This is a genomic window from Saccharomonospora cyanea NA-134, assembly GCF_000244975.1.
GTDB classification, from domain to species: domain Bacteria; phylum Actinomycetota; class Actinomycetes; order Mycobacteriales; family Pseudonocardiaceae; genus Saccharomonospora; species Saccharomonospora cyanea.
This window is the reverse complement of record NZ_CM001440.1, coordinates 4,569,521-5,015,901: the sequence shown is the minus strand read 5'-3', so window position 1 is coordinate 5,015,901 and position 446,381 is coordinate 4,569,521. Positions and strand designations below refer to the sequence as shown.

The window sequence follows — 446,381 nt, the reverse complement described above, 5'->3', positions numbered from 1 at the left end:
TCCGAGTGGGAAGCCTTCCTGAAGGCGGTGAAGGCCGGGCAGTTCGACCTGCCCAGGTGAACTGGCCCCCCGTGGTTTCGTGATCGGTGGGCCACCCGGGCTCGATGCGGTCGGCCGGGATGGCCTAGACTGGCTGGCGGACCCCCGCGGCGTCCATCCTGTGAACCTCCCCAGGGCCGGAAGGCAGCAAGGATAAGCAGGCTCTGACGGGTGCGGGGGTCCCCTTCTTTTTCCGGGCTCGGCCGACCTGTGTTCGCGTCCCTGCCGCCCTGCTCTCGTCCGCCTCCGTGCCCTGCGGGCAACGGGCACACCGTCGGGACCTGCCGGTACGCTCGCGACGTGGCTCTAGCGCTGTACCGCAAGTATCGGCCGGCGACCTTCGCCGAGGTCGTCGGGCAGGAGCACGTCACCGAACCGCTGCGCACCGCGCTCGCCTCCGGCCGTATCAACCACGCCTACCTCTTCTCCGGGCCGCGCGGCTGCGGGAAGACGTCGAGCGCGCGCATCATGGCCCGCTCGCTCAACTGCGTCGAGGGGCCGACGCCCGACCCGTGCGGCAAGTGCGGCCCGTGCCAGGCGCTCGCGCCCGAGGGGCCGGGCAGCGTGGACGTCACCGAGCTCGACGCCGCCAGCCACGGCGGGGTCGACGACGCCCGCGAGTTGCGCGACCGCGCGTTCTACGCGCCCGCCGAGTCGCGCTACCGGGTGTTCATCATCGACGAGGCCCACATGGTCACGCCGCAGGGCTTCAACGCCCTGCTGAAGATCGTGGAGGAGCCGCCGGAACACCTGATCTTCATCTTCGCCACCACCGAGCCGGACAAGGTGCTCACCACCATCCGCTCGCGGACGCACCACTACCCGTTCCGGCTCATCCCGCCGAGCGCCATGCGCGAGTTGCTGGAACGCAACGTCGCCGCGGAGGGCGTGACCGTGGAGCCCGCGGTGTACCCGCTGGTGATCCGCGCGGGCGGCGGTTCGGCGCGGGACACGCAGTCGGTGCTGGACCAACTGCTTGCCGGAGCGGGCCCGGAGGGGGTCACCTACGAGCGCGCCGCCGCGCTGCTCGGTGTCACCGACTCGGCGCTGCTCGACGCGATGGTGGACGCGCTGGCCACCGACGACGCCGGGAGCGTGTTCGGCACGATCGACCGGCTCGCCGACGCGGGGCACGACCCGCGCCGCTTCGCCACCGACCTGCTCGACCGGCTGCGGGATCTGATCCTGCTGCGCTCGGTGCCGGAAGCGGCGGACAACGGCATGGTCTCGGCGCCCGAGGAGCAGATCGAACGCATGGTGGCTCAGGCCCAGAGTCTGCAGCCCGGCACCCTCACGCGCTACGCCGAGATCCTGCACAACGGCCTGCTGGAGATGCGCGGTGCCACGTCGCCGCGGCTGGTGCTCGAACTGCTGTGCTCCCGGATGCTGCTGCCCGAGGTCGCCGACGACGAAGGCGCCATGTTGCAGCGGCTCGAGAAGCTGGAACGCCGGATCGCCGCCGGGGTGCCCGCCACGCCGCAGGCGGCCCCGGCGGCACCCGCGGCCCCGGCCGAGGGGCCCGCGCAGCAGGCACCGGCCCGGCCCGCGGTCGAGAGGGTGTTCGAGCGGCCGTCCCAGCGGACCGCGAGGGAGCCGGAGCGGCCCGCGCAGCCGACCCAGGAGAGCCGCCCCGCCCGCGCGGAGACACCGGCTGCCGCGCCGCGGCCTCCCCGCGGCGGCGCCGCACCCGGAGAGAGCGGCCCGGGGCAGGTGGACGCCGCGGGCCTGCGCCAGTACTGGCCGCAGGTGCTCGCCGCCGTGCGGAACATGAGCCGCAGCACGGAGGCCCTGCTCACCGGTGCGACCGTCCACAGCGTCGAGGGCACCACCGTGGTGCTCACACACCCGGCGCAGCCACTCGTGCGGCGACTGTCGGAACCCCGCAACGTCGACTGCATCGCACGGGCGCTCTCCCAGGTCGTCTCCGGTGAGTGGACGGTGCGGTGCGTACACCCCAGCGCGATGTCGGGGGAGGGGCAGCCGCCCTCGGCGCCGCAGGCCGGTGCGCGGCAGGCGGCCCCCCGCGCGGAGCAGCAGGGCAGGGCTCGCACGTACCAACGGCCGTCGGGCTCGACGAGGCCGAGCGAGTCCGAGCAGGCGAGGGCGGCGCGCGCCACGGCGTCCGAGCCGGACATCCCGTTGCCGCCCGAACCGGACGACGAGCCGTACCCGCCGGACGAGACGGAGCAGGCCCCCGAGTCGGTCGACCCCGAGACGCGGGCCCGGAACCTGATCACCAAACACCTCGGTGCCCGGCCAATCGACTGATCACGTGAGCGTGGCCGACCGACCTCGGGCCGGGTGGCGACCCTCATGGGAGGCGCGGCGGCCCGCCCCGGTGCGGCTAGGCTGGGGGCAGGTGTGACAACCCCGCGCAGTGACGAGACTGACCACGAAAAGGATCGGATAGCCACATCATGGTGCAACCCGGCGGCGGAATGCCCGACATGCAGCAGATCCTCCAGCAGGCGCAGAAGATGCAGGAGCAGCTCGTCGCGGCACAGGAGGAGTTGGCGAACGCCGAGGTGACCGGCACCGCGGGTGGCGGCCTGGTGACCGCGACCGTCAGCGGGAGTCTCGAACTGAAGGATTTGACGATCGACCCGAAGGTGGTCGACCCCTCCGACACCGAGACGCTGTCCGACCTCGTGGTGGCCGCCGTGCGTGACGCGATGGGCAACGCGCAGCGGCTCACCGAGGAGAAGCTCGGCCCCCTCGCGGGTGGTCTCGGGGGCGGCATGCCCGACCTCGGTGGTTTCGGACTGCCTGGATAACGGTGTACGAGGGCGTAGTTCAGGATCTGATCGATGAACTCGGGCGGCTGCCCGGCATCGGTCCGAAAAGCGCGCAGCGCATCGCCTTCCACCTGCTCGGTTCCGACCCGGCCGACATCGCGCGGCTGCAGGAGGTGCTCGGCAAGGTACGGGAGGGCGTGCGGTTCTGCGAGGTGTGCGGCAACGTCTCCGAGAACCAGCGGTGCCGTATCTGCTCCGACCCGCGTCGCGACGTCAGTCTCATCTGCGTCGTGGAGGAGCCCAAGGACGTGCTCGCGGTGGAACGCACCCGCGAGTTCCGGGGCCGCTACCACGTGCTGGGAGGCGCCCTCGACCCGCTGTCGGGCGTGGGGCCCGACCAGTTGCGGATCAAGGAGTTGCTCGCTCGCATCGGCAGCGACGACGTGTCCGAGGTCATCATCGCCACCGACCCGAACACCGAGGGCGAGGCCACGGCGACGTACCTCGTGCGGATGCTCAAGGACTTCCCCGGGCTGACGGTGACGCGGTTGGCGTCCGGGCTGCCGATGGGCGGTGACCTGGAGTTCGCCGACGAACTCACTCTCGGGCGGGCGTTGTCCGGCCGCCGTGCACTCTGAGCCGGTCGTCGACCGGGTGGCCGACGCGGTGTTGGCGTCGCCCGCCCGGCTCGGCGCGGTGCGGCTCGTGTCCGTCGACGGTCCTTCCGGTTCGGGTAAGTCCACGTTCGCACGCACGCTCGTCGCCTGCCTGCGCGAACGCGGGTGTCACGTCGGGCTCGTGAGCACCGACGACTTCGCCACCTGGGACGACCCGGTGTCGTGGTGGCCGAGGCTTGCCGAGGTGCTCGACCGGCTCGCCGAGGGGCGGCCAGGGGGTTACCGCGCGTGGGACTGGACCACCGGTGAACCCCGCCCGGGCGCGGAGGTCCGGGTGCCCGTGCCCGACGTGCTCGTACTGGAGGGCGTGTCGGCGGGCCGGACGTCGGTGCGTCCCGTGCTGACGCGGTTGTGCTGGGTCGAGGTTCCCGGCCGCGTCGACCGCCTGGAGCGGGCGGTGGCCCGCGACGGTGAGGCGTGTCGGCCGCTGCTTTCCGCGTGGCAGCGTTTCGAGGACGGCTGGTTCGCTGTGGACGACACCCGGGCGCATGCCGACGACGTGGTCCGGCCGCACGGTCACCGTTCTCCTGGATGGACTGCTGTCGCGGCATCCGGGCCACGCGGTCGGTCGTGAACCGCGCCTGCGAGCGCCGAGTGACACCGGCGTAGCGGAATCGATTCCGAAAGCGACCGGTCCGAAAGTTCGTTCACTGCGGCGTCAGCGGTTATCCAACTGTGATCAATCCATTCGATGTAGTCCGTTCGGGTGACTGGTGCTCGATCGGGTGACTTCGCGGGTGACCTTCCGCTGTGGCAGAAAACCGAGGCACACGCGGTTTCGATCTTCGATACCGAGATCAAGAGGCACCACGAGAGCCAGGGGCCGGGCCCCGTGCGAGGTGGTGGGCAAGGGCCGGGAAGGACAACGAACCTCGCGTCAAGGTCTTAAGTGAGCGGGCGATAACCGCTATGGTCACCCACCATCCGCGTACACCTTCCGTGGACGCGGCCTGAACCGATGCCTTTGCTCAAGGGGGCCAACATGCTCCAATCACGGGTGGCTCGACCACGCCGCCTGGCCGTGATCGGCATCGCGGGTGCGCTCGCGTTCTCGCTCGCGGCGTGTGCCGAATCCGAGCGTGACGCCGGCGGAGGCGGTGGAGAGGGCGGCACGTTCGTCTTCGGTGCCACGGGAGCTCCGTCCAACTTCGACCCGTTCTTCGCCTCCGACGGCGAGACGTTCCGCGTGACGCGGCAGATTTTCGAGAACCTCGTCGGCATCAAGCCGGGCACCGCCGAACTCGAACCCGAGCTCGCCAAGGCCTGGGAACCGAGCGAGGACGGCAAGACCTGGACCTTCGAGCTCCAGCAGGGCGTGAAGTTCCACGACGGCACGCCGTTCGACGCCGAGGCCGTGTGCGCGAACTTCGAGCGCATGTACACGCAGGAGGGCGCGGGTTCCTCCCCTGCGCTGGCGTACTACTGGACCGAGAACTTCGGCGGCTTCGCCGACGGTGAGAAGCCGTCGCTGTACGACGGCTGCGAGGCCACGGGCGAGCACACCGTCGAGCTGAAACTCACCCGGTACACGGCCGACTTCCCGACGATGCTGTCGCAGGACTCCTTCGCCATGCAGAGCCCGAAGGCGATGGACGAGTACAAGGCCAACGACGTCAAGGCGCAGGGCGACAGCTTCGTGTTCTCGGAGTACGCGCGCCAGCACCCGACGGGCACCGGGCCGTTCGTCTTCGAGAGCTACGACGAGGCCAACGGCACCATCACTCTCAAGCGCAACGACGACTACTGGGGCGGGAAGGCCAAGCTCGACACGCTGATCTTCCGCATCATCCCGAACGAGACGGCGCGCAAGCAGGCCCTGGAGGCCGGCGAGATCGACGGCTACGACTTCCCGTCGCCGTCCGACTGGGACGCGCTGGAGAAGGCCGGTTTCAAGGTCGAGATCCGCGACCCGTTCAACATCCTCTACCTGGGCATCACCCAGAAGGACAACCCGGCGCTCAAGGAACTGAAGGTGCGCCAGGCGTTGGCGCACGCGATCGACCGGGAGACCCTCGTCTCCTCGATCATGCCGGAGAACTCCGAGGTCGCGAAGCAGATGTACCCGAGCTCCGTGGACGGCTACGCCGACGACGTGCAGGAGTACCCGCACGATCCCGAGAAGGCGAAGCAGCTGCTCGACGAGGCCGGCTACTCCGACCTGACCGTCGAACTCTGGTACCCGACCCAGGTCACCCGGCCCTACATGCCGAACCCCGAGGCCATCTTCGGCGCCATCAAGGAGGACCTGGAGGCGGCAGGCATCACCGTGAAGCCGGTGAGCAAGCCCTGGGCCGGTGGCTACGTCGACGACGTCGAGTCGGCGAGGGCCGAGCTGTTCCTGCTGGGTTGGACCGGTGACTACAACTCGCCGAACAACTTCATCGGCACGTTCTTCGGAACGACGGACAACCAGTTCTACACCGGTGGCTCGCCCTGGGGCGAGGACCTCGCGAACGCGCTGGACGAAGCCGACTCCATCGTGGACGACGCTGAGCGCGAGGCTGCCTACCAGGACATCAACCGCGACATGATGTCCGAGTACCTGCCCGCCATCCCGCTGTCGCACTCGCCGCCCGCGCTGGTGGTCCGCTCCGAGGTCGAGGGGCTGGTGCCCAGCCCGCTGACCAAGGAGGAGTTCTCGACGGTCACCGTCGCGGAGTAGAAGCTGACCCGTGCTCCGGTTCGCAATCCGGCGAGTACTGCAACTCGTACTCGTCCTGTTCGTTCTCTCGGTGTTGCTCTTCGCCTGGCTGCGGGCACTCCCGGGAGGGCCGGTCTCGGCCCTCCTGGGTGACCGCGGCACGGCGGAGAGCCGCGCACAGCTGACAGAAGACCTCGGTCTGAACGACCCGATCTTCGTCCAGTACTTCGCGTTCCTCGAACGGGCGCTGACGGGCAACTTCGGTGCCTCCATCGGGGTCTCCCCCGGCAAGCCCGCGATGGAGCTGTTCCTCGAACGGTTCCCCGCCACCATCGAGTTGAGCCTCGCGGCCATCCTCATCGCGCTGGCCACCGCGATCCCACTCGGTTACCTGTCGGCTCGCCGCCGCGGCGGCTGGCTCGACAACATGGGCATCGTCGGTTCGCTGGTGGGTATCTCCGTTCCGATCTTCTTCCTGGCGTTCCTGCTGAAGTGGCTCTTCGCCATCGAGCTCGGCTGGCTGCCGACGGGCGGCAGGCAGAGCGTCGGTATCGACGCCACGAGAGTCACCGGGTTCTTCGTGCTCGACGGCATCCTGACGCGGGAGTGGGACGCGGCGCTCGACGCGCTGGTGCACCTGATCCTGCCCGCCATCGCGCTGTCGTCGATCCCGTTCGCGGTCATCTTCCGCATCACCCGGGCGTCCGTGCTGGACGTGCTGGACGAGGACTACGTGCGCACGGCACGGTCGAAGGGCCTGGCCAAGCGCGTGATCCGCGACCGCCACATCCTGCGTAACGCGATGCTGCCCGTGGTGACGACCATCGGCCTGCAGACCGGCTCCCTGCTGTCGGGGGCGGTGCTCACCGAGACCGTGTTCGCCTGGCACGGCATCGGCGAGGCACTCGCGCTCGGATTCGAACGCAAGGACTTCCCCGTGCTCCAAGTGGTGATCATCGCCGGGGCGGCCTCCTACGTCCTGGTCAACCTCGTCGTCGACCTGTCGTACGCGCTCATCGATCCGCGCATCCGGACGGCGCAGAAAGCGGGGGCGTGACATGGCCTCGCGTGCAACGAAGATCGACGAGCTCGCCGCCACGGCGGGCGGTGTCGCGGGGGGACTCGAACCCGACGGCACCGGCTCGTCGGGCGCGGAGGGACTGAGCCTCGCCAAGTCGGCGTGGCGCAGGTTGCGGCGCAACCCGCTGTTTCTGATCGGCGCCACGATCATCGGGCTGTTCGTGTTGCTGGCGGCGCTGGCGCCGTGGCTGGCGCCGCACGACCCGGCGTTGCGGCTGCTGGAGCACCAGGTGTCCAACGCCCGCAACGAGATCCCGCCGTCGCAGCCGGGACACCCTCTGGGCGGTGACCAGTACGGTCGCGACCTGCTCTCGCGTGTCCTGCTGGGTTCGCAGCAGACCCTGCTGGTGGCGTTGCTGGCCACGGTGATCGGGCTCGGCGGTGGAACGGTGCTGGGCACACTCGCGGGCGCGTTCGGCGGCTGGGTCGACACCGTGGTGATGCGCGTCGTGGACGTGATGCTGTCGATCCCGTCGCTGCTGCTGGCCGTGTCCATCGGCGCGTTGTTCGTGCAGCAGACCCAGTTCTCGGTGATCCTCGCCGTCGCCATCGTGCAGGTGCCGATCTTCGCGCGCCTGTTGCGCGGCACGATGCTCGCGGTCAGGGAAAGCGATCACGTGCTCGCGGCCAGGGCGCTCGGTGTGAAGCGCGGCGCGATCGTGTTCCGGCACATCCTGCCGAACTCGCTCGGCCCCGTGATCGTGCAGTCCACGCTCGTGCTCGCGATCGCGATCCTGGACGCGGCGGCGCTGTCGTTCCTCGGCCTCGGCGCCGCGGACGACTCGATCCCGGAGTGGGGGCAGATGCTCGGTAACGCACAGGACTACTTCGACACGCAGCCGCACCTGGCCTTCTGGCCCGCGGCCTGCATCGTCGTGGTGGCCTTGGGGTTCACCCTCGTCGGCGAGTCGATGCGGGAAGCCCTCGATCCTCGGCAACGGCGGTGATGGCATGGCTCTGCTGGAAGTACGCGACCTGTCGGTGAGTTTCCACCGCAAGGGCGAGCAGCCGACCACGGCCGTCGACTCGATCTCCTTCGACGTCGAGCCGGGCCAGACCGTGGGGCTGGTGGGGGAGTCCGGCTGCGGCAAGTCGGTCACGTCCCTGGCGATCATGGGTTTGCTGCCCGCTCGCAGCGCGCGTGTCGAGGGTTCGGTGACGTTCGCGGGCGAGGAGTTGCTGACGCTGTCCCAGCGGCAGCTGGACGAACGGCGCGGCCGTGACCTGGGCATGGTGTTCCAGGACCCGCTGTCGTCGCTCAACCCTGTGGTGTCGATCGGGGTGCAGTTGACGGAGGTGCTGCTGCGGCACCGGAAGCTCACGCGCAAGCAGGCGAAGGCCGAGGCCGTCGACCTGCTCGCGCGCGTGGGAATCCCGGACCCGAAGCGGCGTGTGGACGAGTACCCTCACCAGCTCTCGGGCGGGATGCGGCAGCGTGTGCTCATCGCCATCGCGCTGGCGTGCTCACCGAAGCTGCTGATCGCGGACGAACCGACCACGGCACTGGACGTCACCATCCAGGCGCAGATCCTCACGTTGCTGCGGGAACTGGTGTCGGAGACCGGTACGGCACTGATCATGATCACGCACGACCTCGGCGTGGTCGCGGGCCTGTGCGACCAGGTCAACGTGATGTACGGCGGGCGGATCGTGGAACGTGCGCAGCGCCACGACCTGTTCGCCGAACCCCGCCACCCCTACACGCACGGACTGCTGGCGTCCATCCCGAGGCTCGACGCGCCGAGGGGCGAGAGACTGGTGCCCGTCAAGGGCTCGGTCGCCGACAACATCCCGTGGACGGGCGGCTGTGCGTTCGCCCCGCGGTGCCCGAACCACGTCGAGACGTGTTGGTCGAGCGCGCCCGAGCTGGTGGCCGACGGCCGCCGCGAGGACGGGATGCTGCGGTGCCACAACCCGGTGGAGGTCACGGTGGCGGAGGGAGCACGATGACCGACGAGACGCCACAGACCGGCGGGAACGCGAAAGACGAGCGGGAACTCCTCGTCCTCGATGACGTCAAGGTGCACTTCCCCATCAAGCGGGGGCTGCTGCTCGACCGCACGGTCGGCCACGTCTACGCCGTCGACGGGGTGAGCCTGCGGGTGAGACGGGGCGAGACCTACGGGCTCGTCGGTGAGTCGGGCTGCGGCAAGACCACGCTCGGCAGGGCGTTGCTGCGGCTCGTCGAACCCACCGGTGGCACGATCACGTTCGACGGCACCGACCTGTCGTCGCTGAAGGGCGAGAGCCTGCGCTCCATGCGCAAGCGGATGCAGATGGTGTTCCAGGACCCGCTGTCGAGTCTCGACCCGCGCCAGTCGGTGGAGTCGCTGCTCGTGGATGGCATGCGCGCCCACGGCCTCGACGCCGATCCCACCGAGACCCGGCGGAAACTGAAGGACCTGCTCGCGTCGGTGGGGCTGCCCGAGAGCGCGCTTCGCAAGTACCCGCACGAGTTCTCGGGCGGGCAGCGCCAGCGCATCGGCATCGCGAGGGCGCTCGCGCTGCAACCGGACCTCATCGTGGCCGACGAGCCGGTGTCGGCGCTCGACGTCTCGGTGCAGGCGCAGGTGATCAACCTCTTGGAGGACCTCCAGGAGGAGTTCGGGCTCACCTACGTGGTCATCGCTCACGACCTCGCGGTGGTGCGGCACATCTCCGACCGCATCGGCGTGATGTATCTCGGTGCGCTCGTCGAGGAGACCGACGCGGACACCCTCTACGAGCAGCCGCTCCACCCGTACACGAAGGCGTTGCTGTCGGCGATCCCCGTTCCCGACCCGGTGGTGGAGGATGGTCGGGAGCAGATCCTGCTGTCGGGAGACCTGCCCTCGCCTGCGAACCCGCCCAGCGGGTGCCGATTCCACACGCGGTGTCCGTGGCGGCAGCAGACGCTGTGCGACACCGAGCGACCGGAGCTGCGCGAGGTGGGCGACGGTCACCGGGTGGCCTGCCACTACGCGGAGGACATCCTCGCCGGGCGCGTGTCCCCGCGGTCGGAGCCGGTGGAGGCACCGGTCTCGGTCTGAATGCGTGTTCGTCGTGGTCGGCGGGAGAGCGAGCCGAGCAGCACCCCGCCGACCACGACGACGGAGGCCACGATCTCCACCGGGGTCGGGCGCTCGTCGAGCACCACGAACGCCAGGCTCAGCCCGACCACGGGAACCAGCAGCGAGAACGGCGCCACCGTGCTCGCCGGGTTACGGCGCATGAGCGTGGTCCAGATGCCGGCCCCCACGACGGTGCCGAAAACCACGACGTAGGCCAGCCCCGAGAGGGCGAGCCAGGCGTCCGGTGTGAACACCGTCGACAACGCCTGCCACTGGGTGTCCGGCCCTTCGAACACCAGCGACAGCGCGAACATCGGGATCGGCGGCACCACCGACGACCACAGTGTGAAGTGCAGCGGGTTCGGTGCTTCCGCCCTGCGTGCGCACAGGTTGCCCCCCGCCCAGCTCAGCGCGCCGAGCAAGGTCAGGATCACGGGCAGCAGGGCCGCGTGCTCGGCCCGCTGCCACGCGATGGCGGCCATGCCGAGCACCGCGAAGGTGATGCCGACGACCTGCCGGGTGCTCAACCGCTCGGACAGCAGCAGCGCACCGAGCACGACGGTGAACGGGGCCGAAGCCTGGAGCACGAGCGACGCGAGTCCGGTGGGCATGCCGGTGTCGAGGCCCACGAACAGGAAGGCGAACTGGAGTGTGCCGAAGCCCAGCCCGTACCCGACGAGCCACCGGAGCTTCACCTTCGGCCACGGCACCAGCAGGATCGTGGGCACGGCGACGAGCAGGAAGCGGATCGCACCCGCGAGCAGCGGTGGAAAATGCGTGAGCATCGCGTGGATCGCGAGGAAGTTGCAGCCCCACAGGACGGCGGTGAGGACGGCGAGCAGTCGATCGCGGCGTGGCACGTCCCCAGGATCGCCCGAAACACCGTGAAGGACTACCGAGAATATGTGCAGTGATCGTGAAAGAGTGCTTCACAGTGGTCGGCGGTTGTTGCTGGCGGGGAACACAGTCGACGCGGAGTGCGGGGTGTGGGCAGAGGCTCGCTGCCTCGTCGCCGCGGAGCTCGACGAGGAGTCGGAGCTACGCGCGTTCACGCGTAGCGGGTCCTCGGCGTTCCTGGTCGCGCCGCTGCTACGGACCGTCGTTCTGCCCGAAGGCCGACGCATCGTCGTCGGCCGGGTCCGGGTGTCGGTGAAGGCCCAGGGCCGCACCACGATGGAGACCAGGGTGGACGTCGTGGTGCAGGCCGTGTGGGCCGAGAACTGTGGTTGGCACCAGGAGACCGAACTGACCGATGGCCTCGCCGAGATGCTGTTCGCCGCGTTGGCGTCCCCGTCACACCGCGTGCCCGAGGAGCCGGAGGCGCGGGTCGTGGTCATGGCGAAGGCGTTCGCCGAGGGGTCGCGCAACGAGCTCACCCGGATTCGGGGAATACGGTACGAGCTGGAACGGCGCATCGCCGACCTGCTGGCACAGCGTAGGACGACCACTCTGCGCACGGTCCTCGCCGAGGTCGTCGAGCTGTCCATGGCCGTGAGCAGGGCCCGGGACCAGGCTCGTGAGGCTGACCGAGACCGGCTGTACCTGTGGCTTTGGTGCGGCGACAAGCGGGAGCCGCCGGAGGCGACGGTGCACGAGGCCGCGCTGCGGCACTGCCGGGCCATGGACGCCGAACTCGCCGACGAGGACGCGCGGTTGCACGCCCTGCTCTCCGGACTGTCCACACTGGCCGTGGCGCAGGACGGGGAAGCACAGCAACGGTTCAACCTCGTGGCGGCGGCTGTGGCCGCCGGGCTCGGTCTGCCCGCGTTGATCCTGGCGCTCTACGGGGCGGACGCCGTCCTGCCGCTCGACTCGTGGACGAGTGCGTGGCGGGCGTTGTTGCCGATCGGTGGGACGACGCTGCTCGCGGTGCTGCTGGCCCTCCGCAAGGTGCCGGGCCGCGTGAGCTCGCGCCACTACGTCACAGCCGTGGTGGCGGTTCTGGCGCTCGTGGCGATCCTGTTCGTGGCGGGAGCGCTGGCCCCAACCCCCTGACACCGTGTCCGCAGTCTGCGTACGCGTGTCCGCAGTTGCCGTACGGTTCGCTCAGGCGGCCGGTTCCGTTCCCGCGCCGTCGAGAGAGTTGCCGATATGTGCGCTGCCGCTGCCTCTGACAGCCCCTGGCGCCGATCAGTGGAGCGTGAAGCCCAGGCGTTCGTGTAGCGCTTGTGCCTGTTCGGGCGTGGCGAGAACCATGATGCTGTCGTAGAGGCGGTGCGGCTCGCGTTCGAAGTCGACGTAGTGCCATGAGCGGGGATCGTCATCGTGGGCGGTCTCGGCGATGGCGTTGCAGGCCGCCTCGTGGTCGTAGTAGTCGTCCGCGAGGTGCTCGGCGTCGATGGACACGAGTTCGCCGTCGCGTTCGAATTCCAGCAGGTCGTCGCGGCCGTTGTCGAAGTCGCCCTCGCCTTCGACGAGCCGGACGTTGGTGATGGTGACCTTGCCGCCTGCGACCTCCGTGGCCCGTGCCAGCAGGCTCTCGTAGCCGTAGTGGATGGAGTCGATGTCGTCGGAGTGGACCGAGACCGCCACGCCGAAGGATTCGAGGGCGATGGCCGCCTCGTAGTGGTCCAGCTCGTCGTCCGCGTATTCGGCGAAGTCCTCCAGGACGCTGCGCAGCTTCTCCTCGGACACCATGCCGATCTCGTGAAGGATCATGCCTATCCGCGGGTACGTCATCGGGGAAGTGTTCGCCACGGAGGGAACCTTGCCAGAGGCGCGGCAACCCTGGACCGGCAGGCCCGAGGCGGCGGAAGCCCTTCGTTCCCGTGACGTCATCGGGACACGGTGCTTCACTGCCCGTGTGGACGTGACGAGACTCCGAACCCTGCGCGAGTTCGCCGACCGGGGCAGCGTGACCGCCGCCGCGGAGGCTCTGCACTGCACGCCGTCGGCGGTGTCCCAGCAGTTGCGGGCACTCCAGCGCGAGGTGGGCGTGCCGTTGACGGAGCCGTCGGGCCGCGGGCTGCGGCTGACGGACGCGGGCCGGGCGTTGGTGGAGAGGGCCGACGACGTGCTCGCCGCCGTGGAAAGGGCGGAGGCCGAACTCGACGCCTACCGCAGTGCGCCGCGAGGCCGGGTGCGGGTGGCGTTGTTCCCGTCGGCGGCGTTGCTGCTGCTTCCCGGCCTCCTCGACCGCGTCGCCGCCCACACCGGGCTGGACGTCGAGGTGCGGGACGTCGACATGATCCCGGCCGAGGTGCCGAGGCTCGTCGCCGACTTCGACGTGGTGGTGGCCCACCGCGACGAGCACGGCGAGCCGTTCACCTCCGACCGGTTGGACGCGGTGCACCTGCTGCGCGAGCCGCTCGACGTGGCGCTGCCGTTCGGGCACCGACTGGCGCGGCGTGAGCGCGTCGAGCCGAACGAGCTCGCGGACGAGCCGTGGATCAGCGTCGACGTGGGTTTCCCGGTGGACGACGTGATGCGGTCGCTGGCCGTGCGCACGGGCGTGCGGCCCCGGATCGTGCACCGCATCAACGACTTCCGCATCACCGAGGCGCTCGTGGCGGCGGGTCACGGCATCGCGTTGCTGCCGCGCCACACGATGGACACCCGCCGGGTGCTGCGCAAGGAGCTCTCCGGCATCCGGGCGGCCCGGCACGTGGAGGCCGTCCTCCGCCCCGGAGCCGCTACCCGCCCCGCCGTCGCCTCCGTGCTCGCCGCCCTCCGCGCGGAAGCCGAGGAGGTGAACTCCGAAAACCCTGCCGGTAGGTGACAGGGTTCGCGGGCACCGTGGAGGCATGAACGAACTGACAGGCAAGATCGCGCTGGTCGCGGGTGGTACGCGGGGTGCGAGCAGGGCGATCGCGGTGGAGTTGGCGCGGGCGGGCGCCTTCGTCTACGTCACCGGTCGCACGTCCGGCGAGCACCGGTCGGAGGTCGGCAGGCCGGAGACCATCGAGGGCACCGTCGAGCTGATCGAGAAGGCGGGCGGCAAGGGCGTCGCGGTGCGGGTCGACCACCTCGACCCGGAACAGGTGCGGACACTGGCCGAGCGCATCGACGCCGAACACGGCAGGCTGGACATCCTCATCGACGGCGTGTGGGGCGGTGACACCCACCTGGGCTGGAGCAAGCCCGTCTGGGAACACCCGCTGGACGCGAGCCTGCGGATGATCCGCCTGGGCATCGACGCGCATCTCATCACGTCGCACTTCCTGCTTCCGCTGGTGTTGAAGCGGCGCGGTGGACTCGTCGTGGAACTCACCGACGGCACCGCCGAGTACAACGCGAAGTACCGCGAGGGCACCACGCTCGCGTTCTACGTCGCCAAGGCGGCGGGGCACACCCTCGCCATCGGCGAGGCCGCCGAGACCGCGAAGTACGGCTGCACGGCCGTGGCGTTCACTCCGGGCTGGATCCGGTCGGAGGCGATGCTCGACGAGTTCGGTGTCACGGAGGAGAACTGGCGCGACGCGCTGGCCGACCAGCCGCACTTCTGCATCTCCGAGACACCGACGTTCGTCGGCCGCACCGTCGCGGCGCTGGCCGCCGACGAGGAGAAGTCGCGCTTCTCCGGGCAGACGCTCAACAGCGGCCAGCTCGCGAAGCTCTACGAGATCGACGACGTCGACGGCAGCCGTCCCGACGGGTGGCGCTACATCATGGAGGTGGAGCAGCAGGGCAAGCCCGCCGACCCCACCGGTTACCGCTGAGGCGGCGCGGCTGCTGTGGTGCCGATGGCGCGGCGGGCGACGGCTACGGCCGCCGCGCCGGTTCCGGCGAGGACCACGAACAGTGCGGCGAGGGTCGCGGCGTCGGGGTCGACCACCGACTGGCCGCGGAGCGCCTGCCAGGTGGTGACGGCGAAGAGGCCGGTGTATCCGGCGGCGGCGATGCCGACGAGCCGAGCCCTGACCCGGTCGTCGCGCAGCCACGCCCGGCGGGCGGCCAGCACGGAGAGACCGACGGCCAGCAGCAGCAGGACGTGGATGCCGTGCAGGCCGATGAAGTGCGGCACGCGGATGTCGCCGCCCGCGAGGTTCCAGCCCGTGATCGGCATGCCGCCGCCTCCGGAGACGTCCGCGCCGATCGAGTGGCTGCCCTTCAGCTGTACCGACTCGTGCGCGGAGTTCACGTCCGTGCGCTCTGTCCGGGCCGTGTAGCCGAAGAGCAGGAACACCACGAGCATGCCCGCGCTCGCGATGGGGAGTCCGGTGGCGAGCGCCGTCCGGACTCCCCGGTCACCGGCGCGTTGCAGCAGGACGACGATGCCGATCGCCACGTTCGCGAGGAACAGCAGGGGCACGAAGTACTCGAACGTCGTCTGTACCACCGTGTTCAGCGCGTCGTCACCGGTGTTGTAGTGGCTGAACGTTCCGGAGGCCGCCGCGGCGGTGATCACGCCGACGTCGAGGACGCCGCTGACGGCGAACACGGTGCCGAACCACCAGCCCGCGCCTCTACCTCTGACCAGCTTGGACAGCAGCCATGCGAGAGTCAGCCCGTAGCCGCCGAAGGACAGCCCGAACTTCAGCGGCTTGACCCACACCGACTCCCCGCCGAGCGTGCGCGGATCGACGAGCAGACCGATCAGCGACACGACGACCAGTGCGCCCATGAGCGCGGAGTGGACCAGCAACGGCTTGTGCCAGCGGTGTACGGCGGCGACAGGTTTGGACAGAACTGTCACGGAAGAGACCCCCGGATGCGTCGAGAAGTGGACGCGATCCAGCCTGCTCGCACCGCTGACGGTCCACACTGGAGTGGACCTGCCGGGTCGGGGTAGGGTTTTCCCCACCCGCATCGTCACCCGGCGTTCGCGGCTAACCTCCGTGGCGTTGCGCGATGCGCCGCGCCACTTCGGCGAAGTCCGCTCGCACCGTCGCCGGTTCGAGCACCTCCACCTCGGTGCCGAGGGCGAGCAGCTGTCCCACCGCGACGTCGGGCGCCTCGAACTCTATGACGGCCTCGGTCCAGCCGTCGTGACCTGGGTGGGTGCCCTCCAGCGCCGCCGCGGCGAGATCGGCGTCCAACACCGTCGGCAGCGCCCTCACACCGGCCGGGCTCAACCTCACCCGTACCGGGAGCCGGCGCAGCGAGCGCTCGAACCGCGCCGACGAGTCCGACCACCAACCCGCGAGGTCGAAGTCCTCCGGGCGGCCGGCGCTCTCGGCCAGGTGTTCGACGGCGGTGATCCGCGCGACACGGTAGGTGCGGATCGAGCTCCGCGCCCGCGCGACGAGGTACCACACGCCCGCCTTCAGCACGAGGCCGAGCGGGTCGAGCGTCCGCTCGACCTCCTCACCCGTGCCGCTGGGGCGGTAGCGCACCCGCAACCTCGTCTCCTCCCACACCGCACGCGCCAGGTCGGCGAGGTGGGCGGTGTCCTCGTCGGGGCGGAACCAGCGGGGTGCGTCCAGGTGGAAGCGTTGCGCCACCTGCCGGGCCTGCTCGCGAAGCGGCGCGGGCAGCGTTGCGGTCACCTTGGCGTGCGCGCCCGCGACGGCCGTGCCCAGCCCGAGTTCGGCCAGCGCCCTCGGCGCGCCCATCGCGAAGAGCGCCACGGCCTCGCGCGCGGTCAATCCGTCGAGGCGCGTCCGCCAGCCCTCGACGAGCCGGACACCGCCGTACCGGCCCGGCTCCGTCCAGAGTGGAACTCCGGCCGCCGACAGCGCCGCCAGGTCGCGGTGCATGGTGCGCTGTGACACGCCGAGGGCCTCCGCCAACTCGGCCACCGTGGCACTGCGCCTGCTCTGCAGGGTGAACAGCAGAGCCACCAGACGTTCCGCTCGCACCCAGCCATCATGCCTCCGCGGACCACGACGTGGTGCGGCGGAACACGACCGCGATCACACAGGCCGCCAGCAGCGCGAGAACCACCGAGAACACGGTGCCGAACCGCGTCTGCTCCAGCAGGGTGCCGCCCAGGTAGCCGAGCCCGCCCGCGTACGTACACCACAACGGCACCCCGATCAGCGACGCCGTGAGGAACCTCGTCGCCGACCAGCGCAGCGAGCCCGCCAGCAACGCGCCCACGGTGCCACCCGCGGGAAGCCAGCGCGCGAGCACGAGGATCGGCACACCGCGCCGGTCGAGGTGCCTGCCGATCCAGCGGGCACTGGAGTCGGCGGACGGCCTGCTCCGCAGCCGGTCGAGGACGTGAGCGCCACCGAGCCTGCCCACCGTGTAGAGGCCGACGTCGGAGACGAGGCAGCCCGCCACCGCGACGGCCAGCACCAGCACGAAGGGGTCGCCACCGTTAGCGGCGGCGACCCCCATGCCGACGAGAGCGATCTCCGTCGGCACCAACGGCACGACGGCGACGGCGAAGAGCAGCAGCAGCGAGACGTCGTCCACGCCACCATCCAACGCCGCCGCGACTGAGAAGTCCTCAGCCGGACCGCCGTGCCGTGATCACGACCTCACCGGTGGGCGCGGTTCACCGCCGACACCACGGCCCGCAGCGACGCGGTGATGATCGAGTGGTCGATGCCCACACCCCAGTACACCTTGTCCTCGATGGCGCACTCGATGTACGAGGCGGCCTTCGAGTCGTCGCCCGGAGTGAGGGTGTGCTCGCTGTAGTCCATGAGCCGCAGGTCGAAGCCCACCGTGGCCAGCGCGTCGAAGAACGCCGCGATGGGGCCGTTGCCCCGGCCCACCACGTCCTGCTCCTCGCCGTCGAGGCGGATCGTCGCCGTCAGCTCGTAGTCGCCGTTGGCCACCACATGCTGTTTGACCAGCTCCAGCGGGGCGTTCGGCTCCAGGTACTCGGCGGCGAAGGCCTGCCACATCGTCTGCGGGTCCACCTCGCCGCCCTCGGTGTCGGTGTGCCGCTGGATGGTCTTCGAGAACTCGATCTGCAGCCGCCTCGGCAGGTCGAGCTGGTGCTCGGTCTTCATGATGTAGGCGATGCCGCCCTTGCCGGACTGCGAGTTCACGCGGATGACGGCCTCGTAGGTGCGGCCGACGTCCTTCGGGTCGATCGGCAGGTACGGCACCTCCCACGGGTACTCGTCCACCGGCACTCCCGCCTTGCCCGCCGCGTCGCGCAGCGCGTCGAACCCCTTGTTGATGGCGTCCTGGTGGCTGCCGGAGAACGCGGTGAACACGAGGTCGCCGGCCCACGGGCTGCGCTCGGGCACGGGCAACTGGTTGCAGTACTCGACGGTGCGCTTGATCTCGTCCAGGTCGGAGAAGTCCAGCTGCGGGTCGACGCCCTGGCTGAACAGGTTCATGCCCAGCGCGACCAGGTCGACGTTGCCGGTGCGCTCACCGTTGCCGAACAGGCAGCCCTCGATACGGTCGGCGCCCGCCTGGTAGCCCAGTTCGGCGGCGGCGACACCGGTGCCGCGGTCGTTGTGCGGGTGCAGCGACAGGATCACCGAGTCACGACGTTCGAGGTTGCGGTGCATCCACTCGATGGAGTCGGCGTAGACGTTCGGGGTGGCCATCTCGACGGTCGCGGGCAGGTTCAGGATCACCGGGTCGTCCGGCGTGGGCTGCCAGATCTCGGTGACCGCGTTGCACACCTCGGCGGCGTACGACAGCTCCGTGCCCGTGTACGACTCGGGGGAGTACTGGAAGCGGAAGTCCGTGTCGGGGTACTTGGCCGCGTACTCGGACACCAGCTCCGCGGCCTGCGTGGCGATCTTCTTGATGCCCTCGCGTTCCTCCCGGAACACCACGCGACGCTGGAGGATCGACGTCGAGTTGTAGATGTGCACGATGGCGCGCGGCGCGCCCTCCAGCGCCTGGAACGTGCGCTCGATCAGCTCGGGGCGGCACTGCACCAGCACCTGGATACGGACGTCGTCGGGGATGGCACCGTCGGTGATGATCTCCCGGACGAAGTCGTAGTCGGTCTGGCTCGCGGCGGGGAAACCGACCTCGATCTCCTTGAAGCCCATGCGTACCAGCAGGTCGAAGAACTTGCGCTTGCGCGCGGGCGACATCGGGTCGATCAGCGCCTGGTTGCCGTCACGCAGGTCGACCGCGCACCACAGCGGTGCCCGTTCGATGCGCTTGTCCGGCCAGGTGCGGTCGGGCAGCGAGATGTCCTCGACCAGGCGGTGCCAGGGACGGTAGCGGTGGTACGGCATGGACGAGCCGCGCTGGAGGTTCCACGCCGGCTGGTCCACCGGGGCGGGACGGGACGGCGTGCGGATGCGGCTCGGGGACGGGGACTGGGAATCGGACGTGCTCATGTCGGAAAGAGGCTCCTGCTCGCTGTGGGTAGGGATCGTGTACGACCGGCGGCATCACGAAACCCCCGCGACGGGGAGCCGGTCTGGTCAGGCCCCGTCGCGGCAGCGAAGCAGAAGAGCACGTGCCACGTCGGTCACCTTAACCCAGGGCCGGGCGGGGGAGGAGGACCGGGCCGACACCGAACCGTTACCCGTGATCGTTTCCGCTGGTTACCGGCCCGTAGCAATCGGTCGGCGTGACGTGCGAAACTTCTGCCATGGGCAAGCACGCCGAGAAGAAGGCGCCGAGCCGCGAAGCCGAGGAAGCCATGCAGGTGCTCGGGCCCGGAGGTTCCGTGTCGGCGTACGGGACCGGCGACGACACCGGGGAACCGAAACCCGGGGCGCGGCGTTCGACGGACTGGAGAGCCGCCAAGGACCGGGTCGTCGGCCTGCTGGCGGGCACCGTCCGCTGGCTCGGGCTGCTCTTCGCGTCGGTGCTCGTGCTGCATGTCGTCTTCGTGGTCGGCGAGGCGAACGTGGAGAACGGCATCGTGGCGTGGGCCGCGGACTGGTCCGGCGGGCTCGCGCTCGGCTTCCACGACCTGTTCCAACCCAGCGATCCGAAGCTGTTGGTGCTCGTCAACTACGGCATCGCCGCGGTCTTCTGGCTCGTGGTGTCCTCCGTCGCCGCCAAGCTGGTCCGGCGGATCGGCGGCCTGTCGAGCTGACGGACGCCTGCCGCGCAGTGCCGCCGACGAGGGCACGGAAGACGTCGGTCTCGGAGGAGACGAGCCGTGGTTCGACAAGAGCGGGATCAGCGGGGACCAGAGCCTGGAACAGACACGCCGGGACCTCGACATCCGACCGGTTCGCCGGACGGGCTCGTCACCCCGGCGTCCACCGACGCCAGGCGGCGGGCCGCGCGGAAGATCTTCGCCGCCGAGGAGGCCCGAGAGGCTGAGCGGCACAGCATCATGGTCCGCCCCGGTTTCCGGGAGCGGGTCGAGGAGTTGATGCGCACCCGGTGGCGTGAACCCGTCGTCGTGCTCCGGCTCGGGGACGCCGCAGGCCTGGGCTTCGACATCCCCGGCCGCAGGTCCGACGGCACGGTCAAGGGGAAGAGACTCGTCCGTCGGTTCTTCCGGAACATCCTCCGCGGCCTCGGCTTCGCGGTGGCCTACGTCCTGTACCTGTCGAGCAGTGCGGGAAACGGCGGCAAGACGTCGTTCAAACGACAGGTCCACGTGAAGGGACCTGCCGACGCGATGGCGCTCGGCCCGGCCGATGCGCTCCGGTCGGCCAAGGGGCCGTGGCTGGTGTGCGCGCCGTCGTGTCTCGCGATCGTGGACACCGGACCGACGATGGCTGATCCGGCCGACGCACCCGAGCCACGTGTCGTCTGGGAGGCCCGGACACCGCAGGAGCCGGAGCTTCGCCTGCGCACGTGCACCATGACCTGGGCCGATGGCTCCAGCTTCACCTTTCCCCTGCACGACCGTGTCGAGGAGCGGCGCCTCCGGAGCTATCTCGGGCCTCGGGACACTGTCCACTGGCGCGGCCGGCCCGGCGCCACGAGCTAGGTCCGCGTCACGGCCGCCTTCGAGGACGGCCGCGCGGGCAGGGGCCGCCTAGAACAGCCTAGAACAGCCTAGAACGCGGCGTTACCCCAGCTCCGGAAGGCGAACTCGCTCAGCGGCACGCGCACGCGCGGGGCGTTCTCCCGGTCGATGTCGCGAGTTTCCCCGAGCACCTCCGGCTCGGCGCGCACGCCGACGGCGACGACGACCAGCGGCTCCACCTCGTCGGGCAGGTCGAACGCCTGGCGCACCGCGTCGCGGCTGAACCCGGCCATCTGGCGGGCCACGAGCCCCTCGGCGACGGCCTGGAGCACCAGGTTCTGAGTGGCGAGGCCCGTGCCGTACTCGGCGTAGGGCACCGCGCCCTTGTCGTTGCGGGTCACCGCGCAGCCGACGAGCAACGCCGAGGCGCGGTGAGCCCAGGACTGGTTGCTCTCGGTGAGTGTGTCGAGGATCAGCTTGTACGTGGGCTCGCCGCGCAGGCCCACCAGGTAGCGCGCGGGCTGGGTGTTGCCGAACGACGGCGCCCACCGGGCGGCCTCCAGCAGCGCGCGCAGCTGTTCGCCGCTCACCTCGGCCTCGCCGTCGAGGGCGCGGGGACTCCACCGACGGGCGATGATCTCGTGAATCCTGACGCTGGTCGCGGCTTCCTTGTCACTCACGTCGGTCGAGTATGCCACTCACCGAAAATGCTGGTCGGACAGTGGTCGGCGCCACACAATTGGGTAAACGGGACGTGAGCCACCGGTACTCTGATGTTCGAAGCGATCCGCACGCGCCGACGTCGAGACCGGATCGGCGGCAGGCGCGGCATGCGAGGAGGAACGAGGCAGTGGCCCTCGTAGTCCAGAAGTACGGTGGTTCGTCGCTGGAGAGCGCTGACCGGATCAAGCGCGTGGCCGAGCGGATCGTCGCCACGAAGAAGGCGGGCAACCAGGTGGTGGTCGTGTGCTCGGCCATGGGTGACACCACCGACGAGTTGCTTGACCTCGCCCAGCAGGTCAATCCCGTTCCGCCGGAGCGGGAGATGGACATGCTGCTCACGGCGGGGGAGCGCATCTCCAACGCGCTCGTGGCGATGGCGATCTCGGCACAGGGTGCGGAGGCATGGTCGTTCACGGGGTCCCAGGCCGGCGTGGTGACCACGTCCGTGCACGGCAACGCCCGCATCATCGACGTCACCCCGTCGCGGGTGACGGAGGCCCTCGAACAGGGCTACATCGCTCTGGTGGCCGGTTTCCAGGGGGTCTCGCAGGACACGAAGGACATCACCACGCTCGGGCGGGGTGGTTCCGACACGACGGCCGTGGCCGTCGCGGCGGCACTCGACGCCGACGTGTGCGAGATCTATTCCGATGTGGACGGTGTGTACACGGCGGATCCGCGCATCGTGTCGAACGCCCGCAAGCTGGACACGATCCCGTACGAGGAGATGTTGGAGCTCGCGGCGAGCGGGTCCAAGATCCTCCACCTGAGGTCGGTGGAGTACGCCCGCCGGTACGGGGTGCCGATCCGAGTCCGCTCTTCCTACAGTGACAAGCCGGGCACCACCGTGACCGGTTCGATTGAGGAGATCCCCGTGGAACAAGCGTTGATCACCGGTGTCGCCCACGACCGGTCGGAAGCCAAGATCACCGTCACCGGTGTGCCCGACCACGCCGGTGCCGCCGGCCGCATCTTCCGCGCCGTGGCGGACGCGGAGATCGACATCGACATGGTGCTGCAGAACATCTCCAACACCACCGGCCGCACCGACATCACGTTCACCCTGTCCAAGGCCAACGGTCCCAAGGCGGTGAGCGAGCTCGAGAAGATCAAGGCGGAGCTGGACTTCTCGGCCGTGCTGTACGACGACCACGTGGGCAAGGTGTCGCTCGTGGGCGCGGGCATGCGGTCGCATCCGGGCGTGACGGCGACGTTCTGCGAGGCGCTGGCCAAGGCCGGCGTGAACATCGAGATCATCAACACCTCGGAGATCCGCATCTCGGTGCTGATCAGGGACGAGCAGCTCGACGACGCGGTGCGCGCCATCCACGAGGCATTCGAACTCGGCGGCGACGAAGAGGCCGTCGTCTACGCGGGGAGTGGTCGCTGATGGCAGGCATGCGGGTCGGCGTCGTCGGTGCCACCGGACAGGTGGGCGCGGTGATGCGCAGGTTGCTGGAGGAGCGCGACTTCCCCGTGGAGCGGATGCGGTACTTCGCGTCGTCGCGCTCCGCGGGTACCACGCTGCCCTGGCGTGGCGAGGAGATCGAGGTCGAGGACGCCGCGACCGCCGATCCCTCCGGTCTGGACATCGCGCTGTTCTCGGCGGGCGGGGCGACGTCCAAGGCGCAGGCTCCCCGGTTCGCCGAGGCGGGCGTCACCGTGATCGACAACTCGTCGGCGTGGCGGCTCGACCCGGACGTCCCGCTGGTCGTGAGCGAGGTCAACCCGCACGCGGTGAAGGACGCCCGCAAGGGGATCATCGCGAACCCCAACTGCACCACGATGGCGGCCATGCCGGTGCTCAAGCCGCTGCACGAGGAGGCGAACCTCGTGCGGCTGGTGGTCAGCAGCTACCAGGCCGTGTCCGGCAGCGGCCTGGCCGGCGTGGAGGAGCTGGCGTCGCAGGTCCGCGCCGCCGGGGAACGCGCCACCGAGCTGGTGCACGACGGGGCGGCCGTCGACCTCGGGGAGCCCGCCAAGTACGTGCGGCCGATCGCGTTCAACGTGTTGCCGATGGCAGGCTCGATCGTGGACGACGGCTCGTGGGAGACCGACGAGGAACAGAAGCTGCGCAACGAGAGCCGCAAGATCCTCGACATTCCCGGGCTGAAGGTCTCCGGCACGTGCGTGCGCGTGCCGGTGTTCACGGGACACGCCCTGTCGATCAACGCCGAGTTCGAGCGGCCGCTGTCGGTGGAGGCGGCCACGCGGCTGCTGTCGACGGCTCCGGGCGTGCGGCTGTCCGACGTCCCCACCCCGCTGGAGGCCGCGGGCAACGACCCGTCCTACGTCGGCAGGCTTCGGGCCGACCCGGGTGTCGACGGCGGTCGGGGGCTGGCCCTGTTCGTCGCGGGTGACAACCTCCGCAAGGGCGCGGCGCTGAACGCCGTGCAGATCGCGGAGCTCGTGGCGCAGGCGGCCTGACACAGCTCGACTTCCGCGGTGCCCCGGTGGCCGTCGTCACGACGAGCCGCCGGGGCACGGTTGTTCCTACCTCCGGAATCTCCGCGCGTGGCGGCACGCCGTCCAGCGGGACAGCAGAAACGCCAGCCGGGCGTCTCCCGTGTACTGCCATGCCCAGGAGTCGGCGTGGGAGCCCAGGAGGCGGAACTGTTCCACCGCCTCGTCGTAGCGTTTGGCGTCCACCAGCAGGCTCGCGAGCAGGCCGCGGTCGAAGTGGGCGTAGGGCGAGCCGGCGCCGTCGCCCGCCAACCACTCCGCCGTGGCGTTCATCGCCTGCCGGGCGTAGGTCTTGGGGCGGGGGTGCTTCCTCCCCACCGAATACTCGAACACCGCGGTCAGGCGCAGTGGCGTGAGCGCAGGTGACCTGGCCGCGGCCTCGTCGGCGAACGCGAACATCCGCTCGTGGGAGCCGTGCCACTTGGCACACCAGTACTGCAGGGCCGCGTCGTGTCCGCCGCGGTGGTGCGGCGCCCGGGCGCACAGTTCGGCGAAGGCGCGTTCGAGAGCTTCCTCGCTCCACTGCTGGGCGCGGGCGAGGGTGACCAACGTGGCCCAGGGAGTCGGATCGTGCGGCGCGGCCTCGGTGGCCGCCCACGCGGCGGGCTCGGCCTCGTCGAGGATCCGGTAGAAGGCACTGAACCGCTCGTCCGACGTCTCGGTGGCGATCGCCGAGCCCCGGGCGTTCCATGCGCGGCGCACCAACATCTCCGCCCGTAGCACCAGCAGGTCCGGATCGTCGGGCCGGTCGTACTGCCACCGGTCGAGCGCGGTGCTGTCGGCGGCGGCGGTATTCGCGAGGACATCGACGTCCAGACTCCGCCGTGCCCAGTCGTCACCGTGCTCGGCCAGCAGCCGGGCCGCAGGCTCCCACTCGCCGGTGAGCAGAGCTTGGTGGGCCTCCGCCAGCCCAGGCCGGTCGAGGAGGGGATCGGCGGTGACGTCCTCGTCGGCCGGAAGCCCCAAAGTGGTCGGGTCCACCCGGCGGTGGAGGGCTCGGATGCCGTCTTCGGTGCTCAGCTCGTCGAACTCGATTCCCAGGCGCTTCGCCTCGCGCCAGAGGAGTTGGAACTTCCTGAACTCGACGGGATTGAGCAGGCGGAGCAAACTCACGAAAGAACTCCTGTTTCGAGGGATGGTGCCGACATGCCGGTGCGGGCGCGCCGATGCCGCTCGATCTCTAGTGCACCGCGGGCCCGCCGGGGTGGTAAGTCACCATCACGTGGCGTAATCGTTTCGTCCTCGGGACCGCCCGTCCGTATCTCTGGTCCAGAGCATCCGCGCCGTCCGTGTGTGACATCGTCCTGGCTCTACCGCTGGTGTCTCCGTCGCCGGTAACGTCGTCACCATGCGGATGACGGGTGGGCGGGCGGCGTGCGCCGCTGTGGTGTTGTCGGGACTGGTGCTGGCGGGTTGTGACGAGGTCACCTCGGCGGTGCAGGAGGTCGAGGCCGCGGGCGACAAGGCGGCCGTGTGCACGCAGGCGTTGCAGATCATCGACCTCAGCGCGGACGTCAGCCCCGAACAGGTGGCGGCCGAGGCCGAGCAGAAGGCCCAGCAGTTGCAGGACCTCGGTAACCAGGTGGCGGACCAGACCGTTCAGGACACGTTGTTCGACATCGCCAACGGTTACCTGGAGCTCGAGGAGCGCAAGCTCGACCACCTGGGCGACTTCTCGGGCTGGTTGGAGAACAACCTCAACAGCCTCGAAAACCTGCGCCAGGCGTGCCTCTAGGCGTGTTGCGGCGGTGAGGTGGGCAACCGGCCCTCGCGTTTCCGCTCCCACATCGACAGGGCCGCTCCCACGGCGGCGAAGCACAGCCCTCCCAGGGCGGCGGTGACGAAGCCCCAGCCGGGGGCGGCACGGTCGAGGACGAACCCGACGACGGGACTGCCGAGGCCGAGTCCGAGGCGCGTGGCCGAGTCCTGGAGCCCCATCGCCATGCCGCGCACGGTGTGCGGGACCAGCTTGCTCACGGTCTCGGCGGTGGCCGCCAACGTCGGTGCGCACATGGCGTTCATGGGTGCCAACGCGAGTGCCAGCACCCACCAGACCTCGGTGGCCAGCCCCACGGGCACCGTGAGCACGGTCAGCAGCACCATCAGCGTGAGCTGGGAAAGGCTGCGGCGGGCCGCGCCGTGCACCAGGCCGCCGACGAGGGAGGCCGCGCCCATGGAGGCGAGGACGATCCCGGTCCACTCCACGTCGCCGGACGCCCGCAACGCCGCGATGGTCGACAGCTCGGTGCCCATGAGCACGAACGCCGCTCCCATGGCGACGGCGAGCGCGGCGACGAACCGCGTGGACACCCAGGTGCGAAGGGGCGGACCGGGCTCGGCCGGTGCGGACGATTCCTCCGGGGAACGGACAGGCGGGTTGAGGTACCAGAGCGCGAGCGCGAGCACGCCGTGTGCGACGCCCATACCGGTGAGCGTGACCGACGTCGAGTGCTGGGTGCTGACGAAGATCGCCAGAACGGGCCCGCTCATGTACGCGACTTCGAGCAGTACCTGGTCGAGGGAGAACGCGGCTCGGCGGCGTTCGGCGGGCACGAGCGCGCTGATGACCTGCCGCGAGATCGCCCCGGCGGGTACCACGAGAGCACCCGCGGGCAGTGCGGCCACGAGCAGGGTCTCGTACGACAGGTAGGGGCTCATGAGCCAGTAGGCGCAGGAGACGGACCCGCAGACGGCGGTGACGGGTCGCAGACCGTAGCGGTCGATCATGCGCCCGAGCGTCGGGGCGCCGAGCGCCGTTCCGAGCAACGTGGCGGTCCCGACGAGGCCCGCCGCGCCGTACCCGCGTCCCAGCTCGCTCACCACGTGCAGGGTCAGCACGACACTCGACGCGACGATCGGCATCCGCGTGAGCTGCAGGATCAGCATCGACGTCGGGAGAGCGCGGATTCGGAACAGCTGGAGGTACTGCTGAAGGCCCACGTCAGTGACCGAACCGCACAGTGGTACGCCCGTGCAAGAGCTTTTTTCGCGCCAGTGCCGACACGGAGAGTGAAGAACTGAGTGATTCCAGAAAACTCACCGGTCAGCCTTCGCCGGGCTGCCGGAAGTCCAGATCCTCCTCGGTGATGGGACGGCCGGGCAGGGGGGTGCCGGGCCGGGCGCGGAGACCGTCGAGCATGAGCACGAAAGCGCGTTCGGTGACGGAGGCCGCCGGGACGTTCGCCACGGGCGTCTGCTTGAGGAGGAACGAGAACAACACCGCCACGTCCCCGGCACCCACGTCCTCGCGCAGCGTGCCCTCGTCCTGCGCCGCACGCACGATCTCACCCAGCACCGCCAGCACGGCGCGGCACGACCGCTGCGTCTCGGGGTCGTCGCGCAGGATCTCCCTGGCGCGGGAGGACATCAGCGCGAGTCGCACGATCACCTGCAACCGCTGGGAATGCCTGACGAGCCGGATCAGCGCCGCCCAGGCGGAGGGCTCCTCCTCGACGGCGCGGCGGGCTTCGTCGGCGACGTTGGCCAGGCTTTCCCGGGCGACGGCGCGGATCAGCGCCTCCCTGTCGGGGAAACGCCGGTAGAGCGTTCCCACTCCGACCCCGGCCTGCCGCGCGATCTCCTCCATCGGCACGTCGGGGCCGGCTTCGGCGAACATCCTGCGGGCGGCGAGGAGGATCTGGCCGAGGTTACGGCGCGCGTCGGCACGCAACCCGACTTCCGGGCCAGCCGCCATCTCGTTCCTTCCACTCACCGATCGAGGCATTGTCTCACCCGTTCGCCGGTGGAGGGAGACCTTCCCGTTTCGCTAGCGTGCGAAAACGAGCTAACCGGAATTCCTTCTTCCATATACGCGCACGTCCGGATTGGAGTGCAGCACATGACCGCTCAGCTTCCCGGGACACTGCCCATCACCCGCTCCTGTCCCCACGCGCCGCCGGACGAGCACCGCAGGCTGCGGCAGGAAGCACCGATCTCCCGTGCCACCCTGCCGAGTGGTGACACCGTGTGGGTACTGACGCGGCACGCGGACATCCGGGCGATGCTGGCGGATCCGCGGTTCAGCTCCGACCGCGGCAACCCGAACTCCCCGCGCCTGGTGGCGGGGCAACGGCTGGACGTCGCCTTCCGCGCGTCCCTGCTCGACATGGACCCACCGGAACACGGCCCGGCCCGGCGGGCCGTGGTCGGCGAGTTCACCGTGAAGCGGCTGGCCGCCCTGCGGCCCCGTATCCAGGAGATCGTCGACGAGCACATCGACGCCATGCTCGCCGGTCCGCGCCCGGCCGACCTGGTGACAGCCCTGTCGCTGCCGGTGCCGTCCCTGGTGATCTGCGAGCTGCTCGGCGTTCCCTACTCCGACCACGAGTTCTTCCAGACCCACTCGTCGTGCCTGATCACCAGGACGGTCACACCGGAGGAGCGCCTGCGCTCCCTCACCGAGTTGCGCGACTACCTCGACGAGCTGATCGCGGCGAAGGAGAAGTCCCCGGCCGACGACCTGCTCAGTCGTCAGCTCGCCAAGCGGAACGACCGTGAGGAGCTGATCAGTCTCGCGTTCCTGCTGCTCATCGCCGGTCACGAGACCACGGCGAACATGATCTCGCTGGGCACCATGGCGTTTCTGGAGCATCCCGAGAAGATGCGCAGGATTCGGGAGGACCCGGCGGTGACGGAATCCGCGGTCGAGGAACTGCTGCGCTACTTCACCATCGCGGAGTTCGCCGTCTCCAGGGTCGCCGTGGCCGACGTGGAGATCGGCGGTGTGCTGATCCGTGAGGGTGAGGGCGTGCTGCCACTGAGCAACATGGGCAACCGCGATCCGGAGGCGTTCGACCGGCCCGACGAGTTCGACATCGAGCGCGGCGCGCGGCACCATCTGGCGTTCGGCTTCGGCGCTCACCAGTGCCTCGGCCAGAACCTCGCGCGAATGGAGCTGCGGATCGTGTTCGACACCCTGTTCCGGCGAGTTCCCGGTCTTCGCCCGGCCGTGCCGCTGGACTCGCTGTCGTTCAAGGACGACGCGGTCGTCTACGGCATCCACGAGTTCCCCGTGACCTGGTAGGAGCAGACCATGCGCATCGTCGCGGACACCGAGCGCTGTGTGGGCGCGGGTCAATGCGTACTGTCCGAGCCCGCCGTGTTCGACCAGAGGGAGGACGACGGCACGGTCGTCGTCCTGGTCGATCGGCCGGACGGGGAAGAGCTGGACAACACTCGCCAGGCCGTGGAGATCTGCCCGAGTCAGGCGCTTTCCCTCGTGGAGGAGTAGCGCCGCGCACGTCGTGCGGTCTCAGTCGGCGACGATGACACCGAGTGCGGCGGCGAAGCTCGGGGCGAGTCCGAGGAGCTGGGAACTGTCGATGACCAGCCCGGACAGCGAGCCCGCGCCGAGGTGAAGCCGGAGTTCGGTGGTCTCGCGCAGGTCGACGCGGTCGAGCACGGTGTTGTCGAACCGCACGTCCCGCAACGTCGATCGCGGGAACCGCACCCGCGTGAGCGTGGCACCGCCGAAGTCGACGTCGCGCAGTGCGCAGTCGACGAACGTGACGTCGGTGAGTCTGCTTCCCCGCAGGTTCACCGACGTGAGTTTGCACCCGTGGAAGGTGACACGCCGCAGCGTGCTGTCGTAGGCGGCCGTACCCGCCAGCACGGTGGTGACGAACTCGGCGTCGAGCCAGCCGGTCGCGGTGACGTCGGTGCCGATGAGGCCGCACCCGTTCAGCCAGACGTCGGTGAAGTTCGTCCGCGACAACCGGGCGGAGCCGAAGGCCACACCGGAGAACGCGCACTCCACGAACCGCGAACCCGGGGCATCCACTGAGGACAGGTCGGTGCCGGTGACGTGGACGTACTCGTGGTCGGCCGAATCCGCGGGTAGCTCGCCCGTCTCCACGAGGTGGCGGTGGTAGGGCAGGTCGGTGAGGGCTCGCGGAGCGGTTCGACCGGTCATGGCAGGCATTGTGCCGGGCCGCGACGGCCGAGTTGGCGGAGGTGAGGGCAATCCGGTGTCACTCGGTGACGGGATGGCTCAGTCCCATCCGTAGTGCGCCCGCGGCCTCGGCCAGTGCTTCGCGGAACCGTCGTCCGAGACCGAGGAAGTTCACGTACCCGTGGATGAGGTCGGACTGCCGGGACAGCGCCACGGGCACGCCCGCGTCGGCGAGTTTGGCCGCGTAGGCCTCACCCTCGTCGCGCAGTGGGTCGAAACCCGCCGTCGCGAGGTAGGCGGGCGGCAGCCCGGAGAGGTCCTCGGCCAGCAGCGGTGACAGTGCCGGGTCGGAGCGGTCCACACCAGCGGGCGCGTAGTGGTCGATGAACCAGGTCATGTGCTCGTCGGTGAGGAAGAACCCGTCGGCGAACAGCTCGCGCGACCGGCGGCGCCGGGTGGCGTCCACGGCGGGGTAGAGCAGCAGCTGGAACGCGGGAGCGGGGCCGCCGCGCCGGGTGGCCACCTGGGCGGTGACCGCGGCGAGGTTGCCGCCCGCACTGTCGCCGCCCACCGCCACGCGCCGAGGGTCGGCGCCGAAGTCCCCGGCCTTCTCGTGCGCGAAGTCGAACGCCGTCAGTGCGTCCTCGGCCGCCGCGGGGAACGGGTGCTCCGGCGCGAGGCGGTACTCCACCGACAACACGTGCACACCGGCGTGCTTGGCGAGGAACCGCGCGGTGTTGTCGTGGCTCTGACGCGTGCCGACCACCCAGCCGCCGCCGTGGTAGAAGACGAGCAGTCCCGCTCCGCTCGGCAGGCCCTCCGGCGTGTAGAGGGTCGCCGCGAGCGCCCCGTGCGGCGCCGGGATGGACACGTCGCGGGTGAGCACCGGCTGGACGGGCTCGCCGCTCACGAGGTGGCGGGAGACTTCGAGGGACGCCCTGGACCGTTCGACCGACTCCTGGACGAACGTGGTGCGGGACAGTTGCTGGAGTCGCAGGAGGAGCTGCGCGTCGAGGGCGAGTTCCTGCCCGTCGATGCGCACGGGCCTTCCCGCCACGAGACGGCGCAACGGACGTGGCAGTGCGTAGAGCAGTTGCGCCCCGGCGGCCAGCACACGGATGCGGGCGGGTATCGCCATGTGAGTTCCTCCCGTCATGACGGTGACGTCGATGTTACTCGGCAGTAGGCCTGGTGGCCAGCCGTGCTGCCGGTGTGACGGAGTTCCCCCGAACGGCCCTGGACCTCCACCGAAGTCGAACGTCTAGCCTCGGGAAGGTGACAGCGAAACGTGCGATCAGAGTCCTCGGGCTCGGCGGTTCCCTTCGCAGCGGCTCACAGTCCGAGCGGGCTCTGCGCATCGCTCTGTCCGGGGCCGAGGAAGCCGGAGCAGTCACCACGGCCGTCACCGGTGAGGCACTGCGCCTGCCCTTCTACGACGCCGGGGTGAGCGAACGCGGTGAACTCGCTGTGCGACTCGTGGACGCCGTGCGCGAGTCCGACGGCGTGATCGTCGTGTCACCCGGCTACCACGGGGCACTGTCCGGGCTCGTCAAGAACGCGCTGGACTACGTCGAGGACCTCAGGGAGGATTCCCGGCCCTACCTGCACGGCCGTGCCGTGGGGCTGATCGCCGTGGCCCACGGGTGGCAGGCGGCCGTCACGACGCTGAACCAGATGCGCACCATCGCGCACGCGCTGCGCGGCTGGCCCACCCCTCTCGGTGGCGCCGTGAACTCCGCCGAGGTGAAGTTCGACGAGGCGGGCGGCGCCTCCGAGGAGAGGACCGAGCGCAACCTGCGCCTCATCGGTCGTCAGGTCGCCGAGTTCGGCCTCGCGCAGCGCGCCGCGGGTTTCGGAGATCCCACTCACGGGTAATCCCGCGTCATCCGACAGCGCAGGGAGGACAGCACGATGGCGAACTCGCCTATCAAGAGCCCGCTCAAGGAGAGTGACAAGGAGCTGACGGCGAGTGTCCTGCAGTCGACCCTCGTCGACCTCATCGATCTGAGCCTGATCGCCAAGCAGGCGCACTGGAACGTCGTCGGCCGGAACTTCCGCAGTGTGCACCTTCAGCTCGACGAACTCACCACGGCGGCACGCGAGTTCGTCGACGACGTGGCCGAGAGGGCCAACGCCATCGGCGTGTCGCCGAACGGCAAGGCCCGGACGGTGATGGAGTCCTCGGGGCTGCCCGAGTACCCGGACAACTGGCAGACCACCGACCTGACGGTCGACAAGATCGTCGAGATTCTCGACCGGCTGATCCAGCGCATGCGGGTGCGGATCGACGAGACGGACAAGAGCGACCTGGTCACCCAGGACCTGCTGATCGAGATCACCCAGGAGCTGGAGAAGCAGCACTGGATGTGGCAGGCGCAGAAGGCCTGAGACCACAGGGGCGCGAAGCCGAGTGAGGGCCACCTCCACCGCACGGCGGGAAGGTGGCCCTCACTCGTGTGCTCAGGGCAGGCCGACGGCGCGCCGCGCGAAGTCGACCTCGATCGCGACCTGCTTGACGGTCTCGGCGACCACGAGCGAGCCGTGCCCGGCGTCGTAGCGGTAGAACGCGTAGTCGGCACCCCGCTGCGCGAGCCGGTCGAGGTAGTTCTCGATCTGCCGGATGGGACAGCGTGGGTCGTTGTCGCCCGCCAGCACCAGCACCGGCGCCCTGACCTCGTCGACGTAGGTGATCGGCGAGCACTTCTCGTACACCTCGGGCACGTCCGACGGCGCACCGCCGAACAGCGCGCGGTCGAACGCCCGCAGCGGTTCCATCTCGTCGGCGTAGGCGGCGACGTAGTCGGCCACCGGCACACCGGCGACGCCGGCGGCCCACCGCTGCGGCTGGGTGCCGAGGGCCAGCAGCGTCAGGTACCCGCCCCACGACGCACCCGCGACCACACACCGGGCGGGGTCGGAAAGCCCCGACTCGACGGCCCAGTCGTGCACGGCCGCGACGTCCTCCAGCTCCGTCAGGCCGGGCCTGCCCTCGATGGCGTCGCGCCACGCCGACCCGTAGCCGGTCGAACCGCGGTAGTTCACCTCCACGACGGCGAAGCCCGCGTCCAGCCACACCGCGCGGTAGGCGGAGAAACGGTCCTCGTCGGCGGCGTGCGGACCACCGTGCAGGAGGAACACCGTGGGCAGCGGACGCGCCCCGTCCTGCGGGGTCGAGACCAGGGCGTGCACGTCGCCGCCGGGGCCGGGCACGAACTCGTCGGTGACCGGACGCGAGCCGGGTGCCCGCTCACCGGGCGGAGTGATCAGGACGCGGTCCTGCCCGTCCGAGTCGCGCACGCGAACGAGCGGCGGTTCCGCGGCGTTCGACCACGAGTACTCCACGGCGCCGTCAGGCCGGACCGCCGCGCCGCCGACGTAACCGGGCCGGGAGTCGAGGGAGGTCAACGCCCTCGTGCCGAGGTCGTACCGGTACAGCCTCGTGCGTCCCTTGTCGAACTGGGCGATCAGCAGGGCCTCGGCGTCGGGGTACCAGTCGCCGGTGAGTTCGCCCGGCAGGTCGATGTCGAGTTCGGTCTCCGTGTCCGCCTCGACGTCCCAGATCAGCAGTTCCTCGCGGTCACGCCGCTCGTGCTGCACGAGCAGCCGAGGGTCGCCCTTCCTCGGTGAGAACGCGAGCGCGGAGAGTCCCTTCCCCTCGCCGTCCCACTTCTCCGCCACGACGCCGAACCCGTCGCACGCCAGCACCCGCAGTGCCGGGTGGCGGGAGTCACCGTGCTCGGAGTGCCCGATCGCGACCAGCCGTTCGTCCCGCGACAGCGCGGCCACCTCGGCGTCGTGCTCGCTCGCGTAGAACCGCTCCGTCCGGCCGTCCCGGTGTGTGTACAGGGCGCTGCCGTCGTCGGTCGACACGCCGACCGCGCACAGGCGATGCCCGATCTCCAGCCCCGCCGGATAACCGGCGGGCACGTCGGGCAGGGCCGGCGCGGGGGCCGCCCCGCCGGAGAACGGCTCACGCACCCACGTGCCGAACTCGTCGCCGTCGGTGTCGTCGAACCACCAGATCCACTCGCCGTCGGGTGACAGCGCGCCGTGCATGGTGCCGTTGGGGCGGTCGGTGACCTGGCGGTGCGTGCCCTCGGCGCGGTCCCAGGCGTAGATCTCCCAGACGCCGCTCGCGTTGGAGACGTAGAGACTCGCGTCGGGGGCGTCGATCGCCCAGCCCGGCAGCGACACCCGGGCCGCGCTGAACCGGGCCCTCCAGCGGGCCTCCGGTTCGGGCTCTCCGAACAACGTCTCGGGAACACGGGGGCTCGGATGTTGTGTGCTCACCCCGGTGATCCTGCCAGGTCCGTAGGGTTGGCACCGTGAGTGAGGGGCAGGCGGGTCACACGAACTTCGTGTTGCCGCTGTTACGGCCGGGGATGCGGGTGCTCGCTGTCGGCTGCGTTCTTCCAGATGGCCGAGGTGACGTCCGGCTGACGACGAGTCTGGGCACGGCCACGCATCCGCTTCACGTCGTCGGACTGGACACCGACGTCGAGGGGCTGCGCCAGGCTCGGCGGGCGAGCGAGCTGGCCGCCGTGTCCACCACCGACTTCGTCGCCGCCGACGCCACCGCTCTGGCTGTGCGGTCGGAGTCGGTCGACGTGGTCTACGCCCACGGCCTGCTGGACCGCGTCCGTGATCCGAGGGAGGTGCTCGCCGAGTTCGCCAGGGTGCTGAGGCCCGGTGGCCTGCTCGCGCTGTCGACGCCGGACTGGAGCCGTACCAGGGTCAAGCCGAGGACCGCCAACGTCGACGCGGCACTGCGCGGATGGACCATGCTGCGTCGTCGGGAGGGTGGCGACCCGGCGGCGGGCAGGCACGTCGAGGACTGGGTGCGGTTCGCGGGGTTCCGCGACATCCGTTCGCGCGCCCGTTTCCACGCCGGCGCGGACTACCGGCAACTGGGCCGGACCATCGAGACCGAGCTCGCCGAGGCTCTGCGCGGTTCGGGTGACGCCGGCGAGGCCGACAAGGTCATGGACCCGCAGCTCGCGAGCGCTGCCCGCTCGGCGTGGATGTGGGTGCGCGGCGGTCAGGGTGAGGTCAGCCAGTGCTGGGTGGAGACGGTGGCCGTGCGTTGAGAAGCGTTGAGAAGCGCTGAGAAGTCCGCGAACACAGCGGAACCCCGCCCGGTTTCCCGGACGGGGTTCCACAACGTCGGGGTGGCGGGATTTGAACCCACGACCTCCTCGACCCGAACGAGGCACGCTACCAAGCTGCGCCACACCCCGATGTCGTCTGGGTTGTCCCCAGCGGGTCGTCACCTAGTCTAGCGGACGTTGCTGGCGGCTCGACGGCGGGCCGGACTTTCGGTGCCCGAACGCCGCGACCCCCTCGGGACCAGCGTCAACAGGGTCGCCTCCGGCGGGCAGGCGAACCGGGCGGGTGCGTAGGGTGACGTGCCCAACCCGGCCGAGACGTGCAGCCACATGTCGGCACCCCACCGGGAGGCACCCCGCGCGCGCGACCGGTCGAGCTCGCAGTTGGTGACCAGTGCGCCGACTCCCGGGACGCGGAGCTGACCGCCGTGCGTGTGACCCGCGAGCACCAGGTCGTAGCCGTCGGCGGCGAAGGGGTCGAGGACTCGTGGCTCCGGCGAGTGGGTCACGCCGAGCCGCAGCACCGCCCGCCGGTCGGGTGTTCCGGTGATGTCGGTGTAGCGGTCGCGCCGCAGGTGCGGGTCGTCCACACCTGCCGCGAACACGCGCTGCCCGGCGACGGTGAGCGTACGCCGCACGTGCGTGAGGTCGAGCCAGCCGCGTTCGACGAACGCGGCCCGCAGGTCCCGCCACGGCAGGTGGGCGCCGTGGATACGCTTCTTCTTGCCCTTCGGCATGAGATAGCGCGCGGGGTTCTTGGGCTTCGGCGCGTAGTAGTCGTTGCTGCCGAACACGAAGAGGCCCGGTCGGTTCAACAGTGGTCCGAGTGCGCGCAGCACGGCGGGAACGGCCTGCGGGTGCGCGAGGTTGTCACCGGTGTTGACCACCAGATCGGGGTTGAGGCGGTCGAGCGCGGCCACCCACTGCTGCTTGGATTCCTGCCCCGGCAGCATGTGCAGGTCGGACACGTGCAGCACCCGGAACGGGCGGGCACCGGCGGCGAGCACGGGCAACTCCGCGGTGCGCAGTGTCCAGTGTCGTCGTTCGATGCCGACGGCGTAACCGAGGGTCGCGGCGGCCAGCGCCGCCGTCCCCGTCACGAGGCGTTTCATCATCATCCTTGAGGCGACGTGTGTAACCGAGCGTACGCGTGGTGACGCGCGGTTCGCTGTGCCCCATAAGGGTTGTGACCGCCTTTTGCACCACTCCGCACGCGAAAATACCTGATCGGGTGATCGCTTTCCGGGCGTGCCGGGAGAGGCGTCCGGTCCCACTCGGCGCGGAACCGGACGCCTGCAGACGTCACCGGATGTTCGTGTAGGCCGGATCGGGCTGCGGCAGGGGCTGCACGGGCTCGCCCTCCATGATCGGCTTCATCGCTCGGAACCAGGTCTGGGCCGGTGTCACACCGCCGAACATGTTGCCGTTCACGGTGGCACGGACGTTGCCGGGCCCGCTGTAGGTCAAGCCGCCGTACGGGATGTCGGGGCGGAAGACCATGGCAGCACCGGCGAGCTGCGGGGTCGCGCCGACGAACGCGGCCGAACCCTGGAACTGGGTCGTCCCGGTCTTGCCGATCATCGGCCGGTCCCAGCCCACCGAGGACGCGGCCCTCGCCGCCGTCCCACCGGGCAGGGTGTCCTTGCTCATGCCGACGGCGAGCGTGTTGGCCAGCTCCTCCGGCACGGCCTGCTCACACGCCGGCTCCTTGACCGGGAACGGTTTGCCGGCCCGGTCGTTGACCTCCAGGACCGGGGTCGGCGAGCACCAGACACCGCCACTCATGATCGTCGCGGCGACGTTCGCCATCTCCAGACCACTGACGGGGCTGGCGCCGAGCGTGAAGACCCCGCGTCCCTGCGGGGCCAGCTCGTTGGGGCCGTAGAACTCCTTCTGGGACATGCTGAACTCGGGCTTCTCGTGGTCGGGGTCGGGTGCCTTTCCGGCCGGGCTCGTCGCCATCGTCTTGCGCAGCCCGAGCTTCTCGGCCATCTCCACGACGGGGCCCATCCCGGCCATCTCCTCGAGGATGACGAACGTCGTGTTCGGCGACTTCGCCAGCGCGTCCTGCAGCGACATCGACGTGTCGCCGCCATCGCTGGCGTTCTTCACGCAGTAGGTGCGGATGTTGGTGCCGGGGCGGTTCGGGCAGTGCTCGCCACCCCAGTTGAACACATCCGAGATGTGGAAGTTCGGCACCGGCACGGTGTCGAAGATGCCGACCTTCTTCTGTTCCAGCGCCGCCGCCGCGGTGAAGATCTTGAAGCTGGAGCCGGCGCCAGTCATGTTCATGACCTCGTAGGGCAGGCCGAAGGAGGTCTGGCCCGCGTCCGGGTCAGTGCCGTAGTCCTTGTTGGCCACGAGCGCGACCACCTCGTGCCGGTCCTTGCCCGGCTTCACCAGCGACAACGTGTTGGCGACGTTCGGCTCCTCCTTGCGGACCTCGGCCTCCGCCGCCGCCTTCGCCTGCAGGGTGGCCTCGCGGTCCATCGTCGTGCGGATGACGTAGCCGCCCGTGTAGAGGTCGTCCTTGTCCATACCGAGGTCCTCGACGAGGTGGTCCTCGACGTACTGGCAGAAGAAGCCGAACGCCGGGTCCGCGCTGATGCAGGTGGAAGCCGGCTTGTCCGGACCACCGGGCACCACGCCCAGTGGCTCCTTCTTGAACCTCTCGGCGTCCTCCTCGGCCAGTTTGCGGTTCTCGACCATCTTGTCGAGCACGAAGTTGCGTCGCTCCTTGGCCTTCTCCGGGTTGTTCCACGGGTCCAGCACGGCCGGGTTGTTCACCATGGCGGCGAGCAGCGCCGACTGGGGCACGTTCAGCTCCGCGGCCGTCGTGCCGAAGTACGCCTTGGCGGCGGCACCGACACCGTAGATCTGGCGCGAGAACTCGACGACGTTGAGGTATCCGGTGAGGATTTCGTCCTTCGTCATCTTGGTCTCGAGCTGAATGGCGATCCGCGCCTCTTTCAACTTTCGGGCGATCGACACTTCCTGTGCCTTTTGCTGCCCGAGTTCGTCACCCCGATAGGTGACATTGATCAGATAGTTTTTGACGTACTGTTGCGTCAGCGTGGAGGCGCCTTGGGTTTCCCCACCGGAAGAGTTACTGATCGCTGCCCGGAGCGTCCCTTTCCAGTCCACCCCGTGGTGGTCGTAGAAACGGCGGTCCTCCACGGAGATGATCGCCCATTTCATCGCCTCGGAGATCTGATCCGACGTCGTGGGGATGCGGTACTGCTTGTACAGCGTCGCGAAGGGTTTGCCTTCCCTGTCGGTGAGGGTCGTGACCAGGGGTGGTGGTTCGTCGGCAAGGTCGGACGACATCGAGTCCACCGTCTCGCTGGCCTGGTTGGAGATCACACCGGCCGCCCCCACGACGGGGAACATAATCCCCGCGACAAGGACTCCGGCGAGCAGGCACAGACCGAGTAGCTTGAACAGACCGCTCCGGATACTCACGCACTCAGGGTACGCACACCCCCGTGTGATCGCGGTGACCAGTTCCCTTGATCGAGAAGCCATCTGATAACAAATGACCCTGCGGGGGTTGGCGGGGGAACCGGCAGCCCCTACAGTCCGTCAACAACTCACGGGAACGATGCCAGGGGAGGCTTCGTCGGAGGGACGTGAGTACGAAAAGACCTGCTCGTGGGGGGCGCGGTCGCACGCTACGTCGCCTACCTGCCGGTCGCAACAGGGTAGGAGCTGGGGGTATGAGGTACGACTACTCGGATTGGCGCATCCATGCTTACTGCAGGGACAGCGATCCGGACGGTCTGTTCGTGCGGGGAGCCGAGCAGAACCGCGCCAAACTGGTCTGCATGGGTTGTCCGGTCCGCACCGAATGTCTGGCGGAGGCGCTGGACAACCGCATCGACTTCGGTGTCTGGGGAGGGATGACCGAACGCGAGCGCCGCGCGCTGTTGCGTCGGAGGCCGGAGGTGTCGAGCTGGCGCGAGTTGCTCGAATCGGCCAAACGGGAGTACGAGCCCGCGCAGCGCGTGTCCTGACTCCCGCCGGTCACGGTGCCCCGCGTGTCAAGCACCTGCCATGCGTTCGCCCACGTCGCGCAGCCCCGTGAGGTCGTGGACGTCGCTGGGCAGCGCGGGCACCGTGGTGACGGGGACGTGCGGGTGCGCTTTGGTGAAGCGCGCCAGCAGACGTTCCTCGCGTTTCGACATCTCGACGCGGTCGGCGTGCAGCCGCAGCACCGCCGAGGCGAGCGGAGCGCCGGTGGTGTCCGTGGAGTCGGTGGAGTCGGTGGAGCTTTCGGACTTGCGTTCGAGTGCCTCCGCCGCGGCGAGCGCGTCGATGGCGGAAAGGTCCGCGAGCACGGGATGGGTGCGGTTGGCGACGAGTCCGGCCAGCGGCATCGACTCGGTGGAGAGCCGTTCGACGAAGTAGCTGGCCTCCCGCAGCGCGTCGGGTTCCGGCGCGGCCACCACCAGAAACGCCGTGCCCTTCGACCGCAGCAGTTCGGCGGTCTTGCCCGCGCGTTCCCGGAACCCGCCGAACGTCGAGTCGAACGCCTGCATGAACGCCGACGCGTCGGCGAGCAACTGGCCGCCGAGGATCGTCGACACGGCCTTGGCGAACATCGAGAACCCGGCGCTCACGACCTTGCGCAACCCCCAGCTCCCCGCACGGGCGGGGGTGGTCAGCAGCCGGATCATGCGGCCGTCGAGCGCGGCGGACAACCGGTTGGGTGCGTCGAGGAAGTCCAGCGCCGAACGGCTCGGCGGGGTGTCCACGACGATGAGGTCCCACTCCCCGGTGGCCGCGAGCTGGCCGAGTTTCTCCATCGCCATGTACTCCTGCGTGCCGGAGAACGACGTGGAGATCGTCTGGTAGAAGGGGTTGCCGAGCAGTTGCTCGGCGCGTTCGGGGCCCGCGTGCCTGCGCACCATGTCGTCGAAGGTGCGGCGCATGTCGAGCATCATGGCCCACAGCTCGCCCTTCGGTTCGAACCCGGCGACCGAGACCTTCCTCGGGTGGTTGCCGAGTTCCCGCAGACCCAGAGCCTGCGCGAGCCTGCGGGCCGGGTCGATGGTCAGTACCACCGTCTGCCGTCCCCGTTCGGCGGCGCGTAGGGCGAGTGCGGCGGCGGTGGTCGTCTTGCCGACGCCACCGGAACCGCAGCAGACGACCACCCGCGTCTCGGGGTCGTCGAGCAACCTGTCGATGTCGAGCTGGGTGGTCACAGGCGCACTCCCTGGTCGACCAGCGCGTCGGCTAGTTCGTACAGGCCCGCCACGTCCACCCCACCCGGCAGGTCGGAAAGGCGGAGCGTGGGCAGGTCGGCCTCGGTGAGCTGTTCGGACGAGCGTTGTTCGGCGGCGATGCCGATGGCGTGCTCCACGGTTTCGGCCACGAGCGCCTCGACGGTGGAGTCGGGCAGGTCGAGCCCGGCGGAGGTGAGGCCGGCCCGGACTCTGGTCTCGTCCACGTTGCCGTCGGCGGCGGGGGACAGCGAGCGCGCGGGCAGCCGCGGAGGGCGGACCCGGTTCACCAGCACGGCGCCGGGACGCAGGTCGGCGCCGTCGAGCTCGGCCACCGCGTCGAGGGTCTCCCGTACCGGCATCTCCTCCAGCAGGGTCACGAGGTGGACGGCCGTCTCGCCCGAGTGCAGCAGACGAACCACGCCCTCGGCCTGCCCGCGGATGGGCCCGGTCTTGGCGACGTCGGTCAGCGCCTTGGTGACGTCGAGGAACTTCACCACCCGGCCGGTGGGTGGCGCGTCGACCACCACGGCGTCGTAGACGTGCCTGCCGTCGGAGTCCGTACGACCGACGCACTCCTTGATCTTCCCGGTGAGCAGGACGTCGCGAAGCCCCGGGGCGAGCGTGGTGGCGAACTCGATGGCACCCATCCTGCGCAGCGTGCGGCCCGCGAAGCCGAGGTTGTAGAACATCTCGAAGTACTCGAGCAGGGCCGCCTCGACGTCGATGTGCAGGGCGCGGACCTCGCCACCGCCGGGCGCGGAGGCGATGCGTTGCTCGGCGTACGGCAGCGGCTCGGTGTCGAAGACCTGGGCGAAGCCCTGCCTGCCCTCGACCTCCACGAGCAGCACGCGGCGCCCGCCGCGCGCGAGCGCGAGCCCGAGTGAGGCCGCGAGCGTCGTCTTGCCCGTTCCGCCCTTCCCGGTCACGAAGTGCAGCCGGGTCCGAGCGAGTTCGTCGGTCCAGCCAGGCAGGGGAGTCACATCTCGAAGCGTATCCGCAAACCGGCGGCGGCCGGTCAGCTCGCGAGTGCGAGGACGCTCACGGTGAGCGCGATCGCGCCGGAGAGTGCCCAGGCGCCGACCGCGGGCAGCGTCGTGAGGGTCAGGACGGCGGCCACGGTGAGGGCGGTGAGACCCACCAGCCCGGTGACCGCGACGGTGGAACCGCGCCCCGTTCGTTCCCTGGCCCTGGCCATGGCGAGCAGGATGCCGATGATCCCGGACACGGTGAGTAACGCCGTCGCGAGGATGCGCCATGCTTCCACGCGATCCGACCGTAGTGGCTAGGGTGTTCGACCATGAGTACCACGAAGTGGGAATACGCCACGGTGCCCCTGCTGATTCACGCCACCAAGCAGATCCTCGACCAGTGGGGCGAGGACGGCTGGGAACTGGTCACGGTGCTGCCCAACCCGAGCGGCGAGCAGCACGTCGCCTACCTCAAGCGGCCGAAGGACTGAGGGCCCGTCATGAAGTGGAGCGCGAGGCTCGACCAGCTCGGTATCGAACTGCCCGACGTCGCGGCTCCGGTCGCGGCCTACGTCCCCGCCGTGCGCACCGGCTCGCACGTCTACACGTCGGGGCAGCTTCCGTTCGTCGGCGGTGAGCTGGCGGCCACCGGCAAGGTCGGAACCGAGGTCAGCCCGGAGGAGGCCAAGCAGTACGCGCGCACGGCCGCGCTGAACGGTCTCGCCGCCGTCCACGCCCTCGTGGGCATCGACTCGGTGGTCCGGGTCGTGAAGGTCGTCGGCTACGTCGCGTCGAGTGAGGGCTTCGGCGGGCAGCCCGCCGTCATCAACGGTGCCTCGGAGCTGCTCGGTGAGGTGTTCGGGGACGCGGGCGCGCACGCGCGGGCGGCCGTCGGTGTCGCGGAGCTGCCGTTGGGCGCACCGGTGGAGGTGGAGCTCATCGTGGAGGTCGAGTGATGGACCCGGACATCGAGAGCTCCTGCCACGAGCTGTTGCTGCGGCTCGCGGGCCGACTGCCCGACCGGCTGCTGTGGCGGTTCCGGGACTGGCTCGGCGAGGGAGCGATGGGCACGTTGGCCCGCACGCTGCCCAAGACTTTGCTCAAGCACAGGATCGATCTGGACCAGTCGGAGTATCGCCTGCTGGTCGCCGGTCTCATCCCGCACGGTGCCGACTGGCACGAGGTCAGTTCGACACTTGGGGTAGACGCCCAGACCGGGAACCGGTACACATTCACAACGGGAGCACCCGATTGGGTGAACACCGTCGATTCGGTGTCCGTGGTGGTTCACGCAACGTTGCGGGGACGCCCGGACGTGGGCGAGGTCCGGGAGAGCTGGCGGCATGACCGTGGGTCCGCTGAGGAAGAGGCCAAGCGGGTCCTGCTGGTCACGGCGGTCTCCGGGCTGCCTCGCCTTACTGGGGAGATCCAACGTGTCCTCCGCGTACTGGGCGACGAGGCGCCCAGCGTCGAGGTTCTGCCGACGCAGATCGAGTTGCCCGCCTACCACCGGGCGGCGCTCGCGAATTCCCGGTTCGTGTGCGTGGGCGCCGTGGACGCCGGTCACCACAGGCTTGTACCCGCATAACGCTCGCGTCCAGCGGGCTGGAGGGAGAATCCGGGATGGTCGACGAAAGTCTGCCGAGGGACGGATTCGCGGTGCCACTGCGCCTGCACAACGTCCTGCTGGCGTTGGCGGGCCGGCTCGACGACAGTGCGCTGTCCGACGCGCGTGAACTCGTCGCCCGTTCACACCTCGACGACGCCGCGGAGCTCGCCGTCGGCGCGCTGATCGCGGGCCGCATCATGGTGCGGCCGAGCGAGCAGCGCGAGCTGGCTCTCGTACTGGAGATGAGCCGGTCGGACGCCGCGCTGGCCGACCAGCTCACCGTCGGCGAGTCCGTCTCCGACCACGCGCACCGGTTCAGCAGGGACAACGACCCCGACGCCGGTATCAGCGAGGCTCTCGACCGCACGCTTCAGGTACTGCCCGACGTGCGGACGGTGCACGCGGTGTGGCGCAACACCCCGGCGGGCAGCGTGCCCGGTCCGCTGCCGCAGCGAGTGGTGCTCATCGAGATCGGTCCCGAGGCGCACCCGCCCGCGGTGGCGTTCCGGGTGGACGACGCCCTGCGCCGCAGTGGTATCCGCGCGGTCGTGGAGGTCACCGGGCCGAGTGCCGAACGCACCGACTACCACGAGGCCGCCCTCGCGAGTGCCACGCCGGTGTGGCTGGCGTCCGGTCAGGCATCGGGTGACGCGGGCGGGTCGGGGTCCCGTTCGAGGTCGCCGCGCAAGATCACCGCGGGTGCGGCGCGAGCGCGTGCCGAGGCCACCCGGCGTCCCTCGCACGCCGTGGTGGAACCGTCGGTGCCCATGGTGGAACCGTCGGTGCCCGCGCAGCCCGAGCAACACCACACCCCGCCCGAACCGCCTGCGGAAGAGGTTCCGCAGGCCCGCGAGGAAAGCCCCCAGCCGGTCGGCGTGCCGGAGCCGCAGGCAGCCGACGAGGTCCGGCCGGAACCGGTGGACGCTCGCCCGGAACCAGCGGATGTCCGGCCGGAACCGGTGGAGGAGCTGCCCACGCCTCGGGAGGAGGCCGAGAAGCCGTCGTTCTCGGCCGAGGAGTTGGCAGAGCTGGAGAACCGGGTCGCCGAGACCACCGAGATGAGTCCCGAGGAGGTCGCGCAGCTTCGCGCCGCGATCGCCGAGGACTCCGAGAAGGGCAGGGAGATCGCAGGGCTCTCGGCGAGCATGGTCGAACTTCCCGAACTCGACCTCGACGATCCGCAGCTCTCCGAGCGCGACCGGCAGTTGTTGCGGGAACTGCACGCCGAACTCGCCGAGCGGGAACGCGCCGAGGCGGCCAGGGCCAACGGGGCGGAACGCTCGTGGGGTGACAGTAGGCCGAGTTGATCGGCGGTATGGTGCGGCCGTGACTCACTCCTCGAACTCCGGCGACGGAGTCGGCTCGTTCACCGTGCCCGCGAGCGCTGTGCCGTCGCTGCCGGTGAAACCCTCGTCGAACCCCGTGCCCGCGAAGGACTCCGCGACCGTCGTGCTGGTGCGCGACGCCAGCAACGACACCGCCGGGTCCGGCATCGAGGTCTTCCTGCAACGGCGGGTCAGGACCATGGCCTTCGCGTCCGGCATGACGGTGTTTCCCGGCGGTGGCGTGGACGCGCGTGACGCCGACGCCTCGGTGGGCTGGGTCGGACCGGAGCCGGGGTTGTGGGCGCGCTGGTTCTCGTGCTCGGAGTCGCTGGCGAGAGCCCTGGTGTGCACCGTGGTGCGGGAGGCGTTCGAGGAGTCCGGTGTCCTGCTCGCGGGCACGGCCACCGAGGTCGTCGCCGACACCAGCGCCTACGCCGACGCCCGCGCCGCGCTGACGTCCGGAGAGCTGTCGCTGGCGGAGTTCCTCGCCGATGCCGGACTGATGGTGCGCGCCGACCTCCTGCGGCCGTGGGCGAACTGGGTCACCCCCGAGGAGGAGCCCCGTCGCTACGACGCGCGGTTCTTCGTCGCGGCGCTTCCGGAGGGACAGGTCGCCGACGGCGCCACGACCGAGGCCGAGTCGACGTGCTGGCGGAGTCCCGCTGACGCCATCGCCGACGCCGAGGCCGGTCGTGTGGCGCTGATGCCGCCGACCTGGCACACGCTCGCCGAGATCGGTCGGTTCTCGTCGGTGGCGGAGGTGCTGGCGAGCGAACGGACCATCCGCCGGATCATGCCGAAGCTGGTGAACGACGGCGACCGCATCGTGGTGGAGTGGTGATGGACCACCCTGCCTACGGCGTTCCCCGGAAGGTGTCGCCCGTCGCGACGGTGCTGCTCCAGAACAACCCGTCGACGATGACGCTCGACGGCACCAACACCTGGATCCTTCAGGCGCCCGGCGGCTCCGGCCGGGTGGTGGTGGACCCCGGTCACGCCCTCGACGACCACGTGGGAGCGCTGGCGGAACTCGCGGATGTCGAGCTCATCCTGCTCACCCACTGGCATCCCGACCACTCCGAGGCCGCACCGGCGCTCGCGCAGCGGCTGGGCGCGCCCGTGCGCGCGTTCGACGCGAAGCTGTGCCAGGGGGCCGGCCCGTTGGAGGACGGCGAGGTGCTGCGGGCCGCGGGGCTGACTCTGGAGGTGCTGCACACGCCTGGTCACACGGACGACTCCGTCGTGCTCCGCGTCGACCACGACGACCGGACACACGTCCTCACCGGTGACACGGTGCTCGGCCGTGGCACCACCGTGCTCACCGACCTCGGTGACTACCTCGACTCCCTGCGCGCGTTGCGGGCCTTGCCGCCCGGGTCGCTGGGCCTTCCCGGGCACGGGCCCGAGCTCGCCGACCTCGCGACCACGGCGGGCGAGTACCTGCGTCACCGGCAGCAGCGCCTCGACCAGGTGCGGCAGGCACTGCGGCGACTGGGCACGGACGCCACACCACGGCAGGTGGTGGAACTGGTCTACGCCGACGTCGACCGAGCGCTGTGGGCGCCCGCGGAGGAGAGTGTGCGAGCGCAGCTGGAGTACCTGCGCACCCGGGGTTGAGGGGCCGGAGGGTCAGGCGAGAGCGCCGTCCGGCTGCTCGGTGGCGGGCGCGACCGCGCGCACGGACGACCTTCGCAGCCACACGACGCCGGCCAGCGCGAGCGCACACACCGCGGCCACGAGGAACGCCAGCGGCGGGCCACTGCGCTCAACGAGATAGCCGCTGGCCGACTGCCCGATCGCCAGTCCGAGCGTGATGGCCGTGAGCACCCAGCCGAACGCCTCGGCGGCCGTGTCCTTGGGTGCCACGAGTTCGATGGCCATCGAGTGGCTCGTGGACTGCGGTGTGATCATGGCGCCTGCCACGAGCATGGCCAGGCCCAACCCCCACAGCGTCGACGGCCATGCCAGCAACGCGACGCCGGCTCCGAAGAGTGCGAGCAGCACGGGCAGCCGCAGTCCCAGCGGCCTCGGCCAGGGCCGAAGGCTGAACAGGACCCCGAAGATCACCGAGCTCACCGACCACACCGACAGCAGGACGCCGCCCATGGCGGTGTTGCCCGCTTCGGTGGCGGCGGCCGGGATGGCCACCTCGACGAAGCCGATGACCATGCCGAAGCCGAGAGCGGCGAGGGCGAGCGTGCGCATGCCGGGACTGGCGAACGCCCCCAGCAGTGTCGTGTTGGCGCGCACCGCGGGCGGCCAGGCCCGTACGGCGGGGCTGAGCGCGAACATGACCGCGCCGATCACCATGCACGACGCCGCGAGCACCATGCCGGTGCCGGGCCACGGCGCCGCGATGAGCGCACCGGCGAGGCCGGGACCGAGGATGAAGAAGACCTCCATGCTGATGGCCTCGTACGAGTACGCGGCGGTGAGCGCGGGGCCTGACGGCAGCAGTCTGCCCCACAGCGCCCGTGAGGCGGAGCCGCAGGAGGGTTCGAACACGCCGATGCCGAACGCGAGCGCCACCAGCACCGGGGTGGCCAGGTGCCCCTCGATGGCCGCGATCAGGGCCGCGATGGTGACCGCGAACAACGCGGACACGGAGAGCAGTGGTCGAGTCGGCCCGAACCGGTCCATGAGCCTGCCCTGTGCCACCGAACCCACGGCGACGCCGACGAGCGTGCTGGCCGACACCAGGCCCGCGACGGCGTACGTGCCGGTCTCGTGCTGGACGTAGAGCAGTTCGGAGATGCCGACCATGGCTATGGGAAGCCGGGCCAGCAGTGATGCGACGAGGGGGCGACGGGCCTGCCGCGTGGTCAGGGCCAGTCGGTAGTCGGCAAGGGTCGTGCGACCGGACTCGGAGGAGTGGGACACACGTACCAGTATGCGCCAGGCTGGTACGCCAGTACCACTATTTTTCGCCGGAAGCGTGAGAGAATCGACTCGAAAGAGGTGTAAAACGCACCCTGGTGGGTAGTCAGATATCGAATGGGTAACGGTGCCGGAGATGTCGGCATCAAATCCGAGCCCTGGGCGTCTTTGAGGGTGAACGTACTTGAACCAGCAGGGTGGGGCCATGCGACCCTATCGAGGAGGCTCCCACCGCTGGATTATCGAAGACACGGACATCGCCGACAAAGCGCCGACCAGGTGATCGTCGAGCGGTCGACAACTACAGACTCCCTCCGGGTTTCGGGTCGGGGCCTACAACCGGAGGGCGGGGAGCGCGGTCTGTCGGGGGACGGCCCGCGCATAACGGACAAGGGGCCGGACAAGTGCCACGTCGGGGGTGGCGCCCGGCCCCTTGTTCCGTATCGACTTGTCTGACGCGCTCAGCGGCCTTCCTGGCCTTGCAGGCCTTCCCGGCCTCCTCGTCGAGGCACGCGATCGGTCCCCGCTCAGCGAGCCCTTCGGGCCAGCCGCTCCGGGTCGAGGATCAGCACACTCTTGCCCTCAAGTCGTAGCCAGCCGCGGTGCGCGAAGTCGGCGAGCGCCTTGTTGACGGTCTCGCGCGACGCGCCGACGTACTGGGCGATCTCCTCCTGCGTCAGGTCGTGGGTGACCCGCAGCAGGCCGGCCTCCTGGCTGCCGAAGCGCTGGGCGAGCTGAAGCAGCGCCCGCGCGACCCGGCCGGGGACGTCGGTGAAGATCAGCTCGGCGACCATGTTGTTGGTGCGGCGGAGCCGACGCGCGACGACCCGGAGGAGCTGCTCGGCGATCTCCGGCCGCGTCGAGATCCACTGCCGCAGCGCCGGACGATCCATTGTGACCGCGCTCACCTCGGTGACCGTCGTCGCGGTCGATGTGCGCGGACCAGGGTCGAAGATCGACAGCTCACCGAACATGTCCGACGGGCCCATGATCTGGAAGAGGTTCTCCCGGCCGTCGGCCGACTTGCGGCCGATCTTCACCTTGCCCGACTTGATGATGTAGAGCTTGTCCCCCGGCTCGCCCTCGTTGAAGATCACGTGGCCACGGGGAAATTCCACTGTCTCCAGAGTCTGCGCGAGCGCCTCGGCCGCCGCCGGTTCCACACCCTGGAAGATGCCCGCGCGGGCCAGGGTCTCGTCCACCTCGTGCCTCCTTTGGGTAGCGGCAGCCGTCTCCGCGCACGGGACGGCGTGCCGCCGATCACTACATGCAGTGTAGGGCGTGCTCCCGAGATCGCTCCCCGCTCGGGCCCTGGACCGGCAACCTGCTACTGGTGAGTACGAGCGTTGCGAACCGACCGCGTTCGCTCGAATACTCCCTGTTGAGAGGCTCGGCGGAGGATCTCGTCCGACCGAACAGCCTAACTCCGGAGGCTACGTTGCTTTCCCTTGGCTGCCCTTCCGGCGAGCCTGCGCAGCCGGAACAACTCCAGTGCGCGGCCGATCCCGTGGCCGTAGAGAGCCCTGACCTCGTCCGGCCGGGCCTGTTCCAGAAACTCCTCGACGTCCTCCCCGCGCACGGACACGTGACGCAGGCGGTGCTCGACTCGCTCCATACCGAGCGCGAAGAGCATCACCACGGCCGGTACCGCGATCACGAACCAGACGGTCATATCACTCCTGATCCCTAGCTCATCCGGGCTCGGTCGTCGGCTCACCGCTGGTGGTCCGACGTCAGCGAAGGAGGTGGCTTTTCGACCCGACGGCGCACGTAGGCTAGCGGGGTGTCGTCAACCGTCGGTAACGCCCCCCGGAAGGGGCGCGCAGTCGCTGAGCAGAGCCGGTTGTCGTTGGTCAGACGCGCGCGGCGTATGAAACGTTGCCTCGATGTGGCCTACCCAAACGCACACTGCGAACTGAACTTCTCCACGCCGCTGGAACTCCTGGTGGCCGTCATCCTGTCCGCGCAGTGCACCGACGAGAGGGTGAACCAGGTCACCCCCGCGCTGTTCGCTCGCTACCCGACCGCCTCCGACTACGCGGGAGCCGAACGTACCGAGTTGGAGGAGCTGATCCGCCCCACCGGGTTCTTCCGCAACAAGGCGACCTCCCTGATGGGGCTCGGTGCCGCCCTCGTGGACCGGCACGGCGGGGAGGTGCCGGGCAGGCTCGACGAGCTCGTGAAGCTTCCCGGCGTGGGGCGCAAGACGGCCAACGTGGTGCTCGGCGAGGCGTTCGGTGTGCCGGGCATCACCGTGGACACGCACTTCGGCCGTCTCGTGCGGCGCTGGGGCTGGACCGACAGCGAGGACCCGGTGAAGGTCGAGCACGAGATCGGCTCGCTGTTCCCTCGCAAGGAATGGACCATGCTGTCTCACCGCGTGATCTTCCACGGGCGCCGGGTGTGTCACTCGCGCAGACCCGCGTGCGGCGCGTGCCCGCTGGCCAGGGACTGCCCGTCCTTCGGCGCGGGCCCGACCGAGTTCGACGTCGCGGCGAAGCTCGTGAAGGGAGCCGAGCGCGATCATCTGCTGGAGCTGGTGACTCGGTCTTGACGACGGCGACGAAGTGGGCGCTGGCCGTGGGTGCACTGGCACTCGCGTTGATCGTCGCGTTGCTGCCCAGGTCGGAGAGCATGCCACCGGAGCCTGACACCGACCTCGGACCCGCCAGGGAGCAGGCGGCGCTCGCGGCGTGCGCTCCAGCGCGGAACGGTGCAGCCGAGGGCTTCTCCGGGGTGGAGGTCCACTGCCTCGGCGACGGCTCGCGGGTGGAGTTCGCCGACGCGCTGGGTGACGGTCCGACGCTCGTGAACGTGTGGGCGACCTGGTGTGAACCCTGCCGGGAGGAGTTGCCGTTGCTCGCGGAGTACGCCGCACGACCGGACGCCGCCCGTGTCGTGACGGTGCAGGTGCAGAGCTCCCCGGAGGACGGGCTCCGGCTGCTCACCGAACTCGGGGTGCGGCTGCCCGCGCTGCACGACGGCGAGGGCGCCACAGGACCGGTACGCAAGGCGCTGCGGGTGCCCACCGGCCTGCCCGCCTCGTACGTCGTCGAGGACGGCGAGGCCCGGCTCGTGACCGAGCCCCGGCTGTTCACGTCGATCGACGAGATCTCGGACGCGGTGGAGGGTGCCGGATGAGCGGGCCGCTGGTGCCGTCGGCCGAGGCGCCGGACTTCCTGCGTCCGCTCGTCGAGGCCAGCGCGAAGGTGGACTCGACCACGTTCACCCGCGTGACCGCGCCGCCGTACGCCGGTGCCCGGCGTGCCTCGGTGCTCATGTTGTTCGGGGAGAGGGCCGACCACACCGACGGGCCCGACGTGCTGCTGCTGCGCAGAGCCGACACGCTCGGCTCCCACGCGGGGCAGGTGGCGTTCCCGGGTGGCGGCGCCGAGGACGGCGAGAGCCCGGTGGCGACCGCGCTTCGGGAGGCGGAGGAGGAGACCGGGGTGGCGCCCGAGGGAGTCCGCCCCGTCGCCGTGTTCCCCGAGCTGTACGTGCCCGTGTCGCGGTTCGCGGTCACGCCGGTGCTCGCGCACTGGCATTCGCCGTCACCCGTGCGGCCCGTCGACCCGGCGGAGACGGCGGCCGTGGCGAGGGTGCCGATCGCGGAACTCGCCGACCCCGGCAACCGGTTCTCGGTCAGGCTGAAGCGCTCAGGCTGGCGGGGGCCCGCCTTCACGGTCCGGGGCCTGTTCGTCTGGGGTTTCACGGCGGGTCTGCTCTCGGCGTTGCTCGACCTCGGCGGCTGGGCCAGGGAATGGGACCGCGACGATGTGCGGGATCTTGACGTAGCGTTGGCCGAACACGAGGCCCGCATGGCCGGCCGGGCGGACGTGACGGGGGAGAGACGGTGAACTGGGTCGACGTGCTGGTGGTCCTGCTGGCACTGCTCGCGGCGGTCTCCGGTGCGCGTCAGGGCTTCGTCGTCGCCTTGCCCGCCTTCCTCGGTGTCATCGCCGGTGCGGTGCTCGGTGTCCGGCTCGCGCCCCTCGTCATCGAGGCGTTCGACCACCCCGCCGCGAGGGTCGGGTTCGCGGTCGGCACGGTGGTCTTCCTCGTGGTGCTCGGCGAAACCGCGGGGGTGTACCTCGGCAACAAGCTCAAACGCAGGATCTCCTCCCCGAAGCTGTCCGGCCTGGACAACGCGCTGGGGGCGATCGTGCAGGGCGCCGTGGTGTTCGTCGTGGCGTGGCTGATCGCGCTGCCGTTGACGAGTGTCGCCGCCCTGCCGGGCCTGACCCGGGCCATCAACGACTCGACCGTGCTCGGTGGTGTCAACGAGGTGATGCCCGAGGCCGCGCAGGGGCTTCCGGGCGAGCTGCGGCAGTTGCTCGACGAATCCGGGTTCCCCGCGATCCTGGCGCCGTTCCAGGACACGCCCGTGCGCGAGATCGAACCTCCCGACCCGGCGTTGCAGGAGAGCGCGGTGGTCCAGGGAGTGCGGACCAGCGTGCTGAAGGTGCGGGGCGCCGCGCCGAGCTGTTCGCGATCACTCGAAGGCACCGGGTTCGTCGTCGACGACGAGCGCGTGATGACCAACGCGCACGTGGTCGCGGGTACCGACCGGGTCGCCGTGGAGACGGCGCAGGGCGAACTCGACGCCCAGGTGGTGCACTACGACCCGGCCACCGACCTCGCGGTACTCGCCGTGCCGGGGCTGGCCGCCAGGCCGCTCGCGCTGGCTGCGGAACCCGCAGCCGCGGGCGACGACACCATCGCACTCGGCTACCCGCTGGACGGCCCGTACACCGCGACACCGACCCGCGTTCGGGAACGCATCACGCTGCGCGGTCCGGACATCTACGACTCCGCGACGGTCCAGCGTGACGTCTACACCGTTCGCGGACAGGTGCGCAGCGGCAACTCGGGCGGGCCGCTGATCGACCCGGACGGCCAGGTCGTCGGTGTCGTGTTCGGCGCCTCGGTGGAAGATCCGGACACCGGTTTCGTTCTCACCGCCGACGAGGTCCGCGACGAGATCGAGCGGGCGGACTCCTTCACCTCGGAGGTCGCGACGGGTTCCTGCACGGCCTGATCAGCAGCCGTGCAGGAACTCCGTGAGCAGTTTGGTGGTGTGCTCGGGCGCTTCGAGATGGGGGAAGTGGCCCACACCCGGCAGCCGTTCCAACCGGGAAGCGGGGCCACGCCACGGCGCCGAGTCGCGCGCGGTTTCCGGCAGCACGCACGGGTCGTCGTCGCCGTGGACCTGCAGCACCGGCATCGTCACCCGGGCGGAGACGGCCTCGGCGAAGCGGCGCCCGTCGCCCCGGAACTGCGAGCGGAACGCCCACCGGTAGTACTCCAATGCGCTGTGGGCGACGCCGGGCACCCGCATGGCGTCGCGGAAGCGGCGTGCGGTCTCCGCGAAGTCGGGCTGTTCCCGCCAGCCGTTGCCCGACCACGCGCGAAGCAGGTTCTCGACCTCGGCCGCCTCGTCCGCCACAAGCTTGCGTTCGGGCAGCATCGGGACCTGGAACCGCAGCAGGTGGCGCATGGCGCTCGCCTGGCCACGCCGCCGCCACCAGCTCTGCCGGATCGCCGCACGCAGGGCCAGTGGGTGTGCTCCGCCGAGCACGCTCACCGAGGCCACCACACGGGGATGCAGTGCCGCGACGGACCACGCGAGCAGGCCGCCCCAGGCGTGTCCCACGAGATGCGCCCGACGCTCCCCGAGCGCGCGCACGAGGCCGGCGACGTCACCGGCCAGCGTCCAGCCGTCGTAGCCGCGCGGCGGTTTGTCGGAGTCCCCGTAACCCCGCAGATCCGCCGCGACGACCCGGAAGCCCGCGGCGGAGAGCGTGCGCAACTGGTGGTGCCAGGACCACCAGAACTCGCCGAACCCGTGCAGCAGCAGGACGGCAGGCCCGGACCCGAGTTCGGCGACGTGCAGCCGGATGCCGTTGGCGGACACGTCGCGATGTGTCCAGGGGCCGGGATGGCGCACGGTCGAAGGATCGGGAGGGGACACGGCGCGGACCCGCGGGATCCGTCAGCGTGCCGCCGCGGAGCCGGTGGTCTCCTCCGCGGTGGACGTCCGCCGGTGCCGCAGCACGTCAGCGGTGTCCTTCAGACTGTCGATCGAACGCTGCGGCTTCCGCACGCGCTTCCACTTCCGCAGACCGGCGTAAGCCGCGAGCCCGGCCGTCAGCAGCATCAGCAGGAAGACGATGCCGAACGCGGCCCAGCGCGGCAACCACTCGGAGATCAGCTCGCCGAGGAAGAAAAAGAAGAAGAACGAGCTGTACAGTGCGATCACGCCGGCGACGACGAAGAACAGACTGCCCTTGAAGGCCTTCTTCGCCTCACCGACGGCTTCGGACTTGATCAGCTCGACTTCGGCTCTGACCAGCGTGGATACGTGCTGGGCCGCATCCTTCACCAGCGAGCCGATGGACTCGTCCTGTGCTGTTCCGCCGTCGGGGGACAGTGGGAGGTAGGGCATCGCAGGGCCACCACCCGCGCCGTCCCCCGAAAGGTTCCTGGGGCTGCTCACGCGCCTCATCGTGCCACGTGATCAATCTCGGGGCTCGCCGGGAGCGCCGTGACGTGCTCATCCGAGCGCCGTACCGGACCCGAAGCCCACGGCGTACGTCACGAGCATCGTCAGCACGCCCACCCCGACGTTGCGGGCGGCGGCTCGTGCCGGAGGTGCCTGGCCGAGCCGGGCGCTCACCCAGCCGGTGATCGTCAGGGCGACCACGACCGCGCACGCCGTGGCCGGCACCCTCGCGGTCGGAGGGAAGAACAGGATCGCAAGCAGGGGCAGCAGTGCCCCCGCGGTGAACGCGAACAGCGACGCCCACGCGGCCTGCCACGGCCTGGTGAGCTGCTCGGGATCGATGCCCAGCTCGACCTCGGCGTGCGCGCGCAGCGCGTCCTTCTCGGTGAGTTCCCGTGCCACCTCGGTCGCCAGCCGGGGAGACAGTCCTTTCGCCTCGTAGAACTGCGCGAGTTCCCGTTCCTCCTCCTCGGGCATCGTGCGCAGCTCGTGCCGTTCGAGGCGCAGCAGCGCGCGTTCCGTGTCTCGTTGTGTCGACACCGAGACGTACTCGCCGCCGGCCATCGAGAGCGCGCCCGCCACGACACCGGCGACCCCGGCGAACAGGATGGCGTGCTGGTCCGTCGTCGCGCCGGCGACCCCCACCACCAACCCCGCGGTGGACACGATGCCGTCGTTGGCCCCGAGTACCCCGGCCCGCAACCAGTTGAGCTTGCCGCCCACGTCGGGGGCGTGCGGTTCGTTCGAGTGGGCCTGCTTCGAGGTGTCGGACACCGCTCCATGACAACCCAGGGCGGAGACACCGGCAAGATGACGAGAAGGGGGCGTGGTGCCCCCTTCTCGCCGACGGGATGTCCTCCCGGTCAGTCCTGCAGTTCGGCCAGCGCCTGCCTGGCCTGCTCCAGCTCGGCTTCGAGCTGCGCGACCTTGGCCTGCTGCTGCTCGCGGGCCTCGTTGATCACTTGGTCGATGGGTGCGGACAGCTCCTCGTGGAGTTCCTTCGCCGCGCGGGACACGGCGGAGGCGGGGATGTCCAGTCCCTTGGCGACCCACTTGCTGCCGTGCTTGAGCTCGGCCTGCCACTCACCGTCGGCGGTCCCGGTGACGGTGAGCGTGAGTACGACGGTCCGCGTCTTGCGGGCGCTGCTCTTGGTCTTGGCCCGCTGCGGCTTGGCCGTGTCCGGCTGGGACTGTTCGGGCTGTTCCTGCTGCTCTCGCTGCTCCGGAGCGTTCCCCTGCTCGCCCTCGTGGCTCACCGGGGTTTCGTCCCGTCCGTGGGTCGCGGAAGCAGCGTCAACGGTCATCGTCAGTGTCGTCTCCTAGAGAAGCGGGTTGTCCTGCGAGAGGATCCTGCAGGCGGCCAGGATAGAACGTGCGTTCGACTGTTCACTCGGAGGGGTTCGTTGTCGGGTGGGCGGAAAAAGTGAGCACGAATATGCGCCCGGGTTGCTTCCGTGACGATATCGAGACCTTTATGGAATGCGGTTTTTGCTCCACTTTGGGGACCGGCGCGTTACAGCTATGCACACGAAAGGATGAAACGGGGTGAAGACCGGTAGCGCACCGGAGCATCTTGCCTGATCGGGTCGATTTGGCGAGTGACGAAAACCACGCCGGGCCGGGTCCGGGGCCTTCGTGGTCAACTCTCCGTAGTAGTTGCTCTTGATCACTGGCACGTTGGGTTCCCTTGTGGCGCAGCGGATCGACCTCCGTGGTGCGGCCACTGTGGACGACTCGATCCCGTTTCCGCAGCATCTTGGCAGCTTTTCGGGGTGGCCGCCTCGAAAAGAGGGCCTGTTGCGCGGGGGAAAACCGGCTTTGCTTCAATAATGATCACTCGCCCAGTTGATCTATTCGCTCAGGGACTGCGATTAATGGAAAGCACCAATACTTCCCGAGGCCGGTCCGCAGGTCCGGCCGGACGTAGACGGTCCTCGCGCAGGATGTTGGCGCTCGCGGCCGCCGCGACGCTGGCATTGTTGACCTCCGCTTGTGGCGGCGGGGACGCCGACAACGCGGCCGAGGCCGCGAGCGGTGAGCAGCAGGCCGCCTCGCTTCCGGAAGCCACCACGTACGGGGAAATCCCGAACGCGCCCAAGGATCCGGAGCCGAACGCCCCGACCGAAGGGGAGGTTCTCCACCCGACCCGCGAACTCACGGTGCACGACGCGGTCGACGGCAATCCGATCGCCCGGCTGCCCGTCAAGCAGATCTCCTCGCCGACGTGGGTACCCGTCATCAAGCGCGAGGGTGACTGGGCGCAGATCCTGCTGCCCACCCGGCCCAACGGTGCGACCGGGTGGATCAACACGTCCGGTGGCGCGGTCGAGTCGGCCGAGAACGACTACCTCGTCAACGTCGATCTCAAGTCGTTCAGTCTCGAGATCCTCAAGGACGGCGAGCAGATCGGCAAATGGACGGTCGGGATCGGAGAGCCCGACTCCCCGACTCCCCCCGGGCGTGCCTACATCATCGCCTCCATCGAGGAGACGGTGAACGACTACAGCCCGATCGTCCTGCCGCTGAGCTACCACTCGAACTCGCACGAGACCTACGGCGGTGGCCCCGGCACGGTCGGCATCCACACCTGGCCTGACGACAGCTTCGTCGGCAAGGCCAACAGCGACGGGTGCATCCGGGTGACCAAGGACGCTCTCGACGCACTCGTCAAGCTCCCGCTCGGAACGATCGTCAACATCGTCTGACGGTCGGCGGGCTTCTCCACGCAGTAATTACTCCACGCAGTAATCACGCAGTACGTCCCTACCGACGCAGAAAGGCAATTCCTTGTCGAAGAAGAGAACAGCCGCTCTCGGTGCTGGTATCCTGTCCGCGCTCGTCGCGGGCGGTGTCGCGTTCGCCCCGGCGGCGGCCGCGACGCCGGAGGACTCGGCCTACGCGCTCGCCGCGGACGGCCTCGTCAACATCACCAAGGTGCCGCACGTGGTCGGCGAGGGCAAGGACCACCTGGTCCACACCGAGCTGCCCCCCGGCGCCAAGAGCATCCTGCGCGCCGGTGTGTTCAACTCGGCGGTCGAGGAGGGCTACGCCAAGGCGAGCACCACGGACGCCGAGCTGGGTCTGCCGGGCCTCCCGGCGATCTCCGTCGGCCTGGTGACCGCCGAGTGCGATGACCTGACCGGCGCCACCTCCGTGGCCGACCTGAAGATCGGCGGCCAGCACATCGCGCTCGACCAGATCGCCCCGAACACGGAGATCATTCCCGAGCAGCTGAAGGGCCTCGCCCGCATCACGCTGAACAAGCAGACCGACAACGGTGACGGTTCCCTGACGGTCAGCGCCCTGTCGGTGGACCTCCTCAACGGCACGCAGACCGTGGACCTGTCCACGGCCACCTGCACGGACAAGCCCGAAGCTCCGGAGAACCCGGAGAACCCGGAGAAGCCGGAGGAGCCCACCGCGCCGGAGAAGCCGGAGGAGCCCACCACGCCGCCGTCGGAGGACGACGGTGACGACGACGGCGACAAGGGCGGCGACCTCCCCGGTTCGAAGCCCGACCAGGACGGCAAGGCCCCGACCCCGGTTCCGCAGCCCGGCCACCTCGACGTGACCGGCTGAGGTAATCCGATCGGCGAACTCGTCGCCGGTTACTGACGGGGGCGGCCTCCACCACGAGCAGGGTGGAGGCCGCCCTTGTCCTTTTCAGGGGTTCCGGATCACTCTTCGCCGGAGCCGGACTTCATTCCCTTCGAGATGAGGTCCATCACCGAGCTGTCGGCCAGGGTGGTCACGTCGCCGATCTCGCGGTTCTCGGCGACGTCCCGCAACAGGCGCCGCATGATCTTGCCGGACCGCGTCTTCGGCAACTCCGGCACGACCATGATCTGCCTCGGTTTGGCGATCGGGCCGATCTCCTTGGCGACGTGGTCGCGCAGGGCCTGGATGGCCTCCGCTCCACCTGCCTCGTCCTCCGCCGCGTCCCCGCGCAGGATGACGAACGCGACGATGCCCTGCCCGGTGGTCGGGTCGGTGGCGCCGACGACCGCGGCCTCGGCCACCGTCGGGTGCGAGACCAGCGCCGACTCCACCTCGGTGGTGGAGATGCGGTGGCCCGACACGTTCATCACGTCGTCCACGCGGCCGAGCAGCCAGATGTCACCGTCGGCGTCGTACTTCGCACCGTCACCGGCGAAGTAGAAGCCCTGCTCGGAGAAGCGCGACCAGTAGGTCTCACGGTAACGCTCGTCGTCGCCCCAGATGCCGCGCAGCATCGACGGCCACGGCTTGTCGAGCACCAGGAAGCCGCCCCCGTTGTGGGGCACCTCCGTGCCGTCGTTGTCGACGACCTTCGCGGAGATGCCCGGCAGCGGCCGCTGCGCGGAGCCGGGCTTGGCGTGCGTGACTCCCGGCAACGGCGAGATCATGATCGCGCCCGTCTCGGTCTGCCACCACGTGTCGACGACGGGGCAGCGGTTGCCGCCGATGTGCTCGCGGTACCACATCCACGCCTCGGGGTTGATCGGCTCACCCACCGAGCCCAGGACCCGCAGCGACGACAGGTCGTAGGAGGCGGGGATGTCGGCGCCCCACTTCATGAACGTGCGGATGAGCGTGGGCGCGGTGTAGTAGATCGTGACCTTGTAGTTCTGGACGATCTCCCAGTGCCTGCCCTCGTGCGGCGTGTTGGGCGTGCCCTCGTAGACCACCTGCGTGGCACGATTGGCCAGCGGCCCGTACACGATGTAGGAGTGCCCGGTGACCCAGCCGATGTCGGCGGTGCACCAGTACACGTCCTCGCCGGGTTTGTGGTCGAACACGACGTGGTGCGTGTAGGCGGCCTGCGTCAGGTAGCCGCCCGAGGTGTGCAGGATGCCCTTCGGCTTCCCCGTCGTGCCCGACGTGTACAGGATGTACAGCGGGTGTTCGGAGTCGAACGCCTCGGGCGTGTGCTCGTCGGACTGCGCGTCGACGAGGTCGTGCCACCACACGTCGCGGCCCTCGGTCCACGGCACGTCACCGCCCAGGTCGTCGCCGGTGCGGCGCACGACCACGACGTTGCGCACCGTGTCCGCGCCGGCCAGCGCCTCGTCGACGTTCGCCTTCATCGGGACGGCCTTGCCCCGGCGGTACTGGCCGTCGGAGGTGATCACGAGCTTGGCCTCGGCGTCGTCCACGCGAGAGCGCAGCGCGGTGGGGGAGAACCCGCCGAACACCACGCTGTGCAGCGCGCCGATCCGAGCGCACGCGAGCATCGACACGATCGCCTCGGGGATCATCGGGAGCTGGATCGCGACGCGGTCGTTCGCGCCGACACCGAGCGAGGTGAGCGCGTTGGCGGCCTTGCACACCTCACGCTGCAGCTCCGCGTAGGTGATGTCGCGCGTGTCGCCCGGCTCGCCGACCCAGTGGATGGCCACCTGGTCGCCGTGGCCGTCCTCCACGTGCCGGTCGACGCAGTTGTAGGCGACGTTCAGCTTGCCGCCGACGAACCACTTCGCGAACGGTGCGTCCGACCAGTCCAGTACCTTGGACCACCTGGTGTCCCAGTGCAGGCGCTCGGCCTGCTTCTCCCAGAACGCCTCCCGGTCGCCCTCGGCGTCGGTGTAGAACTGCTCGGTCGCGTTGGCCTTCGCCGCGAACTCCTCGCTCGGAGGGAAGGTTCGGCTCTCGGTCAGCAGGTTGTCGAGTGCCGGTGACTGCTCTGTCATGGTGCCTCCTGGAATGCGAACTTACGGCCCTACGCCCGCGGCGCCGGTAGCGACGTTAGTACCCCATGTCACAAGGGTGCAGCCAGTGCGCGACGGCCGACAAGCGCCGGGGGACGAGCGGCTGACGAGCGGTGGACGAGCGCTGCCGCCGTGAGGTGGCGATCCGGCGCTGCCGCCGTGAGGTGGCGATCCGGCGCTGCATATGCTCTGCGGCATGAGCGACCCACTCGCACCGCTGATGGAACTCGGCGGTGTCGCCGAGGCCGCGAAGCGCGCCCAGGACGCCGTGTTCGCCGTGCACCGGCTGCCTGCCAACCTGCGTGGCGGCTCGGCCACCGCCGCGGAGGCGTCGGTGAGGGCCGCGAGGGCGTCGGCCGCACTCGACGGCGCCGACCCGGAGCTGCCCGATGACGGATCCGTGACCGATCCCGTTCTCGCGGGCTCGCTGCGTGTGGCCGAGGCGACCGAATCGCTGTTGCCGACGTGGCGTCGCGCTCCGCTGCAGGTGCTGGCGCGAATGCACGTGCTCGCCGCGGCGGACCTGACCGACGACCCGAACGCGCTCGGTAGGCCCCGGACGACCGACGGCAGTGGCGAGGCCGGGGACAGCGGGGGTACCGCCCAGCGGCTGGAGCTGCTCGCGCAGCTCGTCACCGGGGCCACCGCCGTGCCGGGACCGGTGGTGACGGCTGTGGTGCACGGCGAGCTGCTCGCGTTGCGGCCGTTCGGTTCGGCGGACGGCGTGCTGGCGCGTGCGGCCGCCAGGCTGGCGATGATCGCCACCGGGCTCGACCCGAAGGCGCTGACCGTTCCCGAGGTGGCGTGCTTCCGCAGGCAACGGCGGTATGAGGAGGCGGCGCGGGCGTTCGCCTCCGGAGAGCCCGACGGCGTGCGGCAGTGGTTGTTGTTCTGCTGCGAGTCCTTCGAGGCGGGTGCTCGCGAGGCGAAGAGCATCGCCGACGCCGCTACCCCCTGACGAGCCGATCCCCGACACCGTGTCCGCAGCCTGCGCACGGGTCCGCACTTTCCGTGCGGGTGGCGGTCCCGGTCACCGACGGGCCCAACCGGGTACCCAGACCCCGGGCGCGGCCCTGACGGAGCCGAGGTGGTCGCGCAGTGCCGTCAGTCCCGGGTGCGGGTTGCCGCGGCGCCAGAGCAACGAGTGCGGGTACACCGGAGTCGGCCCGTGCAGGACGATAAGCCGCAGGTCGTGGGCCGTGGGCACCGCAAGCCGTGTTCCCTCACCGACGAGAGTGGCCAGTACGGGCGACTCCGCGACGGCGTCGAGCAGCGGTTCGATTCCGAAGTCGGGGCCGGACGTGTCGATGGTCAGGCCGAAGGCGGTGGCCAGTTCGTCGTAGTAGGCGGCCCACTCCGTCCCGGCGACGATCCCGGGCATCCAGATCGGGTGTTCGGCGAGCTCCGTCAGGGTGACGACGCCTGACGCGGCAAGCGCATGCGCGGGCCCGGTGAGCAGCCGGAGTTGCTCGTCGAGAACGCGGGCGGTGGCGACCTCGGCGGGGAGCTTCCGCGGCGGCAGTGGGAGGGCGCGGAAGGACGCGTCGACCGCGCCCGAGCGGACGCCGGCGATCGCCGTGTGGAGGTCCGGCAGCGTCACGACATCGAGTTCGGTCTCGGGATGTGCCCGGTGGAACGCGCGGAGCACGCCCGACGGTGCGAGCGAGTGCCCGACCACGTCCACACGCAGCGCCCGCTGGCGCACGGAGGCTGCTGCCCGTTCCAGGGCGAGGAGGAGTTCGTGCGCGTGAGGCAGGAACGCCCGCCCGTCGACGGTGAGTACGACTCCCTTCGCGGTGCGGTCGAACAGGCGTACGCCGAGGTCCCGTTCGAGGGCGGCGATGCGCTTGGAGACGGCCTGCTGCGTGATCGACAGTTCTGCCGCCGCTTCCTGGAACTGCCCGGAGTCCGCCGCGACGGTGAAGGCGCGGACGGCGTCGAGGTTCACGGCACTCGACCCTAGCCCCACAACGGCCGGTTGTGGCGCGCCGTGCATGTGGTTGTTTGCGTGGGGAACGCGTCCCCGGATTCGATCTCCACCGTGCGTGGGGATCGGAGGGGCGTGCCGTCGCTCGGCGGACAGTTCGGGTGGCTCTGGGCGGCCTATGCCGCGAGCACGTTCGGCACGCAACTGGCGTTCGGGGCTTTTCCCCTCCTGGCGATCGACGTGCTCGCCGCAGGACCGACCGAGGTCTCGCTCCTGGCCGCCGCGGGCTCGGCGGTGGGCGCGGTGGTGGCGATGCCGTTGGGGCCCTGGGTGGAGCTTCGCCGCAAACGGCCGGTGATGATCGCGGCGGATCTGGTTCGGGTCGCCGCTTTGGCGAGCGTTCCCGCGACATTCGCTCTGGGCGTGCTCGGCTTCGGCCAGTTGCTGGTGGTGGCGGTGGTCGTCGCGGCGGCCGGAATCGCCTTCAGGGCGGCGAGCGGTGCCTGTCTGAAGTCGCTCGTGCCGCCGGACCACCTCGTCGTGGCGAACGGGCGGTTCGAGGCGACGGCATGGACCGCGACCGCGCTCGGGCCGCCGCTCGGTGGCGCGGCGATGGGGTTGTTCGGTCCCGTGGTGACCGTGCTGGCCAACGCGGTCGGGTATCTGCTCTCCGCCGTGGGCATCCGCGCGATGGGCCGGACCGAACCGCGGCCGGCCCGGGCGGGCACCGCGAGGTTGCGAGTCGGCGACCTGTTCGAAGGGTGGCGATACATCCTGACCCACGGTTCGCTGCGCCCGTTGTTCTTCAACACCGTCACGGTCAACGGCCTGATCATGGCCACGACGCCGCTGCTGGCCACCATGATGCTCGGCGATCTGGGGTTCGCGCCCTGGCAGTACGGTCTCGCGTTCGGGGTGCCCTGCGTGGGTGGCCTCGTCGGAGCACGGCTGGCCCGCCGTCTCGTGACACGACACGGGCAGCGCCGGGTACTGCTCGTGGCCGGGGTCCTGCGCGTGTGCTGGCCGGTGGGGCTGGCGTTCGTCGGTCCGGGCGCCGCAGGGCTTTCACTGGTGATTCTCGTGGAGCTGGGGCTCATCACGTGCATGGGCGTGTTCAATCCCGTTTTCGCAGGCCACCGGCTCGACCGGACGGGAAGTGACCGGGTGGCGCGGACACTGGCCGCGTGGTCGATCACCAGCAACGTCACCGTCGCGGCCCTCACGGCGCTGTGGGGGCTGCTGGCCGGTGTCGTCGGTGCTCGCGCCGCGGTGGCGATCGCGGGTGTCCTCCTGCTGGCCACGCCGCTGTCGTTGCCGTGGAGGTCGGTCGACGCTCCTACGGCTTCGCCGCCCGCACGGCGTCGAGCGCGGCCCTGACGTGCCCGTCGGAGGCCTGGAGTGCCTCGGTGGCTCGGGCGGTGCCGACGCCGGCGAGCAACTGCACCAGTGCGACTTTCAGGTCGCCGTCGGACTCGGCGAGCGCTTGGCTGCACTCGTGCTCGCTGAGCCCGGTGGCCTCCCGGAGGATGCGGATCGTGCGACCCCGCAGCTTCGCGTTGGTGGCTCGCACGCTCACCATGAGGTTCGAGTACGTCCGGCCGAGCCTGACCATCGTGGCGGTGGAGAACGCGGTGAGCACGAGCTTCTGCGCCGTGCCCGCCTTCATGCGGGTCGACCCGGCGATGGCTTCCGGGCCGGTGTCCACGGTGATCAGCACGTCGATGCCGGCGACCTCGGGCGCTTCGGGATTGCACGACACGAGCGCCGTGGTGGCGCCCAGCCGCTTCGCCTCCTGCAGAGCACCGATCACGTACGGGGTCCGGCCCGACGCCGTGAGACCGAGCACGAAGTCGCCTGCCGACACGCTCTCGCGCAGCTCCGCCGCGCCGGCCTCGGCGTTGTCCTCGGCGTTCTCCACCGCGGTCTGCAACGCCCGCTGCCCGCCCGCGTGGTGGGCGACGAACCAGTCGGACGGCACGTTGTACGTGGGCACGAGTTCGGCGGCGTCGAGCACGGCGAGCCTGCCGGACGTGCCCGCGCCCACGTAGTGCACGCGGTGTCCGCCGCGGAGTGAGTCCGTGGCCGAGTCCACCGCTTTCGCCAGTTCCGGCAACACCTTCCGCACGGCGCCGGGCACGCCGACATCCTCGGCGTTGATGACGGCGAGGATGTCGGCGGTCGACATCCGGTCGATGTCGGTCGTGTTCGGGTTGCGCCGCTCCGTCGGCGACTCGACATGCACGACCTGCGGTGTAACGGTCATCTCCAGCCTCACTCTTCTCGACTGGCGGGCGCGAACCGTTGTGCGCCCGCCCGGTTCACTGCCCTCGCTCGGCGCGCCGCCTTCCGTCCGGGCGGACGCCGAGTCGGTGTCCGTTGACGGCGTCGCGGGTCGCGCCCAGCGCCGCCATCGCCTCGTCGAGGTGCTGCTGGGCCACGCCGATGAACAGACAGTCGATCACCGTCAGTTGGGCGATTCGGCTCGCGGTGGCGCCGGAACGGAAGGTGGTCTCACGCGCGGCCGTGGTCAACACGTGGTCGGCGACCGACGTGATGGGCGAGCGCGGGAAGTTGGTGACGGCCACAGTGGTGGCGCCGTGTTCCCTGGCGACGCGCAGCGCTTCCACGGTGTCGGTGGTGGCGCCCGAGTGGGAGATGGCGACCGCGACGTCACCCTCGCCGAGCACGGCAGCGGAGGTCAGCATGATGTGCGTGTCGGACCAGGCGAAGCACACCCGGCCGATGCGGTGCATCTTCTGCTGGAGGTCGGCGGCCACGAAGGCGCTCGCGCCGACGCCGTAGACGTCGACCCTGCCCGCGGCGGCGATGAGTTCGGTGACGCGCGTCAGCTCGGCGATGTCGAGCTGTTCGGTGGTCTCCTCGACGGCTCGTGCGTCGGCGAAGCCCACCTTGCTCACCACCGAGGCCAGGTCGTCGTCGGCGGTGATGTCGCCGCCGAGATCCCGCGAGGACCTCGCCTCGGTGCGTGCCGTGTCCGCGGCCAGGGCGATGCGGAGCTGGGGATAGCCGCCGACGCCGATGGCCTTGCAGAACCGGGTGACGGTGGTTTCGCTGGTCTTGGCGGCCAGAGCGACCTCGGTGATGCTTCGCCGGGCGACGGACGAGGGGTCGTCGAGCACCACCTTGGCGACTCGTTGTTCGGCCCGTGCCAGGCCCGGCAGCAACGAGCGGATGCGCACCAGCGGGCTCGTTTCCTGCTCGGTTGCCGCTGTGGTGTCCTTCGCGTCCGGGTCACTACTCGTGGGAAACTTACTAACACCAGGCATATGTGACAAGGTTACCCGTACCTTCCCGAGTGATCGCAACCCGAGTGAACAGACGACGGACTGCGGGGGCTGGATGCTCGGAAAGTCGCTGCTCAGTACGTTCGTGTTAACCCGGATCGGTTAACGAGTTGGCAACTATCAGCGATCGGTCCAGGTAAATCCCCGTGCGTCCAACCGTCCAGGGTGTCGTTCACCGTCCAACAGGGTTCCGTGTGCCCCGCTCACCCGAATGCCGTCCACCAGCACACCACGGGCGGTGTAGCTCCCGTCCGTCGTGAATCGCCAACGAAGCGTGACCTGCTCGGTTTCGGACACCTTCGCACGCACCCGCCACCACACCCGGTGGTCGGTACCCGAGAGCCCGTCCACCGCCCCGTGCGGTGCTCCCGTCCCGTGCACCCGCATCCGCAACGCCGACCAGGTGCGCCCTCCGTCCGTGGAGGACTCCAGCACCAGCCGGTCGCTTGCCTCGCTGTTGACGAACGCGGAGAACGACACGACCGCTCCGCGGCCGTGCGTGTCGAGCTCCGGCGTGGTCAGCGTGGCGGTCGCGTCGTCACCGGGCGAGCTGGACCACGCCCGCGAACCGCGCGCCGGTTCGACGGCGAGCGCACGAGCGAGTCCGGTGGCCCACGCCTGCCGAGCCGCGTTGATCGAACCCCACGACCGCGACGGGTGCACACGGTTGGTCAGCAACACCGCGATGGACCTCGACTGACGGTCGATCACCAGGGACGTGCCCGTGTAGCCCGTGTGGCCCGCCGTCGACGGCGAGGTCAACCCGCCCATGTACCAGATCTGGTCGAGTTCGAACCCGAGGCCGTGCGAGTCGCCGGGGAACTCGACGTTGTAGTTCGTGAACAGTTGCAACACGGTGCTCGGGCGCAGGATGCGTTCGCCGTCGTAGGTGCCGCCGTTCAACAGCGCCTGTGCGAGCACACTCAGATCTCGGGCGGTGGAGAACAGGCCGGCGTGCCCGGCCACGCCACCCAGCGACCAGGCGTTCTCGTCGTGTACCTGGCCTCGGACCATGCCGCGCGGAGGAGTCGCCTGGAACTCCGTGGCCGCGACCCGGTCGAGTTTCTCGGCGGGCGGGTTGAACTCCGTGTCGGTCATGCCCAGTGGTTCGGTGATCCGCTCGGCGATCACCTCGTCCAGCGGGTCACCTGCCACGCGCTCGACCAGGACGCCGAGCGTGATGAGGTTGAGGTCCGAGTAGGTGTACGTGGTGCCGGGCTCGTTCTGCGGCGCGACATCCATGACGGCCTTGACGCGCGACCGCTCGTCCGGCCAGTCGCGCCACAGGAACAGCGACGGTTCGAGGCCCGAGGTGTGCGTGAGCAGTTGCTCGACGGTGATTTCCCGCTTGCCGTTGACACCGAACTCGGGCAGGTAGGTCGCCACCGGCGCGGTGAGGTCCACCTCGCCGCGCTCCACGAGCTGCATCACCGCGATGGAGGTGAACAGCTTCGTCACCGACGCGATGTCGAAGATCGTGTCCTCACGCATCGGCACCTGCTTCTCGGTGGGCAGCTCGGTGCCCCGGCCGTCCTCGTAACGAACGGCACTGCCGACGGCGTAGGTGTCGACGACCTTGCCGTCGTGGGCGAGGAGCCCCACCGCTCCCGCGAAGAGCGGGTGCCCGTCCACGTAGTCCGACTCGGTCATGCGAGCCAGCAGCCGCCTCGACTCCCGGATGGGGCCGGGGTCGAGGCCGGCATCCTCGGGGTCGGCGGGTTCCAGGAGGGTCGACGCGGGCGCGAAGCCCCGCTGCGGCTGGTCGAACCGGCCGGAGCTCGCCGTCACTGCGGCCATCGCGGTCGCCCCCGTCACCACCAGGATCGCGAACAGGGCCGCGATCCTCGACACCGTGGCCTTCGCACGCATCGCGTCGCTTCACCTCACCTTGTCACGGCGCACGGGACGCCGTCGCCAGAACTCACCGGTAGAGCAGGTAGGGCTGTCGCTTCCGGCGGAAAGCGGCGAGTTCGTCCCGCCACGATGCCACGACGTCGTCGGTCGTCGCTCCCGCGTCCACCATCGTGCGGAACCGGTCGGAGCCGGTCAGTTTGTCGATGAAGTGGTCCTGACGCCAGCCGAAGACGCCGGGATAGAGCCGCCTGGCGGTCACGATGAGATCGACACCGGTGCGGATGGGATCGAAACGGTGTGGATCCGTGACGGTCACCTGGAGTCCGCCGCACGTCTCGCCCGTGAACTTGCCGAACGTCGGCACGTAGTAGCACTCGCGGAACACCACCCCGGGCAGGCCGTGGGAGGAGACCTCCTCACGCCAGCGCCAGTCGACCCCCGGGGCGCCGAGGATCTCGAACGGGCGGGTCGTGCCCCTCCCTTCCGAGAACACCGTGCCCTCGAACAGGCACGTCCCGGGGTAGACGAGGGCGGTGTCCGGTGTCGGCATGTTCGGTGACGGCGGTGTCCAGAGCAGGCCCGTGTCGGCGAACACCTGCCTGCGCCGCCAGCCCCGCATGGTGACGACGTCGAGTTCGGCGAGTTCGACACCGTCGTCGGGCAGGAGCTCGGCGGCGAAGAACCGTGCGAGTTCACCCACCGTCATGCCGTGCTGCTGCACGATCGGCCGGAGTCCGACGCCGGAGCTGTACGCGGGGTCGAGCATCGGCCCGTGGGCCTCGCCGCCGACGGGGTTCGGCCGGTCGAGGACGACGAACGCCGCGCCGATCCGGGCCGAGGCCACCATCGCCCGGTACATCGACCAGATGTAGGTGTAGAAGCGCGCGCCCACGTCGGCGATGTCGAACACCACCGTGTCGACGGCGGCCTTGCGCAGCAGCTCCGTGAGCTTGTCGGTGTCGACGCCGTAGACGTCGTACACGGGCACGCCGGTGCGCGGATCGGTGTAGTCGCCCTCGGAGCCGCCCGCCTGCGCGCTGCCCCGGAAGCCGTGTTCAGGCCCGAAGACGGCCGCCGGTTCGACCCCGGCCCGCACGAGCGCGTCCACGACGTGCACCTGGTCGGCCAGGACGCCGGTGGGGTTGGAGAGCACGCCGACCCGGCGCCCGGCGAGGCGGCGCCAGCCGTCCGCGGCGAGCCGGTCGGCGCCCGTCGTCACCCGGGCCCTGTCCCGGCCCGCGACGTCGGTGGGAGTGGCCGAGGCCGAGGTCGCGGCGGTCGCGAGCAACGAGCCCGCGAGCGCGCTGGTGGACAGGAACCTGCGCCTGTTGACGGTCATGGTGTCTCTCCCTGACGTCGGGTCGCGTTCACCACGTCAGCCCGTGGCCGAACGGGTACAGGGTCTGGGCGGGGTCGGCCCCGCTGGGAACGGCGACGGGGAGCTTGCCCTCGGGGGAGCGTTCCCCGGCGAGCACCTTCGCCAACGAGGTCATGGTCACGTCGCGCCAGTCGTAGGTCGCGATCCAGGTGGGCACGTCGGCGTGGCCGGGGTCGTACGGCTCCTGGACGGCGACCGCGATGACCGGCGTGTCGGTGCTGGTCAGCCGTTCCACAAGCTGACGCTGGGCCGCACTGCCCCGCAAGCCGTTGGTGAGGACGATCACGACGTCGGCGTCACCCGAGGCGGTCGCGACCTCGTCGATGGTCGCGGGGTCCGGCGCGGTGCCGGTGGAGATCGCCTCGACCTCGGCGTCGGTGTGCTCGGACAACGCGCGGGCCAGCGCGTCGACGGGCTCCGCCGCGTAACCGGGGTAGTTCGGTCGGTTCCAGCCGGTGACCAGCACCTTCCGAGCGTGGGAGGCCAGCGGCAGCAGGCCGGCGTCGTCGCGGAGCACGGTGGTCGAGCGGTCGGTGATGCGCTGCACCGCCTCGCGGTTCTTCCTGGTGCCCACCAGGTCGTCGACCCGGCGCTCGTTGACGATCGGACGCGCGACGATGCCGCGCTCGTGCTTCAGCTCCAGAATGCGCAGGACGCTCTCGTCGATGCGCTGTTCGGTGAGCCTGCCGCTGCGCACGGCGTCGAGCACACCGCCTATCGCGGCGTCGAGGTCCGGCGGCATGAGCATCTGGTCGACGCCCGCCTCGAGCGCGCGTACGGGGATCTCGGCGTCGGAGTACATCTCGCGCACGCCCGCCATGCCGAGGGAGTCGGTGACGACCACGCCGTCGTAGCCCAGCTCCTCGCGCAACAAACCGGTCATGATCGGCTTGGAGAGCGTGGCGGGATCACCCGAGGGGTCGAGGCTGGGGACCGAGATGTGAGCGGTCATGATCGCGTCGATGTCGGCCTCGACGGCCTTGCGGAACGGCGGGAGGTCGTGGGTGCGCCAGTCCTCCTCGCTGCGGTCGATCACGGGCAGCCCGACGTGGCTGTCGTCCTTCGCGTCGCCGTGGCCGGGGAAGTGTTTCGCCGCGGCCGACACGCGCTTCGCGGCCGGGCCCGAGTTCTCGTAGCCGTCCACCTGCGCGGCGACGAACTCCCCCGCCAGTTCGGCGTCGGACGAGAACGAGCGGGAGCCGATCACCGGGTTCAGCGGGTTCGAGTTGACGTCGGCCACGGGTGCGAAGTCCTGGGTGATGCCCATGGCGCGCAGCTCGGCCGCGCTGATCGCCGCCGCCGCCCGCGCGCCCTCGACGTCGCGCGAGGCACCCAACGCCATGGCGCTCGGGTATTCGGTGACGTGCTCGGCGATGCGGGTGACCCGGCCGCCCTCCTGGTCCACCGCGATGATCAGGGGAATCCGAGGCTCGGCACGAAGGGCGGTGCGCTGCAGTCCGTTCGACAGCCGCGCCACCTGCCGCGGCGTCTCGATGTTGTCGGTGCCGCCGTGGTTGAAGTAGATGACACCTCCGACGTGGTACTTCCGCACCACGTCGGAGGGCGTGTCCACGCCGTACTTCTTCTGGTTTCCGGGGTGTGCCTCGTCGGCCGAGCGCCCCCAGACGTCGGCTACGAACAACTGGCCGACCTTCTGCTCCAGCGTCATCGAGCGCAAGGTCCGCTCCGGCCAGCTCTGGCCCCCCTTGCGGCCGGAGGCCACCTCCGCGTCGGTGGTTGACGTGGACTGCTGGGCTTGCGCCGATGCCACACCGGTGGTCACGGCGAGCAAGCCTACGAGCGCTGCTGTGGCGCGGGCCTTCCATGGCCGGGCGCGGCGAGTGGTCACGAGGCCTCCAGGTATGCGGACGTGCGGATGTGGAAAGTCCACCCGTACGAGTAGGCAACCGGAAAGCTACTCACCAAAGCGTGACGGGTCAATGACCGAACGTCGCAACGACCTCACCGGCGGAGAACACAGAGGTGGCGCCCGCCGGTTCCTGGAACCAACGGGCGCCACATCGTCACATGGAGCGGTCGGGCGACCAAGCGTGCACATCAGGTCGTCACTTTCGGGGACTCGGCGTCCGGCGTCCCGTTACGCAGTCCCTCGACGACAAGCCTTTCCGCGGCGAGCTGCGCGTGGGTACCCGACGTCCATGCACGGACGTCCTACCGGGGTGGACCAGGCTTCTCCTCCGCCTGCTCCCTGGCCGGAAGAACCTCCGCACTTCCCTTTGTAGTCAGTGATTGAGGTCACTTCAAGGCCCGCGAAAGGGTGACATCGATGATCGGGCGCATCAGTCCCGGGACGGCGACTCCCTGTGCTTCCGCCGCGAGAGGCCGAACAGGGTCGCCCCCGCCGCCACGGCACTCACCCCGAGCCCCACCGCAACGGCCGTGGCCGTCGTGGGTGACGGGATACGCGTGCGAGGGGACACCGGACTGGCGAACGTGTGCACGGGCCAGCCGCGTTCCTGTGCCACCCGGCGCAGCGCCTTGTCCGGATTCACCACGTGCGGGTGCCCGACCACTTCGAGCAGCGGGAGGTCCGTGCTCGAATCCGTGTAGGCGTGGCACTCGGCGAGGTCGTAGCCGCGCTCGGCGGCGATCTGCCGCGCGGCGACGGCCTTGTACTCCCCGTAGCAGTAGAAGTCGAGCTCGCCCGAGTAGCGACCGTCCACGATCCTCATGCGGCTGCCCATGCTGTGGGTGATGCCGAGCATGTCGGCGATCGGCCGCACGACCTCCTCGCCGGTGGCCGACAGGACGATGACGTCCCTGCCCTCGGTCTTGTGCCGCTCGATGAGTTCGGCGGCCTCGGCGTAGACCAACGGTGCCACGACGTCGTGCAGCGTCTCGCTCACGATGGCCTTGACCTGACCGACGTCCCACCCGGTGCACATGCGGGAGATCTCGGCGCGAAGCCGTTCGGTCCGGTCCGCGTCCGCGCCGGACAGGGCGAACATCAACTGGGCGTAGGCGCTCTTCAACGCGGCGCGGCGGTTGATCAGTCCCTGTCGCAGGAACGGCTTGCTGAAGGCGAGTGCGCTGGACGAGGCGATGATCGTCTTGTCGAGGTCGAAGAACGCCGCCGAGGTGGCGGTCGTCGCGAGGTGGGCGTCGGTGTTGGCGTCGGGTGCGGGCACAGCACCACGATATTGGGAACGGCGCGGGCGTGTCGGAGCGGACGAGGTGCGGTCGGGCGGACTGTGGCGTGTCACTCGCCGATCGTGCGCATTCCGTCGGCCGTCCACCGGGTTACAGTGGAGGCGCCCGGCATGGCCGGGCCTGGTTCAGTCCGACCCCCCGGGACTGAACGTCGGGCGGCCCTCGCTCCTCCCCCTGGCGGGGGCCGCCTTCCCCGGTTTGTCCACAGGAGTGTCCACAAAGCCCCAGTTGTCCACAGCCTCTGTGTGCGGGGTTGTCGCGGATGCGGTCAGGCGTGACGGTGGTGTGCACAACCATCGACACTGGGGGCCGAGGTGACCGACAACCGTCCACTCGTGGTCGTCTCCGACGACGTCGTGCGCGATCACATCTCCCGACTCGCGGCAGCGGTGGGCTGTGAGCCAAGCCATGTCCGCGATGTCGCAGCCGCGAGGTCGCGGTGGGCGGACGCGCCGCTCGTGTTGCTCGATCGGGTACCCGACAGCGGCGGACTGCCACGCCGGTCGAACGTGCTCCTGGTACGGACCGAAGCCCCGACGCAGGCGGAGTGGAAGGCCGCGGTGTCACTGGGAGTGGACGGAGTCGCGATCCTGCCCGCCGACGAGGAAGTCGTGGTCACCTCGCTCGCCGACGTCGTCGAACGGCCCAGCGCCCGCGAGGGCAGGGTCCTCGCCGTGGTCGGTGGACGGGGAGGTGCCGGAGCCTCGGTGCTGGCGGCGAGCGTGGCGGTGACGGCGGCGCGTTCGGGCGACGCCGTGCTGCTCGTCGACTGCGATCCGCTCGGCGGCGGAGTCGACCTGGTGCTCGGCACCGAGTCGGACGAGGGGCTGCGCTGGCCCGACCTCAGGATGCCGGCGGGGCGGGTGGCGATGGGCGAACTCGATGCCGCCCTGCCCGCGCGCCGACGAGGCAAGGGCCGGCTGTCGGTCCTGTCGTGCGACCGCGTGGGGCCGGGGCCCACCGACGTCGCTCTCGCCGCCGTGGTGGACGCGGGGCGGCGGGCGGGCCGGACGGTGGTGTGCGACGTACCCCGCCATCCGGATCGCGCGGCCGACGAGGCTCTCCACCGGGCCGACCTCACGGTGCTCGTGGTGCCTGCCGACGTCCGCGGCTGCGTCGCGGCAGCCTGTGTGCGTCGCCGGCTGAGCGAACGTACCTCCCGCGTCGAAGCCGTTGTCCGGGGGCGGTCGACGAGCGGACTTTCGGAGGCCGACGTCGGGGAAGCGGTGGGAGTACCGGTGCTCGGTCGGGTGGGCCACGACAACGCGGTCGGCCGGACACTCGACCGCGGATCGTTCCGGCCGACGAGGCGGCTCGCGAGGGTGGCCCGGACGATCCTCGCCACCCTCGCGTAGCAGGAGCTCAGGCGGAGAAACCGCCGTCCACGCTGATCGCCGTTCCGGTCACGTAACGGCCACCGTCACCGGCGAGGAACGACACGGCCGCGGCGATCTCGCCCGGCGAGGCGTAGCGGCCCAGAGCGGTGAACGAGTTGATCGCCTCCGCGTTGGGACCGCTCGCCGGGTTCGTGTCGGTGTCGGTGGGGCCGGGGTGCACCACGTTCACCGTGATGCCGCGGGGGCCGAGTTCCCGCCCGAGTCCCTTGGCCAGCCCGACGAGAGCGGCCTTGCTCGCCGAGTACAGGGAGAATCCGGGGAAGACCGCGCGCTCGGCCACGTTGCTCCCGATGCTGACGATCCGGCCGCCGTCACGCATGTGCTCCAGTGCAGCCTTCGCCGCCGCGAACGGAGCGCGCACGTTGACGGCCATGGTGCGGTCGAAGTCGTCCAGCGTGAGCTCGTCGAGCGGCGCGACCAGGAACTCGCCCGCGTTGTTCACGAGGACGTCGATCCCGCCGAGCACGTTCACCGTGCGCGCCACGGCGGCCTCGATCGCGCCGGGCTCACCGCTGTCGGCCTGCACGGCCAACGCGCGTCGCCCGGTCGCTTCGACGGCGTGCACGACCTCACGCGCCTTGTCCTCACCGTTTCGGTACGTGATGGCGACGTCGAACCCGTCCGAAGCCAGGCGGAGAGCGGTCGCCGCGCCGATTCCCCTGCTGCCGCCGGTGACGAGAGCGACCCCTGCGGAGTGTGCCGAATGTTCGTTCATGGCAACGAGTCTGCTCATCGGGAAAGTCCGCCACCGGCGGAAAACCGACGTGGCGTTGGTACGCGACGGCGCCGCTCGCGACGGAGTTGTCCACAGGGGACGAGTTGTCCACAGCCGGGAGGGCCGGTCGTTGTGGGTGTGGACTCGGGAGCGGGATCGTTGCCGAGTGGTCGGGTGCGCTGCTCGAACACGAACCGAGGAGGGGGAGAGATGAGTACCGATCTCGTCGAACGGGTCAAGGCCAGGCTGGCCGGTACCCAGAGCGTCACGGACCCACGTGCCGTCGCCGACGCCGTGCGAGCGGAGGCGGGCGGCGTCGCGGGACACCTCGACATACTGGCCGCGCTGAAACTGTTGGACGACGAGCTTGTCGGTGTGGGGCCGTTGGAACGGCTCCTCGCGGCGCCCGACGTCACCGACATACTCGTGACCGCGCCCGACCAGGTGTGGGTCGACGGTCCCGACGGGCTGCGTCGCACCGACGTGCGGTTCCCCGGCGAGGACGCCGTACGCAGACTCGCGCAGCGGCTGGCGCTCGCGGCGGGACGCAGACTCGACGACGCTCAGCCCTTTGTGGACGGTTGGTTGCCGGGCAGCGGCCCGGAGGGAAGGATCCGGCTGCACGCCGTGTTGCCCCCGGTCGCGGCCGAGGGCACGTGCCTGTCGCTGCGGGTGCTGCGACCCGCGAAGCACGACCTGCGCTCCCTGCGAAGGCTCGGCACCGTGGACGACGCCGGGCTCGCGCTCCTGGAAGCCATCGTGTCCGCCCGGTTGGCCTTCCTGGTGTCGGGGGCCACGGGCTCGGGCAAGAGCACACTGCTGGCCGCGCTGCTCGGAGCCGTCGATCCCGCCGAGCGGGTGGTGTGTGTGGAGGATGTCGGCGAGCTCCAACCCGATCACCCGCAGTTCGTCCGTCTCGTGGCGAGGCCGCCCAACGTGGAGGGCTCGGGAGAGGTGACGCTACGGGAGCTAGTCCGTCAGGCACTTCGCATGAGACCCGACCGCCTCGTCGTCGGTGAGGTCAGGGGCCGCGAGGTCGTGGAGCTGCTCACGGCGCTGAACACCGGCCACGACGGTGGTGCGGGCACGTTGCATGCCAACGCGCCCGCCGAAGTGCCCGCCCGGCTGGAAGCCCTCGCCGCCCTCGGGGGCCTGCCCCGTGAGGCCCTGCACAGCCAGTTGGCGGCCGCCGTGCAGATCGTCCTGCACATGCGTCGCACACCGTCGGGCCGTAGAGAGCTCGCCGAGATCGGCTTGGTACGGCGCGAGGCCGGCGTGGTGCGGGTGGAAACCGCGTGGCAGCCGGGGGAGCGGTTGAGGCGCGACTCCGCTCTCACCACCGCGCTCCTGTCGCGACGGAACTCGCCGCGCCCGACGGTCGGCGGAGTGACACCGTGTTGATTCCGGCGTTGACGGTCGTGGTCGTCGGCCTGCTGCTGTGGCCGTCGAGGGCCGTGGGGCAGCGGCTCGCCACCCTGGCGCCCAGTCAGCCCGGAGGCCGCGTGGGCGTGCGCTGGCGCGATCGCCGCGCCGTCGTGGCCCTGACGGTGTTGTCGGGCGCCGGTTCCGCCCTCACCGCAGGGGTGCTCGTCACGGTGGCGTGCGGTCTGCTCGTGGCCGCGTTCCTGCTGCATCGGCGTACTCGGGTGCGCGCACAAGCCACTGTCGACGACCTGGACCACCTGACATCGGCTCTCCACGGCATGGTGGTGGAGCTGCGGGCGGGTTCCCACCCCGTGTCGGCCGTGGACACGGTGGCGAGGGAGGCACCGCCCGGCCTCGCGGGACGCCTTCGTGCTCTCGCCGCGTCCGTAAGGCTGCACGGAAGCCCGGACACCGCTGCGAACGCGAGCAGTTCGGGGCGAGAGCCCGCACACCTCGAACGCGTGGTGGCCCAGGTCAGCGCGGCGTGGTCGTTGGCGGCTCGGCACGGCGTGCCGCTGGCCGACATTCTCGGTGCGGTACATCGAGACGTGGAGTCCACCGCCCGAGCGGCACGGCAGCTCGATGCGAGGCTGGCCGGCGCGAGAGCCGGATCGGCCGTGCTGGCGTTGCTTCCCCTGGCCGGTCTCGTCCTCGGTGAGGTCATGGGAACCGCACCCGTGGGAGTGCTGACCGGCACACCGGGCGGTGCGACGGTGTTCGCCGTGGGCGCCGGTCTGCTCCTTGCCGGTGTCGCTTGGACGTCGCGGCTGACGGGACGGGTGCTTCCGTGAGTACCACCGGTGCAGCTGTTCTCGCTGCGGTGGCGATGCTGCTCGTGCCACCGGCGCCGGCCGCAAGGCTCCGTGCCCTCGCCCGGACGGCTCCGGCGGTCGCCACACCAGCGGCCCGCTGTTGGGGGAGTCGGCTCCTACCTCCATGGCGGGCACCTGACAGGGGATGGCCCGGCCGTGCGGTGGCGGATTCCGCGACCGATTCGGCACTGGCGCTCGATCTGCTGGGCGCGTGCCTGTCGGCCGGTATCCCGGTGCCGACAGCAGCGGAGGCGGTCGCGGGTGTGGCTGTCGGTTCCGTCGGCGGCGTGTTGCGGGACGCCGCTCATGCTCTGGCACTCGGCGCGAGCCCGGAGTCGGCGTGGCAGCGAGCTCGGGAACATCCGGACACCGCAGACCTGGCTCGTGCGGCGTGCCGCACTGCCTCGTCCGGCAGCGCGCTTGCCACCCAGGCCTCCGCGCTCGCCGAGCGAATCAGGCGTGCCGAGGCAGACCGGATCGAAGCCCGAGCGCAGCAGACGAGCGTCCTGGTCGCCGGACCGCTCGGACTGTGCTTCCTACCGGCGTTTCTCTGTCTGGGGGTGATCCCGGTCGTTCTCGGCCTCGCCAGCCGCCTGAACGTTCTGCCGTGACCAGTAAAGACCCACCGGAAAGGACTTACCCGATGTTGAAACGGCTTCTCGCGTCCAACTCGGCCGACGACGGCATGACCACGGCCGAGTACGCGGTCGGGACGATCGCCGCGGCGGCGCTTGCTGCGGTGCTGTACGTGGTGCTCACAGGCGATTCGGTCGAGGACCACCTGACCTCGCTCGTGGAGCAGGCGATCTCCGTGGACCTCTAGATGCGCAACGGGCCAATGAGCGACGACCGCGGTGCCGTGACCGTGGAGGCAGCGATCGCGGTCTGTGCCCTCGTCGCCGTGTTCGGCCTCGTCCTTGCCGGGGTGGCGGCGGTCGTCGACCAGATGCGCTGCACGGACGCCGCCACCCAGGCCGCTCGGATGCTTGCTCGGGGCACACCGGCCTCGGCGGCAGAACGACTGGTCGACGCGACGGCGCCGGAGGGAGCGACGATGACCGTCGACCGAGTTGGGGGAGCCGTGGTGGTGCGGGTGAGTGTCCGCCCGGCCGGTGGCCTGTTGCCGGGAGTCGTGGCGCGGGCCGAAGCGCGTGCCGAACTGGAACCCGGTGTGGTGGGGGAGGTCGGCGATGCTCCGCCGTGACGACCACGCCGTTCGCTGTGGTGGCCAGGCCACCTGCCGTGAAAGTGACACGGGGGTGGCCGCCGTGTGGGCCGCGTGCGTGGTCGCGGCGCTGCTTGCTCTTGCCGGCCTGCTGTGGACTTTGGGGGGTGTACTGGTTGTCAGACAGCGGGTGGCGGGCGCCGCCGACCTGGCGGCTCTCGCGGCGGCCGGTCACGCCGTCATGGGGGAGGAGCGGGCCTGCGCGCACGCCGAGGAGGTCGCACACGCGATGGCAGCGTGGGTGTCCGGGTGCCGGCTGCGGGGCTGGGATGCGCTGGTGGTCGTTCACTCCGAGATGCGCGGGCCGATCGGTTTGGGCGGCACGGTGACGGCCCGCGCCCGTGCCGGCCCGGTCGGTGAGACGTGGGAGTTCCAGGAGCCGAGCGGCGGCCGGTGAGCTGGGCGGCCGAACGTTCACCGGCGCACTCCGACAGGTCGGTCGGTGCGCGACCCCGACGAGCAGCGGTCGATTACAAGCGACGAACGGTACTACAACATGCACTCCGCGAGTGCCGAACGGAAGTCGGGGTGGCCGGGAACCGCCTCCGAGGGGATGCGGAAGCAAGGGGAAACGCGAGGGAGGGCGACGACCGGTTGCCCGTCCGGGTCGGCTGCTTCGCCCCGCATGTTGGTGTTTTGCTCACTCGTCGTTCACTCGACGCCGGTCGCCGAGCCAGTGCTTCCCGCATCCTGCAAGTTGCCGTTGAGTGAGATGCGACACCACGACCAACGGCGGTCACCCCGAGGAGGCCTGAGTACGACATGTTGGACACCGAATGGCCGGATAGCTGGCGTGCTGCCTTTCGCATCGAGTTGAGGGCGGAGGCCATCGGCCTCGCCTGGCGCGGTTGGCCGGTGATTCCGGGTACGTACCCGGACGCCGACCCCACCGGGGCGTCGAACACCACGCCGATGTGGACGAGGCCGACTCCTGCCCACAGTGACTGGAAACGTCGGATCGGCGCCCATCCGCAGCAGGTCGCCGCATGGTGGACCGGACGGCCGTACAGTCTCCTGGTCGCCACCGGAACGCTTGTGGACGCCCTCGAGGTCGACGACCGGACCGGACGGCGCGCCGCGGTGTTGCTGAGGGCGACGGGACAGCCCGCTCCGATCGTGGCGATGCCGAACGGCCGCTGGCTTTTCCTTACCGCGGCTGCCGACAGGCTTCCCCGTGTGTTGTCCGAAGCGGAGAGCGTCGAGTGGCACGGCGAGGACAGCTGGGTGCCGCTTCCGCCGACGCCGTTCCACCACGGTGTCGTGCACTGGCGGGTCAAGCCCGACGTCTGGGGTTGGAAGCTTCCCCGCCCCGAGGTCGTGCACGACGTCCTCGTGAGAGCGTTGCGCGAGGAGCCGGTCCCGCAGGCGGAGGTTCACCGAGTGTCGCCCGTTGAGCCTTCGGCGGCCTGATCCTCAGCGTGGTCGTGTCCGGTCGCTGCCCCGACCGCGGCCAGGACGATGTCCAACACGGCCACCGCCCCCGCCTTGTCCAGCGGTTCGTTGCCGTTCCCGCACTTGGGCGACTGGACGCAGGACGGGCACCCCGCCGGGCACTCGCAGGAGATGACAGCCTCCCGCGTCGCGGTGAGCCAGGGGACGAAGGCGGCGTAACCACGGTCGGCGAAACCCGCGCCACCGGGGTGACCGTCGTGTACGAACACCGTTGCCTCCCCGGTGTCTGCGTGCACTGCGGTGGAAACGCCACCGATGTCCCACCGGTCACACGTCGCGAACAGCGGTAGCAGGCCGATCGCCGCGTGCTCGGCGGCATGCAGGGCGCCGGGGACGCGCGCCGGTTCCACACCGGCGCCCCCCGGCTCCTTGTGTGTACCGCACAGCAGTTGCGCGTCGATCGTGTACCACACCGCGCGGGTGTGCAGCACCTGCTCGGGCAGGTCGAGCGGGACGTGGTCCAGCACCTCCCCGGACGGCAGCCGACGCAGGTACCCGACGACCCGCGATGTCACCGCCACGTGCCCGAGGTTCACCGTCACCCCGCCGTAGGTGCGTCTCTCCACGGTGTCCAGCACCTCGATGTCAGCGGCCTCCCTGGCCGAGGTGGTCCACTCCGGGTCTTCGGCGTGGACGAACGCGATGCCCTGCTCCAGGTCCAGTTCATCCACCACATAGGACTCACCACGGTGCAGGTACACCGCACCGGGATGGACGGTCCCGCACGCCGACGATCCGTCGACGGTGCCGAGCAGCCGTGACGTGTCGGACTCCACGACGGCGATCTGCTCGACACCCGCGCCGCGAATGTCTACATCGGAATGTGGTCGGTCCCTGGCCGTCCAGTACCAGCCGCTCGGCCTTCGTCGTAGCAACGAATCCGCCACGAGCCCGTCCAGCACCGCTCTCGCCGCGTCACCGCCGAAGTCGCCGAGCTCACTCGATCTGAGCGCCGACTCCGCCGCTGCGCAGGCGAGGTGGGGTGCCAGTACGTAAGGGTTGGTGGGATCGAGCACGGCCGCCTCGACGGGCCGTTCCAGCAGAGCCTTCGGGTGGTGTGCGAGATAGGTGTCGAGCGGATCGTCACGGGCCACGAACACCACGAGAGCGTCGTCCCCGGCGCGACCGGCACGGCCGGACTGCTGCCAGAACGAGGCCAGTGTGCCCGGATAACCGGCGAGCACCACGGCATCCAGTCCGGAGATGTCCACCCCGAGCTCCAACGCGTTCGTGGTGGCGACTCCGAGCAGCCTGCCGCCGAGCAGTGCGGACTCCAACTCGCGACGTTCCTCCGGCAGGTATCCCGCACGGTAGGCGGCCACCTTGTCGGCCAGTTCAGGAGCCACCTCCGCGAGGATGCGCCTGGCACCGAGCGCGGTCAGTTCCGCGCCTCTTCGTGACCGCACGAACGCCAATGTCCGCGCGCCCTCGATGACGAGTTCGGCGAGGATGCGGGCTGCCTCGGCGCCCGCGGAGCGTCGCACGGGGGCGTCGTGCTCGCCCGTCAGCTCTTCCAGCAGCGGTGGCTCCCACAGCGCCACCGTCCGTGCGCCGTGCGGCGAGGCGTCGTCGGTGACGGCGACGCAGTCGGCTCCGACCAGGCGCGTCGCGAACTCCGCGGGGTCCGCCGTGGTGGCCGAGGCGAGCACGAAGACGGGATCGGCTCCGTAGCGCCTGCTGATGCGCCGGAGCCGTCGCAGCAGCAGAGCGACATGGGACCCGAACACGCCTCGGTAGCCGTGGCACTCGTCCACGACGACATAGGAGAGACCCCGGAAGAACCGCGCCCAGCGTGGGTGCGCGGGCAGCACACCCCGGTGCAGCATGTCGGGGTTCGAGAAAACCCAGCGCGCGTGGTCTCTCACCCAGGCGCGTTCACTCTGCGGAGTGTCTCCGTCGTAGCGCGCGGGCCGGACACCCTCGACGTCCATGTCGGACACAGACCGTAGTTGGTCGCCTGCGAGTGCCTTGGTGGGTGACAGGTAGAGGGCGGTCGCCTTACTGTCCGTCGCCAGAGTGGACAGCACGGGCAACTGGTAGGCCAGCGACTTCCCGGACGACGTACCCGTGGCGACGACGACGTTGCGGCCGGACCGGGCGAGCGAGGCCGCTTCGACCTGGTGGTTCCACGGCTTGTCCACCCCGGACGCTCTGAGAGCGTCCAGTACGGTGCCGGGCACCCAGTCCGGCCAGTCGGTGAAGCGGGCATCCCTCGCGGGCAGGTCGGCGATATGGGTGACGGGATACCTCTCCTCGGGAACCCCGGCCGTCGCGCGGGTCAGCAGGTGGCGGGCCCGCGAGCCGGTCGCGTCGCGGGTCACGATCGGTCACCGGGACACGAACGGGTGCGCGAGTCGCTGACCGTACTCACCACCTCGACACGAATTTGTCGACTTGTCACCCGGTAGCTCACCTTCAAAGCTTCGCACACACCGACGATGTGACTGTTGGCACACCACTTGAGTGATCAGATTCACAATACGTCCACCCGTATGCGACCTGGGTCACTGTTGCCCGAGTGGGCTCTACTACCAATAGACTCCGCCGAACAACACAAATAGTGGTGTAAATCCCACTGTCAGCGTCGGCACACTGGTCGGCCTTCGGCCGCGGAGGACCGGCGCGGGCAACAGGCGACGTCTCAGGAGGACAACGAATGTCCCGGCAATTCCTCGCGGAGAGCTCTCTGGAGCTTTCCGGGGGTGACTACGGCATCGTCGCCGTGGTCGCCGTGGTCGCCCTCGCAGCACTGGTCATCGGTTATCTCCTGCTCAAGGAAGTGCTGGCCGCGGGCCAGGGCACCCAGAAGATGCAGGAGATCGCCAAGGCCGTGCAGGAAGGTGCGGCTGCCTATCTGAACCGACAGCGGAACACGCTCGCCGTCTTCGGCGTGATCGTGTTCCTCCTGCTGCTCGTCCTGCCAGCCGAGAACATCGGCGAGCGGATCGGGCGGTCGGTGTTCTTCCTCGTCGGTGCGGCGTTCTCGTTCTTCATCGGCTACCTCGGGATGTGGTTGGCCACGAGAGCGAACCTGCGGGTCGCGGCGGCGGCGAGAGAGCCCGCCGGCCGGGAGAAGGCCATGCGCATCGCCTTCCGCACCGGTGGTGTGGTCGGCATGTTCACGGTCGGGCTCGGGTTGTTCGGCGCGTCGGTGGTGGTGCTGGTCTACACCGGACAGGCGCCGAAGGTCCTGGAGGGCTTCGGTTTCGGTGCGGCCCTCATCGCGATGTTCATGAGGGTCGGTGGCGGAATCTTCACCAAGGCCGCCGACGTCGGTGCCGACCTCGTCGGCAAGGTGGAGCAGAACATCCCGGAGGACGATCCCCGCAACGCCGCGACGATCGCCGACAACGTCGGCGACAACGTGGGCGACTGCGCGGGAATGGCCGCGGACCTGTTCGAGTCGTACGCCGTGACGCTCGTCGCGGCGTTGATCCTGGGCAGTGCCGCGTTCGCGACCACCGGCCACGGGCTCGTGTTCCCGTTGATCATTCCCGCCATCGGCGTCATCACCGCGGTCATCGGCATCTACATCACCAGGGCGCGTGCGGGGGAGAGCGGACTGACGACCATCAACCGCTCCTTCTACATCTCCGCGACCATCTCGGCGGTGTTGTCGGCCGTCGCGGCGTTCGTGTTCCTGCCGAGTTCGTTCGACGGCGCCGACGGCAACCCCGCCGTGATCGCGACCGTTTCGGTGATCATCGGCATCGTGCTCGCGGGCGTCATCCTGTGGCTCACCGGCTACTACACGGGTACCGAGCACAAGCCGGTGAAGGACGTGGGCAAGACGTCGGAAACAGGCCCGGCCACGGTGATCCTGTCGGGCATCTCGGTCGGTTTCGAGTCGGCGGTGTTCACGGCACTGGTCGTGGGCGCGGCGGTGTTCGGCGCCTACCTGCTCGGTGGTTCGGTGGCGCTGTTCGCCGTGGCGCTGGCGGGTACGGGGTTGCTCACCACGGTGGGCGTCATCGTCGCGATGGACACCTTCGGCCCGGTCTCGGACAACGCGCAGGGCATCGCGGAGATGTCCGGCGACCTGAGCGAGGGCGAGGGCGCCCAGATCCTCACCGAGCTCGACGCGGTGGGCAACACCACCAAGGCGATCACCAAGGGCATCGCGATCTCGACGGCGGTGCTGGCGGCGACCGCGTTGTTCGGATCCTACTCCGCCGCGATCCGCGAGGCGCTCGTCGACGCGCAGGCCACGCTCGACGAGGTGGGCAGCTCGTTCGCCGACAACATCATCTCCCCGAACACGCTGGTCGGAGTCATCATCGGAGCAGCGGTGGTGTTCCTGTTCTCCGGTCTCGCGGTCAACGCGGTGTCGCGGGCGGCCGGTGCGGTGGTGTACGAGGTGCGCCGCCAGTTCCGGACGATTCCGGGGATCATGGAGGGCACGACGCGGCCGGAGTACGGCAAGGTCGTGGACATCGTCACCCGCGACTCGCTGCGGGAGCTGGCCACCCCCGGCCTGCTGGCGGTGTTCGCACCGATCGCCGTGGGGTTCGGGCTCGGCACCGGTGCGCTGGCGGGCTACCTCGGCGGCGCGATCGCGACGGGCATGTTGATGGCCGTCTTCCTGGCCAACTCGGGTGGTGCGTGGGACAACGCCAAGAAGTTGGTGGAGGACGGGCACCACGGTGGCAAGAACTCCGAGGCGCATGCGGCCACCGTCATCGGCGACACGGTCGGCGACCCGTTCAAGGACACCGCGGGTCCGGCGATCAACCCGTTGCTCAAGGTCATGAACCTGGTGTCGTTGCTCATCGCGCCCGCCGTCGTGAGCCTGTCGGTGGGTGAGAACGCGTCGACGCCGTTCAGGCTGGCCATCGCGATCGTCTCGGTGCTGGTCATCGTGGCGGCGATCGTGGTGTCCAAGAGGCGGGCGTCCGCGATGAACGACACGCCCGCGACGGAGAGCGATCCGGCGAACGCCTAGGTCGTCGGGCGGTCGTCGGGCGGTCGTCGGGCGGTCGTCAGGTGGTCGACGGGCCGGGCCGGGGCAGGAGCGCAGCTTCGAAGAACCCCGGCCCGGCCCGGGCGTGTCGTGGGGTAGTCGTGACGCCCTAGAGTGCAGTCGTCGGGCCCCGTTCGCTTCGGAGGTGTGGTGTGCACCGGTTCAAGGGCAGGGTCGGTCTGTGCGCGATGGTCGCGTTGGGTGTCGTCACCGCCTGTGGCGGCTCGCCCGATCCGGCACGACCGGCAGGGGAGAAGCAACAGGAGCAGCAGGCGGCGTCGCGTTCCGGTGAGGCGTCGCCCGGTGAGGACAGAGCTGTCACGTGGGCCAACGACTACTGCGGGGCGGTTTCCGAACTCGTTCGGTCGGTCTCCGAGATGCCGATCATCGACGCGAGCAGCCCCCGTAGAGCGTCCGAAACCTCCGGCGAGTTGCTGAAGGTGATGGTCGGGGGTCTCGACCGCACTCTCGACCGCCTCGACAACCTCGGGGCGCCGCCGGTGGACGGTGCCGAACGCGTGCGCCGCGACGCTGTGGCCACGTATGCGGACATCCGTGAGCACGCCCAGGCCGCCCTGAGCGAACTGAGTGCTGCCGAGGGGCCCGAAGCCAGCCGGGACGCGGTGAGTTCGGTGCGGAAGCCGCTCGACGACCTCGGTGGTGTCGACCTGCTCGCGGGCTTCGACACGGTACCGGCCCTCCAGGAGGCGAGCAGGCAGGCTCCGGCCTGCCGGACGCTCACCGACGCGGACCCGGATCCCCGGATCGACTCGCCGGGTTCCTGAATCCGGTCGTTTCTCCGGACCCGCCTGGGGAACCCGTGTCCGTGCACGCCGCGAGGCGACAGCCCGGGTGATTTCTACGAAGAGTGCTCGGCCCGTCACCCAGTGCCCCCGGGATAAGCGGGCGGCGTGTCACGTGCTAGGTGTGGAAAGGGAGGGGTCGTCGACCTCCGGCCTGGGGCGGGAACGCGCGAGGGGGCCGGTGTGTTGCAGCACCTGAGCGGACAGCGACAGCGCACAGCGTGCACACTGGCTGGTCGAACGAGTGGAATCTTGAGCGAAAGAGCGGGACAGCGTGGCTGGATCGACACGGACGAAGAGAACGGGCGCGAACGGTGACGGTCGCCGGAGACTGGTGATCGTCGAGTCACCGACGAAGGCCCGCAAGATCGCTCCGTATCTCGGCAGCGACTACGTCGTCGAGTCGTCCCGCGGCCACATCCGAGACCTGCCGAGGGGCGCGGCCGACGTGCCCGCCAAGTACAAGGGGCAGTCGTGGGCCCGGCTGGGAGTCGACGTCGACAACGGCTTCGAGCCGCTCTACATCATCACCCCGGACAAGAAGTCCACGGTCAGCGAGCTGAAGAGCCTGCTCAAGGACGTCGACGAGCTGTATCTCGCCACCGACCCCGACCGCGAGGGCGAGGCCATCGCGTGGCACCTGCTCGAAGCGCTCAAGCCGAAGGTGCCGGTGCGCCGCATGGTGTTCCACGAGGTGACCGAACAGGCCATCCGCGCCGCCGCCGAGAGCACTCGTGACCTTGATCCCGACCTGGTGGACGCGCAGGAGACGCGGCGCATCCTCGACCGCCTCTACGGCTACGAGGTTTCACCGGTGTTGTGGAAGAAGGTCATGCCGAAGCTGTCGGCAGGCCGGGTGCAGTCGGTGGCCACCCGCGTGATCGTCGAGCGGGAACGCGAGCGGATGCGGTTCACCTCGGCGTCGTACTGGGACATCTCGGCCGTCATGGACACCGGTGCGGACGGTGGCGACGCGGCTCCGCGGTCCTTCCCGGCTCGGCTCACCTCGGTGGACGGCGCGAGGCTCGCGACAGGTCGCGACTTCGGTCCGGACGGCCGGCTGAAGGAGCAGTCGGCCGAGGTGCGGGTGCTGGACGAGGCCGATGCCACCCGGCTCGCGGAGGCGCTGACCGGCCGTGGGTTCACGGTCACGAGCGTCGAGGAGAAGCCGTACACGCGCAGGCCGTACGCGCCGTTCATGACGTCGACGTTGCAGCAGGAGGCCGGGCGCAAGCTGCGGTTCTCCTCGGAGCGCACGATGCGTGTGGCGCAGCGGCTCTACGAGAACGGCTACATCACGTACATGCGTACCGACTCGACGACGTTGTCGGAGTCGGCGCTGTCGGCGGCGCGCAGTCAGGCCACCGAGTTGTACGGGCGGGAGTACGTCGCGGACAAGCCGCGCCAGTACACGCGCAAGGTCAAGAACGCGCAGGAGGCGCACGAGGCCATCCGGCCCGCGGGCGAGGTGTTCCGCACTCCCGGTGCGGTGGCCGGCGAGCTGGAGACCGACGAGTTCCGGCTCTACGAGCTCATCTGGCAGCGCACCATCGCCTCGCAGATGGCCGACGCCAAGGGCACCACGATGTCGGTGAGGATCACCGGTACCACCGCCGACGGCGAGGAGTGCGTGTTCTCGGCGTCCGGGCGAACGATCACGTTCTCCGGTTTCCTCAAGGCCTACGTCGAGTCGGTGGACGTCGAGGCGGGCGGTGAGGCGGACGACAAGCAGAGCAGGCTGCCGAGGCTGGTCGCCGACCAGTCGCTCACGGCGACCGAGCTCAGCCCCGACTCGCACGCGACGTCGCCGCCGCCGCGCTACAGCGAGCCGAGCCTGGTGAGCAAGCTCGAGGAGCTCGGGATCGGCAGGCCGTCCACGTACGCCTCGATCATCAACACCATCCAGGACCGCGGGTACGTGTGGAAGAAGGGTTCCGCGCTCGTGCCGTCGTGGGTGGCGTTCTCGGTGGTGGGGCTCATGGAGCGACACTTCGAGCGGCTGGTCGACTACGACTTCACCGCCGCGATGGAGGACGAGCTCGACCGCATCGCCGCGGGTAACGAGCAGCGCACCGAATGGCTGTCGCGGTTCTACTTCGGTGGGGAGATGGGGGTCGACGGTTCGATCGGCAGGCTCGGCGGGTTGAAGAAGCTCGTCGGCTCCGGGGTCGAGGACATCGACGCGCGGGAGATCAACTCGATCCCGATGTTCCTCGACAACGACGGCCGTCAGGTCTACGTGCGGGTCGGCCGGTACGGGCCCTACCTGGAACGGGAAGTCGAAGGTGAGTCGCAGCGGGCGAACCTTCCGGAGGACCTCCCGCCGGACGAGCTGACGGTGGAGATCGCGGAGAAGTTGTTCGCGACACCGCAGGAGGGTCGCGTGCTCGGCACCGACCCCGAAAGCGGCCACGAGATCGTCGCCAAGGAGGGCCGCTTCGGGCCGTACGTCACCGAGATCCTGCCCGAGCCGGAGTCCGGCGCCGACGGCAAGAAGGCGAGTAAGGCGAAGAAGCCCAAACCACGGACCGCGTCGCTGTTCAAGTCGATGTCGGTGCAGGACGTGACCCTGGACGACGCGCTCCGGCTGCTGTCACTGCCGCGCGTCGTGGGCACCGACCCGGAGAGCGGTGAGGAGATCACCGCGCAGAACGGTCGTTACGGCCCGTATCTCAAGAAGGGCAAGGACTCGCGGTCGTTGTCGAGCGAGGAGCAGATCTTCGAGATCACACTGGAGGAAGCGCTCAAGATCTACGCCGAGCCGAAGCGGCGGGGACGTCAGGCCGCCGCCAAGCCGCCGTTGAAGGAGCTGGGCGACGACCCGGTGTCGGGCAAGCCGATCGTGGTGAAGGACGGCCGGTTCGGCCCGTACGTCACCGACGGCGAGTACAACGCGTCCCTGCGTAAGTCGGACACGGTGGAGGACCTGACACCGGAGCGGGCTGCCGAGCTGCTCGCCGAGAAGCGGGCCAAGGGCCCCGCGAAGAAGACCACCACGAAGCGCAAGACCGCGTCGGCCGCCAAGTCGAAGAGCTGATCGGGCACCCGCCCGCCCGGCGGGGCCGCGTCGAGTGATCGACATTGCGCTCCAATGGACGGGTGGCGAGGTCGCCGGAGACCGCTACCCTGGTCAACACACGGCACGCGGTGCGACACGGAGCGTGAGGCAACTGTGGCGCACTCGCCCAACCAGACCATGGGAGGACGTGTGGTGGACGCGGACGGTACTCAGGCCCCGGAGCCGCCGAAGCCGTTCAGCGACCCGTTGGGCGGCTCGGCCGAGCGCGGCTCCGCCGACGACGCCCCGAGCGCTGACGCCGCGGGCGGTACCGCGAAGCCGGTCGAGGTGGATCGCGAGGCCGTGCGGCAGTTGGCCAGCGCGCTCGCTGCCGAGAGCGCCGCGGCGAACGCTGGTCCGAACTCAGGGACGAATCCAGGTGCGGACCAGGCGGCCGACGACGAACCGACGGCGGAGATCCCGCCGCAGCGCCCGCCGGCGGTGCGGGCGTCGAAACCCACCCTCCTGGCTCCCATTCTGCGAAGGCGCAGGCCCGCGGGCGGGCAGGCGCCCCGGACGCGGCGCGCGACACCGCAGGTGCGCAAGCCGTCGTCCGGATCGGCGGGGCTGGCGGTGGCCCTCACCCTGATGGTGATCTTCGTGTTGGTCGCCATTCAGTTCGTGGCCAGTTTCGTGGAAAGTGTGACCGGCATTTTCAACTGACCGTGGTTTCAGCACCTTTCGTGCCGAAACGCATACGTGCAGTGACATTCCCGGTTCTCCATCGTGTGTTCTCGGCGCGGCGCTACCCTGAGTGCACGGCAGGGCCGAGTGTTATGGGGTGGGGTCCATCAACGAGTCGCAGCAGGGAGCACGGGACGGCGAGGCGCGGTCCGCCGCGTCCAACGAGGCGTCCACCGTGGGGAGGGTGCGGCGCGTCCTGGCCATCAGGCCGTTCCGGCGGCTCTGGGGTGTCACATATCTGTGCAGCGTGGCCGACTGGCTGTCCCTGCTCGCCCTGACCGGCCTGGTCACCAAACTGACCGACGATTACACGGCCCAGAACTTCGCTTTCGCCGGGATCGTACTGACCCAGTTGCTTCCGGGTCTGCTGTTCGCGCCGCTCGGTGGAATGCTCGCCGATCGTTTCGACCGCCGCAAGATCATGATCATTGCGGACCTCCTGCGTTTCGGCCTGTTGATTTCGATTGCCGTCGTCGGCACCCCCGTGTGGTTGTTCGTCGCCAACTTCCTCGTCGGCTCCGCGGCCATGATGTGGATTCCCTCGAAGGACGCGGCGGTACCCAATCTGCTTCGCAGGCGCGATCAGGTCGAAACGGCGAACCAGCTCGGAATGGTGATGACGTACGGGGTCGCCGTCGTCACCGGCGCCGGTGTCTACGCGATCCTCACCGGTATCCAGACGACGTTCAACCTCCCTCCGGACCTGCTGGGCGAGTTCGGCACAGCCAAGATCGTCGTCGTCATCAACGGACTGCTCTACCTGGCGAGCGCGTTGCTGATCGCGCGTATCCCGGAGCTGTCGCTGCGCAACGTGCACCCGCTGCCGGAGTCGGGCGGCGAGCAGGTGGTGCGCAAGCCGGAGCGCAAGTCGGGTGGGCTCCGCAGCATGGTGCGGGACGGCGTGCAGTTCGTGAAGACCACGCCGCTCATCCGCGGGCTGCTCATCGGCATGGTCGGTGCCTTCGCCGCGGGTGGTGCGGTGATCGGCTCGGCCAAGCCGTACTCGTCGAGCCTCGGAGGCGGTGACGCGGCGTTCGGCCTACTGTTCGTCGCCGTGTTCATCGGCGCGGCCGTCGGCCTGGCGGGTGCCCCGAAACTGGCGCGCAGGCTGCCGCACGAACGGCTGTTCGGCGTCGGCATCGTGGTGGCGGGGCTCGCGCTCGTCGTGGTGGCACTCGCGCCTCATCTCGCGGTGGCGCTCGTGGCGGTGGCGCTCGTGGGCGCGTGCGCGGGCGGTGCGTTCCTCACCGGCATCACGATCATCGGCTCGCAGATCGACGACAGCATCCGCGGCCGGATCAACGCCATCTACCAGTCGTTGTTGAAGATCATCATCTTCGGAACCACCTCGGCCGTCCCCGGCCTGATCGGCCTGGTGAAGCCTCGCAAGGTGATCGTGTGGGGGAACCCGCTCATCATCGACGGAACCCGCCCGGTGCTGCTGGCGGGAGGGTTGCTGGCCGCGCTCGTCGGTGTGATCGCCTACCGGCAGATGGACTCGCGGCGCACCGAGCCGATCTTCGCGGACCTGCGCAACGCCATCCGGCGCCGCCCGCGCCGGGTGAACGGTGTGCTCATCGCACTGGAGGGCACCACGGCGGCCGACACGGAGTCGCAGGCCGCACGCCTCGCCGAGTGGCTCGGCAACGGGCAGCGACCGGTGGTGCTGGCCGCCGACCCGGCACTCGACGACGAACGGTTGACGTCCCTCATCTCCGGAGCCGCCCTCGGCGGGGCGCGTGCCAGGGCGTTGGCCGCGGCGGCGGTGCGTGCCGACATCGTGGAGCGTGACGTCCGGCCCGCTCTCGACCGCGGCGCGATCGTGGTGATGGAGCGGTTCGTGGACACTCCGTTGGCGCACCTGTCCACCATCGCGGAACTGGACGTCGCGGAGCTCGAAGGGCTCACCGACTGGGCCACCGGCAGGCTCCGGCCCGACCTCACGGTGCTGCTCGACGCCGATCCCGGAGAGGGGTCCGCACGGTCCACGAACGCCGCCGAGCACCATTGGAGGGTGCAGGAGATGCTGGCGGAGATGGCGGCCTCCGCTCCGGACCGGTACGTCGTGGTCGACGCCGAGGGCACCGAGGAGGAGGTCGCCGACAGGGTGCGAACGTCGGTGTGGGGTGCGTTGGCCGGGAAGGTCGAGCTGCCACCCGCCGTACAAGAGGTGGCGCAACCGTGACCGGTACCGCCGTGACGGGCGAGCACGTCGGCCGGGTGTGGTCCCAACTGGTCGGTCAGGAGTCGGCTGTGGAGCTGCTGGCTTCGGCGGCGGAGTCGGCGGCCGCGCTCGTGTCCGGCCGCACCGACGACCACGGTTCGATGACACACGCCTGGCTTTTCACCGGCCCGCCGGGTTCGGGAAGGTCGGTGGCGGCCCGCACCTTCGCGGCGGCGTTGCAGTGCACGGTCGACGGCGGCTGTGGTGAGTGCCAGGGCTGCCGCACGACGCTGTCGGGCACGCACGCCGACGTGAAGCTGGTGGTGCCGGAGGGGCTGTCGATCTCCGTGGCCGAAATGCGTGCCCTGGTACAGACGGCTGCCCGCAGGCCCACGACGGGACACTGGCAGATCGTGATCATCGAGGACGCCGACCGGCTCACCGAGGGGGCGTCGAACGCGCTGTTGAAGGCCGTCGAGGAGCCTCCTGACCGGACGGTGTTCCTGTTGTGTGCGCCGTCGGACCACCCGGACGACGTGAGTGTCACCATCCGGTCGAGGTGCCGGCTGGTGAGCCTCCGCACACCGGCCCCGGAGGCGATCGCGACCGTGCTCGCGGAACGCGACGGCATCGACCCGGAGCGGGCACGGTGGGCCGCGGCGGTGTGCGGCGGACATGTCGGGAGGGCCCGGCGACTGGCCACGGACGACAACGCCAGGGCCAGGAGAGCCGCCGTGCTGCGCATCCCCCTCGGGCTGCGGCGCGCCGAGGACGTGTTCCGGTGCGCCGACGAGTTGATCAACACGGCGGAGGCCGACGCCACGGAGGAGAGCAAGGCTCGGGACGAGGCGGAGCAGGACGCGTTGCGCACCGCGATGGGCTCCGGCGGCACCGGCAAGGGAGTCGCGGCGGCCAAGCGCGCAGCCGACGCCGCGGTCCGTGCGCTGGAGAAGCGACAGAAGTCACGGGCCACCAGGACCCAGCGCGACACTCTCGACCTCGCGCTGGTGGACCTCGCGGGGTTCTACCGCGACGTGCTGGTGCAGGTCAGCGGCTCGAACGCCGCACTGATCCATCCCGACTTCGCGGAGCAGTCGGCGGAAGCGGCACGGCAGTGGGGCCCCGTGTCGACGTTGCGACGGCTCGAAGCCGTCCTGTCCTGCCGGGACGCCATCGGCTGGAACGTCAAACCCCGCATCGCCGTGGAGGCGATGCTGACGACCCTCCGCGAAGGCTGACCAGCCCGAACGGCCGTGTCCGCACTTCCCGTACGGCGTTCCGGGGCGCCCGGGCCACCCCGTAGGGCGGAGGTGGCCCGGGCCCGTCACTTCCCTCGGGGGTGGGGTGACGGCCTCACCTGGGCGGGGGCGCGGAGCGGTCGGTTGGGCAGCGCTGCCACCAACACCACACCGACCAGCAGCAACGCGGTTCCGGTCCAGAAAAGCGGGACGGTGGAGTAAGCGGCGTTCGTGTGCGCGAGCGCCGCGGGAACATCGGGCCGGTCATCGGCCACCGGTGGCGCGGCGGGCTCGGTCGGGGCAGCGGGTTCCACCGGTTCGGAACAGTCCACGCCGCCCTCCGGGGCGTACGCGCTCGCGCTCTGCTCACCCAGCGACACCTGGACCAGCGCGGAGGGCAGCTCGGTCGACAGGTCGTCGGGCAGCAGCTTCCTCAGGCGGTCGGTGGGCAGCACGCGCACGTCGAGCAACCGCGCGACCGCCGACACCTGGTGCCCGGCGAACGGCTCGGTCACCGTCTGCGCCTTCTCGTCGAGCTCGGCGATGCTGAGCCGCAGCACACCGATGTCGAGCACGCGTTCGGCCGCCCGCTCGGACAGCGTGGTGATCCCGCCGTCGACCTGCTCGGCCACATCGCCGATCACGGGTGTCTCCTTGACGTCCTCGTACCCGGGGAGGTCCTTCAGCTCGGGCAGCGGGATGCCGACGGGGATGTCGGCGGTCGGGTTGGCCGCGTCCAGCCGGAACAGCGTCCTACCGTTCCGCTCGACGGTCAGGACCGGCGCGGTGTAGTCGACGACGGACGTCTCGGCATCCCCTGTGGACAGCACGCGGAGGGTGGGCTGGCTCGCGACCTTGACGGTGAGCCCGAGTGGTGTCCCCCTCAGGATGTCGATGCGCCCACCCTGGAGTGTGGAGACGGCTTCGACGGCCTTGCGTGTCCCGCCGTCGTCGCCCTCGACGTCCACCAGCCGCACCACCGAGCGGGTCGACAGCGCCTTGTCCACGCTGACGAGGGAACCGCTTCCGTCACCCTCGGACTGCTGTCCCGACAGCAGTCCGCCGAGGTTGGCGAGTGAGCCCGGCATCTCCTCCAGCGCGGCAGCGAGCTCGCCTCCGGCCTTGGCGGCCTGGTTGCTGTCCGGCATCGTGGGGATGGCGTTGACGAGGGACAGGCCCATCACCGACGTGCCGGCGTCGGCGACGATGCCGACACACGGTCCCATGGTCTCGCTCCACCGGGCGTGCGCTCTTCCTCGCAGCGCGCTCAGGCCGACGAGGGGGTTGTCGGGAGCTTCGAGCCCGGTGGAGAGCGCCTTGTCGTTGTCCGGCAACGCCGTCTGTACCGCGGAGCCGGGCGCCTGCGGCGTGTGCCCGGCGACGGAGAGCCCGAACGGTGCCGCCTCGGCGACGGAGCGTTCGTGGGACAGGTACGACTCGCTGTCGGCCCGTGCGTACGACAGGCCGAACCCGCCCTCCAGTGCGGACTGCTTCGGTTGCCCGCGTTCCCCGCCGGGCATGACGGCTTCGGCGTCCATGGCTTCCGGCAGCAGCCGAAGCACCCCCAGCGCGGTCGCCGCCTCCGCCATCACACGCCCCTTCGGCCTGTCCTCCGAGGAGATCGGCGGCTGGCCCTCCTCGGCTGGCACGGGCTCCGGAGTCGTGGGGACGGTCTGCGCGGCGGCAGGCGCGGCCAGGAGCACGAGCAGTGCTGCCGTCGTGGGAAGAGCCAGGAAGCGGGGACAGCTGTGGCGCTTGCGGCGCATGCGAGAGACCCTCCCGATAGCCACTGACCGGCGGGACGGTGCCGGTGTCGTGCCCGGATCAACGACGTCGGCCCCCGCCGGTGACGCCCGAAACCGGATCGCTATACTCGTGAGCAAGCCGGGTACGCCCGCGCGCCGCCTTAGCTCAGTCGGCCAGAGCGGCTCACTCGTAATGAGCAGGTCGGGGGTTCGATTCCCCCAGGCGGCTCCGGAAAAGAGGCCCCCTCCACAGCGGAGGGGGCCTCTTCGCATTCCGATGATCGTCGCGGCCACCGCCGGACATTAAGGTGTCACCCATGCCGATGTTCGCCTTCGAGGGCGTGAGCCCCACCGTGCACCCGGAAGCCTGGATCGCCCCGACCGCGACGCTGGTCGGCGACGTCGTCGTGGAGAAGGGCGCGTCGGTCTGGTACGGCGCCGTGTTACGCGGCGACTTCGGCCGGATCGTGGTGCGTGAGGGCGCGAACATCCAGGACAACACGGTGGTGCATGTCAACGACGGGGTGTGCGAGATCGGTCGCGACGCCACCGTCGGCCACTCGTGCATCGTCCACGACTGCACCATCGGGGAGCAGGCGTTGGTCGGGAACGGGTCGATCGTGCTCGACAAGGCCGTGGTGGGCAGGCGGAGCCTCGTCGCGGCTGGTGCCACCGTCACCCCGAACACGCGGGTTCCCGACGAGACGATCGCGAAGGGCAGCCCCGCCAAGAACTTCACCCCGCTCACCGACACCGCCAAGGCGTGGGTGGACCACAACGCCGAGGTCTACCGCGCGCTCGCCCGCCGACACGCCGACGGGATCGAAGAGGTCCGGTAAAAGAACTCGAGTCTCCAGTCGCTGGAGGTCATAGCGTCGCCGCTCGTGGCGACAAGCAAGGCGAAGAAGAAGTTCGAGACCACCCTCCACCTGCCCGCGGGCGACGCGCCTGTGCCCGACATCGGCAAGGCGCTGGGACAGACCGGGGTCAACCTCGTCGAGGTCAAGCGCGCCTACGACGCGGCGACAGCGGGGCAGAGGGGCGACGTCGTCCCCGTCGTGATCACCGTGTTCGAGGACCGCTCGTTCTCGATGCGGTACAAGACGCCCCCGACGTCGCACCTGATCCGCAGGGAACTGGGCGGGCCGGGTTCGGGCAGGCCGGGGCACGAGACGGCTGGGGTGTTGAGCCGCGACGCGCTGCGTCGGATAGCCGAACGCAAGCTGCCGGACCTCAACACCTCGGACGTCGAGGTGGCGATGCGGATCGTCGCGGGCACCGCCCGGTCGATGGGAGTGGCCGTGGAGAGCTGAGCCCACGGCGTCCACAACGAATTCGGGCCCCGTCGCACAGCGCGACGGGGCCCGAATCGGGTTCGGGGACGGCTCACTTCTCGGCGGCCTGCTCCTCCTTGTGAGCGGTCTCGCGCTCGTAGGAGCGCTGGATCTCGGCCTCGGCCTCGGCGCGGCTGGCCCAGGTGGAGCCCTCGACGCTCTTGGCGGGCTCCAGATCCTTGTAGACCTGGAAGAAGTGCTCGATCTCCAGCTTGTGGAACTCGTTGAGGTGGTGGATGTCCCGCAGGTGCTCCATCCGCGGGTCGTCCGACGGCACGGCCAGGATCTTGTCGTCAGGGCCCTTCTCGTCGGTCATGCGGAACATGCCGATAGCCCTGCACCGGATCAGGCAGCCGGGGAACGTGGGCTCCTGCACGAGGACGAGGACGTCGAGCGGGTCGCCGTCCTGGCCCAGGGTGTCGTCGATGAACCCGTAGTCGGCCGGATACTGGGTGGCCGTGAACAGGGTGCGGTCCAGCCGGATGCGCCCCGTCTCGTGGTCCATCTCGTACTTGTTGCGCTCCCCCTTGGGGATTTCGATCGTGACGTCGAACTCCACGCCGTCCTCGCTGCCTGGTCTCTCGCGCCGCTGCTTATCCGGGCGGCTTACACGTGATCACTTCTGTCTTCACTAGTGTGGACCACGCACCGGGTGGGCGTGGCACGCATGGTGTCAAATGTGACGTCTGCCCTCTTGACCGCGAGGAGGGGCTTTGCCTGGCACTGGAGATGGTTCGGGGCCGAGATGGCCGTCCGCCGACCATGATCCCGAGATCGCGCCGCACAATTCTGACTCCTCGTCGAACCAGCCGACAGACAAAGTGAGCATTCCCACGAACCCGGTCGGCAACCCCTCCGGTTCACCGGACGTTCGGGGCCCCTTCACACCACCGCGGACCGAACGGCCGAAAGAGTCACAGTGGTCCCAGCGAACCCAGCAGATCCAGCAGCCCCCGCAGCCCCCGCAGCCGCCGCAGCCCCAGCATTCCCACGAACCGAGCGCGTCGGCGTCGCAGGAGCCACGGCAGCGGCCACCGCGTCAGCCGGATCAGGACGCTGGCGCACGGCAGGCCGCCCAGGAGTCACCGAGGCCGTGGCCACAGGAGCCGGCGGCGCGGTCACCACAGTTCCCGCACCCCGCGCCGCCACGTCCCCGGCCGGGGGCCGTTCCGCCTGCGGGCAGGCAGGCGTGGCCACAGCGCATCGAACCGGCGCCGGAGGGCACCGGGGAGCAGCGAGCTGTGCCCGCGGGTGACCCGCGGCGGGCCGAAGACCGGCCCGCGAACTCGCCTGCGCGTACCGACACGGGTACGCAGGCGGCGGTCCCCGCACCACCGCCGCAGGCCGTCGACCCCGCGGTGTCGAGCGGTGCCGAGCCGCCCGGCGCGGCACCCCCGGCGGAGCCCGCGGGAACCACCTCCGGTAAGCCGCGCCGACGCCTGCTGGTGGCGGTGTCGATCGCCGTGGTGGTGCTGCTGGCCGCGGGTGTCACGCTGGCGTTGCCGGACGTGTCGAACCGGCTCGGCCTGCCGTGGGCGCCGAACGCGCCGCAGGGCGATCCCCCGCAACCCCAGCAGGTGCGCCTCGCGTTGGGCGAGGCGTCGGCCTCCGGCCCCGCTCCCACGCCGGAGGGCGTCGCGGCCGCGATCGGTCAACTCGCCTCCGACTCCGACCTGGGCACTCTCACCGGAAGCGTGGTGGACCCCGCCACTGGCCAGCAGCTCTGGGAGAGTGACGCGAACGCGATAGCCACGCCCGCGTCCACGACCAAGATTCTGGTGGGAGCCGCCGCGTTGCTGGCCCTCGACCACGACATGCGCCTGCCGACGAGGGTCGTGGAGGGTTCCGAGCCGGGCACTGTGGTGCTGGTGGGTGGAGGTGACGTCACACTGTCGTCGCTGCCGAGGGGAGAGCAGTCGATCTTTCCGACCGCGGCGCACCTCGACGACCTCGTGACCCAGGTGGAGAAGGCCACGGGAGGAGACGTCGACCGGGTCGAGCTCGACCTCTCCGCCTACACCGGCCCCGAGACGGGCGCTGGTTGGGCGCCGGAGGACGTGCCGTCGACGTTCATGGTCAGGGTGCAGCCCGCCATGCTCGACGGTGGCCGTTCGAATCCGACGGTCGAGAACTCGATGGGTCGCAGCGACCCCGCGGGCCACCTCGCCCAGGAGTTCGCCGAGCGCGTCGGCGCCGAGGTCGGCGGTGAGACCACCGCCCCGGAGAACGCCAAGGTGCTGGGCGAGGTGTGGTCCGCGCCGGTGGACGAGCTGGTGCGGCACATGCTCGTGGAGTCCGACAACCTGCTGGGTGAGGTCCTGGCGCGACAGGTGGCCGCCGCCGAGGGCAAGGAACAGTCCTTCGACGGCGGTGCCGAGGCCACCCTTGACGTGCTGAGGCGCAACGGCATCGACGTCGACGGTGCCACCCTGCACGACGGCAGCGGACTGTCGCCGCTCAACAAGGTCTCCGCGGCCACCCTCACCCAGGTGCTCGCCATGGCGGCGGGGCCGGACGACGGGAACGAGCTCACGGCGAAGCTCCGCCCGCTGCTGATCGGCCTGCCGGTGGCAGGGGGCAGCGGCACGCTCGCCACGCGTTACGACGAGGAGTCGTCCGAGGCGGGGCGTGGCTGGGTCCGCGCGAAGACGGGAACGCTGACGGGTGTGCACACGCTCGCCGGGGTGCTCCTCACCTCGGACGAGCGGGTGCTGACGTTCGCGCTCATGTCGACCGGTGAGGACTGGGACCGGGCGAGGGCCGCTCTCGACCGCATCGCGGCAGCGCTACGTGGCTGTGGTTGCCGCTGAGGGCGGGTAGCGTCGGAAACCGAGGCACAGCGCGGCGAAAGGACGACACGTGAGCACTCGCAGTACCGGCATCGCGACGTCGACCGAGCCCGAGCAGTCGTCGTGAGTTCCGCGGGCCCGCAGCAGGGCAGGCACCAGAAGCCGCTGGTCGACTGGTCGGTGGCCGCCTCGACCGGCGCCTACCTCGTCAGGGGCGGCCCGATGGTGGAGCCGTCCGAGGCCGAACGCGTCGTCACGGAGCTCCGCGACCTGACCGTGGACGCGGAAGAGCACGTCAGGGCGCTCACCGGGCTCGGAGCCGGCCTGCCGTTGTCTCCCGGTGAGGTCGTCGATCGACCGGGTTGGGTGCGGTCGGCGGCGTCCGGGCTGAACGAACTCACCAGCAGGGCCCTGCCCGGCGACGGGCAGGACGGAGCGCTCGCCCCGCTGGTGGCGGGCAGCGCGGGGGTACAGACGGGTGTGGTGCTGGCGTTTCTCGGCACGCGCGTGCTGGGCCAGTACGACCCGTTCGGTGGGGACGACCACGCGGGCAGGCTGCTGCTCGTCGCGCCGAACGTGGTGGCCGCCCAGCGGGCCATGCGGGTGTCGGGCAGGGACTTCCGCATGTGGGTCTGCCTGCACGAGTGCACACACCGGCTGCAGTTCACCGCGGTCGACTGGCTGCGGGACCACTTCGCCGCCGAGGTCGGCAGGTTGATCACCGGCTTCACCGAGTCGGACGGGCTGGCCACGCTGCTGTCGCGCCTGCCGGACAACGTGCGGAAACTGCGGGAGGGCAACCAGGACGGGTCGCTCGGGCTCGTCGAGTTGGTGCAGACGCCCCGGCAGCGCGAGGCGTTCGACCGTCTGCTGGCCTTGTCCACGCTGCTCGAGGGGCATGCCGACTACGTCATGGACGCGGTGGGACCGAAGGTCGTGCCCAGTGTGGCGACGATCCGACGGCGGTTCACGGCCCGGCGCAAGGGAGGTGGCCCGCTCGACAGGCTGCTGCGGGGTCTGCTGGGCGTCGAGGCCAAGGTGCGGCAGTACGCGCTGGGCTCGACGTTCACCCGCGAGGTGGTGGACGCGGTCGGGATGGACGGCTTCAACGTGGTCTGGACGTCCCCGGACACGCTCCCGAGCAGGACCGAGATCAAGGACCCGAAGGCATGGCTGCGCCGGGTGCACTGAGTCGTGTTCCGCGCCTCCCCCCGACCGGCTGCGCGGGGCCCGGCGCGGCGCTCCGCCCGCTCGGGGACGGCTCATGAAACACGGCCTCGTTCCTCCGGCGCGCCGTCGACTCGACGCGGCGCTGGCGGTGCGCAGGGCGGTGCGGGTCTTCCTCTCCGAACCGGAACCCGCCGCGCACCTGTGCTCGGGCGAGCTCTTCGTGGCGGTGTCGGGTGGTGCGGACTCGCTCGCGCTGGCCGAGGCGGCGGCTCACGTAGGTGAGCGGCGGGGTCTTCGGGTGTGCGCGCTCGTGGTGGACCACCGGCTCCAGCCGGGTTCGTCCAGGGTCGCCGAGCGCGCCGCGGAGGAGGCGCTGCGGCTGGGTGTGCACACGGCGAAGGTGTTGCCGGTGACGGTGGACGGCCCCGGCGGGCCCGAGGCCGCGGCCCGTAGGGCCCGCTACGCGACACTGCGCGAACACGCGGGCGACGAGGCGCTCGTGCTGCTCGGTCACACGCTCGACGACCAGGCCGAGACCGTGTTGCTCGGTCTCGGCAGGGGTTCGGGGGCTCGGTCGCTGGCCGGGATGCGCCCGCTTGAGGTGCCGTGGGCGCGGCCACTGCTCTCGACGCCGCGAGCCGTCACCAGGGCCGCCTGCGAGGAACTCGGGGTCCGGCCCTGGGACGACCCCCACAACGCCGATCCGCGGTTCCGCCGGGTGCGAGTGCGGCGTGAGGTGCTTCCGCTGCTGGAGGACGTGCTCGCCGGCGGGGTGGCCGACGCGCTCGCCCGGACGGCGCGGCAACTGCGTGAGGACTGCGATGCCCTCGACTCGATCGCCTCGGACGTTTACGGCCGGGCGTGCGACGGGGAAGCCCTTCGTGTCGACGTTCTCGGACAGGCGCCGCCGCCGGTGCGGAGAAGAGCACTTCGGAGGTGGCTGTTGCGGGGCGGCGTGCGGGAGTTGACCGACGCGCACCTCCGGTCCGTCGACGACCTCGTGGGTCGGTGGCGTGGCCAGGGCGGCGTTTTCCTACCCGGCGGTGTCGAGGCGCGAAGGACGCATGAAAAGCTCGTTTTGAACAGTTGCCAATCCACCACCCGAGGGAGCTGACCGTGTACGAAGGCGACATCGCCTCCGTGCTCATCACCGAGGAGCAGATCAAGGACAAGGTCGCCGAGCTGGCCGAGAAGGTCACGGCGGACTACCCGACCGAGAAGATGGCGACCGACCTCGTCCTCGTCGGGGTGCTGAAGGGCGCGGTCATGTTCATGACGGACTTCGCTCGCGCGTTGCCGATCCCGGCGCAACTCGAGTTCATGGCGGTGTCGTCGTACGGGTCGGCCACGTCGTCCTCCGGTGTCGTGCGCATCCTGAAGGACCTCGACCGGGACATCGCGGGCCGCGACGTGCTCATCGTTGAGGACATCGTCGACTCGGGGCTGACACTGTCGTGGCTGCTGAAGAACCTCGCCAGCCGGAACCCCGCCTCGCTGAACGTGTGTTCGCTGCTGCGCAAGCGGGAGGCCGTGAAGGTGGACGTGCCGGTGCGCTACGTCGGGTTCGACATCCCCAACGAGTTCGTCGTGGGCTACGGCCTCGACTACGCGGAGCGCTACCGCGACCTGCCGTTCATCGGAACGCTCGACCCCCGCGTCTACTCCTCGTAACGCTCCGGCATCGGCTGCGGATAGTTTCTGCGAACACGGAACCCGAACAGGCGAGAACTCGTCGTAGCGGTACCTCAAGTGCGTTAACCTTAGCGAAGATCGCAGGTGCTGAGCCGAGTCGGGCTGTGCTGGGGACAGGAGAGCGAACACATGCCGAACAGCAGCTATGCGGATGCCGCCGCGTTCCGCGCCGCCGCGGCCAAGGGGCAGGTCGGGGTCGATCCGGATGCCGCGCAGGCCGTCCTGAACAAGATCCGTACCGGTAAGGATGCCGTCGCGGCCCTGCTCGACAACACCGGTTTCCTCGCGGTCTCACCGAAGTTGGGGGCCAACCCGGTCGGCGAGGCCATCGCCAACAAGTTCGCCGAACGGGCCGCGGGGATGAACGACTCCTACGCGCAGGCGCTCCGGAACCTGTACACGCAGTACGACGAGGCAGAACGCGCGATTCTCGAGGCGATGAGCCGCTACGACGACTTCGACACGTCCACCGCCCAGTCGTTGACCGGCCAGCTCTAGACCAGTAGGGGGAAGCGGAAGTCATGTACTCGGACAGAAACTCCTCCGGCGAGCCCACCACGGCGCCGGGTAGGGGATACGGCGCGGGTTCGGCGCCCACGAACGTCGATGCGGTCATGCGCGACGAGAGCGCCGAGGTCGCGGATCTCGTGAACCGCGCGCGCAGCCGTTCCGACGGCTTCCAGTACGGCGACGACCGGGCCATCGGATCGAGGCCGAACTGGGCCGCGAGGGACAGCGAGCAGCTGTACGCGTACGCGACGGTCAACAACGAGCCCGGCACGGCCGAGGAACTGGGCCAGACGTGGGGCAACCACAGCGGTGAACTGTCGAGGATCGCCGACGACCTCTACAACGCCATCAAGGAACTCGGTGCGGCGTGGATCGGTGAGGGTGCCGGTGCCGCGCAGGGCGCGCTGGTGGGTATCGCCAACTCGAGCGCCCAGGCGTCCGAGGCGGCGAAGACCATGCAGGACCGGCTCGGTCAGCAGGCCGCGGCGGCGGCCAAGCTGAAGACGATGCCGCAGCCGAAGGAGTTCGATCCGGGCGCCGAGACGGCCGCCATGCTCTCGGGCGGCCCGGCCGCGATGGTCAAGGACCTGAAGGAGCAGCACGCCGCGGCGCAGGCGGTCAAGGCCCAGCAGATCGCGTTCCTCGAGGCTTACACCGAGGAGCTGTCGCAGATCGACGGCACGACCCCGAGCTTCGGGCCGGAGTCGCTGGGGTTGAAGCCGCTGACCGGCGGTGTCGCGGTGGAGGCCAGGACACTCGGTGCCGTGGGCACTTTCGCGCTCTCCAGCGCCGAGGGCGGTACGCCGTCCGCTCGCGGTGCCACGCCGGGTGTGGCCGCGGTGAGTGCCGGGGTGGACGTCGCCGGCGGTTCCGACGCCGCTCAGGGTGGCCGTGCCCACCACGTCGCGGGCGCGGGCACGGGCGTGGGCGCGGGCCAGATGCCGGCCGCCCCGGCGGGTGGTGGCTTCAACGTCGGGGCCTCGCTCGGCGCGGCGGCGGCCGGTGGTGCTCTCGGCTATGCGGGCCTCAAGGCGACCAAGAGCCTGTCGGCGGGCAAGCGCAGCGGGGCGAAGTCCCCCGCGACCTCCGAAACGGTGGCGTCGGCCAACCAGAGTGGGAGCACGGCGCCCAACGCGGGTACTCCCGTTCCCGTGCAGAACCAGGGTGTCGCCGCCGCGGCCAGTGGTGTGGTGGGTGCCAACCCGCCCGCGACCGCCGCGCCGATGGGCATGGGTGGCATGGGTGCGGCCGGGGCGCGCCCGGAGGAGGAGAAGGAGCACACGCACGCCTCCTTCCTCATCGAACCGGATCCCGACGCCACGTTCGGAGCCACGGAGGCGGCCGCGCCCCCGGTGCTCGGTGCGTGGGGCCCGGACGACGAAGGGCGATAGCACGTGCGTGAACAGCTCACCGAGGTCGAACTCGACTTCCTGTGGGAGTCGAGCGGCCTCGGTGAACTGCCCTACCCGATCACGGTGCGTTCTCACGGCGACACGCTGGAGGAACGCGCCGCCCTTCGTGCCCAGGTGCTCACCGGCCTCGCCCACCGCGGCCTGGCCGACGACAACGGTCGACCCGCGCCGCTGCTCGAAGACGCTTTCGGAGTGTTGGCCACGGCCGAGCTGAGCCTCGATTCCGTGTTGATCAGCGCGCCGAACGCCGAACCGCGCATGGCCGTGGCCGCGGCATCCGGCCCGCACGCCGTGCTCCTCGTGCAGGAGGCCGGGACGGTGTGGCTCGAACGCATTCCCACGGACGGGCTCGCCAGTGCCATCGTCGGTCAGTTGCCCGGCGCGCCGCGGGGCAGGGAAAAGTCGATCAACGTGCCGTTGGAGCAGTTGCTGGCCGGTCCCGGCGCCGACTTCATGCAGCGTCGGCCCACCACGTCCGACGGCAGCACGGCCCGCGCCGACGAGGAGCGCAAGGCGCTCGCGCGGCTGCACGCGCAGGACCGTGAGCGTGGCGGCCAGATCGGCGCGAACGCCAGGGGACGGTCCGGTGGCAGGAGTCGTTCGCCCGTCCTGAGCTGGTTCGACACCGAGACCGGCCGGTACCTGACGCAAGCGAGCCGAGGACCCGACGGCCGCGACTGGATCGTGATCGCGCCGGCGGACGCGCCGACGTTGAGACACCGGCTCTCGGAGATGCTGGCGTCCGTGGCGCAGGCCACCACCGCACGGCTGTGACCCACTATCCTCCGGTCACCCACACCACGAAGTCAGTTTCCGTCGTCGCAGGAGTTCGGGGGACATCGTGTCCGCGCAGGAGTTCTTCACACCGGTCGCCTTCGACATCCTCTGGGAGGAGGTCGGTGCGGGCGAGCTGCCGTACCCGCTGACCGTGCCGTCGCACGGCAGTGACGAGACGGAACGCGCGGCACTGCGCAAGCGCGTCGAGGCGGAGTTGTCGGCGCGGAACATCGCGGGCTCGCCGGTGGAGCAGTGGCTGCACATCCTGGCCCTGCCGTCCGTCAGCATCGACGCGCTGCACATTCCCGAGTTCCGGAAGCGGCCGGTCGCCGCGCTGGCGGCTTCGGACGGCACGCAGGCCGTGCTCGCCGTGCAGGACGCCGACGGCGTTTGGCTGCGCCAGATCTACCTCGACGGGCTCGCGTCCGCGATCGTGGGCCTGCTCCCTCCGGGTCCGCGCGGCACCGAGGCGTCCATCACTCTGCCGCTCGAGACGGCGGTGCGGATCCAGCCGTCCCGCACCGCCGCGGTGAGCGGTGTCTCGGGCAGGCGGGGTGGCCTCGCCGAACGTTCACACGATCCTGCCGAGACGTACGCGCAGCTCATCGCGCAGCCGCGCCTGCGGGGCGGGCAACTCGCCGCCAACAGCCGCGACGACCTGGGCGGCAAGCGGCGCTCGTCCGTGCTCGCGTGGTTCGACACCGCGTCCGGTCGCTACCTCAGCGTGTCCCGCACCGGCCCGGACGGCCGGGAATGGGTCACGGTCGCTCCGGCTGACGCGAAGACCCTCCGCAGCCGTCTCGGCGAGATGGTCGCCGAGGTCACACGCTGAGCCAGGGGAACGCGGGGGAACACGGCGGCGACTCCGGTCGTTGACAAAGACAGCGTCTGGAGCGCCCGGCATCTCACCGGAGCCGGACGGTACGCTGGTGAGACGGTGAACTCCGTAGCGCTCGTGCACTTGTCAACACCGCGACGGCGGACGTCACAACCTACCGCCTAGCCAGGGAGGGTCGAGGCCACCACGGCCGGATCGAATGGACCGCAAGCGCCTGCTCAGGAACCCACTGCTGTGGGTACTCGTAATTCTGCTGCTGTACTTGGGCCTCAGCACCCTCTGGAACAGTGATGACGGCTACAAAGAAGTGCCGACGTCGCAGGCCGTCGAGCAGATCCGCTCCGGCAACGTCGACGAAGCCACGTTGGAGGATCGCGAGCAGCAGCTCAAACTCACGCTGACCGAGCCGATCAGGGTCGACGGCCAGGAGGTCGAACAGGTTCGCACCAGCTTCCCGGCCGGCGCGTCCGACCAGCTCTACAACACGCTCCTCAACGCGGGGACGGACGAGCGCGACGTCAAGTTCAACACCACCGTCACGCAGGAGAGCTTCTTCACCCAGCTGCTGATCTACCTGATCCCGCTGGGCATCCTCGTGCTGCTGCTCATGTGGATGATGAACAGCGCGCAGGGTGGCGGCAACCGCGTGCTCAACTTCGGCAAGTCCAAGGCGAAGCAGCTCAACAAGGACATGCCGACCACCACGTTCAACGACGTCGCGGGCGCCGACGAGGCCGTGGAGGAACTGCACGAGATCAAGGACTTCCTCCAGAGCCCCGCCCGCTACCAGGCGCTCGGCGCCAAGATCCCCAAGGGCGTCCTGCTGTACGGCCCGCCCGGCACCGGTAAGACGCTGCTGGCGCGAGCGGTGGCGGGCGAGGCCGGCGTGCCGTTCTACACGATCTCCGGTTCCGACTTCGTCGAGATGTTCGTCGGTGTCGGTGCCTCCCGAGTGCGGGACCTGTTCGAGCAGGCCAAGCAGAACGCGCCCTGCATCATCTTCGTCGACGAGATCGACGCCGTGGGCCGTCAGCGTGGTGCGGGTCTCGGCGGCGGCCACGACGAGCGCGAGCAGACGCTGAACCAGTTGCTCGTCGAGATGGACGGGTTCGACTCGCGCGGCGGCATCATCCTCATCGCCGCCACCAACCGTCCCGACATCCTCGACCCGGCCCTGCTGCGTCCCGGCCGGTTCGACCGCCAGATTCCGGTGTCGGCCCCCGACCTCGCGGGTCGCAAGGCGATTCTGGAAGTCCACTCCAAGGGCAAGCCGCTGGCTGACAACGTCGACCTCGACGCGCTGGCGAAGCGCACCGTCGGCATGTCCGGTGCCGACCTGGCCAACGTCATCAACGAGGCGGCACTGCTCACGGCGCGGCAGAACGGTTCCGTCATCACCGACGCCGCTCTGGAGGAGTCTGTCGACAGGGTGGTCGGCGGGCCGGCCCGCAAGAGCCGGATCATCTCCGAGCTCGAACGGAAGATCACCGCTTACCACGAGGGCGGGCACGCGCTCGCCGCGTGGGCGATGCCCGACATCGAACCCGTCTACAAGCTGACCATCCTGCCCCGTGGCCGCACCGGCGGGCACGCGCTGATCGTCCCCGAGGACGACAAGCAGCTCATGACCCGTTCGGAGATGATCGGTCGCCTCGTGTTCGCGATGGGTGGCCGCGCGGCCGAGGAGCTCGTGTTCCACGAGCCCACCACCGGCGCGTCCTCCGACATCGAACAGGCCACCAAGATCGCCAAGGCGATGGTGACCGAGTACGGCATGTCGCCGCGGCTCGGTGCCGTGAAGTACGGCCAGGAGCACGGTGACCCGTTCCTCGGCCGGTCGGCAGGCAGGCAGCCGGACTACTCGCTCGAAGTCGCCCACGAGATCGACGAGGAGGTGCGCAAGCTCATCGAGACGGCGCACACCGAGGCGTGGGAGGTGCTGACCACCTACCGCGACGTCCTCGACGACCTCGTGATGGAGGTGCTGGAGAAGGAGACCCTCCAGCGGCGGGATTTGGAGCGCATCTTCGCCACGGTGGAGAAGCGCCCGCGCATCACGACGTTCAACGAGTTCGGCGAGCGGTTGCCGTCCGACAAGCCGCCGATCAAGACCCCGCGCGAGCTGGCGATGGAGCGCGGTGAACCGTGGCCGCCCGAGGGAGAGGGCGACGAGGAACGTCAGCCGGAGCCGGAGCCCACCCCGGTGGCCACCGTGTCCGGTGCGGGCGATCTGCCCGGCGGGCCGCCGCACGGGCAGCCGGAGCCGCCGGCACCGTCGGCTACGTACAATCCGTACGCTCCGCCCGCAGGTGACACCCCGCCCAACGGCAGCCGCAGGAACAACGGCGGTTCGACACCGTGGTCGTCCAACGGTGGCCAACCGGGCAGCGGCGGCAACGCGGGGCCTCCGCACTACGGGGCTCCTCCCGGCTGGACTCCGGCGACGCAGCCGGGCCACCGCGGCTACCCGTGGCGCGACCAGCCCCCCGCGTCGCAGCAGCCGTCGTCTCCGCCGCCTTCGGAGCCGAAGCCATCGACCGAACGCAACGACGACAACGATCAGGACGGCAGCACACCTTCATGATCGGGGAAGGCAGGGACGTGACGGGCAACGGCCACTCTCCCCTCGGGGTGGATGCGGAACTACCCAGGGCCGGTCACGCCGTCTTCGACCAGGAGAGGGCCGAGCGCGCCATCCGGGAACTCCTGCTGGCCTGCGGCGAGGACCCGGAACGTGACGGGCTGAGGGAAACGCCGGCTCGGGTCGCGAGGGCCTATCGCGAGATGTTCGCCGGGTTGTACACCGAACCGGACCACGTGCTGGACCGCACGTTCGACGAGAGCCACGAGGAACTGGTCCTCGTCACGGACATCCCGATGTTCAGTCTCTGCGAGCACCACCTCACGCCGTTCCACGGGGTCGCGCACATCGGCTACATCCCGAACGGCCAGGGCAAGGTCACGGGCTTGTCGAAGCTCGCGCGGCTGGTCGACCTGTACGCCAAGCGCCCGCAGGTGCAGGAACGGCTGACGTCGCAGGTGGCCGACGCGCTGAACCGCAAGCTGCGCCCGCGCGGCGTGATCGTGGTCATCGAGGCCGAGCACCTGTGCATGTCCATGCGTGGTGTCCGCAAGCCCGGCGCCCGCACGACCACCTCGGCGGTGCGCGGGCTGTTGCAGACGTCGGCGTCGTCGCGCGCCGAGGCGTTGCAGCTCATCAAGGGCCGTCGATGACCCACGCGGCGCTGCCCCGGCCGGGACGCTGCGTGGTGATGGGCGTCCTCAACGTCACCCCGGACTCGTTCTCCGACGGCGGGCGCTACCTGAGCAGGGAGGACGCGCTCGCCCACGCCCACGCCATGTGGCGCAGGGGAGCGGACGTCATCGACGTCGGTGGCGAGTCGACGCGACCGGGCTCGGAACGGGTGGACGCCGAGACGGAGTTGGCGCGGGTGCTGCCTGTGGTGAGGACGCTGGCCGCCGAAGGGCTCGTGCTGTCGGTGGACACGACTCGCGCCGCCGTGGCCGCCGCCGCGATCGAGGCGGGTGCACACATCATCAACGACGTGTCGGGTGGTCTCGCCGATCCCGACATGGCGAAGGTCGCTGCCGCCACCGGAGCACCCTGGGTGCTCATGCACTGGCGGGGGCACAGCAGGAACATGAACGAACTCGCCGCCTACGACGACGTCGTGGCCGATGTCCGCGACGAGTTGAGCGCGCGGGTCGACGAGGCCCTCGCCGCCGGGGTGCGGGAGGAAGCCATCGTGCTCGACCCCGGGCTGGGGTTCGCCAAGCACGCCGAGCACGACTGGGCCCTGCTGCACGGTCTCGATGCCGTGCTGTCCCTCGGGTTCCCGGTGCTGGTGGGCGCGTCACGCAAGCGATTCCTGGGACGGTTGCTGGCCGACTCGGAGGGCCAGCCGCGGCCGCCGTCGGGTCGCGAGGTGGCCACTGCGGCCGTGTCGGCGCTGGCCGCGCACTCGGGCGCGTGGGGTGTCCGGGTACACGACGTCGGCGCGTCGTTGGACGCGGTGCGCGTGGCCGAGGCCTGGCGGAGCGGTCGTGCCTGAGGGCGACCGCATCACGCTCACCGGCCTGCGGGTGTTCGGCAGGCACGGTGTCTACGAGCACGAGAAGCGGGACGGGCAGGAGTTCGTGGTCGACCTGACGGTGTGGCTGGACGTCTCCGCCGCGGCTCGTTCGGACGATCTGGCCGACACCGTCAACTACGGTGAACTCGCGCAGCGCGCCGCGGACGTCGTGGCGGGCCCGCCGCACGACCTGATCGAGTGGGTCGCGGGGCGCATCGCCGACGAGGTGCTGCGGGACGAGCGGATCTCCGCCGTGGAGGTCACCGTGCACAAGCCGTCGGCACCGATCCCGTTGACGTTCGCCGACGTGGCCGTGACGGTGCACCGGGACCGGCGATGAGCAGGGCGGTGCTGTCCCTGGGCTCCAACCTGGGCGACCGGATCGACTACCTGCGCCTCGCGGTGGACGGTCTGCGGGACGTGCTCGTGGCCGTGTCGTCGGTGTACGAGACGGCGCCGTGGGGTGTCACGGACCAGCCGGACTTCCTCAACGCCGTCTGCGTCGTCGACGACCCGGAGCGCGACCACTGGGCGTGGCTGCGCACGGCTCAGGAACTCGAACGCCGCGCGGAACGCGTGCGGGAGCGCCGGTGGGGGCCGCGCACGCTCGACGTCGACGTGGTGACGGTGGACGACGTCCGCTCCGACCACCCGGAGTTGCTGCTCCCGCATCCCGGCACTCACGAGCGGGCGACCGTGCTCATCCCGTGGTTGGAGATCGATCCCGACGCCGAGGTGCCCGGCAGGGGCAGAGCCGACGAGTTGCTCGCCGCGCTGCCCGGCGACGATCGCGCCGGTGTGCGCCTGCGTGGTGACCTGGTGCTCTGAGGCGGCTCCCCGTGGGTGGCCGAGTCTCTCTTCCTCGACCACCCACGGCGCTCACCGAGCCGAGACTCGGAGCGCGGCGATGATCCATTCGGCTGCGGGGACCCTGGTGGGCACCGGCGGCCACCCGTTGATGACGGCGAGCAGCTGCCAGTACCGCTCGGCTCGCCGGTCGGTGCCGTCGTCGATCCAGTCGGCCAGCGTGCGCCGCAGTTCGGGAGTGTCCTTCTGCCCGGGCTCGGCCCCCGCCTTCGCGATCTCGGCGGCGAGCTCGGCGCCCACGGGGGAGTCGGGGGACAGCCCTTCGTCCAGAGCCTTCTGCGCCCGCTCGCTCCAGTCGCCCCAGTGCTCGGCCTGGGCCTTCGACAGGGCGTCGATGGCGCCGTCGCGCTCGCGGATCGCTTCGGACTGCCGCTCGCCCATGCCGCGGATCAACCTCCGGAAGTCGGCGTCCTGGACCAACTCCGCGAACTCGATCCACGCCTCGAGCTGTTCGGGCGTCGGGTCGTCGGGCAGCTCGGGCTTGCACTGGCGCATCCGGGCGTAGAACTCCGAGTCCACGTCCAGACCTTCGAAGACCTCGTCCCAGAAGTCGTCGACCAGCCGCTTCCGCTCCTCGTCCGACATGGACGCGAGTTTGTCCATCAACTTCACCTCATCCAGTGCTGAATGTCGTTTCGTGACCGCACGCAGGACAGCTCGTCTCAGCCGGAGCACGCGGATCTGCTCGTCGAGCACCTCCACGTGTTTCGCGGCGACCTCGGGCAGGGTGTCCGCCTGCGCGAGCACGGTCTCGACCTCGGCGAGCCCGATGCCGAGTCCGCGCAGCGTCCGGACCAGCTCGAGCTTGGCCAGTGCGTGCCCGTCGTAGAGCCGGTAGCCCGCGGGCGTGCGGTCGGTCGGGGGCAGCAGGCCCTCGTCGGAGTAGAACCGGATGGTCTTGACCGGCAGTCCGGTGCGCCGGGACAGCTCTCCGATCGTGAACACGCTCGCCCCCTCTTTTCGAAACCAAGGGTGGAGTCTCCAGTCGGTGGAGAGTCAACCACCTGGTTCGATCCTGGGTACGGTGGTGACCATGCATTTCACGCGGGCACGGGATCTCCTCGTTGCCGTGGTGATCGGTTTCGGCGTGACGTTTCCCCTCTTCCGTGTGGCGTTCGGGTCGCTGCCAGACCTGCCGACGCTCGCGGGTGTGACGCTGCTCGTGCTGGCGCTGGGGGAGTTGGTTCTCGCGTTCGCGATCCGCTCCCGTATCAAGGGACACCGGGTGGAGTCGGGCATCGGCATCGCCAGGGCGGTGGCGCTGGCCAAGGCCTCGTCACTCCTGGGGGCTCTGATGGTGGGGGCGTGGCTCGGCGCGCTCGCCTACCTCGCACCACGTTCGGGTGAGATCTCGGCAGCGGCGGAGGACGTTCCCGCAGCCATCGTCGGTGCGTGCTGCGCGGCCGCGCTCATCGGCGCGGCCCTCTGGTTGGAGCACTGTTGCCGCGCACCGAAGAACGGCGATCGGGACCCCGATCGGCCGTCGACCGGTTAGCGCACACGGAGCACCGCTCGAAGTACCGGAAAGGTCTCGGATGGATCACTGGAAGGTACGGTGTGGGCATGACTGGCGTGGGTGACGACTCGCGGGACCGTTCGGCGACGAAGCCGTGGCTGGCTGTTGGCTTTCTGCTCGCCATCGGCGCCACCCTCGCCCTCGTGCTGACCGACGACCTGCGGTGGATCCGGCTCGCCGTCGTCGCCGCGCTGTGGGCGGCGCTCATCGGCGCCCTCATGGCGGCGAAGTACCGCAAGCAGGCGGCGCTCAACGAGAAGTCGGTCACCAAGGCCCAGAAGATCTACGAGCTCGAACTGCAGAAGGAGATCGCCGCCAGGCGGGAACACGAGCTGGAGGTCGAGGCGGAGACCCGGCAGCGGATCGAGGCGGAACGACGCGACGAGCTCGAAGCCCTGCGCGAGGAGCTGCGCAGCCTGCGTGACAACCTGCAGAACCTGTTCGGTGGTGAGGTGCTGTGGGAGCGCGTGGCGTTGACGGCGCAGTCCACCCGTATGCGCAAGCTCGGCGACGACCAGCGGCTCGTGACGGCGAACGAGGCGGCGGGCGGGCGGCCCGCCATCACGGTGGGGGCGGACTCCGCCGATCCTGCCGACGCGCTCGACTCGCCCACCGAGATGATCGACCGTGTCCAGGACCTCGACGCGGAACCAGCGGAGGACCAGGCCGACGAGCCGGTGGTGGCCCGTGCCGAGCATCCCCGGCGCCGGGAGCCCGGCAGGCCGCGTTCCCGGTTCGTGCCGCGTCCGTCGCGTCCCGCGGAGGACAGCGGCCCGACCCAGAAGCCCGCGGACCCGCCCACGCGCCGGGTGCAGCCGAGGCCGGGTGCGGCGATGGCGCGGGCCAGTGAGGCGGCCAGCCGCGCACGGGCGGAGATGTCGCGCCCGCATCAGCGTCCCGTCGCGAGGCCGGGCGGCAAGCCCACCTCCGCCTACTCGCCGCATCGCGCTCCCGAGAGCGAGCCGTCCAGCACGCCGGTCGAGCGGTCCCGGCCCGCCATCACGCCGGTGAAGGGCGCGGTCGCGCGGTCGCTCGATCCCGGCGGCACGCCGCCCACGCGGGAAACACGGCCTGCGGTGGAGGAGGCGCCGACCCGCACCCAACGTCCCGTGGACGCCAGGACGGCCGTGACGCCGCCGGTCGGGGGCCGCCCCGGCAAGCCGCCGGTGCGCCGGGGGACACCCGACGCCCCGGCTACGGAGGTCCGCAAGCCGGTCGAGGCGCCTCGGCGCGCTCCGGCCGAGCCCGAGCCGGTGGAATCCGCGGTCGAGGCCACCGTGGCCGAGCGGGCCCAGGTGCCCGCACCCGTGCAGCCCGAGCCGAACGCGACGCTGCCCACTGAGATCGGGGGCGCGCGCCGCTCCGGAGGGCGGAAACGGCGGACCGAGCCGGACGATGCGGCGCCGGCCTCCGGTGGTGGCAGGCGCTACCGTGCCGACGACGAGGAACCCGCGTGGATGTCGGCCGTGCCCTCGGGCGGTTCCCGTCACTCGCGGTCCGCCGCGGATTCCGCCGCGGATTCCGATGCGGAGGGCCCCGCTTCCTCCGGCGGACGTCGGCGAGCGCCCGAGTCCTCGGAGAGCGACGCCGAACCCGCGGGCTCGCACGCCGAGGGACGTTCGGTGAGCGAGCTGCTCGCGGCCTACGGCGCGAGCGGTTCCACGCCTCGCAGGCGCCGCCGCGCCGCCGACTGAGAACTGGCCGGGCGGTGGTCGGAGGCTGCCGCTAAGGTGCCCGCGTGAGGGGAGCCATCACCGACCGGACACCGTCGACGCCGCCACCGCTGCGCAGGCACTCGCCACGGCGGGTGACCGTGCTTCTACCCGTGGCCGGGATCATGGGACTCGCGTTGTCGGGTCTGCTCGTGCTGGGCCTGGCCACCGTGCGCGTGGGCGTGCTCGCGGTGCTCATCGGCGTGGTCGTCGCGGTGGTTCCGGTGCTGGCCGTGGTGGCGGCGTTTCTGTGGATCGACCGCTGGGAGCCGGAACCGGCGAAGCTGCTGCTGTTGACGTTCGCGTGGGGCGCGTGTGTCGCGACCCTGACCGCCCTGCTGGTGAACGACACCGCCGAGGCGGTGGGTGACCTGCTGCTGGGTACGGGCAACGGCGGCAAGGTGAGTGCCCTGGTGTCCGCTCCACTCGTCGAGGAGGCCGTCAAGGCCGTGCCGGTGATCGCGCTCATGCGACGCCGTTCGCACGAGTTCGACGGCGTGGTCGACGGCATCGTGTACGCGGGACTCAGCGCGGCGGGCTTCGCGTTCATCGAGAACGTCTACTACTTCGGGCGGGCGTTCGTGGAGCACGGCTTCGGCGACGGTATGTCGACGGGCGTGTTCGCGGCGTTCATCCTGCGCGGGCTGCTGTCGCCGTTCGCCCACCCGCTCTTCACGGTGCTGATCGGTATCGGCGTCGGCCTGGTGGTGCACTCGGGCAACCGGAGCATGAAGATCATGCTTCCGCTCGGCGCGTACGTCGGGGCGGTGCTGCTGCACGCGCTGTGGAACGCCTCCGCCACGCTCGGCGGAGCCGATGTGTTCCTCAACGTCTACTTCCTCATCATGGTCCCCATCTTCACGGCGGTGGTGTTGATCATGGTGTGGCAGCGGAGGCGGGAGCAGCGCATCATCGCGGCCACCCTGCCGGGGATGGCCGAGGCGGGATGGATCGCGCCGTCGGAGGTGCCGCTGCTGGCCGATCTCAGCGGCCGCAAGAAGTGGCGCAGGCAGGCTCGCCGGGAGTCCGGCCGGGCAGCGGCCAGGGCGGTGGACGCCTACCAGGCGGCGGTGACGGAGCTCGCGTTCGCGCGGCGCTGGGAGGGCTCGCCTGCGTCGGAGCGGATGCGTACGGCGTACCTGTCCAAGCGTCAGGCCGCGCTGCTGGCGGTGCTGAAGCAGACGAGGGCCGAGGCCGTGCGGCTCGCCAGACGCGGCGCCGACGGGTGAAGCTGGTCACCTCGTGGGCGTGCGACCGTGTCGATCGGGCTAGTCTCGCGCCGTCGTCTGGTACCCGCGAAGCAGAGCGGGACTGGAACGAGCTTGGGAGTCTTGTGCGATGAGCGTCCAGTGGGGCACGCGGTGACCCGCCCCGCGCGGCTCGCTGTGGGTGTGGTGTCGGCGGGCAGGGTCGGTAGCGTGCTGGGCGCCGCGCTCGCCCGAGCCGGTCATTCCGTGGTCGCCGCCTCCGGCGTGTCCGACGCGTCTGTGCGGCGAGCGGAACGGTTGCTGCCCGGGGTGCCCCTGCGGCCTCCGGACGAGGTGGTGAGCAGCGCCGACCTCGTGTTGCTCGCGCTGCCCGACGACGTCCTCGGGCCCATGGTGGCTGGCCTGGCGAACGCGGGTGCGTTCCGGGCGGGCCAGATCGTCGTGCACACGTGCGGTGCCCACGGCATCGACGTGTTGCGGCCCGCGGTGGAAACAGGAGCGCTACCGCTGGCGTTGCATCCGGTGATGACCTTCACCGGAGCGCCCGAGGACCTGCAGCGCCTCGACTCGTGCAGCATGGGCGTCACCGCCGCGGACGGTGACGAGGCGGCCTGGAACGTCGGCGAGGCGTTGACCATGGAGATGGGCGCGGAGCCGGTGCGCATCCCGGAAGCCGCGCGGCCCCTTTACCACGCCTCTCTCGCGCACGGAGCCAACCACCTCGCGACGCTGGTCGCGGACTGTGTGGAATTGTTACGGCACAACGGCGTCCGTGATCCCGAGCGCCTCCTCGCCCCGCTGTTGTCCGCCGCGCTCGACAACGCTCTGAGGCACGGTGACCGCGCGCTCACCGGACCGGTCGCGCGAGGAGACGTGGGAACCGTGCGGACACACCTGCGGGTGCTCGGTGAGCGAGCCCCCGAGCTGCGTTCCGCCTACACCGTGCTGGCCCGAAGGACGGCAGCCAGAGCGAGCCAGGCAGGCCTGCTCGGAGGAGACGCCGCCCGCGAGATCGCCGACCTGCTCGACAACGGACGTGAGGGCACGTGACGAGACCGAAGACGACACCCCAGTTCACCCGTGGCCGGGTGAACGTCTACCGCAAGCCGGACGACGTGCGCCAGGTCACCGCGGCACTGCGCTCGGTGGGCCGCAACGTGGCGCTCGTGCCGACGATGGGCGCTCTGCACGAGGGCCACAAGGAGCTGCTGCGCAGGGCGAAGCGCCTGCCCAACACGGTCGTGGCCGCGTCGATCTTCGTCAACCCGCTCCAGTTCGGCGAGGGCGAGGACTTCGACGCCTATCCACGCACTCTGGACGCCGACCTCGACGTGCTGGACGACGCGGGTGTGGAGATCGCCTTCACGCCCGGTGCCGAGGATCTGTACGCGCCTGACTCGGCGGTCACGGTGCATCCGGGGCCGCTCGGCGACGAGCTCGAGGGCGCGTTCCGGCCCGGGCACTTCGCGGGTGTGCTCACCGTGGTGGCGAAGTTGTTCAACATCGTCCGCCCGCACTACGCGTTCTTCGGGGAGAAGGACTACCAGCAGCTCGTTCTCATCAAGCGCATGGTGGAGGACCTCGACCTCGACGTTCGGGTGCTGGGAGTTCCCACCGTCCGCGAGCCGGACGGGCTGGCGCTGTCGTCGCGCAACGCCTATCTGTCCCCCGAACAGCGGGAGCTGGCCGTGGTGCTGTCGGCGGCGCTCGTCGCGGGTGCCCACGCGGGAGCGCGAGGCCCGGAAGCCGTGCTCGACGCGGCGAGGAGCACCCTCGCGGCGCGTCCCGAGGTGGTCGTCGACTATCTGGAGCTGCGGGGTACGGACCTGGGGCCACCGCCCGCCGATGGTGAAGCGCGGCTGCTGGTCGCCGCCAGGGTCGGTAGCACCAGGCTCATCGACAACGTCGGGCTCCTGATCGGCACGGCAGCCGAGTACGGCATCGAGCAGTGAGGACGCAGGGGTAGAGGAGGGCGTGCCGCCATGTATCGAACGATGCTCAAGTCCAAGATCCACCGGGCGACGGTGACGCAGGCGGACCTGCACTACGTCGGGTCGGTCACGGTCGACCGGACGCTGATGGAAGCGGCAGACCTGCTGCCAGGGGAGCAGGTCGCCATCGTCGACGTCACCAACGGTGCGCGGCTGGAGACCTATGTCATCGAGGGTGAGCGGGACAGCGGTGTGCTGGGCATCAACGGCGCCGCTGCCCACCTCGTCCATCCCGGCGACATCGTCATCCTGATCGCGTACGGCCAGATGGACTCGGCCGAGGCCGCGTCCTTCACCCCGCGGATCGTGTTCGTCGACGGCGAGAACCGCATCGTCGAGGAGGGAGGCGATCCCGCCTCCGTTCCCGAGGGGTACGGGCTCACGAGCGGGGCCGGGGAAACCGCGTCCGCCGGTGTCGAGAGCGCACGTGGTGCCGTGCTGCCGATGGCGGAGACGGCCGACGCCGCGCGGCTCGACGCGCTGCTGCACGCGGAGAACTGATTGCTGCTCACCGTCGACGTCGGCAACTCCAACATCGTGCTCGGTCTGCACTCCGGCCGTGGTGAGAACGCGCGGTTGGTGCGTGACTGGCGTATGCGGACCGATCCGCGCATGACGGCCGACGAGATGGCGCTCACCATGCGCGGGTTGCTCGGCCCGCACGCCGACGCCGTCACGGGGATCAGCGCCTTGTCGACGGTGCCCGCCGTGTTGCGGGAGCTGCGGGTGATGCTCGACCGCTACTACCCGGAGACCCCGAAGATCATCGTGGAGCCGGGCGTGCGCACGGGTGTTCCGCTGCTCGTGGACAACCCGAAGGAGGTAGGCGGCGATCGGCTCGTCAACACGCTCGCTGCCCACCACCTGCACAACACGGCCTGTGTCGTGGTCGATTTCGGCACCTCGACCAACGTGGACGCGATTTCGGCCAAGGGCGAGTTCCTCGGCGGGGCGTTCGCGCCGGGGATCGACATTTCGGTCGACGCTCTCGCTTCCCGAGCGGCCGCGTTGCGGAAGGTGGAACTCGTCAGACCCCGGTCGGTGATCGGCAAGAACACCGTCGAGTGCCTTCAGTCCGGCATTCTGTACGGTTTCGCGGGCCAGGTGGACGGCCTCGTCAGAAGGATCGCGCGTGAGCTGGCGGGCGCCTCCGGCGAGCCGGTGGAAGTGATTGCCACCGGCGGGCTGGCCCCGCTCGTGATCGGGGAGTCGGAAACCATCACCGAACACGTGCCAGATCTCACCCTGTTGGGCCTTCGCCTCGTTTTCGAGAGGAACACCGCCGAGAGGAACACCTCGTCGGGCCGGCGCCCCCGCCCGTGAGCACGGGACGCCCGTTTTCCTGCGACTTCGGCGAGAGCGGTGATTGTGTTGCCCGCATAAGGGCGTAGTCAACGGCCGACACAATCACTGAAGTTGATTTGCGTTATTCTACGCGGACGGGTAACAATATGCTCGGTCAAGGCTTTTGGCTCGGGCGTGGGCACCACGTGATCTCAGCATGTCCCAAGCAGGAGGAATAAGATGGCGCAGAAGGTCCTTGTGTCCCTCGTGGACGACCTGGACGGGTCGGAGGCCGACGAGACGGTCGAGTTCGGTCTTGACGGGGTCAGCTACGAGATCGATCTCTCCGCCGAAAATGCGGAAGAATTGCGTGACGCCCTTGCTCAGTACGTTGAGCACGCTCGCAGGGCCGGTGGCCGGAAGAGGTCGTCGAGCAGGAGCGCCGTGAAAGCGCCCGCTCGCTCGGCCGCCGTGGACCGCGAACAGAACCAGGCAATTCGTGCGTGGGCGCGGAAGAACGGTTACGAGGTCTCAGATCGTGGACGCATCCCGTCCGAGGTCGTCGAAGCCTACCACCGCAGGAACTGAAAGACGTCGTGACGTATGGCCTCCCGGGCTCGACCCGGGAGGCCATATTCAGTTTTGCGCCTGTTCGGTTACTTTCTGTTGCCGCCCGTATGAAGCGGGGGGAGTGCCGACGAGTGACGTGAAATCGCGGGCGAAATGTGCTTGGTCGCTGTAGCCGAGTTCGGCTGCCAGCTCCGCCTGGCTCGGCGGGGAATCGGAAGACAGTCGTGCCTCGGCGTCGCCCAGGCGGTAGACCCGGATTGCCCACTTGGGTCCCGTTCCGATGTGTGTGGTGAACAACCGCTGCAGTGCGCGCACCGTCATTCCGGTGCGCGCTGCGAGCTCGTCCACCCGCGTCAACGCCGGGTCACCGGCGATCAGGGCGACGGCGTCACGGGCACGACGTTCCGGGTTCGTGAGCGGCCGGATTCGTTCGGTGAACAGCGCGTCGGCGAGCGAGGTGAGTTCCGGATCGTCGCTTTCCCGGCGTACGGCGTCCTCGATCTCGCGCACCGCGTGCCCGAGGACGTCCGGCAACGACCTCGGGCCGTCGCGAAGGTCGCCGGCGGGCAGGCCCAGTACCGCGCCGCAGCAGCCGGGGACCACGCGTACGCCGAGTGCCAGTCCTCGGTCGCGCAGGGCATGGGCGAACACCGACCGGGACGGTCCCCACACCCCGGCCGAGGCGGTTCCGAACACCACGTGTGTGGACAGGTTGGGCAGTACCCGTTGCTCGTGCGGTGGTCGGCCGCGGAGATCCCAGCGCACGACCCAGTAGTACTGGACGTACTCGCGAAGCGGCGGGGCCGGTGAGAACCTGTTCAACGTGAACCGCGCCCTTGCGGCGTGCCGGTGCAGGATTCCCTGGGGCGTCCGTTCCACGGGTCTCGACGATACGGTCGGGATCTGTCGCTTTTGTTCAAGACTCCCGCGTCGATGACCCCGACCATGGGGCCATGTCGAATCCGCCGGAACTTCAGAATGTCGTCGACCCCGCGGGGGAAGCGTTCCTCGACGTGCTGCACGCTGTTCCCGCCGATGCCCTGGACGCGCCCACGCCGTGCGAGCACTACACCGTCCGGGGCCTGCTGAACCACCTGCTGTACTGGACGCCGCGCCTGACCGCCGCCGTGCGCAGGGAGCCACCGCCCGCCGTGGCCGGGGGCGAGAGCGAGACGGACCTGGTGACCGAGGACTGGCGGGCTGTGCTCGCCGACGACGTCGAGCGGCTCGCGAAGGCGCTGCGCGATCCGTCGGCGTGGGACGGTGCTGTCCTGTTCGGCGCGGCGGAGCTGCCCGCCCGCCAGGTCGGCGCGATGGCGCTGACCGAGTTCGTCGTGCACGGCTGGGATCTCGCCGTGGCCACGGGGGCGGAGTTCCGCTGCGAGTCCGAGACCGCGCTCGCCGTCTTCCGCGCGCTCGAGGAGTTCGCGCCGCGGGGAAGGCAGTACGGCGTTTTCGGAGCCGAGGTACCCGTGGCTGAAAACGCCGTGCCGCTGGCGCGACTGCTCGGGTTGTCCGGGCGTGACCCTGACTGGAGCAGGTGATTCACCCGGCTGTACCCAATTCGGGGTAAACCTGTGAAGTTTCCGTCAGGGTGTGATTTTCGCGCTACTCTCCCGAAACGGTGTATGGGGTGCTTATGGGGAGGTAGGCATGACCGCTGCCGAGGGCTGGCTCTCCGATGTCACATTCTGGGTCGACGGAGTGCCGTCCGGAGGGGCCGCACCCGCGCCGGGTGGCGGCTCGGGCAGCGTTCCCACGGGCGGTCAGGGCTTCAGTCTCAGCACAGAAGAGGCCCGGCGGATGTTGGACTCCTTCAAGCGCATCTACAACGACCTCGTCGGTATGGAAGCGGAGTCCAGGCAGCTCCTCGAGATGCGGGCCGCGGCTGAGGACCCCGCAAGCCTCCACTTCCACGAGAGCGCCGTCGGCGGTATCGGGAGAGGCGCGTTCTTCCACGGGCACGAACACCTCCAGAAGGAGATCACGTTCTTCGCCGAACTCGTCGCCCGCCTGGAGAAGGCGCTCGGCCTCATCGCCGATTCCGATGAGGACGCGAAGCAGCAGATCGGCGCGGCGGGCGGTTCCGTGGCCCGTGAGAACAGGGGATTCCTCGAATGACACGAATTCTTCGTGTGGTGGTGGGTCTGAGCCTCGCCGGTGTGGTGGCCGGTTGTTCGGCGGCGCCGACGGAAGGCGTCGCTTCCCCGAAGCCGACCGCACCGAGCGGTGCGACCTCCACCCAGGCGAGCGGGCTGCCGCACAGCGGTGCGCCCGCGGTGTCCAACCCGCTGCCGCAGTCGGTGCTCCCCCAGGACCCGTGCCAGGCGTTCACCCGGCAGCAGATCGTCGAGGCCCTGGGCGGGGACGCACCGGAGGGCGAACGTGACGACATCGCCACCGGGCCCTGGTGCTCCTGGCAGGACCCCGACACGGGGGCGGGGGTCTTCGTCAACTTCGTCACCGCCACGCACGAGGGCCTGAGCAACCTGTACCGGAACACGAAACCGGCCGTGAAGGTGTGGCGGGAGATCCCGTCGATCGGCGGCTTCCCGGCGGTCGCCTTCCAGACGGACGCGGGCGAAACGACGTGCTCGGTCAACGTCGGGCTCTCCGACGAGTACGCGGTGGGGGTCGCGGTGGCGCCCAGCCGTGCGAAGAAGGGCCAGGTCGACGCCTGCGAGTTGTCCGAGCGCTTGGCCGAGACCTTGGTGGACAACCTGAGAGAGGGGGCGGGACGGTGACGGAAGGTGCAGTGTCCGCACGTCAGTTCGGCGGTGTGATGTCCATGCCGGAACTCGTGCGGCTGGTGCTGTCCGGCAGCTCCTCCGACTGGCGGGATGGCGCGACTCGCGCGAACAGGCTGTCGCAGGACCACGCCCTCGTCAGCGACCATAGTCGTCAGTTGCTGACAGATCTCGAAAGCGCGTGGACCGGTGGCGGTGCCGACGCGGCACGCGCTCGCATCCTCGTCGCCGTGGAGGCGACGTACCAGGCCTCGTCCGCCTACCAGAGCAACGCGCGCACGCTGACCGACATGTCGTACGCGTTCGACCGGCTCAAGTCCGAGCTCGAACCGATGCCCGACCAGCCGCCGTCCCGGGGCTTCTGGGACTACGTCACTCCGTGGGACACCGACACCGAGGACGAGATCACCCGGTACAGGGAGCTCGAGGAACGGAACCGCCGAGCCTACGAGGCGTACGAGCAGTACACCCGGTCGGCGTCACAGCAGGTGACGTACGACTACGGGCAGCTCGACGAGTTCGGCGACGGGGAGATCACGCTGGCCAGGGACGAGGTGACGGGCCGGGCACGGTCGCTCGAGGCGGAGCCCCGTTCCCTCGACCGGAAGCAGGTCGCCGACGACTTCCAGCGGGGTGACGGTGACGAGTCCCGGCGGGACGCCGACGACCCAGCCGGCGACGCCCGCGACCGGCAGGACCGGAAAGCCGGAACCGACTCCGAACCGGGTGACCTCCGGCCGGCCGTCCACTACCAGGAGCCGCAGGACTCGTCGTTCGTGCGCACTCACCCTGGTGGGGACGAACTCACCGGCGACCGCGTGGGGTCCGACTCGACCTCGGTGTCGGGTTACCAGCCGCCTTCCGACCCGTCGTCCACCTATCGACCCGCGGCGTACCAGCCGTCGACGGGCAACCCGTCCGGTTCGCCCGTGCCCGGTGGTGGCACGCAGAGTCCTTGGTCGACTGCGGGTGGCTCGCCGCTGGTGGGAGGTTACGGCGGATCGTCGGCGAGTGGGGCCGCTGGCCTCGGAACAGGCGGAGGCAGGCCGGGCACGGGCACAGGTGGCACGTCGGGCAGCCCACCCGGTGTGGGTCGGGGCAGCGGTGCCGTTCCCCCCGGTCCCGCGGCGAACGCCGCGCAGGGCGCGGCCAGGCCCGGTGCGGCGGGTATGGCGGGTCGTGTCGGGATGGCCCCGATGGGGGCCATGGGCGGCGCGGCGGGCCGCGGCCCTGGGAGTGAGGACTCCGAACACCAGCGCAACTACGTCCAGGACACCGACGAGGCCTTCTCGCTCGGCGATGAGGAGGACCTGCGTGATCCCCAGACCGGGCACATCATCACGCCGCCCACCATCGGCGGATAGGAGGTGGGACCGGTGATAGCGCAGCCCGTGGACGTGCCCAGACTGGCTCTGCTGTACACGTGGGATCTCGAAGGGTTCGGCGAACCGCACCCGGCGCTGGGGTCGCACGGCCTTTACGTATCGAGCGGCAGGACGGCCGAGCTCACCCGTCAGTGTCTGCGGCTGTTGGCCGACGTGGGGCTGTCGACGGAACACGCGCTCACCACGATGTTCCGTGAGACGCTGCGCACACTGGCCCGCCCGGCGCGCGAGCTGTACTGCTGGAGCGCCTATGCCGACGCGGGCCGGGACAGTGCTCTCCTGGTGGCCGAACGCGACGGCGGAGCGGTGGCCGCGCTCGTGCACGGCGACACCGTGACCCTCCGGCCCGTCGAGCCGCGCCACCTCGTGGAGGAGTTCGTGGCGATGGTCCCGCACGTTCCGCCCGCCCCCGTGCGTCCGTTCAGCGTCGCCCGTTCCGAGCTGGAGGGCGCCGACGCGCCGGATGTGGGGAACAGCCGCCCGCTGGCGGACCGACGCGGTGTCGAGGAGCTGCGCGACCACCTGAGAGCGCCGCGCGAGGGGGCGCACCAGTTGTACGGCGCGGCCACAGTCGGTGGGGTCCGGCGCCGGAGCAGTCCGCTGTCACTGATCGACGTGGCCGGGCTCGGGCGGATGCTCCTGTTCCGTGATGCGGAGGACCACGTCCACCGCCGGCCTGGCTCCGCTGGGAACCTGTCGGAGGCGCTCACCGCCACGCTGCGTGGGTTGGGTGCTCTCTGACCGCCCGCGTCGGCCGTCCCGTCGTCGCCGGGGCGTCGGCGCAGGGTCGAGGCGGAGGTCAGAGGGTCGTGTCGCGCGTCGAGCACGAGTGCCGCGTCGGCCACGCCCGCACCTTCGTCGCCACCCTGGAACCCCACCCACCACAGGCAGCTGTCGAGTGCGTCGGTGGCCGCGGCCCAGAGCGTTCTCGGCCCGTGGGGACTCAGTGGCCGGTAGGCGCGGACGAAGGCGTTCGCGTGGGCGACGAACCGTGCTCGGTACACGGCGGCCAGGGCTCGTTCGTCGGGCACCACGACGGCCTCGGGCCTGCCCGCAGACGGGTCGAGTGGAAGGCAGTAGAAGGAGTCGCCGAGGAGGGCGACGCCCACCGGGTGGGGTCTGCCGTCGGGGGCGACCCGCAGGGCCAGCTCGGAGGGCCGCAGCAGCGGCACGCGCCGTTCGTGGTGCAACAGGAGCGCGCCGACGTAGGCGGGCACGCGGAGATACCACCACAGGACGTAGCCGGACACGGTGCGAGCGGGCGCGGTGCCGTGAGACCGGATCAACCAGGAAGCGAGCCGCCGGTGCCAGAGCGAGAACCGGCGGCGGTCGGAGAGCAGGTCGTGGCACCGCCACCAGTCGTCGTCGACGGGCACGTCGGTGCGGAGTTCGAGCTCCTGCTGGAGCGCGGCGGCGCGGGCGAGCGAGCCCGCGAGCGCGTCGGGGGACACACGGCGACACGTTGCTCGACTGTGTCGATTGTCACGTACTGAACCGTCCGTGGTCACGCGCCGACCTCCGCTGCTCCGACCGGGTGGTTCGCGACCTACCGCAGTAGGTTAGCTATGCCTTACCTTACTGATGGAGTTTCGGCGGTGCAGCGGCACGGTTCGAGCGGGTGAGCGTGCGAAAACGACGTGTTCGCGCTGAGCGGACAAGGGGTGCCACCGGAATTCGAGTGCCGGGGCGTTCGTTGTTCCCTACGTCAGCAGCCAGCAACTAGTCGACTGTGAGCGTGTCCTCCGCGAGTGCTCGCGGCGCGTCAGGCCCTGCTCCATGAGGTTCGAATCCGTACCAGTGGTAGCCACGGGACGTGTGGTCGGCTACTACAGTGGTCGTACGGTGCCGAGCTCACCGGTGGAGCGAGCCGGAAAGAGTGTCGGGCCGCCGGCGCAGCAGTCGAGGGAGTGGGAATGTTCGAAAGGTTCACCGACCGCGCGAGGCGGGTGGTTGTCCTGGCCCAGGAAGAGGCCCGGATGCTCAACCACAACTACATCGGCACCGAGCACATCCTCCTGGGTTTGATCCACGAGGGTGAGGGTGTCGCCGCCAAGGCGCTCGAGTCGTTGGGTATCGCGCTGGAGGGTGTCCGCCAGCAGGTCGAGGAGATCATCGGCCAGGGCCAGCAGGCTCCCAGCGGACACATTCCCTTCACCCCGCGAGCCAAGAAGGTGCTGGAGCTGTCTCTGCGTGAGGCGCTGCAGCTCGGGCACAACTACATCGGTACCGAACACATCCTGTTGGGCCTCATCCGTGAGGGCGAGGGCGTGGCGGCGCAGGTTCTCGTGAAGCTGGGCGCGGACCTCAACAGGGTCAGGCAGCAGGTGCTTCAGCTGCTGTCCGGCTACCAGGGCAAGGAGCCTGCCGAGGCCGGTGCGGGCCGTGGCGAAGGCACCCCGTCGTCGTCGCTGGTGCTCGACCAGTTCGGGCGCAACCTCACCGCCGCCGCGCGGGAGAACAAGCTCGACCCGGTCATCGGGCGCAACAAGGAGATCGAGCGGGTCATGCAGGTGCTGTCCCGCCGTACCAAGAACAACCCGGTTCTCATCGGCGAGCCCGGCGTCGGCAAGACCGCCGTCGTCGAGGGCCTCGCGCAGAACATCGTCAAGGGCGAGGTGCCCGAGACGCTGAAGGACAAGCAGCTCTACACGCTCGACCTCGGGTCGTTGGTGGCCGGTTCGCGCTACCGCGGTGACTTCGAGGAGCGGTTGAAGAAGGTCCTCAAGGAGATCAAGACTCGCGGCGACATCATCCTGTTCATCGACGAGCTGCACACGCTCGTCGGCGCGGGTGCCGCCGAGGGTGCGATCGACGCGGCGAGCATCCTGAAGCCGATGCTGGCCCGTGGCGAGCTCCAGACCATCGGTGCGACCACGCTCGAGGAGTACCGCAAGTACATCGAGAAGGACGCTGCCCTGGAGCGCCGGTTCCAGCCGATCCAGGTCGGCGAGCCGTCGCTGGAGCACACCATCGAGATCCTCAAGGGGCTGCGCGACCGTTACGAGGCGCACCACCGCGTGTCGATCACCGACTCGGCGCTGGTGGCCGCGGCGACGCTCGCCGACCGGTACATCAACGACCGGTACCTGCCCGACAAGGCGATCGACCTCATCGACGAGGCCGGCGCGCGCATGCGCATCCGCCGTATGACCGCGCCGCCGGACCTGCGTGAGTTCGACGAGAAGATCGCCGACGTGCGTCGCGAGAAGGAGTCGGCCATCGACGCGCAGGACTTCGAGCGTGCCGCTCGACTGCGCGACGAGGAGAAGACTCTCCTCGGCCAGAAGGCCGAACGCGAGAAGCAGTGGAAGGACGGTGACCTGGACGTCGTCGCCGAGGTCGACGACGAGCAGATCGCCGAGGTCCTCGCCAACTGGACCGGCATCCCGGTGTTCAAGCTCACCGAGGAGGAGACCACGCGTCTGCTCCGCATGGAGGACGAGCTGCACAAGCGGATCATCGGCCAGGAGGACGCGGTCAAGGCCGTGTCGCAGGCCATCCGCCGTACGCGGGCGGGCCTGAAGGACCCGAAGCGCCCGTCCGGCTCGTTCATCTTCGCCGGCCCGTCCGGTGTCGGTAAGACCGAGCTGTCCAAGGCGCTGGCCAACTTCCTGTTCGGTGAGGACGACGCGCTCATCCAGATCGACATGGGCGAGTTCCACGACCGCTACACCGCCTCGCGGCTGTTCGGTGCCCCTCCGGGCTACGTCGGCTACGAGGAGGGCGGCCAGCTCACCGAGAAGGTGCGTCGCAAGCCGTTCTCGGTGGTCCTCTTCGACGAGATCGAGAAGGCCCACCAGGAGATCTACAACACGCTGTTGCAGGTGTTGGAGGACGGTCGCCTGACCGACGGTCAGGGCCGCACGGTGGACTTCAAGAACACGGTGCTGATCTTCACCTCGAACCTTGGTACGCAGGACATCTCCAAGTCCGTGAGCCTGGGCTTCTCTTCGGGTGCCGACGAGACCGGTCGGTACGAGAAGATGAAGCAGAAGGTCAACGAGGAGATGAAGAAGCACTTCCGGCCCGAGTTCCTCAACCGGATCGACGACATCATCGTCTTCCACCAGCTCACGCAGGAGCAGATCATCCAGATGGTGGACCTGATGGTGTCCCGCGTGGAGGAGCAGCTCAAGGCCAAGGACATGGCTCTGGAGCTGACCGACAAGGCGAAGGCTCTGCTGGCCAAGCGAGGCTTCGACCCGGTGCTCGGTGCGCGGCCGCTGCGCAGGACCATCCAGCGGGAGATCGAGGACCAGCTGTCCGAGAAGATCCTGTTCGGCGAGGTCCAGCCCGGTCAGATCATCATCGTGGACGTCGAAGGCTGGGAGGTCGGCGACGCACACGACGACCAGGCGCGGTTCACCTTCCGTGGCGAGCCGAAGCCGCTGGACGTGCCCGACGCTCCGCCGGTGAGCATCGCCGCCGCGGGCGGCGAGGAGGCCGGCGAGTCGGAGCAGGAGTGACCGACAACTGAAATCACCGTCCCGAAGGGCCCTCGTGCGTAGCGCGGGGGCCCTTCGGCGTTTCGGGAGGAACTCACGCGAACTGGTGTGCGTGTGCGCGCGCCCAGTCGGCGAACCGAGTCGCGGGGCGACCGGTGATCTCCTCGACGAGGTGGTTGGGTTCCGCCGTTCCGGCCTCGAACGCCGTGAGCACGTTGTCCACGTACCACTGCGCGTTCTCCCGCATGGCGGGGGTGAGTGCCCGCACCGTCTCCTCGGGGGTGGACCGGACGAACTCGATCTCCCTGCCGAGTGCCGCACCGATGTGCGCCACGAGTTCGGTCCGGGTCAGCGCTTCGGGGCCGGTGAGCAGGTGCGCCCTGCCACGGTGGCCGTCGTCGAGCAGGGCGGCGGCGGCCACGGCGGCGATGTCGTCCATGGCGATCGGCGTGCTCGCCGACTCCGGGTACGGCTCACGCACCGCGCCGGTGCGGCGGATCTGTTCCGCCCACATCAGCGAGTTCTCCATGAAGTCACCAGGCCACAGGTGCGTCCAGTCCACTCCGGACTTCTCCACGGCCGTGGTGACCGTGCCCCACCAGCTCTCGGGCTCCCCGGAGAGGTCGACGATGTGTTCCACCCCCGCCTCGCGCGCGAGGCGGACGACGTCGGTGATCGTGTCCGGGGTCGGCGCGAGGTACACGCGGGACACGCCTTCGAACGCCGCGGGCAGCGTGTCCACCTTCCGAAGGTAACCCTTCACCACCTCCACATCGGACGGAAGTGCGGCTTTGCCGGGGTCGACGGTGAGCGCGCGGACGTCCCGAGCTCCACGCGCGAGCAGGTGGTCGACGACTTTGCGCCCGATGTTGCCCGTTGCTCCGGTGACCAGGATGGTCATCAGTGTCCTCCTGCCAGTGGTCGGGGAGACCGAAACTACTGCGAACGTCCCCGGCGCGCAGGGGCCGGATGCCGTGCTTCTCCTTCTGGCAGGCTGGTGCGGTGGTGAGCACGGAAGCTCGGGGGAGCGGCCCGGGAGCGAGGCGGCCGTCGGCCAGGGTGATGTCGGCGCTGGTGGTGGCCGCGTTGGTGGGGGTCGCCGCGTTCGCGGTGCTCCGGTTGGTCGTGTCGGGCGTGTTCGGTCACGACGGCAACCACTACACCGCGGCGGCGCTGGCTCTGACGCCGTATGTCGTGCCGGCTGCGGTCGGGCTGACGTTGGTCGCGTCGGTGCTGCGACGTCGTGGCGTCGCGGTGCTGTCGGCGGTGCTGGCCGTGGCGCTCGCCGTACCCCTCGTGCCGAGGGTCCTCGCCGATTCCCAGCCCGAGGCAGGCGGTGCGGTGCTGCGGGTGGCCGCTCTCAACCTGTACTTCGGTGGGGCCGATCCCGAGGCCGTCGTGGAACTCGTGCGCGAACGCCGGATCGACGTCCTGACGTTGCTGGAGTTCGACGAGTCGGCGTACTCCGCTCTGGAGGACGCCGGGCTGCGTGACGCTCTGCCCCACATCGTGGCGTATCCGGCCGGGGCGGGCGTGGGTTCCGGGATCGCCTCGCGGTACCCGCTGGAAGAACTCGATCTCGCCGGCCCGTCGCTGTTCGCGCAACCGAGTGCCCGGATACGGCTTCCCGGGGGCACGGCGGTGGAGATCGTGGCCGTACACGCCCTTCCGCCCGTGACCGATGCGACGCGGTGGCGATCGGATCTCGCCGGGTTGCCGCCCGCCGACCCGACCGGTGCCGTGCGGGTCCTGGCGGGCGACTTCAACGCCACACTCGACCATGCCGCGTTCCGGGAACTGCTCGACGCGGGTTACGTCGACGCGGCGGAGAGCACGGGCGAGGCGCTGGTGACGACATGGCCCCGGCGACGCCTGGGGCCTCCGGTGACCCTCGACCACGTGCTCGTCGACGAGTCGGTGGCCGTGTTGGACTTCGCGGCGGTCGACGTGGCCGCCAGCGATCACCGTGCGGTGGTGGCGACGTTGCGGCTGCCGGAGCGGGCCGCGAACGCCTGAGTCAGCTCACCAGCTCGTCGAGAGCGGTGAGCGCTTCCAACGCGCCGACGGGCAGGGAAACGCCACGGTCGTGGCGTATTCGTGGTTCCCTCGGGTTGATGCGTACGAGGGCGCCGTTCGCCGCGCTCGCGAGTTCGGCCTGTCTGCGCACCGTAGGCACAGCCAGCCCTGCTCCGAGTTCCACGACCACGAGCGAGCGACTGCGCCTGCGCCACGCCGTGAACGTGTCGAGTTGCCGCTGGGAGCGGTGCGCGAGCCAGTCGTAGTCGCCGAACATGAGAATGTTCGGGCGAGCGAGCGAGCCGCAGTGTGGGCAGGACGGCAGTGGAGCGCGGGCGCGCATGGTGTCCGGATCGACGGCCACCTCGACGTCGTCGGCAGGCCAGATCCCGGCGCCGCAGTGCGCGAGGCACTGGAGGTGGTGGATCGAGCCGTGCACCTCCGCCACGTCGGTGAACCCGGCACGCTGGAACTGGCCGTCGACGTTCGAGGTGAACACGTGGACACCGCCGGGCTTGTTCCCGCCCCACTTCAGCAGGACGGAGAACCCGGGGTGCGGCCGGGTCTCGCGGTAGAGGTTCAGGCGGTGTCCGTAGAAGCCCCACGCCAACTCGGGGTCGTCGGCGAAGTGCTCGGGATCGGCGAGTTCGGTGAATCGCAGTCCCAGCCGGGCGTACGGCGGGTAGGCGCGCCAGAACCCCTCGTCACCTCGGAAGTCCGGTAGTCCCGAATCCACGCCCATGCCCGCGCCCGCGCACACGAGCAGCGCGTCGGCCGAGGAGATCAGCTCGGCCGCGCGCCGGTACTCGTCACGCATCTACGACGCGGGGCCGGAACTCTGCACGACCTCGAACTCCAGCAGGTTCGCGCCGGTGGCCACGGGCTTGCCGCGTTCCCCGGAGTGCGCCTCCTTCGCGGCGCCGCCCGCCCATGCCTGGTAGTGCTCCTCGGACTCCCACTTCGTGTAGACGAAGTAGCGGTCGTCTCCGGACACCGGGCGCAGCAACTCGAACCCCAGGAATCCGGGCTGGTTGTCGACGGCGTGCAACCGGGCCGCGAACCGCTTCTCGAGCTCCGGGCCGGCACCTTCGGGAACGGAGATCGCGTTGATCTTTACGACTGCCATATCGGACACGGTAGTCGGAGAGGGCGGGCGTGCGCTGCTCAGCGGCGGGGTGGCTCCGGATACAGATGTTCGTCGCCGGGTGCTTCGGTGCCGCGGAACCAGGCCCGGAAGAACTCGTCCAGCTCCTGGCCCGACACCCGTTCGGCGAACTTCTCGAAGTCCTCCCAGCTCGCGTTGCCGTTCGCGTGCTCGGCAGGCCACTCGCGCAGCAGCCGGTCGAACGCCTCGTCGCCGACGCGGAGGCGCAGTGCGTGCACGGCGAGCGGCCCCTTCACGTACACGGCGTCGAACTCGTTGCCCGCTCCCATGTCGTAGAGGGGCTGTGACCAGAAGTCGTGGTTGCCGCGCATCGCCTCGACCCGCTGCCGGTAGAACGCGTCGAGGTCTGCGCCCTCCTTGTCCTCGGCCCACAGCCAGGTGGCGTAGCTGGCGAAGCACTCGTTGAGGCAGATGTCGGCCCACGAGTGCACCGACACCGAGTTGCCGTACCACTGGTGTGCGATCTCGTGCACGAGCAGCTCGACGTTCGGGCCGCTCGGGTAGGTCGGCGTTCCCTGGGTCTCCAGGGCGAACCCGGTCGCGTTGTCGAGGTAGACGCCGCCCGCCGTGCTCGCCGGGTAGTCGCCGAACCGGCTCGCCAGGTACTCGACGATCTCTTCGGTGCGTGCGGCCTCGTCGCGGGCGTCGTCGGCGCCGGGGGCGAAGACGTTGCGCACCGGTGTGCCGTCTTCGAGTGTGCTCGTCTCCACGTCGAACCTGTCCACCGCGAACATGGTGAGGTAGCTCGCCACCGGGTCGGACTCACTCCAGGTCGTGGTGGTCCAGCCGCCCTTCGTGGTGGGTTCGCCGCCTGTGCCGACGGACACGGCCGTCCAGCCCTTCGGCACGGTGGCGGTGACGGAGAAGGTGGCCTTGTCGCGCGGGTGTTCGTTGACGGGGTACCAGTACGACGCCGACTGGGGTTCGCCGAACACGAACGCACCGCCCGAGGGGCTGCGGTACCAGCCGTTGCCGCCGAGCTGACCCAGGTCCGCGGAGACGGGCTTGCCCTCGTAGCGCACCCGGGTGGTGAACACGCTGCCCTCGGCCACCGGCGCGGAGGGGGTGATCACGAGTTCGGTGTCGCCCTCTCGCGTGAACTCCGCCTTCCTGCCGTCGACCTCCACCGAGGAGACCGCGAAGCCGCGTAGGTCGAGGTTGAACCGGGAGAGCCGCTGGGTGGCGTGTGCGGTGACGGTCGTGTCTCCCGTGAGCTGGTGACTGTCCGGGACGTAGCGGACGCCGACCTCGTAGTGGTCGACGTCGTAGCCGCCGTTGCCCGCCTCCGGGTAGTACTCGTCGCCGATTCCCGCCGCCCCGTGGGTCGGTGCGGGGGCGGGCTCGGATGGATCTTGGGGGGAGGTGCAGGCGGCTACGATGCAGGCGAGCCCGCACAGTGACGCCATCCAGGCGCGGCGGTCGACCATGAGAGGAGCCTAATGCCCGTTCGATCTTCGCTGGCGTCGAGCGTTGTCGATTTCGGTGGGCATGGGCGGCCGATAGTCCTGTTGCACGGTCTCATGGGGCGGGCGACGACGTGGTGGTCGGTGGCGCAGTGGCTCACCGCCCACGGTCACGTCGTGGGCCTCGACGCCAGGGGACACGGCCGGGCGCGTCGCCGGGGTTCGTGGACCACCGAGGAGTTCGCCGAGGACGTCGTGAACCTGGTGGAGGACCTGGACGAGGGGCCTGCCGTGCTCGTCGGGCACTCCATGGGCGGGTTGCACGCGTGGGTGGCGGCCGCGATGCGCCCGGAACTGGCGGCCGGTGTCGTGACGGAGGACATGGCCGTTGACCGGCGGGGCGACACCGTGGACGTCTGGCGCGCCTACTTCGAGTCGTGGCCGGTGCCGTTCCGCTCGCTGGCGCACGTGTCGGAGTTCTTCGGCAGCCTGGGCGACTACTTCGTCGAGTGCGTGGAGGAACGCGACGACGGCTACCACCTGATCGCGGACCTGGAGGACCTGTACGTCATCGCCACGGAATGGGGTCAGCGGGACTACTGGTCCTACCTCGAGGCGGTGCGCTGCCCGATGCTCGTGATCGAGGCCGAACGCACGAGCATGCCGGCGGGGCAGCAGGCCGAGATGGCGAAACGTGCACGGAACGGGCGGCACATCGTGGTGGCCGATGCGGGCCACGTCGTGCACCACGACCAGCCGGAGGTCTACCGGGGAGCTGTCGAGGCGTTCCTGTCCGGAATCGCGCGCCCCTGACTCCGGTGTGGTTACTCGAAAAGGGAGCTATGCGTGGCCGGGCCACCCCCCTCAGCGTGGCCCGGTCACGCCGGCCGGGAAGCCGTGCCCCGGCCGACCCCCAGCACAGTCGACGTCATCGAGGTTTCACACTGCCGCGGAAGAGAAACACGGCAAGCGTTCGCGCGGCGATAATGCCCCTGCCGCGAAAGGGGTATTCTTTAGTTAAGACTATTAACCAGTGTGGAGATCGTAACAGAATGCTGTGCTGATGTCACTGGTATTCGCGTATGCTGTGGGTGGCGGTGGAGGTGTGGTGACGGCTTCGACGAATCGACGAGCCCGGTTGCGTGCGGCGCTCGACCGCGATCTGCGGCGCACTGCTCGACGGCTTCTGGTGTCGGGTGGCCTCGACGCGGTCACGCTCGCGGCCATCGCCCGGGAAGTCGGAATCACCCCGCCTGCGATCTACCGCTACTACGGCAGTCGCGACGATCTCCTGCTCGCCCTGGCCGACGATCTGATCGCCGAACTCGTGGGTGAACTCGGGACCGCCGCCGCGGCGCACCCCGACGACCGTCCCGACCGGCAGATCATCGCGATGATCAGGGCCTTTCCGTCCTGGGCGGCGAGGAACCGAGCGGAGTACGGATTCGTTTTCGGCACCCCGTCGCCCACTGCCGGGCACATACACCGAGCCATAGCCAAGTCCTGGAACGCCGAGGTCGGCGGCGCGTTCGGTGAACGGTACCTCCGGCTGTGGCGGCAACAGCCGTTCGACGTGCCCTCGGACAGCGAGTTGGAGCCCTCGCTGCGGAAGCAGTTGGACGACTACCGCACCGTGGTCCATCTGCAGTCGATGCCGCTCGGCGCGATCCTCGTGTTCATCGAATGCTGGTCGCGTATCTACGCTTCCATCTCCTTCGACGTCTTCGGCTTCATGAGCGCGACGTTCACCGACATGACCCCCATGCACGAGCGCATGTGCCAGGGGATCTGCGAACTGCTCGGCATCGAGTACGTTCCGCCCGGAGCGTGAAGCTCGCTCGGTGGCTGCTCCGGCTCACGGAAACCCAAAGCTGTTGCTCGTGTCTCGCGAAAGATCCACACGCCAACGATCGAAGTCGCGGCGAAGTCTCAGCTCGGCGGACCCTTCTTCGGTGTTGTCGATGCCTACGACCACGACGGCGCGGCTCTGGGATTCCATCGTCACTGACAAGACTTGTGCTTGCTTGGCTTCTTCTTTCATCTCCGGCGTTATCCGGTCCAGGATGACGGGAACGGTTTCCGGACATGGACGTCCGAAGTGGACTTCGAGGTTGCCTACTATCTCGGAGTGCAGGAGATCACAGAACAGTTCCGCGTCGGAAGATCTCATGGATTCGACGAACGCCATGGCGGTCTCTCTGGCACCTTCCTCGCCGGGTGCGTCGCCGATCGAGCTGGTGTCGACCCCTCCGGAACCGGTGCTGATGGCGACGACCGAGCCCGTTCCGCCCAGCAGGAGGATGGCGGCAATGGCGGTCCAACCGCCGAAGGAAATCCTCGTCTGCCGTCGTGACTGGTCGACGTTGCCACCGGCGATGACGGATTTCCTCATGGTCGCGCCTGACACGGTGGTGTTGCCCTGTTCGAAGGTCGACTGTGAAACGCCGCCCTGCGCGGACCACACGTTCTGCACGGCTCGGCCCAGATCTGCCGCGAAGGCCGGATCGGACTGCACCTCCTGAGCGAGCGTTCGTTGTGCTTCGCTCGCGGCCTGGTTGTCCCCGGGGGCGGTCTCGAGTCGCCGCAGTGCTCGGTCTCCGAAGGCTGTCTGCCGCAGCCGGGTCGCGATCATGCCGTACAGCGCTTCGGCGGCGGAGTCCTGCGTCCGCTGCACCACCCCGGAAGCCACCTGGGTCAGGTATCCGCACAGGAAGGAGACTGCCTGACCGGCGAGTGTCAACGGGTCCATTCTGCCCTCCCCAGATGGCCGATCCGCCTGAACAGCGGTTCACCATAAATGGCAGCTACTTAGTTAATGGTATTAACTGGGCGCAGGATAGCAATATTCCGATCTGGTGTCACGTACCTGCTCGGGTGCGAGGAAACCGGGGAGCTTCTCGCGCCGGCGCGTGGCCGGGCCGCCGTCCGGCAACCCGGCCACGCGCGTCGTCACCGGGGTGCCAGGCGCTCCCACACGTCGGCGCCGAGGTAGCCGCGCTCGTCGGCCCGGGCGCACGCCTGGCAGGTCGGTTCGCTCAGGCCGTTGCTCGCGGCGAACGCCGCCACCGCGTCGCGGGTCTCGTCGCCGAACACGCCGTCGACGGCCACGTCGTAGCCGCGTGCCCGCAGCCGTTGCTGTGCGAGGCGCACGTCGTCACCTGTGTCGCCGGGTCGCAGCAGTGGCGTCGGTTCGGGTTGGCGGAACGTCACGCCGAGACGGTCGGCCACGGCCTGCCGCAACTCCGGCAGCCGGGCGTACAGGACGTCGCCCGGGCAGGCGGTGGCGTTGAAGTCGCGATGCCCCCGGATGAGCTCCGGGCTCACGCCGTACTGCGAGGCCATGTACGACACCAGCGCGACGAGCGAGAGCCACAGTGTCTCCGGCACGTCGACCTCCATGTAGAGGCCCTCGTTCTCGATACCGACGATCTCGCTGTTGTGGTTGGCGACGTTGGCGCCCAGCACGTGCTGTGTTCCGCCTCGCAGCGCCTCGATGCTGCGGTGCCTGCCCTCCGTGATGAAGCCGCCGCGGCTGATCGTGAACTGCTGACCGGTGTCGATCCAACCTCGCGAGTCCATGTGGAAGTTCTGGATGCTCCGCGAGATCGCGAACGCGCGGTCGAGCGAGTAGTCGTCGGTGTTGCCCGGCTCCACGGTGTGGTGGACGACGATGTAGGTCGGCTTGTGGTTCAGCAGGGTGATGGGTTCCCGGGGTGGGCGGGCGCCCCAGACGGCGGTGCCGTACATGTTCGGGGCCTCCACCGGACGTGGGCGTGGGGAGGCCTGGGCGGGAACGGTCAGGGCGGTACCCAGCGCGGTGACGGCGAGTCCGCCGCCCACCAACAACGTGCGACGATCGATGACGGGCTTCTCGGCCATGTGATCTCTCCCTCGCAGGCGCGTGAGGTGAGGATCTTGCCAACTGCCCCGGTTACCTTGTCAATGCTCGCCAGGCAGGGCGAACCGCCCGTCGGCGGTCTGTTCCACCAGTCCGTCGGCCAGTAGGGAGTCGAGACACGCGTCCCGCTGCCCGGCCTTCGGCCACGCCAGATCGAGCCTCGCCTTCTCCACCGGCTCGGTGGTTCCGCGCAGCACGTCGAGCAACAGACCACGGACGTGGCGGTCGGTGCCGCCGTAGCGCTGCGTCGGTCTCGCCGGACCCGTATACGCAGGTCGACCGGCCTTCTGCCAGGCGCAGGTGTCGAAGATCGGGCAGTCGGCGCAACGGGGGTTGCGGGCCGTGCAGACCAGCGCGCCGAGCTCCATCAGGGCCGCGGAGAACCGCGCGGCACAGGACTCGTCCGGGCCGTCGGGCAGCAGCGCCTCGACGTCCCGGAGGTCCCGGTTCGTCGACGGCGGACCGGCTTCGCCCGCGCCATGGACGGCTCTCGCAACCACCCTACGAACGTTGGTGTCCACCACCGGTGCACGCCTGCCGTAGGCGAAGGCGGCCACCGCCCGCGCCGTGTACGCGCCGATGCCGGGCAGCCCCAGCAACGTGTCGACGTCGGAGGGCACCTCGTCGCCGTGTTCGTCGGCGATCGCGGTGGCGGCGGTATGCAGCCGCAGGGCGCGCCGGGGGTAGCCGAGCTTACCCCAGGCGCGCACCACCTCACCCTGCGTGGCGGAGGCGAGAGCCGACGGTTTCGGCCAGCGCTCCAGCCACTGTTGCCACACCGGCAGCACCCTGGCCACCGGGGTCTGTTGCAACATCACCTCGCTGACCAGCACGCCCCACGGGGTGCAGTCGGCGTGTCGCCACGGCAGGTCGCGTGCGCTCGTGCCGAACCAGTCGATGAGCGTCTCGGCGTCGATGGACATCGTCCGACAAGGTTAGCCGCCGGCTCAGTCGACCTCGCGGAGCTCCCCGGTCTTCACGTCGTAGACGAACCCGCGTACCAGGTCGGTGTGCAGCAGGTACGGGTTGCGCCTGACCCGCTGCACGGACTGCCGAACGTTGGCGTCGACGTCGCGGAACGCCTCCACCGCCCACGGCGGTCGCATGCCGCTGGCGGCCTCCAGCTCGTCTTTGAAACTGTCCTCGGTGACCGTGTTCAGACCACAGTCGGTGTGCTGCACGACCAGCACCTCACGAGTGCCCAGCTTGCGCTGACTGAGCGAGAGCGACCGGATCATGTCGTCGGTGACGACACCGCCCGCGTTGCGCAGCACGTGTGCCTCGCCCTGCAGCAGCCCGAAGATCTCGAAGACGCGGATTCGCGCGTCCATGCAGGTCAGGATCGCAACATTGAGAGAAGGGCGCGGCGACGACCGGTCGCCGGGCACGATGTTGCCGATCTCTCGGTTGCGGTCCAGGAGCTTGTCGATCGCGGTCATGACCTCTCGCTTTCCCGTCGCTTCAGACATCGGACACCGGGCCGAAGTATTCACGGCCCGAACCATTGTTCTTCGGCCGTGCGCGGAGGCGCTGACGTGGTGCCCACCCGCAGTTCGGTGGGCAGGGTGATCAGCTTGGGGCTCACGCGGTCACTCGCTCCCAGCAGGAGCTTCCCCGCCGCGCGCCCCTTCTCGAGCACGGGCTGGTGAACCGTGGTGAGTCCGGCCCGGGACGCCTCGGCGATGCCGTCGAAACCGGTGATCGTGAGATCGGCGGGGACGCGGAGCCCCCGCCTGCCCGCCTCGGCGAGCGCACCCAGGGCGAGGATGTCGGAGGTGCAGATGAGCGCGGTGACGCGAGGGTGCGCGTCGAGCAGTTGCCTGGCGGCGGTGGCTCCGTCGTCGACGGTGTGGTCGAACCGCTCGACGACCGGCACGGTGTTCCAGTCGACGCCCGCGGCCTCGAACGTCCTGGCCAGCGCGGCCAGGCGAGTGCGCTGGACGTGGTAGTGGGCCTGTCGCTGCCGGTCGCGGGAGGCGAAGCCGTCGTTGCGGTCGCGGCCGAGGCGCATGCACAGCACGCCGATCTGCCGGTGGCCGAGGCCGACGACGTGGTCGGCCACCTGCACGATGGCGGTTTCGTCGTCGGGGGACACGCGGTCGATTCCGTCGAGTTGGGGTTGGTCGACGATGACGGTGGGCACCGGGCGGGACAGCGCGGCGGCCAGGTGGGGGTCGTCGTCCGGAACGGAGTACACGACGAACCCGTCGACCCCCGCGCGGTGCACCGCGGCGACCTCTTCCTTGCCGGGGCTGGCCGGGACGAGGTGAAGGCCGACGCCCGCGTCCTCGCAGGCGAGCGCGAGACCTTCGAGCACGCCCACGGCCGCTGGGTCGCGGAACGCGTAGGAGAGGTTCTCGGTGAGTAGCAGCCCCACCGCGCCCGCCTTGCGCGTGCGCAGTGACCTGGCCACGGGGTCGGGACCGGGGTAGCCGAGGCGGCGGGCCGTCTCCAGCACCCGTCGGCGCAACTCCGGGGACAGTTGGTCCGGCCGGTTGTACGCATTGGACACAGTGGTCCTGGACACGCCCAGCTCAGCGGCGAGCGACGCGAGCGTCGCGCCTCGCCTGGTTCGCATCGGCCGGTTCATGAACAAACCGTAACGGTTCAGAAGCCACAGCAGAAGGAGCGCACAACGTGCGTCACATGGTTGCTTTCAGTAGCCGCACTAATCACCCGACCGATGGATGAACCGTCAATCGATCCGGTAAGGTGGTATCGACAATCATTTCCAAGACTGGCTTTGGACGGAGTGGGGGCCTCGATGCACGACACGCGTCGGCGATCGGTTGCCGGTGTCTCACTGTCAGCTGTACTCGCCGTGCTGGTGGCCGCCTGCGGTGGGCAGGACGGCGCGGCGCAGAGTGAGGACGGCCGGATACAGGTGGTCGCCTCCACGAACGTGTGGGCGAGTGTCGTCGCCGCTGTCGGCGGCGAGCACGTGGAGGTGACCTCGATCATCGAGGATCCCTCCGCCGACCCGCACTCGTACCAAGCCGGGGCCGCCGACGCGGCCGAGGTGGCCTCCGCCGAACTGCTCGTCTGGAACGGCGGCGGTTACGACGACTTCTTCCCGCAACTCGCCGAGAACAGCGACGCCCCGACGGTCGTGGCCGTCGACCAGGCGCAGGGCCGGCCCGAGGAAGGCGCCGAAGCCCACGAACACGCCGAGCCGGAGGGGCACGGCCACTCCCACGAGCATGGGCACGAGCACGGCAACGAGCACGTCTGGTACGACCTTCCGGTCGTGGCGGGCGTCGCCGACCGGCTGGCCGCCGAACTGGGTGAACTCCTGCCTCAGCAGAAGAAGGTGTTCGAGGACAACGCCGCCGACTTCACCGAGAGCATCGACGAGCTGGTGCACGAGGTCGAAGGGGTCGCCGAGCGCCATGCGGGTGCGAAGGTGGCGGCCACCGAGCCTCTCGCGCAGTACCTGTTGAGCGCCGCCGAGCTCGAGGACATCACCCCACACGAGTTCGCCTCGGCCGTGGAGAACGAGACCGACGTGCCCGTCGCCGCGCAGCAACGGATGCTGGAGCTGGTCTCCGGCGAGGCCGACGCGGTGGTGCGCAACACCCAGACGGCCACGCCCGCCACCGAGAAGATCGTCGAGGCCGCACGGGAGGCCGGGACACCGGTCGTCGACGTCACCGAGACGCTTCCCGAGGGGCGGAGCGACTACATTTCTTGGATGGGCGCGCAGGTCGACGCGCTGGCGAAGGCACTGGACGAGTGAGCGGATGACCGAGTGGACGTGACGACGACGCGGGCCGCCGTCGAGGTCAGGGACGCGGCGCTGCGGTTCGGCGAACGGACGCTGTGGTCGGGCCTCGGACTCGACGTCGCGCCGGGCGAGTTCCTGGCGGTGCTCGGCCCCAACGGGTCGGGAAAGACGAGCCTGCTGCGCGTGCTCCTGGGACTTCAGGAGCTCAGCGCGGGCACGGTGACGGTGGCGGGCAGGAAACCCGGCAGGGGCAACGAGCGTGTCGGCTACGTACCCCAGCAACGCGCCATGGACGACGGGCTGACGCTGCGGGGCCGCGACCTCGTCGGGCTCGGTCTCGACGGTCACCGCTGGGGCCTCGGTCTGCGTGGGCTGCGGCGACGCCGCGAGCGCATCGAGCACGCGATCGAGGCCGTGGGTGCCCAGCGCTACGCCGACTCGCCGGTGGGCAGGCTCTCCGGCGGTGAGCAACAGCGGCTGCGGGTCGCGCAGGCGCTCATCGGCGAACCGGACGTGTTGCTGTGTGACGAGCCACTGGCGTCACTGGACCTCACCCACCAGCGGATCGTGGCGAGCCTCATCGACGAGCGCAGGCGGGAGGCGGACACGGCCGTGCTGTTCGTCACCCACGAGATCAACCCGATCCTGCCGTACGTCGACCGGGTGCTGTACCTCGTCGACGGCCAGTTCCGCATCGGCACGCCCGACGAGGTGATGACGTCGTCGACGCTGTCCGAGCTCTACCGCTCGCGCGTGGAGGTCGTCAGGGTCGGCGGCCAGATCCACGTCGCGGGTGCGCAGAGCGCGCTCTGCGAGGACGAAACGCACCACCCCTGACCCGAAGGCTTTCGCATGGACCAGTTGTTCGACATCGACCTGACGATGGAGCTGCTCGGCTTCGACTTCGTGCAGACGGCACTGCTCGCGGCGGCCGTGCTCGGGCTCGTGGCGGGAACGTTGGGGCCGCTCATCGTCATGCGCCGCATGTCGTTCGCCGTGCACGGCACCGCCGAGCTGGCCTTCACCGGGGCCGCGGCGGCGCTGCTGCTCGGCGTCGGTGTCGGGTACGGGGCGCTCGCCGGTGCGGTGGTGGCCGCTCTCCTGCTGGGCCTGCTGGGAGGCCGGGAGTCGGACCGTGACTCGGTGATCGGCGTCATCCTCGCCTTCGGGCTCGGACTCGGCGTGCTCCTGCTCTGGTACTACCCGGGGCGCACGTCGAACAAGTTCGGCATCCTCGTCGGCCAGATCGTGGCCATCGAGCCGACCGACCTGACGGCGTTGCTGATCGCGGCCGTCGTCGTGCTCGTGGTGCTCGCCCTCGTGTACCGGCCGCTGCTGTTCTCCAGCGTCGACCCCGCCGTCGCCACCGCGCGGGGCGTACCCGGAGGGTTGCTCGCTCCGCTGTTCGCGGTGCTCATCGGCGTTGCCACCGCGCTGGGGGTGCAGATCGTCGGTGCGTTGCTGGTGGTGGCGTTGATGGTCACCCCCGCCGCGGCGGCGGCGAGGGTGACGGCCAGTCCGCTGCGGGCCACCGTCCTGGCCGTGGTGTTCGCCGAACTGGCCGCACTCGGCGGGATCGTGCTGTCTCTGGCACCGGGCGCGCCGGTCAGCTTCTTCGTCACGGCCATCTCGTTCACGATCTATCTGGTGTGCCGGGTCGTGGAGTACGTCCGCGGCAGGGCGTCCGGTGTCGGCAACGGCGCGGGCGAGGCGCGCGACGAACCGGTCAGTGCAGCATCACCAGGACCTGCAGTTCCCCGACCAGGAACCCGATGAGCCCTCCCACAGCGACGAGCTTCCACTCGTCCTGACGGAACGCGGGCCGCAGCAGACCCTCGTACTCGGTGGAGGTCATGCGTGTCATGCGCTGCTCCACGAGGTTGGCCACGTCCATCGCCCTGGAGAGGTAGCTCCTCGCGGGGAGCAGTGTGACGGGGAGCCGTTCGATCGACTTCGCCGCCGCGGCCCGTTTCATCTCGTCGAGGCGTTGCGGTCCGATGGCCGCGTTGACCAGTGGGCGGGCGGCCTCGGCCTGTTCGTCGACCGCCTCGGCGACGAGCCTGCGGATCATGGCCCTGAGCCGGTCCGACCTCGGTCCGTTCAGGAGTGCGTCAAGCACGTTGTCGACGGTGAGCAGCTCGTTCGCGATCATCTCGCCGTACTGACGCGCGACCTCCGCGCGCCTGCGCTGGAACATCCCATGCAGCAGAAGTCCGCCCGGCAACCGCACGGGATCGCGGGGAACGAAGATCAATTTGATCGCCAGCCAGTCGGTGAACAACCCGATGGAGGCCCCGAAGATCGGCATCACGAGCGGGTTCTTCGTCAACGCCCACACGACCGACTGCACGATGCCGAGAAAGAACCCGAAATAGATACCCGAACGGGCGATGAACGCCATTTCGGGCCGCGACGTCTCCCTGATCAATTTCACGAGCAGGGCCTTGTCCTGGGTCAGCCGCTGCACGCTCAACCGCTTGATGTCGAGGATGTCGTCGACGTTGTCGCGGAGTTCGTCCAGCACCTGGCGCACGAGACGCGGCGTGCCCGCCTGGATGTGCTTGACCACGAGATCCCGCGCCATGGGCGGCAGCCGCTCCCACAACCGGGGATGGTGTTCGGCGAGCACCTCCCGGGTGATGTCGTCGACGGCCTTCAGCAGTGGTTGTTCGATCTCCGTGACGAGCCGGTCGGCGTCGATCCTGGCGAAGACCTCCGCGACGTCGAGAACGTTCTTGGTGAGCAGGTCGGTGGCCGTCGCGGCCATCCTGCCCCCGTGCCGGGGCACCACGCCCTGCCAGCCGAGGAAGGTGCCCTTCACCCCCACGAAGTCGAGTGGACGGAACATCATCTCGATGGCCACGCGCTTGGTGACGTACCCGATCAGCGCGGCGACGACGGGGATCGCCGTGTACAGGGGCCAGTTCCCGGCGAGATCATCGAGAACTGCTTCCACCACGACCTCCTCGCCGGCTTTCGCCCGCCGCATTTCCTGCCTGCCATTCGGCGCGCACTACGGCCGGTCCACCGGAAACGGCGCGCGAAAGGTTGGGAAGGCAACCCGAACTCATTATGGTGGCCGGATGGTTGAAGCGCAGGCATCCCCCACACAGGCGACAAATGCGGCGTTCGCAACCGCCTTTCGCGGTTACGACCAGGCCCAAGTGGACGAACACATCAAGAAACTGAACGCCGAGCTCGCCAACGCGGCACGTCACCGGGACGAGGCAGGAGCGTCGGTCGCGGAACTGACGAAGGCGCTGAGCTACGCGCAGAAGGAGCTCAGCGACACCAAGAACGCGCTCGCCCGCATGGTCGAGGACCCGGCGGGGCCCGCCGCCATGACCGAACGGGTCAAGACCATGATGCGGCTCGCGGAGGAGGAGATCGCGGAGCTGAGGGCGAAGGCGGACGCCGACGCCGCGAACGTGCGGGATGCCGCCGACGCCTACGCCGAGAAGACGCGGAAGAAGGCGCAGGCCGAGGCGGAGAAGCTCGCCGCCGAAGCCGCGGCGGAGCGTGAGCGTCTGGACAAGGAGGCGGAGGAGCGGCGTGAGCAGCAGCGGAAGACCACCGAGGCCGAGCTCGCCGCGCAACGGAAGAAGGTCGAGCACGAGGCCGCCGAACTGAAGCGGACCACGGAACAGCGGGCCGACGCGATGATCACTGAGGCGGAGACCAGGCTGGCCGAGGCTCGGGCGCTGCGCAAGGAGGCCTACGAACTGCGGGCCGCGGTGCTCGACCGGCTCACCTCCAGCCGCTCGGCGCTGCAGCAGGCCGTCGAACGGCTCGGGGCCGACCCGAGTCCGGCGGAGATCGAGGCTCAGGACGGTGACGACAACGCCGGGAAGAAGGCGAAGCAGTCCGCGTGAGCGGGACTGTCGCCGGAAATTCGGTTGCCTCGCGCCTGCCGCCTGGCAACAGTGACCGACCATGCGTACCGCGCTTGTCACAGGGGTCAGCAGGACCGACGGTATCGGGTTCGCCATCGCGCGCAGGTTGCTGCACGACGGGCACCGGGTGTTCGCGCACTCCTGGTCGCCCTACGACGCGACGGAGCCGTGGGGTGCGGACCCGCGCGGAATCGACGGTGTCCTCGCCGAGCTCTCCGGCGGCGAGGCACTGGCACACCTGGAGGCGGACTTCGCGGACCCGGACGCACCCGAACGGGTGGTCCGGGCGGCGGTGGACCGGTTCGGTCCCCTCGACACACTGATCGCCAATCACGCGCGCAGCTCGGTGGCCACGCTCGACGAGGTGACGGCCGCCGAGCTCGACCTGACGTGGGCGGTCAACGTGCGAGCCACACTGCTGCTGGTGCGCGCGTTCGCCCGGCAGTACCGCGAAGCGGACCCACGGCCGCTTCCGGGGCGCGTGGTGCTCTTCACGTCGGGACAGCACCTGGCCCCCATGGCGTCGGAAATCCCCTACGCCACAACGAAAGGCGCGTTGCACCAGCTCACGTGGACCCTCTCGGACGCGCTGGCCGACGACGGGATCACCGTGAACACGGTGAACCCCGGCCCGACGGACACCGGATGGGCGGACGAGGACCTGACCTCCTCGGTCGCCGACCGCTTGCCGCGGGGACGCTGGAACACGCCGTCGGAGGCCGCGGCGGTCGTGTCGCTGTTGCTCAGCGAGGACGCCGCCACGATCACGGCCAACGTGGTCGACGCCGAAGGCGGGTTCCGGCGCTGGCAACCGTGACGGCATCCTCGTCGCGGAGGGTGACGTCCGCGCTGCCGAAAGAGCGCGGACGTTGCACTATCGTCGAGTGGACTCCAACGCTGCCCCACACACATCGTCGGTCGTCGACTTCCAGGTGTACGGCCTCGACGAGACGTTCCAAGGCATGCGCTGGGTGGACTTCTTCGAAGGCTTGCCCGGCAAGCCACCGTGGGCCCTGTGGCTGGGACACCGGGTACCCGACTCCGGCAACGGTGTCCGGGTGGGCACCCTGCCGAGACAGCGGTACGAGGCCGTCATGTGCCCGAACGGCAAGGACCCACTGGTGGAGGTCGCGTTCAGCGGGGCGTTCGGCGTGGTCAACGTGACGTTGCCCGACAGCTCCGTGGCCAGGCCGGACGGGTTGATCCCCGCGCTTGTGGAACACGCCGAACGCCAGGCCCGCCACTACGCCGAGTGGCCCATCGTCTGGTGGCGCATCGAGGGCGCACAGGTCAGGGCCCGCGTGTGGCACTTCGCCGGTGGCTGGGCCGCGTTCTCCACCGCGCTCGACGACGCCTACCTCGTGGCCGTCGGTGTCGGGCTGGAGCCCGCCGACCTGGCATTCGAGCCAGTCGAGGACGGTGCCACCTACCACATCGACCTCTCCGCGCCGCTGAACTTCACCGAACTCGGCAGGCAGAAGAGCACCAGGCCGCAGGCGTGGCTGCCGCCGCCCCGCCGCGACGGCTTCCACCCCGACCAGTTGGCGTTCGTCCCGGACGAGACGGAGGCGTGAGAGCGGCCTCGGGGCATGTTCAGCGACGTCTACCCAGCCCCGGCAGGCCACCACTGACGGTGTAGACCGAGGTCGACTGGTTTCTGCGCTCCCGTTCCTCCCGTTCCAGTTCCTCACGAACGCGGGCGCGACGGATGCTTTCGGGGTCCCGCGTCGAGGACGCCGTCCTTCGAGGCGGGGTCTCTGCTTCGGGTTTGTTGTGCAGGCTTGCTCGGGCGCGTTGTATCCGTGTCAGGTGCGCGGCCTTGTGACCACGGTCGAGCCGGGACTCCCGGATCGCCTTCGCGGTGACACGCAGTCGCTCCGTCAGTTTCGCCTCCCGCTCCGCCAACTCCGGTGGCACTTCCTTGCCGTGACGCAGCATCGGGTTGCGTATCTTGACGAGTTCGCGGATCTCCCGTTCGAGGTCCCGGACGGAGACGCCGGATCCGCGCTGCCGATCACGCCCCCCGAGTTCGCGTTTCCGGTCCGGGGAGGTCGTGAGCGCCGCCAACTTCCCCAACAGGGTCCTCGCCCGCAGGGCCAGCCGGTCCCGGGACGGCGAGCGCGGAACGTGCTTCAGATCCAGGAGAACCGTGTGAATCTCCGTGCGAACGGCGTTGGCCTGCTGCCGCTGCTTCTCGGAAGCGGCAAGCCCGGCCACCCGATGTTCCAGCGACGCGATCCTGTCGCGGTGGCGGATGAGGGGATCCGAGCCGGCTCGGGATTGCCTGCGCTTGCGACGACCCATCCGTTCCTCCGTTTCCGAGCCGCGGGGCGACCGCCGAGGTGATGTCCGCCACTTTGTCGGAACGGAGGCGCACGGTGTTACGGGCGACGGCAGGCAGGCGAACCGCTCGGTCGGGCTCCCTTGTCAAGCACCCCGGCGTCACTACAGTGAGACGCGCTGGTGGTTCGCCTTCCGCCGAGGCGGTGGGCGAGGCAAGAGGGAACCCGGTGGGAATCCGGGACTGCCCCGCAGCGGTGAGTGGGAACGAACGCCGTGGCCGGTCGCTCGACCGGTTCCAACGCACTGGGCCACACGGTCTGGGAAGCGACGGTCAGTAGGAGCCCCGGTGGGAGCCGGGCCGTGCCCGCGAGTCCGAAGACCTGCCACCGGTGCGCACACCGCCGGTGTGCGTGACCTCCGGGCGTTCGAGGGTGACCCTGGCGGACGAGTGGTTCGGCGACGTCGCGTCGCCACCCGCTCGCCTGCGAGGCCGCCGTCGCGCGTCCGGTGCCGCCGTCGAGCTCGCGAGGAGAGAGCCTTGACCAGCACAATCGGATCGACCGTACTCGGTTATCCCAGGATCGGACCGAACCGGGAACTCAAACGAGCGCTGGAGAACTACTGGGCGTCGCGCATCAGCGAGGCCGAGTTGCGGAACATCGCTCGCGACCTGCGTATCGACACCTGGCGTTCGTTGCGTCAGGCCGGACTCGACTCGGTACCCGGCAACACGTTCTCCTTCTACGACCACGTACTCGACACGGCGGTGACCTTCGGAGCCGTGCCCCGCCGGTACGCGGACCTGGGACTGAGCCCACTCGACACCTACTTCGCCATGGCGAGGGGCGTGGAGTCGACGCCGCCGTTGGAACTGACGAAGTGGTTCGACACCAACTACCACTACCTCGTGCCTGAGATCGGGCCGGACACTCGGTTTTTCCTCGCCGACCACGGTGTGCTGGAGCAGGTTCGGGAGGCCGACGAGCTCGGCATTCCCGTCCGGCCCGTGTTGGTGGGGCCGGTGACGTTCCTCCTTCTGTCCAAACCGGATTCCGAAGCGGCTCCGGGGTTCCGTCCGCTGGACACAGTGGACGAACTGGTCGACGCGTACGCCGAACTGTTGCGCGAACTCGCGCGTGCCGGCGTGGAATGGGTGCAGCTCGACGAGCCCGCGTTCGCGGCCGACCGCACCGAAGCCGAACTCGCGGCCCTCCGCGAGGCGTACCGCTCGCTCGGCTCGCTGGCCGAGCGTCCGAAGCTCTTCGTCGCCGGCTACTTCGGTGACCTCGGGGAGGCACTGGAGATCCTGTCGGCCGCCCCCGTCGAGGCCGTGGGAGTCGACTTCGTGGCCGGTGACCCGGGTCTGGACTCGCTGGCAGCGTTACCGGGCCTGCGGGACAAGACGCTGGTGGCCGGACTGGTCGACGGCCGTAACGTCTGGCGCACCGACCTCGACCGCGCCCTCACCACGGCGGCCACACTGCTCGGTCTGGCGGGCGAGGTCGCCGTCAGCTCGTCGTGTTCGCTGCTGCACGTGCCCTACGACGTCGAAGCGGAGTCGAGCCTCGACCCGCAGGTGGCCTCGTGGCTGGCGTTCGCGCGGCAGAAGGTGCACGAGGTTGTCGTCCTCGGCAGGGCACTGCGCGAGGGGCGCGACGCGGTGGCCGAGGAGCTCGCCGCGGCTCGGAGAGTGGTCACCGACCGGGTGAACGCCGAGCGGGTGCGAGACGAGCAGGTCAGGCGTCGCCTGGCGGGGCTGCGGCCTCGGGACACCCGCCGGGCCGACTACGACGTCCGCCGGGAGGCGCAGCAGGAGGCGCTGCGGCTGCCACCGTTGCCGACGACCACCATCGGGTCGTTCCCGCAGACCGCCGACGTGCGCAGGACCAGGGCCGCCCTGCGTCGCGGCGGTATCGACCACGACACCTACATCAGCCGGATGCGCGCGGAGATCGAGCGGGTGGTGCGACTGCAGGAGGAGCTGGGGCTCGACGTCCTCGTGCACGGCGAGCCCGAACGCAACGACATGGTGCAGTACTTCGCCGAGCACCTCGCCGGTTTCGCGGACACCGAGCACGGTTGGGTCCAGTCGTACGGGTCACGCTGCGTGCGCCCGCCGATCCTGTTCGGCGACGTGTCCCGGCCTGAACCCATCACCGTCGAGTGGGCCGCGTACGCGGCGAGCCTCACGGACCGGCCGGTGAAGGGCATGCTGACCGGACCGGTGACGATCCTGGCGTGGTCCTTCGTGCGTGACGACCAGCCGCTCGCGGACACGGCGAAGCAGGTGGCCCTGGCCATCCGCGACGAGATCGCCGACCTGGAGGCCGCGGGACTCGGCGTGATCCAGGTGGACGAACCAGCGCTGCGGGAGCTGTTGCCGCTGCGCGCCCACCGGCACAAGGAGTACCTGGACTGGGCCGTGGAGGCGTTCCGGTTGGCCACGTCGGGTGCACGGGCGAGCACCCAGGTGCACACGCACCTGTGCTACTCGGAGTTCGGCGACGTCATCGACGCCATCGCCGCGCTCGACGCCGACGTCACCAGCATCGAGGCCGCGCGGTCGCGGATGGAGGTGCTGGGCGATTTGGGGGCCGCCGGATTCGCGCGCGGAGTCGGGCCCGGCGTGTACGACATCCACTCCCCGCGGGTGCCGGAGGTGGCCGAGACCGTCGAACTCCTGCGGGCCGCGCTGGCGTCGGTGCCGCCCTCACGGCTGTGGGTGAACCCGGACTGCGGGCTGAAGACCCGAGGCTACGCCGAAGTGGAGCCCGCGTTGCGCAACCTGGTCGCCGCAGCCACCGAGGTGCGGCGCACGCTGGGATAGCAGACGGCTCCCGCGCCGCCACCGGATCGGGCGGTGGCGGCGCGGGGACCGGTCAGGCGCTGCGGCGGCGGACGACGACCACGACGGCCGTGGCCGCCGTTCCGAGTCCCGCCAGCCCGAACAGGATCGGCGCGGCAGCCGGGCCGGAGTCGGCGAGCGAACCGTCACCGGTGGCGACACCTCCGGCGGGTGTCTCGGCCACCTGCCCACCGGGCGCCGTCTCGGTGGAGGGTGCGGGCTCGGTGGGGGTCGTCGTGCCGTTCGTGGTGCCGTTCAGGGCTTCGCAGGCGATGCCGTCATCGTCGGCATCGAGCCGATGGGGGTCATTGGTGTCCCGGTCGAACTCGGCCTGCGCCTCCGCCTGGCTGGAGAAGTTCGCACAGTCGAGGTCCGGTTGGGCGTTCGCGACTCCGGTGGCGGGCAGCGCGGTCCCGGCAGCGAAGACGAACGCCAGAGCGGCGTTGCGAATCAGCATGAGCTCTCAGCCTTCCGGTTGGGGTCGCGGACACGGGAAACGCCCGCGACCTGGGCGGTAACACCTGTGGGGGCGCCCAACCGGGGTGGCGTCCAAACCACACCGAGGGGTGAACGAGGTGGCCTTCACAGGCCGCCGAGGGCCGCACATCCGGGTTCCCGCCACCGCGGTCGACACTGCGGGCGGATCCCGCGCGTGTGAGGCTTGAGAAGGCAACGGCCCCTCCGACGAGCGCGAGGTGCCTCATGAGTGACCCGGTGGCACAGGTGCGGCAACACAGCGAACAGCGGCGCGCGGAGATCGTCGACGTGCTGGTGAACGCCTTCGACGAGCTGATGCGAGCCGACCCGGCGGCGTTCCGCAAGAAGTTCCGCAAGATGGCGGCCGACCCTTACAGCTTCTACCGGGGCGCGGCCTGCGTCTTCTACCACGACATGGTCGCCGTCGACGACCCGTGGGCGGACGAGCGCACCGGCCGGGTGTGGATCCAGGGTGACCTGCACGCCGAGAACTTCGGCACGTACATGGACTCCTCGGGCGTGCTCGTGTTCGACGTCAACGACTTCGACGAGGCGTACCTCGGCAGTTTCACCTGGGACCTGCGCAGGCTCGTGGCGAGCGTGGCACTGCTGGCGTGGAACAAGGCCGTCTCCGACGACGGTATCCGGCGGCTCGCCGAGACGTACCTGCGTGCCTATCTCTCCCAGGTGCGGCACTTCGCCGAGCACCCGGGTGACCAGAAGTACCGGCTGCAGCTCGACACCACCGACGGAATCGTGCACGAGGTACTCCTGGACGCCCGCATGAAGACGCGCGTGGAGCTGCTGGAGCACCTCACGGTGGTGGACGGTCACGACCGGCGCTTTCGGCGCGGAGCCGGGGTGCGAGAGCTGGGCGAGGCCGAACACGCCGCCGCCACACACGCCTTCGGCCAGTACCTGCGCACGATCCCCGAGAACAAGCGCTTCGGAAGCCTGACGTACGAGGTGAAGGACATCGTCGGACGACAGGGTTTCGGCATCGGCTCGGCCGGGCTGCCCGCGTACAACGTTCTGGTGGAGGGCCGTACCCAGGCGTTGGAGAACGACGTCGTGCTGTCGATGAAACAGGGCAACGTGGCCGCGCCCAGCCGCATCGTGCCCGACGAGCGCATCCACCGGTACTTCCGGCACCACGGGCACCGCACCGCCGTGTCACAACGCGCGTTGCAGGCGCACGCCGATCCGTGGCTCGGCCACACGGAGATCGGCGGTACCGGGTTCGTGGTGTCGGAGCTGTCGCCCTATGTCCAGGACCTCGACTGGTCGGACCTCACCGAGCCCTCCGACATGGCTTCCGTGCTCGACTACCTCGGCCGCGCGACAGCGAAGATGCACTGCGTGGCCGACGCCGACTCGGAGCAGACGCTCGTGACGTTCCAGGTGGAGCAGGCCATCGCCAAGGCGGTGGGACGAGACGACACCGAGTTCGTGCGGTCGCTGACCGATTTCGGCATGCGCTACGCCGTGCAGACCCGGGAGGACCACCGGCTGTTCGTCAACGCCTTCCGTGGCGGCGAGATCCCGGGAGTGCAGTCGTCGGTGGCCTGGTGAGGGTCACTGCTTCGTCCACTCACCGCAGCGGTTCGTCTGGAAGTCCTGGCCTTCCGACAAGGTCACCGAGGGGTTGCCGCCACCCGGGAGGCCGTTGTTGATCACTCCCTCGAACCCGGTGACACCGGTCTGGCGGATCTCCCAGTAGCACATCGAGCTCACGTCTGTGGCGCGGTAGGTGCCGGGCTCGATGTCCACCCCGACGGTCCAGACCCCTTCGCCGATGGTGTTGGCAGCGACTTCCTGCTCCTCCTCTTGAAGGGCCGCCTCCCGGGCGTCGAGTTCGGCGCTGCGCTCGTCGAGTTCGATGTTGCGCTCGTCGAGTTCGGCCTCCCGCTGTTGGAGGGCCTCCCGCTGCTCCCCGGGGATCTCTCCGGGAACTTCGACCTGCTCGGTGACGACCTTGGTCGCCTTGCTGTCACCGACGGCGCCGACGGCGAGGCCGAGCAGGAACGCGGCGGCGTACCCGGTGAGCCACGGCCAGCGCCTCGGCTTCGAGCGGGCCGGAGCCGAGGCAGGGCCCGGGGTGGGTAGTGGTGTGAAGGCATTGGACATGGGGTTTCCCTTCGAACGAGCGTGCGCGTGTTCGTCGGGTCCGTTCCCTCGTCCGTTGCGGCCACGTCGTGGTTGTTGCGTAGTTGTGACGGACTTTTCAGTTTTCCCGGAGACCGGCGAGGAGATCACGCACGTACGGCACGGTGGGATGCCGTTCGCCGTGGTGGAGCACAAGGTCGTCCAGCAGCCGCCGTAGTGTCGAGCCGGCTTCGCCATGACGTCCAGCGGCCAACTGCCACAGGCCGATCTGTCGACGTAGATCGAGAGTACGGGGATCGGCGCCACCGTACACACGGTCGAGGTCTTCGAGCAGGTCGATGGCCACAGTCACCGCATCCTCGGTCTTGCCCAGTCTGGCCTGGCATTCCGCGTACTGGGCGCGGCACCGGAACGCCAGCTCACTGTCGTGGCCGTCCCGTTCGACGAGGTACGCGACCAACTTCTCGTACGCCGGGGCGGCGGCATGATAGTCACCACCCTCGAACAACACATTCGCGAGTTCGAGTCGCACCGTCAGCACTTCGTCGTCGGCTTCGCCGAAGGCCTCGGCTGCGCGTTCGGTCACGGCCGCGAGTACTTCGGCAGCCTCCCGGTAGCGGGTCTGCGTGGCGAGTTCACCGGCGTCCGCTCGGGCTTCTTCGAGCTCGTCCCGAGTGATCGGCCTACGTCCGCGAGATGGCGTCGGACCGGATTCACCGGGACCAGGCCTTTCGTCCTGCTCGGTGCGTCGACTGTCCGCCGCGTTCCCGGTGGACCTCTCAGATACACCGGCCGACCCGGCGAAGGCGTGACCGACCACAGCGGCGTACATCCGCACCGGACTCCACACGGTCGGCGGTGTGAGTACGCCCGGGATCGGGCCGACCTCGACAGCGAACGGCAACAGCCGCTCGTACACCTCCTGCGCCGACCCGGGTCGGTCCTCCGGCTTCTTCTCCAGCAGCTCACCGACCAGCGCGTCCAGCTCGGGGGGAACTTCCGGGCGCAACGACCTCACAGGTTCCGGACGCTCACCCACCTGCTTGTTCATGACTGTGTAGGACGTCTGTCCGGTGAACACCGGTTGTCCGGTGAGCATCTCGTAGACAGTGCAGCCGAGGGCGTAGAGGTCCGTGCGAGGTTCACTCATGGCTGCGAGAACCTGTTCGGGCGCCATGTAGGCGGGGGTGCCGACATTTTGGCCCGTTCGGGTGATCCGTGACATGCCGGCGAGGTCGAGTGCGACGGCGAGTCCGAAGTCGAGCACCTTGACGGTGCCGTCGGGCTCGAGCATGAGGTTGCTCGGCTTCAGATCACGGTGGACGAGTGACTCGCGATGCGCCACGGTGAGCACCGCGCAGGTCTGCGCTGCGATGGTGGCCGCCCAGGCGACGGACAGTCGGCCCTCCTGCGCGAGGAGATCACTGACGCTGATCCCGTGCACGCGCTCCATCACCAGGTAGGGCTTACCGTCGTCGGTGCCCACGTCGAAGATCGCCGGAACGCCCGGGTGGCGGATGCGCGCGGTGATGCGGGATTCCCGCACGAACCGGCGCACGATCTCGTTCTCGGGCACACCGTCGGTGAACCGCACGAACTTCACGGCGACCTCGCGGTCGAGTCTCGTGTCGTGGCCTACCCAGACGTCACCCATCCCGCCCCGGGCGAGCGGCTGGAGTTCGTAGCGGCCGTGCCCGATCGTGCGCTGCCTCACCTGTCTCCTTCACGTCTCGGTGTGTTCCACCACCGCGCGTATGGTGCCAGGACGTCCGCGAGCGGTTGTGGCGGAACGGCGTCGAGACGGCGCCGGAGTAGCGTGGCGTCGCCACCGCTGAGCGCGACGAGTGGGCGTCGCAGCCGGATACTCCACGCCTGGCCCGTCCCGGCGAAGGCGTCGAGTCCGTCGACGAGCGTCCCCAGCTCGACCCCGTGTCCCCAGGGAGCCGCTGTGGAGAACGTGACGTCGCAGCCGACCGGAAAGGTTCGACCACCAACCCGTACCGGCTCCTCCAAAGGTGTCACCGCGCTTGTCGCGGTCCCGGCGGCGATGACACGGCCCCGGTCCCGCGTGGGGTTCTTGAAGCACCCTCTGGTCGTGTAGAGGAAGAGCGTGTCGCCCGGCGAGAGTGCGCGTACTTCCGACCGTCGCAGGTCGGGAAACGCCATGCGCTGTTCGGTGAGCAGCCATCCGAGGGCCTCGCGGTCTCCGATGACGAGCAGATAATCGGCCACCTGCGAACGATAGAACGCGGCCGGATGTGGGAGCTGTAGCACTTTCGGCTTCCGGGACGACACACCAGCGTGAGCCAACAGCACGACATTTCCCGTCTGGCCTCCGCCACTAGCCTCACGTGCGTGACAGAGCTTGTGCAGGGTCCGGAGAAGAACGAGGCCGACATCGCGGCCGGCTCCCAGATCGTCGTCCGCGACGAGGAGTGGCTGGTGCGCTCGGTGCGCCGCACCGCGCGCGGCGACCTGCGTGTGGAGGCAACGGGAGCATCGGAGCTGGTGCGCGACCAGGACGCCGTCTTCTACAGCTCTCTGGACACCATCGAAGTGCTGGACCCCCGCCGCACCGAGCTGGTCCCCGACGAGAGCCCGGGTTTCCGCAGCTCACGGTTGTGGCTGGAGTCGCTGTTGCGGCAGAGCCCGACCCCGGCCACCGACACTCGCATCGTGGCCGGGCACCGTGGCCTGGCCGACCCGATGGAGTACCAGCTCCGGCCCGCGCACCAGGCACTGTCGAACCTGCGCCCGCGCATCCTGATCGGGGACGCGGTGGGGCTGGGCAAGACGCTGGAGATCGGCATCCTGCTCACCGAGCTCATCGAACGCGGTCGTGGTGACCGTATCCTCGTGGTGACCCCTCGCGCGGTGCTGGAGCAGTTCCAGCGCGAGATGTGGACGCGCTACTCGATCCCGCTGGTGCGGCTCGACTCGGACGGTATCCAGAAGGTGCGGCAGACGCTGCCCGCTACGCGCAACCCCTTCAGCTACTACAAGCGTGTGATCGTCTCGATCGACACGTTGAAGAACCCGGCGCGCTACCAGCATCACCTGTCGGGCCACCGCTGGGACGTCGTGGTGATCGACGAGTGCCACAACCTCATCAACAAGGGCACCCAGAACAACGACCTGGCCCGCCTGCTGGCCCGCCAGACCGACGCTCTCATCCTGGCCAGCGCCACTCCGCACAACGGCAAGCGAGAGTCGTTCGCCGAGCTGATCGGGCTGCTGGACCCGGCGGCCATCGCCGACCCGAAGGACTACAAGGCCTCCGACATCGAGCACCTCTACGTCCGCAGGCACCGCAACTCGCCCGACGTGAAGCTGGAGGTCGGGCACCGGTGGGCGCCCCGGCGTGACCCGGAAATAGTCCCGGTGGACCCGACGGCCGAGGAGCAGGCCGTGTTGGAGGAGCTCACGCACACCTGGCTCCGCCCGCCTGCCGGGCAGGCACCGGTGACGGGCCGGGGCAAGACCCTGTTCCCGTGGACCCTGTTCAAGGCTTTCCTGTCTTCGCCCCGGGCGCTGCGGGAGAGCATTCGCCGCAGGGTGAAGACGTTGGGTGCGAGGGCTGACGGCGCGGCCGAGGTGGCGGCGCTGCGACGGCTCGACGAGCTCGCCGAGGCGGCGGAGCGGCGGGGCGCGGCGAAGCTCGACGCGCTGCTGGAACACCTCGCCGACATCGGTGTTGGCAAGGGGAGCGACACGAGGGTCGTGGTGTTCTCCGAACGCATCCAGACCCTGGAGTGGTTGCGTGACGAGCTGCGCCGCAGGCTCCGGCTGCCAGAGAGGGCCGTTGAGCTGCTCCACGCGCAGCTCAACGACAGGGACGTGCAGCAGGTGGTGGAGGACTTCGCGCTGGAGACCAGCCCGCTGCGCATCCTGCTGGCCAGCGACATGGCCTCCGAGGGGTTGAACCTGCACCGCCAGTGTCACCAGTTGGTGCACTACGACCTGCCGTGGAGCTTCATCCGGATCCAGCAGCGCAACGGCCGTATCGACCGCTACCTGCAGGAGCACGAGCCGCGTATCGCGGCGCTCGCGCTGACCTCGCACAACGCCGACACGGTGAGCGATCTGCGGGTGGTGACCAAGCTGCTGGAGAAGGAGCACGCCGCCAACCAGGCACTGGGCGACGCCGGGGCACTGCTCGACGTCCGCGACGCGGACATCGAGGAGGACAGGATCATGGAGTTCCTCCAGCAGGACAAGGACCTCGACACCGCGATCAAGGAGCCGGAGGAGGTGAACCCGTTCGCCGCCTTGCTCGCCACGGGTGGCGAGCACGCCGACGATCCGCCGGTGCCGACCGCGCCTCGCAGCACCCTGTTCGACGACGACGACAACTTCCTCGCCGAGGCGTTGCACGAGATCACGGACAGCCCAGGGCGGCTGGACATCCACCGGGACGAGGACACGGATCTGCTCGCGTTCGACACGCCCGCGGACCTGGCCGAACGGCTGCGGGACCTGCCGGACAGCTACCTGCGCGACAGGGAGGTGTCCCGGCGCATCCGGGTGTCGGCCCAGCGCCGGTTCGCCGAGCAGCGGCTGGCCCGGGCACGCGCGGAGGGCAAGACCCTGTGGCCGGACGTCGGTTACCTGGCTCCGAGTCATCCGGTACTGGAGTGGGCGACGAGCAGGGCACTCGCCCGGTTCGGGCGCAACCAGGCCCCCGTGATGGCCGCGCCGGTGCCGGAACCGGTGTTCCTGACCCAGGCGACGTGGGCGAACTCCCTCGGGCAGCCGGTGCTGACCCGCTGGGGCGCGATCACCGGCCTGCCGCACGCCCCCGAGGTCGGTGACCTGCGGGAAGCGCTGGAGCGCGCCGGGCTGAAGGAGCACGCCCGCAACCCGGGTGGAGTGGCCGACTGGATCGAGAGGTTGCAACCTCTCGTGCCCGACGCGGTGGCGGCCGCGACACAGGACCTGCGCCGACACCGGCACGAGGCCGAGAGCACCCTGTTGGAGCGCCTCGACGAGCACCGCAGGCGGTTGTCGCGCTGGGAGCAGCAGGCGCTGTTCGTGGTGGAGCAGGCGGGTGGCTCCAAGCGCAAGGACGACGTCACCAGCACCCGCGACGAGGTTTCCGGGCTCATCGACTCACTCGCCGCCGCAGGCGAGCCGTTCGTGCGCGTGGTGGGGTTGATCGTCCCCGACCACCGGACGGCGTGACGCGGACCCACGAAAGGCACGGCAAGGCATGTACGACTCGATCCGCAACGTCGGTGACTTCCTGTCGCCGCACTGGCTCTCCGAAGCGTTCCCCGGCAAGCTCCGGCAGTTGACGAAGGACTGGCGGGAGCGCACCACCAGGGGCAAGCACAGCCCGCTGAAGGCGTTGTCCGGGGTGGCCGGGCGGTTCCTCTCGGCCAAGGCCGCGCTCCCGCGACCACACCAGGACGGTTACGCCGAGGCCGTCACCGAGCTGCACACGCTCGTGCTCAAGGCACTGGGTTTCGAAGCCGCGCCCACCGAGTTGGAGACGCGGCGGTCGGAAACCCCGGTGTGGGTGCCGTTGCTGGCCCGCGCGCAGTCGCCGTCGGGTGAGGCCCTGCACGTGCTCCAGGCGGTTCCGGTGGATGACGTCGACGACCTGTTCGGAGCCGTCGCCGAGGAGGACCCCGAGCATCCTGGAAGGATCACCGATCGGCAGGGTGCCTTGCTCGCTCCCGTCCGGGTCCGCAGCGGAAGCACCGAAGCATCCAAAGTGGATGAGGTTGAGTCGGTCGGCAAGGCGGTGCAGCAGCTCTTTCTCACCGAGCACGCTCCCCGCTTCGTGCTGGTGCTGGCGGGTGGCTGGCTGGTGTTGTCCGATGTAGAGCGTTGGGCTGAGGGCAGGTACCTGGCGTTCGACCTCGACACCGCGTTGTCGCGTGGCGACGACAAGGCCGCCGGTGAACTCGCGTGGATCGCCGGTCTGGTGTCGGCGGACGTGCTCCTGCCCTCGGAGGACGGGCACAGCCTGCTCGGCGAGTTCTCCGACGACTCCGTCAAGCACGCGGTGGGCGTGAGCGAGGACCTGCGGGAGGGCCTGCGGGTGTCGGTGGAGCTGATCGCCAACGAGGTGATCCGGCAGCGGCGCGCCAAGGGTGAGCCGGTGGAGGGCATCCCCGAGTTGCCGCGCGAGCTCACCACGCAGTCGCTGCGGTTCCTCTACCGCATCCTGTTCCTGCTGTATGCGGAGGCGCGGCCGGAGCTGGGCATCCTCCCGGCCGGGGACCCGGACTACGACGTCGGCTACGGCCTCGACCGGCTGCGGGAGCTGATCCTGCGCCCGCTCACCGGTCCCTCGCGCGACGGCCACCACCTGCACGACTCGCTGCGGCTGCTGTTCAACCTGGTCAACACCGGTCATCACGCGGGCGAGGCCGACAGCGACGGCCTGGTGTTCGAGCCGCTGCGGGCCGACCTGTTCGATCGGCGGCACGCCTACCACATCGACAACGTGGATTTGAGCAACGCGGTGTTGCAGCGGGTGCTGGCGCTGCTGCTGTTGTCGAAGCCGTCGAAGCGCAAGGGCGGCCAGGCGGGTTACGTGTCGTACGCGCAGTTGGGCATCAACCAGCTCGGCGCGGTGTACGAGGGGCTGATGGCCTACAGCGGTTTCATCGCCGAGCGGGAGCTGGTGGAGCTCGCCAAGGACGGTGATCCGGCCAAGGGCACGTGGCTGGTGGAGCGCGAGAAGCTGGGCGAGTACGACGAGAAGCATGTGGTGCGGCGGGAGGACCCGCTGACCGGTGAGAAGAGTTTCGTCGTGCACCCGGCGGGCACGTTCGTCTACCGCCTTTCGGGCCGCGACCGGCAGCGCAGCGCCTCGTACTACACGCCGGAGGTGCTGACCCGCACGGTGGTGAAGCACTCGCTGGCCGAGCTGATCGACGACGACACGCCCGCGCGCGACCTCCTCGACTACCGGGTGTGTGAGCCCGCCATGGGCAGTGGCGCGTTCCTCAACGAGGCGATCAACCAGCTCGCCGACGAGTACCTGAAGCGGCGGCAACGCGAGCTGGACACCACGATCGACCCGGAGTCGTACCGTGACGAGCTGCAGAAGGTGAAGGCCTACCTGGCGCTGCACCGCTGTTACGGCGTGGACTTGAACGACACCGCCCGCGAGCTGGCGGAGGTGTCGCTGTGGTTGAACGTGATGCACAAGGGCCTGCGCGCCCCGTGGTTCGGTCTGCATCTCAAGCGCGGCAACTCGCTGATCGGCGCGCGCCGCGCCACCTACGACCTCACGTCGCTGGGGCGGGCGAAGCAGAGCTGGCTCAAGACCGTGCCGACCGACCGCCCTCTGGCCGAGGGGCCGATCGCCGACGGCGAGATCCATCACTTCCTGTTGCCCGCCTCCGGGTGGGGTGCGGTGAAGGACGCCAAGCAGGCCAAGGAGCTCGCGCCGGAGAAGGTGGCGCGGCTCAAGGAGTGGTACAAGGCCGTCACCCGCAAGCCGAGCAAGCAGGAGATCGAACGCCTGCGGGGCCTCGCGCGGCGGGTGGAACGGCTGTGGGAGCTGACCCGGCGCAGGCTGGAGATCAGCGAACGCGAGGTGGCGCGCAGCATCGACGTGTGGGGCGCGGACCTGCCGCAGGAGAGCGCGGCGGTGAGCCGGGAAGAGGTCGAGAACAGACTGCGTGATCCGGAAGGTCCGTACCAGCGGCTGCGGCTGGCGATGGACGCCTGGTGTGCGCTGTTCTTCTGGCCGGTGACCACGGACGTCGAACCGCCCGACCTCGGTCAGTGGCTCACCACGCTGGAGGGCCTGCTCGGCGTGGCGGGCAAGGCGGCACCGGGCAACCAGGTGGAGTTCATCGAGACCGTCGACGGTTTTCACGAACTTGCCGATGTGGACGATCTGGAGAAGACGTACTACCTCATGCGCGACGTCACCACGTTGCACACCGAGCATCGGTGGCTCGGCGTGGTGCGGGAGATCGTGCGGCAGGAGGCGTTCTTCCACTGGGAACTGGACTTCGCGCAGGTGTTCAGCCGAGGCGGGTTCGACCTGCAACTCGGTAACCCGCCGTGGGTGCGGCCGACGTGGAAGGACGACGAGACACTCGCGGAGTTCGAACCGTTCTTCGTGTTGCAGGACAAGATCCCCGACGCGACCTTCCGGAAGCGCCGTGCGGAGGTACTGGCCAAGCCGGGAGCCGAACGGCAGTACCTCGGGGAACTCGCGTCCTGGTCGGGGTTGAACGAGCACCTCGGCTCACCTGTCGAGCATCCGATCCTGTCGGGAGTCCAGACCAATCTCTACACGAGCTTCATGGAACGTTCCTGGCGCTCGATGCGAGCGACGGGCATCGTTGGATTGTTACACCCGGAGAGTCACTTCACCGACCCGAAGGCCGGCAAGCTACGGGCTGAGACATACAAGCGACTCAGGCGTCACTGGCAGTTCATCAACGAAGCACAGCTCTTCGCCGACGTTGACCATCACACGATCTACGGTGTTCATATCTACGGTGCTGCGAGCGCCATTCGGTTCTTGCAGGTCGCGAACCTGCTGACACCCTCAACGCTCGAAGGTTCCTTGGAGCACGACGGCTCCGGTGATGCACCGGGTATCCAGTACCCGGCCGGCGGCTGGGACCTGCGACCCCACGCCTCCCGGGTAGTGGAGATCACCGAACAGACTCTGGCCCAATGGGCCGCGCTCTTCGACGCACCGGGAACACCCGCCGCGCAAGCTCGCCTGCTGCGACCGGGCACGAGTGAGCAACTTGAAGCGTTGGCCGCTGTCTCCGATCAACGAGCCCGAATGACTGCTCTGGACTACGAGTGGACGAGCGGATGGCACGAGAAAGGCGCGAAGGAGGACGGGTACATCGAGTGGCGCACCGAGTACGCGTCCGAATGGGGCGAGGTGATCCTGCAAGGGCCGCAGTTCTCCGTCGCGACACCGTTCGCCAAGGAACCGAACGAGAACTGCAAGAGCAACCTCGACTATTCCGACTGGGATCTTGAGGAGTTGCCGGAGCGGGTGATCCCGCGTACCAACTACCAGCGCGCTTGCGAACGCGACCGCTACGAAGCGGGCCTCACCCAATGGAACGGCCGCCCGTACACGGACTACTACCGCCTCGCCTGGCGGAAGATGACACAGGAAGGGCTTGAGCGTTCATTGCACGCCGCAATTATTCCGCCAGGGCCCGCTCACACAGGGGGTGTGCATAGCCTTGCAGCTAATTCCATGAGGGAAACCAGTTTGGCAGTAGGCCTGCTTTCGTCTATAGTTTATGACTATCTTGTAAAAGTCAGCGGAAAAGCTAACATCTACAACGAGTTCATACGTCGCTTCCCCGCGCCCCTCGACCACCGCGCCGCTCCGTACCTCCTCCTCCGCACGCTGCGCCTGAACTGCCTTACCCGCGACTACGCGCCGCTGTGGGAGGAGTTGTACGAACCTGGCTTCGCCGACGACTCGTGGACCGGGCCGTTCGCCGATTGGCCGAAGCTCGGCGTCACCAAGCGCGAGTGGACGATGGAGACCCCGCTGCGGTCCGAGTTCGAACGCCGGGCGGCGCTGGTGGAGATCGACGCGCTGGTGGCCATCATGCTCGGGCTCACCGCCGACCAGCTTTGCCTCATGTATCGCGGGCAGTTCGCCGTGCTGCGCAAGTACGAGTACAACATGTACTTCGACAACCTCGGCCGCAAGATCGCCAAGGATCACCACGCGCACGGCGTCAAGCAGCGGCCCGAGGACTTCAAGCTGCTCCAGGCCTACCTCAATGGGGAGGACTGCGGCGACCTGCTCGACCGCTACGAAGCCCCGATCACGCCCGTGGACCGCGAGCAGGAAATGCGTGCCGCCTACGCCGACTTCACCCGCCGCCTCGCCAGGGAGGAGAGCCGATGAAGCCCGCCACCCACACCGTCCAGGAACTGTTCGAGCGCGACGTCCGTTACATCGTCCCTCTCTATCAGCGCCCGTACGTCTGGAACGAGGAGGAACAGTGGGGACCGCTGTGGCAGGACATCACCGCTCTGCTGCACCATCAGGAAGACACGGGAGGCCTGGGAAACTACGCCCAATGGTCCCACTTCCTCGGTGCCATCGTGCTCGACCAGGAGCAGACAGCTCCGGGCCGGATTCCCCGGTTCACGGTCATCGACGGTCAGCAGCGCCTCACCACGTTGCAACTGCTCGTGGCCGCGGCCGCCAAGGCCATGACCGAGGTCGGCGCTGACAACGACGCGGAGATCCTGCGCGAACTGATCAGCAACAACCCACGCAAGGCCAAGGGAACCGACCTGCTGAAGGTATGGCCCACGAACGCCAACCGAGAGGCATTCGTCGCAGTCATGTCCGCCGACGGTCCACCACCTGGCCGTCGGGACGACCCGAGCAACCTCATCGACGAGGCGTTCGACTACTTCACAACGCAGATCGGCAACTATCTGCGTGGCGGGGACGACGAGGACCCCGACGACCGACCGGTTTCCGAACGTGCCGAACAGCTCCGGATCACGCTGTGCGACCTGCTCAAGGTCGTGTCGATCACGCTGGAACCCGGCGACAACGCCCAGGTGATCTTCGAGACCCTCAACGCACGAGGTACGCCGCTGCTGTCTCTCGACCTGGTGAAGAACGCGGTGTTCCGCCTCGCGACCAACCAGAGTCACGACACGGACGCGTTGTACGAGCACGTGTGGCGACCCCAGCTCGACGACGACTACTGGCGGCAGAAGCGCCGTCAGGGCAGGCTCAACCGGCCGACCGGCGAGCTTTTCCTGATGCACTGGCTCACCATGCGACTGGGCAATGTCATCCCGGCGACGGAACTGTTCGCGACGTTCAACAAACGTGTGCTGACGGGCGGCGTCGACGCGAAGGCGTTGATCAACGAGCTGTGTTCCGATGCTGCAGTGATGCGCTCCTTCGACGAGTTTCCCGCCGAGTCGCCGGAAGGCCGCTTCTTCGCGCGGTTGACGCTGTTGGACGCGGGTACGGTCCTGCCCATCGTCCTGCTGCTGTTCCGTTCCCCCGAAGTCAGCACGCACCGTCGTCGGCGAGCTCTGCACATGCTCGAATCATGGCTGGCTCGACGCGCGCTGATGCGGATGACGGCGAAGAACTACAACCGGCTCATTCCCACGCTCGTCGGGAAGCTCAAGGAGAATCTCGAACACGCCGATGACGCACTCCATGCCGGCCTCGCGGGCTCGGCGGCGATGGTGAGTCGCTGGCCGGACGACGAGGAGCTCCGAGACTTCCTGATGACGAGGGACGTTTACGGAACCGTGTCCCAGCCTCGCATCGTCATGGCGCTAGCAGCGGTGGAGGAAAGCTTACGCGCGGAGAAGTCCGAACACCTGCCCAGCGACCGCAAGCTGACACTGGAACACCTGCTGCCACAGGACTGGAAAACCCACTGGCCGCTTCCTGATTCCGCCAGCCCCTCCGGAGAGGACGCACGCGCGGCACGGCTGCACAGGCTCGGCAATCTCACCATCGTGACTCACCCGCTCAACGCGGCGATGTCGAATTCCGACTGGAAAACCAAACGCGCCGCCCTGAACCAGCACAGCGTGCTCTTGCTCAACTCCCGTCTCTCCAGGCGGGAGGAGTGGAACGAGGAAGCCATCGACGAGCGCGGCGAATGGCTGGCACAGCGACTGATCGACATCTGGCCCGGGCCGGATGCACCGGAGTGGAAGTAGAGGCGGACAATACGCCTGTTCCCGATGATCTAGCGCTACGCCCACTCGCTGTCCACCGCGACTTGAAAAGACTTCGATGATGCATACAGAGATCTGCACGGTAACACCTGAGATGGCCGAGAAATGGCTGGCGGAGAAGAACACGAACAACCGCCCTTTGAGCAGCCAGACGGTGACGTCCCTCGCGCGTGCCATCGAGCGTGGCGAGTGGCAGTTGACCCACCAGGGGATCGCCTTCGACGAGGACGGCTTACTGGTCGACGGTCAGCACCGGCTGGCCGCGATCAAGAAGGCGGGAGTACCTGTTCGGATCTCTGTGACACACGGGGTTCCCCGGTCGGCGTTCGCGGTGATGGACACGGGACGAAAGCGGACCGGACGGGATGCTCTCTCCTTGGCCGGGGAGTCCAACGGAACCCACCTGGCCGCTGCGTTGCGTGGTCTCCACCTGTACCTCACCCAACCCGACAGCGGCTGGTCAGGCGGCACGAGCCAGGTGACACACCTGCAACTGCTGAGTTTGCTCGAAGAGCACCCTGGAATGCGCACCGCCATCACCCAAGGGCTCCAGATCAGCCGTGCCATCAAGATCACAGTGACCGCTGCCTCCATCGGCTGGTACGTCACGCGGAGGGAGAGGCCCGAGGTCGACCAGACACCGTGGCGCGAAGGCTTGATCACCGGCGCGGGGTTGCAGGTCGGCGATCCGCGTCTGACGTTGCGTAACACAATGCTGGATCTCGCGGCGGGAAAGCGGCACCGCAAAAGTGACGACTCACGGGAGCACCTTCTCTACTATCTCAAGGCGTGGAACGCGTGGGTGGAAGGTCGTCAGATGAAACTGTTGCGGCGGTCCCCCAAGGAGGCCATGCCCAAAGTAAGTAAGAAGGGCGGAAACGAGCCCAACGCGCTGCACCTGTAAGCCCCACTTTCCAGACCCCACCGCGCCCGCACATTTCACCAGCCGATACGGGGCCAGACCCGGTCGGATGCCGTGCTGACCGGTGAGTCCGTCGATGCGACTGAAACATGAATACCTGGCGAACCGACGACCGGTTATGGCATCCGAACACCCCAAGCGAGCCGAGGTCAGACGCCGAGCACGCGACATCGCCGATCCCATGGTCGTTCATCTTCGTCGCCGCTCGAAGGCGGTCACGGCCGAAGTCGAGACGTTCATGGTCGAACAGCGCCGACAGCCTCCTGGAGGGCTTCTCCGTGAGCGCGGAGAAGCCCTCCAGGAGACGCTCCGTGCGCTGGTGGCCGACATCGAAGCGCATCTTCGGTACCTCGAAGATCCGGACGATCCCGCCGTCACCAAATGCCACAACATGCGTGCTCACGCGACGGCGTGCCTCAACCGTGTCCGGAAGGTAATGCGCCGATCTACGAACGCACGCCGGGAGCCCCAGCCCGATACCCCGGCTGCACGAGCTCGGGAAGCCGCGGAACTGGACCGGAGGACCAGCGAGGAGAGTTCGAGCGTCCACACGATCACAGGCGGGTTGCCCGGGCTGGGCAAACGTCACTGAGTTGCTTGCCTGAGCGAAGCCCGCCCGCCACGGCTACGTGCCGGCCGGGGTCCTGCCTTCGGTGACCTTGGCCGCCTCCCGGTTGCCCACCACCCGGGCCACGGCACAGCGGCGAATCGGTAACGTCCATTAACGGAACCCGGCTCGGGAGCGACGTACCACGCAGAGTGATCACACGGCCAGGCCCGGAAGGAAGTGCCGATGTACCCGTCGTTGCTGGAGGAGGAGACCAAACACGCGGTCACGGAGTACCTGTCCACCACCTTCGCCCTGGCCGACGACGACGCCCGCGCGGCGTTGGAATCGTTCCTCATGGCCCCGGACACCGGTATCTTCCGCGGCCCGTACCTGCGGGTGCGGACCCCCTTTCATCCGGTGAGCCGCAGATGGCGCTCCCCGCTGGACTGGTTGCCGGAGGGGTTCACGCCCTACCAGCACCAGGCGAAGGCGTTCGAGCGCCTTTCCACGCGCGAGGGCGCCGCCGAACCGACCATCGTTACCACGGGCACGGGCTCGGGCAAGACCGAATCGTTCCTCTACCCGGTGCTCGACCACGCCGTGCGCGCACGGGCCCGCGGTGAGAAGGGGATCAAGGCGCTCCTGCTGTACCCGATGAACGCGCTCGTCAGCGACCAGGCCCGCCGCATCGCGGAGCTGCTGCACGACGATCCCCGGCTCAAGGACGTCACCGCGGGCGTGTACATCGGCGGGGAGGGCAAGCACACACAGCCGTCCCGTGAGCACCTCGTGGACAGCCGGAGGGCGCTGCGGGAGGACCCTCCGGACATCCTGCTGACCAACTACAAGATGCTCGACCTGTTGCTGCTGCGACCGGCGGACGCGCCACTGTGGGAGCAGTCGGCCACGAGCCTGCGCTACCTGGTTCTCGACGAGTTCCACACCTACGACGGCGCGCAGGGCACCGACGTCGCCATGCTGCTGCGTCGCCTCGGCGCGACACTCAGGGTCGCCGAACCCGGCCGCCCGCTCGGCCGGATCACCCCCGTCGCCACCTCCGCCACTCTCGGTGGCGCCACCCGCTCGGACGAATTGCGGAACTTCGCCGAGACCGTCTTCGGCACGCCGTTCGAGCCGGACGCCGTCATCACCGAGAACCGCCTGGACGCCGCCGACGTGGTGCCGGACGTCGACTTCAGCCTGCCCATCCCCGACGTGATGTCGGTCAACCTGCTTCCCCAACCCGACGCGACCCGCCCCGACTCCTGGCAGGCCCTTGCCCATGTGTTCCTCGGGGGAGCCATCCCCGACCGGCTCGCGCTCGGGAGACGGCTCAGCCGCAGCTTCCTCACCCGGGCCGTGGTGCAGGCGCTCGCGGGCGAGCCGCTGACACTGCCCGAAGCCGTGGACGCGGTCACCAACTCGGGCGTCCTGCAGTGGGGCGTCGCCAGACAGCAGGACCCGGAAGGAGTCGAGAACGCACTCCTGCGTTTCCTGGCGCTGCTGTCCGCGGCCCGGCTCGACGGGGGCCGAGGCCGCACCCGGCCGCTGGTCAATCTCGAAGTTCAGCTCTGGATCCGCGAACTCACGCGGATGCTGCGCGCCGTCAAGCCAGAACCGCAGTTCGGCTGGTGGCACGACGGGCCCACCGACCACGACGTGCGCTACCTGCCCGCCGCCTACTGCCGCGTGTGCGGCCGGTCGGGATGGCAGACGGTGGCCACCGAACTCGGGGAGGAGCTGGAAGGCTCCCCTGAGAAGGTGTGGCGCACGAGCGTGACCGAACGTCGGAAGCTGCGCACGCTCCTGCTCGCCCGCGACGACGAGCCCGGTGCCCGGCGCATCGATCTCGAGACACTCGGGTACTGCCGCGACGGCGAGCCGGGGCTGCCCGTGCTCGTGACCCCCGACGGGGACGCCGCAGCCGCGCAACGGTGCCCGTCCTGTGACTCCGACGATGCCATCCGGTTCCTCGGTTCGTCGGTGGCGACCCTGGTCAGCGTGGCGCTCACCCAGTTGTTCGGCTCCAACCTCGTCAGCGACGGGGAGAAGAAGACCCTCGTCTTCACCGACTCGGTCCAGGACGCCGCGCACCGTGCGGCCTTCATCGAGGGCAGGGCGTTCCAGTTCAACCTGCGCTCAGCGCTGCTGCGCGCCGTCGGCGGAGAGCCGCGCAGCCTGCAGGACGTGACCGCCTCCCTAGCTGCGAGTCCCATCCCGGATCTCTACGCCATCGCCCCGCCGGACTTCGCGCGCAGGCTCGGCTTCGAAGGCGAATGGCTCGATCACGACAGTGGCGGGCGCAGGCGGCGACTACTCGGAACCCGGTTGGCCTTCCAGGCGCACCTCGAAGTCGGACTACGCTCGCGGCTCGGCCGGACGCTGGAACTCACTGGCGCGCTCGGGGTCGACTACGACGTGGACCTCGACCGGTACGCGGCACTCGCCCGCGACGTCCACGAGAACCTGCCCGAACGCGGCATGACCCTGCCCGACCGGGCGGCGTACGAGGTCTTGCTGCTGGGCCTGCTCGACCGGCTGCGCAGGCGCGGCGGCATCGCGCACCGGTGGCTCGACACGTATGTGCAGCGCGACGGCAACCGGTGGCCGATCTGGGGCGGGAGCCCCGCGGGGATGCAGAAGTTCCCCCGTGGGCGGCCCGCCCCCGTCTTCTACAGCACGTCGGGCAGGGGAGAGTTCGACAGCCTCCGCCCGCGCGGCGAGTCGTGGCTGGTCGACTGGACGGAACGGTGCCTCGGCGTCGGCAGGGCCGAGGCCCGCGCCCTCGTCGAACCGGTTGTCCGGCTGCTGGCCGAGGGGGAGGCCCCGCCGTTGCTGCGCCGCACGTCCCAGTCGGACGCCGCGGTGTTCGGGCTCGACCCCGCCCGGATCGTCCTGCTCCCGCTGGGCGACCACGAGCTGGAACGTGCGCACTTGAGGTGCCCGAAATGCCACCACATCCAGCCTGTCGCGCCAGGGCGGGCCGACCACTGGACGTCCGCGCCGTGTCCCCGGATGCGTTGCACCGGACGGCTGGAACCCCACCGCGTGCGGGACGACAACTTCTACCGCAGGCTCTACCGTTCCGGGCGCCTGCGGCACCTCGTCAGCCACGAGCACACGGCGCTGCTGGACGACGACACCCGCCTCGCGGTCGAACGCCGGTTCTCCAGCGGTTCCTCACCGACCGACCCGAACGTGCTCACGTGCACGCCGACGTTGGAGCTGGGTATCGACATCGGTGACCTGTCGACCGTCGGGCTCGCCTCCCTGCCGCCCACCCCCGCGAACTATCTCCAACGCGTCGGGCGGGCAGGCCGGTCCACCGGCAACGCGCTGGTGCTCGCGACAGTGCCGAGCAATCCTCGGGAGCTGTATTACCTGTCGGAGCCGAAACACCTCATCGACGGCGAGGTCGTGCCGCCCGCCGCGTACCTGTCGGCCACCGAGTTGCTGTGCAGGCAGTACCTGGCTTACTGCCTCGACAGGGTCGCGTCGGGGGACATCCGGCTCGACCGCGAGATGCCCCGCCTGCTCGGCGCGCTGCTCGACAACGGACTGGCGGAGGGAAGCTGGCTGCGGCAGTTCGTCGACACGGTGATCCCGGAAGCCGACTCCCTGGCAGGGCAGTTCCTCGCACTCTACGGCGACGCCGTGGACGAGGACGTCCACAAGGCGGTGCGCGCCTTCGCCGCGAAGGGTCTGCGCGACAGGCTCGCCCGCGCGGTCTCCCGGTGGGCCGAGCAGCGCAGCGAACTGAAACACCGGCTGGGCGAGCTGGCTCAGGCGATCGCCGACCTCGACGCGCAGGGGCACCTGGACGACACCCAGGCCGAGGACCGCCGCCGCTGGTCCGGCGAGTCCAGAGCACTCAACCAGATGCTGCGTGACACGTGGAACCGCAACGCTCTGACAGGACTCGGTGAGCTGTCCCTGCTCCCGAGCTACAACCTGCGCGACGACCACACCGAACTCGACGTCTCGTTGTGGTGGACCACCGACGACGAGGGCGACAGGAAGCTCCACACCAGCGAACACAGCTACGGGCGTGGCAGCCGTACCGCCCTCACGGAGTTCGCGCCGGGCGCGGTGTTCTACGCCCAGGGATACCGGGTGGAGATCGATGCTCTGGAGCTCGGTCCGTCCGGCAGGCCGCATTGGCGGCACATGCGGTTGTGCCCGGACTGTGGCTGGGGAACCGAGACCGTCGAGCCAGCACCCGGCTCGTGTCCCCGCTGCCGGGGGACCGGGGTCGCCGACGCCGGTGCCGTGCACAAGGTACTCGAACTACGGAAGGTCTCCGCTGTCCACCGCCGTGACGAGGCGTTGATCGAGGACGAGAGCGAGGACCGGACCCGGACCCGGTTCACCACGGTCACCGGTGTGGACGTGGATTCCGAGCAGATCCAGCGCGCGTGGCGGCTCAGGGGCCACGCCTTCGGCGCCGAGTACGTCCGCAGGGCGACCGTTCGCACGGTCAACCTCGGCCGTGCCGACCGCCCCGGACCCGACACCTCCGTCGCCGGGACTCACACGTCGGCACCGCGGTTCCCGAGTTGCGCGTACTGCGGGGTCGTCCGGCAGGGAGCCGAGGACAAGGTGCGGCATCGCGGATGGTGTTCGACACGGCGGGGAACCCCACCACGCTGGGTGGATCTCCTGCTCTCGCACGAGATCACCACCCAGGCCGTGCGGCTGCTGCTTCCCGTGTCCACCTTCCACGTCAACCTTCGGCTCACCTCGTTGAAGACTGCTCTCCTTCTCGGGCTGCACCGGGACTTCGGTGGTGCGCCCCAGCACCTCGACATCGTCACCGCCCGCATGCCCGACGAACACCGGCGGGTCAGGCAGTTCCTGGTACTGCACGACACGGTCCCCGGCGGCACCGGCTACCTCGACCGCTTCGGGGATCCCGAGCGGATGCACCGCATCCTGCGGCAGGCCCACGACGTGCTCAGCGCCTGCCAATGCCAGTTCGAAGGTCGCGCCGCCTGTCACCGCTGCCTGCTCGGTGTGGCCGAGCCGGGCGAGGTGGAGCACGCCAATCGGCGCGTGGCCCTGGAGCTGCTCGCCGATCTCCTCGGCAACTGGTCCGTGGAGGACATCCCGACCGTCGCCGACATCGACATCTCCTCCCTCCAGCTTTCCGAGCTGGAACTCCGGTTCCGTGAGGTGCTCAAAGGCGCGGTGAGCCGGGGCGAGGGGCAGTCCTGGACGGGTTCGACAGGCCAGAGAGGCGAAGAACTCGACATCCGCCTGCTCAACCCGGACCAGGAGCCGCGCCGTTGGACCGTGCGTCCCCTGGTCCGGGTCACGGCAGGCGGGGTTACGACGGAACCCGACTTCCTGTTCACGCGGCAGGATGCCCAGGACTCACCCGTCGCGGTCTACCTCGACGGGCGGGCTTACCACGCCTCGGTCGAGAACGACCGCACCTCGGACGACGCCGCCAAGCGGGCCGCCCTGCGCGACGAGGGGTACCGCGTGTGGTCCCTGACCTTCCAGGACGTCGACGACTTCGCACGGATGCTCGACGGCTACGACAGCGACCTACCGACCCTGGTCGACAGCAAGGTCGTCAACGTCGCCCGAGCCGCAGTCGGCGACAGACGTGCCTCGTTGCTCTGGGGAAACCCGATGCGGGCTCTGCTGGAGTACCTTCGCGACCCTGCCGAGCCGGTATGGGAACAGACGGCGGTACAGACCTGTATCGCTCTCATGGCTTCGGAGAACCACCGCAGGCATCCGCCGACGCAGGTGGCCCCGGAGAGCCTGCCTCGGACATTGCTGGACTGGGCCCGGGACGGGAGACCCGACGGACGTGGTGGTCCGATCGTGCTCGCCTCCTGTGCTGGTACCTCGGGGCTTCCCATCGCGGTCGTCGGCAGCTCGCAAGGAGCCGGAACCGACACCGTCGGGGCGGTGACCGTGCTGGACGACCGGCCCAGCGAGGTGGGCGGCCGGTCCCACGAACAGCAGTGGCGGGACTGGCTCAGGTGGTCGAACGTGCTCCAGTTCCTTCCCCTTCCCAGACACGCACATGCCATGCCGATGCGGATGGCGGAGTGCTGGACCTGGCGCTCACTCGACGTCTTCGCCGGCCGGTCACTGCCCCTGGCTCAGCCACCGGCCACGGAGAAAGCGACCGTGGATGTCGTGTCTCCCCGCTGGGAACTCGTCATCGAATTCACCCACGACCGGCTCGCTCGGGTCGGAAGGCGGCTGGCCGAGCTGGACATCCCGGATCCCGAGCCCGGTGGTGAGGTCGGTGATCCTCGGGCCCACCTGTGGCCGGTGGAATACTGCTGGCCCGAGCGGAAGTTCGCGACTGTCATCGACGTCTGTGACGAGAGAGACGAATGGCTACGCCGTCATGGCTGGCAGTCCTGGCTGCTCGATGAAGGCGACGACGAGGAGGATCTGGTGCGCAAGATCGCGGCGGCGTTCGGGAAGCAGGTCTGATGAGTACTCGCGTGGTGGTGTCGGACCTGTTCGGCAAGAGCTACTCCGCACTGGACGGGTCGGTGAAGAACCGAGTCCTCGACTTCGTGGTCAAACTGCAGGAGAGACCCGACCTGACCGGGCTCGATCTCAAAACCCCCGAAGGCGTCACCGATCCGCGAATCAAGACAGCGCGGGTGACCGATTTCTGGCGCGCGGTTCTCATCGAACTTCCCCGGGCCGGGGGATACGTGCTCGTGGCGGTGAAGCCGCACGACGATGCCTACACCTACGCGGCCAAGCTGCGTTTCGGGGTGAACGAGGTGACCGGCGCCCTCGACGTGGTGGACGCCGCGGCCCTCGGCGAGGCGATCACCCGGGCCAGCTCGGTGTCGAGCACGCAACCTCGACGTAGTCCTGTCCTCAACGGTGTCCGGGCACGTGACCTCCGGCGCTTCGGTATCGACAACGACATCGCCGAACGCCTGGTGGCCATCACCGACGAGGACCAGCTCCTCACGGTCGCCGAGGAACTGCCGGGAGTGCAGGGGAACGCGGTCCTGGACCTCGCCGCCGGTCGCGGTGTGGAGGAAGTGTGGGTCGACCTCATCGCCGAGGTCGAACCGGACATCGACACCGGCGACCTGCTGGGGGCGCTCGACCGGCCCCAGTCCAGGCTCGTCCTCACGGACGGCAGCCCGGAGGAACTGCGTGCGGCGCTCGACGCGGACCTCAAGGCCTGGCGGATCTGGCTGCACCCGTTGCAGCGCAGGCTCGCCTACCGTGACGGCTGGAAGGGGCCCTACCGCGTGACCGGGGGAGCAGGCACGGGCAAGACCGTGACCGCCATCCACCGGGCTCGGCACCTCGCACAACGCCTCGACAGGGAGGGCAGTGACGCGAAGGTGTTGTTCACGACCTTCACCCGCAACCTGGCGCAGAACATCGAAGCCCAGCTCACCGAACTGGCGGGACCGGAGCTGCTGCGCCGGGTCGACGTCGTCAACATCGACTCCCTTGCCCAGCGCATCCTCCGCACCGGGGACGGAACCAGGCCGACACCGCGGAGGGACGATGACCCGAGCGTGCTGCAGGCATGGGAGACCGCCCGGGCGGCGGCTTCCGACAAGTGGGACATCTCCTTCCTGCAGAGCGAGTGGAACGAAGTGGTACTCGCCCAAGGAATCGAGGAACGAGCCGAATACCTCACCGCGTCCCGCAGCGGAAGAGGCAGGCGCATCTCCCGGCTTCAACGGGTGGATCTGTGGACGGTGTTCGAACGGTTCACCCAACTCCTCAACGCCCAGAACTTGATCACCTTCACGCAGGTCGCAGCCCGGGCCGCGACCATCGCCGCACAACTGAATCCGCACGACGACCCTGGGCTCGACAGTGGTGTTCGGCGCAGCGCCCTTCCTCGATACCGCCACGCCGTCGTGGACGAAGCGCAGGACCTGCATCCGGCCCACTGGAGACTCATCCGGGCGTTGGTGCCTCATGACAGGGACGACCTGTTCATCGTGGGTGACGCACACCAGCGGATCTACGGCAAGCCGATCGTCCTGTCGCGGTACGGCATCGAAACGAGGGGCCGTTCCCGGCGGCTCACCGTGAACTACCGGACCTCGCGGGAGATCCTTGGTTGGTCGCTGAAGGTTGCCTACGGACACGACGTGGATGACCTTGAGGGCGAAGCCGAATCTCTGGCGGGCGCGCGTTCGGAGTTCGGGGGCCCCGCTCCGGAGGCACGCGGCTTCAACAGCTCGGCGGCGGAACAGGCGGCGTTGGCCGACAAACTCCGGTCATGGCGCCAAGTCGGAGTGACCTGGCCGCAGATGGCAGTCGTCTCGCGGGCGAATCGAGGTGTTGCTGACCTGGTACACACCCTGTCGATGGCCGGGGTGCCCGTCGCTGAGGTAGGCGCAGGAACGGACGAGAACGCTCTTGGTGATGTCGTGCGGGTGATGACCATGCATCGCGCCAAAGGACTCGAATACCGTGCGGTCGCGATCGTGGGCGCCTCTCGGCGCGAACTTCCCCCGCGATTTGTTCGGGATCTCGAGGAGCCGGATCGTGACGCCGCATGGGCGCGGGAACGGGGACTGCTCTACGTGGCTGGTTCTCGCGCTCGTGAGTACCTGTATGTCTCATGGACCGGAGTGCCCTCCGAGTTGCTGGCCGAGGCTGACGGGTGAGTCCCAACACGCCCCGTCCTGGCCTGGAACGCTCTCGTTCACCAACAGAAGCGGTGGCATAGTGGCCCGGAATCGGTGCGTGTCGCTGCAGGCGAGTAGGAGGGCGACACAGGGGCCGCAATCCCCGCAGCGCGGCCCCGGGGGATTCTTCGTTCGTGCTTTGACCATCGGTAGACCTCCCAGGAGGGAGCACCGGTGGAACTGCTGAAGTGATTCATGAAGCGTTGTGGCGGATACGGTCAGCCGACGTACTGCGCAATGCCGCGACCAGTGCAGAGGTGTGGGATGGTTCGAGTCCGTTCTTGCGCTGCCGGAACAACTCCTCCTCGTGCAGTCGGCGTAGTTTCCCGTAGAGAACTCTGCTCAGTGGCGGTAGATCGCTCCAACGCGCGAGAACAGCTTCGTCGCTCAACGATGGATGGCTTGCCAACCAGTCGAAGGCAGCCGTTTCGGAATCCTGCTTCTCCAGAGAGATGAGAGCTTCTCCCATCAGACCCCGCAGAGCTTCGAAGTACCCGCTGACAGGCCAGCGACGGGCGAGGGTGTACCGGTCCTTGAGGTCGTGGCACTCAAGGCACGCCGGTACCACGGCAGTCCCACCCGCCATTTTGGGAATCGGGAAATGGTCGTGCTGGTGGTGATGGCCGTCAACGTGGCGGTCGCAGTAGTAGCAAGTCACGCAGTCGCAGGTCGAACCTCTCGCAAGGAGCCACGCCTCCGATGTGTCCATACCAATCCCTTCGAGCGGATTTTGCGCGGTTGGCTTCTTGACTTCCTGTCGCTGCCGGGGCGTCGATCGCTACATCGGTGAGGCCACGCATTGACCTGCTGCCTCGTTCGGCCGGCCTCGCCGTGCGGAGGATGCTTGTGGTGGCGGTCGACTCACGCCGACGGGTGAACAGGATGCCGCCACAGGGTCAGGGTCAGGACTCTCCGCATTGAGGAACCGCACTGCCAGGGCACAACCGAGCAGCGTCCCGGCACCCACCCACACCCGGGCCCCCTTCGTACCAGGCGAAGTGATCGATTCGGCGGACTTCGGGCAGGGCGGCTCTCACGTCGGCCACTTGGTAGCGAAGTCGTTGCTGTTCCACCTCACCCAACCGTCGGCTCCGAGCTGCTTCGCCAGCGACCGGAACTCGGCGTCCTGTCCTGAGATGAAGCCGGGGAAGCCCAATTTCTCGTTGCCCTCGTGGAAGCCTCCGCCGTGGTTCGGGTCGTACACGTCACAGGCCAACGGTGTGCGGTCAGTGATGTCCAAGTACGGAGGCGAACTGCTCCCGTTACCTGTCGCCCGCGTCACCGAACCGGACCCGGTATCGGATCTCCATGTGGATTAACGGGTAGAGACAGACCACGGTGGCGGTCACACCGAGGATCGCCACCGTGGCGAGACCTCCACGACGGTCCGCCGGGTAGTCGCTTCCACGTCCACCGCCTCCCCGCCCATGCTCGCTGGACGGTTCAGGCTCGCACTTCCACCACGAGCGCGGCAGGGCCGTGGCATGCTCCTGCCACGCTGCCGTTGAGGTGCACTCCCGGCAGGCCGAGTCCGGCCCTTACTCCCGCGCGGTCTTCGCCGTGCGCTGGGCGGCCTCCAGCAGCTCCTCGAACGCCTCGTGGCCGACCTTGTCGCCCAGCAGCATCGCCAACCGGGTCAGCATGCCTTCCCGGTCGGACTCCGCGGCGGAGTCCAGAGCGCGTGACAGGGCGAGCCACACGCGTTCCCGCCTCGACTCCGGTGACGGCAGCCCGCCCTCCACACGCGACGGTGCGATGCCGCCGGTGGGCGCGGTCCCGGACACGAGGTGGCGGGCCACGTCGGACAACGCGCTCAGGTCGGTGACGCGGCACAGGATCAGTCCGTCCGGACGCACCACGAACACCTCGCCGGCGCGGGCGCCCAGGGCCTGGGCGAGTGCGGCGTCCGGGTCCTCGACGACGGTGAGGTCGTCACCCGGCTCGACGGCCGAACCGGGTGCGGCCGTCACGACGGCGCGGACCTGCTCGGCGGGTAGCGACTCGGCGAGCTGCTCGGCACTCGCCGCGACGACGTCGGCGTCGGAGGGCGCGAGCTCGAACCCGAGGAACGCGAACCCGGTTCCCCGGACCGCGTTCAACGACGACTCCTCGACCCCGCCGACGGCCCTCACCAGTACCTTGCGGTCCTCCAGCGGGTCGCCCGGCAGAGCACCCGTGACGTCCGGCTCCACCGGCCATGTCAGCGGTGACGCGTGTGCGTGCGTGGCGCTCGACTGGCGCGGGTTCACCAGGTGTGAGAACTCGGAACGTTCGGTGGCCAACGCGAGCACCGCGTCGCGCGTGGTGCGGAAGCCGTGCCCACCGGGCGACATGACCAAAGTGGACTTACTCGCGTTGTCCACGTTCTGCCGCCACGCCGCGTGCCGCTCGGCGGAGTAGGCGCGCAGCAGCGACTCGTCACCGTGGCCGCCCACGACCGCCGCGAGCTGCCAGGCGAGCGTCTCGGCGTCCTCCATGCCGGAGTTGAGGCCCCGCACGCCGAAGATCGGCACCAGGTGCGCGGCGTCGCCCGCGAAGAGGACCCGGCCGTGCCGGAAGTCCCGCAACGCCAGCGCGCGGGCCCGGTAGTAGCCGTGCCACTCCAACGTCCAGGGAACGTCGTTGCGCAACCACGTCAGGTGCCTGCTGATGCGGTCGCGGATGCGTTCCTCGCTGGTCTCCAGTTCGGGGTCGTCGGAGGCGTCGAGTTGGTAGTCGATGCGCCAGATGTCGTTCGGCTGCTGGTGCATGATGATGGTCGAGCCGGGGTTGCTCGGCGCGTCGAACCACACCAGCCGCTCCGCCGGCAGGCCGGACCGCCAGTGGATGTCGGCGATGACGTACTGTCCCTCGTACGTGTCGCCCTCCATGCGCAACCCGCTCAGCTTGCGCAGCCTGCTGCGCGCGCCGTCGGCCGCCACGACCCACCGTGCCCGCAGTCGCCGGGAGCCGAACGCGGTGTCGACGGTCAACCGCACCTGCTCGGCGTCCTGTTCGACGCCGGACACCTCGGCCGCCCAGTGCAACGTGACCAGTGGGTTGGAGGTCAGCGCGTCGACCATGACCTGTTCGAGTTCCGACTGCGAGACGTTGACCATCGGCCCACGCACGTCCGAGGTGCTGTGTGGCATCTCGAACCGCAGCACCTCACGGTCGCGGTAGAAGCTGCGCCCGCCGAGCCACGGCAGCGCGATTCTCTCCACCTCCGCGCCGAACCCGAGTCGCTCGGCCACTTCGAGGCTGTGCCGGGAGACGCAGATGGCCCTGCTGCCGAAGGAGACCCGGTCGGCGGCTTCGAGGATCGTCACCGGCACCCCGCGGTTCGCCAGCCCGAGGGCCACGGCCATGCCCACCGGGCCCGCGCCCACGACGACGACCGGCAGCGCCGTGTCGTCGTCCGGCGTGGAGGGGAAGTCCGAAGCCGGATACCTCCGAGGTTGGTAGTAGGCGGACATCGTCAGTGCTCCCCCTCCGTGGACACGCGGCGGGTCTCGGGCAGAGCCAGGACCGAGCCGAGGCTGATTGCGGCGATGACGACGAAGTAGCCGGTGATCGCCCACGACGTACCGAACGCCGCGAACAGTGACGTGGAGATGAAGGGCGCGAGCCCGCCGCCGAGAATGGCCCCGATCTGGTAGCCCAGCGAGGCGCCGCTGTAGCGGATGTGGGCGGGGAACAGCTCCGCGAACAGCGCCGACTGCGGACCGGCGGTGGTGCCGAGCACGGCCGCCATCACCACCATCGCGACGAGCATGACGGGCAGCGACGCCGTGTCGATCAGCGGGAAGAACAGCGCGGCGACGACGAGGAGCGCCAGCGAACTCCAGGTGTAGACCCGGCGGCGACCGAGCACGTCGGACTTCGCGGCGGCCAACGCCATGCCCGCCATCCACACCGGACACGACACGATCAGCAACCACAGCATCGTGGACCGTTCGAAGCCGAGTTCCTCGGTGCCGTAGGTCAGCACGTAGACCATGAACGCGTAGGCGATGCCGTTGGTGGCGATGAACGTGCCGGCGGCCAGCAGCACGTACCGCAGGTTCTTGGTGAGCACCTCGACGATCGGGAGCTTCGCGACGCGCTCCTCCTGCTTGACCTGCCTGAACTCGGGGCTTTCCAGCACGCCGAGGCGAATCCACATGGCGATGCCCACGAGAACGGCGCTGAGCAGGAACGGGACACGCCAGCCCCACGACTGGAACGACTCGTCGTCCAGGACCTGGGTGATGAGGAGGAACACCAGGTTCGCGGCGAGCACGCCCGCGGGCACCCCGATCTGCGGCGCGGCACCGTAGAGGCCGCGCTTGCCAGGGGGAGCGTTCTCCGTCGCCATCAGCACCGCGCCACCCCACTCGCCGCCGACGCCGATGCCCTGCGCGAACCGGAACACGACCAGCAGGATCGGCGCGAGCACACCGATCGCGTCGTAGTTCGGCAGCAGACCGATGCCCACGGTGGCGAGGCCCATCATCGTCAGCGACAGCACCAGCATCGACTTGCGGCCGATGCGGTCGCCGAAGTGCCCCATCACCACGCCACCGATCGGTCGTGCGACGAAGCCGACCGCGAACGTGGCGAAAGCCGCGAGCGTGGAGGCCAGCGAGGAGGAGGCGGGGAAGAACTGCGGTCCGATCACCAGCGCCGCGGCGGTCCCGTAGATGAAGAAGTCGTACCACTCGATGGCGGTCCCGACGAAACTCGACGTGACAGCGCGGCGAGCCTGTCGTGCCGACATCGTGGGTGGCTTCGCGGCGAGGTCGGTTGTCGTCATGGCGACGTTGCCTTTCCGATCCGTGACACGGGTGCAGCTCGGTGTTGAGGAGCATCACCGCAGGCAGGGGCACGGGAAAAGCGGGATATTCCGGCCAGTCTGGTCGGAATTTCCGTGGAAGTGCGGGAAAGCGCAGGTAGCCGCTGGGAAGCCGCTGCTACTCCGCCCGGCTCGCGGAGCTGAAGGCGAACTCGACGAAGGTGCGCGACGCCTTGCTGAGCATGGCCCCCCGTTGCCACGCCAGAACGACGTCGACGGGGCCGGGCCGGGGTGTGAGGTCGGTGCGCACCACCACACCAAGTCCCTCGTAGGTGACGTCGTGCTCGGGACGCTGTACCAGCAGGGTCCAGCCGAGTCCCCGACCGACGAACGACCTGGCCGTCTCGAAGTTCTGTGTCCGGTACGCCACCCTCGGCGCGAACCCGGCGAGCCTGCACACCTCCGTCGCGTGGTGGGAACTCGGAGGCGCGTCGAGCAACACCATGGGTTCGTCGGCGAGGTCGGCGAGCCGCAGTGGCCCGTCGAGTGAGGCGAGTGGGTGATCGGTCGGCAGCAACACCGCCGGTGAGCGGGTGGCCAGGCGTGCTGTCTGCCATTCCGGCGGCAGGTCGAGGTCGTAGACGATGGCGAGGTCGAGTTCGCCTTCTTCGAGGCGGGTCCCGAGGCGGTTCTGGGTGTCTTCGTGAAGCTCCACCGTCACCTTCGGGTACCGCTGGGTGAAGGCGTGCAGCAGCGACGGCAGGACCGTCGGGCTGAGCGACGGGTAGCAGCCCAGCGCGATCGGCCCGGTGACCACGCCACCCACGCCCGCGGCGTCGGTCTGGAGTCCGGACGCCTGCTCCAGCAACAGCTTGGCGCGAGCGAGCACGGCTTCGCCCGTCGGCGTGAGTTGCACGCCGCGAGCCCGGCGGCGCACCGTGAGTTGCACCTTCAGTGCCTTCTCCAGATCGGTCACCGCCCCGGCGAGCGCCGACGGCGAGAGGTGAGCGCGCTCCGCCGCGGCGCTGATCGTGCCGGTCTCCGCCACCGCGACGAACGCCGCGAGCTGCCGGAGGGTGTAGGCCGGCACAGGGTCGATGCGCGACATACCCAGACGGTAATCCAGCCTCGCGGGCCGGTGCCGAAAGCGGGCACGAGCGAGAGCACGACGCCGGCGAGGGAGGGACTGCCCGCTCGTGATCGCAGTTGCCGTGGTGTCCTCGTCGCCAGCCCCGGCACCGTGTGGTGTCCGGGGCCGCTTGCTGTGCTGTCAGGCTGTCTTCAACAAGCCCATGCGGGATGCCAAGCCCCGAGCCTCACGTGCGACGGCCTGCCGCCGTGCCCGTTCCACCATCGTGGACACGATCTCTCGAACGAAGGCGTTGCTCCTGGTCCTCACCGGGCCGATCTTCTCGGCCTGGGCCAGCAGCGCAATGACCTCTTCGTCGGGTCGCCGCAGCCCCCATAGTGCGCGGGCGTAATCGATGAAGTACGTGGTGCGGCGCGAGTTGATTTCGAGGTCGGTCGGGTGGACCGACTTCGCGAGCGTGGCAGCCGCCGCGTAGTCGCCCTGCTCAAGCGCCGACGCCATGCGCCACAGAACGACGTTGGCCGGGGTGAAAAGCAGGTGATGGCGGTTGCCGTCCTGGACATGGCGGGCGAGCCCCTCGGCCTCGTCGAGAGCGGCGGACGGGTCGTCACCCACCACGGAGTCGATGAAACCGGTGGTCAAGGTGAGTGCGCCACGGACGTCGATCGCGTCGCCGGGCACGATCTCCAGCGCGTCACGGGCGAGGGTGCCCGCTCGGCGGTGCGCGCCGAGGCCGGAATGAGCCTGGGTGCGCGCGAACGCCGCGAGTGCGATCCAGTGCGGGTCACCGAGCCGCTCGGCGGCCTCGTGTCCGCGGTCGGCCGCGATCCACGCCAGATCAGGCGCTCCGAGCCCCTTCAGCAGCAGTGAGGTGGTGTGGGCCACGCTGACGAGCGCGCGGAGCCCCTCGGGTTGCCGGGCATGCGTGTGCAGAGCGGTGATCAGTGGTGGGAGGCGGCGGCCCACCTCGGCCATCTGGTTGGCCTGGCGCATCGCGGCGACCAACTGTGTCTCAGCGAGCAGTGCCGACAGCTCACCCTGCGGCGGGCTGTCGTCGAGGTCGCTGTCGAGCAGGGCGGTACGGATCGCGGGCACCGTACTGTCGGCGTCCGGGTCGCGAATCTCCAGTCCGTCGCCGGTGATGTCGGCCAGGCTGACCCGCAACGCGTCCGCGATCGCGACGAGTGTGCTGCGCCGGTCGACGGCCACCCGGCTGTTCTCGATCTTCGACAGGTAGCCCTTGCTGATCCCGGCGAGCCCGGCCGCCTGTTCCAGTGTCAGGCCGCGCCAACGTCGCAGGCGGCGGATCGTTGCCCCGATCGTGTCCATGTCGACGACGGTACCTGCTGGGTTTCCTGTTTGGAAACCTCTGCTGTGATGAAGTGAATACGGTCCGCACATGAGCTGGAACAGCGGATCGTGCCGTGGCGGGGGCCGTGCGATGTGGACGGGGCAGGAACCGGCCAGGACCACGGCTGAGGACGATCAGGAAAGCACGGCCGCGAAGCCGCCGAGCGCCGGGGGTGGTGAACGGTGATCGCCCGTGACCGGGAACTGCTGGTGCAGCTCGGGCAGGTGAACGCGCGTCTTGGTGAGGTCGTGCTCGCGCTCATGGCCGCGCAGGACGGTGGTGAACTCCCGGCCGACGGGTTGCGTGAGGTCGGGGCGGCGTTGCGCGTGCTCGCCGACGACATGCTCGCCCGCGCCGCCGAGCTGGGCGGCCACATCCTCGTCACTCCGGCGGCGCAGGAAACCGTGTTGTGCGCCCTGTGCGCGAATGAGCCGGTCGCGCGACCCGACCAGCCGCACACCAGCGTCGACGGACGCTTCTGCGGCGGCTGTATCGCCCGGTGCCTCGACGACACCACCCACCGGCACTGGTGCGCGGTCGACACCGTCGGCAACGCCGAGCAATCCACCTCGCTCGTCACGGAGGTGTCGCGTGCATGACCTCGCCACGCCCGTGTTCGACTCCGTGGTGGATGACCGCCCGACCATGCGGCTCTGGCGCCTCGACCCCCTCCCACCGGCCTGGCCGACCGCCGACGACCTCCGTGCCGCCGAGGCACGCGCCGCGCTGCGCGAGACGACCCCGCCGGCGCTGAGCGTGCTCCACGCCGTACTCGACGGGCTCCGACGTCTGCTGTAGACCTCCGGTCGGCGCCGATCGAGCACCCCGAGGCCCCTGCTCCCCGCGCCGACCGCGGTAACTCAGAACTGGTAGTACAGGAACGGGCTGAACGTGCCCGTGGCGACGAGGACCGCGGCGTAGAACACGCCCACCGTCATCACCGCCACCCGCAGTGTCGCGGCGGGCTTGGTGCGCGCCGACTCCAGAAGTGGGCCCGTCACCGGGTACGCGGGCAGGAAGAACACCGCCAGCGCGGCGAGCAGCAGCACGAGCCGCTGGTTGGTGAGTGCCGCCTCCACCACGTCGCTCAGCCCCGTGAAGTCGGGCACGAGCATGTCGCCGATCATCGTGAACGCGTAGCCGAGATCGGGTGCGCGGAAGAACACCCACCCGAAGACCACCAGAACGAGCGTGAGCACGCGCCGTCCTACCCGGGCCCCGGTGGTGCGTGGCGAGGCGTCCCAACCCGTCGCGCGCTCCGCCACCAGCAGCACACCGTGGTATAGGCCCCACACCACGTACGTCCACGCCGCGCCGTGCCAGAAACCCGTCAGCAGGAACACGATCCACAGGTTGCGGTACGTCTTCGCCGCGCCACCCCGGTTACCGCCCAGCGGGATGTAGACGTAGTCGCGGAACCAGCGGGACAGCGACATGTGCCAGCGGCGCCAGAACTCCGTGACGGTCACCGACGAGTACGGGCGCGCGAAGTTCTCGGGCAGCCGGAAGCCCAGCATCCGGCCGAGGCCGATGGCCATGTCCGAGTAACCGGAGAAGTCGAAGTAGAGCTGCAACGTGTAGCCGATCGCGCCGAGCCACGCGATCGCGAACGTCATGTCCTCAGGCGGCGTCGAGAAGCACGCGTCCACCATCGGCGCGAGCGAGTCGGCGATCACGGCTTTCTTGCACAGCCCCAGCGCGAAGCGGGGGAAGCCCGCCGCGATGTCGTCCAGCCGGTGCGAACGCTGTTGCGGGAGCTGGTCGGCGATCTCGTGGTACCGCACGATGGGCCCTGCCGCGAGCTGCGGGAACATCGAGATGTAGGTGCCGAACGACACCGGGTTGCGCAGCGCGGGCCGTTCCCCCCGGTAGATGTCCACCACGTAGGAGATGTGGTGGAACGTGAAGAACGAGATGCCGATCGGCAGTGCCAGCTCCGCGATGGGGAAGTCGCCACCGAAGAGCTGTGCGAACCAGGCGATCTGCTCGGTAGCGAAGCCCGCGTACTTCCACACCAGAAGGATCGACAGGTCGAAGGCGACGACGCCGATGAGCAACCAGCGACGACGAGCCTGGAGGTGTGTGTTCCACGGGTCCGGCTCCAGCGCCGGGCCCGCGGCGAAGTTGACCACCATGCAGGCAAGCAACAGCAGCGTGAAGGCACCCGCGCCCGTGGCGTAGAAGACCAGGCTGCCGACGGCGACGATGCCGTTGCGCCAGTTCCTGGGCAGTACGAGCACCGCGACGAGGATCGCGGGCATGAAGTACCACAGGAACAGCGGCGAGACGAACGACATTCAGGGGCCCCCCGGACACGTTTGCGCACCGTGACCTTAACGGAGACCATCCCCCGACGGAGCGACATGGCAGGCAAGTGGTCCGAGCCACTGTGTACGGCAAGTGCGGACACGCGTGCGAGAAGTGCGGACACGCCGGTGGTTGGTCACCACATCGGCGTGTCCGCAGGTTGTGCACGCGTGGTCGCAGTCGCCGTACGGCTCCGGGCCTACACCGGAGGTTCGGGGTCGTACTGGATGTGCTTCCGCACCTCGCGCGCCCGTTCCGGGTTCACCAACCGCGCGAGCAGGTGCAGTGCCATGTCGATGCCCGCCGACACCCCCGCCGACGTGATGACGTCGCCGTCGTCGACGAACCGCTCGTCCCTTCGCACGTCGATCGTGGGGTCGAGTTCGGCGAGCAGGTCCAGCGACTGCCAGTGGGTCGTCGCTCGCCGCCCGCGCAGCAGTCCCGCCGCGGCGTAGACGAGCGAGCCCGTGCACACACTCGTCAGCAGCGGCACGGTCTCGCGCTGCTTGCGCACCCACGCGAGCTGGTGCTCGTCGTGCAGCTGCGGGCGGGTGCCACGCCCGCCCGGGTACAGCAGCACGTCGAGCGGCGGAACGTCGTCGTACGAGTGATCCGCCACGATGCGCAGCCCTTTCGCGCAGCGCACCTCACCGCCGTCACGGGAGAACGTCACCACGCGGTAGCCGTCGTCCGGGTACGTCCTCGCCCAGTGCGACAGCACCTCCCACGGCCCCACCGCGTCGAGCTCCTCGACGTCGTGGAACAGCAGGATGCCGATCGTCTTCACGGCTTACACGCGGCCCGCTACGCGGCGGCGGCGGGCGACCTCCGCCAGCAGCACCGCTCCCGCCACGGAGGCGTTGAGCGACTCGACACCGGCTGCCATGGGGATGGACACCGTGTAGTCGCACGTCTCCCGCACCAGCCGCGACAGGCCGCGGCCCTCCGAGCCGATCACCACGACCAGCGGGTCGACGTCGATGTTCATCGAGTCGATGTCCACCGAGCCGTCCGCGTCGAGGCCCGCGATCATCAGCCCCTCGGACGCCCACTCGCGGAGTTGCCGCGTCAGGTTCGTGGCCATGCCCACCGGCAGCCGGGCCGCCGCGCCCGCACTCGTCCGCCACGCCACAGCGGTCATTCCGGCGCTGCGCCTGCTCGGCAGCAGCACACCGTGCGCCCCGAACGCGGCGGCCGAGCGGATGACGGCGCCGAGGTTGCGCGGGTCGGTGACCCCGTCGAGGGCCACCAGCAGTGGCGGGTCACCGGACTCGCGCGCCGCCTTCAGCAGCTGGTCCGGGGTCGCGTAGGAGAACGGCGGAACCTGGAGTCCGAGCCCCTGGTGCACGGCCTTGTTGGTCTTGCGGTCGAGCTCGTCGCGAGGCACCTCCAGGATGGAGATGCCCTTGTCGGCGGCCACACGCACGGCCTCGGTGACGCGATCGTCGGCGTCGATGTTCAGGGCCACGTACAACGCCGTCGCGGGCACACCCGCACGCAACGCCTCCACGACGGGGTTGCGGCCCGCGATGATCTCCGGGCCCTCCGCGGCCTTCTTGGCCGCGTTGCGCTTGTGCTCCGCCCGAGCCGCCGCGGCGGCGGCCCGACGCTGTGCCGGATGCCCCGGCCGCATCTCCGCCTTCGGGGTCGGCCCCTTGCCTTCGAGGCCCCTACGGCGGATTCCGCCGGAACCGACGACGGAGCCCTTCTTCGTGCCCTGCTTGCGCACCGCTCCGCGGCGACGCGAATTGCCAGCCATACGTCAGTCTCTCACTGTCCACGAAGGACCATTGGGGGTGTCTTCCACAGCGATTCCGGCTTCTGTGAGCTGGTCGCGGATGGTGTCGGCCGTGGCGAAGTCACGCTCGGCGCGAGCCTGCTGCCGCCTTTCGAGCATGGTGTCGACCAGCTTCGTGAGCGCCTCGGTCTCGGTGCCGGCGCGTTCGGCCCACTGCTCGGACAGCGGGTCGATGCCGAGGACGTCCACCATCGCGCGCACGGACTCGGCCACCTCCAACGCCTTGGTGTCGTCGGAGGCGTCGAGTGCGGCGTTGCCGTCGCGCACTGTGTTGTGCAGCACGGCGAACGCCTGCGGAGTGCCGAGGTCGTCGTCGAGGGCGGCGGCGAACTCGGCCGGTACGCGACCCACCCGGACCTCACCGGACACTGTCCGCACTCGCCGGAGGAACTGCTCGATGCGGCGGTAACCCTGCGCTGACTCCGACAGCGCGGCGTCCGAGTACTCGATGGTGGAACGGTAGTGCGGCTGGATCAGGTACGCCCGCAGTTCCACGGCACGCCACCGGCGCAGCATCTCCGGGATCGCCACCACGTTGCCGAGCGACTTCGACATCTTCTCACCCGACATGGTCACCCACGCGTTGTGCAGCCAGTACCGTGCGAAACCGTCGCCCGCCGCGAGTGACTGCGCGCGCTCGTTCTCGTGGTGGGGGAAGACGAGATCCACACCACCGCCGTGGATGTCGAACTCCGACCCGAGGTAGGCCGTGGCCATGGCCGAGCACTCCAGGTGCCAGCCGGGCCTGCCCGGACCCCAGGGGGTCGGCCACGACGGTTCGCCGGGTTTGCTGCCCTTCCACAGCGTGAAGTCGCGGTGGTCGCGCTTGCCCTCGGCCTGGGTCTCGCCCTGCTGCACGTCGTCCAGCCGCTGCCCGGACAGCGCCCCGTAGTCGTCGAACGACGCCACGGAAAAGTACACGTCGCCCTCGGCGGCGTAGGCGTGGCCGGAGTCGACGAGCCGTTGGATCAGCTCGATCATCTGCGTGATGTGACCGGTGGCGCGGGGGGTCGCCGACGGAGGAAGGCAACCGAGAGCCGCGTACGCCTCCTCGAACGCGCGTTCGTGGGTCGCCGCCCACTCCCACCAGGGGCGACCGGCGTCGGCGGCCTTGACGAGGATCTTGTCGTCGATGTCGGTGACGTTGCGCACCATGAGCACGTCGAGTCCGGAGTGGACGAGCCACCGGCGCAGCACGTCGTAGTTCAGCGCACCACGCACGTGCCCGATGTGCGGAACGCCCTGCACGGTGGCCCCACAGACGTAGATGGACGCCGTTCCACTGCGCGCGGGTCGGAACTCGCGCACCTGCCTGGTCGCGGTGTCGAACAGTTGAAGGGCCACGTCGCAAATGGTACTTCTCAGAGCACCGAATGCTCGCGCAGGGCGGTGAGCAACCCGTCGGTGCGCACCGCCGTCGGCAACGGGTCCACCAGCGCGAACGCGCAGCCGAGGCGTGCGGCGCCGCCGTCGGCCTCCTCGCTGTCGCCGACCATGAGTGTGTGTTCGGCGGCGACCCCGAGCCGGTCGAGCGCGATCCGGAACACCTCGGGGTCGGGCTTGATGGCGCCGACTTCGTAGGAGAGCACGAACTCGTCGACGAAGGCGTCGAGGCCGTGCTCCGCGAAAGCGGGCCGGATGTCGAACGCGATGTTGCTGAGCACGCCCACGGAGATGCCGGAGGAGGACACGCTGCGCAGCACCTCGCCCGCGTCCGGATAGGGCGTCCACGCCGCGGGATCGACGAGCTTGCCGTAGAGGGCCTTGGCCTGCTCGACGCGGGGAATGCCGGACTGCCGCAGCACCTCCAGGTACACCTTGCGGTGCAGGGTGGGATCGAGGTCGCGGTGGTGCCAGGCGTGCAGGTGCTCGTCGTCGAGATCGACCGTCAACGTCACCGGAGCGGTCATGCGCCGCATCAGTTCGGCCTGGGCCTCGACGTCGAGCGGGTCACCACGGTGGTCCGTGACGCCGGTCAGCCAGCTCGGATCGTGTTCCAGGCGGAACAGGGTGCCGGAGAAGTCGAACAGCACTGCCTTGATCGTCACGCCCTACCTCCGGTCCGTCGACGGCAGCAGCAGGGCCGTGGCGATGGCCGCGATGCCCTCGCCCCGTCCGGTGAGCCCGAGCCCGTCGGAGGTGGTGGCGGACACGGAGACGGGGCCGCCGATCGCTTCGCCGAGCACCCGTTGCGCCTCGTCCCGGCGCTTCCCGATCCGGGGCCGGTTGCCGATGACCTGAACGACCGCGTTGCCGACCCGGTAGCCGGCCTCGGTGATCCTGGCGTGGACCTCGGTGAGCAGTTCGACGCCGTGCGCTCCCGCCCACCGGTCGTCGCCGGTGCCGAAGACCGCGCCGAGATCGCCGAGCCCGGCCGCGGAGAGCAGCGCGTCGCACAGCGCGTGCGAGCCCACGTCACCGTCCGAGTGTCCCGAGCAACCGTCGGCGTCCGGCCAGTGCAGGCCGACGAGCCAGCAGTCCCGGCCGACTTCGATGGGATGGACGTCGACGCCTTGGCCGATCCTCATTGCCGTCCCTCCAGCAGGGCTTCCGCGACGGTGCGTTCGAACGGGGTGTCGACCCGGGCCCCGCTCGGGTGACCGGGCACGGCACGCACGGAGACACCGGTGAGGTTCAGCGCGTCGGCCAGGTCCACACGCCGCAGGAACTCGGCAGTGAACCCCCGCGGCGACTGCGCGCGGCGCAACCTCTCGCGATCGGTGGTACGCCGGACATCGCCGCGCGTGTCCACGACCTTCACGGTGTCGGTCACCGGCTCCACTGGTACGGCGGCGGGCGCTCCACCGCGTACGGCCTCGACGACCGCGCAGACGCTCTCCGCGGGCGTGAACGGCCGTGTCGGTTCGTGCACGAGCACGATGTCCCGCGTTCGTGGTTCAGCGGCGCGCAGGGCCTGCCGGGCCGATTCGATGCGGCTGGCACCACCGGGGACGAGGACGACCCGGGGGTCGTCGACTTCCGCGAGCGCGTTCGCGTACTCGGCGTGGTTCGGCTGTGGGCCTGCGACGACGACACGATCGACGCAGCCCGAACCGACGACGCCGCGTACTGCGTGTGTCAGCAGTGCCGCGTCCCGTATTCGCGCGAGTGCGCCCGATCCCTGACTGTCCTCGGCCCCCAGGGGGACCAGCGCGATGACGTTGGGCAGCGACTAGACCACCGCGGTTTCCAGCACCTCGTCGAGCAGGACCTCGGCCTTGCTCTCGTCGGTGCCCTCGGCGAGCGCGAGCTCGCTGACCAGAATCTGTCGCGCCTTGGCCAGCATCCGCTTCTCGCCGGCGGAAAGGCCACGGTCCTTCTCGCGTCGCCACAGGTCGCGCACCACTTCGGCCACCTTGTTGACGTCGCCGGAGGCGAGCTTCTCCAGGTTGGCCTTGTACCGGCGAGACCAGTTGGTCGGCTCGTCGGTGTGTGGTGCCCGCAACACGTCGAAGACCCGGTTCAGGCCGTCCTGTCCCACGACGTCACGTACGCCGACGATCTCGGCGTTGTCAGCGGGAACGCGAACCGTGAGATCACCCTGCGCGACCTTGAGGACGAGGTACTGCTTCTCCTCGCCCTTGATCACGCGGGTTTCGATCGCTTCGATGAGTGCGGCACCGTGGTGCGGGTAGACGACGGTCTCTCCGACCTTGAAAACCATGTGTCCTCTGCCCCTTTCGCTGTGTTCATCTTAGCATGCGGTTTCGACCGCGAACCAGACACCCGAACTCGTTGTCGCAGGTCAGTGGCCTGATTTGGAGTGGCGAGGGGGTTGACAAATGCGTAATTCGCATACTCACGCAGGTGACGGCGGGGGCATTCACGCGCATTCCGGTAATCCATTGTGGACGGCTTTAGTGCAGTTGATCTAGCCGTGGGAGTGAAGACCGGGTGAAGTCTGCGCCACACCCGCGGGGCACCGGGTGACGTGCTCGGCGCCCGGCCGGGATAGTCTCAGCGACAGGCAGCCCTGAGTAGGAGGGACTCCAGAGTGAAACGTCGCACGGTGGGTTCGGGGATCCGCTCCGTCGGTCCGGTCGTGGCCGCTTTCGGTGCCGCACTGCTCGTCGCGGGCTGTGGTGCTGGCCAGATCACCCAGACGGACACCCAGGTGGCGGCGATCAACGGCACCTCGGCGGAGGTCGGCACGATCGCGATCCGCAACGCCGAGGTTTCCCATCAGGTGGGCGGCGGGGCCGACGCCGCCGTGTACCCGCCCAACAGTGATGCGCGGGTCACGATGTGGCTCGTGAACGAGGGCTTCGACGCCGACGAACTGGTGTCGGCCCGCACCGACGCGGCGTCCAACGTCACGATCACCGGCTCCCGCGCCGTGCCCGCGCAGCGCACCCTCGTGCTGGGCGCGGAGGATCCGGCGGCGGGGGAGGTCACTGGCAATCCCACCAAGGGCACTCTCACCCTCGAAGGGCTGACCCGGCAGTTGCGGCCCGGGCAATTGATCGAGATCACTCTCACGTTCCGTGACGCCGGGCGGGTGACGTTCGAGATGCCCGTCACGGTTCCCGACGAGCCGAGGACCAACCCGGCCGAGCCGGGTGAACCCCACGGCAGCGGCGGTCACTGAGTCCCTCGGTACCGGCGAGCGGCCGCTTCGCCGACTGTCGGTGGCGCGCGTTAGCGTCTGGGCGTGGTGAGGAAGGGTTCGAGTTTCCGCTGCGCCGAGTGCGGCTTCGAGGTCGCGAAGTGGGTCGGGCGATGCCCGGAGTGCCAGGCGTGGGGAACCATCGAGGAGCGGGCCGACTCGCGTGCTCCGATCGCCAAGGTCGCGGCGGGCGCGCCCAGCGCACCGGCCAGGCCCATCGCCGAGGTCGACGTCGAGACCTCTCGCGCCAGGCCCACGGGCGTCTCCGAACTCGACCGCGTCCTCGGGGGCGGACTGGTCCCCGGGGTCGTCGTCCTGCTCGCCGGTGAGCCCGGTGTCGGCAAGTCCACGTTGCTGCTGGAGGTCGCCTACCAGTGGGCGGCGCACAGCGGCGCCGCCGCGCTGTACGTGACGGGCGAGGAGTCGGCAGGGCAGGTGCGGCTTCGCGCCGAACGCACCGGCAACGTGCACGACCGTATGTTCCTCGCGGCGGAGAGTGATCTGGCGGCCGTGTTCGGGCACGTCGACGACGTCAAACCCGGCTTGTTGATCGTGGACTCGGTCCAGACCATGTCGTCGCCCCAGGCCGACGGAGCGCCGGGTGGGGTGACGCAGGTTCGCGCCGTGACGGCCGCGCTCGTGGCACTGGCGAAGGAACGCGGACTTCCGGTGGTGCTCGTCGGCCACGTCACCAAGGAGGGCTCGGTCGCGGGCCCGAGGGTGCTGGAGCACCTCGTCGACGTCGTCCTGCACTTCGAGGGTGACAAGCACTCCACGCTGCGGATGGTTCGCGGGGTGAAGAACCGGTTCGGCGCCGCCGACGAGATCGGCTGCTTCGAACTCCACGACGACGGCATCGAGGGCGTTCCCGACCCGTCGGGTCTGTTCCTCAACCGCCACGCCGAGGCGGTGCCCGGAACCGCCGTGGCGGTGACGGTGGAGGGCAAGCGACCTCTGTTGTGCGAGGTGCAGGCCCTGGTCGCGGAGTCGGCGCTGCCGCAGCCGAGGCGCGCGGTGAGTGGCCTCGACGCCTCAAGGGTCAGCATGGTGCTGGCGGTGCTGGAGAAGAGATCCGGTAACCCCGTCGGCGGAAAGGACGTCTACACGGCCACGGTGGGCGGCATGAAGGTCACCGAGCCCGCCGTGGACCTCGCCGTGGCTCTGGCCGTGTGGTCGGGAATGCGTGACCTGGCGCTGTCCCCGCGTCTCGTCGCCATCGGTGAGGTGGGGCTGGCCGGTGAGGTCCGCCGGGTCACCGGGGTGGGCAGGCGGCTGGCGGAAGCGGCGCGGCTCGGGTTCACGCACGCGTTGGTGCCGCCGGACCCGGGTCCGCTGCCGGACGGCATCAAGACGCTGGAGGTCGGCGACCTCGCCAGCGCGCTGCACGCCGTGGAGTTCGTCCCCGGGACGAGATCGATCGACTGATCTCTCGCGTCCCGGGGACGAACCCGTTTCCGGTGTGGAAGTGCGTCAGCTCTCCGACAGCAGGCGTGCGCAGCGGATCAGGCCGATGTGGGAGTACGCCTGCGGGTGGTTGCCGAGCGAGCGCTCGGCGACGGGGTCGTACTGCTCGGGAAGCAGACCCGTCGGACCTGCGGCGTCCACGAGTTGCTCGAACAGTTCCTCGGCCTCGGTGCGCCTGCCCGTGAGCAGGTACGCCTCGATCATCCACGCCGCGCACAGGTGGAAGCCGCCCTCGCCGCCCGGCAGGCCGTCGTCACGCCGGTACCGGTAGACGGTGGAGCCGCTGCGCAGTTCCGCCTCGATGGCCGTGACCGTCGACTGGAACCGCTCGTCCTGCGGGTCGAGCAGTCCCGAGAGCCCCACGAACAGCGACGCGGCGTCGAGGTCGGTGCCGTCGTAGGCGGTGGTGAACGCCTGCACCTCCGGGTTCCACCCGTTCTCCAGCACGTCGGTGGCGATCCGGTCGCGCAGTTCGGGCCAGCCCGCGGGCACGGGGCGGCCGTAGATCTCCGCGAGCTTGATGGCCCGGTCGATGGTCACCCAGCACATGACGCGCGAGTACACGCGGTGCCGTGGGACGTGCCGTTCCTCCCAGATGCCGTGGTCGGGCTCCGACCACCGGCGCGTGACGGCCTCGGCCATGGCCCGCACCATCTGCCAGTCCTCGTCGCGGAGTTCGCCCCGCGCCTCGGCGAGCGTCATGACGAGCTCGACCACGGGGCCGAACACGTCGAGCTGCACCTGGTGGTTGGCGAGGTTGCCCACACGCACCGGCCGGGAGCCCTTGTAGCCGGGCAGTGAGTCGATGACGGCCTCCGCGCCGAGCTGCGTGCCCGCGAGCGTGTACAGCGGGTGCAGGCGTTCGGGGCCCGCGAGCGTGGACAGCACACCGTGCAGCCAGCGCAGGAAACCCTCGGCCTCGTCCAGCGACCCGAGGGTCACCAGCTCGCGCACCGTCATGGCGCCGTCACGAATCCAGCAGTAGCGGTAGTCCCAGTTGCGGACCCCGCCGATCTCCTCGGGCAGCGACGTGGTGGCGGCGGCCATCACCCCGCCGGTGTCGGCGTCGGCGAGGCCCCGCAGGGTCAGCGCCGACCTCGCCACGAGCTCCGGCTCCACCTGCGGCAGCTTGAGGGCGGTGGCCCACTCGCTCCAGTACCGGCCCGCCCGCGCCCTGCGTTCGATCTCGGTCAGCTCGTGCGGGCCGAGATCGGTGGTGCCGCAGCGCAGCTCCAGCACCACGGGCTTGTCGCGTTCGAGGGGTACGAGCGCGCTGGCCGTGTCGTGCAGGCCGTCGCTGGTGATCTCCCACTGCACGCCGGGGGAGCGCAGCACGAACGGCTCCGACGTGCCGATCACGCGCAGACCGTCCTCCTCGCGCAGGAGGCGCACGGGCACGCCACCGAACTCCGGTCGCGGCGCGAACACGATCGACGCCGTGGTCTCGCCGCTGATGACGCGGACGAGGTCGGTGCGGTGGGGTGCGCTCTCCGGCTCCAGGTAGTCGGTGACGAGCAGGCGCGACCAGCGCGTCTCCACGGTCATCGTGTTGGGCAGGTAGCGCTGGCCGAGCGGCAACCCGTTGCGGTGCGGCTTGACGGAGAAGTGGCCCGCGCTCTCGCCGCCGAGCAGGTCGGCGAACACGGCGGGCGCGTCGGGGCCGGGGTGACACAGCCACGTCAGCTTGGCATCCGGAGTCAGCAGTGCCACCGAGCGTTCGTTCGCGAGCATCGAGATGCGCTCGATGGGCGGAGCCTGCTCGCCGTACAGCCAGTTGCGGCGCTCCTCCAGCAGGAACGCGAGCACGGTGGCGACGTCGGTGGTGTCGCCGATCCGGTACTGGGCCAGCGTGTCGCCGTCGCCGACCTTCACACCGAGGTCGGGGCCATGCAGGCGCGCGAACGCCTTCTCGTCGGTGACGTCGTCGCCGACGAACACGGCGGCGGTCGCGCCCGCCTGGTGGCGCAGCGTGTCGAGCGCGCTGCCCTTGTCGGTCTTCACCACGGAGAGTTCGACGACCTCTTTGCCGTCCGTCGTGGTGACGCCCTCCCAGGTGGAGGGGCCTTCGTGGACGGCGGCGACGATCTGTCGGGCGGCGTCGCGGTCGGCGCGCCGCACGTGCACGGCGATGCTTGCGGGCTTCACCTCCAGCGAGGCGCCCGCGACACCGTCGATGATGCGCGCGAGCTCGGCCTCCAGGTTGCGGTGGAGCTCGCGGGCCTCGGGTTCGAGAGCGTGCACGAACCCGATGTCGAACTCCGAACCGTGGCTGCCGACGAGATGGATCTCGCTGGGCAGCCGCGAGAGGATGGCGAGGTCGCGAAGTGCGCGTCCGGAGATCACCGCACACGTGGTCTCGTGCAGCGTGGCGAGGGAACGCAGGGCTCCCACCGACTCGGGACGGGCTCTGGCCTCGTCCGGGTTGGTCGTGATGGGGGCCAGCGTCCCGTCGTAGTCGCAGGCGACCAGCAGGCGCGGCGTCCTGGCGATCTGCACGATCGCACGCCGCAGCTCAGCAGGCAGGGCCTCGGCGGTCAACACTCCTCCTTGGGGAGTTGAGCAGCGGTCTGGGGGAAGGTCAGGCGGCTGCTTCGGTCCCGAGGGCTTCAAGGAACGAGCGCGCCCACCTGTCGACGTCGTGCGTCAGAACCTGCCGACGTAAGGCGCGCATCCTACGCCGACCTTCCGCTGGGTCGAGCGTAATAGCCTGCTCCAGTGCGTTCTTCACCCCGTCCAGGTCGTGCGGGTTGACCAGGAAAGCGCTGCTCAGCTCGGCCGCGGCGCCCGCGAACTCGGACAGTACGAGCGCCCCACCGAGGTCGTGCCTGCAGGCGACGTACTCCTTGCACACCAGGTTCATGCCGTCGCGCAGGGGAGTCACCACCATGACGTCGGCGGCCGAGAAGAACGCGGCGAGCTCCGAGCGGTTCACCGACTGGTGCAGGTAGTGCACGGCGGGATGGCCGACCCTGCCGAACTCGCCGTTGATGCGGCCCACGATCTGCTCGATCTCGCCGCGCATCTGCCGGTAGTGCTCGACGCGTTCCCGGCTGGGCGTGGCGAGCTGGACGAACGCGACGTCCTCGGACTTGACCCTGCCCTCCTGGAGCAGTTCGTGGAACGCCTGCAGGCGCAGGTCGATGCCCTTGGTGTAGTCGAGGCGGTCGACACCGAGCAGGACCGTCTTCGGGTCACCGAGCTCGCGGCGCACCTGCGCGGCGCGCTCCTGCACGGCCTTGCTGCGCGAGAGCGAGTCGAGCCCGGCCGCGTCGATCGAGATCGGGAACGCCCCCACGCGCACGGTGCGGTCGCCGACCTGCACCATGCCCGGCCTCGATCGCACACCCACCGAACCCCGGCTCGGTTCCAGGCCGATGAGCTGGCGGGCCAGCCACAGGAAGTTCTGCGCCCCGCCGGGCCGGTGGAAGCCCACCAGGTCGGCACCGATGAGCCCGCGCACGATCTCCGCGCGCCACGGCAGTTGCATGAACAACTCGACCGGCGGGAAGGGGATGTGCAGGAAGAAGCCGATGCGCAGGTCGGGGCGCAACTCCCGCAGCATGGTGGGTACCAGTTGGAGCTGGTAGTCCTGAACCCACACGGTGGCGCCCTTGCCCGCGACGGCGGCGCTCGCCTCGGCGAACCGCCGGTTGACGCGCACGTAGCTCTCCCACCAGCCGCGGTCGAACACCGGCCTGGCCACCACGTCGTGGTACAGCGGCCACAACGTGGCGTTGGAGAACCCCTCGTAGTAGTCGCGCACCTCGTCCGAGGTCAGCGTCACCGGGTGCAGCACGAGTCCCTCGTCGCTGAACTCGTCGACCTCCACGTCGGGTACACCCGGCCAGCCCACCCACGCACCCTTGCGGGAGCGCAGGAACGGCTCCAGTGCGGACACGAGCCCTCCGGGGCTCTGTGTCCAGCGCTGGGTACCGTCCGCTGTGCGTTCGAGGTCGACCGGCAGCCGGTTGGCGACGACCACGAACTCGGCTCTCGCGTTGGACCGCGGGGACGGCGTCGATTCCGAAGACTGCTCCGGGAAAGGCACGGAAGGCATGTTCAAACAGTAACCCGCTGAACTCATTCGAGGGGGCGGCCAGCGTTCAGCGGCCCCGCCATACGGGGACCGGAGAGTTTGCGTTCCAGCCTGCCGAGACCCGTCTTCACGGGCTGGGCGAGGAACTCGCCGAGCACCACTCCGGCGGCCAGGGCCAGGCCGATCGCCGCGGCCGACATCAGGATCTTGATGTCACCACCGTTGACCAACTGCGACATGCCCCGGTAGGTCGAGAACCCCGGAAGCAGTGGGGTGATACCGGACACCGCGACGACGAGGGGAGTGACCTTCAGCCGCCGGGCGAGCACGCCGCCGCCGAACCCGACCAGCGTCGCCGCGATCGAGGCCGCGAGGATCTGGTTGTACCCGGCGAGGCTCAGCGCCCCGTACGCGCCCGCGCCGACGGCGCCCGCGGCGGCGGCGACGGCCATCGGACGGATCTTCGAGTACGACGCCAGCGCGAAGCACGCCGCGGCGCCCGTGCCGGCGACCATCATCACCGGCAGCGTCAGCGGTGTGTACGCGGGCGTCGCCGGTACCGGTGTCCGGGTGGCGCCCAGCTCGGCGGCGATGCTGATCGCGGCACCCACTCCGGTGATGAGGCCCGCACTCATGATCACCACTTCGAGGGTCCGCCCCGCCGCCGTGACGTAGTAGCCGGTGATGGCGTCCTGCACGGCGGACACGGTGGAGAGCCCCGACAGCAACACCGTCAGGGCCGCGGCGACGACGAGTGTCGGTCTCTCCAGATCGAAGACGTCGAGATTGACGATGGCGATGGCCGACAACGTGGCGATGAAGCCGCCCACCACCTGCTGGAAGAAGAACGGCAACGCGCCCTTGTTGAGCAGCCTGCCCACGCGGTCGACCACGGCACTGATCACGAAGGAGATGAGCGGGAGCCACCCGCCGCCGCCGAGCAGCAGGGTGATGAAACCGGCCATGCCACCCCACGCGAGCGTCGAGACCCACCGCGGGTAGGGGTGGTCGGCGTTCGTGATCCGCGACAGGTCCGTGTAGGCGTCCTCGGCGCTGATCCGGCCGCGGATCAGTTGCTGCACAAGGCGTTCCGTCTCCGACAACCGGGTGTAGTCGAGGCTGCGCGACCGCACCACCCGCAGCGCGGTGACGGGCGGGAGGTCGCTGCCTCGCAGACAGCTCACGGTGATGGACGTGAAGATGACGTCCACCTCACAGTGTGGGAGACCGAGTGCCCGCGTCAGGGCGAGGATGGTCGCCGTGACGTCGGAGGCGCCCGCGCCGCTGGCCATCTGGACCTCACCGATGCGCGTGACGAGGTCCAGAACCAGGTGGACGGTCGCCTCGTCCGGCAGTTCGGGGCCGATGGCCGACTCCTGAAGCGGCTCCACCGCGGGCAACTCGCCCGTCGGCGGTTCCAGGATGTGCCAGGCGCGCTGCCGGATCCGGCGGCCCGGCTGTCGCCCCGCGCGCTTCTCGGATTGTTCGTCAGCTGGTGCTTCCAGGATCTGCCACGCGTGACGCCGCTTGGGCGCGGCCGCACGAGCGCGCGGCTTCAGTTTCATCTCCACCTCCTTGGAAGTCCCAGCTGTCTCCGGGAGAAGCATCGGCAGTGCGGCCTCGACCGTTGCACCCTGCGGGCCGTGGCGTATACCACATTGTTGTGTGACCGTGACCTCGGTCCACGGTAGTCGCTGACAAGTCCGTAAGCAGCGAGGAAAGGGTCGTATGGGCGCTCGCTGTGGCGCACGTCGCGATGGATATAGTTGGGGTGGAGCCGCGCACCCTCGGTGGCGGCTTCAGGCCGGCATAGCTCAGTTGGTAGAGCATCTGTCTTGTAAACAGAGGGTCGCAGGTTCGAGTCCTGTTGCCGGCTCCGTCGATCTTCGAAGGTGCCTTCGGTGAACCCCCGGCGCCCTGGGTGAGCTCGCATACTGTGGCGATGGCACAACCCCTCACAGAACCCGTGGCACTTGGCCCCGCGGACGCGGGCGAACTCCTGACCTTGCAGCGGGCGGCGTACGTCACCGAGGCCCGGCTGCACGACGACGTCGGACTGCCGCCGCTACGGCAGACGCTGGAGGAGCTTCTGGCCGAGCTGGAAGATCCAGCGTGTCAGGCATGGGGTGTTCGCGAGTCGGGGCGGTTGGTGGCGGGTGTGCGGGTGCATCGCGTGGACGCCGGGACGGCAGAGGTGGGGCGGTTGGTCGTGGCGCCGGATCGGCAGGGCAACGGGCTGGGCACCGCACTGCTGTCGTGGGCCGAGGACCACGTTCCCTCCACCGTGACCACGGTGCGGTTGTTCACCGGTGAGCGCAGCACCGCGAATCTGCGGCTTTATCACCGGCTGGGTTACCGCGAGACCGGGCGTGTCCCGGCGGGCGACTACGCGCTGGTGTACCTGGCGAAGCGGCGCTAGCCCCACCGCTCGAAGCGGTCGATTCCGGGGTACGGCCGCCCCGGGGCGCCCTCGCGCCTTCCCGGACCGGTCGCCGTGGTAGGTCGCCGGTGCCAGTCACCGGGCAGCGTCGGCCTTCGTGGTCGGCACTTCCGATTCCGCGAGATTTCGAGGCGGGCTTCGCGGAATCGGTGGCGATCCGCGAGCAGTCCTTCACCCAGCGACAATGTCGTGACTCGGTCGGTCCACAGTGGGGTCGGAAGCGCGATTTGTCCCGTACAGTCGAATCCTGATGTCCTCTTCGTCGAGGGGTCCGCAGTGAACGCGGCTTTCGATCGATCATCCCGCAGTCCCGAAGGCCTCACCGGAACACCACGTCCCGGTGACTGGGCTCATGTACGGTTCCTCGAGAAGCTGTCCCGCCAGCTCGCGGGGTCGCTGAACGTCCGGCGCACCGCTTTCCGCGTCCTGGACTTCGCCGTGCCCCACTTCGGCGACTGGGCGATGCTCGCGTTCTTCGACTCCGACAGCGTTTCCGTCTACTCCCACGGCCGTAGCGGCAGGGTGTCCGGACCTGTGCTCCTCGGTCGCCTCGACCCGCTGCAGGGGCTGGGCCGGTTCCGGCGACGGGGCGTCGCGGAGCGGTACGCCACGCCCGGCGACGACATCGAAGCCGTGCTCGACGAGTTGATCCCGTCCACGCCGCTGCGGGAGGAAGCCGCCCACCACGAGCCGACAGCGGTCCTCGCCGTCGCGCTGAACATCGGTGGCGCCACCAACGGCGTGTTCGTCGTGATCCGCGACGGTGACGACTACAACGCCAGTGACGTGGCGGCCGCGGAGGAGTTCGCCCGCCGCGTCGCCGCGACCGTGGAGTCGGCCAGGCTCTACGAGGAACGCGGCCAGATGGCGGACGCGTTGGAGCAGGTGCTGCGCCCTCCGGAGCTACCCGAGTACCCGGGCGTCTACATGGCCGCGCGGTACCGGCCGGGGGAGCAGCGGCTGCGGATCGGCGGCGACTTCTACGACGTGCACGGCGACGCCGACGACTTCACGGTGGTCATCGGCGACATCTGCGGGAAGGGCATCGACGCGGCCGTGTTCACGAGCCTCGCCCGGCAGACGATCAGGACGGCGGCGTTCTTCGACCGGTCGCCCGCCAGGGTGCTCGGGGCGTTGAACGAGGTGCTGCGCACCCAGTTGGCGCAGCGGTTCGTGACGGCGGCGTGCGCGCGGTTCCGGCGGCGGCCCGGTGAGGAGACGATGACCGTGACCGTGGCCGTGGCAGGGCACCCGCCACCGCTCGTGCTGCGCGCGGACGGCGCCGTCGACGAAACCACGGTCACCGGAACGGTCGCCGGCATCATCTCCGGCCTGTCGTTCGCCGAGGCCGAGGTGCGGCTCGGAGTGAAGGACACCGTCCTGCTCTACACCGACGGGGTCGACGAGGCCCGCGGTCGCGAGGGGTTCTTCGGGCAGGAGCGGTTGCGGGTCCTGCTTCCCGAGTACGCGGGCGCCAGCCCCGCCACCCTCTGCGAGGCGGTGGAGCAGCGCGTCCTCGACCACCTCGACGGTGCGGCACACGACGACATCGCCCTGATAGCCGTGCAGAACGGAGCGTGAGTCCCATGCCCGCCGCCCCGGCCTCGCACGAAACCGACTTCGTCGAGCTGTTCGCCCGGTTCGAGCACGCGCTCGCGGAGGGCAACGCCTCAGCCGCCGTGGCGTTGGTGGACAGGGAGCTCGACGGTCACGCGGAACCCGTGTCGCTGCTGTGCGACGTGATCACGCCCGCCCAGCGCCGCATCGGTGAGAGGTGGCAGAACGGCGAGTGGTCGGTGGCGCAGGAGCACATCGCCACCGGTATCTCGCTGGCCGCCACCGAGGCCGTGGCCCGCCGGGTGAGGTCGTCGCCCATCACGAAGGGGCGCATCATCGTCGGCTGCGCGGAGCGGGAGTGGCACGCGCTCGCCGCGATGGTGGTGGCCACCAGCCTGCGGGCACGAGGGTGGCAGGTGACGTTCCTCGGCGCGGCGACGCCCGCCGAACGCCTCTACTCGTACCTGCACCAGGTGGAGCCCGACGCCGTGGCGGTGAGCTGTTCCGTGGCCGGAGGGCTGCCGAGCACCCGCCGTGGCATCGAGTCGGCGACCACGGCCGGTATCCCCGTACTGGCCGGCGGCGCCGCGTTCGGCACGGACGACAGGCGCGCACGGGCGCTCGGCGCGACGGCGTGGGCGCCGACGCTGACCGACGGGCTCGAACTCGTCGACGACCTGCCCGCGACGGTCGAGCCGGTGCCGCCGCTGCCGCAGGACGTCGTCGCCGAGCAGCGCACCCTCGACACCGAACACCACCACTTCGTCCGCAGGATCGCCGAGCGCTGGGAACCCGTGGGTGCCGCGGACAGGGGCGACATCGTGACCGACACCGACCTCGCGCTGGTGACCCGTGACTGCGTGGAGCAACCGCTGCGCACTCTCGAGGGCGCTCTCCTCACCGGCGACGGCCGCCTGGTGCGAGAGGTGGCCGAATGGGCGAACGGGGTGTTGAGTTCCCGTTCCGTTCCGGTCTCCGAGGTGGACGCGCTGCGCACCGAGGTCCTCGGTGTCGTGGCCGACCTGCCCCGCGCGCGCTCGATGGTCGAGCGGTACTGGCCGCACTCGTGATTCCGGCGTGAATGTCCGAATCCCTGTTCGGCTCGTCCGACGGCATGGAAGGATCGCGCCATCGGCAACTTCTCTGAACGGAGGAATCCTGTGACAGCCGCACCGCGGGACGTGGAGCAGTTCTACTCGACCGCCGAGGTCGTGGCGAAGCTGCGCCGCCTGGCCGACGCACTCGAAACCGACAAGCCGTTCCGCATCCAGATCGCGGGTGAGCGCATCCGCGTACCCGCGCGTGCCCGGTTCTCGATCGAACACGAGCGCGGTGACGGCGAGGAGGAGATCGAGTTCCAGCTCAAGTGGGAGCTGCCGGACACCGACGACGAAGCCGAGAGCGACGACGAGGCCGACAAGCCCGTCGTCTGACGTTGTGGGCGTGAGCCTGTTCTGCGGACCCTTCTCCGTCCCGAGCACCGCGCAGCAGGTAGCTGAGGGTTCGCAGAACAGGCTCTCAGACCTCCGTCGCTTGCCGGGGCCGGCGGCGGAGGCAAGGCTTCTCACCGCCAGGCCGTGCGGACCTCGGAGACCGTCAGACCTTCCGAGCCCTCCGCGCGGTGGTGGATCCTCCACGCCTTCCGCGTCTCGTCGAGAAGGCCGTACAGGGACCCGCCGTCGTCACAGCTGTAGCTCAGGTGCCGCCCTTCGCGGATCTCCGGCACCCCCAACGCCTTCACGCAGTGTGTACCGTCGGCGAGTTCGAGACTCCAGTGCGGGTCGAGGAGCGAGGGTTCCGGCTCGATCGTGGGGGTCTCCTCCACCACGTAGACCTTGGTGACGTCGGTCTGGCGCGGATCGGACACGCACAGCGCCACGGTCTTCATCCCGAGCTCTCTGGCGGCTTCGTTGTCCGGATCGCGTTCCACGACGGGGCGGTCCGGCACGAAGCACGGGTCCATCGCCACGGACGTCTCGTTGGTGAAGCAGCGGCGGGCCCGCTCGTTCTCCGGACTGAGCATGGAGGGCGCGCACCTCGCGGACACCTTCTGAATAACCCGCAACCCCGCCGCCGGTTCACCCTCGTCGGTGAAGGGGTGCAGGGTCATCGTGCGGGTTTCTGCCACCGGTCCCGCCGCCGAGGGCTCGGTGTCACCGCAGCCGGTCATCAGCAGTGATGCGGCGAGCAGTCCCGACACGAGAGCTGTCAGGCGCCTGGCCCTGTTCTGGCGCAAAGCGTGCTGCCCCTTCCTCCCGAGCCCGGGTACCGTCAAGCGTGTTCCGAGCGTAATCGGCCGACCTCGTGCCCCGATCCTAGGGAGGAACCGCGGTGCTCGACCTGCTTCTGCGTGACGTGCGTGTCCTGACCATGTGCGATGAGCGTCCCCGCGCTCACAGTGTCGGGGTGCTGGGGGGCCGCATCGTCGGTGTGGACGAGGAGGTGGACGGCGCGTCGGCGCGCACGGTCGTCGACGGCGGGGGTGCCGTGCTCACGCCGGGGTTCGCCGACGCGCACAACCACATGGTCTGGTACGGGTTGTCGCTGGCCGAGATCGACCTCTCGGTGTGCCGGACGCTCGACGAGCTGTACGACACGGTGGCCGCGCACGCGGCGCGCCTGCCGTCCGACGCCTGGGTGGTCGGGTCGCAGTACGACGACTTCGTGCTGGGCGGCCACCCCGACCGCGCGGCGCTGGACCGGGCGGGCGGAGGGCGCCCCGTCTGGCTGAAGCACCGCTCGGCCCACATGTGCTCGGTCAGCAGCGCCATTCTCGACAAGGCGGGGATCCTCGACGGCACGGCCACCGTGCCCGAGGGTGGCGTGGTGGAGCGGGACGCCTCGGGCGAGCCGACGGGACTGCTCGCCGAGCAGGCGCAGCAACTCGTGGACGCGCTGGTGAAGCCGTACCCCGTCGAGGAGCTGGCCCAGGCCGTCGCGCGCGCGGCGAAGGTGTACGCCGCCGAGGGGCTCACCCACGTGACGGAGGCCGGTGTCGGGGGCGGCTGGATCGGTCACAGCCCCGCCGAGGCGGCGGCCTACCAGCTCGCGCGGCAGCGCGGCGAGTTGACCGTGCGCGTGGAGCTGATGCCCGCCGCCGAGACACTGCACCCGCTCGTCGACGACCTCGTGGGGCTCGACCTCGGTGTTCGCACCGGGTTCGGTGACGACTTCCTGCGCATCGGCCCGATGAAGATCTTCACCGACGGCGCGTTGAGCAGCCGGACCGCCGCCGTGACGCGGCCGTTCGAGGGCGACGGTGGGCTCGGCGTGCTGGGTGACGACCCGGACGTGCTGCGCAGGCGCATCATCGACGCCCACCGTGGCGGCTGGCGCGTCGCGGCGCACGCCATCGGCGACCGCGCCATCGACCTGACCCTGGACGCGTTCGAGCAGGCCCAGCGCGATTTCCCCCGGCCGGGAGTGCGGCACCGCATCGAGCACGCGGCCATGGTGCGGCCCGACCAGCTCCCGCGCCTGGTGGCGCTCGGCGTCGTACCCGTGCCGCAGGCGCGGTTCCTCTACGAGATCGGTGACACCATGCTCAAGTCGCTGGGTGAGGAACGGGTGCCGTGGTTGTACCGGCAACGCTCGTTCCTCGACGCGGGACTGCGGGTGCCCGGCAGCTCCGACCGGCCGTGCGTGGGAACGGGTGCCCCGCTGGCCGGGATGCGGAACATGGTCGAGCGCACCACGAGCGCCGGCGTGGTCCTCGCCGAGGACGAGCGGGTGGACGCCATGGAGGCGTTGCGCGCGTTCACCACGCACGCGGCCTACGCGTCGTGCCAGGAGGACCGGCGTGGCCGGATCGAGGCGGGTATGCACGCCGACCTGGTACTTCTCGACGACGACCCCACCGCCGTGCCGTCCTCGGCCATCGACGGCATCGGCGTGGTGGCGACGTTCGTGGCGGGCGAGGCCGTGCACGGCGGCGAGTCGCTGACCTACTCCACCCGAGCCGACTGAGAAGCCCGCAACGACGTACGGGAGGCGTACGGGAACTGCGGACACGCGTTCGTAGGCTGCGGACACGAACCGATGCGTCTCGTGTCCGCAGCCTGTGCACGGGTGTTCGCACTTCAGGCACGGGGGAGTGGCAGCCGCCTGAACGTGATCGTCTCGTATGCCCGGTCGCTGCCCGTCTCGTACAGCAGGCCGATCGTGTGCCGGCCCAGCTGCACGAGGTCCGAGTAGGCCGCCGGGTCGTCCGACACCGTGTACGCCACCCGCCAGGTGCGGCCCCCGTCCCGGCTCACCCGCACGGCCATCGCGCGCCGCTCGGTGGGATGTGACGGCGCGGAGAACAGCAGTATGTTCCGCTTCGTGGTCTGCAACACGCTGCCCTGCACCCGAGGATCCACAATAGACTCCTGAACCCGGTACGGTGCGGCGAGCGACTCACCGCCGTCGGTGCTGTAGGCGTCGACCCGGTTGCCCTCGGCGGTGCCGTGGTCCCTGCTGTTGAAGTACAACGTGCCGTCGGGCAGTTCCGCGACCGTGGTCTCGTTGGCGGCGATGATCCCGTCGGTGCGGTCGTCGGTGAACCCGATCCGCCAGGTGTGCCCGCCGTCGTCGCTGATCAGGCTGTGGGCGCCGTAGTACTTGGCCTCGGTTCCGACGTCGTCGGACCCCTCGGGCGGCGCGCTGGAGTGGTTGGCGGGAACGACGATCCGCCCCGCGTGCTCGGAGTTGCGCAACACGATGGCGTGCCCGGGGCCGGTGGCGTACCACCGCCAGTCGGGCGCCTTGGCGACGTCGGTGATCTCCCTCGCGGGGGAGAACGTCCTGCCACCGTCCGTGCTGCGTTGCAACCACACACGTCGAGTGTCCTCTTCGGACACCTCGCCTGCCATGATCTCGTGTTCGGTGACGCGGCCGTTGCGGGTGGTCAGCAGCACGACGTCACCGTTCGGCAGCACCACGGGGCTGGGGTTGCCCGCCGTGGCGTCACCGTTGCGCGACACGACGGACAGCGGTCCCCACGTGCAGCCGCCGTCGGTGGAACGGCGCACGACGACCTCGATCGTGCCGGTGTCGCTGCCCGACTCGACGCGTCCTTCGGCGAAGGCGAGCAGGTCACCGGAGTTGGTCCGTACCAGCGCCGGGATGCGGAAGGTGTGGTACCCCTCGGTGCCCGACGTGTACGGCACCGAGGTGGTACACGGCTGTGGTGGGGCCGCCGCCGCGTGGACGGGTGCGGCCAGGGCGGCTCCCGCCGCGACCGCGGCGGCGAGTGAGAGAGCGGAACGTCGGGACAGGGCGGGCATCGTCGGCCTCCTCGCTGTCGAGCGTCTGGACATAGGACGTCCAATGTCGGCAAACTAGGTGGCCCGGCACACGATGGTCAAGACCAGTGCGACCGAACGGAGCATCATGCCCGTCCTCCGCTCACGAACAGTCCTGCTCCTGCTCACACTCCTCGCGCTCACGGCGAGCACGGCCGCCGTCCCGGCACCCCGATCCGCCGACCTCGACGGACGGGCGATCCTGTCACCGGGCACCCACGGCTACCACTGCTATCGCATACCCGCGCTCGTGACCACGAACGACGGTACGTTGCTGCTGTTCGCCGAAGGCCGCAAACCCGACTGCTCCGACACCGGTCGGCACGACGTCGTCGTCGTGCGGTCGACCGACGGCGGAGCCACCTGGAGCGACCCCCGCGTCGTGCACGCGGGCGGCGACTCCACCGCCCACAACCCCACACCCGTCGTGGACTCCGGCACCGGCCGTGTGGTGCTGCTGACCAGCCGGAACTACCGCACCGCGTGGGTGCAGCACAGCGACGACGACGGCCTCACGTGGTCGGCGCCGATCGAGATCACGAGGTCGGTGTCGGAGTCGGGTTGGACCTCGTACGCCACCGGCCCCTCACACGCGATCCAGCTCGCGCGAGGTGAACACGAGGGCCGGCTCGTGGCCGGAACGACCTACCGCACGGCCGACGGCACCAAGGGGGTCGCGCTCGTCCACAGCGACGACGGCGGGCTCACCTGGGACCTGGGCGCGTACGACCACTCGGCCGCGCCCGAGCTGAACGTCCAGGAGCCGTCGGTGTTCGAGCGCCCGGACGGGTCACTGTTCGTGCTCGCCCGTAACGAGAAAGGCACCGCCTCGGCCACCGTCGCGTCGGCCGTGGCGGTGGACGGCGGCGAGCGTTTCGCCGAGGGCTTCCACGCGGGGCCAGCCGAGCAGGGGCTGGCGGTGCCGACGGTGCAGGCCTCGACGCTGGAACTGCGAGCCACCGACCGTGGCGACCGCTACAACCGGGTGCTGCTCGCGGCGCCGTCCCGGCAGGGTGAGACGCGTGAGCGCATGGCGATCCGTTCCACGTACAAGGGCGGCGCGGAGTGGGTCGATCCCGGCGGTGGCACGGTGATCTACGAGGGGATGTCGTCGTACAGCGACCTGACGTCGCTGGCAGACGGGCGTGTCGGGCTCGCGTACGAGCGGGCGGTCCACTGGTCGCACGGGTACGTGTGGTTCACGACGTTCACCGAGTCCGACCTGGGACTTCCCGACGGCGACACCGCCGGACTGCCGCTGACACCGGACTCGTCGCCGAACGGGCTGCACTCCTGGTTGCACGGCGGCGCGGCCGTCGTGCCGGGCAGGTTCGGCGATGCGGTGGCGCTCGACGGTGTCGACGACCACGTGCAACTGCCCTTCGCGGAACGGTTGGCGGTGAGCAGTGGCGACTTCACGTGGTCGGCGTGGTTCTCCTACGGCGGCGGCTCCGCGCCACAACCGTTGCTGTGGGCGTACAACCAGGGCTCGGTGTACTCGCAACTGTGGTTACGGGCGGAACCCGACCGCGACCGGCTGAGGGCGTGGGCGCAGAGCGGTGAGAACAGCGTCGTGCTGGAGACCGGCGACGCCTACGACGACGAGCGTTGGCACCACGTGGTGCTGCGTCGAGCGGGGGAGCGGTTCACCCTGCACGTCGACGGCCGACTCGTCGCGTCGGAGCAGGCGCCAGGGCTGGGCTCGCTGAGCCCGAAACGCCCGTTCACCATCCACCTGGGGCAGCGGCTCGACGGGGCACAGCACCTCGCCGGGAAACTCGACGAGGTCCGCCTGTACGGCAGGGCGCTGCACGATTCGGAGATCACCGCCCTGTACCGGTCGAACGCGGCGATCGACGACGGTCTGCGCATCCGGTTGGCGTTCCAGGCCGAGCCACCGAAGAAGACCACGAACGGCGGTTGAGTCCACCGACGCGCGCACGACCGGTTGCGCGAGACGGCCGACGGAGATGAGATGGCCGCGTGCCGAACACGGATGTGAAGGAGATCGTGCCGGATGCGTGACAGGATGCGGGAGCTGCTCGACACCGTCGACTCCCAGCGTGAGGAGCTGGGCAAGGCCGCTGAACTGGTGCTCGACGCGGTGAGCGGGGACGGCATCGTCCACGCGGCGGGCGCGGGACACTCGCTGGCGATGGTGTTCGAGACGTTCTACCGCGCTGGTGGGCTCGCGGCCGTCCGGCCGCTGTGGGACCCCGAGGTGCTGCCCCTTTCGGGCGCACTGCGCAGCTCCGCGGCGGAACGGGTACCCGGCCGGGGCCGCGCGCTCGTCGAGAGCGCCGACATCCGGAGTGGCGACGTGGTGGTGGTGTTCTCCACCAGCGGGCGCAACCCTTACCCGGTCGAGATCGCGCAGGAGTCGCGGGCCAAGGGCGTGCCGGTGGTGGCGGTCACCTCCACGGCGGCGTCGGCGGCGGCCACCGACCGCAGCGGCACCCGTCTGGCCGACCACGCCACCGTCGTCCTCGACACGCACGTGCCGCCGGGTGACGTGGTGTACCCGGCCTCCGCGCCGAGGACGTGCGCCACCTCCACCGTCGCCGCCGCGTACATGTGGGCGTCGCTGCTCGCCGAACTCGACGACCTCGCCTCCCGACGCGGTATCGAGCTGCCGTTGTGGACCAGCGCCAACGTACCCGGTGGAGACGAACGCAACGTCGAACTCGTGGCGCGCTACGCCGACCGCATCCCGGAGCTGTCGGACTGAGCCACCCACCGGGGCAGGCCGAACAGGTCGAACACGCCGGTGTCGAGGTAGTTCACCACATGCCTGATGCCGTCGGCCGACGGCTCCAGCACCTGCACGAGGAAGGCGCCGTAGCCCCCGCCCTTCTCGTCGCGGAGGTACTGCGCGAAGCCCGGCCGCCCGTTGGCCGCCACGGGCACCATGAGGATCCCGCCCGGGCGGCCCGGGCAGCGCTTGTCGAGGTGGGCGCCGACAGCCTCGGCGCCTTGGTACCACGACACGTACGGCGGCATCTCCCACACGACGTCGGCGGTGAACAACTCCACCAGCCTCGGGATGTCCTTGCGTTCGAACGCCGCGACGTAGCGTTCGAGCAACTCCCGTTGCTGCGCCTCGGTGGGTTCCGTGACGGCGTCGGAGCGCAGCGCGAGCCCCTCCAACGTCGTGCGCGCGCGTTGCAGGAGGCTGTTGACGGCGGCCGCCGTCGTGCCGAGGGCGTCGGCGACCTCCGCCGCGCTCCACGCCAGTACGTCACGCAGCAGGAGCACCGCGCGCTGGCGCGGCGGCAGGTGTTGCAGGGCCGCGACGAACGCGAGCCGGATGCTCTCCCGGCTCGTGATGACGGCGGCGGGATCGTCGGGCAGCTCCACCAGCGCGTCGGGCATCGGCTGCAACCACGGCACCTCGGCGCCGTTCACGAGATCGTCGGCCGGGTCACTGCTCGTACCGTCGACCCCACACGGCGTCGGCCTTCGCCGCATACCCTTCAACGCGTTGAGACACGTCGTCGTCGCCACGCGGTACAGCCACGTGCGCAGAGACGACCGGTGTTCGAACCCGTCGTAGCCACGCCACGCCCGGACCAGGGTCTCCTGGAGTACGTCCTCCGCCTCGTGCGGGGAGCCGAGCATGCGGTAGCAGTGCGCCAGCAACTCGCGGCGGTAGGGAGCGACCTGCTGGGTGAAGCCCGGGTCCGCCGCCGTGTCCGTCCTCACGCCCGCAGAGTAACCACGCGGTCCGACAGTGCCGGAAGCGAGGCGGTGGGTCAGGGCTTCACCTGCGCGACGGCGGTCATGCCCGACATCTCCAGCACGCGGCGAGTCGGGGTGCCGACGGGAGCGATCACGGTGCACGCGGTCTGCAACAACCGGAGCCGCTCAGCGAGGGCGAAGAGGATCCGCAGCCCCGCGCTGTCGATGTAGCTCAGGCCGCCGAGGTCGATCGTCACCGCGACCAGGCGGTTGTCGATGGACCCGAAGATCTTCTCCTTGACCGCGTCACTGTTCGACAGGTCGATCTCGCCGGTGAGCAGGATCTCGACCGTGTCCTCCTGCGAGCGGACCTCGACATCCGCCGTCGTCATGCGGACTCGCCCTCCGACAGCCGCTTGCGCAGCACCACACGTGTACCGGTCTGGTCGTGGTCGATGATGGCCTCGTCGCAGAGCTGGCGCATGAGCTGCGTCCCCCTCCCTCGGTGTGCGCCCCGCGGAGCGCGCCACGTGCCCGTGTCGGAGATACCGATCTCGACCTCGCGGTCGGTGGCCTCCAGCCGGAGCTCCACCTTACCGCCCTGGGGCCCGTACGCATGCTCGATCGAGTTGGCCACGGCCTCGCCCACGGCTATGAGCAGGTCGGCCGTGTCGTCCTCGGAGGCGCCCACACTGGGCAGCCACCGCCTCAGCTCGGAGCGTACCTCGGCCAGCGATTCCGGAACGGCGTTGATCTCCAGGTCGAGCTTCCGCGGTGTCTCGGGAGCCTGTCTCCGCACGGCGAGCACGGCGATGTCGTCGGCGGGGATTTCGGAGCCGACGAGCTTGCTCATCACCTCGGCGCACAGCAGGTACGCCGGACCACTGCGAACGGCTTCGCACAGCAGCCGTAGCCCGTCGTCCAGCGGTCGGTGCCGCCGCTCGACCAGTCCGTCGGTGTAGAGGAGCAGTGACGCGCCGGAGGGCACGTCCACCGTGGCCGTGTGCCGGCTCTGCGTGGAGGAGCTGACCCCGATGGGAGCGTCCACGGCGGCTTCCGTGACGAGGCGGCTCGGCTCGCCCGGTATCGCCAGCACGGGCGCCAGATGTCCGGCGAGGGACAGGTGCACCCGCTCGAACGAGCTGTCCCAGATGGCGTACGCCACCGTCGCCATCAAATCCTGCTCGAAGTGCCGCACATGCCGGTCGATCTTGGTCAGCACTTCGGCGGGGTCGCCGTTGTCCAGCGCGTACGCGCGGACGGCGGTGCGAAGACGTCCCATCGCCATCGCGGCGGGCAACCCCCGGCCCACCACGTCGCCGATGGCCATGCACACCCGGCCCGAGGGCAGGGGGAAGACGTCGTACCAGTCGCCGCTGATACCGAGGTTCTCGGCAGGTACGTACCGGGAGCCGAAGTCGAGGCCCGAGATCTGCGGCAGCTCCGCGGGCAGCAGGGAACGCTGCAGTGCGGTCGCGGCGTTGCGTTCGGTGGTGGTCAGCTGGCTGTACACGTGCACGGCGATGCGGTCGGCGGCCACCCGCAACCACTGGACCTCGTCCTCGTCGAACTCGCGCTCACGCAGCGTGCCGGTGTGGAGAATGCCGAGCAACTTCCCCTCGGCGAGCAGCGGCACGCCGACGAGCGTGCGGAGACCCTTCTGCCATAGGAGCGGATTGACCACGGTGTTGGAGCTGATCTCCTTGAGGAGGTAGGGCTCCCGCTGGGCGGCGATCCTGCCCGCGAACCCCTCGCCCACGCGCACGCGCACGCCCTGCCGCACCGCCTCCTCGATCCCGGAGGAGGCGGTGGCGACGAGGTACTGGCCGGACTCGTCCAGCAGGAGGATCGTCGCTGTGTCGGTGTCGAGCACTTCCCGTACCCGGTCCAGCAACTCCTGGAGCAGTTCCTCCGAGCTCAGGTGTGCGAGGTCCGAGTCCGTGACCGCCTCGATCCGACGCAGGCGGTCCTCGGCTGTTTTCATGTCGACCGCCCGTGGCATAGAGGCGAGCATAGTCTTGGGGTACGCCTCTGGCAGCGTCGGGAAACGTGATGCTGGGCGCTTGTGTGTTGGCACATCCCCGACGGGCCATGATGATCGCTTGGTGGTCGCTACGGGTTACGAGAACGTCACAGTCGATGAGAAAGCATCCGAGGAGCAGACCTTTCGGGCATTCGTGGCCGTCCCCGACACGGGCCCCGCACCCGCCGTGGTGCTGTTCCAGGAGGTCTTCGGCGTCAACGACAACATGCGCGAACTCGCGCGCCGCCTCGCCGGAAACGGTTTTCTCGCCGTCGTTCCGGAGATGTTCTGGCGGCTGCGGCCGGGATTCGAAAGCCACGACGAGTCGGGCCTCGCGGAAGGTATGGAACTCGCGGCCCACCTCGACCTCGATCTCGCCGTGGTGGACATGACCGCGCTGCTCGCGCACGTGCGGGCGAAACCGGAGTGCTCGGGCCGGGTGGGAGCGGTCGGTTTCTGTCTCGGGGGAACGCTCGCGTACCTGTTCGCCACGTCCGTGCGGGTGGGAGGGCGAGGGCCCGACGCCGCGGTGTCCTACTACGGCTCCGGAGTGCACGACCACCTCGAACTCGCGCGCTCCATCGACTGTCCCATGCTGTTCCACTACGGCGACCACGACCAGTACATCTCGCGGGCCCAGATCGCCGCCGTCGAGGCCGCCGTGGCGAACCGGCCCGACATCGCCGTGCACCACTACGACGCCGGGCACGCGTTCTCGAACTTCGACGCGCCCTCGTTCCACGACCCGGACGCGGCCGACCTGGCCTGGGGCCGCACGCTGGCCTTCCTCGACGACACCCTGGCCTGACGCCGTGTCCGCAGGTTGTGCACGCGTGTCCGCAGTTCACGTACGCGTGTCCGCGCCGTACGGGGCGATCACGTATCGCCGGGCCACGGACGCGTACACAGACTGCGAACACTCGTCCACAGCGTGCGAACACTCGTGCACAGGCTGCGGACACGATGTTCGGGTTACAGCAACGGGCGGTCCTTCGCCAGCAGTGGGGCGAACAGGTCGCCGAGGTCGTCGACGCGGTCCAGCACCTCGTCGGCCACGAACACGAGGTCGGAGGGCTCGGCACACCGTTCCACCTCGTCCCACGTCACCGGGGTCGAGACGGTGGGTGACGGCCTCGCGCGCAGGGAGTACGGGGCTACCGTGGTCTTCTTCGGGTTGTTCTGGCTCCAGTCGATGAGCACCTTGCCGCCGCGCAGGTTCTTCGCCATGCGGGAGACCACGAGCCCCCGGTGTTCCCGTTCCAGCTTTCCGGCCAGTCGCTTGGCGTAGTCACTCGTGCGCTCGGTGGAGCGCGTCCGGACGGGCACGTAGAGCTGCAGCCCCTTCGACCCGCTCGTCTTCGGGTACGCGGTCAGCCCGTCGCCGGCGAGTTCGTCGCGTAACCACAACGCCACCTCACAGCACTCGACGATCGTGGCCGGTGCGCCCGGATCGAGGTCGAACACGAGCAGGTCCGGCTTGCGCTTGGCACCCCGCGGGCCGACAGTCCACTGCGGAACATGGAGCTCGATGCTCGCCAGGTGTGCCGCCCACACCAGCGTGGGGAGATCCTGCACGAGCGCGAAGTCGGCGCTCTCCGCGCCACGCGAGCTTCCCGGCGTCTCGATGCACACGGTGCGCACCCAGTCGGGCGCGTGCCCGGAGACGTTCTTCTCGAAGAACGACTTGCCTTCCACGCCGTTGGGGTAGCGCTTCAACGTCAGCGGCCGGTCCTTCACGTGCGGCAGCAGCACGGGTGCCACGCGGACGTAGTAGTCGATGACCTGGCCCTTCGTGAAGGCCGAATCCGGGTAGAAAACCTTGTCCAGATGGGACATCCGGAGGCGGCGGCCCTCGACGTCGACGAGTTGCCCGGTGTCGGTCATCGGCCCAACTCCTCGGGGTCGCGATCCGGTCGAAGCCCACGCCAGGAGGGAAAGCGCAGCCTGCCTTCGGTGGTCCACGCCTTGAACACCACCTCGCCCACGAGCTTCGGGCTCACCCAGCGGGCTCCCGTGGCCCGGTGGCGGGGCAGGGGCGTGGTGAACGGCGAGGTACGGCGCTCCAACCGCCGCAGGCGGGCCGCCAGCGAGCGCAGGGTGTCCTCGTCGAAGCCCGTGCCCACCTGTCCGACGTAGCGCAGTCCCTCGCCGTCCGGGAGACCGAGCATGAGCGAGCCGAAGGTGCCGGACCGCCGTCCCTCGCCGGGGCGCCACCCGCCGATCACCACCTCCGCCGTCAGCAGATCACTGATCTTCACCCAGGCGTCGCTGCGTTCCCCGGGCTGGTACGGCGAGTCGAGCCGCTTGGCGATCACACCCTCCAGTTCCTGCTCGGCCGCGGCCTCCGCCACGTCGCTCCCACTCCCGGGGAAGCTGGGCGACACCTGCCAGTGCTCGCCTTCGATGTCGAGTTTGTCCAGCAGTTGCCGACGTTGCCGGTAGGGCAGGGTGAGGCACGAGTGGCCTTCGAGGTGGAGCAGGTCGAACACCAGGTAGGTGACCGGGTGCTGCCTCGACAGCGTGCGTGCCCGCTGCTGGTTCGCGTGTATCCGGCTCTGCAACTCGGCGAAGCTGGGGCGGCCGTCCCGCAGGGCCACGATCTCACCGTCCAGCCAGGCCTGGATGCTGCCGAGCTGCTCGCCGAGTCCGCGCAGCTCGGGGTAGACGGAGCTGATGTCGTCGCCGCGCCGGGAGAACAACGTCGCCCTGCCCCCTTCGACCCTGGCCAGCGCGCGTACGCCGTCCCACTTGAACTCGTAGCCGTACTCGGCGTCCTCCTCCGGGGCGGGCAGGGTGCCGGCGACGGCGAGCATCGGCTTCATGAGCGGCGGCAACGGAGTCCATTCCGGATCGTCCGGCGGGTCGGAGCGGATGACGTTCCAGTTCCTGTCGTCGCCGTCGCCACGGGAGTGGAAGAACACGTACCGTCCGCGCACGCGTTCGCCGTGGAGCACCACCGACACCTCGCGGTCGCTCCATTTGACGGTCTCGTAGCTGCCCTGGTCCCAGATGGTCATGCGCCCCGCGCCGTACTCGCCCTTGGGGATCTCGCCGGAGAACGTGGCGTACTCGAGTGGATGGTCCTCGGTATGGACGGCGAGGCGCACGGTGCCGGGCTGCTCCGGCAGGCCCTTCGGTACGGCGAAGGAGACGAGCACACCGTCGCGTTCCAGCCGCACGTCCCAGTGCAGCCTGCGGGCGTGGTGCTCGTGGACGACGAATCGTTCGCCCTCGCCCCGAGCGGGTTCCGCGTCGTCGGGCAGCGGCTCGGGGGTGCGACCCCGCCTCCGCTTCGCCCGGTACCGATCGAGTCGAGGAGCCATGCGCGCGGGGTACCCGGTGGAGGCCGGGGGAATGCCGGTGTCACGGGCCGCGAAACGAGACCAGCCGGGCACGGCGTGGCCGCACCCGGCTGGTCCGCTGTGGTGTGGGCGTCAGCCCTTGACCGACTCGACGATCACCTCGGCGCTGCCGACGCGCAGGTCGTCGGTGGTGCGCACGGTCAGTACGCCCCGCAGCACCCGGCCTTCGCCGGGGTCGCCCGTGGCGGTCACCGTGGCCGGCACGGTCCACGTGCTGCCGGTGGCCCGCTCAGCGGCCTCGTCGGTGACATTGACGCTGCCGAGGCCGTCGACCGCGTAGCTGTCGAGGTAGTCGTACTCGGTCGTGCCCGCCGGAACGGCGTAGGCGTCGATTTCGACCCGCCAGGTGCCCGCGGCCGGGTTCGCCACCGTCACCGACTCCTCGGAGTCGCCGTCGGCGGTGTAGTCGGCCAGCCGGCAGGTGCCGGACGTGCAGTCGTAGACGAACAGGTCGAGGTCCGCGCCGCCGTCGGACACCGAGCCGATGGTGGCGGTCAGCGACGTGGCGCCCTCGGGCACCGTGACGTCGTACGACTGCTGCTCGCCCTCGCCGATGCTCGGGCGGTCCTTGCGGGCGCTGTCGAGAGGCGTGCCGGTCAGCGCGCCGGTGAAGGCGCCCAGCGTGTTCGTCACCGTGTACTCACGAGCCACGGCCTCACCCAGCGTGGCTTCCGGCACCACATCCGGGTTCGGTTCGACGGAGGCACCCTGCACCGACATCGACAGCGACCACGGCGAGGTGGTCGCGTCGGAGGTGCGGCGCGACTCGACCACGATCTCCCACACGCCGGGCATCGGGTCGGCCACGGTGCGGCTGGTGGCCGTGCCACCGGGGCAGCCGCCGCCCGCGTCGGGGTTGTAGCAGGACAGTGACGAGGTGGAGTCGAGGGGAATGCCGGTCGGGTCGTAGCGGACGAACCGCACCTGCCCCTTGCCCTCGCCGCCGCCCGCGGCCATGTCGACCTTCAGCGACGCCGTGCCCTCGGGCACGTCGACGAACACCTTCGACACCTGGTTACGGCCGACGGTGCCGGACGCCTCGGTCGTGAAGCCGTCCCGCTCGGCGAACTCGAGCGGCGCGAACACGACGTTCATGGTCTGCACGTCGTAGCCCACGGTGCGGCGGTCGTCGAGGCGCAGCAGTGCCGAGTGCGCACCGGGCTTCGACGGCTTGACCTTCACGTCGAAGGTCACCGGCTTGTTCAGGGGCAGCTTCACGGTCTTCTTCGAGGAGAACGTGCCGTCGTTGCCGACCCAGCTGACGCGGTAGGTCACCAGGTGCTTCGAGCCGCTGGTCCGCGTGAGGGTGTAGGTGCGGGTGTAGTTCTCGCCGACCTTCACCCCTTCCCGGTCGTGGATACCGACACCGGTGTCAGGGGTGGAAAGCTGGTGCGACAGCACCGTGTTCACCTCGACCGACGTGGTGACGTCGGCGTGTTCCCTGCTGCGGAGCACGTCGAGGGCCCTGACCGTGTCGATCAGACCCGCGCCCTGGGCGTAGGCCGGGATGCCGTCCACGAAGCGGGCGGTCGAGGTCATCGCCGAACGCAGCACCGAGGGGTCGGGACGCTTGCCGTACAGCGACTTGTACGCGCTCACCAGCAGAGCGCCGGAGCCGGTGGCCTGCGGAGCGGCCATCGAGGTGCCGTTCAGCATGCTGTACCCCGGGGGCAGCTCGTAGGTGCCCGGCACCGGGCCGCCCGGCTGCCACCTCGGCGTGGTGGCGACGGCGGCGCCCGGCGCGATGAGGTTCGGCTTGAAGCCGCCGTCCTCACGCGGACCCCGCGACGAGAACGGGTGGAGGCTCTCCTCGCTCGCGGATTCGGAGCCGTAGTTGGCGAGCCAGGTGTCGTCGGTGATGTAGGAGCCGACGCTCAGCGCGTCGGTGGCCACCGAGGGGTCGCCGACGGAGTTGGCGCCCGCACCGCTGTTGCCAGCCGAGATGAACAGCTGGACGTCGTAGGTGTCGATGATGCGGTTGTACAGCTCGGCGCGTGCGTTGTTGCCGTCGTTGAGGGCGGGCAGGCCGCCGATGGAGATGTTGACGACGTCGGCGCCGTGGGTGGCGGCGTAGATGACGCCGTCCACGAGCCCGCTCGACGTGCACGACGGGGTGGACAGGCACGCCTTCACCGACATCAGCTTCGCGCCGGGTGCCGCACCGTCCATCTTGCCGCCGAACAGGTCGTTACCGGCGGCGATGCCCGCGACGTGCGAGCCGTGTGCGCCCGCGGAGAGGCCGATGTTGACGTAGCCGGGCTGGTCGGTCTGCACGACGAACGCCATGCGGTCGACGACGCCCGTGTCCGGGTCGTCCTTACCGAAGAAACCGACGTCGTGGTTGACCGCGTAGTCGCGCATGGGCTTCTCGTCGGTGAAGTCGCCGTCACCGTCGAGGTCGACACGCACCTGCTTCGACTCGGTGTCGAACAGCACACCCCAGCTGTCGTCGCGGTCGCTGTCCCGGTTGACGTCGCCACCCAGCTCGCTGGCACCGGAGCCGAGGTCGCCCGCGGTCTCGGAGAACACGCCGAACGTGTGCTCACCCTCGGGGGCGGTCCACTCCCGGCCTTCCGCGGTGAACGCGCCGGAATAGGTCTGACTCGACAGCGCCACCCACGTGCCGTCACCGGAGTCGGGGGAGTTGGCCGTGTACCAGTCGACGATCTTGCGCTCGCCCGTGCTGGTCTTCGCCAGAGCGGGATGGTCGAGGTCGACACCGCTGTCGAGGATCGCGATCGTGGTGCCGCGCCCGTCCCACCGCGGGAACAGCTTCGTGAACTGGGCGGCCTTGGTGTCCTGCGTCGGCAGGTACGGGTTCTGCTTGGGAGTCTCGGCGTCCGGAGCGGGCTGCGGGATCGGGTCGGTCGCGCCCAGGGGCTCGGGCTCGTCCCTGGCGATGAGCCCGTCGACGTCGACGGCCTTCACCGAGTGCAGTTTCTGGGCCTGTTCGGCCTGTTCGATGGGAACCGTGACCTTCAGGTAGTCGAGCTTCGCGTCGGTGTCGGTGACCTTGCCGCCCAGTGAGGACAGCTCGCCCTTGGCGGCGTTCGTCCGCCCGCGCTCGGCCGCGACCAGCAGTGTGACGGTGGACTTGCCCGCCTTCTCTGCCTTCTCCAGCAGGACCTGGTCCTCGCGGTCGAGCTCCTCACCGGGCTCCGACTGCGGCGGCGGTTCCTGCTGCTGACCTGAAGCCTGGGGCACGCCCAGGCCCAGCACCGCGACGGCGCTCACCGCTGTGGCGACGCCGATCCGTCTCATCCAGGGTTGTCTTGCCACTAGGTGACCTCCACAGAAGTTTGGAACGATCATCCTCAGCGGACTTACAGACGTTTCACATCAGGACGGTCCGGCGCGAAATTCCCGACTTTCGTAGGGGTCGGTGAGCACGAAGCGCGTCCGTCGCGGGGGTGTTGATCACTACGCGTGGTCGATCGGGGAGACTGTTCGCACCGATGTTCGACCACGTTCCCTACGACGGCTGGAAGGTTCTCGACTCCCATGATGGGTCGCACCCATGCGTTGACCGGCTGGTGCGCCGGCCTGGCGGCAGCGCCCGTGGTGGGTATCACCACGCTTTCGCAGGCGCTCGTGTTCGCCGCGACGACCGCGGGCTACGCGCTGTTGCCCGACCTGGATCATCCGGGTGCACGGGCGTCGAAACTTCTGGGGCCGGTGACCAAGAGCCTGTCGTGGCTGCTGCGCAACGCCTCGGCAGCGCTCTACAAGGTGACGAAGGGGCCGAGGGACGAACGGAAGAAGGGCAGTCACCGGCACCTTTCGCACACGTTGCTGTTCGCGTTGCTGCTCGGAGGTGCCGCGGCGTGGGGAACCGTGGCGGGGGGACCGTGGGTCGTCGTCGGCGTCGTGGTGTTCGGGCTGCTACTCGCCGAGGACGCCCTCGGCGACTGGCTGCTGCCTGTGGCCTGCGGGGCCATCGTGTGGTGGGTGGTGGAGAACAGCCCGGACGCGCTGGCGCAACTCGACTCGGTGGCCGGCCTGCTCGGCATCGCGGTGGCGCTCGGCTGCTTCACGCACTGTCTCGGCGACGCGCTCACCGAATCGGGGTGTCCTTTCCTGTTCCCCATTCCGATCGCCGGTGAGACGTGGTACGAACTGCGCCCGCCGAAACAGCTCCGGTTCCGCACCGGCACCAAGGTCGAAACGGCGTTCCTCTTCCCCGTTTTCGCGGTCCTCGGAGTGCTGCTCATCCCCGGCGTCTGGCCAGCGCTGCTCGGTTTCTTCGACGACGTGCTCAACCAGTCGCACACGTGAAGGTGCCCCGGGAGCGGACTCCCGGGGCACCTGTCAGGAGGGCGGCAGACCTAGGTCAGCCCTTCTCGACGTGGAGAGCCGACGCTTCGATCTCCCCGGCGATGGCGCCCTTGAAGCCGGCGGCGGCACCGCTGGCCTCGAACTCGGCGTAGCTCACTTCCTTCTCGCCGTTGTCGCCGTTGTCGCCGTTGTGGCCGTTCTCCTTGTCCTTGTCCTTGTCCTTGTCGCGGTCCTTGTCGTCGCCGTTCTTCTCGAACTCGGCGTGCAGAGCCTCGCTCGCGACCTCGCCAGCGGCGGCGCCCTCGGGACCAGCGGCGGCGAAGCTCGCCTCGTAGGAGGCCCAGTCCACGCTGCCTTCACCCTTCTCCGCGGCCCCAGCCACGCCGGCGAAGCCGAGCGCGAGCGGGAAAGCAAGGGCGGCCGCCACCAATCCACGACGAACACTGCGCATGAGATGTTCCTTTCTCCGGGATACAAGGCGTGTAACAGAGGCGGAATGCCTCGACGTCTTTGCTACCCGGGCGCGAAGGCGCTAAGCGGCGCGGAGCCATTGGATCAGCTCACTTCACCGCTGTGAGGTAACGAGTCACAGGAAACGCGGCCGTCGATCCGACTCCGCTTTCCTGGGTACCTCACGGCATCGGATGGGTGTTTTCCAGCGCAGTTGTTCCGCGGTTACGGGAGCGCTGCCGGTCTCCCGGCGTTCGGCCGTCGCTGTTGGGTGAGGTCCTTGGCCGGCCGCACACGTGAAGACGCCCCGGGAGTGGGCTCCCGGGGCATCTGTCAGAGGAGGCTCGGACCGGGTTCAGTTCTTCTCGGCGTGGAACGCGGCCGACTCGATCTCGAACGCGAAGGCACCCTCGGGGCCGGCGAAAGCACCGCTTTCCGAGAACTCGGCGAAGTCGAGCTCACCGCTCTCGCCGTTCTCCTTCTCGCGGTCCTTGTCGCGGTCCTTGTCCTTGTCCTTGCCCTTGTCGTAGTCGTGGCGGGTGTCGCCGTCGCGCTTGTCGCCGTTGTCGTCGTGCTTCTTGTCGTCGTCCTTGCCGTTCTTCTCGAACTCGGCGTGCAGAGCCTCGGCCGAGACCTCGCCGGCGAAGGCGCCCTCCGGGCCGGCGGCGGCGAAGCTTGCCTCGAAGGAGGCCGAGTCCACGCTGCTCTCACCCTCCGCGGCTCCGGCGACCCCGGCGAAGCCGAGCGCGAGCGGGAAAGCAAGGGCGGTCGCCACCAGACCGCGACGAACACTGCGCATGGGTTGTCCTTTCTCGAAAACACAGGGCGTGTAGCCGAGGCGAAAATGCCTCACTCCCTGCTACCCGGCAGACACCAGCGGTAAGCGGGAAAATGGCAGTGTTGCACATCACTTCGCCTGTTCGGGCAGTGTGATTTTCCGAGAAATCGCGCGTCTTTCACGGATTCCGAGAATAAGGGTGACACCTTTTCGAGGATGCTCACTCCGAGGAGTGATTGACGCGAGTGCCGAATTGTGTCCGCGCGGATGCTCACTCTTTCGCGTTGTCCCGCAGCGTGCGCATGGCCTCGGCGAGGGCCTTCGACGCGTCGTGGCCCAGAGGGTGGAGCACCAGGCGGCGAAGCGCCTCGGCGCAAGCTGTGCGGGCCTGCCGGGCCACGTCGGCGCCGTGCTCGGTCAGGCAGGCGTACGTGACCCGCCTGTCTTCGCTGCTGGGCGCTCGGCGGATCAGGCCGGTCGCGCACAGCCGGTCGGCGACCTTGGTGAACCCCCCGCTGGACAGTGCCGCATCCCGGGCCAGCCGTGTCATCGGCAGGCGATGTTCGGGGGAGCGCGCCAACCGGAGCAGCACGTCGAAGGAGGCGGGAGCGAGGCCGAACCGCTCGGCGACCTCGTTCATGAGTCGGCTCTGGGTGGCGAGGTAGCCCTCGCTCACGAGACCCCACCAGTTCACCAGTTCGTCGTCGTCGGGTGAGGGGGGCATGAAGGTGAGTATACGCAACTGCTTTCGGAGGAAATATCTTTCCAGCAAGAGTTTATGGGGACAGCGTAGGAGGTACCCGCCGGGTGAGGAGGAGCCATGCCGTTTCGGACCAGCGGACTGCACCATGTCACCGCGATAGGTGGCGACCCCCAGCGCAACGCCGACTTCTACCTGCGCACGCTCGGGCTCCGGCTCGTGAAGACCACCGTGAACTTCGACGACCCGGGCACCTACCACCTCTACTACGGTGACGAGTCCGGCAGGCCCGGCACACTCCTGACGTTCTTCCCCTGGCGTGACGCGCCGCGCGGGCGTATCGGCACCGGCCAGGCCACCACGGTGTCGTTCTCGGTGCCGGAACACTCCGTCGGCTGGTGGCAGCGGCACCTGGAGGCCGCCGGCGTGGCGACGAGCCAGGTGATCAACCGGGACGACGAGGACGCTCTGTTGTTTCGCGACCCGGACGGTCTGCAGCTCGCGCTCGTGGCTCACCCGCAGGGCGACCCTCGCGATCCGTGGGACACCCCTGCGGTCCCCGCCGAACACGCGATCCGGGGGCTGCACTCGGTCACGTTGTCGGTGAACCGGGAGGACGCGACGGCGGGCATGCTCACCGAGGGGCTCGGGCTGAGCTTCTCGAACGAGGAGCGCAACCGGTTCCGCTTCGTCGCGGGTGAGGGCGGTCCCGGAGCCACCGTGGACGTCCTCGTGACTCCGGAGGCCCCGCGAGGCCTGGTGGCGGCGGGGACCGTGCACCACGTGGCCTGGCGGGCCCCCGACGAGGACACCCAGTCCGCGTGGCGGGAAGAACTGATCGAGCGTGGCGTGGGTGTCACCTCGATCATGGACCGCCAGTACTTCCGCTCGATCTACTTCCGTGAGCCCGGCGGCACCCTGCTGGAGATCGCCACGGACCAGCCGGGCTTCGCTGTCGACGAGCCGCTGCTCGAACTGGGCAGGGCGTTGAAGCTGCCGCCGTGGCTGGAACCCGACCGGCAGCAGATCGAGGCCACGCTGCCGAAGCTCGACCTGCCCAGTGAGAACAATCCGGTGAGCGCATGAGCGAGTTGACGTTCGACCACGAGTTCGTCGAGGGCAGTCCCTCGGCTCCCGTGCTGTTGTTGCTGCACGGAACGGGCGGAAGTCCCGCCGACATCCTGTCGCTGGGCAAGGAGCTGTGTCCGGCCTCGCCGATGCTCGCCCCCGCGGGTCCGGTGTCCGAGCACGGAGCGGCCCGGTGGTTTCGCAGGCACGCGGAGGGTGTCTTCGACACCGAGGACGTCGTGTTACGGGCGGGCCAGCTGGCCGATTTCGTGACCGAGGCGCGTGAGCGCTACGAGCTCGGTGGCCGGCGGCTGGTGGTGGCGGGCTTCTCCAACGGGGCGAACATCGCGGCGGCCGCGGTGTTGCTGCGGCCCGACGTACTCACCGAAGCGGTGTTGTTCGCGGCGATGCTGCCGGTGCCGGAACCACCGCGCCACGACCTGTCGGGCACGCGGGTGCTCATGGCGAACGGGCGGCGTGACCCGATGGCCCCCCTCGTACCTGCTCAGGAGCTCGCGGCCGCGTTGCGGGAACGGGGCTGTGACGTCACCGAGCACTGGCACAGCGGGGGACACCAGATCACCGTGGACGGGATCGCTGCTGCAAAGGAGTGGTTGGCGGCCTGACGAACGGGCCAACCCGCCGAGGCGAACGGGGGATTGTGCGATTCCGGCCGCACACGTGCTCCGATCACGCGAATATGGTCGTGTTCGCTTCCGTGAACGTGAGGGGACGATGCACGATGAACTTCGACATGGTGAACTGCCCGCGCTGCCTCGGATCCGGGCTCGCCCCCAACCGGAAGGACCCCTGTGGGAACTGTGGAGGACTCGGCCAGGTTCCGAAGTGACGACTGCCCCCTGTGCGAGGGGGCGGGGGTCCTGTCGTGGGAGCAGCCGCAGCACGGTGTCCTCCGCACCGTCGAACTGCCGTGTCCCTCCGGTTGTGGGGAGTACTGGAAGCATCCTTCGGCCGAGCAGGACCGCGTGGTGGAGTCGCTCGGTGAGGTTCCCGTGCGGCCGGAGGGCAACGTCGCGGCGGCGAACCGGATCGGTGCGGACTTCATTCGCGCGGCACTCGAACGCTGGGGGTTCGACTCGGGCGATCGAGACCACTCGAAGGAGTGACATACCGCAGTAGCATCAGGGCGTGGCGACACGACACCTGGTACGGGGTATAGGCAGGATGGCCGCCCGCGCCACTCGCACGAGTTACGAGCTGGCGAGGCTGCTACCCGGCGCCGAGGACGGCCAGGACCCGCGTTCCCGTCCCGAGCCGCCCACCGCCGGTGGTCCGGACCCGTTGCGCACGCGGATGGCCGGGCTGCTCGCCGAATCGGCCGAGCTCAGCCGCGACGATGCCACCTTCCGGCTCTATGAAACGATCCTGCGTTCGCTCGTGCCCGACGAGGCCCGGCTCCTCGCCGCCCTTGCCGACGGCACGCCGTTTCCCGCCCTCGACGTCGCCGAGCGCACGCTTCTCGGCGGCACGGGCCGGATCGTGTTGCGCAACGCCTCCACCGTGGGCAGGTCAGCGGGTGTCACGTTGGCCGACCACGTTCCCGTCTACGTCACCAGGCTCGTCGAACTCGGTCTTGCCGACCTCGGGCCGGAGGACAGCGCGTTCGACACGCAGTACGAGGTGCTCGTGGCCGACGAGGTCGTCGTCGAGGCTGCGCGGACGGCGAGGAGACCGACGTTCGTGCGGCACACGGTGAGGCTCTCCCCCTTCGGGACGCGGCTGTGGCGGGCCTGCGATCCGGCGGGCGAGTGACCCGGACGCCTCCGGTCACCAACCGCAGAGCCAGTCCAGTGTCACGGCAGCCGTCCACGACTGCTGTGTGCTGCCCAGCGGTTCACCGGTGAAGGGCTCGTAGTACTCCCCGAACGCCCCGTCGGACACCAGCCGCAGCCCCTCGGCCCGCCAGCGTCGTGCGAGCGAGGTGTGGCCGTTGCGCTGGAGCGCGAAGCTGAACAACCACACCACCACCGGCCACTGTGGGCCACGCCAGTACCGGCGGGGGTCGAATCCGGCTTCGTCGGGTGACACCGAGGGCGGCACGGCGGCGACGAGACCCGGATGTCCGGCCCAGCCCGGCCCGACGAGGTCGGCGAGCAACCGTGCCTCCAGCGACTCCGGCAACGCCGAGCACAGCAGCGGCGCGAAGGCGGCCACGGTGGTGGTTCGGAGAACCTCACCGGAGCGCAGATCACGGTCGAAGGCCAGTCCGGTGACCGGGTCGGCGGCGTCGGCCACGGCCTGCCGGGAGCGCTGCGCCCAGGAGCGCAGTTCGGCCACCTCGGCGGACACCGGCAGTGCGAGCTCCTCGGCGAGTCCGGCGAGATCGTCGCACGCGATCGCGAACAACGCGGTGCTGAACACGTCCCCCACACGGAAGTCCGAGGCCGCGAGCACCCGCGTGGGCTCGTAGCGAACACGGCGCAGCTGTTCGATGAGCCAGAGATAGCGGTCGTACTCGTCGTCGCCGGGACGTTCCCCTGGGTCGTCCACGCCCAGGGTGTCCAGGCGCACGTACGGGGGAAGGTCCGGCCCCGGACGGACCCGCGCGTAGGGGGCGTCCCAACGCGGTGAGTTGTCCATTCCGGACTCCCAGCCGTGCACGATGGTGACCAGCCCGCACGGTTCCGCGACCCGGTGCCGCGCGATCCAGCCGTGCCACCGGTACAGCGCCGACCAGGCACGCGCGGTGAAGCTCTCGGCGAGTTCGGCTTCGGCCCTCGACGTCCGACGGGCGATGGAGACGATCCTGCGGAGCGCGATCGCGTGCACCGGCGGCTGACAGATCCCCGAGGTGCGCACCCGTGACGGACGCTGCGGTGCGGCATCGGTACCCCAGCGGTCCGGACCGGGGAAGTAGCCGTCCGCGTCGGTGAAGACGATGTGGGGCAGCATTCCGTCGGACCACTGCGCCGACAGCAGCGTGTCGAGTTCGGTCAGGGCTCTGCCGACGTCGAGGTAGGCCAGGCCGATGGCGATGAACGCGGCGTCCCAGCTCCACATGTGCGGGTACAGCTTGGGGGAGGCGGTGACGAGGGCGCCGGTGTCGTTGTCGCGCAGCACGGCTGCCGCGCGGGCGGCCAGGGTGGTGTCCGACAGTCCCGTGGGACCGGTTTCAGCGGTCGTGGTCACCGTGCCTCCAACAGCAGTCCGGTCTCGGGGTCGTACCAGCGGCACTGGCTCGCGGGAAGGCGCAGCCTCAGCTCCGTGCCGACCTCGGCGCGGAACGAGGCCGGGGCCTGCACCTTCACCGTCTGCCCGCAGACCTCGGTGGTCAGCAGTACCGCCGAACCGAGTGGCTCCAGCACCTGGAGGATGCCGCGCACGGCGGCCTCACCGTCGGCGGTGCCGAGCCCGTCGACGGCGATCGTCTCGGGGCGGATGCCGAGCGTGAGTGCTCTGCCCGCGTAGGAGGCCAACGAGGGCGGCAGTGGCAACGACTGACCACCGAGGTCGACCGCGAGTCCACCACCGGCGTCCCGTTCCACCATGCCGGTCAGGAAGTTCATGGGCGGGCTGCCGAGGAACCCACCGACGAAGGTGTCGGCCGGGTCGTCGTACACCGCCGTCGGCGCGTCACACTGCACGACGGAACCCTCGCGCATCACCGCGACGCGGTCGCCCAGCGACAGTGCCTCCACCTGGTCGTGTGTCACGTACAGCGTGGTGGTGCCGAGTTCACCGACGAGCTTCTTCAGCTCCGCCCGGAACGACAACCGCAGCAGGGCATCCAGATTGGACAGTGGTTCGTCCATCAGCAGCACGTCGGCGTCCATGACGATGGCCCTCGCCACCGCGACACGCTGCCGCTGCCCGCCGGAGAGCTTCGCGGGATAGCGGTCGAGGTAGGGCGTGAGTTGCAGCAGGTCCGCGGCCCACGCGACCTTGCGGCGGACCTCGTCGGCGGGCACCCCCCGCACCCGGAGCCCGAAACCGATGTTGTCGGCCACCGACTTGTTCGGGAACACGGCATAGGACTGGAACACCATCGACAGGTTGCGTCGCCGGGGCTCCGCGTAGGTGACGTCGCGGTCGCCGATGACGATCTGTCCGGAGTCCGGCAGTTCCAGACCCGCGACCATGCGCAGCAACGTCGTCTTACCGCAGCCCGACGGACCGAGCAGCACCATGAACTCGCCGTCCGCGACGGTGAGCGACACCTCGTCGGTGGCTCGGGAGTCGTTGCCGGGATAGGTCTTGACGAGGTCTTTCAGGATGACCTCGGCCATGGCGAAACCCCCTCATCGGAGCGTGGTGCCCCACATGTTCAGCAGGTAGCGGCGCATCAGGAAGATGAACAGCAACGCGGGCACGATCAACGCGAACCCGCCGGCGAATCGGTAGGCGACGGACGCCTCGGAGAGCGAGGTCAGCACCTGCGCGGGCAGCGTGCGATGACCCAGGGTGACCACGGTGGCGCCGAGGATCTCGTTCCAGGAAAGGACGAACGTGAAGATCGACGACGCCGCGACACCGGGGAGCGCGAGCGGAACCACCACCCTGCGCGCGGCCTGCCACCGGCTGCAGCCGAAGACCTGTGCGGCCTCCTCCACGTCCCTCGGTACCGAGACGAAGATGCTCGCCGTGATCAGCACGGTGGTGGGCAGGGCGAGCGTCGTGTGCACCAGCGTCGTGGCGAACACCGTGTCGTAGACGTCGAGCCGGAGGAACATCGTGGCCAGCGGCACGGACAGCACCACGATCGGCAGGGCCCGTACGAGCAGCATGAACACCCGGTAGGCGTCCTTGCCCCGGAAGACGTGGCGGGCGAGCGCGTACCCGGCGGGCGCTCCCACGACGAGCGACCAGAACACCGTGTAGAGGCCGACGAGCAGCGAGTTGCCGAACGCGGGAACCGTGCCCGTGGCCTGCACGAACGCCTGCAGCGTCTCGGTGGAGAACTCGCTCGGTAGGAGCGACTTCGGAAACTCGGCCAGAGCGTCGCGTGAGGACACGGCCGCCAGCCCGATGAGTACGATCGGCAGGGCCATGAACAGCGTCACCGCCGTGCAGGCCGCCTGTACGGCGATCGCGTGTCGGCGTCGCCTGCGCAGCGGAGCCCGGTCGACCGGAGGCAGGGCGCGGGTCGCCTGTTCGCCGTCGGTCACCTGCGTGGTCATCGGGCACCCTCCGAACCCCGCACCGTCCGCAGGTAGAGCACCGCCGTGCCGAGGGAGATCACGAGCACCACGAGCGCCACCGCGCTGGCGACGGCCGGATTCTGCAGGTTCACGTACCACTCGTACGTCTCGCCCACAAGCAGCGGGAAGTCACGGCCCGTGAGGGCCTGCGCCACCGCGAACGCCTGTAGCGCCAGGATGGTGCGCAGGATCAACGCCACCTGCAGGCTCGGCGCGAGCAGCGGCAGCGTGACGTGCCGCAGCCGCTGCCAGAACGACGCGCCGAACACCTGGGCCGCCTCGTCGTAGTCACGGGGGATCATCTGCACTCCCGCGACGACGATGACGAACATCAACGCGGTCGCCCGCCACACCTCGGCGATCACCACGGTGAACAGCATCGTCGTCGGGTTGTCGTAGCTCAGCCACTGCACGCCGTGGTCGGACAGCCCCAACGAGACCAGCAGCGAGTTGAGGTACCCGCGGTTGTCGAAGATCGACAGCCATACCAGGCCCGCCGCCAGCTCGGAGATCGCGAGCGGCACGCACCACAGGTAGAAGTGCACTCCGGCGAACCGGGGGCGGGCCTGCATGAGCAACGCCATGCCCACCGACAGCAGCAGTTGGACCGGCACGACGATCACGATCAGTAGCAGCGTGTTCCGCAGTGCCCGGAGGAAGTACGGATCCTCGATCAGCCGCTGCCAGTGGGCGAGCGTGAACCCGCCGTCGCCGCTGAACGCCGTGACCACGGCCTGGGCCAGCGGCCACCCGAAGAGCGCCAGCATCAGCACCACGGACGGCAGCAGCAGAATCCAGGGCGAACGTCCCAACCTGGTCATCACGCCACCTCGCACCGGTCGGCGGGCGGGTCGGGAGCCCAGCACGGTATCCGCAGCTCGTCGAGAATCCCCTGGAGGACGCCCGCCTGCTGGTCCAGAGTGGACCGGATCGGCGCGTCGTCCAGCACGATCGAACGGAAGGTGTCCTGGAAGACCTTCGTCACCTCGCCCTCCCGCGCGCCGAGACCGACCGGCGGCAGGGACAACAGGCTGTCCTCGGCCTCCTGCTGACGTCGTACCGCGTCGGCCTCCAGCTTGATCGCGGGCGGCAGTTCTTCGGGAACCGCGGCGTCCACCGCGGGGAAGAAGCCATTGGAACGCAGTAGTTCCACCTGGGTGTCCGGGCGGCAGAGCACGTCGATGGTCCGCTCCGCGAGGTCGAGGTCGGTGCTGCCCTTCGGGATCGCGAGGCCGGCGACGACGGCCATGTAGCCGAGCCCGTGCGGGCCTCGGGGGCTCGGAAGCATGCGCCAGTTGTCCGGATCGCGCTCCGGAGCTTCGACGAGCCGCACGACGTGGTCCCACGCCATGCGCACCTCACCGGTCTCCAGCGGCTCCTGCATGAAGTCGTACGTGGTGCTGGCGCTGTTGCAGTTGGCCCACAGTTCACGCAGGTACTCCCACGCCGTGACCGCCTCCGCCGAGCGGAACGTGGTGACCTGACCACCCGTGAAGGACGGCAGCAGGTAGCCCTGCGTGAACCGGTGCAGCAGTCCCTCCGGGCCCGCGGGCAGCCCGAGCATGGGACGGTTGCCGTTGGCCCTGCGCGCCGCGATGGCCCAGTCCAAAAACGCCTCGTAGGTGAGCGACGTGGCGTCCACCCCCGGCGGGAGGTGTTCGAGCGCGTCGACGTGCGCGGCGAGCACGTAGCTGGCCGTCGCCCAGGGCACGTACCAGCTGCGGTCGGTGCCCGTGCGCGCGAGCTGGAGGTACTCGGGGGGCCAGCCCCGATCGCCCAGCCGCCGCAGCAGCCCGGTGACGTCGGTGAGGTAGTCGCCCGCCAGCGGCGCGAGGTCGCCGTGCAGTCCGGCGACCAGACCCGTCTGCGTGCGGCCCGTGTCGACCTGGCTGCGGATCTGGCTCGCGAACGGGCCTTCCTCGATGGTGACGTAACTGACCTCGCCGGGGGCGACGCCCGCGAGCAGGCGTCGGAACCGCTCGGCCTCGTCGACGGGGCGGAACTGCGTCGACAGGAACACCATGCCGCTGTTGCCCGTGGTGGCGAACCCGGTGCATCCCGCCGTCAGCGCCACCGCGCCGAGTCCGGCGGCGCGCAGGAGTGAACGGCGGGTGAGACCGACTCTCCGCATCGAGACCCCCGGCTACCGCTGTCCGACTTTTGTCTGGCTGGTGAACATAAGTGGACTACGCCATTCTTGTCAACATGCTCGACACCAACCCCGCCTCTCCCGGGCACGTGCTCGCCGTGCTCCGCGCGGAGGGGCCGCTCACCCGGCAGGAGCTGCAGGAGCGGGTCGGGGTGTCGCGCGTCACGATGGTGGAGCGCCTCGACGCGCTACGGCGAACCGATCTCGTGCGCCAGGCGGGGCACCGGGAGTCGAGCGGCGGCCGAAGGGCGGAACTGCTGGCCGTCAACGACACCGGGCGCACCGCTCTCGTGGCCGACATCGGGCAGAGTCACGCGACGCTCGCCGTGGTCGACCTGAGGGGAACCGTCTTCGCGCGACAGGACCTTCGATTGTCCACTCGGCACAGTCCTGACGAGACACTGCCGAGACTCGTCGGCGAGGCACGGTCGTTGCTCTCAGATTCGGGCCGGGCGGAAAGTCTTTGTGCGGTCGGGCTGTCGGTGCCGGGGCAGATCGACCACGAGACGGGCGTCACCACCGCGCCGCCGACCATGCGGGAGTGGGGCTCGGTGCGGCTGCGTGACCCGTTCGCCGACGCGTTCGGCGTGCCGGTGCTGCTGGAGAACGACGCCAACGCGCTCGCACTGGCCGACTACTACGCGATGGGCCGTCCCGAGGCGACGGTCGTCGGCGTGAAGGTGGGTACCGGCATCGGGGCGGGCGTCGTCATCGCGGGGCGGCCCCACCGGGGTGAGACCGGCTCGGCGGGAGAGATCGGGCACATGCGCATCGAGGGCAGCGACCGGCGGTGCTCGTGCGGTCGCCGCGGCTGTGTCGCGGCGGAGGCGAGTGGGCAGGCTCTCGTGCGGTCGCTGCGGACGAGTGGCGCGCGTTCGGTCGAAGACGTCGTGCGGTGGGTCTCCGACGGCAGGCGCGAGGCGGTCGAGGCGGTGTCGGCGGCGGGACGCCTGGTCGGGACGGTGCTCGCCACCGTGGTGACGATCGTGAACCCCCGCTACGTCCGCCTCGGCGGTGCCGTGGGGGTGCTGCCGCCGTTCGTGGAGGCGTTGCGCGCGACGGTGGAGGCCAACGCGCACGCCAGCGCGCTGCGCAAACTCGACATCGCCGCCTCCCAGCTCGGCGACCGGGGCGCGTTCGTGGGACTCTCCGGCCTCGTCGCCGACGAGATGCTGTCACCCGCGACGGTGGACGCCCTCTGCCGCCGGCGTCAGGGGTTGTAGGACACCAGGAGGTGCGTCAGCTCCACCGGGTTGCCGAGCATGGCCATGTGGCCGCCGTCCACCTCGTCGGGTGTGACGGCCAGGCGTTCGCCCGCGATCCGGTGCTGGAACGTCGGCGGGAACAGGCGGTCGTGCCGGAACGCCACCACACGCGTCGGCACGTCGGGCCATGCGGGCGCGGGCCAGGGTTGTTCGAACGGAGTCGAGGACTGCTCGCACTCGCCGTGTCGCAGTGCCGCGTTCGCGAGGTCGTCGGGAAGGTCGTGCAGGAACAGCTCCCTCAGGCCGGGCTCGGCGTCGGGATCACGCCCGTCGCGGAGCGCGGAGTCGCGCTGCGCCTCCGGCTGTCCCGTACGGCCCCACCACTCCGATCCCGACTCCCCGGCAACCGGGATCATGGGCGCCACCAGCACGAGCGCCCGCACCGGCAGCCGACCGCACACGAGCGGTGCGGTGAAGGCCCCGAACGAGTGGGCGACCACCACGACGTCGCGTTCCTCGCCCACGGTGGTGACCACCGTGTCGGCGTACTCGGCAAGACCGGCCGTGTCGTCCTCGCACGGAAGGTGGACAGCGACGACGCCGTAGTCGAGGGCGCGCAGTCTGCGCTCGACGCGGTGCCAGTACCACGGTGTGGAACCCGCGCCTGGCAGCAGGACGAAAGCCGGTCGTGAGCAGGGCGCCATGACCCGACTCTAGAGAAAGCTTCCCGTTCTGAACATCGTGTCCGCACTTGGTGCACGCGTGTCCGCGCCGCAGGCTGCGGACACTCGTGCGGGGGCTGCGGACACGCTGTCGTCGTTCGCGCGGGGCAGCTCGATGCACGAGAATTCTCGACATGGACAGCGTGGACGTACTCATTGACGGGTTCGGGCGCGTCAGGGAGGTCGTGCACGACGCCGTGCGCGGCCTCGGAGCCGCTGAGCTGAACCACCGCGTCGACTCGCAGGCCAACTCGATCGCGTGGCTGCTGTGGCATCTCACTCGCGTCCAGGACGACCACGTGTCCGAAGTGGCCGAGCGCGAGCAGACGTGGACGGCCGAGGGCTGGCACGACCGGTTCGGGCTGTCGTTGGCGCAGGACGACACGGGCTTCGGTCACACGAGCGAGGACGTCGCCGAGGTGCGGGTGCATTCCGCGAAGCTGCTGACGGGCTACTACGACGCCGTTCACGCTCACACGGTGGCCTACCTCGACGGGATCACCGCCGAGGACCTCGACACGGTGGTGGACGAGACGTGGACCCCTCCGGTCACCCTGGGTGTGCGGTTGGTCAGTGTGATCGCCGACGACCTGCAGCACGCGGGGCAGGCCGCTTTCGTGCGAGGGCTCGTGCTCCGGCGCTGACCGCCGCTGCTTTCCACAGTGTCGTCCTGACGGACGGGACGGCGTAGGGCGGGAAGCGCCTGCCGGTCATCGGTGAGAACGCAAGCCGCCGGAGGCGTTCTCGGACCTCCAGGGATGGCACGTCGCCCAGGGCGGCCCACTCGGCCGACTCGTCGAAGGTGCACAGAGGCCGAGCGGAAGGTACTCGCCGCCAAGGCGTCGAGCAGGGGCCCACCCGGCTCGGGCCGTCGAACGCCGGTTCCTCCGCGGAGTTCGACGTTCGGTTTTCGTGGCTCGCCCGATTACTGAATCAGAGAACAAAGAATCCAGAGTAGGCGAACCGGATACGATAACATCCCCCGGGAAACGGTGGCGAACCGCCCTCGCATTTCTCAGCTCCCGTTAAGAATCGGCGAGGAAAAGAGCGATATGCGCCACTTGGACCTGGACGATTCGCGCGCGCCTCTGCTTACCGTCTACGAGCACTGATCCGGTTCTTTCGAGTTTCCTCGACCGGACAGGGGTGGAGTCTCGAAGGAGCCGGCCGGATCGACGACACGGAGGAATTGCATGGCATCGCGCGTCGCGGTGATCGGAGCGGGACCGAGTGGACTGGCTCAGTTGCGTGCCTTCGCGGAAGCGGGCAGAAACGGAGCCGAAATCCCGGAACTGGTGTGCTTCGAGAAGCAGAGCGACTGGGGCGGCCTGTGGAACTACACCTGGCGGACCGGAGTGGACGCCGCCGGCGACCCGGTACACGGCAGCATGTACCGGCACCTGTGGTCGAACGGACCCAAGGAATGTCTCGAATTCGCGGACTACACGTTCGACGAGCATTTCGGTAAGCCCATCCCGTCATATCCGCCGCGCGAGGTTCTGTACGACTACATCATCGGCAGGGCGAAACAAAGCGATATTCGACAGTGCATCCAGTTCGACACCGCGGTACGCTGGGTTTCCCACGACGCCGGGAGGAACACCTTCTCAGTCACCGTGGAAGCGCTGAACACCGGGGAGACCCGGACCGAGGAATTCGATTACGTCATCGTGGCCAGCGGGCACTTCTCCAGCCCGAACGTGCCGGACTTTCCCGGGTTCGAGCAGTTCCCCGGCCGTATCCTGCACTCGCACGACTTCCGGGACTCGCGGGAGTTCGCGGGGCAGCACCTGCTGGTCGTGGGCAGCAGCTACTCGGCCGAGGACCTCGCGCTGCAGGCCAGGAAGTACGGCGCCGAGTCGGTCACCATCACCTACCGCACCGCGCCGATGGGCTTCGACTGGCCCGAGGGGATCACGGAGGTTCCGCTCCTCACCGGCGTCGAGGGCGACACCGCGCACTTCGCCGATGGCAGTTCCCGGCAGGTCGACGCGATCCTGCTGTGCACCGGTTACCGCCACCACTTCCCGTTCCTCGAGGACGGTCTGCGCCTGCGTACCAAGAACATCCTGTACCCGGACAACCTCTACAAGGGCGTGTTCTGGGTCCACAACCCGAAGCTGATGTACCTGGGCATGCAGGACCAGTACTACACCTTCACGCTGTTCGACGCGGAAGCCTGGTACGCCCGGGACTACGTGCTCGGGCGGGTCACCCTGCCCTCCGCCGAGGAGATGCGCCGCGACATCGCGGGCTGGCGTGCCCGGGAGGAGACGGTGGCTTCCTCGGTCGACGCCGTCGACTTCCAGGCCGAGCACATCCAGGATCTGCTTGCCGACGTCGACTACCCGAAGTTCGACCTGGACCTGACTCGGGAGCATTTCCGCACCTGGCTGGACCACAAGAAGCAGACCATCACCGGTTACCGTGACTTCTCGGGCTTCACCTCTCCCTGCACCGGTACCGAGGCACCCGAGCACCACACCCCGTGGTGGGAGGCGTTGGACGACTCCGCGGCCGCGTTCCTCGCCACGGGTACCCGCGGCGAGTAGCCGAACGCACAGCTGCCCGCGCCGGACGTGCCGGTGCGGGCAGCTGCTGGACCGCCGTTCACGTGAGTGCGCGGCCGGTGGTGGCGTCCACGTGTTCGGGAACCGCCTCGTGCCGCGTGCCGACACTCGACGTGCCGCTGCGTTCGAACAGCATCAACGACGCGCCGTGCTCCGACGACGGCTTGTGCTCGACCCCTCGCGGCACCACGAACACCGATCCCCTGGTCAGGACCACGGTCCGTTCCCCGTCGCCGTCCCGCAGTGCGATGTGCAACTCACCGTCGAGCACACAGAAGAACTCGTCGGTGTCGTCGTGGGCATGCCACAGGTGTTCGCCTTCGACCTTGGCCACCCGTACGTCGTGGTCGTTCACGGTGGTGACGATGCGGGGGCTCCAGAGCCGGTCGAAAGTCTCCAGTGCCCGGGTCAGATCGGTGGGTGCATGCTGCATGGCCCGATCATGGCGCCTGCGAGCATCGCCCGTAAGTGTTACAAATCGCGTATGCCGCAAGGATCATCGCAGTCGGTGCATCGCGTGGTCGCCATCGTGGACGACGGGTCCAACCCGTTCGAGCTCGGGGTGGCGACGGAGCTGTTCGGGTTGCGCCGTCCCGAACTCGACGGCCGCCTGCAGGCGCCGTGGTACGAGCTCCGGTTGTGTTCCGCGACGCCGACCGTGCGAATGCACGCGGGTTTCTTCACGCTCTCGGACGTCGCGCCGCTGGAAGCCGTGGACGAGGCCGACACCGTCCTGGTCCCGAACCGGCCGGACCCGCAGACGCCGCCGTCCGCGCCGGTGCTGGAGGCGGTTCGCGCGGCCGCGGCGAGAGGTGCGCGGCTCATGAGTTTCTGTACCGGCGCGTTCACCCTGGCGGCCGCGGGTGTGCTCGACGGTCGCCGCGCGACGACCCACTGGCGGTGGGCGGAGGTCTTCCGTTCCCTCTTCCCCCGGGTCGATCTGGACCCCGACGTGCTCTACGTCGACGAGGGTTCCGTGCTCACCTCCGCCGGGAGTTCGGCGGCGATGGATCTCGGCCTGCACATCATCCGCAAGGATCACGGGGCGGAGGTGGCCAACACGGTGAGCAGGCGTGCCGTGTTCGCCGGTCACCGCGACGGGGGACAACGGCAGTTCGTCGAGCGTCCGGTGGCGCGCCGCGCCGAGGCGAGTCTGGCCCCGGTGCTGGAGTGGGCGCAGGAACGGCTCGACCAGCCACTGAGCGTTCGTGAGCTCGCCCGCCGAGCGGCGGTGAGTCCCGCCACCCTGCACCGCAGGTTCGCCACCGAGCTGGGTACGACGCCCCTGGCGTGGTTGACGGGCGAGCGCGTGCGGTTGGCGTGCCTGCTGCTGGAGAAGGGGGAGCTGTCCCTCGATCAGGTGGCGGCGGCCAGCGGGCTGGGTACGGCGTCGAACCTGCGTTCACTCCTGCGCAAGCAGGTCGGGGTGAGTCCGACCGAGTACCGCAGGCGGTTCGGCCACCGGGGCCGGGGATCGACGCCCGTCAGAGCTCGGTGAGCTTCCTCGTCTGTTCGCGGAGCACGCCGATCGTCCGGGTGAGGTAGTCGGCGATCACCTGCTGTTCGGACTCGGTGTAGCGGCTGGTGAGGTCGCTCATCGCCGCCGCGAGTTCCCGGAAGACCTCGGGCTGGCCGCCGGTTCCGGTGCTGGTGATGAGCACGCGCCTGCGGTCGGACGGGTCCGGTTCCCTGCGGGCGAGCCCTGCGCGTTCGAGCCGGTCCACCATGCCGGTGATCGCTCCGGGGGTGAGACCCGTGTGCTCGGCCAGTTGCCCGGCCGTCAGCGGTCCGTGCCGGCCGATGAGGGCCAGTGCGCGCTGGTCGCTCGCGCTCAGGCCCAGTCGAGCGCCCACCGCCTCGTGGAACATCACGACGGCCGCGCTCAACTCCCGGCCGAGGTCGGCGCCCTGCCTCTCGCTCATGGTTGCACTTTATCTCCCCATACGTTTTACTTCACTAAAGTAAAATATATGGGGAGGTGAGACGGTTGCGTGGTCGACTGTCGAGCGAGTTCGGGCTGGCTACCGCGGTTCCCGTGTGGGCCTGGCGGTTCTACCGGCGACACCTCGGGGTGGTGGTCGGGCTGTCACTGCTTCCGTCGATCCAACGGCTCCTCGTCGTCACCTGGGGTGATGCCGTACCGGACGGCATCGAGGCGGCTTCCGAGGCCGGGGTCGTGGCGGTGCGGGTGCTGTTGCTCGTGCTGATCGTGCGGTGGGCGTTCGACGGTGTGTCGACGTCCTGGGCGGACGCCCGACGCTTCGTCCGCGAGCACCCGGTGAGCCTGGTGTTCCAGCTCGGGTTCCTGGCGGTCGCGTTCGGGATCTTCGACGTGGTGGCCGAGAGGATCGTGGGCGGTGCGTTGCCGGAGTCCGTGCACGACGGGTACCTCGGCGTCCTGTTGTTCGTGAAGAACCCGACCGTCATCGCCTTCACCTTCGTGTGGCTGGTGGGGGTGATGCTGCAACTGCTCAGCCGGGACGAGGTGCGCGACCCGTCGCTCTTCCGGAGCCGAGGCGGGGCGGTGCCCCGCTGACCGCCGGGCGAGAGGGGCGCGAAGCCGGGTGGACCGTGGCGGGGAAGGGGCAGCGAAGAGTCGAGCCCGCCGCTCACCTGTCCGGTGTAACGAACTCGCCCGACAGTGCGCTAACCCTTACGGACGCTCGCGTTCTGTGCCGGGCGCCACTACCGTACCTGTTCGGGGCCGTTTGAATACGGCGGCCCCGCGCTGTGCTTATAGCACATCCGACAGCGTGATCGGAACCTTTCTGTCGGTGTTATCACACGTGTTTTTGCGTCGCCGCAGGTAGCCACGTTGTGCCGGGCCTCGTCGGGCTGAGACCTGCAAAGCACTCTGTTACGTTCTTTGAATATGTCCGGAAAGCACACGGAGCGTGCCAACGGCGATAATCAATCGGCGGGCCGCATTGTGATCGAAACGCCGACCAAGCGGGACGGTGCGGCCTTGTGGCGAATCGCTCGTGATTCGCAGAAGTTGGATCTGAACTCGTCGTACGCCTACCTGCTGTGGTGCGTCGATTTCGCCGACACGTCGGTCGTCGCACGCGTCGACGGGGAAATTGTTGGTTTCGTCATCGGTTACCGGCGTCCGGCGGACCCCGAGTCCGCGCTGGTGTGGCAGGTCGCCGTCGATGCCTCACAGCGGGGTCGAGGCCTGGCGGGAACGCTGCTCGACGAGCTGTTCGGCCGCCTGGTGGACGCCGGAGTGCGCTACCTGGACACCACGATCACGCCCGACAACGAGGCGTCGATCAGGCTGTTCTCCTCGTTCGCCAAGAGGTGGAACGCCACGCTGGAGCGCTCGCGGCTGTTCGAGGCGGGGGACTTCCCCGACGCCCACGAGCCCGAGGATCTTTTCCGCATCGGCCCACTCGCGCGCGCTCCGCAACCATAGTGATCGATAACCGCGAATGTGACTGTTCTCGCGTCATTCGATTTGTTCCTCAATAGCAGGAGACTGAGCAAGTGAGCATCTTCGAAACCCTGGAGTCCGAGGTGCGCAGCTACAGCCGTGGCTGGCCCGTGGTGTTCGACCGGGCTCAGGGCAGTTGGCTCTACTCGGAAGACGGCAAAGCATACCTGGACTTCTTCGCCGGCGCCGGTGCGCTCAACTACGGGCACAACAATCCCGTGTTGAAAAAGGCGCTGATCGATTACATTTCGCGGGACGGCGTGACGCACGCGCTCGACATGTTCACCGTCGCGAAGCGGGACTTCCTCCAGACGCTGAACGACGTCGTCCTGAAGCCGCGCGAGATGGAGTACAAGGTCATCTTCCCCGGTCCGGGCGGCGCGAACGCCGTCGAGGCCGCGCTGAAGCTGGCCCGCAAGGTGACCGGCAAGGAGTCGGTCATCAACTTCACCAACGCGTTCCACGGCATGACGCTCGGTGCGCTGTCGGTGACCGGCAACTCGTTGAAGCGCGGGGGCGCGGGCATCCCGCTCGTGCACGCGACGCCGATGCCGTACGACAAGTACTTCGACGGCGCCTACCCGGACTTCCTCTACTTCGAGCGGTTGCTGGAGGACTCCGGCAGTGGACTGAACGAGCCCGCAGCGGTCATCGTGGAGACCGTTCAGGGGGAGGGCGGCATCAACGCCGCGCGCCTGGAGTGGCTGAAGGGCCTCTCGGAACTGTGCCAGCGTCACGGCATCCTGCTGATCCTCGACGACGTGCAGATGGGCTGCGGTCGTACGGGGCCGTTCTTCAGCTTCGAGGAAGCCGGCATCAAGCCGGACATGATCTGCCTGTCCAAGTCCATCGGCGGGTACGGTCTTCCGCTGGCCATCACGCTCATCCGCCCGGACCTCGACGTGTGGTCTCCGGGTGAGCACAACGGCACGTTCCGGGGTATCAACCCGGCGTTCGTCACGGCGGCCGAGGCGCTGCGCACGTACTGGCGTGACGACGAGCTGGAGAAGGCCACCAAGGCGAAGGGCGAGCGCGTCGGCGAGGTGTTCGCCGAGTTGGTGAACCGTTACCCGGATGCCAATCTGATCGCGAAGGGCCGCGGGCTCGCTCGCGGTCTGGAATTCGCCACCGGCGAGGTCGCGGGCAAGGTCTGCGCGGCGGCCTTCGACCGTGGTCTGCTGATGGAGACCTCCGGCCCCGACGGGGAGGTGGTGAAGTTGCTGCCCGCACTCACCACGACCGAGGAGGAGATCGAGCAGGGTCTGTCGATCATCAAGGATTCCGTCGACGCCGTGCTCGGGCGCTGAACGCGCCCTCGACAACATTCACATCCGACCCGTGAAGGAGCAAAATTGATCGTTCGCACCCTCGACGAGATCACCGACACCGAAGCAGACATCAAGCAGCCGAACTGGCGCAGCAAGCGCATCGTCCTCTCGAAGGACAAGGTCGGGTTCTCCGTGCACGAGACGACGCTGTACGCGGGGACCGTCAACGACTTCTGGTACGCCAACCACATCGAGGCCGTGTTCATCGTCGAGGGTGAGGGCGAGCTGACGGACAAGGCGACCGGCGAGACCTACCAGCTCAAGCCGGGTTCGCTGTACCTGCTGGACGAGCACGACAAGCACCAGGTGCGCCCCAAGACGGACATGCGCACGGTGTGCGTCTTCAACCCGCCCATCACGGGGCGCGAGGTGCACGACGAGAACGGTGTCTATCCGCTCGTCGTCGAGGACTGACAAGCGGCACACCCAGGTCTCGTGGGAGCCGCCTCCTGTGAGGACGGTTCCCACGACCCCGAACGGGTATCACCTGGAAGAACGGGGAACGCGAAACACAACCGACCGGAAAAACAGCACAGTGGCACTCGGAGGAGGCGAGTTACGTGACTCTCGCGGAGAGCCGGACCACCGATTTGTACCCCACCCGTGTCGCCGGTGAGGCGGTGATGCTGGAGCGGACGGACCCCACTGTCTGGGGTGGCGAGCAGGACGGCCCGATGGACGCGGCGGCCCTGGCTTCGCACGACGCGAAGGGGTACTCGATCATCGAGGGCCTGCTGTCCCCTGCCGAGGTGCAGGGGTACTGGCAGGAACTCGTGCGGCTCTCGTCGGACGAGGAACTCAAGGCCGACGAGCGCGTCGTCACCGAGAAGAAGTCGGGCAACGTCCGGTCGATCTTCGAGGTGCACAGGATCAGTGAGCTGATCGGTGAACTGGCGCGTGACCCCCGGATTCTGGACCGAGCGCAGCAGATACTGGGATCCGACGTCTACATTCACCAGAGCCGGGTGAACTACATGCCCGGCTTCAAGGGCAACGGCTTCTACTGGCACTCGGACTTCGAGACCTGGCACGCCGAGGACGGCATGCCGAGGCCGCGCGCGGTGAGTTGCTCCATCGCGCTCACCGACAACTACCCGTTCAACGGTGGTCTGATGGTGATGCCGGGGTCTCAGCGCACGTTCGTGCAGTGTGCCGGTGAGACGCCGGACGACCACTACAAGGCGTCGCTGAAGGAGCAGGAGATCGGCGTCCCGAGCGAGCACGACATCACCAAGCTCGCCGCCGAACACGGTATCGACCAGTTCACCGGGCCCGCCGGTTCGGCGTTGTTCTTCGACTCCAACATCATGCACGGGTCGGGCAACAACATCACGCCGTATCCGAGGTCGAACATCTTCCTGGTCTTCAACAGCGTGGAGAACACGCTGGTGGAGCCGTTCGCGGCGAAGAGCCCGCGGCCGACGTTCATCGGCGCGCGGGACTTCACTCCGCTCACTCGGTGATCGGAGGCCGGTGATCGAATCGGAAGCGGACCGCGTCAGGGCGGCTGTAGTCACCCCGACGCGGTCTGTTACCGTATGCGCACCTCAGCGGCGCGGCCGGTGAGGTGATCGCCGCCACGGACGGGTGACTCCTTGCTCGGGGTGAGTCCGTCTTGTCGGTGATGTGTGGATTTGCGTGAGTACGGCCCCGCGCCGCCAGATTCGGGACTGGTGGCACGGGGCCGTATTCGTGTTCGCGTCGGGAGGGCGACACGGGTGGTACCATATATGGCATGGTGAAGACGACGGTCTATCTCCCTGAAGAACTGGAGATCAGGCTGGACGCGGAGGCAGCCGCCACGGGGGTCAGCAAGGCGGAGTTGATTCGCAGGGGGATCGCCATGGTGCTCGAGTCGTCTCAACGGCCGAGGAACGTGCGTCCGCTGCCCGTCTTCAACAGCGGCCGATCCAGGACCCCCGAGGAACTGGACGAGGACCTCTACCAGCAGATCAAAGAGCGGGCGGCGCGTAGGTGATCGTTGTCGCGGATACGTCGGCGCTCCACGCCGCTTTCGACGCGGCACAACAGGAGCACACGGCGGCGGCAGCGGTGATGGACAGCCGGACACTGGTGATCTCCCCGCTCGTGATGACGGAACTCGATCACCTGGTGCGCCGTGACCTCGGATTCTCCGCAGCGATGCAGGCTTCGGAAGCGCTGCTCGACCGAATGGCCGTGGGGCAGTACAAGCTCGCCGAACTCCGCCACGCGGATGTCGTCAGAGCACACGAAGTCAGAGGGAAGTACGACGGCCTTCGGCTCGATCTCGCCGACGCGGTGGGCGTCGTGCTGGCCGATCGATACAACACCAACCAGATCTTCACGCTCGATCAGCGGGATTTCAGGGCTGTCCGGCCGTTGACACCCCGATTCGAGGCGTTCGAGATCCTGCCGGCCGACGGTTCACGGTCGTGACGGGCGTGCTCCGACGCTCAGTCGAACAGGCTCGTCTCCGAGCGGATCTCCAGCAGCTCGTACACCGGACGCCCGCGCCGTCCGTCGATGGTGGTGGTACGCACGACCCGAAGGCGCGCCGTCACGGGGCGGTCGAGGTTCTCCTTGATCTCGTCGAGCAGATCGGGCGCCACCGCGCCCTGAATGGTCGAGCCGGTGTCGCGTTCGAGGTAGAAGATCCGCCTGCGGGTGCGCACGCCGTCGAGCCGGCCGGTGACCGTCTCGTATCCGACGTCCTCGCGCGATTCGCGCAGGCTGCTCTGCAGAACGCGGGCCTGCTCGGTGGTCATGCTGCGCGCCACCTCCTCGCCCGCCGTCGGCGTCAGCGACAGGGCGATGCTGGACGTGCGCATCACCGCGTTGACCACGTCACTCACGGCGTTGCGGACGGTGTCCCGCTGCAACAGCACCGCGTCGAGCGCGCCGTCGTCGGAACCGTTCACCGGTAGGAAGTCGCAGAGCTCCTTCACCGCGCGCTCGGACAGCGTCTCGATGCCGTCGGGAATCAGGGCGCCGGGCACGGAGGTCTCGGGGAACCCGAAGAACATCGCGTTGCCCGCCTGCCCACGCTGGATGAGCGGCGCCTTCTCCCGGTCGGACGGCTGCACCGACGTGATCTCGGTGTGCGGGTTACGCACGATGTGGCCGATCTTGGCCGTGGCGTCCTGCAGCGCGCGGCTGATGTCGGAGGACGTGTAGGCGTCGAGGTGGGTCGAGCCGAGGACCGAGACCCGCAGCAGCGGGGAACGCGACGCGCGTTCGAACTTCGCGTGCGCGGCCAGCGCCGACGCTCTCGCCAGGTCGTCCAGCCACGTGCCGCCGGGGATGTTCTCGGCGATCTGCCGGAAGCTCACCACACCACCTCCGCGAAGCCCTTCACCGAGCCGGGGACGGGGCCGCGCGACCACACCGCCTCCCAGGCCTCCTCGTCACCGGGGTGGCACAGGAAACCGTCCACCAGCCCGCTGACGGGCTGTATCCGGTCGAGGTACATCGCGGGATTCTCCGCGATCACACCTTTGAGGGTGAACATGCCGTAGAAGGTCGACCGCGCCGGTTCGCCGAGTCGCTTGAGCGCACCCCACTCGTCCGGGATGAGCACCACGTCGACGTCGTGCGGCACGGTTGCCGAGCGAACGGTGAGACCGCCGCCGATCCACGCGCGACCCGACGGGATCAGCCTGCACACCACGCCGAGGTACCCGCTCAGCGCACTGAACAGGATCTCGCGCTCGTTGCGGTACGGGGCGTCCCACACGAGGCGTTCGTAGAGGTCGGAGAGGTCGGCCTGGTGCCGCCCGGGCGGGAGAACGTTCTCCGACGTCCAGTGCGGTAGCGGCATGCACGATCCTTCGACTACGAACGTGAACCGGGGAATCAACCGGCAACCTATCAGCCCGCCCCGTCAGTGCTCGCGCCGCGGGCGGTTCTCCTCGGCCACCGTGACGTCACGTTCGTCCGGCCATTCGTTGCGGACGTGCCACTCCGAGGCCGACACGGGCAGCACACCCTGACGCCTGCCCTCGTCGGGGCTCTCGTCGACCTCGGGTCCGGTGCCGGCGTGCCCGGCGGCCGCACCGGACGGCGACGGCCGCTCACCGGGACCCGGCTGGGGGCCGATCCGCTGGATGCGCTGTGTGCGTTCGGTCTCGGAGGGTTCCGTGACCCGCGGTGTCACTTCGGTCGGGCGGTCGTCGGCCGATGCGCGCCTGTGGCGTCGCATGGTGAGGAAGGCGGACGCCGCCAGTGCGAGTCCCAGTACGAACGCGATCAGCAACCACAACCAGATCTCGCCGAACAACCACAGCATCGTGCGCCTCCTGCCAGGTCACGCTCTGTGCCGAGGCGCTACCGCACGCTGATCTCCACTCTGCGGTCGGTCGGGGACGTGCCGTGTTCCGACAGGGGACGGGTGTCACCGTAACCAACAGCTTCCACCTGTTCGGGTGAGATGCCGAGGTTCACCAGCTCCTCCGTCACCGCCTCGGCACGCTCGTACGACAGCTCCTCGGCGCTCTCCGGGTCCGCCCCGGGTACCCGCGCCACGTGGCCGCCTACCTCGAACCGCCAATCCGTGGGAGCCTCGACCAGTGATTCGGCGACCTTCGCCACCGCCGCCTCGCCGTCGGACGTGAGGCGGGCGGAATCCGGCAGGAAGGTGATCGGGGTGTCGGCGAGCACCCTGTCGAGCGACCACTGAAGACGCGCCTTGGCGGCGGCGTCGTCGGTGCCGGGGTCGACCAGGGCGCCGAGGTGCGCACCCGGCGGGCCGTCGTGCGAGCCGGTGGTGACGACGTCCACCGAGCGCACCCCGTCGACGCTCTCGACCACGGCCTTCGCGAGCAACGCCGAACGCGGCGAACGCGCCGAGACGGTGGCGTCGCGGCCGGAGAAGTCCACCACGTCGGCGGGCACGCGGTACCGGGCGAGCGCCTCCCGCGACCGGGTGGTGAGGTCGGCCTCGATGCCGTCCCGCTCGACGAGGGTCGCCACCGAAGCGAGCACACCGCTGACCAGCACCGCCAGTGCGGCGAGTGCGGCGAGGACGCGTGGGGCGGGCATACCGTGACTGTAGGCCCGCCTGCCCGGCCCACGCGACGTCCGAAAGGCCGCGGAGCTCCGCTCAGGCGGAGCGGGTCCGTTCGGTGAGAGCCTGCTCCGCGAGCGTCTTCGCGGTCACCAGCGGGGCGAGGTGCGGGCGTTTCGGCAGGACGCCGTCACCCATCGACTCACCACGAAGCTGCCTGCGGATCCACGGCAACAGGTGCGTCTTCGTCCACTCCAGGTCGGAACGCCGAAGAGTCAGCCAGTTGACGGGCTCGGTGATCTCGGGCCACGGCTCGCGCCAGTCGCTCCCGGTGGGCACACCCAGGACCTCGGCGGCGCGCAGGGCGATACGGCGGTGTCCCTCGGGCGTGAAGTGCAGCCGGTCGTCGCTCCACGCGCGCAGGTCGTGCAGCACGTGCATGGCCCAGAGGTCGACGACCTTCGCGCCGTGCCGGTCGGCGATGGCCCACAGGTGGGCGTTGTAGATGCCGACCTTGCTGCGCAGGATGCTCATCACCGAGAGGCGTTTGGTGTCGGGCCCGGTGAAGATCAGCACCTCGATGCCCGCCTCGCGCAGTTTCGCGATGCCCTTCTCGAACTCGTTCGCCACCTCGTCCACGTCGGCGCCGGGCACGATGATGTCGTTGCCGCCCGCGCACACGGTGACGAGGTCGGGCTTGATGTCGAGCGCGACGGGCAGCTGCTCTTCCATGATCTCGGTGAGCATCTTGCCGCGGATGGCGAGGTTCGCGTAGCGGAAGTCGTCGCGGTCGCCGGCGAGAATCTCGGCCAGCCTGTCGGCCCAGCCGCGGAACGAGCCGTCGGGGAGCGTGTCGTTGAGGCCCTCAGTGAAGCTGTCCCCGATCGCAACGTAACTGTCGAATTGGATCACCGACGTCTCCTCCCAGTAAAGCCCCTGTGAAAATCCCGCAGACGACCCGACAGGGTGCACCCGCGATCCGCACTTACGCTACCGTCGGTTGGATCGCAACCCCCGGACCCCCACAATTTTCCCCGCTTTTCCTGGGGTTTTCGGGGGGTGTGGTGAACCTCTCGTGGTCGCGAAGCCACGACGGCGAGCGTCTTTGGGGCAGGCTGGAGAGGTGAGCGAGGGTCCTGCGAGCAACGATCGGCGCGAGTCGCTGGCGAGTCTCCTCGGCGGTCGGAAAGGCGCTCTCGACGCGAGCCTTCCGCCCGTCGCGTTCGGGATCGGCTGGTTCGCCGGAGGTTCCTCCATCGGCTGGGGGGCGGCTGCCGCCGTCGCCGTGAGCATCGTGGTCGGAGCGGTCCGGATCGTGCGCGGTGGCCGGGCCGGTGCCGTGCTGGTGAGCCTCGCCGCGGTGGTCGTGGCCGCGTTGATCGCCCTGTACACGGGGCGAGCGGTGGACTTCTTCCTGCCGCAGCTGCTCTCCAACGTCGCGAGCGCGCTCGCGTGGGCGGTCAGCATCGTCGTGCGCTGGCCGTTGCTCGGTGTGGTCGTCGGATTCGTGCTGGGGCAGAGGACCCGGTGGCGTTCGGATCCGGCACTCGTGCGCGCCTACTCGCGGGCCAGCTGGGTGTGGGTGGCCCAGTACCTGATTCGGGTGGTTGTGTTCGGCGCGCTCTGGACCGCGGACGCCGTCGTGGCGTTGAGCGTCGCGCGGGTGGTGCTGTCGTGGCCGCTGGTGCTGGCGACGCTCGTGGTGAGCGGCTGGGTGCTGTACCGGTGCCTGCCCGACGACCATCCGGGACTACGGCATCCCTCGCAGCCTGCCACGACGGGCAACACGATCTAACCCCGCGCGGGCCAGGAGGACTTGGAGGGCCTGGAGGGCGGGGAAACGGCCCCCGGCGAGGGGGAGGTCCGGGGGCCTTCTTCCACCGTACCCGTTTTCGGGCGTGGCATGCCGGGGCCGAACGCGTCCAGCGCCGCGAGCCAGGCCGCTCCCAGCGCACCGTCGTCGCTGCCGAGGACGGGCACGTCCGCGGAGGCGTGCAGGGCCGCGCGCACAGCGTCGCCCACCGGGCTCGCGGGCCCGAGCACACTGCCGACGAGCACCACCGGGGTCGTCTCGCCCTCGTCGCGTGCGGCGAGGGCCGTCTCGGTGAGCAACGCCGCCGCCTGCTCCACGAGGGAGATCGCCGCGGCGTCGCCTTCGGCGTGGGCGGCGCTCACCAGCGGAGCGAAGCGAGCCAGGTGTACCGGCGACTCGGCGTTGGCGGCGGTGATGAGACGGAAGGCGGCGTCGGGGGCGTGCGGGTCGATACCCGCCTGGTCGAGCACGGCGTCGGCCAGCAGTGACGGCGGGTGGTTCCCGTTCAGGACGTCGAGCGTCGTCCGCACGGCCTGCCTGCCGAGCCAGAAACCCGAGCCCTCGTCGCCGAGGAGCCAGCCGTAGCCGCCGACGGTGGCGACCATGTCGCGGCCGCGGATACGGCCCGCGACGGAGCCCGTGCCCGCGACGAGCACGGTGCCGTCGGGTTCGGGCGTCGCCGACACGAAGGCGGCCACCGCGTCGGAGACGAGTCGGGGCCGCCCGGCGTGGACGAAGCCGAGGTCGTTCCACTCACGCTCGAACACGGCGGCGATACGTGGATCGGTGAGTTTGCTGCGGCCCGCCATGCCGATCACCCACGCGCGAACCTCGGCCGGGTCGGAGTCACTCATGGCGGTGGCTATCGCCTCGGCCATCGCCCGCGCCGCGGACTCCGGCGGGTGGGAGTTCGGGTTCGCACCACCCGCCGTGCCCGTGCCGAGCACCCGACCTTCGTCGTCGACGACCCAGGCACGCGTGGACGTGCCACCCGCGTCCACCCCGACCGCGAGCCTCATCGCGTCCTCGTCACCTTGCGCAGTCCACGCGGGGAGTCGGGGTCGAAACCACGCGCGAGCGCGAGCCCCAACGCCAGTCGCTGGATCGGCAGCACCTCCAGGATCGGGGAGGCTTCCTCGGCCGTCTCGGGAACGGTGACGTTCAGCGCCGCGGACGGCACCGAACGCGCCGCCGAACCCACGCACAGCACGTCCGCGCCGCGCTGCGACACCGTGTCGAGCACGTCGAACATCGCGGTGCCACCACGGCCGATGCTGGTGACGCCCAGCACGGCGGTCTCGGAGTCGACGGCCGCGACGGGACCGTGCAGGAGGTCGGCGCCGCTGTAGGCGCGGGTGGCGAGGTAGCTCGTCTCCGCGAGTTTCAGCGAGCCCTCCAGCGCCGTGGCGAACGAGTAGCCGCGGGCCGTGGTCAGGATGCGGTCGGCGAACCGGTACCGCTCGACGGCCCGTTCGACGTCGTCCGCCGTGTCGGCGAGGGTGCGCGCGGCCAGTTCACCGATGCCCGCGACGTGCTCCGCCCTGCCACCACGGACCGCGTCCACCAGCAGGTACAGGGCCAGCAGCGTCGCGGAGTAGGTCTTGGTGGCGGCGACCGCGTGTTCGGTGCCCGCGCGGACGTCCACCGAAAGCTCGGCGGCCTCGGTGAGCGGCGACGACGGGGTGTTGGTGACGGCCACGGTCAGCGCGCCGCGCGAGCGTGCGGTCTGCGTGACCTCCAGCAGGTCGTAGGAGCCACCGCTCTGGCTGATGGAGACCAGCAGGACGTCGGTGAGGTCCTGCTCGGCGTGGTACAGCGTCGTGGTCGACGGCGACACGAGCCCCGCGGGCAGGCCCAACAGCACCTCGACGAGGTACTTCGCGTAGAGGGCGGCGTGGTCGCTCGATCCCCTGGCCGCCAGCAGAACGAACCGGGGCCGCCGCTGCGCGACCCGGGCGGCGACCTCGGCGATGTCGGAACGTGCCTGGACCAACCCGGCGAGCACGTCCGGCTGCTGGGCCACCTCGGCGGCCATGTGCCTGCCTGGTCCGGTGTCGTTCACGGTCGTCACCTGCTTTCACCCGAGCCGGTCACAGCGGTCGCACGCCTCACCGGTCTAGACCAATAATGACCACGTTCAACGTACTATCCGAAGGGTACGTTCTGGGGTGAGGGGGTAGGTGTCTTAGTGAGGGAGTCGGCAATGGTGGAGACGCTTTCCGGCACGCGAGCGCACCGGGAGCCGAAGTACTGGGCGCTCAAACAACACCTGCTCGACTTGTTGGAGTCCCTGCCCGCCGGATCGGCCATTCCGACGGAGCGGGCCCTGGCGACGGAGTTCACCGTCTCCAGGACCACGGTCCGGCAGGCGCTCGCCGATCTGACGGCGGAGGGCCGGCTGCACCGGGTGCAGGGCAAGGGCACGTTCGCCGCGGAACCCAAACTGGCCCAGCGGTTGGAGTTGTCCTCCTACACCGAGGACATCCGCGCGCAGGGCAGGGAACCGTCGTCGCGGGTGTTGGAGATCGACGAGATCCCGGCCGAGGGCGAGTTGCCGAGGTTGCTCGGCATCCGCACCGGCGCCAAGGTGTTGCGGTTGCGCAGGCTCCGGCTCGCCGACGACGAGCCCATGGCCCTGGAGACCACGCACCTGCCGTCGTCACGGTTCCGTGGGTTGCGTAAGCACGTCGCGTCGGGCGGCTCGCTGTACGAGGCGTTGCGCGACCGCTACGGCGTGCAGCTGGACCGGGCGGAGGAGACCATCGAGACGTCGCTCGCCGGGCCGCAGGAGGCGGACCTGCTCGGCGCCGACGTCGGTATGCCGGTGTTGCTGTTGTCGCGGCAGACGTTCGCCTCCGACGGCAAGCCGGTCGAGTACGTGCGCTCGATCTACCGGGGCGACCGCTACAAGTTCATCACGACGCTGACCCGTCCGTGACCACTCCGTCGCTCTGGGCCACAGTAGACGGACTCCGCCCGCGCGCCCCCGCCTCTCGGCGCCCGGACGAGACGTAATTGTTCTCACGTCCGGCAACACCGGGAGCCGCTCGAACGATTATCTCGTTGGAGGGATGTCGGGGAGTGCGAGCGGAACGAGAGGCATGAGCGACGACAGGGCGAGGGTCGGAGACGAGACGCGGGAGTCGCAGAAGTCGGAGAAGTCCGGGCTGTCGCCCGCGCAGGTCGTCGCCGCCGCGCTGTCAGCGGTGGTGGCGGCGTTCCTGTGCTCGACACTGGGCGTGTACGGCACGGTGATCGGTGCCGGACTGCTCAGCGTGGTGACGACGGTCGGCAGCGAGCTGTTCACGAGGTCGCTGGAACGGACCAGGAAGGCGGCCCGGGCGGCCCGGGCGGTGTCGGGGCGCCGTGGCAGGAGGGACCGGCACGGCGGGCAACCGGACCCGGACCGGACCGTGTACCTCCCGGCTCCCACGCGGGAGCAGCTGGACGAGTACGCGGCGGCCATGGAACGGACGCGGGTGCTGGCCTCGTCCGGTGCGGCCGAGAACAGCCGCGCGCGCCGGCAGTGGTGGCGACGCAGGGGTCCGGTGCTGGCGGCCACGAGCGCGCTGGCGTTCGTCATCGGCATGCTCGTCGTGACCGGCTACGAGGGTGTCACGGGCAAGGCGTTGTCAGGGGACGGCGCCACCACGTTCAGCAGCATCGTTCGCGGTGACTCCGGTCCCGGCGGCGAAAACCGGTCACCACGGGACGGTGACGTGGACGACGAGCGGCAGCAGCGCGACGAGGCCACTTCCTCCACGCCGACCTCGGAGCCGGACGCCGAGCCCGGGGCAGGCCAGGACGGTGAGGAGCCCGAGAGCGAGACCGCGCCGACCGGCGAACCGGAGGAGTGGACCGAGACGCCCGAGCCGACGCGGCCCAGCGAGAGCACGTCGGTGAGCGAGCAGCCCAGCGAGCCCGCGCGGCCGACCCACTCGGAAGAGCCCGCCGAGGAGCAGGCGCCGTCGTACTCGCGGGAGTGACCGGGGGGTCAGTCCGCGCGCGTGAGGCCCTCCCGCAGGGCCCGCGCCGCCGCCGCCGGGTCGTCGGCCTCGGTAATGGCCCGCACCACGACGGCCCGGCGGGCGCCCGCCGCCAGTACGTCGTCCAGGCGCGGCAGGTCGATGCCACCGATGGCGAACCACGGTCGCGCGGTCTCGACCTCGGAGGCCACGGAGCGCACGAGGTCGAGGCCGGGCGCGGGCCTGCCGGGTTTGGTGGGCGTGGGCCAGCAGGGCCCCACGCAGAAGTAGTCGACACCGGCTTCGGTTGCCGCCGCGCGAGCCTGATCCGGCGAGTGGGTGGAACGGCCGATCACGGGTTCCTCACCGACGATCCGGCGGGCGACCCGCACCGGCAGGTCGTCCTGTCCGAGATGCAGCACGTCGGCGTCGACGGCGAGCGCCACGTCGGCGCGGTCGTTGACCGCGAGCAGCGCCCCGTGGCGGGCGCAGGCCTCGGCGAGGACCTCCAGCGCCGCGATCTCCTGGGCCGCTTCGAGCGGTGCGCCGCCGGTCTTGTCCCGCAACTGCACGATGTCCACGCCACCCGCGAGTGCCGCGTCGACGAACTCGGCGAGATCGCCACGCTGTGTGCGCGCGTCCGTGCACAGGTAGAGCCGTGCCTCGTCGAGACGCTTCCTGATCCGATCACCGTCGAGCCCTGGCATGCCGTCACCGTAGTACGGCCGGGTGGGCCGCGCGGGGTAGGCTGGCAGGCGTCCGCACGGGAGCCCGGAAGAAGGGCTGAGAGGGAGCGAGAGCTCCGACCGTGGAACCTGATCCGGGTCATGCCGGCGCAGGGAGCGTGATCGTTCGTGAGTACAGACCTCGCGGTCGTCGGGGCCGGTGTCATCGGCCTCGCCGTGGCCTGGAAGGCGGCCTCCGCCGGCCATCGCGTCACCGTGTTCGATCCCCGGCCCGCCCGTGGCGGTGCCTCGTGGGTGGCGGGCGGGATGCTCGCGCCCGTCGCGGAGGCGTGGCCGGGCGAGGAGGCCGCTTTGGAACTGGGGGAGGAGTCGCTGCGCCGCTGGCCGGCCTTCGCGGGCGAGTTGCGGGCGCAGGGGTTCGACTGCGGGCTGTCGTCGCACGGCACGGTCGTGGCAGCCTTCGACCACGCCGACGCCGCCCAGCTCGACATCCTCGCCCGGTACCTCACCGGGATCGGCAGGCAGGCCACGCTCGTCACCGGCAGGGAGTTGCGGCGGATCGAGCCCGGCCTGGGTTCGGTGCGGTCGGGTCTGCTCGTGCCGGGGGACGTGTTCGTCGACAACCGCCGGCTACTGCGCTCGCTGCTGTCGGCGGCGCGGGAGCGGGGGGCGGAGTTCGTCGCGGAGGCCGCCGTGAAGCTGACCGGTGACACCGTCGCCACGGCGTCCGGTGTGCGCCGGTTCGACGCCGTGGTGCTCTCCGCGGGCGCGTACAGCGGTCGCCTCCATCCCGAGCTCGCGACGGCCGTGCGCCCGTTGAAGGGCGAGATCCTGCGGCTGCGCGCGCGCCGGGGGACGTTGCCGCCTCCCCGGCACACGGTCCGCGCCGTTGTGGAGGGCCGCCCGGTGTATCTGGTGCCGAGGGACGACTCCTCGCTCGTGGTCGGGGCGACGCAGTACGAGGCCGGTTTCGACACCGGTGTGCGGGCGCGTGGTGTCCGGGAGTTGATCGAGGCGGCCGAGCGGGTATTCCCGAGCGTCACCGAGTACGAGCTGAGCGAGACCACGGCCGGGCTTCGCGCGGGCAGTGACGACAACGTGCCGTATCTGGGGCCGCTCCGCGACGGCGTGTACGCGGCGACGGGGCATCACCGCAACGGCCTGTTGTTGGCTCCCGTCACGGCCGACGCCGTACTGGCCTGGCTGTCGGGCGGCCCGGCGCCCGAGGGCACGGAGAAGGCACGACCGGACAGGAACACGAGTGAGGAGCGCGTCGATGCGGGTGTTCGTCAACGGTGAGAGCCGGCAGCTCCCGGACGGCAGCACGGTCGCCGAGGTGCTGGCCACGGTGTTCGGAGACGCCAGGGGAGTCGCCGTCGCCGTGAACGGGGAGGTGGTCCGGCGCGGGGACTGGCCGGAGACCGTGGTCGGTGACGGAGCGAGGGTGGAGATTCTCACCGCGGTGCAGGGAGGCTGACATGAGCACATCCACCGGCTCTGACGTGAGGGCCGCGGTCGCCGGCGAGGACGGCGGTGACCAGCTTGTCATCAACGACCACAAGCTCACCTCACGCCTGATCATCGGAACGGGCGGCGCGAGCAACCTGAGCGTGCTGGAACGCGCGCTCGTCGCGTCGGGAACGGAACTGACCACCGTGGCCATGCGGCGGGCCGACACCGAGGGCGGTTCCGGGGTGCTGGACCTGCTGCGGCGGCTGGGCATCGAGTTACTGCCCAACACCGCGGGTTGCCGCAACGCGGCCGAAGCCGTGCTCACCGCGCAGCTCGCGCGCGAGGCGCTCGGCACCGACCTGGTGAAGCTGGAGGTACACGCCGACGACCGGACGTTGCTGCCGGATCCGGTGGAGACCCTGGAGGCCGCCGAACGCCTGGTCGCCGACGGGTTCACCGTGCTGGCCTACACCAACGACGACCCCGTGCTGGCGCTGCGGCTGGAGGAGGCCGGGTGCGCCGCCGTGATGCCGCTGGGTTCGCCCATCGGCACGGGACTCGGCATCCGCAACCCGCACAACATCGAGTTGATCGTTTCCAGGGCCGGGGTGCCGATCATCCTCGACGCGGGTATCGGCACGGCGTCCGACGCGGCGCTGGCGATGGAACTCGGCTGCGACGGCGTGCTGCTGTCGACGGCGGTGACGAGGGCACAGGACCCCGAACGGATGGCACACGCCATGCGGTCGGCCGTCCTCGCGGGCAGACTCGCCCGGCAGGCGGGCCGGATCCCGCGGAGGTTCTGGGCGCAGGCGTCCAGCCCCCCTCGCTGAAGGGCCGTTCGGGACGCCGGGCTTTCCGCCGTAAGGTGGTCGGCAATTCCGGCCAGGCGCGAATCGAAGGAGCCCGACGTGACCGAGCCGCCCGAGTCGTCGCCAGACGTACCCGGCAGACTTTTCCTCATCATCGGACGACTGTCCCGGTCGTTGCGGCAGGCCAGTGCGCCGGGACCCGGGCACGGGGCGATCTCCGCGATGTCCACGCTCAGCAGGTGCGGTCGGATGCGATTGGGCGATCTCGCGTCGAGGGAGGGCGTCGCGGCGGCCACGATGTCGCGCATCGTGTCGGCGCTCGTCGACAGCGGCTACGTGCACCGCGAGCCCGACCCGGCCGACCGCAGGGCGTGGCTGGTGGCGCTCACGACCGAAGGCGAGCGGCTGCTGTCCGACGTGCGCTCGACCCGCATCCACGAGTTGAGCAAGCGCATCGACCGGCTCTCCCCCGAACACCGGGAGGCTCTCGCCGCGTGCGTCCCCGCGCTGGAGGCGCTGCTGGGCGACGACGAACGCTCCCGGGACTGACGCCGACTTCAGACCTCGCCTTCCTCGGCGATCCGCCAGAACGCGGACACCGGACCGACCTTCGCGCCCATCGGGTACGAGTGGCGGACGGCGTTCGACACGTACCACTTGCCGAACCTGGCGGCCTCCTGCACGGTCATTCCCCGCGCCAGACCCGAGGTCAGCGCCGAGGCCATCGCGTCGCCCGCACCGTGGGTGTGCGGCGTGTCGTGACGTGGCCCCGGCAGTTCGGTGAACACCGTGCCGTCGAACAGCAGGTCCACGCATTCGGGGTCGTCGGTGAGGTGACCGGACTTCACGAGCACGAACCGGGGCCCGAGGTCTCGCAGTGCCACGGCGGCGTCGGCCATCTGCTCCCTGCGGGTGACCTCGATGCCGGTGAGCAGGCGCACCTCGTCGAGGTTCGGGGTCACCACCGTGGCCATCGGGAGGAGCAGCTCACGCAACGCGGAGAGCCCGGCGTCGTCGAACAGCGGGTGGCCGTGCATGGACGCCGCGACGGGGTCGACGACGAACGGGATTCCCTCGGCACCCCCGATACCCGCGCGCTCGCACGCTCCCGCGACCGCCTCGATGATCTCGGCCGAGGCGAGCATCCCGGTCTTGGCCGCGTCGACACCCATGTCGGCGGCGACGGCCTCGATCTGGCCCGCGACGATCCGGGCCGGGATGTCCGAGCGGTCGTGCACACCGAGCGTGTTCTGCACCGTGACCGCCGTGACCGCGACGAGACCGTGTACTCCGCAGGTGAGGAACGTGCGTAGGTCGGCTTCGAGTCCGGCGGCTCCTCCGGAGTCGGAACCGGCGATGGTCAGCGCGGATGGGGGTCGCTTGTCGCTCATCCTTCCAGTGTCACCGACTCACCGGACTGCACTCGGTCAGGGCGGCCATCCCCGGCACGGGCGGTGCGGACCGACCTCGTCCGTGGCGTGGGAACACCCCACGCCACGGACGAGTCGACGCGGCTCAGAGCTCGGGCCGGACCGGCGAAGGGAGGTCCGGCCCGAGCCGCCAGAACGGCGACACCGGGCCGACTCCCGCGCCGAGCGGGTACGACTCGGACACACACCGCTCGATGAACTTCTTTCCCACCGACACCGCGTCGGGCACGCCGAGCCCCTTGGCGAGATGTGCGGTGACGGCCGAGGCCAGCGTGTCACCACCGCCGTGGGTGTGCGGGGTGTCGTAGCGCGGTCCCTCGAACTCCATCACGTGCGTTCCGTCGGACAACAGGTCCACACAGCGGGGGCTGCCGCTCAGGTGTCCGCCCTTGACGAGTACCCACTGCGGGCCGAACGCCAGCAGAGCCTCGGCGGCCTCCCGTGCGCCCGCCGTGTCGGTGACGTCGATTCCCGTCAGCAGTCGCACCTCGTCGAGGTTGGGAGTCACCAGCGTGGCCCTGGGCAGCAGCTCCGTGCGGATGGCCTCCAGCGCTTCGTCGCGCAGCAGGGGGTCACCGTGCATGGACGCCGCGACGGGGTCAACGACCAACGGGACCTGCTGTTCCCGCCCGATCCCCACTTCGTCCATAGTGGAGGAAACGGTCGAGATGATCTCCGCGGTGGCGAGCATGCCGGTCTTCGCCGCGTCCACGCCCATGTCACCCGCGACGGCCTCGATCTGCGCGGCCACCACGTCGGGCGGGATCTCGGTGAACCCGTGCACCCCCACCGAGTTCTGCACGGTGACCGCCGTGAGGGCCGTCATCCCGTGCACACCACACGCGAAGAACGTCCGCAGGTCCGCCTGGATGCCCGCGCCGCCGCCCGAGTCCGAACCCGCGACGGTGAGCGCGGTCTTGGGGGTTTCCGTCATCGGTCCACCACCGGCAGGTACACGGCCGCACCTCGGTCGACGAACTCCCGCGACTTCTCCCGCAGTCCCGCCTCGATGGCCTCCGAGCTCGTGAGCCCGTGCTCCTCGGCGTAGGCGCGCACGTCCTGCGTGATGCGCATGGAACAGAACTTCGGCCCGCACATGGAGCAGAAGTGCGCGGTCTTGGCCGGTTCGGCCGGAAGTGTCTCGTCGTGGAACGCGCGTGCGGTGTCCGGGTCGAGCGACAGGTTGAACTGGTCGTTCCAGCGGAACTCGAAGCGGGCCTTCGACAGCGCGTCGTCCCACTGCTGCGCGTACGGATGCCCCTTGGCGAGATCGGCCGCGTGCGCGGCGATCTTGTACGAGATGACGCCGGTCTTCACGTCGTCGCGGTTCGGCAGTCCCAGGTGTTCCTTCGGCGTGACGTAGCAGAGCATCGCGGTGCCGTGCCAGGCGATCTGGGCGGCCCCGATGGCCGACGTGATGTGGTCGTAGGCGGGCGCGATGTCGGTGGCCAGCGGGCCGAGGGTGTAGAACGGCGCCTCACCGCAGAGCTTCTCCTCCAGCTCCACGTTCTCCTTGATCTTGTGCATGGGCACGTGCCCAGGGCCCTCGATCATCACCTGCACGTCGTGCTCACGGGCGATGTGGGTGAGTTCGCCGAGGGTCTCCAACTCGGCGAACTGGGCCCGGTCGTTCGCGTCGGCGATCGAACCGGGACGCAGGCCGTCGCCCAGCGAGAACGTCACGTCGTAGCTGCGCAGGATGTCGCACAGCTCCTCGAAGTGCGTGTAGAGGAACGATTCGGTGTGGTGGGCGAGGCACCACGCCGCCATGATGGAGCCTCCGCGCGAGACGATGCCCGTCACGCGGTCGGCCGTCAGCGGCACGTACCGCAGCAACACTCCCGCGTGGACGGTCATGTAGTCGACACCCTGCTCGCACTGCTCGATCACGGTGTCGCGGTAGACCTCCCACGACAGCTTCTCCGGCTCGCCGCCGACCTTCTCCAGCGCCTGGTAGATGGGCACGGTACCGACGGGAACGGGGGAGTTGCGGATGATCCACTCCCGCGTCTCGTGAATGCGCTTGCCCGTCGACAGGTCCATGATCGTGTCGGCGCCCCACCGGGTCGCCCACACCATCTTGTCGACCTCCTCCTCCACCGACGACCACACGGCGGAGTTGCCCAGGTTGGCGTTGACCTTCACCAGGAAGTTCTTCCCGATGATCATCGGCTCGGACTCGGGATGCCTGCGGTTGGCCGGGATCACGGCGCGCCCGCGCGCCACCTCCGCCCGCACGAACTCGGGGTCGACCCGCTCGCGGGCCGCCACGAACTCCATCTCGGGTGTGACGACCCCGGCCTTCGCCCAGCCGAGCTGGGTGTTGTGTTCCCGCCCCTCCAGCCAGGACTCCCGGAGTCGAGGTAGTCCCTTGTGGACGTCCACAGTGGCATCCGGGTCCGTGTAGGGGCCCGAGGTGTCGTAGACGTCGAAGTGCTCGCCGTTCGAGAGCTCGATCCGCCGAGCCGGAACGTGAAGGCCCGACGCCGTCGCGTGGTAGACCTTGTGCGATCCGGTGATGGGGCCGGTGGTGATGCTGGGGCTGACTTCGGCACGCCGCACTGCAGCCAAGAAAACTCACTCCCTACGCCGGCATTACCCGGTCAGGTTCATGCGGTCGGCGGCACCGGGTCCTTCCGAACGGACACCAGCCGCCCTCTCAGCCCGCCAAGGCGCGAGCTCCCGCGACTTCTCGCAGTTGTCCTCACGACCATGCCACGAGGGCGGACGCAACTCAACCCACCAGTTCGGTGGGGGTGGCGAAGACGTCGACCATCGCGCCGTTGCGGAGCACGGTCACCGGCAGCCGGGTGCCGATCACCTCGGCGAACAGCTGCCGTTGGATCCCCTGCGCGTCCGACACCGGTTCACGGGCGACCGTGAGCACGAGATCACCGGGCCGGAGCCCCGCGCGGTGGGCGGGCCCGCCTCCGATCACCTCGACGACACGAAGCCCCGAGGACTGACCGGTGCGCGCCGCCACGTCGTCGGGCAGCGGGGCGGGCACTCCGACGACCCCGAGGTAGGCCCGGCGCACGCGCCCCTCGACGAGCAGCGTTTCGATGATCCTGCGTGTGGTGGAGTTCACCGGCACGGCGAGGCCGAGCCCGACGCCCGCGACCGCCGTGTTGACCCCGACGACCCGCCCGGAGGCGTCGGCGAGCGCGCCACCGGAGTTGCCGGGGTTGAGCGCGGCATCGGTCTGGATGACATCCTCGATCACCCGCGCGGCCTGGCCCTGCTGTACGGGGATCGCCCGTCCGAGCGCGCTCACCACGCCCGCCGTGACCGAGCCAGAGAAGCCGAGCGGGCTGCCGACGGCCACGACGAGCTGTCCCACCATGAGTTCGTCGGCGTCACCGAACCGCGCCGCGGCCGGAGCCTCCTGCCCGCGCACCCGCAGCACGGCCAGGTCGGACAGCCGATCGGCGCCCACCACGTCGAACTCCGTCTCGGTGCCGTCGGTGAACGTCGCCGTGCCGTGCCGGGCCCGGCCCACGACGTGCGCGTTGGTGAGCAGGTAGCCGTCGTCGGCGTACACCACCGCCGAACCGCCGCCGCGGGCCAACCGCACACTCGCGACGTGGGGCGTCACCGAGCGTGCGACCGAACTCACCACCCGCGAGTAGGCGTCCAGCGCGTCGGTGCCGTCTCTGCTGTCCCGGTCGTCCCGGCTGTCATGGGCGCTGTGGACGCCGTCGATGTCGGACACGCTCGCCTCCCGAGCCGGAGGTTGTCGTCATGACCCGTCATCGCCATTGTGCGCCGGACCCCGCCGCGGTTGTCCCACGTTCGCCTTCGGCTTAAGAGCCCGTTCTGCGAACCCTGCTCCGTCGGGAGCGGGGCCGATGTCCTTCTCAGTCCTCAGCGCCGGGGAGCCAGCTGTTGCCGGGCACGCCCCACTTGTTGGCCTTGAGCATCTTCTTCGCGGCGCGGGCGTGCCTGCCCACCAGCCGGTCGAGGTAGAGGTAACCGTTCAGGTGGTCGGTCTCGTGCTGCAGGCAGCGCGCGAAGTAACCCGTGCCCTCCACCTCGATGGCGTTGCCCTGGACGTCGAAGCCCGTCACCTTCGCCCACGAGGCGCGGCCGGTGGGGTACGACTCGCCGGGCACCGACAGACACCCTTCCCAGTCGTCGTCGGGGTCGGGCATAGTCTCCGGGATCTCGGAGGTGGACAGTGTCGGGTTGACCACGACACCCTTGTGCCGAACGCCCTCGTCGTCGGGGCAGTCGTACACGAAGACCCGCAGGTCCACGCCGATCTGGTTGGCGGCGAGTCCCACGCCCTCGGCCGCGTACATCGTCTCGAACATGTCGTCGACGAGCGTGGCCAGCTCGTCGTCGTACGTGGAGACCTCGCGGGTGGGCTGGTGCAGGACGGGATCGCCTGCGATGCGAATGGCGTGGATGGTCACGCCTCGCCATCCTAGCGGCGTCCGCCATTCGGACGCGCCGGGCGTGCTACCCGCGCGGTCGGGTTCTTCGTGATCTAATGGCAAGCTGGAAGCAGCAGGTGATTCACCCGAGCCGACGAGGAGCCAGATGGACGCCGCGGAGTCGACGGCCCCGGATGGCGGGTCCGCCGAACCTGAGGTCGGGCTGACCCAGCGGGAGCTGGACATCCTCGCTTTCGAGCGGCAGTGGTGGAAGTACGCGGGCGCCAAGGAACAGGCGATCCGCGACCAGTTCGGCGTGTCACCCACGCGCTACTACCAGGTCCTGAACAAGCTCATCGACAAGCAGGAAGCCGTGCGCGCGGACCCGATGCTGGTGAAGCGGCTCCGGAAGGTGCGCGCCACCCGGCAGCGCACCCGTGCGGCACGGCGGTTGGGGATTGAACTGCCATGAGCATCTTCGACGGGGTGTCGAGGCCCATGCGGGCCGCAGGATTGGGGCTGCTCGCGGTCGCCGTCGTCGCGGCCGCCGTCGGGGGCGTCACGCTCGTCTCGGGTGGCGACGAACCCGACCACACCGCTGCCACTTCGCCCGCCGAGTCCACACCGCGTGAGAAGGAGCGCGAGGCCCCGAAGGACGGCCCGGAGTCGTCGCCGGGGGAGAGTGACGGCGACGCGGGTGACAAGGGCGGCGCCCCGGACTCCGGTGACTCCGGTAACTCAGGTGACTCGGACAAACCCGGCGACTCCGGCGATGGTGGCGATGGTGGAGCCGAGGACAAGCCGATCTCCGACGTCTCCGTGCCGGTGCGCGTCTACAACAACAGCACCGTCAAGGGGCTGGCCGCGGACGCGAGCGACGACCTGCGGGCGCTCGGCTGGGACGTCGTCGAGACCGGCAACTACTCCGACGGCGTCATCCCCGCGAGCACCGTCTACTACCGGCCGGGCACCGACGAAGAGGCCATCGCGCGTTCGCTCGCCAAGACCTTCGGCATGCGCGTCGAGCCCCGCTTCGACGGCATCGCCGACGCCAGCCCCGGCATCATCATGATCGTCACGCAGGACTACGCGGGGCCCGACACCAGCAAGTGAACCGCCTCCGTCAGCGCGAGCGGGCGTAGGCTTCGAGCTCGGCGAGCTGCACCGGGTCGAGCGACGGCCGCACGACCTCGCGGGCCTTCGCGAGGTGCCGCGCCGTCACCTCGGTGGCCTCCAGCGACTCGCGCATGGCGCTCAACGCGGCCTCCCTGATCAGCGCGGCACAGTCGGCTGCCGAGTACCCGTCGAGCTGGGTGGCGAGCTCGTCGAGGTCGACGTCCGAGGCCAGCGGGGTGTTGCGTGCCCCCGCCCGCAGGATCGCGGCTCGTGCCTCGGTGTCCGGCGGCGGCACGTAGATGAGCCGTTCGAGCCTGCCCGGTCGCAGCAGCGCCGGATCGACCAGTTCGGGGCGGTTGGTGGCACCCACCACCACGACGTCCCGCATCGGCTCCACACCGTCGAGTTCGGTCAGCAGAGCGGCGACGACGCGGTCGGAGGCGCCGGAGTCGCTCGACTGACCCCGCCGGGGAGCCAGCGCGTCCACTTCGTCCAGAAAGATCAGTGAGGGGGCGGCTTCGGCGGCCCTGCGGAACAGTTCGCGTACGGCGCGTTCCGACTCGCCCACCCACTTGTCCAGCAGTTCGGCGCCCTTCACCGAGAACACGTTCAACGCACCGGTGCCCGCCAGCGCCCGCACCAGGAACGTCTTGCCGTTGCCGGGAGGACCGTAGATCAGCACGCCGCGTGGTGGAGCGACGCCGAGCCGCGCGAACGAGTCCGGGTACCGCAGCGGCCACAGCACCGTCTCGGTCAGCGACTGCTTGACCTGCGCCATGTCCCCGACGTCGTCGAGCGTGATGCCGCCGGTGGCCAGCGTGTCGGTGGTGGACATGGAGATCGGGCGCACCGACTCGACCGCGTCCAACAGGTCCTGCTGCCGCACTCGTGGCTCGCCCTCGTCGCCGGTGTGCCGCAGGGCCGCGCGCAGGGCGGCGTCCCGTCGCAGCGCCACCAGGTCGGCGGCCACGAACCCTGGCGTGCGCTCAGCCACCGCACCCAGGTCGACCCCGGCTTCCAGCGGAGTGTCCCGCAACAGCACGCGGAGGAGCTCCGTCCGTGTGCGCGCGTCCGGCATCCCCAGCCGCAGCTCCCGGTCCAGCAGGTCCACCGCACGCAGGCGAGGGTCGACCGACTCGGGATGCGCCGTGGTCGCCACCACCGCGAACTCGGCACGAGCGAGGGCGGTGCGCAGCCGGTCGAGCACCACGGTGGCGACGGGAGGCGGCTGCGACACCGGCAGCAGCGTGTCGACGTCGGTGAGCACGAGGATGCTCGGCTGCTTTCGCGAGGCCGCCGAAAGGGCCTCCGTCAACCGTGCCACCGCCGCGTCGGGTTCCAGTACCGCGAGGGTGGGCGCTTCCACCATCACCACGTCGACGTTCTCGGCACGCGCCACGGAACGCACCAGCGTGGCCTTCCCGACGCCCTCGGGGCCCGACAGCAACACGCCCAGGCGGGGCGAGGTGCCGAGCTTGCTGAGCAGGTCGGGGCGGTGGAACGCGAGGTCGAGCCACTCGGCGAGCGTGCGAGCCGCGGACTCGGCGCCCGCGAGGTCCGCAAGAGGCGGAGGGGCGTCGGCCTCCTCCACCACCTCGGCGTCGATGGGTTCCCGGCCGGGCTCCCGGTCGCTCGGAGCGGTGGTCCGCGGGGCCGGATCCGACCGCTGCCCCGCGAGCTCCGCACCGTCGCCCCGCCACGAGACGACGGTCGCCTGGCCCACGGCGACGGGGCCCGGGGGGTCGGTGGCCGTGATGGTGAGCAGTTCGGTGGTCCACGTGGCGCCGATGGCCCGTGACAGCGCCCCCCGCGCGCTCGCCACGTCCGACCCCGGTGGTGGCGCGAGGTCCTGGGGCAGCAGCGACACGGCGTCGCCCACGGTGAAGACCTTGCCCAGCAGCGCCAGCCGCAGTGTGTGAGGTGTCAACGACATCCGGGCCAGCCTGGAACCGGCCACCGTGACGCTGCGGGCCGCGCTCACCTCGCACGGCTCGACGACGACCTCGGAGCCCTCCTGGACACCGAGGTTCGCCATCGTGACGTCGTCGACCAGCACCACGCCCGGAGCCGAGCCGCCCGGCGCGCACGCGGCCAGCGCCGCGCTGACCCGCGCCCCGGTGAGTCTCACCGCGTCCCACGCCCGCAACCCGAGGGCGTCGAGCACCTCGGGATGCAGCCGCACGACACCCCGGCGGGAGTCGAGGGCGGACGTGGTGTGGCGGACGGTCAGCGAAAGCCGTGGTGACGTCACGGCAACCACTCTAGACACGCGGCCCGGTGAGCTTCGGTTACCGGGGTGTCACTCCCTGCCCTGCCGAAGGCCGATCCGCCGCCAGTTGCGCCTGCGCGGCCCGCGGTCGTCGGTGCGACTACGGGGGGCGGCGATCGGCTCGGGCGGATACACCCTCGGCACGTGCGCCGTCGCAGCGCGCGGGCGTTTCACCGCGCGCCGCGCCGCGCCCGCGACCTTGCGGAACTGGGGCTTGCGCAGGCCGACCCGGCGCTGCGTACGGCCCCGGCGGATGGCCCTGCGCTCCTTCGGCGGCACGTCCCACGCCTCCGGATGCCTCGCGAGCCACTGGTAACGGCGCACCGCGTACGGCAGGTGCACCAGGTAGAGCAGCAGAACGCTGGAGAGGACGAGCAACGGGTACTGGATCGTCGCCGCGGCGGCCAGCCCCACCACCACGAGCAGCGGCGCCACCGCCTTGGCCGGAACCCGCAGCCGCTTCAACGACAACGTCGGGATCCGGCTGATGCACAGGGCGGAGATCGCCACGGTCCACACCCAGACCACCGACTCGCTCGACCACCAGCCCGCGCCGAACTCCAGCGTGGCCATCACCGGCAGCAGTGCGAGCAGCCCACCGGCCGGCGCGGGTACACCGACGAAGAACTCGCTCGCGTACGGCGGCTGCTCGGCGTCGTCCAACAGCGTGTTGAACCGCGCCAGCCGCAGCACCATGCACACGGCGAAGATCAGCGCGGCCACCCAGCCGAACCTGCCCGGGTCCGGCAGCCACACGTACAGCACGAGGGCGGGAGCCACACCGAACGAGATCGCGTCCGACAGCGAATCGAGCTCCGCTCCCATCTTCGAGGTCGCGTCGAGCAGACGCGCGATCCGGCCGTCCAGGCTGTCGAGCACCGCCGCTATGCCGATGGCGCCGATCGCGAGGCCGTACTGGCCACCGAGGGCGAACTGCACGGCGGACAACCCCGCACACAAGGCCAGCACCGTGATCGCGTTCGGCAGCAGCCGGACGCCGGGTGTGGTCCGGGACATCTATCAGTCCTTCACAACGTCATAACGCGGCGAGGGGGGTCTCGCCGCCGATCGTGCGCTGGCCCTTGGAGACCAGCACTCGGCTTCCGGGCGGCAGGTAGGTGTCCACCCGCGAGCCGAACCGGATGAGCCCGTAGGTCGCACCGGCCTCGACGTGATCGCCCTCACCGACCTCGCAGACGATACGCCGTGCCACAAGCCCCGCGATCTGGGTCACAACGAGCTGCCGCCCGTCGGGAACCCGCAGCAACACGGAGTTGCGTTCGTTGTCCTCACTGGCCTTGTCGAGGTCGGCGGAGAGGAACTTGCCGGGTCGATAGGCCACTTTCTCGACGGTACCGCGCACAGGTGTGCGCTGGACGTGAACATCGAACACGGACAGGAACACGCTGACACGGGTCAGGGGGCGGTCGGGCAGGCCGAGTTCGACAGGAGGGGTCGCCTCCTCGATCAACGACACCAGGCCGTCGGCGGCCGCGAGCACGAGGTCGTCGCGCATCGGCGGGACGCGTCGGGGTTCCCGGAAGAAGGCCGCCGTCGCCAGCGTGCCGAGACCGGCCAGCAGGCCGAGCCGGGGTGACAGCTTCCTCAACAGGAGAGTGGCGGCGGCGCCGCCCGCGACGAACGGGCGGCCGGCGGGGTGCATCGGGGGAAGGGTTTCACGGACGAGACGCACGGCGTGGCCGAGCGAGTTGGCGCTCATGGTGTCGATTTTCCCGTAATGGACGGGCCGGGTGCCGTCCGCCCCCCGACGTCGTACGCCACCCGGCCGCGGACCGTCGATGGTAGGGCGTCCTCGATGTGCCGTCACGAAGTGTGCGCAAAACGTTACAAGGCGTGGTGCGACAGGTGGGTCGTTCGTCGCCTGGACGTGGGATGTGCCGGTCGGTGTGCCGTTCATTGCCGTCGTTCGAGCAGCCGCAGCAGGCCCAGGAGGAGCACGGCGCCGAGTACGGCGACACCGAAGCTGGGGAAGTCGAACTCGAAGGTCTTCCGCTCTCCCGTGGCGAGGCGGTAGACGAACCCGCCGAGCGTGGCTCCCACCACTCCCACCAGCACGTTCAGGACGCAGCCCTGGTGGCGGCGCCGGCCCGCTCCGACGATCAGGCCCGCCGCCCAGCCCGCCAGTGCGCCGAAGATGATCCACGAGAAGAAACCCATGTCGCGCGAGCCTAGAACAGCGTCCGATCACGGAAAGCAAGCACGCGTGTACAACTTACGTACCGAGACGCAGCGTCTCGTGTCCGCAGTGTCTGTACGTGTGTTCGCAGTTCCGGTAGGCGTGTCCGCGCCGCAGGCTGCGGACACGCGTGCATCAGCTGCGGACACGCCTTCAGAGGAGGAGGACGTCCACCGTGGAGTCCTTCGGGGCTTCGGTGGTCTCCTCGTCGAGGACGATGAGGCAGTTCGCCTGGGCGAACGACGCCAGCAGGTGTGACCCCGGTCCGCCCCTCGGGCCCACGATCCCGGTCACCTGGCCCTCGCCCGGCGTGTAGTAGCCACGCCGGAACTGCCGCTTGCCCTTGGGTGAGTTCAACGTCTCGGTCAGCCGCGCCCGCACTCGCGTGCGCTCCGTGGCGACGTGACCGAGCGCGGCCAGCAGTGCCGGGCGCACGAACACCTCGAACGACACGAGCACGCTCACCGGGTTGCCGGGCAGCGTCACCACCGGCACGCCGTGCCACCGTCCGCAGCCCTGCGGGCCGCCCGGCTGCATGGCCACCTTGCCGAACGTGATGCCGGAGTCGGTGAGCGCGTCCTTGACCACCTCGTACGCTCCCGCGCTCACCCCGCCCGACGTCACCACCAGGTCGGCCTCCGCCAGCTTCGGCTCCACGGTGGCGCGGAACTCGGCGACGTCGTCGGCGACGCTGCGCACGGTCTCGACGTGGCAGCCGAGCGCTTTCAGGCCCGCTTCGAGCATCACACTGTTGGACTCGTAGATCTGACCGTGCAGCAGCGGTGCGGGCGGATGCACGAGTTCGGTGCCCGTGGACACCACGAGGACCCGTGGTGGTTCGAGGACGGGAAGCCGGTCGACGCCGACGGCGGAGGCGAGACCGAGCTGCGCGGGCCCGAGCACCGTGCCCGCGCGCAGCACGACGCTTCCCGCGCTGACGTCCTCACCCGCGCGACGCACGTGGGTGCCTTCCGGGGCGGCGGCGGAGATCGCCACGCGTCGTTCACCGCCGTCGGTACGTTCCACCATGACGACGCTGTCGGCGCCCTGCGGCATCGGCGCCCCCGTCATGATCCGGTGTGCCGTGCCCGGTGCGAGCGCGGGAACGTCCGTGCGCCCGGCCGGGATGTCGGCGGCCACCGGCAACTCCACCGGCGAGTCCTCCCGCGCGCCCGCCACGTCCGCCGACCGGACGGCGTAGCCGTCCATCGCGGAGTTGTCGAACGGCGGCAGCGGCACTCCCGCGGCGATGTCCTCGGCGAGCACCAGACCCGCGCAGTCACCCAGTGCGCGCCGGACCACCGGCCGAGTTCCGACCACCTCGCGGACCCTGGCGCTGTGTTCTTCGACGGAGATCACCAGACCATCCTCGTCGCCCTGCGGCCTCGTGCAAAACTTCTCCGCGCCGGACGTCGCACGAACAGGGGAGACACAGTGCAGGTACAGATTCGCCACCAGCCGTCCTTCGCGGTCGCGAGGCTGCTGCTCGCACCCAACGAACCCGCACAGGTCGAGTCGGGTGCCATGGTCGCCACCAGCTACGGGATGCACATGCAGGCCAACACGCAGGGCGGGGTCATGAAGGGCCTCGGCAGGGCCTTCCTCGGCGGCGAGTCGCTGTTCGTGTCGACCTACACGGCTCCACCACCCAACGGCGGCTGGGTGGATGTGGCAGGTGGTCTGCCGGGTGACATCCGGGTCATCGAAATGGACGGTCGGGTCGGTTGGTGTGTGACCCGGGGGTCGTGGCTGGCCAACTCGCACGGCATCCACCTGGAGACCAAGTGGGGCGGCTTCGGCAACCTCTTCGGCGGTGAGGGCGGCTTCCTCACCCACGCCCAGGGTCAGGGGCAGCTCGTCGTGTCCTGCTACGGCGCCATCGACGTCGTGAACCTGCAGCCGGGCGAGTACGTCACCATCGACTCCGGGCACGTGGTCGCCTACGCCGACACCGTGCAGTCGCAGCTGCGCAAGGTGTCGCAGGGCGTCATCCAGTCGCTGAAGAGCGGCGAGGGTTTCGTGTTCGACTTCGCGGGTCCCGGGCAGATCCTGACGCAGACCCGCAACCCGGACGCGCTGCTGGCGTGGCTGATCGCCCGGATGCCTTCCCGGTAAGCGCGATGCAAGTCAACACTCGGCACACTCCCGCGTTCGGGATCGCCCGGGTCGCCCTCTCCGGGGGTGAGGCCGTGGAGGCTCACCCCGACACCGTGCTCGCGCACAGCTTCGGGGTGACACGGTCGAAGAAGGGCAAGGGGAGTGCCCCCGCGATCTTCACGGCGCCCGCTCAGGGTGGCTGGATCGACCTCGCCCCCCGGCACCCCGGTGACACGTACCCGCTGGAACTGAGTGGGCAGCTCGGCTGGTCGGTGGCCTCCGACGCGGTGCTGGCCAGGCCGGCCACCGTGCGTCACGACCACCCGTGGCCCGCGCACCAGTCGCTCTTCGGCGGTGATTCCGGGTTCCTGAAGCACTACAGCGGTACCGGCCCGCTGGTGTTCGCCTGCCGTGGTCCCGTGGACGCCCTGACGTTGAAGGCGGGCGAGGTGGTGACCGTGAACCCGCTGTTCGTCCTGGCCTTCCCGGACACCGTGCAGGTGAGGCTGCGGGCGATCGACCCGGCGGAGCCGCAGTCGATCAGAACCGGCAAAGGTCTGGCGCTCGACGTGGCGGGCCCGGGGACGGTGTTGGTGCAGACCAGACCCCGTTCGTAGGGCGGAGGCGGGGGGTTCGGGGGCCGCTGTTCACGCCGCGTATTTCCCGCGAATTGACCATTGCCACCGCGCGTTCTTCAGGTAGCGTGATCGTCGCTTGGAGCGCGGCAGGCACCGGCTGTCCGCGTTTGGTTTGGCACGAGGAGGACACCGTGGCTGTCGGCACGGTCAAGTGGTTCAACGCGGAAAAGGGTTACGGGTTCATCGAGTCTCCTGAAGGCCCCGATGTCTTCGTGCACTACTCCGCCATCCAGGCGGAGGGTTTCCGAACTCTCGACGAGGGCGACCGGGTGGAGTTCGAGATCACGGCCGGGCGGGACGGCCGTAGTCAGGCCGCGGACGTCCGTAAGGTCTCGTAACTCTCGCGATTCGGCTCCGGGAGTGGGCGGTCACGTCGACGCGGACGCGGGCACCGGAGCCGATGTGCAGACGTTAGGCTGCGCTCTGTGGCAGGCGAGGAGTCGGCCGACCTGACAGGTCGGCGGCTGGGCAACTACCGTATCGACGGTGTGCTCGGCCGAGGTGGCATGAGCGTGATGTACAGGGCCACCGATGTGCGTCTGGGGCGCAAGGTGGCCCTGAAGGTGATCGGTGAGCACCTCGGTGCCGATGCCGAGTTCCGCGAGAGATTCGTCGACGAGGCACGCAACACGTCGGCCATCGATCACGCCAACATCGTGCCGCTGTACGACTTCGGCGAGCTCGACGGGATGCTCTACATCGCGATGCGGCTCGTCGACGGCTCCGACCTGGCGAGCCTCATCTCGGGCAGTCCGATGCCGCCCGAGCGGGCTCTCGGGTTGCTCGACCAGGTCGCCGACGCCCTCGACACTCTGCACGAGCGCGGCCTCGTCCACCTCGACGTGAAGCCGGCGAACGTCCTCGTCACCAGCCGGGAGTCGGCGCGGGAACACGTCTACATCGCCGATTTCGGCCTGACCCGGCGAGGCACGACGGGGCATCGCACCCGCAGCGGCGACTTCCTCGGCTCGCCGACGTACGCGGCGCCCGAGCATCTCCGGGGCGAGCCGCTGGACGGCCGCACCGACCAGTACGCGCTCGCGTGCATGCTGTTCGCCTGTCTGACGGGCCAGCCTCCGTTCAAGGGGGACGTGCAGACAGTGATCAAGGGACATCTGAGCGGCGACGTGCCGTCGGTGTCCCAGGCCGTGCCTTCGCTGCCCGCTGCCGTCGACGAGGTGGTGCGCAAGGGGATGGCCAAGACGGCCGAGGAACGGTACGCGAACTGCGTCGAGCTGGTGTCGGCCGCGAGGAAGGCGCTCGAACGCGGTGCGGCGAAGAGCGATCCACGACAGGGACACGGTCGAGTCGGAGAGGGGGCGCCGGTGCAGCCGTTCGGTGCTCAGCAGGGAGGCGGCCCCGCATCGCCGCAGGGACAGCAGTCCGCCCCAGGGCGGTTCGCACCCGTTCCACAGCAGGCTCCCCAGGGGCAGCCGCCCATGGCGGGCTATCCGGGTCAGCAGCCGCCTGTGCCGAACCCCGGCCAGCCGCAGGGCTACGGGCCGGGCCCGGTGCAGGGGCCACCGCAGCACCCGGCGATGGCCTCGCCCTACGGCACGCCTCCGCACGGCTCGCCGGTTCCTCCGGGACCGGGCGGTTACCCGCACGGGCCCCAGCAGTACGGTCCGGCTCCGTCGAAGCGTTCGACGCCGTGGTGGGTGTGGACCCTGGCGGCTGTGGTCGTCGTCGGCGTGGGTGTGCTGGTCACGGTGCTGCTCGTGTCCGGCGACAGCGACGAGGGCGGTGACGGAGGCGGGAACACCGGCCCGGTGCCGTCCAGCGGAAACTCTCCGATCCCGTCCATCCCCATCGGACCGGGGCAGGGCGTTCCCACGGGGCAGAACCCGGGGCCGACCGGCAACCTGCCGCCGACGAGCATCCCGATCGTCCCGGGTGGCTGAGGAACCTCAGCCGTAGAAGTCCCCGACGCGGTGGCCGCCGATGTCGTGCACGGCGATGTCCAGGTCGAACACCGTACGCAGGACCTCGGGGTCCATGACGTCGGCGACGGCGCCGTGGGTCACCAGCGCGCCGTCCCGCATGGCGACGATCCGGTCGGAGTACCGCGCCGCGAAGTTGATGTCGTGCACCACCATGACGATGGTCTTGCCGTAGTCGTCGGCCATGCGGCGGAGCCGGTGCATGATCTGCACCGAGTGTCTCATGTCGAGGTTGTTCAGGGGTTCGTCCAGGAGCACGTAGTCGGTGCTCTGGCACAGCACCATCGCGACGTGTGCGCGTTGCCGCTGCCCGCCCGAGAGGGTGTCGAGGGGGCGGTCGGCGAACGCCGTGAGCTCGAAGTAGGACACCGCGTCGTCGATGATGTCGTGGTCGGTGCTCGACAGGCGCCCCCCGGAGTGGGGGAACCGTCCGAACGCGACCAGTTCGCGGACGGTGAGCCGCACGGCGGTGTGGTTGTCCTGTCGCAGCACGGCGAGCCGCTTCGCGAGGTCCTCGGTACGCGTGGTGGCGACGTCCATGCCGTCCACGGTGATCGATCCGGCGTCGGGTTTCAGAAGACGGCTCATCATGGAGAGCAGCGTCGACTTGCCCGCGCCGTTGGACCCGATCACCGACGTGATCCCGCCGGCGGGGATGGACAGTGAGACGTCGTCGACGACCGTCGTCTCGCCGTAGCGCTTGGTGACCCCGTTGATTTCGATCATCGTTTGGACTCCCGGACGAGCAGGGCGATGAAGTACAGACCGCCACCGAAGTTGACGACCACGCTGAGTGCGGTGTCCGTGCCGAGCACCTGTTCCAGCACGAGCTGCCCCACCGTCAGCGTGGCGACGGCGAGCAGCGACGCGGCGGGCACGACGACGGCGTGCCGGAACGTGCGGGTGAGCTGCCGGGCCAGGTTGGCCACGAGTACGCCGAGGAAGGTGACGGGGCCGACGAGCGCCGTGGACACCGAGACGAGGATCGCGATGACGACCAGACTGCGGTTGACCACCGACCGGTGGTCGATCCCCAGACCAACGGCCGCGTCCCTGCCGAGCGCCACGACGTCGAGCTTGCGGAACAGCGGTACGCCCAGCGCGCAGAGCACCACGAGCAACACGGCCGAGAACCACAGCAGGGTCTCGTCGACGGAGTTGAAGCTCGCGAAGAGGCTGTCCTGCAACGTCACGAAGTCGTTCGGGTTGATCAGTCTGGACGCCAGTGACGACAGGCTGGAGAACAACGTGCCGAAGATGACGCCGACGAGCACGAGCAGGTAGAGATCGCGGCTGTTGCGGTCGAACAGCCAGCGGTGCAGCGCGAACGCGAACGCGACCATCACGCCCGCCTGGACGGCGAAGAGCACGTGCGGATCGGTGCTGCTGAGCGCGATCGCTCCCGCGAAGTACACGATGAGCGTCTGGATCAGCACGAACAACGAGTCGAACCCCATGATCTGCGGGGTGAGGATGCGGTTGTTCGTGACGGTCTGGAACAGCACGCTGGAGTAGCCGATCGCGACGCCGACCACGGCCATCGCCACGATCTTGCGCAGCCGGATGCCCAGCGCGTACTCCAGGTTGCCGGTGAGGCCGACGACGCAGAAGGCCACGGCGCCCGCGACGGTGACCGCCGCGAGGACGCCCATGACGCGGCGCTGCCGCTTCCGTTCGTCGACGGTTCGAACGTCGGTCATGCGGCCCTCCGCCGGGCGCGCAGCACGAGGTAGACGAACAGCCCTCCGCCGACGACGCCCGCGATCGTCTCGACGGGGATCTCGTACGGGTATCGGATCGTGCGGCCCACCACGTCGCAGCAGAGCACGAAGAACGCCCCGGCGAGCGCCGTCACCGGCAGGACGCGGCGCAGGTTGTCGCCGAGCAGGAGCGTGACGAGGTTGGGTACCACCAGGCCGAGGAACGGGATGTTGCCCACCGTCACGACGACGACGGCGGTGATCACGGAGACCAGCACGAGGCCGGTGGTCACCACCCGGTCGTAGTGGACTCCGAGGTTGACGGCGAAGTCCCGGCCGAGCCCGGCGAGGGTGAACCTGTCGGCGAACAGGTAGCCCAGCAGCGCCGCGGCGGCGGTGATCCACAGCAGTTCGTAACGGCCTTTGAGGACACCGGAGAACTCCCCGCTGGTCCATGCCGACAGGGTCTGCAACAGGTCGGCCCGGTAGGCGAAGAACGTGGTGAGCGCAGAGATCACACCGCCGAACATGATGCCCACCAGCGGCACCACGATGATGTCGGCGAACGTCAGCCGCCGTAGCAGCGCGAGAAAGACACCGGTGCCGAGCAGGGCGAACACCGTCGCCACCGCCATCTTCACCCCGACGGCCTGTGCTCCGAAGAAGACGGTGGCCACGAGCACGCCCAGCGACGCCGACTCCGTCGTGCCCGCCGTCGACGGCGTGACGAAGCGGTTGCGGGTGAGGCTCATCATCACCAGACCGGCGACGCTCAGCGTGGACCCGGCCAGCAGGATCGCCAGCAGCCGGGGCAGCCGCGACTCCCACAGCACCGTGAGCTGGTGCTCGTCGCCCGCGAGCAGCCCTGCGGGCGTCAGCTCCGTGACGCCCACGAACAGCGAGCCGAACGACGCCGCGGCGAGCAGCACCACCGCGAGTGCGACATGACGGCGGCGGAGGCCCGGGCGCCGGGTCCGCCGTGTCGACCGTGCCGGCCGGGTCGGCCGTGTTTCGGGCGAGGTCACGCCACGCTGTCCCCGACGGCCGTCACCATGGCCTCCAGCGAGGGCAGACCGTTGGACGTCAGGTACCACCGGGTGGGGTCGAGGTAGACGATGCCGTCCTCCTTGGCGGCGGTGGTGCCGTCCACCAGCGCGTTGTCCAGCACCTGCTTCGCCGACTGGCCTGCCTCGCCGATGGCGGAGTCGCGGTCGATCACGAACAGCAGGTCGGGGTTCGCCTCGGCGATGAACTCCGAGGAGATGGCGTCGCCGTGGGTGTCGGCCGAGAGGTCGTCGACGGCGGGCTTCACGCCGAGGTCGTCGTAGATGATGCCGAACCGGGAGCCGGGGCCGTACGCGCTCATCTTGCCGCCGGTGGTGAGGACGATCAGGCCGGTCTTGTCCTCGGCGCCGGAGGAGGCGACCTCCTCCGCCTTCGCGGACAGCGCGTCCAGCCGGTCGCGCACGGCGTCCTCCTTGCCGAACAGCGTGCCGAGCGTTTCGATGCGTTCGGTGGCACTGGCCAGGAAGTTCGTCGTGTCGACGCTGAGGTCGACGGTGGGGGCGATCTCGGACAGCTCGCCGTAGGCGGGGGCCGAACGCGCCGCGACGATGATGAGGTCGGGTTCGAGGGCGTTGACCTGCTCGAAGTCGGGCTCCTTGAGGCTGCCGACCTTGGTGTAGTCGTCGGAGGCGTACTCGCTGAGGTGCTCGGGCAGGTTCGCGACCTCGGGAACCCCGACGATGCCCTCGACTCCGAGGTCGTCGAGCGTCTCGAGCACGCCGAGGTCGAAGACGACGATCCGTTGGGGCGTACCCTCCAGCGAGGTGGAGCCCTGGGCGTGTTCGACGGTGACGGCTCCCTCGCCGCCCTCGCTGCCGGCCTCAGCCCCGCCGCCACAGGCGGTCAGCAGGCTGACGAGACCGACCAGCAGGGCCGCGAGCGCACCTCGGCGGTGACGACCTCCACGCATACTTGCTCCCTACAACGTTCGAATGTTCAAGATAGGTGAGCCTAAGTTAAGTCGATCGTCGAGTGGGCGTTAGTGACGATCGCCGCAAAGTGAGTTAAATCGCGCGGGTGATCGTCGCGGGAGAGCGGGCGGTGAGGCGCCCCCTTGCTTGCACTCGCACCCCGAGAGTGCTAAACACGAAATTGGCACTCGGCGCCGTCGAGTGCCAGGCGGTCGGTCGCCGACCACCGCCTGAAGGTCGGGACGGTGAGGCCACGTTCGGCGATACCGAACTGGTCGTCCGTCGCGGGCACCGAGCCTGGCCGAGGACGTGTCCTGACTACCGGAGGACCACACCGCAATGGCCAAACTGATTGCGTTCGACGAGGACGCCCGCCGCGGTCTTGAGCGCGGTCTGAACACCCTCGCCGAGGCCGTCAAGGTGACGCTCGGCCCCCGTGGCCGCAACGTCGTGCTCGAGAAGAAGTGGGGCGCGCCGACGATCACCAACGACGGTGTCTCGATCGCGAAGGAGATCGAACTCGAGGACCCGTGGGAGAAGATCGGGGCCGAACTCGTCAAGGAAGTCGCCAAGAAGACCGACGACGTCGCGGGTGACGGCACCACCACCGCCACGGTGCTCGCCCAGGCCCTCGTCAAGGAGGGGCTGCGCAACGTCGCCGCCGGCGCCGACCCCATCGCGCTGAAGCGCGGCATCGAGCAGGCCGTCGAGGCTGTCACCGAGCAGCTGCACAAGATGGCCAAGGAGGTCGAGACCAAGGAGCAGATCGCCGCCACCGCGTCGATCTCCGCGGCCGACAAGACCATCGGTGAGCTGATCGCCGAGGCGCTCGACAAGGTCGGCAAGGAAGGCGTCGTCACCGTCGAGGAGTCCAACACCTTCGGTCTCGAGCTGGAGCTCACCGAGGGTATGCGCTTCGACAAGGGCTACATCTCGGGCTACTTCGCCACCGACCCCGAGCGGCAGGAAGCCGTTCTGGAGGACCCGTACATCCTGCTGTTCGGATCGAAGATCTCGAACGTCAAGGACCTGCTCCCGGTGCTGGAGAAGGTCATGCAGGCCGGCAAGCCGCTGCTGATCATCGCCGAGGACGTCGAGGGCGAGGCCCTGGCCACCCTGGTCGTCAACAAGATCCGCGGCACCTTCAAGTCCGTCGCCGTCAAGGCTCCGGGCTTCGGTGACCGTCGCAAGGCGATGCTGCAGGACATGGCCATCCTCACGGGCGGCCAGGTCATCAGCGAGGACGTCGGCCTCAAGCTGGAGAACGCCGACATCTCGCTGCTGGGCCAGGCCCGCAAGGTGGTCGTCACCAAGGACGAGACCACCATCGTCGAGGGTGCCGGTGACGCGGAGCAGATCCAGGGCCGCGTCAACCAGATCCGCGCCGAGATCGAGAACAGCGACTCCGACTACGACCGCGAGAAGCTCCAGGAGCGTCTGGCCAAGCTGGCCGGTGGTGTCGCGGTCATCAAGGCCGGTGCCGCCACCGAGGTCGAGCTGAAGGAGCGCAAGCACCGCATCGAGGACGCGGTGCGCAACGCCAAGGCCGCCGTCGAGGAGGGCATCGTCGCCGGTGGTGGCGTCGCTCTGCTCCAGGCGTCCGAGGCCGCCTTCGAGAGCCTCAAGCTGGAGGGCGACGAGGCGACCGGCGCGAACATCGTCAAGCTGGCCGTCGAGGCTCCGCTCAAGCAGATCGCTGTGAACGCGGGTCTTGAGGGTGGCGTCGTGGTGGAGAAGGTCAAGACCCTGCCGCAGGGCCACGGCCTCAACGCCGCCACGGGCGAGTACGAGGACATGCTGGCCGCGGGTGTTCCCGACCCGACGAAGGTGACTCGTTCCGCGCTGCAGAACGCCGCCTCCATCGCCGCGCTGTTCCTGACCACGGAGGCCGTGGTCGCGGACAAGCCGGAGAAGGAGAAGGCCGGTGACGCGGCCGGCGGCATGGGTGGCATGGAAGGCATGATGTGATTCCAGCCCCATAGGCACGAAGGGCCCGGCCCCCGAAAGGGAGCCGGGCCTTTTCGTGGCCGCAGGTTGTGTACGCGTGTCCGCAGTTCCCGTACACGGGTGGGCCTTCGGGGTGGAGGCGCACTCTGGGTACGACCCCTCCCGAGATCATCCACACTTCTGGATCTTTCGCAGGACTAACGGAATGGTTACTTTCCGTGTCGACACCCCTACCGGGAGGTTGACATGGGCAGACGTTCCACCTCATCCCGTCGTGGTGCTGTGACCGCCGTGGTGGCCGGGCTGGCCGCCATCGCGTTCGCCACGACACCAGTCCACGCCGAGTCGGCACAACCGTCCTCTCCCGAGGTCGGCGATGCCGGGAGTGGCGACGCGGTCGCGCTACTGCGGGTGCCGACACCCACGAAGGCCGACGTCGACCGGCTCGTCGCCACCGGGGCCGACATCGCCCCGGTCGCAGGTCAGGGCTACCTGGAGGTCTACGCACACGGCTCCGACGACCGCAGGCTGCTCGAGGCGGCGGGCTTCGACTACGACGTCGTCATCGCCGACATGGCAGCGCACACCCGTGCGGTGCTCGCGGAGGACGCCGCGGAAGCACGTACACTCGCGGCCTCTCCGCTGCCGAGCGGTCGCAACACCTACCGCACCTACGCGGACTACGGCACCGACATGGCGGCTCTGGCCGCGGAGCGCCCCGACCTCGTCAAGCCGATCACGTTGCCGAACCGGTCGTTGCTGGGCAAGGAAGTCCGGGGCCTGGAGATCGCCCACGACGTCGAGGCCGACGACGGAAGGCCCGTGTTCCTCCTCGTCGGGACGCACCACGCCCGGGAGTGGCCTACGGCCGAGGTGGTCATGGAGTTCGCCATCGACCTCGTCCGGGGCGACGGCGAGGACGCGCGCATGACCGAGCTCCTGGAACGCGCCCGCATCATCGTGGTGCCGATCGTCAACGTCGACGGTTTCGACATCTCGCGCAGCTACCTGCACGAGTACAAGCGGAAGAACTGCCGGCTCGCGGACGGCAGTGACGACGTGACGCCCGGCGAGTGCGCCGATGCCGACAACGGCAGCCTGGGCGTCGACCTCAACCGCAACTACGGCGGCAACTGGGGTGGGCTCGGCGCGAGTGTCAACCCCGAAAGCGGCACCTACCGTGGCGCGGCGCCGTTCTCCGAACCGGAAGTGCGCAACATCCGGGAACTGGTGTCGACTCACCAGGTGACGTCGCTGCAGAGTGTGCACAACTACGGCGGCCTGGTCCTGCGTCCCCCGCAGCAGTCCGAGACCCCGCTCACCGCCGACGAGGAGCTGTACTCCCGGATCGGTGATGCCCTGGCGGACGCCACCGGGTACCGGAGCATCCCGTCGTACCAGCTGTACGACACCAGTGGATCCACCGGTGAGTGGAGCTACTTCACCACCGGAGGGTTCGGGTTCGAGTTCGAGCTGGAAGGCGAGAACTTCCACGTCGGCTACCAGGAAGCGGTGATCGACCAGTACCTGGGTGTCGGCACGCAGGAGCACGCCGACGGTGGCGTGCGGGAGGCGTTGCTGAGGCAGTTCGAGGTGGCGGCGAACCGTGACTACCACGCCGTGCTGGAGGTGTCGGCTCCGCGCGGCGCGAAGTTGACCGTGGAGAAGACGTTCACCCAGCACACGGCGCCGGTGCGGGAGCTGGACGGGAGTGTCGGCGAGCCGATTCCGTTCACGAGTGAGCTGACATCGAGCCTGACCGCGCCGGGCGGCGAGGTCGAGTGGAGTGTCAACCCGTCGGTGCGGCCCGCGAGGGACGGCAGCACGATCACCGAGAGCTGGACCGTGCGCTGCGAGCGTGCGCGTGGGAAGGCGTGGCAGGAGAAGGAGGTGACCGCCGCACGCGGGGACCGGGTGACGGTGGACCTGTCGCGGTGTGCGGGCGGCGCGAGGCCGTAACGACGTACACCAACTGCGGGCACGCGGACACCAAGTGCGGACACGCGTGCCCGCAGCCCTCGTGCGGGTGTTCGCGGTCCGGGGCGGGCACGGTCGTTTCGTTCACCCGTCCGGACGGGTAGCCGGTGGGCGTACCCCTCAGGAAGGAGTGATGAGCGTGGCGGACACACTCACCGGTCGTCGAGTCGCCTTCGTGGTGGCGCCCGAAGGCACGGAGCAGGTAGAGCTGACCGAGCCCTGGAAGGCGGTCGAGAACGCCGGTGGCAGGCCCGAGCTGATCTCCACGAAGGCGGGGAAGATCCAGGCGTTCAACCACCTCGACAAGGGTGACACCTTCTCCGTCGACAAGACCGTCACCGAGGCTTCGGTGGACGACTACGACGGACTCGTACTGCCCGGAGGTGTCGCGAATCCCGACTTCCTACGCATGGACGCGGACGCCGTGGGCTTCGTCCGCGAATTCTTCACCCAGCACAAGCCGGTCGCGGTGATCTGCCACGGCCCGTGGACGCTGATCGAGGCCGACGTCGTCCGGGGCCGCCGCATGACGTCGTGGCCCAGTCTTCAGACGGACCTGCGCAACGCGGGCGCGGAGTGGGTCGACGAGGAGGTGGTCGTGGACAGCGGTCTGGTGTCCAGCCGCAAGCCCGACGACCTGCCCGCGTTCTGCTCGAAGCTGGTGGAGGAGATCGCGGAGGGCAAGCACTCCAAGCAGAAGGCCAACGCCTGACCCTCAGCCGCCCGGCGGCGTGTGGTGCGAGCCGAGTTTCCCGGCCAGCGCCATGGCGTCGCCGGGCGCTTTCACCTTGATGTCGTTGTCGAAGTAGACGTAGACGTCGTGGCCCGCCGAACGCCATCGGCGGATCCTGTCGGCCCACGCGTCGAGGGCCTCGTCGCTGTATCCGCTGGCGTAGAGTTCGACGTCGCCGTGGAGGCGGACGTAGACGAGGTCGGCCGTCACGTCTTCCAGGTAGGGCCAGGTTCCCGCGGTGTCGGCGACGACGAGCGCGATGTCGTGAGCGCGCAGGAGTCCGGGGAACCGCGGGTCGGTGAAACTGGGGTGCCGCACTTCGAGCGCGTGGCGTATTCGCCGGTCGGTCGACACCTCGGTGTGGGGTTCGAAGGTCACCTTGTCGTCGTGGTGGCGGGCGAGTGCGGCCGCGTCACGGGTGGTGCGGGGCAGTAGGTCGAAGAACGCACTCAGCCGTTCGGTGTCGAAGGGCAGCCGTGGTGGGAGTTGCCAGAGAACCGGGCCGAGTTTGTCGTCGAGCGCGAGTACTCCGGAGGCGAAGAAGTTCGCCAGCGCCGATTCCACGCCGCGCAGCTGCAGCATGTGCGTGATGAACCGGCCGCCCTTGACGGAGAACCGGAAGTCGTCCGGTGTGGAGTCCTTCCACCGCAGGTACCGTTCCGGCCGCTGAAGCGAGTAGAACGACCCGTTGATCTCGACGGTGTCGACTCGGCGCGAGAGGTATTCGAGCTCCCGGCGTTGTGGCAGTCCCTTCGGGTAGAACACCCCTCGCCAGCTGGGGTAGATCCAGCCTGACGTGCCGATGCGGACCTCGGTGTCGGTGCTCCGGATACCCTGGATACGCCGCTCCTTTCGCTGCCGTCGGGCTTCAGCGTGGCGCCAACACCGTTCGAGCGCTCGGCGACGTTTCCGAAATGTTCACGAGTACCCGGATTCCGGCGGCGGGCGCTCACGCCTTGATGGTCGCCGCGTCGAACTCGACCGGGAAGGGCTGTGTCGAGCGGTCGTGAGGCGCCGTAGCGCGCTATGTCACAGCGGTCGTAGCAGGTCGTCGGCGTCGACGATGCGGTAGGCGTAGCCCTGCTCGGCGAGGAAGCGCTGGCGGTGGGCGGCGTACTCGGTGTCGACGGTGTCGCGGGCGACGACGGAGTAGAAGTGCGCCTGGCGCCCGTCACCCTTGGGCCGGAGCAGCCTGCCGAGCCGCTGTGCCTCCTCCTGGCGGGAGCCGAACGTGCCCGACACCTGGATGGCCACCGACGCCTCAGGCAGGTCGATGGAGAAGTTCGCGACCTTCGACACCACGAGCCTGTCGATCTCGCCTCTGCGGAAGGCGTCGAACAGCGCCTCGCGTTCCTTGTTCCTCGTCGAGCCCTGCACCACGGGCGCGTTCAACTCGGCGCCGAGTTCCTCCAGTTGGTCGAGGTAGGCGCCGATGACCAGCGTGGGTTCGCCTGCGTGTTTCTCGACGATCGAGGAGATCACGCCGGTCTTGGTGTGCGCGGTGGAGGCCAGACGGTAGCGCTCCTCGCTCTCGGCGGTGGCGTAGGCGAGGCGTTCGGCGTCGGTGAGCGTGACGCGGACCTCGACGCACTCGGCGGGCGCGATCCAGCCCTGCGCCTCGATGTCACGCCACGGGACGTCGTAGCGCTTGGGGCCGATGAGGGAGAACACGTCACCTTCGCGGCCGTCCTCGCGCACGAGCGTCGCGGTGAGGCCGAGTCGCCGCCGTGACTGCAGGTCGGCGGTCATGCGGAACACGGGGGCGGGCAGCAGGTGCACCTCGTCGTAGATGACGAGCCCCCAGTCGCGCGAGTCGAACAACTCCAGGTGCCTGTACTCGCCCTTGGTCCGGCGGGTGATGACCTGGTACGTGGCGATGGTGACGGGCCGGATCTCCTTCTTCTCACCGGAGTACTCACCGATCTCGTCCTCGGTGAGCGAGGTGCGCTCGACGAGTTCGCGCTTCCACTGCCTGCCCGCGACGGTGTTGGTGACGAGGATGAGGGTCGTGGCCTCGGCCCGCGCCATGGCCGCCGCGCCGACCAGCGTCTTGCCCGCGCCGCAGGGGAGCACGACCACGCCCGAGCCGCCCGACCAGAACGCCTCGGCGGCCCTGCGCTGGTAGTCGCGCAACGCCCAGCCGTCCTCCTGCAGCGACATCGGGTGCGACTCGCCGTCCACGTAGCCGGCGAGGTCCTCGGCGGGCCAGCCCACCTTCAGCAACGCCTGCTTCAACCGGCCCCGTTCGGAGGGGTGGACCACGACGGTGTCGGGGTCGATGCGCGCGCCGAGCATCGGGCTGATCTTCTTGTTCCGCAGGACTTCCTCCAGCACCGCGCGGTCGGTGGTGGCCATCACGAGGCCGTGCGCGGGATGGTTCTGGATCTGGAGCCTGCCGAACCGGCCCATGGTGTCGACGACGTCGATGAGCAGGGGCTGCGGCACGGGGAACCGGGAGTACGTGGTGAGGGCGTCCACCACCTGCTCGGCGTCGTGCCCCGCGGCGCGGGCGTTCCAGAGCGCCAGCGGTGTGATGCGGTACGTGTGGACGTGCTCGGGGGCGCGTTCGAGCTCGGCGAACGGCGCGATGGCGATGCGCGCGTCCTCTGCGAGGTCGTGGTCGACCTCGAGCAGCACCGTCTTGTCCGACTGGACGATCAGGGGGCCATCAGTCACGCCCTCCTTTATACGTGGCCGGGTTCAGGGAAGTTCCCCTTTCGGCACCAGCGATGCCACATCGAGGCGTTCGGAGAGCAGTCCCGAACCGTGCATGAGGTCGGCGACGCGCTGCAGCCGCTCGGCGTGGACGGCCTGCGGGTAGGAACCCAGCGACACGACCGAAGCCGTGACGTCGTCGATGTCGGTGAGCCGGGGCAGCGACCTGCGGACGGTACCGCTGTCGGCGCCCTTCTGCTGGGCCTTCGCCAGCAGTTCGCGGAACAGCGTGAGCGTCCGTGGATTCGCCGAGCTGAATTGCTCGGTGGTCGCGTACGACGACATCGGAAAGCTCTCCGTGGCGCCGTGAGCACAGTCGGCGAGCACGCGCGCGCCGTGTTCCTTCTGCGCGGTGGTGAGGTAAGGCTCCACCATCCAGGCGGCGTCGACTTGCCCCGAGCGCAATGCGTCCACCATTCCGTCGAACGGGACGACCTGGAAAGTGATCTTGGTGGGGTCGACGCCCGCGGCCTTGAGAGCGGAACGGGACGTCAGTGAACCCAGACCGTCGCGGGTGGGAACCGCGATTCGCGGTGCGGGCAGCTTGCCCGGATCGGTGTAGGCGGTGCCGGGAAGCGTCACGAGTGCCATCGAGCCCGTTCCCGCCACGTACGCCTCACCTTGGAGGCTGATCTCCGTGCCTTCGGCGGCGGCCCGGAACAGCGCCACGTCACTGGCGAAGACCACGTCCACCTCCTGCTCCGTCAGCAGCGACACGGGGTCGTCGTCCTCGTCGAGCTCCGCCAGTTCCACCTCGAGGCCGCCGCGCCGGAACAGGCCCTCGGACACGCCGAGCCGCAGCGGAGCGGTCTCCACGACGTTGCCCACACCCACCACGAGGCGTGCCTTTTCCGGGCGAGGTGCGCTGGATTCCTCCGTTTCGGTGAACAGCGAGCAGGAACCGAGCAGCAAAACGACAGCGAGGACAAAAATCGCACGCCCGTGAGTTCGCACCGGCCGCCTCCAAGATCACAGGGTGAAATCCCGACAATGGGTGGAGCTTAAGGTGATCAACGCAATACCATGCGTCGGCAACCCTTCTCCGGCCACGGGTGTCACTTCGAATGTGAGAGGGTGCCGTTACTCTCCAGACCGATTCCGAAAGCGGACCGCCTGACTGCGGACGACCCGAAGGAAGCCCAGGTGACTCCTCGCAGTGAACGTCCTGTAAGGGACGGCGCGGCGATCGGCGAGCGCGCGGGAGGCCGGTGGCGGGTCCGGAACTGGCGGCTGCGCACCAAGCTGGTGGCCATGCTGCTCATCCCGTCGGTGGCGGTGCTCGTGCTCGTCGCGATGAGGGCGACCGACGACCTCGACAGGGCGGCGAAGTTCAGCGAGAGCGCCGAGCGTGTCAGGGTGGAGACCACGGTGGCCGAGGTGGTGCACCAGCTGCAGCGGGAACGCGATCTCACCGTGCGTTATGTGGCCGGCGGCCGGGAGGGGTCGCTCGGCGAGATCAAGGAGCAGCGCGCGAAGGTCGACTCCGCTGTCGGGGCGTTCGATCGGGCGCTGGCCGGTTCGGCGCACGCGCTCTCCCCCGAGTCGCTTTCCGCCTTCGAGCGCATCGACCACGAGATCGACATGCTCACGGGCCTGCGGTACGCGGGGGAGAACACCGCCCTGCCGTCGGATGCGGTGCTCCGGTCGTACAGCGAGCTGATCTCGGACGTGCTCGGTGTGGGCGAGGTCTTCGCCTCGAACGCCGTCGACCGTGACCTGGCCGGAACCCGCCTCGCGGCGAACGCGCTGGCGAGGGTGAAGGACCAGATGTCGGTCAGGCGCGCCGTGGTGGCGCAGGCGCTGGCGCGGGGCAGCCTGTCCGAGGACACCGAGCGCGCGTTGTTGGCGGTGGAGGCGGAGCTGGAAGCCGCGAAGGACGACTTCATGACCTTCGCGACACCGCAGCAGCAACGCATGTACACGGACACGGTGATCGGGCTCGTGGTCGACCTCGGCAACGGGATCGTGGAGTCGGTGCTGACCCGGGCGGAGAACGGCGGCACCCTCGACGGCCTGTCCGCCGACGAGTGGGACCGCGCCTCCACCTACACCGTCAACCTGGTCAAGAAGGTCCAGGAGGCGTTGCTGGTGGAGTTGCAGGAACGCGCCGACGCGCTCGCGGCCGACGCGCGGCGCTCGGCGGGCACCGACGCCGGTGTGGTGCTGGGTGCGTTGCTGTTCGCGGCCATCCTCGCGGTGGTGATCACGCGGTCGCTGCTCCGGCCGTTGAAGGCCCTGCGCAGCAGTGCGCTCGACGTCGCCGAGAACAGGCTGCCCGCGGCGGTGGACGACATCCTCACCGAGGAACACCCCACTCCCGAGCACATCTACACCCGTGCCGTGGACCCCGTACCGGTCCACACGCGCGACGAGCTGGGCGAGGTCGCGAGGGCGTTCGACGCCGTCCACGGCGAGGCGGTGAGGCTCGCGGGCGAGCAGGCCATGCTGCGGGAGAACGTCAACTCGATGTTCGTCAACCTCTCCCGGCGCAGCCAGGACCTCGTGGAGCGGCAGCTCACCGTGCTCGACCGCATGGAGGAACACGAGCAGGACCCCGAAATCCTCGGCGGGCTGTACGAACTCGACCACCTGGCCACGCGGATGCGCCGCAACAGTGAGAACCTGCTCGTGCTCGCCGGGGAGGAGGCGGGACGGCCGCTGCCGGGGTCGGTGCCCGCCTCGGAGGTCATCGGTGCCGCGCTGTCCGAGGTGGAGCACTACCAGCGCATTTCCGTGGAGACCCCGCCGATGCTCTCGGTACGCGGTGACGCGGCCGCCGACCTCATCCACGTGATCGCGGAGTTGTTCGAGAACGCCACGGCCTACTCGCCGGACCACGAGCAGGTGTCGGTGGTCAGCTCGGTGACGCGCGAAAAGCAGTGGCGCATCGAGATCACCGATCGCGGCGCGGGCATGCCCGAGACGGAGATCAGACGGGCGAACACGCGCCTGGCCGAACCGCCCGACGTGGACGTCGAGGTGTCGCGCCGGATGGGGCTCTACGTCGTGGGCAGGCTCGCGCGACGGCACAGCATCGAGGTGCGGCTGTCGGCGGCCGAGTTACGCGGGCTCACGGCGACGGTGCTGGTGCCCGCCGAGTTGGTGGAGCCCGACACTCCCGAAGCCATCGAACTGCCCGTGTCGACGTCCGCCGCGTCACGGTCCTCCGACCCCGGGCGTGTGGAGGACGAGGAAGAGGTGACCGGAGCGGCCGACGAGCCGGTCGGAACCGTTCCGCCCGCCCCGCCGCTGTCGGTCGAGTGGCCCGACGAGGACGTGCCGCCGTCCGTCTGGGACTCCGCCCGGGACGAGTTCGATGACGTCGAACCAGAGCCGGCGCCGCGTCGGACGACGGTGGAGCTGGGCGCGCAACCCGCCTGGCCCACGGAGGACGACGACGCCCGGCACCCTCCCGCGCTGGAGGAGGAGGTCCCCACCGACCGGCTGCCCGCCTACCAGGCCGTGCTGTCCAAGTGGTTCCCCGACTCGGGGAGCGTCCCGGGCGCCGAGGACGTCCGGTGGCCGGACGAGCCGGTGGAGCCGGAACCCGCTGTGGACTTCCGCGTGGACTCCGAGCCGACCGAACCCACGCCCGTGGTGTCCGGGGCGATCGCGTCAGCACTGTCCGAAGAAGACGACGACACCGTGCCGAAGCCGCATCCGCCCCGACACGGTGTCGTCGATCGGCGTGGGGAACGCCCGCCGCCCGTGAACCGCTCACCTGAGGCGGTCAGGGCGCGTATGACGAGCCTGCAGCGCGGTGTGCGGCGAGGCCGCCACACGCGCACCGACTGACCCACGCCAGGAGGCCCTCACACAACGGATGTCCGGCCGGGGAACCAGGCGAGGCGCCGCGAGCCGAACCGTCCGTCGTGCCGGAATCCCTCAGTCTCCGCCGACCTCCACGGGCGCCTTGGTCCCGCTGTGCAGCAGCCTCGCCACCTCCGCACGCATCGACACGAACTCGGGGGACTCCCGGGTCGTGATCTGGTCGCGCTCGGCGGGAAGGTCCACCGTCAGGTCGGCCACGATCGTGGCCGGCGACTTCGACAGGACGAGCACCCGGTCGCCGAGGTAGACGCTCTCGTCGATGTCGTGGGTGACCAGGAGGACGGTGCTCTCGTTCTGGGTCTGCACCTTCCTCAGCAGGTCCTCCAGCTCGAACCGGGTCTGCGCGTCCACCGAGGCGAACGGCTCGTCCATCAGCAGCAGCGCGGGCCGTCTCGCCAGCGCCCTGGCGATCGACACCCGTTGCTGCATACCGCCGGAGAGCTGCCACGGGTACTTGTTCGCCACCCCGGGCAGGTTCACCCACTCCAGAGCCTCCTCCGCCCGGCTGCGGCGCTCCGCCTTGTCGATGTCGCGCCAGCGCAGGGGGAACTCCACGTTCTGGCGCACCGTCAGCCAGGGGAACAGCGACCGGCTGTAGTCCTGGAAGACCACGGCGAGGTCCTCGGGAACGCCGTCCACGCGGTCCCCGTGCAGCGACACCTCACCACCGGACGGTTTGATCAGCCCCGAGATGCAGCGCAGCATCGTCGACTTGCCACACCCGGACGGCCCCACGATGCACGCGAGCTGCCCGGTCTCCACGGTGAAGGTGAGGTCGTTCACCGCGAGGTGTGCGCCCTCTCCGCCGCCGTAGCGGTGGTAGAGGCCGGACACCTCCAGCATTGTTGCCATGTCATGCTCCCGTCGTCTTGGCCTCGGCGGTGCCCCGCGTGGGCTGCCAGGACAGCACCCGGCGTTCCACCGCGAGCAGCAACGCGTTGAGCCCGTAGCCCAGCACCCCGAGCAGCACGATCCACGCCCACATCACCGTGAAGTCGAAGCCCTGCTGCGCGAGCATCAGTTCGAACCCGATCCCGTTGGTGGTCCCCACCATCTCCGAGATCACCATGAGGATCAGCGCGAGCGACAGGCTCAGCCGCAGACCCGCGAAGATCTTCGGCATGGCCGCGGGCAACACGACCATCGTGATCCAGTAGTGGCGCGGCGTACGGAACGACCGGGCCGTCTCCTGCTGCAACGGGTTCACCGAACGCACCCCGTCCACGGTGTTCAGGATGATGGGCCAGATCGAACCGAACACGATCGTCACGACCTTCATGGTGTTGTCGATACCGAACAGCACCAGGAAAACCGGGATCAACGCGGGCGGTGGGACGGCACGCATGAACGACAGCAGCGGGCCCGTGTAGTCCAACGCCGTCTGCGACCGGCCCAGGACAGTGCCCAGCGCCACGCCGAGCACCACCGCGATCGCCCAACTGCCGAAGACCCTGCCCAGGCTCGGCAGCACGTCCTCGAACACGCTCTCCGCGAGGAAGAGCTGGGAGGCCGGACCGGAGAACCACAGGTCGAACGCCGCCACCACGATCTCCGTCGGCCGGGGGAAGAACGCGCTTCCCGCGGCCAGAGTCGCCAGCTCCCACAACACGACGAGCCCGATGGCGAGCGACCACTTCAACAGGAAGGTCCTGACGGCACCTGCTGTCCTGCTCATGCCACCTCCTGTGTCTTGCGGGACACCCGCACCCGGTCGGTGGTCATGCGCGGGTAGCGATCCTCGCTCATGCCACCTCCGCCGTGGTCGCCTTGTGCCACCTGAACAGCCTTCCACCGAGCCGTTCGAGGCCCTCGTTGGCGAGGTAGCCGATGAGCCCCGCCACCACGGTGCCCGCGAGCACGATGTCCGTTCTGCCCGCACCGTGGGCGGCCTCGAGGATGACACTTCCGATGCCGACGTTCGCTCCCGCGATGAACTCGGTGCTCACGATGACGATGAGCCCCACCGACGCCGAGATCCGGATCCCCGTGAACACGAACGGAGCCGCGTGGGGCAGTGCCACGGAGGTGAGGATGCCCGCCCTGCCCACACCGCACGACCGCGCGGTGTCGATCAGCAGCGGGTCGATCTCGTCGAAGGCGTAGATGGTGTTGTAGAGGATCGGCCACAACGCGGCGTACACCGCGAGAGAGATCTTCGCCTCGGGCCCGCCACCGATGGCCACGAGCACGAGCGGGATCAGAGCCACCGACGGGATCGGTCGCAGGAACTCCACGACCGCCTGGGTGGCGACCCGCACGCGCGGGAAGTTCCCGAGGACGAGTCCCAGCGGAACGCCGATCGCCGCGGCGATCCCCAGCGACAGTGCCCACGCCAGCAGGCTGGCGATCACGTCGCGCAGGAACTCCTCCTGCCCGAGGAGCTCCACGATCCGGCTCAGAACCACCGTGGCCGGTGGAACGTCTTCTTCCCTGACCAGGCCGAGCCTGACCACCAGTTCCCAGAGTCCGAGGAAGGCGATCAGGCCGGCGAGGTTCCGTACGAGAGGACGCACGTCAGGTGGTGCTCGGTTGGACCAGTAGCGGTCCGATGTCGAGCTTCTCCTTCAGCAGCCCGAACTCCACCATCAGGTCGGGAACCCGCTGGAGGCGCGAGCTGTCCACCGAGGAGTGGAAGTTGGGCAGGTTCACCAGCGAGGCCGTGGCCGCGTCCAGCTTGGCGGTCTCCTGGATGACGGGCTCGATCACCTCACGGTCCTGGGCATCCTCCGTGGCGCGCTCCATCGCCCGCTGGAAGGCGGCGACCGTCTTGGGGTTCTGCTCGACGAACTCGGCGAGCGCCCCGTAACCGGCGAGCGGGAAGTCCTTCGTCGGGCCGGTGGCAACGTCCGCGATCGGGGTGACGCCGTGCTCCTGGGCGCCGATCGTGAGGAACGGCTCGATGAGCAGCCCCGCGTCCACCTGGCCCCTCGCGACGGCCGAGGAGATGTCCGGGAACGACGTCTGGACGAACTCGACACTCTCGTAGTCGAGGCCGTTCGCCTTCATCGCCGACATCACGATGGTGTCGGAGATGGTCTTCTGCGCCGACACCGCGATCTTCTTGCCTTCGAGGTCGTCGATCGACTTGATGTCGCCGCCCTTCTTCGCGACGAGCACGAAGGTGTCCGGAGCCGCGGAGACCGCGTCGGCGACGATCCTGAGTTCGGCGCTGCCGCCCGTGTGTGCGAGCAGGAACGGCACATAGCTGGACTGGACGATGTCGGCGTCACCGCCGATCATCTTCGTCGTCGCGGCCTGACCACTGGCCGCCTGCTCGATCTTGACGTCGAGTCCTTCGTCCTCGAAATACCCCTTGTTCTTCGCGATGTAAAGGGGTGCGACGTCGATGGAGGGCAGGTGAGCGACCGTGATGGTGGACTTTTCGACAGAACTGTTACCGTCCTGCGACGTCGAAGTGTCCTCTTCGCCACTCAACAGGCCGCAACCGCTGGCGGAAGCGAGAAGACCCGCGGTCACCACAGCGGCGGCCAGGCGATGTGGTCTGGACTTCCTTCTCGTCGTGGTGCCTTGTCGAAGCAATGCCACTCCTCAGTGAGGTTCAATACCCAGTTTGGTGATCTGCTGACTGAGCGCGATGCCCTCCCACGTCGCCCAGTGAGCAACGGTTACTGTAGAGATTCGGCGCTCTACTCACAATGCGTACCTGACCGCAATCTATGGGTGGTCATGGTCCACTCGTTCGGGCGGTTGAGCGTGTGGTCTAATTAACTCTGGGTTTAGTCGTGCGGTGCGGATGCGTGCTCCCTAAGAGGCAAACGCTCAGTGAAGTCCAACGAGAACCAGCCCGGGAGGGCTTACGTCTCTGGGGGGTCTTCGCTACATTCTGTGTCTCAACTGGGGGTCACGGAACACCGAAGTGGTGACGGGCGGATGACTGTTTGGTGTAATCCAGGTCGATCACGTCGGCCAAGTAGGCGCTGCGGACGCTTCGGTGCACTGGTAGCCCAAACGAGGATTGACCCATCTGGGGGCTCCCCGGCATGCTTCCGCTGCCTGGTTGCGACAACCGTGACCAGCAGTCGTGGAAGTGTGTGCGGAGAGTAGCAAGTGCTCGGCCAGGACGCCGGCTTTGAGATCCGGCTCGGACAACGATGGTGGTAAAGCGGTGCCCAAGACTGAGACCGCGGACGGGGATGGGCTGGGATCCGACCAGGACGGCGCCCAGAACCAGGAGGGACAGGAGAATCCGGCTCGCCGGGACGCGGCCGAACCTGTCGGCGTCGGCTCCGAGGTCACGACGTCTCGATGGAGACTGAGCAACTGGCCGCTGCGTTACAAGCTCGCCGTCGTCCTGATCATTCCGCTGTTGACCGCGCTGGCCTTCGGTAGCCTCCGCGCGATCTCGGAGCTGAGCGACGCGTCGGAGTTCGGCGAAACGGTCACGCAGGTCGAGTTGGCGCAGCAGGTCACGACACTGGTGCACGAACTCCAGAAGGAGCGGACGCTCCAGGCCGTCGACATGTCGTCGGACTGGGTCGACACCAACACCGTCGAGGAGCAGACGGCGAAGGTGAACGAGGAGGTGACGCGCCTTCGGAACATGCTCGTCGAACGGGACCTCGGTGACGAGGAACTGCAGCGCACCTACGAGCGCGCGGTCCAGCGACTCAACGCTCTGGATCCCCTCCGGGGCAAGATCGACACCACGAACATCCCGGCGCTGACGGTCCACACCACCTACAACTCGATCCTCGACCCGCTCGTCAACCTCGGCCGCACGGTGAACCTGTCCGTGACCGACCGCGAGCTGCTGCGTCGAGGCACCACGGTGCAGGCCATCACCGAGGCGAAGGAATACACGTCGCGGGAGAACGCGATCCTCCAGATCGCCGCGGGCAACCACGCCTTCGTCGCCGACCTGCTGTCCCGCTCGATGTCGTCGCAGGCGAGCGCCGACGCCGCGATCGGCAACTTCAACTCCAACGCCACTCTGGAGGAGCAGCAGCGCTACCTCGACACCGTGTCCGGCGCCGAGGTCGACAACCGGGCCCGGATCATCGCCACCGCCTACTCCGCCATCGACTCGCCCGGAGGGCTGAACATCAGCTCGCGGCAGTTGTTCAGTGACGGCAGCGACACGGCCGACATGATGCGCGAGATGGAGAGCCAGCTCCTCGCGGAACTGCGCGAGCACGCCGAGACGCTCGCCGGGCAGGCCAGCCAGGCCGCCTGGTTGTTCTTCGGGCTCATGACCGTGACCCTGGTCGCCACCGTGGCACTGACGCTGATGGTCGCGAGGGCCCTCACCCGGCCGCTGCGCACGCTGCGGTCGAGTGCGCTGGAGGTCGCCTACGTCCGGCTTCCCGAGACGGTGCGGCGCATCCTCGCCGACCCCAACCCCATGGAGGCGTCCCGCGACGCCGTCACGCCGGTTCCCGTGCACACGCGCGAGGAGATCGGCGAAGTCGCGCGGTCGTTCGACGTCGTCCACGAACGAGCCATCCGCCTCGCCGCCGAGCAGGCGCTGCTGCGCGAGAACGTCAACGGCATCTTCGTGAACCTCTCGCGCCGTAGCCAGCGACTCGTGGAACGCCAGCTCGGGGTCATCGACCGGCTCGAGTCGGACGAGCAGGACCCGGACCAACTCGCGAGCCTGTTCGAGCTCGACCACCTCGCGACCCGGCTGCGCCGCAACGGTGAGAGCCTGCTGGTGCTCTCGGGCGCCGGCCTCACCAAGACGATGTCCAAACCGGTGCCGGCCGCCGATGTCATCGGTGCCGCCGTGTCGGAGATCGAGCAGTACGCCCGCGTGGAGCTCGGCACCATTCCCGACGTGGCGGTGCACGGCAGGGCGGTGCACGACCTCGTGCACCTGCTCGCGGAACTGCTCGACAACGCGACCTACTTCTCCGAACCGGACACCAAGATCAGCGTGCGGGCCGTGGTCACGCGTCGCACGTCGCTCGCCGTGCAGATCACCGACCGCGGTGTCGGTATGTCCGAACAGCAGCTCGCCGAGGCCAACGAGCGGCTCGCCGATCCGCCGGACCTGGACGTGTCGGTGACCCGGCGTATGGGTCTGTACGTGGTGGCGCGGCTGGCGAAGCGACACGGCATCGAGGTGCGGCTGCGGGAGAACGAGGACATCGACGGTGGTGTGATCGCCCGCGTCGTCGTGCCCAGCGACCTGCTCACCGGAACACCCTCGACGGTGTCGTCACCGCCGGCGCCTCCCATCGCTCCACGGGAGACCAGGGCCGAGACGTCCCTGCCATCGCGTGTGGACACCCCGCCTCCGCCGTCCGGTGTGCCGCCGCTGCCCGCGCCACGCAAGCCGCAGGTGGACGCCGATCGTCCGGCCGCGCCGCCGCCTCCGCCGATCGCGTCGCCGCCGCAGCCCTCGCCGCAGCCCTCGCCGCCGGAGCCGGAAGGGGCCCCGTCGTCGGGCTCGCACCTGGAGAACGGCCTGCGTCCGCTGGCCCAGCCCATCAGTCTCGACGACCTCGTCGGGGGCGTCGGCAAGGCGGCGGGACCGTTCGTCAGCCCGGCCGCGCCGGAGCCCGAGCCGGAACCCGCGACCGAGATCGCGCAGCCGGCCCCGCCCACCGGTTCCGAGGAGCCGCAGTGGCCGGTCGAGTCGCCGGACGGCGACGAGAACGACGGCCATGTCACCGAGGCGTCGCCGAACGAGGAAACGCGCTACGTGCCGAGGGAGGACTCGGAGTCCCGCGCTCCGTCGGTCGGCGGCGACGGAAGCGCACTGGAGGACGATGTACCCACCAGGAGACTGCCGATCTACCAGTCAGTGCTGTCGCGGTGGTTCAGCGAGGAGGAACCGCTCGAGCCGGACACGGCCGTCGAGACCGACGGCGAGGCGTGGGGTGCCGAGCCGGGTTCGGTTTCCGACCCCGACACCGGCACGACGGCGGGTGTCGCGATGAACGGAGACGCCGAGGAGAGAACCGACGACACCAGGGGCAGTGCGAAGGACGCAGGCTGGCACAGTGTGTCCGACACCGGCTGGCAGGCCGCCCACGCGCTGCTCGAGGACAAGCACGAGGAGATCACGCCTGCCGGTCTGCCCAAGCGCGTGCCCAACGCATACTTGGTGCCGGGCTCGGTCTCCCCGAGCCGGGGGAACGCGTTCGCCGACACCACCGTCGGGGAACCGGGACGCAGTGCCGTCGCCAGGTCGGCCGAGGCGGCGCGCAACCGCATGAAGAGCTTCCAGCGTGGTTACACCAGCGGTCGCCACGCGCTCAAGGAGCCATCGGCCCAGAGTGAGCAGTTCGACGAGACGGGCAACGACACCCGTCACAACGGGGCGAAGGAGTAGAAGTTGACACGCGCGGGTTCAGCGCATCCGGGTGCGCCGAAAAAGGGCAACTCCGGACAGCAAGGCAGCTTCGCTTGGCTCATCACCGACTTTGTGCACCGGGTGCCCGGTGCGGCCCACGCCGTGGTCGTCTCCGCGGACGGGCTGCTGTTGGCGGCTTCGCGGGGTCTGCCCAAGGACAGGGCCGACCAGCTCGCCGCCGTGGCGTCGGGACTCACGAGCCTCGCGCGCGGTGCCGCGCAGGTGTTCGAGGGCGGCCCCGTGGCGCAGACCGTCGTCGAGATGGCGAACGGCTTCCTGTTCCTCATGTCGGTGTCCGACGGCTCCTGCCTCGCGGTGCTCGGCGCTCCCGACAGTGACATCGGCCTCGTCGTCTACGAGATGACGCTGCTGGTGGACCGTGTCGGACAGCAGATGACACCGGAGCTGCGGGCCCAGTTGCAGGGCTCGCGCCGGTAGGCGAGCGGCTGAGCGGACGCTCGCGAAACGCACACGCTTTCGAAACGCAACAACGCAGTTCGGTGAGAAAACGCAGTTCGGCGACAAAACACTGAGGAGACCGCCGTGGATTCCGGGCACTCACGAGGTGATCGACGGCTCGACAGAGACCGTGCGGCTGGGGGTTGGCCGAGCGAGCCGGAGGACGTGGCGTTCAGCGGCCGTGGCAGCCGTGGACGTCGTCCTTCGCGGAGAGTCGACGACCCCCTCGACACGGGGGAGTGGTTGCGTTCCGGCGGCCTCGACTCCCCCGGGCCGGCGGACTTCGACCTCTCCGACTACGGACACTCCTCACTGCTGTCCGGACCCGGTGCCGAACTGTACGGAATGGGCGGCGGCGGGTTCTCCAGCGCCGAGGGCCCGTCGTCGCGTGATGACGGCTACCTGCGCTCCGCCTACGACACGGGTGGGTACGATCCGGGTCCGATGTCCGGCGAGGTGTCACCCTCCCCGACGCCCCGCCACCGCCGCGACGTCGAGCCCGAGGAGGAGGTGGAGGAGTCTTCGGGCCTCGTCCGCCCGTACTTCCGCACCAGGGGCCGGACGAAGCCGGACTACGACCTGGCCATCGAGGCCCTCATCTCGACCAGCGAGCGGGGCAGGCGGCTGGAGAAGGTGCGGGTGCCCGAACACCGCTCCATCTGCGGGTTGTGCCTCGACACCAGGTCGGTCGCCGAGGTGGCCGCGCTGCTCAGAATGCCGCTCGGTGTCGTGCGAATCCTCGTTGGTGACGTTGCCGGTCTCGGTCTAGTGCTCGTGCACTCCGCGTCCTCCTCCATGGTGGGAGACCGGCCCAGTATCGAGTTCATGGAAAGGGTTCTCAGTGGGCTTCGGAGAATTTGACGCGTCCGCTGCCGTGCCGACGACGTCAGGCCCGACCCAGTCGGCCAAGATCGTGGTCGCCGGTGGTTTCGGTGTCGGTAAGACAACGCTCGTGGGGGCGGTGTCGGAGATCGACCCCCTGACCACCGAAGCATCCATGACCGAAGCGAGCGTCTCGGTCGACGACCTGTCGCAGACGCCGAACAAGATGACCACCACAGTCGCGATGGACTTCGGCAGGATCACGCTGGACTCCGACCTGGTGCTCTACATCTTCGGCACACCGGGTCAGCATCGCTTCTGGTTCATGTGGGACGACCTCGCGTACGGTGCCATCGGGGCCGTGGTGCTGGTCGACACCAGAAGGCTCGCCGACGCCTTCCCGTCGATCGACTTCTTCGAGAACCGCAAGCTGCCGTACATCGTGGCCATCAACTGCTTCGACCGGCTGCTGCACCACCAGATCGAGGATGTCCGGCACGCGTTGACCATCTCGCCCTCCGTGCCGATCATGGCCTGTGACGCCCGGGACCGGGAATCGGCCAAGCAGGTGCTCATCTCCATCGTCCAGCACGCCATCGCCCACGACACGGCGCTGCGTGCTGGGTGATTTGTTGGGCCACCGGCGTGATTGAGTGTGGCGGTCGGGCGAATCGGGCTCGACAGGATTGACCTGGCTAATAGTCTTGCCGCTACAGCGTGCGGGAGGCTAGGAGGGACAGTGACGGCATCAGCCCACCAGGGCAGCTTCGGCTGGCTCATCACCGACTTCGTGCGTCGGGTGCCGGGGGCGGCGCACGCCGTGGTGGTGTCGGCCGACGGGCTACTGCTCGCGAACTCGCAGGACCTGCCCGTGGCTCGTGCCGAACAGCTGTCCGCAGTGGCCTCCGGGCTCGTTTCACTGACGCACGGCGCCGCACGGTGCTTCGACGGCGGCACGGTGAACCAGACCGTGGTCGAGATGGAGAACGGGTACCTGTTCCTCATGTCGATCAGCGATGGATCGTGCCTGGCCGTGCTGGCGTCGCCCGGCGCCGACATCGGCACGGTGGCCTACGAGATGACACTGCTCGTCGACCGGGTCGGCCAGCAGCTCACCCCTGAACTGCGGGCGAAGCTTTCGGGCGGCGTGCGTGGGTAGCGGCGTGGACGAGTGGGAGGCGCTGAACAAGCCCACGGACAGAGAAGGATTCGACCACCCCAGCAGGTTCGACCTGAGCAGTGTCTCCGGTGTCACGCAGCTCGCCAAGCGGGTACGTCAGCAGTCGGGACAGGGCGGGCCTGCCGGTTTGGCGGGGAACGCCCGCCAGCCGGCGGGCGTTCCGCCGCGGCCACGGGTGGCACCCGCGCCGCCGCACTTCACGCACCGTTCGCTGGTGCGGCCGTACGCGCGCACCGGTGGGCGCACCAGGCCCGCGAAGGAACTCGCGCTGGAAGCGCTGGTGGTGACCACCGACAGCGGCAGACGCTACGAGGGTGTGGTCTCGCCGGAGCAGCGGTTCATCTGCGACCTGTGCGTCGACGTGCACTCGGTGGCCGAGATCGCGGCGTTCGCCCGGTTGCCGCTGGGCGTGGTGAAGGTGCTGGTGGACGACTTGTCCGAGGCTCGGGCGGTGGAGATCCAGCGCCCGGGTTTCGTCCTGGCCGACCGGGACTCCCACGACTTCATGGAGCGGATCCTGAACGGCCTCCGTTCCCTGTGACCGTGTCCGCAGGCTGCGTACGCGGGCATCGACTCAGCGGGCCCGGTCCTCGGCAACGGGTTCGGCTGCCGTTCCGGGGTCGACGCGTTCGTGTGCGACGGTCGTGCGCCGGTGCTCGCCGAGCGTGGTGTGCGGCTTCGGGGGGGCGCGTCGCGAATCCGCGGTGCGCCACCCGTGCGCTCAGTCCTCCACGAGCGCGGCCGACGTGATGCGGTGCAGGGGATAACGCTCGCCGGTGGAGGTCTCCAACATCCCGGCACCCACCCGGACCGGGGTGAGAACCCGCTGGGTGGCGGTGCCGTGGGAGTCCACGAGCCCGATCCACACCTCGCGCTGCTCGTTCGCGGCCCGCGACAACAACGCCATGGTCGCCGAGGTGTCGGCTCCGCCTCCCGCGGGCAGCCGCACCACGGAGCCCTTGCGACTACGCGCGGCCTTGTCACCTGCTCGCACGTGCGCCACCACTGCGGTGAGCTGGCCCTCGCCGATCGGCTCCCCGCGGGTCGGCTCGACCCGTCTCGCCTGACGGCCACGGGCGGGGATGCGCCTTCCACTCGGCCGCAGGTCGACCACCCGCCCGTCCGGTCCCTCGGCGGCGGGCGCGAAACCGGCGGCGCGCAGGGCGTCCAGTATCTCGGCCAGCGGGTACGGGCTGACCACCACTGTGGGGGCGATCCGGCGCAGCTCCAGATCGGCTGCGGCCGGCGTTCCCAGCACCTCGGCCAGCAGCACTTCGTCGTCGCACCGCAGGAACGCCGCCGCGACGCCACCGCGCAGGCGGCCGTGCCTGCGGGCGACATCGTCGATGAGGTACGACAGTGACTGCGGCACCGGTGTTCGCGACCGGGTGCGGAAGAGTTCGTGCAACTCGTCGGCGGTCCGTCCGCTGTCGAGGGCCCGCCGCACCGAGGTCTCGCTGACGCGGTACATCGTGGCGTGTCCGGCCGACTCGACGTCGGCGACCGCCTCGATCTGGCGGGCGAGGTCGGGCTCCAGCGGGCCCGGGGCCACGACGGTGAGGTCGGCCTGCACGAGAACGTGGTCCACCGGCTGAGGCAGCGCGTCGGCCATGGCGGCCGCCGCCCCGTGCAGGTCCCCGTCGAGGAGGGCGCCCCCGGCCGTGGTGAGCGCACCCAGGGCCACGACGCCGAGCGCGGTCGCCTCGGCCATCGTGTCGCGCACGGCGGGATCGCGGGTTCGTCCGCCCTTGCGGGGCGCCCGCCATGCCAGCAGCGTGACGAGGTCGTCGACGGCGGCCACACCGGCCCCGGCGGGGAGCTCGGCGAGTGTGCCAAGCACCCGGCGGCGCGTCATGGGCGCGAGCGGCCTGCGTAGTTCCTCCGACAGCGGCACCACGATCTTGTCGCGCGCGTCCCGGTCGCCGGCGAGCCCCGGCATGCGGGGCAGGTCCAGCCACGCCTGCGCGAGCGTCAGCCAGCGTCCCGAGGGCGGCATCGACAGCCACGAGTCGGTCAGCGTGGTGGGCACCCACTCCGGGGAGGTGCTCTCGTCGGCGGCGGCGAGACCCGCGCCGACGACGAGTTCCACCAGCAGAGTGGCGCGACGCTCGTCGACGTCGAGGTCACGTGCGAGCCTGCGCAGCTCCCGCACGCCCAGGCCGCCCGACTTCAGAACGGGTGGCGGCTGGTCGGACCACGCCCGCAGCAGCGTTTCGGCGTGCCGGAGGAACTCCATGGCCTCCCCGGCGGCTGCGGTGTCCACTCCGGACTGCTCGTGCCGCTCCAAGGGCAGCTCCGGCTCCGTCAGCGCGGCACCGGCGAAGACGACACCACCGCGCAGTGCCAGTCCCACCTCGCGGGGGAGTTCGACGGTCTGGTCGTCCCGCCGCACGAGCAGGCCTCTGGCCAGCAACTTCTGCACCGGCGTGGTGGCCGAGGCCAGTGGCACGTCGATGGCGGCGTCCCGCGTGCGGCCGATCGGGGGGCCTGAGGACAACGTGGACAGTAGTGCCCTCTCGTCCTCGCCGACGTCGGCGATCCGCTCCGCCAACGCGTCGCTGTCGAGCTTCGCGAGTTCGGTCGAGGAGACACCGAGGCCTGCCGGGAACGGGCCGAACACGTCACGCGCGGCGGCGGGCACGGAGACGGCGTCGTCGGGACCCCACGCGAGCGCCAGCGACCGCAGCCGGTCGAGTGCCCGAGGGGGAACCGTGGCGAGCAGTTCACCGAGGCGACCGACACCCACGGGTGTGTCGTCGGCCCCGGCCACCAGCAGCGTCTCCAGCACGGCGAGGGTCGCCCTGTCGAGGTTCTCGCAGGCCCTGGCCACCGACCCGGCCGTGCCGGCACGGGTGGCGAGGACGTCGGAGTTCGCGGGCGGAGGGGTGGCCAGATCACGCCGTGCGCGCAGGAGATCGGCGAGGGCGTCGTCGGGCAGGGAACGCAGCCAGTCCGCGAGCGAGAGGGCGGCCATCGTCACCACCATATCCCCCGGTGCGCGGCATCGGGCACACTATGGTCAGTCGTTTGGTCGAGTGTATGGAGGACGACGTGGGCAACGCCGACAACCGTAAGCAGCACCGGATCGACCCGGAGTGGCCGGACGTCGAGCACCCGGTCAGCGAGCTCGCGGCCGACCGGCAGGGCGCGCTCTCCCCGTTCGGCGAGGTGACCTTCCCCCTCGACTCCGTGCCCTACGAGCACCCCGAGACCGAGATCAACAGGTCCGCGTAGCCGGACCCGACGTTACCGGCGAGTCACCCATCCGGCCGAATGTGACCTCGCACATGCGGATAGGCTTTTCTCCCGAATCCAGCGCCAGTCAGTGTGAGTCATTGATGCGGGGGTAAGCCCATGCCCGTTCCCGGTCCCGGTTACTCGATCACCGTGCGACTGGAGGCCCCGCCGTCGGCGAGCGCGGCCGGCGACCTCACCACGGCAGTCGGCCGGGTAGGTGGTGTCCTGACGGCCTTCGACATCGTCGAGTCGCACCCGGACGCCATCGTCGTCGACATCACGGCCAACGTGTTGTCGGCCGACCACGCCGACGACATCACCAAGGCCCTCGACGCGTTGCCCGGTGTGCACGTGCGGAAGGTGTCCGACCGCACGTTCCTCATGCACCTCGGCGGCAAGCTCGAGGTCAGCCCCAAGGTCGCTCTCCGCAACCGTGACGACCTGTCCCGCGCCTACACGCCGGGCGTCGCCCGCGTGTGCAAGGCCATCGCGGCCAACCCCGACGACGCGCGCAGGCTGACCATAAAGCGCAACACGGTCGCCGTGGTCACCGACGGCTCGGCCGTGCTGGGCCTCGGCAACATCGGCCCGGCCGCGGCGCTGCCCGTGATGGAGGGCAAGGCGGCGCTGTTCAAGAAGTTCGCCGACGTCGACGCGTGGCCGGTGTGCCTGGACACGCAGGACACCGAAGAGATCATCAGGACGGTGAAGGCGCTCGCTCCGGTGTACGCGGGCATCAACCTGGAGGACATCGCCGCGCCGCGGTGTTTCGAGATCGAGCGTCGCCTGCGGGAGCAGCTCGACATCCCGGTGTTCCACGACGACCAGCACGGCACCGCCATCGTCGTGGTGGCCGCGTTGCGGAACGCGCTGCGCGTGGTGAACAAGCCCATCGAGCAGTGCCGCATCGTGGTCAGCGGCGTCGGCGCGGCCGGGTCGGCCATCATCCGCCTGCTGCTGCGCAAGGCCCCCGCCGACATCGTCGCGGTGGACATCGACGGCATCGTGCACGAGCAGCGCCCGGGCCTCGACGACAACCTGCGCTGGATCGCGGAGCGCACGAACTCGAAGCAGCTGGTCGGCTCGCTGCACGACGCGCTGGTGGGGGCCGACGTCTTCATCGGGGTGTCCGCGCCCAACCTGTTCGGTGCCGAGCAGGTGGCCACGATGGCCGACGACCCGATCGTCTTCGCGCTCGCCAACCCGGACCCGGAGATCGACCCGCTGGAAGCGCAGCGGCACGCCGCCGTCGTGGCCACGGGCCGTAGCGACTACCCGAACCAGATCAACAACGTGCTGGCGTTCCCCGGCGTGTTCCGCGGTCTGTTGGACGCGCAGGCCCACAAGATCGACGACGACATGCTGCTGGCCGCGGCCAACGCCATCGCCGACGTCGTGGACGACCGCCTGAACGCCTCGTACATCGTGCCCAGCGTGTTCGACTCCGCCGTGGCCCCGGCCGTGGCCGAGGCGGTCAAAGCCGCGGCGCGGAAGGACGAAGTAGTCTCGACTTCGTGAGTGAACTCAGCCACCTCGACGATTCGGGTGCGGCTCGGATGGTCGACGTCTCGGCCAAGGACGTCACCGCGCGTACCGCGGTGGCGTGTGGCACGGTGCGGACGACCTCCGAGGTGCTCGGCCTGCTGGCCGAGGGCGGCCTGCCCAAGGGCGACGCGCTGGCCACAGCCCGCATCGCGGGGATCATGGGAGCCAAGCGGACCCCCGAGCTGATCCCCCTGTGTCACCAGATCGCCCTGACGAAGGTGGATGTCGACTTCGAGCTCGGGGCCGACAGCGTGGACATCACCGCCACGGCCCGCACGAGTGACCGCACCGGCGTCGAGATGGAGGCACTGACCGCTGTCGCCGTCGCCGGGCTCGCTCTACACGACATGATCAAGGCCGTGGACCCCGCGGCGACCCTCGACGGCGTGAGGTTGGTGCGCAAGGAGGGCGGGAAGTCCGGTTCGTGGTGGCGTGGCGATGCCCGCAAGGCACAGGAGGGCGCATGAACCGCACGGCGCGAGTGATCGTGGCGTCCAACCGGGCGGCCGCGGGGATCTACCCGGACCGCACGGGGCCGGTCATCAAGGAGTGGCTCGCGAAGCGTTCGTTCGACGTGCCGGAGCCGCGGGTCGTGGAGGACGGGGAGCCCGTCGCGGAAGCGTTGCGTGCGTGCCTGGCCGAGGACGTGGACCTGGTCGTCACCACGGGAGGCACCGGCGTCTCACCCACCGACCGGACGCCGGAGGCCACGGCGGGAGTCCTCGACTTCGAACTGCCCGGTCTCGCGGACGCCATCCGTGTGGCGGGACAGGACACCGTTCCCACGGCGATGCTGTCCCGAGGACTCGCGGGCGTCTCGGGTCGCACGCTCGTGGTGAACCTTCCCGGCTCCCGGGGTGGGGTGAACGACGGGCTGACGGTCCTCGACGGGGTTCTGGACCACGCGCTGGACCAGATCGCCGGTGGAGACCACCACCGGTCGGTGAGTCACGTGCTGGAGGAGTCGGAGGCCGCCCACAACACGGTCGTCCATGATCCGAGCGGCAACGGTGGTCAGGCCAGGGTCGCGCTCGCCCACGTCACGGAGGAGGAGCTCTCGGTCGAGGAGCACGCGCGGCTGGTGTCCGACGCCGGAGCGGGAGCCGTGGTGACCTTCGGTGGCGTGGTGCGTGACCACGACAACGGGCGCACCGTGACGTCCCTGCACTACGAGGGGCACCCCACCGCAGGGGAGGTGCTGGCCAGGGTCGTCTCGGACGTGGTCGCCCACCGCAGCGGGGTGCGGGCCGTGGCGGTCAGCCACCGACTCGGCACGTTGCAGATCGGCGATGTCGCGCTCGCCTGCGCGGTGGCCGCCGATCACCGCGCGGAGGCGTTCGCCACGTGTTCCGAACTCGTCGACGAGGTGAAGACGCACCTTCCGGTGTGGAAGCACCAGTGGTTCGACGACGGCACCGACGAGTGGGTCAACTCGCCCTGACAGCGCGTCGGTAGCCGATGCCGGCCCCGTCGGCCCGGTCCTGATCGGCCGACGTGGTTTCGCGCGCATCGGCTCGCGACCGAAAAGCACGCCACGGAGCGCCGAATCCAAGCCGTGTCTGTGGCGCGGATCGCCATGCCCGGAAAGGGCGGGGTATGGGGCTCCGCATCAACGAGCGGCTGGATCCGGGTTCGAGCGGCGACGTTCCAGGCGGCTCGGACGCGTTCACGGTGGAGCCCGCTGTGCTGAAGCGGATTCCCGGCGCGGCAGGCGACCATGCGGGATCGCACGAGTCCTGACGCACCTCGTGCGGCCGTCCACTGTCGCGGTTGTGCGGTTGTGCTTTGTGGTGTGAAGGCCCCACCGCCCGGGGGACAGCGGTGGGACCTTCAGCGGCACCCAGGTGAACTCGGGTGCGGGCGACCACGAAGGGTCACTTGGTGGCGATCTTCTGGCCCACCACGATGTAGTCGGGGTTGGAGATGTAGCCGTCGTTCAGCTCGACGAGCTCGTGGTAGCCACCCTCGACGTTCTTCTCCTTGGCGATGGCGCTGAGGGTGTCGCCCTTCTTGACGACGTAGTCGCCCTCGGGGTTCGACTTCGCGACGCCGCTCGGGGTGGACGGCGTGGAAGGTGCGGACGACGGGGCAGGGGCGGGGTCGCTGCTCTCCTGCGTGGACTCGCCGGACGAGCCGCTGCTGCTGCCGCTGTCGCCGCTCGGGGCGGCACCCTCGGTGTTGGTGCCCTCGTAGCTGGCGCTGGAGTAGCCCCTGGAGCCGCACACCGGCCACGCGCCGATGCCCTGGCCGTCCAGGACTCGCTCGGCGATGGCGATCTGCTGCTCACGAGACGTCTCGTGGGGCATGCCCGTGCCGCCGTAGGCCTGCCAGGTGCTGAGGCTGAACTGCAGGCCGCCGTAGTAGCCGTTTCCGGTGTTGATGCTCCAGTCGCCACCGCTTTCGCACTCGGCGATGGCGTCCCAGTTCACGCTCTCCGCCTGGGCGGGAGCGGCCGCGATCGTCAGCGGCGCGCCGACGGCGATACCGGCGACGGCGACGCGGGCGAGGTTGCGGGACGCGGCGGAGGGTTTGCGGTGCTTGCCTCGGTAAGCCATGTTGACTCGTTCGACTTCCGCACCTACGAGGTCGCAAGGCAGGCCGGGGGCCTGGCCGATCGGTCTTCGATCGGCAGCCGGCACCGGGGGATGCCGACTCCTTCCCGTCCCAGTCCGAGAAGCTCTGTGCTCGGGGTTTCGGTTCCGGGATTCCGCCGGACTGGGCTCGGCGCAACGGGATCCCGGTCGTTGGTCGGTTCGGGGCCAACCGGAATGCGACGGTACGTAACGTCGAGCGTGATCGGAAATCTTTGTCGGCGTGAGCTAGGTCACCGTAACGGTGGGCAACCTTTTGCGATTGTGGTATTTTCCCTGATCAGAGGGCCGTTATAACTCCGTTTCCCTTCTGAAATATTTCACCCAAAGTGAGGTCTGAGTCACCACGGTCTAGACCCCCTGCTCCGTTTGTGGCAACGACGAACGGAGCCGTTCGGAACTCCTCGTCGGACGGTGCCAAGGGTTGCCCGAAGTTGCGGAAAAAGACAGATCGGACAGATCGTGTTCACATGGTTCACACCTGTCGCGACGAACTCCCGCCACCCCACGGTCCTGCGGGGCATCCCGGTGGCAGGAGCGCAGCGGGCCCGCGGCGAGCCGAGGGAACGGCGAAGGTGGCGGACGTCGCCACCCGGTGAATGTGAGGCCGAGGCGGCGAAGCTCGCCGTGTCGGGCGTGTCACGACCCCGGCTGCGGGGTCGGCGAGCCGTCAGCCCCCCGCGAAGGGAGGGAGGACGTCCAGCTCCGCGCCGTCGGGCAGCGGGCGGTCGAGATCCCGCACGGCGATGCCGTCGAGCAGGAAGCTCGCGGCGTCCAGGACGCGCGGCAGGCGTTCGGGATGTGCGGTCCGCAGGTGTTCGACGGCGTCGGCCACGGACGCCGAGGGCGACAGTCGTACCAGCTCGCTGTCCACCCCCGCGGCCGCACGCGCCGAGGCGAAGTACCGCACCCTCACGGTCAGCGTGTGCTGGTCGGCTCCCTGAGAGGTCTCGATCACGCCGTCGGTGCCCGCTGTGCTCATGGACCACTCCTTCGTCACTTCCGCCGAGGTGGGCGGTGTGGCTGTCACCCGCCGATCGCGCTCATGGGACGGATCGGTTGGGCGAAACCGGCCTCGTTGATCTCGTGTCCCGCGAGTTTGCCCCACATCGTGTCGCGCCACGCGTCGGCGATCCGCTCGTCGTCGGCGCCCTCGCGGAGCAGGCCGCGCAGGTCCGTCTCGGTGGTGCTGAACAGGCACGAGCGCACGGCACCGTCCGCGGTCAGCCGGGTCCGTTCGCACGCCGCGCAGAACGGGCGCGTGACCGACGGGATGATGCCGACCTCCTGGGGGCCGCCGTCCACCAGCCACCGCTCGGCGGGGGCGCCGCCGCGCTCGACCGGGCTCGGCGTGAGGCTGAACTCGGTGCTCAACAGGTCGAAGATGTCGTCCGCGGTGATCATGTCGGCCCGGCTCCAGCCGTGTTGGGCGTCGAGCGGCATCTGTTCGATGAAGCGCAGGTGGTATCCGCCGTCCAACGCGAACCGCAACAGGTCGACGGCCTCGTGGTCGTTGACGCCGCGCATGAGCACCGCGTTGATCTTGACGGGTTCGAGACCCGCGTCGCGGGCGGCGGCGAGGGCGTCGAGTACGTGCCGGAGCCGGTCGCGGCGCGTCAGGCGTGCGAACGTCTCGCGGTTGACGGTGTCGAGGGAGATGTTGACACGGTCGAGGCCAGCCTCGGCGAACGCGCGTGCGCGCTTGGCGAAGCCGACCCCGTTGGTGGTCATCGCGAGCCGGGGGCGGGGTCGCAGCGCGGCCATCCTGGCGACGAGGTCCTCCAGGTGGGGGCGCAGGAGCGGCTCCCCTCCGGTGAGCCGGATGTCGGTGATGCCGAGGAGCCGCACCGCGATGTCGACGAGCCGGACGAGCTCGTCGTCGGTGAGGATCTCCTGGTTCGGCATCCAGTCGAGCCCCTCGGCCGGCATGCAGTAAGTGCAACGCAGGTTGCATCTGTCGGTGACCGACACGCGCAGGTCGGTGGCGACCCTGCCGAAGCTGTCGACCAGGGCAGGGTTGTCCGGACGCGGCCGATCGGGGGCCGTGCGTGAGGCGGGCACCCTGGGGATGCCGAGGTCCACTCCCGTCACCGTTCCCAGCCTAGTGCCCGTTACGACGAAAAAGGTGGCCGCGAACACGGCACTTCTCGGTCGAGGACTGTCGGTTCCGCAGTTGCGGGATTATGGTCGGTTTCGTGCCGCAATTTCGGATCGCTGAGGCTGCTCGGCTGCTGGGGGTCAGTGACGACACCGTGCGTCGCTGGGTCAGGGCCGGCCTACTGACCGAACACGTCGACGCCTCGGGCCGCAAGGTCCTCGACGGCGCGGAACTCGCCGCGTTCGCCCGCAGGGGCGCCGACACCTCACCGGATCCCACCGGGGTGGCGCGGTCGGCGAGGAACCGTTTCGTCGGGCTCGTCACCGAGGTGGTCACCGACGCGGTGATGGCCAAGGTGGAACTCCAGTGCGGGCCGAACCGGATCGTCTCGCTGATGAGCTCCGAGGCCGTGGCCGAACTCGGGTTGGAGCCGGGCGTGCTGGCCGTCGCCGTGGTCAAGGCGACGCAGGTCATCGTCGAGATCCCGGCCGCTCCCACCGAGGAGGCCGGATGAGACGCCGGTCGATGCTGTCGGCGGCGATGGCCGCCCTCCTCGTCGCGACGTCGGCCACCGCGTGCGGGGGTGGAGGAGGGCAGCGGGTGCTCACGGTGTTCGCGGCCGCGTCGCTGACGGAGGTGTTCACCGATCTGGAACGTCGTTTCGAGCAGACCCACGACGGCATCGACGTGCGGCTGAACCTCGCGGGTTCGTCCCGGCTGGCCCAGCAGATCGTCGAGGGAGCGCCCGCGGACGTGTTCGCCTCGGCCGACACCGAGCCGATGGCCCGCCTGGAGAAGGACGGTCTGCTGGACGGTCCCGCAACCCCGTTCGCCACGAACACGCTCACCATCGCGGTTCCGCGCGGCAACCCGGCGGGGATCACGGGGCTCGCCGACCTCGCCGATCCCGGTGTCACCGTCGTCGTGTGCGCGCCCGCCGTGCCGTGTGGAGCGGCGGCGAAGCGAGTGCAACGCCTCGCCGGGGTGACGTTGCGGCCGGCCAGCGAGGAGGCCGACGTGCGATCGGTGCTGACGAAGGTGGAGGTCGGCGAGGCCGACGCCGGACTGGTGTACGCCACCGACGTCCACCACACCGCAGCCTCCGGACGGGTCGAGGCGGTGGCGTTCCCCGAGGCGGCGGAGGTGGTCAACACCTATCCCGTCGCGGTACCAGCCGACGCCGCCGAGGCGGCCTCGGCGCGGCGGTTCGTCGATCTCGTGCTGTCCGAAGAGGGCAGGCGGTCGCTGCGGGAGGCCGGGTTTGGTCTCCCGCGGTGAGCCGCGCACCCGCGACGTCCCCACGGGCGTGCCGAAGGTGCTGTGGCTGCCCGCGGCGGTGGCGTTGACGCTGGTCGTGCTGCCGGTCGTGGGACTGGTGGTGCGCACCGACCTCGCCCGGCTGCCCGAGCTGCTCGGTTCGTCGGCGTCACTGAACGCGCTGCGACTGTCGCTGGTGACGGCGACGACGTCCACCGTGTTGTGTGTCGTGCTGGGCGTGCCGCTGGCCGTGGTGCTCGCCCGCTCGAACGCGCGGGGTGTGCGGTTCCTGCGCGCCGTGGTGTTGCTGCCGCTCGTGCTGCCGCCCGTGGTCGGGGGGCTCGCGCTGCTGTTCCTGCTGGGCCGCAACGGGCTGCTCGGCTACGTGCTCGACGTGGTGGCAGGGGTGCGGGTGCCGTTCACGACGTCCGCCGTGGTGATCGCGCAGACGTTCGTGGCCATGCCGTTTCTCGTGGTGAGTCTCGAAGGTGCTCTGCGCGCGTCGGGTGATCGCTACGAGCGGGTGGCGGCCACGCTGGGCGCGCGGCCGTGGACGGTGTTCCGGCGGGTCACCGTGCCCCTGCTGCTGCCGTCGCTCGGGTCGGGGGCCGTGTTGAGCTTCGCCCGCGCGCTCGGCGAGTTCGGCGCCACGATCACGTTCGCGGGCAGCCTGGAGGGAGTCACCCGGACGTTGCCCGTGGAGGTCTATCGCCAGGCGGAGGCCGACGTCGACAGCGCTGTGGCGCTGGCGTTGCTGCTGGTGGTGGTGGCGGTCGTGGTCATCGCGGTGGCGCGGCCGAGGGCGCTGGAGGGGGTGCGGTCGTGACGTTGCACGCCGAACTGGCGCTTCACAGGGCGGGATTCGAGCTGTCCGTGTCGCTGGCCGTGCCCGACGGCGGTGTGCTGGCCGTGCTCGGCCCCAACGGGGCGGGCAAGTCCACGGTGCTCGCGTGCCTCGCCGGGCTCGTGCGGGCCGAACGTGCGCACGTCAGGCTGGGTGGGCGTGTGCTCGACGACGGTGACGCGGGCGTGCACCTGCCCGCGCACCGGCGCGGAGTGGGCCTGCTCGCGCAGAACGCCCTGCTGTTCCCGCACCTGTCCGTGCTGGACAACGTGGCCTTCGCGCCGCGTTCGCGGGGAGTCTCGAAGGCCGGGGCTCGCGACGTGGCGCGACGCTGGCTCGCGGAGGTGGAGGCGGGCGATCTCGCCGACCGGGCTCCGGCCGCGCTGTCCGGTGGGCAGGCGCAGCGGGTCGCGATCGCGAGGGCGCTCGCGGGGGAGCCCGAACTGCTGTTGCTCGACGAGCCGCTGGCCGCACTCGACGTCGACGCGGCCCCGGCCGTGCGCGGGGTCCTGCGGCGGGTGCTGCGCGAGAGCGGGCGGAAGCTCACCACGGTGCTGGTCACGCACGACCCGCTGGACGCGCTCACGCTCTCCGACCACGTGGCCGTGCTGGCCGAAGGGCACATCGTCGAGCGGGGACCGATCCGCGAGGTGCTCGCGTCCCCGCGGACGGCGTTCACCGCGCGTCTGGCCGGTGTGAACCTGGTGGCCGGCGTGGCCGTGCGCACCGACACCGGTGCGGCGGTGCGGACGGAGAGTGGGCTGCTGTTCCACGGGGTGCCGGCTCGCGACCTCGCCGACGGCGACGCGGCGGTGGCGGTGTTCGACCCGGGGGCGGTGGCCGTCCACCCACGGGACGTGGCGGTGGTCGGTTCCCCCCGCAACGTGGTCGACGCCGTGGTGACAGCCCTGGAACCACACGGGCCCGTCGTGCGGCTACGCACCCGCGAGGGCCTCAGCGCGGACCTCACTCCCGCGTCGGTGGCCGACCTCGCCCTCGACCCCGGAACCCCCGTGCGACTGGCGGTGAAGGCCGCGACGGTCTTCGTCCACGCGGCCCCGCAACCACCGAGCAGGCGGTGGGGCAGGCAATAGGCTAGGGCACCATGACCGAGCTGCAGCAGTGGAACTACCTCACCGACATGGACGGCGTGTTGGTGCACGAGGAGCACCTCGTGCCCGGAGCCGACGAGTTCCTCTCCGAGTTGAAGTCGAACGGAGCACGCTTCCTCGTGCTGACCAACAACTCGATCTACACCCCGCGTGACCTGCGTGCTCGGCTGGCGCGCACCGGCCTCGACGTGCCGGAGGAGAGCATCTGGACCTCCGCGCTGGCCACCGCTCGGTTCCTGCGCAACCAGCGCCCAGGCGGCTCGGCGTTCGTGATCGGCGAGGCGGGGCTGACCACCGCGCTGCACGAGGCGGGCTACGTGCTCACCGATGTCGACCCCGACTACGTCGTGCTGGGCGAGACCCGGACCTACAGCTTCACCGCCATCACCAGGGCGATCCGACTCATCGAGCAGGGCGCGCGGTTCATCGCCACCAACCCCGACCCCACCGGGCCGAGCCGGGAGGGCGTGCTTCCGGCGACGGGTTCCATAGCGGCCCTGATCGAACGCGCGACCGGCCGCTCGCCGTACTACGTCGGCAAGCCCAACCCACTGATGATGCGTTCGGCGCTGCGTGCCCTCGGCGCGCACAGTGAGCACACGGTCATGATCGGTGACCGCATGGACACCGACATCCATTCCGGCATCGAGGCGGGACTGCACACGGTGCTGGTACTCAGTGGCATCTCGACCCGCGAGTCGGCCGAGCGGTACCCGTTCCGCCCGACCATGGTCGTGGACTCCATCGCCGATCTGGTCGGCCGCACCGCCGACCCGTTCCGGGCGGGCTGATCCCGAGACGCGAAAGACCAGGGCTTATCGTCGGGGCGTGAAGGACCATCCCACGTTCGTGGTCGGCGACGTCCACGGCCACCGGGACGAGCTGGCCGACGCACTGCGCGACGCCGGGCTCGTCGACGACGGCGACAACTGGATCGGGGCCGACGCCCACCTGTGGTTCCTGGGCGACTTCGTGGACCGGGGACCCGACGGGGTCGGTGCCATCGACCTGGTGCGGTCGCTGCAGCGGCAGGCGTCGTCGTCGGGTGGTTTCGTCGACAGCCTGCTCGGCAACCACGAGATCCTGCTGCTGGGCATGCACCGCTTCGGCGACACCCCGGTGCCCGCCGACGCGGCCGGTGCGGGCCGGAGCTTCGCGCGGAGCTGGGCGGTCAACGGCGGGCAGCGGTCCGACCAGGACGCGCTCACCGGCGAGCACATCGAGTGGCTGACGTCGCGCCCGGTCGTGGCGGTGGCGGCCGATCACCTGCTGGTGCACTCCGACACCCTGGAGTACCTCGACTGGGGAGACACCGTCGAGCAGATCAACGAGGCTGTCGAGGAGGTGCTCGCCGGGCACGACCTCGCACAGTGGTGGGACCTGTGGCGCCGGATGACCACGCGGTTCGCGTTCCGGGGGCCGGAGGGCGCCGAGGCCGCGGAGGAACTGCTGGCGCAGCTCGGCGGGGAGCGCGTGGTCCACGGACACAGCGTCATCGCCGACCAGGTCGGCGTGCATCCCGTCGAGCTCGACGCCCCCCACCTCTACGCGGGTGGGAAGGCACTCGGCATCGACGCGGGACTGTTCGCCGGTGGGCCGTGCCTCGTCGTCGAACTGCCCTACCAGCCCTCCTAGCCCGACCATCCCCTCAACGGTCCGGAGTGAGCAGGTCGTTCTCGCGTACGGCGGCCAGCGACAGCGTGCGGTAACCGACCTCGTCGAACAGCACCGTCAGCCGGTCGGCCTCGTGGTTCACCACGACACCGGGGCCCCACTCGGTGTGGCGGACGGGCGTGTCGACGCCGAACTCCGTGTCCTCGTCCCTCGGCGGCGCGTGCTTCCGCGCGGTGCCCTGCTCGCACGTGTCGCAGAACCCGCAGGGTTCGTCCAGGGACTCGCCGAAGTAGCCGAGCAGGAACTGCCGTCGGCACGAGCGGGTCTCCGCGTACTCGCGCAGCACCTCGATCCGCGAACGGTCGAGCTGCCGTTGCCGCTCGAACTCCCGTTCCACGTCCTCCCGTGGGCTGTCGCCACCCCGGTAGGTGAAGCCGCCGCGCTCGTCGGCTTCGACGACCCCGGCCTCCTCGAGCAGGTTGAGGTTGTTCATGGCGCTGCGGTGGGACTGCTCGACCTCGTCGTCGATCTCGGAGGGGCTCGGCGTGCCGTCGTGCTCGCGGACCGCCTCCGCGACCTCCCCTACCTTGTCGACGTCGAGGGAGCGCGAGGTGAGGAAGCGCTGCAGCCGGTAGTCCTCCGGCCGGTGCACCAGCAGGGCGTCGGCGCGTTCGCCGTCGCGTCCGGCGCGCCCGATCTGCTGGTAGTAGGAGTCCAGCGAGTCGGTGGGCGCCGTGTGCACGACGAACCGCACGTCGGGCTTGTCGATACCCATGCCGAACGCCGACGTCGCGGCCACGACCTCCACCTCGTCGTTCATGAACGCGTCCTGCGCCCGCCTGCGGTCCTTCGCCTTCATGCCCGCGTGGAACGCCACCGCCCGCACGCCGACCTCGGTGAGCGCCTCGGCGAACGCCTCGGCGTCGGCGCGGGTGGGCGTGTAGACGAGACCGGGTTTCGCGGCGTCGGACACCCACGCGCACACGAGTTCGCGACGTCGGTCGTCGTCGGCGACCCGCGTGGCCGCGAGGTGCAGGTTCGGCCGGTCGAACCCCGTGACGACGCGCACCGGATCGCGCATGCCGAGGTGTTCGACGATGTCGTCGCGCACCGGCCCGCCCGCCGTGGCCGTCAGTGCGAGCACCGGCGGGCGGCCCATGCGTTCGACGGCGTGGCGCAGCCGCAGGTAGTCGGGTCGGAAGTCGTGGCCCCAGTCGGAGACACAGTGGGCCTCGTCCACCACCACCAACGTGGGAGCCGCCCGTCGTAGCTCGGCGAGCGTGTCCTCCTTCGCGAGCTGCTCGGGGGAGAGGAACAGATACTCCGCGTCACCGCTGCGCACCGACCGCCATGCCTGCCGCTCCTCGCCGCTGCGCTGGGCGGAGTTCACGGCCACGGCGTCCGGCACGTCGGCGTCGTCGAGGTGTTCGAGCTGGTCGCGCTGCAGAGCGAGCAGCGGCGAGACCACCACCGTCGGACCGTCGAGCAACACCGTGGGCACCTGGTAGATGGCGGACTTGCCGGATCCGGTGGGCATCACCGCGAGCACGTCGTGGCCGTGGAGGAGGGGCTCCATCGCGGCCAGTTGCTCGGGCTTGAGCGACCAGCCGAACGACGACTCGGCGACGTGCTCAAGGCGGTCGGTTTCGTGGGACACGCCCGGTCGGGTTCCCGCGCCGGGGCGGGGGAAACCGCGGAAACCGCGGGTGCCGGGCCGGTGGAGCGTGCCGGTCAGCCTTCCGCCAGGTCCTTGATCCCCCGCAGGGTGGCCTCCATGCCGGTGCGGAGCTCGGCGAGGCGGTACCGGACGATCGCGTCCTTCTTCTCCGGCCTCGACTCGATCGCCAGCGTCAGTCCCGAGCGGGCGGGACCGAGTCGTACGCCGTGTCGCAGCAGGACGCCGCCGTCCCGAGGTTGGAGTTCGAAGTACCAGGTCGACATCGGCTGGGCCGGGTCGACGTCGTCACCGCCGAACCGGCCGTCGGGGTCCACCGTCGCCCACGCGAACACCTTCGGCGGCTCGCAGGCGACGACGTGCGACTCGGTGCGCCACTCGCCGAGTACCTCGCTGCGGTTGTGACCCTCGAACCGCGCGCCCAGCGCTGGGCCGGTGGCGCCGTCGAGCCAGCGCACGCGCCGCAGTTCCGGGCTGAACCGTGCCGGGACCTCGATGTCGGTCACCAACTCCCACAGCCGCCCAGGATCGGCCTCGACGACGATGTCGCATGCGGTTTCCACACGGGCTCCTCAGCGGGTGGACACGATTTCCCTGCCGAGCGGCAGAAGTGCCACCGGTACGAGCTTGAAGTTACCGATGCCCAGCGGGATGCCGACGACCGTGACGCAGAGCGCGATGCCCGTCGCGACGTGTGCGAGGGCGAGCCACCAGCCCGCCACGAGCAGCCAGACGATGTTGCCCAGCAGCGACGGAATACCGGCCGTGCGCCGCTCGGTGACCGTCCGCCCGAACGGCCACAGGGCGTAGCCCGCGATACGGAACGACGCGAGTCCGAACGGGATCGTGATGATCAGAAGGCAGCAGACGAGGCCCGCGAACGCGTAGCCGATGGCCAGCCAGAACCCGGAGAGCACCAGCCAGATCACGTTCAGTATCGCTCGCACACCACCATTGTCCCGCGCTCCGGCCTTCGTGCGGTGATGGCTTTTGTGACGTGAGTCTCCGTACACTCGCTCCTGCCGTCGCTTCGTCGTCGAGGAGGCACCATGTCGACCGCGCCCGCTGCTGCGAGCTACTCGTCCGGTCTCGCGGAGGTTCCGCTACTCGGGGACACCATCGGCGACAACCTCGATCGCACCGCTCGGGCACATCCCGACCGCGACGCCCTCGTCGACCACGCCACCGGGCGGCGCTGGACCTACCGTGAGTTCGTCGCCGACGTCGACGCCCTCGCGCTCGGCCTGCTCGCCAGGGGCGTCGCGAAGGGCGACCGGGTGGGCATCTGGTCTCCCAACTGCCCCGAATGGACACTGACCCAGTACGCCACGGCGAAGATCGGCGCGATTCTCGTCAACATCAATCCCGCGTACCGGTCGCACGAACTCGAATACGTGCTGAACCAGGCCGGTGTTTCCACTCTCGTCGCCGCGGAACGGTTCAAGACCTCCGACTACGCGGGAATGATCCGCGAGGTGCGGCCCCGCTGCTCCTCGTTGCAGGACGTCGTGCTGATCGGCGGCGACGACTGGACCTCGCTGCTCACCAGTGGAAGGGAGGCTGATCCGGTCGCCTTGGCGAGAGCCGGAGCCGAACTGGGTGCCGACGACCCGATCAACATCCAGTACACGTCCGGCACCACCGGATTTCCCAAAGGCGCCACGCTGAGCCACCACAACATTCTCAACAACGGTTTCTTCGTCGGGGAGTTGTGCGGCTACACCGAGGCGGACCGGATCTGCCTTCCAGTGCCTTTCTACCACTGTTTCGGAATGGTGATGGGAAACCTCGCCGCCACGTCGCACGGGGCCTGCATGGTGATTCCCGCGCCCGCGTTCGACCCGGGGAAGACACTGGAGGCCGTGCAGGCCGAACGTTGCACGTCGCTGTACGGCGTGCCGACGATGTTCATCGCCGAGCTCGCCGAACCCGACTTCGAGGACTACGACCTCGCCAGTCTGCGCACGGGCATCATGGCGGGCTCCCCGTGTCCGGTGGAGGTGATGAAGCAGGTCATCGAGCGCATGGGCATGGCGGAGGTGTCGATCTGCTACGGCATGACGGAGACGTCTCCCGTGTCCACGCAGACCAGGGCGGACGACTCCCTCGAACGCCGGGTGTCCACCGTCGGCAAGGTGGGGCCGCACCTCGAAGTGAAGATCGTCGACCCCGCGACGGGGCTCACCGTGCCACGCGGTACGCCCGGCGAGCTCTGCACGCGCGGGTACTCCGTGATGCTCGGTTACTGGGAACAGCCCGAGAAGACGGCCGAGGTCATCGACGCGGCCCGCTGGATGCACACCGGCGACCTCGCGGTGATGGACGCCGACGGCTACGTCACCATCACCGGTCGGATCAAGGACATGGTGATCCGGGGCGGCGAGAACATCTATCCGCGGGAGATCGAGGAGTTCCTCTACACCCACCCGGACATCCTCGACGCGCAGGTGATCGGCGTGCCCGACGCCAGGTACGGCGAGGAACTCATGGCGTGGGTGCGCATGCGCGACGGTGCCGAACCCGTCACCGCCGAGAGCCTGCGCGAGTTCTGCACCGGCAGGCTCGCCCACTACAAGATCCCGCGCTACGTGCACGTCGTGGGCGAGTTCCCCATGACCGTCACCGGCAAGATCCGCAAGGTGGAGATGCGGGAGAAGGCCGTGGAGCTGCTCGGACTCGGTGACGCCGCGGGCTAGCCCCGTAGCGCGCGTTCGACCTGGCGCCCGGACAGCGGCTCGGCGCTGATGTAGTACAGCACCGAACCGGGAGGCAGGGTCGTGTTCCGGTCGGGGTTGACATGGAGGGCCTCGCCCGCTCGCGCCGCCAGCAGCGTGGCGTCGTACTGCCTGTCGAGGGCCGTCCGACACTGCTCCACCGACACCTGCCCGACCGAGGCGGGCAGCGTGATCGAGTAGGTGTTGGCGCCCCCGTGGGTCATCAGGTTGGTGTAGACCTCGCTGATGCCGGGCGACTGGAGCTCCTCGGTGATCATGCGCGGGGTGTGCCACTGGACGGGCTGGATGTTCCCGCTCACGTAACCGAGCAGCGACGACCGCTCCAGATCCCGCAGCGTGACCACGATGTGGGCGCGGGTGGTCACGTGGTCGACGGCCAGCGCGACCGCGAGAGACTCGTTGTCGTCGCGGACGTCCACGAGCACGGTGCGGGCGCGGTGCACTCCGGCCCGGCGCAGCAACGCGGAGTCGGAGAGGTCACCGCGCACGAACGTCACGGCCTCGCCCGGCATCGGGTGAGTGCCCACGTCGTCCCAGGCGCAGAGCACCAGTTCACTGGGGCGGCCACCGCTGTCGGCGAGCAGTTCCGCGACGATCCGCTCCGTACGACCGGGTGTGTAGCCGAGGAGCACCGTGTGGTCGGACGCGTCCACGGTGACCGAACCCTGCATTCGCTGTCCCCTCGCCTTCTCCAGCACCGAAGCCAGTTTCGTGAACACCGTCGTGAGCGCCACGATGCCGCCGACGATGACGTAAGCGCCGACGACGTGACCCGCGGCGGTCTCCGGGTAGAAGTCGCCGTACCCCACGGTCGCGGCGGTGACCACGAAGTACCACCAGTAGTTCGCGGGATCGGTCAGTTCGCTGCCGTCGGGCTCGGCCAGTGTCATCAGCGGCCAGCTCGTGCAGAAGACGAACGCGATCACCACCACCGGCGTGGCCCACGAGGTCAGCCGCGCGAGCCGCACCAGCAGCCGGGACAGGAAGAACGGCACGGCTTCCTCCGGGACAGCGGTGGCGGTGGCGACTCGGAACTTCCGAACTTCTTACCAGCCGCCACCGGGCCGCCGGAACCGCTGACCACGTTCGTGGGGTGGACGTCACCCGCGGCGGCCCGAAGGGCACGGCGGTGTCACGACACCGTCTCGGCCACCTCGGCGAACGCCTTCTCGTCCTCCCTGCCGAAGGCGTCCTCCAGTTGTTCGGGGGAGTGGTCGAGGTCGATCTCCGCGACGTTCGCGCCACGCGCCGACTCGATCGCGCCGAGGCGGCGTTGGGCGCGGTCGGCCGCGTACCGCACGAACTCGTTGTTGTCGATGCCGAACGGCGGCGTGTCGAACTGCTCGTCGACCCACTGGATCATGCCGAGGGCGTGCGGCAGCAGCTCGCCCATGCGCTGCTGCACGACCTCCCACAGTGAGTCGTCGGCGGCCACGTGCCGCCTGCACGTGAAGGTGCCCCACGCCATGTGCCTGCGCTCGTCGTCGGAGATGCGCCGCACGAGTTCCTGCATCCCGGGCAGGATGCCCCGGCTGGTACAGACCTTCTGCCAGGCGAAGTAACCGGTGAGCGCGAGGGAGCCTTCGATGACGTGGTTGTAGGTGACGCTCGCGCGGACCTGGTTGCGGGGACTCGGGTCCTCGGCCAGTACACCGAGCGAGGCGGGCAGCTCCTCGTAGAACAGCTTGCGGTAGTGCGGGTTCTCGGCGACGTAGGGGTGCAGGTCCTCGGTGAGCCCGACCGCGTCCATCCAGCGGCGGAACACCTCGGTGTGCTTGGCCTCCTCGAAGCAGAACTGCGACAGGTACATCTCGTCGCCGAGCCTGCCCTCGGTGGCCATCGCCTTCATGAACGGCTGGATGTCCTCGGTGACGGCCTCCTCGCCCGCGACGAACTGCGCGCACAGGAACGTGGCGGAGCGACGTTCGTCGTCGGTCAGCGACTGCCAGTCGGCCGCGTCGGCGCTGAAGTCGATGTCGGCGGGATTCCAGAACCTGCGGTTGCCCTTCGCGAACAGCCGAAGCGGGAAGGAGTTCCAGTTGAGCCCTCCCCGGCGCAGCGACTGGAAGCCGTCACGATGTCCGGCTGTGGTGGAGGTCATGGTGTTTCCCCTTTGCTCACGTCGTTTCTAGGACTGGATCAGTGCTCCGACCACGGCGCACACGCGGTCGGCCGCCTCGGTGGAGGAGCAGGTGGGCAGGACGAGGTGGCTGAGGGCGAGCCGGGTCATGGTCTCGGCGACGAACCGGGGATCGGCGAGGTCGGGAAGTCGCTCCCTCAGGTACGCCTCGGCCATGTCGGTGGCGGCGTTCAGCACCGGTTGTCCCCGCGTGGTGAGCAGCGGCAGCAGGTCCTCCGCGGGCTGCGCTCCCGTGACGGCGGAGACCAGCCGGTTCTCCTTGGCGTGCTCGATGGTGTAGGCCGTGGCGGCGTGGACACCGGTGAGTACGTCACCCGCCTCGTCGAGGCGGCGCTGGATCCCGTCGGTGAACTCGGCGAGGGTGCGCAGCGCGACCGCCTGTACCAGTGCGGACTTGCTGCCGAACTCGTTGTAGACCGTCTGCCTGCTCACACCGACGGCCGTGGCGACGTCGGCCATGCGCAGTCCGATGTAGCCACTGTGGGTCAGCAGTTCGGCGGCGGCGTCGAGCAGTTGTTCCCGTAGCGACGCCTTGGCGCGTTCCGTGTAGCTCGTGACGTGCGACACACGGCGATCTTTACACGTCGCAGTGATATGTCAATCCGCTGGACGGGTAAGCACTGATTGTCAAGCGGTTACGGTGGGCCCGTGGGCACCTGCGTGGGTTTCGACCTCGACATGACACTCATCGATCCGCGGCCGGGCATGGTCGCGGCCATGAACACACTCGCCGACGAGTCCGGCCTGCCGTTCGACGGCGAGCACTTCGCCGCGCACCTCGGCCCGCCGCTCGACCACGTGCTGCGGGACTTCGGCGCGCCGGAGGAGCGCATCCCCGCGCTGGTCGACCGGTTCCGCCAGATCTACCCCGAGATCGTCATCCCGCGCACGGTGGCTCTGCCGGGGGCGGCCACGGCCCTGGACGTCGTCCGGCAGGCGGGCGGACGCTCACTCGTCGTCACGGGCAAGTACGCCCGCAACGCCGCGCTCCACGTGCAGGCTCTCGGCTGGACGGTCGACACGCTCGTCGGTGAGCTCTGGTCGACCGGCAAGGCGGCCGCGTTGACCGAGCACGGCGCGACGGTGTTCGTGGGCGATCACGTGGGCGACGTCAAGGGGGCGCTGGCGGCGGGCGCCGTCGCCGTCGGTGTCACCACGGGGCCCTGCGACCGGGCGGAGTTGCTGGCCGCGGGCGCGCACGTGGTGCTCGACTCGCTGACGGAGTTCCCGGCGTGGCTCGCCGAGCACGACGGGCACGCTGGGCACGGTGGCGCGGTCAGGCCCGGCGGTGTTCGCGGACCAGCGAGATGAGCCCCAGCGCCAGACCGAGCGGGGTGATCACGCCGGCGGCGGCGGACAGCCACACCGGCAGTTCCGAGTAGCCGGCGGCGAAGAGCAGGAACACCGCGACCACGGCCACCATGCCCGCTGCGAACAGGCCGATGCCGATCCTCATCAGCCAGGGCTTTCGCTTGGCGGCCGAACTTTCATCGTGGACAGCGGTTCCCATGTCGGACATTTTAGAGGTGAGCATTCGCCTTCGCCGTAGTGCGTGTGGCGCGATACGCTTGGTGGGTGCGCGTCCTGGGTACGCCTGGGGCGCGTTCGTCGTGCGGGGCCGTGCGAGGGAGTCGCACGGCCCGTTACGGGAGAACGAAGGAACGGTGAGGGGCAGTGCCGACCGGCAAGGTCAAGTGGTACGACGCGGACAAGGGGTTCGGCTTCGTCACGCAGGACGGGGGCAAGGACGTCTATGTTCGTAAGTCCGCGCTACCGCAGGGTGTCGAGGCACTGAAGTCCGGCCAGCGACTCGAGTTCGGGGTGGCCGAAGGTCGGCGCGGCCCGCAGGCCCTTTCCGTGCGGCTGCTCGACCCGCCGCCCTCGGTGGCGGAGGCTCGTCGGCGTCCAGCGGAGGAGCTCCACGGCCTCATCGAGGACATGATCAAGTTGCTGGAGATGAGGGTTCAGCCGGACCTGCGCAGGGGACGCTATCCCGACCGCAAGAACATCAAGCGCATCGCCGAGGTGATGCGGGCGGTGGCGCGCGACCTGGACCCGTGATCGCGGGGAGTTGGTCGCGTCGAGGGGCGGGCACTGGCGTGCCCGCCTTTTTCGTGCCGGAAAAGCGGACTACCGGAGTCGCGTATCACAAAACAGGTAGCTGTGGATCCTGTTCACGATCGCGTGGCGCCGTGCAGCTCAACCGGTCCACCGACATCGTGCTCCGGGTGCTGATGTACACAGCGGCGAAGGACGGTCGCCGAACGATCGACGAACTCGCCGTACCCCGCCACCACCTGGCGAAGGTGGTGCAACGGCTGCAACGGCTGGGACCGCTCACCACGCTCCGGGGCGAGGGGGAGGGTGGGGGTTCCAGCGCTTCTCTAGGACGGAGTGATCTGGAGCGACCAGACACCGCGCACCACGAGCTGCGGTTGGCCGCGTTCGTCGAGGATCGGGTTGTCCTGCTGGTCCACGGCGTAGGCGGCGCCGAGCTGCTGCACCTCCACCACGAGCGGCTGGTGGCGGGGCGTCTCCGGCACCACGGTGTAGGCGTGCCGGGTGCCGTCGGTGAACACCTCCTGCCGCATGGGCAGCAACGTGCCGTCGGGGGCGGCGGACTGCACGATCACCAGCCACGGTGTCTCGGAGATCTCGGAGGGCAGCGAGATCTGTACCGGCTGGCCGGGGCGCGCGTCGAGGGTGGCGGCGTCGCCACCGGTCTCGCAGTCCCTCAGCACGGCGTCGCAGTAGCTCAGAGGCAGCGCTGTGACGCTGTCGCCGTCGGTGTAGAACGTGACCTCGGGGGGCTGCGGGGCTGAACAGCCGGTCGCCACGGCCGCGCCCGCGACCGCCAGCGCTACTACTGAACGTCGCATGAGGGCGAGACTACGAGCCGCCCCGGTCCGGTCCCGGATCGGGTCTCACCGCGCGCCCGCGCAGCGACGGCACCAACGACGAGCCGCCGCGCACCAGCCAGGTCTGGGTGAGTCCGAGCGCGAGCAGCGCGGACACCACGAGGAAGCCGATCCAGTAGGTGGGCGGAAGCAGCAGACCCACCGCGCCGCCGAACACCCACGCGAGCTGCAGCACGGTTTCGGAGCGGCCGAACGCCGACGCGCGCGACTCCTCGGGCATGTCCTGTTGGATGACGGCGTCGAGGCTGTTCTTCGCCAGAGCGCTGGCGGTGGAGCCCACGAGCCCGACGAGTGCGGCCGTGGCGATGCCCGACACGATCGCGGCGACGATGGTGGCGGCCAGTGCACTCGCCAGGCACACCAGCACCACCTGGTCGGGTTTGCCGAAGTGCATGCGGGAACCGAGGGCGTTGCCGAGGAACCCGCCGACGCCCGCGGCGGCCCCGATGATGCCGAGCAGCAGCAGTTGCACGAAGGCGCTCTGCCCGCTGTCCTCGGTCTCGGCCTTCACCGCGAACGCGGCGAACATCATGAGGAACCCGGTGAGCACCCGGATGGAGCCGTTGCCCCACAACGCCACCACGACGTGCCGGGCCATCGGCTGCCGTTCCTGCTTCTCCTTCCGCGTGGGCAGCTTGCCGGTCAGGGAGGCGGGCACCTCGCCCTCGGTGACCTCGACCCACGACGGGATGCGCATGGCCTGCGCGGCGCCGACGGCGCAGATGAGCGCGGTGAACCACAACGCCCCTGCCGAGCCGAACGCCCAGTTCAGGCCACTGGCGACCGCCCCGAACGCGCCCCCGGCCGCGAGTCCGAACACGGCGAGCCTGGCGTTGGTCTTCGACAGTGTGATCTCGGGTGGGAGCACCCGTGGCGTGACGGCAGCCTTGAGCACCATGAACGACTTCGACAGCACCATCTTGCCGAGCGCGGCGGGGTAGAGCACCCAGCTGTCGAAGTTCAGCGCCATGAGCACGCACATCAGCGCCTGTCCCGCCGACGCGGCGGCCATGGCGAGTCTGCGCCCGCGCTGGATGCGGTCGAGAGCGGGACCGATCACCGGGGCCACGAGGGCGAACGGCGCGATGGTGATCAACAAATACAGCGCCACCTTGCCGCGGCTCTCGCCGCTGCTGGCCGCGAAGAACAACGTGTTGGCGAGTGCCACCGCCATCGCGGCGTCGCTCGCGTAGTTCAGCATCACCGAGTACGTCAGCGAGGTGAGGCCGGACTTGTCGGCCCCGTCGGCGGTGGCGGCTCTGCGGAAGGCGGCGACCGCCTGGCCGGAGAGCTCACGGCCGCGTAGTGCCGCCACCCGCGTGACGGTGAGCTTCTTCGGCATGCGGGTGGCGTTCTCGGCCGATTCGAACCCGTGCTTCGTCGTGGTCGGGTCGGGGCCGAACGCGTCGCGCGGGTGCCCCGGCGGGTAGCCGCCGGTGTCGTAGTGCTCGTACGGGGGTTCCGCGCGCCGGGACCGCCACGGGGGCGGCGCGGCAGCGCGTCCGTGGTAGGGCCGCGCTCCGCGAGGCGGCGGCGGAGGCTGCACGGGTACCGCACCGGTCGGCGCCTCGTCGGCGGTCGGAACGGTGTCCTGAGGATGATGAGCCCTGGTCGGAGGCGGCGGTTGGGGCCGCTGGACCCGCGTGGGGTCGGGTGACGGTCGGCTCGCCCGTTCGTCGGGCGTCCACTTCCGCCTACCCCTGCGACCGGAACGCATAGACCAATCCTGCCGTACTCGACCCGTCCTCGTGCGGGTCATCGACCCGTCGGGACGAACCTCACTGTGAACATCTTCGGCCACAGTTTCCCCGTGACGAGAAAGTGGTCCGGCTCGTCGAGCGCGGCGATGCCGTTGAGCACGTCGGCTTCGGCCGCCTCCTGCGGGGTGAGCAGCCCCGACGCGTCGATGCGCGCGGTGACGGCGCCCGTCGCCGGGTCGATGCGGAGGATGTGGTCGGTGTGCCAGACGTTGGCGTACACGGTGTCGCCGACGCACTCCAGTTCGTTGAGTTCGGCGACCGGGTTCCCGCTGTCGGTGACCTCGACGGTACCGAGCACGGAGAAGTCGTCGGGGTCACGGAACGTGAGGGTGGCCGTGCCGTCGCTCATGACCAGCCGGTCGGGCCCCTCCTGGTGACACAGGCCCCAGCCCTCACCGTCGTAACGGACGCGGCGCCGCTCCTCCAGCGTGTCGACGTCGCGTTCGACGGCGACACCGCTGCGCCAGGTGAGCTGCCAGAGGCGGGAGCCGACCACGGTGATGCCCTCGCCGAACAGCGGTTCGGGCAGCGACACCGTGACGGTCGGTTCACCCCCGACCGGCCCCTTGCGCACGGTGGACTCCCCGACGAGGCCCGTGCCCTCGTACAGCGTGCCGTCGACGACCTCCAGTCCCTGGGTGAACGCCTCCGGATCGTGGGGCGACACGTCGAGGACCTCGACCGTCCACTCCTCCGGTACGACGATCGGACCGCCGTCCTCGAACTGCCCCGAGGTGGACCTCGGTTCCTGGGATGGTCCCCCCGCGCACGCGCCCACCGCGGTCAACACGGCGAGCACCGTCGCGCCGACCCTGGTCATCCGGCTGGTCACTCGACGCACAGGCACCACCCTGGCACGAACCCACCGCTTCGGTGTAGTGCCTCGGTGCTGCACAATTGGAACCATGACGCGGCTGCTCACGCACGACGACGGCACGATCCGCAGGAAGCTGCTCGATGCGGTCGAGCCGGCGCGCGAGGCAGCGGTGCGGGACGCGGGCGCGGGTAACGTGGGCGAATACGCCGGTTCCGTGGGCGAGGACGCCTTCGCGGTCACCCACCTGTTCGACTCGACGCTGCCCGGGTACCGGGGCTGGCGCTGGTCGGTGACGGTGGCCACCGCCGACGACGAGGCGCCCGTCACGGTCAGCGAGGTCGTGCTCACCCCGGGACCGGACGCGATCGTGGCGCCGAGGTGGGTTCCGTGGGCCCGGCGGGTGCGCCCCGGCGACCTCGGCATCGGTGACATCTTCCCCACGCAGCCGGACGATCCGCGGCTGTCGCCCACGTACGCGACGCTCGACGACCCCGAGGCCGAGGAGGCCACGCGCGAGATCGGTCTCGGTCGCGTCAGGGTGATGTCGCGGCACGGCCGGGAGGAAGCCGCCACGCGCTGGCACCGCAGCGAGTTCGGCCCCCGCTCCGACATGGCGCGCAGCGCACCTGCCACGTGCGGGACGTGTGGCTTCTACCTTCAGCTCGCCGGGTCGCTGCGGTCGGCGTTCGGTGTGTGCGGCAACGAGATCTCGCCCGCCGACGGGCACGTGGTGCACGCCGAGTTCGGGTGCGGCGCGCATTCCGAGGTGGAGGTCGAGACCAGCCCGTCGGTGCCCGTGGCCGAGCTCGTGTACGACGACTCGCTGTTGGACGTGGAACCCGTGGCGGAACCGTCGGCGGTTCCGGCAGGTGACCCCGGCGCCGAGACGGGCGACGCGGGCGAAGCGGAGGCCAGCGACGAGACGGGCGGTGAGACGGGCACTGCCGCCGACGATGTGGCTGCGGAGCAGTCGTCCGAGGTCGCGCCGGCCACGCCGGCCGTGCCGAGCACACCGGACCCGAGCGCCTGAGTGGAAAGGCCATCGGAAGGCCTGCTGTCCATCGACGAGCTCAGGCACGCGGTACTGCGGTCGTGGCGGGAGTCGCCGACCCGGTTCACCGAGGACACCAACGCCGAGCGCGACCTGCGGGTCGGTGCCTACCGCGACCGCGTGTTCGTGGAGCTGGCGCAGAACGCGGCGGACGCCGCCGCCGCCGCGGGCGAGCCCGGCAGGATGCGCGTGCGGGTGGTCGACGGCGAACTGCGGGTGGCGAACACGGGTGCCCCGCTCGACCGGCGTGGCATCGCCGCGCTCGCCTCGCTGCGCGCCTCGGGCAAGGAGCCCACGGGGTCCGCAGGCACCGTGGGCAGGTTCGGCGTCGGGTTCGCCGCCGTCCTCGCGGTCACGAGCGAACCGCGGATCGTCTCGCGCACCGAGGGTGTGGCGTTCTCCGAGGCCCGCACGCGCGAGGTGTGGGACGCCGACGAGGTGCCGGTCCTGCGGCTGCCCTGGCCGTTGCCCGACGACGAGCCCCCGCTGCCGGACGGCTTCGACACCGAGGTGCGCCTGCCCCTGCGCGACGGGGCGCGCGACGCGGTGGAGCGCATCGAGGCCATCGAGGCCATCGAGGCCGAGGTCGCGGACGTGCTTCTGGTGCTGCCGTGGCTGGTCGAGGTCGAGGTCGAGGGACGGCGTTGGGCGCGACGTGCCGACGGCGCCGAGGTGGTGCTCTCAGTCCCCGACGGCCGCCACACGCGCTGGTTGACCCACCGGGGGCGGGGATGCGTGTGGGCGGTCCCGGTCACCGACGGCGGTCGGCCGCGGCCACTGGACGAGGACGTGCTGCACGCCCCGACTCCCACCGACGAGCGGCTGTCCCTGCCTGCCCGGTTGCTCAGCACGGCGGTGCCGATGGAACCGTCGCGGCGGAGGGTGCTCGCGTCGGCCGACTCGCCGGACGTGCGGCGAGCGCTGCTGGCGGCGGCCGAGGCGTACCCGGGGCTGGTGCGGTCGCTGCCCACCGAGCACCGCCTCGCGCTCGTGCCGCCTCCCCGCTTTCCCGCCTCGGACGTCGACGGACTGCTACGCGACCTCGTGACCGAACGCCTGGCCGACGACGAATGGTTGCCGTCGGCGACCTCCGGCCTGCTGCCGGGTCGCCGGGCCCGGGTGCTCGACGTCGCCGCGCCGCGCCTGGTGGAGCTGGTGGCCGACGTGGTTCCCGGACTCGTCGCCGCGCCGCTGTGCGGGCGCGAGGCGGCACGAACGGCGGCGGTCGCGCAGGCGCGCGGCCTCGGGGTGGCGGAACTCGTGGACGTGGTGGGTGGTCTGGTCCGGCCGCCGGAGTGGTGGCGGGAGCTGTACGCCGAGCTGCTCGCTGCCGTCGATCGTGCCGAGGTGGAACTCGACGAGCTCGGCGCTGTGCCGGTGCCGCTGGCCGACGGGCGCACCCTGCCCGGGGCCCGCGGGGTGCTGCTGGCCGACGACACGGTGGGTGATCTCACCGAGCTCGACATCCCGGGCCTGCACATCGCCCACCCCCAGGCCGCCCACCCACTGTTGCGGCGGCTCGGCGCGGCGAACGCGGGACCCGCGGAGTTGCTGCGCGCCCCAGCCGTGACCGAGGCGGTCGCCCGCAGCGTCGAGGACGCGCTGGCCGGGCTCGACGTGGAGCCGCTGGTCGACGCGGTGCTCGGGTGGGTGTCGGTGACCGGTGAAGCGCCCGGCCTCGGAGCGCTCGCGCTGCCGACGGAGACGGGCAGGCGGCGGGCCGACGAGCTGCTGTTGCCGGACGCCAGGCTCCTCGAAGTGCTGCACCCCGACGCCGTCGGCGACGACGCGCCGCTGGACGTGCTCGCCGCCGACGTGGCGCGCCGCTGGGACCGCGAGACGCTCCTTGCCTGTGGTGTGCGCGACACGTTCACCGTGCTCGACGGCCAGAGCGATGTCGGTGATGTCGGCGATGTCGACCCCGACGCCCCACCCGTGCCCGATTTGGATCTCGTGGCCGACGACGCGTGGCCCGCCGCCGTGCGGCTGCTCGCGTCACAGCCGGACACCTGGCGTGCGTTGACGGCGCCGGATCGGCGCCTGCGCGACTGGCTGTCGGTGAACGCGCTGCTGGACGGCCGAGCTCCGAGGCAGTGGCGGCTGCCGTCGGCCACCGAGCTTTCCGGTCTGTTCGACCCCGTGCCCGACGTGGGGCTGACCGAGGACCTGCTCGCGTCGACGGGAGTCCGCACCGAACTCGCCCTGGACGCCGACCACGCCGCCGAGGACGCCGAGCTGCTGTGCGCGCGGCTCGGCGAACCGGCGCGGACGGTGCCCGTCGGACTCGCGCTGCGCGCCCACAGCATCCTGGCGGAGGTCTCGCCGGAGGACGTGGAACCGCCGGAGCGGGTGCGCACGCTCGCGGGCACGGTGTGTGATCCTGCCGACGCCGTGGTGCTCGACGCACCGTGGCTTGTCGCCGTGTGGCCCGCGGAGCGGCTCGTCGCGGCCGCCGACTTCGCCGACGCGCCGGCGCTCGCCGACGTTCTCGACCTGCCTCTCGCGAGCGAGGAGACCACCGCCACCGTCGACGGGAAGGACGCCGAGCCGAGCTTCGCGGCGTGGTCGGAGCTGCCCGCGATCGTGGAGGTGGCCGACCTGACGGGAATCGGCGTTCCCGCCGGTGGCGTGCTGATTCACGAGGAGTTGACCGTCGCGGGGACCCCGGTGCCGTGGTGGCTCGACGACCTGGGTTCCCTGCATGCCGCGGACTCACCGGAGGGGCTGGCGCGCGCCTTCGCGTGGGCCGCGGACCGGTGGTCCGAGCGGATTTCGGTGGAGCGGCTCCTCGACGATCCCGACCCCCGCGCGGTGCTCGGGTGACGTGTGGTCCATGTGAAAGTACGAGCGGTGACTGTGCTAAAGGTTTCGTTGGGCAAAACGCGACCCTCTGCGGGACGCGGCGCGCTGCCACACCATGATTCCCATGCCCACCAGGCCGAGCCCGCCGCCCGCCAGGGTCGTCCACAGCCACACGCCGTGGACACCGGCGACCAGAAGCACCACGAAGGCGACCAGCCAGAGGACGGTGCCGACGGTCACGGGAATCCAGAGGCTGACCACTGATGTCGGCAGTTCAGGCGTAGGACGAAGCTGTCCTGCGGTCTCCGGTGGGTTGTTCGGTTCGTCCACGTGGGACAGGCTACCGCTGCCGTTGACGATGCAAGGCAGGTGACGATGTCAGATGTGACCGCGCAGGAACGGCGGTCGGGGCTCGACCGGTTCTTCCGGATCAGCGAGCGAGGATCCACCGTCGGCCGCGAGGTCCGCGGTGGTCTGGTCACGTTCGTGACGATGGGTTACATCATCGTCCTGAATCCGCTCATCCTCGGCAGCTACTCGCCCGACGACCCCGGCGCCGCCAAGGACATGACCGGGGCGATCCTGCCGGTCGACCAGGTCACCGCGGTGACGGCGCTCGTCGCGGGCGTGATGACCATCCTCATGGGGGTCGTCGCGAACTATCCCTTCGCGATCGCGGCGGGGCTCGGCATCAACACCCTGGTGGCGGTGTCCATCGCCCCGCAGATGACGTGGCCCGCGGCCATGGGACTCGTGGTCGTCAACGGCATCGTGGTCATGCTCCTGGTGGTCACCGGGGTGCGCACCATGGTGTTCAACGCCGTACCGCAACACCTCAAGGCGAGCATCGCGGTGGGCATCGGCCTGTTCATCGCCCTCGTCGGTCTCGTGGACGCGGGGTTCGTGCGCCGTATGCCCGACGCGGCGGGTACCACGGTGCCGGTGCAGCTCGGCATCGACGGCTCGATCGCGTCGTGGCCCACCTTCGTCTTCGTGGTGACGCTCATCCTCATGGGCGTGCTCGTCGCCAGGGGCGTCAAGGGCGCGATCCTGATCGGCGTCCTCGCGGGCACGGTGCTGTCCATCGTCATCGAGGCCGTCGTGAGCGTGGGCCCGTCCCAGGGCGTCAATCCGAAGGGCTGGAACCTCGGCTACCCGGCTCTGCCCGACGAGATCTTCGACCTGCCGGACCTGTCACTGGTGGGCGCGTTCAACTTCGACGCGTGGGTGCAGGTGCCGGCGATCACCGCGGCGCTGCTGGTGTTCACGCTCGTGCTGACCGACTTCTTCGACACGATCGGCACGATGACCGGGCTCGGTCACGAGGCGCGTCTGGTGGACAAGAAGGGACAGCTGCCCAACGTGGGCAAGGGGCTGTTCATCGACTCCGCGAGCGCCATCGCCGGTGGGGCGGCGTCGGCCAGCTCCAACACGGTGTTCGTCGAGTCGGCCTCGGGTATCGGGGAGGGTGCGCGCACCGGCCTCGCGAACGTCGTCACCGGCCTGCTGTTCATCGCCGCCATGTTCTTCACGCCGCTGTACCAGGCGGTGCCGATCGAGGCGGCGGCAGCCGCTCTGGTCGTGGTCGGCGCGATGATGGTGAGGCAGATCACCGAGATCGACTTCAAGGACTTCGCGGTGGCGCTGCCCGCGTTCCTGACCATCGTGATCATGCCGTTCACCTACTCCATCTCCAACGGCATCGGCGCGGGCTTCATCAGCTACGTGCTCATCCAGACCGTCACGGGCAAGGCTCGCCAGGTGCACCCGCTCATGTGGGTCACGTCCGCGGCGTTCGTCGTGTACTTCGCCATCGAGCCGATCCGGCAGGCGCTCGGCTGATCGGTCACGTCGCGGCGGCGCCGAGATCGACGTCGAGCAGCTCGCGCAGAGCTTCGCGGCCGTCCGGGGTGAGGCGCACGGCACGTCCCGTGCCGATGCGCCTCACCCAACGGCGGGCGATCAGCGACCGGCAGAGGTGCGCCCCCGCGGCGCCCGCGAGATGTGTGCGGCGTTCGGTCCAGTCCAGGCAGGGCTAGGCGACCGGCCTGCCGGTGCGGTGCAGGTCGGAGGACGGGACACCCAGTACATCGGCGAACCAGGTGGTGCCCTCCTCGGTGAGCGAGCAGCCGAGGGACACCTCGACCGGTCCGCGCGCGGCCATGGCGTCGGTCAGGGTGACGCCGAGTGTGCCCGCGAGGTGGTCGTAGCACGTGCGGCCCCGCGCGAGAGCGGCGGACGCGGTGACGGCGCGGAGACCTCGCGGTGGGCGACGGGGAGTCGCCGCGAGCTCGGCGTGAGCGACGAGGCTCTCGATCAGGTCGGCCACGTGGGGCCCGGCGAGTTGTACGTAGCGGTGCCGCCCCTACCTGCGTTCGACGAGCAGACCGCCCTCCACCAACCGTGTCAGGTGCTCGCTCGCCGTGGCCGGGGAGACCCCGGCGTCGTCGGCGGGTTCCCCGACCGTCCACGCCCGACCGTCGAGCAGCGTCGTGCAGAACCGGGCGCGCGTACGGTCGGCCAGCAGCGACGCCATCGCTGCCAGGTCGGTGTGGGATCCCATTCCCCGATCCTGCCGCCGCGACGTTTCGGTGGGCACCGAACCGTTCCGCGCCTAGCGTCCCCGGCATGCACATCGTGAACGAGCCGGGGGCGGTGGCCTGGCTGCTGAGCGACCGGCGCTACGCGGTCGCCGTCGCGTGCGGGACCGTCGACGGGATCGGTGTCCCGCTGAACGTGCTCTGGTATCTGGGCGGGCACCCGGTGGCGGAACTGGCCGCCCTCGGAGTGAAACGCATCAGCACGGGTTCCCAGCTCTGTCGCGCCGCTCGGCGTGCGGCGGTGGACCTCGCCCTCGAACTCGCGGACGCCTCCCGCGGCACGCGGTAGCGGACCGCCCGGTGCACGCGGGGGCGCGCTGCCTCCGGCCTGCGATCATGACGGCCGTCTCACCGTGGGAAGGGTAGGGAAGGCCAATCGTGAGGTATGCTAAAGATATGTCGGAAACTGCTGACGAACGATCACTGGCGAGTCGCCTGAGACTTGCGGTCGTTCGGCTGAACCGCAGGTTGCGGGCACAGCGAGCCAGTACCGACCTGTCGCTCACCCAGATCTCGGCTTTGTCGACCCTGCACAAATGCGGGCCGATCACGCCAGGCCAGCTGGCCGCCAGGGAAGGCGTGCAGCCGCCCTCGATGACCCGGGTCATCTCCGCTCTCGAGGAGATGTCCTACGTCGAGCGCAGCCCGCACCCCACCGACGGCAGGCAGGCGATCGTCACCCTGACCCAGGCGGGCCACGACTACGTGCTCGCGTTGATCTCCCGCAGGGAGGCCTGGCTGGACACGCGGCTGGCCGAGCTGAGCGACGAGGAGCGCCACGTGCTCTCCGAAGCAGCGGAAATCATCGAGCGCATGGCAGAACACGGCTGACCGCCGCGACGGCCATGCTCCTGACAGGAGGCGACCTCACCGCGTGAGTATCACGGGTAGCGAAGCGATCACATCCCGGAAGAAGCCCGCTATCCCCGATTCGCCCGCACCACCGCGCCCCGCCACCGACCGGAAGCGGGGCACGTTCGCGTCCCTGAAGGTCCGCAACTACCGCCTCTTCTTCGGCGGCCAGATCATCTCCAACGTCGGCACCTGGATGCAGCGCATCGCCCAGGACTGGCTGGTGTTCGAACTCAGCGGCTACAACCCCGTGGCGCTCGGCGTCGCCGTGGCGTTGCAGTTCGTGCCGACGTTGCTGCTGTCGCTCTGGGCGGGGGTGCTCGCCGACCGGGTCGACAAGCGCAGGCTGCTCATGGCCATCCAGACCGGCGTCGCACTGCAGGCGCTCGCGCTCGGGGCTCTCGTGCTGGGTGGCGCGGCGCAGCTCTGGCAGGTCTACGCCCTGGCCTTCGTGCTCGGAACGCTGTCGGCGCTGGAGGTGCCGACGCGGCAGGCGTTCGTGTCCGAGATGGTGGGCCGAGACCAGGCGGCCAACGCGGTCGCGCTGAACTCGTCGATCTTCAACCTGGCCCGCATCGTGGGGCCCGCCATCGCCGGCTTCGTGATCGTGTTGGTGGGCACGGGTTGGCTGTTCGTCGCCAACGCCGTGAGCACCGTCGCCGTCATCGCGGGACTCGCGCTGATGAACCCGGCGGAGTTGTTCCGGGCGCCCGCCGTCGCTCGCGCGAAGGGGCAGCTCCGGGAGGGGCTGCGGTACGTGCGGGGCAGGCCCGACCTGATGACCGTGATGGTGCTCGTGTTCTTCGTGAGCACGTTCGGCATCACGTTCTTCACGTCACTGGCGATCGTCTCGGCCAACGTCTTCGGTACCGAGGCCGACGGCTACGGCATGCTGTCCACCCTGCTGGCCGTGGGCACCTTCACCGGGGCGCTCGCCGCCGCTCGGCGGGGCAGCAGGGGAAGGCCGAGTCTGAAGGTGCTCCTGACCTCGGCCGCCGCGCTCGGCGCGATCGAGTTCGTCGGGGCGTTCATGCCGACCTACCTGACGTTCGGGCTGGCTCTCGTGCCGTTGGGCTTCGCCACGATCACGTTCCTCAACACGGCGAACGCGCTGGTGCAGACGACGGTGAGCCCGCAGATGCGGGGGCGCGTGATGGGGTTGTACGTCCTGGTGCTGATGGGTGGCAACCCGCTCGGGGGCCCCATGACGGGTTGGCTGGCCGAGGTGTTCGGCGGGCGTTCGCCCTTCTACGTCGGCGGGGGTGTCGCCCTCGTGGCGGCGTTGGTGTGTGGGTACTTCGCCTACCGGGCACGCCAGGGGAACGACTCGGCGCAAACCCTTGTCCATCGCATGAGGTTAGGCTAACCTCAGTTGTGTCGCTTCGTGGTGGGAGTGGCAGTCAGTTCGGGAAACGAGACGAGGCCCCGCACAACTCGTGCGGGGCCTCGTTCGTGTCGGTGATGTGGCCGAGGTGGCCGGTGCCGGTCAGCCCAGCAGCAGGCCGTTGCGCCCGGCCTTGGCGTCCTCGAAGCGCCTACCGATCTCGGCCCAGTCGAACACGTTCCACAGGGCGTTGACGTAGTCGGGCTTCACGTTCTTGTACTGCAGGTAGAACGCGTGCTCCCACACGTCCACCAGCAGGATCGGGGTGGTCGGCAGGATGAGGTTGTTGTGGTGGTCGCGCAGCTGCTGAGTGATCAGCGTCTTGCCGATCGGGTCCCACGACAGCGCGCCCCAGCCGTTGCCCTGGATCGTGGTGCAGACCGCGGTGAACTGCGCCTTGAACTTGTCGAACGAGCCGAACGCCTCGTCGATGGCGGCGGCCAGCTCGCCGGTCGGCTTGTCGCCGCCGTTCGGCGACAGGATCTTCCACCACACGACGTGGTTCGCGTGGCCGGCGAGGTTGAAGGCCAGGGTCGTCTCAAGACCGACGATCGAGGAGAAGTCGTTCGCTTCCCGTGCGGCGGCCAGCTTCTCCAGTGTCTGGTTGGCGCCGTTGACGTAGGTCTGGTGGTGCTTGCTGTGGTGCAGCTCGTTGATCTCGCCGGAGATGTGCGGCTCGAGGGCACCGTAGTCGTAGTCGAGGTCGGGAAGCTCGTACGTGGGCATGAGCCCTCCTTTGTATCTCGCGAACCAAGCCTTTACGTCGCTGCCCAACCTAGTAGCCACTGGGTGGGCAGGCTAACCGGGGCGTGACGAAGTTGACCTTGCAAAGTGGAGCTAGGTGGAGGTCAAGCAGGTGTTAGCACGAACACACGCGCGAACCGCGCCGTCAGTCCACCGGCCACGAGTGCACGGGCTCACCGGAGCGGGACAGCTCCAGGTAGCGGGAGAGCATGGTGGCGAGCGCGGCCTCGCGGTCCATGCCACGTTCCTCCGCCCGCACCACGGTGTCGCGCTGCCAGACGCTGCCGGTGCGCTGGCGCAGGCACCGCTGCTCGATCACGCCGAGGTAGCGGTCGGCGACGGCGTCGGACACGTCCGAGTTCCGTAGCCCCTCCCTGGCCAGGGGCAACAGCACCCGCAGCGCGAGCTCGTCCGGCGGGATCCAGCCGATTCCCGGCCAGTAGAGGTGCGCGTCGAAACCGTTGCGGGCGCCCGCGTAGAGGTTCTCCTCGGCGGCCTGGAACGACATCTGTGTCCACACTGGCCGTTCCTGCTCGGCGAGCGCCCGCTGCGCGCCGTAGAAGAAGGCGGCGTTGGCCATCACGTCCAGCACGGTCGGGCCCGCGGGCAGCACGCGGTTCTCCACACGCAGGTGTGGTTTGCCGTCCACCACGTCGTACACCGGGCGGTTCCACCGCCACACCGTGCCGTTGTGGAGCCGCAGTTCGGTGAGCTTCGGGACCTCGCCCGACTCCAGGGCCTCCATCGGGTCCTCGTCGTCGGTCTCGGGCAGCAGGCCGGGGAAGTACCGGACGTTCTCCTCGAACAGGTCGAAGATCGACGTGATCCAGCGCTCGCCGAACCAGACCCTCGGCCGCACGCCCTGGTTCTTCAGCTCCTCGGGCCGGGTGTCGGTGGCCTGCAGGAACAGCGGGATGCGCGTCTCGTGCCACAGCGCCTTGCCGAGCAGGAAGGGCGAGTTCGCGCCGAGGGCCACCTGAACACCCGCGAGGCACTGGGCGGCGTTCCAGTGTGCGGCGAACTCCTCCGGCGCCACCTGCAGGTGCAGCTGCACCGACGTGCACGCCGCCTCCGGCAGGATCGACTGCGCGAACGAGCGAAGCCGCTCCGGCGCCCGGTCGGGCAGCCCCACGCCTTCCAGCGACAGCAGGGGCTGCTCCCCCCGAGAGGCGAGGATCTCGTCGTTGAGCAGCGAGTAGCGCGCGCTGTTGGTCAGCCACTTCTGGTCGAAGTGCTCCGACTTCAGCGTCGGCAGCACCCCGATCATCGCGACGAGCGCGCCCGCCTCCCCCGCCTTCCGGTGCGCCCTGTCGAGGTAGCTGTCCAGCACCGACTCCAGCCGCAGCGCGGAGGTGCCGTCCAGCGGGCACGGAGGCACGTTGAGCTCGATGTTGTGTTGCGAGAGCTCCGTGGTGAAGGAGTCGTCGTCCAGCGCGTTCAGCACCGCCGTGTTGGACATCGACGGCCGCATGTCCTCGTCCACGAGGTTCAGCTCGACCTCGAGTCCGATGTGTTTGCGCGGGAACGTGAAGCTGCCGTCGGAGAGCATTCGCGCCAGGGTGTCCAGGCAGCGTTGCACCTTGCGGCGGTAGCGCCCCCGGTCCCTCGGGGTGAAGGCGTCCGGTGACACGTCCTTACCCATGGGATGTTCCTTCTCCTGCTCGGCCTCGGCTCACCCGAACGCCTTGGCGTTCCTTTGCCAGGCGGCAACGTTGGCACACCCGAGAAGCCGCCACTAGCGGCCAAACCGGTGCACTCCGTCACCTCGACATGACTCAGCGCACGCAAAGGCCCGTTCGTACGACCGGGCTACCCAGCATTCGGAGCACCGACTCCTGGGGGGAAGGAGGAGTGCGACACTCCCGGCGTGGCCAAGCTGACCGAGATAGCCGACGCGGCGGACCCCCGACTGGACGACTTCCGCGACCTCACGACCGCCGACCGCAGACCCGATCGGCCGGGAGGACGTGGCCTGGTGATCGCGGAGGGCGTCGTGGTGGTGCGGCGGTTGCTGAGTTCGGCCTACCCACTGCGTGCCGTGCTCGGAGTGCCTCGCAAACTCGACGAACTCCGTGCCGACCTCGCGGACTTCGACGTGCCCGCCTATGCCACCTCGGCGCGGACCATGTCCGACGTCGTCGGGTTCCACCTCAACCGGGGCGTGCTGGCCGTCGCCGACCGCGCGCCCACACCGTCGCTCGCCGACGTGGTCGACGGCGCGAGGGTGCTCGCCGTGCTGGAGGGCGTGAACGACCACGAGAACCTGGGTGCGATGTTCCGCAACGCCGCCGCGCTCGGCGTCGACGGCGTGCTGCTCGGCGCGGGCTGCGCCGACCCGCTGTACCGGCGGAGCGTCCGCGTCTCGATGGGGCACGTGCTGCGTGTGCCGTTCACCTCCGTGCCGGCATGGCCGGACGCGGTCGAAGAACTGCGGCGGCGTGGTTTCCACGTCGCCGCGCTCACTCCACGTTCCGACGCGATAGCTTTGCGTGATGTGCGCCGGTCCGGGTTCGATCGGATCGCGCTGCTGCTCGGCTCGGAGGGACACGGCCTGTCACAGGAGGCTCTCGACGCCGCCGACAGCGCCGTGCGCATCCCGATGGCGTCCGGCGTGGACTCGCTCAACGTCGCCACGGCGGCCGCTGTTGCTTTCTACGAGCTGACGAGGTGAGGTGCGAGAAGAGACGCGGGTGAGCAGGTGTGAATGAGGCCGAACTGCTGGTACGTGACGGCCACGCCGTCATCGTCGGCATCGTACGGAGTGGACAGGGTGAGGCGGACGGGACGAGTGAGGCGACCGTGGTCGCCGAAGGCGGAGGGGGTGGTGAGGTCGCCGGTCTCGACGACGTGGTCGGTGCCGATCTCGCCGAGGCCCTCGACGAGTGGGCCCGCGTGTGCGCGGCCGTCCGGCGCACCGGTGGCGGCGCGGGCCGGGAGGTCGTGTCCAGGCGGGGCAGGCAGCTCGTGAGCCGGGTGGCGGCGGCGCTCGACGAGCCTGTGCGTTACCGCGATCCCATGACCGACGAGACGACACTCGTCTCCCCGCCGCGTTCCGGCGCGCACCCGGTGCCTGCCGCCCCGGAACGCGAGCGGGGCGGCACGGTGGTGGACCCGACGCTGTGGGCCACCGGGCTGACCGTCGCGGGGTTCGTCGCCGTGTGCGTCGTCGTGGCGATGCTCGCCCTGGCCTCCACGCTCGCGTCGGAGACGACCGGGTGGGTCGCCGTCGTCGCCGCGGCCGTGGTGACGGGAGGGCTCGCGCCGTCGCTGTGGCTGGGGCGACGCGTGCCCGTGGTGCGGTGGATCGTGCTCGGCGCCGTCGTCGGCACGGCGCTGTCCTGGATCGGGGTCCTGCTGATCGCCTTCACCTGAGCCGCCCGACGCCGTGCCCGCACTTCCCGCACGCGTGTCCGCAGCTCGGCATCCGGGTTCGCGCCCTTGTTGCGGACAGGCGTTCACGGACTGCGGACACGCGTGCGCAGCCTGCGGACATGCGTACACCAGCTGCGGACACGATGTCGGGTGCTCGAACTGCGACAACCGTTCGTCGGCGTGACCAGGTCGCGGGTACGGGTTGGACCGATCGGAGCACCGGGTAGTTTGACCCCATGTCTTCCGCCACGAATACAGACTCGCCCCATGTCGTGGTCACGGGCGGTTGCGGCTTCATCGGACGCGCGGTCGTCGCCGCCTTCCGGCGTCGCGGCGCACGGGTGACGATCGTGGACCGGGAACTCGTGACGCCGCACGACGAGGGAGTCGTCGCGGTGCAGGGCGACCTGGCCGACCCGGAGGTTCGGGAGCGCGCCGTGGTGCCCGGCATCGACGGCATCATCCACCTCGCGGCCGTCACCTCGGTGCTGCGCTCGAAGGAGATGCCCGCGAAGACGTACGCGGAGAACGTCGGCATCACCCACGAGCTGCTGGAACTGGCGCGGATGCACGGTGTGCGGCGGTTCGTCCTGGCCTCGACCAACGCGGTGGTCGGCGACGTCGGCACGAGAACCATCACCGAGGACATGCCGTTGCAGCCGCTCACCCCTTACGGGGCCACCAAGGCGGCCTGCGAGATGCTGCTGTCCGGTTACGCGGGCACCTACGGTATGGCCACGTGCGCGCTGCGGTTCACGAACGTCTACGGCCCCGGTATGAGCCACAAGGACAGTTTCGTGCCGCGGCTCATGCGAGCCGCCCTGTCGGACGGCGGGGTGAAGGTCTACGGAACCGGCGAACAGCGACGCGACCTGGTGTTCCTCGACGACGTCGTGCGCGGCATCGAACTCGCCTGGGACAGGGAGCACGCCGGCAGGGCGATCATCGGAGCGGGCCGGTCGGTGTCGGTGCTGGAACTGATCGACACGGTCAGGGAGGTCACCGGGTGTCCGATCCCCGTGGAGCACGTGCCCGCGCCGGGTGGTGAGATGCCCGCGGTGGTCGTGGACGTCTCCCGCAGTGCGGAGACCATCGGATACCGCCCGGCGTACAGCCTGCGGGACGGCCTGGCCGCCACCTGGCAGTACTTCCTCGACCACGACAGGCAGAAAGTGTTCTGAGTGATCGGCTTCCTCCGCCGCCACTGGTTGCTGTTCGTCCTGCTCGCCGGTGGTGTCACACTCCGTGTGCTGGTGTGGCTGGCGTACGAGCCCGCGCTGCTCTACATCGACAGCTTCCGGTACCTGGACAACCTCGACGCGCTGCGGCCCACCGACCTGAACCCGTTGGGTTACACGGTGGTGCTGAAGGTGCTGTTCGCCTTCGGTGGGCTGGCGTTCGTCCAGGCGGTACAGCACGTGGTGGGCGTGTTGCTCGCCGTGTCGCTGTACGCGCTGACGCTGCGGTACACGTCGCGGCGGTGGATCGGCGCGCTCGTGGCGGCGCCGGTGCTGCTGGACGCCTACCAGCTCCAGATCGAAGCGCTCGTCATGTCGGAGGTCTGGTTCCAGGCACTCGTGGTCGGCGCGTTGTGGGCGCTGCTCGGCCGTGGTGAGCCGACCTGGTGGCGGGCCGGTCTCGCGGGGGTCCTCATCGGGTTCGCTGTCGTCACGCGGACCATCGGGTTCACGCTCGTGGTGCCGATGGCGGTCTACCTCGTGCTGGCCGGTGGGGCCTGGCGCAGCAAGGCGGGGTGGAGGCGAATCGGCGTCCGGGGCGCGGCCGGTGCGCTCGGCGTCGTGGCGGTGCTGTTGCCGTACTCGGCCTACTTCTACTCACAGGCAGGTTACTGGGGACTGACCGGGGCCACCGGCAACGTGCTCTACGGGCGCACGGCCAGCATCGCGGACTGTTCCGAACTGCCCCCCGACGACGCCGGGCTGCAACTGTTCTGCCCCGACGAACCGGTGGCCGAGCGGCAGGGGATCGACTACTACACGCACTTCGTGTACGGGAACCCGAACTGGCCGCCGGGGGGACTGCCCGACGAGCGGACCAAGGAGGAGCTGGCCAACCAGTTCGCCAAGGAAGTGGTGCTGAACCAGCCGGTCGACTTCGTCGGGTCGATCCTGAGGGACTTCGCGAAGAACTTCGACCCGATCAAGCGCACGCACCACAACGACGTGCCGGTGGAGCGCTGGCACTTCCAGCTCACGTACCCGTACTACAACATCGGCGACTCCACGCTCGAGGCCTACAACGCGACGACGTACGCCTACGACGGGGTGCTGCCGAGGGCGAACACCGACCTCGCGTCGTTCCTGCGCGGTTACCAGCTCGGCGGCGGCTACACGTGGGGGCCGCTGCTCGCCGTGTTCGCGCTGCTCGGACTGTTCGGTGCGGCCGGTGTCGGCCGCGCCCGTCGCTCGGGGCTGAGGTCGGCCGCGTTCCTCGCCACGGGCAGTGGTTTGATCATCCTGCTGGGAGCCGCGTCGTTCGAGTTCTCCTGGCGGTACCAACTCCCCGCGCTGGTGCTCCTTCCCCTCGGAGGGGCGCTGGGACTCGCCGCGATCCTGGGGGCGCGGGCGGAATCGGTCGGCGCGGCGACAGGACGGAGGCCCAAGATGGACGACTACCCCGACGACGTCGACGCCGAGGCGGTGGCCGACTTCCGGCAGCGCTACGGCAACAGCCCGCTGACACCGCTGGTCGTGGTGATCGCCGCCTACAACGAGGCCAAGGGCATCGGAGCGGTTCTGAGGGAGATGCCCACGCACTGCGGTGATCTTCCGGTGTCCACGCTGGTCGTGGTCGACGGTGCCACCGACGACACCGCCGAGGTGGCGCACGAGGCCGGTGCGTATGTGTGCGTGGCCAAGCGGAACCGGGGGCAGGGCGCGGCTCTGCGGCTCGGCTACCACCTCGCCACCGAGTGCGGAGCCCGCTACATCGTCACCACCGACGCCGACGGGCAGTACGACAACAACGAGATGCCGATGCTCGTGAAGCCGCTTCTGGACGACACGGCCGACTTCGTCACCGGTTCGCGCAGGCTCGGCAGTTACCAGCACGACAGCGCCATCCGCTGGCTCGGCGTGCGCGTGTTCTCGTGGCTCGCGTCGCTGCTGACCCTGCGCAAGATCACCGACACCTCGTTCGGCTTCCGCGCGATGAAGGCCGAACTCGCCACGTCGGTGACCCTGCGCGAACCGCAGTACCAGTCGTCGGAGCTGCTGCTCGGCGTCATGGCACGGGGTGCGCGGGTGCTGGAGGTGCCGATGACCATGCGGCTGCGCAACAACGGCGCCAGCAAGAAGGGCCGCAGCGTCTCCTACGGTGCCAACTACGCGCGCGTCATGACGGGGACTTGGCTACGCGAATACGTGTTGCGTGGCGGAAAACGAGCCGGTCGAGCAGTGCGAACTTCATGAAGAAGACGATCGCGTAACTGCCGAGGAACACCGCGTCGAGCACCACGATGCGAAGGAGACCGGACAACTCGAGAGGTTCGGTGAACCACCCGGCGAGCGTGGTCAGGCCCACCGAGGCGAGCCCCGCCAGGCCGATCACCACGAGGTACGGCACGAGTTCGCCCTTCACCGGCGGCGTGCCCTTACGGCCCCACGCCCAGCGCCGGGCGAGGAAGAAGTTGGGAATCGCACCCGCGACGAACGCCACGGCGCTGGCCAGTGCGGGTGCGGCCCCCCACCAGAGCAGACCGATGAGGGTGACCTGACTGATGCCGGTGGCGAGTGCGGAACTCGTCGCGGCCCGGAACAACCGGACCAGCAGGCGAGGGCGGCCTGCCTCCGCCGTGGGAGGTTCTTCGGCGGCCGTCGTAGCGGTGCTCACCCCTCCATTGTGCATACCCACCATTCAGGTGGCTCCGGAACGCCCGTATCCTCCGTGCGGGTTGATCTGTGTGCCCTAGTGGTACACGGTAAAGCTGATAGGTGGAAGAAGTGCACCTGACGGAGATTGAGATCGGGTGCACCGTAAGTAACGATCTGGAGGCAGTCGAGTCGTGCGAATCCTCGTTCTCGGTGGTGACGGATACCTGGGGTGGCCGACAGCCCTCCACCTTTCGGATTGCGGGCACGACGTCGCCGTCGTCGACAACTACGCTCGCAGGAAGTACGACGAGGAGCTCGGCTCCCAGAGCCTGGTCCCGATCGAGGACCTGGAGGTTCGCGTCGCGGCGTGGAAGGAGGTCTCCGGCAAGGAGATCCCGGCGTTCGTGGGCGACCTGCTCGACGCGGACTTCGTGTACCGCGTGGTGCGGGAGTACGAACCCGACACGATCATCCACTTCGCCGAGCAGCGCGCCGCACCGTACTCGATGATCGACCGTGAGCACGCCGTCTACACGCAGCACAACAACGTGATCGGCAACCTCAACGTCATGTACGCCATCGCCGAGATCAACCCGGAGATTCACCTGGTGAAACTCGGCACCATGGGCGAGTACGGCACGCCCAACATCGACATCGAGGAAGGCTGGCTCGAACTCGAGCACAACGGCCGCAAGGACCGGGTGCTGTTCCCGAAGAAGCCGGGCTCGTTCTACCACCTCACGAAGGTGCACGACTCGCACAACATCGAGTTCGGGTGCCGGATCTGGGGCATGCGGGCCACCGACCTCAACCAGGGTGTCGTGTACGGGCAGCAGACGGACCAGACCTCGCGTGACCCGCGCCTGGCCACGCGGTTCGACTACGACGCCGTGTTCGGCACCGTGCTGAACCGCTTCGTCATCCAGGCCGCGCTGGGCCAGCCGCTCACCGTGTACGGCAAGGGCGGCCAGACCCGCGGCATGCTGGACATCCGCGACACCGTCGAGTGCCTGCGGCTCGCCGTCGAGAACCCCGCCGACCGCGGTGAGTTCCGGGTGTTCAACCAGATGACCGAGAGCTTCTCGGTCAAGCAGCTCGCGGAACTCGTGGCCGAGACCTACCCGGGCTCCGTCGAGATCGACTACCTCGAGAACCCGCGCTGGGAACTCGAGGAGCACTACTACAACGTGAAGCACACCGGTCTCATCGAGCTCGGCCTCAAGCCTCACCTGCTCTCCGACACGCTGATCGAGTCGCTGTTCCCGATCGTGGAGCAGAACAAGCACCGCGTGAACCTGGAGAACCTTCTGCCGAAGGTGAAGTGGGCGAGCGCCAAGAACTCCTGAGCCCTACCGGAGAGCGGGCCCGCACCTACCGAAGGTGAGGGCCCGCTCTTCCGTCGTGTCCGCAGGTTGCGTACGGGAAGTGCGGACACGGTGTCAGCCTCGTTGGCTGCGCACTCCCAGAAGGACGTCCTCCCACGCGGGGACGGTGGGATGGTTCTTCTTGGGGTTGCCGTGCGCCGACGTGGGTTGCTCGGGCACGAACCCGTTGCTCGCCTGCTTGGCGGGCAACGGCGCCGAGGTGTCCTCGTCCGGATCGGACTCGACCGGCACGGGGATCGGAGCCTCGATCACCGTGGCCCCCTCGCGAGCGGGCAGGCCTGCGACGGTGGAGTCCGTGCCGCGCTGGCCGACCGCCCTGGGCAGGCGGTACGAGTCGGGGTCGAGCAGAGCCTCGGCCAGCTCGTCCAGGGCCGTGACGGTGCCGCCGTGGGCGCCTGGGGAGAAGGCCCAGCGCGCGCGGTTGTCCGACCGGCCGGCCGTCCACGTGAGACCGACGATCCACTTACCCTCGTCCGAGCGCCACGCGTCCCACTCGGCCTGCGTGTAGTCCTGCCCGCGCAGGGCGAACGAGTGTGCGACGATCTCGCCGAGTGTGCGCACGTCGGGGCCGTCCTCCCGGGCCGGATGTGCGTTCTGCGCGAGTTCCGCCGTGCGGGCGCGCTCGGCCAGCACCGGGTAGGCGAACCGCTCGACCCGGGCCCGCGACATGCCCGCTGCCGACGCGACCTCCTCGACGGACTCCCCGGCCCGGATACGGGCCTGGATCTCGCGCGGGCGCAGGGTGTTCTCCTGCTCGATCTCGAGCTGACCGAGCCGGGCGGTGTCCCCACGCGCTGCCGCACGCAGCCGTTCGTCCGCAGGCAGGAGGAACCGTTCGCGGCGCTCAGGGTCTTCGCACACGATGGACTTGCCGTCCTCGTGCAACCCGACCACTCGTAGCGTTCGCATCCCCGCCTCCGAAAGACATCACCTGTGTGGGTGCCCACGGTAGAACGGCGCGTCGCCTTGACGGGTGAGGCGCGCCGGGTCCCGAGTACATCCGTTTTCGATCGTGCTCGATACGGCCCGAATATCGGTTTTCGACGCGCCTCGTTACCCACTTTCCGTTCGGGTAAACGTGTCGATTACGACTTCGGCAGGTTCTCCACGACCCATTCCACGCACCGGGTGAGCGCGGTGACGTCGTCGGGCTCGATGGCGGGGAACATGCCGACGCGCAGCTGGTTGCGTCCGAGCTTGCGGTACGGCTCGACGTCCACGATGCCGTTGGCACGCAGCGTCCTCGCCACCAGCGAGGCGTCGACGGAGTCGTCGAAGTCGATGGTGCCGACCACCTGTGAGCGTAGGCCGGGGTCACTCACGAACGGCGTGGTGTAGGAGGTCTTCTCCGCCCATTCGTACAGCCGGTTCGACGATTCGCGCGTGCGCGCGGTGGTCCATTCCAGACCGCCCGCACCGAGCATCCACTCGATCTGGTCGGCCAGCAGGAACAGCGTGGCCACGGCAGGCGTGTTGTACGTCTGGTCCTTGCGCGAGTTGTCCAGCGCGGTGGGCAGCGAGAGGAAGTCCGGCACCCAGCGGTCGGTCGCGCCGATCTCACCGACGCGCTCGATCGCGGCGGGCGACATCAGCGCGATCCACAGTCCGCCGTCGGAGGCGAACGACTTCTGCGGAGCGAAGTAGTACACGTCGAAGTCGGCGGCGTTGACGGGCAGCCCGCCCGCGCCGGAGGTGGCGTCGATGGCGACGAGCGCACCGTCGCTGCCCTCAGGCCTGCGCACGGGGACGGCGACACCGGTGGAGGTCTCGTTGTGTGCCCACGCCACCAGGTCGGCGCCCTGCTGGTAGGCGATCTCCGGGGCGCTTCCGGGCTCACCCTTGACGATGATCGACTCGCCGAGGAACGGAGCCTTGTCGGTCACCTTGGCGAACTTCGTCGAGAACTCGCCGTAGGTGAAGTGCTGCGCCCGCTCTCGTACGAGACCGAACGCCGCCGCGTCCCAGAACGCCGTGGTGCCGCCGTTGCCGAGGACGACCTCGTAGCCGTCGGGAAGCCCGAACAGCTCGGTGAGCCCGGCGCGGACGCGGCCGACGAGGGACTTGACCGGCTTCTGCCGGTGGGAGGTGCCGAGGACGTTCGCCCCCTCCTTGGCGAGGTTGGCCAGCTGTTCGGGGCGCACCTTGGAGGGCCCGCACCCGAACCGGCCGTCGGAAGGCTTGAGGTCCGCGGGCAGGGTGAGGTCAACGGCTTCGGTCATACGCCCAAGTCTTCCACGCGCGGTCCGGATCTTGAATGCCCTGTCTCATCCCTCGGACTCGTCCGCTCCTGCCGGTTGCCACCCGCGTTCGTCGACCCCGCCCGGAACGGGGGCGCTCGCGTCGTACGGCGTGCGCGTGAAGACGAACGTGGCCAGGTCGAGGTGGTGCGGGCAGCCCTCGGCGTCCCTCGTCACGGCGAGTGTCTCGCCCGCGTAGTAGCCGTCGAGGCCGAGCCAGCGGTCGTCTCCGAGTGGCCGGAAGCGGGACGCGCGGCCCGCGCCGGTGGCGGGGGAGAGGTCGAGCCAGCCGTTCGGCAGCACCCTGAGGTGGTACGGCGAGGGACCCCAGTGCCACAGGCCGGTGAGTTCCAGCAGTGATTCCTCGACCGCGGAGGGGCGCCACTCGGCGGGCAGGGGCGGTTCGTGGTCGTCGGCCATCGCGATGAGGTCGGCGGTCAGGGAGAGGATGCCGACACCCGAGGTGGTGTTGGCGAACGCGACGGCGCCGGTGCGGGTGGCCGGGTCGATCATCGTGCACGCGAGGAAGCCCGGCATCGACCCGGTGTGGCCCGCGAGGCGTTTGCCGTTCGCGTGAACGAGCTGGAGGCCGAGCCCGTAGCCCGAGTTCCAGGCGCCGCTGTCGTCGATCACGGCGGCCTCGCGCATCTCGGCGACCGTGTCGGGGTGCAGTACCTCGCCGGTGTCGCCACCCACGAAGGCGGTCCAGCGCGCGAGGTCGTCGACGCACGACCACAGTTGCCCGGCCGGGGCCATGGCCCCGGCGTCGTGCTCGGGCTCGGGCAGGACGACGTCCGCGAACGGGTGCACGGCGTAACCCTTCGCGTGTCTGCCGCTCGGACGGTCGGTGGTGTGGGACATCTCCAGTGGCCGGAGGACCTCGTCGTGGACCGCTTCGAGCCACGAACCGCCCCGAAGCCGGGCCACCAGTTCGCCGAGAACCCCGTAGCCCACGTTGGAGTAGTGGAACCGGCGACCGGCGCGGTGCTTGACCTCGGCGGGCCCGAGGCTCGCGTTCAGCTCGGTCCAGCTACCGCCCGGCGTGCGCTCCCACCAGGCGCCCGGCGACTCGGACGTGAGCCCGCTGGCGTGGGAGAGCAGTTGTGCCACGGTCACCGAGCCGAAACTCGTGCCGGGCACGTGCGCCTCCAGCGGGTCGTTCAGGTGCAGCCTGCCCTCGTCTCGCAGCCGCATGACGACGGCGGCGACGAGCGACTTGGTGATCGAGCCGATCCGGTACAGCGTGAGGTTGTCCGGAGCGGCCGAGTCCACCTCGCCGCGCGCGGCCGACCAGACGAGCTCGCCGTCGCGGACCACGGCGGCCACGAGCGACGGCGCACGGCCGGACACCTGTTCGGTGGCGAGCCGGCGGAGCAGAGCGAATTCCGTGGTGGGCAGCAGCATGGCGGCTATTGTGCCGCGTGCTCGCCCCCGCGCGCCGTCTGCCCGCTCTGTAGTCGATGGATCACCAGCCCGACGGCGGCCAGCAGCAGGACCAGCAGCACCGTGCCGAGGTTGAGGCCGAGGCCGTTCGTGAACACGAACGCCAGCGCCCCCGCGAACAGGCAGTAGTAGACCATCGGGATGATCGTCTTGCGGATCGTCTCGCCCTCCCTGCCGAGAAGGCCGACGGTGGCCGAGGCGGCCACGACGTTGTGCACCGTGATCATGTTGCCCGCCGCTCCGCCGACGGCCTGCCCGGCCACGATCTTCTCGGGTGCCACCCCGATCTGCTCGGCCGTGGAGAACTGGAACAGCGAGAACATCAGGTTGCTCACTGTGTTGCTGCCCGCCACGAAGGCGCCCAGCGCCCCGATCCAGGGCGCCAGCACGGGCCAGGCGTCTCCCACGGCCGAGGCGGCACCGTCGGCGAGGGTGAGCGGCATGCTCTGGTAGCCGGTGGAGTTCTCGCCGGAGTTGATGAACACGCGCACGAGCGGTAGCGCGAACAGCAGGGCCACGGCCGTGCCCGCGAGTTGCCCGCCCGCCACCTTCCACGACGCGGTGATCTGCGAGCGGTTCATGCGGTGCAGCGCGTAGGCGGACACGCTGGCCACGATGAAGATGAATCCGGGCAGGTAGAACGGTTGCAGGCTCTCGTCGATCCCGGTGCCGAGAATGGAGTCGAAGTCCAGCGACAGTCCGGTGAGGAAGTCGGTGAGCGGCGTGACGGTGCGGGTGAGCACCAGCAACGCGGCCACGAGCAGGTAGGGCGCCCAGGCCCGCACGGGATGCATCCGGCGGCCCGCGACGTCGGCGTCCGGGGTCACCGCGCCCATCCAGCCGGGTTGCCAGCTCTCGCGGGGAGCGAAGTCCCACGGCTGCCGGGGCAGGAAGAGTCCCCGGCGCGCGGCGGTGACCACGATGCCCAGCCCGACGAGTCCACCGAGCAGGGAGGGGAACTCGGGACCGAGCACGGCCGCGACCGTCACATAGGGCACCGTCATGGCCAGTGCCGAGAAGAGCGCGAACTTCCACACGCCGAGGCCGTCGGCGAACCTCGCCAACCGCGGCTTGTCGCCGGCACCGAAGAAGCCGGTCAGCAGGCACACCAGGAAGAGCGGCACGAGCGTACCGATCAGTGCGTGAACGACGGCGGCGTCGAGTGCGATGCTCGCGATGTAGTCGGGCATGGGCAGCCCCAACACCGCCGCCCGTTCCTCGACGGCCGCGCTGCCGGAGAGCCCGTCGGTGACGCCCACGAGAACGGGAGTGCCCACGGCCCCGAACGTCACCGGAGTGCTCTGGATGACGAGCCCCACCATCACGGCCGCCATCGCGGGAAAGCCGAGTGCCAGCAGTAGTGGTGCGACCACGGCGGCCGGCGTGCCGAAGCCCGACGCGCCTTCGATGAAACTGCCGAACAGCCAGCCGATGATCACTGCCTGTACGCGGCGGTCGGCGCTGATGTCGGTGAACGTCGCGCGGATCGTGGCGAGCGCGCCACTGCCGGACAGCGTGCCGAGCAGCAGCAACGCACCGAACACGATGTAGAGCAACCCCGCCGCGAGGATGAGACCCTCGATGCTCGACGCCGCGATGGTGACCGGCTCGACGCCCCACACGAACGCGGCGATGGCCACGACGACGGCGAAGCCGATCGGCATCGCGTACTTGGCGGGCCAGCGTAGGCCGACGAGGAGGAAGCCGATGACCGCGATGGGACTCAACGCGATCAGACTCAGCACTGCCAGGTTGTCCATGCCCATCGTCCTGCCCGCCCCGCCTTCATTGGTGGTTCAGGTGTGCCTTTCACATAGCGGAATGCGTTTTCCGCAATGTTGCCGGGGTCACACAGTGTTACAGCGGGTGCGTCTTGCGTCAATAGATCAAATGGCGCACGGGGCGCCTTAGCATGAGGTGATGCGGACGACGGTGACGACCAGTGACGGCGTACGGCTGTCGGTGCGGGTACGCGGCCCCGAACAGGCGCCGACGCTGGTGTGCGTGCACGGCTACCCCGACAACGCGGCACTGTGGGACGACGTGATCGCCCACCTGCCGGACGGCCTGCGGGTGGTCACGTACGACGTGCGTGGCGCGGGCTCCTCCGACCGGCCGCGCGCACGGGAGGCGTACCGGCTCGACCGGCTCGCCGAGGACCTGCGCGAGGTCGTCGACGCGACGTCCCCCGGTCGGCCGGTCCACCTGCTCGCGCACGACTGGGGTTCGATCCAGGCCTGGCACGCCGTCGCGGGACCGTGGCTCGGTGGGCGGATCGCGTCGTTCACGTCGATCTCCGGCCCCTCCCTCGATCACGTCGCCCGCTGGCTGCGGTCGCGGCTGCGGCGTCCGCGTACCCTCGGCGCGGCGTTGTCGCAGCTTTCCCGGTCGTCCTACATCGGCTTCTTCCAACTGCCCGTGCTGCCCGAACTGGCCTGGCGCACCGGGATCGTCGCCGCCGTTGTCCGCAGGTGGGAACCCGCGGAGCCCACGCCGGTGACGGCCGACGCCGTGTCCGGCCTCAACCTCTATCGCGCGAACGTCGGCGGTGGCGGGCGGCGTCGCAGGCGCGGGTGGAGCCCGGTGGACGTGCCCGTGCAGGTGCTCGCTCCGCGTGCCGACCCGTTCGTCGGCGTGCCGGTGCAGACGGAGCTGGAGGAGTGGGTGCCGAACCTCCGGGTGCGGCGCATCCCCGGCGGCCACTGGGTCGTACGGGCCGACCCGGCCCGCGTGGCCTCGGCGGTGGCCGAGTTCGTCGCACACGTCGAGGGCGACATCGAGACCCGTGCGCTCAAGCGAGCACGGCGCGGGACGTTGCGCGTCGGCCGGTTCGACGGCCGGCTGGTGGTCGTCACGGGTGCCGGCAGGGGAATCGGTCGCGCCACCGCACTGGCCTTCGCGCGGGAGGGCGCCGATCTGGTGCTCGCGGACATCGACGCCGAGTCGCTCGAGGAGGCGGCCCGCGCGGTGCGCGGCGCGGGGGTGACGGTGACGGCCCACCGCGTCGACGTCGCCGACGGCGAGGCCATGCGCGCCTTCGCCGAACGCGTGGTGCGCGACTGCGGCGTGCCCGACGTCGTGGTCAACAACGCCGGTATCGGGATGGCCGGACCGGTGCTGGACACGACCGAGGAGGAGTGGCGGCGGCTCGTCGACGTCAACTTCTGGGGCGTGCTGCACGGCTGCCGCCTGTTCGCGCCCCACATGGTGGAGCGGGGAGAGGGCGGCCACCTCGTCAACATCGCGTCCATGGCGGCGTACCTGCCGAATCCGATGCTGCCCGCGTACTCCACGGTCAAGGCCGCCGTGCTGATGCTCTCCGAGTCCCTGCGAGCCGAACTCGCGGCGTCCGACATCGGTGTCAGCGCGGTGTGCCCCGGGTTCGTGGCCACCGACATCGTCGGCTCGACGCGGTTCGCGGGCACCGGCGATTCCGAGCAGCAGCGGAGGCGGCAGCGGGCACAGCGTTTCTACACCGCCCGCAACGCCCGGCCGGAACTCGTGGCGAAGGACGTGCTGCGCGCTGTGGAACGGAACCTTCCGGTGGTGACCCCCACCGTGGAGGCGAAGGCCGCGCGCCTGCTCGCCCGGTGGGCACCGGGGCTCGTGCGCGCGGCCTTGCGCCGGCGTTGAGGGGCGTCAGGCGTTCGCCGCGACGCGCTCCCAGCCGCGGACCTCGCGCGGGGCCCGGGGTCCGGGGCCGACGTAGGTCGCCGAGGGCCGCACCAGCCTGCCCGTGCGCTTCTGTTCCAGGATGTGCGCCGCCCAGCCCGCCGTCCGCGCTGCCGTGAACATGGCGGGCATCATGGTGGGCGGTACCTCGGCGAAGTCGAGGATCACCGCCGCCCAGAACTCCACGTTCGTCTCGATGGCGCGGTCCGGACGCCGCTCGCGCAGCTCGGCCAGCGCGGCCCGCTCCAGCTCGGCCGCGACCTCGTAGCGCTTGGCGCCGAGTTCCCGGCAGGTGCGGCGCAGCACTCGCGCCCTCGGGTCCTCCGCCCGGTACACGCGGTGGCCGAAGCCCATCAGGCGGTCCCCGCGGTCGAGGATGTTCTTCACCACGGCGCGCGCGTCGCCCGTGCGCTCGACCTCCTCGATCATCGGCAGCACCCTGGCGGGTGCGCCGCCGTGCAGCGGGCCGGACATGGCACCGATGGCGCCGGAGAACGCCGCGGCGACGTCCGCGCCGGTGGAAGCGATCACCCGAGCCGTGAAGGTGGACGCGTTGAGGCCGTGTTCGGCCGCCGAGACCCAGTACGCGTCGAGTGCCCTGACGTGCGCCGGGTCCGGCTCGCCCCGCCAGCGGACGAGGAACCGCTCGGTGATCCCACCGGCCTCGTCGACGCGCGATTCGGGCACGGCGGGGACGTCGATACCGCGCGCGGACTGCGCGATGAACGACAGCGCCGTGGCCGACACGCGCCCCACCTGCTCGCGGGCGTCGGAATCGGAAATGTCGAGCAGCGGGCCCAGGCCCCAGCGTGGTGCGAGCGCGGGCAACGCCGACTGGACGTCCGCACGTACGTCACCGCTGCGGACGGGAACCGGAAACGGTTCGTCGGGGGCCAGCCCGTTTTCGAAATGGCCGTCGACCAGCAGTCCCCAGACATCTCCGAAGCCGACGTTGCCCGCCAGTTCCTCGATGTCCACACCGCGATAACGCAGGGCGCCGCCGTCGCGGTCGGGTTCGGCGATCTCCGTACGGAACGCGACGACGCCTTCCAGGCCGGGACGGAAACCGTCGTCCGGATCGGTGGCCTTCGCCGCACCTGCTGTTGTCTGCCCGCTCGAAGGGGATGTCATGGCAGTGGACCTTTCGTGCGAATCGCCGTTGGCCGTTATGGGCGCGGGAGGCCACGATCACGCGCCTCGTCGCGCGTCGGAAGTGACTTTGCACCCACTACTCCCTGGTAGCAATCAAAATCGCGGTGGCTTCCGTCACGATTCCGAGAACGATTCAGAATTAGGCCGTAGGGGCGGAGTGGGCCCCATCACTTCCCGCGCTCTTTCGCTTGGTTGTGAGACCATTTACCGTCGGCCACAGGTCGGGAGAAGGTGCGGGAGGTTGCCATGACCGAATTCGGAAACGGCGCTGTCAGCAGTGGGGACAGCGTCGACGTGGCCGTCCGGCTGCCCGCCATGCGGGTCGCCTACAACGGTGGCTCGCTGAACGAATCCGATCTCGCGCCCACCTGGCCCGAACAACTCCAGTCCTGGCTCGACGAGGCCCTCGCACACGGCGTCGCCGAACCCAACGCGATGGTGCTCGCCACGGCGGACGCCGACGGCCTCCCGTCGTCGCGCACGGTGCTGTGCAAGGGCCTCGACGAGCGCGGCATCGTGTTCTACACCAACTACACGTCCGCCAAGAGCCACGACCTCACCGTGACGCGATACGCGTCCGCCACCTTCCCCTGGTACCCGCTGCAGCGGCAGGTGCACGTCCGGGGAGAGGTCGAGAAGGTCAACCCGGCCGAAACCGCCGAGTACTGGGCCAGTCGGCCACGCGGCTCGCAGCTCGGGGCGTGGGCGTCGCCGCAGTCGCAGTTCGTCGACGGCAGGCACGATCTCGACAACGCCTTGAAGGCCATCGAGCGCCGCTTCCGTGACGTCGAGCAGATCCCCGTACCGCCGCACTGGGGTGGCTGGCGCATCCGGCCCGAGGTCGTGGAGTTCTGGCAGGGCAGGCAGGACCGGCTGCACGACCGGCTGCGGTACGTGCGCACCGAGGACGGGTGGCGGGTGCGCCGCGTCGCTCCCTGAGCCCGCGGGCGTGGGTGGTCACAAACCGGGTGGAGCAGGTCGTTAGCTCGGCTAAGCTCCTCCGCTGTGACCGAGCAGACCTCCCCCGCGCCTCCCACGCCCAGAGGACGCCTTCGCAGGGTTCTCGGCGCGGTCGTCGCCGACCGGAGGCCGTTGCGCATTCCCGCGTTCCGGCGGTTGTGGATCAGCTCGATCGTCACCGCGCTCGGCAGCCAGCTCACGGCCGTCGCCGTGCCCAAGCAGATCTACGACATCACCGGCTCGTCGGCGTACGTCGGCCTCACCGGGTTGTTCGGGCTCGTGCCGCTGCTGGTGTTCGGGCTGTGGGGCGGAGCCATCGCCGACACCGTCGACCGCCGCGTGCTGCTGCTCGTGACCAACGTCGGCATCGCCGTCACCGCGCTGCTGCTGTGGGCGCAGGCGTTCGCGGGTCTCGACTCGGTGTGGGTCGTGCTCGCGCTGCTCAGCCTCAACCAGGCTTTCTTCGCGGTCAACATGCCGACGCGGCAGGCCGTGGTGGCGCGAGTGGTGCCCGAGCACCTGTTGTCGTCCGCGGCCGCGCTGACCGGCACGATGGCGACGTTCGGCGCGGTGTTCGGTCCGATGCTGGCCGGAGCGCTGTTGCCGGTCGTCGGGCTGTCGACGCTGTACCTGGTCGACACGGTGGCGTTGGTGGCCGTGCTGTGGGCGGTGTGGCGGCTGCCGGCACTGCCACCGCTGTCCGGCAGGACCCGCAGGGCGGGACTGCGCGACGTCGTCATGGGCTTTCGCTACATGGCCACCCAGAAAGTGCTGCTCGCGTCGTTCGTCGTGGACATCGTCGCGATGGTCGCGGGCATGCCGAGGGCACTGTTCCCCGAACTCGCCGAGCGCGCGTTCGGTGACCCGCCCGGCGGCGGGACGGCGCTCGGCTGGCTGTACGCGGGGATCCCGCTCGGCGCGATGGCGCTGGGGCTGATGTCCGGCTGGGCGCATCGCATCGGCAGACACGGTGTGGCCGTCACCGTGGCCATCGGTGTGTGGGGCGTCGCCATGGTCGGTTTCGGCCTGGCGCAGTCGCTCTGGCTCGCCGTGGTGTTCCTCGCGATCGGCGGCGCGGCCGACATGGTCAGCGCGATCTTCCGGCAGGCGATCCTCCAGACGGCGACCACCGACGAGATGCGGGGGCGCATGCAGGGTGCGTTCACCGTGGTCGTCGCGGGTGGACCACGACTGGCCGACCTGACGCACGGGTGGGCCGCCGCCGCGGCGGGAACCACCGTGGCGACATCGGGCGGCGGTGCGCTCGTGATCGTGGGCGTGGTGGTGGCGGTGGTGCTGCTGCCCGCGTTCTGGCGGTACCGAGCCCCGACGGAGCCCGCACCCGAACCCTGACGTACACCAGGTGCGAACACGCGTACAGGAAGTGCGGACACGCGTGCGTAACCTGCGGACACGGCACACACCGTCTCGTGTCCGCAGGCTGTGAACGCTTGTTCGCCGTTCAGGGGCGCTCCATTCGGGCGAAGTCGGTGGCGTCATGGGCGTTGAACACCGACACCGTGTCGCCGTGCTCCCGAACCAGCTCGACCAGCCGCCGCTGGTTGCGCACACGGCTTGCGGCGTCGGTCTGCATCCGCCGCTCGAACATCCCGATGCCCCACGGCACGCGCGGCCCGGCCGGGTCGAGCGTGTGGTGGTGGAAGTACGCGTCGCCGACGTGGAACAACCACCGCGTGCCCGTGTCGATCGCGACGCCCGTGTGCCCGCGCGTGTGGCCCGCGAGGGGCACGAGCAGGATCTCGGGCGGCAGGCCCTTGAGCTCCCGCACGGCCTCGAAGCCGAACCACACCTCCCCCGCCGCCGAGTACGACTCGAACGCAGGGCCGTGGGCGAACTGCGCCGTGCGGTACCGCAGGCGGCCGCGCAGACACTCCCGTTCGCGCATCGCGCGTAGCTCGGCCTCGTACACGTGCACCGTCGCCTGCGGGAAGTCGACGAGCCCGCCCGCGTGGTCGAGGTCGAGGTGGGTCAGCACCACGTGTCGCACGTCCGACGGCGAGTAACCCAGCCGCTCGACCTGTCGCACGGCGCTGATCTCCGGGTCGAGCACGGGACGCGTGAGTCGCACGAAGTCACGACCGAGCCACTCCTCCGGATGAGTGGCGGCGCGCAGGCCAACGCCCGTCTCCACGAGCACGAGTTCGGAGTCGGTCTCGACGAGCAGGCAGTGGCACACGAGCTCGGCGCGCCGGAGCAGTCCCGGCCGACCGTCGACGAGGCCGCCGCCGAGAGGACGCATCGTGCCGCAGTCGAGATGGTGCACCCGCATCAGTTCGCTCCTTCAGCCAGCGCTCGCAGTTGCCGCCCGACGACGCGCAGCGGGGTGACGTCCCGGCGGGTCTTCGACAGCAGTAGTGCTCCCTCGACGGCGGCGAGCATCGTGGTCGCCAGCTCGTCGGCCCTGCCGGGGTCGACGCCGTGGGAGGTGAGGTGGTCGGCGAGCACTCGCTGCCAGGAGTCGAAGCCGCCCGCGCAGGCCTGCCGGATCGGCTCGCTGTCCGCCGCCGCGTCGAGCGCTGTCGTCGACATGGGACAGCCGCGTCGGAAGTCCGACGTTTCGAGCATCTCGGCGAGGTGGTCCACGACGGCGTCCAGCCCCGCCGCGGGGTCGTCGGCCTCGGCCAGCAGGGTCGCGATCGTGGTGGCGAGTTCCTGGCCCGCCAGGGCGAGGGCCTCGCCCGCGAGCTGCTCCTTGCCTCCGGGGAAGTGGAAGTAGAGCGATCCCTTGGGTGCGGCGCTCTCGGTGAGCACCTGGTTCAGTCCGGTGGCGTGGTAGCCCTGCGTACGCAGCAGGTCGGCGGCGGTGCGCAGCATCCGCTGCCGGGTGTCCGTCTGTCTCGGCATGATCGACACCCTAACGCTTACTATGACGACTGGTCTAGATATTTCGTCGGTCGGTATCGTCTCCGGCATGGCGAATCCGACGGGGGAACAGTTCGAGCTGACCAGGGGAGGCGCTCGCGCCGTGGTCACCGAGATCGGGGCCGGGCTACGGGCGTTCGAGGTCAACAAGGTGCCCTACCTGGAGACGTTCGACGCCGACATGACGCCCCCGAAGGCGGCGGGACAGGTGCTGCTGCCGTGGCCGAACCGCACGAAGGGTGCGCGGTGGACCTACGACGGCGAGCCGCAGGAGCTCGAAGTCACCGAGGAGGCTCGCGGCAACGCCATCCACGGCCTCGTGCGCCGCAGGGAGTGGGAACTGCTGGAGCACGGCGAGTGGTTCATCCGGCTCGCCGTGGAGATCGGTGCCGAGCCCGGCTGGCCGGTGCCGCTGCGCGCGGAGATCACCTACGACCTGGCACCGCGCGGGCTCACCGTCACGCACGAGGTGCGCAACGAGGGCGACAGGCCCGTCGGCTTCGGCGTCGGCACGCACCCGTACCTGCGGATCGGAGACGTGCCCACCGACGAGTTGACGCTGACGCTCGCGGCCTCGCGCGTGCGCCCCTACGTCGCCGACGAGCAGCTGCCCTTCGGTGAGGAGATCGACGTCGACGGCACCGACTACGACCTGAGGGGCGGCCGCATCGTGGGCGGCCTCGACCTCGACACGGCGTTCGGCGGGCTGACACCGTACGACGACGGGAGGCACCACCACCTGCTCACCCACCACGACACGACACTCGACCTGTGGACCGACCCCGATTTCGGATGGGTGCAGGTGTTCACGCCCTCGGACTATCCGGGAAGGGGCAGGGCGATCGCCGTCGAACCGATGACGTGCCCCGCCGACGCGTTGAACTCGGGCACCGACCTCATCGAGTTGGAGCCCGGCGCGTCCTGGCGAGGCTCCTGGGGCATCCTCGTCGACATTCGTTAGCGTAACGAACTATGACGACTGCGATCATTGGCGGCTACGTGGTCCCCGTCGACGGGCAACCGATCGACGGCGGCACGGTGCTCATGGAGAACGGCAGGATCCTCGCGGTGGGCGCCCAGTCGGAGGTCGACGTGCCCGAGGGTGCGGACATCGTCGACGCGTCCGGCTCCTGGGTGCTGCCCGGCTTCATCGACGCCCACGCGCACCTCGGCGTGCACGAGGAGGGTGAGGGCTGGTCGGGCAACGACACCAACGAGATGACCGACCCGAACGGCGCGCGCTTCCGCGCCGTCGACGGCATCGACCCGTACGAGGTCGGCTTCGACGACGCACTGTCCGGCGGCGTCACAAGCGTCGTGATCAAGCCCGGTTCCGGCAACCCGATCGGTGGTCAGACGGTCGGCGTGAAGACGTGGGGCCGCACGGTGCTCGACATGCTCTTCGCCGAGCACGTCAGCGTCAAGAGCGCGCTCGGGGAGAACCCCAAGCGGGTCTACGGCGAGAAGGACAAGACGCCGTCGACACGGCTCGGTGTCGCGGCGGTGCTGCGGGAGGCGTTCACCAAGGCACGCAACTACGCGGCCCAGCGCGAGGCCGCCCGTGCCGAGGGGAAGCCGTTCGAGACGGACCTGACCCTGGAGACGCTGACCCGCGTCCTCGACGGTGAGCTGTACTGGGACCAGCACACGCACCGCGCCGACGACATCGTCACGGCCGTGCGGATCGCGGAGGAGTTCGGCTACAAGCTGGTGGTCAACCACGGCACCGAGGGGCACCTCATCGCCGACTTCCTCGCCGAGCGGAACGTCCCGGTGATCCTCGGGCCGCTGTTCACCAGCCGGAGCAAGGTCGAACTGCGTCACCGCACCCTGCGGTCGGCCGGCATCCTCGCGCGTGCGGGCGTGCAGATCGCGATCACCACCGACCACCCGGTCGTCCCGATCAACTTCCTCGTCTACCAGGCCGCGCTCGCGGTCAAGGACGGGCTGGACCCGGAGACGGCGCTGCGGGCACTGACGGTCAACCCGGCTCGGATCCTGGGGCTCGACGACCGGGTGGGTGCTCTCAAGCCCGGTCTGGACGCCGATGTGGCGATCTGGTCGGGTGACCCGCTCGACGTGATGAACCGCGCCCTGCGCGTGTTCGTCCGAGGCCGCGAGGTGTACCACTACGACGAGGCGGCCGGCGAGGGAGTCGTCGCCGACCGCCGCTATCGCGAGTGAGTCCTCACGCCCTGCGCAGTTCCCGCGCGGTCATGATTTGCGCAGTTCCCGCGCGATGACCATGCGCTGGATCTGGTTGGTGCCCTCGAAGATCTGGGGCACCTTCGCCTCGCGCAGGTAGCGCTCCACCGGGAAGTCACGCGTGTACCCGGCGCCGCCGAGAACCTGGACGGCGTCGGTGGTCACCTTCATGGCGGCGTCGGTGGCGACGAGTTTCGCCACCGACGACTGCCGGGTGAACGCCCACCCCCGGTCACGGCGCCGGGCGGCGTCGAGATACGTCGCCCGTGCGGATTCGACGGTGGCGGCCATGTCGGCGAGCAGGAACTCCAATCCCTGGAAGTCGATGATCGGCTTGCCGAACTGCGTGCGCTGCTTCGCGTAGGCGACGGCCTCGTCGAGAGCGGCCTGGGCCAGCCCGACCGAGCAGGCCGCGATGCCGAGCCTGCCCGAGGCCAGTGACGACAGCGCGATCTTCAACCCCTGCCCCTCGGAGCCGATGAGCCGGTCGGCGTCCACGCGGGCGTCCTCGAAGATCATCTGGGTCGTGGCGGACCCGGTGAGGCCCATCTTCCGCTCGGGCGGCGCGGCGGACAGTCCGGGCGTGGCACCGTCCACGAGCAGGCAACTGATACCCCGGCCTCCGTCGTCCGACGTGCGCACCATCGTCGTGTAGTAGTCGGCGTGGCCGCCGTGGGTGGTCCACGCCTTCACCCCGTTGACCACGTAGCAGTCACCGTCACGTCGAGCCCGCGTCGTCAGTGCGGCGGCGTCGGAGCCGGCGTGGGGTTCCGACAGCGCGTACGCGCCCAGCAGTTCGCCCTCCAGCATCGCGGGCAGCCAGCGGTCGCGTTGCTCGTCGGTGCCGTACTCGGCGAGCGCGTAGCACGACATCGTGTGCACGGACAGGCCGACGCCCACCGACATCCACGCCCTGGCGATCTCTTCGAGTACCTGGAGATACACCTCGTACGGCACCTCGCCGCCGCCCCAGCGTTCCGAGTACGGAAGTCCCAGCAGACCGGCCCGGCCCAGGATGCGGAACTGCTCGCGGGGGAAGGTCTCCTTCTCCTCGTACTCGGCCGCCAGCGGCGCCAACTCGTCGCGGGCGATCTCGCGGGCGAGGGCGAGCAGGTCCTCGGACTCGGTGTCGGGGAGCAGGCGTTGCACGGTGGGCCTTGTGGGCGCTGCGGGCATCGCGGGCATCGCGGGCATCGCGGGCATCATTGCCTCCGGAAGCGTACTGCGAGTAGTACTGAAGTCCGGGTCAGAGTACTACAACGTACGATGGCGACCATGCGTTCGACCGGGCCCCGGACTCGGCGGCAGCGGATGCTGCTCGCCGAGCTGGAGGGGCTGTTCCTCGCCGAGGGCTTCGTGGCCTTCACCCTCGACGATCTGGCGGCGAAACTGCGCTGCTCCAAGACCACGCTGTACGCGCTCGCGCCGAGCAAGGAGCAGCTCGCCACCAAGGTCGTGGCGCACTTCTTCAAGGGGGCGGCGGAGCGGATCGAGGCGCGGGTGGCGGGCATCGACGACGCCGCCGCCGCGGTGCGCACCTACCTGGCCGGGGTGTCGGCGGAGCTCGACCGCGCGTCGGCCGCGTTCCTGGCCGACGTCGAGGCCTTCGCGCCCGCCCGCGCGGTGTACGCGTTCAACTCCGAGGCCGCCGCGCGGCGGATTCGCCAGTTCATCACCGACGGTGTTGAGCAGGGGGTCTTCCGTGACGCTCACGCCGATGCGATCGCTGAGATGGCGGGCATCCTCGTGGAGTCCATCCAGTCCGGCGTGGTGGGATCGCGAGCTCGCACCACCGACGCCGAGGCGTTCGAGGCACTGGCGGAGCTGTTGTTGAACGGGCTGCGCGCGGACCTGTCTGGCTAGTCGCTCGACCGGACGTCTCAAGAGCCACAGCCCTAGCCCGTTGACCGACTGTCGACAGTCAACAAAAATGGTCGGCACCTACGTCAGGGAGGACGGATTCATGGCACCAACCGGCGCGACGCCAGAAGCGCCAGAGAAGACGACCGCGCCGCGGACCACGGTCCCGTTCGACGAGCGGGTGTCGACGGTGACCGCCGCGGCACACCGGATGCGTCACCACGCCCTGAACATGGGCGAGGCGCAGGGCCAGGGTTACATCGGGCAGGCGCTCGGCGTCATGGACGTGCTGGCCGCCGCCTACCGTGACCAGCTCCGGTACCGGCCCGAGGACCCGGATTGGGAGGGCCGCGACCGCTTCCTGCTCTCGATCGGACACTACGCCATCGCGCTGTACGCGGCGCTGGCCGAGGCGGGCATCGTCGAGGTCGCCGAGCTCGCCGACTACGGCGCCGACGAGAGCAGGCTGCCGATGTCCGGCATGGCCTCCTACACACCTGGCATGGAGATCTCGGGCGGCTCGCTCGGGCACGGCCTTCCCATCGCCGTCGGCATGGCCCTCGGGCTGCGCCACACCGGCAACCCGGCCCTCGTCTACAACCTGCTCTCCGACGGTGAGCTGGAGGAGGGCTCGACGTGGGAGGCCGCCATGAGCGCCTCGTTCCACAAGCTGGGCAACCTCGTGGCGCTCGTCGACATCAACGGCCTCCAGGCCGACGGCCCGACGCCCACCGTGCTGTCCGCGGAACCCGTCGAGGACAAGTGGCGGGCCTTCGGCTGGCACGTGGTGCGGGTGGACGGCAACGACGTGCCCGCGCTCCTGCGCGCGTTCGACGCCCTGCACGGCGGTCCGCCGGACACGCCGAAGGCACTGCTGTGCGACACGGTGGTCGGCAAGGGTGTGCCGATGCTCGAACAGCGGGAAAGGGCGCACTTCATGCGGGTGGACGAGCACGAGTGGCAGATCGCCCGCGACCAGCTCGACGGGAGGAACCGGTGATGGCGACCAAGCGACTGACCACCTCGGCGATGATCGCCTCGATCGTCGAGGACGGGCAGCGGACCGCACAGGCCCCGTTCGGCCACGCGCTGTGCGCGCTCGCCGAGCAGCGCCCGGAGGTGGTGGGACTGTCGGCGGACCTCGCGAAGTACACCGACATGCATGTGTTCGCGAACGCGTACCCGGACCGGTTCTTCCAGATGGGCATGGCCGAGCAGTTGCTGCTGGGTGCCGCGGCCGGGATGGCCGAGGTCGGTCTGGTGCCGTTCGCGTCCACGTACTCCGTGTTCGCCACCCGCCGTGCGTACGACTTCTTCGCGCTGGACATCGCCGAGCCGCACCTGAACGTCAACGTGGTCGGCGGGTTGCCGGGGCTCACGACCGGGTACGGGCCGAGTCACCAGGCGACCGAGGACATCGCCATCCTGCGTGGCATGCCCGGTCTGACCATCGTGGACCCGTGTGACTCCGTGGACATCGAGCAGGCCGTGCCCGCGCTCGCGGCCACGCCCGGCCCGACGTACCTGCGCCTGCTGCGAGGCAAGGTGCCCACGGTGCTCGACGAGTACGACTACCGGTTCGAGCTCGGCAGGGCCGCCGAACTGCGCACCGGCCGCGACGTCGTCATGATCTCCAGCGGACTCATGACCATGCGGGCGCTGCGTGCGGCCGACGAGCTCGCGAAGCACAACGTGGACGTCTCCGTGGTGCACTGCCCCACCGTCAAACCGCTGGACACCGAGACGGTGCTGCGGGTGGCCGACACCGACCGGCTGCTGGTGACGCTGGAGAACCACAGCATCGTCGGCGGGCTCGGCGAGTCGGTGGCGAGCGCTCTCGTCACCGCCAACGCCACGCGCGGGCTCGTGCGCATCGGCCTTCCCGACGAGTTCCTCGCCGCCGGGGCCCTGCCCACGCTGCACGACAGGTACGGGCTGTCCACCGACCGCGTGGTGGAGCGGGTGCTCAAGGAACTGTCCTGACGAAACGGCATGGGAAAGGGGACCCGGTGCGCACCCGGGTCCCCTTTCCTCACCTGCGGGTCAGGCGATGAGGCTCGCGCCCACCACGAGCCCCAGCGCGACGATCGACATGATCGACTGCGCCATCGTGTAGACCTTGAAGGCGCCCTTCGTGGACAGGCCGAGCAGCGCCTTGAACATCCAGAAGGTGTTGTCGCTGACGTGCCCGCCGAAGCTCGCGCCCGCCGCGGCGGCCAGGGCCACCAGCACGGGCGCCACCGACAGGTCGCCCATGACCGGTGCGAGCAGCGTGGCCGCCGTGATCGCGGCGACCGAGCCGGACCCCTGGGCCAGCCGCAGCAGGGCCGCGACGAGCCAGGCCAGCAGCAGTGGTGAGGCCGAGTCGCCCTCGAACAGGCCCGCGACGATGTCACCGACGCCGGTGCGGCTGATGACCTCGCCGAGCGAGCCGGCGACACCCGTGAACAGCAGGATGGTGCCGCTGGTGGCGGCGCCCTTGTTCAGTGCCCGCTCGACGGCCTCCCGGGAGTGCATCCACATCGTGATGACACATCCGATCGCGAGACCGATCAGCAGCGCGACCACGGGGTCGGCGAGGAACGAGACCCAGCCGATCTCCGAGTCGGTCATCTCCGTCACGGTGCCGGCGACGATCAACAGCAGCGGCACCAGCACCGGCAGGATCAGTACCGCCAGCGGGGCCTGGCGCCGTGGCGTTTCGGTCGCCTCGATGTCGAGCGACTCGACGCCCTTGTCGCCGTCGTCCTCGTCGCTTTCGGGCTTCCAGGTGCGGCACACGAACCGGACGTGCAGCAGGACGCCCAGGACGATGGCGAGGATCGCGACGGGGACGCCCCACAACAGCATCGAGCCGAGGGACACACCGAGTGAGCCCGCCACCGCCAGTGCCGCCGCGCCCGGCAGCACCATGAGCAGGCCGACCTCGAGCCCGATGGCGAGCGCGCCGCCGACCGCGGCCACGTTCGTGCCGGTCCGCCGCGCCACGGACCGGGCGATCGGGCTGAGCATCACGAGGGCGACGTCGAAGTAGATCGCCGGGAACACCAATCCGGACGACAGGCCGAACGCGTACGGCGACTTGCCCTTGCCGAACGCCTTGAGGAACAGCTCCACGATCCGTTGCAGCGTTCCCGTGGCCGCCAGCAGCGAACCGAGCAGCACACCGAAGCCGATGATGAGGCCGACCTCGGCCATGAGCGCGCCGAAACCCTCGGCCACGGCCTTCGTGGTCTCGGTGAAGCCGAGTCCCGTGGCCAGACCCAGGTAGAGGGCACCCAGGATCAGCACGATCACCGGGTTGATGCGGGCACCCACGACCAGGGCGACGATGCCGACCACGGTGATTCCGGTGTGCAGCAGAACCAGAGAGGGGGACATGAGTTTCCTCGTCGTTGAGGGGCGGGGAGGACGGGGGGTCGGAGGACGGGGAGTTCGCTCAGGCGATGTGCGAGCCGCCGTTGACGTCGAACGTGGCGCCGGTGACGTAGCCGACCGCCTCACCGCACAGGAAGGTCACCAGCGCGGCGACGTCGTCGGTGCGGCCGTTGCGGCCGACCGGGATGTCGGCGACGAGCTTCTCCTTGCGGTCTCCGGTGAGCGCGCCGCCGGTGATGTCGGTGTCGATGAGCCCCGGTGCGACCGCGTTCACCACGACGCCCTGCGGACCGACCTCGCGGGCGAGGGCACGCGTGAGTCCCAGCACGGCGGCCTTGGCGGCCGAGTAGTGACTGCCGCCGAACACCCCGCCGCCGCGCTCGGCGCTGACCGACGAGAGGTTCACGATGCGTCCGTAGCCGCGGTCGAGCATTCCGGGCAGCACGCGCTTGGTGACGAGGTAGGTGCCGGTGACGTTCACCCTGAACACCAGGTCCCACTCGGCCTCGTCGATGTCGAGGAAGCGCGTGGGCCGCGTGATGCCCGCGTTGTTCACGAGCGCGGCGACCGGCGGGAGCGACGACTCCTCGACGGCCCGCACGGCCGCGTCTACAGAGGACGCGTCGGTGACGTCGGCGGCGACGCCCAGCGCGGGCACGCCGTGTTCCTCGGTGACCAGCGCGGCCGTGCGCTCGGCCGCTTCGCCGTCGATGTCGAGCACGGCGACGGCGAAGCCGGCCGCGGCGAGATGACGGGTCGTCTCGCGGCCGATGCCGCGTTCGGAGCCCGCTCCGGTGACGAGAGCGGTACGGGTCGGGGCCATGGTTCCTCCTCGGGGGTTGGACGGCCGCGCTCCTCAGGCGCGCGGGAGCAGTGGGGTGACGAGGTCTCGCGCCTCGGCGGCGCGCTGTTCGCGTTCGTCCTCGGCGACGTCGTGGGTCTCGAGTTCGAGCACGTAGTGGCCGGTGTAGCCGTGGGCGGTGAGTGCTCCCACGACGCCCGCGAAGTCGGCGCGGCCGCGTCCGAGGCTGAGGTTGATGTCGCCGTCGACGGCGTCGCGCAGGTGCACGTGCTCGGTGCGGTCGGCGGCGGCGCGAGCGAAGGCGACCTCGTCGAACCCGCCCGCGACGACATGACTGACGTCGAGCACGAACCCGGCGGCGTGGGCGGGCACGCGGTCGAGGAGGGCGGTCGCCCGTGCCGTGGTGTGGCAGAAGCGGAAGTGGTGGAGTCCTTCGACGAGCAGACGCACGTCGTGCTCGGCGGCGATCCCGCCCAGCGTGGTGAGCCGGTCGGCGAGCAGGGAGAGGTCGGCGTCCTCGGTCACGAAGGGCTCGCGCCGCTGCGCCCCACAGGGCACGATGAGCGCCGCGCCGAGGCGGGAGGCCAGCGTCGCCAGCGCCGTGCCGCGGGCCCGCAGCCGGGCCTCGTCCAGTGCCGGATCGTTGAGCGGGCCGGGATCGACGTTGAGGGCCCAGACGGCGAGGCCGGAGCTTTCGAGCACGCGCACGATGTCGTCGACGGCCTCGATGTCCTCGGGAAGCGGGGTGGGGATGTGGTCGCACACTCCCGGCAGGCCGCCGACGTCGACGCCGGGAAGTTCCAGACGGCGGATCGCAGCCAACGCCTCCGACAACGGTCTGTGACGGAATGAGATGGTTGAACACCCCAGTCGGGTCATCGTTGGCTCTCCTGTCTCGCGTTGGTGCAGCGGACAGTTAAACGACCGTGCGGGTCGACTGTCAACAGTCAACGGTTACTCGTCGGTCGTGTGGTGCACTAGACTTTCCGTTCACCACGACGAAGCACGGACGAACTCGGGGAGGCGTAGACCCGTGCCCCTTGACCTCCCGACACTGGCGGGTGTCGACAGGCAGACACTGCGTGAGCAGAGTCTGCACAAACTGCGTCAGGCCATCTTCGCGGGCGAACTCGCACCGGGACGGCGCCTGATCGAGACGGAGTTGAGCGAGGCGCTCTCGGTCTCGCGGGGCACGCTCCGCGAGGCGCTGCGGCACCTCGTGCAGGAAGGTCTCGTGGTCGCCGACGAACGGGGCAGACTCCTCGTCCGCGCGCTCAGCCGGGCCGAGGTGCACGACATCTTCGCGGTCAGGGCCGCACTCGAAGCGCTGGCCGCCGAGACGCTCTGCGCGGTGCCGGACCGGAGCGGGATCGTGCGCGAGCTGCGGGACGCCGTCGACAAACTGCGCTCCACGGATCTCATCCTCTCCAGCCTCGTCGAGGTGGACCTGGCGTTCCACCTCAAGTTGTGCGAGCTGACCGGCAACGAGACCCTGGTGCGCTCATGGCAGCACATCTGCGGCCTCACCCGGGCCACCATCGTGCGGTCGGGGCCGGAACTCGCGATCCGCAACATGGACTGGCAGCGGCACAGTCCCATCGTCGACGCCATCGAGGCGGGTGACGCGGGCAAGGCCCGCCAGGTCGTGATGGAGCACATGCGGCAGACGGCCGACCGCATCGCCGAGTCCCTGGACGGCTGAGCGCCTCTTCCGCTGGGAGCCGTCGACGCGGGGCACTAGTGCCCCGTCAAGAAACATTCACCGCGGTTCTCGGCGGTCCAGGCGGTGATCCGCCGCGTTGTCGTCAGCCGCCATAGCTTCCGCTATGACTCCCTCCTCCGCCTTGCGGCTCCTCCGCCCGGATCCACCGATAACCACACCAACGTTCCTTGACGGGGCACTAGCATCTGCACTGTGATCGTGTCCGGTGGTGAAGCGCTCGTCGACCTCGTTCCGGCAGGGCCGGAAGGGGAGCTGTTGGCCCCTCGGCTCGGGGGCGGCCCCTACAACGTGGCGCTCGCGGCGGCGCGTCTCGGCGTGCCCACGGCGTTTCTGTCCCGCGTGTCGACCGACGCCTTCGGCGACGCGCTCGTCCGCAGGCTCGAAGCGTCCGGTGTGGACACCTCGCTGGTGCAGCGCGGAGCCGAGCCCACCACCCTCGCGGTGGTCACGCTCGACGAGGACTCCAGTGCCCGCTACAGCTTCTACACCGACGGCACCGCCGATCGCCTCGTCGCCGATCCGGGCCCGCTGCCCGAGAACACCTCCGCGCTGTCGGTGGGCACGTTGGGCATGGTGCTCGCACCCGGAGCACAGGTGTACGAGGCGGTGCTGCGCCGGGAACACGAGCGCGGTGTGCTGACGGCTCTCGATCCGAACATCCGCGCCGACATGATCGCCGACCCCGACGCCTACCGTGCGCGCTTCGCGTCGTGGCTGCCCTCGGTGCACCTGCTCAAGGTGTCGCTGGACGACGCCTGCTGGCTCGCCGGGGTCACCGACGTCGCCGACGCGCTCGCCGCCGCGCGGTCGTGGCTCGACGCGGGACCGAGCGCGGTGGTCCTGACCAAAGGCGCTGAAGGCGTGGTACTTCTCACGTCGTCGGGAGCGGAGGTCACCGTGCCCGGTGTCACTGTGGAGGTGGTGGACACGATCGGTGCGGGTGACACGGTGCAGGGCGCTCTTCTGGCGTGGCTGGTGCGTAACCAGGTGAAAGACGTCTCCGCGCTGTCCGAGGAGGAGTGCCGCGAGCTGCTGTCGTACGCGTCGCGTGCGGCGGCGGTCACGGTCTCGCGCAGTGGTGCGGAACCACCGACCGAGGACGAACTGCAGCGGTGCGTGTGAACCTGGTCGCACTACGTTAGCTGTGGGTAACGCCACGGCTGCGTAACCCGCCTCTTCTGGACTAGCGTTAGAGGGCATTCATACCCCAGCGGGGCGGTGTGCGAAGAACGTGACCCGCATGACCTGCGGTCGCAGCCGGCCCGTGTGACCGTGAGAGGCATGTGCATGTCCGACGCGACTGCGGCGCAGACCGGGGGCGAGAAGGTCCAACTCCGCCTGCCGACTGGCGAGCACGAGTTGAACGTCGTTCGCGCCGTGGAGGGCGCGCCCGGGATCGAGCTTGGCAAGCTGCTCGCCCAGGCCGGGTACATCACCTACGACCCGGGTTTCGTCAACACCGGCGCCACGTCTTCGGCGATCACGTACATCGACGGTGAGCAAGGCATCCTGCGCTACCGCGGTTACCCCATCGAACAGCTCGCGCAGCGTTCGACGTTCATCGAGGTCTCGTACCTGCTGATCTACGGTGAGCTGCCCACGAAGCAGCAGCTGGAGGACTTCACCTCCAAGATCAGCAGGCACACGTTGCTGCACGAGGACCTGAAGCGGTTCTTCGACGGTTTCCCGCGTGACGCGCACCCGATGCCGGTGCTGTCGAGCGCGGTGTCGGCGCTGTCGACCTTCTATCAGGACTCGCTCGACCCCGCGGACACCGACAACGTCGAGCTGTCGACCATCCGGCTGCTCGCGAAGGTGCCCACCATCGCGGCCTACGCCTACAAGAAGTCGATCGGCCAGCCGTTCCTGTACCCGGACAACTCGCTGGGTCTGGTCGAGAACTTCCTGCGCATGACGTTCGGGCTGCCCGCCGAGCCGTACGAGATCGACCCGGCGATGGCGAAGGCGCTCGACCTGCTGTTCATCCTGCACGCCGACCACGAGCAGAACTGCTCCACGTCGACGGTGCGGCTGGTGGGCTCCTCGGAGGCCAACCTCTTCGCGAGCATCTCGGCGGGCATCATGGCCCTGTTCGGCCCGCTGCACGGCGGTGCCAACAGCGCCGTGCTGGAGATGCTGGAGCGCATCAAGGCCGACGGTGGTGACGTCGACACGTTCGTCAACCGGGTCAAGAACAAGGAGGCCGGTGTCCGCCTGATGGGCTTCGGGCACCGGGTCTACAAGAACTACGACCCGCGCGCGAAGATCATCAAGCAGACCGCGGACGAGATCCTGTCCAAGATCGCCGGTGGTGACGAGCTGCTCGACATCGCCAAGCGACTGGAGGAGCGTGCGCTGTCCGACGACTACTTCATCGAGCGCAAGCTCTACCCGAACGTCGACTTCTACACCGGTCTGATCTACCGGGCCATGGGCTTCCCGACGCAGTTCTTCACGGTGCTGTTCGCTCTGGGCCGTCTGCCCGGCTGGATCGCGCACTGGCGCGAGATGATGCAGGACCCGGCCACCAAGATCGGCCGCCCGCGTCAGATCTACACCGGCGAGAAGGAGCGCGACTACAAGCCGCTGTCCGAGCGCTGAGCGTTTCGGCGACGGACGCGACCGAAGGCCACCGCATCCCGCGAGGGGCGGTGGCCTTCGTCGTGTTCGGGTTGTGTCGTGGGCTGCGGACACGATGTCCGGGTACTCCCTCGGGGTCCGGCAGCGGGAGGGAGAGGCGCGATGGCGGTGTGGCTGGAGGCCGGGTTGTGGGGTTTGCTCGCCGGGTCGGCGCTGCTGTTCGGCGCGGCGGCGGGGTGGTGGCTTCCCGTGCCGCCTGCCGTCGTGGCCGGGGTGATGGCGTTCGGTGCGGGCGTGCTGGTCTCGGCGCTGGCCTTCGAGCTGGTGGACGAGGCCGAACGCACCGGCGGGCTGCTCGCCACGTCCCTGGGTTTCGTGCTGGGCGCGTGCGCCTACGTGGCGGCGAACGAACTGCTGTCCCGGCGTGGCGCCCGGCACCGGAAGCGGTCGGGCCCCGCGCAGCCGTCCGAGGACGAGGCCAAGGGCAGCGGCGCGGCCATCGCGATCGGCGCGTTGCTCGACGGCATACCCGAGTCGGTGGTTCTCGGCCTGTCGGTCCTGGGTGGTGGAGGGGTGGGAGTCCCCGTTCTCGCCGCGGTGTTCGTCTCCAACGTGCCCGAGGGGTTGTCGAGTTCCGCGGGCATGAAACGGGCGGGGCGCGGTGCGGGTTACGTCTTCGGCGTGTGGGCCGGAATCGCGCTGGCCTGCGGCACGGCCGCGCTGCTGGGGTGCCTGCTCCTCGACGGCGCCTCCCCCGCCACGATCGCGGTGATCACGGCGGTGGCCGCGGGAGGCATTCTCGCCATGGTGGCCGACACGATGATCCCGGAGGCGTTCCAGCGGACGCACGTCCTCACCGGACTGATCACCACCGTGGGGTTCCTCGCCTCGTTCACCCTCCAGCGCTGGGGCTGACCCGGCCTGCCAGCACCTCACGCGAGAGTCGGTCGGCGCGACGGGTGGTCTCCGGAAGCCGGTAGTTCCTACTGAGGGTGAGAGTGTGCGCACTTGCCGTGTCGAGACTGATGCGGTGTCCTACCGAGACGAACACCGGCTTGACCCCGTCGCGCGTTCGCACCGCGGCTCCGACGACCTCACCGTCGACGGTGAGCGGTGAGGTCGACCCCCGGCTGGACGCGGGCGGAACGAACTCACCCACGAACACCGTCTTCGCCACCCCGAACGTCGGTACGCCGGTGAGCACCCCGAGGTGGCAGGCGAGACCGAACCGGCGTGGGTGGGCGAGGCCGTGCCCGTCGCACACCAGCAGATCCGGTGTGGTCCGCAGGCTCCGCAGCGCCTCCACCAGCGCGGGAAGCTCCCGGAACGCGAACAGTCCCGGCTCGTACGGAAAGTCCGTCGTGGTCACCACACTGGAGGTTTCGATCTCCTCCAGCGTGTCGTGATCGAGCACGGTCACCGCCGCGGCGAGACGCGGCGAGTCCCGGTCGTAGGCCACGTCCACCCCCGCGACGGTGCGTACGGGGTGGGTCGTCTCGTCCGTCGCGCGCACCTGGCGCCGCAGTCGCAACTGCATCTCCACGGCCTCCGATGTCGTCGTCGGCCACGGTTCCTGGATCCGGATTTCCACGCCTGCCCCCGGTTTCGTTTTCGGCGTTGGGCCGCGATGTCCATTCTCGACAGCCTTGAAGATTTCGAAACGCGCGACACGCGGTGTGATCGTCGCGGGTCTGTACGGTGGCCGCGGAGATCGACTACGCTGAGCGGAGCAGTAGGGTAGGCCGTTCGTGCCGCCGTCCGTCTCGGGGCCGCATGGAGGTGCACTGGAGTTCGCGGTTCTTTCCGGCGCGACCGTGAAACGGTGTGCTGACACGTTCCGACCAGCCCGACCGATCTCTGGATGATCATGGAAACCTCACCGACTCCACCGCGTAAACCGAGCCCACTCGTGTGGGTGTGCGGCGCGCTCGCCGCCGGTTACGTGGTCGTCGCCTCGATCGTTCTGGCCGTCGGTGACACCGGGCAACTGTGGTGGCTGGCACCGGGCGTGGTCGCGCTGGTCGCCCTGGTCACCTACGCCGCGTTGACCGCCCGCGCCGCCGGTGCCGCCGCCGCTTCCCACGCGGCACTGGCGAGAGAGCACGCGGCACTGACGAGAGAGCACGCGGCACTCGCGCGGGAGTACGCCGCGCAGCGCGAGGTGCACGACGTCTTCATGTGCTACATGGAAGCGCTCACCAAGGACTCGCTGCTGCCCCCTCTCCCGGACAACCCCCCCTCGCCCGAGGCCGGGGAGCAGTTCGAGCGCATGAGGGCGCTCGTCGTGAAAGCCCGCGACCTCTACGCCGCGCAGCGCAGCGCCGTGCACTCCGCCGTCGTGTCGCTGGCCCGCAAGGTCCAGGTCTCCGCGCACCGGATGCAGGAGGAAGCCGGTCGGATGGTCAACCGGCACCCCAACGACCCGGACGTGCTGGAGACCAGCATGCGTATCGACCACGCCGCCGCCCAGCAGGCGCGGTACGCGCAGTCGCTCGCCGCGCTCTGCGGGGAACGCCCGGGGCAGCAGTGGAACGAGGCGCTCCCGCTGTCGGACGTGGTGCGCGGCGCAGCCGGCCGCATCACCGCCTACCAGCGTGTGGAGGCGTCCGGCGATCCTGCCATCGCCGTCACAGCCCGAGTGGTGGAGCCGCTCATCCACATCGTCGCCGAGTTGCTGGCCAACGCGGCGCAGTCCTCACCGCCCACCACGAACGTACTGGTCACACTGCGGCACGTGCAGCGCGGTGCGGTGATCGAGATCGACGACTGCGGTGTGGGCATGGACGATCGGAGGCTCGAACAGGCCCGCGCCATCGCGTCGGGGGAGAAGCTCGTCGACCTCTTCACACTCGGCGAGGTCCCGCAGACCGGCCTGCCGTCCGTGGGCACCTACGTACGGCGTTACGGGTTCCGCGTGGACCTCGGCGAGTCCGTCTACGGCGGTGTGCGCGCCATCATCATGGTGCCTTCCGAGCTGACCGAGCCACTGGCTCCGGGGCACGCCTCGATCAGCGGGCAGCTCGCGCTCTCCCGCCAGCACAGCACGGCGGACAACCTCAGGCCCGTCGAGGTGCCGGAGCCGACACCCGCCCAGTCGTCGCCGCAGTCCCAACAGTTGCCGTTGCCCGACCCGGCCCCGGCCCGGCGGGAGCAGTCCACCGAGACGCCCGTCTCCGTGGACGACGGGTTGCCCGTGCTGCCGCGACGGAAGTCCCGCCGAGGCGATGCCGACGCCGAGAACAGCAACGAGATCACCATGAACCTGCCCGTCATCCCGGCCGTGCCCGCCGATCCCAGGCGGGCCGCGGAGGAGGCGGGACAGTGGATGAGTGCCTTCCTCAGCTCGGACAGCGCCGCGACCAATCGGATCGCCGCCACTCCGAACCCGCCTTACGAACCTCGTGACACTTCGGAGGAGTGATGGTTGCCCACGCCGGTGACAACAGTTGGATGCTGGAGCAGATCAGGAGCGTGCGCGGTGTGCGGCACGCGATCGTGCTGACCTCCGACGGCCTGCTGAAGGTGAAGACCGACCAGACCGCCACCGACGTCGCCGACAAACTCGCCGCCGCGTGCGCGGGCCTGACCTCGCTTGGCAGGGGAGTCGGCGACGAGTTCGGTACCGGGGGAGACCCCAAGCAGGTGATGGTGGAGTTCGAGGGCGGGTTTTTGTTCGTGCGCGGTGCGGGCGACGGCTCACGGCTCGCAGTGGTCACCGACCCGGTCATCGATCCGGGCCTCATCGCGCAGCAGATGCAACTGCAGGTACTCCAGATCGGTGAGCGAACCCTCAGCACTCCCACCCGCACGCGCTGACCATGGACCGCTCCGAGGAGTACCAGGACCGACCGGTACGGCCGTACGTCATCACGGGTGGTCGCGCCCATCCCACGCGGAACACGCTGCGGCCGGAGACCCTGTTGGTGGCCAATCCCGAGTCGCAGCTCCCGGTGTCGACGAGCCGGGAGAAGCGGTTGTTGGTGGACATGTGCCGAGGTGTGCTCTCGGTCGCCGAGGCGGCGGCGCACCTGCGCCTGCCGGTGAGCGTGGTCGTGGTGCTCGCGTCGGACCTGATCGACACCGGGCATCTCGTGGTGCGCTCCAGCCCGCAGCGACTCGTCATACCGGAAATCGATCTGCTGGAGAAAGTGCTGAATGGGCTCCGAAAGCTCTGAGCGTTATGTGCCGTCGACCGTCGTCCAGTCGGTCAAGATCCTGGTCGTCGGCGCGTTCGGCGTGGGCAAGACGACCCTGATCGGCTCGGTCAGCGAGATCCCGCCGCTGCGCACCGAGGAGACCATGACCACCGCGAGCGTCGGCGTCGATTCCCTCGCCGGACTCGACGACAAGAGCAGCACCACGGTGGCCATGGACTTCGGCCGTATCACCCTGAACCCGGAGATCGTGCTGTACCTCTTCGGGACGCCGGGACAGAAGCGGTTCTGGAACCTGTGGGAGGGGTTGGCGGACGGCGCGGTGGGCGCTCTCGTCATGGTCGACTCCCGAAGGCTGCAGGACAGCTTCGAGGTGTTCGACCAGTTGGAACTGCACACCCGCGTACCGTTCGCGGTGGCGGTCAACCAGTTCCCCGGCTCGCCGGAGTACGACCCGGAAAAGCTCCGCGAAGCCCTCGACCTGCTGCCGGAGACACCCATCGTGTACTGCGACGCGCGCGACCGGCAGTCGTCGGTGCAGTCCCTGATCAAACTCGTCGAGTACGCCATCGCGGTGCGCAGGAATTCGGAGGTGGCATGACGGTGTCGCCTCAGTCGCGTCAGACGCCCCAGCCGTTCCGGCCGCAGCCGCTGGCCGAGATGACCGGCCTGACGCCCCTGTCGCAGATCGTCAACTCGCAGAACCCGCAGGCCGTCTACAGCGAGTTGCGGGCACGGTGGGGCCAGGTCGCCCCGGTGGAACTCATGCCGCGCGTCAACGGCTGGCTCGTCATGGGGCATGCCGAGATCTGCCAGGTGGCCCGCAACGAACGGCTGTTCTCCCACGATCCGCGCGCCTGGCGCGAGTACACCAGCGGCGTGATCCCGCCGGACGCGCCGCTGGCGGCGCTGCTGTCGCCGTTGGAGAACGCCGTGTACGCCGACGGCGAGAAACACCGGAGGCTGCGCGCACCCGTCGAGGAGGGTTTCGACAACCTCGACGAGCACCGGCTGCGCAGGACCGTCGAGCAGGTCTGTATGGGGCTCATCGACGAGTTCTCCATGCGCGGGGAGGCGGACCTCGTCACGGAGTACTCCGCGGCCATCCCCATGCTGGTGATGCTGTCGCTGCTCGGGGTGTCGTCCGAGGACCGCGAGAAGCTCAGGGCCACGCTGCTGGCCGGCATCGAGTCGTACTTCGCGGACGACTCCATGCAGCGGATGTTGGTGGACCTGGTGCAGCAGCGGCGGGCCCAGCCGCAGGACGACCTGACCTCGCTGTTCGTGCGGCATCCATCGTTCCGCGGAGACGACGAGGTGCTCCACGCGATGATGATGGTCATCGGTATGGGGTACGAGGTCACGGGCATCTGGATCGCGATGGCGTTGCAGCTGATGCTCACCGATCACCGGTTCACCGCACGGCTGCGTGGGGGAAGGCTCGGCATCGACGAGGCTCTCGACGAGGTGCTGTGGCGTGACCCGCCCGTGGCGAACCTGATGGGCCGGTACGCGGCGGTCGACTGTGAACTCGCCGGGAAGTCGATCCGGCGCGGCGACGCGGTGATCCTCAGCTTCGCGGCGGGCAACGCCGATTTCCGGGTGCGTACCAACGACCCGTGGCTGGAAGTCGGCAACCGTGCGTACCTGTCGTTCAGCGCGGGCTCCCATGCCTGCCCGGCACAGCGTGCGGCGCGGCTGATCACGCGCCTCGCGGTGGAGACCGCACTGTACTCATTGGACGACATCTCCGTGACGGTGCCGGTGGAGAAACTGACGTTCACCCCGTCACTGTGGAACCGCAACCTGACGTCGCTGCCCGTGCGCTTCACTCCGGTCCCGGCGGCCCACCGGTAACTCCGACACCGTGGTCAGGCTTTGGCGGGCGTTCGGACATGAGCGCGGGCCAGCCAGGTCAGGACGATGGTCGCCGCCACGGTCAGCAGCAGCGCCGTCACCACTTCGAACGCTCCGGCGGTACCGGTCGTGAGGTGACTCGGCACCACGAACGGTGACAGCGGCGGAACGAACGACACGGTGAGCGCGGTCGTGCTCTCGGGGTCCGGGAGCGCGAGCATGACGGCCCCGAGACCGGTCACCACCACGGCGGTGGTGGGCAGCACGACCGACCGCACCGGGCCGCTCGTGGCCGCGGCCGCCACGAACACCGGCCAGTACAGCGCGTAGCCGAGTACGAACCACACCAGCCCCCACAGCAGCGCACTCGTCGCGGGTGCCACGGTGGACAGTGCTCCTGTGGCGGCGGTGACCGCGAGAGTCGCGGCCCCGAGGACCAGCACTTGGACCCCGCCGACGAGGCCGACGCCGACGACCTTGCCGAGCACGATGCGCCGGGGACACTCCGAGGCCGAGGCGTCAGGGATGCGAGTGCCGTCCTCGGTGAGGCTGCGTGCCACCACGCCCGAGCTCCCGGCGATGCCGAGCACGAGCAGGAGCACGACGACCAGAGCCGTGCCGAGACGCTCGTCGCGCGCCACGGCAGGCGGTTCCGCGGTCTGCACGGTGACGCGGGCCGCCGCCACGTCGGTGTGCACGTCGACGGGATCGAGCCCGGCCTCCACGAGCTTGGCGTCCAGCACCTCGTCCTGGGCGACTCCGGTGAGCAGGGCTCGAACCGAATCGTCCAGTTCGGACCCGGAGAGGGCACGGAGGTTCGCCGCGCTGCCCGAGACCAGGACGTCGAGCTCACCGCGCACCACGTCGGCGCGCGCCTGTGCGGCGTCGTGGTACGGAACGACGGCGAGGTCCTCGCCCGTGTCGTCCGCCGCCTGCCGCAACGGTTCCGCGATGGCGGTGGCCTGCCCGACCAAACCCACGGTGGTGCTCGCCAACCGCGTGAACACCGACGCGTGCAACAGCAGGTATCCCACCAGCACGGCGAGGACGAGCACCGTGCTGACGACGAAGTACCCGTTACGCAGGTGGGTGCGCAGCTCGCGCGCCACGACGGTGCGCACGGTCGTCGCCGCGCGCCGGGTGACCAGGACGCCCTCGGGCACAACACCCCCTTCTCGCTGTCGCGACGGGGAGAGCATACGTCAGGCGAGTCCCCGCAACGACCGTTCGACCAGCTCGGACACGGCGGGTCGGGCTGCTTCCGCCTCCTCGGGCACCAACCCGAGCCGGGTGCGGCGGTGGAGCACGTCGTCGGCGTCGAGCGCTCCCTCGTGGCGCACGGCCCACACGACCTCGGCCGCAGTGGTGGCGCAGCCGGGGAACAGCGGACGCGCCAGGTCCGGATCGACGTCGCCGAGTGCGGTCACCCGGGGCGCCTCGATGCCGTACTTGCCGACCAGGCGGCGAGGTGCGTCCACTGTGGTCAGCGCGGTGCGGCTCGCCGCTCCCACGAGGGGCAGGCGCGCCGTGCGTGACTCGGCCGCTGGCAGGCCCGCACGGGAGACGGCGACGTCGACGGCGTCGTGGGCCATCACCCGATAGGTGGTGAGTTTGCCACCCACGACCGTGACGACTCCCGTGGACGGGTCGGTGAGCACGGCGTGCTCCCGGGACAGGTCGGCGGTCCGGCCGCCGGGAGTGTCGAGGAGGGGGCGCAACCCCGCGTAGGAGCCGCGCACGTCGTCGTGCGTGAGAGGGCGGGCGAGCACCCGCGACGCCACGTCGAGCAGGAAGTCCACGTCCGAGTCCGGAACGTCGGTGACGTCGGTGGCCTCGCCGTCGAGGGGCTCGTCGGTCAGTCCGAGATAGACCTTTCCGCCCGGCTGGGGGAGCAGGAAGACGAACCGGTTCGACTCCCCGGGCACCGGTACCATGAGCGCCGTGTCGCCGAGTTCGGTGGCCCGGGCGTCCAACACGAGGTGCGAACCACGGGAAGGACGCAGCCGCACACTCGGCACCAGCTCGCCCGACCACACCCCGGCGGCGTTGACCACCTGGCGGGCCCGCAGTTCGACGGTCTCGCCGGTCAGCTCGTCGCGGGCGCGCACGCGCTCGGCCGACAGCTCCAGTGCTCGCACCCGCGTGAGGACCCGGGCGCCGAGCCCCGCGGCCGTCCTGGCGAGTGCCACCACCAGCCGTGCGTCGTCGGTGAGGGCTCCGTCGAAGGCGAGCAGACCGCCGCGGAGCCCGGTCTCGCGCAGCGCGGGCACGAGTGTGAGCGCCTGAGCGGCAGGCACCGTGCGGGGCCGGGGAAGCAGTGACGAAGGGGTGCGGGCGAGTCGGCGCAGTGCGTCACCCGCCGTGAGCCCGGCGGCGGTGAGCGCGTACTCGCGTGGCGGAGTGTCGGCGTAGCGGGGGAAGAGTTGGGCCAGCGGTCGCGTGAGGTGGGGAGCGGTGCGGCGCATGAGGATGTCGCGCTCGACCGCGCTCTGCCTGGCCAGACCGACGTGGCCGTGCGCGAGGTACCGGAGTCCGCCGTGGACGAGCTTGCTGGAGAACCGGGAGGTGCCGAACGCGAGGTCGCGGGCCTCCACCAGTGCCACCGAGAGTCCGCGCGAGACCGCGTCGAGCGCGACCCCCGCGCCGGTCACACCGCCGCCCACCACGATCAGGTCGACCCGCTCTCCTGACGCGAGCGCATCGAGTTCCCGCGCGCGTCGCCGAGCGGTCAAGGAAGCGTGGATCACGTTCGTTCCCGTCATGGCCTCAGGCTTTCGTCGAGAAGGTGTCGTAGTTCGGACAGCAGGGCCTCGTCCGGTACGTCGTGTGTGGCAGGGCGCCACGAGAGCACGAACGACTGCACGGTCAGCAGCAGGGCCCGTACCTGCGCGCCCGGCTCGCCACGCCGGACGGACCCGTCGGCGTGGCCCTCGGCGACGAGCCCGGCCACCACCTGCTCCGCGAGCCGTTGTGTGCTGCCCAGCCTCTCGGTGACGTAGGGCAGCAGCAGTTCGGCGTCGCGGTCGAGCACGGTGCGCAGCAGGGGATCGGCGCCGAGTGCGCGCACGGCCGCCACACCGAGGTCCGTGAGCCGTGCTCGGGCGGGTTGCGAGGCGTCGATGGCGGCGTTGACCCGGTGAAGCAGGGCGCCGAACTCGCGCGTCATGAGTGCCGCGAGGACGCTGCGCACGTCCGGGTACCGCCGGTACAGGGTCATGCGGCTCACCCCCGCGACGCGGGCGATGTCGGTGAGCGTGGTGCGGCGGACACCGCCCGCCAGCACACACGTCCGTGCGGCGTCGAGGAGCGCGTCGTCGGGTACCCGGGAGCCGGTGGCGCGTTCGGCCACCACGGCACCCGCCCCTGTTCGCACGGAGGTGTGACGTTCTGGCTTCATATGTCACACTCTAGCCGTGAACGACACCGCCGACCATCGACTCCGCTCCGCCTGGACTCCGGAAGCGGGCGGAGCCGCCGCGTTACCACCTCATGCGGTGCGCTGGCTCACCCGCCGCATCGGACCTCTTTCGCCCGCCGCGCCCGCCGCACCCGCCTCGGCCTTCGTCGTGCCGCCTTCCCGGCTGCCCGCCGCGGCCCGCGCCGCTCTCGTCGATGCGGTCGGTGCCGGGCACGTGCTGGACGGAGAGAGCGAGCGACTCGGCCGCGCGGGTGGGATGTCCTACCTCGACCTCCTGCGCCGCCGCTACCCGGGCGGGCTCGCCGTGCCGGACGCCGTGGTGGTGCCCGGCGACCCGGACGAGGTGCAGCGGGTGGTGGACGCGTGCGTGGCCCACGACGTCGGAGTGGTGCCGTTCGGCGGTGGCACGTCCGTCGTGGGCGGGGTCGCCGCGTTGCGGGGCGACAAGGCCGCCGTCATCGCGCTGGACCTCGAACGGCTCGACCGGCTCGTCTCCGTCGACCGCACCTCTCGGCTGGCCGTGTTCCAGGCCGGGGTCAGGGGCCCCGACGCGCAGCGCCTGCTCGCCGCGCACGGCCTCACGCTGGGCCACGTGCCGCAGTCGTTCGAGCGCGCCACACTGGGCGGGTTCGCCGCGACGCGTTCGGCAGGGCAGGCGTCGTCGGGATACGGCCGGTTCGAGGACATGGTGCAGGGCGTGCGACTGGCGACGCCGTCAGGGCCGTGGCGACTCGGCGTGGCGCCTGCCTCGGCGGCCGGGCCGAACCTGCGCGCGCTGGCCGTCGGCAGCGAGGGCACGCTCGGCGTCATCACCGAGGTGACCGTGCGCGTGCGGCCGTCGCCGGAGCGGGAACGCTACGAGGGGTTCGTCCTCCGGGGCTGGCAGCACGCGACCGAGGTCGTGCGCGCGCTGGCACAGAACGGTCTGCTGGCAGACGTCACGCGGGTGTCCGATGTCGACGAGACGGAGGTGACGCTCGCGCTCAAGGGCGGGTTCGCGACGAAGGCTCTGCGCCGCTATCTCGCCGCGCGCCGGGTCCACGAGCCGTGCCTGCTGATTCTCGGCTGGCACGGGCCCGCCCCGCAGCGGGCGCGGGCGCTGAGGCTGCTGAAGGCGGCGGGCGCCGTCCCGCTCGGGCGCGCGCCGGGAGAGGCGTGGCGGCACGGCCGTTTCTCAGGCCCCCGCCAACGCGACGCGCTACTCGACCTCGGGGTGTGCGTGGAGACGTTGGAGACGGCCACGCACTGGTCCCGGCTGCGGGAGCTCTACGACGAGGTGCGCGTGGCCCTGCACGGCGCACTCGACCGTCCGGTGGTGATGTGCCACATCTCGCACGCCTACGAGACCGGTGCCTCGCTGTACTTCACCGTGCTCGCCGCACGCGACCCGCACGACCCGTTCGGCCAGTGGGAACGCGCCAAGCGGGCGGCGAGTGAGGCGATCAGCGAACGAGGTCGCGGCACCATCACCCACCACCACGCCGTCGGTGTGGACCACGCGCCCTACCTGCGTGCCGAGATCGGCGACGTGGGCGTGTCGGTGCTGGCGGCGGCCAAACAAGCCGCCGACCCGAAGGGAGTCCTCAACCCGGGAAAACTCGGCCTCTGAGTGATCACATCAGGGACACCATGTGATCACAAGCTGTTCCGGGCTTGGAACCCACTGTAACGGTTCTGGTGTCGACACGACATGTCAGCGACGACGATGTGCGTGTCGAGGAAGGTCTCATGCTCGGTTACCGCAGCCTCTTCCGTGTCCCAGACCACGACGACGTCTTCGATGACTCCCTGAAACTCTTCCATGACTGGCTCCGTGAAAAAGATTACGACCCTGACGCGCTCGTGTGGAACGGGAGTGCAGCGGTTGATGAAGGAGCCGAGGCGGCATTGCTCGACCACCAGCCTCGTGACGGTTCCCGCGCGGTCCGGGCAAGGCTGGTCGAAACCAAGGATAGTGGGCAGTGGGTCACCGTACTCACGGTGATTCAGCAACGCCGCAACCCAGTGCCCTGGGTATGGGTGGACGTTGAGGCACCATCCCAGTTCCGCGGTGCAGTAGGTATTCCAAGGCTGGTGAGGTACCTCCTGGAGGTCTTTTCTGAGGCCCGCGACGGAACAGGATTGCTCGGACCCGCGCCACGTCGTGTGGGATTCGAAGGGGTGCCGGAGTTGTGCGCGGTTGTGCGTGACCCGGATAGACGAGGTTTGACGTTCCTGGCGGCCGACGACCAGGAACCGTTGCCCTACTGGACGAGCACTGTCGACAAGATTCTCCGCCAGACTGTGGGACTGGCCAGCGCCTACGTACTGGAATGGGAGGCCGCGAAGGAGTTCGGCGAGCGTATGGGAGCGAGCCACGCTGTGGCCCCCGGTACAGTGCGCACATTCCGTCCGGGTGCAGACGACACCGACGCGCTCGATGGTCGACGTCACCGTGTGCTTTCCACTCAGCGGCTGCTGGACACAGACTTCAGACATCTGGCACGAATGTTGGGGCGGCGAGCACGAGACGCGGTAATCGACGCGCCACTACCGGCCCCGGTCCGGCGGGCGAATACACTGCTCGATCGGTTAATGGACGACGTCGTTGTGGGCAGTACGGCGCAGTCCAGAAATTGGACAGCACCACCTAAGCCGAGGCCGTCTGAGCCTGGTGCCACTGCGCTTCCCCTGAGGTCGCAAAGCCCTCTTCCCCTGCACCGGGAAGAGCGTCCGCAGTCTGTCACTGGCCAAGCGGAAATGCCGATCGAGGTCCACGCCGCTGCGGTCGCGCTCGCCCGTGAGTTCGGAAGGAACGAGCTTGATCTCACCGTGCTGACGGAAATTGGGCGTTTGGCCAAGGCAGGACGGGAAGCAGTCACTCACCAGTATCGGGTGAAGCAACAGTTCGAGGACTTGCGTGAGCGGCTCGAACGGGCAGAACAGGAGCGCAGCGACCTGTTGTCCCGACTGGAAAACGAACAGTTCGAACACGCTGTGGTACAGGACGAGCTGCTCGAGGAGCGCAACACCGTTCGGTACTTGCGCAGAGTGCTTGCCGCACAAGGTCGGCACGATGTGGCGTACTCCCTGCCAGACACTCCCGTTGAACATCCGCCAGAGTCGTTCGAAGATCTTTTCGAACGGATGTCAGAGCTGCGGTACGTGCGTTTCACCGGCGACAAACAGCAAGCACTCGATCTTGATCCGTTGGACGAGTTTGGCAACTGGCCCCGAAAAGCGTGGAGTGCGCTGTTGGCTTTGGAGGACTACGCGGCGGCCAAATCCGCAGGACGGTGCAATACAGGTGTGTTTGGTTACCTGACGAACTTGCCCGACGGCTGTCGAGGGTTCTCGGTGAATCGGTTTGCGCCGGACGAAAGTACGGACGTGCAGACCAATCGGCGGTTCCGACAGGCACGGACGTTTCCGGTCCCGCCTGAAGTCGACAGCCAAGGGAGGATCTTCATGGGAGCGCACTTCAAACTCGCCCAATTCGGCATCATCAGTCCCCGGTTGCACTATCACGACAACACGGCGCGCGACGGACTCGTGTACGTAGGCTACCTCGGAAGACACCTCCCGACGAAACAGACGAACTAGGCGGGCAACACCTTCCCGGCCGGTGCGATGAGGTACACCACGCCCGCGGGGGTGTCGACGAGGTCGCCGTCGACGTTGTGGCGTCGGCTGCGTTGCCAGACGGTCTCGAACTCCCCGCGGGGGTACACGCGCCGCACCGCGTCAGCGGACTCGGCGGCCGGGTCGTGGGCGATGACGTCGCCGGTGCCGGTGAAGCCGACCACCACCAGGAGGTGTCCCTCCGTGGTGTAGTCGGCCCCGGTGAGCTCACCGGCGGTGAAGGAGACGGAGGCGATCACGGGCACGCCGTGGGCGATGTGGTGTTCGACGTCGTGCAGTGACGCCAGCCGCGTCACCCGCCCGCGCAGCCCGTACTGCGACGCGTAGGCCACGTTGAACGGCCAGTTGCCCGTGCCGCCGTAGGCGTGGTCGAAGGTGTGCCGCGCGGCGTGCACCACGCTGCGGTCGGGGTGCCCGCGCGGGATCCACGCGAGTTCCGCCTCCGTCGGGCCCGCGCCCCAGTACTCGACCACCATCTCCGTGGACGCCGGACTGCACCATCCGTCGCCGCCACCGCCGTACTCCGGGAAGTGGCCTCTGTGGACGTACTGGGCGTAGCGCGGCACGGGAAGCTCGATGCCGACGCCCGGTCCGGGCGGGGACGTGGGAACCTCGGTGCGGTCGTCCACGGCCGACGCCACGGCACCGACCGCGGTCAGCGTCGGGGTGGCGTCGGTTCCCGCCGCTCGACACAGCGTCACCCTGACCCGGTGGCTCCGCAGCCGCACGCCGTCGGCGGCCACGAGCCGGTCGACCTCCACACGGGCCGACTCGTCGTGCTGCCCGGCCACCGAAGTGCGCCGCACGTCGGTTTCGTCGAACGACCAGCGGCCCAGCGAGTACCACGGGGTGTGCCGTCCCGACTCGGTGCGCGCCTGTGCCTCGACGGTCAGCCACGTCCCCGGGGGCGCGGTCGCGTTCCACGAGACGACGACATCGTCGGCGGCGAAGGGCAGTTCGTGTTCCGGGGAGGTCCACCACGCGTACTCGCCACCGTCCTGAACCCCGGCGGCGGAACCGATGCGCAACCCGGTGCCCACCTCGATGCCCGACGACTCACCGTCCCGGAAAGCCGCCTCGCCGCTCCACTCGTGGTAGTCGATGTCCACGGCACTCACCATACGGCCGGGCGGACCATCGCCCGCGTCCCTCACCGGTTCAGGACCGCAGCACCGCCTGGCTCTGGGTGACCTTGGCGACCAGGCGGCCCTCGTCGTCGTGGACCTCGGTCTCCACCACGATCACCCGCCCACCGGCGTGCAGGGGTTTCGCCGAGGCGGTGGCGTGTCCGATGCGCACGGCGCGGAGGAAGTTCGTCTTCGACTCGATGGTGGTGGTGCCCTGCGCGCCTTCGGGCAGGTTGAGGAACGCGCACACGGCGGCGGCCGAGTCGGCCAGCGACATCAGCACACCGCCGTGGAGCGCACCACCCAGCGTGCAGAGGCTCTCGTCGTGTGCGAGCCGGGCCACGACGAGTTCGCGGGAGTGCCGCAGTACTTCGACACCCAACCGCTCGGTGAACGGCATGGTGCGGTGGAACAGGGCCGTGCCCTCACCGTCGAGGCCGGTGGCTGGTGCTGTGTCCATCCGCGTAACCATGCCGCACCGAGCGGTGGGCGTCCAGTTTCAGCGGATCACGCCGTGCACCCACCAGTAGTGGGAGTAGGTGCCGGTGGAGACGTCCGGCGTGCTGCCGCACCCGCTGCCGATGCCCCGGCTCACCACGCCGACGACGAACCAACGGCCGTGGTGGTTCAGCAGCACCGGAGAACCGGAGTCGCCCCCGCACAGCGCGCGGTGGTCGCCGGGGTTGTCGGTGCAGATGTCACCGTCCCGGATGCCCCACGAGTCGTCACCCTCGGCGTCGACCCGGCACTCCTTCGATTCGGGTGGCAGGACGGTGGTGTCGAGCTGCCGCAGGTCCACCGGCAGCGTGGTGGGGTCGCCGATGTCCTCGCCCGCCGTGTAACCCCAACCGAGCGCGCGGACGGGAGTCCCGGCGGCCGGTTCGAACCATGCCAGGTGCGCGGTGCGCGCCTCGACGGGTTCGGACAGCTTCAGCATGGCCACGTCGTGGCCGTCGTTGCGGTCGCTGAGCCAGACCCAACCGGGATGGACCACGATGTCCTCCACGGTGGCGACGCTGCCGCCGGCCAACCGGTCCGTCGAACCCACCCGTACGTGGAACAGGTCCGGGTCCATCACCGTGAACGCGTCGTCGCCCTCGCCCTCGGTGGTGACGCAGTGCGCGGCCGTCAGCACCCATTCCTCGTCCACCAGCGTTCCACCGCAGCGGTGGCCGTTGGGGTCGTCGCCCCGCTCGTACTGCAACGACACCATGAACGAGTACTGCTGGTCCGCGGGATCACCGTCGATGATCATCGGTGCGACACCGTCGGTCTGCGCGGCCGCGGTCGTCGCGCCCGCGCCGGTGATCACGGCCGTGGCCGCCAGCACGGCCCCGAGCTGGCTCCACCGGCGCGAGGTGCCCTTCGGGCCCCCCAGGTCGTTCGTCATCGTCGGACCGCTCCTTTCCCTCGTGCCTGACGAGTTGATCATCTCTCGTCGGTCCGACGGTTTCGGGCGGTCCGAACGACGACGGCCACCTCACGCGGCGGTCGCGAGGGTGGCCGTCGTCGGGATGGTGTCGAAAGGCACCTAGAAGTGCGCGACGTCCAGCTTCCCCTCGGCATGGGCGGCCCGGAGCCGCTTCTTGTCGAACTTGCCGACGCTGGTCTTCGGTACCTCGGCCACGAACGTCCAGTTCTCGGGGAGTTGCCACTTGGCGACCTTGTCCGCGAGGAACTCCCTGAGCTCCTCCGCCGTCACCTGCTCGCCTTCCCTCACGACCACCGCGACGAGCGGCCGCTCGTCCCACTTCTCGTCCGGCACGCCGATCACCGCGGCCTCGGCCACCGCCGGGTGCGCCATCACCGCGTTCTCCAGGTCCACGGACGAGATCCACTCGCCTCCGGACTTGATGACGTCCTTGGCCCGGTCCGTGAGCGTCAGGTAACCGTCCGGGGTGATCTTGCCGACGTCACCGGTGCGCAGCCACCCGTCGTGGAACTTGTCGGAATCGTCGGCCTTGTAGTAGGAGCCCGCGATCCACGGCCCCTTCACCTCGAGTTCGCCGACGCTCTCGCCGTCCCACGGCACCTCGTTGCCGTCGTCGTCCACGAGCCGAGCCTTGACGGCCGCGGGGAAGCGACCCTGCGTGTAGCGGTAACGCCAGGCCTCCTCGCCCTTCGCCGACGACGGCGGCCTTGCCACGCTGCCCAGCGGGGAGGTCTCGGTCATGCCCCACGCGTGCACCACGGACACGTTGTAGCGCTCCTCGAACGCGTGCATCATGGCGGGCGGCGCGGCCGAACCTCCCACCACGACCTCACGCAGGTGCGAGATGTCCTGCGGGTTGGCGTCGAGGTGCTGCAGCAGGCCCTGCCAGATCGTGGGCACGGCCCCGGCGAACGTCGGCTTCTCCGCGGCGAGGATCTCCGCGATCGGACCCGGCTGCAGGAACCGGTCGGGCAGCACCATCGACGTCCCGGTCATGAACGCCGCGTACGGCATGCCCCACGACAGCACGTGGAACATCGGCACGATGACGAGCGCCTTGTCCGCGTCGGTCAGCCGCATCGTGTCGGTCATGCAGCTCTGCATGGAGTGCAGCCAGATCGAGCGGTGGGAGTAGACGACGCCCTTGGGTTCTCCCGTGGTGCCGGAGGTGTAGCACATGGCGGCGGCGGAGCGTTCGTCGATCTCGGGCCAGTCGAAGGTCTCCGGCCTGCCTGCCAGCAGCTCCTCGTAGGAGTGCACGGTGACGCCCGCCGGAGCCTCGAGCGCGGCGGCGTCCCCGTTCGCCACGATCACGTGCCTGACGGTCCTCATCTCGGGCAGTTGCTTGGCGAACAGCGGCAGCAGCGAGCCGTCCACCACGACGACGTGGTCCTCCGCATGGTTCGCCACGTAGGTCAGTTGCTCGGGAAACAGCCGGATGTTGAGGGTGTGCAGCACGGCGCCCATCGCGGGCACGGCCAGGTAGCACTCCAGGTGTTCGGCGTTGTTCCACATGAACGTGCCGACGCGCTGGTCCCCCGTGACACCGAGCTCACGCAGCGCGTGGGCGAGCTGGGCCGCACGCCTGGCAGCCTGGTCGAACGTCGTCCTCCTCGAACCGGTGCCGGTCCAGGTGGCCACCTCGGTGCCGCCGTGCATGCGCGCGCCGTGCCGCAGTAGCTGGGCCAACGACAGCTGGTCGTCCTGCATCGTGCTCAACATTGAGGCTCCCGCTGTAGGTCGAGGATCCGGGTTGAGGCGACTGTAGTGCGCACCGCACGTTCGGGGCTTGTGCGCAGCGCCCAACTGTGCTCACCGTTGTGGTTTCGACACCCGTCGTGATCAGGGCGTGGCCCGGTCGGGGAAACCTCGCGTGTCGGTTTCGCGTCCACGTCGTACTTGGCGTTTACTGAGATCCAGGACCTGGACGGCCTCGTCGCGGCTTCACGCGACGGCGTCGCTGTCGGTCCGCCGCCGCGTGCACGCGGTGTTCGACAAAGCACGAAAGGATCACTACGTTGCCACTTCCCACCTTGACCCCGGAGCAGCGGGCCGAGGCGCTCGCCAAGGCCGCCGAAGCCAGGAAGGCGCGGTCCGAGCTGCTGGCCAACATCAAGTCGGGCAAGGAGAGCATCGAGACGGTGCTCAACCGGGCCAAGGACGACAAGACCGTCGGCAAGACGAAGGTGGTGCAACTGCTGAAGGCCGTGCCGGGGCTCGGCCAGGTGAAGGTCACGGCTCTGATGGAGCAGGCGGGCATCGACCCCGACCGCAGGGCCGCGGGCCTGGGTGACCGCCAGCGGGAAGCCCTCATCAACGCTCTGAAGTGAGCGCTGGGGCGTGACGGCCCTCAGCGCGTGAAAGACGCCTCGACGGCGAGGCGAGAAGACCGAGCGCCGACCAGCCGCTTGGCCGGCGTCACTCCTGGGACAGGCCCATCGCGCGCAACAACGTCGCGAACTTGGCCGAGGTTTCCTCCAGTTCCGCTTTCGGATCGGATTCCGGCACGATCCCGCCGCCCGCGTACAGCCGTAGCGACTGCTCCGCCACCTCGGCACAACGGATCGACACGGCCCACTCGCCGTCGCCCTCCGCATCCACCCAGCCGACCGTGCCTGCGTAGTAGCCGCGGTCGAACTCCTCCAGTTCGGTGACGAGCTGCCGTGCCGACGATGTCGGTGTGCCACAGATGGCGGGGGTCGGGTGCAGGGCGGCGGCGAGGTGCAGGGCGGTGACGTCGGGGTCCGACAGCTCCCCCGTGATGGTGGTGCCGAGGTGCCACATGGTGGGCGTGGACACCAGCGTGGGGCGGGACGGCACCGTCAGCCGCCGGCAGTAGGGCCGCAGCGTCTCCACGATGGCTTCGGTGAGCACCGCGTGCTCGAAGTGGTCCTTGCGGGACACGAGCAGGGCCTGTGCGTGTTCCGCGTCGGTGTTGGGGTCCGCCGACCGGGGGGCCGACCCGGCGTGTGGGTGCGACACCACGGTCCCGCCGCGTCGGGACAGCAGCAGCTCCGGGCTCGCGCCGAGCAGCGTCCTGCCGTTCGGCAGTTCGGCGGCGAAGGTGTAGCCGCGTTCGTTGTCCACGACGAGGTTGTGCAGCACGTCCTCCGGCCGCGCGGGGGCGCCGAGCTCGACGTCGAGGGCGCGGGCCAGCACCACCTTGCGCAGGTTCCGCTCTTCCAGTGCCGTGACGGCCGCGGCGACGGCCTTCGTGTGCTGCGCGGGCTCGGGCACCGGGCGGATCGTGGAGGGAGCCCGCATCCTCCGCCGGGGCGACCACGCGGCTTCCGGGTGGACGGATCCGGTGACGTGCGTCTCCGCCGGAACGACGATGTGGCCCGGGGTGGCGGCGTCGCTGTGGAACGGCAACGCACCCACGGCGATCCGGGGACCGCCGACGGTGTCCTCACGGTCCCCGCGCAAAACCGTCCGCACGCGCTCGGCGAGTGCGAACTCGTCGGCGTCGCACACCGTGGTGTGGACGCCCCGGCCGAGAAGCGTGCGCTCCTCGGTCGCGAGGAAGAAGTCTCCGCGCCGGTAATCCGAGAGAAGGTCCAGGGGGCTTCGCCCGGTCACGCCCGGCCCCCTTTCCGTCGTCGTTCCCGCTCCTCGCCCCTATTGTCCGTCGAGTCCGGCTTCTTGGCGCCACCAGTGCTCGGTGACGTCGATCTCGCCCGTGGTGATGACCGCCACGGCCGCGCGGTAACCCTGGCCGGGGTCGAGGTCGGCCATACGGGTGGTGGCGGGGGAGAGCGAGCCGTCCTGCGAGGAGAGCAGGCGGGCGGGTTCCTCCGCGCTCGACAGGACCAGCGACTGCAGCGGGATGCGCAGGCCGCGTCCGGTGGCCTTCATGAGCGCTTCCTTGCGAGTCCAGAACACGAAGAACGCCTGGGCGCGTTTCGCCGGGTCGGAGGGCAGGGTCGCCTGTTCGGCCTCGGCGAGGGCGTAGGAGATCAGGGAGTCGTCGGCGTTGCGCCGCGTGGCCTCCACGTCGAGCCCCACCGGTTCGCCCGAGGTGGCGGCCACGCCGATGCGCTCACCCGCGTGGGAGATGGACAGCCGTAGCGCGGCGCCGGGGACCCGCACGGGGCCGTGCTGCCTGCCGCAGTCCGAGCAGGTGGCGTCGAAGTGGACATCCTCGGGGCGAAGGCCCAGCCGCAGACCCGCGACGGTCTTGGCGAGCACCCGTCCCGTGAGGAACCGGAGGCGGTCCTCGGTCTTCCGGTAGGCGCCGTAGCGCTGGTGCTCGGCCGGGTCGAGCAGGGCCAGCGCGGTCGGCGTCTCGGTGATCGGCTCCGACCACCACACGGCGCAGTCGGTCATGTGTGTCTGTCCCCCTAAGACCCGGTGGGCGATCCGGTCGGACCCAATCTAAGTGGCGAGGGGGCTGCCGCCAAGGTCGTCCTTGCGCTACCGTGCGAACTAAGCAATCGCTTAGTCAGCTTGACAGTGTCGTCCTAGGGAGCTTGAGCCGATGGATTTCAGCCTGAGTGACGAGGAGCGTCAGATCCGTGACTGGGTCCGGACGTTCGTGCAGCGGGAACTCCTGCCTCTCGAACAGGAGGTGCTGCGCCGGGAGCGCGCTCACCAGCCCGGCCTCACCGCCGACGAGCTGACCGAACTGCGTCAGAAGGCGAAGAAGTCCGGGTTCTGGGGGGTCCAGACCCCGCCCGAGTACGGCGGCATGGGCCTGTCGGCCGTCATGACGGCGCTGCTGGAGGCCGAACTCGGCCGCACGTTCGTCCCGTTCAGCTTCGGCGGTTCGGCGGACAACATCCTCTTCCACGCCAACGACGAGCAGAAGGAGCGCTACCTGCTGCCCACCATCGAGGGCACGCGCAGGTCCTGCTTCGCCATCACCGAGCCCGGCGCGGGTTCCGACGCCAAGGCCATCCGCACCACCGCGCGCAGGGACGGCTCCGACTGGGTGATCAACGGGGAGAAGACCTTCATCACCGGTGGCAACGAGGCCGACTTCGCCATGGTCTTCGCCGTCACCGACCCCGAGAAGGGCGCGAACGGCGGTGTGACGTGTTTCCTCGTCGACCGTGACATGGGATGGCGGTCGGAGTACATCGACACGATGGGCGAGTGGGGCCCCGCCTCGCTGGTCTTCGAGGACGTGCGCGTGCCCGACAGCCAGGTCCTCGGTGAGGTCGGCCAGGGCTTCGCGCTCGCCATGCAGTGGATCGGCCGGGGTCGCTACCTGCTGCCCGCCCGTGCCATCGGGTCGTGCGAACGACTGCTGTCGATGGCCATCGAACACGCCAACACGCGCGAGACCTTCGGCGCTCCCCTCGCCGACCGGCAGGCGATCCAGTGGATGATCGCGGACTCGGGCGTGGAGATCGAGGCGCTGCGCTGGCTGGTGCTCCACGCCGCGTGGCAGGTCGACTCGGGCCTGGACTCCCGGCACGCGCAGTCGATCGCGAAGCTGTACGGCGGCCAGAAGGCCAACGAGATCGTGGACCGCGTGCTGCAGATCCACGGCGGCATGGGCTACACCAGGGAGCTGCCGGTGGAGCGCTGGTACCGCGAGTTGCGCCTGCTGCGCATCTACGAGGGCACCGACGAGATCCAGCGCCGCACCATCGCTCGCAACCTGCTCAAGGGGCACGTGAAGGTGGGCGGCACTCTGGGCTGACGGGCAGCGGCCGCGGGGACGCCGTGGAGCGGGCGAGCCGCGCCCACGGCGTCCTTGTCACCTCATCTTGCGTCGCGGTCTTTCGTCGTGCTTCGTCCGGCTACCTCGCGCCCTGTTCCCGGAGGGCGATCGGTACACCGGCCAGATCCTCCTCGTTGCACAACAGCTTCAGGTCGTAGTAGGGGTAGCCGTCGCGTTCGTCGTAGTCGAGGTGGACGGCGAGCACGTCCACCGGCTCCCCGAGCCACTGCTGGGCCTGCCGGAGCCAACCGGCGCAGCGCTCCAACGCGGCAGAGAGATCGTCGTCGCGGAACTCCACCGGTCGGTAGGGCACGTCCTGGATTCGGTCGCGCGGGTCCGAGGGCTGGGGAAGCCTCGGGGAGACACCGGCATCGTTGAGTTCCAGCTGGATGGTTTCCTCACTCACCCTTCGACTGTCTCTCAGCCGAGCCCTGTGGGCAAGCTCCGAGGGCCCGCAGCGCCACGTCGGCGTAGTGCGCGGCGAGCTCGTCGAGTGGCAGCGAACCGCGTGGCGAGTACCACCGCGCGACCCCGTTGCACATCTCCAGCAACGCGATCCGGGTCACACCGGGATGCGCCGTGGTGAACGCCCCGCACGCCACGCCGTCGGCGACGGCGTCGGCCCAGAGGCTCTCGTAAGCGTCCCGCAGCGCCACCACCGACCGCCGCGCGGCGGGGGTGAGGACGTGGATCTCGTGGTCCACGATGCGCGTCTCCCTCGGCTTGCGCGCATGGGCTCTGACGTGCAGTTTCACGAGTTTTCGAAGGCGCTCGACCGGGTCGGGGACCCCGGTGACCTCCGCCGTGGCGGAGTCGAGCAACGTCCGCAGGCAGTCCCGCATGATGTCGGCGAGCAGCTCCTCCTTGGAGCCCATGTAGTGGTACAGACTCGCCGTCGACAGCTTGGACTCCTGGGCGAGGTCACGGATACCCGTGCCGTGGAAGCCCTTGGCCGCGAACAGTTTCACGGCGGCCCTGCGAACGCGCTCGCGAGTGTCTAACGCCACCGCTGTTCCACCCGGTCGTAGGAGCCGTCCGGTGTGTCGGCGCCTGCCTTGCGGAGCTCCCCCTTGGCCACGCGCTCCGACGCGGTGAGCGGCAGCGAGTCGACGAAGGCCCAGTAGCGCGGCACCTTGAAGTAGGCGAGTTTCGTGCCGCAGTGCTCGGCGAGCTCCTCGGGCGTGACGTCGTGGCCGTCGGCGAGCACCACGAGAGCCTTCACCTCCTCGCCGCGCAACTCGTCCGGTACTCCCAGCACGGCGGCGGTCCGGACACCCGGGTGGAGCTGCAGCGCGCGCTCGACCTCGTCGGCGACGATGTTCTCGCCACTGCGGCGGATCATGTCCTTGGTCCTGCCGACGTAGAACACGCGACCCTGCTCGTCCATCCGGGCCACGTCGCCGGTGCGGAACCAGCCGCCTCGGAACGCCTTGGCCGTGGCCTCCGGGTCGTCGTGGTAGCCGTGCATGAGGCCCACCCCGCGCACCAGCAGCTCACCCTCCTCGCCGCGCGGGAGCGGACGGCCGAGGTCGTCGGCGATCATCACCTCGCGGCCGGGCGCGGGCCTGCCGAGACAGCCCGTGCCGACGCAGTCGTCGTGGTCGGCCGGGTACATGCGGACGTCACCGCCCGTCTCGGTCATGCCGAACGCCTCGAACCACGGAACGCCCCAGCGGCGTTCCAGCTCGGCGTGCAGGTCCTTGGGGATGGCCGACGCGCTGACGGCTCGCACCCGGTGGTCGCGGTCGGCCTCCGAGGGCGGCATACGCAGCAGCAGCGTGGGCATGAGCCCGAGGCAGTAGAACCACGTGACGCCGTGCTCCCGCACCTTCTGCCAGAACGTCGAGGGATGGAACCGGTCGAGCACCACCAGGGTCGCGCCGGACGCCAGTCCCAACGCGACATTCCACTGCGGATCGATGTAGTGGAACGGCTGCGCGGTGAGGACGGTGTCGTCCTCGGCGATGTTCGGGAAGTGCGACACGAGGCCGTGCGCCAGCGTGGTCCAGTAACGGTGCGGCAGCACGCAACCCTTCGGCGCTCCCGTGGTGCCGGAGGTGTACTGGATGTTGGTGGGCAACTCGGGCGCGGGCTCGTACGGCGGTGCCTCGGTGCCTCGGGGCAACTCGGCAGGCGTCAGCACCCGCTCCACCGACGTCCTCGGCGCGATGGTGCGGAGTAGCTCCACGAACCGCTCGTCCGCGACGGCGAAGCGCGCACCGGAGTGTGCCAGCACGTGCTCGCCGTCGAGTTCGCGGTAGTTGGTGTTGACCGGCACGAGCACCGCACCGAGCCGGGCCAGCGCCAACCACAGCAGGGGGAACTCGGGCCGGTTGTCGAGCATCACGGCGACGCGGTCGCCTCCGCGCACGCCGAGTGCGTGTAGCGAGGCCGCGACCGACTCGGTGCGGTCGGAGACGTCGGCGAACGTCAGTCGCTCGCCCGTCGCGTCGAACACCCAGGCGTCCTTCTCCGGCCACGCCTTCGCGGCGTGGCGCAGCAGGCTGACGAGGTCGTCGCTCATCGGTTCTCGAACTCCTGCTTCGACGCGGCCACCTCGGGTGTGTGCTCGGTGATCAGCGCGTGGCTGACCTCCAGTTCCAGCGCGGCCTCCACGCTGGAGTCGACGCCCCGGTCGATCGCGCGCTTCGCCAGCGCCAGCGCCGACGCGGGCTTCTCCGCGAGCGAGCGCGCCACGCCGTGGGCGTGCTTCGCCAGGTCGGCGGCCGGGACGACCGTGTTGACGAGCCCCATCGCGTGTGCCGTCGCCGCGTCGATCCGCTCGCCCAGCATGATCAGTTCCTTGGCCTTCATGGGCCCCACCAGCAGCGGCAGCAGCCGCGAGGCGGCGCCCGTGACGCTCAGGCCCAATCCCACCTCGGGGAACGCGAACACCGCGTCGTCGGCCGCCACCACGAGATCACAGCCCAGTGCGAACTCCGCGCCGGCGCCGATGGCGTAGCCGTGTACAGCGCCCACCACGGGCTGGGGCAGGCTCCGCAGTGCCCGAGTGACCTCCTGGAGCCGTTCCAGCCGCGCGCGGGACTCCTGCTCCGGTGGCGGTTGTCTCAGGTCGTGGCCCGAGCAGAACGCCCTGCCGCGACCGGCCAGCACCACCGCGCCGACGTCGCCGTCGCCCGCGACGCGGCCCAGCACGCCGAGCAGGTCGTCCACCAGTTCCGGGGTCACCGCGTTCAGGCGGTGAGGCCGATTCAGCCACACCGTCGCCACACGGTCGTCGAGGTCCAGGTCCACGGTCGCAAAGTCTCGCCCCATGACTGTGCAGCCTAGCCACACGATCGATCGATCGATAGGGTCGATGCCATGCCGATACGCGATGCGCTGGAGCACGACATCGAGGACATCTGCTCGATGATCGAGGAACACGCCCGCTACGAGGGCAAGGACGACCTCGTGCTCGACCGGGCGGACATGACGCGGCACCTTTTCGGTCCCGAGCCGAAGGCGTGGGTGCTCATCGCCGAGGTGGACGGCGCGACGGCGGGCATGGCGTTCTGCTCGTGGAACTTCTCGACGTGGGAGGCCAAGCCCGGGATCTGGCTCGACGACCTCTTCGTGAGGCCCGCCTACCGCAGGCTCGGCCTCGGCAGGCAACTACTGCGGGAGCTGAAGGCGCGCACCGACGGCAGGGTCGAGTGGGACATGCAGGAGGGCAACGAGAGGGCCGCCGCGTTCTACGCCGATCTCGGAGCCGAGCCCGTGCCGGGCTGGGTGCGCTATCGCTGGCGCGGCTGAGCAGTACGTATCGTAGAAGGCATGGTGGGTGCCTCGAACCGTCGATCGGCCTCGATCGAGGACTACCTGCGGGCGATCTACGGCCTGGAGGAGCGTGGTGAGGCCGTCACGAACACGTCGTTGGCGTCCCGGTTGGCGGTGAGCCCGTCGTCGGCTTCGGGGATGGTCACGAAGCTCGCGCAGCAGGGTCTCGTGGAGCACGTGCCGTACCGGGGCATCGAGTTGACCGGTGACGGCCGGTTGCTCGCCAGGTCGGTGCTGCGCAGGCACCGGCTCATCGAGTCGTACCTCGTGTCCGAGCTCGGCTACACGTGGGACGAGGTGCACGTCGAGGCCGACCTGCTCGAACACGTCGTGTCCGACCTCCTCGTCGAACGCATCGCGGCGAAGCTCGGCAACCCGGTGCGCGACCCGCACGGCGATCCGATCCCCGCGGTGGACGGCTCCGTGGAGGAGGTCTCCACGAAGCTGCTGGAGGACCTGCCCGCGGGCGCGGTGGGGGAGATCGTCCGGGTGTGGGACACCGACCCCGAACTGCTGCGGTACCTGTCGGACCGCTCCATCGGGCTCGGCGAACGCATCGAGGTCCTCGAACGCCAGCCGTTCGGCGGTTCGATCGTGGTGAAGGTGGGGCAGCCACCGGCCGACACCACGCACGCACTCGGCAGGGAGATCGCGCAGGCCCTGTCGGTGTCACTGCGTTAACGGGCCGCTGGGGTCAGCGGTCGCCCGGAAGTGAGAGCTGACCCTGATACAGACGGACGTGTTCCGCGAACCGGGGCACCCTGCCTTCGCGAGGTACTTCGCCAGAGGTGCGCGGCCCCTTCTTCCGCTCCAGTACTCGGTTTGCTGCCGGGTTGCGGTCCGGACATGGGACGGCGCGCTGCCGTCGATCAGAATGAAGAACTCGTCGGGCTCATACACCTCGTAAGGAAGAAGGTCCAGCTCGGCACCGGTGTCTTCGAACCCCTTGTCGCAGGTCGGAAGGATGTCCTGGAACAGCTCTCCCCCGCAGGAGCAGGCGCGGTTCGCCAGCGCCGACATGTCCGTGCTGGTGTTGCCGTTCCTGCAGTTCTGCGTCGCCGCCTTCGGAGGTCTCGCGGTCACCTCCGAGTACACGACCGGAACCGTTCGGAGCACGCTCGCGGCGGTTCCCGCCGGGGCGGGTGCTGGTGGGCAAGACCGTGGCCGTCGGTGCGACGACGTTGTCGCTGTCGCTCGTCACCACCTTGGCGATGCTCGTCGTCGTGTCGGTCATCGTGGGCGACCGGCCCAGCCCCATCGCGCCGTGGGAGTCGATGAGCGAGGGCGTGGTGCCCGCGCTCGCCGCCGTGGCCGTGCCGAGCCTTCCGGAGCAGCTCGCAGGCAGCGAGGGGCTGTGCTTTCCCCGACCGGCGCGGCGGTGGTGCTCGCCGCGTGCGTGGTGATCTCCTCGGCCGTCGCCTACTGGTCGTTGACGGGGCGCGACGCCTGAAGCGGCTGGTGCGGGCACAAGAGCCCGGCACCAGCGCGCTCCTTCGACGATGCGCTGTTTCGCGGAGGTTCCTCGCGGGCTGTCGTGTCGGCCGGATTGTCCGTTCTAGGTGGTGGCGTGCGAGCGCGCGGAGCCCGGTTTCGAGAGAGGGCGGTGTATCCGGGCGAGCAGGCGGTCCGGAAGCAGCCTTCCGGCCAGGATGAACGCCCAGTTGTAGAGCGGCCCGGTGACGACGTGGGCCCGTCCCGCCATCACCGCGCGGTAGGCCTCGCGTGCCACGCGTGCCGGATCGTCCTTGAACGACGTCGCGCCGATCTTCGTGTCCAGCATCCCCGCTCGTGCGAAGAACTCCGTGTCGGTGACGCCGGGCAGCACCGTGGTGACGGTGACGCCCGTCCCGCGCAGTTCCTCGTCGACGGCTGCGGCGAACGACGACAGGAACGCCTTCGACGCGTTGTACGTGGCCTGGTACGGGCCGGGCAACCCGGCCACCGTCGACGACACCACCACGACTCGGCCACTGCCACGTTCGACCATCGCGGGCAGCAGTCGCTTGGCCAGATGCACGGTGCTCACCACGTTGAGGTTCACGACGCGTAACTGATCGTGCAGCGACTCCGGGCTCGCGGCGAAGGGGCCGCCGACCCCGACCCCGGCGTTGAGCACCAGCACGTCCACCGGGCGGTCGAGCGCCTCGACACGGTCGGCCAGCTCCATGACGCCCGCGTAGCTGGCGAGGTCGCCGTGCACGCTCCACACCTTCCGTCCCGGCGCCTCGAGCTCGGTCACGGTGGAGTCGAGCGCGTCGTCGTCGGCGGCCAGGACGAGGTCGAATCCGTGCTGCGCGAACTCCTCGGCGATCCTGCGACCGATCCCGGTCGAGGCACCCGTCACCACGGCCAGTTGGGAATTCATGTGTTCCGCCTTCCGTCGCTTCTGGGCTACGGATACCCAGCTCCGGGTGGCGGTTACGCTCCCGAAATGATGAGCGATGCACGACTTGCCGCGCGGCTGGCCGGTGAGGCCGGCGACCTGCTGCTCCGGGTCCGGGACGAGGCGACCGGCGCGGACGCCCGGGAGTTGGGACGGCGTGGCGATGCCGAGTCGAACGCGTTGCTCGTGCGTCTTCTCGCGGAGCACCGGCCGGACGACGTCGTGCTTTCGGAGGAGTCCGCCGACGATCCGGCCAGACTGAGCGCGGCCAGGGTCTGGATCGTGGACCCGCTCGACGGGACCCGTGAGTACGGACTCCGGCGCTCGGACTGGACGGTGCACGTCGCGCTGTGGCAGGTGGGTCTGGGAATCACGGACGCCGCGGTGGCCGAACCCGACCGCGGCCTTGTCACCGCCACGGGCGAGAAATCGCGGGGAAGTACTCGGCCGTTCAGGAAAAGAACGCGCATTCTGGTGAGTGACACTCGACCTCCCGAATTCGCGAAAAAGGTCGCGGACGCTTTCGACGCCGAGTTGGTTCCGATGGGATCGGCGGGAGCGAAGACCATGGCCGTGGTACGGGGTGAGGCGGACGCCTACCTGCACGCGGGTGGTCAGTACGAGTGGGACTCGGCCGCGCCCGTCGGGGTCGCCCGTGCCGCGGGCCTGCACGCGTCGCGAGTGGACGGTTCCGAGCTGGTGTACAACAGAGCGTCGCCGTACCTGCCGGATCTGCTGGTCTGCCGTCCCGAGTTGGCGCGTCCGATACTGACCGCCATCGCCACCACAGTGGACTGACGCGGACATGGAAACGGGTGGGAGGCCCGTGGCCTCCCACCCGTGGCTGGAGTGCGCTGACTCAGTTGTCGGTCGCCTCAGCGTTGCTGCAGTACGCGACGTTGTTCTCGTTCGCGCCACCGAGCAGGCCGATCTGGCCGAGGAGGTCAACGCTGACCACCGGGCAGATGTTGATCTGGTTTTCGCTCAGCACGTCGTCGACGTTGATGAGACCCGCCTGGTTGGTGTTGTCGTGAACGTCGTTCTCACCCGGCGTGGTCGCGAAGGCGGGCGAGCCCAGCATCAGCATCCCGGCCGCAGCGGTGGCCACAATAGCAGTCTTCTTGAACACCTTAACCCATTCCTATCGACTCGAGTGACGTTAGTGCCGCGGTAGAAATCCACCGCAACCGCCAACGAATCTACAAGCGTGACTGCGGGGGCACACGGCAAAATGCAGCCGATTCGGCTCACCCGTTCTGTAGTGACGTGGATCACTGCGGACTCTGGATTGGAGTAAAGTTCTGCTCTGACCAGGGGAAACGGGTGATCGTACATGTCACGATCCGTGGTGGATTACCCGCTCGTTCAGCTCTCGTCACTCGTTCCGGTGGGGAGGTGTGGTGCAAAACGTGTTGGGCGACGCGGCGGCAAATGACCCGATAGTATGAAAACCCGGTAGGTGAATTGTTGAAAAGCGACTCGTATTCCGCTTCTCGCGTCGGCGACATCGCTCGTGTACCGCTTTCCGGGCGGCGAACGCAGGCCCCCACCGAGTGTCGAAGCCGGGGGCCTCGGTCGCGGACGGCCTGGCGGTCAGGACGCCAGCACGCCCAGTACCTCGTCGCCGTAGCGGTTCAGCTTGGTCTCTCCCACACCGCTCACCGTGCCGAGCTCGGCACGGGTCGAGGGGCGCAGCGCCGCGATCTGCCGCAGCGTCGCGTCATGGAAGATCACGTACGCCGGAACACCCTGTTCCTTCGCCGTGGCCGCACGCCAGGCCCGCAGTCGGTCGAACACGGCGGCCGCCTCCCCGTCCAGTGGTACCTGCTCGGCGCGTGCCGACGACGATGCCGACGCCGTCGCGCGAGAGGAGCGCACCGCGACCCTGGCCGGGTCCTTCCGCATCCGCACCGTCCGCCCCCGGTACAGCACCTCGTCGGAGGCGGCTGTGGTGACGAGCGTGCCGTAGTCGCCTTCGACGGCGAGCAGGCCCTGTGCGAGCAGTTGCCGCACCACCGCGCGCCATTCACCGTCGCCGAGGTCGGAGCCCACTCCGAAGACGGACAGTGCGTCGTGCCTGTGCTGGGTCACCTTCGGGGTGCGTTTGCCGCGCAGGATGTCGATGACCTGGCCCGCCCCGAACTTCTGCCCGCGTTCCCGGCGCAGGCGGACCACGGTGGAGAGCAGCTTCTGCGCCGCCACGGTGCCGTCCCAGGACTCCGGCGGCGAAAGGCAGGTGTCGCAGTTGCCGCAGCGACTCTCCGCCCCGTCCTGCCCGAAGTACGCCAGAAGGCGGGCCCTGCGGCAGTCCACCGTCTCGCACAGCGCGAGCATGGCGTCGAGGTGCGTGGACAGGCGTCGCCGGTGCGCGGCGTCCCCCTCCGAGGTGTCGATCAAACGGCGTTGCGCCACGACGTCCGCCAGCCCGTAGGCCAGCCATGCCGTCGACGGCAGCCCGTCGCGTCCCGCCCGGCCCGTCTCCTGGTAGTAGCCCTCCACCGACTTGGGCAGGTCGAGGTGCGCCACGAACCGGACGTCGGGTTTGTCGATGCCCATGCCGAACGCGATGGTGGCCACCACCACGAGTCCGTCCTCCCGGAGGAACCGCGCCTGGTGACGGGCACGGGTGCCCGCGTCGAGCCCCGCGTGGTAGGGCAGGGCCTCGATGCCGTTGCGGGTGAGGAACTCGGCGGTCTCCTCCACCGAGCGGCGGGAGAGGCAGTAGACGATGCCCGCGTCACCGGAGTGCTCGGTGCGCAGGAAGTCCAGCAACTGCTTGCGCGGGTCCTTCTTCGGCACGATCCGGTACTGGATGTTGGGCCGGTCGAAGCTGGACACGAACGCGCGCGCGTCCTCCAGCTTCAGCCGCGTGGCGATCTCGTCGCGGGTCGCGGGGGTGGCCGTGGCGGTCAGGGCCACGCGCGGCACGTCCGGCCTGCGCTCGTGCAGTGTCGACAGCTCCAGGTAGTCCGGGCGGAAGTCGTGGCCCCACTGCGAGACACAGTGCGCCTCGTCGATCGCGAACACCGACACCGGACCACGCTCGATGAGCCGCATCGTGGCCTCGGAACGCAGCCGCTCCGGCGCGAGATACAGCAGGTCGAGCTCGCCCGCGAGGAACTCCGCCTCCACCGTCCGGCGCTCGTCCGGGTCCTGCGTCGAGTTGAGGTACCCCGCGCGCACACCCGCGGCACGCAACCCGTCCACCTGGTCCTGCATGAGCGCGATCAGCGGTGAGATCACCACCCCGACGCCGTCACGCACCAGCGCGGGGATCTGGTAGCAGAGCGACTTGCCGCCTCCGGTGGGCATCAGCACGAGCGCGTCGCCGCCGTCGGTGACGTGGTCGACGATCTGCTGCTGGTTGTCGCGGAACGAGTCGTAGCCGAAGACGCGCCTGAGGACGTCGAGTGTCTGCGGATTCCCCACCCCCGCGATCCTAGGCCGCCACTAGACTGTCGCGGCCCTCCGGCGACGAAAGGAACCTTTCGATGGCTCGGCCCCTGACCACGGCGTCGTCCGGACGGATGCGCTTCCCCGACATCAGTCCCCGCGCGTACGAGCATCCCGTCGACCGCGGTGCGCTGGCGACGTTGCGGATGGTGCCGGGCTTCGCCGAGGTGCTGAAGGTTGTCACCGGGTTCTTCCACGAGCGCGGTGAGCACCTGATGGCGCTGAGCTCCGCCGTGCGGGTCGGCCCCACGCAGTACCCGGAACTGCACGAGATCCGCACCGACTGCGCGGACACTCTGGGACTTGATCCGCTCCCCGACCTCTACGTCACCCGGGAGGCCGAGCCGAACGCGATGACGATCGGCATGGAGACACCGTTCGTCGTGCTCACCACCGGCCTCGTCGAGCTGCTGGATGTCGACTCGCTGAGGTTCGTGGTCGGCCACGAGTTCGGCCACGTGCTGTCCGGGCACGCCGTGTACCGCACCATGTTGCTGCGCCTGCTCGACCTGCGGTCCACCCTGTCGTGGACGCCGATGAGCGCGTTCGGGCTGAGGGCGGTCATCGGCGCGCTCAACGAGTGGTTCCGGAAGTCGGAACTGTCCTGCGACCGAGCGGGCCTGCTGTGCGGGCAGGACCCGGCCGCGGCGCTGCGCACGCACGTGCTGATGGCCGGTGGCATCGACCCGGCGCGCGTGGACCTCGAAGCCTTCCTGCGGCAGGCCGACGAGTACGACTCCGTGGAGAGCGTCCGCGACAGCATCGCCAAGCTGCGGAACGTGGAGCTGCTGTCACACCCGCTCGCGGTGGTGCGGGCGGCGCAGTTGCAGAAGTGGGCCGCGTCCGGGGAGTACCGGGCGATCCTGGCCGGCGACTACCCGAGGCGGGACGCCGAGGCACCCCACCGCGGTTGGGCCGAGGACGTGAAGTCGGCGGCGCGTTCCTACCGGGAGTCGTTCGCGTCCTCGGCCGATCCGTTGACGAAGGTCTTCTCCGACGTCGGTGAGGCGGTGTCCGGGGCGGCGGGCTCGTTGTGGAGCAAGCTGGCGCCGCGCGGTTCCACCGACGGTGACGACAGGAGGTGAGCGGGCGGCTTCAGGACTTGCCCTGGTCCTGGCTCAGCCAGCGTTCCGGTCGGACGCGCACCAGGATGCTCGTGGAGCCCAGGCTGTTGCGCACGAACGCCTCGGCCTCGGCGGCGGGCAGGTACCGGCCCGCGATGGCCAGTGCCTCCTCACGCGTCGGCGGCTCGTCGTTCGACACGACGGGCCCCTCCACACTGACGTAGGCGTACGGCTGCTGCTCGGACTGCGCCACGAGACTCACCCGCCCCGCCTTGCGGATGGCGCGTTCCTTCACCGAGTCCCGATCCATCCACAGCAGGACGTCACCACCGGGTTCGTAGCCGTACCAGATCGGCACGGCCAGCGGGGCCCTGCCCTCCCGGGCCACGGCGAGCACACCCACGTGGTGGCCTGCGAGGAACGCTTCCCGCTCGGCGGGGGTCATGACCGTCGACATCGATGCTCTCCTTCACGAGTCGGTCGTGATCGACACAACCTCCGGCGACCGTGCGGCATTCCCGCCCCGTGGACGAGATCGCGCCGATGCGTGACCACGTTTACCCCCGGGGTATCCCGCTGGGCGGGGACTGGAGGGAGTACGTGGCCGCCATGGCAGCACAGCCGACCGAGACACTGAGGGATCTGCTCGAGGACAACGACCTCCCCGGCCTTCAGGGCTGGCTCGCGGAGCACCAGCCGTACGAGGTCGCCGACGAGATCGCGCGCGCCGACGCGGTCCACGCCGTGCTGCTGTTCCGCCTGCTCGACAAGGAGCGTGCGCTCACCGTCTTCGAGGAGCTCGATCCCACCGACCAGCAGAAGGTGCTGTCAGGGTTGCGCGAGCCCGCGTTCCGCGACGTGGTCGAGCGGATGGCGCCCGACGACCGGGCGCGGTTGCTCGGTGAGGCACCCGCCAAGTTCGCCCGGCACGTGCTCGCGGGACTCAGCCCCCGCGAACGCGAGTACACCGCCGCGCTGCTGGGTTACCCGGAGCACTCCGTCGGCCGCTACATGACTCCGGAGACGGTGGCCGTGCGCCACCACATGAGTGCGGACGAGGCCCTGGCCGTGGTGCGGCGCAAAGGGGCCGACGCCGAGACGGTGTACACGCTGCCGGTGATCGACGACCGGCGTTGCTTCCTCGGCACGGTGTCGCTGCGCGACCTCGTGCTGAGTGCCCCCGAGAGTCCGGTCGCCGAGATCGCGGACGCCGACGCGCCGCAGGTTCGTGCCACGGCCGACGTCGAGGAGGCCGCGCGGCTGATGCAGGACACCAACGTGCTCGCCCTTCCGGTGACCGACAGCGAGAACCGGGTGCTGGGCCTGCTCACGATCGACGACGCGTTCGAGGTCATCGAGGCCGCCGACACCGAGGACATCGCCCGGCAGTCGGGGTCGACGCCGTGGGCGGGGCACTACATGTCGGCGAGCGTGGTGGAGCTGGCCCGGGCGCGGGCGGTGTGGCTGCTGTTGCTGATCCTCGCGGCGACGCTGACGGTGAACGTGCTGCAGGTCTTCGAGGACACGCTGGCGAGCGTGACCGCGTTGGCGTTGTTCATCCCGCTGCTGGTGGGCACGGGCGGCAACGCGGGCGCGCAGGCGGCGACGGCGGCGGTGCGGGCGCTGGCCGTGGGGGAGGTGCGCACGCGCGACGTGCTGCGCGTCGCGTGGCGCGAGTGTCGGGTGGGACTCGTGCTCGGTGCCATGCTGGCCGCGGTGGCGCTCGTCATCGGCACGCTGCTCGTGGACGTCACGGTGGCGGCGAGCGTGGCCGTGTCGCTCGTCGCGGTGTGCGCGTGGGCGGCCACCATCGGTTCGACGATGCCGCTTCTGGCCAAGCGCGTCGGCATCGATCCCGCCGTGATCTCCGCACCCCTGGTGACCACGCTCGTCGACGCCACGGGGCTCATCATCTACTTCCTCGTGGCACGGCTCGTGTTCGGGCTGTGAGCGGCTCGCACGTGAAAGAAGGCCGTCGCCACCGGGTCGCGGTGGCGACGGCCTTCGAGCCTCAGGCCTGGACGGCGGTCACAGCGTGATGCCGTGTGCCTCCAACCAGGGCAGCGGGTCGATCTTCACGCCGTTCTCGTGGATCTCGAGGTGCAGGTGCGGGCCGGTGGACTGGCCGCGGTTGCCGATCGTGGCGATCTGCTGGCCTGCCTCGACGCGCTGACCCACGGTGACCAGCGACTCGTTGATGTGGCCGTAGACGCTGATGAGACCGTTGTCGTGCTGCACGCGCACCCACAGCCCGAAGCCGCTCGCGGGACCGGACGAGATCACGGTGCCCGACATGAGGGAGTAGATCGGGGTGCCGATGCTGTTGGCGATGTCCACGCCGTAGTGCGTGGTGCCCCAGCGGGCACCGTAGCCGGAGGTGAACGTTCCCTCCGCGGGCTTCACGACGCCGGGGGCGGGGGCGGGGGCGGCAGCACCACCGGCGGGAGCCGCGGCGGCCTGCTTCTCGGCCTCCTCGGCCTTCTTGCGCTCGTTCAGCTTGTCCAGTTCGGACTGTTTCTCGTCCTGCTTGGCCACGGCCTGCTCGTGCGCCTTCTCGGCGTTCGCCTTGGCGCGCTCGGCCTTGGTCTCCTCGCGTTCGGCCTTCTCGACGGCCTTCTCGGCGGCCTCGACGGCGTCGCGCTTGGCTTCGACGTCCTGGCTCATCGAGTCGGTGACGTCGGAGCCGAGGAAGCCCAGCAGCGAGCTGACGACACCGTCGAAGCTGAACCCGGACGACTGCTCGTCGACGCGGTTCTCGGCCTGCCGGAGCTGGACCTCGGCCTTGCCGAGGGTGTCGCGGGCCTTGGTGAGCTTGCCGCGAGCGTCCGCGGTGGCCTTCTTCGCCTTGTCGTGTTCCGCCGTCGTGTTGTCGAGCTTCCGCTTCGCGTCGGCGGCCTGCTTCTTGGCGATCTCCAGCGCCTTCTCCGCCGATGTGATCTGCTCGTCGAGTGACTTCTCGCCCTGCTCGGCGGCGGTCTGCTGGATGTTGACGTCCTGCTGTGACGTCGCGGCTGGGTCCGCGAAGCTGACGCCGGGGGTGGAAATCAGGGTCAGGGAGGCGAGCAGCGCGATCGGCGCGGCCCGTCGGACATGACGCGCACGCATGATGAAGTGCGACTCCATTGGGTGTCGGGGGAAGCACGCCGGTGGGGGGCCGACGTACTCGAATCGGGGCACTGGCGACTATGCGAGGTCGGCAAGATCGCCCTCTACCAAACTTGACGCTCGCCACAACGATTCGGTTACTTTTGCCGTAACTTTCGGCGCGTCGTACTTGACTGCATACGAAGTGCTGCTCTATGCGCTGTCCGCACCCCTGGTCGAAAGGGGTTCCATGACGCTTCCCGAGGTGACACACTCGGCTTGATCCATCACGTTCGGTGGCACAGTGTTGATCAACATCAACGTCGCCACTGGAAGGAGCCCGACGTAGTGCAGGACGCAACACAGCCGATCCCGCCCTCGGCGAAGCTTGACCCCACCAAACCGACGGTCGCCCGTATCTACGACGCGAGCCTCGGGGGGAAGGACAACTACGAGGTCGACCGGCAGGTCTTCGAGCAGATCAAGCAGGTGGCGCCCCACCAGGGCGACGTGAGCTGGATGAACCGCCGCTTCCTCGTGCGCGCGGTGCGCTACCTCACCGAACTGGCGGGCATGGACCAGTTCCTCGACCTCGGCAGCGGTCTTCCCACGGTGCAGAACACCCACGAGGTCGCCCAGTTCAGCAACCCGGAGGCCAGGGTCGTCTACGTGGACAACGACCCGATCTGCAACGCGCACGGCCGGGCTCTGCTGGAGGAGAACGAGAACACCAGGTTCGTCGAGGCCGACCTCACCAAACCGAAGGACGTGCTCTCACACCCCGAGATCACGCGCCACCTCGAACTCGACCGGCCGCTGGTGCTCATGCAGATCGGCACGCTCCACCACGTGTCCGACGAAGAGGACCCGGTGGGCATCATGCGCGACTACGTCGACGCGCTGCCGTCGGGCTCCTACCTGGCGATCACCCACTTCTGGGACCCGGACAGCGAGAACCCGGAGTGGTCGAAGCAGGCGCACGACCTGGAACGCAAGATCCGCGAGGCGGGCGTGGGCACGGGGTTCTGGCGCAAGCGGGAGCAGATCGAGGAGCTGTTCGCCGGGCTGGAGCTGCTGTCCCCGGGACTCGTGCGGCTGGACGACTGGTGGCCCGCCGGGCCCCGCACGCGCGAGCCGTGGCCGGAGGAGAACCTCATGCTCGGGGGAGTGGCCGTCAAGCGGTGAGCGTGCGCACCGTCCTGGACGGCGACGTGGAGGTGCACTACGGCCAGTTCTACGTCGAGTCGGAGTGCGACCAACCGGAGATGGCCGCGTGTTTCGTCGGCCAGCGCAACGGCCTGTGCGGGGCCGCCTCACCCGGTTTCCTGTTCTGCATCACCGGCCTGCACACCGGTTGCGTTCGGCTCACCGTCGAGGTGCGCGAGGAGCCGCCGGAGCCTGACGAGAGGTGGGAGGACGTCGTCGAGGTGTCGTTCCGGCCCTCAGGTGCCGCCGGAGTGGTGGGCTGGGCCGGCGGGTGGGGGCACGACCTGCACCTGACGGAACGCGACTACCGGGTCCGGTACAGCGCTTACGCCATGGACGCCGGGCGGGAGCGGGACACGCGCGGTGCGGACGAGGACGAGGTGGATTCCTACCTTCTCCAGTTCTGGCCCGCACCGCCCGCCGAGGATGTCGTTGTGCGCCAGACCAGCGACATCGCCGCCTACTGGCACGGGGTGTCCTGGAAACCGCCACCGCCACCCACGCCGGAGGAACGGGCGGAGCGGGCGCACCAGGCTCTGGTGGAAGAGACCCTGAAACGTAACGCCCGGGGAGCTTGACAGGATTCAGTGGCGGTAGGAGTGGGCGACGGCGTGCCCCTTGCCGCGGCCGATGAGCCACTTGTTCACCGGCGCGGTGACCACGAACGCGACCGCGAACGCCACGGCGAGTGAGCCCCAGAACACCGGTGAGTCCAGGGGTGCCTCCATCGCGTTCGGGATCGCGAGCATCACGCCGTTGTCCACGATCTCCATGACGGTGATCGACACGGTGTCCGCGGCAAGCGCCACCCGCAACGCCTGCCGGAACCGGAGGCCTGCGCGCAGGACACCGCGCATGCCGAGCGCGTAACCGAAGAAGAACGCGAGCACCACGGCCAGGGCGATGGTGGGGACGTCGCCCCACCCGAGCGCCGTCCCGATCACCATGCCCAGCACCTCGCCGATGGCGCAGCCGGTGAGGCAGTGCAGCGTCGCCGACACGGCCATACCCCAGCCGGCCGAAGAGGCGCCGTGGTGTGCGTGGGCCTGCGTGCGCGTGTGCTGGTGGCTGTCCGACACCGCCTCCTCCTTTCCCCGAGCCCGGTGACTACCCGCTGCTAACATCGGTCAACCCGGACGGGGCACGGCGAGGAGACGATCCTGTGGCGACGATCTACGACGTGGCGCGGCGTGCCGAGGTGTCGGTCGCCACGGTGTCGCGGGTGCTCAACGGCGGTTCGGTCGATCCGGTGCTCGCCGAGCGTGTGACGAAGGCGGTCGCCGCGTTGCGCTACCGTCCCAACCTCGTCGCCCGCAGCCTTCGCACCCAGCGCACCCGCCTGTGGGCGGTGATCATCTCCGACGTGCGCAACCCGTTCTTCACCGACATGGTGCGCGGCATCGAGGACGTCGCCTCCGCAGAGGGCTACTCGGTGGTGCTGTGCAACTCCGACGAGGACGAGGCGAAGGAGGCCGACTACGTCGACGTGGCGTTGGCCGAACGCATGGCCGGGGTCATCCTGTCGCCGTCGTCGTACCGCGCCGCCCACGTCAACTCGCTGGCGAGCGCCGGTTGCCCGGTGGTGCTCGTCGACCGCGAACTGGACGGTGTGCGCGCCGACGCGGTGCTGGCCGACAACGAGCAGGGCGCCCACATCGCGACGAAGCACCTCGTGGAGCAGGGGTTCGAGCGCATCGCGTGCGTCACCGGGCCCAGGGAGTACAGCACGGCCGCGCAACGGCTGAGCGGCTACCACGCCGCGCTCACCGAAGCGGGCCGCGACGCGGACGAGTCGCTGGTGCGCTTCGCCGACTTCCGCGAGCCGGGTGGTCACGCCGCTATGCAGTCTCTTCTGGACGGTCCAAAGCGGCCGGACGCGGTGTTCGTCGCCAACAACCTCATGACGATCGGTGTGCTGCGCTGCCTGACCGAACGTCGGCTGTCCGTGCCCGGCGACGTCGGCGTGGTGGGCTTCGACGAACTGCCGTGGGCGGAACTCGTGCGGCCCACCATCACCACCGTCGGCCAGCCGACGTACGAGGAGGGCCGCGTGGCGGCCGAAGCGCTGGTGCGACGTATCAAGAACCCGAATGCCGAGCCGACGCGCACGGTACTGCCGACACACCTGCACGTGCGGGAGAGTTCGGTGCGCGGGCGCTGACGCCGTGGGGCGTGGTGTCGTTCCGACCTCGGGCCGGACACGACGGCCCGGTTCCGATATCGAAGCTTGACGAAGTCGTCGCGTACTCGTTCTTGTTGAAACTTAGATCACACCGGTTTCGGGCTCATTGCCCCGTTCGGCCGATTCGCAGGCGCATGCCTGGTGCCAGGCTGCGTGCGGCCAGTCGCGCAGCGTGAGGGGTCTGCGCGTGATGATCTGCGGGGGGTTGGCAAGTGCATACACGGTCGTCGTGCCCTGCTCAACTGCGAGCGCGGTCGGTCGCCGTCTTGGTGATGCTCACTGTCGTCGCCACACTGACGGTGGTCATCGCACCCGCGGCGCGTGCGGAAGAGACTTCGGCGGCGATGTCCGCATCGGCGCGGGCGAAGGCGGAGGGCGAGCCCGTCCGAGTCGAGGAGGAGACCACCGAGACGGTCGAGGTTCTGGCCAACCCGGACGGAACCTTCACCTGGAGGCAGAGTCTCACTCCCCAACGCGTGAAACAGGACGGGCAGTGGCGATCCATCGACACGACCTGGGAGCGCCGGAGTGACGGCACCATCCGTACGGTCGCGACGCCGGTCGACGTAACCCTGTCGCCGGGTGGCGCGGCGGAGCCGTTGGTGGTCGCGTCGAAGGACGGCTACGAGGTGGGCCTGGAGTGGCAGGGTGAGTTACCTGAGCCCGTACTCGATGGCTCCACGGCGACGTATCCGGACGTGCTGCCGGACGTCGATCTCATCGTCACGGCGAATCCCGAAGGATTCAGCCAGCTTCTGAAGATCAAGACACGGGAGGCCGCCGATCATCCGGAGCTGAGCGAGATCGGTTACGGATCCCACACTCACAACGTGTCGTTGAGCGGCGACGCCGACGGCCTGGAGGCGAGGGATGCCGAAGGGGAGCTCAAATTCGTGGGAGACGCCTCCCGGATGTGGGACTCCTCCGGATCCGACTCCGCGGGGGAGGTCGTGGCTGTCCCGGCCGACGCCGGGATGGCCACCATGACCGCGGACGTGTCCGGTGACACGATCACCGTGCGTCCCGACCGATCGTTCCTCGAAGACCCGCAGACGCAGTACCCGGTGTTCATCGACCCCAGCTACAACTGGGCGGGAAAGACCAACCACCACGTGGTTGTCCAGAGTGGTCACGAGACTGCGAAGAACTTCGACAAACGAACCGGTGAGCTCAGCGATCTCAAGGCGGGAAACGCGGGAGACGACTCCGGCATCTCTCGTTCGTACGTCGAGCTCGACCTTCGAGGCGTGCAGGGCAAGCGAATCAACAGTGCAACGCTGCGCACCAGGGTGAAGCATTCCTACGGCTGTTCTGGTGGCGGAGGCACGGAACTTTGGCTGACCGACTCGATCTCACCAAACACGACCTGGAATAACCAACCGAACTGGACTTCGGAGCTCGACCAGTTCAACGTGTATAACAACGTTCAGTTCTGCCCGAGCCAGGGCGGCGTCGACATCGGCCTGACGAACACTGTCAAGGGAGCTGTCGCGAACGGCAAGACGAAGCTGACCTTCATGTTCAAGGCGGCGGATACGTCGAGAGACAGTTGGCGGCGCTTCGATCTCGACCCGGTGTTGGAGGTCAAGTACAACTCCTACCCGAACAAGCCCACCGAGATGTCCATGCAGGGTGGGCTCGTCGCGTGCGCCACGGGCGCGGAACGCCCCGCTGTCCCGACCACGACTCCACGGTTGCGCGCCCGCGTGTCCGACCCTGACAGGGGCACCCTCGACGCGGGCTTCCGAGTTCTCAAGGGAACCGGGTCGGCAGCCACGTGGGACGGCAACGAGACCGTGATCAGGGACGTTCCGTCCGGCTCGTTCGCCGAGGTGACGGTGAAGGAAGGCGTGATCGACGGAGACGGCCTGTACACGTGGCGACTCTGGTCGAAGGACGACCAGTTGACGTCCTGGTCGTCGGACTGCGAGTTCGAGGTGGACACGGTCGCCCCGGAAACACCGTCGGTGACATCGGAGGACTACCCGTACGACTCGCCGGCCGGTGGACTCGGCCAGACCGGGGACTTCCTCCTCACCTCCGACAGTGGCTCCGACGTCGACCACTTCCTGTACTCGTTCACCGAGGATCAGACCGACGACCCGCAGACCCGCGTCACGGCACAGGACGGGCAGGCGTGGATCCGCTGGACACCGACGTTGGACGGGCCGCAGACCCTGTTCGTGCGGTCGGTCGACCGAGCCGGCAACCGTTCGGAGATCTACCGGTACAAGGTCTTCGTCAGGGCACACGATCCGCTGGCATCGGGCTTGACAGGGCACTGGAAGCTCGATGGCGACCTGACCGACGAGAGTGCCCAGGGACGCACCCTGACGGCGGAGGGAGCCCCCGTTCTCGACGAACCGGGGTACGAGGGTTCCGCGGCCGCGTTGGACGGCGCGGACGACTGGCTGTCGGAGCCGACCGGTGTCGACACCGCCGAGAGTTTCTCGGTGGCGGCATGGGTGAAGCCGAGCACGTCGGAAGGAAACCGGGCGATCGTCTCCCAGGACGGCGAACACGTCAGCGGGTTCCAGCTCCAGACCACGTCGAACGGCGAATGGGCTTTCGTGATGTTCAGCGAGGACGCCGTCGGGGGTGGCAGCGTCCACAGCCGTATCCGCTCGACGCAGCAGGTGGAGCTCGGAGTCTGGACGCACGTCACGGGCGTGTACGACGCGGCCGCGCAGGAGGTCAGGCTCTACGTCGACGGTGTCCTGGCCGGTGTGAAGCCCCACAGCGGCGCGTGGTCGGCGAGCGGCCCGCTCACCGTCGGCCGGGCGTTGTGGAGCGACAACCACGTCGACCACTTCTCCGGTTCGATCGACGAGGTCCGGTTGTACGACCGCGTGCTGGTCGACTCCGAAGCGGCTCTGCTGGCCCAGCAAGCGGTGCTGCGAGCGCACTACGCCATGGAGGAGGGCAGCGGGACCACGACCCGCGACGAGGTGACCGGGCGCGAAGCCGTCTTCCACGGCGACGCGTCCTGGGAGGTCGGGGAGTTCACGTCGGTCCGGCTGAACCACCACTACACGGAATGGCAGCACCTTTCCGCACCACGACCGGACATCCGCACCGACAAGTCCTACACCGTGGCCGCGTGGGTGAAGGCGGACGACCTGGACTACCAGAAGACCGCCGTGAGCATGGACGATCCCGAGTACACGCCTTTCTCGCTCGGCTATCGGATCGACACCGGCCGATGGGGAATGGTGGTCACCTGCCCGACGAGCAAGGGCTGTGAACGCGGCGGAGGCGTGGCGCACAGCGCGGACCTCGCGACGGCGGGCGAATGGGTGCACCTGACCGGCGTGTACGACGCGCAGGCACGGGAAGCACGGCTCTACGTCAACGGAAGGTTCTCCGGAAAAGCCACCGACGTGCATTCGTGGAACAACGCCGGAGAGTTCCTCATCGGGCGCACGGTCTGGACAGGCCTTCAGGCCGATCCCTGGTACGGGGCCATTGACGAGGTGCGCGTGTTCGCCGGGGTTCCTACCGACGAACAAATCGGTCAACTGGCGATTCGTTAACGGTATCCGTTCAGCTTCTCTTTCGGTCAACAGAGGAAGGACAACCCGTGCGTGTGAGCCGGTTCGCCAGACGCAGTCTGGTCCTGGTGCTCAGTGTGTCGCTGTTGGGCTCGTTGAGCCCCGCCGTGGCGGCTCCTCCGGGAATCGACACCGACCAGAAGCTCCCTCCGTTGCAGCAGGAACGTTCCGTGCCGGGCGAGCCGGTGACGATAAATCCCTTGCCGGGCAGTGAGACGGCGAAGAAGGCCATCGACACGATGCCCCAGCCGGTGTGGCCGGGCAGCGACCACGCCGTGGTGGACTTCGCCACCGCGAAAGCGGCCACGCAGAGCCGGGGTGAGCGAACACCGGCATACCACCGGGCTGGCAAGCTCCCCGTCTCGGTCGGATTGCCGGACACCGCCGCTGCGGGCACCGCGACGACGAAGTCCGGACCGGGCAAGGTGAAGGTCGAGACCTTCGACCAGGAGACCGCGGCGAAACTGGGCCTGCGGGGCATGCTGCTCCAGGTGTCCGACGCCGGTGGAACGGCCGGGGACACGGTCTCCGTCCAGGTCGACTACTCGGAGTTCGCGGCGGCCTACGGCGCGAACTACGGATCGCGGTTGCGGTTGGTGCGGCTGCCGGAGTGCGCTCTGGAAAGTCCGCAGAAGTCGGAGTGCCGAGCGGGAGAGCCGGTCAAAAGCACGAATGATGAACGCGACGGCACGGTGACGGCCGACGTCGACCTTCCCGACACCAAGGAAGCCGGTGTCCTTCTGGCCGTGGCGGCGGAAGCGCAGTCGTCGGGAGGGACGTTCACCGCGACCAAACTCGCCCCGTCCTCGTCCTGGTCGGCCGGAGGATCCAGCGGGGCGTTCAGCTTCTCCTATCCCTTGGTGATGCCGCCGTCTCCGGGCGAGGACGCGCCGAACGTGTCGCTGCAGTATTCGTCTGCGTCGCTGGACGGTCGCACCAGCGCCACGAACAACCAGGCCTCGGTCGTCGGAGACGGGTGGAGTCTCGCCGCGGGCGGTTACATCGAGCGCCAGTACAAGGCGTGCTCCCAGGACCTGAACGGCAACCAGGGCACGCGCGAGACCGGTGACCTGTGCTGGGCCAGCGACAACGCGACCATGATGTTGGGCGGCGTTTCGACCGAACTCGTCCGCGACGAGGACACCGGCCGGTGGCGGCCCAAGTCGGACGACGGCTCGCGCATCGAGCGACTGTTCGGGGCCGACAACGGTGACAACAACGGTGAGCACTGGAAGGTCACCACCAAGGACGGCACCCAGCACTTCCTCGGCGTGGACCGGATGCCGGGCTGGCAGGAGGGCGATCCGGAGACCTCGTCGGCGTGGACCGTTCCGGTGTTCGGTAATCACGCGGGCGAGCCGTGCCACGCGGAGAGCTACGCTGACTCCTGGTGCAGGCAGGCCTGGCGCTGGAACCTCGACTACAGCATCGACCCGCAGGGCAACGTCACGACCTTCTACTACGGGGCCGAGTCCAACTACTACGGGCGCGACATGGACGCCGACTCCGGTACTCGGTATGTGCGCGGTGGGTATCTCGATCGCATCGAGTACGGCCTGCGCGACGACGACTTCTTCGGTGGTGCCGCGGCGCGGGTGCGGTTCACGATGGCCGAGCGGTGCCTGCCGAGTGACGGCGTGAGTTGTGAACCGGACGCGCTCACCGAGGACACCGCGGAGTCGTGGCCGGACGTCCCGTTCGACCGCATCTGTGCCGCGGACGAGTCGTGTGAGTACCGCACGTCTCCCTCGTTCTTCACCCGCAAGCGGCTGACCAAGATCACCACGCAGGTGAACGACGGCTCCGAGTGGCGCAGCGTCGACTCCTGGACCCTGCGGCACTCGTTCCCGGAGTCCGGTGACGGCCTCGCACCTGCGCTGTGGCTGAAAGGGATCAAACGCACCGGCCACGTCGGCGGCACGGAATCGGTGCCGGAAATGGTGTTCGGTGGGCACTCGATGGAGAACCGTGTCGACGCGGCCGAGGGCATCGCCCCGCTGACCCGGTACCGGCTGACCGACATCCGCAACGAGAGCGGCGGGCACACCGAGATCAAGTACTCCGGGCCCGAGTGCGTGCGCGGCACGAACATGCCGGACAAGCCGGAGACCAACACCATGCGCTGTTACCCGGTGTGGTGGTCTCCCGAGCACGCGCCGGAACCGATGCTCGACTGGTTCCACAAGTACGTGGTCACGGCGGTGATCGAGGACGACCGCACCGGCGGATCGGCCCTGCGGAAGACGGCGTACGAGTACCTGGGCGGGGGTGCGTGGCGGTTCGACGACCGCGAATTCCTCAAGCCCGAACACCGCACCTGGTCCTCGTGGCGCGGCTACGGACGGGTCCGCACCATCGTCGGGGAACCGGGCACGACGCAGTCGGTCACCGAGACCCTGTACCTGCGCGGCATGGACGGCGACACATTGCCGGGTGACGGGAAACGTGACGTGTGGGTTGAGGACTCCGAGGGCGGACGCATCGAGGACCACGACCGGCTGGCGGGATTCGCGCGGGAGACGTTGCAGTACGACGGCGACAAGGTGGTGTCGGCGTCGGTGACCGACCCGTGGCTGCACGGGCCCACCGCCACCGACGGCGACGACGAGGCGTTCGCGCTCGCGGCGGCCGGAGTCCGAGGGCGTGAGCTTCTGGAGGACGGCACGTGGCGGCGCACCGAGGTGTCCCGCACCTACGACGACCACGGCCTGGTCACCGAGGTCGACGACGCCGGTGACGTGGCCGTCGAGGGCGACGAGAAGTGCACTCGCACCAGCTACGCCCGCAACACCGACGCGTGGATGCTGAACTACATCTCGCAGGCGCGCGAGGTCGCGTTGCCGTGTTCGGCAGGCGAGGGTGAGGGCAACGACGTCATCAGTGACGTCCGCAACCTCTACGACGGGCAGGAGTTCGGCGCCGCGCCGACACGCGGCGAGATCACGGCCGTCCAGCGGTGGGACGGTGAGCGATACCAGGTGTCCGCCGAAACCACCTACGACGCCTACGGCCGGATCACCTCCCGTACCGACGCGTCGGGAGCGACGACGAGCATCGACTACGTTCCCGACACGGGCCCCACGACGAAGGTCGTCACGACGAACCCACTCGGCCACACCTCCACGACCGAACTGGAACCGGCGTGGGGGGAGCCTCTGGTCGAGACGGGTCCGAACGGGGAACGCAGCGAGGCGGCCTACGACCCGCTGGGCAGGCTGGTGCAGGCGTGGCTGCCTGGCCGGTCCCGAGCCGACGGTGAATCACCGAACGTCAAGTACGAGTACCACTACCGCACCGACGCCGCGACGGTGGTCGCCACGCATTCGATCCGGCAGGACGGCCAGTACAACACCTCGTACACCCTCTACGACGGCTTCCTGCGGGAACGGCAGACCCAGCTCCCGGCCTCCGGGGGCAACGGGGACATCCCCTCCGATCCACGCGATGACGATGGCTCCACCGGCACGTCCGGGCTCGGACGGATCATCACTGACACGTGGTACGACTCGCGTGGCCTGGCGTGGAAGGTCAACGACACCTACTTCAACGCTGAGGCACCCAGCGACGTCCTGTTCGGGGTGGGCGATGAGGCGGTGCCTCACCAGACCGTCACCGAGTTCGACGCCCTGGAACGGCCGACCGCGGTGATCTTCCGCAAGCTCGGTGAGGAGCAGTGGCGTAGCACCACCACCTACGGCGGCGACCGGGTACACGTCGATCCGCCGGACGGGGACACGCCGACCACGGTGATCCGTAACGCCCAGGGCGAGATGGTCGAGCGTCGGCAGTACCACGGCGACGAGCCCAGCGGTGAGTTCGACGCCACGACCTACGACTACACCCCGCGTGGTGAGCTGAAGTCGGTGACCGACCCGGCGGGCAACACCTGGAGCTACTCCTACGACGTGCTGAGCCGCAAGATCTCCTCGCACGACCCGGACAGCGGTACGACGACGTACGTCTACGACGAACTCGACCAGTTGGTCTCCACGACCGACGAACGTGGGAAGACCCTCGCCTACACCTACGACGAGCTGGGCCGTAGGACCGCGATGTTCGAGGGCGGCCCGGACGGCACCAAGGTGGCGGAGTGGACCTACGACACGCTGAAGAAGGGGCTGCCCACGGCCTCGACCCGGTTCGTCGACGGTCACGCCTACACCAAGAAGGTCGCCTGGTACGACGAGCAGAACCGGGTCACCAGCGAACAGGTGATCATCCCGGAGGCCGAGGACGAACTCGCCGGTACTTACACCTTCCGCACCAGCTACGTCAAGAACACAGACCTGGTGGACTCGAGGACGATGCCCGCAGCGGGCGGCTTGGTGACCGAGAAGGTCTACCACGACTACAACGAACTGGGTCTGCCGACCAAGACATACGGCATCGACACCTACGCCCAGGAACACCTGTACTCGCCGTACGGGGAGACGCTGCGGCTGACGATCGGCGAAGGTAGTCGGCGGGCGTGGGTGACGAACTACTTCACCGAGGGCGCACGGCGGCTCGACCAGACCATCCTGGACCGGAACACCGAGACCGGTTACCGGGTCGCGGATCGGCGTTATTCGTACGATCCGGCGGGCAACATCACCAGCATCGCCAATGCCCCGAAGGACGGGCCGCGGGATGTGCAGTGTTTCTCCTACGACTACCTGCGGCGGTTGACGTCGGCGCACACGCCTGCTTCGGGTGACTGTGCGGCGGAGCCGAGCGTGGCCGGTCTGGGTGGGGCGGCGCCGTATTGGGTGGAGTTCGCCTACGACGAGTCCGGTAACCGGTTGTCGGAGGTGCGGCACGAGGTTGAGGGGGACACGACTCGGACCTACGAGTATCCGTCGGCGGGGCAGGCGCAGCCGCACACGTTGACGGCGGTCACGCAGGCCGGTCCTGGTGGGACGTCGCGGGACGAGTTCGCCTATGACGCGGTGGGCAACACGGTGTCGCGCACGGTGTCCGGGGACACCCAGTTGTTGGAGTGGAACGCCGAGAGCCGTGTGGAGCGGGTGGAGCATGCGGACGGGTCGCAGAGTTCGTATGTGTACGACGCGGACGGCAATCGTCTGCTGACGCGTGATCCGAAGCGGACGGTGTTGTTCCTGCCGGGGATGGAACTGACGCTGGACACCGGGTCGGGCGAGGTCACGGGGAAGCGGTTCTACGAGCACGCGGGCACGACGGTGGCGGTGCGGTCGTCGGCCGGTGGTCTGACGATGTTGTTCGGTGATCACCAGGGCACGACGACGGAGTCGATCGAGGCCGAGTCGGGGTTGTCGGTGTCGCGGCGGTACTTCACGCCGTTCGGTGCGCCGCGGGGTGAGCAGCCGGGGTCGTGGCCGACCGATCACGGGTTCGTCGGCGGGACGGCGGATGTCACCGGTTTGACGCATTTGGGGGCGCGGGAGTACGACCCGACGCTGGGGCGGTTCATCTCCGTGGATCCGATCATGGATTTGACGGATCCGCAGCAGATGCACGGGTATGCGTATTCGAACAACTCGCCGGTGACATTCAGCGATCCGTCGGGGTTGTTGATGGGGGCGGCGTGCGGCCCGGACGGGGTTCTGTGTGGCAGGCCTGCCTGGATGGATCGTCAGGACTACATCGAGACGCGGTCGTATTGGATGCGGTGGCGTGGGGATTCGCCGGCGGTGGTGGCGAGTTTCCAGCGGCTGGCGCGGGAGAAGTATGCGCCGCATATCGCGCGTGAGCAGGTGTTGGCGGAGAAGGGGATCAGCGCCGCCGAGTACGAGGAGATGCGGGCGCTGGCGAATTCGAAGCAGAGTTTCTTCGATTACGTGTTGGCGCAGTTGCCGGAGTTGGCTGCTGATCTGACGGGTTTGTCGGATATTCAGGATTGTTTTTCGGGGAGTTTGGGCTCGTGTGTGTCGGCGATCATCGGGGCGATCCCGATTTCGAAGTTGCGGTATGCGGGCAAGATTGTCGGGGCGGTGCGGGATGCGTTCCGGTGGCAGGATCGGGTTGAGGCCGCTCGCCGGAGTTTTCCCAAGCTGACCGCGGCGATCGAGAAGGGGATCAACAAGCTCCGGAGGAGTCCGGGGTGTAACAGTTTCGCGCTGGGCACGCGGGTGTTGTTGGCTGACGGTTCGACCAAGCCGATCGAGGAGGTCGAGCTGGGGGATCGGGTGGTGGCCACTGACCCCGAGACCGGTGAGTCGGGGCCGCAGAAGGTGGTGGCCACGATCGTCGGCCACGGTGAGAAGGAGCTGGTGGAGGTCACCGTCGATGTCGACGGTGAGGCTGGGGATGCGGTGGAGACGATCACCGCGACCGCGGAGCACCCGTTCTGGGTCGACGACCCCGGCCGCCTCCTCCAGCCCGCGCTCGACGGACCGTGGGGTGAGGGCCCTGGGTGGTATGACGCCGAAGACCTCGACCCCGGCGACCAACTCCGCACCCCCACCGGCGACAAAGTCCGGGTTGTCGACCTCCGTGGCTACACCGCCACAACCACGGTCCACAACCTCACCATCAACGGCACCCACACCTACCATGTGGTGACCGAAGAAACGCCGATACTGGTACACAATGCTGGTGAGTGTCCAGTCACTGGATTGCCGCATGGTGAACTTGGTGAGAGCGCCACTCTTCAAAGACTTCAGAACGAGGGGTACTCAAATATCACAAGGGAAGTTTATTTCAAGACCAGTAAAGGTAACAAATTTCGGGCCGACTTCGTGGCGCAGGACCGCTCAGGGAACTGGACTGCGGTTGAGGTGAAGACTGGTAAAGGGTCCCTGACCGACAACCAAGCGCTGGGATACTCTGAACTTGGGCACGGCGGTGCGGTGCTGAATACGAGCAGAGTGCCGGGCCTGCGGAAAGGATCGACGGTCACCATGGGAGTAGAGGTTGATTTATGGCGTTGCCCCGCATGTGATCCATAGGGAGATTTTTAGGAAGTGCGCTGTTAGAGATGCGAGGTACTTGATGGGATCAAAGTCTGCCGTGGTGGTCTTCGCTGAGGCGGAACCTAGAAGGGCTTTCCGTGATGCTGGGTTAACTGATCATGACAAGTCGAAGCGTCTTGCGGAGATCACGCTCGGAGCTACTGCACAAGAGACAGGACTCCTCACGCTCGATCTCGCTGTTTGGCCGGATAGTGGAATTGTGTGCGCGGCGAGTCTTCCTGAGTGTGAAGTTGTCTGCTCTCGTGAACTCGCGCGGTACCGGCCCAGCGAGTTGACTGAATGGATCTTACGGCTGGCGAACGGTAGGGGTGCCTACGCCGTTTTCATGCACAGTGCCGAAGATTGGGCTGCTTTTGCGGTCTGGTCAGATGGTGCTCTAGTTAGGTCTCTGAGCATGAACCCGAGTTCGGGGGTCATGGAAGACATGGGGGAGCATCTTCCATTCGAATTTCCCTTCTGGGAAGGTGAGCGTTCAGTTCGGAATGAACCTAACTATGCCTTACCTTTTCATCCGATCGACTTCGGAAACGAAGCGCTGAGGGAGTTCTTCGGGTTTGTTCTTGAAGGTCGAGAGGATGAATTGTGCTTCGATCTCGAGGAATTTGAGGTTCCCGCATTCCGTGCTGTATCACAGGCCTGACTTTGGGCTGCGGTCCTGGCGAAGTGGCTGCGTTTGAAGGAAGTATCGTGGCCGGTCGATCACTGTCCGATAACCGCAGTTGCCGGAGTTGGCTGCTGATCTGACGGGTTTGTCGGATATTCAGGATTGTTTTTCGGGGAGTTTGGGCTCGTGTGTGTCGGCGATCATCGGGGCGATCCCGATTTCGAAGTTGCGGTATGCGGGCAAGATTGTCGGGGCGGTGCGGGATGCGTTCCGGTGGCAGGATCGGGTTGAGGCCGCTCGCCGGAGTTTTCCCAAGCTGACCGCGGCGATCGAGAAGGGGATCAACAAGCTCCGGAGGAGTCCGGGGTGTAACAGTTTCGCGCTGGGCACGCGGGTGTTGTTGGCTGACGGTTCGACCAAGCCGATCGAGGAGGTCGAGCTGGGGGATCGGGTGGTGGCCACTGACCCCGAGACCGGTGAGTCGGGGCCGCAGAAGGTGGTGGCCACGATCGTCGGCCACGGTGAGAAGGAGCTGGTGGAGGTCACCGTCGATGTCGACGGTGAGGCTGGGGATGCGGTGGAGACGATCACCGCGACCGCGGAGCACCCGTTCTGGGTCGACGACCCCGGCCGCCTCCTCCAGCCCGCGCTCGACGGACCGTGGGGTGAGGGCCCTGGGTGGTATGACGCCGAAGACCTCGACCCCGGCGACCAACTCCGCACCCCCACCGGCGACAAAGTCCGGGTTGTCGACCTCCGTGGCTACACCGCCACAACCACGGTCCACAACCTCACCATCAACGGTGTTCACACGTATTACGTGGTAGCAGGCGACACCACGGTGCTCGCTCACAACGCAAAATGTGACCCCTGGAACTCGGTACGCAAGTACGATGACGATGGCCATCCGTTGGATGGAACCCTTATACCGACGGACGATGCGCTTGACGCGGCAGAGAAATGGGTTGGCCCTGGGTACAAGGAGTCTGTTCCCGGGAGTGGAAGGTATGTTTCGAAAGACGGTTCTCGTGTTGTAAGAATGGGAGAAGCAGATATCACAGGGCAGCATGGCGATGGTCCGCACATGAATTTCGCAAGGCTTGCCCCTAATCCGAGGAATCCTGGGAAGATGATGGTCGTCGAGAATCGACACGTCTATCTAGGGTAAATTTTTTATTGCTGGACCCCAATCGGGTGCGATCAGGATATTTCACCCTGGGGTGTTAATTCGCTATTCATGGGCTAGGAGTATTCGATGGAGCAAGTAATCTCTGTCCCAGATTACGATCCTGGGGTCGGTCTCCGTTTCTCTTGGGATGATGGATTTGATATCACGGTTTCGGTTACTCGCTCGGAAGTGGTCGTCAAGGCCAACCGTGCGGGGTTGACGTCCTTGGCGCGCCATCTTCTTACGCTTGCGCAGGAGGGCGTCCGCGGTGGGATGCATGTGCACCTCACCGCTGATCAGGAAATCGAATCAAAGGTTGATCTTGTTTTTGAGCGGATTCCGGACTGAGTCTTTCGACGGGCGCCGCGCGGTCCTCAACGGGTTGCGATAACCGCAGTTGCCGGAGTTGGCTGCTGATCTGACGGGTTGTCGGATATTGAGGATTGTTTTCGGGGAGTTTGGGTTCGTGTGTGTCGGCTATCATCGGCGCGATCCCGATCTCGAAGTTGCGGTATGTGGGCAGGATTATCGAGGCGGTGCGGGGTGTAACAGTTTTGCGCCTGGTACGCGGGTGTTGTTGGCCGACGGTTCGACCAGGCCGATCGAGGAGGTCGAGCTGGGGGATCGGGTGGTGGCCACCGATCCCGAGACCGGTGAGACCGCCTCGCGTGAGGTGGTGGCCACGATCATCGGCCAGGGGTGAAAGGATCTGGTGGAGGTCACGGTCGATGTCGACGGTGATGCCGGTGAGGCGGTGTCCACGATCATCGCGACCGCGGAGCATCCGTTCTGGGTCGACGAGCACGGCCGCCGCCTCCAGCCCGCGCTCGACGGCCCGTGGGGCGAGGGGCCGGGCTGGTACCACGCCGCCGACCTCGATCCCGGCGACCAACTCCGCACCCCCGACGGTGACCACGTCCGCATCACCGACATTCGCACCTACACCGCCACCACCCGGGTCCACAACCTCACCATCAACGGCATCCACACATATTATGTAGGGTACGCACAAATTCTCGTCCACAGGAATGCGGGTCCGAACTTCCGGGGTTGCCTGCGGACGCACCGAAACCACTGGGGCGAGGTTCGACGGGCAGGACGGTTCCCGAAAATTTGACTGAGCAACTCGCGATGACTGAAGTTCGATGGGCGCCCGGTGGTAGGGTGCTGACGAAGGTCCCAATGACCGATCCACGCTGGGAAGCTGAGGACGGATGGGTCGAGATGCAGCATATCGTCAACGGCGTGAACATTTACTACGTCCGCAACACTATCGCCGGAGCAGTTGATGACTTCAAGTTTCAGTGAGAGAGTCCGATGAGAGCCGCTTGCATCTCTAACGACCCTCGAGCGTTGGCCGATCATCAGCGGCATCGAGCAATGGAGTTCGCAAGCGTATATGCGTTGACGATCGGTAAGAGGTACCCGATATTGGGTATGAGTATCACCGAGAATGTGCTCGAATACCTCGTTCGCGATGATTGGGGCGGTCCGTGCTTCGCCCCTGCTGGGTTCTTCGACTTGATGACGGCGCAGATTCCGGAGAACTGGCACTTCGCTCTAAAGCCGGGCGTACATGCTTCTGGAAGAGAACTGTGGTCACATCCTGTGGTGGCACTCTGGGGATACCCTGAGCTTATTGAGGATCCTGAGCATGCGGCTGCACTCGAGGAACAAGAAGCTGCCGCCGTAGAGCTCTTCAGTCGTTATGCTGATGCGGCTGAAGAGGACACGTAAAGCCAAGGTTGCCCTATGGAAACCCCTGTCCGTCGGGTGGGGCGGTGTCGGTGAGTGTCCACGGCCCCACCGGGCATCCCTTACTGAGCCGGTTCGGGCGGAACGCGCTGTCTTCATCCGCCTCTCCGACCGCGACGTCCCCTGCGGCGGTTGACGTCGGCGCACACGCCTGCCTCGGGTGACTGTGTGGCGGAGCCAGCGGAAGGACCGCCGTGAAGGCTGATGCGGGCGGGGACCAGGTGACGTTGACTCTCACCAGAGACGAGCTCGGTCGACTCGTAGTGGCGTTGGCAGAGGGAACTACGGCACTGTCGACAGCCGAATACTTCTTCCGTACCGGTTATTCGTTCCTGAACATCGAGGCAGTCGTCCGTCGAGATAGGGCCGGTGTCGAAGCCGAGGAGAACCCACGCCCACCCCATCGGCCATAGGGATTTCGTCAGGACTGCGAGGGGCCGGCGTCAGGTGGCCTCCCGTGCCGGAGCGACCACGGCCCGCCGGACACCCGCGAAAGCCGGGTGCCCGGTGGGCCGCTCCGCCCTCGTCGCCTACGCGACCGAGACGTCCCCGCACAGGTGCACCGCCACGCCGAGGCGGGCGAACATCGTCGCCTTCGCCGTCAGCGCCCTGTCGGCCGCCGCGGCGTCCGGGGCGTAGGCGATCTGCACGTGGTTGGCCTTGTGCCGCGCCATGAACTGGTCGCGGGTCACGCCGTGCAGCACGACGTGGGCGATCGGCCATTCGGGGTTCGTGGCCTCCTTGCGCCGCCTGGTCTCCTCCTCGGGCAGCTCCACGACGCTGGCCCGGCCGATGTCGACGTGCAGGCCGCCGTCGGCGATGTAGACGCGCGACCACACGAGCTCGCCCGGCTTCGACACGCCGTTGATCGTGGCGCCGCCCGCCGGGAAGAACACGTTGCCCTGCCGCCAGCCCTCGGCGTCGGCGTACCCGTTCGGGAAGTGCGAGGGCGGCACCGAGCCCGAGATCTCGTACACCCACACGAACTCGCCGTCGTATTCCTCGCCCCAGCGCACGTCGTGCAGCGTGGTGGCCGGGTCGAAGCCCAGCGCCGTCCACACGCGGTTGGTCACCAGCGCGTCGACCGCCGCGCCCTCGTCGACCTCGTTGAAGTGCGGCAGCGGCTGCCCGTCCCACAGCACGCGGGAGCCGTCGCGGCTGGTCACCGGCGGGCGCTGCGCGTTGTTCAGCAGGCCCTCCACCAGGTCGGACGCGGGCGCGAGGTCCTTGAGGCCCTGCTGGTACTGGATGCCCACGGCGTCGAGACCGAAGTCGTCGCTGATGCGCAGCGCCGCGATGTACATCTTGTACTGCCAGCGCAACTGGTTCTCGGTCAGCTCGGTGGCCTCGTCGGTGCCGAGGCGGAACGTCATGCCCGCCGCCTTCAGCCACTCGCCCACGGCGTCGGCCTCCGCGTCGTCCACGCGCTGCATCTCCGCCCACAGCGCGCTCTGCGACAGCCGCTCCTTGTAGACACCGATGGGGTTGAGCAGCTCGTCATCGATGATCGCGTTGTACATGCCCATGCAGCCCTCGTCGAACACGCCGATGATGGCCTTGTCCTCCAGCAGCCGAGCGGCGAGCTGCTCGCCGAGTTCGGTCTCGGGCGTGGCGGGCAGGTCGGTGGGCAGGTCGCGCACGTGCGAGTCGTCGTGGGTGATCGTGCCGGTCTCCAGCCACGAGCGGATGCCGTCGCGGAAGAAGTCGTCGCTGCCGTCCACCGTCCAGATCGTGGAGTACGGCTTGCCCATCTTCGTCAACCCGGCGTTCAGGCCCAGCAACCCCACGAGACCGGGCCAGTCGCCGACGAAGTTAGCCACCGTGAGGATCGGGCCCTCGTGGGTGCGCAGCCCCGGCAGCACGTGGTGGCTGTACTGCCACACGGCCTCGGCCACGATCAGCGGCACGTCCTTCGGGACGGTCTTGAATACCTCGATGCCCATGCGCTGACTGGAGATGAAACCGTGGCCCGTCTTCGGGTCGACGTCGTTGGCGCGCACGACCCGCCAGCCGTGCTCGGCCAGCGCGGCGGTGACGATGCGTTCCAGCTCCACCTGCGTGGGCCAGCCCGCGACGTTGGCCGACTCGCGGAGGTCGCCGCTCGCGACGAGGTACGCGGTGCGTTCCGGTGTGGACGGATGACTCATGACTCTCCTCCGCGGGATGAGATTCGCTGTTGTGCGGCCAAGGCGTGTTGCACGTCCCGGCTCGACGGATACAGGGCTCGGTACTGCTCGTAGAGCGCGTCGTAGGTGGCGCGCACGTTCTCGTTCGGCTCGCACACACGGGCGGGCGGGTTCCAGTCGGCCATGCTCACGTCGTCGACGAGACCGGCGGCGAGGAACGCCGCGCCGTAGCTCGCGCCGATGGTCACGCTCGGCACGACCTGGGGCAGGCCGGTGACGTCGGTGACGATCTGAGTCCACAACTCGCCCTGTGTGCCGCCGCCGACGGCGACGACGCGGGAGATGTCCGAGCCGACCTCGCGCAGCGCCTCGACGTTGTGGCGCACGCCGAACGCCGTGGCCTCCAGCACCGCGCGATACAGGTCGCCGCGCGTGTGGCTCAGGGTCAGCCCGGCGATGACGCCACGGGCGTCCGGGTCGAAGATCGGTGTGCGTTCCCCGGCGAAGTACGGCAACACCAGCAGCCCGTTCGCACCGGCGCCGGAATCGCGGGCCTCCGCCAGCATCGTGGGGTAGTCGGGCCCGCCGGTGAGTTCGCGCAACCACGCCGTGATGGCACCGGACGTCGCCATGCCGCCCGCGAGGTTGCGCGTCCCCGGAACCGCGCCCACCGTGCCCCACATGGCAGGCGTGGTCAGCCGCTCGCGCGTGGTGTTGATCAGAAACATCGTGGTGCCGTACATGACCATGAGGTCGCCGGGGTTCTGCGCGTCGACGCTCACGGCCTCCGACCACGCGTCGATGGTGCCCGTGATCACGGGCACGCCCGCCGGGATGCCCGCCACCTCGCGCGCCGTCACGCCCGCAGCCTCCCCGGTCCAGCGCAGCGGCGGCAGTTCCAGCTCCGGGCAGACGTGTCGCGTCCACGGCTCGTGCCAGCCGTTTTCGACCGTGTCGAACAGGGGCGTGCACTGGCTGGCGGAGTGGAAGTCGAGCACGTACTCGCCGGTGAGCCGGTAGGCGAGCCACGAACTCGGCATGAACAGCCGCCGCGCCCGCGCGTAGGTCTCCGGTTCGTGTTCCGCGATCCAGCGCAGCTTCGGCCCCACCGCCTGGCTGGACAGCATCGAGCCGCAGCGGGCGAAGATCGTCTCGGCGCCGAGTTCGTCGTTCAGCGCGTCGATCTGCGCGCCCGCGCGTGTGTCGACGCCGTAGAGGATCGCCGGACGCAGCGGGGTTCCCTCGTCGTCGGTCACCAGCACGCACGGGCCCATGCCGCTGACTCCCACGGCCACCACGTCGACGTCGCCGGGCGCGGTGAGTTCGTCGGCGAGCTCGGTGAACTCGCGCCACCAGACTTCGGCGTCCATCTCCACGTGTCCGGGAGCGGGGCGGTCGACCGCGTGCTCCCGCACGGCCGTGCGGAGGATGTGCCCGCTGGGCTCCACCAGCACGCCCTTGCTGCTGGAGGTGCCGATGTCGACTCCGAGGTATCCGCGCCGTCGCATGTCCCGCATGAAGCGCAGCCTCTCAGAAATCGATTTCTGAGACAAGTTCCCGCTGTCGGCACCCGGACTGCTACGGTGAGTGCATGCAACAGCAGTTCTACCTCTGAGGAAGACCGCGCACAGCCGTCGCGTGACGACGGCTGGTTCGTCATGCCCGAGTCGACCTCACTGCTGGAGCTTTCTCTTGTCTCACATCCTGATGGTCACCGTGGGTGCCCACGGCCACGTCAATCCGCACCTGCCCGTCCTCGCCGAGCTCGTCGAGCGCGGCCACCGCGTCAGCATGGCCGTGCCCGCGTCCTTCGCGGAGGCCGCCGCCTCGTCGGGGGCGACACCCCTGATCGTCGACTCCGACCTGCCCGACGAGACGCGCGGGGAGCAGTGGCCCGACGGCGGCGTCGAGGCCATGGAGCTGTTCCTCGACGAAGGTCGAGGGGTGCTGCCTCAACTGGAGGCCGCACTCGCGAACGACCGGCCGGACGCCGTGCTCTACGACATCGGCGGATACGCCGGCCGGGCCCTGGCCCACCGCTGGAACCTGCCGCTGCTGCAACTGTCGTCGGCGATGGTGGCCTGGGAGGGCTACGAGGCCGACATGGCGGAGGCGATGGCCTTCCTCGACACCCCGGAAGGAAAGGCCTACCAGCATCGGTTCGAACGCTGGCTCGCCGAGATCGGCATCGACTGCGACGTCGACACCTTCACCGGGCGCCCACCCCGGTGCGCCGTGTTGATCCCGAAGGCCATGCAGCCCAACGCCGACCGGGTCGACGAGTCGGTCTACACGTTCGTCGGGCCTTCGCTGGACCGTCGAACGCACCAGGGCGAGTGGCCGAAGCCCGACAAGCCGTTGCTGCTCGTGTCACTCGGCTCCGCCTACACCGACCGGCCCGAGTTCTACCGCGCGTGCCTGGAGGCGTTCGGTGGGCTCGACTGGCAGGTGGTCGTCTCCATCGGGCGGTACGTCGACGCGTCCGCGCTCGGACCGGTGCCTGAGAACATCGAACTGCACCGGTGGGTGCCGCAACTCGCGGTACTGAAGCACGCGTCGGCATTCGTCACGCACGCCGGGATGGGCGGCTGCTCCGAGGGGCTGTACCACGGGGTGCCGATGGTGGCCGTGCCGCAGGCCGTCGACCAGTTCCTCAACGCCGATCGCCTCGCCGAGCTGGGCGTCGGCGTGCACCTGCCCGCCTCCGAGGTCACGCCCGACTCGCTGAGGGAGGCGGTGTCGTCGATCGCCGGGTCGGCGGAGGCGGCCGAGGCGCTCGCCCGCCACAGCGCCGAGTTGCGCGCGGCCGGTGGTGCGGGTGCCGCCGCCGACATTGTGGAGCGGATGCTCTGATCCGCGCGCGGCTCTCAGGCGGCGAAGCGTCAAAGCAGTCCGCGCTTCGCCGCCTGCACGCCTGCCTGGAAGCGGGTCGTGGCGCCCAGCCGGTCGAGCAGCGAGGCGATCCGCCGCACCACCGTGCGTCGCGACATGTCGAGGCGGCGGGCGATCGTCTCGTCCGTGGCGCCCGCCGACATGAGTGTGAGGATGGCGCGGTCCTGCTCGGGCAGGCTCTGCGCGCCACCGACCTCGGTCACCGGAATCCCCAGAGTCCACAGTGTTTCGAAGACTCCGATGAGCGCTTGCAACAATCCCGAAGGGCGTACCAGAAGTGCGCCCTCCAATCCCGCGTTGTCGGGTTCGGGAACCAGCAGTGCCGAGGTGGAGTCGCCGATCGTGAGTTTCACCGGAAGTTCCGGAAGTACGCGCACGCGTTCCCCGCGTCCGGCCATACGCGTCATCGTGGAGAACAATTCCCGGTCGGCGTAGACGGCCTGGCTGTAGAGGGTGCGATAGCGAATTCCCGCGGCCATTCTGCGCGTCTGGGTCTCCTCCTGGCTTCGGAAATGGTGCGGCTTGCTGTAGTACGGCGGGCGGTCGAGCCAGCGCACCTGCTCCCTCGCCTGCTCCTGGAGCCGGGTGGTGAGCATGATGAGGGTCTCCGGATGCTCGATCGGCTCCACGTAACGCAGCGGGCCGCTCGTCGCTCGCGCCTGGTGGTAGAGCCGGTCGAGTTCCGCGCCCGCCTGCCACAGCCGTGCTCTGCGGTTTTCCTCCTCCGACAGGGCCAGGGTCAGGACGCGGTCCGGCGGTGCCGCCTCCCACCGGGCTGGTTCGCCGCCGACTTGGTGGACGAGATCCAGCCCGGCCAGCGTGCACAACACGTCGGTGACCGTCTCCTCGGGCAGGCCGGTGTAGTGGGCGATGGTCTGGTGGTCCGACCGGCCCCGCATCGTCAGGGCCCGGTAGACCCGGCCCTGTTCGCTGTCTGGTTCGAGGACGTCGAGCACGGTCCCCTTTCGGTTTCCGGTGCACTGCGGGTGCGAAAAGGTTAGGGTGCGCGAATCCGTGGGTCAACAGACGAAGGTCGGAAGTCTTTTTCGTTAATGTCCCGGGCTGGCGCACCTGCGCGATGTCACAGGTGCGCCAGCCCGATCGCTGGTGGTTTTCAGCAGTCCCTTGGCAGTATCGAGTCCCGATTTTCGAGTCAGGGGAGTAGGAATGCGTCAGCGAAAACTGGCGGCCTCCGCCGCCGCGCTCACGGTCATGCTCGCCGCGCCGCTGGTGGGGTCGGCCACCGCCGGAGCCGCCGGCCAGACCGTCACCGGCCAGGCCACCGCGTCCGCCGTGCCCGCCGTTCACGAGCAGGCGGCGGGGGAGGTCGTCCTCAACGTCGACTACCAGGTCCAGGAGACCGGCTACTGGTGTGGACCGGCGGCCGTGCGCATCGCACTGTCGGCCCGCGGCATCCACCGCAGTCAGGCCGACCTCGCTGCCGAACTCGGCACGCACACCGGCGGTACCGACTGGATTGGCCAGGTCACCCGCGTGCTGAGCGGCTACGTCGGCTGGTACGAGACCAAGGAGATGCCCAACGACCCGCCCACGCAGGCCCAGAAGGACCTGCTGTGGCGCGACATCGTGCTCAACATCGACAACAACTACCCGATCGTCGCGAACATCGTCGCGCCTCCCGGTAACCAGCCGCCCGGTTACCCGCCCGACCAGACGATCTACCACTACTTCACGGTCATCGGCTACAACGACGTCGACCGCACCGTGTTGATCGCCGACCCGGCTTCGTTCGGAGGCAACCAGATCTACTGGCTCACCTTCGACCACCTCGCTTCGCTCATTCCTCCGAAGGGATACAGCGCATGAGGAAGGGGTCGATGCGGAAGGCGGCGGCCGCGACGCTCGCGGCGGCTGTGGTCATGACGGTCACGACGGTGGCCACCGTGCCCTCGGCGGTGGCGCAGGAGACGGCTGCCTGTCCCGACACGGCGGTGTTCCAGACCGACGGCTACGGGCACGGCGAGACGCTCACCAACTGGAACAACTCGGCGTTCAACGCGAATCCGCCCGCCGGGTGGGAGATCATCCAGGTGCCGTACTACGCGGGTGTGTTCCCCGGTCTGGACGAGCGAGCGCTCGACGAGTCCGTCGCGGGCGGCGTGGAGAAACTCGACCGCGCCGTCCGCGACTTCCACGCCTCGTGTCCCGGTTCCCGACTCGTGCTGGCCGGTTACTCGGAGGGCGCGGTCGTCGCGGGGGACACGCTCGAAGCCTTCGCCCGGAGCGGCGACATCCCACACCACCTGCTCCACGGCGTGTTGTACGGGAACCCGCGCCGGGCGTTCGGCGACGGTGGCGCGGGCGGTGTCGCCGGAGGCATCGAGACCAACGTGCCCACCGTCCTCCCCGGCGTCACCATGAGGGGCGGGCACGACTTCGGTGATCTCGCCGTACACGACATCTGCAACGAGAACGACGGAATCTGCAACTCCACCAACATGATCACCAACCTGGCGGCGTTCGCCAACGGGCTCGTCGGGTATGCCAGCGGGGACCACGGCTACGACCTGAACCCGGCCCGCGATCTGGGCTCGGGACAGACCCTGTACCGGCAGCCGCAGCGGGTGCCGCACGGCCCTCCGCTGCCGATCCCGGTCGGCACACCGTGGCAGATCCAGCAGCTGCTCGGTGACGACGGCGCGGCGCGCGGTGCCGTGCGTACCGCTCGCGACCAGCTCACGGGAATGATGGGCCAGGAGACTCTCGACCGGCTGGCCGAGACCTCGCCCTGGTACCGCATGATCCAGGCCGCGTAGGCCCTGTCACCGTCAGGCCGCCCACGGACACCCGTACCGTGGGCGGCCTTTCACGTTCCGGGCAGCGCGCGTTCCACGAAGTCGGCCACCAACTCGTCGAGGTCGACGTCGGCGAGGACGTCGGGCAGCGTGAGGTGCTCCAGGATCAGCCCGGTCATCGCGTAGTACAGCAACACCGTTGTGAGGTCGTCGCCCGGCAGACCACCCTGCCTGCGGCCCTCGATGTTGGTGTCGAGGTTGTCGCGCAGGGTCTTCGTCAGTTTCGCACGCAGCTCCGGCCGCCGGGTGGCCTCCAGCCTCAACTCCAGCAACGCGAGCCACCCGGCGCGATCGTCGGAGATGCGGTGCAGCAGCAGGTGCATGAACTGGGTGAGCAACGCCCGCGGGTCGGTTTCGGTGCCCTCGGCGGCGCCGACGGCGACGCGTAGGTGAATGCGCTCCGCCGCCTGGTTGAGCAGGTCCTCGCGGTTGGCGAAGTAGTTGGACGCGGTGCCCTTCGGTACGCCCGCCTCGGCGTCGACAGCGCGGAACGTCAGGCCGCGCGCGCCGTCCCTGGCGAGTACCTCGATCGCCGCGTCGACGAGCGCGGTGCGCCGCTGTGGGTTGGTGACCATCGCAAAACCTCCTGTGCGGGAACCACTTGACAACCACTGCGGTCATAGTACTACAGTCAAAGCACTTCAAATGGAGTGGTTAATCGACAAGGAGAGTGCCCATGCGAAAGTTGACCTACCTCGTGGCCCAGACGATCGACGGTTTCATCGCCGACCCCGGCAACAACGACCCGTCGCCCTGGTTCGTGCTGGAAGGCGACCACGTGGAGCCGCTGCGGGAGGAGTTCCCCGACATGCACCCCACGCACATTCGACCGATGCTCGGGATGGAGAACGCGCCCAACAAGCACTTCGACACCGTGCTGGAGGGTCGTGGCTCCTACGAGATCGGGCTACGTCACGGCGTCACCAACGCCTACCGGCACCTGCGCCACCTCGTGTTCTCCACGACGATGACCGAGAGCCCGGACCCGACGGTGGAGCTCGTGCGCACCGACCCGGTCGCCAAGGTGCGAGAGCTCAAGCAGACCGACGGCATGGACATCTGGCTGTGCGGGGGTGGCAGGCTGGCCACCACGCTGCGGGAGGAGATCGACCGGCTGATCATCAAGTTGCATCCGATCGTCGCGGGCGACGGCATCTCGCTGTTCCACGGTGCGAGCTTCGATCCCGAGCGTTACGACCTCACCGACGTGAGGCACTACCGCAGCGGCGTCGCCGTGCTCACCTACGACAAGCGCGGCTGAACCGGGTCACACTCCGGTGGCCCCGTCGATGCGCTCGCGGATCAGGTCGGCGTGTCCACAGTGGCGCGCGTACTCGGCGATCATGTGGTGGTAGATCCACCGCAGGGACACCTCGCCGCCGTGCGGGAACGGCCGGGTGTCGTCGAGTGCGTGTGCCGCGCAGTTCTTCCGCGCGACGGCGATCTCGGCTTCCCACGACGCGTGTGCGTCGGCGAACGACACGTCGGCGGAGAGGTTGAAAGCGCCGCCGTGACTGCCGTAGATCCGCGGCACGTCCTCGACGGTCAGCACCCGGCGGAACCAGTGGCGCTCCACGTCGGCCATGTGCTGCACGAGGCCCTGCAACGTCAACGGCGACGGCGGCGCCGATGCGGTACGAAGCTGCTCGTCCGGCAGGTCGGCGCACTTGAGGGCCAGTGTGGCGCGGTAGAAGTCGAGCCAGCCCTCCGCCATCGTGCGTTCGTCGGCTGACAGGGGCGGCATCGGGCGATCATGCATGTCGTGATGCTGACACACGGGAACCGACGGTTTCAGGGGTATGTCTGTAAAAGTCGGGGTGAGGCGGCGAAACCGTGGCGGCAGTAGGCGGAGATGGCTCGGAAGGTGGAGTGCACCGTGACTCGCTCCAGGCCGAGTTCGCCGCCCAGCGCCACCACCGCGTCGATGAGCCTCCCGCCGAGGCCGGAGGCCCGCTCGCCGGGCACCACGTACACACACTGCACGTCACCGGACCGCCGCGAAGGTGACTGCGGAGTCGGCACGCGTGGCACGAGCGCCAACCACGCCATGCCGATCACCACCTCGCCACGCACCAACACCAGGCACCGGTGCGTCGCGGCGTTCTCCCGCGCCCAGGTGACGAAGTGGGTGACGAACTCGTCGTGCGTGACGGCGGCCGTGTCGCCGTTCTCCAGCAGCCAGTCCCACCGCAGCGCGGCGACGGCGGGGAGGTCGGCGGGCGTGGCGAGGCGAATGGTGACGTCGTCCATCCGGCCATCGTGACGCACGGACGAGTCCGGGTGCACGGGGTTTGTCAGCGGCCGATGGACCGGAGGATGGCCTCGGCGAGGTCTGCCGGTCTGGTGAACTGCGGCCAGTGCCCGGTGGGGAGATCGACCAGGTCGACGTCACGGATTCTGCCGAGCTCGGCGCCGAACGGATGGCCTCCTGTCACCCATTCGTGCACCGTGTCGCTGGAGATCTCGCAGCAGACGACGGTGGCGGACACGTCGTAGCGCCGCTCGTCGCCGAGTACCTGAAGATCACAGGCGACGCGTGCGGGCTGGGGGATCGCCCATGCGCGGAACGCCGCCCGCAACTCGTCGTCGAGGTCGCGCAGGTCCGCCTCCTCGAACTCCGACCAGTCCGGCAGCGGGATCTCCCCGTCGACGGCGGGCAGCTCGTCGTTGATCGGCCGCCCGTGGGGCAGCGGTGCCGAGTCGACGTAGACCACGCGGGCGATGCGGTGGGGTCGCGCGTCGGCCACCGCGTACGCGATGGCGCCGCCGCCGGAGTGGCCCACGAGTACCACCTCGTCCTCGCACCGATCCACCACCGCGACGACCGCGTCGACGTGGTCCCGCAGCGTGATGTCCCGGCGGTCGGCGCCGGGTGATTCGAGTCCGGGAAGGGTCAACGCGTGCACGCGGTGCCCGGCGCGTTCCAGGGCCGGGATGACGCCGTCCCATGACGCGCCGTCGAGCCAGAAGCCTGCGATGAGGATGACGTCCATGGCCGGGACGGTAGGGGAGGCCTCCGACAGTCCGGCTTCACGCGCCGAACCAGCTCCCCGCGTCGAGGGGGAAGTGAGCATGGGGTTGCAGCTCGCGCAGGTCCGCCTCCAGGTCGCGCAGCCGGTCCTCACCGAGCGTGGCGGCCCACTGCGCGCGCAGTCGTTCGAAGATCGTGGCCGAGCGGCGCAGGACGTCGACTCCCCGGTCGGTGAGCCGGATGCGCTTACGACGCGCGTCGGCCGGATCGTCGATCCGCTCGACGTAGCCGAGAGCTTCGAGCCTGTCGACCGTCTTGCCCGCCGCCTGCTTCGACACGCCGAGCCGTCGGCCCAGTTCGCTGGCGGTGGTGCCCGAGCGGCCGATGGCCTGCATTGCGAACCCGTGGGCTGGGCGCAGGTCGCGATGGCCCTGCCGGGCGAGTTCGGCGTGCAGTTCGTCGATGATCGCGCGGAAGCTTCCGAACAGCAGCAACGGCAGCACGAAGCCCGCACTGTCCGGCTCGCGCGAGGATTCACTCCTTGCCATGATCGACAACCTAGTTTACCTTTTCGACAACCATGTTGTCTAGTCTAGGTGCTCTTGTCGCGCCGCGGAGGAACGCATCGTGTTCGTGGACCACACCGTTGAGACCGCCCCGCCCGCATCCCGTCGAGTGATGACCGGCGTCTCCGAGAGGATGGGTTACCTGCCCGCCCCGGTGCGACGCCTCGCCGAGTCCCCACAGTTGCTCGACGGTTTCCTCAAACTGAGTGCCCTGTTCGAGACCACGGCCCTCGACCCGGTCGCGAGGGAGGTTCTGATCCTCACCGTCGCGACACGCAACGGCTGCGAGGTCTGCGTCGCCATGCACACCGCGAAGCTGACCGAGTTGGGGGCGCCACCGGCGCTCGTCGCGGCGCTGCGGGAGCGGCAGCCTCTCGACGACGGGCGGCTGGAGGCGGTCCGCGCCTTCACACTGGAGGTCATCGCCACGGCCGGGGCGGTGGACGACACCACGCTGCGGGCGTTCCTCGCCCACGGGTTCACGACGAAGAACGCGCTGGAGGTCGTCCTCGGCATCGGCGCGTACACGACGTCCACGCTCGCCAACAGGCTGACCCGGGCGCCGCTGGACGAGCAGCTCGCCGACTACGCATGGGAAGGTTCGAAGGCCTAGACAGGCAAGTGCTCGCTTGCCTATTCTGGGTCGGCGTGAGTGACGTGTTCAAGGCGCTCGCCGACCGGACCCGGCGCCTCATCCTCGACGAGCTTCAGGAACGTGATGGTCAGACCCTGTTCGAGCTGTGTGTCCGGTTGACGACCAAACACGGGCTGAACTCGTCGAGGCAGGCCGTCTCGCAACACCTCGGCGTGCTCGAGGAGGCGGGGCTGGTCATCACGCGCCGGGAGGGCCGATGCAAGTTCCACTGGCTCGACACGTCGCCACTGCGAGCCATCACCGACCGGTGGCCGGTGAACGACGACGGAAGGACAGGGCCATGCGGATCAACGTGACCAGCGTCTTCGTGGACGACCAGGAGAAGGCTCTGCGGTTCTACACGGAGATACTCGGGTTCGAGAAGAAGCACGACATCCCGCTCGGTGGCGACCGCTGGCTGACGGTCGTGTCGCCGGAGCACCCGGACGGCACGGAACTGCTCCTGGAGCCGGACGGCCATCCAGCGGTGCGGCCCTTCAAGGAGGCGCTGGTGGCCGACGGAATCCCGTTCACCTCCTTCGCTGTGTCCGATGTGGAATCCGAAGCGCGGCGGCTCGGGGAACTGGGTGTGCGGTTCACCCAGCAGCCGCTTCGCATGGGCGAGGTGACGACCGCGGTCTTCGACGACACGTGCGGCAACCTCATCCAGATCGCCGCGCAGGACTGACGGGAGGTTCTCCGCGGCGGCGAAGGTCGTGGTGAAGCCGGGTTCTCGCGGTGTTCCCCCGTGAGAGCGGGCCGGGCCGCCATCGACGTCGTCGCCCGGGACGTCACGTGCCGGCCGTCGGTTTCCCGAGCAGGTCGAAGGCCGAGTACCGCCCACCGTCACCGGTCGGGGTTCGCCGTAGCGTTCAGGCGCTTCCACAGGAGCCGTGTAAGGCCGCGCAGCGGCGTCGACACGCGCGCTGCGAACGCTCACCCCCGCTGCCGCTGGATGTAGGACTCAAGGCCGTCGAGCACGCGCTGTACGCCGAAATCGAGGTCGTCGAGCATTCCGCTGTCCGGTAGCCCGGTCGCCTGGAAGGCTCCGGTGTGGACCAGGTGCGCCAGCAGGGGGAAGCGGTCGGCCGGTACCACGTCCCGCAACGCGGCCTCGTAGTCGGCTTCGGCCTCGGCGGCGCTCACGTGGCCGCGTTCGCGGGCCTCGGTCAGGTCGACGGCCATCACCGCGAACTGCCGGACCGCGCCCAGTAGGAACACCACCACGGACACGAGGTTCTCCTCGCGCAACCCGGCCCGGGACAGCGGCCGCAGGGCAGCCTCGAACCAGGCGAGCTGGCCGGGTCCGATCGGTGGCGCGCCGATCTGGACCCGCAGCATCCACGGATGACGACGGTAGGTGTCCCACAGCGCTCGGACCCACGCCTCGATCTGGCTTCGCCAGTCGGCGTTGTCGTCGGCGGCGGGCGGAGTGCCCGCACAACTGTCCATCATGACCTCGACCAGTTGCTCCTTGCTGGGGACGTGGCGGTAGAGCGACATCGTCGAGTAGCCGAGTTCGCGGGCCACCCGTTGCATCGAGACGGCCTCCAACCCTTCCGCGTCCGCGATGCGCACACCCGTCTCGGCGATCCGGTCGAGGCTCAGGGTCGGTCGTGGTCCCCGGCTCGGCCCCGCCGTCGTTCCCCAAAGCAGTGCGATCCGCTGCCGCATGGGGTCGTTCGCGTTCCTCGGCATCTGAGTCCCATCGATCGGTTGACCACCATCCTAGAAACTGTGTATTACTTACGCCAAGTGTATGACATACGCAGTTGAAGGGATCTCCATGTCCATCTCCTCCGCCACGCCCAACCGCGCGCTCGCGCACGGGCGGGCGCTGGCACCCGATCTGGCCCGCGGCGCGATGCTGCTGATGATCGCTCTCGCGCACGCGCACATGTACCTGTCCGGACACCGGACGGGATTCCGCGGCTACGACGTCGACGGTGGTCCGATCGACCTGATCGTCACAGGGGTGCAGGTCAGCCTGGTCGACGGACGGGCGATGCCGATGTTCGCGGCCCTCTTCGGCTACGGGTTCGTCCAGATCGCCACCAAGCAGACGGGACCCTGGTCACGAACCCGTCGACTGCTGCGCAGGCGGAGCCGCTGGCTGTTGGTCTTCGGTTTCTGCCACGCACTGCTGCTGTTCTTCGGCGACATTCTCGCCGCGTACGGGCTGGTGGGGCTGTTGTTGGTCGGCGTGCTCCGGTGGCGTGACCGGACGCTGCTGGTGTTCGCGGGCGGCTGGCTGGTGGTCCACAGCGCGGTGATCGCCTTAAACGGGATTCAGATCGTCACGCACGGCGGTCCGGCCGACGCGATGGCGACGGCCGATCCCCTGTCCGCCCTCGGCACACGCCTGGCTCTGTGGGGTGCGTTGACGCCGATGTACGTGATCGAACTGCTTGTCCCGTTCCTGCTCGGTGTGTGGGCCGCCCGGCGCCGTCCGCTGGAAGAACCGCACCGGTACGTCGCCGCGCTGAGGACGACCGCCGCTCTCGGTGTCGGCCTTGCGGTGGTGGGCGGACTCCCGCTGGCGTTGCTGGACGCCCAGGTGTGGACCGGCGCGCCGGCCGCGCTGACCGTGCCGGCGTACGTGGTGCACGGGCTCACCGGTATCGCGGGCGGATTGGGATACGCGGCACTGGTGGGGCTGATCGCACACCGCACCGGCACCGCAGCAGGCCCGGTCGTCACCGCCATCGCCGCCTGCGGACAGCGTTCACTGACCTGCTACCTGCTGCAGTCGGTGGTGTTCGTGGCCGTGTTCGTGCCGTACGCGGGCGGGCTCGGCACCCGGGTGGGCACGGCGACGGCCTCCGGGATCGCCGTGCTCACCTGGCTGGCCACGGTGGTCTTCGCCGACACTCTGCGCCGCAGCGGCAGGAGCGGTCCGGCCGAACGGTTGCTGCGACGGCTGACCTACGGCGCGACCACGCGGCAGCGTCCGTGATCACCGTCGCGAGGGCGACGAACATCCAGGCGCGGTCGCGGTGTCAGGTGTTCGGCCAGCCGGTGTAGCCCTCGGCGAGGTGGGTGGACGCGGCTGTCGAGCCGACCACCGAGCGGAGCTCGGCGACCTGCCGGCGTAGGTCGAAGTCGTCGGACTGCGGCAGCCGGTGCAGCATCGAGGTCATCCAGTAGGAGAAGTGCTGGGAGCGCCATACCCGGTCGAGCGCACGCTGCGAGTACCGGTCGAGTACGTCGTCGTCGTTCCGGGTCAGGGCGTCGTCGAGCACGTCGGCGAGCACCCGGACGTCGGCGAGCGCGAGGTTGAGCCCCTTGGCGCCGGTCGGCGGAACGGTGTGGGCGGCGTCGCCTGCGAGCAGCATGCTGCCGTAGCGCATCGGCTCCACCACGTTGCTGCGGAACCGGAGCACAGCCTTGTCGATGACCGGGCCTTCTCGGAGTTCGACGCCGTTGAGCCCGACCCGGGTCTGGAGTTCGGACCAGATCCGGTCGTCGGGCCAGGCGTCGACGTCCTCGTCGGGATCGCACTGGAAGTACATCCGCTGCACGGTGTCGGTGCGCTGGCTGATCAGCGCGAACCCGCGTTCGGAATGGTTGTAGATCAGCTCGGGGGCGCTCTTCGGCGCTTCGCAGAGGATGCCGAACCAGGCGAAGGGGTATTCCTTGCGGTACTGCCGGATGTGCTTCTGCGGAATCTCGTGCCGGCACATGCTGTGTGAGCCGTCCGCACCGACGAGATACCGGCACCGGACTTCGCGCGCACTCCCGTCGGTGTCGGTGAACCGCAGCGACGGCTGTTCGCCGGTGATGTCGTGCACCGTCACGTCACTGACTCCGAACCGCACGTCGGCACCGGCCGCCTCACGCGCGTTCGCGAGATCGACGAACACCTCGGTCTGCGGGTAGAGCCACACGGAGGCGCCGGTCAGTTCCTGGAAGTCGATGTGGTGCAGCTCGCCGCCGAACGCGAAGTAGGTGCCGTGGTGCTGGTCGCCCTCCCGCAGCACGCGGTCGGAGACACCCGTGTCGGTGAGCAACCGGACACTGTCGGCCTCGAGAATGCCCGCGCGCACCGTTCGTTCGATCTCTGACCGGCTGCGGTGGTCGACGACGACCGAGGTGATGCCGCGGCGCGCCAGCAGGTGGGAGAGCATCAACCCGGCGGGTCCCGCGCCGACGATTCCGACCTGTGTCGTGGTGGTGTGCGGCGTGCTCATGCGTCGTCCTCCGGTTCGTCGAGGACACGTTGGGCGATGGCGAAGCCGTGGTTGGCGACGGGCACTCCACAGTAGACGGCGCTCTGGAGGATCACCTCGGCTATCTCGTCGGCGGTGAGCCCGTTGCGGCGGGCGGCACGCACGTGCATCGCGAACTCGTCCCAGTGCCGGTTGGCGAGCAGGGCCGTCAGGACGGCGACGCTGCGCAGCCGCCGGTCGAGGCCCGGCCGGGTCCAGACGCTGCCCCATGCGTAGCGGGTGATGAACGCTTGGAAGTCCTCGGTGAAGGGTGTCGTGCGGGCGTTGGCCCGGTCGACGTGCGTGGCGCCGAGGACCTCGCGGCGCACCGCCATACCGGCGTCGTAGGGGTCACGGAATTCGTCGGACACGGTCTCTCCGTCGATTGGTGAGTCGGGTACGTGGACGGTGGGTCAGGCTTCGGTGGGTTCGCAAGGGCTGTCGTTCTCGCTGCCGTGCGCGGTGCGGTGATAGCGGTCCAGCGCCTGGTCGACGAAACGACCCGCGGCCCCGAGGTAGTCGGCCGGCGTGCCGGGCTTGCCGCGTTCGGCGAGGAGCTGGTCGGCCGCGCCCTCGGCGTGGGCTCGCATCGTGGTGGTGTCGACCCGCAGCCCACCGACCAGTTCGGCAGCCTGCGAGGCCGCGGTGACGGTGAGTTCGAGCAGGCGGCGCAGGGCAGGCCATTCGGCGTGCCAGGCACCGTCAGGACGCTGGTCCACCGCCTGGGCGGCCGCGGTGTGCAACTGGGCACCGAGCGGCGGCGCCTGCAGGGCGGCACCGCGTAGCAGCACCGACAGCACCGGGTTCTGTTTGTGCGGCATGGTCGAGGAACCGCCCCGGCCGGGCGCCGATCCCTCCCGTACCTCCCCGATCTCCGGCCTGCCCAGCAGCGCGACGTCGGTGCCGATCACGCCGAGCGCGTCGCACACCCCGACGAGGGCGTCGCCGAGGTCGGTCAGTGGGCGCCGCCGGGTGTGCCAGGGAAGTCCGGGCCAGGGCAGGCCGAGCTCGTCGGCGAAGGAGCGTGCCGCCGCGACCGGGTCGGTGGTGAGCTCGGCGACAAGCGCGAGCGTGCCTGCGGCGCCGCCGCACTGCACCGGCAGTCGCCGGGCCACGTCGTCGACGGCGTCCGCCGCGTCCACCACGCCGGTGAGCCACTGGGCGGCGGTCAGCCCGAACGTGACCGGAACCGCGTACTGCGTGAGAGTGCGGCCCGGCATCACGTCGTCGCGGTGGCGTGCGGCCAGGCCGGCGAGTCCGGCCGCGGTGGCGCGCAGGTCCGCCACCACCTGCGCGACCGCCTCACGGGCGACGAGGACGAGCGCGGTGTCGAGGACGTCCTGGCTGGTCAGGCCGCGGTGCACCAGGCGGCTCAGCGATTCGTCGCCGACGGCCGCGCGAAGGTTCCGCACCAGCGGAACCACCGGGTTCCCCGCGGCCTCGGCTTCGGCGCCGAGCGCGGAGACGTCGAGATCCGCTGCCTCGACGGCCGTGGCCGCACGGGCGGCGCCGGCTTCGTCGACAGCTCCGACCGCGGCGAGAGCACGCAGCCAGGCGCTCTCGACCCGACACATCGCGGCGAGCAGAGCCCGATCCCGTACCAGGTCGTGTGCCCGGTGCGCCCCGGGTGTGAGCAGGCCGCTCATCGCCGCGCGTGCCCGGGAAAGGTCAGAAAGACCGTCTCGGTCTCGCCCTGCAGGTGGATGTCGTGGACGAGGTTCCCCGCGTCGTCGCGGGTCGCGACCAGTGTTCTCCGGCGGTCCTCTGGCAGGGAGGTCAGCAGCGGGTCCGATTCGGTGGCCGACCCGGGAACGTAGACGCGGGTGAAGAGCCGGTCGAGCAAGCCACGGGCGAACACGGTCACGGCGAAGTACGGCGCCGCGCCCTCCCGCGTCGCACCCGGCTCGACGGTGGTGAACGCGTAGCGGCCGCCCGCGTCGGTCGCGGCGCGTCCCCAGCCGGTGAACACGCCGCTGCGCCGAAGCGACCCCTCGACCCGCGGCACGCGACCGGACCCGTCGGCCTGCCGGATCTCCAGCAGGGCGTCCGGAACCGGCGTACCCGCCCCGTCGTACACGGTTCCGGACAGGCGAACGGCGCCGGGGAAACCGGGTGGCACCAGCCGAGGCCCCTCGTCGTAGGGCAGGGCGTAGTGGAAGAACGGGCCGACGGTCTGGCCCGGCGTCTCCACGAACTCACTCATCGTCGGCCTCCTGATCCAAGGGCGTGGCGTGCGCACCGGTCAACACGATGTCCCAGCGATACCCGGTTGCCCACTCGTGCGTGGTGAGTTCGTGGTCGTAGGACGCGACCAGCCGGTCGCGGGCGGCCTGGTCGGTGATCGACTGGTAGATCGGGTCGAACGCGAACAGCGGGTCGCCCGGGAAGTACATCTGGGTCACCAGCCGTTGCGTGAACTCCCGGCCGAACAGCGAGAAGTGGATGTGCGCCGGGCGCCAGGCGTTGTGATGGTTGCGCCACGGGTACGGACCCGGCTTGATCGTGGTGAACCGGTACCACCCCTCGTCGTCCGTCAGGCACCGTCCCGCCCCGTGGAAGTGCGGGTCGAGCGGCGCCGGATGCTGATCACGCTTGTGCACGTAGCGTCCCGCCGCGTTGGCCTGCCAGATCTCGACCAGCTGCCCGCGCACCGGGCGACCGTCACCGTCCAGCACCCGCCCGGTCACGACCAGGCGCTCCCCGATGGGCTCGCCCTGCGGATGCAACGTTAGGTCCGCCTCCGTCGGGTCCACGTCGGAGTGCCCGAACACCGGCGCCAGCAGTTCGACCTCCTCGGGATCCACCAGCTGCGGTCGTTTGGTGGGATGCCGCAGTACGGAGCTCCGGTACGGCGGGAAGTCCAGGCGCGGCTGGGGCTGTCCGGCAGCGGTCTCGCTGTGGATCCTCTCGATCTCCCCGGAGATGGAGGTCTGGGATTCCAGGCTTGGGGTGGCCGTTGGAGGGGTCGTTGGGGTGGTCACTGTCACATGGTGTGGCCCGGCCGCCGGGAAAGCGACACACTTCTTTCACTGAGTGGAAGGATCGGTGATGGCCGGCGGAACCTCCACCCCCGGAGCCACGGTGGTCTCGCGGGCGTTGTCCGTGCTGTACGCGTTCGACAACACCCACCGCCGGTTGACCGTCACCGAGGTGGCGCGGCGGGCCGACCTCCCGGTGCCGACGACCCACCGGCTGCTGCGCGAGCTGGTGGCCGGGGACGCCCTCGTGCGTGGTGACGACGGCAGGTACGCCGTCGGCAGGCGGCTCTGGGACATCGGGCAGCTGGCACCGGAACGGACGGAGCTACGGAACGCCGCGTCGCCGTTTCTGAGCGACATCCATGCGGCCACCCGCGCGACCGTGCATCTCGCCGTGCGCGACGGATTCGAGGTCCTCTACCTGGACCGGCTGTCGGGGCGCGCGTCCGTGCCCGTGGTGAGCCGGACCGGCTCGCGCCTCCCACTCCACGCGACCGGCGTCGGTAAGGTGCTCCTCGCGCACGCCCCGGAGGAGGTGCGCGAATGCGTGCTTGCCGGGCGGCTGCGACGGCTCACCGCCCACACGGTCACCCACGCCGGGTTGCTACGACAGCAGCTCGACGGAGTACGTCGCGACGGCTACGCCACCACCACGGACGAGATGACGCTCGGCGCCTGCTCGATCGCCGTACCCGTCACCCGTCCTGCCCCCGCCGACAACACACCCGCCGCCGACCCCGACGTCGTGGCGGCACTCGGCATCGTCGTTCCCACGCTGAAACGAGCCCGAACTCGGCTGTTGACCGCGCTGCAGGTCGCCGCGCAGGGGATCGCGCGGAACCTGCAGTGAAGCTGGAACGCGGTAGGCGATCCGCGGCTCACGCGAACGCCGGACCGTAAGGCTCGGTGTCCACGTTGAGCTCACCGAGGACCAACTTGGCAGTGACGTGGGCTCAAGCCCTCACTCGGTTGGAAGGCGTTGGTTGCGGTCGCTCGTCGAACCGAGGCCTGGCGAGGCGACGACTTCCGACACCCGTTTATGACGGCGACTCTGTGGTCGGCTCTTGAGGTCTGTGACGATCGCTTACGAACTGAGTCAATCGCGAATGCAACCGATGGCTACTGCGGGTCTGTGTCAGTCATCGATGGTTGGCTGTCGAGGGTGAAGCGTGGGAGTTGCCGTCGTTGGCGGTATCGCAGGCCAGGCATTGCCAGGGTGATCGGCGAGTGCAAGAATCCTTTCATGTCGACACATCGAAAGGGCGATGGCGCGTAGGTCGCCAAGTCAGGTCCGTGCCGATCTCCCTCGTCGGCGCAGACCATATGAGCGGATTCCCCTGATCCCAGGGTTGTCGCCTCGTGGGCGGGCGGTGGTGGCCCGACTCGAACGTACCCGGCTAGGTTGCGACGCCGTCGGCTGGGCGTTGCGCTTCTGGGGGCGGTTTCTCAACGACCCGAAGCATTCCCTTTGGGATTCCGATTCCGACAATGGCTGCGGTATGCCGGAATGCTGTGCTCTAGAGCCCGGTGAACTACGTAGGGTTCTGACGATCGCGGCAGCACATCTGCCACCCAAGGACGCAAGGGAGTTCCGCAGGCATCTGAGAACGTTGTACGGATTTGACGCGGAGCCTCCTTGACCTTGTTCGCCGTTCTCTCCCGACCCGGGACCTGCTCACGGCAACAGCGATCGACCTGCGGGGCCGCTCCCGTCTGTCGACATCGTTTGTCGTCCTCTGCCATCCGCACATGGCCTTGGACGTGAGCACGGCGAGCACGTGGCAGGCCACGGCGCAAACATCGCCTTGGCAGGTGCTGTCGTGTGCGTGTTTACCGGGGGCACTCGATGAGCGCGGCGACGGTCCAGTGAGCAGGCTCGGGGGCTTCGTCGGTGGGGCGGTCCAGTATCCAGTCCAGAACTGTGGAAGCTTCACCGTAGGTGTCGAGCAGGCCCCAGTGATTCGGCTGGATGGCGAGTTCGGCTGCCACATCGGGTTCGTAGCTGTGGCAGAACCAGGAATGGACGTTTGACAGCCCCCATTCGATGCCGATGACTTCGAAGCCTCGGAGTAGGCCGTCGTGTGGTACGTGAGTGGCTCGTGTCAGAAGGTCGAGGTACTCCGGTTCGTTCCGGTTCGACGTACCCACGTCGTGAACGAACTCTCTTCTCAGATCATCGGTCAGGTCGGTGGCGTCGCGGCCGGTGAGGCCGATCGCGAGTAGGGCTCCGTGGAAGCGGGTGGCGGCTTCTCGGTCCGTGTGCCATGCCCAGAATTGCGGTCCGTGTTCCACGCCGGTGAGGCATTCGCTGACACTGATGAATCGTTCGGGGACGAGGTCGGACTGCCAGTCCGCGTGGCGAGCCCGCGGTGCTGCCAGGTATCCCGCCAAGATCAGTTCCGTCGTGTCCACCGGGGCAGTCTTGCACGAGCCGGCTTCGACTTTCTCAAGGTTTTCGGTGGTTCGTGTGTGCCCCGAATGTGCCCACGACTGACCTGTGGCCTTCGGGGCTGGCCCTCGCCTGGGCGTCCCGGCGGGAACACCAAGGGATGGGACCTGGGCCGGCCGGCGGTGCTCCGAGGGGTTTCCGCTCCTTGAGGTCGGTTTCGACCTGACCGCACCTGGTTGACAGGTGCGGTCGCGAAGGCGCGGCTGAATGGTCCGTACCTCTGAGCGTGGCGCACTTCGCGGTACACGTGAGTGCTGTCTAACCGGCATCGCGGACGAGGAGGGCGAGCTGCACCCTGTTCGTCAGACCGAGTTTGGCGAGTGAGCGACTGACGTGGGCCTTGACGGTGGTCTCACTCATGTCGAGTTCGCGGGCGATCTCGGCGTTGGCCAGACCTCGGGCCACGGCGTGGACGACATGCTGTTCGCGGGCGGTGAGAACGGCTAGGCGCTTCCGCGCGGCGGGGGCGTCCGGGGAGTGCTGTCCGGCGAAGGCGTCGATCAGCCTCTTGGTGACCGTGGGCGCGAGTACGGCGCTGCCATCGGCTGTCGTGCGGACGGCGGTGATCAGATCGCGGGGCGCCGTGTCCTTCAGGAGGAAACCCACAGCCTTGGCACGCAGTGCACTGTGGACGTACTCGTCGCGGTCGAAGGTGGTCAGCATGACCACCTTCGGTGGGTTCTCGTACCGGTTGATCTCCCGGAGCGCGGTCACCCCGTCCATGCGTGGCATCCGCACGTCCATGAGCACGACATGCGGCCGATGGCGGGCGACGGCGGTGATGGCCTCCGCCCCGTTGTCCGCCTCGGCGACCACCTCGATGTCGTCGACGGCCTCCAGGATCATGCGCAATCCGGTCCGCACCAGGGCTTCGTCGTCGACGATGAGCACTCGGATCATGTCGGAAGCGTCGCAGACACGATGAAACCGCCGTCCGGTTCCGGTCGGGCGACGAACGTGCCGCCCAGGACTTCGACGCGCTCCCTCAGCCCGACCAGACCGAGCCCCCCGCCCGACATCACCGGGGCACGGTCGGACGGTGCCGTGTTCCTGACCGTGACGTCCAGCGCCGAGGGGAGGTACCGCAGCACTACCTGTGCGGTGGCGGTGTTCGCGTACTTGTGGACGTTGGTCAGTGCCTCCTGGACCACCCGGTAGGCGGTGTGCTGCACCATGACGGGCAACTCGCCGGCCGTACCCTCGTCACGCCGTTCCACGGCAACGCCGACCGATCTCGATTGGTCGAGCAACCAGTCGAGATCGGCAAGCACCGGCTGCGGCCGCAGAACCTCCTGGTCCGCCTCGTCGAGTACCCCGAGAACTGCTCTGAGCTGGGTGAGCGCCTCCTTGCCCGTCGTGCGGATGAGCTCCGCCTCCGCCGCGGTCTTGTCGTCGGTTGCGTTGATCTCCAACGCTCCGGCGCGCAGAACCATCAGCGAGACCCGATGGGCGATCACGTCGTGCATGTCCCGCGCGATGCGCGCGCGTTCGTGTGCACGGGCCTGCTCGGCACGGGCGGCTTGCTCCCGTTCCAGCCGTTCGGCGCGTTCGCGCAGCCCGGCCACCACCTGGCCTCGGGCCGCCGTCCACAGGCCGATCATCAGCGGAAGCCAGACGAACAGCGGTGCGCTGCCGAGCGAGGAGGCGACGTCCGTGCCGGGTCGCGGCAGCACCGCCAGCAGGCTCGCAGCCGCCGTGTAGATCACCAGATGGCGGGGGCGGCGGTAGGTGGTCGCCGCAACGTACGACGTCACGGCGACCAGGAGACCTGGCGACCGGATCACGCAGTCCACGGCCGTCAACAGCAGTAGTGGCCACCGTCGCTCCGGCGTCGTCCGGATCGCGGCCCCGGCCAGTAACCCGACCACGGTGGCTTGGACATAACCGGGTACCGACGCGAGGCCTGGCAGCTCGGCGCTGTATAGCACCGAGCCCGGGAGGGCCGCTGGGAAGAAAGCACTGGCGAAAGCGACCACGGAAAGCCACCATCGGTCACGTATGGACCGCATCCGTGACGATGTGTGACCCACAAAGGCGAGCATAGGTGGCGGCGTCCGGCACTCGAAACGGTGTGTTACCAGCTCACAACCGTCAAAGGGGCACGGTCGGAGGCGGGCAGGCTCTCGACCCGCAACTCGGGCACGGCGTTGCGCAGTACTCGGATGCCCAGTGGCACGAATACCAGGCACAGGGCAGCGGCCGAGACGATGCTGAAGACGGTGCTCTCCTTGAGCACGCCGGTCCACAGTGTTCCGGACAGGAGGAACAGCAGAAGACGCCCAGTGCCGAACGTCGCTGACCGGTAGGCCCCGACGGCCAGCACGAGTGTGCCGATGTAAAGGCCGAAAGCTGCCGTGATGGGAACGCGCCACGGTCCGTAGGAGATGTCCACGTACGTGTCCATCACGGTCTTGGTGACCTGGTCAAGCCCGAGTGAACCGATCAGTTCGAAGGCGGTGTGGTCCACGCCCGCCCAGTACAGGCGCGAGAAGAGGCCCACGACGATCAGGGTGCCGCCCACGAAGGCGACCTTCGGGGACTTCGCCGCGACGATCTGGGCGAGTGTGATGATCGCAGGGCACAGCAGGATAGCGCCGGCGGCGAAACACCCGTAGCCGGCCGTGGTCAATGCGGAATTCTCCAGGTAGACGGCCAGTTGTGACGGAGCCGCGAACGGCTGCCTGGCAAACCAGTCCAACTGCTCGGCAGTGAAGGGTGCCGAGCTCAGCGCGAGATAGCGCAGAATCAGCCCCGCCAACCACACAACGGGACCTAATACCAGCGCCGTGCCTCCGATGACCCGGCCTGGAAACCAGGCATTGTGGTGGACCAGCGAGGGCGTTTTCCGCCGGCCGGCTGATCCGGTGGTGGTGTTCGATCGCGTCATGGCCAGGACGCTAGATCGCGGGTGGCGATATCCACATCCTTCGATCGATACACGAGGCGTCTCTTTAGTAGGAGTGCTCCTGAGAACGCGGCGAAGTCGACGCTTCCGGCTGGCCCGCCGCGTTGATATCGGTGAGACGGCCGACGCCACTCGGGCCAAGGCGCTCCACCACCGTCACCGTCCAGCACCCGAACTCGGCCACCTCGTGCTCGACTGCGCCATCCTCCTGGAGCCGGACGCTGGGACCGGCGTCAGCCGCACGCCCGGCGGCCCATTGGCGCGGACCCACGAACAGCAGGGCAGGCGGCCCGGCGGGGCTGCCCCTGAAGCTCTCTGCCGAGTAATAACTTTCCGTAGCTTCAGCTGACCAGTTTCCGGATAGCCGAAGAACCGGCCTTTACTCTGTATGGCGCGCTGTTGATGTTTCGTGTTTTCCGGGTGTCAGGATCCTCACGCATGGCTGCGTCGTGGTCACCATCGTCGCAACCTTGCCTCGCTAGGAAGCAAGGTTCCGACAGATCATCAGGCTAGCGGGCGATGGTCACCGAGCGCCGGTAGGCATTCGGTCAATAGCATCTCGAACAAACCTGGCCGACCAGAAATTCAGTAACAGTCTTCAATCCATATAGGTCTTTCGTCCCTATCGTCACCCTTGTATGGGCGATGTCGTGAGCTCGGAGCGGTAATTAGCGGACGCTGCGGGTGCGGTGTCGGAACTGCTGAGGTCTCCGAAGAGGGCCTCCGAATACCTCTCATGCGCAAGGAGTTTCAGATGTATTTTGTCTTACTGGCAAACCATACGCCAGATTCGTGCCCGACAAGTAACTCGAAGACGAGAGATCTGATGTTGAAGATCGTGCCGGAAACCCCAAGCATTGTCGAGAAATCCGGTGTCAAATTCGTGTCGGGCCTGTTCATCAATAGAGAGCACACGATCGTTGTCATCGTGGGTGCCGAAAAATCGGAGAACGTCGATCGTTTTCTTGTGGAAGCCCGACTCGTCCACTGGAATGCCGTGCGAATCCTGCCGTCACTGACGCTGGAAGAAGGGGTGAGGGAAATACAAGCGGCGACACCGGTATTCTGACAGGGGCGAAGAGGGAAGGCGTGAAACGCCTGGGATGCGCTGACGGATAGAACGCGGAGTCGGAGTCTCCGTGGGTGTTCCCGTCGGCGACGGGCACGCTGCGGGATCTGGCACGTGTCCTCGGTCAGGGTTGGAGCCAGCGGTCGAACCAGGCACGGGTGCGGCGCAGGACGTCGAGTTGGTGGTTGCGTTCCCGGATCGAGTGGCCCTCTCTGGGATAGATCACGAACTCGTGCTCGGCGCCGAAGTGGCGCAGTGCCCGGTGGAAGTACACGGCCTGGCCGAGGGGGACGTTGGTGTCCTGGGCGCCGTGCAGGATGAGCACCGGGGTGCGGACGCGGCTGGCGAAGGAGACCGGACTGACCGCGTCATGCGGGTGTGGGCCGATTCCGTTCCACCCGGTGCTGCCGCCGAGCGCGGCCTCGAACTGGCCGTTCTCCCCGGTCGCGGCGAGCATCCCCCAGTCGACGACACCGGCGCTGACCAGCGCGGCGCGAAACCGATCGGTCTGCCCGATCGCCCAGGCGGCCATGAACCCGCCGTGGCTCCCGCCGGCGATGCCCAGCCGATCGGGGTCGGCAACGCCCTCGGCGATGAGCAAGTCGATGCCGGCCAGGATGTCGGTCCATTCCTCCTGGCCAACCCGGCCGGCGACGCTGGCGGCGAAGGTGTGGCCGTGGCCTTGGCCGCCGCGCGGGTTGGGCAGGAACACCGCGTATCCAGCGGTGGCCAGCCACTGCGCGCTGGGAAACCAGAACAGCTGGAGGCGATCGGCGTACCGGTCGTAGGGGCCTCCGTGCACGATCGTGACGAGTGGAAACGGGCCGTCTGACGCGGATTTCCCGACGGGCAGTACGAGCAGACCGTCCAGAGCGAGGCCATTGGCGGCACGGTAGGCCAGCGGTCGCTGGGTGCCGAAGGTGATGCCGTCCAGTTCGGGTCGGGTGTGCGTGATCTTCCGCAGCGGCCCGGTTGGTGGCCCGACGTGAACGTTCGTGGGTTGGTAACGGGTGCCGGTCAGTGCCGCGATTGCCGTGCCCGCGGGGGTGGTGGTGAGGGCGTCGAGGCGGCCGGGGTGCTGCGCCAGTGGGGTGGGACCGTCGGGGTCGAGCCGGGCCAAGGTCGTGTTCAGGCCGTCGGCGAACACAACCAGCGGGGCGGCGTCGGTCTGGTGCAGTTCGGTGGGGCACATCGGTAGGGCGGCGGTGCGGTTGCGGCGGAGGCTGCTGCTCATGGCCAGGTCGAACACGGCGGTGCCGGCTTGGAGGACCGGTGGGGTGAGGGCGATGTAACCGAGGTGCCAACCGTCTTCCGCCGGCCACCAGGCCAGGGAGTGTGCGTCGGCCTCGACCGATCCAAGGTCCTCCGCGGTCCCCGTTGTGGGGTCGAACAGGTGCAGTCGGCCGGTGCGGGGCCCGTAGTCTTTGTCGGCGCTGGCCTGGGAGAGTACGGCGAGCGGGCCGCCGTTGGGTCGTTGCCGCAGTTCCACGACGTGCCGGTCGCCGAACACGCTCGGAGTCGTGACCTGACCGGTGCACAGGTCGAGCAGGCGTAACCGGGCACGCGGTTCGCGTTCACCGACGACAATGGCGTCGTCGCGGTCCTGGGCGCGGCGCGTGCCCTGTTCGGTGGGTTCGTCCTCGGCGAGCAGTGCGACCAGGTTGAGGTCGGCGAGCGGCAGGTGGTCGATGATGCCGGCTCGCCAGCCGGTCAACGCGATCACCACGTCATCGGTGCGAGTAAGCCGGTGCACCTGCGGCGTCCCGCGCTCGGCGCGGTCGGACAGGAAGTACAGCGTGTGCGAGTCCGCGGACCAGCGAGGCCGGGACTCCGTCGCGGTGTCGGTGGTCGCCCGACGCCACACATCGTCGTCTTCGATGTCGGCGAGCCAGAGTGCGGTGTCGAGGTGGTCACCGATTCGGCTGGTGGGGGCGAGGACGTAGCAGAGCAGTTGCCCGTTCGGGGCGAGGGCTGGGGCCTGCGGAACGTGACCCTCGACCACGATTTCAGCGGTCAAACCTGTCATGCGCTCAGTTTGCCCACGTCAACAACGCCCCACATGGACGAGTCATTGCGCTCGGCGCACTTGCACAAAGCGTGTAACCGCACCGACGGTGCAGCACCCCAACGCGCCCGGCCAGTCGAGGTGCAGATAAGGACTGACCACCAAGCAGCCCGCACCCTGGCGTCGAGTTTCGTTCGGGCGTAGGGGTTGCGTGGGTCGGTGGGCGCGTCCTCGTCGGGTTGCTGTTGTGGTCCGTAGACCGAGACTGTGGAGGCGTGGACCACGTGTACGGGTGAAGCAGTGTTACTGAGGGTGTCGATCAGACTGGTGGTGCTGTCGACGTTGGTGGTGCGGTAGTCGTCTTCGTTGCCGCGGGAGTCGCGGATGCTCTTCAACGCGGCGAGGCGCACCATGGCATCCGGCGACTGTTCCCGCACCACTGTAATCACACAGTCACGACAGGATCATCTCGTCACGATAAGCAGTTACAGGACAGCTCTTAGCTAAGGTCATCGTGGCGCCAGGTTCCATCATCATCGAGATAAGTCACACCGATACTCGTGCTACGCAAGTAGTTGAGTAAATCCTCACGTGGGCGTGAAGGTACTAAAATGGTGCGTTTGCGGGCGTCAACGAAACGTCCGTAATCGAATAGTTGTCCCACTGCCAAACGGAGTTGGTCGCGGGTCACGCTGCTCTTCGCTTCGATCAACTCTTTGGTGGTTTCGTCCCATAGGTCGCTATAGAGGGGACGTGATTCGCCGGGAGGTATGATGCGGAGGCGCCTGACGGTATGGCCTTCGTTTTCGAGGTAGGTTCGGTAGTGATGTACCAGGACCGATTCACGGCGTTCGAGTTCAAATGGTTCACGGTCGGGTGTAACGAAGGCGCGTTCAGTAAACTTTTCCTCGACCGGCACTACATCGATTCGGGGTTTCAGTTTGGGCCGAAGCGGTAGGTTTGGCAGCTCCACAGGTACTTCGTTGCGAGGTTGAAGCCGAAAAACGATTACTTGGCGTAGGACGCTTGGATCATTGGTCTCGTGTGCGTCTGTGAAATAATGATCGATCAGTTTGAATTCGCCGAGGTATTGTACTAGCTTGCCGTCTGCGCGAAACCCTTCAAGTGTTCGCCCAGTCCTATGGTGCTCCGCGATGGACTTGTTCTTGCGGACAAGCTGTTGATCCCCTTGTTGCCCTTCGCCAACGTAGTGGAAGAGCCCGTCACCGCCCCAGCCGTCGTAGTAGCCGTGCCGGTGGCCGATTGCCGGGTTGGTGAAGAAGAGGACAACGTTGGTTCGGGATGACGGTGCGATCCCGCCCTGCCTTGATCCGCCGTAGCGGTCATGTACTTCGCGACGAGGAAGGACGTCACCAGGTTTTAGTCCAGGAAGCACAAGTTGATCTTGCCAACGATGTGGCGTACCTGTTACCGCCGTTTGGTGGGTGATATTGAGTGAAGGTCGTGCTTTAGGGGTTGCTGTCTGGCGTGGGGCAGCTGTTCGAGTCGGCGTTCACGGCGTCCGAGGGGAGTGCTGGTGGGTGTAGTGCTGCTGAGGGGCACCCAAGACTAGCCCGTGAAGCAGAAAATCGAGGAAAGGCTAGCAGGCTAGCTATGTAGTTGACCTGGGCGCCCCCGGGAGGATTCGAACCTCCGACACCCGCTTTAGGAGGGCGCTTCAACCGTGGCTGTGATCTCGGCCGTTGGTGTTGACCTGCGGTAATGGGCTGGCTGTCGCTGTCGTCGTTTGTCATGATCTTCGGTCACTGATCGCGCGCATGTGCCCCGTACGTGCCCCGTGCCCACGCACGTGGGTGGCTTGGTGTTCCATCCCGTCTGACCTGGCGTAGCCCGATCACGCTGTGTCAAGGGGGCAACCTTCCTCGCTGACCGGCGGCCGACGTTGCCAGGCTTGCCCCCTTGACGCGGCGTGATAGCCCTCGGGGAGGTCGGACGGGATGGAACACCAACCGGACCACCACCGAACCGCAACGTCCGTGCATGACCCCGGCCATCCCGGAGACCTGCCCGCCCGGCGAGGGCATCTCTTCTTCCCTTCACGGCGGCCCCGCCGTGGTTCCCGGACCGCCTGCCTTCCGCTTCGGGTCCGCGTGCGGGACGCCGGGACCGGCGCCAGCCGCACGCCCGGCGGCCCGCTGGCGCGGACCCACAGACAGCAGGCAGGCGGCCCCGGCGGGGCCGCCCTTGAACAAGAGAAGAAAGTTTGAACACAAGCACTGCGGGTGCCGACACGCGGACTTCGGAGGGGATGGCTGTGGAGCTTGCAGGCTCATACGATCGACGAGTGGCAGACGAGGATGATGCGGAACGATGGGTCGTTCATGGTGAGCGGTCTGTCTATGAGAGCGACTGGGTGAGAGTTGGGCTGGCGGACATCTCGGTTCCGTCGGGTAGCCGGTTCGAGCATCACACGGTTTGGTTTCCGCCCGCCGCTATGGCTGTGGTGTTCGATGACGCTCGCGAGCATGTGTTGCTGAGCTGGCGTCACCGGTTCGCCCCTGATGTCTGGAACTGGGAGCTTCCTGGCGGGATCGTTGAAGAGGGCGAGGACCCCGCCGTCACGGTTGCGCGGGAGGTCGAAGAGGAAACCGGCTTCCGCCCTCGACAGACTCGACACCTGGTGACCTTCGAACCTGCTGTTGGCATGCTGCGTAATCCGCACTACGTCTATGCCGTGGATGGGGTCGAACAGGTCGGCGACCCTACGGAGCTGGATGAGGGGCGTTTCCGCTGGGTCCCGTATGCGAAGGTCCCAGAGCTGATCCGGACTGGGCAGGTGCTCAACTCGGGCGCGCTCGTCGCGCTGCTCTACGTGCTTGCTCTCGACGGCAAGTCATAGCCGACCCCGGAGTTGGGCGATCCTCGTGCGTTGCCGGGCGGAGCCGGTCTGCGTCGCCAACTGCTCGGCGCGGGCAATGTGCTGTGCCGCTTCGGCAAGGTCGCCTCTCGTGAGAAGCGCCTGCGCGAGGTCGACTCGTAGGCCTGCCTCGGCGCGGGCGAAGGTGCCTTCTGGGATGCCAGCAAGTGCCGAGCTGAGGTCGTGCACAGCTTCGAGCGATCCGAGACGTGCTAGGCAGTTCCCTCGCCATCGTGCGAGGTGAGCCGAGTTCAGGAAGAGGAAAGGCAGTTCCGGGTCCGCGTCTCCCCCGGGCATGAGGTCGGCCGCTTCGTCAAGGAGCCGCTGGGTTCCGGGAGTATCGCCTACGGCTGCGCGGAACTCGGCTTCAGCCGCACAGAGCCACGCTCGAAGTCGTGGCGGAACCTTCGATCCGGCAGTTCGCCGGGAATGTTCGGCGAGTTGGGCGGCGTCGGCCTCTCGACCCGAGTCGAGCAAGGCGTATGCCTGCTGGGCGCTGACGTGCGCGAGGACGGCCGGGTCCTCTCCCTCTCTCGCAGCGGACTTCGCAAGCTCGTGCATACGCCACGCCTCGCGCGGATTGCCGGAGTCAAGCGACTGCCAACCGGCTAGCGCGGCTGCTTCGGCGAGTGCACGCGCTAAGGCAGGTCGGCCGGTTCCGGGTAGCGACTGCTGAAGCAGGTCCGCCATGGTCTGTGTGTGCGCTGAAGTCTGGGGAATCAGAGCGGCCCCGAGCTGCCGGTCAAGCTGGCGGTAGTGGTCCGTCTGGGCTTCCAACAACAGCACCAGGTCATGGCTGATCGACCGGAGTTCCAACGGATCGACCGCGGCCGACGTCAAGGGATCGGGCATGAGCTCGACGAACCCGAGTTCGGCCGTGGTCAGTTGGAAGACCTCACAGAACTCGTCTCGCCAGTCAGTGACCTGCGTGGTGCCGCGTTCCCATTCGACGTACATCCGTTTCAAGCTGGCCGGAGTGGGTGGGCGTATCCCGCGCTTCAGCCGCGCGTCACGTAGGCGACGGCAGACTTCAGCCTTGCTCCATCCCTGCTTCAGCCGTGCCCGCGCTATCGGCGTCAGTTCATCGTCGGTCACGAGCCCCCCATTGCTTTACCAGGGGAAACAGGGGTGACTCACCCCCGACTCATCCCCGGCTCACCTGTTGTTCGCGCCTTCCTGTCATGTCTCCTTGAGACATGGCAACGACGACAAACGATCAATTCTGGTCGCTGCGGGCTTCAAGAGAGTCGACACGGGCCGTCAGCGTCTCGACAGCCGCACGCAACTTCGCCAGCTCGTCCCGAACGTCGTTCAAGTCGACAGAGCGCCGCTCGTTCTTGTCGGGCATGGACTCGCTGACGAACACACCAACCGATGGGGTGGCAAGCACCCACCCTTCATCCTCCAACGCCTTCAATGCCTTCTGCGCCGTCCCCAGGGACACGTCGTACAGATCGGCGACGCCTCGGTTGCTAGGTAGCTTGTCCCCGGCTTTCAGCCGACCGGCTCTGATGTCCTGCCGGATGGCCTCGGCCACCCGCTGGTACGCGGCCAGCCCTGTCATAGCGCTCGACATGGCACGAGCCTAGCCCGCGCGACCTAATCCGATCTACATCACTCGGTTGGAGTAGTGCAACACCGATACATACTGATATAGATTGGTATGTAGTGAAGGGAAGGAGAAAGTAGTAATGCGGAACATTCCGGTGAACCTGGCGGGCTATCGGCTGCGAGTGGTCGAGCCTCCGACGATGAAGATGCGCAAGGACGACGCGGGTCGCGAGGTGGTGGTGACCGACCGCGAGGGGGCGACGAAGTTCGTGGTGTCGCTGTTCGCGAAGGTCAAGGGGGAGAAGGGCGAGGAGATTCGCGTGACCCTGGACACCGACCCTGGTGAGGGTCTGGAGGAAGGCGATCTGGTCGAGCTGGTGGACGCGCGGGTCAACCCGTATTCATTCAAGAACGATCGCGGCGAGACCGTCTCGGGGATCGCTTTCAGTGCGGCCGGTCTCAAGCCGCTGGACGGCTGAGGGCGACTGTCGCGTTTTTGCCCTTCCCAAGGTTGTGGGTTGGCGGCCCGTTCGAGTCGGGCGGGGGCGCTATTTCGTTGTTTGAGAATTCCAGAGTGGGCCGTTCCATGCCTTTTTGCGCCGTTGTGGCGGCGCATTTTGGCCCCCGGCGTTCGTGTTTTCCGGGGGTCTTGATGTTCTGCCACGGAATGTGCGGGAGGGATGTGCGTGGCGCGTGAGTTGGTGTTGCCGACAGACGACGAGAACGAGGACGACAACGCTCGGAAAGGTGGTGGTCACGATGGTCGGCGGCGGGTTGTGCACGATCGACCCCTACGGCGTCCGCCGAGGTAGGGCGGGGGTTCGGTGATGGATCGCCTGCTAGTGGGTGCGGTGCTGGTGGTGCTGACCGCTGCGTTGGTGGCGGTGGTTCCGCTGGTGGGGGCCGCGCTCGTGGTGTTCGAAATCAACCTCGTCGTGCGGTCGCTGATGCGATCGCATGTCCAGTAGTGGAAATTCGCGGAAATGGGGTGATGGTATGCAGATCGAGGCGTTGAATCGGCGTGCACAGCAAAAGTACGCCACGTTCGTGTCGGCCATGGACATGGTGGTCGAGGCGCTGGAGGAGTTGGACAAGTTCATCGACCGCATCGACGACAACAAGGCCGAGGACGGGGCGTGGTCGGTGGCGGCCACGCAGGACGAGTTGAAGGGCTACCGCCGCAAGGCCGTCGACGAGCTGGGGCGGTTGCGGGCGAAGGCGAAGAAGTACGAGGCCGAACTCGTCTCGCGGGACTGGAGGGTGTGAGCGATGGCAGGGCATCAACTGGACCGGGCGCTGGAGAACGTCGACGCCGCGATGCGGCAGCTCAAGGACTCGATGCGCGGAATGCCGGTGCGGCGTGAGGGCTTCAAGGGCGCTCATGACGCCACGGCGCGGGCGGTGGCGACGTTGACGGTCGCGCTGTCGGACTCCCGTGGGGCGCTGCGGGACTGACCGCTTTCACGAACTGATCGGCACAGGGCCGGCCTTCTCTCCTGCTGCAGCAGGGGGTGAGGGCCGGCCCTTTCTCATGCGGAGGGATAGCACGGATGTCGAGGACATCGACCCGGCGACGGGGCAGGGAGTTTCAGGCGGCGTTGTGGCTGGCCCGGCATCCGGGCAGCGTGCTCGCCCCGGGCGCGGTCACCGCCTCGGGGATGGAGTTGGGCTGGAGCACCACAGGCGGCATCACGGGTGCGGCGGCGCTGGGACTGGCGGGGTGGTATCGCGCGCACCCGGACACCTTCGACCGGTATGCCGCCCCTCATTTGCGGGCGTGGCGGCGGCGGTGGGTCCGATATGTCGGCCCGCGGTGGCGCGACATTGTGAGGGCCTGTGAGCTGTCGAGTACTCACCGCAAGACCGGTGAGGAGTTGTTCCCGCGGCTGCTGCGGGTCCGCTCGGCTTCGCCGCACGTGGAGACGTTGTTCGTCAAGCTGGTCAAGGGCCAGCACTTGCGGCACTTCGAGGCCAAACTTCCGGAGCTGACCGAGGCGCTGAAGGCGCAGCGGGTGGCCGTTGAACGGGTCAAGCCGATGGTGATCGCGCTGATCGTGCAACGCTCGGAGCCGTTCACCGAGGTCATCGACGCCCCGGAGATGCCCGAGACGGTGGACGCGGTGGACTTCACCGACATCTACGTCGGTGAGGACGAGTACGGCAACGAGTTCCGTCTCGGCCCGCTGGGACAGCACGTGTTCATCGCTGGGGCGACCGGGGCGGGCAAGAACTCGATCCCGGCGAGCCTGCTGCGAGGCATGGCGCCCGCGTTGCGGGATGGGCTGGTGCGGTTGTGGATCTGCGATCCCAAGCAGATGGAGTTCGCTGCGCTGGCGCCGGTCGCCCACCGCTACGCCACGGCCACCGAGGACTGTGCGGAGTTGGTGGGCGAGTACGTCGCCGACATGCAGGCCACGCAGCGGGAGCTGTCGGCACAGGGGCAGCGCAAGATCACCGTTTGTCGTGAGACGCCGTTGAACGTGTTGATCGCCGACGAGATGGGTGCGCTGCTGGCTTACGGCGACGGCGCATCGGCGCGGGAGTTGCGGAAGTCGTTGGCGCTGGTCGGCTCGCAAGGGCGCGCCACCGGGCATTCGATGCTCGGTCTGGTGCAGGAGCCGACGAAGGACACGGTTCCGGTGCGGGAGCTGTTCACCGTTCGCGTCTGCCTGCGGGTCACCTCGGCCTCGCACGTGGACATGACCCTCGGCGAGGGGGCGCGGCTGCGGGGCGCTCTGGCCGACGAGATCCCGAATGTTCCGGAGACGGCGGGCATCGGCTACGTGGTGCGTCAGCGCACCCGCACTCCGCTGCGTGTTCGCTCGGCCTACGTCTCCGACACCGAGATCACCGAACTCGTCGACTTCGTTCGTGGCACCACGCGCCTGCGGGCGGTGAGCTGATGAGCCGACGCGAGGACGCGCACGCCGAAGTCGTGCGCCTGCTGGAAGCGGCCAGAGCTGAAGCCTCGGGGAACTGGTGCTACCTGGTGTGCCAGGACGTCGAACATCGTCTCGGTCTCTCCGAAGGTGATGAGAAGGCTCTCGATGACCCGGAATACGGGGCCGCACTCGACGCGCTCCGCGCGATTCTTGCCGCGCTCGACTACGTGCGCCGTATCGGTGCCTAACAACTGGGGATGTCGATTGATGAGTTTCGATGTTCGTTATTCACCCGTGCTGCACACGACGCATTATCAGCTCGTTGAGTGGCATTGTGACCATGAATTTCAGCTCTATCGTCCGCTGTTTCGCAGCCGTCTGGAAGCTGAGAGAAGAGCTCGGGCGCTGGAGTGGGGACACCGGGAGAGTACGTCTTGGTCTGTTGTGATCGAGGCGGTTGAGCCGGTGTTCTTGCCCCGTTGTGGAGAGTGTGCCGAGCTTCCCGATGACAATCCGGCCGTTTATGAGACCTGGGAAGAAATGTGCCATGCGTTGGGCAACCACTTCGGTTGGGTGGCGACCAGCGAACAGCATGTGTTCTGCCCCAACCATCGACCAGCCTGGGAGGAATGATCATGTGGCGTTTGGGATTTCGTTTCTGGCGGCTCGGCCTGGCCCTCAAGTACGGGTTGCCCGCGGTGGGGGTGCTGGCGCTGATCTACCACGCGCAGGGCGTCTCGGAGCTGTTCGTGACGGTGCTGTGCCTGGTGTTGCTCGCGGCTGGGGCTGGGGCGCTGGTGCTGCGCGAGTTCGGTCACCGCGAGTTCGACCGCGACGAAGGGCGGACACGGTGATGAACACTGCAAACGCGGGGCTGTGGATCAACGCCCTGGATCGGGCCGAGAACCTGATGGACGAGTACGCCAACGCGGTGACGGCATATCACTCCTACGAAGGCTACGACTCCCGGCGACTGCTGGCCATCTGCGAGGAGGTCGCGGACCTGCTCAGCAAGATCGCGGGCTGGCTGCAAGACGACGCTCGCGAGATCCGGGGCACCGCCGAGTTCTGGCGCTCCCAGCTCCGTCACGACTGAACCACAATCGAAAGGAGGGCCACGCAGTGTCCGCAATGGACCAAACCGAACGCGGCGAG

Annotated in this window: 427 protein-coding genes, 3 tRNA genes, 1 other RNA gene, 2 pseudogenes and 2 riboswitches (2 of these 435 running past the window's edge); of the genes and pseudogenes, 238 read left to right on the top strand and 195 right to left on the bottom strand. The window is 69.2% G+C overall.

Features of this window, described 5'->3' with window-relative positions:
* The 11 genes from SACCYDRAFT_RS23405 to SACCYDRAFT_RS23360 all read left to right on the top strand — a co-directional run.
* A protein-coding gene (locus tag SACCYDRAFT_RS23405; RefSeq protein WP_005459988.1) for a DUF397 domain-containing protein crosses the window boundary here: on the top strand, nt 1–60 show its final stretch. The gene continues 192 nt to the left of window position 1, outside the view; only the last 60 of its 252 coding nucleotides appear in the window; its start codon lies off the left edge, out of view; its stop codon occupies nt 58–60.
* A 73-nt stretch (nt 61–133) separates the two neighbouring features.
* Nucleotides 134–230: signal recognition particle sRNA small type (ffs, locus tag SACCYDRAFT_RS26140), an RNA gene on the top strand.
* 109 nt (nt 231–339) lie between these two features.
* Nucleotides 340–2,307: a DNA polymerase III subunit gamma and tau gene (locus SACCYDRAFT_RS23400; RefSeq protein WP_005459986.1), complete on the top strand. Its 1,968-nt coding sequence runs from the start codon at nt 340–342 to the stop codon at nt 2,305–2,307.
* Between the two features lie 149 nt (nt 2,308–2,456).
* On the top strand, nt 2,457–2,813 hold the full coding sequence (locus tag SACCYDRAFT_RS23395) for a YbaB/EbfC family nucleoid-associated protein (RefSeq protein WP_005459982.1): 357 nt from the start codon (nt 2,457–2,459) through the stop codon (nt 2,811–2,813).
* 2 nt (nt 2,814–2,815) lie between these two features.
* On the top strand, nt 2,816–3,412 hold the full coding sequence (gene recR / locus SACCYDRAFT_RS23390; protein WP_005459981.1) for a recombination mediator RecR: 597 nt from the start codon (nt 2,816–2,818) through the stop codon (nt 3,410–3,412).
* Entirely contained in the window at nt 3,402–4,025 is a 624-nt protein-coding gene (locus tag SACCYDRAFT_RS23385; RefSeq protein WP_005459980.1) for a uridine kinase family protein, read from the top strand. Before recR ends, SACCYDRAFT_RS23385 begins: the two co-directional genes overlap by 11 nt.
* Before the next feature lie 408 nt (nt 4,026–4,433).
* Entirely contained in the window at nt 4,434–6,113 is a 1,680-nt protein-coding gene (locus tag SACCYDRAFT_RS23380) for an ABC transporter substrate-binding protein (protein ID WP_052309221.1), read from the top strand.
* Nucleotides 6,114–6,123: 10 nt separating this feature from the next.
* A complete protein-coding gene (locus tag SACCYDRAFT_RS23375) occupies nt 6,124–7,149 on the top strand; it encodes an ABC transporter permease (RefSeq protein ID WP_005459978.1) in 1,026 nt (341 codons plus the stop codon).
* Between the two features lies 1 nt (nt 7,150).
* Entirely contained in the window at nt 7,151–8,119 is a 969-nt protein-coding gene (locus SACCYDRAFT_RS23370; RefSeq protein WP_005459977.1) for an ABC transporter permease, read from the top strand.
* Between the two features lie 4 nt (nt 8,120–8,123).
* Complete coding sequence (locus SACCYDRAFT_RS23365; RefSeq protein ID WP_005459976.1) at nt 8,124–9,122, top strand: ABC transporter ATP-binding protein; 999 nt, start codon at nt 8,124–8,126, stop codon at nt 9,120–9,122.
* Complete coding sequence (locus tag SACCYDRAFT_RS23360; RefSeq protein ID WP_005459975.1) at nt 9,119–10,201, top strand: ABC transporter ATP-binding protein; 1,083 nt, start codon at nt 9,119–9,121, stop codon at nt 10,199–10,201. The genes SACCYDRAFT_RS23365 and SACCYDRAFT_RS23360 overlap by 4 nt, the downstream gene beginning before the upstream one ends.
* Here SACCYDRAFT_RS23360 and SACCYDRAFT_RS23355 read toward each other — a convergent pair.
* The gene (locus SACCYDRAFT_RS23355) at nt 10,129–11,082 is read right to left on the bottom strand and encodes an EamA family transporter (RefSeq protein WP_005459974.1); all 954 of its coding nucleotides are present in this window, start codon (nt 11,080–11,082) and stop codon (nt 10,129–10,131) included. The two genes, SACCYDRAFT_RS23360 and SACCYDRAFT_RS23355, sit on opposite strands and share 73 nt — an antisense overlap.
* Before the next feature lie 64 nt (nt 11,083–11,146).
* On the opposite strand from SACCYDRAFT_RS23355, the gene SACCYDRAFT_RS23350 reads away from it, so the two are divergent.
* Entirely contained in the window at nt 11,147–12,217 is a 1,071-nt protein-coding gene (locus SACCYDRAFT_RS23350) for a hypothetical protein (RefSeq protein WP_232283733.1), read from the top strand.
* Nucleotides 12,218–12,352: 135 nt separating this feature from the next.
* Here SACCYDRAFT_RS23350 and SACCYDRAFT_RS23345 read toward each other — a convergent pair whose 3' ends face one another.
* Complete coding sequence (locus SACCYDRAFT_RS23345; RefSeq protein ID WP_198284960.1) at nt 12,353–12,919, bottom strand: hypothetical protein; 567 nt, start codon at nt 12,917–12,919, stop codon at nt 12,353–12,355.
* 106 nt (nt 12,920–13,025) lie between these two features.
* On the opposite strand from SACCYDRAFT_RS23345, the gene SACCYDRAFT_RS23340 reads away from it, so the two are divergent.
* Nucleotides 13,026–13,940 (top strand): LysR family transcriptional regulator, encoded by a 915-nt coding sequence (locus SACCYDRAFT_RS23340; RefSeq protein WP_043536850.1) that lies wholly within the window; start codon nt 13,026–13,028, stop codon nt 13,938–13,940.
* A 25-nt stretch (nt 13,941–13,965) separates the two neighbouring features.
* A complete protein-coding gene (locus SACCYDRAFT_RS23335) occupies nt 13,966–14,880 on the top strand; it encodes an SDR family oxidoreductase (protein WP_005459967.1) in 915 nt (304 codons plus the stop codon).
* Here the strand turns inward: SACCYDRAFT_RS23335 and SACCYDRAFT_RS23330 are convergent.
* From SACCYDRAFT_RS23330 to leuA, 4 genes are all read right to left on the bottom strand, one after another.
* Nucleotides 14,871–15,857 carry a hypothetical protein gene (locus SACCYDRAFT_RS23330; protein WP_043536848.1) on the bottom strand — a complete coding sequence of 329 codons (987 nt, stop codon included), beginning with the start codon at nt 15,855–15,857 and terminating at the stop codon, nt 14,871–14,873. The genes SACCYDRAFT_RS23335 and SACCYDRAFT_RS23330 overlap by 10 nt on opposite strands.
* A gap of 133 nt (nt 15,858–15,990) precedes the next feature.
* Nucleotides 15,991–16,962: a helix-turn-helix transcriptional regulator gene (locus tag SACCYDRAFT_RS23325; protein ID WP_005459958.1), complete on the bottom strand. Its 972-nt coding sequence runs from the start codon at nt 16,960–16,962 to the stop codon at nt 15,991–15,993.
* Between the two features lie 7 nt (nt 16,963–16,969).
* Nucleotides 16,970–17,524, bottom strand: coding sequence for a DedA family protein (locus tag SACCYDRAFT_RS23320; protein WP_005459957.1), 555 nt, complete (start codon nt 17,522–17,524; stop codon nt 16,970–16,972).
* Between the two features lie 65 nt (nt 17,525–17,589).
* Nucleotides 17,590–19,374 carry a 2-isopropylmalate synthase gene (gene leuA / locus SACCYDRAFT_RS23315; RefSeq protein ID WP_005459956.1) on the bottom strand — a complete coding sequence of 595 codons (1,785 nt, stop codon included), beginning with the start codon at nt 19,372–19,374 and terminating at the stop codon, nt 17,590–17,592.
* Between the two features lie 257 nt (nt 19,375–19,631).
* Between leuA and SACCYDRAFT_RS23310 the strand changes: the two genes are divergently transcribed.
* Nucleotides 19,632–20,084 (top strand): hypothetical protein, encoded by a 453-nt coding sequence (locus tag SACCYDRAFT_RS23310; protein WP_005459955.1) that lies wholly within the window; start codon nt 19,632–19,634, stop codon nt 20,082–20,084.
* A 246-nt stretch (nt 20,085–20,330) separates the two neighbouring features.
* The gene (locus SACCYDRAFT_RS23305; protein WP_005459954.1) at nt 20,331–20,936 is read left to right on the top strand and encodes a hypothetical protein; all 606 of its coding nucleotides are present in this window, start codon (nt 20,331–20,333) and stop codon (nt 20,934–20,936) included.
* Between the two features lie 68 nt (nt 20,937–21,004).
* Here SACCYDRAFT_RS23305 and SACCYDRAFT_RS23300 read toward each other — a convergent pair whose 3' ends face one another.
* The gene (locus SACCYDRAFT_RS23300) at nt 21,005–21,595 is read right to left on the bottom strand and encodes a nitroreductase family protein (RefSeq protein ID WP_043537497.1); all 591 of its coding nucleotides are present in this window, start codon (nt 21,593–21,595) and stop codon (nt 21,005–21,007) included.
* A 170-nt stretch (nt 21,596–21,765) separates the two neighbouring features.
* Here SACCYDRAFT_RS23300 and SACCYDRAFT_RS23295 point away from each other — a divergent pair, with 170 nt between their 5' ends.
* Together SACCYDRAFT_RS23295 and SACCYDRAFT_RS23290 are read left to right on the top strand one after the other, a co-directional pair.
* Nucleotides 21,766–23,028, top strand: a complete 1,263-nt coding sequence (locus SACCYDRAFT_RS23295; protein ID WP_005459952.1) for an aspartate kinase — start codon at nt 21,766–21,768, stop codon at nt 23,026–23,028.
* Nucleotides 23,028–24,065, top strand: a complete 1,038-nt coding sequence (locus SACCYDRAFT_RS23290; RefSeq protein WP_005459950.1) for an aspartate-semialdehyde dehydrogenase — start codon at nt 23,028–23,030, stop codon at nt 24,063–24,065. Before SACCYDRAFT_RS23295 ends, SACCYDRAFT_RS23290 begins: the two co-directional genes overlap by 1 nt.
* Before the next feature lie 66 nt (nt 24,066–24,131).
* Here SACCYDRAFT_RS23290 and SACCYDRAFT_RS23285 read toward each other — a convergent pair whose 3' ends face one another.
* Complete coding sequence (locus SACCYDRAFT_RS23285) at nt 24,132–25,214, bottom strand: YfgM family protein (RefSeq protein ID WP_005459948.1); 1,083 nt, start codon at nt 25,212–25,214, stop codon at nt 24,132–24,134.
* Nucleotides 25,215–25,449: 235 nt separating this feature from the next.
* Here SACCYDRAFT_RS23285 and SACCYDRAFT_RS23280 point away from each other — a divergent pair, with 235 nt between their 5' ends.
* Entirely contained in the window at nt 25,450–25,836 is a 387-nt protein-coding gene (locus SACCYDRAFT_RS23280) for a hypothetical protein (protein WP_005459944.1), read from the top strand.
* On the opposite strand, the gene SACCYDRAFT_RS23275 is transcribed toward SACCYDRAFT_RS23280, so the two are convergent.
* Both SACCYDRAFT_RS23275 and SACCYDRAFT_RS23270 read right to left on the bottom strand, forming a co-directional pair.
* Nucleotides 25,833–27,041, bottom strand: a complete 1,209-nt coding sequence (locus SACCYDRAFT_RS23275; RefSeq protein WP_043536846.1) for an MFS transporter — start codon at nt 27,039–27,041, stop codon at nt 25,833–25,835. The genes SACCYDRAFT_RS23280 and SACCYDRAFT_RS23275 overlap by 4 nt on opposite strands.
* A 103-nt stretch (nt 27,042–27,144) precedes the next feature.
* Nucleotides 27,145–27,795 carry a TetR/AcrR family transcriptional regulator gene (locus SACCYDRAFT_RS23270; RefSeq protein WP_005459940.1) on the bottom strand — a complete coding sequence of 217 codons (651 nt, stop codon included), beginning with the start codon at nt 27,793–27,795 and terminating at the stop codon, nt 27,145–27,147.
* A 144-nt stretch (nt 27,796–27,939) separates the two neighbouring features.
* Between SACCYDRAFT_RS23270 and SACCYDRAFT_RS23265 the strand changes: the two genes are divergently transcribed.
* Both SACCYDRAFT_RS23265 and SACCYDRAFT_RS23260 read left to right on the top strand, forming a co-directional pair.
* Nucleotides 27,940–29,124: a cytochrome P450 gene (locus SACCYDRAFT_RS23265; RefSeq protein ID WP_005459938.1), complete on the top strand. Its 1,185-nt coding sequence runs from the start codon at nt 27,940–27,942 to the stop codon at nt 29,122–29,124.
* Nucleotides 29,125–29,133: 9 nt separating this feature from the next.
* A complete protein-coding gene (locus SACCYDRAFT_RS23260; protein ID WP_005459936.1) occupies nt 29,134–29,331 on the top strand; it encodes a ferredoxin in 198 nt (65 codons plus the stop codon).
* Between the two features lie 21 nt (nt 29,332–29,352).
* Here SACCYDRAFT_RS23260 and SACCYDRAFT_RS23255 read toward each other — a convergent pair whose 3' ends face one another.
* Together SACCYDRAFT_RS23255 and SACCYDRAFT_RS23250 are read right to left on the bottom strand one after the other, a co-directional pair.
* Nucleotides 29,353–30,012 carry a pentapeptide repeat-containing protein gene (locus SACCYDRAFT_RS23255; RefSeq protein ID WP_043536844.1) on the bottom strand — a complete coding sequence of 220 codons (660 nt, stop codon included), beginning with the start codon at nt 30,010–30,012 and terminating at the stop codon, nt 29,353–29,355.
* A gap of 58 nt (nt 30,013–30,070) precedes the next feature.
* The gene (locus tag SACCYDRAFT_RS23250) at nt 30,071–31,129 is read right to left on the bottom strand and encodes an alpha/beta hydrolase (protein WP_005459932.1); all 1,059 of its coding nucleotides are present in this window, start codon (nt 31,127–31,129) and stop codon (nt 30,071–30,073) included.
* Between the two features lie 137 nt (nt 31,130–31,266).
* Between SACCYDRAFT_RS23250 and SACCYDRAFT_RS23245 the strand changes: the two genes are divergently transcribed.
* Both SACCYDRAFT_RS23245 and SACCYDRAFT_RS23240 read left to right on the top strand, forming a co-directional pair.
* Nucleotides 31,267–31,866, top strand: coding sequence for an NADPH-dependent FMN reductase (locus SACCYDRAFT_RS23245; protein ID WP_043536842.1), 600 nt, complete (start codon nt 31,267–31,269; stop codon nt 31,864–31,866).
* Nucleotides 31,867–31,902: 36 nt separating this feature from the next.
* Nucleotides 31,903–32,379 carry a Dps family protein gene (locus SACCYDRAFT_RS23240; protein ID WP_005459928.1) on the top strand — a complete coding sequence of 159 codons (477 nt, stop codon included), beginning with the start codon at nt 31,903–31,905 and terminating at the stop codon, nt 32,377–32,379.
* Between the two features lie 72 nt (nt 32,380–32,451).
* Here the strand turns inward: SACCYDRAFT_RS23240 and SACCYDRAFT_RS23235 are convergent, their stop codons facing one another.
* Nucleotides 32,452–34,281, bottom strand: a complete 1,830-nt coding sequence (locus SACCYDRAFT_RS23235; RefSeq protein ID WP_005459927.1) for a S9 family peptidase — start codon at nt 34,279–34,281, stop codon at nt 32,452–32,454.
* A 35-nt stretch (nt 34,282–34,316) separates the two neighbouring features.
* Between SACCYDRAFT_RS23235 and SACCYDRAFT_RS23230 the strand changes: the two genes are divergently transcribed.
* Nucleotides 34,317–35,078, top strand: a complete 762-nt coding sequence (locus tag SACCYDRAFT_RS23230) for a class I SAM-dependent methyltransferase (RefSeq protein ID WP_005459925.1) — start codon at nt 34,317–34,319, stop codon at nt 35,076–35,078.
* A gap of 76 nt (nt 35,079–35,154) precedes the next feature.
* Here the strand turns inward: SACCYDRAFT_RS23230 and SACCYDRAFT_RS23225 are convergent.
* The 3 genes from SACCYDRAFT_RS23225 to SACCYDRAFT_RS23215 all read right to left on the bottom strand — a co-directional run bounded on the left by SACCYDRAFT_RS23225 (nt 35,155) and on the right by SACCYDRAFT_RS23215 (nt 38,558).
* A tRNA-Pro gene (locus SACCYDRAFT_RS23225) sits at nt 35,155–35,228 on the bottom strand.
* A 38-nt stretch (nt 35,229–35,266) separates the two neighbouring features.
* Nucleotides 35,267–36,208, bottom strand: coding sequence for a metallophosphoesterase (locus tag SACCYDRAFT_RS23220; protein ID WP_005459923.1), 942 nt, complete (start codon nt 36,206–36,208; stop codon nt 35,267–35,269).
* Nucleotides 36,209–36,398: 190 nt separating this feature from the next.
* The gene (locus SACCYDRAFT_RS23215) at nt 36,399–38,558 is read right to left on the bottom strand and encodes a transglycosylase domain-containing protein (protein WP_043536840.1); all 2,160 of its coding nucleotides are present in this window, start codon (nt 38,556–38,558) and stop codon (nt 36,399–36,401) included.
* A 254-nt stretch (nt 38,559–38,812) separates the two neighbouring features.
* Here SACCYDRAFT_RS23215 and SACCYDRAFT_RS23210 point away from each other — a divergent pair, with 254 nt between their 5' ends.
* Nucleotides 38,813–39,109 (top strand): WhiB family transcriptional regulator, encoded by a 297-nt coding sequence (locus SACCYDRAFT_RS23210; protein WP_005459919.1) that lies wholly within the window; start codon nt 38,813–38,815, stop codon nt 39,107–39,109.
* A 27-nt stretch (nt 39,110–39,136) separates the two neighbouring features.
* On the opposite strand, the gene SACCYDRAFT_RS23205 is transcribed toward SACCYDRAFT_RS23210, so the two are convergent.
* The 3 genes from SACCYDRAFT_RS23205 to SACCYDRAFT_RS23195 are packed head-to-tail and all read right to left on the bottom strand — an operon-like array spanning nt 39,137 to nt 41,585.
* Nucleotides 39,137–40,300, bottom strand: coding sequence for an ArsA family ATPase (locus SACCYDRAFT_RS23205; protein WP_005459917.1), 1,164 nt, complete (start codon nt 40,298–40,300; stop codon nt 39,137–39,139).
* Nucleotides 40,297–41,301: an ArsA-related P-loop ATPase gene (locus SACCYDRAFT_RS23200; RefSeq protein ID WP_005459916.1), complete on the bottom strand. Its 1,005-nt coding sequence runs from the start codon at nt 41,299–41,301 to the stop codon at nt 40,297–40,299. Before SACCYDRAFT_RS23200 ends, SACCYDRAFT_RS23205 begins: the two co-directional genes overlap by 4 nt.
* Nucleotides 41,302–41,336: 35 nt before the next feature.
* Complete coding sequence (locus tag SACCYDRAFT_RS23195; RefSeq protein ID WP_005459915.1) at nt 41,337–41,585, bottom strand: hypothetical protein; 249 nt, start codon at nt 41,583–41,585, stop codon at nt 41,337–41,339.
* Nucleotides 41,586–41,618: 33 nt separating this feature from the next.
* Here SACCYDRAFT_RS23195 and SACCYDRAFT_RS26220 point away from each other — a divergent pair, with 33 nt between their 5' ends.
* Genes SACCYDRAFT_RS26220 through SACCYDRAFT_RS23170 form a run of 6 tightly spaced genes read left to right on the top strand, consistent with a single transcriptional unit; the run spans nt 41,619 to nt 45,840 of the window.
* On the top strand, nt 41,619–41,780 hold the full coding sequence (locus SACCYDRAFT_RS26220; protein ID WP_005441783.1) for a DUF4177 domain-containing protein: 162 nt from the start codon (nt 41,619–41,621) through the stop codon (nt 41,778–41,780).
* Nucleotides 41,781–41,789: 9 nt separating this feature from the next.
* The gene (locus SACCYDRAFT_RS23190; RefSeq protein ID WP_005459914.1) at nt 41,790–42,245 is read left to right on the top strand and encodes a RidA family protein; all 456 of its coding nucleotides are present in this window, start codon (nt 41,790–41,792) and stop codon (nt 42,243–42,245) included.
* Complete coding sequence (locus tag SACCYDRAFT_RS23185; protein WP_005459913.1) at nt 42,245–42,877, top strand: hypothetical protein; 633 nt, start codon at nt 42,245–42,247, stop codon at nt 42,875–42,877. Before SACCYDRAFT_RS23190 ends, SACCYDRAFT_RS23185 begins: the two co-directional genes overlap by 1 nt.
* Nucleotides 42,878–42,912: 35 nt before the next feature.
* Nucleotides 42,913–44,205, top strand: a complete 1,293-nt coding sequence (locus SACCYDRAFT_RS23180; protein ID WP_005459912.1) for a hypothetical protein — start codon at nt 42,913–42,915, stop codon at nt 44,203–44,205.
* A gap of 19 nt (nt 44,206–44,224) precedes the next feature.
* Complete coding sequence (locus SACCYDRAFT_RS23175) at nt 44,225–45,064, top strand: NUDIX hydrolase (RefSeq protein WP_005459910.1); 840 nt, start codon at nt 44,225–44,227, stop codon at nt 45,062–45,064.
* The gene (locus tag SACCYDRAFT_RS23170; RefSeq protein WP_005459909.1) at nt 45,064–45,840 is read left to right on the top strand and encodes an MBL fold metallo-hydrolase; all 777 of its coding nucleotides are present in this window, start codon (nt 45,064–45,066) and stop codon (nt 45,838–45,840) included. Before SACCYDRAFT_RS23175 ends, SACCYDRAFT_RS23170 begins: the two co-directional genes overlap by 1 nt.
* Nucleotides 45,841–45,852: 12 nt before the next feature.
* On the opposite strand, the gene SACCYDRAFT_RS23165 is transcribed toward SACCYDRAFT_RS23170, so the two are convergent.
* The 3 genes from SACCYDRAFT_RS23165 to SACCYDRAFT_RS23155 form a co-directional block, all read right to left on the bottom strand.
* Nucleotides 45,853–47,103 (bottom strand): MFS transporter, encoded by a 1,251-nt coding sequence (locus SACCYDRAFT_RS23165; protein ID WP_005459908.1) that lies wholly within the window; start codon nt 47,101–47,103, stop codon nt 45,853–45,855.
* A 524-nt stretch (nt 47,104–47,627) separates the two neighbouring features.
* Nucleotides 47,628–48,302, bottom strand: coding sequence for a Crp/Fnr family transcriptional regulator (locus SACCYDRAFT_RS23160; RefSeq protein WP_005441764.1), 675 nt, complete (start codon nt 48,300–48,302; stop codon nt 47,628–47,630).
* Nucleotides 48,303–48,520: 218 nt separating this feature from the next.
* Nucleotides 48,521–48,772, bottom strand: a complete 252-nt coding sequence (locus tag SACCYDRAFT_RS23155) for a hypothetical protein (RefSeq protein WP_005459907.1) — start codon at nt 48,770–48,772, stop codon at nt 48,521–48,523.
* Between the two features lie 198 nt (nt 48,773–48,970).
* Between SACCYDRAFT_RS23155 and nth the strand changes: the two genes are divergently transcribed.
* From nth to SACCYDRAFT_RS23135, 4 genes are read left to right on the top strand one after another with little or no spacing between them, the layout of a single operon-like run.
* Nucleotides 48,971–49,654 (top strand): endonuclease III, encoded by a 684-nt coding sequence (gene nth / locus SACCYDRAFT_RS23150; protein WP_005459906.1) that lies wholly within the window; start codon nt 48,971–48,973, stop codon nt 49,652–49,654.
* The gene (locus SACCYDRAFT_RS23145) at nt 49,651–50,241 is read left to right on the top strand and encodes a TlpA family protein disulfide reductase (RefSeq protein ID WP_005459905.1); all 591 of its coding nucleotides are present in this window, start codon (nt 49,651–49,653) and stop codon (nt 50,239–50,241) included. Before nth ends, SACCYDRAFT_RS23145 begins: the two co-directional genes overlap by 4 nt.
* Nucleotides 50,238–50,957 carry an NUDIX hydrolase gene (locus SACCYDRAFT_RS23140; RefSeq protein WP_005459902.1) on the top strand — a complete coding sequence of 240 codons (720 nt, stop codon included), beginning with the start codon at nt 50,238–50,240 and terminating at the stop codon, nt 50,955–50,957. Before SACCYDRAFT_RS23145 ends, SACCYDRAFT_RS23140 begins: the two co-directional genes overlap by 4 nt.
* A complete protein-coding gene (locus tag SACCYDRAFT_RS23135; RefSeq protein ID WP_005459900.1) occupies nt 50,954–52,138 on the top strand; it encodes a MarP family serine protease in 1,185 nt (394 codons plus the stop codon). The genes SACCYDRAFT_RS23140 and SACCYDRAFT_RS23135 overlap by 4 nt, the downstream gene beginning before the upstream one ends.
* Here the strand turns inward: SACCYDRAFT_RS23135 and SACCYDRAFT_RS23130 are convergent, their stop codons facing one another.
* From SACCYDRAFT_RS23130 to SACCYDRAFT_RS23115, 4 genes are all read right to left on the bottom strand, one after another.
* Nucleotides 52,139–53,071, bottom strand: a complete 933-nt coding sequence (locus tag SACCYDRAFT_RS23130; RefSeq protein WP_005459898.1) for an alpha/beta fold hydrolase — start codon at nt 53,069–53,071, stop codon at nt 52,139–52,141.
* A gap of 21 nt (nt 53,072–53,092) precedes the next feature.
* The gene (locus SACCYDRAFT_RS23125; protein WP_005459896.1) at nt 53,093–53,605 is read right to left on the bottom strand and encodes a phage holin family protein; all 513 of its coding nucleotides are present in this window, start codon (nt 53,603–53,605) and stop codon (nt 53,093–53,095) included.
* Between the two features lie 48 nt (nt 53,606–53,653).
* Complete coding sequence (locus SACCYDRAFT_RS23120; protein ID WP_005459894.1) at nt 53,654–54,376, bottom strand: VIT1/CCC1 transporter family protein; 723 nt, start codon at nt 54,374–54,376, stop codon at nt 53,654–53,656.
* Nucleotides 54,377–54,465: 89 nt separating this feature from the next.
* On the bottom strand, nt 54,466–54,906 hold the full coding sequence (locus SACCYDRAFT_RS23115) for a DUF6319 family protein (RefSeq protein ID WP_005459893.1): 441 nt from the start codon (nt 54,904–54,906) through the stop codon (nt 54,466–54,468).
* Between the two features lie 639 nt (nt 54,907–55,545).
* Here SACCYDRAFT_RS23115 and SACCYDRAFT_RS23110 point away from each other — a divergent pair.
* Nucleotides 55,546–56,307 carry a L,D-transpeptidase family protein gene (locus SACCYDRAFT_RS23110; protein ID WP_005459892.1) on the top strand — a complete coding sequence of 254 codons (762 nt, stop codon included), beginning with the start codon at nt 55,546–55,548 and terminating at the stop codon, nt 56,305–56,307.
* 82 nt (nt 56,308–56,389) lie between these two features.
* Entirely contained in the window at nt 56,390–57,181 is a 792-nt protein-coding gene (locus tag SACCYDRAFT_RS23105) for a choice-of-anchor P family protein (protein ID WP_005459891.1), read from the top strand.
* Nucleotides 57,182–57,279: 98 nt separating this feature from the next.
* On the opposite strand, the gene acs is transcribed toward SACCYDRAFT_RS23105, so the two are convergent.
* Nucleotides 57,280–59,271, bottom strand: a complete 1,992-nt coding sequence (acs, locus tag SACCYDRAFT_RS23100) for an acetate--CoA ligase (RefSeq protein ID WP_005459890.1) — start codon at nt 59,269–59,271, stop codon at nt 57,280–57,282.
* A 214-nt stretch (nt 59,272–59,485) separates the two neighbouring features.
* On the opposite strand from acs, the gene SACCYDRAFT_RS23095 reads away from it, so the two are divergent.
* Nucleotides 59,486–60,247 (top strand): Fic family protein, encoded by a 762-nt coding sequence (locus tag SACCYDRAFT_RS23095; RefSeq protein WP_043537495.1) that lies wholly within the window; start codon nt 59,486–59,488, stop codon nt 60,245–60,247.
* Between the two features lie 72 nt (nt 60,248–60,319).
* Here SACCYDRAFT_RS23095 and SACCYDRAFT_RS23090 read toward each other — a convergent pair whose 3' ends face one another.
* Nucleotides 60,320–61,237: a LysR family transcriptional regulator gene (locus tag SACCYDRAFT_RS23090; RefSeq protein ID WP_043536837.1), complete on the bottom strand. Its 918-nt coding sequence runs from the start codon at nt 61,235–61,237 to the stop codon at nt 60,320–60,322.
* Between the two features lie 114 nt (nt 61,238–61,351).
* Here SACCYDRAFT_RS23090 and SACCYDRAFT_RS23085 point away from each other — a divergent pair, with 114 nt between their 5' ends.
* A complete protein-coding gene (locus tag SACCYDRAFT_RS23085; RefSeq protein ID WP_005459885.1) occupies nt 61,352–62,593 on the top strand; it encodes an MFS transporter in 1,242 nt (413 codons plus the stop codon).
* Here the strand turns inward: SACCYDRAFT_RS23085 and murQ are convergent.
* The 6 genes from murQ to SACCYDRAFT_RS23055 form a co-directional block, all read right to left on the bottom strand.
* Nucleotides 62,553–63,479, bottom strand: coding sequence for an N-acetylmuramic acid 6-phosphate etherase (murQ, locus tag SACCYDRAFT_RS23080; protein WP_005459883.1), 927 nt, complete (start codon nt 63,477–63,479; stop codon nt 62,553–62,555). The genes SACCYDRAFT_RS23085 and murQ overlap by 41 nt on opposite strands.
* Before the next feature lie 55 nt (nt 63,480–63,534).
* Complete coding sequence (locus SACCYDRAFT_RS23075; RefSeq protein WP_005459881.1) at nt 63,535–64,503, bottom strand: MurR/RpiR family transcriptional regulator; 969 nt, start codon at nt 64,501–64,503, stop codon at nt 63,535–63,537.
* 138 nt (nt 64,504–64,641) lie between these two features.
* Nucleotides 64,642–66,390: a serine hydrolase domain-containing protein gene (locus tag SACCYDRAFT_RS23070; protein WP_005459879.1), complete on the bottom strand. Its 1,749-nt coding sequence runs from the start codon at nt 66,388–66,390 to the stop codon at nt 64,642–64,644.
* 52 nt (nt 66,391–66,442) lie between these two features.
* Complete coding sequence (locus SACCYDRAFT_RS23065; protein WP_005459878.1) at nt 66,443–67,714, bottom strand: exo-beta-N-acetylmuramidase NamZ family protein; 1,272 nt, start codon at nt 67,712–67,714, stop codon at nt 66,443–66,445.
* Between the two features lie 28 nt (nt 67,715–67,742).
* Entirely contained in the window at nt 67,743–69,602 is a 1,860-nt protein-coding gene (locus tag SACCYDRAFT_RS23060; protein ID WP_005459877.1) for a glycoside hydrolase family 3 protein, read from the bottom strand.
* 451 nt (nt 69,603–70,053) lie between these two features.
* Nucleotides 70,054–70,902: an HAD family hydrolase gene (locus tag SACCYDRAFT_RS23055; protein ID WP_005459876.1), complete on the bottom strand. Its 849-nt coding sequence runs from the start codon at nt 70,900–70,902 to the stop codon at nt 70,054–70,056.
* 336 nt (nt 70,903–71,238) lie between these two features.
* On the opposite strand from SACCYDRAFT_RS23055, the gene ssd reads away from it, so the two are divergent.
* Nucleotides 71,239–72,279 carry a septum site-determining protein Ssd gene (gene ssd / locus SACCYDRAFT_RS23050; protein WP_005459875.1) on the top strand — a complete coding sequence of 347 codons (1,041 nt, stop codon included), beginning with the start codon at nt 71,239–71,241 and terminating at the stop codon, nt 72,277–72,279.
* Between the two features lie 7 nt (nt 72,280–72,286).
* On the opposite strand, the gene SACCYDRAFT_RS23045 is transcribed toward ssd, so the two are convergent.
* Entirely contained in the window at nt 72,287–73,036 is a 750-nt protein-coding gene (locus SACCYDRAFT_RS23045) for an SDR family NAD(P)-dependent oxidoreductase (protein ID WP_043536835.1), read from the bottom strand.
* A gap of 210 nt (nt 73,037–73,246) precedes the next feature.
* On the opposite strand from SACCYDRAFT_RS23045, the gene SACCYDRAFT_RS23040 reads away from it, so the two are divergent.
* The 7 genes from SACCYDRAFT_RS23040 (at nt 73,247) to SACCYDRAFT_RS23010 (ending at nt 77,908) form a co-directional block, all read left to right on the top strand.
* Entirely contained in the window at nt 73,247–74,437 is a 1,191-nt protein-coding gene (locus SACCYDRAFT_RS23040; protein ID WP_005459873.1) for a TadA family conjugal transfer-associated ATPase, read from the top strand.
* Nucleotides 74,431–75,252, top strand: coding sequence for a type II secretion system F family protein (locus SACCYDRAFT_RS23035; RefSeq protein ID WP_005459872.1), 822 nt, complete (start codon nt 74,431–74,433; stop codon nt 75,250–75,252). Before SACCYDRAFT_RS23040 ends, SACCYDRAFT_RS23035 begins: the two co-directional genes overlap by 7 nt.
* 182 nt (nt 75,253–75,434) lie before the next feature.
* A complete protein-coding gene (locus SACCYDRAFT_RS23030) occupies nt 75,435–75,884 on the top strand; it encodes a type II secretion system F family protein (RefSeq protein ID WP_005459870.1) in 450 nt (149 codons plus the stop codon).
* 32 nt (nt 75,885–75,916) lie between these two features.
* Nucleotides 75,917–76,096 carry a DUF4244 domain-containing protein gene (locus SACCYDRAFT_RS23025; protein ID WP_005459868.1) on the top strand — a complete coding sequence of 60 codons (180 nt, stop codon included), beginning with the start codon at nt 75,917–75,919 and terminating at the stop codon, nt 76,094–76,096.
* Complete coding sequence (locus SACCYDRAFT_RS23020; RefSeq protein ID WP_005459866.1) at nt 76,097–76,477, top strand: TadE family type IV pilus minor pilin; 381 nt, start codon at nt 76,097–76,099, stop codon at nt 76,475–76,477.
* Entirely contained in the window at nt 76,464–76,895 is a 432-nt protein-coding gene (locus SACCYDRAFT_RS23015; protein WP_005459864.1) for an Rv3654c family TadE-like protein, read from the top strand. Before SACCYDRAFT_RS23020 ends, SACCYDRAFT_RS23015 begins: the two co-directional genes overlap by 14 nt.
* Before the next feature lie 365 nt (nt 76,896–77,260).
* A complete protein-coding gene (locus SACCYDRAFT_RS23010; RefSeq protein WP_005459863.1) occupies nt 77,261–77,908 on the top strand; it encodes a bifunctional DNA primase/polymerase in 648 nt (215 codons plus the stop codon).
* On the opposite strand, the gene SACCYDRAFT_RS23005 is transcribed toward SACCYDRAFT_RS23010, so the two are convergent.
* On the bottom strand, nt 77,872–80,271 hold the full coding sequence (locus SACCYDRAFT_RS23005; RefSeq protein ID WP_005459861.1) for a DEAD/DEAH box helicase: 2,400 nt from the start codon (nt 80,269–80,271) through the stop codon (nt 77,872–77,874). The genes SACCYDRAFT_RS23010 and SACCYDRAFT_RS23005 overlap by 37 nt on opposite strands.
* Before the next feature lie 335 nt (nt 80,272–80,606).
* Between SACCYDRAFT_RS23005 and SACCYDRAFT_RS23000 the strand changes: the two genes are divergently transcribed.
* From SACCYDRAFT_RS23000 to SACCYDRAFT_RS22975, 6 genes are all read left to right on the top strand, one after another.
* A complete protein-coding gene (locus tag SACCYDRAFT_RS23000; protein ID WP_005459859.1) occupies nt 80,607–82,892 on the top strand; it encodes a sodium-translocating pyrophosphatase in 2,286 nt (761 codons plus the stop codon).
* A 170-nt stretch (nt 82,893–83,062) separates the two neighbouring features.
* Entirely contained in the window at nt 83,063–83,695 is a 633-nt protein-coding gene (locus SACCYDRAFT_RS22995) for a hypothetical protein (RefSeq protein WP_005459857.1), read from the top strand.
* 292 nt (nt 83,696–83,987) lie between these two features.
* Nucleotides 83,988–86,750, top strand: coding sequence for a type I DNA topoisomerase (topA, locus tag SACCYDRAFT_RS22990; RefSeq protein ID WP_005459856.1), 2,763 nt, complete (start codon nt 83,988–83,990; stop codon nt 86,748–86,750).
* Nucleotides 86,751–86,921: 171 nt separating this feature from the next.
* Complete coding sequence (locus SACCYDRAFT_RS22985) at nt 86,922–87,434, top strand: hypothetical protein (protein WP_005459855.1); 513 nt, start codon at nt 86,922–86,924, stop codon at nt 87,432–87,434.
* Between the two features lie 118 nt (nt 87,435–87,552).
* Nucleotides 87,553–89,640 (top strand): bifunctional MFS transporter/dTMP kinase, encoded by a 2,088-nt coding sequence (locus tag SACCYDRAFT_RS22980; RefSeq protein WP_005459854.1) that lies wholly within the window; start codon nt 87,553–87,555, stop codon nt 89,638–89,640.
* On the top strand, nt 89,637–90,857 hold the full coding sequence (locus tag SACCYDRAFT_RS22975; RefSeq protein WP_005459853.1) for a DNA polymerase III subunit delta': 1,221 nt from the start codon (nt 89,637–89,639) through the stop codon (nt 90,855–90,857). The genes SACCYDRAFT_RS22980 and SACCYDRAFT_RS22975 overlap by 4 nt, the downstream gene beginning before the upstream one ends.
* 86 nt (nt 90,858–90,943) lie before the next feature.
* Here the strand turns inward: SACCYDRAFT_RS22975 and SACCYDRAFT_RS22970 are convergent, their stop codons facing one another.
* Nucleotides 90,944–92,623 (bottom strand): hypothetical protein, encoded by a 1,680-nt coding sequence (locus SACCYDRAFT_RS22970; protein WP_005459852.1) that lies wholly within the window; start codon nt 92,621–92,623, stop codon nt 90,944–90,946.
* 134 nt (nt 92,624–92,757) lie between these two features.
* On the opposite strand from SACCYDRAFT_RS22970, the gene SACCYDRAFT_RS22965 reads away from it, so the two are divergent.
* From SACCYDRAFT_RS22965 to SACCYDRAFT_RS22955, 3 genes are all read left to right on the top strand, one after another.
* A tRNA-Thr gene (locus tag SACCYDRAFT_RS22965) sits at nt 92,758–92,831 on the top strand.
* Between the two features lie 88 nt (nt 92,832–92,919).
* Nucleotides 92,920–93,441: a gamma carbonic anhydrase family protein gene (locus SACCYDRAFT_RS22960; protein WP_005459851.1), complete on the top strand. Its 522-nt coding sequence runs from the start codon at nt 92,920–92,922 to the stop codon at nt 93,439–93,441.
* A 45-nt stretch (nt 93,442–93,486) separates the two neighbouring features.
* A complete protein-coding gene (locus SACCYDRAFT_RS22955) occupies nt 93,487–93,915 on the top strand; it encodes an uL11 family ribosomal protein (protein WP_005459850.1) in 429 nt (142 codons plus the stop codon).
* A gap of 73 nt (nt 93,916–93,988) precedes the next feature.
* Here SACCYDRAFT_RS22955 and SACCYDRAFT_RS22950 read toward each other — a convergent pair whose 3' ends face one another.
* On the bottom strand, nt 93,989–94,495 hold the full coding sequence (locus SACCYDRAFT_RS22950; protein WP_005459848.1) for an inorganic diphosphatase: 507 nt from the start codon (nt 94,493–94,495) through the stop codon (nt 93,989–93,991).
* A 682-nt stretch (nt 94,496–95,177) separates the two neighbouring features.
* Here SACCYDRAFT_RS22950 and dacB point away from each other — a divergent pair.
* The 13 genes from dacB (at nt 95,178) to folK (ending at nt 108,046) form a co-directional block, all read left to right on the top strand.
* Complete coding sequence (gene dacB, locus SACCYDRAFT_RS22945) at nt 95,178–96,746, top strand: D-alanyl-D-alanine carboxypeptidase/D-alanyl-D-alanine endopeptidase (RefSeq protein ID WP_005459846.1); 1,569 nt, start codon at nt 95,178–95,180, stop codon at nt 96,744–96,746.
* Nucleotides 96,747–96,848: 102 nt separating this feature from the next.
* Nucleotides 96,849–97,916: a zinc-dependent metalloprotease gene (locus tag SACCYDRAFT_RS22940; protein WP_005459844.1), complete on the top strand. Its 1,068-nt coding sequence runs from the start codon at nt 96,849–96,851 to the stop codon at nt 97,914–97,916.
* Between the two features lie 73 nt (nt 97,917–97,989).
* Nucleotides 97,990–99,009, top strand: a complete 1,020-nt coding sequence (gene tilS / locus SACCYDRAFT_RS22935; RefSeq protein WP_005459842.1) for a tRNA lysidine(34) synthetase TilS — start codon at nt 97,990–97,992, stop codon at nt 99,007–99,009.
* Nucleotides 99,010–99,011: 2 nt separating this feature from the next.
* Complete coding sequence (gene hpt, locus SACCYDRAFT_RS22930) at nt 99,012–99,566, top strand: hypoxanthine phosphoribosyltransferase (protein ID WP_005459840.1); 555 nt, start codon at nt 99,012–99,014, stop codon at nt 99,564–99,566.
* A gap of 150 nt (nt 99,567–99,716) precedes the next feature.
* Nucleotides 99,717–100,085, top strand: a complete 369-nt coding sequence (locus SACCYDRAFT_RS22925) for a hypothetical protein (protein ID WP_005459838.1) — start codon at nt 99,717–99,719, stop codon at nt 100,083–100,085.
* A 23-nt stretch (nt 100,086–100,108) separates the two neighbouring features.
* Nucleotides 100,109–101,488 (top strand): hypothetical protein, encoded by a 1,380-nt coding sequence (locus tag SACCYDRAFT_RS22920; RefSeq protein ID WP_005459837.1) that lies wholly within the window; start codon nt 100,109–100,111, stop codon nt 101,486–101,488.
* A 3-nt stretch (nt 101,489–101,491) separates the two neighbouring features.
* Nucleotides 101,492–102,283 (top strand): ESX secretion-associated protein EspG, encoded by a 792-nt coding sequence (locus tag SACCYDRAFT_RS22915; RefSeq protein ID WP_005459834.1) that lies wholly within the window; start codon nt 101,492–101,494, stop codon nt 102,281–102,283.
* A gap of 67 nt (nt 102,284–102,350) precedes the next feature.
* A complete protein-coding gene (locus SACCYDRAFT_RS22910) occupies nt 102,351–103,118 on the top strand; it encodes an ESX secretion-associated protein EspG (protein WP_005459832.1) in 768 nt (255 codons plus the stop codon).
* A gap of 205 nt (nt 103,119–103,323) precedes the next feature.
* Nucleotides 103,324–105,708, top strand: a complete 2,385-nt coding sequence (gene ftsH / locus SACCYDRAFT_RS22905; protein ID WP_005459830.1) for an ATP-dependent zinc metalloprotease FtsH — start codon at nt 103,324–103,326, stop codon at nt 105,706–105,708.
* A complete protein-coding gene (folE, locus tag SACCYDRAFT_RS22900) occupies nt 105,705–106,358 on the top strand; it encodes a GTP cyclohydrolase I FolE (protein ID WP_005459828.1) in 654 nt (217 codons plus the stop codon). The genes ftsH and folE overlap by 4 nt, the downstream gene beginning before the upstream one ends.
* Nucleotides 106,355–107,197, top strand: a complete 843-nt coding sequence (gene folP, locus SACCYDRAFT_RS22895; protein WP_005459826.1) for a dihydropteroate synthase — start codon at nt 106,355–106,357, stop codon at nt 107,195–107,197. The genes folE and folP overlap by 4 nt, the downstream gene beginning before the upstream one ends.
* Nucleotides 107,190–107,558, top strand: coding sequence for a dihydroneopterin aldolase (folB, locus tag SACCYDRAFT_RS22890; protein ID WP_005459824.1), 369 nt, complete (start codon nt 107,190–107,192; stop codon nt 107,556–107,558). The genes folP and folB overlap by 8 nt, the downstream gene beginning before the upstream one ends.
* On the top strand, nt 107,555–108,046 hold the full coding sequence (gene folK / locus SACCYDRAFT_RS22885; protein WP_005459822.1) for a 2-amino-4-hydroxy-6-hydroxymethyldihydropteridine diphosphokinase: 492 nt from the start codon (nt 107,555–107,557) through the stop codon (nt 108,044–108,046). Before folB ends, folK begins: the two co-directional genes overlap by 4 nt.
* Nucleotides 108,047–108,097: 51 nt before the next feature.
* Here folK and SACCYDRAFT_RS22880 read toward each other — a convergent pair whose 3' ends face one another.
* Nucleotides 108,098–109,030, bottom strand: a complete 933-nt coding sequence (locus SACCYDRAFT_RS22880; protein WP_005459820.1) for a MerR family transcriptional regulator — start codon at nt 109,028–109,030, stop codon at nt 108,098–108,100.
* Between the two features lie 88 nt (nt 109,031–109,118).
* Here SACCYDRAFT_RS22880 and SACCYDRAFT_RS22875 point away from each other — a divergent pair, with 88 nt between their 5' ends.
* From SACCYDRAFT_RS22875 to SACCYDRAFT_RS22840, 8 genes are all read left to right on the top strand, one after another.
* Complete coding sequence (locus SACCYDRAFT_RS22875; RefSeq protein WP_043537491.1) at nt 109,119–109,580, top strand: DUF3180 domain-containing protein; 462 nt, start codon at nt 109,119–109,121, stop codon at nt 109,578–109,580.
* 68 nt (nt 109,581–109,648) lie between these two features.
* Entirely contained in the window at nt 109,649–111,295 is a 1,647-nt protein-coding gene (locus SACCYDRAFT_RS22870; protein WP_005459816.1) for a DUF6779 domain-containing protein, read from the top strand.
* Nucleotides 111,296–111,339: 44 nt separating this feature from the next.
* Complete coding sequence (locus tag SACCYDRAFT_RS22865; RefSeq protein WP_043536830.1) at nt 111,340–112,542, top strand: PrsW family intramembrane metalloprotease; 1,203 nt, start codon at nt 111,340–111,342, stop codon at nt 112,540–112,542.
* 132 nt (nt 112,543–112,674) lie between these two features.
* On the top strand, nt 112,675–113,571 hold the full coding sequence (locus SACCYDRAFT_RS22860; protein ID WP_198285050.1) for a Rossmann-like and DUF2520 domain-containing protein: 897 nt from the start codon (nt 112,675–112,677) through the stop codon (nt 113,569–113,571).
* On the top strand, nt 113,568–114,473 hold the full coding sequence (gene panC / locus SACCYDRAFT_RS22855) for a pantoate--beta-alanine ligase (RefSeq protein ID WP_005459810.1): 906 nt from the start codon (nt 113,568–113,570) through the stop codon (nt 114,471–114,473). Before SACCYDRAFT_RS22860 ends, panC begins: the two co-directional genes overlap by 4 nt.
* Nucleotides 114,474–114,503: 30 nt before the next feature.
* Entirely contained in the window at nt 114,504–115,013 is a 510-nt protein-coding gene (gene panD, locus SACCYDRAFT_RS22850; protein ID WP_005459808.1) for an aspartate 1-decarboxylase, read from the top strand.
* The gene (locus SACCYDRAFT_RS22845; protein WP_005459806.1) at nt 115,014–115,835 is read left to right on the top strand and encodes a type III pantothenate kinase; all 822 of its coding nucleotides are present in this window, start codon (nt 115,014–115,016) and stop codon (nt 115,833–115,835) included.
* 201 nt (nt 115,836–116,036) lie between these two features.
* Entirely contained in the window at nt 116,037–116,384 is a 348-nt protein-coding gene (locus SACCYDRAFT_RS22840) for a histone-like nucleoid-structuring protein Lsr2 (protein WP_005459803.1), read from the top strand.
* Nucleotides 116,385–116,432: 48 nt separating this feature from the next.
* Here SACCYDRAFT_RS22840 and SACCYDRAFT_RS22835 read toward each other — a convergent pair whose 3' ends face one another.
* Nucleotides 116,433–117,245, bottom strand: coding sequence for an AraC family transcriptional regulator (locus SACCYDRAFT_RS22835; RefSeq protein WP_005459801.1), 813 nt, complete (start codon nt 117,243–117,245; stop codon nt 116,433–116,435).
* Between the two features lie 74 nt (nt 117,246–117,319).
* On the opposite strand from SACCYDRAFT_RS22835, the gene SACCYDRAFT_RS22830 reads away from it, so the two are divergent.
* The 5 genes from SACCYDRAFT_RS22830 to SACCYDRAFT_RS22810 all read left to right on the top strand — a co-directional run bounded on the left by SACCYDRAFT_RS22830 (nt 117,320) and on the right by SACCYDRAFT_RS22810 (nt 121,239).
* Nucleotides 117,320–117,910 carry a TIGR03086 family metal-binding protein gene (locus SACCYDRAFT_RS22830; protein ID WP_005459799.1) on the top strand — a complete coding sequence of 197 codons (591 nt, stop codon included), beginning with the start codon at nt 117,320–117,322 and terminating at the stop codon, nt 117,908–117,910.
* Between the two features lie 109 nt (nt 117,911–118,019).
* On the top strand, nt 118,020–118,487 hold the full coding sequence (locus SACCYDRAFT_RS22825) for a hypothetical protein (RefSeq protein WP_005459798.1): 468 nt from the start codon (nt 118,020–118,022) through the stop codon (nt 118,485–118,487).
* Nucleotides 118,484–119,110: a DUF3558 domain-containing protein gene (locus SACCYDRAFT_RS22820; protein WP_005459797.1), complete on the top strand. Its 627-nt coding sequence runs from the start codon at nt 118,484–118,486 to the stop codon at nt 119,108–119,110. Before SACCYDRAFT_RS22825 ends, SACCYDRAFT_RS22820 begins: the two co-directional genes overlap by 4 nt.
* Nucleotides 119,111–119,121: 11 nt before the next feature.
* Entirely contained in the window at nt 119,122–120,477 is a 1,356-nt protein-coding gene (locus SACCYDRAFT_RS22815; protein ID WP_232283731.1) for a hypothetical protein, read from the top strand.
* A gap of 12 nt (nt 120,478–120,489) precedes the next feature.
* Nucleotides 120,490–121,239: an ESX secretion-associated protein EspG gene (locus SACCYDRAFT_RS22810; RefSeq protein WP_005459795.1), complete on the top strand. Its 750-nt coding sequence runs from the start codon at nt 120,490–120,492 to the stop codon at nt 121,237–121,239.
* 17 nt (nt 121,240–121,256) lie between these two features.
* On the opposite strand, the pseudogene SACCYDRAFT_RS27060 reads toward SACCYDRAFT_RS22810, so the two are convergent.
* Nucleotides 121,257–121,949: pseudogene (locus SACCYDRAFT_RS27060) on the bottom strand ((2Fe-2S)-binding protein); the annotation flags it as partial.
* Nucleotides 121,950–122,411: 462 nt separating this feature from the next.
* Here SACCYDRAFT_RS27060 and SACCYDRAFT_RS22800 point away from each other — a divergent pair.
* Nucleotides 122,412–124,964 (top strand): ATP-dependent Clp protease ATP-binding subunit, encoded by a 2,553-nt coding sequence (locus SACCYDRAFT_RS22800; protein ID WP_005459792.1) that lies wholly within the window; start codon nt 122,412–122,414, stop codon nt 124,962–124,964.
* 73 nt (nt 124,965–125,037) lie between these two features.
* Here the strand turns inward: SACCYDRAFT_RS22800 and SACCYDRAFT_RS22795 are convergent, their stop codons facing one another.
* Nucleotides 125,038–125,844, bottom strand: a complete 807-nt coding sequence (locus SACCYDRAFT_RS22795) for an NmrA family NAD(P)-binding protein (RefSeq protein ID WP_005459790.1) — start codon at nt 125,842–125,844, stop codon at nt 125,038–125,040.
* Nucleotides 125,845–126,005: 161 nt separating this feature from the next.
* On the opposite strand from SACCYDRAFT_RS22795, the gene SACCYDRAFT_RS22790 reads away from it, so the two are divergent.
* Entirely contained in the window at nt 126,006–126,959 is a 954-nt protein-coding gene (locus SACCYDRAFT_RS22790) for an endonuclease/exonuclease/phosphatase family protein (protein WP_043536821.1), read from the top strand.
* 1 nt (nt 126,960) lies between these two features.
* On the opposite strand, the gene SACCYDRAFT_RS22785 is transcribed toward SACCYDRAFT_RS22790, so the two are convergent.
* From SACCYDRAFT_RS22785 to SACCYDRAFT_RS22775, 3 genes are read right to left on the bottom strand one after another with little or no spacing between them, the layout of a single operon-like run.
* On the bottom strand, nt 126,961–127,776 hold the full coding sequence (locus SACCYDRAFT_RS22785; RefSeq protein ID WP_005459786.1) for an SIR2 family NAD-dependent protein deacylase: 816 nt from the start codon (nt 127,774–127,776) through the stop codon (nt 126,961–126,963).
* Nucleotides 127,777–128,085: an antibiotic biosynthesis monooxygenase family protein gene (locus tag SACCYDRAFT_RS22780; RefSeq protein ID WP_005459785.1), complete on the bottom strand. Its 309-nt coding sequence runs from the start codon at nt 128,083–128,085 to the stop codon at nt 127,777–127,779.
* 38 nt (nt 128,086–128,123) lie between these two features.
* The gene (locus tag SACCYDRAFT_RS22775) at nt 128,124–129,551 is read right to left on the bottom strand and encodes a M1 family metallopeptidase (RefSeq protein WP_005459784.1); all 1,428 of its coding nucleotides are present in this window, start codon (nt 129,549–129,551) and stop codon (nt 128,124–128,126) included.
* A 12-nt stretch (nt 129,552–129,563) separates the two neighbouring features.
* Here SACCYDRAFT_RS22775 and SACCYDRAFT_RS22770 point away from each other — a divergent pair, with 12 nt between their 5' ends.
* Nucleotides 129,564–130,340, top strand: coding sequence for an alpha/beta fold hydrolase (locus SACCYDRAFT_RS22770; RefSeq protein WP_005459783.1), 777 nt, complete (start codon nt 129,564–129,566; stop codon nt 130,338–130,340).
* 295 nt (nt 130,341–130,635) lie between these two features.
* A complete protein-coding gene (locus SACCYDRAFT_RS22765; protein ID WP_005459782.1) occupies nt 130,636–131,358 on the top strand; it encodes a TetR/AcrR family transcriptional regulator in 723 nt (240 codons plus the stop codon).
* 24 nt (nt 131,359–131,382) lie between these two features.
* Here the strand turns inward: SACCYDRAFT_RS22765 and SACCYDRAFT_RS22760 are convergent, their stop codons facing one another.
* From SACCYDRAFT_RS22760 to SACCYDRAFT_RS22740, 5 genes are all read right to left on the bottom strand, one after another.
* Nucleotides 131,383–132,276 (bottom strand): hypothetical protein, encoded by an 894-nt coding sequence (locus SACCYDRAFT_RS22760; protein WP_005459781.1) that lies wholly within the window; start codon nt 132,274–132,276, stop codon nt 131,383–131,385.
* Between the two features lie 200 nt (nt 132,277–132,476).
* Entirely contained in the window at nt 132,477–133,406 is a 930-nt protein-coding gene (locus SACCYDRAFT_RS22755) for a peptidoglycan recognition protein family protein (protein ID WP_005459780.1), read from the bottom strand.
* Nucleotides 133,407–133,466: 60 nt separating this feature from the next.
* Entirely contained in the window at nt 133,467–134,348 is an 882-nt protein-coding gene (locus SACCYDRAFT_RS22750) for an HhH-GPD family protein (protein ID WP_005459778.1), read from the bottom strand.
* Between the two features lie 24 nt (nt 134,349–134,372).
* The gene (locus SACCYDRAFT_RS22745) at nt 134,373–134,864 is read right to left on the bottom strand and encodes a beta-class carbonic anhydrase (protein ID WP_005459776.1); all 492 of its coding nucleotides are present in this window, start codon (nt 134,862–134,864) and stop codon (nt 134,373–134,375) included.
* A 50-nt stretch (nt 134,865–134,914) separates the two neighbouring features.
* The gene (locus SACCYDRAFT_RS22740) at nt 134,915–136,015 is read right to left on the bottom strand and encodes a LacI family DNA-binding transcriptional regulator (protein ID WP_005459774.1); all 1,101 of its coding nucleotides are present in this window, start codon (nt 136,013–136,015) and stop codon (nt 134,915–134,917) included.
* A 174-nt stretch (nt 136,016–136,189) separates the two neighbouring features.
* On the opposite strand from SACCYDRAFT_RS22740, the gene SACCYDRAFT_RS22735 reads away from it, so the two are divergent.
* The 3 genes from SACCYDRAFT_RS22735 to SACCYDRAFT_RS22725 are packed head-to-tail and all read left to right on the top strand — an operon-like array spanning nt 136,190 to nt 138,925.
* Nucleotides 136,190–137,161, top strand: a complete 972-nt coding sequence (locus tag SACCYDRAFT_RS22735; RefSeq protein WP_005459772.1) for a metal ABC transporter solute-binding protein, Zn/Mn family — start codon at nt 136,190–136,192, stop codon at nt 137,159–137,161.
* Between the two features lie 12 nt (nt 137,162–137,173).
* Nucleotides 137,174–137,986, top strand: coding sequence for a metal ABC transporter ATP-binding protein (locus SACCYDRAFT_RS22730; RefSeq protein WP_005459770.1), 813 nt, complete (start codon nt 137,174–137,176; stop codon nt 137,984–137,986).
* A 15-nt stretch (nt 137,987–138,001) separates the two neighbouring features.
* Complete coding sequence (locus tag SACCYDRAFT_RS22725) at nt 138,002–138,925, top strand: metal ABC transporter permease (RefSeq protein WP_005459769.1); 924 nt, start codon at nt 138,002–138,004, stop codon at nt 138,923–138,925.
* On the opposite strand, the gene SACCYDRAFT_RS22720 is transcribed toward SACCYDRAFT_RS22725, so the two are convergent.
* Nucleotides 138,876–140,105, bottom strand: a complete 1,230-nt coding sequence (locus tag SACCYDRAFT_RS22720) for a DUF445 domain-containing protein (RefSeq protein WP_043537490.1) — start codon at nt 140,103–140,105, stop codon at nt 138,876–138,878. The genes SACCYDRAFT_RS22725 and SACCYDRAFT_RS22720 overlap by 50 nt on opposite strands.
* A gap of 127 nt (nt 140,106–140,232) precedes the next feature.
* Here SACCYDRAFT_RS22720 and SACCYDRAFT_RS22715 point away from each other — a divergent pair, with 127 nt between their 5' ends.
* The 3 genes from SACCYDRAFT_RS22715 to SACCYDRAFT_RS22705 all read left to right on the top strand — a co-directional run bounded on the left by SACCYDRAFT_RS22715 (nt 140,233) and on the right by SACCYDRAFT_RS22705 (nt 142,616).
* Complete coding sequence (locus SACCYDRAFT_RS22715) at nt 140,233–141,021, top strand: DivIVA domain-containing protein (protein WP_005459766.1); 789 nt, start codon at nt 140,233–140,235, stop codon at nt 141,019–141,021.
* 61 nt (nt 141,022–141,082) lie between these two features.
* A complete protein-coding gene (locus tag SACCYDRAFT_RS22710; RefSeq protein ID WP_005459764.1) occupies nt 141,083–141,859 on the top strand; it encodes an SDR family oxidoreductase in 777 nt (258 codons plus the stop codon).
* Nucleotides 141,860–141,926: 67 nt separating this feature from the next.
* Nucleotides 141,927–142,616, top strand: a complete 690-nt coding sequence (locus SACCYDRAFT_RS22705; RefSeq protein ID WP_043536818.1) for a hypothetical protein — start codon at nt 141,927–141,929, stop codon at nt 142,614–142,616.
* A gap of 19 nt (nt 142,617–142,635) precedes the next feature.
* Here SACCYDRAFT_RS22705 and SACCYDRAFT_RS22700 read toward each other — a convergent pair whose 3' ends face one another.
* Nucleotides 142,636–143,346 carry a hypothetical protein gene (locus tag SACCYDRAFT_RS22700; RefSeq protein WP_005459762.1) on the bottom strand — a complete coding sequence of 237 codons (711 nt, stop codon included), beginning with the start codon at nt 143,344–143,346 and terminating at the stop codon, nt 142,636–142,638.
* Nucleotides 143,347–143,489: 143 nt separating this feature from the next.
* Nucleotides 143,490–143,727, top strand: a riboswitch (cobalamin riboswitch).
* A gap of 136 nt (nt 143,728–143,863) precedes the next feature.
* Between SACCYDRAFT_RS22700 and metE the strand changes: the two genes are divergently transcribed.
* Nucleotides 143,864–146,152 carry a 5-methyltetrahydropteroyltriglutamate--homocysteine S-methyltransferase gene (gene metE / locus SACCYDRAFT_RS22695; protein WP_005459760.1) on the top strand — a complete coding sequence of 763 codons (2,289 nt, stop codon included), beginning with the start codon at nt 143,864–143,866 and terminating at the stop codon, nt 146,150–146,152.
* Between the two features lie 52 nt (nt 146,153–146,204).
* On the opposite strand, the gene SACCYDRAFT_RS22690 is transcribed toward metE, so the two are convergent.
* Entirely contained in the window at nt 146,205–146,627 is a 423-nt protein-coding gene (locus SACCYDRAFT_RS22690; protein ID WP_005459759.1) for an excalibur calcium-binding domain-containing protein, read from the bottom strand.
* A 245-nt stretch (nt 146,628–146,872) separates the two neighbouring features.
* Here SACCYDRAFT_RS22690 and SACCYDRAFT_RS22685 point away from each other — a divergent pair, with 245 nt between their 5' ends.
* A complete protein-coding gene (locus SACCYDRAFT_RS22685; protein WP_005459758.1) occupies nt 146,873–148,219 on the top strand; it encodes a DUF2252 domain-containing protein in 1,347 nt (448 codons plus the stop codon).
* Between the two features lie 3 nt (nt 148,220–148,222).
* Here SACCYDRAFT_RS22685 and SACCYDRAFT_RS22680 read toward each other — a convergent pair whose 3' ends face one another.
* From SACCYDRAFT_RS22680 to SACCYDRAFT_RS22670, 3 genes are all read right to left on the bottom strand, one after another.
* Entirely contained in the window at nt 148,223–148,774 is a 552-nt protein-coding gene (locus tag SACCYDRAFT_RS22680; protein ID WP_005459756.1) for a hypothetical protein, read from the bottom strand.
* A 97-nt stretch (nt 148,775–148,871) separates the two neighbouring features.
* Nucleotides 148,872–150,467, bottom strand: coding sequence for a serine/threonine-protein kinase (locus SACCYDRAFT_RS22675; protein ID WP_005459754.1), 1,596 nt, complete (start codon nt 150,465–150,467; stop codon nt 148,872–148,874).
* Nucleotides 150,464–150,985: a hypothetical protein gene (locus tag SACCYDRAFT_RS22670; protein WP_043537488.1), complete on the bottom strand. Its 522-nt coding sequence runs from the start codon at nt 150,983–150,985 to the stop codon at nt 150,464–150,466. The genes SACCYDRAFT_RS22675 and SACCYDRAFT_RS22670 overlap by 4 nt, the downstream gene beginning before the upstream one ends.
* 123 nt (nt 150,986–151,108) lie before the next feature.
* Here SACCYDRAFT_RS22670 and SACCYDRAFT_RS22665 point away from each other — a divergent pair, with 123 nt between their 5' ends.
* From SACCYDRAFT_RS22665 to SACCYDRAFT_RS22640, 7 genes are all read left to right on the top strand, one after another.
* Nucleotides 151,109–153,934 carry a helicase-related protein gene (locus SACCYDRAFT_RS22665; RefSeq protein ID WP_232283729.1) on the top strand — a complete coding sequence of 942 codons (2,826 nt, stop codon included), beginning with the start codon at nt 151,109–151,111 and terminating at the stop codon, nt 153,932–153,934.
* Between the two features lie 28 nt (nt 153,935–153,962).
* Nucleotides 153,963–158,624 carry an Eco57I restriction-modification methylase domain-containing protein gene (locus tag SACCYDRAFT_RS22660; protein WP_005459751.1) on the top strand — a complete coding sequence of 1,554 codons (4,662 nt, stop codon included), beginning with the start codon at nt 153,963–153,965 and terminating at the stop codon, nt 158,622–158,624.
* Nucleotides 158,621–160,429, top strand: coding sequence for a DUF262 domain-containing protein (locus SACCYDRAFT_RS22655; RefSeq protein WP_005459750.1), 1,809 nt, complete (start codon nt 158,621–158,623; stop codon nt 160,427–160,429). Before SACCYDRAFT_RS22660 ends, SACCYDRAFT_RS22655 begins: the two co-directional genes overlap by 4 nt.
* Nucleotides 160,430–160,541: 112 nt before the next feature.
* On the top strand, nt 160,542–161,351 hold the full coding sequence (locus SACCYDRAFT_RS22650; protein WP_198284957.1) for a hypothetical protein: 810 nt from the start codon (nt 160,542–160,544) through the stop codon (nt 161,349–161,351).
* A 94-nt stretch (nt 161,352–161,445) separates the two neighbouring features.
* The gene (locus SACCYDRAFT_RS26520; protein WP_157606554.1) at nt 161,446–161,961 is read left to right on the top strand and encodes a hypothetical protein; all 516 of its coding nucleotides are present in this window, start codon (nt 161,446–161,448) and stop codon (nt 161,959–161,961) included.
* Nucleotides 161,962–162,162: 201 nt separating this feature from the next.
* Nucleotides 162,163–168,381, top strand: coding sequence for a DEAD/DEAH box helicase (locus SACCYDRAFT_RS22645; protein WP_005459748.1), 6,219 nt, complete (start codon nt 162,163–162,165; stop codon nt 168,379–168,381).
* Nucleotides 168,381–170,555, top strand: coding sequence for a UvrD-helicase domain-containing protein (locus tag SACCYDRAFT_RS22640; RefSeq protein WP_005459747.1), 2,175 nt, complete (start codon nt 168,381–168,383; stop codon nt 170,553–170,555). Before SACCYDRAFT_RS22645 ends, SACCYDRAFT_RS22640 begins: the two co-directional genes overlap by 1 nt.
* Before the next feature lie 214 nt (nt 170,556–170,769).
* Here the strand turns inward: SACCYDRAFT_RS22640 and SACCYDRAFT_RS26515 are convergent, their stop codons facing one another.
* The 6 genes from SACCYDRAFT_RS26515 to SACCYDRAFT_RS22620 all read right to left on the bottom strand — a co-directional run bounded on the left by SACCYDRAFT_RS26515 (nt 170,770) and on the right by SACCYDRAFT_RS22620 (nt 177,748).
* Entirely contained in the window at nt 170,770–171,234 is a 465-nt protein-coding gene (locus tag SACCYDRAFT_RS26515) for an HNH endonuclease (RefSeq protein WP_198284956.1), read from the bottom strand.
* 375 nt (nt 171,235–171,609) lie between these two features.
* Nucleotides 171,610–171,816, bottom strand: coding sequence for a hypothetical protein (locus SACCYDRAFT_RS26510; protein WP_157606552.1), 207 nt, complete (start codon nt 171,814–171,816; stop codon nt 171,610–171,612).
* 298 nt (nt 171,817–172,114) lie between these two features.
* Nucleotides 172,115–174,031, bottom strand: coding sequence for an FAD-dependent monooxygenase (locus tag SACCYDRAFT_RS22635; RefSeq protein ID WP_005459742.1), 1,917 nt, complete (start codon nt 174,029–174,031; stop codon nt 172,115–172,117).
* A gap of 2 nt (nt 174,032–174,033) precedes the next feature.
* Nucleotides 174,034–175,350 carry an MFS transporter gene (locus SACCYDRAFT_RS22630; RefSeq protein ID WP_005459741.1) on the bottom strand — a complete coding sequence of 439 codons (1,317 nt, stop codon included), beginning with the start codon at nt 175,348–175,350 and terminating at the stop codon, nt 174,034–174,036.
* 157 nt (nt 175,351–175,507) lie between these two features.
* Complete coding sequence (locus SACCYDRAFT_RS22625) at nt 175,508–176,437, bottom strand: LysR substrate-binding domain-containing protein (protein WP_005459740.1); 930 nt, start codon at nt 176,435–176,437, stop codon at nt 175,508–175,510.
* Between the two features lie 162 nt (nt 176,438–176,599).
* Complete coding sequence (locus tag SACCYDRAFT_RS22620) at nt 176,600–177,748, bottom strand: helix-turn-helix domain-containing protein (RefSeq protein ID WP_005459739.1); 1,149 nt, start codon at nt 177,746–177,748, stop codon at nt 176,600–176,602.
* A gap of 204 nt (nt 177,749–177,952) precedes the next feature.
* Between SACCYDRAFT_RS22620 and SACCYDRAFT_RS22615 the strand changes: the two genes are divergently transcribed.
* Nucleotides 177,953–178,369 carry an RING finger protein gene (locus SACCYDRAFT_RS22615; RefSeq protein ID WP_005459738.1) on the top strand — a complete coding sequence of 139 codons (417 nt, stop codon included), beginning with the start codon at nt 177,953–177,955 and terminating at the stop codon, nt 178,367–178,369.
* Nucleotides 178,362–178,568: a hypothetical protein gene (locus tag SACCYDRAFT_RS22610; RefSeq protein WP_005459737.1), complete on the top strand. Its 207-nt coding sequence runs from the start codon at nt 178,362–178,364 to the stop codon at nt 178,566–178,568. Before SACCYDRAFT_RS22615 ends, SACCYDRAFT_RS22610 begins: the two co-directional genes overlap by 8 nt.
* A gap of 62 nt (nt 178,569–178,630) precedes the next feature.
* Here the strand turns inward: SACCYDRAFT_RS22610 and SACCYDRAFT_RS22605 are convergent, their stop codons facing one another.
* From SACCYDRAFT_RS22605 to SACCYDRAFT_RS22570, 8 genes are all read right to left on the bottom strand, one after another.
* Nucleotides 178,631–180,067: an MBOAT family O-acyltransferase gene (locus SACCYDRAFT_RS22605; RefSeq protein ID WP_005459736.1), complete on the bottom strand. Its 1,437-nt coding sequence runs from the start codon at nt 180,065–180,067 to the stop codon at nt 178,631–178,633.
* Nucleotides 180,068–180,276: 209 nt separating this feature from the next.
* Nucleotides 180,277–180,864 (bottom strand): DJ-1/PfpI family protein, encoded by a 588-nt coding sequence (locus SACCYDRAFT_RS22600; protein ID WP_005459735.1) that lies wholly within the window; start codon nt 180,862–180,864, stop codon nt 180,277–180,279.
* A 3-nt stretch (nt 180,865–180,867) separates the two neighbouring features.
* Nucleotides 180,868–181,836, bottom strand: a complete 969-nt coding sequence (gene rlmB, locus SACCYDRAFT_RS22595) for a 23S rRNA (guanosine(2251)-2'-O)-methyltransferase RlmB (protein ID WP_005459734.1) — start codon at nt 181,834–181,836, stop codon at nt 180,868–180,870.
* Nucleotides 181,837–181,839: 3 nt separating this feature from the next.
* Nucleotides 181,840–183,219 carry a cysteine--tRNA ligase gene (gene cysS, locus SACCYDRAFT_RS22590; protein ID WP_005459733.1) on the bottom strand — a complete coding sequence of 460 codons (1,380 nt, stop codon included), beginning with the start codon at nt 183,217–183,219 and terminating at the stop codon, nt 181,840–181,842.
* Between the two features lie 17 nt (nt 183,220–183,236).
* On the bottom strand, nt 183,237–183,923 hold the full coding sequence (locus SACCYDRAFT_RS22585; protein WP_005459732.1) for an HAD family hydrolase: 687 nt from the start codon (nt 183,921–183,923) through the stop codon (nt 183,237–183,239).
* A gap of 3 nt (nt 183,924–183,926) precedes the next feature.
* A complete protein-coding gene (gene ispF, locus SACCYDRAFT_RS22580) occupies nt 183,927–184,403 on the bottom strand; it encodes a 2-C-methyl-D-erythritol 2,4-cyclodiphosphate synthase (RefSeq protein ID WP_005459731.1) in 477 nt (158 codons plus the stop codon).
* The gene (locus SACCYDRAFT_RS22575; protein WP_005459730.1) at nt 184,400–185,044 is read right to left on the bottom strand and encodes an IspD/TarI family cytidylyltransferase; all 645 of its coding nucleotides are present in this window, start codon (nt 185,042–185,044) and stop codon (nt 184,400–184,402) included. Before SACCYDRAFT_RS22575 ends, ispF begins: the two co-directional genes overlap by 4 nt.
* Nucleotides 185,045–185,047: 3 nt before the next feature.
* Nucleotides 185,048–185,539: a CarD family transcriptional regulator gene (locus tag SACCYDRAFT_RS22570; protein WP_005459728.1), complete on the bottom strand. Its 492-nt coding sequence runs from the start codon at nt 185,537–185,539 to the stop codon at nt 185,048–185,050.
* Nucleotides 185,540–185,869: 330 nt separating this feature from the next.
* Between SACCYDRAFT_RS22570 and SACCYDRAFT_RS22565 the strand changes: the two genes are divergently transcribed.
* Nucleotides 185,870–186,463: a copper chaperone PCu(A)C gene (locus SACCYDRAFT_RS22565; protein WP_005459726.1), complete on the top strand. Its 594-nt coding sequence runs from the start codon at nt 185,870–185,872 to the stop codon at nt 186,461–186,463.
* Between the two features lie 63 nt (nt 186,464–186,526).
* Nucleotides 186,527–187,906: a DNA repair protein RadA gene (radA, locus tag SACCYDRAFT_RS22560; RefSeq protein WP_005459725.1), complete on the top strand. Its 1,380-nt coding sequence runs from the start codon at nt 186,527–186,529 to the stop codon at nt 187,904–187,906.
* Between the two features lie 45 nt (nt 187,907–187,951).
* On the opposite strand, the gene otsB is transcribed toward radA, so the two are convergent.
* The 3 genes from otsB to SACCYDRAFT_RS22545 are packed head-to-tail and all read right to left on the bottom strand — an operon-like array spanning nt 187,952 to nt 193,546.
* Nucleotides 187,952–190,483 (bottom strand): trehalose-phosphatase, encoded by a 2,532-nt coding sequence (gene otsB / locus SACCYDRAFT_RS22555; RefSeq protein ID WP_005459721.1) that lies wholly within the window; start codon nt 190,481–190,483, stop codon nt 187,952–187,954.
* A gap of 40 nt (nt 190,484–190,523) precedes the next feature.
* A complete protein-coding gene (locus SACCYDRAFT_RS22550; protein WP_043536814.1) occupies nt 190,524–192,002 on the bottom strand; it encodes an alpha,alpha-trehalose-phosphate synthase (UDP-forming) in 1,479 nt (492 codons plus the stop codon).
* Nucleotides 192,003–192,025: 23 nt separating this feature from the next.
* A complete protein-coding gene (locus tag SACCYDRAFT_RS22545; RefSeq protein WP_005459719.1) occupies nt 192,026–193,546 on the bottom strand; it encodes a threonine/serine exporter family protein in 1,521 nt (506 codons plus the stop codon).
* A 238-nt stretch (nt 193,547–193,784) separates the two neighbouring features.
* On the opposite strand from SACCYDRAFT_RS22545, the gene SACCYDRAFT_RS22540 reads away from it, so the two are divergent.
* The 5 genes from SACCYDRAFT_RS22540 to SACCYDRAFT_RS22520 all read left to right on the top strand — a co-directional run bounded on the left by SACCYDRAFT_RS22540 (nt 193,785) and on the right by SACCYDRAFT_RS22520 (nt 197,411).
* Nucleotides 193,785–193,857 (top strand) — tRNA-Thr (locus SACCYDRAFT_RS22540).
* Between the two features lie 66 nt (nt 193,858–193,923).
* On the top strand, nt 193,924–194,400 hold the full coding sequence (locus SACCYDRAFT_RS22535) for a GNAT family N-acetyltransferase (protein WP_005459718.1): 477 nt from the start codon (nt 193,924–193,926) through the stop codon (nt 194,398–194,400).
* Nucleotides 194,401–194,697: 297 nt separating this feature from the next.
* Nucleotides 194,698–196,002, top strand: coding sequence for a PP2C family protein-serine/threonine phosphatase (locus SACCYDRAFT_RS22530; protein ID WP_005459717.1), 1,305 nt, complete (start codon nt 194,698–194,700; stop codon nt 196,000–196,002).
* A gap of 5 nt (nt 196,003–196,007) precedes the next feature.
* Nucleotides 196,008–197,048, top strand: coding sequence for a cobalamin B12-binding domain-containing protein (locus SACCYDRAFT_RS22525; RefSeq protein WP_005459712.1), 1,041 nt, complete (start codon nt 196,008–196,010; stop codon nt 197,046–197,048).
* A gap of 90 nt (nt 197,049–197,138) precedes the next feature.
* On the top strand, nt 197,139–197,411 hold the full coding sequence (locus tag SACCYDRAFT_RS22520) for an amphi-Trp domain-containing protein (protein ID WP_005459710.1): 273 nt from the start codon (nt 197,139–197,141) through the stop codon (nt 197,409–197,411).
* Between the two features lie 131 nt (nt 197,412–197,542).
* Here the strand turns inward: SACCYDRAFT_RS22520 and SACCYDRAFT_RS22515 are convergent, their stop codons facing one another.
* Nucleotides 197,543–198,214: a hypothetical protein gene (locus tag SACCYDRAFT_RS22515; protein WP_043536812.1), complete on the bottom strand. Its 672-nt coding sequence runs from the start codon at nt 198,212–198,214 to the stop codon at nt 197,543–197,545.
* 95 nt (nt 198,215–198,309) lie between these two features.
* On the opposite strand from SACCYDRAFT_RS22515, the gene SACCYDRAFT_RS22510 reads away from it, so the two are divergent.
* Nucleotides 198,310–199,944 carry an amidohydrolase gene (locus SACCYDRAFT_RS22510; protein WP_005459705.1) on the top strand — a complete coding sequence of 545 codons (1,635 nt, stop codon included), beginning with the start codon at nt 198,310–198,312 and terminating at the stop codon, nt 199,942–199,944.
* A 113-nt stretch (nt 199,945–200,057) separates the two neighbouring features.
* Here the strand turns inward: SACCYDRAFT_RS22510 and SACCYDRAFT_RS22505 are convergent, their stop codons facing one another.
* Nucleotides 200,058–201,245, bottom strand: coding sequence for a sialidase family protein (locus tag SACCYDRAFT_RS22505; protein ID WP_005459704.1), 1,188 nt, complete (start codon nt 201,243–201,245; stop codon nt 200,058–200,060).
* A 106-nt stretch (nt 201,246–201,351) separates the two neighbouring features.
* On the opposite strand from SACCYDRAFT_RS22505, the gene SACCYDRAFT_RS22500 reads away from it, so the two are divergent.
* Nucleotides 201,352–203,187, top strand: coding sequence for a sialidase family protein (locus SACCYDRAFT_RS22500; RefSeq protein WP_157606551.1), 1,836 nt, complete (start codon nt 201,352–201,354; stop codon nt 203,185–203,187).
* Nucleotides 203,188–203,280: 93 nt separating this feature from the next.
* Nucleotides 203,281–203,991, top strand: coding sequence for an SIS domain-containing protein (locus SACCYDRAFT_RS22495; protein ID WP_005459697.1), 711 nt, complete (start codon nt 203,281–203,283; stop codon nt 203,989–203,991).
* On the opposite strand, the gene SACCYDRAFT_RS22490 is transcribed toward SACCYDRAFT_RS22495, so the two are convergent.
* From SACCYDRAFT_RS22490 to SACCYDRAFT_RS22480, 3 genes are read right to left on the bottom strand one after another with little or no spacing between them, the layout of a single operon-like run.
* Nucleotides 203,958–204,965, bottom strand: a complete 1,008-nt coding sequence (locus SACCYDRAFT_RS22490; protein WP_005459696.1) for a sigma-70 family RNA polymerase sigma factor — start codon at nt 204,963–204,965, stop codon at nt 203,958–203,960. The genes SACCYDRAFT_RS22495 and SACCYDRAFT_RS22490 overlap by 34 nt on opposite strands.
* A gap of 50 nt (nt 204,966–205,015) precedes the next feature.
* Complete coding sequence (locus SACCYDRAFT_RS22485; RefSeq protein WP_005459695.1) at nt 205,016–205,333, bottom strand: STAS domain-containing protein; 318 nt, start codon at nt 205,331–205,333, stop codon at nt 205,016–205,018.
* Nucleotides 205,330–206,943 carry an ATP-binding SpoIIE family protein phosphatase gene (locus tag SACCYDRAFT_RS22480; RefSeq protein ID WP_043537485.1) on the bottom strand — a complete coding sequence of 538 codons (1,614 nt, stop codon included), beginning with the start codon at nt 206,941–206,943 and terminating at the stop codon, nt 205,330–205,332. The genes SACCYDRAFT_RS22485 and SACCYDRAFT_RS22480 overlap by 4 nt, the downstream gene beginning before the upstream one ends.
* 103 nt (nt 206,944–207,046) lie before the next feature.
* Here SACCYDRAFT_RS22480 and SACCYDRAFT_RS22475 point away from each other — a divergent pair, with 103 nt between their 5' ends.
* The gene (locus SACCYDRAFT_RS22475; protein ID WP_005459691.1) at nt 207,047–207,772 is read left to right on the top strand and encodes a dienelactone hydrolase family protein; all 726 of its coding nucleotides are present in this window, start codon (nt 207,047–207,049) and stop codon (nt 207,770–207,772) included.
* Nucleotides 207,773–207,936: 164 nt separating this feature from the next.
* Here the strand turns inward: SACCYDRAFT_RS22475 and ligD (SACCYDRAFT_RS22470) are convergent, their stop codons facing one another.
* The 3 genes from ligD (SACCYDRAFT_RS22470) to SACCYDRAFT_RS22460 form a co-directional block, all read right to left on the bottom strand.
* A complete protein-coding gene (gene ligD, locus SACCYDRAFT_RS22470) occupies nt 207,937–208,848 on the bottom strand; it encodes a non-homologous end-joining DNA ligase (protein WP_005459690.1) in 912 nt (303 codons plus the stop codon).
* A complete protein-coding gene (ligD, locus tag SACCYDRAFT_RS22465; protein WP_043537484.1) occupies nt 208,845–210,287 on the bottom strand; it encodes a non-homologous end-joining DNA ligase in 1,443 nt (480 codons plus the stop codon). The genes ligD (SACCYDRAFT_RS22470) and ligD (SACCYDRAFT_RS22465) overlap by 4 nt, the downstream gene beginning before the upstream one ends.
* A gap of 111 nt (nt 210,288–210,398) precedes the next feature.
* Entirely contained in the window at nt 210,399–213,587 is a 3,189-nt protein-coding gene (locus SACCYDRAFT_RS22460; protein ID WP_043536810.1) for a S8 family serine peptidase, read from the bottom strand.
* Nucleotides 213,588–213,827: 240 nt separating this feature from the next.
* Between SACCYDRAFT_RS22460 and SACCYDRAFT_RS22455 the strand changes: the two genes are divergently transcribed.
* A complete protein-coding gene (locus SACCYDRAFT_RS22455; RefSeq protein ID WP_005459686.1) occupies nt 213,828–214,601 on the top strand; it encodes a metal-dependent hydrolase in 774 nt (257 codons plus the stop codon).
* 55 nt (nt 214,602–214,656) lie between these two features.
* Here SACCYDRAFT_RS22455 and SACCYDRAFT_RS22450 read toward each other — a convergent pair whose 3' ends face one another.
* The 3 genes from SACCYDRAFT_RS22450 to SACCYDRAFT_RS22440 all read right to left on the bottom strand — a co-directional run bounded on the left by SACCYDRAFT_RS22450 (nt 214,657) and on the right by SACCYDRAFT_RS22440 (nt 216,553).
* Nucleotides 214,657–215,052, bottom strand: coding sequence for a hypothetical protein (locus SACCYDRAFT_RS22450; protein ID WP_005459685.1), 396 nt, complete (start codon nt 215,050–215,052; stop codon nt 214,657–214,659).
* Between the two features lie 354 nt (nt 215,053–215,406).
* Complete coding sequence (locus tag SACCYDRAFT_RS22445; RefSeq protein WP_005459683.1) at nt 215,407–215,850, bottom strand: hypothetical protein; 444 nt, start codon at nt 215,848–215,850, stop codon at nt 215,407–215,409.
* A gap of 250 nt (nt 215,851–216,100) precedes the next feature.
* On the bottom strand, nt 216,101–216,553 hold the full coding sequence (locus SACCYDRAFT_RS22440) for a MarR family winged helix-turn-helix transcriptional regulator (RefSeq protein WP_005459682.1): 453 nt from the start codon (nt 216,551–216,553) through the stop codon (nt 216,101–216,103).
* A 96-nt stretch (nt 216,554–216,649) separates the two neighbouring features.
* Here SACCYDRAFT_RS22440 and SACCYDRAFT_RS22435 point away from each other — a divergent pair, with 96 nt between their 5' ends.
* The 4 genes from SACCYDRAFT_RS22435 (at nt 216,650) to SACCYDRAFT_RS22420 (ending at nt 219,370) form a co-directional block, all read left to right on the top strand.
* Entirely contained in the window at nt 216,650–217,615 is a 966-nt protein-coding gene (locus tag SACCYDRAFT_RS22435; protein ID WP_005459681.1) for a ring-cleaving dioxygenase, read from the top strand.
* A complete protein-coding gene (locus SACCYDRAFT_RS22430; protein WP_005459678.1) occupies nt 217,612–218,223 on the top strand; it encodes an alpha/beta hydrolase in 612 nt (203 codons plus the stop codon). The genes SACCYDRAFT_RS22435 and SACCYDRAFT_RS22430 overlap by 4 nt, the downstream gene beginning before the upstream one ends.
* Before the next feature lie 186 nt (nt 218,224–218,409).
* Complete coding sequence (locus tag SACCYDRAFT_RS22425; RefSeq protein ID WP_005459677.1) at nt 218,410–218,724, top strand: hypothetical protein; 315 nt, start codon at nt 218,410–218,412, stop codon at nt 218,722–218,724.
* Nucleotides 218,725–218,782: 58 nt separating this feature from the next.
* Nucleotides 218,783–219,370 carry an Abi-alpha family protein gene (locus SACCYDRAFT_RS22420; protein WP_005459676.1) on the top strand — a complete coding sequence of 196 codons (588 nt, stop codon included), beginning with the start codon at nt 218,783–218,785 and terminating at the stop codon, nt 219,368–219,370.
* 15 nt (nt 219,371–219,385) lie between these two features.
* Here the strand turns inward: SACCYDRAFT_RS22420 and ggh are convergent, their stop codons facing one another.
* From ggh to SACCYDRAFT_RS22395, 5 genes are read right to left on the bottom strand one after another with little or no spacing between them, the layout of a single operon-like run.
* Nucleotides 219,386–220,747 (bottom strand): glucosylglycerate hydrolase, encoded by a 1,362-nt coding sequence (ggh, locus tag SACCYDRAFT_RS22415; protein ID WP_005459675.1) that lies wholly within the window; start codon nt 220,745–220,747, stop codon nt 219,386–219,388.
* Nucleotides 220,744–221,844 carry an ABC transporter ATP-binding protein gene (locus SACCYDRAFT_RS22410; RefSeq protein WP_005459673.1) on the bottom strand — a complete coding sequence of 367 codons (1,101 nt, stop codon included), beginning with the start codon at nt 221,842–221,844 and terminating at the stop codon, nt 220,744–220,746. Before SACCYDRAFT_RS22410 ends, ggh begins: the two co-directional genes overlap by 4 nt.
* A 12-nt stretch (nt 221,845–221,856) precedes the next feature.
* A complete protein-coding gene (locus SACCYDRAFT_RS22405) occupies nt 221,857–222,735 on the bottom strand; it encodes a carbohydrate ABC transporter permease (RefSeq protein ID WP_005459667.1) in 879 nt (292 codons plus the stop codon).
* Nucleotides 222,732–223,577 (bottom strand): carbohydrate ABC transporter permease, encoded by an 846-nt coding sequence (locus SACCYDRAFT_RS22400; RefSeq protein ID WP_005459666.1) that lies wholly within the window; start codon nt 223,575–223,577, stop codon nt 222,732–222,734. Before SACCYDRAFT_RS22400 ends, SACCYDRAFT_RS22405 begins: the two co-directional genes overlap by 4 nt.
* Nucleotides 223,577–224,887 carry an ABC transporter substrate-binding protein gene (locus SACCYDRAFT_RS22395; protein ID WP_005459664.1) on the bottom strand — a complete coding sequence of 437 codons (1,311 nt, stop codon included), beginning with the start codon at nt 224,885–224,887 and terminating at the stop codon, nt 223,577–223,579. The genes SACCYDRAFT_RS22400 and SACCYDRAFT_RS22395 overlap by 1 nt, the downstream gene beginning before the upstream one ends.
* 74 nt (nt 224,888–224,961) lie before the next feature.
* Here SACCYDRAFT_RS22395 and SACCYDRAFT_RS22390 point away from each other — a divergent pair, with 74 nt between their 5' ends.
* Nucleotides 224,962–226,128, top strand: a complete 1,167-nt coding sequence (locus SACCYDRAFT_RS22390) for an ROK family transcriptional regulator (protein WP_043537481.1) — start codon at nt 224,962–224,964, stop codon at nt 226,126–226,128.
* Here the strand turns inward: SACCYDRAFT_RS22390 and SACCYDRAFT_RS22385 are convergent.
* Nucleotides 226,116–226,814 carry an alpha/beta fold hydrolase gene (locus tag SACCYDRAFT_RS22385; RefSeq protein ID WP_005459660.1) on the bottom strand — a complete coding sequence of 233 codons (699 nt, stop codon included), beginning with the start codon at nt 226,812–226,814 and terminating at the stop codon, nt 226,116–226,118. The genes SACCYDRAFT_RS22390 and SACCYDRAFT_RS22385 overlap by 13 nt on opposite strands.
* 152 nt (nt 226,815–226,966) lie before the next feature.
* On the opposite strand from SACCYDRAFT_RS22385, the gene SACCYDRAFT_RS22380 reads away from it, so the two are divergent.
* A complete protein-coding gene (locus SACCYDRAFT_RS22380) occupies nt 226,967–227,476 on the top strand; it encodes a mycothiol transferase (protein WP_005459659.1) in 510 nt (169 codons plus the stop codon).
* Nucleotides 227,477–228,025: 549 nt separating this feature from the next.
* The gene (locus SACCYDRAFT_RS22375) at nt 228,026–229,384 is read left to right on the top strand and encodes an NAD(P)-binding domain-containing protein (RefSeq protein WP_005459657.1); all 1,359 of its coding nucleotides are present in this window, start codon (nt 228,026–228,028) and stop codon (nt 229,382–229,384) included.
* A 58-nt stretch (nt 229,385–229,442) separates the two neighbouring features.
* Here SACCYDRAFT_RS22375 and SACCYDRAFT_RS22370 read toward each other — a convergent pair whose 3' ends face one another.
* A complete protein-coding gene (locus tag SACCYDRAFT_RS22370; RefSeq protein ID WP_005459655.1) occupies nt 229,443–229,835 on the bottom strand; it encodes a cupin domain-containing protein in 393 nt (130 codons plus the stop codon).
* A 51-nt stretch (nt 229,836–229,886) separates the two neighbouring features.
* Here SACCYDRAFT_RS22370 and SACCYDRAFT_RS22365 point away from each other — a divergent pair, with 51 nt between their 5' ends.
* Nucleotides 229,887–230,900: a helix-turn-helix domain-containing protein gene (locus SACCYDRAFT_RS22365; RefSeq protein WP_043536808.1), complete on the top strand. Its 1,014-nt coding sequence runs from the start codon at nt 229,887–229,889 to the stop codon at nt 230,898–230,900.
* Here SACCYDRAFT_RS22365 and SACCYDRAFT_RS22360 read toward each other — a convergent pair.
* Complete coding sequence (locus SACCYDRAFT_RS22360) at nt 230,887–231,324, bottom strand: MarR family winged helix-turn-helix transcriptional regulator (RefSeq protein ID WP_005459653.1); 438 nt, start codon at nt 231,322–231,324, stop codon at nt 230,887–230,889. The genes SACCYDRAFT_RS22365 and SACCYDRAFT_RS22360 overlap by 14 nt on opposite strands.
* A 65-nt stretch (nt 231,325–231,389) precedes the next feature.
* Here SACCYDRAFT_RS22360 and SACCYDRAFT_RS22355 point away from each other — a divergent pair, with 65 nt between their 5' ends.
* The 7 genes from SACCYDRAFT_RS22355 to SACCYDRAFT_RS22325 all read left to right on the top strand — a co-directional run bounded on the left by SACCYDRAFT_RS22355 (nt 231,390) and on the right by SACCYDRAFT_RS22325 (nt 236,581).
* Entirely contained in the window at nt 231,390–231,938 is a 549-nt protein-coding gene (locus SACCYDRAFT_RS22355; protein ID WP_005459652.1) for a hypothetical protein, read from the top strand.
* A 336-nt stretch (nt 231,939–232,274) separates the two neighbouring features.
* On the top strand, nt 232,275–232,817 hold the full coding sequence (ectA, locus tag SACCYDRAFT_RS22350; RefSeq protein ID WP_005459651.1) for a diaminobutyrate acetyltransferase: 543 nt from the start codon (nt 232,275–232,277) through the stop codon (nt 232,815–232,817).
* Between the two features lie 71 nt (nt 232,818–232,888).
* Complete coding sequence (gene ectB / locus SACCYDRAFT_RS22345) at nt 232,889–234,142, top strand: diaminobutyrate--2-oxoglutarate transaminase (protein ID WP_005459648.1); 1,254 nt, start codon at nt 232,889–232,891, stop codon at nt 234,140–234,142.
* 45 nt (nt 234,143–234,187) lie between these two features.
* Nucleotides 234,188–234,577, top strand: coding sequence for an ectoine synthase (locus SACCYDRAFT_RS22340; protein WP_005459647.1), 390 nt, complete (start codon nt 234,188–234,190; stop codon nt 234,575–234,577).
* Nucleotides 234,578–234,723: 146 nt separating this feature from the next.
* Nucleotides 234,724–235,626 (top strand): ectoine hydroxylase, encoded by a 903-nt coding sequence (gene thpD, locus SACCYDRAFT_RS22335; RefSeq protein ID WP_005459646.1) that lies wholly within the window; start codon nt 234,724–234,726, stop codon nt 235,624–235,626.
* A gap of 272 nt (nt 235,627–235,898) precedes the next feature.
* A complete protein-coding gene (locus SACCYDRAFT_RS22330; protein ID WP_005459645.1) occupies nt 235,899–236,141 on the top strand; it encodes a ribbon-helix-helix domain-containing protein in 243 nt (80 codons plus the stop codon).
* The gene (locus tag SACCYDRAFT_RS22325; protein ID WP_005459644.1) at nt 236,138–236,581 is read left to right on the top strand and encodes a PIN domain-containing protein; all 444 of its coding nucleotides are present in this window, start codon (nt 236,138–236,140) and stop codon (nt 236,579–236,581) included. The genes SACCYDRAFT_RS22330 and SACCYDRAFT_RS22325 overlap by 4 nt, the downstream gene beginning before the upstream one ends.
* A gap of 17 nt (nt 236,582–236,598) precedes the next feature.
* Here the strand turns inward: SACCYDRAFT_RS22325 and SACCYDRAFT_RS22320 are convergent, their stop codons facing one another.
* The 5 genes from SACCYDRAFT_RS22320 to SACCYDRAFT_RS22300 all read right to left on the bottom strand — a co-directional run bounded on the left by SACCYDRAFT_RS22320 (nt 236,599) and on the right by SACCYDRAFT_RS22300 (nt 240,059).
* Nucleotides 236,599–237,477 carry a hypothetical protein gene (locus tag SACCYDRAFT_RS22320; RefSeq protein ID WP_005459643.1) on the bottom strand — a complete coding sequence of 293 codons (879 nt, stop codon included), beginning with the start codon at nt 237,475–237,477 and terminating at the stop codon, nt 236,599–236,601.
* Nucleotides 237,471–237,962 carry a DUF6932 family protein gene (locus SACCYDRAFT_RS22315; protein ID WP_005459641.1) on the bottom strand — a complete coding sequence of 164 codons (492 nt, stop codon included), beginning with the start codon at nt 237,960–237,962 and terminating at the stop codon, nt 237,471–237,473. Before SACCYDRAFT_RS22315 ends, SACCYDRAFT_RS22320 begins: the two co-directional genes overlap by 7 nt.
* 63 nt (nt 237,963–238,025) lie before the next feature.
* Nucleotides 238,026–238,430, bottom strand: a complete 405-nt coding sequence (locus SACCYDRAFT_RS22310; protein ID WP_005459640.1) for a hypothetical protein — start codon at nt 238,428–238,430, stop codon at nt 238,026–238,028.
* Nucleotides 238,431–238,468: 38 nt separating this feature from the next.
* A complete protein-coding gene (locus SACCYDRAFT_RS22305; protein ID WP_005459639.1) occupies nt 238,469–239,182 on the bottom strand; it encodes an OmpA/MotB family protein in 714 nt (237 codons plus the stop codon).
* 61 nt (nt 239,183–239,243) lie between these two features.
* Nucleotides 239,244–240,059, bottom strand: a complete 816-nt coding sequence (locus SACCYDRAFT_RS22300; protein ID WP_005459638.1) for an SGNH/GDSL hydrolase family protein — start codon at nt 240,057–240,059, stop codon at nt 239,244–239,246.
* Nucleotides 240,060–240,270: 211 nt separating this feature from the next.
* On the opposite strand from SACCYDRAFT_RS22300, the gene SACCYDRAFT_RS22295 reads away from it, so the two are divergent.
* Nucleotides 240,271–240,942: a DUF3159 domain-containing protein gene (locus SACCYDRAFT_RS22295; RefSeq protein WP_005459637.1), complete on the top strand. Its 672-nt coding sequence runs from the start codon at nt 240,271–240,273 to the stop codon at nt 240,940–240,942.
* Here SACCYDRAFT_RS22295 and SACCYDRAFT_RS22290 read toward each other — a convergent pair.
* Together SACCYDRAFT_RS22290 and SACCYDRAFT_RS22285 are read right to left on the bottom strand one after the other, a co-directional pair.
* Nucleotides 240,939–241,979, bottom strand: a complete 1,041-nt coding sequence (locus tag SACCYDRAFT_RS22290) for an N-acetylglucosamine kinase (protein ID WP_005459636.1) — start codon at nt 241,977–241,979, stop codon at nt 240,939–240,941. The genes SACCYDRAFT_RS22295 and SACCYDRAFT_RS22290 overlap by 4 nt on opposite strands.
* The gene (locus tag SACCYDRAFT_RS22285; RefSeq protein ID WP_198285048.1) at nt 241,976–242,995 is read right to left on the bottom strand and encodes an SIS domain-containing protein; all 1,020 of its coding nucleotides are present in this window, start codon (nt 242,993–242,995) and stop codon (nt 241,976–241,978) included. Before SACCYDRAFT_RS22285 ends, SACCYDRAFT_RS22290 begins: the two co-directional genes overlap by 4 nt.
* Before the next feature lie 168 nt (nt 242,996–243,163).
* On the opposite strand from SACCYDRAFT_RS22285, the gene SACCYDRAFT_RS22280 reads away from it, so the two are divergent.
* Nucleotides 243,164–243,898, top strand: a complete 735-nt coding sequence (locus SACCYDRAFT_RS22280; RefSeq protein WP_005459633.1) for a GntR family transcriptional regulator — start codon at nt 243,164–243,166, stop codon at nt 243,896–243,898.
* Between the two features lie 163 nt (nt 243,899–244,061).
* Nucleotides 244,062–244,946 carry a hypothetical protein gene (locus SACCYDRAFT_RS22275; protein WP_005459632.1) on the top strand — a complete coding sequence of 295 codons (885 nt, stop codon included), beginning with the start codon at nt 244,062–244,064 and terminating at the stop codon, nt 244,944–244,946.
* An 8-nt stretch (nt 244,947–244,954) separates the two neighbouring features.
* Here the strand turns inward: SACCYDRAFT_RS22275 and thiE are convergent, their stop codons facing one another.
* Entirely contained in the window at nt 244,955–245,632 is a 678-nt protein-coding gene (thiE, locus tag SACCYDRAFT_RS22270; RefSeq protein ID WP_005459631.1) for a thiamine phosphate synthase, read from the bottom strand.
* Nucleotides 245,633–245,678: 46 nt separating this feature from the next.
* Nucleotides 245,679–245,784, top strand: a riboswitch (TPP riboswitch).
* Between thiE and thiO the strand changes: the two genes are divergently transcribed.
* The 4 genes from thiO (at nt 245,780) to SACCYDRAFT_RS22250 (ending at nt 248,424) form a co-directional block, all read left to right on the top strand.
* Nucleotides 245,780–246,910 carry a glycine oxidase ThiO gene (thiO, locus tag SACCYDRAFT_RS22265; protein WP_005459630.1) on the top strand — a complete coding sequence of 377 codons (1,131 nt, stop codon included), beginning with the start codon at nt 245,780–245,782 and terminating at the stop codon, nt 246,908–246,910. It overlaps the preceding riboswitch by 5 nt.
* Entirely contained in the window at nt 246,888–247,088 is a 201-nt protein-coding gene (gene thiS / locus SACCYDRAFT_RS22260; protein WP_005459629.1) for a sulfur carrier protein ThiS, read from the top strand. The genes thiO and thiS overlap by 23 nt, the downstream gene beginning before the upstream one ends.
* 1 nt (nt 247,089) lies before the next feature.
* Nucleotides 247,090–247,896 (top strand): thiazole synthase, encoded by an 807-nt coding sequence (gene thiG / locus SACCYDRAFT_RS22255; RefSeq protein ID WP_005459628.1) that lies wholly within the window; start codon nt 247,090–247,092, stop codon nt 247,894–247,896.
* A gap of 78 nt (nt 247,897–247,974) precedes the next feature.
* The gene (locus SACCYDRAFT_RS22250) at nt 247,975–248,424 is read left to right on the top strand and encodes a MarR family winged helix-turn-helix transcriptional regulator (RefSeq protein ID WP_005459626.1); all 450 of its coding nucleotides are present in this window, start codon (nt 247,975–247,977) and stop codon (nt 248,422–248,424) included.
* An 8-nt stretch (nt 248,425–248,432) separates the two neighbouring features.
* Here SACCYDRAFT_RS22250 and thiD (SACCYDRAFT_RS22245) read toward each other — a convergent pair whose 3' ends face one another.
* From thiD (SACCYDRAFT_RS22245) to SACCYDRAFT_RS22225, 5 genes are all read right to left on the bottom strand, one after another.
* Nucleotides 248,433–249,266, bottom strand: coding sequence for a bifunctional hydroxymethylpyrimidine kinase/phosphomethylpyrimidine kinase (gene thiD, locus SACCYDRAFT_RS22245; protein WP_005459623.1), 834 nt, complete (start codon nt 249,264–249,266; stop codon nt 248,433–248,435).
* Between the two features lie 124 nt (nt 249,267–249,390).
* Nucleotides 249,391–250,239, bottom strand: a complete 849-nt coding sequence (thiD, locus tag SACCYDRAFT_RS22240; RefSeq protein WP_005459621.1) for a bifunctional hydroxymethylpyrimidine kinase/phosphomethylpyrimidine kinase — start codon at nt 250,237–250,239, stop codon at nt 249,391–249,393.
* Nucleotides 250,236–251,876 carry a phosphomethylpyrimidine synthase ThiC gene (thiC, locus tag SACCYDRAFT_RS22235; protein WP_005459619.1) on the bottom strand — a complete coding sequence of 547 codons (1,641 nt, stop codon included), beginning with the start codon at nt 251,874–251,876 and terminating at the stop codon, nt 250,236–250,238. Before thiC ends, thiD (SACCYDRAFT_RS22240) begins: the two co-directional genes overlap by 4 nt.
* Before the next feature lie 163 nt (nt 251,877–252,039).
* Nucleotides 252,040–253,008 carry a S1C family serine protease gene (locus SACCYDRAFT_RS22230; RefSeq protein WP_052309218.1) on the bottom strand — a complete coding sequence of 323 codons (969 nt, stop codon included), beginning with the start codon at nt 253,006–253,008 and terminating at the stop codon, nt 252,040–252,042.
* Between the two features lie 154 nt (nt 253,009–253,162).
* The gene (locus SACCYDRAFT_RS22225) at nt 253,163–253,720 is read right to left on the bottom strand and encodes a peptide deformylase (protein WP_005459617.1); all 558 of its coding nucleotides are present in this window, start codon (nt 253,718–253,720) and stop codon (nt 253,163–253,165) included.
* 127 nt (nt 253,721–253,847) lie between these two features.
* Between SACCYDRAFT_RS22225 and SACCYDRAFT_RS22220 the strand changes: the two genes are divergently transcribed.
* Together SACCYDRAFT_RS22220 and SACCYDRAFT_RS22215 are read left to right on the top strand one after the other, a co-directional pair.
* Nucleotides 253,848–254,153 carry a DUF3263 domain-containing protein gene (locus SACCYDRAFT_RS22220; protein WP_005459616.1) on the top strand — a complete coding sequence of 102 codons (306 nt, stop codon included), beginning with the start codon at nt 253,848–253,850 and terminating at the stop codon, nt 254,151–254,153.
* Nucleotides 254,150–254,794 carry a LytR C-terminal domain-containing protein gene (locus SACCYDRAFT_RS22215; protein ID WP_005459615.1) on the top strand — a complete coding sequence of 215 codons (645 nt, stop codon included), beginning with the start codon at nt 254,150–254,152 and terminating at the stop codon, nt 254,792–254,794. The genes SACCYDRAFT_RS22220 and SACCYDRAFT_RS22215 overlap by 4 nt, the downstream gene beginning before the upstream one ends.
* A 10-nt stretch (nt 254,795–254,804) precedes the next feature.
* Here SACCYDRAFT_RS22215 and SACCYDRAFT_RS22210 read toward each other — a convergent pair whose 3' ends face one another.
* From SACCYDRAFT_RS22210 to moeA, 5 genes are all read right to left on the bottom strand, one after another.
* Nucleotides 254,805–257,048, bottom strand: a complete 2,244-nt coding sequence (locus tag SACCYDRAFT_RS22210; protein WP_005459614.1) for an AAA family ATPase — start codon at nt 257,046–257,048, stop codon at nt 254,805–254,807.
* Nucleotides 257,049–257,096: 48 nt separating this feature from the next.
* Nucleotides 257,097–258,083 carry a CDP-alcohol phosphatidyltransferase family protein gene (locus SACCYDRAFT_RS22205; RefSeq protein ID WP_005459609.1) on the bottom strand — a complete coding sequence of 329 codons (987 nt, stop codon included), beginning with the start codon at nt 258,081–258,083 and terminating at the stop codon, nt 257,097–257,099.
* A gap of 19 nt (nt 258,084–258,102) precedes the next feature.
* Nucleotides 258,103–258,786: a phosphatidylserine decarboxylase gene (locus SACCYDRAFT_RS22200; RefSeq protein ID WP_005459607.1), complete on the bottom strand. Its 684-nt coding sequence runs from the start codon at nt 258,784–258,786 to the stop codon at nt 258,103–258,105.
* Between the two features lie 194 nt (nt 258,787–258,980).
* Entirely contained in the window at nt 258,981–259,244 is a 264-nt protein-coding gene (locus SACCYDRAFT_RS22195) for a GlsB/YeaQ/YmgE family stress response membrane protein (protein WP_005459606.1), read from the bottom strand.
* Between the two features lie 172 nt (nt 259,245–259,416).
* Entirely contained in the window at nt 259,417–260,622 is a 1,206-nt protein-coding gene (moeA, locus tag SACCYDRAFT_RS22190; RefSeq protein ID WP_005459604.1) for a molybdopterin molybdotransferase MoeA, read from the bottom strand.
* A gap of 75 nt (nt 260,623–260,697) precedes the next feature.
* Here moeA and SACCYDRAFT_RS22185 point away from each other — a divergent pair, with 75 nt between their 5' ends.
* The 4 genes from SACCYDRAFT_RS22185 (at nt 260,698) to SACCYDRAFT_RS22170 (ending at nt 263,899) form a co-directional block, all read left to right on the top strand.
* Nucleotides 260,698–261,378: a TIGR00266 family protein gene (locus SACCYDRAFT_RS22185; protein ID WP_005459603.1), complete on the top strand. Its 681-nt coding sequence runs from the start codon at nt 260,698–260,700 to the stop codon at nt 261,376–261,378.
* Between the two features lie 5 nt (nt 261,379–261,383).
* Nucleotides 261,384–261,977, top strand: coding sequence for an AIM24 family protein (locus SACCYDRAFT_RS22180; RefSeq protein WP_005459602.1), 594 nt, complete (start codon nt 261,384–261,386; stop codon nt 261,975–261,977).
* 152 nt (nt 261,978–262,129) lie between these two features.
* A complete protein-coding gene (locus SACCYDRAFT_RS22175) occupies nt 262,130–262,336 on the top strand; it encodes a cold-shock protein (protein ID WP_005441480.1) in 207 nt (68 codons plus the stop codon).
* A gap of 87 nt (nt 262,337–262,423) precedes the next feature.
* Nucleotides 262,424–263,899, top strand: a complete 1,476-nt coding sequence (locus SACCYDRAFT_RS22170; protein WP_005459601.1) for a serine/threonine-protein kinase — start codon at nt 262,424–262,426, stop codon at nt 263,897–263,899.
* A gap of 6 nt (nt 263,900–263,905) precedes the next feature.
* Here the strand turns inward: SACCYDRAFT_RS22170 and SACCYDRAFT_RS22165 are convergent, their stop codons facing one another.
* From SACCYDRAFT_RS22165 to SACCYDRAFT_RS22150, 4 genes are read right to left on the bottom strand one after another with little or no spacing between them, the layout of a single operon-like run.
* The gene (locus SACCYDRAFT_RS22165; RefSeq protein ID WP_005459599.1) at nt 263,906–264,664 is read right to left on the bottom strand and encodes an iron ABC transporter ATP-binding protein; all 759 of its coding nucleotides are present in this window, start codon (nt 264,662–264,664) and stop codon (nt 263,906–263,908) included.
* Entirely contained in the window at nt 264,661–265,638 is a 978-nt protein-coding gene (locus tag SACCYDRAFT_RS22160) for an iron chelate uptake ABC transporter family permease subunit (RefSeq protein ID WP_005459598.1), read from the bottom strand. The genes SACCYDRAFT_RS22165 and SACCYDRAFT_RS22160 overlap by 4 nt, the downstream gene beginning before the upstream one ends.
* Entirely contained in the window at nt 265,635–266,663 is a 1,029-nt protein-coding gene (locus tag SACCYDRAFT_RS22155) for an ABC transporter permease (RefSeq protein ID WP_043536803.1), read from the bottom strand. Before SACCYDRAFT_RS22155 ends, SACCYDRAFT_RS22160 begins: the two co-directional genes overlap by 4 nt.
* Nucleotides 266,660–267,613 carry a siderophore ABC transporter substrate-binding protein gene (locus SACCYDRAFT_RS22150; RefSeq protein WP_005459592.1) on the bottom strand — a complete coding sequence of 318 codons (954 nt, stop codon included), beginning with the start codon at nt 267,611–267,613 and terminating at the stop codon, nt 266,660–266,662. Before SACCYDRAFT_RS22150 ends, SACCYDRAFT_RS22155 begins: the two co-directional genes overlap by 4 nt.
* 340 nt (nt 267,614–267,953) lie before the next feature.
* Here SACCYDRAFT_RS22150 and groL point away from each other — a divergent pair, with 340 nt between their 5' ends.
* The 3 genes from groL to SACCYDRAFT_RS22135 all read left to right on the top strand — a co-directional run bounded on the left by groL (nt 267,954) and on the right by SACCYDRAFT_RS22135 (nt 272,250).
* On the top strand, nt 267,954–269,582 hold the full coding sequence (gene groL / locus SACCYDRAFT_RS22145; protein WP_005459591.1) for a chaperonin GroEL: 1,629 nt from the start codon (nt 267,954–267,956) through the stop codon (nt 269,580–269,582).
* Nucleotides 269,583–269,807: 225 nt separating this feature from the next.
* Complete coding sequence (locus SACCYDRAFT_RS22140; RefSeq protein WP_005459589.1) at nt 269,808–271,520, top strand: M14 family zinc carboxypeptidase; 1,713 nt, start codon at nt 269,808–269,810, stop codon at nt 271,518–271,520.
* 151 nt (nt 271,521–271,671) lie between these two features.
* Entirely contained in the window at nt 271,672–272,250 is a 579-nt protein-coding gene (locus tag SACCYDRAFT_RS22135; protein WP_005459587.1) for a type 1 glutamine amidotransferase domain-containing protein, read from the top strand.
* Nucleotides 272,251–272,253: 3 nt separating this feature from the next.
* On the opposite strand, the gene SACCYDRAFT_RS22130 is transcribed toward SACCYDRAFT_RS22135, so the two are convergent.
* The 3 genes from SACCYDRAFT_RS22130 to SACCYDRAFT_RS22120 form a co-directional block, all read right to left on the bottom strand.
* Entirely contained in the window at nt 272,254–273,036 is a 783-nt protein-coding gene (locus SACCYDRAFT_RS22130; RefSeq protein WP_043536802.1) for a DUF72 domain-containing protein, read from the bottom strand.
* A gap of 264 nt (nt 273,037–273,300) precedes the next feature.
* Entirely contained in the window at nt 273,301–274,947 is a 1,647-nt protein-coding gene (locus SACCYDRAFT_RS22125) for a DNA repair helicase XPB (protein ID WP_005459584.1), read from the bottom strand.
* 24 nt (nt 274,948–274,971) lie between these two features.
* Nucleotides 274,972–275,940: an ABC transporter substrate-binding protein gene (locus tag SACCYDRAFT_RS22120; RefSeq protein ID WP_005459583.1), complete on the bottom strand. Its 969-nt coding sequence runs from the start codon at nt 275,938–275,940 to the stop codon at nt 274,972–274,974.
* 189 nt (nt 275,941–276,129) lie between these two features.
* On the opposite strand from SACCYDRAFT_RS22120, the gene SACCYDRAFT_RS22115 reads away from it, so the two are divergent.
* Entirely contained in the window at nt 276,130–278,781 is a 2,652-nt protein-coding gene (locus SACCYDRAFT_RS22115) for a sensor histidine kinase (protein ID WP_043536801.1), read from the top strand.
* A gap of 90 nt (nt 278,782–278,871) precedes the next feature.
* On the opposite strand, the gene SACCYDRAFT_RS22110 is transcribed toward SACCYDRAFT_RS22115, so the two are convergent.
* The 4 genes from SACCYDRAFT_RS22110 to SACCYDRAFT_RS22095 all read right to left on the bottom strand — a co-directional run bounded on the left by SACCYDRAFT_RS22110 (nt 278,872) and on the right by SACCYDRAFT_RS22095 (nt 282,357).
* Nucleotides 278,872–279,669: an ABC transporter ATP-binding protein gene (locus SACCYDRAFT_RS22110; RefSeq protein ID WP_005459581.1), complete on the bottom strand. Its 798-nt coding sequence runs from the start codon at nt 279,667–279,669 to the stop codon at nt 278,872–278,874.
* Nucleotide 279,670: 1 nt separating this feature from the next.
* Nucleotides 279,671–280,492 (bottom strand): ABC transporter permease, encoded by an 822-nt coding sequence (locus tag SACCYDRAFT_RS22105; protein WP_005459580.1) that lies wholly within the window; start codon nt 280,490–280,492, stop codon nt 279,671–279,673.
* A 67-nt stretch (nt 280,493–280,559) separates the two neighbouring features.
* A complete protein-coding gene (locus SACCYDRAFT_RS22100; RefSeq protein ID WP_005459579.1) occupies nt 280,560–281,330 on the bottom strand; it encodes an ABC transporter permease in 771 nt (256 codons plus the stop codon).
* Nucleotide 281,331: 1 nt separating this feature from the next.
* A complete protein-coding gene (locus SACCYDRAFT_RS22095; protein WP_005459578.1) occupies nt 281,332–282,357 on the bottom strand; it encodes an ABC transporter substrate-binding protein in 1,026 nt (341 codons plus the stop codon).
* Between the two features lie 586 nt (nt 282,358–282,943).
* On the opposite strand from SACCYDRAFT_RS22095, the gene SACCYDRAFT_RS22090 reads away from it, so the two are divergent.
* The 6 genes from SACCYDRAFT_RS22090 to SACCYDRAFT_RS22065 all read left to right on the top strand — a co-directional run bounded on the left by SACCYDRAFT_RS22090 (nt 282,944) and on the right by SACCYDRAFT_RS22065 (nt 289,137).
* Complete coding sequence (locus SACCYDRAFT_RS22090) at nt 282,944–286,114, top strand: nitrate- and nitrite sensing domain-containing protein (RefSeq protein ID WP_157606550.1); 3,171 nt, start codon at nt 282,944–282,946, stop codon at nt 286,112–286,114.
* A 3-nt stretch (nt 286,115–286,117) separates the two neighbouring features.
* A complete protein-coding gene (locus SACCYDRAFT_RS22085; protein WP_005441445.1) occupies nt 286,118–286,573 on the top strand; it encodes a roadblock/LC7 domain-containing protein in 456 nt (151 codons plus the stop codon).
* A gap of 105 nt (nt 286,574–286,678) precedes the next feature.
* Nucleotides 286,679–287,455, top strand: coding sequence for a DUF742 domain-containing protein (locus SACCYDRAFT_RS22080; protein ID WP_005459576.1), 777 nt, complete (start codon nt 286,679–286,681; stop codon nt 287,453–287,455).
* On the top strand, nt 287,436–288,044 hold the full coding sequence (locus tag SACCYDRAFT_RS22075; protein WP_005459574.1) for a GTP-binding protein: 609 nt from the start codon (nt 287,436–287,438) through the stop codon (nt 288,042–288,044). The genes SACCYDRAFT_RS22080 and SACCYDRAFT_RS22075 overlap by 20 nt, the downstream gene beginning before the upstream one ends.
* A 111-nt stretch (nt 288,045–288,155) precedes the next feature.
* Entirely contained in the window at nt 288,156–288,575 is a 420-nt protein-coding gene (locus SACCYDRAFT_RS22070; protein ID WP_005459573.1) for a roadblock/LC7 domain-containing protein, read from the top strand.
* Nucleotides 288,568–289,137 carry a DUF742 domain-containing protein gene (locus SACCYDRAFT_RS22065; protein WP_005459572.1) on the top strand — a complete coding sequence of 190 codons (570 nt, stop codon included), beginning with the start codon at nt 288,568–288,570 and terminating at the stop codon, nt 289,135–289,137. Before SACCYDRAFT_RS22070 ends, SACCYDRAFT_RS22065 begins: the two co-directional genes overlap by 8 nt.
* A 180-nt stretch (nt 289,138–289,317) precedes the next feature.
* Here SACCYDRAFT_RS22065 and SACCYDRAFT_RS22060 read toward each other — a convergent pair whose 3' ends face one another.
* The gene (locus tag SACCYDRAFT_RS22060) at nt 289,318–291,570 is read right to left on the bottom strand and encodes a helicase-associated domain-containing protein (RefSeq protein ID WP_005459571.1); all 2,253 of its coding nucleotides are present in this window, start codon (nt 291,568–291,570) and stop codon (nt 289,318–289,320) included.
* 65 nt (nt 291,571–291,635) lie between these two features.
* Here SACCYDRAFT_RS22060 and SACCYDRAFT_RS22055 point away from each other — a divergent pair, with 65 nt between their 5' ends.
* From SACCYDRAFT_RS22055 to SACCYDRAFT_RS26505, 5 genes are all read left to right on the top strand, one after another.
* Nucleotides 291,636–291,830, top strand: a complete 195-nt coding sequence (locus SACCYDRAFT_RS22055; protein WP_043536798.1) for a hypothetical protein — start codon at nt 291,636–291,638, stop codon at nt 291,828–291,830.
* Nucleotides 291,831–291,950: 120 nt separating this feature from the next.
* Nucleotides 291,951–293,351, top strand: coding sequence for an NAD-dependent malic enzyme (locus SACCYDRAFT_RS22050; protein ID WP_005459568.1), 1,401 nt, complete (start codon nt 291,951–291,953; stop codon nt 293,349–293,351).
* Entirely contained in the window at nt 293,348–293,845 is a 498-nt protein-coding gene (gene moaC / locus SACCYDRAFT_RS22045; protein ID WP_005459567.1) for a cyclic pyranopterin monophosphate synthase MoaC, read from the top strand. The genes SACCYDRAFT_RS22050 and moaC overlap by 4 nt, the downstream gene beginning before the upstream one ends.
* Complete coding sequence (locus SACCYDRAFT_RS22040) at nt 293,842–294,819, top strand: molybdenum cofactor biosynthesis protein MoaE (RefSeq protein ID WP_005459566.1); 978 nt, start codon at nt 293,842–293,844, stop codon at nt 294,817–294,819. Before moaC ends, SACCYDRAFT_RS22040 begins: the two co-directional genes overlap by 4 nt.
* Nucleotides 294,820–294,974: 155 nt before the next feature.
* A complete protein-coding gene (locus SACCYDRAFT_RS26505) occupies nt 294,975–295,118 on the top strand; it encodes a hypothetical protein (protein ID WP_005459565.1) in 144 nt (47 codons plus the stop codon).
* A gap of 134 nt (nt 295,119–295,252) precedes the next feature.
* On the opposite strand, the gene SACCYDRAFT_RS22035 is transcribed toward SACCYDRAFT_RS26505, so the two are convergent.
* The 3 genes from SACCYDRAFT_RS22035 to moaA all read right to left on the bottom strand — a co-directional run bounded on the left by SACCYDRAFT_RS22035 (nt 295,253) and on the right by moaA (nt 298,060).
* Complete coding sequence (locus tag SACCYDRAFT_RS22035) at nt 295,253–295,933, bottom strand: transglycosylase family protein (protein ID WP_005459563.1); 681 nt, start codon at nt 295,931–295,933, stop codon at nt 295,253–295,255.
* 706 nt (nt 295,934–296,639) lie between these two features.
* Nucleotides 296,640–296,951, bottom strand: a complete 312-nt coding sequence (locus SACCYDRAFT_RS22030; RefSeq protein WP_005459562.1) for a MoaD/ThiS family protein — start codon at nt 296,949–296,951, stop codon at nt 296,640–296,642.
* A 44-nt stretch (nt 296,952–296,995) separates the two neighbouring features.
* Nucleotides 296,996–298,060: a GTP 3',8-cyclase MoaA gene (moaA, locus tag SACCYDRAFT_RS22025; protein ID WP_043536795.1), complete on the bottom strand. Its 1,065-nt coding sequence runs from the start codon at nt 298,058–298,060 to the stop codon at nt 296,996–296,998.
* A gap of 92 nt (nt 298,061–298,152) precedes the next feature.
* On the opposite strand from moaA, the gene SACCYDRAFT_RS22020 reads away from it, so the two are divergent.
* From SACCYDRAFT_RS22020 to SACCYDRAFT_RS21995, 6 genes are read left to right on the top strand one after another with little or no spacing between them, the layout of a single operon-like run.
* Nucleotides 298,153–298,581, top strand: a complete 429-nt coding sequence (locus tag SACCYDRAFT_RS22020; RefSeq protein WP_005459558.1) for a TOBE domain-containing protein — start codon at nt 298,153–298,155, stop codon at nt 298,579–298,581.
* Nucleotides 298,578–299,345, top strand: a complete 768-nt coding sequence (gene modA / locus SACCYDRAFT_RS22015) for a molybdate ABC transporter substrate-binding protein (protein WP_005459557.1) — start codon at nt 298,578–298,580, stop codon at nt 299,343–299,345. Before SACCYDRAFT_RS22020 ends, modA begins: the two co-directional genes overlap by 4 nt.
* Nucleotides 299,329–300,150: an ABC transporter permease gene (locus SACCYDRAFT_RS22010; RefSeq protein WP_005459556.1), complete on the top strand. Its 822-nt coding sequence runs from the start codon at nt 299,329–299,331 to the stop codon at nt 300,148–300,150. The genes modA and SACCYDRAFT_RS22010 overlap by 17 nt, the downstream gene beginning before the upstream one ends.
* On the top strand, nt 300,147–301,262 hold the full coding sequence (locus tag SACCYDRAFT_RS22005; RefSeq protein ID WP_005459555.1) for a sulfate/molybdate ABC transporter ATP-binding protein: 1,116 nt from the start codon (nt 300,147–300,149) through the stop codon (nt 301,260–301,262). Before SACCYDRAFT_RS22010 ends, SACCYDRAFT_RS22005 begins: the two co-directional genes overlap by 4 nt.
* Nucleotides 301,263–301,273: 11 nt before the next feature.
* Entirely contained in the window at nt 301,274–302,071 is a 798-nt protein-coding gene (locus SACCYDRAFT_RS22000; RefSeq protein WP_005459554.1) for an HAD-IIA family hydrolase, read from the top strand.
* A 37-nt stretch (nt 302,072–302,108) separates the two neighbouring features.
* Nucleotides 302,109–302,915: a metallophosphoesterase gene (locus SACCYDRAFT_RS21995; RefSeq protein WP_005459552.1), complete on the top strand. Its 807-nt coding sequence runs from the start codon at nt 302,109–302,111 to the stop codon at nt 302,913–302,915.
* A 13-nt stretch (nt 302,916–302,928) separates the two neighbouring features.
* On the opposite strand, the gene SACCYDRAFT_RS21990 is transcribed toward SACCYDRAFT_RS21995, so the two are convergent.
* The 3 genes from SACCYDRAFT_RS21990 to SACCYDRAFT_RS21980 form a co-directional block, all read right to left on the bottom strand.
* Nucleotides 302,929–304,551, bottom strand: a complete 1,623-nt coding sequence (locus SACCYDRAFT_RS21990) for a RecQ family ATP-dependent DNA helicase (RefSeq protein ID WP_005459550.1) — start codon at nt 304,549–304,551, stop codon at nt 302,929–302,931.
* A 74-nt stretch (nt 304,552–304,625) separates the two neighbouring features.
* Nucleotides 304,626–305,132, bottom strand: a complete 507-nt coding sequence (locus SACCYDRAFT_RS21985; protein ID WP_005459544.1) for an SRPBCC family protein — start codon at nt 305,130–305,132, stop codon at nt 304,626–304,628.
* A 9-nt stretch (nt 305,133–305,141) separates the two neighbouring features.
* Entirely contained in the window at nt 305,142–305,516 is a 375-nt protein-coding gene (locus tag SACCYDRAFT_RS21980; RefSeq protein ID WP_005459542.1) for a YccF domain-containing protein, read from the bottom strand.
* A 102-nt stretch (nt 305,517–305,618) separates the two neighbouring features.
* Between SACCYDRAFT_RS21980 and SACCYDRAFT_RS21975 the strand changes: the two genes are divergently transcribed.
* Nucleotides 305,619–307,265 carry an AMP-binding protein gene (locus SACCYDRAFT_RS21975; protein WP_005459541.1) on the top strand — a complete coding sequence of 549 codons (1,647 nt, stop codon included), beginning with the start codon at nt 305,619–305,621 and terminating at the stop codon, nt 307,263–307,265.
* On the opposite strand, the gene SACCYDRAFT_RS21970 is transcribed toward SACCYDRAFT_RS21975, so the two are convergent.
* The 3 genes from SACCYDRAFT_RS21970 to SACCYDRAFT_RS21960 form a co-directional block, all read right to left on the bottom strand.
* Nucleotides 307,262–308,299 carry an ion channel gene (locus tag SACCYDRAFT_RS21970; protein WP_005459540.1) on the bottom strand — a complete coding sequence of 346 codons (1,038 nt, stop codon included), beginning with the start codon at nt 308,297–308,299 and terminating at the stop codon, nt 307,262–307,264. The two genes, SACCYDRAFT_RS21975 and SACCYDRAFT_RS21970, sit on opposite strands and share 4 nt — an antisense overlap.
* A gap of 137 nt (nt 308,300–308,436) precedes the next feature.
* Complete coding sequence (locus SACCYDRAFT_RS21965; protein ID WP_005459539.1) at nt 308,437–309,405, bottom strand: R2-like ligand-binding oxidase; 969 nt, start codon at nt 309,403–309,405, stop codon at nt 308,437–308,439.
* Between the two features lie 27 nt (nt 309,406–309,432).
* Nucleotides 309,433–310,011, bottom strand: coding sequence for a TetR family transcriptional regulator (locus SACCYDRAFT_RS21960; protein WP_005459538.1), 579 nt, complete (start codon nt 310,009–310,011; stop codon nt 309,433–309,435).
* A gap of 81 nt (nt 310,012–310,092) precedes the next feature.
* Between SACCYDRAFT_RS21960 and SACCYDRAFT_RS21955 the strand changes: the two genes are divergently transcribed.
* Nucleotides 310,093–310,755: an HAD family hydrolase gene (locus tag SACCYDRAFT_RS21955; RefSeq protein ID WP_005459537.1), complete on the top strand. Its 663-nt coding sequence runs from the start codon at nt 310,093–310,095 to the stop codon at nt 310,753–310,755.
* On the opposite strand, the gene SACCYDRAFT_RS21950 is transcribed toward SACCYDRAFT_RS21955, so the two are convergent.
* Nucleotides 310,721–310,954: a hypothetical protein gene (locus SACCYDRAFT_RS21950; RefSeq protein ID WP_198284955.1), complete on the bottom strand. Its 234-nt coding sequence runs from the start codon at nt 310,952–310,954 to the stop codon at nt 310,721–310,723. The two genes, SACCYDRAFT_RS21955 and SACCYDRAFT_RS21950, sit on opposite strands and share 35 nt — an antisense overlap.
* Nucleotides 310,955–311,118: 164 nt before the next feature.
* On the opposite strand from SACCYDRAFT_RS21950, the gene SACCYDRAFT_RS21945 reads away from it, so the two are divergent.
* Nucleotides 311,119–311,505 carry a cold-shock protein gene (locus tag SACCYDRAFT_RS21945; protein ID WP_005459532.1) on the top strand — a complete coding sequence of 129 codons (387 nt, stop codon included), beginning with the start codon at nt 311,119–311,121 and terminating at the stop codon, nt 311,503–311,505.
* A 323-nt stretch (nt 311,506–311,828) separates the two neighbouring features.
* Here SACCYDRAFT_RS21945 and SACCYDRAFT_RS21940 read toward each other — a convergent pair whose 3' ends face one another.
* From SACCYDRAFT_RS21940 to SACCYDRAFT_RS21930, 3 genes are read right to left on the bottom strand one after another with little or no spacing between them, the layout of a single operon-like run.
* Nucleotides 311,829–312,323 carry a DUF2771 family protein gene (locus SACCYDRAFT_RS21940; protein WP_005459531.1) on the bottom strand — a complete coding sequence of 165 codons (495 nt, stop codon included), beginning with the start codon at nt 312,321–312,323 and terminating at the stop codon, nt 311,829–311,831.
* Between the two features lie 10 nt (nt 312,324–312,333).
* A complete protein-coding gene (locus SACCYDRAFT_RS21935; RefSeq protein ID WP_005459530.1) occupies nt 312,334–314,079 on the bottom strand; it encodes an MFS transporter in 1,746 nt (581 codons plus the stop codon).
* A gap of 38 nt (nt 314,080–314,117) precedes the next feature.
* On the bottom strand, nt 314,118–314,942 hold the full coding sequence (locus SACCYDRAFT_RS21930; RefSeq protein ID WP_005459529.1) for a glutaminyl-peptide cyclotransferase: 825 nt from the start codon (nt 314,940–314,942) through the stop codon (nt 314,118–314,120).
* Between the two features lie 85 nt (nt 314,943–315,027).
* Between SACCYDRAFT_RS21930 and SACCYDRAFT_RS21925 the strand changes: the two genes are divergently transcribed.
* Both SACCYDRAFT_RS21925 and SACCYDRAFT_RS21920 read left to right on the top strand, forming a co-directional pair.
* Complete coding sequence (locus SACCYDRAFT_RS21925) at nt 315,028–315,969, top strand: DUF3027 domain-containing protein (RefSeq protein ID WP_005459527.1); 942 nt, start codon at nt 315,028–315,030, stop codon at nt 315,967–315,969.
* Nucleotides 315,970–318,813 carry a sacsin N-terminal ATP-binding-like domain-containing protein gene (locus SACCYDRAFT_RS21920; protein ID WP_005459524.1) on the top strand — a complete coding sequence of 948 codons (2,844 nt, stop codon included), beginning with the start codon at nt 315,970–315,972 and terminating at the stop codon, nt 318,811–318,813.
* Between the two features lie 36 nt (nt 318,814–318,849).
* Here SACCYDRAFT_RS21920 and SACCYDRAFT_RS21915 read toward each other — a convergent pair whose 3' ends face one another.
* Nucleotides 318,850–319,065 (bottom strand): DUF2530 domain-containing protein, encoded by a 216-nt coding sequence (locus SACCYDRAFT_RS21915; RefSeq protein WP_083844819.1) that lies wholly within the window; start codon nt 319,063–319,065, stop codon nt 318,850–318,852.
* Between the two features lie 102 nt (nt 319,066–319,167).
* On the opposite strand from SACCYDRAFT_RS21915, the gene SACCYDRAFT_RS21910 reads away from it, so the two are divergent.
* Nucleotides 319,168–320,634 (top strand): NCS2 family permease, encoded by a 1,467-nt coding sequence (locus SACCYDRAFT_RS21910; RefSeq protein ID WP_005459518.1) that lies wholly within the window; start codon nt 319,168–319,170, stop codon nt 320,632–320,634.
* Nucleotides 320,635–320,638: 4 nt separating this feature from the next.
* On the opposite strand, the pseudogene SACCYDRAFT_RS21905 reads toward SACCYDRAFT_RS21910, so the two are convergent.
* A pseudogene (locus tag SACCYDRAFT_RS21905) lies at nt 320,639–321,355 on the bottom strand (ArsR/SmtB family transcription factor).
* Between the two features lie 65 nt (nt 321,356–321,420).
* On the opposite strand from SACCYDRAFT_RS21905, the gene SACCYDRAFT_RS21900 reads away from it, so the two are divergent.
* The 3 genes from SACCYDRAFT_RS21900 (at nt 321,421) to SACCYDRAFT_RS21890 (ending at nt 323,610) form a co-directional block, all read left to right on the top strand.
* Entirely contained in the window at nt 321,421–321,681 is a 261-nt protein-coding gene (locus SACCYDRAFT_RS21900) for an isocitrate lyase/phosphoenolpyruvate mutase family protein (RefSeq protein ID WP_005459517.1), read from the top strand.
* A gap of 107 nt (nt 321,682–321,788) precedes the next feature.
* A complete protein-coding gene (locus SACCYDRAFT_RS21895; protein WP_005459516.1) occupies nt 321,789–322,223 on the top strand; it encodes a MarR family winged helix-turn-helix transcriptional regulator in 435 nt (144 codons plus the stop codon).
* Between the two features lie 43 nt (nt 322,224–322,266).
* The gene (locus tag SACCYDRAFT_RS21890) at nt 322,267–323,610 is read left to right on the top strand and encodes an MFS transporter (RefSeq protein ID WP_005459515.1); all 1,344 of its coding nucleotides are present in this window, start codon (nt 322,267–322,269) and stop codon (nt 323,608–323,610) included.
* A gap of 120 nt (nt 323,611–323,730) precedes the next feature.
* Here the strand turns inward: SACCYDRAFT_RS21890 and SACCYDRAFT_RS21885 are convergent, their stop codons facing one another.
* Together SACCYDRAFT_RS21885 and SACCYDRAFT_RS21880 are read right to left on the bottom strand one after the other, a co-directional pair.
* Nucleotides 323,731–324,354 (bottom strand): superoxide dismutase, encoded by a 624-nt coding sequence (locus SACCYDRAFT_RS21885; RefSeq protein ID WP_005459514.1) that lies wholly within the window; start codon nt 324,352–324,354, stop codon nt 323,731–323,733.
* A gap of 163 nt (nt 324,355–324,517) precedes the next feature.
* Nucleotides 324,518–326,014, bottom strand: coding sequence for a glutamate-cysteine ligase family protein (locus SACCYDRAFT_RS21880; RefSeq protein WP_005459513.1), 1,497 nt, complete (start codon nt 326,012–326,014; stop codon nt 324,518–324,520).
* A gap of 225 nt (nt 326,015–326,239) precedes the next feature.
* Between SACCYDRAFT_RS21880 and SACCYDRAFT_RS21875 the strand changes: the two genes are divergently transcribed.
* The 4 genes from SACCYDRAFT_RS21875 to SACCYDRAFT_RS21860 all read left to right on the top strand — a co-directional run bounded on the left by SACCYDRAFT_RS21875 (nt 326,240) and on the right by SACCYDRAFT_RS21860 (nt 331,175).
* A complete protein-coding gene (locus SACCYDRAFT_RS21875; RefSeq protein ID WP_005459511.1) occupies nt 326,240–327,043 on the top strand; it encodes a TrmH family RNA methyltransferase in 804 nt (267 codons plus the stop codon).
* A gap of 29 nt (nt 327,044–327,072) precedes the next feature.
* The gene (locus SACCYDRAFT_RS21870) at nt 327,073–327,744 is read left to right on the top strand and encodes a DUF2537 domain-containing protein (protein WP_005459510.1); all 672 of its coding nucleotides are present in this window, start codon (nt 327,073–327,075) and stop codon (nt 327,742–327,744) included.
* 236 nt (nt 327,745–327,980) lie between these two features.
* Entirely contained in the window at nt 327,981–328,925 is a 945-nt protein-coding gene (locus tag SACCYDRAFT_RS21865; RefSeq protein ID WP_005459503.1) for an NAD-dependent epimerase/dehydratase family protein, read from the top strand.
* Nucleotides 328,926–331,175 (top strand): glycosyltransferase, encoded by a 2,250-nt coding sequence (locus SACCYDRAFT_RS21860; RefSeq protein ID WP_005459502.1) that lies wholly within the window; start codon nt 328,926–328,928, stop codon nt 331,173–331,175.
* On the opposite strand, the gene SACCYDRAFT_RS21855 is transcribed toward SACCYDRAFT_RS21860, so the two are convergent.
* Nucleotides 331,099–331,620 carry a GtrA family protein gene (locus SACCYDRAFT_RS21855; RefSeq protein WP_005459501.1) on the bottom strand — a complete coding sequence of 174 codons (522 nt, stop codon included), beginning with the start codon at nt 331,618–331,620 and terminating at the stop codon, nt 331,099–331,101. The two genes, SACCYDRAFT_RS21860 and SACCYDRAFT_RS21855, sit on opposite strands and share 77 nt — an antisense overlap.
* Before the next feature lie 148 nt (nt 331,621–331,768).
* Here SACCYDRAFT_RS21855 and SACCYDRAFT_RS21850 point away from each other — a divergent pair, with 148 nt between their 5' ends.
* A complete protein-coding gene (locus SACCYDRAFT_RS21850) occupies nt 331,769–332,923 on the top strand; it encodes an NAD-dependent epimerase/dehydratase family protein (RefSeq protein WP_005459500.1) in 1,155 nt (384 codons plus the stop codon).
* 93 nt (nt 332,924–333,016) lie between these two features.
* On the opposite strand, the gene sepH is transcribed toward SACCYDRAFT_RS21850, so the two are convergent.
* From sepH to SACCYDRAFT_RS21830, 4 genes are all read right to left on the bottom strand, one after another.
* Entirely contained in the window at nt 333,017–333,871 is an 855-nt protein-coding gene (sepH, locus tag SACCYDRAFT_RS21845) for a septation protein SepH (protein ID WP_005459499.1), read from the bottom strand.
* Between the two features lie 176 nt (nt 333,872–334,047).
* Nucleotides 334,048–335,181 carry a phosphoserine transaminase gene (serC, locus tag SACCYDRAFT_RS21840; protein WP_005459498.1) on the bottom strand — a complete coding sequence of 378 codons (1,134 nt, stop codon included), beginning with the start codon at nt 335,179–335,181 and terminating at the stop codon, nt 334,048–334,050.
* 45 nt (nt 335,182–335,226) lie between these two features.
* On the bottom strand, nt 335,227–336,603 hold the full coding sequence (locus SACCYDRAFT_RS21835; RefSeq protein ID WP_005459497.1) for a serine hydrolase domain-containing protein: 1,377 nt from the start codon (nt 336,601–336,603) through the stop codon (nt 335,227–335,229).
* Between the two features lie 5 nt (nt 336,604–336,608).
* On the bottom strand, nt 336,609–338,402 hold the full coding sequence (locus tag SACCYDRAFT_RS21830) for an L-lactate permease (protein WP_005459496.1): 1,794 nt from the start codon (nt 338,400–338,402) through the stop codon (nt 336,609–336,611).
* A 160-nt stretch (nt 338,403–338,562) separates the two neighbouring features.
* Between SACCYDRAFT_RS21830 and SACCYDRAFT_RS21825 the strand changes: the two genes are divergently transcribed.
* On the top strand, nt 338,563–340,275 hold the full coding sequence (locus tag SACCYDRAFT_RS21825) for an SDR family oxidoreductase (protein ID WP_005459495.1): 1,713 nt from the start codon (nt 338,563–338,565) through the stop codon (nt 340,273–340,275).
* Nucleotides 340,276–340,281: 6 nt separating this feature from the next.
* On the opposite strand, the gene SACCYDRAFT_RS21820 is transcribed toward SACCYDRAFT_RS21825, so the two are convergent.
* On the bottom strand, nt 340,282–341,445 hold the full coding sequence (locus tag SACCYDRAFT_RS21820) for a citrate synthase 2 (RefSeq protein WP_005459492.1): 1,164 nt from the start codon (nt 341,443–341,445) through the stop codon (nt 340,282–340,284).
* A 267-nt stretch (nt 341,446–341,712) separates the two neighbouring features.
* Here SACCYDRAFT_RS21820 and pdxH point away from each other — a divergent pair, with 267 nt between their 5' ends.
* Both pdxH and SACCYDRAFT_RS21810 read left to right on the top strand, forming a co-directional pair.
* Entirely contained in the window at nt 341,713–342,405 is a 693-nt protein-coding gene (gene pdxH / locus SACCYDRAFT_RS21815; protein WP_005459491.1) for a pyridoxamine 5'-phosphate oxidase, read from the top strand.
* Between the two features lie 66 nt (nt 342,406–342,471).
* A complete protein-coding gene (locus tag SACCYDRAFT_RS21810; protein WP_043536790.1) occupies nt 342,472–343,779 on the top strand; it encodes an MFS transporter in 1,308 nt (435 codons plus the stop codon).
* A gap of 109 nt (nt 343,780–343,888) precedes the next feature.
* Here SACCYDRAFT_RS21810 and SACCYDRAFT_RS21805 read toward each other — a convergent pair whose 3' ends face one another.
* Nucleotides 343,889–344,716, bottom strand: a complete 828-nt coding sequence (locus SACCYDRAFT_RS21805) for an MBL fold metallo-hydrolase (RefSeq protein WP_005459488.1) — start codon at nt 344,714–344,716, stop codon at nt 343,889–343,891.
* A complete protein-coding gene (locus SACCYDRAFT_RS21800) occupies nt 344,716–345,291 on the bottom strand; it encodes a TetR/AcrR family transcriptional regulator (RefSeq protein ID WP_005459486.1) in 576 nt (191 codons plus the stop codon). The genes SACCYDRAFT_RS21805 and SACCYDRAFT_RS21800 overlap by 1 nt, the downstream gene beginning before the upstream one ends.
* A gap of 67 nt (nt 345,292–345,358) precedes the next feature.
* On the opposite strand from SACCYDRAFT_RS21800, the gene SACCYDRAFT_RS21795 reads away from it, so the two are divergent.
* Nucleotides 345,359–346,270, top strand: a complete 912-nt coding sequence (locus SACCYDRAFT_RS21795) for an aldose 1-epimerase family protein (RefSeq protein WP_005459485.1) — start codon at nt 345,359–345,361, stop codon at nt 346,268–346,270.
* An 11-nt stretch (nt 346,271–346,281) separates the two neighbouring features.
* Complete coding sequence (locus SACCYDRAFT_RS21790) at nt 346,282–347,493, top strand: amidohydrolase (protein WP_005459484.1); 1,212 nt, start codon at nt 346,282–346,284, stop codon at nt 347,491–347,493.
* Between the two features lie 30 nt (nt 347,494–347,523).
* Here the strand turns inward: SACCYDRAFT_RS21790 and SACCYDRAFT_RS21785 are convergent, their stop codons facing one another.
* Entirely contained in the window at nt 347,524–348,717 is a 1,194-nt protein-coding gene (locus SACCYDRAFT_RS21785) for an acyl-CoA dehydrogenase family protein (RefSeq protein WP_005459483.1), read from the bottom strand.
* Nucleotides 348,718–348,789: 72 nt separating this feature from the next.
* Here SACCYDRAFT_RS21785 and SACCYDRAFT_RS21780 point away from each other — a divergent pair, with 72 nt between their 5' ends.
* The 3 genes from SACCYDRAFT_RS21780 (at nt 348,790) to SACCYDRAFT_RS21770 (ending at nt 351,357) form a co-directional block, all read left to right on the top strand.
* Nucleotides 348,790–349,377 (top strand): TetR/AcrR family transcriptional regulator, encoded by a 588-nt coding sequence (locus SACCYDRAFT_RS21780; RefSeq protein ID WP_043537470.1) that lies wholly within the window; start codon nt 348,790–348,792, stop codon nt 349,375–349,377.
* A 100-nt stretch (nt 349,378–349,477) separates the two neighbouring features.
* A complete protein-coding gene (locus tag SACCYDRAFT_RS21775; protein WP_005459481.1) occupies nt 349,478–350,374 on the top strand; it encodes a transketolase in 897 nt (298 codons plus the stop codon).
* Nucleotides 350,374–351,357, top strand: a complete 984-nt coding sequence (locus SACCYDRAFT_RS21770) for a transketolase family protein (RefSeq protein ID WP_005459480.1) — start codon at nt 350,374–350,376, stop codon at nt 351,355–351,357. Before SACCYDRAFT_RS21775 ends, SACCYDRAFT_RS21770 begins: the two co-directional genes overlap by 1 nt.
* A gap of 60 nt (nt 351,358–351,417) precedes the next feature.
* On the opposite strand, the gene SACCYDRAFT_RS21765 is transcribed toward SACCYDRAFT_RS21770, so the two are convergent.
* Genes SACCYDRAFT_RS21765 through SACCYDRAFT_RS21755 form a run of 3 tightly spaced genes read right to left on the bottom strand, consistent with a single transcriptional unit; the run spans nt 351,418 to nt 354,376 of the window.
* Complete coding sequence (locus SACCYDRAFT_RS21765; protein WP_005459478.1) at nt 351,418–352,755, bottom strand: GntP family permease; 1,338 nt, start codon at nt 352,753–352,755, stop codon at nt 351,418–351,420.
* 58 nt (nt 352,756–352,813) lie between these two features.
* Nucleotides 352,814–353,575, bottom strand: coding sequence for an SDR family NAD(P)-dependent oxidoreductase (locus SACCYDRAFT_RS21760; protein WP_005459477.1), 762 nt, complete (start codon nt 353,573–353,575; stop codon nt 352,814–352,816).
* A gap of 33 nt (nt 353,576–353,608) precedes the next feature.
* On the bottom strand, nt 353,609–354,376 hold the full coding sequence (locus SACCYDRAFT_RS21755; RefSeq protein WP_232283725.1) for a sugar phosphate isomerase/epimerase family protein: 768 nt from the start codon (nt 354,374–354,376) through the stop codon (nt 353,609–353,611).
* Between the two features lie 211 nt (nt 354,377–354,587).
* Here SACCYDRAFT_RS21755 and SACCYDRAFT_RS21750 point away from each other — a divergent pair, with 211 nt between their 5' ends.
* The 4 genes from SACCYDRAFT_RS21750 to SACCYDRAFT_RS21735 all read left to right on the top strand — a co-directional run bounded on the left by SACCYDRAFT_RS21750 (nt 354,588) and on the right by SACCYDRAFT_RS21735 (nt 358,772).
* The gene (locus SACCYDRAFT_RS21750) at nt 354,588–355,256 is read left to right on the top strand and encodes a GntR family transcriptional regulator (RefSeq protein WP_005459475.1); all 669 of its coding nucleotides are present in this window, start codon (nt 354,588–354,590) and stop codon (nt 355,254–355,256) included.
* A 213-nt stretch (nt 355,257–355,469) separates the two neighbouring features.
* Nucleotides 355,470–356,399, top strand: a complete 930-nt coding sequence (locus tag SACCYDRAFT_RS21745) for a carbohydrate kinase family protein (protein ID WP_005459474.1) — start codon at nt 355,470–355,472, stop codon at nt 356,397–356,399.
* 165 nt (nt 356,400–356,564) lie between these two features.
* Entirely contained in the window at nt 356,565–357,878 is a 1,314-nt protein-coding gene (locus SACCYDRAFT_RS21740; protein WP_005459473.1) for a citrate synthase, read from the top strand.
* 141 nt (nt 357,879–358,019) lie between these two features.
* Nucleotides 358,020–358,772 carry a ZIP family metal transporter gene (locus SACCYDRAFT_RS21735; RefSeq protein ID WP_005459471.1) on the top strand — a complete coding sequence of 251 codons (753 nt, stop codon included), beginning with the start codon at nt 358,020–358,022 and terminating at the stop codon, nt 358,770–358,772.
* On the opposite strand, the gene nfi is transcribed toward SACCYDRAFT_RS21735, so the two are convergent.
* On the bottom strand, nt 358,750–359,448 hold the full coding sequence (gene nfi / locus SACCYDRAFT_RS21730; protein ID WP_005459470.1) for a deoxyribonuclease V: 699 nt from the start codon (nt 359,446–359,448) through the stop codon (nt 358,750–358,752). The two genes, SACCYDRAFT_RS21735 and nfi, sit on opposite strands and share 23 nt — an antisense overlap.
* A gap of 276 nt (nt 359,449–359,724) precedes the next feature.
* Between nfi and SACCYDRAFT_RS21725 the strand changes: the two genes are divergently transcribed.
* From SACCYDRAFT_RS21725 to SACCYDRAFT_RS21705, 5 genes are read left to right on the top strand one after another with little or no spacing between them, the layout of a single operon-like run.
* A complete protein-coding gene (locus SACCYDRAFT_RS21725) occupies nt 359,725–361,278 on the top strand; it encodes an ATP-binding protein (RefSeq protein WP_043537468.1) in 1,554 nt (517 codons plus the stop codon).
* Nucleotides 361,278–361,673, top strand: coding sequence for a roadblock/LC7 domain-containing protein (locus tag SACCYDRAFT_RS21720; RefSeq protein WP_005459467.1), 396 nt, complete (start codon nt 361,278–361,280; stop codon nt 361,671–361,673). The genes SACCYDRAFT_RS21725 and SACCYDRAFT_RS21720 overlap by 1 nt, the downstream gene beginning before the upstream one ends.
* Nucleotides 361,674–361,675: 2 nt before the next feature.
* Nucleotides 361,676–362,032 (top strand): DUF742 domain-containing protein, encoded by a 357-nt coding sequence (locus tag SACCYDRAFT_RS21715; RefSeq protein WP_005459466.1) that lies wholly within the window; start codon nt 361,676–361,678, stop codon nt 362,030–362,032.
* Nucleotides 362,013–362,612, top strand: a complete 600-nt coding sequence (locus SACCYDRAFT_RS21710) for a GTP-binding protein (RefSeq protein ID WP_005459465.1) — start codon at nt 362,013–362,015, stop codon at nt 362,610–362,612. The genes SACCYDRAFT_RS21715 and SACCYDRAFT_RS21710 overlap by 20 nt, the downstream gene beginning before the upstream one ends.
* A complete protein-coding gene (locus tag SACCYDRAFT_RS21705) occupies nt 362,609–363,868 on the top strand; it encodes a cytochrome P450 (RefSeq protein WP_005459464.1) in 1,260 nt (419 codons plus the stop codon). Before SACCYDRAFT_RS21710 ends, SACCYDRAFT_RS21705 begins: the two co-directional genes overlap by 4 nt.
* Nucleotides 363,869–363,882: 14 nt before the next feature.
* Here SACCYDRAFT_RS21705 and SACCYDRAFT_RS21700 read toward each other — a convergent pair whose 3' ends face one another.
* From SACCYDRAFT_RS21700 to SACCYDRAFT_RS21690, 3 genes are read right to left on the bottom strand one after another with little or no spacing between them, the layout of a single operon-like run.
* Entirely contained in the window at nt 363,883–365,031 is a 1,149-nt protein-coding gene (locus SACCYDRAFT_RS21700; RefSeq protein WP_005459463.1) for an ABC transporter permease, read from the bottom strand.
* A 39-nt stretch (nt 365,032–365,070) separates the two neighbouring features.
* Nucleotides 365,071–366,630 (bottom strand): glycerol-3-phosphate dehydrogenase/oxidase, encoded by a 1,560-nt coding sequence (locus SACCYDRAFT_RS21695; protein WP_005459462.1) that lies wholly within the window; start codon nt 366,628–366,630, stop codon nt 365,071–365,073.
* Nucleotides 366,627–367,265, bottom strand: a complete 639-nt coding sequence (locus SACCYDRAFT_RS21690) for a TetR/AcrR family transcriptional regulator (RefSeq protein WP_005459461.1) — start codon at nt 367,263–367,265, stop codon at nt 366,627–366,629. Before SACCYDRAFT_RS21690 ends, SACCYDRAFT_RS21695 begins: the two co-directional genes overlap by 4 nt.
* Nucleotides 367,266–367,281: 16 nt before the next feature.
* On the opposite strand from SACCYDRAFT_RS21690, the gene SACCYDRAFT_RS21685 reads away from it, so the two are divergent.
* Nucleotides 367,282–368,895 carry an FAD-binding oxidoreductase gene (locus tag SACCYDRAFT_RS21685; protein WP_043536788.1) on the top strand — a complete coding sequence of 538 codons (1,614 nt, stop codon included), beginning with the start codon at nt 367,282–367,284 and terminating at the stop codon, nt 368,893–368,895.
* 44 nt (nt 368,896–368,939) lie between these two features.
* Complete coding sequence (locus SACCYDRAFT_RS26500) at nt 368,940–370,868, top strand: hypothetical protein (protein ID WP_157606549.1); 1,929 nt, start codon at nt 368,940–368,942, stop codon at nt 370,866–370,868.
* Here the strand turns inward: SACCYDRAFT_RS26500 and SACCYDRAFT_RS21670 are convergent.
* The 4 genes from SACCYDRAFT_RS21670 to SACCYDRAFT_RS21655 form a co-directional block, all read right to left on the bottom strand.
* On the bottom strand, nt 370,865–372,016 hold the full coding sequence (locus SACCYDRAFT_RS21670) for a C39 family peptidase (protein ID WP_043537467.1): 1,152 nt from the start codon (nt 372,014–372,016) through the stop codon (nt 370,865–370,867). The two genes, SACCYDRAFT_RS26500 and SACCYDRAFT_RS21670, sit on opposite strands and share 4 nt — an antisense overlap.
* A gap of 49 nt (nt 372,017–372,065) precedes the next feature.
* Nucleotides 372,066–372,494: a PaaI family thioesterase gene (locus tag SACCYDRAFT_RS21665; protein WP_043536782.1), complete on the bottom strand. Its 429-nt coding sequence runs from the start codon at nt 372,492–372,494 to the stop codon at nt 372,066–372,068.
* 39 nt (nt 372,495–372,533) lie between these two features.
* A complete protein-coding gene (locus SACCYDRAFT_RS21660; protein WP_005459456.1) occupies nt 372,534–373,424 on the bottom strand; it encodes a S1 family peptidase in 891 nt (296 codons plus the stop codon).
* 141 nt (nt 373,425–373,565) lie between these two features.
* Nucleotides 373,566–375,188, bottom strand: coding sequence for a long-chain fatty acid--CoA ligase (locus SACCYDRAFT_RS21655; protein WP_005459455.1), 1,623 nt, complete (start codon nt 375,186–375,188; stop codon nt 373,566–373,568).
* Nucleotides 375,189–375,484: 296 nt separating this feature from the next.
* Here SACCYDRAFT_RS21655 and mihF point away from each other — a divergent pair, with 296 nt between their 5' ends.
* On the top strand, nt 375,485–375,796 hold the full coding sequence (gene mihF, locus SACCYDRAFT_RS21650) for an integration host factor, actinobacterial type (protein WP_005459454.1): 312 nt from the start codon (nt 375,485–375,487) through the stop codon (nt 375,794–375,796).
* An 88-nt stretch (nt 375,797–375,884) separates the two neighbouring features.
* On the opposite strand, the gene SACCYDRAFT_RS21645 is transcribed toward mihF, so the two are convergent.
* Both SACCYDRAFT_RS21645 and SACCYDRAFT_RS21640 read right to left on the bottom strand, forming a co-directional pair.
* Nucleotides 375,885–377,045, bottom strand: coding sequence for an isochorismate synthase (locus tag SACCYDRAFT_RS21645; RefSeq protein ID WP_005459453.1), 1,161 nt, complete (start codon nt 377,043–377,045; stop codon nt 375,885–375,887).
* Between the two features lie 39 nt (nt 377,046–377,084).
* Nucleotides 377,085–377,792 carry a 4'-phosphopantetheinyl transferase family protein gene (locus SACCYDRAFT_RS21640; RefSeq protein ID WP_005459452.1) on the bottom strand — a complete coding sequence of 236 codons (708 nt, stop codon included), beginning with the start codon at nt 377,790–377,792 and terminating at the stop codon, nt 377,085–377,087.
* Between the two features lie 151 nt (nt 377,793–377,943).
* On the opposite strand from SACCYDRAFT_RS21640, the gene SACCYDRAFT_RS21635 reads away from it, so the two are divergent.
* Complete coding sequence (locus tag SACCYDRAFT_RS21635) at nt 377,944–379,113, top strand: acyl-CoA dehydrogenase family protein (RefSeq protein ID WP_005459451.1); 1,170 nt, start codon at nt 377,944–377,946, stop codon at nt 379,111–379,113.
* A 100-nt stretch (nt 379,114–379,213) separates the two neighbouring features.
* Here the strand turns inward: SACCYDRAFT_RS21635 and SACCYDRAFT_RS21630 are convergent, their stop codons facing one another.
* Genes SACCYDRAFT_RS21630 through SACCYDRAFT_RS21615 form a run of 4 tightly spaced genes read right to left on the bottom strand, consistent with a single transcriptional unit; the run spans nt 379,214 to nt 382,410 of the window.
* Nucleotides 379,214–379,540 carry a hypothetical protein gene (locus SACCYDRAFT_RS21630; protein ID WP_005459450.1) on the bottom strand — a complete coding sequence of 109 codons (327 nt, stop codon included), beginning with the start codon at nt 379,538–379,540 and terminating at the stop codon, nt 379,214–379,216.
* Nucleotides 379,533–380,141: a TetR/AcrR family transcriptional regulator gene (locus tag SACCYDRAFT_RS21625; protein ID WP_005459449.1), complete on the bottom strand. Its 609-nt coding sequence runs from the start codon at nt 380,139–380,141 to the stop codon at nt 379,533–379,535. Before SACCYDRAFT_RS21625 ends, SACCYDRAFT_RS21630 begins: the two co-directional genes overlap by 8 nt.
* Entirely contained in the window at nt 380,132–381,658 is a 1,527-nt protein-coding gene (locus SACCYDRAFT_RS21620) for an ATP-dependent acyl-CoA ligase (RefSeq protein WP_005459447.1), read from the bottom strand. The genes SACCYDRAFT_RS21625 and SACCYDRAFT_RS21620 overlap by 10 nt, the downstream gene beginning before the upstream one ends.
* Nucleotides 381,655–382,410: an enoyl-CoA hydratase/isomerase family protein gene (locus SACCYDRAFT_RS21615; RefSeq protein ID WP_005459445.1), complete on the bottom strand. Its 756-nt coding sequence runs from the start codon at nt 382,408–382,410 to the stop codon at nt 381,655–381,657. The genes SACCYDRAFT_RS21620 and SACCYDRAFT_RS21615 overlap by 4 nt, the downstream gene beginning before the upstream one ends.
* Nucleotides 382,411–382,458: 48 nt before the next feature.
* Here SACCYDRAFT_RS21615 and SACCYDRAFT_RS21610 point away from each other — a divergent pair, with 48 nt between their 5' ends.
* Both SACCYDRAFT_RS21610 and SACCYDRAFT_RS21605 read left to right on the top strand, forming a co-directional pair.
* On the top strand, nt 382,459–382,890 hold the full coding sequence (locus SACCYDRAFT_RS21610; RefSeq protein WP_005459443.1) for a GNAT family N-acetyltransferase: 432 nt from the start codon (nt 382,459–382,461) through the stop codon (nt 382,888–382,890).
* A gap of 21 nt (nt 382,891–382,911) precedes the next feature.
* On the top strand, nt 382,912–383,595 hold the full coding sequence (locus tag SACCYDRAFT_RS21605; RefSeq protein WP_043536780.1) for a metal-dependent transcriptional regulator: 684 nt from the start codon (nt 382,912–382,914) through the stop codon (nt 383,593–383,595).
* Here the strand turns inward: SACCYDRAFT_RS21605 and SACCYDRAFT_RS25570 are convergent.
* A complete protein-coding gene (locus tag SACCYDRAFT_RS25570; RefSeq protein WP_052309149.1) occupies nt 383,584–384,009 on the bottom strand; it encodes a hypothetical protein in 426 nt (141 codons plus the stop codon). The two genes, SACCYDRAFT_RS21605 and SACCYDRAFT_RS25570, sit on opposite strands and share 12 nt — an antisense overlap.
* 53 nt (nt 384,010–384,062) lie before the next feature.
* Between SACCYDRAFT_RS25570 and SACCYDRAFT_RS21595 the strand changes: the two genes are divergently transcribed.
* On the top strand, nt 384,063–384,317 hold the full coding sequence (locus tag SACCYDRAFT_RS21595) for a hypothetical protein (RefSeq protein ID WP_005459439.1): 255 nt from the start codon (nt 384,063–384,065) through the stop codon (nt 384,315–384,317).
* 152 nt (nt 384,318–384,469) lie between these two features.
* Here SACCYDRAFT_RS21595 and SACCYDRAFT_RS21590 read toward each other — a convergent pair whose 3' ends face one another.
* Nucleotides 384,470–385,279 (bottom strand): SDR family NAD(P)-dependent oxidoreductase, encoded by an 810-nt coding sequence (locus tag SACCYDRAFT_RS21590; protein WP_005459438.1) that lies wholly within the window; start codon nt 385,277–385,279, stop codon nt 384,470–384,472.
* 69 nt (nt 385,280–385,348) lie between these two features.
* Between SACCYDRAFT_RS21590 and SACCYDRAFT_RS21585 the strand changes: the two genes are divergently transcribed.
* Nucleotides 385,349–386,095, top strand: a complete 747-nt coding sequence (locus SACCYDRAFT_RS21585; RefSeq protein ID WP_043536777.1) for a 3'(2'),5'-bisphosphate nucleotidase CysQ — start codon at nt 385,349–385,351, stop codon at nt 386,093–386,095.
* Between the two features lie 61 nt (nt 386,096–386,156).
* Here SACCYDRAFT_RS21585 and SACCYDRAFT_RS21580 read toward each other — a convergent pair whose 3' ends face one another.
* Nucleotides 386,157–386,426 (bottom strand): hypothetical protein, encoded by a 270-nt coding sequence (locus tag SACCYDRAFT_RS21580; RefSeq protein WP_005459436.1) that lies wholly within the window; start codon nt 386,424–386,426, stop codon nt 386,157–386,159.
* Nucleotides 386,427–386,890: 464 nt separating this feature from the next.
* Nucleotides 386,891–388,726, bottom strand: a complete 1,836-nt coding sequence (gene recQ, locus SACCYDRAFT_RS21575) for a DNA helicase RecQ (protein WP_005459435.1) — start codon at nt 388,724–388,726, stop codon at nt 386,891–386,893.
* Nucleotides 388,727–388,788: 62 nt separating this feature from the next.
* Here recQ and SACCYDRAFT_RS21570 point away from each other — a divergent pair, with 62 nt between their 5' ends.
* Nucleotides 388,789–389,835: a M48 family metallopeptidase gene (locus tag SACCYDRAFT_RS21570; RefSeq protein WP_005459434.1), complete on the top strand. Its 1,047-nt coding sequence runs from the start codon at nt 388,789–388,791 to the stop codon at nt 389,833–389,835.
* Nucleotides 389,836–389,845: 10 nt separating this feature from the next.
* Here SACCYDRAFT_RS21570 and SACCYDRAFT_RS21565 read toward each other — a convergent pair whose 3' ends face one another.
* The gene (locus tag SACCYDRAFT_RS21565; protein WP_005459433.1) at nt 389,846–390,271 is read right to left on the bottom strand and encodes a pyridoxamine 5'-phosphate oxidase family protein; all 426 of its coding nucleotides are present in this window, start codon (nt 390,269–390,271) and stop codon (nt 389,846–389,848) included.
* Nucleotides 390,272–390,423: 152 nt separating this feature from the next.
* Here SACCYDRAFT_RS21565 and mgtE point away from each other — a divergent pair, with 152 nt between their 5' ends.
* Nucleotides 390,424–391,764, top strand: coding sequence for a magnesium transporter (mgtE, locus tag SACCYDRAFT_RS21560; RefSeq protein ID WP_198285046.1), 1,341 nt, complete (start codon nt 390,424–390,426; stop codon nt 391,762–391,764).
* A gap of 78 nt (nt 391,765–391,842) precedes the next feature.
* Here the strand turns inward: mgtE and SACCYDRAFT_RS21555 are convergent, their stop codons facing one another.
* A complete protein-coding gene (locus tag SACCYDRAFT_RS21555) occupies nt 391,843–392,919 on the bottom strand; it encodes a M23 family metallopeptidase (protein WP_043537464.1) in 1,077 nt (358 codons plus the stop codon).
* A 327-nt stretch (nt 392,920–393,246) separates the two neighbouring features.
* On the opposite strand from SACCYDRAFT_RS21555, the gene SACCYDRAFT_RS21550 reads away from it, so the two are divergent.
* Together SACCYDRAFT_RS21550 and SACCYDRAFT_RS21545 are read left to right on the top strand one after the other, a co-directional pair.
* The gene (locus SACCYDRAFT_RS21550) at nt 393,247–394,083 is read left to right on the top strand and encodes an SAM-dependent methyltransferase (RefSeq protein ID WP_005459429.1); all 837 of its coding nucleotides are present in this window, start codon (nt 393,247–393,249) and stop codon (nt 394,081–394,083) included.
* The gene (locus tag SACCYDRAFT_RS21545) at nt 394,080–394,682 is read left to right on the top strand and encodes a hypothetical protein (RefSeq protein WP_005459428.1); all 603 of its coding nucleotides are present in this window, start codon (nt 394,080–394,082) and stop codon (nt 394,680–394,682) included. Before SACCYDRAFT_RS21550 ends, SACCYDRAFT_RS21545 begins: the two co-directional genes overlap by 4 nt.
* A gap of 6 nt (nt 394,683–394,688) precedes the next feature.
* On the opposite strand, the gene SACCYDRAFT_RS21540 is transcribed toward SACCYDRAFT_RS21545, so the two are convergent.
* Nucleotides 394,689–395,183 (bottom strand): DUF4396 domain-containing protein, encoded by a 495-nt coding sequence (locus SACCYDRAFT_RS21540; protein ID WP_005459427.1) that lies wholly within the window; start codon nt 395,181–395,183, stop codon nt 394,689–394,691.
* A gap of 83 nt (nt 395,184–395,266) precedes the next feature.
* Between SACCYDRAFT_RS21540 and SACCYDRAFT_RS21535 the strand changes: the two genes are divergently transcribed.
* The 10 genes from SACCYDRAFT_RS21535 (at nt 395,267) to SACCYDRAFT_RS26495 (ending at nt 410,278) form a co-directional block, all read left to right on the top strand.
* The gene (locus SACCYDRAFT_RS21535; protein ID WP_005459426.1) at nt 395,267–396,265 is read left to right on the top strand and encodes a LacI family DNA-binding transcriptional regulator; all 999 of its coding nucleotides are present in this window, start codon (nt 395,267–395,269) and stop codon (nt 396,263–396,265) included.
* A gap of 293 nt (nt 396,266–396,558) precedes the next feature.
* Complete coding sequence (locus SACCYDRAFT_RS21530; RefSeq protein ID WP_005459425.1) at nt 396,559–399,819, top strand: LamG-like jellyroll fold domain-containing protein; 3,261 nt, start codon at nt 396,559–396,561, stop codon at nt 399,817–399,819.
* A 47-nt stretch (nt 399,820–399,866) separates the two neighbouring features.
* A complete protein-coding gene (locus SACCYDRAFT_RS21525; RefSeq protein WP_005459423.1) occupies nt 399,867–406,745 on the top strand; it encodes an RHS repeat-associated core domain-containing protein in 6,879 nt (2,292 codons plus the stop codon).
* Between the two features lie 64 nt (nt 406,746–406,809).
* A complete protein-coding gene (locus SACCYDRAFT_RS26125) occupies nt 406,810–407,409 on the top strand; it encodes a DUF6928 family protein (RefSeq protein WP_198284953.1) in 600 nt (199 codons plus the stop codon).
* Nucleotides 407,410–407,563: 154 nt separating this feature from the next.
* Nucleotides 407,564–408,541 carry a Hint domain-containing protein gene (locus tag SACCYDRAFT_RS21520; RefSeq protein WP_005459420.1) on the top strand — a complete coding sequence of 326 codons (978 nt, stop codon included), beginning with the start codon at nt 407,564–407,566 and terminating at the stop codon, nt 408,539–408,541.
* Between the two features lie 87 nt (nt 408,542–408,628).
* Nucleotides 408,629–408,889, top strand: coding sequence for an Imm32 family immunity protein (locus tag SACCYDRAFT_RS26120; protein WP_005459419.1), 261 nt, complete (start codon nt 408,629–408,631; stop codon nt 408,887–408,889).
* Between the two features lie 223 nt (nt 408,890–409,112).
* Nucleotides 409,113–409,244 (top strand): HINT domain-containing protein, encoded by a 132-nt coding sequence (locus SACCYDRAFT_RS27055; RefSeq protein ID WP_232283724.1) that lies wholly within the window; start codon nt 409,113–409,115, stop codon nt 409,242–409,244.
* Between the two features lie 9 nt (nt 409,245–409,253).
* Nucleotides 409,254–409,658: a hypothetical protein gene (locus SACCYDRAFT_RS21515; RefSeq protein WP_052309148.1), complete on the top strand. Its 405-nt coding sequence runs from the start codon at nt 409,254–409,256 to the stop codon at nt 409,656–409,658.
* Nucleotides 409,659–409,705: 47 nt separating this feature from the next.
* On the top strand, nt 409,706–409,849 hold the full coding sequence (locus SACCYDRAFT_RS26690; RefSeq protein ID WP_198284952.1) for a hypothetical protein: 144 nt from the start codon (nt 409,706–409,708) through the stop codon (nt 409,847–409,849).
* 129 nt (nt 409,850–409,978) lie between these two features.
* Nucleotides 409,979–410,278 (top strand): hypothetical protein, encoded by a 300-nt coding sequence (locus SACCYDRAFT_RS26495; protein ID WP_157606548.1) that lies wholly within the window; start codon nt 409,979–409,981, stop codon nt 410,276–410,278.
* Between the two features lie 548 nt (nt 410,279–410,826).
* Here SACCYDRAFT_RS26495 and SACCYDRAFT_RS21505 read toward each other — a convergent pair.
* Complete coding sequence (locus SACCYDRAFT_RS21505; protein WP_005459417.1) at nt 410,827–412,443, bottom strand: fucose isomerase; 1,617 nt, start codon at nt 412,441–412,443, stop codon at nt 410,827–410,829.
* Entirely contained in the window at nt 412,440–413,930 is a 1,491-nt protein-coding gene (locus tag SACCYDRAFT_RS21500) for an FGGY-family carbohydrate kinase (protein ID WP_043537460.1), read from the bottom strand. Before SACCYDRAFT_RS21500 ends, SACCYDRAFT_RS21505 begins: the two co-directional genes overlap by 4 nt.
* Before the next feature lie 184 nt (nt 413,931–414,114).
* Here SACCYDRAFT_RS21500 and SACCYDRAFT_RS21495 point away from each other — a divergent pair, with 184 nt between their 5' ends.
* The gene (locus tag SACCYDRAFT_RS21495) at nt 414,115–415,275 is read left to right on the top strand and encodes a macrolide family glycosyltransferase (RefSeq protein ID WP_043536775.1); all 1,161 of its coding nucleotides are present in this window, start codon (nt 414,115–414,117) and stop codon (nt 415,273–415,275) included.
* Nucleotides 415,276–415,304: 29 nt separating this feature from the next.
* On the opposite strand, the gene SACCYDRAFT_RS21490 is transcribed toward SACCYDRAFT_RS21495, so the two are convergent.
* Nucleotides 415,305–416,270: a helix-turn-helix transcriptional regulator gene (locus tag SACCYDRAFT_RS21490; RefSeq protein WP_005459413.1), complete on the bottom strand. Its 966-nt coding sequence runs from the start codon at nt 416,268–416,270 to the stop codon at nt 415,305–415,307.
* A 211-nt stretch (nt 416,271–416,481) separates the two neighbouring features.
* Here SACCYDRAFT_RS21490 and SACCYDRAFT_RS21485 point away from each other — a divergent pair, with 211 nt between their 5' ends.
* Entirely contained in the window at nt 416,482–417,141 is a 660-nt protein-coding gene (locus SACCYDRAFT_RS21485; protein WP_005459411.1) for a C39 family peptidase, read from the top strand.
* On the top strand, nt 417,138–418,091 hold the full coding sequence (locus SACCYDRAFT_RS21480) for a cutinase family protein (protein ID WP_198284951.1): 954 nt from the start codon (nt 417,138–417,140) through the stop codon (nt 418,089–418,091). Before SACCYDRAFT_RS21485 ends, SACCYDRAFT_RS21480 begins: the two co-directional genes overlap by 4 nt.
* Before the next feature lie 50 nt (nt 418,092–418,141).
* Here the strand turns inward: SACCYDRAFT_RS21480 and SACCYDRAFT_RS21475 are convergent, their stop codons facing one another.
* Nucleotides 418,142–418,705 carry a TetR/AcrR family transcriptional regulator gene (locus SACCYDRAFT_RS21475; protein ID WP_005459406.1) on the bottom strand — a complete coding sequence of 188 codons (564 nt, stop codon included), beginning with the start codon at nt 418,703–418,705 and terminating at the stop codon, nt 418,142–418,144.
* 101 nt (nt 418,706–418,806) lie between these two features.
* On the opposite strand from SACCYDRAFT_RS21475, the gene SACCYDRAFT_RS21470 reads away from it, so the two are divergent.
* Complete coding sequence (locus tag SACCYDRAFT_RS21470) at nt 418,807–419,391, top strand: dihydrofolate reductase family protein (protein WP_005459403.1); 585 nt, start codon at nt 418,807–418,809, stop codon at nt 419,389–419,391.
* Between the two features lie 6 nt (nt 419,392–419,397).
* On the opposite strand, the gene SACCYDRAFT_RS21465 is transcribed toward SACCYDRAFT_RS21470, so the two are convergent.
* Genes SACCYDRAFT_RS21465 through SACCYDRAFT_RS21450 form a run of 4 tightly spaced genes read right to left on the bottom strand, consistent with a single transcriptional unit; the run spans nt 419,398 to nt 421,649 of the window.
* Nucleotides 419,398–419,874: a DinB family protein gene (locus SACCYDRAFT_RS21465; protein ID WP_005459401.1), complete on the bottom strand. Its 477-nt coding sequence runs from the start codon at nt 419,872–419,874 to the stop codon at nt 419,398–419,400.
* 47 nt (nt 419,875–419,921) lie between these two features.
* Nucleotides 419,922–420,380, bottom strand: a complete 459-nt coding sequence (locus tag SACCYDRAFT_RS21460) for a GNAT family N-acetyltransferase (RefSeq protein WP_005459399.1) — start codon at nt 420,378–420,380, stop codon at nt 419,922–419,924.
* A gap of 44 nt (nt 420,381–420,424) precedes the next feature.
* Nucleotides 420,425–421,123 (bottom strand): alpha/beta fold hydrolase, encoded by a 699-nt coding sequence (locus SACCYDRAFT_RS21455; protein ID WP_043536771.1) that lies wholly within the window; start codon nt 421,121–421,123, stop codon nt 420,425–420,427.
* 37 nt (nt 421,124–421,160) lie between these two features.
* Nucleotides 421,161–421,649 carry a MarR family winged helix-turn-helix transcriptional regulator gene (locus SACCYDRAFT_RS21450; RefSeq protein WP_005459395.1) on the bottom strand — a complete coding sequence of 163 codons (489 nt, stop codon included), beginning with the start codon at nt 421,647–421,649 and terminating at the stop codon, nt 421,161–421,163.
* A 79-nt stretch (nt 421,650–421,728) separates the two neighbouring features.
* Here SACCYDRAFT_RS21450 and SACCYDRAFT_RS21445 point away from each other — a divergent pair, with 79 nt between their 5' ends.
* The 3 genes from SACCYDRAFT_RS21445 to SACCYDRAFT_RS21435 are packed head-to-tail and all read left to right on the top strand — an operon-like array spanning nt 421,729 to nt 422,989.
* Entirely contained in the window at nt 421,729–422,280 is a 552-nt protein-coding gene (locus SACCYDRAFT_RS21445; RefSeq protein WP_005459393.1) for a carboxymuconolactone decarboxylase family protein, read from the top strand.
* Nucleotides 422,259–422,618 carry an ArsR/SmtB family transcription factor gene (locus SACCYDRAFT_RS21440; RefSeq protein ID WP_005459391.1) on the top strand — a complete coding sequence of 120 codons (360 nt, stop codon included), beginning with the start codon at nt 422,259–422,261 and terminating at the stop codon, nt 422,616–422,618. Before SACCYDRAFT_RS21445 ends, SACCYDRAFT_RS21440 begins: the two co-directional genes overlap by 22 nt.
* Complete coding sequence (locus SACCYDRAFT_RS21435) at nt 422,603–422,989, top strand: VOC family protein (RefSeq protein WP_005459388.1); 387 nt, start codon at nt 422,603–422,605, stop codon at nt 422,987–422,989. The genes SACCYDRAFT_RS21440 and SACCYDRAFT_RS21435 overlap by 16 nt, the downstream gene beginning before the upstream one ends.
* A 248-nt stretch (nt 422,990–423,237) precedes the next feature.
* Here the strand turns inward: SACCYDRAFT_RS21435 and SACCYDRAFT_RS21430 are convergent, their stop codons facing one another.
* Complete coding sequence (locus SACCYDRAFT_RS21430) at nt 423,238–423,999, bottom strand: TetR/AcrR family transcriptional regulator (protein ID WP_005459387.1); 762 nt, start codon at nt 423,997–423,999, stop codon at nt 423,238–423,240.
* A gap of 88 nt (nt 424,000–424,087) precedes the next feature.
* On the opposite strand from SACCYDRAFT_RS21430, the gene SACCYDRAFT_RS21425 reads away from it, so the two are divergent.
* The gene (locus SACCYDRAFT_RS21425; RefSeq protein ID WP_005459386.1) at nt 424,088–425,257 is read left to right on the top strand and encodes a DUF418 domain-containing protein; all 1,170 of its coding nucleotides are present in this window, start codon (nt 424,088–424,090) and stop codon (nt 425,255–425,257) included.
* Nucleotides 425,258–425,300: 43 nt separating this feature from the next.
* Here the strand turns inward: SACCYDRAFT_RS21425 and SACCYDRAFT_RS21420 are convergent, their stop codons facing one another.
* The 5 genes from SACCYDRAFT_RS21420 to pcaH are packed head-to-tail and all read right to left on the bottom strand — an operon-like array spanning nt 425,301 to nt 429,496.
* Nucleotides 425,301–426,491 (bottom strand): 4-hydroxybenzoate 3-monooxygenase, encoded by a 1,191-nt coding sequence (locus tag SACCYDRAFT_RS21420; RefSeq protein WP_005459384.1) that lies wholly within the window; start codon nt 426,489–426,491, stop codon nt 425,301–425,303.
* Complete coding sequence (pcaC, locus tag SACCYDRAFT_RS21415; protein ID WP_005459383.1) at nt 426,488–426,880, bottom strand: 4-carboxymuconolactone decarboxylase; 393 nt, start codon at nt 426,878–426,880, stop codon at nt 426,488–426,490. Before pcaC ends, SACCYDRAFT_RS21420 begins: the two co-directional genes overlap by 4 nt.
* Before the next feature lie 42 nt (nt 426,881–426,922).
* Nucleotides 426,923–428,155: a lyase family protein gene (locus tag SACCYDRAFT_RS21410; protein WP_005459382.1), complete on the bottom strand. Its 1,233-nt coding sequence runs from the start codon at nt 428,153–428,155 to the stop codon at nt 426,923–426,925.
* Entirely contained in the window at nt 428,152–428,712 is a 561-nt protein-coding gene (gene pcaG, locus SACCYDRAFT_RS21405; RefSeq protein WP_005459381.1) for a protocatechuate 3,4-dioxygenase subunit alpha, read from the bottom strand. The genes SACCYDRAFT_RS21410 and pcaG overlap by 4 nt, the downstream gene beginning before the upstream one ends.
* Nucleotides 428,705–429,496, bottom strand: coding sequence for a protocatechuate 3,4-dioxygenase subunit beta (pcaH, locus tag SACCYDRAFT_RS21400; protein ID WP_005459380.1), 792 nt, complete (start codon nt 429,494–429,496; stop codon nt 428,705–428,707). The genes pcaG and pcaH overlap by 8 nt, the downstream gene beginning before the upstream one ends.
* 61 nt (nt 429,497–429,557) lie before the next feature.
* Here pcaH and SACCYDRAFT_RS21395 point away from each other — a divergent pair, with 61 nt between their 5' ends.
* Nucleotides 429,558–430,337 (top strand): IclR family transcriptional regulator, encoded by a 780-nt coding sequence (locus tag SACCYDRAFT_RS21395; protein WP_005459379.1) that lies wholly within the window; start codon nt 429,558–429,560, stop codon nt 430,335–430,337.
* Nucleotides 430,338–431,317: 980 nt separating this feature from the next.
* On the opposite strand, the gene SACCYDRAFT_RS21390 is transcribed toward SACCYDRAFT_RS21395, so the two are convergent.
* The 4 genes from SACCYDRAFT_RS21390 to SACCYDRAFT_RS21375 all read right to left on the bottom strand — a co-directional run bounded on the left by SACCYDRAFT_RS21390 (nt 431,318) and on the right by SACCYDRAFT_RS21375 (nt 434,823).
* Complete coding sequence (locus SACCYDRAFT_RS21390) at nt 431,318–431,899, bottom strand: hypothetical protein (protein ID WP_005459378.1); 582 nt, start codon at nt 431,897–431,899, stop codon at nt 431,318–431,320.
* A 295-nt stretch (nt 431,900–432,194) separates the two neighbouring features.
* Complete coding sequence (locus SACCYDRAFT_RS21385) at nt 432,195–432,836, bottom strand: response regulator (RefSeq protein ID WP_005459377.1); 642 nt, start codon at nt 432,834–432,836, stop codon at nt 432,195–432,197.
* Nucleotides 432,833–433,690: a sensor histidine kinase gene (locus SACCYDRAFT_RS21380; RefSeq protein ID WP_198284950.1), complete on the bottom strand. Its 858-nt coding sequence runs from the start codon at nt 433,688–433,690 to the stop codon at nt 432,833–432,835. The genes SACCYDRAFT_RS21385 and SACCYDRAFT_RS21380 overlap by 4 nt, the downstream gene beginning before the upstream one ends.
* Before the next feature lie 320 nt (nt 433,691–434,010).
* Complete coding sequence (locus SACCYDRAFT_RS21375; protein ID WP_005459374.1) at nt 434,011–434,823, bottom strand: hypothetical protein; 813 nt, start codon at nt 434,821–434,823, stop codon at nt 434,011–434,013.
* A gap of 844 nt (nt 434,824–435,667) precedes the next feature.
* Between SACCYDRAFT_RS21375 and SACCYDRAFT_RS26110 the strand changes: the two genes are divergently transcribed.
* On the top strand, nt 435,668–435,910 hold the full coding sequence (locus SACCYDRAFT_RS26110; protein ID WP_005459373.1) for a hypothetical protein: 243 nt from the start codon (nt 435,668–435,670) through the stop codon (nt 435,908–435,910).
* A 124-nt stretch (nt 435,911–436,034) separates the two neighbouring features.
* Here the strand turns inward: SACCYDRAFT_RS26110 and SACCYDRAFT_RS21370 are convergent, their stop codons facing one another.
* Genes SACCYDRAFT_RS21370 through SACCYDRAFT_RS26490 form a run of 3 tightly spaced genes read right to left on the bottom strand, consistent with a single transcriptional unit; the run spans nt 436,035 to nt 439,311 of the window.
* Nucleotides 436,035–437,936 carry a S9 family peptidase gene (locus SACCYDRAFT_RS21370; protein ID WP_005459371.1) on the bottom strand — a complete coding sequence of 634 codons (1,902 nt, stop codon included), beginning with the start codon at nt 437,934–437,936 and terminating at the stop codon, nt 436,035–436,037.
* On the bottom strand, nt 437,933–438,364 hold the full coding sequence (locus SACCYDRAFT_RS27050) for an NAD-dependent epimerase/dehydratase family protein (protein ID WP_232283723.1): 432 nt from the start codon (nt 438,362–438,364) through the stop codon (nt 437,933–437,935). Before SACCYDRAFT_RS27050 ends, SACCYDRAFT_RS21370 begins: the two co-directional genes overlap by 4 nt.
* Nucleotides 438,365–438,414: 50 nt before the next feature.
* Nucleotides 438,415–439,311 carry a hypothetical protein gene (locus SACCYDRAFT_RS26490; protein WP_005459369.1) on the bottom strand — a complete coding sequence of 299 codons (897 nt, stop codon included), beginning with the start codon at nt 439,309–439,311 and terminating at the stop codon, nt 438,415–438,417.
* Between the two features lie 909 nt (nt 439,312–440,220).
* Here SACCYDRAFT_RS26490 and SACCYDRAFT_RS21365 point away from each other — a divergent pair.
* Complete coding sequence (locus SACCYDRAFT_RS21365; protein WP_005459367.1) at nt 440,221–440,775, top strand: NUDIX hydrolase; 555 nt, start codon at nt 440,221–440,223, stop codon at nt 440,773–440,775.
* On the opposite strand, the gene SACCYDRAFT_RS21360 is transcribed toward SACCYDRAFT_RS21365, so the two are convergent.
* Nucleotides 440,770–441,888 (bottom strand): tetratricopeptide repeat protein, encoded by a 1,119-nt coding sequence (locus tag SACCYDRAFT_RS21360; protein WP_005459365.1) that lies wholly within the window; start codon nt 441,886–441,888, stop codon nt 440,770–440,772. The two genes, SACCYDRAFT_RS21365 and SACCYDRAFT_RS21360, sit on opposite strands and share 6 nt — an antisense overlap.
* Before the next feature lie 121 nt (nt 441,889–442,009).
* Nucleotides 442,010–442,369, bottom strand: coding sequence for a GntR family transcriptional regulator (locus SACCYDRAFT_RS21355; RefSeq protein WP_005459363.1), 360 nt, complete (start codon nt 442,367–442,369; stop codon nt 442,010–442,012).
* A 115-nt stretch (nt 442,370–442,484) separates the two neighbouring features.
* On the opposite strand from SACCYDRAFT_RS21355, the gene SACCYDRAFT_RS21350 reads away from it, so the two are divergent.
* From SACCYDRAFT_RS21350 to SACCYDRAFT_RS21315, 10 genes are all read left to right on the top strand, one after another.
* A complete protein-coding gene (locus SACCYDRAFT_RS21350) occupies nt 442,485–442,823 on the top strand; it encodes a hypothetical protein (RefSeq protein WP_005459354.1) in 339 nt (112 codons plus the stop codon).
* Between the two features lie 348 nt (nt 442,824–443,171).
* The gene (locus tag SACCYDRAFT_RS26485) at nt 443,172–443,312 is read left to right on the top strand and encodes a hypothetical protein (protein WP_005459352.1); all 141 of its coding nucleotides are present in this window, start codon (nt 443,172–443,174) and stop codon (nt 443,310–443,312) included.
* Nucleotides 443,313–443,340: 28 nt separating this feature from the next.
* Nucleotides 443,341–443,610 carry a hypothetical protein gene (locus SACCYDRAFT_RS21345; protein ID WP_005459351.1) on the top strand — a complete coding sequence of 90 codons (270 nt, stop codon included), beginning with the start codon at nt 443,341–443,343 and terminating at the stop codon, nt 443,608–443,610.
* Nucleotides 443,611–443,613: 3 nt separating this feature from the next.
* Nucleotides 443,614–443,799, top strand: coding sequence for a hypothetical protein (locus SACCYDRAFT_RS21340; RefSeq protein ID WP_005459350.1), 186 nt, complete (start codon nt 443,614–443,616; stop codon nt 443,797–443,799).
* A 95-nt stretch (nt 443,800–443,894) separates the two neighbouring features.
* Nucleotides 443,895–445,247, top strand: coding sequence for an FtsK/SpoIIIE domain-containing protein (locus tag SACCYDRAFT_RS21335; RefSeq protein WP_005459349.1), 1,353 nt, complete (start codon nt 443,895–443,897; stop codon nt 445,245–445,247).
* On the top strand, nt 445,247–445,474 hold the full coding sequence (locus SACCYDRAFT_RS21330; RefSeq protein WP_005459348.1) for a hypothetical protein: 228 nt from the start codon (nt 445,247–445,249) through the stop codon (nt 445,472–445,474). Before SACCYDRAFT_RS21335 ends, SACCYDRAFT_RS21330 begins: the two co-directional genes overlap by 1 nt.
* A 19-nt stretch (nt 445,475–445,493) precedes the next feature.
* Nucleotides 445,494–445,859, top strand: a complete 366-nt coding sequence (locus tag SACCYDRAFT_RS26480; protein ID WP_157606546.1) for a hypothetical protein — start codon at nt 445,494–445,496, stop codon at nt 445,857–445,859.
* Nucleotides 445,856–446,080: a hypothetical protein gene (locus SACCYDRAFT_RS21325; RefSeq protein ID WP_232283722.1), complete on the top strand. Its 225-nt coding sequence runs from the start codon at nt 445,856–445,858 to the stop codon at nt 446,078–446,080. The genes SACCYDRAFT_RS26480 and SACCYDRAFT_RS21325 overlap by 4 nt, the downstream gene beginning before the upstream one ends.
* A complete protein-coding gene (locus SACCYDRAFT_RS21320) occupies nt 446,080–446,322 on the top strand; it encodes a hypothetical protein (RefSeq protein ID WP_005459345.1) in 243 nt (80 codons plus the stop codon). Before SACCYDRAFT_RS21325 ends, SACCYDRAFT_RS21320 begins: the two co-directional genes overlap by 1 nt.
* A gap of 35 nt (nt 446,323–446,357) precedes the next feature.
* Nucleotides 446,358–446,381, top strand: partial view of a hypothetical protein gene (locus SACCYDRAFT_RS21315; protein ID WP_043536767.1) — the 5' portion only. It continues 897 nt past the right edge of the window; the window shows 24 of its 921 coding nt (coding positions 1–24); it begins with the start codon at nt 446,358–446,360; its stop codon lies off the right edge, out of view.

What these genes read in the sequence shown, in the direction of transcription:
- SACCYDRAFT_RS22440 (WP_005459682.1), bottom strand. Translation starts at nt 216,553, where the DNA reads ATGCCCCCCTCACCCGACGACGACGAACTGGTGAACTGGTGGGGTCTC.
- SACCYDRAFT_RS22195 (WP_005459606.1), bottom strand. Translation starts at nt 259,244, where the DNA reads ATGGGTTTCTTCTCGTGGATCATCTTCGGCGCACTGGCGGGCTGGGCG.
- SACCYDRAFT_RS22395 (WP_005459664.1), bottom strand. Translation starts at nt 224,887, where the DNA reads ATGCGGAGAGTCGGTCTCACCCGCCGTTCACTCCTGCGCGCCGCCGGA.
- SACCYDRAFT_RS23395 (WP_005459982.1), top strand. Translation starts at nt 2,457, where the DNA reads ATGGTGCAACCCGGCGGCGGAATGCCCGACATGCAGCAGATCCTCCAG.
- SACCYDRAFT_RS21885 (WP_005459514.1), bottom strand. Translation starts at nt 324,354, where the DNA reads ATGCCCACGTACGAGCTTCCCGACCTCGACTACGACTACGGTGCCCTC.
- SACCYDRAFT_RS22870 (WP_005459816.1), top strand. Translation starts at nt 109,649, where the DNA reads ATGACTGGCGTGGGTGACGACTCGCGGGACCGTTCGGCGACGAAGCCG.
- SACCYDRAFT_RS22960 (WP_005459851.1), top strand. Translation starts at nt 92,920, where the DNA reads ATGCCGATGTTCGCCTTCGAGGGCGTGAGCCCCACCGTGCACCCGGAA.
- SACCYDRAFT_RS22500 (WP_157606551.1), top strand. Translation starts at nt 201,352, where the DNA reads ATGCCCGTCCTCCGCTCACGAACAGTCCTGCTCCTGCTCACACTCCTC.
- SACCYDRAFT_RS22795 (WP_005459790.1), bottom strand. Translation starts at nt 125,844, where the DNA reads ATGACCATCCTGGTCACCGGAGCAACGGGCAACATCGGGCGCAAAGTC.
- SACCYDRAFT_RS22310 (WP_005459640.1), bottom strand. Translation starts at nt 238,430, where the DNA reads ATGCTGTGGTTGTTCGGCGAGATCTGGTTGTGGTTGCTGATCGCGTTC.
- SACCYDRAFT_RS21925 (WP_005459527.1), top strand. Translation starts at nt 315,028, where the DNA reads ATGACGCGGCTGCTCACGCACGACGACGGCACGATCCGCAGGAAGCTG.
- SACCYDRAFT_RS21715 (WP_005459466.1), top strand. Translation starts at nt 361,676, where the DNA reads ATGGACCGCTCCGAGGAGTACCAGGACCGACCGGTACGGCCGTACGTC.
- SACCYDRAFT_RS22220 (WP_005459616.1), top strand. Translation starts at nt 253,848, where the DNA reads ATGGACGCCGCGGAGTCGACGGCCCCGGATGGCGGGTCCGCCGAACCT.
- SACCYDRAFT_RS26220 (WP_005441783.1), top strand. Translation starts at nt 41,619, where the DNA reads ATGAGTACCACGAAGTGGGAATACGCCACGGTGCCCCTGCTGATTCAC.
- SACCYDRAFT_RS22180 (WP_005459602.1), top strand. Translation starts at nt 261,384, where the DNA reads ATGCAAGTCAACACTCGGCACACTCCCGCGTTCGGGATCGCCCGGGTC.
- SACCYDRAFT_RS22635 (WP_005459742.1), bottom strand. Translation starts at nt 174,031, where the DNA reads ATGTCCGCCTACTACCAACCTCGGAGGTATCCGGCTTCGGACTTCCCC.
- SACCYDRAFT_RS23180 (WP_005459912.1), top strand. Translation starts at nt 42,913, where the DNA reads ATGGTCGACGAAAGTCTGCCGAGGGACGGATTCGCGGTGCCACTGCGC.
- SACCYDRAFT_RS21705 (WP_005459464.1), top strand. Translation starts at nt 362,609, where the DNA reads ATGACGGTGTCGCCTCAGTCGCGTCAGACGCCCCAGCCGTTCCGGCCG.
- SACCYDRAFT_RS21450 (WP_005459395.1), bottom strand. Translation starts at nt 421,649, where the DNA reads ATGGCAAGGAGTGAATCCTCGCGCGAGCCGGACAGTGCGGGCTTCGTG.
- SACCYDRAFT_RS21605 (WP_043536780.1), top strand. Translation starts at nt 382,912, where the DNA reads ATGGTGGGTGCCTCGAACCGTCGATCGGCCTCGATCGAGGACTACCTG.
- SACCYDRAFT_RS21800 (WP_005459486.1), bottom strand. Translation starts at nt 345,291, where the DNA reads ATGCCGAGACAGACGGACACCCGGCAGCGGATGCTGCGCACCGCCGCC.
- SACCYDRAFT_RS21455 (WP_043536771.1), bottom strand. Translation starts at nt 421,123, where the DNA reads ATGGACGTCATCCTCATCGCAGGCTTCTGGCTCGACGGCGCGTCATGG.
- SACCYDRAFT_RS23155 (WP_005459907.1), bottom strand. Translation starts at nt 48,772, where the DNA reads ATGACCGTCTGGTTCGTGATCGCGGTACCGGCCGTGGTGATGCTCTTC.
- SACCYDRAFT_RS23185 (WP_005459913.1), top strand. Translation starts at nt 42,245, where the DNA reads ATGGACCCGGACATCGAGAGCTCCTGCCACGAGCTGTTGCTGCGGCTC.
- SACCYDRAFT_RS22625 (WP_005459740.1), bottom strand. Translation starts at nt 176,437, where the DNA reads ATGTCGCGCATCGACCCTGTGCCGGCCTACACCCTCCGGCAGCTCGCG.
- SACCYDRAFT_RS23140 (WP_005459902.1), top strand. Translation starts at nt 50,238, where the DNA reads ATGAGCGGGCCGCTGGTGCCGTCGGCCGAGGCGCCGGACTTCCTGCGT.
- SACCYDRAFT_RS22380 (WP_005459659.1), top strand. Translation starts at nt 226,967, where the DNA reads ATGGACAGCGTGGACGTACTCATTGACGGGTTCGGGCGCGTCAGGGAG.
- SACCYDRAFT_RS22000 (WP_005459554.1), top strand. Translation starts at nt 301,274, where the DNA reads ATGACCGAGCTGCAGCAGTGGAACTACCTCACCGACATGGACGGCGTG.
- folE (WP_005459828.1), top strand. Translation starts at nt 105,705, where the DNA reads ATGATCGGGGAAGGCAGGGACGTGACGGGCAACGGCCACTCTCCCCTC.
- SACCYDRAFT_RS26110 (WP_005459373.1), top strand. Translation starts at nt 435,668, where the DNA reads ATGTTGAAGATCGTGCCGGAAACCCCAAGCATTGTCGAGAAATCCGGT.
- SACCYDRAFT_RS22030 (WP_005459562.1), bottom strand. Translation starts at nt 296,951, where the DNA reads ATGAGCACAGCGGGCACCGACGGCGTGATCGAGACCTCTCAGGGAGCC.
- SACCYDRAFT_RS23365 (WP_005459976.1), top strand. Translation starts at nt 8,124, where the DNA reads ATGGCTCTGCTGGAAGTACGCGACCTGTCGGTGAGTTTCCACCGCAAG.
- SACCYDRAFT_RS23075 (WP_005459881.1), bottom strand. Translation starts at nt 64,503, where the DNA reads ATGCCTGGTGTTAGTAAGTTTCCCACGAGTAGTGACCCGGACGCGAAG.
- SACCYDRAFT_RS22825 (WP_005459798.1), top strand. Translation starts at nt 118,020, where the DNA reads ATGACCGCTGCCGAGGGCTGGCTCTCCGATGTCACATTCTGGGTCGAC.
- SACCYDRAFT_RS22435 (WP_005459681.1), top strand. Translation starts at nt 216,650, where the DNA reads ATGCCGTTTCGGACCAGCGGACTGCACCATGTCACCGCGATAGGTGGC.
- SACCYDRAFT_RS22970 (WP_005459852.1), bottom strand. Translation starts at nt 92,623, where the DNA reads ATGCGCCGCAAGCGCCACAGCTGTCCCCGCTTCCTGGCTCTTCCCACG.
- SACCYDRAFT_RS21830 (WP_005459496.1), bottom strand. Translation starts at nt 338,402, where the DNA reads ATGGACAACCTGGCAGTGCTGAGTCTGATCGCGTTGAGTCCCATCGCG.
- SACCYDRAFT_RS21795 (WP_005459485.1), top strand. Translation starts at nt 345,359, where the DNA reads ATGGCGAATCCGACGGGGGAACAGTTCGAGCTGACCAGGGGAGGCGCT.
- SACCYDRAFT_RS22685 (WP_005459758.1), top strand. Translation starts at nt 146,873, where the DNA reads ATGAGTGACCCGGTGGCACAGGTGCGGCAACACAGCGAACAGCGGCGC.
- SACCYDRAFT_RS21660 (WP_005459456.1), bottom strand. Translation starts at nt 373,424, where the DNA reads ATGACGAACGACCTGGGGGGCCCGAAGGGCACCTCGCGCCGGTGGAGC.
- SACCYDRAFT_RS23065 (WP_005459878.1), bottom strand. Translation starts at nt 67,714, where the DNA reads ATGACCGTCAACAGGCGCAGGTTCCTGTCCACCAGCGCGCTCGCGGGC.
- SACCYDRAFT_RS22690 (WP_005459759.1), bottom strand. Translation starts at nt 146,627, where the DNA reads ATGCTGATTCGCAACGCCGCTCTGGCGTTCGTCTTCGCTGCCGGGACC.
- SACCYDRAFT_RS22445 (WP_005459683.1), bottom strand. Translation starts at nt 215,850, where the DNA reads ATGCGCAGTGTTCGTCGCGGTCTGGTGGCGACCGCCCTTGCTTTCCCG.
- SACCYDRAFT_RS22640 (WP_005459747.1), top strand. Translation starts at nt 168,381, where the DNA reads ATGAGTACTCGCGTGGTGGTGTCGGACCTGTTCGGCAAGAGCTACTCC.
- SACCYDRAFT_RS21565 (WP_005459433.1), bottom strand. Translation starts at nt 390,271, where the DNA reads ATGTCGACGGTCATGACCCCCGCCGAGCGGGAAGCGTTCCTCGCAGGC.
- SACCYDRAFT_RS22650 (WP_198284957.1), top strand. Translation starts at nt 160,542, where the DNA reads ATGGCCGAGAAATGGCTGGCGGAGAAGAACACGAACAACCGCCCTTTG.
- SACCYDRAFT_RS22285 (WP_198285048.1), bottom strand. Translation starts at nt 242,995, where the DNA reads ATGGCCGCCGAGGTGGCCCAGCAGCCGGACGTGCTCGCCGGGTTGGTC.
- SACCYDRAFT_RS22165 (WP_005459599.1), bottom strand. Translation starts at nt 264,664, where the DNA reads ATGATCGAAATCAACGGGGTCACCAAGCGCTACGGCGAGACGACGGTC.
- SACCYDRAFT_RS22480 (WP_043537485.1), bottom strand. Translation starts at nt 206,943, where the DNA reads ATGCCACGGGCGGTCGACATGAAAACAGCCGAGGACCGCCTGCGTCGG.
- SACCYDRAFT_RS22570 (WP_005459728.1), bottom strand. Translation starts at nt 185,539, where the DNA reads ATGGTTTTCAAGGTCGGAGAGACCGTCGTCTACCCGCACCACGGTGCC.
- ligD (WP_005459690.1), bottom strand. Translation starts at nt 208,848, where the DNA reads ATGACCGACACCGGGCAACTCGTCGACGTCGAGGGCCGCCGCCTCCGG.
- SACCYDRAFT_RS21615 (WP_005459445.1), bottom strand. Translation starts at nt 382,410, where the DNA reads ATGGGGCGAGACTTTGCGACCGTGGACCTGGACCTCGACGACCGTGTG.
- SACCYDRAFT_RS22725 (WP_005459769.1), top strand. Translation starts at nt 138,002, where the DNA reads ATGGACCAGTTGTTCGACATCGACCTGACGATGGAGCTGCTCGGCTTC.
- SACCYDRAFT_RS23095 (WP_043537495.1), top strand. Translation starts at nt 59,486, where the DNA reads ATGAGCGACCCACTCGCACCGCTGATGGAACTCGGCGGTGTCGCCGAG.
- SACCYDRAFT_RS23020 (WP_005459866.1), top strand. Translation starts at nt 76,097, where the DNA reads ATGCGCAACGGGCCAATGAGCGACGACCGCGGTGCCGTGACCGTGGAG.
- SACCYDRAFT_RS23015 (WP_005459864.1), top strand. Translation starts at nt 76,464, where the DNA reads ATGCTCCGCCGTGACGACCACGCCGTTCGCTGTGGTGGCCAGGCCACC.
- SACCYDRAFT_RS21805 (WP_005459488.1), bottom strand. Translation starts at nt 344,716, where the DNA reads ATGCGGGTGCACCATCTCGACTGCGGCACGATGCGTCCTCTCGGCGGC.
- SACCYDRAFT_RS21395 (WP_005459379.1), top strand. Translation starts at nt 429,558, where the DNA reads ATGGCCGGCGGAACCTCCACCCCCGGAGCCACGGTGGTCTCGCGGGCG.
- ectA (WP_005459651.1), top strand. Translation starts at nt 232,275, where the DNA reads ATGTCCGGAAAGCACACGGAGCGTGCCAACGGCGATAATCAATCGGCG.
- SACCYDRAFT_RS23265 (WP_005459938.1), top strand. Translation starts at nt 27,940, where the DNA reads ATGACCGCTCAGCTTCCCGGGACACTGCCCATCACCCGCTCCTGTCCC.
- SACCYDRAFT_RS23270 (WP_005459940.1), bottom strand. Translation starts at nt 27,795, where the DNA reads ATGGCGGCTGGCCCGGAAGTCGGGTTGCGTGCCGACGCGCGCCGTAAC.
- SACCYDRAFT_RS23255 (WP_043536844.1), bottom strand. Translation starts at nt 30,012, where the DNA reads ATGACCGGTCGAACCGCTCCGCGAGCCCTCACCGACCTGCCCTACCAC.
- SACCYDRAFT_RS21485 (WP_005459411.1), top strand. Translation starts at nt 416,482, where the DNA reads ATGCGTCAGCGAAAACTGGCGGCCTCCGCCGCCGCGCTCACGGTCATG.
- SACCYDRAFT_RS23260 (WP_005459936.1), top strand. Translation starts at nt 29,134, where the DNA reads ATGCGCATCGTCGCGGACACCGAGCGCTGTGTGGGCGCGGGTCAATGC.
- SACCYDRAFT_RS21910 (WP_005459518.1), top strand. Translation starts at nt 319,168, where the DNA reads ATGTCAGATGTGACCGCGCAGGAACGGCGGTCGGGGCTCGACCGGTTC.
- SACCYDRAFT_RS21735 (WP_005459471.1), top strand. Translation starts at nt 358,020, where the DNA reads ATGGCGGTGTGGCTGGAGGCCGGGTTGTGGGGTTTGCTCGCCGGGTCG.
- pdxH (WP_005459491.1), top strand. Translation starts at nt 341,713, where the DNA reads ATGACCGAATTCGGAAACGGCGCTGTCAGCAGTGGGGACAGCGTCGAC.
- ispF (WP_005459731.1), bottom strand. Translation starts at nt 184,403, where the DNA reads ATGAGGATCGGCCAAGGCGTCGACGTCCATCCCATCGAAGTCGGCCGG.
- SACCYDRAFT_RS21505 (WP_005459417.1), bottom strand. Translation starts at nt 412,443, where the DNA reads ATGAGTCATCCGTCCACACCGGAACGCACCGCGTACCTCGTCGCGAGC.
- SACCYDRAFT_RS22655 (WP_005459750.1), top strand. Translation starts at nt 158,621, where the DNA reads ATGAAGCCCGCCACCCACACCGTCCAGGAACTGTTCGAGCGCGACGTC.
- SACCYDRAFT_RS21340 (WP_005459350.1), top strand. Translation starts at nt 443,614, where the DNA reads ATGGCAGGGCATCAACTGGACCGGGCGCTGGAGAACGTCGACGCCGCG.
- SACCYDRAFT_RS26505 (WP_005459565.1), top strand. Translation starts at nt 294,975, where the DNA reads ATGGGGCTCCGCATCAACGAGCGGCTGGATCCGGGTTCGAGCGGCGAC.
- SACCYDRAFT_RS23190 (WP_005459914.1), top strand. Translation starts at nt 41,790, where the DNA reads ATGAAGTGGAGCGCGAGGCTCGACCAGCTCGGTATCGAACTGCCCGAC.
- SACCYDRAFT_RS22760 (WP_005459781.1), bottom strand. Translation starts at nt 132,276, where the DNA reads ATGGACCCGTTGACACTCGCCGGTCAGGCAGTCTCCTTCCTGTGCGGA.
- SACCYDRAFT_RS22605 (WP_005459736.1), bottom strand. Translation starts at nt 180,067, where the DNA reads ATGTCGTTCGTCTCGCCGCTGTTCCTGTGGTACTTCATGCCCGCGATC.
- SACCYDRAFT_RS23110 (WP_005459892.1), top strand. Translation starts at nt 55,546, where the DNA reads ATGTTGGCGCTCGCGGCCGCCGCGACGCTGGCATTGTTGACCTCCGCT.
- SACCYDRAFT_RS23240 (WP_005459928.1), top strand. Translation starts at nt 31,903, where the DNA reads ATGGCGAACTCGCCTATCAAGAGCCCGCTCAAGGAGAGTGACAAGGAG.
- SACCYDRAFT_RS22715 (WP_005459766.1), top strand. Translation starts at nt 140,233, where the DNA reads ATGGTTGAAGCGCAGGCATCCCCCACACAGGCGACAAATGCGGCGTTC.
- SACCYDRAFT_RS26120 (WP_005459419.1), top strand. Translation starts at nt 408,629, where the DNA reads ATGGAGCAAGTAATCTCTGTCCCAGATTACGATCCTGGGGTCGGTCTC.
- SACCYDRAFT_RS22410 (WP_005459673.1), bottom strand. Translation starts at nt 221,844, where the DNA reads ATGGCCGAGGTCATCCTGAAAGACCTCGTCAAGACCTATCCCGGCAAC.
- SACCYDRAFT_RS21950 (WP_198284955.1), bottom strand. Translation starts at nt 310,954, where the DNA reads ATGGGAACCGCTGTCCACGATGAAAGTTCGGCCGCCAAGCGAAAGCCC.
- SACCYDRAFT_RS22775 (WP_005459784.1), bottom strand. Translation starts at nt 129,551, where the DNA reads ATGGTCGACCGCCGCGCCTGGATGGCGTCACTGTGCGGGCTCGCCTGC.
- groL (WP_005459591.1), top strand. Translation starts at nt 267,954, where the DNA reads ATGGCCAAACTGATTGCGTTCGACGAGGACGCCCGCCGCGGTCTTGAG.
- SACCYDRAFT_RS23025 (WP_005459868.1), top strand. Translation starts at nt 75,917, where the DNA reads ATGTTGAAACGGCTTCTCGCGTCCAACTCGGCCGACGACGGCATGACC.
- SACCYDRAFT_RS21880 (WP_005459513.1), bottom strand. Translation starts at nt 326,014, where the DNA reads ATGGGTAAGGACGTGTCACCGGACGCCTTCACCCCGAGGGACCGGGGG.
- thiD (WP_005459623.1), bottom strand. Translation starts at nt 249,266, where the DNA reads ATGAGCGACAAGCGACCCCCATCCGCGCTGACCATCGCCGGTTCCGAC.
- SACCYDRAFT_RS21620 (WP_005459447.1), bottom strand. Translation starts at nt 381,658, where the DNA reads ATGAGCGACGACCTCGTCAGCCTGCTGCGCCACGCCGCGAAGGCGTGG.
- SACCYDRAFT_RS21350 (WP_005459354.1), top strand. Translation starts at nt 442,485, where the DNA reads ATGCGGAACATTCCGGTGAACCTGGCGGGCTATCGGCTGCGAGTGGTC.
- ftsH (WP_005459830.1), top strand. Translation starts at nt 103,324, where the DNA reads ATGGACCGCAAGCGCCTGCTCAGGAACCCACTGCTGTGGGTACTCGTA.
- SACCYDRAFT_RS22135 (WP_005459587.1), top strand. Translation starts at nt 271,672, where the DNA reads ATGAGCGTGGCGGACACACTCACCGGTCGTCGAGTCGCCTTCGTGGTG.
- SACCYDRAFT_RS22645 (WP_005459748.1), top strand. Translation starts at nt 162,163, where the DNA reads ATGTACCCGTCGTTGCTGGAGGAGGAGACCAAACACGCGGTCACGGAG.
- SACCYDRAFT_RS21335 (WP_005459349.1), top strand. Translation starts at nt 443,895, where the DNA reads ATGTCGAGGACATCGACCCGGCGACGGGGCAGGGAGTTTCAGGCGGCG.
- SACCYDRAFT_RS22040 (WP_005459566.1), top strand. Translation starts at nt 293,842, where the DNA reads ATGAACCGCACGGCGCGAGTGATCGTGGCGTCCAACCGGGCGGCCGCG.
- SACCYDRAFT_RS22205 (WP_005459609.1), bottom strand. Translation starts at nt 258,083, where the DNA reads ATGTCCCGGACCACACCCGGCGTCCGGCTGCTGCCGAACGCGATCACG.
- SACCYDRAFT_RS23250 (WP_005459932.1), bottom strand. Translation starts at nt 31,129, where the DNA reads ATGGCGATACCCGCCCGCATCCGTGTGCTGGCCGCCGGGGCGCAACTG.
- SACCYDRAFT_RS23335 (WP_005459967.1), top strand. Translation starts at nt 13,966, where the DNA reads ATGAACGAACTGACAGGCAAGATCGCGCTGGTCGCGGGTGGTACGCGG.
- SACCYDRAFT_RS22780 (WP_005459785.1), bottom strand. Translation starts at nt 128,085, where the DNA reads ATGGCAGTCGTAAAGATCAACGCGATCTCCGTTCCCGAAGGTGCCGGC.
- SACCYDRAFT_RS22710 (WP_005459764.1), top strand. Translation starts at nt 141,083, where the DNA reads ATGCGTACCGCGCTTGTCACAGGGGTCAGCAGGACCGACGGTATCGGG.
- SACCYDRAFT_RS22375 (WP_005459657.1), top strand. Translation starts at nt 228,026, where the DNA reads ATGGCATCGCGCGTCGCGGTGATCGGAGCGGGACCGAGTGGACTGGCT.
- SACCYDRAFT_RS23010 (WP_005459863.1), top strand. Translation starts at nt 77,261, where the DNA reads ATGTTGGACACCGAATGGCCGGATAGCTGGCGTGCTGCCTTTCGCATC.
- SACCYDRAFT_RS21965 (WP_005459539.1), bottom strand. Translation starts at nt 309,405, where the DNA reads ATGACCTCCACCACAGCCGGACATCGTGACGGCTTCCAGTCGCTGCGC.
- mgtE (WP_198285046.1), top strand. Translation starts at nt 390,424, where the DNA reads ATGGCAGCACAGCCGACCGAGACACTGAGGGATCTGCTCGAGGACAAC.
- SACCYDRAFT_RS21470 (WP_005459403.1), top strand. Translation starts at nt 418,807, where the DNA reads ATGCGAAAGTTGACCTACCTCGTGGCCCAGACGATCGACGGTTTCATC.
- SACCYDRAFT_RS21610 (WP_005459443.1), top strand. Translation starts at nt 382,459, where the DNA reads ATGCCGATACGCGATGCGCTGGAGCACGACATCGAGGACATCTGCTCG.
- SACCYDRAFT_RS21665 (WP_043536782.1), bottom strand. Translation starts at nt 372,494, where the DNA reads ATGGACACAGCACCAGCCACCGGCCTCGACGGTGAGGGCACGGCCCTG.
- SACCYDRAFT_RS26480 (WP_157606546.1), top strand. Translation starts at nt 445,494, where the DNA reads ATGAGTTTCGATGTTCGTTATTCACCCGTGCTGCACACGACGCATTAT.
- SACCYDRAFT_RS21775 (WP_005459481.1), top strand. Translation starts at nt 349,478, where the DNA reads ATGGCACCAACCGGCGCGACGCCAGAAGCGCCAGAGAAGACGACCGCG.
- SACCYDRAFT_RS23045 (WP_043536835.1), bottom strand. Translation starts at nt 73,036, where the DNA reads ATGAACGAACATTCGGCACACTCCGCAGGGGTCGCTCTCGTCACCGGC.
- SACCYDRAFT_RS22790 (WP_043536821.1), top strand. Translation starts at nt 126,006, where the DNA reads ATGTCGGCGCTGGTGGTGGCCGCGTTGGTGGGGGTCGCCGCGTTCGCG.
- SACCYDRAFT_RS21570 (WP_005459434.1), top strand. Translation starts at nt 388,789, where the DNA reads ATGGCTCGGCCCCTGACCACGGCGTCGTCCGGACGGATGCGCTTCCCC.
- SACCYDRAFT_RS21865 (WP_005459503.1), top strand. Translation starts at nt 327,981, where the DNA reads ATGTCTTCCGCCACGAATACAGACTCGCCCCATGTCGTGGTCACGGGC.
- SACCYDRAFT_RS22140 (WP_005459589.1), top strand. Translation starts at nt 269,808, where the DNA reads ATGGGCAGACGTTCCACCTCATCCCGTCGTGGTGCTGTGACCGCCGTG.
- SACCYDRAFT_RS26495 (WP_157606548.1), top strand. Translation starts at nt 409,979, where the DNA reads ATGAGTATCACCGAGAATGTGCTCGAATACCTCGTTCGCGATGATTGG.
- SACCYDRAFT_RS21590 (WP_005459438.1), bottom strand. Translation starts at nt 385,279, where the DNA reads ATGAATTCCCAACTGGCCGTGGTGACGGGTGCCTCGACCGGGATCGGT.
- thiD (WP_005459621.1), bottom strand. Translation starts at nt 250,239, where the DNA reads ATGACGGAAACCCCCAAGACCGCGCTCACCGTCGCGGGTTCGGACTCG.
- SACCYDRAFT_RS22060 (WP_005459571.1), bottom strand. Translation starts at nt 291,570, where the DNA reads ATGGCCGCCCTCTCGCTCGCGGACTGGCTGCGTTCCCTGCCCGACGAC.
- SACCYDRAFT_RS21710 (WP_005459465.1), top strand. Translation starts at nt 362,013, where the DNA reads ATGGGCTCCGAAAGCTCTGAGCGTTATGTGCCGTCGACCGTCGTCCAG.
- rlmB (WP_005459734.1), bottom strand. Translation starts at nt 181,836, where the DNA reads ATGGCTGGCAATTCGCGTCGCCGCGGAGCGGTGCGCAAGCAGGGCACG.
- serC (WP_005459498.1), bottom strand. Translation starts at nt 335,181, where the DNA reads ATGACCGAAGCCGTTGACCTCACCCTGCCCGCGGACCTCAAGCCTTCC.
- SACCYDRAFT_RS22550 (WP_043536814.1), bottom strand. Translation starts at nt 192,002, where the DNA reads ATGCCTTCCGTGCCTTTCCCGGAGCAGTCTTCGGAATCGACGCCGTCC.
- SACCYDRAFT_RS22505 (WP_005459704.1), bottom strand. Translation starts at nt 201,245, where the DNA reads ATGCCCGCCCTGTCCCGACGTTCCGCTCTCTCACTCGCCGCCGCGGTC.
- SACCYDRAFT_RS21770 (WP_005459480.1), top strand. Translation starts at nt 350,374, where the DNA reads ATGGCGACCAAGCGACTGACCACCTCGGCGATGATCGCCTCGATCGTC.
- SACCYDRAFT_RS21555 (WP_043537464.1), bottom strand. Translation starts at nt 392,919, where the DNA reads ATGCGTGCGCGTCATGTCCGACGGGCCGCGCCGATCGCGCTGCTCGCC.
- SACCYDRAFT_RS21740 (WP_005459473.1), top strand. Translation starts at nt 356,565, where the DNA reads ATGTCCGACGCGACTGCGGCGCAGACCGGGGGCGAGAAGGTCCAACTC.
- SACCYDRAFT_RS21500 (WP_043537460.1), bottom strand. Translation starts at nt 413,930, where the DNA reads ATGCGACGGCGCGGATACCTCGGAGTCGACATCGGCACCTCCAGCAGC.
- SACCYDRAFT_RS26485 (WP_005459352.1), top strand. Translation starts at nt 443,172, where the DNA reads ATGGATCGCCTGCTAGTGGGTGCGGTGCTGGTGGTGCTGACCGCTGCG.
- thiG (WP_005459628.1), top strand. Translation starts at nt 247,090, where the DNA reads ATGAGCACATCCACCGGCTCTGACGTGAGGGCCGCGGTCGCCGGCGAG.
- SACCYDRAFT_RS21345 (WP_005459351.1), top strand. Translation starts at nt 443,341, where the DNA reads ATGCAGATCGAGGCGTTGAATCGGCGTGCACAGCAAAAGTACGCCACG.
- SACCYDRAFT_RS23040 (WP_005459873.1), top strand. Translation starts at nt 73,247, where the DNA reads ATGAGTACCGATCTCGTCGAACGGGTCAAGGCCAGGCTGGCCGGTACC.
- folK (WP_005459822.1), top strand. Translation starts at nt 107,555, where the DNA reads ATGAGCAGGGCGGTGCTGTCCCTGGGCTCCAACCTGGGCGACCGGATC.
- SACCYDRAFT_RS23220 (WP_005459923.1), bottom strand. Translation starts at nt 36,208, where the DNA reads ATGAAACGCCTCGTGACGGGGACGGCGGCGCTGGCCGCCGCGACCCTC.
- SACCYDRAFT_RS21640 (WP_005459452.1), bottom strand. Translation starts at nt 377,792, where the DNA reads ATGACCGACTGCGCCGTGTGGTGGTCGGAGCCGATCACCGAGACGCCG.
- SACCYDRAFT_RS22150 (WP_005459592.1), bottom strand. Translation starts at nt 267,613, where the DNA reads ATGCGTGGAGGTCGTCACCGCCGAGGTGCGCTCGCGGCCCTGCTGGTC.
- SACCYDRAFT_RS22525 (WP_005459712.1), top strand. Translation starts at nt 196,008, where the DNA reads ATGCCCGCCGCCCCGGCCTCGCACGAAACCGACTTCGTCGAGCTGTTC.
- SACCYDRAFT_RS21855 (WP_005459501.1), bottom strand. Translation starts at nt 331,620, where the DNA reads ATGGTGGGTATGCACAATGGAGGGGTGAGCACCGCTACGACGGCCGCC.
- SACCYDRAFT_RS22620 (WP_005459739.1), bottom strand. Translation starts at nt 177,748, where the DNA reads ATGGACACGATCGGGGCAACGATCCGCCGCCTGCGACGTTGGCGCGGC.
- SACCYDRAFT_RS22535 (WP_005459718.1), top strand. Translation starts at nt 193,924, where the DNA reads ATGGCACAACCCCTCACAGAACCCGTGGCACTTGGCCCCGCGGACGCG.
- SACCYDRAFT_RS23170 (WP_005459909.1), top strand. Translation starts at nt 45,064, where the DNA reads ATGGACCACCCTGCCTACGGCGTTCCCCGGAAGGTGTCGCCCGTCGCG.
- sepH (WP_005459499.1), bottom strand. Translation starts at nt 333,871, where the DNA reads ATGCGAACGCTACGAGTGGTCGGGTTGCACGAGGACGGCAAGTCCATC.
- SACCYDRAFT_RS22360 (WP_005459653.1), bottom strand. Translation starts at nt 231,324, where the DNA reads ATGAGCGAGAGGCAGGGCGCCGACCTCGGCCGGGAGTTGAGCGCGGCC.
- modA (WP_005459557.1), top strand. Translation starts at nt 298,578, where the DNA reads ATGAGACGCCGGTCGATGCTGTCGGCGGCGATGGCCGCCCTCCTCGTC.
- SACCYDRAFT_RS23125 (WP_005459896.1), bottom strand. Translation starts at nt 53,605, where the DNA reads ATGAGGCGCGTGAGCAGCCCCAGGAACCTTTCGGGGGACGGCGCGGGT.
- SACCYDRAFT_RS22330 (WP_005459645.1), top strand. Translation starts at nt 235,899, where the DNA reads ATGGTGAAGACGACGGTCTATCTCCCTGAAGAACTGGAGATCAGGCTG.
- SACCYDRAFT_RS21430 (WP_005459387.1), bottom strand. Translation starts at nt 423,999, where the DNA reads ATGCCGAGGAACGCGAACGACCCCATGCGGCAGCGGATCGCACTGCTT.
- SACCYDRAFT_RS22305 (WP_005459639.1), bottom strand. Translation starts at nt 239,182, where the DNA reads ATGCCCGCCCCACGCGTCCTCGCCGCACTCGCCGCACTGGCGGTGCTG.
- SACCYDRAFT_RS21780 (WP_043537470.1), top strand. Translation starts at nt 348,790, where the DNA reads ATGCGTTCGACCGGGCCCCGGACTCGGCGGCAGCGGATGCTGCTCGCC.
- SACCYDRAFT_RS22055 (WP_043536798.1), top strand. Translation starts at nt 291,636, where the DNA reads ATGGAGGACGACGTGGGCAACGCCGACAACCGTAAGCAGCACCGGATC.
- SACCYDRAFT_RS22495 (WP_005459697.1), top strand. Translation starts at nt 203,281, where the DNA reads ATGCGTGACAGGATGCGGGAGCTGCTCGACACCGTCGACTCCCAGCGT.
- SACCYDRAFT_RS22740 (WP_005459774.1), bottom strand. Translation starts at nt 136,015, where the DNA reads ATGAACCGGCCGATGCGAACCAGGCGAGGCGCGACGCTCGCGTCGCTC.
- SACCYDRAFT_RS22365 (WP_043536808.1), top strand. Translation starts at nt 229,887, where the DNA reads ATGCCGCAAGGATCATCGCAGTCGGTGCATCGCGTGGTCGCCATCGTG.
- SACCYDRAFT_RS23310 (WP_005459955.1), top strand. Translation starts at nt 19,632, where the DNA reads ATGGGCAAGCACGCCGAGAAGAAGGCGCCGAGCCGCGAAGCCGAGGAA.
- SACCYDRAFT_RS22920 (WP_005459837.1), top strand. Translation starts at nt 100,109, where the DNA reads ATGTACTCGGACAGAAACTCCTCCGGCGAGCCCACCACGGCGCCGGGT.
- SACCYDRAFT_RS21530 (WP_005459425.1), top strand. Translation starts at nt 396,559, where the DNA reads ATGCTCACTGTCGTCGCCACACTGACGGTGGTCATCGCACCCGCGGCG.
- SACCYDRAFT_RS23370 (WP_005459977.1), top strand. Translation starts at nt 7,151, where the DNA reads ATGGCCTCGCGTGCAACGAAGATCGACGAGCTCGCCGCCACGGCGGGC.
- SACCYDRAFT_RS21585 (WP_043536777.1), top strand. Translation starts at nt 385,349, where the DNA reads ATGAGCGATGCACGACTTGCCGCGCGGCTGGCCGGTGAGGCCGGCGAC.
- SACCYDRAFT_RS21720 (WP_005459467.1), top strand. Translation starts at nt 361,278, where the DNA reads ATGGTTGCCCACGCCGGTGACAACAGTTGGATGCTGGAGCAGATCAGG.
- SACCYDRAFT_RS22385 (WP_005459660.1), bottom strand. Translation starts at nt 226,814, where the DNA reads ATGGCGCCCTGCTCACGACCGGCTTTCGTCCTGCTGCCAGGCGCGGGT.
- SACCYDRAFT_RS21385 (WP_005459377.1), bottom strand. Translation starts at nt 432,836, where the DNA reads ATGATCCGAGTGCTCATCGTCGACGACGAAGCCCTGGTGCGGACCGGA.
- SACCYDRAFT_RS21635 (WP_005459451.1), top strand. Translation starts at nt 377,944, where the DNA reads ATGGATTTCAGCCTGAGTGACGAGGAGCGTCAGATCCGTGACTGGGTC.
- SACCYDRAFT_RS22660 (WP_005459751.1), top strand. Translation starts at nt 153,963, where the DNA reads ATGTACGACTCGATCCGCAACGTCGGTGACTTCCTGTCGCCGCACTGG.
- SACCYDRAFT_RS22275 (WP_005459632.1), top strand. Translation starts at nt 244,062, where the DNA reads ATGAGCGACGACAGGGCGAGGGTCGGAGACGAGACGCGGGAGTCGCAG.
- SACCYDRAFT_RS22630 (WP_005459741.1), bottom strand. Translation starts at nt 175,350, where the DNA reads ATGACGACAACCGACCTCGCCGCGAAGCCACCCACGATGTCGGCACGA.
- SACCYDRAFT_RS21320 (WP_005459345.1), top strand. Translation starts at nt 446,080, where the DNA reads ATGAACACTGCAAACGCGGGGCTGTGGATCAACGCCCTGGATCGGGCC.
- SACCYDRAFT_RS22450 (WP_005459685.1), bottom strand. Translation starts at nt 215,052, where the DNA reads ATGCGCAGTGTTCGTCGTGGATTGGTGGCGGCCGCCCTTGCTTTCCCG.
- SACCYDRAFT_RS21370 (WP_005459371.1), bottom strand. Translation starts at nt 437,936, where the DNA reads ATGACAGGTTTGACCGCTGAAATCGTGGTCGAGGGTCACGTTCCGCAG.
- SACCYDRAFT_RS21895 (WP_005459516.1), top strand. Translation starts at nt 321,789, where the DNA reads ATGTCGGAAACTGCTGACGAACGATCACTGGCGAGTCGCCTGAGACTT.
- SACCYDRAFT_RS21330 (WP_005459348.1), top strand. Translation starts at nt 445,247, where the DNA reads ATGAGCCGACGCGAGGACGCGCACGCCGAAGTCGTGCGCCTGCTGGAA.
- SACCYDRAFT_RS22820 (WP_005459797.1), top strand. Translation starts at nt 118,484, where the DNA reads ATGACACGAATTCTTCGTGTGGTGGTGGGTCTGAGCCTCGCCGGTGTG.
- SACCYDRAFT_RS21425 (WP_005459386.1), top strand. Translation starts at nt 424,088, where the DNA reads ATGTCCATCTCCTCCGCCACGCCCAACCGCGCGCTCGCGCACGGGCGG.
- SACCYDRAFT_RS22370 (WP_005459655.1), bottom strand. Translation starts at nt 229,835, where the DNA reads ATGCAGCATGCACCCACCGATCTGACCCGGGCACTGGAGACTTTCGAC.
- SACCYDRAFT_RS22700 (WP_005459762.1), bottom strand. Translation starts at nt 143,346, where the DNA reads ATGGGTCGTCGCAAGCGCAGGCAATCCCGAGCCGGCTCGGATCCCCTC.
- SACCYDRAFT_RS26520 (WP_157606554.1), top strand. Translation starts at nt 161,446, where the DNA reads ATGCGACTGAAACATGAATACCTGGCGAACCGACGACCGGTTATGGCA.
- SACCYDRAFT_RS21825 (WP_005459495.1), top strand. Translation starts at nt 338,563, where the DNA reads ATGCGGACGACGGTGACGACCAGTGACGGCGTACGGCTGTCGGTGCGG.
- thiS (WP_005459629.1), top strand. Translation starts at nt 246,888, where the DNA reads ATGCGGGTGTTCGTCAACGGTGAGAGCCGGCAGCTCCCGGACGGCAGC.
- SACCYDRAFT_RS22390 (WP_043537481.1), top strand. Translation starts at nt 224,962, where the DNA reads ATGCTCGACACCAACCCCGCCTCTCCCGGGCACGTGCTCGCCGTGCTC.
- SACCYDRAFT_RS21820 (WP_005459492.1), bottom strand. Translation starts at nt 341,445, where the DNA reads ATGACATCCCCTTCGAGCGGGCAGACAACAGCAGGTGCGGCGAAGGCC.
- SACCYDRAFT_RS23305 (WP_005459954.1), top strand. Translation starts at nt 20,331, where the DNA reads ATGGTCCGCCCCGGTTTCCGGGAGCGGGTCGAGGAGTTGATGCGCACC.
- panD (WP_005459808.1), top strand. Translation starts at nt 114,504, where the DNA reads ATGTATCGAACGATGCTCAAGTCCAAGATCCACCGGGCGACGGTGACG.
- murQ (WP_005459883.1), bottom strand. Translation starts at nt 63,479, where the DNA reads ATGACCGTTACACCGCAGGTCGTGCATGTCGAGTCGCCGACGGAGCGG.
- SACCYDRAFT_RS22020 (WP_005459558.1), top strand. Translation starts at nt 298,153, where the DNA reads ATGGTCGGTTTCGTGCCGCAATTTCGGATCGCTGAGGCTGCTCGGCTG.
- SACCYDRAFT_RS22460 (WP_043536810.1), bottom strand. Translation starts at nt 213,587, where the DNA reads ATGAGACGGATCGGCGTCGCCACAGCGGTGAGCGCCGTCGCGGTGCTG.
- SACCYDRAFT_RS21655 (WP_005459455.1), bottom strand. Translation starts at nt 375,188, where the DNA reads ATGTTGAGCACGATGCAGGACGACCAGCTGTCGTTGGCCCAGCTACTG.
- SACCYDRAFT_RS21695 (WP_005459462.1), bottom strand. Translation starts at nt 366,630, where the DNA reads ATGACGGGAACGAACGTGATCCACGCTTCCTTGACCGCTCGGCGACGC.
- SACCYDRAFT_RS23115 (WP_005459893.1), bottom strand. Translation starts at nt 54,906, where the DNA reads ATGACCGTTGACGCTGCTTCCGCGACCCACGGACGGGACGAAACCCCG.
- SACCYDRAFT_RS21440 (WP_005459391.1), top strand. Translation starts at nt 422,259, where the DNA reads ATGGGAAGGTTCGAAGGCCTAGACAGGCAAGTGCTCGCTTGCCTATTC.
- SACCYDRAFT_RS21435 (WP_005459388.1), top strand. Translation starts at nt 422,603, where the DNA reads ATGCGGATCAACGTGACCAGCGTCTTCGTGGACGACCAGGAGAAGGCT.
- SACCYDRAFT_RS22680 (WP_005459756.1), bottom strand. Translation starts at nt 148,774, where the DNA reads ATGTCCAATGCCTTCACACCACTACCCACCCCGGGCCCTGCCTCGGCT.
- SACCYDRAFT_RS21765 (WP_005459478.1), bottom strand. Translation starts at nt 352,755, where the DNA reads ATGTCCCCCTCTCTGGTTCTGCTGCACACCGGAATCACCGTGGTCGGC.
- SACCYDRAFT_RS21325 (WP_232283722.1), top strand. Translation starts at nt 445,856, where the DNA reads ATGATCATGTGGCGTTTGGGATTTCGTTTCTGGCGGCTCGGCCTGGCC.
- SACCYDRAFT_RS21410 (WP_005459382.1), bottom strand. Translation starts at nt 428,155, where the DNA reads ATGAGCGGCCTGCTCACACCCGGGGCGCACCGGGCACACGACCTGGTA.
- SACCYDRAFT_RS21930 (WP_005459529.1), bottom strand. Translation starts at nt 314,942, where the DNA reads ATGACCAGGGTCGGCGCGACGGTGCTCGCCGTGTTGACCGCGGTGGGC.
- SACCYDRAFT_RS22745 (WP_005459776.1), bottom strand. Translation starts at nt 134,864, where the DNA reads ATGACCGCGATCGACAAGCTCCTGGACCGCAACCGAGAGATCGGCAAC.
- SACCYDRAFT_RS23380 (WP_052309221.1), top strand. Translation starts at nt 4,434, where the DNA reads ATGCTCCAATCACGGGTGGCTCGACCACGCCGCCTGGCCGTGATCGGC.
- SACCYDRAFT_RS22875 (WP_043537491.1), top strand. Translation starts at nt 109,119, where the DNA reads ATGCATTTCACGCGGGCACGGGATCTCCTCGTTGCCGTGGTGATCGGT.
- SACCYDRAFT_RS21690 (WP_005459461.1), bottom strand. Translation starts at nt 367,265, where the DNA reads ATGAAGCCAGAACGTCACACCTCCGTGCGAACAGGGGCGGGTGCCGTG.
- SACCYDRAFT_RS22215 (WP_005459615.1), top strand. Translation starts at nt 254,150, where the DNA reads ATGAGCATCTTCGACGGGGTGTCGAGGCCCATGCGGGCCGCAGGATTG.
- SACCYDRAFT_RS21480 (WP_198284951.1), top strand. Translation starts at nt 417,138, where the DNA reads ATGAGGAAGGGGTCGATGCGGAAGGCGGCGGCCGCGACGCTCGCGGCG.
- SACCYDRAFT_RS21940 (WP_005459531.1), bottom strand. Translation starts at nt 312,323, where the DNA reads ATGCGACGTTCAGTAGTAGCGCTGGCGGTCGCGGGCGCGGCCGTGGCG.
- ligD (WP_043537484.1), bottom strand. Translation starts at nt 210,287, where the DNA reads ATGGCTCCTCGACTCGATCGGTACCGGGCGAAGCGGAGGCGGGGTCGC.
- SACCYDRAFT_RS22455 (WP_005459686.1), top strand. Translation starts at nt 213,828, where the DNA reads ATGATGGGTCGCACCCATGCGTTGACCGGCTGGTGCGCCGGCCTGGCG.
- SACCYDRAFT_RS21465 (WP_005459401.1), bottom strand. Translation starts at nt 419,874, where the DNA reads ATGCCGCCCCTGTCAGCCGACGAACGCACGATGGCGGAGGGCTGGCTC.
- SACCYDRAFT_RS23290 (WP_005459950.1), top strand. Translation starts at nt 23,028, where the DNA reads ATGGCAGGCATGCGGGTCGGCGTCGTCGGTGCCACCGGACAGGTGGGC.
- SACCYDRAFT_RS23280 (WP_005459944.1), top strand. Translation starts at nt 25,450, where the DNA reads ATGCGGATGACGGGTGGGCGGGCGGCGTGCGCCGCTGTGGTGTTGTCG.
- SACCYDRAFT_RS22035 (WP_005459563.1), bottom strand. Translation starts at nt 295,933, where the DNA reads ATGGCTTACCGAGGCAAGCACCGCAAACCCTCCGCCGCGTCCCGCAAC.
- SACCYDRAFT_RS22405 (WP_005459667.1), bottom strand. Translation starts at nt 222,735, where the DNA reads ATGACCACGCAGGTGACCGACGGCGAACAGGCGACCCGCGCCCTGCCT.
- SACCYDRAFT_RS21760 (WP_005459477.1), bottom strand. Translation starts at nt 353,575, where the DNA reads ATGGCCCCGACCCGTACCGCTCTCGTCACCGGAGCGGGCTCCGAACGC.
- SACCYDRAFT_RS21420 (WP_005459384.1), bottom strand. Translation starts at nt 426,491, where the DNA reads ATGAGCACGCCGCACACCACCACGACACAGGTCGGAATCGTCGGCGCG.
- SACCYDRAFT_RS23210 (WP_005459919.1), top strand. Translation starts at nt 38,813, where the DNA reads ATGAGGTACGACTACTCGGATTGGCGCATCCATGCTTACTGCAGGGAC.
- SACCYDRAFT_RS22290 (WP_005459636.1), bottom strand. Translation starts at nt 241,979, where the DNA reads ATGAGGCTCGCGGTCGGGGTGGACGCGGGTGGCACGTCCACGCGTGCC.
- SACCYDRAFT_RS22430 (WP_005459678.1), top strand. Translation starts at nt 217,612, where the DNA reads ATGAGCGAGTTGACGTTCGACCACGAGTTCGTCGAGGGCAGTCCCTCG.
- SACCYDRAFT_RS22160 (WP_005459598.1), bottom strand. Translation starts at nt 265,638, where the DNA reads ATGACCGACGTTCGAACCGTCGACGAACGGAAGCGGCAGCGCCGCGTC.
- SACCYDRAFT_RS22800 (WP_005459792.1), top strand. Translation starts at nt 122,412, where the DNA reads ATGTTCGAAAGGTTCACCGACCGCGCGAGGCGGGTGGTTGTCCTGGCC.
- leuA (WP_005459956.1), bottom strand. Translation starts at nt 19,374, where the DNA reads ATGAGCACGTCCGATTCCCAGTCCCCGTCCCCGAGCCGCATCCGCACG.
- SACCYDRAFT_RS22315 (WP_005459641.1), bottom strand. Translation starts at nt 237,962, where the DNA reads ATGCCGCTACCGCACTGGACGTCGGAGAACGTTCTCCCGCCCGGGCGG.
- SACCYDRAFT_RS21355 (WP_005459363.1), bottom strand. Translation starts at nt 442,369, where the DNA reads ATGTCGAGCGCTATGACAGGGCTGGCCGCGTACCAGCGGGTGGCCGAG.
- SACCYDRAFT_RS22400 (WP_005459666.1), bottom strand. Translation starts at nt 223,577, where the DNA reads ATGACCAGGTTGGGACGTTCGCCCTGGATTCTGCTGCTGCCGTCCGTG.
- SACCYDRAFT_RS22750 (WP_005459778.1), bottom strand. Translation starts at nt 134,348, where the DNA reads ATGTCCATCGACGCCGAGACGCTCATCGACTGGTTCGGCACGAGCGCA.
- SACCYDRAFT_RS22050 (WP_005459568.1), top strand. Translation starts at nt 291,951, where the DNA reads ATGCCCGTTCCCGGTCCCGGTTACTCGATCACCGTGCGACTGGAGGCC.
- SACCYDRAFT_RS22110 (WP_005459581.1), bottom strand. Translation starts at nt 279,669, where the DNA reads ATGGCAACAATGCTGGAGGTGTCCGGCCTCTACCACCGCTACGGCGGC.
- SACCYDRAFT_RS21725 (WP_043537468.1), top strand. Translation starts at nt 359,725, where the DNA reads ATGGAAACCTCACCGACTCCACCGCGTAAACCGAGCCCACTCGTGTGG.
- SACCYDRAFT_RS22545 (WP_005459719.1), bottom strand. Translation starts at nt 193,546, where the DNA reads ATGAAACTGAAGCCGCGCGCTCGTGCGGCCGCGCCCAAGCGGCGTCAC.
- SACCYDRAFT_RS21790 (WP_005459484.1), top strand. Translation starts at nt 346,282, where the DNA reads ATGACGACTGCGATCATTGGCGGCTACGTGGTCCCCGTCGACGGGCAA.
- SACCYDRAFT_RS23000 (WP_005459859.1), top strand. Translation starts at nt 80,607, where the DNA reads ATGTCCCGGCAATTCCTCGCGGAGAGCTCTCTGGAGCTTTCCGGGGGT.
- pcaG (WP_005459381.1), bottom strand. Translation starts at nt 428,712, where the DNA reads ATGAGTGAGTTCGTGGAGACGCCGGGCCAGACCGTCGGCCCGTTCTTC.
- SACCYDRAFT_RS22830 (WP_005459799.1), top strand. Translation starts at nt 117,320, where the DNA reads ATGTCGAATCCGCCGGAACTTCAGAATGTCGTCGACCCCGCGGGGGAA.
- nth (WP_005459906.1), top strand. Translation starts at nt 48,971, where the DNA reads ATGAAACGTTGCCTCGATGTGGCCTACCCAAACGCACACTGCGAACTG.
- SACCYDRAFT_RS21835 (WP_005459497.1), bottom strand. Translation starts at nt 336,603, where the DNA reads ATGCTGCTGCCCACCACGGAATTCGCTCTGCTCCGCCGGCTCGCCACC.
- SACCYDRAFT_RS21975 (WP_005459541.1), top strand. Translation starts at nt 305,619, where the DNA reads ATGTCGACCGCGCCCGCTGCTGCGAGCTACTCGTCCGGTCTCGCGGAG.
- SACCYDRAFT_RS21475 (WP_005459406.1), bottom strand. Translation starts at nt 418,705, where the DNA reads ATGGTCACCAACCCACAGCGGCGCACCGCGCTCGTCGACGCGGCGATC.
- SACCYDRAFT_RS22485 (WP_005459695.1), bottom strand. Translation starts at nt 205,333, where the DNA reads ATGACGACGGCGGATGTCGAGGTCCGCTCGCAGGAGGACACGGTCGAG.
- SACCYDRAFT_RS22735 (WP_005459772.1), top strand. Translation starts at nt 136,190, where the DNA reads ATGCACGACACGCGTCGGCGATCGGTTGCCGGTGTCTCACTGTCAGCT.
- SACCYDRAFT_RS22785 (WP_005459786.1), bottom strand. Translation starts at nt 127,776, where the DNA reads ATGCGTGACGAGTACCGGCGCGCGGCCGAGCTGATCTCCTCGGCCGAC.
- SACCYDRAFT_RS21785 (WP_005459483.1), bottom strand. Translation starts at nt 348,717, where the DNA reads ATGCCCGCGATGCCCGCGATGCCCGCGATGCCCGCAGCGCCCACAAGG.
- SACCYDRAFT_RS23070 (WP_005459879.1), bottom strand. Translation starts at nt 66,390, where the DNA reads ATGCGTGCGAAGGCCACGGTGTCGAGGATCGCGGCCCTGTTCGCGATC.
- SACCYDRAFT_RS23360 (WP_005459975.1), top strand. Translation starts at nt 9,119, where the DNA reads ATGACCGACGAGACGCCACAGACCGGCGGGAACGCGAAAGACGAGCGG.
- SACCYDRAFT_RS22840 (WP_005459803.1), top strand. Translation starts at nt 116,037, where the DNA reads ATGGCGCAGAAGGTCCTTGTGTCCCTCGTGGACGACCTGGACGGGTCG.
- SACCYDRAFT_RS22420 (WP_005459676.1), top strand. Translation starts at nt 218,783, where the DNA reads ATGGCCGCCCGCGCCACTCGCACGAGTTACGAGCTGGCGAGGCTGCTA.
- tilS (WP_005459842.1), top strand. Translation starts at nt 97,990, where the DNA reads ATGAAACACGGCCTCGTTCCTCCGGCGCGCCGTCGACTCGACGCGGCG.
- SACCYDRAFT_RS22925 (WP_005459838.1), top strand. Translation starts at nt 99,717, where the DNA reads ATGCCGAACAGCAGCTATGCGGATGCCGCCGCGTTCCGCGCCGCCGCG.
- SACCYDRAFT_RS21900 (WP_005459517.1), top strand. Translation starts at nt 321,421, where the DNA reads ATGCACATCGTGAACGAGCCGGGGGCGGTGGCCTGGCTGCTGAGCGAC.
- SACCYDRAFT_RS22200 (WP_005459607.1), bottom strand. Translation starts at nt 258,786, where the DNA reads ATGAGCGCCAACTCGCTCGGCCACGCCGTGCGTCTCGTCCGTGAAACC.
- SACCYDRAFT_RS21935 (WP_005459530.1), bottom strand. Translation starts at nt 314,079, where the DNA reads ATGCGTTCCGGTCGCAGGGGTAGGCGGAAGTGGACGCCCGACGAACGG.
- SACCYDRAFT_RS22755 (WP_005459780.1), bottom strand. Translation starts at nt 133,406, where the DNA reads ATGGCCGAGAAGCCCGTCATCGATCGTCGCACGTTGTTGGTGGGCGGC.
- SACCYDRAFT_RS21375 (WP_005459374.1), bottom strand. Translation starts at nt 434,823, where the DNA reads ATGACGCGATCGAACACCACCACCGGATCAGCCGGCCGGCGGAAAACG.
- SACCYDRAFT_RS22280 (WP_005459633.1), top strand. Translation starts at nt 243,164, where the DNA reads ATGGTGGAGACGCTTTCCGGCACGCGAGCGCACCGGGAGCCGAAGTAC.
- folP (WP_005459826.1), top strand. Translation starts at nt 106,355, where the DNA reads ATGACCCACGCGGCGCTGCCCCGGCCGGGACGCTGCGTGGTGATGGGC.
- SACCYDRAFT_RS22770 (WP_005459783.1), top strand. Translation starts at nt 129,564, where the DNA reads ATGCCCGTTCGATCTTCGCTGGCGTCGAGCGTTGTCGATTTCGGTGGG.
- SACCYDRAFT_RS22105 (WP_005459580.1), bottom strand. Translation starts at nt 280,492, where the DNA reads ATGAGCAGGACAGCAGGTGCCGTCAGGACCTTCCTGTTGAAGTGGTCG.
- acs (WP_005459890.1), bottom strand. Translation starts at nt 59,271, where the DNA reads ATGACAGAGCAGTCACCGGCACTCGACAACCTGCTGACCGAGAGCCGA.
- SACCYDRAFT_RS21460 (WP_005459399.1), bottom strand. Translation starts at nt 420,380, where the DNA reads ATGGACGACGTCACCATTCGCCTCGCCACGCCCGCCGACCTCCCCGCC.
- thiE (WP_005459631.1), bottom strand. Translation starts at nt 245,632, where the DNA reads ATGCCAGGGCTCGACGGTGATCGGATCAGGAAGCGTCTCGACGAGGCA.